We start from the raw sequence: 454,754 nt of genomic DNA, 5'->3' as shown, positions 1-454,754 counted from the left end.
CGGTGGCCAGGGCCAGGACGCCCGCCCCCAGCAGTAGTGAACGACGTCCGAGCTGCGGTGTGAGCATGGCAAACCTCTGGTCCCGAATATAAGTCAACGGTTGAAATAAATCATGGCCAGCATAATGTCGACTCGTGGACCACGCACACACGGGCAGCCCGAAGGCCGCCACCGCTGTCCCGCCGAGCGACTCCGCCGCTGTCCCGCCGAGCGACTCCGCCGCAGTTCGCCGCCGCAATCTGGGGCTGGTGCTGCGGCACATCGCCGCGCACGGTCCCTGCGCGCGCACCGAGGTCGCGACGGCCACCGGACTCGCGCACGGCTCCGTCACGACACTGGTCGGTGATCTGGTGGAGCGCGGCCTGGTGTGTGAGGACAACGCCCTCCGCAGCGGCGGCCGCGGACGCCCCGGACGCCCACTACGGCTCGCGCCCCGGCGCGCGCTGTCGGTGGCGGTGCAGATCAGCTCCGAGCAGCTGCGCGTGGTTGTCGCGGACCTCGCGGGTGCGGTCATCTGGCGTGAGGCTGCGCCGCACAACTGCGCACCGGGCACGCCCGAGGCGATGGCGGACGTGGTGGCTGCGACGGTACGTCGCGTCCAACGCGCGGCGGTCACATCGAATGCCGAAGTGGCAGCTGAGAAGCGCGGAGGGGAGTGCGAGTCCATCGCGTCGGCCGAGGCTGTCCCGGATGCGCCCGGCGTTCCTGACGCTGCGTACGGAACGGCTGACGGGATCGCTGCGGCGGCCGAGTCTGTGCTTGTGCGTGTGGTGATCGCCATGGCGGGTCCGGTGCGGGATGATGCTGCGCAGACCGTGGTCATGGCCCCGGATTTCGGCTGGCTGCAACCGGTTCGGCTGGGCGAGCTGGTGGCCGCGCGGCTGCCGGACTTGGATTGTCCGGTGGATGTGATCAATGACGGCAATGCGGCGGCGTTCGCGGAATATCACGCCCGGCCGCGGCAGCGCGGGCTGGTGCTCATCGAGGCGGGTACGGGGATCGGCGGCGGTGTGGTGCTGGACGGCCGCATTCAGATCGGCAGCCACGGCATCGCCGGCGAACCCGGGCATATGCCGGTCGCGCTGGACGGTCCGCAGTGCGTCTGCGGTGCGCACGGCTGCCTGGTGCTCTATGCCGGGCCGGAGGCGGTCCTCACCGCCGCGGGCCTGGGTGACCTGCTGATTCGTGAGGGCTTGCACGCCACCTCGACTCGATTGGTCGAGGCGCTGGGCGCCGCCGACGCACCGGCCGTAGCGGCCGTCCGCACCGCCGGGCAGGCGCTGGGTGCGGTGATTCTGTCGGTCACCGCCCTGCTCGATGTCGACGAGATCGTGCTGGGCGGCCTGCTCGCACACTGGTTTCCCTGGCTGGCCCCGAGCATCGAGCAGCAGCTCGCCGGTCGCCGCGCCCTCGCTCCCGGGCTGCGTTCGACCATTGCCCCGGCAGTGCTGGGGGAGGATGCCATGCTGCTCGGTGCGATCGAATTCGCCAGGCGCACTGTGCTTTCCGATCCCGCGTCGGTGCCGCTGCTCCCATTGCCCACTCGGGCCTGATGTCCCGCCCGGTAACCCCGAATTTCCGTCGCGGGAAACTCGCCGCAGATTCGCTGAAACGACTGGCCGGGATGGTTTTATAGCGGCATGGACTTGCGCCAGGACCTGCGAAGCACAGTCGGCGACCTGCTGCCCGAGCTGAAGGACCTGCTGAAGCAGCTGGTCGCCATTCCCTCCATCGCCTTCCCGGACTATCCCAAGGAGAACGTGCAGCGGGCGCACGATCTCATTGCCGATGAATTGCGGAAGTCCGGTGTCGGCGATATTCAGGTGCTGAATCTGCCGGATACCTCCCCGGTCATCTACGCCCGCATTCCACCGCCGCCGGGTGCGCCGACCGTCCTGCTCTACGGGCACTACGACGTGCAGCCCTCCGGCGACGAAAGTCTCTGGAACACACCGCCGTTCACTCCGACCGAGCAGGACGGCGCGATCTACGGCCGCGGCGCGGCCGACTGCAAATCCAATGTGGTCGCGCATATCGGCGCACTGCGGGCCTACGGCGGTAAACCGCCGGTCGGCGTCACCCTCGTCATCGAGGGTCAGGAGGAGTTCGGCTCGGGCTTCGACGATTACCCGGCCGAGAAGCCGGAGTTGTTCCAGGCCGATGCCCTGCTCATCTGCGATGCCGGCAATATTCGCGCGGGCGCCCCCACCCTGGTGACCGCACTGCGCGGGGTCGCCGATGTCTTCGTCGAGGTCCGCACCCTGGCGACCCCGGTGCACTCCGGCCAATTCGGCGGTGCCGCACCGGATGCGCTGCTCGCCCTCATGGCCGGATTGGCCACGCTGCACGATGCCGAGGGCAATGTCGCGGTCGAGGGTCTGCGCCGGGACAAGTGGACCGGAGCGAACTACACGGATGAGGAATTCGCCGAAATCACCGGTATGGCACCGGGAATGCCGCTGCTCGGCACCGGGCCGATTGGTGAGCGTATCTGGTACGGGCCCGCCATCACGGTCATCGGGCTCGACGCTCCGCCGGTGAAAACCGCTGCGTCCGCGGTGATTCCGTACGCGAAGGCCTATCTGAATGTGCGCGTGCATCCCGAACAGGATCCGGCCGAGGGGCAGCGCGCCGTCATCGAACATCTGAAGAAGGTCAAGCCCTACGGCATCGAGCTCACGGTCACCGGCGGTGATGTCGGCTCCGGATTCGCCGCGGGCACAACCGGTCCCGCGTATGCCGCCATGCGTGAGGCCATGGGCAAGGCGTGGAATACCGAGGTGGTCGATTCGGCCATGGGCGGCTCCATCCCGCTCACCAATTCGATGGCCACGGCCAATCCGGCCGCCGAGGTGATCATGATCGGCGCCGAGGATTCCAACTGCAATATGCACGGCTTCAATGAGCGCGTACTGCTGAGCGAACTGGCCAATGTGGCGCTCGCGGAGGCGGAATTCTTCCAACTGTTCGCGAACAGGATGCGCAAATGAGCGAAACCACCGCGACCGCCGATCCGGAGTCCGAGCCGAAACCCGCTCAGCACCGCAAGAAGCGGGGCTTCCCCTCCACCTATACGATCCTCGCCGGCGTCACCGTCGCGGTGTGGCTGGCGGCCTTCGTGATCCCGCCCGGTGCGTACCGGGTGGATGACAAGGGGCACACCATTGCCGGGTCGTATCACCGGATCGAGGGCGCGAAGGGTTTCACGGCGCGGCTGCGGGATCTGTTCCTCGCGCCGATCAACGGCCTCTACGGCATTCAGGACCCCAAGACCGGCCAGGTCGCGCCCGATATGTCCGGCTCGCTGTACGGTGCGGCCGCGGTGTTCCTGTTCGTGCTGGCCGTGGGCGCATTCATCACCGTCGCCTTCGCGACCGGCGCGCTGGACAGCGGTATCGGGCGGCTGGCCTACAAGCTGCGCAGCCGGTCCTTCCTGCTCATCGTCGGCATCATGGTGGTCTTCGCCGTCGCGGGCACGGTGGAGGGCTTCGCCGAGGAGACCCTGGGTTTCTACGCGCTGCTGGTGCCGCTGATGCTGGCACTGGGCTACGACCGTATGACCGCGGTCGGCGCCATCATCTGCGGTGCGGGCGTCGGCGTCATGTGCTCGACCGTCAATCCTTTCGCGACCGGCACCGCCTCCTCGGCCGCCGGGGTGCCGATCGGCGACGGCATTGTGCTGCGCCTGGCCATGCTGGTGGTGCTCACCCTCGTCACGGTCGCGTATGTGCTCTGGTACGCGCGCCGGGTGAAGTCGGACCCGGACAAGTCCTGGTCGGGCTGGCTGCCGGGCGACCGCGAGGTGAAAGCCGAAGAGCACGAACCGGATCCGATGACCCGCCGCCAGGTCGCGGTGCTGTGGATGGTCGGCCTCACCTTCGCGTTCATGATCTTCGCCATCATTCCGTGGGCGACCGTGATCAAGGGACCGGACGCGAAATCCTTTCCGTGGGAATTGGATTGGTACTTCCCGGAGCTCACCGCACTGTTCCTGGTCGGTGCGGTGGTGGTGGGCCTGATCGGCGGATTGGGCGAGGGCAGGATGTCCGAGGCGATCGGCAAGGGCTTCGGCGATTTCGTGGGCGCCGGCATCGTGATCGTGCTCGCCCGCGGCGTCACGGTGATCATGAACAACACCCAGATCACCAGCACCGTGCTGCATGCCCTGGAAGGTGTGGTGACCGGTACCTCCTCGGCGGTGTTCGCGGTCGCGGTATTCCTGGTGAACATCCCGCTGGCCTTCCTGATCCCCTCCACCTCCGGCCATGCCACGCTGGCCATGCCGATCATGGCTCCGCTCGCCGATTTCGCGAATGTGCCGCGCTCCCTGGTGGTTACGGCCTGGCAGTCGGCGTCGGGCTGGGCGAATCTGGTCACGCCCACCACGGCCGTGGTCACCGGTGGCATCGCCCTGGCGAAGGTGCGCTACGACCGCTACGTGAAGTTCGTGGTGCCGCTCATGGTCATTCTCTTCGTGCTGACCTGTGCGTTCCTCGCGGTGGCGGCCTGGATCGGCTGAATGTCCGGTCCGGCATCAGGCGCCGATGAGGTTGCGCCACACCAATTCCAGATGGGCGGCCATATCGAGGCTCGGGTCGATCAGCCACCGCGATTGCAATCCGTCGGAGAGGGCGAAGAAGGTGGTGGCGGCGGCATCGGCATCGACGTGTGCGGGCAGCGTGCCGGCCTCCTGCATACTGCGCAGGGCCTGCGAAAACGCCTCGGTGCCTTGGCGATACCGCTCCTTCATATAGGCGTGAGCCGGATGACGCGGATCGGCCGCGGCCGCCTGCATATGGGTGAAGAGTTCGATCAGGCCGGGCACCTGGGCATTTCGTCGAATCACCGCAATGTAGGCCGCCGGATCGGGAGCGCGCAGCGCGACCATATCGGCCTCGTCGCGCTTGCGCAGGACGGCGACGAAGAGCTCTTCCTTCGATCCGAAGTAGTGCAGCAGCCCGCCCTGGCTCAGTCCGACCGCCTCGGCCAGCTCGGCGACGGAGGTGGCCAGGAAACCGCGCTCCGCAATGGTGCGCAGTGCTGCTTCGAGAATCTGCTCCCGTCGTTCGATGCCCTTGCCGTAGGGCCCCCGTTTCGCCACGGATCGAGTCTAGAGCTCACACGCGGCTTCTTGCACCCCAAAACCGAGCGATGTACGGTTTTCAAAGCGGCCCTCGCCGCGAACAGCGAAGGAGAAACCGGTCCCGATGCGATTCCGTCCCCGAGCTCTTGTTCCCACAGCTCTCGTCGCCGCCACCCTGGTCCTGGGCGCCACTCCGGCATATGCCCGCCCCGAGGCGCCCACGCAGGTCGCGCCGCTCGGGCCCGACTTCCTCTGGGGCGTGGCGGCCTCCGGCTTCCAGTCCGAGGGCCACGCGCCCGACAGCAACTGGTCCCGGTACGTGGCGCAGGGCAAGACCGACGACCCGTACAACGACTCGGTGGACTTCTTCGATCGCTACGCCTCTGATATCGATCTGGCTGCCGGTCTCGGCGTGAAGGTGTACCGGATCAGCATCGAGTGGGCGCGCGTGCAGCCGCAGCCCGGTGTGTGGTCGGAGGACGGACTGCGCTTCTACGACAGTGTGATCGGGAAGATCACCGCCGCCGGTATGCGGCCCATGATCACCCTGGACCACTGGGTGTTCCCGGGCTGGGAGGTCGATCGCGGCGGCTGGCACAACCCCGGCATGGTCGATGACTGGCTGGCCAATGCCCGTACCGTCGTGGATCGCTATGCGCACGACAATCCGCTGTGGGTGACCTTCAACGAGCCCACCTTCTACGGGCTCAACGAACTGCGGCACGGCGGGCTTCCGGCCGCCGACGTGCCGGGTATGCAGGACCGAATCGCGCAGGCGCACAATGCCATCTACGACCACATCCACCAGGTGCAGCCCGGCGCCATGGTGACCAGCAATGTCGCCTACATCCCCGGCGGCGAGGATGCGATCAACAAGCCGTTCATCGACAAGATCGCCGCGAAGATCGATTTCGTCGGCATCGACTACTACTACGGCCTCTCGCCGGACACCCTCACCTCATCGGTGCAGAACCTCAGCCAGCTGTGGAACAACCCGCTGCAGCCGGAGGGCATCTACTATGCCCTGCAACACTATTCACGTCAGTTCCCCGGTAAGCCGCTCTATATCGTCGAGAACGGCATGCCCACCGAGAACGGTAAGCCGCGCGCCGACGGCTACAGCCGCGGCGACGACCTGCGCGACACCATCTACTGGATCCAGCGCGCCAAGGCCGACGGCATGAACGTCATGGGCTACAACTACTGGAGCCTCACCGACAATTACGAATGGGGCTCCTACACCCCGCGATTCGGCCTCTACACCGTCGATGTGCTGACCGATCCCACCCTCACCCGGCAGCCCACCGACGCGGTCCCGGCCTACACCGCCATCACCCACAACGGCGGCGTCCCGGCCGACTACCGTCCGACCCACAACCCGCAGTCCTGCTCGCTGGTCGACGCCGTGGCCAGCTGCACCGATCCGGTGACCGTGCCGCGCTGATCTCTGCCGAAAGCATGCCGGGATGACGATGGACCTCCGGGATGACGAGGCGGATGGCCGAGTGATCGCCGTCAGCGCAGGGCGGGGATCACCTCTCGCTCGAACAGTTCGATGCCCGAGGTGTCGTAGGCCAGTTCGGGGAAGTAGTGGATGGCGTAGGAGAGGCCGAGGGCCGTGGTGCGGCTGAGCTTTTCGACGACCTGCTCCGGCGTTCCGACGGCGGGGCTGGTGCGGAAGAGGTTGTCCACGTGGCCCTTTGCCGCCTCGGCGCCGAGGATCGGGGTGAAGCGATCCTCGAGGGCGGCGAGGCGGTCCTGGACCTCGGCCTCGGTGGCGCCGACGATCGTATTGAAGTTCGAGCTGCGGGTGATGGCATCGAAATCGGTGCCGACGGCGGCACAGTGGCCGCGCAGTAGTTCGGACTTGTGCGCGAATTCGGCCGGATCTCCGGAGAAGTTGGTGTACTGCGCGTACTTCGCCGCGATGCGCAGCGTCACCTTCTCGCCGCCGCCGGCGATCCAGATCGGAATACCGCCCTCCTGCAACGGAAGTGGGCGGACGATGGCGCCGTCGACCTGGTAGTGCTTACCGTCGAGCGTCGCGGAACCCTTGGTCCAGGCCTGTTTGAAGATCTGCACCCCCTCGTCCAATCGGCCCAGACGCTCACCGGGGGAAGGGAATCCGTAGCCGTAGGCGCGCCATTCGTGCTCGTACCAGCCGCCGCCGATGCCCATTTCGAGGCGCCCGCCGGAAATCAGATCCACCGTCGCCGCGACCTTCGCCAGATAGGCCGGATTGCGGTAGCTGATCGCGGTGCACATCTGCCCCAGCCGAATTCGCGAGGTGCCGGCGGCGAAGGCCGACATCAGCGTCCACGCCTCGTGGGTGGCCTCCTCGGTGGGCTCGGGCACGGTGTGGAAGTGGTCGTACACCCAGACCGACTCCCAGGCCTCCGTCGCATCGGCACGCTGGGCGAGGTCGCGCATCACACCCCACTGCTGCGCCGGGTCGATGCCGACCAGGTCGAGCCGCCAGCCCTGGGGAATGAAATGGCCGAAGCGCACGAGTGACTCCTCCGTTTGATCTCGGTCTGCGAATACCGCGAACCACTGTTACCGCTCCACGGCGGATGGGCAACCATTCGGCGCTGGGCGCGCCTAATGCTGGTGTTCGAGTCGTCCCGAAACCGGGAGATGTGGTCCGGGGACGAACTAGAATTCTGCGGCAGCGATCATCCCGTGTTCGCACGTCTAGGGGAGGGAGCTCGACGGTGAGCTCAATACAGTTGAACGCGCCGGACGGACCCGTCGAGGCCAACCTGGAGACGCCGGCGGGGGAGGGGCCGTGGCCGGGGGTGGTGGTCCTGCACGACATGGTCGGAGTGCACACGGCGATGCGCGAGACCACCCGGATGCTGGCCGACAACGGCTATCTCGCGCTCGCCCCCAATCTGTTCTCGCGCGGTGCGGTCCGCTGCGTGCCGAGCATGATCCGGGACCTGATGTTCAGCGGTAAGGGCGGTGCGGTTCGCGATATTCTCGCCGCCCGCGACCAGCTTGCCGCGGATCCGAACTGCACGGGCAAGATCGCCGTCGTGGGGTTCTGCCTGGGCGGCGGGTTCGCCCTGCTGGTGGCGCCCGAGGGCTTCGACGCCGCAGCCCCGTTCTACCCGGCGGGTCGCGCCAAGTACGACGAAGTACTGCGCGGCTCGTGCCCGGTCGTCGCCAGTTACGGTTCGCGGGATCCGCAGAATATCGGCAGCGGCGCCAAGCTCGAACGTGCACTCACCGAGCTCGGCATCGATCACGATGTGAAGACCTATCCGGGTGTCGGACACTCCTTCGCCGACCATCATCCGGCCCAGCCCCTGGTCCGCGTACTGGGCCTCGGCTACGACGAGGACGCCACCCGCGACGCCTGGTCGCGCATCTTCGCCTTCTTCGACACCCATCTGTCGCCCGGCGCCCAGCCCGGCGGACCGAACGCATAACCGGCCCAGTCTCGAATCCTCCTGCTGGAGCGCAGGTCTCGCCAGCGTAACCGATCAGCGCGACGAACTTGGCCGCCCCACTGACGAACACCGATACCGCGCCCAACCAGGCTGTTGCGCGCATCGCCCTGCTCGTACCCCGCCCGCTCCTCGCCGTGCGCGCGCAGCGAGATGATCTCGACGACCAGGGCGAGCACGAAGAACGGGATCGCGTACGTCACGGGTTGATTGATCTGGTCCCACAGGTCCACGGCGACCGCTCCAGTCCCGCGCCGATGCCCGCGCACTCACTACATCTGCACCGACTGTAAGGCTCGCGGCGCAATCTCCGGAAGGGGCTCAGCCGCGGCGGCAGCGAGTGATGAGGGTGAGGCAGGCCGCGGCGGCGAGGGTGAGGGCGGTGAACATAGCGGGATAGCTGACGCCGGTGCTGTCGTGCAGCACGGCCATGACCGCCGGGAAACCGAAGCCGAGGTAGCTGACGGCGTAGAAGACGGCGGTCAGTCCGGCGAGGTCGTCGGGGCGGGCCATGCGCTCGATCTCCAGCAGTCCGGCGACCAGGCCGATGCCGAAGCCCAGGCCGAGGACGATCGCGGTGGCGATGGTCAGCCACAGGGTCAGCGCGCCGGAGGCCGGTGCGGCCAGCGCCAATCCGGCGATGATCAGGGTCAGCGCCAGTACCGGCAGCCGGATGGTGCCCGGCCGGTCCAGCTTGCGCGCCACCGATTGGATGCCGAAACCGCAGCCGAGGGTGATCACGGTGATCAGGGCCGAGAACGCGATGGGTGCGCCGTGCACCTTGGGCATCATGAGGGTCGGCATGATGGCGTACGCCGTTGCGGAACAGGCGAACAGCCACACCGCGATCGGCAGCGCGACCAGGCGGAAGCGCCGGTGCGCGCCGACCGGAACCTTCAGATCATCCAGCAGTCGGCCCGTGGTCCGCTGCGGCACAGTCGTTTCCGGCGCGCGAGCCAGCCACACCGCCGCGGCCAGGCAGAGCCCGGCATTGATCAGATAGGGCAGGGTGTCCGGCCGGGGACCCCACTGCGCGAGCACACCGGCCACACCCGCTCCGACGCCGAATCCACCGGTGAGACTCATGGCCGAGCGTCGCGCCCCGGTGCCGGAGGCGGTTTCGGGCGCGAACGGCGGCTGCGACAGCTCCTTGAGCCAGCTGCTGCCGACCGCCATGGCCAGTCCGAGTGCGATACCGCACAGCACGCGACCGGCGGAAAGCATTGGTACGGAAGATGATCCGAATGCCAGTAGCAGCGACCCGGCCGCAGCGATCAGCGGCGCCGGCCGCATGAGCAGCCGCCGCCCATAGCGATCCGACAGCGGCCCGCCGATCAGCAGCGCGGGCACGATGCCCAGCACGTACTCGAACAGCAGCAGGTCAACCGTGGTGACCGGCAACCCGTCCCGCTTGTACATGACCAGCAGCGGCGTGAATTCGTTTCCACCCCAGGCAATCGCGAAGATCGCCCCCGCCACGCTCATCCACGCGCGACTCGACGACTGCGGTCCAGCGCCGAACCGACCGGAAGCAGCGCTGGAAGATGTTGCGCCGGTGTCGGTCAGGCCGCCGGCGGAGGTCGATGTTGTCATCACAGTCCTCTCGACCTCATGCTGTGCGCATCCATCGGGTGGTCGGCATCGGCGGGGGTGAAAGCGGCGCTGGGAGTGGTGGCAGTCGCTCCAGCCGAGAGAGCGGCGGTCGTGCAGTGCGCCGAAGCGGTTGTGGCCGAGGTGGTCAGAGCGCCGGCGGAGGTCGATGTCGGCATCACAGTCCTCTCAGGCGCACGCCGTGCACGGCCATCAGGTGGTCGGCGAGGGCGGTGGCGAATCCGGTGGTGTCGCCGGACTCGATGAGGTCGGCCAGGCCCGCGTGCTGGGCGATGATGCGTGCGGTCTCGATGGGGCCGTGGCGCAGGGCGACGCTGTTCATGCGGCGCTGGCGTTCGCGCAGGGAGTCGTAGAAACCGGCCAGCAGCCGATTGCCCGCGGCCACCACGTATTCGCGATGGAAGTCGGCGTCGATGACCGCGAACCGGTCGAGGTCTCCGGCGGCGGCGAGTTCCCGCTGGTGTTCGAGCGAAGCCCGCAGCTTCGTCATGAGGGCTGCCCGGTCGATTTCGGCCAGTATGCGCACCGCGCCCGTCTCCACGACGTAGCGGGCCTGCGTGACGTCCTCGGCCTCGTGCGAGGGCACGGGCACGATGAGCGCGCCGCGCTTGGGATACAGCTTCATCCAGCCTTCGGTCTCCAGCCGGAGGAAGGCCTCCCGCACCGGCGTCCGCGAGGTGCCGAGCGTGGTCGCGATCTCGCCCTCGCTGATCAACTCGCCCCCGGGGAGTTCCCCGCTCAGGATGCGTTCCTTGACCTCGCGGTAGGCGCGCTCGGCGGATGAATACGTCATAGACACAAGATGCATCCTAGAATTCCGACCGGTCGGATTTTCTGGGATGTGGCCGGACTCACGGTCCCGAACAGGTGGCAGGTGCCCGCAGACTTGCGCGACCTACACCTTTGGAACAATGATCTGGCGTATTGGCATAGCGCCAGTAAGTGAGACAGGGAGGTCCGCATGGCGAACGACGCCACCCCGCCGCTGCATGAAATCGTGAACAGCGCGCTCGAGTTCACGGTTCCGATCGCGCACAAGATGGGTGTCCAGGCGACCGAGGTGCGGCCCGGCTACGCCTCCACCAAGGTTCCGGTCGAGGGCAATGGCAATCACTTCGGCGTCATGTACGCCGGCGTGCTCTTCACCGTCGCCGAGGTGCTCGGCGGGGCGCTCGCGCTCGCCAGCTTCGATACCTCCAAGTACTACCCGCTGGTCAAGGACCTGCATATTTTCTTCCGCAGGCCCGCCGCCACCGATGTGACGGCCGTGGCCACCATGTCGGACGAGGAGATCGCGCGCGTCGCCGAAGAGGCGGACCTCAAGGGCAAGTCCGACTTCAGTCTGAAGGCCGTCGTGACCGACGCCAATGGTGTGGTCGTCGCGGAAACCGAAGGGCTGTACCAGCTCCGCGCGCACAACAAGTAGCGCGCGGGCTTTCGTGGTGCGGGCGGCTCACCCCTGCGTGAGCTGCCCGAACTGCGCCATATCGAAGTAGTCGCGCCAGGCGGCGATCTTGCCGTCGGCGATTTCGAACACGCCCATGACCGGCAGTTCGATCTGCTTGTCGCCGAGGGTGAAACGGTCGGTGCGTTCATTGAGCACCACATTCCCGTGTGCGGACTGGTGGTGAATGCCGAAGTCGATACCGCCGAACGCGCCGATGAAACCGCGCAGGAAATCGAGAATGGCCGCCTTCCCGAGCAGCGGCTGCATGGGGATGTTGTGGTAGACGGCATCCTCGGCGAAATACTCGGCGATGGATTCCGGTGTGCCGCTGAGCCATTCGGCGCAGAAGGCGGTGACCAGGGCTTCGGGGGACGGGGTCGTCATGTGGCGGGAGCCTTTCGATTCAGGAGATGTGCAGGGGAAGGGTCTGGTGCCGGCGCACGAAGATGCTCGGAAACCATTGCGGCGGTGCGTCATCGATGAGGGTGAACCGCGAGCTGCGCTCCAGCAGCGCGGTGAGGGCGGCGGTGGCCTCCAGCTTGGCCAGAGCCGAACCGACGCAGAAGTGCACACCGCGGCCGAAGGCCAGATTGTTCGCACCGCTGCGGCGGTCCAGGTCGAGTGTGTCCGGCTGTTCGAAACGGGCCGGATCGCGATTGGCCGCACCCCACATCAGCAGCAGATGACTGCCCGAGGGGAGATTGACGCCGCCGAGCACGGTGTCCTCGGTGACGTGCCGATGATGGCCGCGGAACGGTGATTCCAGGCGCAGCGCCTCGTCGATGAAGGCCGGGATGAGGGCGGGCTCGCGGCGCAGTTCGTCCTGGAGTTCGGGATCGGTGGCGAGTATGCGCGCCGAATTGGCGACCAGTCCGGCGCTGGACTCGCCTCCCGCGCCGACCAATTGGAGCAGTACCAGGACCGCCACGGCATCGCTCAGTTCGCCTGCCGCACAGGCCCGGGCGAGTATGCCGAGCAGATCGTCGCGCGGATTCGCCTCAGCGGCTTTGAATGTGGTGTACAGATACCCGGTCAGCTCGGCGGCGGCCGTCACCGAATGGCCGAATCGGTCGGCGTCCACCACTCCGCCCAGCATTTCGGTGCTGTCGTATGCCCAGGAAAGCAGTTGCGGCACATCCGATTCCGGGAGGCCGATGATATCGGCGACAAGTGCGAGCGGTAGCTGATCGGCCATGCCGGTGGCCCAGTCGATGCGACCGTTCCGCAGCCCCCGCGACCACAGCTCGTCCACCAGCTCGCGCACCGTCGGGCCCAGACCGCGAATTCGCTTGGCCAGCAGCGGCTGCACCAGTTTGCGGTGCGTGAGATGGGCCGGATCGTCGGCGGTGGCCAGCACGTGCACGGCCTGCCCGCCGCCATCCATATCGAAGGTCACCGGCGGCCCGTCGGGCTGACGCAGCAGCACTCCGGTGAGATTCGAGGAGAACGCCTCGGGCTGATTCACCGCCTCGGCCACCAGATCCCAGCTCGTCACCAGGTGGAAGTCGGTGCCCGGAATGCGGTACACCGGCGCCTGCTCGCGCAGCTGCCGGTAGAGCGGATTCGGATTGTCGAGGTGGACGGGATCGAAGATGTCGATCGCGTCCGGTGCGGTCAGCGTCATTGCCACTCCGAAGTCGGGAACCTGTGCCGAGCACACGGTTTCCCGTGCCGAATCGACTGTCAAGAAGTGTCTCGGTGCGGGAATCGCGCGGAGGTGGATGCTGCGGAAACTTCCACGGCGATCCGGTATATCTGCTGATCAGGCGTATATCAATGGCGAGACAATCAGAAGTGATTGTCTCGCCATGAGATGCGGTGACCCGCGTCGGCGGCAAGTGCTGTCGCGCTCGCGGGCCGCTCCTATTCGCTGTGGGACAGCCGCACCAGCATCTTGCCGGTATTGGCGCCGTTCATCAGCGCGGTGAAGGCCTCGAGGGTCTGATCGATGCCATCCACCACCGTCTCCTCGGTGCGCAGCGAACCGTCGGCCAGCCAGCCGGCCGCCTTGCCGATCCACTCCGGCGCCTGGTGCAGATGATCGGTGACATTCATGCCGAGCAGATTGATCCGCTTGCCGATGGCGAGCACCAGATGGCGCGGTCCGGGCGGCAGCTCGGTGTCGTTGTACACGGAGATGGCCCCGCACAGTGCGATTCGGCCGCGCAGGTTCATGGTGGCCAGGGCGGCGTCGAGGTGATCGCCACCGACATTGTCGAAGTAGACGTCGATGCCCTCGGGCGCGGCGGCCGCCAGCTGCCCGGCGAGATCGCCCTTGCGGTAATCGATGGCGACGTCATAGCCGAATTCCCCGAGGAGCCGGGCGGTCTTCTCCGGCCCACCGGCCGAGCCGATGACCTTGGACGCGCCCAGTCGCTTGGCGATCTGGCCGGCGACGGAACCCACCGCACCCGCCGCGCCCGAAATGAACACGACATCACCCTCGCGCACCGGTGCGACCTCGGTGAGCCCGGCGTACGCCGTCAGGCCGGTGGTGCCGAGAACGCCGAGATATGACTGTGGGGAAGCGATTTCGGTATTCAGCACCTGCGCACCGGAGGCATCCACAAGTGCGTACTCGCGCCAGCCGTAGAAATGGCTGACCACCGTGCCGACCGGGATCGTCTCCGCGGCGGAGGCCACCACGGTGCCGACCGCTCCACCGGTCATGGCTTCACCCAAACCGAAAGGCGGAATATAGGATTCGACATCGTTCATGCGGCCGCGCATATACGGATCCACCGACAGCCAGTCATTGCGGACCAGCACCTGCCCCGGAGCGGGTTCGGGCAGCGTTACGGTGGCGAACTCGAAATCGGCCGGTTTCGGCTCGCCGATCGGACGGGCGATCAAACGCCATTCGCGGCTGGATACGGTCATTGCTGTTCTCCTTCGGAAGTTTTCAGTGGATTCGCGGCGAGGCCGCTCAGAATGGTGTCGGTCGCACCGCGCAGCAGATCCGGCCGGTCGGCCGCGAGCAGGCCGATGGCCGCGGCCAGCACGATATGCGCGGCATCGGCGGGCCGTGCGAGGCCCGCCTCGCTGAGCACGCCGGTGAGCAGTTCGCGCAGATCGTCGGTGAAGCTGCGGCAGATATCGCCGCACAGCCGTGCCTGCTCACCGAGAAGTTCTGCGGCATGCGGAGATTCGGCGAACGCGCCGGAGGCCAGGGTGGCCTTGGCGGTGACAATGCCGAATACCTTGTCCGCGAGTGGAATCGGTGCGGCGGCGGCCGCGTGCGCATCCGTCAGCGCACGCTCGTGCAGTCGCTCGGCCAGCCGCCGCACCGCATCGTCTTTATTGCGCACGTACTGATAGACCGCCGACCGGGAAACGCCTGTCTCCGCGGCGATATCGTCCATGGTCGTGCGCCGCGCCCCGTAGCGCAGCAGGCAGCGCAGGGTGGCGTCGAGTACGTCGGCGGTCCGGTCGGGCACGGTGTCAGAGTGCCTTCAGCAACTCCGCCGCCAGCGGCGCGGACGAAGCGGGGTTCTGGCCGGTGTACAGATTGCGGTCCACCACCACATGCGGGGCCCACGGCTCGCCTTCGCTGTAGTCCACGCCCAGCGCGATGAGCCGGTCCTGCAGCAACCACTTGGCCTTGTCCGCGAGTCCGGCCTGGGTCTCCTCGGCATTGCTGAAGGCCGCCACCCGGTATCCCGCGAACGGGGACTTGCCGTCGGCGTCCACCGTCGCCAGCAGGGCGGCCGGGGCGTGGCAGACCACGCCGAGCGGCTTGCCCGAGGCCAGTGCGGCATTGAGCAGCTGCCCGGAGGTGGTGTTGACGGCCAGATCCTCCATCGGGCCATGGCCGCCCGGGTAGTAGACCGCGTCGTAATCGGCCAGGTCGACCGCGGCGAGATCGATGGGATGCGTCAATTCGGTTGCCTTGCGCAGGGTTTCGGCGATCTTCTCGGCGCCCTCGGGGCCGCCGTTGGCTCCGGGCGCCAGGCTGCCGCCGTCGACGGTCGGCACCACGGCGCCGGGGGTGGCCACCACGATCTCGTGCCCGGCGGCCTTGATGGCCTCGTAGGGTGCGGCGAACTCTTCCGCCCAGTACCCGGTGGGGTGCTTGGTGCCGTCGGCCAGCGTCCAGTAGTCGACGCCGGTCATGACGAACAGGACCTTGGCCATGATGCTCCTCGAGTCTGTGGATGAACTGACACTGTGTATGCAGAATGTCAGGTTGTCGCTGTCCCTACCGTAGGTGCCGAAATATCGGCTGACCAATAGACTCGCCTATATGAGACATAGGCAGGCCGATGGTTCCGTGGACCTGACGCAGCTCCGCACGTTTCTGGCGGTCTACCGGGCCGGATCGATCACCGCGGGCGCCGGTCAGGTCGGCCTGTCCCAGCCCACTGTGACAACGCAACTGCAGGCGCTCGAACGCCGGCTGGGCCGACCGCTGTTCGAACGCCTGCCGCGCGGCGTGACCCCGACCGCCGCCGCCCACGATCTCGCGGCCCGGGTCGCCGGACCCTTCGACGCGCTGGAAATCGTGGTCGGTGATGCCCCGGCCGAGCACACCCAGGAGCCGCCGGTTCTGCTCGGCGGTCCCGCCGAAATGCTGGCGGCGCTGACACTGCCCTCCCTGGCTCCGCTCGTCGCGCAGGGCATCCGATTCACCATCACCACGGGGCTGGCCGATGAGCTGCTGGCGGATCTGCGCCTCGGCAAGCTCGATCTGGTGCTGTCCACCATTCGCCCGCGCGGGCGGACCGTCCTTGCGGAACCGCTCGCCGATGAGGAGTTCGTGCTCGTCGCCGCGCCGCGGGTGGCGGCCGCGGTGGATGTGGCACGACTGCGGGTCAACGACCTCGCCGGGATTCCGCTGATCAGCTATGCGCCGGATCTGCCCATCGTGCGCCGGTATTGGCGACACGTATTCGATACCCGACTGGAAGCCGAAGCCGCCCTTGTTATTCCGGACCTGCGCGCGGTACTCGCCGCGGTTGTCTCGGGAGCCGGGGTGAGTGTGCTCCCGCGCTATCTGTGCGCCCGTGAACTCGAGGCGGGCGGGATCGTCACACTGCTGGATCCCGAAGACTCCCCGATCAATACGGTGTATCTCGCGCGCCGGGTGGGCGGCCAGTCCCGCCCGCACGTCGATCTGGTCCGCACCCGGCTGCTCGAGGCCGCCGAGGTGTGGCGTACGTGTGTGCACTGACCGCCCCCGGGGCTACTTGCCGATCAACCCGAATTCCATGAGCAGTTCACCGATTTCATTGCCCTCCAGGCGCTTCATCAGGCGCTTGCGCAGAATCTGCGGTCCCGGGAGGTCGATGGCCTCGCCGTCGCGTAGTCGGCTGGTGGCCGCCAGCAGCGAACGGACGTCGTAGGTGGAGGCGAAGACCTCCGGCACCCCGCGCTCGATATCGAGCAGCTGATACGCGGCTTCCATGCCCGTGCGCACCGAGTACTCGGTGGTGAAGATGCAGTCGCGGCCGGTCTCGGAGAACTGGCCGATGAAAGCGAAGTTCACCGACCCCTCCGGCACCACCTGCGGGCGGTCACCGGCCTTGCGCGGCATGAAGAACGACGTCACGTACGGCATCATGCAGGGGACGCAGGTGCTGGCATTCGCGGCGAGTTCGGCGATGTCCTCGACCGGAACGCCCATGTGGTACAGCCACTCCTGGGTGATCTCCTCGCCCGTGCACTCCTGCATGGTCTTCTTCACGTAGTCGCCGGGGACGTCCACGAACAGTGAGTAGACCCAGACGACGATCTGATCCTTGGGCTGCTGCTTGAAGTGCGGCTGCCGGTTGACCGTCCAGCTCAGCAGCCAGCTGGAGTCCTTCGCGGTGACGATGCCGCCGGTGACGACCTTGCCGCTGAACGGATCTCGCTTACAGATCTTCTGAATGTATTCGGGGATGCGCTGATCCAGCGTGGTGACGGTGGCCGATTCCCATTTGGTCTTCTCGATATCGCCGGCGAACACCTCCGGATGCCCGAAGGCCGGATCCTTGGCCGCCAGCGTCCGCCACAGATCCCAGGCGGGTGCGGGGCCGGTGTTCAGCTTCGCGGGAGTGTGCTGATCGCCCTCGTCCGAGTTCTCCGTGAGCGAGCCGATGGTCATGAGCAGCAGATCGTTCTCGCCCAGATCCACGCCGCCCTCGACGCCTTCGGACACCCAGTGGATTCGCTTGGCCTGCTTGCGTTTCGCGCTCAGATCGAAGTCGACATCGGTGACCGTGGTATCGAATTTGAAGGTCACGCCCTGCTCGAGCAGCCACTGGTAGAGCGGCAGCACCAGCGATTCGTACTGGTTGAACTTGGTGAACTTCAGCGCCGAGAAGTCCGGCAGACCGCCGATGTGATGAATGAAGCGGTGCAGGTACAGCTTCATCTCCAGGGCGCTGTGCCACTCCTCGAAGGCGAACATGGTGCGCCAGTACATCCAGAAGTTGCTCGCGAAGAAGTCTTCGGAGAAGACCTCGTCGATGCGCTTGTCCTCCATCTCCTCCCGGCTCGCCAGGAAGATTTTGATGATGTCCTTCTGCGCCTTCTCGTTCAGCGTGAAGAGGCCGTCGGTGTGCGCGTCCTGACCGCGATCGACGGTGGCGCGCTGCAGCGAGGAGTTCGGGTCATCCTTGTTGAGCCAATAGAATTCGTCCAGCACGCTGCCGTCCACCTCCATGGAGGGGATGGTCCGATACAGATCCCACAGGCATTCGAAGTGGTTCTCCATTTCGCGGCCGCCGCGAATCACGAAGCCCTTCTTCGGCTTCTTGATGCCGTCGAGGGCGCCGCCGGGCAGTTTCAGCTCCTCCAGAATGGTGATCTTGCTGCCGGGCAGCTGTCCGTCGCGGATGAGGAAGGCCGCTCCGGACAGCGAGGCGAGGCCGGACCCGACGAACCAGGCCGTCTTCTGTTCCACCCCAGCGGGTTTGCGGGGCCGTGCGAAGGCTTCGTAGTTGCCATTGCTGTAGTACATATGACTCCTATTCCTGAAGCGGATTCGAACCGGTTGCCGAGCAGCGGTTTACGCGGAGTACTTGTAAAAACCCTCACCACTGGAGATTCCGAGCTTGCCCTTGTCGATGTAGTTGTCCTTCAACCACTTCGCGAGCTGCGCGGCGCCCGGCTCGGTGCTGTTGGCGAGAATGTTGTACGGCGTGGTCAGCCCGATGACGTCGAGAATCTGGAACGGGCCCAGCGGCGCGCCGGTGGCAATGCGCCAGGTCTTGTCGACGGCCTCCGGTTCGGCGTAACCGCCTGCGCTGAGGGACATTCCGGCATTGAGCAGCGGTACCAGCAGAGAATTGAGAACGTAGCCGGCCTTCTCCTTGTGCAGCTCGATCGGCACCATGCCGATGGCGGAGGCGAAGTCGACCACCGCCTGATACACCTTGGGATCGGTCTCCGGTGTGCCCATGACCTCGGCGGTATTGAACTGCCACACCTGATTCGCGAAGTGCAGCGCCAGGAAGCGATCCGGGCGGCCGGTGAATTCGGCCATATCACTGGGCAGCAGGGTGGAGGAGTTGGTGGCGAAAATGGTTCGCTCCGGGGCGAATTGGCTCAGCTTGGTATAGGTGTCCTGTTTGATGCTGAGCACCTCGGGCACCGCCTCGATCACCAGATCGGCATCCGCCACCGCCTGTTCCAGATCGGACCTGAGGGTTATGCCCGCCGCCGCCTTCTCGGCCTTGCCGTCACCGCCCCCGGCCACCTGGGTCTTGTAGATCTCCGAGAGTTTGACGAACCGTTCGCGGGCGGCGTCGAGGGCCTTGTCATTGATGTCGTAGGCCGTGACTTCGAATCCGCTGAATGCTGTCTGGAAGGCGATCTGCGAACCCAGGACCCCCGTTCCCAGCACCGTCACCTTGCGGATATCGATGGTCAATGTGTTCTCCTCTCCAGGGCGTCGTCGGATGCGGCCGGGAGGGCAGCGAAGAATCCGGCGACTATTTGGCAGATTTGGGCTCGCAGATCCGCGAGCGGGTCGTACTCCGCATGCGCGCCGGTCGCCGGCCGCGCCAGCGCCAGGTGCAGTACGGCGAAGACGCTGCGCCCTGCCAATCGCGAATGTTCTTCCAGCAGTTCGGAATCGAGTCCACGAGCGCGTGCGGCGCCGGTGAGCCGCTCGGCCACCATGGCCTCCAACCGTGCGACCAGGGCCAGGCCCTCGGCCCGGTACTTCTCGGCGGGTGAGCCGAACAGCAGCTCGCGCTGATAGGCGACAGTGTTCTCGGCATTGCGCCCGGCGGCCCGGACGGTCGGGCTGATGATCTCGATGACCGCTTCCGCCGGCTCGGTGTAGTCGCGCAGCCGGCGGTCCGCGAGATCGAGGGCGGCCCGGAAATCGGCGTTGTAGACCATCAGCAGCAGCTCGCCCTTGGAGGAGGCATAGCGGAAGAGTGTCCCGGCGGCGATATCCGCACGGTCGGAGATCTGCTGCGTGGTGACCTGCGCGAACCCGTGTTCGGCAAACAGTGCGGCGGCGGCCTCGAAGATGCGGTCCTGCTTGTCGAGCATGCCCCGGACGCGGCGGCCGACCGGTGTCGCATGCTCTGGCGCAGTCATTCGAGACCTCCGGATTGCCTTCAGTAAATGAGCGAACTCATTTCCGAGCGTACCTCTGGCTATCGAAAGCGCAAGCAGCGATCACCGGTCGTGTGTGAACAGCGGTGTGATCAGTAACGCAGTACCGCGATGGAGGCGGGCGCGACCGAACTCTTGAACAGTCCGGTGAGCTCCTCGGGTTCGAGCATGTAGACCGAACCCTTGTTCTCCAGTGTCTTCACCGTTGCGTACTCGGTCAGGTCGATCACCGATGTGCCAGGCTCCGAATGGGTTTCGACGGCATCGGCCATTTCGTCGAAGCGGCCCCACTCCACCGCACCCGCGGTCAGCAGCAGTGCCTCGACCCGGCCCTGGAAGGCCGCCCGCACCACCTCGCCGATGGTGACAGCCACCTTGGTGGGGCCGTCCGCGAGCAATTGCGCGGCCCGTTCGAGGGCGCCGCGCTGCCCGGCCTCGAAGTGCGGCCGCACCACGTCATAGGTGGTGGCGTGCAGCTTGCCGTTGACGAGGGCCGCCGGATTGGTATCGACCGTGCCGACGAGCAACGGGCCCAAGGTGGTTCGCTTCTTGAACTGCCCGGTGAGCTCCGGATCCGCGACCACCACGAGGGGGATCGCACGATCGGCCAGTCGGCGATCGACCGCGGAGGCCACCTTGCCGACCCATTCGTCGAGGGCGGTTTTGCGCCAGTCGGTCGGGGTTTCGCCATAGACCTGCGTGCTCGTGGTGGCCTTGCCGCCGATGTGCGGGCGGGCGGCGGGGCTGGCCAGCACGCGGTTCTGATTGTCGTCGTCGAGATTGTCGGTCGGCCCGACCGGCAGCAGGGCATCGTGCTCCTGCGTCAATGCGAATTTGGAGCCGCCGTAGAAGGCCGCGCCGTCGGCGGTGATGGTGAGCACCGCGTATTCGCCGTCGGCGGCCAGCAGCGGCAGCAGTGGCTTCACATAGAAACCCGGTTCGATGTGCACCTGTTCGGTGAAGGTCAGCGGCACCGTGAAGTGATACGACGAGCCGTCGGCTCCGAGGAAGAGCGCCAGCCCCTGATCTTGATACCGCCAGAATCGCTCATCCTCGATGAGCGCGTGCCCCGGAGCCAGCAAACTTTCTGCTTCGGATTTACTGACGCCCGCCGCGAGCAACCGGCTGTGCGCCTCGGTGAGCAGATTGCGGAGCCGAATCGGGTCCTGCCGCGTCTCCGGACCGCTGTTGTGCGTGGGCAGATAGATCGAGACACCACGCCCCGGCGCGGCGGAAATGAGCGTCGACAGGTCGGACTGTTTGAACATCGGCCGTCCTTCAATTAGAGGTTGGTTGGTCGATTTTCATGCAGGTCCCGATCAGCCTACGCCCCGTTCTCAGCCCGGGGGCCGGTGCTGGGACCAGGGCGCGACGCGCTCGACGGCCGCCGCCAGGCGCAGAACGGTGGCATCGCCGAGGTGTCTGCCGATGATCTGCAAACCCACCGGCAGACCGTTTTCGGTCCATCCGGCGGGGATGCCGGCGGCGGACTGTCCGGTCAGATCGGCGGGGTAGTTGAAGCCGATCCAGGCGGAGTCGGAGACCGTGCGGCCGTCGATCTCGGTCGGGCCGTGACTGCCGATCGGGAAGGCCGGGACGGCGGAGGTCGGAGTGACCAGCACGTCGATACGGCTCATCGGCCTGGCCATTGCATTAACCAAAGATTTGCGGACGATGTTCGCATCGGTGAAATGCTGTGCGGTCCAGTCTTCGCGCATCCACGCCACCACATGCGGGGACATGTGCTCGCCGTGCTCGTCGATCATGCGCCGCATACCGGTGAGATCGGTTTCGGCGACGATGAGGGCGGAGAAGGCCGCGGCCGGATCCGGCCGGCCCGGGACGACCGTTTCGACGTGGCAGCCGAGTTGTTGCTCGAGCACCTCGTGCGGAACAGATTGTTCTGTCCCGTTGCGCTGTAACCGAATTCAGGGGTATTGGTCTTGCCCACGCAGAGCGCGCCCGCCGCCAGACTGCGCTCGACCACGATATCGTCCTCCTCCGGCACGAAGTCGCGATAGACCCAGGAGCCCGAGGTGGTCCGCACGCCCGCCGTGGACAACAGATCCTTGATGCCCATCGGCACTCCGGCCAGCGGTCCCGGCGCTTCCCCTCGCGCCAGGGCATCGCCCAGCCGAATCGCCTGTGCGCGAGCCAGATCCGGCGTCGGGGTGCAGAAGGCGTGCAGGGTCGGTTCGACCTCCCGCATCCGATCCAGGCCGGCGTCCAGGATTTCTACCGGGGATACCTCGCGTCGGCCGATACGGGCAACGATCTCGGTGGCGGGCGTGTAACAAACCGCCCCCTTCGAGGAAGGGGGCGGTTCGGTGGGCGGTATCGATCAGTCGTTGGCGGGGGAGGGCGCCGCCGGTGCGGCGAGGAAGTCCCGCAGGTGTGCGGTGAAGGCCGCGGGTGTTTCGACATTGGGGCTGTGGCCCGCGGTGTCGATGAGTTCGAAGCGGGCGCCGGCGGCGGTGTAGCGATCGCGGGTGACGGCCCAGTCGTACATGCCGTCGAGGCGGCCGTGAATGACGAGGGTGGGCAGCGCGAGGCGGCGGATCTGGCGGTCCAGGGGATTGGCCGCCAAGTCCTTCCGTCGATCGGTGCTCACCGCGCGATACGCGCGCCAGGACATGGCCTGATGGTCCAGGAACATCTGGTGGACCGGCGGTGTGGCTCGGGTCAGATCGAACTTCGGCGCGAAGCCGGCACGAAGGGCCTGGCGGACAATGGATTCGGGTGCGAAGCGCTGCAGCACGCGGGCGATGGGCCCGAGGGTGAGCAGCGGCGTGGCGGCCGGGACATTCAGATAGCTCAGATCCGGGGCCTGATCGAGTACCACGATCTCGCTGATGCGCGGGGAGCGGGCGGCCACGGCCAGGGCGGCGTCCGCACCCCAGGAGTGGCCGACCACCGCGACATTCGCGACGCCCAGTTCGGTGAGCAGCGCGGCCAGCATGCTGCCCTGTCCCTCCTGGTCGAAGCCGTAATCGCCGCCGGTGCAGCCGAATCCGAGCAGGTCCACGCGAATGACCCGATACGTGTCGGCGAGCAGCGGGGTAACCCCGTCCCACCAGTGCACCGACCCCTCGAAGCCGTGCAGCAGCAGCACGGGTTTGCCGTCGGTGGGTCCGTCCTGACGAACGTGGATGGGACGGCCCTGCACGGTAATGAGTTCACCGATCCGGGCGCGTGACTTCAGTGCAGTTGACGCCATCGTCTTCACCACCGGCTTTCTGTCATACGGTCGAGGGAGATCCTCTCATTTCGGACGGGCTATTCGGTGCCTCCCAGTACGTTTGCCGCCTCCCAGTACGTTTGCCGACCGCCAGTCGAGCGGGTGGCCCCGCTACGTTAAACGGAGTAACAACCTCCGGTTAACGTAGCGCCACCCGCTCGTTATGAGAAGCGGGGATCCGCACCGATCCCCGAGCGGCTACCCGACGGCCGCCGTTTCGGGCAGCTGATCGGCCATGGCGACCGTCTCGGCGAGCAGATCCGCCGTCGAGACCAGTTGCTGCCGCGTGTGTTCCGAGGTCATGAAGAAGCGCAGGCGCTCCTTGCCGACCGGGACCGCCGGGGCCGAAATGGCTCCGGCGTACACCCCGCGCTGCAGCAGTACGCCGGAGACGAACCCGGCGCGAATCTCGCCCGGCACGATCACCGGGAAGATCGGCGTGCCCTGCGACTCGCCCAGGTTGAGACCGCGCTCCCGCAGCAGCGCATCGAAGAGCCGGGTGTTGTCCCACAGCCTGGCGACCCGCTGCGGTTCCGCCTCCAGCACTTCGAGACCCGCGAGCGCCGCGGCGATGGTCGACGGCGCCGGACCGCCGGTGAGCATCGCCACCCCCGGGGCGGCGGCCTTCATAGCCCCGATGAGGTCGGCATCGGCGGCGATGAAGCCACCGCAGCTGCCCAGCGCCTTGGACAGTGTGCCCATCCAGATATCGACATCCGCGCCGGCCATGCCGTAGTGCTCGCGAATCCCGTGGCCACGCTCGCCGAACACACCGAAGGAATGGGCTTCGTCCACCATGATCGCGCAGTCGAATTCCCGTGCCACGGACGCCAATTCGGCGACCCTGCCCACGGTGCCGTCCATGCTGTAGTGGCCCTCGAGCACCACCAGCGCCCGATCGAAGCCGCCGCGCGACATGCGCAGCACCGCGCGCAGTGATTCGGGGTCGTTGTGCCGGAAGTTGATTCGGCGGCAACCGGCCCACTGCGTGCCGGAGACCACGCTGCCGTGAATAAGCGAATCGCAGATGGCCACATCGCCTTCACCGAGCAGGAAGCCGATGACGCCCGCATTGGTGAGGTACCCGCTGGTCGTGACCATGGCATCGCCGACATCGTAGATACCGGCCAGCCGCTGCTCCAGCTCGCCGTAGAGCGGGATCTCCCCGGCCACGATCCGGCTGGCCGAGGCCGAAGCGCCGTACTGGTCCAGGGCATCCTTGGCGGCCTGGATCACCTGCGGATGGTGCGAGAGCCCCAGGTAGTTGTAGGCGCTGAAGTTGACCAGATCGCGGTCATCGGCGTGAATCACCGTGTCGTTCGGCCCGGTTCGGGCCAGGAACAGCGGATTCACCAGCCCCGACTGCGCGCTGATGGCGGTGATGGCCGCCTGTTTGGCCACCGTCGCCGCCACCTCCGGATGGTCGGCGAACTGGCGGCCGGGACCGCGCACCGGACGTGCCGGGGCGCTGGCCGCGGGCCGGGGTGCAGTGGTCTGGATGGTGGCAGTACCGCCACCGGTTCCATTGCCCGCCAACAGCTTCCGTGCCAGATCGCGTGCTGATTCAGTCATACCGTCACCTCCACCGCTGTGGGCGCCGCGTCGCTGGGTGCGCCGATAAGGATTTCGGCAGCCCGAGTTCCCGCTTGCTGGAGCGTGAAGGTACGCCCCAGTTTCAGCGAGATCAGGTCGATGCCGAGGGTCTTGCCCACCAGTGCGCCGAATTCGACCGCCATGAGCGAATCGAGGCCGAGTTCCGGCACCGGCACGGTCAGATCGATGGAGTCCGCGTCGACCCCCATGACCACCGCCAATTGTTCGGCGAGCATGTGCGCCACCACATCTCCGCGCTTCTGCTCATCGAGCGCGCGCAGTGCGGCGACCAATTGTGATGCGGCCGAATCGTCTTCGGCCGCCGCCGCGATCTGTGCTTCCACCCGGCCGGTCATGGCGAAGAACGGCGCGGTGGCCGAGACCTTGCTCCAGTCCACCGGAATCATGGCGACCTGGTGGTGCAGGCCGAGTTCCAGTGCGCGCTCCAGGAATTCGGTGCCCTCGTCCATGTCCACGGAGTCGAATCCGGTATTGCGCAGGTACCGCGCCAGATTCTCCTCGGCCTCGGCCATGCCGCCGCCGGACATATGACCCCAGCCGACGGCCAGCACCTTGCCGCCGCCGCGGGCGACCACATCGGCGACGGACTGCAGCGCGAGATTGGCCGCGGTGTACGAGTACTGGCCGACACCACCGAAAATCGCACTGCCGGAAGAGAACAGCACAAACAGGTCCAGTTCGGCCCCGGCCAGCGCGATACCGTTGCGCAGCGCTCGCGCGCCCTCGATCTTGGGCCGGTACACCGAGGCGAGGCTGTCGCGGTCCATAACGGTAATGCGCTTGTCGTCGACGACACCCGCGGTGTGGAACACGCCCCGCAGCGGATGCTCGGGGGAGTGGGCGCGGCCGATGACCGCGGCCATGGCCTCGGTATCGGTGACGTCCGCGCGCTCGGTGGTCACCTGCACGCCCTGGTGCTCCCACGCCGCGAGCTGATCGCGGCTCGCATCGGTGGTCGCGCCGCTGCGTCCCAGCAGGGTCAGATGCCGTGCACCGAGCCCGACCAGCCAGCGCCCGATCGCCAGCCCGAACGCACCGAAACCACCGGTGATCAGGTACTGCGCCTCGGGATCGACGGTGACCTTCTGGATCTGCGGACGCACCAGCGGCGCTTCGGAATCCAGGCTGACGGCGATCCGCCCGATCTGGGTGGAGCGCGCGACATCCTCGAAGGCCCGGACCACATCATCGGTGTCGTACAGCGTGAACGGCAGTCGCTTGTACTTCCCCGAGGCCAGTGACGCTTCGACCCGCTTCATCCGCTCCACCGACTCGACCCGGCGCAGCGCGAACATGCGGTCCAGATCGAAGGAGTGGTAGGAGATGTTCTTGTCGAAGAAGCGCAGATCCAGCACGCCGCCGCCGTAGATATCGGCCTTGCCGATCTCCACGATGCGCCCGAACTCGGCCACCGCCTGGAAGTTCCGGCGCAGGATCTCGCCGGGCGCGGTGCTGATCACGATATCCGCGCCGGTGCCGTCGGTGAGTGCGAGCACATCCTCGGCGAAATTCAGCGAACGGGAATCGAGTACATGATCGGCGCCCTGTTCGAGGACGTACGCGCGCCGCTCCTCGGTACTGGCCGTGCCGATGACAATCGCATTGTGCAGCTTGGCGATCTGCACCGCCGCCGAGCCGACACCGCCGGCCGCGCCGTGCACCAGCACCACCTCACCGGCTTGCAGATGCGAGAGCCCCAGCAGTGCGTGCTCCGCGGTCGCGAAGGCCGTATCGCTGGTGCAGTATCCGGGCTGATGCTCCTCGGGCACCTGGGTGACGAGGCCGCGATCGGTGGTGTGGAAGCGGCCGAACATGCCCTTGGAGGACATGATGACCTTGTCGCCGACCGCGAGATCGGTGACGTCCGAACCGATTCGGACGATGACGCCGTCACCCTCCATACCGGGAACGAGGCCGAAGGCGGTGCCCGCCAACTCCTCCTCACCGAGTACGCCGAGCACCTTCAGGGGATCCTTGAAGTTGAGGCCGATGGCCCGCAGCCGGACCTCCACCTCGTTCGGTCCCGGCGCCCGCCGGTCGCAGCGTCGCCAGCCGAGGCGGGACAGCACCCGCGACTTCGGCAGCTCCAGGGTGAAATTGGCCTCCGGATCCGTCAGCGGCACCGGCTCGTCCAGGCCGTCGATCCGGCCCTGCAGTGAGGCGTCGACCACGGTGACCCAGCGCAAGCCGTTGCGCAGGAACACCTCATCGGAGTGGTCGTAGGTGAAGGCGCCCGCAATGGTCAGCTCGGCCGCGAGTTCCTTTGTCGTGACCTCGGATTCGATATCGACCAGTCGCCAGCGCAGCCGCGGCTGCTCGTTCAGCAGCACCCGGCGGGCGCCCAGCAGCGCGGCATGCGCCGGATCGGGTCCGGTCTCCTCGTGCGGATGTGCGAAGGCGTGCTCGGTAATGAGGGTGACGTGCATGGAACCGTCGCCCATGATCGGCACCTCCACCCCGCGCTGTGTGACCCAGTCCTCGAAGAATGCCTCGAAGGCGACGGCCACCCGGCGCAGTGTCCACAGATTGTCGAGGTCGTCGTAATCGGTTCCGGCGACCAGCACGACGTGCAGGCGTTCCACGCCCTCGTGCGTGATCGCGGCCTCGAGACGTTCGCGGACAAGGGTTTCCAGATCCTCGCGGCCGGGCTCGCCCAGTACGAGGGTTTCGCCCCGGCCCAGTGCGGCGATCTCCGCGGCACGTGCGCTCGGCTGGGTCCCCAGATCGAACACGACCGTGAACGCCGCCTCGGCGCCGGGCAGCACACTGCGGTCCACCGGCTCGCGCATTTCCCAGCGGTCTTCGTAGAAGAAGTCCGTCATCCGCTGCAGCGCAGCACGACCCGGTGCGATGGAGCCGAAACGCATACCGATGATCTGCAGCACGACCCGCTGCTCGGCATCGAGCAGATCGATATCGGCGACCGGTGCGGCGCTGGTATCGAGCCGCGCCACCACCGTGACCTGATCGGGGATGATCCCGAAGGCCCGGACCTCGTCCACACCGACCGGGACCATGGCCCCGTCCTCCGTGCCGCCGGTCCCGGCGAGCAGGGCGGCCACGCTCTGCAGCGCCGCATCGACCACGGCCGGATGCGCCAGGTGACCGGAATCGGTGGCTATGGTGCCGTCGAGAGTGGCCAGGACCGTTGATCCGGAGACCCGAATCGAGGTGGTGCGCTGGAAGGCCGGGCCGTATTGCAGTCCGCGCGCGGCCAATCCGGCGTAGAACGCGGCCGGGTCGACGTCGTGCATCTCCTCGATATCCGGCAGGGTCACCGTGGGCGGTTCGAAAATGCCCTCGACAAGCCTGCCGGTCGCATTGGTGGTCCACAGCGCATCGGCCTTGGCGCGTGAGCGAATCGTGAAGCGCCGGGTCGTCTCCTCCACATGTAGCTCGAGTGTCGGAGCCGTGCCGTCGTCGATGATCAGCGGCGCCAGGAAGCGCACCTGCTCGACCGCGACCCGGGTGGATTCGGTGCGCAGTGCCGCCGCGCTCAGTGCCGCATCCAAATACGCAGCACCGGGCAGGATTCGGGCTCCGCCGACCACGTGGTCCTCGAGCCAGGGGTAGGCCCCGACGCTGAGCTGAATCCGCCATGAGGTGGTCGTATTGTTCAGGTCCGGATCACCGAGCATCGTGTACACGCCGGGGGTTCCGTGCTGCAGTTGCTGGAAGACCGGCAGTTCATGGCGCAGGTGGGTGCGCTGCCAGGGGTAGCGGGGCAGCTCGATGTGCGGGGTGACGAGGTCCCCGAACAGCGCGCCGATATCCAGTACACCCGCGCTGTAGAGCCCGGCGATGGTCTGCCGGATGCTCTCGGCATCCGCCTGCTTGCGATCCAGGGTGGCGACCGTGGTGCCGGTTTCATCGGCGCCGATGAGGATTTCGCGAATATTGGCGCCCAGCACCGGATGCGGGCCGACCTCCAGGAATACCCGGCTGCCGGTGCCGACGAGCGCGGTGATCGCATCGGCGAAGCGCACGGGCTGCCGCACATTCGAGCACCAGTATTCGGCGTCCCAGTCACCCGCGGTGACTGTCTGCCCGGTGACTGTGGACAGCAGCGGCAGCTTCGGGTCCGACAGCTTCAAATCGACCAGTACGGTGCGCAATTCGTCGAGAATCGGCTCCATGAGGTAGCTGTGGTACGGCACCTCGACATGTAGTCGGCGCGCGAAAATGCCCTGCTCGGTGAGGCTTTCGGCAATCGCGTCGAGGCGCTCCACCGCACCCGCGAGCGTGACGGCGCTCGGGCTGTTGACGGCCGCGATATCGACCAGCGCATCGCCGTCGATCAATTCCTGTGCGGCGGCGCGGGGCAGGCCCACCGCGAGCATGCCGCCGGAGCCCGCTGTGGTGGCCTGCAATCGGGCGCGGTGGTAGCTGACCAGCAGCGCGTCGTGCAGCGAGAGCATGCCGGTGACATAGGCCGCGGACACCTCGCCCACGCTGTGCCCCACCACCGCGGCCGGGCGGATGCCCAGCTCCTCGAGCATTGCGAACAGCGCCACCTGCACCAGGAAGTTGGCGGGCTGGGCGATCGCGGTGGTGGTGACCCGCGATTCCTCCTCGGGCCGCCGCAATTCCTCGATGATGGACCAGCCGGAGATCTCCTGGAACTCCGCGTCGATGCGCACCGCCTCGGCGGCGAAAGTGCCGCCCGCCGCGAGCAATTCGCGCCCCATGCCCCACCACTGCGGGCCCATGCCGGTGAAGACGAAGACCGGTTCGGCGACCTTGCGCGGGATCACCTTGGTCGCGGCGCGGCCGCTGCCATTGGCGAATGCGATGAGTGCGTGCACCAGTTCGGTGTCGTCGGCGAAGGTCAGCCCGGTGCGGAACTGGTGGTGCTGCCGGCGCGTCCACGCCGCTTCGGCCAGCAGGCCCGGGTCCGCGCCGTCGGCGATCAGCTCGGCGAAGCCGCGGGCCAGATCACGCGCGGCCTGATCGGTGCGTGCCGAGAGCGGCAGCACGCCGAAGTGCCTGGGTTGCCGCACCGCCTCGGCGGTGGGCAGGTATTCCTGCAGGATGGCGTGCGCATTGGTGCCGCCGTAGCCGAAACCATTGACCGCGACGGTCATTCGCTGGACCTCGGGGCCGACCGCTTCCGCGTCCAGCTGCAGTTTGATGCCCAGCTCGTCGAACGGAATATCGGGGTTGGGCGTCTCGAGCCAGCCCTGCGGTGCGATGGTGCGCTTGGAAATGGCCAGCGCGGACTTGATGATGCTGGCAATGCCCGAGGCGGCTTCGGTATGGCCGAGCTGCCCCTTCACCGAACCGACGCCGACCGGCTCGGTGCGGCCCTCGACCTGACCGTAAGCCCGTCCGATGGCCCGCAATTCGAGCGGATCGCCGACCGGGGTGCCGGTGCCGTGCGCCTCCACATAGGTGACCTCGTGCGGTGCGATGCCCGCACGCTCGGACACCCTCTTGGCCAGCGCCTCCTGCAGATCGGCATTGGGCACGGTGATCGCGGTGGTACGGCCGTCCTGATTGGATCCGGTCGCCTTGATGACCGCGTACACCCGATCCCCGTCGCGCTCAGCGTCTTCCAGCTTCTTGAGCACGACCATGCCGGAGCCCTCGCCGCGCCCGTAGCCGTCCGCCGCCGCGTCGAAGGGCTTGCTGCGGCCGTCGGTCGCGAGGAAGCCGCCCTTGCACATGGTGACGAAGGCTTCCGGCTGCAGCAGCATGGTGACGCCGCCCGCCATGGCGACCGAACAGTCGCCGTTCTGCAGCGCCTGACAGGCGAGGTGCAGTGCGACCAGCGAGGACGAGCACGCCGTGTCCACCGTCAGCGCGGGGCCGACCAGATTGAGCGCGAACGCGATTCGGTTCGACAGCATGGTGTACGACGCACCCGCCGCGGTGTGCATATCCACGTACGGCAGCGCCTCGGTGGTATTGGAGACCGCGAGCTGATCGAGGGTGAACGCACCGATGTAGACGCCGATCGACGTCCCGGCAATGTGCCCCGCGATGCCCGCATCGTCGAGCGCCTCCCAGGCGACCTCCAGAATGAGCCGCTGCTGCGGGTCCATGGCTGCCGCCTCACGCGGCGAGATCCCGAAGAAGTCGGGATCGAAAGCCCAAGGGTCGCCGGTCATGAAGGCGCCCCGCTTGGTGTACATGCGACCGGGCGTACGCCGGTCCGGGTCGTAGTAGCGGCGGTAGTCCCAGCGCGTGGCCGGAATGTCGACGACGCCGTCGCCCTTGTTGATGATGAAGTCCCAGAAGGATTCCGGTGAATCGATACCACCCGCGTATCGGCACCCGATTCCGACAATGGCAATGTCAGACACTACGACTCCTCGGCAAAAGATTGATGTGGTGATTCCCCCCGAGAAGGGCTTCGCGGGTCCGGCGCGCTCAGGGCGTCGCTGGAACCGGCTGCCGCAGCATGAAATTCATCGCGGGTCCGGTACTCCCGATACGGACCTGGCGATCGACGTTGTAGCCGAATGCGTTGTAGTACGCGATATTGCCGTCCTTGCAAATCCCGCCGACGGTCTCCGACCGCTCATCGGCCAGGGCGTCGAGCCAATTGACCAGCGAGCGGCCCACTCCGGCGCGCTGCAGCGCCGGATCCGCGCCGAGATACACCATGAAGTGGTGCCCCTCGGTGGGTCTGACCTCGGCAATGGCCTCGTCCACGTGCATGCCCCGGGTGGTCCCCGCGCCCATGGCCCACAGCAGCATCGGCCCCGAAATCGCTTCCCGCCAGAGCGATTTCCGATATCCCGCCGGATACCAGAGCAGTGCGCCCACGACCTTGCCGTCGACCGTGGCGACCGCTGCGCCGTCGGCGGGCAGGAAGCGGTACCGGATCATGATGCGCAACATGCGCGGTGACCTGCGGTGCCGATCCGTTTCGTCGGGGAAGACGTACTCCTCGATCGGGTCATCGGTCGCGAACGCCCTGCAGATGATTCGCGCGATGTCGTCGATGTCGTGCTCGGTGGCTCGGCGGATTACCGGTACAACCGACTGATCCAAGACTATCCCTCTACCTTGTGCTACCCGATGCCCGGCCACGCTGACGGTCATTCCTGCATGCCCATACCCAGGGCGGTAGCACTTAGGCTACTGACCAGTAGGTTACATTGGCTAGTCCGAGCTGTGGCTGATACAAGTTGTGGCATAGAACAATTCGGTGAACCATTGCCAATGTGTCGCAGATCGCTTAAGGTGCCGCGCTTAAATCAACTGTCGCACAATGTAATTGACCCAGACAGCTTTCCTGGAATTCTCGTCATCGCAACAGAATGTGCGATCAGAGCAAAGCCTGGGCGGTGGTGTAGGCAAGCAGGGTTGCGCCGAGTCCCGCGATCACGCTGACGCTGACATTCAGTGCGGCATAGAGATACGCCCGCTGTTCGGCCAGCCGGACCGTCTCGTAACTGAAGGTGCTGTAGGTCGTCAGCGCACCGCAGAAGCCGGTGCCGATGAGCGCGAAGACCGGTGATGACACCGCGGCCCCCGTGATTCCGCCGAGCACCAGGCAGCCGATCAGATTGACCGTGAAGGTGCCCCACGGGAAAAGACTGTCGTGCCGAGTCTGGACCGCACGATCGGTGAGATAGCGCAGGGGCGCACCGGCCATCGCGCCGAGTACCACGAGTAGAGCGGTCACCGGGCGACCTCCTGCCCGCGACGGAGTGCGGCCGCGTGCACACCGCGGGTCAGTCGCATGGCAGCCAGCGCTGCCAGTAGCGCACACAACAGTGTGGCCGCCAGGTAGGTGAAGGCGAGCGCGACCGTGCCCGGCTGTATCAGGGCCCGCGTCTCATTGGCATAGGTCGAGAAGGTGGTGAAACCGCCGAGAATGCCCACGCCCAGGAACGGGCGGGTCAGCGGATGGGCCTTGCGAATATCGGTGATCACCACCATGAGCACGCCGATCAGGAAGCAGCCGGCCACATTGGTGACGAAGGTGGCCCACGGAAACCCGCCGGCGTGGGTCGGCCACACCTGCGCCAGCCCGTACCTGGCCAGTGCTCCGAGCGCGCCGCCCGCCGCGATCACGGCCAGCACCAGGCCGTGTGTCGCGGAGAGTTCCTGCCGCTGCCCTGGGGTGTGGAGATCGACATCCGAATCGATTGGTGAGAAAGGAGTCCCATCCTTCTCGTTCCGCTCACTGGTCACGCACATCTCCTACCTCAGCCACCCGCAGGTGTTCCATGGGTAGGGACTGTTGGCGGCCAGTGTGCCGCGGTTGTTCCGAATCGCCGGATCCATTCCGAATCGATCGGAGCGGCGAGCCCCACCGCCGCATCGTTGACCAGGATAGCCAACCGCTGTCCGATCGCGCGGATCGAGGCCCGGGGAGATGCGGGCGACTCGCGTCACAGTCCTTGACTGAAAAATTGGTCAGGATTAAGTTCGGGTGTCGAAGGAGGTGCTGTGATGCGACGACGCCAGTTCGTGCGGACAAGCGTGGTGACCATGGGCGGACTGCTCGCCGCCGCCTGTGACGGGCCGATCTCGTCCTGGTTCGGGGATTCCCCGACCACTGCCGAGGACGGCCGTTCCTGGGTGATGCCCGACGAGGGTGAGCCGCACAATCGCACCTGGATGGCGTTCGGGGCCAGTGAAAGGATCTGGGGCGCAAAGCTTTTGCCGCAGGTGCGGGCGGACCTGGCCACCATTGCGACGACCATTGCTCGCTTCGAGCCGGTGTCGATGCTGGTGCGCCCGGCTGAGCTGGATCTGGCGCGGGGCATGGTCGGCCCGAATGTCGAGCTGATCGCGACCGAGATCGACGATCTGTGGATGCGCGATACCGGTCCGGTGTTCGTCAAGGGCAATGGCACCAGGGCCGGGGTGGACTTCAATTTCAACGGCTGGGGCGGCAAGCAGGAGCATCGGAAGGATGCCAAGGTCGCCGGGTTCCTCGCCGGGCGTGCGGGTGTCGAAACCGTCCACACCGATCTGGTCCTCGAAGGTGGCGGCCTCGAAGTCGACGGACAGGGCACCGCGATCATTACCGAATCGTGCGTGCTCGATAACAACCGCAATCGAGGCTGGAAGAAGTCCGACGTCGAGGCTGAACTCGACCATCTGCTCGGGATCAAGAAGGTGATCTGGCTACCCGGAATCGCCGGGCATGACATCACCGACGGCCATACCGATTTCTATGCCCGGTTCGCCGGGCCGGGCGTGGTTGTCGCGGGCCTGGATACCGACCCGGATTCCTTCGACTACGACGTCACTCGCCGCCATCTCGGCATTCTGCATTCGGCCACCGATGCGGCGGGCCGCTCGCTGCGGGTCGAAACCCTCGAAGCGCCTACGGAACTGCGGGCTCGCGGGGCCGGCGACGACTTCGCGGCGGGGTACATCAATTTCTATGTGTGCAATGGCGCGGTGATCGCCCCCGAATTCGGGGATGCGGACACCGATTCGGCTGCCGAGGCGACGCTGACGAGGTTGTTCCCGGATCGGCAGGTTGTGCAGATCAATATCGATGGCATTGCGGAGGGCGGTGGCGGCATTCACTGCACCACCCAGCAGGAACCTGCCGGCTAGTGGTGCTGGGGCGTCGACTGATGCTCAGGCGTCGCAGATCGCGCGTCGGGTCCGCTACCGAGCAGGAGTGGCGAGCAGGCGGGTGGCGCGCAGGGCCAGATAGAGCTCTGCGGTCTGCTTGGGGTCGGTGTAATCGCGCCCGGTGAGTTCCTGGATGCGGCGCAGCCGGTGGTGAATGGTGTTGCGGTGGTAGTGCAGGCGGGTCGCGACGGCGGTGCTGGAACCATTGCATTCGAACCACATGTCCAGGGTGTCGAGCAGGGTGGCTCGTTCCTGCGGATCGGGCAGATCCAGGATGGGCCCCAGAATGTGCCGGGCCAGTTCCTGTCCGGCATTCGGCGCGTGCGCGATGAACAGCGGAATGGCCGTATCGCCGTAGGTTGTGACCGCGACGGTGCCGGGTTCGGCGCAGTGGCAGGCCAATTCGGCTTCGCGGAGCGCGGCGACGGCCTCGGCGGGCGTCGTGAAAGGACGGCTCAGCCCGATGCGACCGGTGGCGGACGCACGCAGCACGGCGGGCAGCGCTGCGACCGAGCGGGCGGCGGTGAGGCTGAGCAGGCCGATCTGGGAGTCCAGCTCGGTGAGCCAGATGGAATTGATATACCTTGCGGCCAAATGGGTTTCGATGCCCTCGAGAGCGGAGACACCGCGGGTCGCGAGCTCGGCGCTGACCACCACGAAGGTTCCGGACTGCGGAAGTTGCAGGTGGCGCGCGACTTCCCAGAGTGCGTTGCTGTCGATATTGCCGTCCAGCAGTGAGCGCAGCATCAGTCGCCGCTCCTCGCGATCGCGGCGTGCCCGGTCGGCGACATGCCCGCTGTAGGCCTCGGCGGCCGCGCTCGAGTACTCGTCGATGATCTTCCACACCTCGGAGGCCAGGTGCGGCAACGATTCTCGCGATCCTTCGCCCACTTCGCCGAGTAGTCGATCCCAGATGAGCCGCCCGCACAGCCGATAGGCGTGCAGCAGTGCGGCCAGCGGCACGCCCTGTTCGGCCTTGAGCCGTCCGGCCGCCGCGGCGGCGGTCAGCGAGACGTGCCCGGATCCGGCCAGCTGGGTGAGTACGGAGGCGACATTGTCACGCACCGAATTCGTGAGTTGGGCGTCGGTGAGCTGGGTGGCTTCGGCGTAGGCGTGATCCCCGGCGCGAATGTGCACCACCAGATCGGCGGTGAGCTCCTCCAGCCGGGTGAGCAGGCGCTGCGCGAGCACAGTCGAATGGTCCAGTTCAGGGCGAATCGCGACCGGCATGGACTGATTTTAGTTGCCGGGTGGTCGATTCGGGTTGTGCTCGAGCACAGTCGCACACCCGGCTATTGGAAACTCGCGCCCATGGTGGCGGGCGGTCCCGGAGCGGCACCATCGAATTCGGTAGTGACCCAGGCCACAGTGTCGCCGGGGGCATCGGAGCGAGGAAAGAAGTTCGAGCATGTACGACTACGTTGTCGTCGGCGCCGGATCCGCCGGGTCGGTGCTGGCCGCGAGATTGTCCGAGAACCCCGATGTCACCGTGGCGCTGATCGAGGCGGGCGGCGCCGACACCGCCGATGAGATCCATATCCCCGCCGCCTTCGGCTCACTGTTCAAGAGCCGCTGGGACTGGGATCTGGACACCGAGCCGGAGGCGGGACTGCTCGGCCGGCGTGCGTATCTGCCGCGCGGCAAGATGCTCGGCGGCTCCAGCTCGATGAACGCCATGATCTACATTCGCGGCAATCGGGTCGACTACGACGAGTGGGCCGCGGGCGGTGCGCAGGGCTGGGGGTACCATGATGTGCTGCCGTATTTCCAAGTGGCCGAGGACAATGAGCGCGGTAAGGATGCCTATCACGGTGTCGGCGGACCGCTGACGGTGGCGGAGGGGCGCTCACTCAATCCGCTCGGCGACGCCTTCCTGGAGGCCGCCGAGCAGGCGGGGTATCAGCGCAATGACGATTTCAACGGCGCCACCCAGCTGGGTGTCGGGCGCTACCAGGTGACGCAGCGGAACGGCATGCGGTGCAGCGCCGCAGTGGCCTATCTGCATCCCGCCGCCACCCGGCCCAATCTCACGATCATCACGGATGCGCTGGCGCACAAGGTGATTCTCGACGGCGGCCGGGCGGTGGGCGTGCAGATCAGCCGTGGCGCGGAGCTCGAGGAGGTTCGCGCCGAGCGTGAGGTGGTGCTGGCGGCCGGCGCGTACGGCACACCGCAGCTGTTGCTGCTGTCGGGTGTCGGACCCGCGGATCAATTGCTGCCCTTGCAGATCGAAGTGCAGCACGAGCTTCCGGTGGGCGAGGGATTGCAGGACCACCTCATGGTCATGCTGAACTACCTCACCGAGCAGGAATCGCTCATGACCGCGCTGTCGCCGGAGAATCTGGCGCTGCTGCAGGGTGAGGGCCGGGGGCCGCTGACCTCCAATGTCGGTGAGGCGGGCGGATTCTTCGAGACCAGAACCGGTCTCGCGGGCCCGGATGTGCAGTTCCATCAGGCGCCGGTGCTGTTCTACGAGGAGGGTCTCGGCGCGGCGGTCGCGCACGGGTTCGCCATCGGCTCCTGTGTGCTGAAGCCGACCAGTCGCGGCCGGGTGACGCTGCGTTCGGCCGCACCGGATACCGCACCGCGCATTCTGCACAACTACCTCGCCACAGAGGCTGATCGGGCCAGCCTGCTGGCGGGGCTGCGGATCGGTCTCGATATCGCGAGCCAACCGGCGCTGCAGGCCGTGCGCACCGGGGATTTCACTGTGCCGGAAGGTGATTCGGATGCGGAGCTGCTGACCTACGCCCAGCGCACCGCGCAGACGCTCTACCACCCGACCTCCTCGTGTGCCATCGGGTCGGTGGTGGACAGTCGGCTGCGGGTGCTCGGCATCGACGGCCTGCGGATCGCCGACGCCTCGGTCATGCCGAGTGTGACCAGGGGCAATACCAATGCGCCCACCATCATGATCGCGGAGAAGGCCGCCGCGATGATCCTCGAAGACGCCGATTCGACTGTAGGAGTGTAGGAATGAGTGCAACAGCGGACATCATCGAAGCGGCGGTCAAGGCATTGCGCGCGGGTGAGGACGAGTGGGCGCGCACGCCGCTGTCCGGACGGCGCGCGCTGCTCGATCAGATCCACGCGCTGACCGAGGCGAATGCCGAGGAGTGGGTGCGGATCGCGGCGGGCATCAAGGGGCTGCCCGCCGATTCGCCGCTGCTCGGCGAGGAATGGGTGAGCGGGCCGTATCCGCTGCTGACCGCCACCACCGCACTGGCGGGCAGCCTGGCCGCGCTGGAGGCGGGCCGCAGTCCGGTCGACGGGTACACCATCACCAATGCGCCCGAAAACCGTTCGGCGATCAAGGTATTGCCGCACGGCATCTTCGACTGGCTGCTGCTCAACGGCTTTACCGCGGAGGTGTGGACCAAGCCCGGTGTGGATGCTGGTACCGTGCGTGCCAAAGCTGGACTGGCACAGCGCAATCCGCAGCAGACCAACGGAATCGGCGTGGTACTGGGCGCGGGGAACATCTTTTCCATCGCGCCGCTGGATGTGCTGTATCAGCTGTTCGCCTACAACCGGGTGGCGGTGCTGAAGCTGAATCCGGTGACCGATCCGCTGCTGCCGGTCCTCGAGAAGATCTTCGCCCCGGCCATCGAGCGTGGTTTCGTGCGCATTCTGACCGGGGGAGCGGAGGTCGGGAAGGAGCTGGTCGACCATCCCGATATCGCCGCGGTGCACATGACAGGCAGCTCGATCACGCACGACGCCATCGTGTTCGGTGCGGGTGCGGAGGGTGCGCAGCGTAAGGCCGCCGGCACTCCGCTCATCGACAAGCCGATCACCAGTGAACTCGGCGGCATCTCGCCGACCATTGTGGTGCCGGGCAAGTGGTCGAAGGCCGATCTGAAGTTCCAGGCCGAGCATCTGGCCACGCAGCGACTGCATAATAACGGCTACAACTGTGTGGCCTCGCAGGTCGCGGTCATCAGTTCGGACTGGGAACAGAAGGCCGAATTCCTGGCCGCGGTCCGAGAAGCGTTCCAGCGGGCCCCTGTTCGCACCGACTATTACCCGGGCTCGGCAGCCAGGGTGAGCGCGGCGCGCACCGCGTACCCCGATGCGGAGGCCGTCGGCAGTGATGGAGCGCGAACCCTGATCTTCGGCCTGCAAGCCGACGAGGCGGAGGACGCACTGCGCGTCGAGTACTTCGCCCCGGTCTTCGGCGTCATCGAATTGCCCGGCGCCGGAAGCGATTTCCTGCGGCAGGCGGTGCGGGCCGCCAATGAGAAGTTCGAGGGCACGCTCGGCGCGAACATCATCGCCCACCCCGCCACCATCAAGTCGCTGGGCGCGGAATTCGACTCGGCGGTCACCGATCTGCGCTATGGCACCATCGGCATCAATGCCTGGACGGCGGTCGGCTACCTCACCGCGCTGGCCAGCTGGGGCGCCTTCCCGGGGCACACCCTCGACAATGTGCAGAGCGGAATCGGCGTGGTGCACAACGCCTTACTGATCGACGATCCGGAACGCACCGTCGTCCGCGGCCCGTTCCGCCCGTCCCCGCGGTCGCTGGTGAACGGTGAACTGTCGCTGGCTCCGGTGCCGCCGTGGTTCGTCACCAACCGCACGGGGGTCACCACCGGCCGCCGCCTGACGTACTTCGCGGCCAGCCCGAGCTGGGCCAAGATCCCCGGCATCTTCGCCTCGGCGCTGCGCGGCTGAGGCATCCGGTCGCCTCGAGACACGGGTCGATCGGACTGACAGGAGAGGCATGCGGGTCGGTGTCGCCGCCGGCCCGCTCTACTTTGCCCGCAGCCTCCGGCCGAGTTGATCAGCTGTATACGCTCGGAGGGCGAGGCGAAGGAGTGGATCATGTCGAACGACAATGCCGACCTGGTGATTCGTGCGGGAGCCGTGCATACGCTGGTTCCGGGCCAACCCGTGCAGCGGGCGATCGCCGTCATGGGCGACCGGATCGTGGCGGTCTCCCCGGACCCGCACGGACTCGGCGACTGGATCGGCCCCGAGACCGTGGTGATCGACAGGCCCGAGGCGACGGTGCTGCCGACCTTCGACGACACCCACACCCACCTGATCATCGCCGGCAACAGCGCCCACGATGTGCCCGTCCACCTGGCGAACGATATTCCGCAGCTGCTCGACATGATTCGGGAGCGCGCCCAGCAGACCCCGCCCGGCCAGTGGATTCGCACCACCGCCAACTGGCAGGAGATCAATCTGCCGGAGCGGCGCTTCCCCACCGCCGATGAGCTGGACACCGCCACCGATAAGCACCCGGTGTTCCTCATGCGCGGTGGCCACAATGTCGTGGTCAACAATCTCGCGCTGGAGCTGGCCGGAATCACTGCGGAGACCCCCGATCCGGCGGGCGGTCACCTCGGACGCGCCGCCGACGGGCGTCTCACCGGACTGGTGCAGGACAATGCCATTCCACTGGTAGCGCGACTGCTCCCCGCGGCCACCGCCGAACAGCGGGTCGAGGGCTTGCGGGCGGCCAGCCTCGACTACGCCGCCAAAGGCATCGGCCTGGTGCGTGATGCCATGGTTCCGGTAGACGATCTGGCCATCCTGCGCACGGCCATGGAAACGGGCAACCTCAATGTGCGAGTCCGGGCCATGGCCTCGGCCCTGGGCTTTTCGACCGTCGAAAGCGTCGACGAACTCCTGGACCGGCTCGAGCCGTGGCGCGACCGCTCCGACCCGTGGCTGTCGGTATGGGGTGTGAAATTCGGCCTCGACGGCGGTATCGAAGCCGGAGCCACCCGCGAGCCCTACGCCTGCGACCACAGCTTCTTCGGCTACCTGACCTGGAAGCCCGAAGTGCTCATAGCCGCCATGGACCGAGTTCTGTTGCGAGGCTGGAAGATCGGCACACACGCCTACGGCGACCGCGCCGTCGAAACCCTGCTGGATGTGTACACCGAACTGCAGCGCCGCTACCCGGATCTGCCCGCCGGATCACTCGTCATGGAACACGGCGGCCTGGCCGACACCGAACTACGCTCGCGCGCAGTACAAATGGGAATCCCCGTAACCATCCAACAGCCACTTCTGCACGACGTCGCCCGCATCGAAGACACCTACTGGGGCCCAGAACGCGTCAACGCCCTCTTCCCCGCCCGCGGCTGGCTGGACCAGGGAGCCCTGGTCACAGGAGGCTCGGACTACCCCGTAGGCCGCTACGGCGCCATGCGCTCGGTCTGGGGCATGGTCACCCGCCAGACGGTTACCGGAGTACGAGGCCCGGAACACGCCATCACCACCGCCGAAGCAATCGCCCTCCACACCACCAACCCCGTTGCCTTCCTGGCCGATTCAGATTCCCGAGGCTCCTTAACCCCAGGCCGCCTAGCCGACCTGACGATATGGAACCTCGACCCCACCACCGCCACCCCAGAACAATTACAAGACCTGAACCCCACCCACACCATCATCGGCGGCCGCCTGATCCACCAGCCGACCTGACCCCTGCCCGCCCCCATCCCTCTCGATCCACCAAAGACCAACCGAGTCTTCGTCTTTCGTGTCTTGTTCTCGAGAACGCAACCACAGCCGGTCGACCCCGCCGGTATCGCACAGCCCCTCCCAACTCCGGAAGGTCAACCGGGTACCCCTCCTAACGTGCCCAGCACGGCCATCTCGGGCTTTGCCCGCACCCCGATCCGATCAACCCTGCTCGGGAAGCAAGAAGCCCAGGTGCACCGACTGTTTCGGCATAGAGACCGTCTGCTGCCGGGGGGATGGAGGATTCGAGGCCGAGACGGTCGGTGTACCTGGGTTGTTTCCGTCGAGGGGCGGTGTTGGATCCCTGGGCGCGGGCAGGGCCCGAGATGGCCGTGCTGGTGGCGTCGGGTGGGGTACCCGGTTGACCTTCCGCGGTCACGAGGGAAGCTGCGGTGCCAGCCGGAAGACTGGTTGTGGTCCGGTTTCAGAGATAAAACACGAAAAGACAAAACCCGAAAGACCAAGGGCCGCCTGGAGAGAAGGGATCGAAGAGAAAGAGCCTGAAAGACCCGGGCTGGCAACGTTCGTGGTGTTCGTGGTGTTCGTCGGATCGGCGCTGGTGGTGGTGGGGTAGCGCGAGGTTCCGGAGCGGGCGGTGGGCGATGGCACGGGGTGCGCGGTGATTCGGCACGAGTGTCGCATCGGCATGATCAATGTGATGGTGTTTGCGGTGTGAAGCCTGCTGTGTGGGTGGGGGTCCCGGGTGGAGGGTGGACTCACGGGGGCGCGAGCCACGCCTGCTGCTGGTCCATCCGGTGCGGGTTCCGCTGCGCTCGTTCACGGCGGCGGTCGGCGTCTGTGGAAACAGTGGTTGGGCAGTGTCTTTGGCACCGCTGGTGTGCGCTGCTGCGGTCTGCGGTTGTCGAGTCGGTGGGGAGGGTGAGGATCGGCCCGGGCTGCCGCTGTTGTCGCCGTTCCCGGTTCTGGATTATTGGGGTCGGCGGCGATGAAACCCTTGGTGGACAAGGACTTGTCGTAGCACCGTCAGGATCGACTTGACGATGTCTGCGCCGGTGGCCAGGTTTTCAAAGAGCGCTGACAGGGGTTCCGCTATTCGCGGGTGGGATGGGTTGTGGGCATCGCGTCCCCGCCTGCTGTTGGCGCCTGTCGCTCCGCACGGTCCGGGTTCCGCTGTGCTCGTTCGCCTCTCGAGGCCCACTGCCCGTGGAACTTTGGTGGGCAACGGGTTGTGACACCGTCAGGACCAACCTGACGGTGTCAACAAGGGGCGCGGTCCCACTATTCGCGGGTGGGGGTGGTTTTGCGGGCATCGAGCCATGCCCGCCGTCGCTCGCGGTGCGACCGTTCCCGGGCCCGGATTTCGTTGAGGGCACCGGCCATCAGTTCACCGGTGTGGTGCAGGTGATTGACCTGCGGGGTGCCGGTGGGGTCGATGTGGGGTGGGGCGATCCACCCGGTCCGGCCCGGGAACTGGGTATCCTCGCCCATGACAATGGTTTTCCAGCCCCCGGGCCCGTCGTGGATCATCGCGTGGCACCCATCGCAGGCGAGGGTGAGGTTGTCGATGTCGGTGGGGCCGCCTTCTGCCCATCCGGTGACGTGATGGGCCGCCGCCAGGCTCGCGGGCGCACTGCACCCGGGTCGGGTACACCCCTTGTCGGAAGCGATCAACGCCAGTCGTTGTGCGGGCGTGGCCAACCGGTCTCGCCCGCGCCCCAAATACAGGGGCAGTCCGGCCTTGTTCAACACCACCAACAACGGTCGGGTTCCGGCGGCCAGTTCCAGGGCTTGCGGGATGGTCAGGGTGCCCCCGGTCGCGGTGGTCGCGATCCCCGCACCCCGCTCGAGGTCCTCCACACGCATGGTGATGATCGCTTCCACGGGCAAACCCCGGTGGGAGCCGAGCTTGGGGCGGTCGAGCTGAAACCGCAGCACCGCCAACAACGCATCATGGTTGCGTTGCGCGGGCGAGCGGTTATCGCGTTCGGAGGCGGCTTTCAGTTTCTGGCGGTCGAGGGTGCGGTCGGCGACCTTCGGGCTGTGCGGATCGGCGGGGTTGCACATGCCGGGGCGGGCGAATTTGGCCAGCAACGGCTCCAGGATTTCCCGCAACGGCTCGGTGATCTCCCCGATCAGCGGGGACATCCCGTCCGCACGCTTGCGCCCGAGGGTGAGCCCGCGCATGCGTTCGCGGTCTTTGTCCTGGGTGAGGGTGCCGTCGGGGTCGATGTTCGCCAGGATGACCTCCCCCAGATCGAGCAGTTTGTCGGGGCTGCCGGTGCGGGCGTAGGTGGTCAAAACGTCTTGGGCCAGGTCTTTCTGGCCGGGGTCGGCGGCACACGGGATGCGCTTGAGGACCTGCGTGATCCGCCGCACATGATCGACGGAGATGTCTCCGGCGCGTTGGGCTTCGGCGACATACGCCAGTTCCGGTTCCAGGTCCCCGCCGAGCGCCGGTTGCGGGCTCAACTGTTTGGCGGCGTTGACCCGCGAGACCGCATCAGCGTGGCTCAATCGCAGGGTTTGTTCCAAGAATTTGATCGGGGACGCCGATCCGGCACGCGCGGCGAGGGAGCGGGTGCAGGTTTCGGTGACGAACCGGTGTTTGACGGCTTCGAGTTTGCGCATGCTGGTCTCGACTTCACGCATCACTGCGATGAATTCCTCGTCCAGCAAGGGTGTGAGGGAGGCATCGAGGAGGTTTTCCACGGCGGTATCGAGTGCGTGTGCACTCGATACGATGGTGGTTGCTCCCCCCGGATTCATGCCTCTATTCTACCGCCGCAGAAGAACCCCGGAAAGGCGAATCACGTTGTGATATAAGGATATTCAGACTGGCGGACCGACCGGAATCTTTCGCTTCCCTGTTCTATCTCTCCTTCTTGTCCAGGATGCTCCTATAGATGTCAAAGTGGCTTGCGGGAGAGGCGGTTCGGTGCTGTTGGGCGTGGTGAGTGCGTGGAAGATCTCGCGGGTGACGTAGCGTTTGAGGCAGCGGATGATGTCTCTTTTGGAAAGCCCTTGGGTTGTTCGGCGTTCGACGTAGGCGCGGGTGGGTTGGTGGTGACGCATGCGGACGATGACGATGCGGTGCAGGGCGGCATTGGCGTGGCGGTCGCCGCCACGGTTGAGGCGGTGGCGGTCGGTGCGTCCGGAGGAAGCCGGGATCGGGGCGGTGCCGGTGATCCTGGCGAACGCGGCGTCGGAGCGGATGCGTTCGGGGTTGGCTCCGGCGGTGACCAATAGTTGCCCGGCGGTGTCGGGTCCCACGCCGGGAAGTTCGAGCATCTCCGGATTGATCTGTGTAACAAGGGCTTTGATCGGGATGTCCAGTGCGGTGATTTCCTCGGACAACACCAGTGCTCGACCCGCGAGGTGGCGCAGTGCGAGCTTGACGGCCACGGCCGGATCACCCACGCGGGCGATATCCGGGCGAGCGCTCGCGCAGACTTTGAGCAGGGCGGTCGCCGTCAGTGCCCGCAGCCGCGTGCGCACGGGTTCGGGTGCGGTCACGATCAGGTCCTTGATCTGGGTCACGACCTGCGCACGGTGAGCCACTGCGCTCGAGCGCGTGACGCGCAGGTTGCGCAACGCTTCGACCGCGCTGGTGCGGTTTTTCGGGGTCCCGGTACGCCCGGCCAGTGCGGCACGGGCGGCCGGCACGGCGTCGATGGGGTCGGACTTGCCCGCGCCGCGCCGCGAGTTGTGTTGGGGGCGTTGGACTTCGACTACCCTTACATGCTCGGCGGCCAGATGTTGCGTCAGCCCGCTCCCGTAGGAGCCGGTGCCTTCCACCCCGACCAGCACCAGGGTGCCCAGTGACCGTAACCAGGACAGCAATTGTATGAATCCCGCAGTAGTGGCGGGGAATTGGGCCCATCCCAGCTCGCGACCGACCGGGTCGATCGCGGCCGCGGTGTGAGTGTCTTTATGTGTATCGACGCCGGCAATGACTTCAACGACTGGATCGGTCATGATGGAGTTGTCCGTTCTGCACTGTGACCATGGGCAGGGCGGCACCCCGGTACGAGCGCTCGGACAAAGCAGTAATGGGTGTCTGCTGGTACAGGCTCCTATCAAGTCACCAGCGCCACGACCGGGCAGTGCGTGAACCCCGCGACCGGACCGCCCGACAGATCCCGGACATGACACCACGGTCAGCGTCTTTGCGAGTCAGGACGACCGTCGCGGGGTTCACCCATAATCATTACTGCGTCTTTGGTTCTTTGTTCTTTGCTAGCCTTGGTCCCGAACGCTTCAACGGCAACGGGAGGTGCACAACCATGCAGCTATCACAGGAACAACTTGTGGACCTGATCGGTGAAAAGGCATCTGCGGCAGCGGCGTTCGGTGAGCCGGTCACCGCCGACGGCGTCACTGTCATTCCGGTTGCCCGTGCATCCATCGGATTCGGTGGTGCGTCCGGCAGCATCGGCGGGGGCACCGAAGTGCGGCCGCTCGGCTACATCGAAATCCGCAATGGGGTAGTCCGTTACCGGCCGATTCGGGATGCTCGCACGCGTATCGTTTTGCCGCTCATCGCAATTGCTGCCGCATTTGCCGCACCGTGGCTGATCCGCTCCGTAAATATGCTCCGCGGCATCGGGATTCGTCGCCGATCGGGCGTCGAATAGCTACTTGGTGCTTTCGGCCAGGTCGATCAATCGCGCTCGCACGAGTTCCGGCCGTTCGTCGACGATGAAATGCCCGCAGCCGCTGACGCCTTCGAAGGTGTAGTCGTCGGCGCGCGCGGTGGTGGGGTCGGCGAGTGAGAAGTGAACGGCCGCATCGTTGATTCCGAAGAGGGCGCGGATCGGGATCGTTCCGCGCCGGCGCTCGGGGGTGCGTGCGGTGGCGGGGATTTCTTTCAGCCAGAAGGTGCGGTAGGTGTCGGTGGCGGCTCGGGCGCATACCGGATCGCGGAAGCGGTCGGCGAAGATCTGGACTATCTCGGGGCTTACGGCATGGCGGTCGGACATGGCGGAGCGGATCAGCCATGGCAGGAAGCCGGTTCGCTGTTGTACCGGGACACCGGCAATGGCGATCAGGGGCTGATAGGTCAGGAATCGCCACAGCTGTCGCGAGACGACGCGGGTCGGCACCCAGGGGTGCGCCATATTCATCGCGAGGTAGCCGGAGAATCGGTCCGGTTCGCGCAGCACCATGCGGTATCCGATGAAGGCGCCCCAGTCGTGGCCGCCGAGCAGCACCCGCTCCAGACCCAGCTCGTCGAGCAATGCGAACAGGTCCGAGGCCACATCCTCCTTGGCCCAGCGGTGCGGCGCGGGGCCGGACCAGCCGTAGCCGGGCAGGTCGGGTGCGATGATGCGCAGGCCCGCAGGCGGATCCGCCAGCAGATCCCGGTACGCGTAGTGGTGCTGCGGCCATCCGTGCAGCAGCAGGACGGGGCGTCCGCCGGGGTCGCCGCTCTCGGTCACATGGAATCGGACGCCGCGCGCTTCGACGAACGACCTCCGGACTCCGGGTAGGGCAGGCGGCTCGGAAAGGACGACACCGGTGGATTCAGCCATACGGTCACGGTAGCCGGGCGTGTGGTGTGCCGGAATGCGTATATGGCGGCGATCTTGCACGTAACCTTGCAAAGAGAGTCTCCGGTCCGGCAGGCCGCTGATCCGAAAGGCCGTGTGTGGATCGACGACTAGTGCTCGAGTTGATCACCATTCCGCTGTTCACCGGCGTTATCGGGTACATCACCAACTGGACCGGCATTCTGATGTTGTTCGAGCCCATCCGGTTTCACGGTTTCCGGCTGCCGGGGCTGCGATGGGTTTATCCGTATCTGCCGCGCCGGATTCAGGTGCTTCCGCTGCTGTCGCACGACGGGCGGATCGGCTGGCAGGGGATTGTGCCGTCGCGGGCCGAGAAAATGGCCAGTATCGCCGTCGACAAGGGGCTGTCCAAGCTCGGCAATATGTCGGACTTCTATCGGGAGCTGGACCCGGACAGCATTGCCGATCAGCTCGTCCAGCTGACCCGGCCGCAGATTCCGGCCATGGTGGCTCGCGTGATGGAGCGCCGGAATCCGCAATTGTGGTTCAACCTCCCCGAACCCGCGCAGGAGCTGGTGTATCGCCGCGTCGCGGATCAGCTCCCCGAGAGCGCCCAGACCATCACCACGACGATCGGCGAACATATCGAGGAGCTGATCGACCCCAAGTGGATGACGATCCGCCACCTCACCGAACATCCCCGGCTGATCAACCGCATCTTCCGTGAGATCGCGGCCGCCGAACTGCGGTTCATGAAGAATTTCGGCTTCTACTTCGGCTACCCGATGGGCTTCGTCCTCGTCGCGATCCTGCACTACTGGCCGTACTGGTGGATTCTGCCGCTGGGCGGCGTGATCATCGGCTATGTCGTGAACTGGGTCGGCATCACCATGATCTACGAACCGCTGCACCCGAAGTGGTGGGTGCCGTGGCGGCAGGGGCTACTGCTCAAGCGGCGCAACGAGATCGCGGACGGCTACGCCGAAATCATTGCGGGCGAGGTCATGACGCCGCGCAATCTGGCCCGCGAACTGCTCACCGGACCCCGATCGGACCGCACCGCGGCCATGCTCGAATCGGTGCTCGGCGCCTCCATCGACAAGGCGGCGGGGCAGGCCAAGCCGGCGGTTCGCTTCTCGCTGGGCCGCTCCGGCTACGACCAGATCAAATCCGATGCGGCCCCGGAGCTCATGAGCCTGGCCAGGGTGGCCTTCGCCGACCCCAGCTTCCTGTCCACCCAAACCGTCCGCATCCGCGACTTCGTGGCTACGCAGATGCGCACGCTCGACCGCCGCGATTTTGTGGATCTGCTGCGCTCGGCCACCCGCCAGGACGAATGGCTGCTGTTCGTACACGGCGCCGCCCTCGGTGTGGTGGGCGGGCTGATCCACCTGGCGATCTTTCCGGTGTGAACCGTCAGGGCCGCGGGGTGATCAGCTCGCGGGTGAGCGCATCGAGCGTGCGGGCCGCCGTGGGGTCGAACGCCCGTCCGGTCACATTGATTCGCCTGCCCTCGATGACCGCGGTGAGCGGATCGGCGGGCGGACTGTCGACCAGTTCGAAGATGGGCGCGGCGGCAACAGGAATCGGTTTGCCGTAGCGGCGCAGGTTTTCCACCATCAGCTGGGTGGCCCGGTCGTAGTCGCCGGTCTGCGCGGTGGCAGTGACACCGGGATGGACCAGCACATAGCGGGTCTTGCCGGTGGGGTACTGCTGCACGTAGGCGACGCCCAGCAGATCGTTGAGCTTGCCGCCCTGACCGAGCGCACCGCCGCCGGTGTAGTGCTGGGTGAGCTGAATATCGTTCCAGGACACCGCGGAGAGATCGCCGCCCGGCCCCGCCACATTGACGATGACCGGCCGGGCGGCGCGCTCCAGATTCTCGTGGAGTTCATGGCCGAACAGGAAGCGGCTGAGATAGAAATGCGCGAAGGTCGCTTCGATCCCGTCTTCGGTCTCGACGCGGTTCGAGCGAAAGAATCTGGCGCACAACACCAGTGCGTCGATGACGGGATAGCCGGCCCGAAGCTCGTCCAGGACCGCCCGGTTCTGTTCGAGTGAGCCGAGGTCGGCGGGCAGGAACACCCCGTGGCCGCCTGCTCGCTCCAGGAAAGCCTTGCCCTTCTCGGCATTTCGGCCGATCACCACGACCCGGTCACCCCGCTCGGCATACGCCTGAGCGAGGTAGCGGCCGATTCCATCGGTGCCGCCGGTGATCACGATCGTCCTCATCGCCGGCATGCCTCGAGTGTAGTCCTGCGCGCGAGTGCCGACTCCGCTATACGGGCACGATGGTGGCGACGATGGTTTTGATCGAATCGTCCGGAATGACGAAGGTTTCGGTGATGTCCACCGTCGCCAACCGCACCCCGAGGATGCCGGAGTCGAGCAGATAGCGGGTGGTCACCAGATCCCCGTCCTGGGACATCCGAAGATCGTGGATGCCCTGAATCACCGAATACTGCACACCGTGGTTGAGATCCTCCGTCAATTGCGGTCCGGAGTAACCGGTTTGCAGTCCGGCCTCGACGCGCGTGGCATCGGGCGTGAATTTCACGGCGCTGGCATCGTGTGAAACCAGGGCGTCGATATAGGCGCGCGCCATCGCCTCTTTCGGGGTGATCGCGTAATCAGCCTCTGCCGCAGCGATTCCCGACCCGGCGACGAGCGCCGCCGCCACCGTTGTCGACAAAACTGCAACTCGTTTCAGTTCCATCCGCTCATCCTGGCGTAAACACCGCAACCCCGCAGCGGATCCGGCCACGCCACCGCGGCGAAACGGCCGAACAACGTGCGAACAGCGGATAAGCCGCGATTGCCGGGGCGTCGGGATTCATAATCTGAGCTATGCCGAAGCCGTGTCTACTCCTGCAGTTGCGGCCCGAGACGGCGGCTGCGGACGACGAGTACCGGGCCATTCTCCGCATTGCCGGACTGGACGCCGACGAGGTGGTGCGGGTCCAGATGGATCGCGGCTTCCCCGAGATCGCGCTCGATGAATTCGCGGCGGTCATCGTGGGCGGCGGGCCGAGCAATGTCGGCAACCCGGAGGAACGTAAGTACGACTACCAGCGCAGGTTCGAGCCCAAACTCCGCAAGGTGCTCAGCGAGGTGGTCGAGCGGGACTTCCCATATCTGGGCGCCTGCTACGGATTGAGCATTCTGGCGGACGTTCTGGGCGGGCGGGTCAGCGATGAGCGGTACGGGGAGAAGACCGGTGCGCAAACCATCGAATTGACCGATCTGGCGCGTGCGGATCCGCTCGTGCACGATCTCCCGCAGACTTTTCGGGCCTTTGCCGGACACAAGGAAGCCTGCCAGGGCACCCCGCCGGGGGCGGTGCTGCTGGCGCGTTCGGCGAACTGCCCGGTACAGATGATTCGGGTCGGCGAGCACGTGTACGCGACGCAGTTCCATCCCGAGCTGGACGGTGACGGGCTCGCGGTGCGGATCGAAATCTACCGGCACGCAGGCTATTTCGATCCCGAGGAGGCTGATGCCCTCACCGAGCTCGGTCATCGGGAGTCGGTGCCGGTCCCGGGGGAGATCCTGCGCAGATTCACCACCCGCTACCTCCGCTAGCGTTTCACCACCCGGGGCGATCGCCGTGCTTGAGGCGGTAGGTGTTCTCCACGATCGCGCGGGTGAGGGCCCGCTCGGGCGGGGTCTGAGCGCGGCGCGGTGAGTGGATGAGGATGAACTCGATACTGGACGGTCGCGGTTCGGGCAGTCCCGGTACCGGGTACAGATCCGGCGGCAGCAGGCTTTCGCTGTGCACGACGAACCCGAGTCCGGCCAGGACAGCCGCGCGAAGTCCCAACTGGCCCTTGGTGGTACACGTGATCCGGTAGTCCAGGCCCGCGTGTTCCAGCGCCGCGAGCGCGGATTCCCGGGACAGCCCGGGCGGGGGATAGGTGACGATCGGCACCGGCCGGGTGAGATCGGGGACGGCATCGGCCGGACCCGCCCAGACGAAACGGTCCTCGAAGACGAGTTGCCCGTGCCGGGTGCCGGGCCGGCGTTTGACGAAGGCCAGATCGAGGCGGTCGGCGCGCAGTTCGGCGTGCACCTCATCGCTGAGCCCGATATTCAGTTCCAGATCCACCTGCGGATAGGCGCGGCGGAATTCCAGCAGGATGGACGGCAGGGCCTGGGAGACCAGATCTTCCGAGACGCCGAAGCGAATCCGGCCGCTCAATTGCTCACCGTCGAAGAAGCGCACCGCCTCGTCGTGCGCGTCCACAATGGTGCGCGCGAAGCGCACCAGGGCCGCGCCGTCGGTGCTGAGGGTGACCGAATGGGTATCGCGGACGAACAGTTCGCGACCGAGTGCGGATTCGAGCTTCTTCACATGCCCGCTGACCGTCGGCTGGCGCAGGCCCAGCTGGCGGGCCGCCTGGCTGAAGCTGCGGTAGTGCTCGACGGCGAGGAAGCTGCGCAGCAGTACGGGATCGAGCATGACGGGTCCGCCTATCGCGATATGTGATAGCGAATATAGCTCATATCGCGTTCCGCAATGCCCTGTGGATCCGTAGCGTCGCGGTTTGTGAAGGTGCTGAGCAAGTTCCACATCGACGGATTCATTCTCGGTCTGCTGAGCATGGTGGTCCTGGGTGCGGTACTGCCCGCCTCCGGCGCGGCCGCCGACGTCCTGGGCTGGGTCACCAAGGTCGCCATCGCCCTGCTGTTCCTGCTCTACGGCACCCGGCTCTCACCCGCCGAGGCGTGGGCCGGGCTGCGGCACTGGCGACTGCATCTGACGGTGCTCACCGTGACCTTCGTGATCTTCCCGCTGCTCGGCTTCGGACTGTGGCTGCTGGGCCGCGGCTTCCTGCCCTCGGATCTGCGCACCGGCGTGCTGTTCCTGTGCCTGGTGCCGTCCACCGTGCAGAGTTCCATCGCCTTCACCTCCATCGCGCGCGGCAATGTGGCCGCCGCCATGGTCAGTGCCTCGGCCTCGAATGTGCTCGGCGTCGCGCTGACCCCGCTGCTCGTCGTACTGCTCATGACCACCAGCGGTGAGGTGCACATCGGCGCGGGCGCGATCATCGCGATCCTGACCCAGCTGCTGGTGCCGTTCCTGGTGGGGCAATTGCTGCGCCCGCTCGTGGGGCCGTGGCTCGCGCGGCACCAGCCGGTGGTGAAGAACGTCGATCGCGGCTCGGTGCTGCTCGTCGTCTACACCGCCTTCAGTGCCGGAACCGTGGAGGGCATCTGGCAGGCGGTGCCGCCCTGGCGCATTGCCGAGGTCGCGGTGATCTGCGCCGTCCTGCTGGCGGCCGTGCTGACCATTACCGGTGGCCTCGGCAAACTGCTCGGCTTCGCACTGGCGGACCGGATCGTGGTGACCTTCGCCGGTTCGAAGAAGAGCCTCGCCTCCGGGCTCCCGATGGCGGCGGTGCTGTTCGGCGGGCAGTCGACCGCGCTGATCGTGCTGCCGCTCATGATCTTCCACCAGATTCAGCTGATCGTCTGCGCATTCCTCGCGCCACGATTCGCCCGTAAGGCCGAGGTCGACACCGAATTGTCGGACTCTACTGTCGGCCAACCCATTTCGGGCGATACTCGAGAATCTCACCCGGTGGGTGCACCCGCGGCGGGATAGTGGGGGCAGTCGAGTGAGAGTTGGTACGCGCGGTGCTGAAGCGGGTCCCGGCCGGTAGGCGTTGGCGCCTGCTGGCCGTTGTCGCAGTGGTGGTGGTTGTTGTCGGTGGTATCGCCGGTTTCCTGCGCGCGGGGCCCGGGCCCTCGCATGCCGCGGCGCAGCCGCTCGCGCTGGAAGTGACTGCGCCGGAGACGGTGTCGTCTTATCACGCGCCGATCACGCTGCGTGGCAAGGCGACCGGCGCGAAGAGCGTCGCGATCGGGGGACAGTCGATCACGCCGGGGCCCGACGGTTCGTTCGAGGTCACGCTGCCGCAACTGCCGGTCGGTGCCGCGGTGGTCGCGACGGATGCCGACGGTAGGACGACGACCCAGCCCGTCACCACACGCGCAGAGGTGCCCCGGATTCGGGCGGTGCATGTGACCGCGTACGCGTGGGCCTACCAACCCATGCGCGACGATGTGCTGACTATGGCGCGGGAGGGGCGGATCGATACCGTCCAGCTCGATATCAAGGATGAGGACGGCGTGGTCGGCTACGACTCGCAGGTGCCGCTCGCCCGGCAGTCCGGGGCGTCGGCGGGCATCTATGATGCCGGGTCCGCGCTGAAGACCCTGCACGATATGGGTATTCGAGTGGTGGGCCGAATCGTCGCCTTCCGCGATCGCACCATGGCGGAGTGGGCGTGGCACGCCGGGCATCCGGACTGGGTCATCCAGAACCCTTCCGGGCAGCCGTATTCCAGCGGTTACGGGTCCATTGCCTTCACCAATTTCGCCAGCCCCGAAATGCGCCGGTACAACATCGATCTCGCGGCCGAGGGCGCGCGGCTGGGGTTCGACGACATCATGTACGACTACATTCGCCGCCCCGACGGGCCGCTGTCGAATATGGTCTTCCCCGGCCTCACGGTGCCGCCGAGTGTCTCCATCGCCGACTTCCTGCACGAGAGCCGCGATCCGGTCCGGGCCGCGGGCGCCTTCCAGAGCGCGGCGGTCTTCGGCATCGCGGCGACGCGGCCGGACGAGATCGCCCAGGACATTCCGCTCATGGCGCCCAATCTTGATTACGTCGCGCCCATGCTCTACCCCTCGCACTGGAATGCCGGTGAATACGAGGTGGCGAATCCCAATGCGCAGCCGTACGACATCATCTTCCGCTGTCTGCGGGATTTTCAGCGCCAGGTGCAGGGCACCGGAGCGAAGGTGGTGCCGTGGCTGCAGGACTTCAGCCTGGGGGTGACCTACGGCGATGCCCAGGTCCGCGCGCAGATCGCCGCGGCCGCGGCCCAGGGCATCCCGAGCTTCTTCCTGTGGAATGCGGCGGTGAGCTACCACTCCGGCGCGCTGGACCCGGCCTGATCGGCTTTCGGTGGGCTGCGGGGGATAGTAGCGGGTAGATAACCGACCGGTCGGAACTCGTAGGGAGTTATCATGAGCAGCCCTGAAAAGCAGTCGGTCCTCGCCCGCGTCTCGCCCACTCAGTGGGTGGCACTGGCACTGACCGTGCTGGCCGTCATCTTTGTCGCCGAGAACCGCACCAAGGTCTCGATCGAATTCCTGCTGCTCACCATCAGCTCACCGATGTGGCTGGTGCTGTTGGTGCTGTTCGCGGTCGGCTGGATCGCCGGCCTGCTGACCGCCCGCCAGCGCCGCCGGTCTCGCTAGCCGTCCGGGAGACCCTGCGGTTCCCGAGGGTGCTCAGCCGCGGCTCATCAACTCGGTGAGGGTGGCGGTGTCGGTGGTGCGGGAGCCGCCCGCGAAAGCCATTGTGGCGTAGGAGCGTTCGGCTGCCTCGGGGTGGCCGGTGCCGCAGGCGTCGGTGACCAGCATGGGGAGGTAGCCGAGGTCGGTGGCGTGGCGGACGGTGGGTTCAATACCCACCTCCAGGGCAATCCCGGCGATGGCGAAGCTGTCGATTCCCAAGTCGCGCAGGGCGATATCCAGCGGGGTGGCGGTGAACGCCGACATGGTGATCTTGTCGAAGACGATCTCGTTCGGGCCGGGGGTGAGCTCGGGCGCCAGCTGGTACTGCGGTGAGCCCTGCGGGAACGCGGCATGCACCTCGTCGACGCTGTCCACGTGCTGCCACTCCATGGCGGCGCGCAGCTGGGCGACGCCCGCCGCCGCCACCGGGATCGACATGTGCCGGGTGTAGAAGATCCGGAAACCGTTCTCCCGCGCGGTGTCTCGCAGTCTGCGGCAGGACTCGACAATGCGGTCGCCGTCGGGAAGCTGGCGGACGATTCCGACCTGCATGTCATAGATCAGCAGCGCCATGCGCGCCGGATCGCAGGCATCCTCGACGGTCTGCGGAATGGTCAGGCCGTAGGCGTATTGCACGTCGGCCTCACTTGGTCCGGTCGTAGGGCTCGGCCACATCGACGGCCGGATCCATCAGTGCCTCGAGCGGCAGCGGGGCCATGACCGGGACATAGGTCCACTCCAGGAACCCCTTTTTGGTGAGCGGGAAGTCGTCGATATACCGCTTGGCCTCCTCGACGCTGTCCACCTCGAACACGATCACCACACCGGGTTCGTCGGCGCGCGCGTAGTTCTCGCGCACAATGCCGGCCTTCCAGAGCCGCCACACATTGGCGACCTCCTCGGGGAGGAACGGGGTGATGGTCTCGAGGGTGACTCCGGGCTTGAATCGGTCGAAAGTAATGACCTTCATGGGTTGTGAACTCCGTGTCCGCGAATCGTGCTGCGGCCGTGCGCCGCAGTCCAGAGTCCATGGAAGCCCGATGATTACAGTGTTACAAGAACGCACTTTTCGGTAAGTACCGGAGGCCAGACATGCCCGTGAAGCGCTACTACTGCCCGGTCGAGGTGACCGTCGATCTGATCGGCGGCAAATGGAAGCCGGTGATTCTGGCGCACCTCAAAGAAGGGGTGCGGCGCTACGGGGAGTTGCGCCGGCTGATGCCGAGCACCAGCGAGAAGATGTTGATCCAGCAGTTGCGCGAACTGGAGGCGGCCGGGCTGGTGCGCCGCACCGCCTTCGATACCGTCCCGCCTCAGGTCGAGTACGACCTGACCGAGGAGGGCTGGAGTCTGGTGCCGGTGCTGACCGCCCTCTACGAGTGGGGCGAGAAGCGGTGTGAGCGAACCGGCATCACGGTCGAACTGCCACGGTGACGATCTGGCCGTAGCATTCGGACCTGTCGCGCCCTCGCAGGAGAGTCAACGTGGAGTCGAAAATGCCATCCGCACCGTTGTTCACCCGCTTCGTCGCACTGGGGGACAGTCAGACCGAGGGGATCGGCGATCCCGACGGCAATGGCGGGCACCGCGGCTGGGCGGATCGGCTGGCAGGCACCCTCGCCACCGTGAGTCCCGGTCTGCGCTATGCCAATCTGGCCGTGCGCGGCCGCCGGGCCGCGCAGATCCGGGCGGAACAGCTCGGTCCCGCGCTGGCGCTGCGACCGGACCTCGCCGCGGTGGTGGCGGGCATGAACGATGTCATTCGGCCGCGCTTCGATCAGGCCGCGGTGCTCGCCGATATCGAGGCGATGTTCGCCGCCCTCACCGGTGTCGGGGCCCGGGTCATCACCTTCACCTTCCCGGATATCGGCAGTGTCGCTCCGGTGGTGCGGCCGCTCTCGGGCCGGGTGCGGGCCTTGAACGAGCGCCTGCGCGCACTGGCCGCCCGGCACGAGGTGACGCTGATCGATTTCGAGCCGGTTCCGGCCACCGCGCATCGGGATGCGTGGGCGGAGGATCGGCTGCATCTGAGTCCGCTCGGCCATACGCTCGTGGCCCGGGCGGTCGCGGACACCCTCGCGCTGCCCGGATCCGATGCCGAGTGGCGGCAGCCGCTGCCGTCACTCGAACGTAGCCTGCCCGCCGCGCTCACCGATGAACTGCGCTGGGCGTCCCGGCATCTGGTGCCCTGGGTGGGACGCCGACTGCGCGGTGAGTCCTCCGGTGACGGCGTGGTCCCGAAGCGGCCGGAGATGACTCCCGTCTGAGCCCTCGCTCAGCCGCTTCCGCCAAATTTTCATGCGTCATGCGACGGGGTGGACAAGCCCGCGGACCATCTGAAAAGATCTCTTACCAATAAGGGTAGGAGGGCGGAATCATGAACGTGCGCAAAGGTGGGCGCGTCTTGGTCGTGGCTGTCATGGCGATAGCGGGAGCGTGGACCGGTTTCGGTTCGGCGGCGGCGACGCCGGAGGTGCAACCGGCCGATATTCGAATTGAACCGGCGCCCGCGCTCACGCTGCCACCGGAATTGGACGACTTCTATCGACCGGCGGCGGGCGTGGTCGCGGCGGCGCAACCCGGCGAAATTCTGCGGGTGCGGTCGATCAATCCGGCGTTCTTCGGTGTGCTGCAGCTGAATATCGATGCGTGGCAACTGCTCTACCGGACCACCGATAGCCACGGTGAACCCATTTCCACGGTCACCACGATTCTGCGACCACGCGGTGAGGCGCCGGAGGGCGGGCGCAAGCTGCTGTCCTATCAGATCGCCGAGGACAGTGCGGCGCAGTATTGCGCGCCGTCCTATGTGATCCAATCCGGTGCTATTCCAGCCGATTACGTCAATGCCGCCGAAACCCTCATCCCCATTGCCGCGGGTGTCGGCCAGGGCTGGACCGTCGCGCTGCCGGACTACGAGGGGCCGAATTCAGCCTACGGCGCATCCCGGATGAACGCCCAGGCCACCCTCGACGGCATTCGCGCCGCGGAGAATTTCGAACCCGCGCAGCTGAGCGGCCCGGGCACGCCGGCCGCGCTGTGGGGCTACTCGGGCGGGACCATTCCCAGCTCGTTCGTCCCGGAGATCAAGGACAGCTACGCGCCGGAGTTGAATATCGTCGGCGCGGCCTCGGGCGGCGTGGCACCGGCCGACTTCGCGACCGTGGTGCGGCACAACAACAATGGCGTCTACGCGGGCCTCATCTCGGCCGCTTTCGCCGGGATCGCCACCGAATATCCTGATATGCAGCGCGTAATGACCGAACGCGTCGATCTGCTCGGCCAGTTCGTACTGGCGTCGAAGAAGGTGCTGTGCCATCCGGTGGGTGCGTCCCTGTTCCCCGGATTCAACTACCTGGGCACCTTCCAGGGCGCGGATCCGCTGCAGCTGCCCGAGATTCGGCAGGCGATCGCGGACAATACGCTGGGACAGCGCACTCCTACGGTGCCGATCTACTTTTATCACGCCCAGAACGACGAGCTGATTCCCATCGGCGGCACCGATGCGATCATCGGCAAATACTGTGCCGAAGGCGCTCCCAGCGTCACCTACGTGCGTGAATTCGCCGCGGAGCACATCTCCGGCGTGCTCACCCACCTGCCCGGCGCCTTCGATTGGCTGCGCGATCGGCTCAACGGTGTCGCGCCGCCGGCGGGATGTTCGATCTCCAGTCCGACCACCACGGTGACGGATCCGCAGTTCGCGCAGGCGCTCTCGGAGATCCTGCCGCCCATGGCGCAGGCGTTGGCCGGGCAGGCCATCGGGCGCACCGGTTAGGTCGGCTCTCGGGAATCCCCTCGTCATTCCAGCCGAAGCAGGCCGAGATGACGGGGTGGGTGATGTCAATGCCTGGGTAGGATCAGCCAATGGCGCGACAGCGGGACGACGCGGGTACTCGTCGCAGTTATGGTGGCCTGTCCAGCGAGGAGCGGGCGGCGCAGCGGCGGGAACGACTGCTCGAGGCAGCGCTGGAATTATTCGGCACCCAGGGTTATGCGGCGTCCCCGATCGAGCGGCTGTGCACCGAAGGCGGTATTTCCACCCGCAGCTTCTACGAGGAAATGGGAAGTCGCGAAGCACTATTGATCGCGCTGGTCGATCAGATCACTTCGCGAGCGGTCCAGCGGGCATTGGAAGTGCTGGCGAATGTGCGTGATCAACCGCTGACCGTTCAGGTCGCGGAATGCGTTCGCGCCTACCTCGAGGTCACCTGCCACGACCGGCGCTCGGCGAAGGTCTGCTATGTCGAAGTGATCGGAGTCAGCTCCGCGGTGGAGGATTGGCGGCGGGAAAAGCGCCTGCTCATCTCCGGAATGCTGGCGCGGGAGGCCGAGCAGTCGGCCGCGCGCGGTGAGATATCCGCGCGGCGGTTCGACCTGTTCGCGCTGGCCATTATCGGTGCGGTCAATTCACTGGCCCAGGAGCTGGTGCAGACGACCGATCCGGGCACCGAGATCACTCTCGACGAAATCTGTGATGAGATCGCGTATCTCGTGAATTACGGGCTGTCCGCAAGCTGAAAACAGCTGACTGATTTTCGCCGGGCCTACTTCGCGGGAAATCTGAAAAGAAATCTTGCCCAATGTGATCCGATCTCCTACAGTCGTATTCAGTTCATCTCGTTCGGGATGAGTGAATGATTCTCTGGACGGAGTGTTCATGCCCTCCCTCGGTAGCGCGATTCGCGCGGCGGCGGTCAATCTGCATTCGGTAGGCGTGCTCCAGCGCGCGGGAGTGATCGATCTGCTCGCGCCCGCCCGGACCGTGCGCACCGCCCGGGCGGTCCGGGACTACGGCACCCTCGCCGGGCCGGTGCACAGCGCGGCGCAGCGTGAACCGGACCGGGTGGCGGTCATCGACGAGCGCGGCGCACTGACCTATCGGGACCTCGAACTTCGCAGCAATGCGCTCGCCAGGGGACTCGCGGCGCGCGGCGTCGGCCCGGGTAGCACGGTCGCCACCCTGGTCCGGGACAGTCGCGAACTTGTCGACGCCATGCTCGCCGCCGGCAAGGTGGGCGCGCGGCTGGTACTGCTCAATACCGGATTCGCCGCACCGCAGCTGGCCGATGTCGCGGCGCGGGAGGGGGTGAATGTCCTTGTGTACGACCAGGAATTCACTCCACTGCTGCAGGTCTTGCCGCCGGATATCCAACAGGTACTGGCACGGCACGATGGCAGCGGGACACTGACCCTCGATGAGCTGATAGCAGCGAACGACACCGCGGAACTGCCGCCGCCCGCAACGCAGGGCGGATTCGTGCTGCTGACCGGCGGCACCACCGGCACTCCGAAGGGTGTGCCGCGCGAGGTGCGATCGCCGCTGGCGGCCGCGGCCTTCCTGGAGCGAATTCCACTGCGGCGCAATCAAACCCTGGTGCTGGCCGCGCCGCTGTTCCACGGCACCGCGCTGAATCAATTCATCATGTCGCTGGTGCTCGGATCAACGGTGGTGCTGCGCAGGCGATTCGACGCCGAGGCGACCCTGGCGGCGGTGGCCGAGCACCGGGCGAGTGTGCTGGTGCTGGTACCGACCATGCTGCGGCGCATTCTCGACCTCGGCCCGCAGGTCCTGGCGCAGCACGATACCTCCGGTCTGCGGGTAATCTTCAGTGCCGGGTCCGCGCTGCCCGCGGCGCTCGGTGATGCGGCCACCGCCGCCTTCGGCGAGGTGCTCTACAACTTCTACGGCTCCACCGAGGTCGGTGTGGCAACCATTGCTACACCACGGGATTGGCGAGCCGCCGCCGGAACCGTCGGCAAGCCGCCGACCATGTGTACGGTCCGGCTCTATGACGACGAGGGCACTCTCGTCACCGAACCGGGCAGGCGCGGAACCGTATACGTGCACAGCATGCTGTCGTTCCGCGAATACTCCGGTGGCGGCCGCAAGGACAGCATCGGCGGCCTGCTCTCCTCCGGCGATGTCGGGCACTGGGACGCGGGCGGCCGCCTGTTCATCGACGGCCGGGACGACGACATGATCGTTTCCGGCGGTGAGAACGTCTTCCCGGGTGAGGTCGAGGAGCTGCTGTACGCCCACCCGGCGATCGCGGAGGCGGCGATCGTTCCCGTGCCCGATGCCGAATTCGGGCAGCGGCTGGCGGCATTCGTAGTTCTGCATCCGGGTGCGTCGCTGGATGCCGAGGGGGTCCGGACCCATGTGCGGGCCAATCTGGCGCGCTTCAAGGTGCCGCGTGATGTCGAGTTCGTGCGGGAGCTACCCCGCACGGATACCGGCAAGCTGCTGCGCCTTCAGCTCGAAACCCATTGAACAAGAAGAGAACACATCAATGAAGATGCCGGGAAAGTTCTTCGCCGTCACTGTTCTGCTCATCTCTTCCGCCCTGATGCCGCTCGCCGTCGCACCCGCGACCGCCGATCCCGGCCCCGGCGCCACCTTCGCAAAGGCCAACGCCCGCACCGGATTACCCGACGGCTGGAATCCCGCGCCCGAGACCTACGGCGTCGGCGAGACCAAGAATGTCGAAATCCCCATGGCCGACGGCGTGGTCCTGCGGGCCGATGTCCGGTACCCGGCCGATGCGTCCGGCGCGCCTGCCACCGGACCGTTTCCGATCGTCATGACCCAGACCGCCTACGGCAAGGACAGCGCCGGCCTGATGCGGCTGCTCTCTTACGACGGCATCGGCCCGGCGCTGGACAGCGCGCTGCCCAGCGTGGTGGCCGTGGCCCGGCAGATCGCCGATGCCGCCGGATACGGCGACTATTTCGTGAAGCGCGGTTACATCAGCGTTGTCACCGATATTCGGGGCACCGGATCGTCCGGCGGCCAGTGGAGCATTCTGCAGCCCCAGGAGCGCGAGGATTCCAAACGGGTGGTGCGGTGGGCGGCCGGGCTGCCGAACTCCACCGGGCAGATCGGACTGTGGGGCCTGTCGTATCTGGGCATGAGCGAATTGCTCACCGCCGGAGTCATGGAGCCGGGCTCGCCGGTGAAGGCGCTGTTCCCACTCATGGCCGGTAACAACGCATTCCAGGACCTGCTCGAGCACGACGGGTACTACAACATCTCTTTCCTCGCCTCCATGCTGGAGCTGCCGATCACGGCGCTGCCGCAGCTCGATCCGATCCTGGGCCTGTACCGCGAGCCGGACAAGATGATGAGCGTCTTCGTCGATCACCTGCTCTCGCATTTGCGGCCGGACGGGACCTGGCCGTCGGTGCTCAATGCGCTCGTCGACGGGGACAAGGCGTACAACAGCCCGTACTGGGAGTCACGGGCCATCGACAATGTGCTGGATCAGATTGCCGCCAACGATATTCCGACCTACCTGATCGGCGGACAGTACGACCTGCTGCAGGACGGCACCCCGCGCACCTTCGCCGGACTGCAGAACGCCTTCGCCGGGCGACCGCACGCCGGGCCGATGCCGGCCGATGCGAACTCCACCGGCCGCGTTCAAATGCTCACCGGCCCTTGGTTTCACATCCAGCCGGGCGTGCAGCGCAATACCGAGGACATCGATATGCACGCGATCCAGCTGGCCTGGTTCGATCGGTGGCTGAAGAACGACCACAACGGGATCGACGAGACGGAGACACCGCTGCACGCCATCGATCTGAACGGCAATGTCATCGAGAGCGCGACCTATCCGGTACGCGAAGTGCCCACGCAGAACCTGTATCTCGGCGCGGATGGGCAGTTGGTGTCCGACCGGCCGCAGTATGCTGAGGGTTCGGATCGGCTGAACTTCAGCCCCTTCAACACCGGCACGATCTGCAATGCGTCGTTCTCGCGCAACTTCTCCGGTGTGTACCAATTGCTGGCCAGTCTGTTCGGCGCCGACGACCCCTGCGCGAAGTTCGCGCCGCAGGGGAGTCTGCCTCCGGTACTGGTGAATCCGTCCTACACGAGTACGGCGTTCACCGAGCCCACGGTGCTGGCGGGCCCGATCGGCGCGACCCTGTACGCCGTCTCCAACAAGCCCGCCACGGCCTTCGAAGTCACCGTGCAGGACATCGCTCCCGATGGCCGCGCCACCGCGCTGACCGACGGCGAGCTGACCGGAGACTTCCGCGCACTCGACGAGGCGCGGACCTGGCGGGCCCCGGATGGGAGCGTGCAGGGGGCGTTCCATCCTGGCACCCGTGAATCGGTGCTGCCGGTGGTTCCCGGCCAGGTGACCGAATACAACGTCAAGGTGCGCCCCGCTTTTCACGTCTTCGAGCCCGGCCACCGGTTGCGGGTGACACTCGGCACCGGTGACTTCCCCACCCATATCTTCAATCCGAAGCAGTATCCGGATCTGCTGGGCGGTGTGTACGACGTGCAGCGCAACGGCGGAGCGGCATCCTTTCTGACGGTGCCGCTGGCGGGGGTCTCGACGATGAAGGGCTGAGTGCGGGTTCAGCTTGCTGCCGTATTCTCGGCGGAAGCTCGCCACGCCGGGGTTGTCCTGCACCCGGCGTGGCGAATACCCGTGGTCGCCGCAGTCGAAATAGGTGCCTTGTCGAATCGTTGGACGGATCCGGTGCGCACGACCGTTGATGAAGCGCCGGTCGGCGTGCGCGCGCGCATTCAGAAGTACCTGAACTCCGATTACGGTTCCGGTCCGGTGCCGCCCTCGCTCGAGCCGGGCCACGGACTGTGGCGGTCGGTCGCCGACGAGGTGCGGTGGTCGTTCACCGGTTCGCGGCACTGGCTCGAAGGTCTTGCCGCCAATATCGTGCTGTCGCTGCTGTATCTGCTCATTTCGCCGCTGGCGGGCAGCACCACGCACCGGCACGGGATGGTTATCCTGGTCGGCACCTACTTCGCCACCTTCATCCTGGCCGATGTCACCACCACCAATGTGCTCGGCGTCGATGCGCATCGGGTGCAGCGGAGCACCGCGCGGGGGACACCGCTGCGCCGGATTCTGCTGATCAAGAATTTGGCGCTGCTGGTCATCGTGGGCCTGCCGACGCTGGCCCTGACCGCGATCTTCACCATCGCCGACCAGCGGCCGAAATCGCTGGAGTTTACGCTGCCGGAGGTGGCGCTACCGATCCTGGCGTGGCTCGGCATCGGCAATATCGTGTCGGTCCTGCTGGCGGTGCCGCCCCTGACACTGGCCCAGCGCTGGCGGGAACGGTTCTCCTGGCGCACGGCCGGCTGGATTCTGCACCTGGCCCTGCCGTACGGCCTGTACTACCTGGTGGCCCCGATCGACGGGACCCAGCGCGAGGTGCTGTTCCACCTCGGGCATCACGTAAGTCCTTGGCTGCGTGCCGATCTGCACGCACTCGTCGGGCTCGCGGTCTGGGTGCTCGGCACCGTGATCGCGCTGTACATCGTGCGCCGCCGCGGGCTGCGGGTGTACTGAGTTCGATGCCGACGCGACGGGCGGTGTGCCGCCCGCCGCCGCACGAATCAATGAGAGTTAGGTGTTGCGGCCTAGCCGGGCACGGGGGTGGTGGCCGGAGTCGACGGATTGGTGCGCGTGCGCGCCGCGGCGATATGGGTGGCGGTGATGGTGTCGCCGGAGACCTGCCCCTCGATCATGACCTGATCGCCGACCGCGAACTGCTGCTGGGTCTCGGGCTTCATCTTATTGCCGAATACCGTGGTGGGGGTGATGGTGACGGTCTCGGTGCCGCCGTCGCGCTTGGTCACCGTCCAGGTGCTCGCATTCTCGGTGGCGATGGCGCCGGCGATGCCGTCGCCGCGATGCCCGCCCGGCGTCTTGGTCGAGCTGGTGGACGGGGCGGGTGCGGCGCTATTGCTGCCGGACGAGCCGCAGGCGGTCAGGGTCACCGCGCCGATGATCGCCAGGCCGGCGCCGCCGACGATGAGGGTCTTGCGGCGGCTGTTGCGCGGGTGGTTGACCGGTTCGGCGGGGCTCCCCGAGGGGGTCGAGTGTGTCATGAGCGCAACGCTATCCAGCGCCGGTGGGAGGTTGCTGAACGCCGACTGCCAGCTTGCTCCGCACTCACGGTGAGAACCCTGGCAGGGCGGGTCCTACAGCTCGTCCGTACTGATCAGTCCGTCACGAATGGCCCGGGCGACCAGCGCGGCCTTCGTCGGCGCGGACCGACCCACCGCGGCGTACTTGGCACGAATGCGTTCCAGATAGGTGTTGACCGTGCCCGGAGTAATGAAAAGCTGTTGGGCGACAAGAGCTTTGGATTCGGTCTGGAACCAGGCCAGCAGTACTTCGCGTTCCCGCTGTGAGAGCTTGGGCCGGTCGTCGCCGTCGGTGCTCATGGCGCGGGCCATGGTCGGGCTCAGATACGGCCGCACCTCGGCCGCCGCATACAGGGCAGTGATGAGGTGCTCGCGGCCTTCGGTTTTCGACAGATAGGTGACGGCGCCGAGATCGAGGCAGTCCCGGACCAGATGCGGTTCGGTGTGCTGGGAGTAGACCACGACTCGGTGGCCGCGTTCGCAGATCGCCCCCAGCGCACCGAGATCCGGTGCGCGCTGCTCGAATTGGAGATCGAGGACAACGGCGTCCAGCTCGCCGCGATCCGGCCCGGTGGCCGTCAGAAATGCGGCGGGCCGCGGATAATCGTCGGCCACCGCGATCGGCGGCCGCGCAGCGGCGCACCAGCCTCGCACGCCGTCGCAGATCAGCGGATGGTCATCGATGATGGCGATCCGGATCATCGGGCGGCTCCTTCGGTGTCGAAACGGTGATGCATTCGCGCCCAGAGCAATTCACCGGTGGTGACCAGCTGGGTGTCCACCGCGGTCGAGGACATGCCACTGAGGCGGTGGAGTGTTTCCGGCGGGCAGTCGCCGAGCGTGCTGACGGTGCAGCCGACGGCATCGGCGGTCACCACCACACGTGCGCGGGATCGACTGGCATACAACATCATTCGTGTGGCGGCGACCAGATGGCCGCGGACCTCGTCGGGCAGCTCCCGATCCGCCGGTGCGGATTCCACGGTCACCGCCACCCCGCGCCGCTCGGCATCGTCGATACCGGAGCGCAGATCCGCGAGCAGGGGATGACCGACGCCGTCGCCCTGGGTGAACAAGCGGCGCAGCCGGGCGTATTCGGTGCGTGCGGTGGCGCGCACGGCCGGATCGTCCGGCGCCAGCGTGCCGTCCGCGAGGCCGCGCAGGAGCGGCGTGAGCTCGCTCAGCAACTGTTCGTAGCGGCGGCGGCATTCCAGTTCGGTCATGCGCGCGACCGCCTCGACGCTGCGATCGCGCAGGCGCTCCCGGTGCAGTCCGGCCGCCGAGCGCGCCACCCGATTCAGGGTGGCGGCGAACCAGGCGACAAAAATCTGCAGGAAGAAGATGGCCGCGGTGTGATATCCCAGCACGGTGGCGGTGCTCCACCCGGGAAGCCGTGCCAGCACCAGCCCGCACACCAGCACCCACCAGATGCTCAGTGCCGACAGCGAAATCAGCGGCCGCAACCGGAAGCCGAGCGCGACCACCGCCCAGCCGGAGGCGCCGATGGACCAGTTCGCACCGGCCAGCACATCGCCCGCGGGCAGCAGCGCGGTGAGTGCGAGCGATCCCGCGACCGCGGCGGTCATGAGCGCCAAGGTGGTGCGCTCCCGTCGCCGCGGCGCCAGGGCGGCCAGCGCGCACGCGACATTCACGGCGACCAGCAGTGCGTTGATCGCGGTGGGCGGGGTCGGAGCCGCCTCGGTCAACACCGATTGCAGCAGCGTATCGGCGACGGCGATGCCTACGATTCCGTAGCCGAAGCTGCGGCCGAGCCGGTCGACACCCGCCGAGGCGGCCGGCTCGTCGAACGAATCATCCGCGGTGGCAACGGGTTCGGTGGCAGGCCAGCTGAGCCTGATTTCGGTGCCCCGCCCGACGGCACTGGTGACCTCGGCGGCGCCGCCGGTGGCGCGCAGTCGCGCGACGATCGAATTGCGGATGCCGTAGTGCTCGTTCCCGGGCCGATGGTCGAATCCGATGCCGTCGTCGGTGATGACGATGTGGCCCGGTTCGGCCGTGATGACAACGGCTTTCGCCCGGGCGTGCCGGTCGATATTGGTGAGCGCCTCCCGTGCGGCGGCGGTGACGGTCCAGGCCGGCGTGCTCGGAGTGGGCAGCGGGCCGCCGCACCGGAGCGTGACCGGTGTCGCGCATTCGGCGGTCAGCTTGCGCAGCAGTTCGGCGAGATCGACGCTGGAATCATCACCGGGCGTGGGTATTCCGGCCTCCAGGACGGTGAGGTCGCGCGCCGCCTGCCGGGCGATGCGCTCCGGATCGGCGGCCGCGCCCTGGCCGACCATCAGCAGGGTGGCGGCGGCGGTGTCGTGCATGACCGCCCACTGTTCGCGTTCGTAGCGGCGGCGGGCCGCGGCGACATCGCTCGCGATGCGCGAATCGGCTGCGGCCGTGACGGTGTGATCGTGCACGGTGGCGGCATGCAGCATCAGCCGGCGCTGCCCGATCGCGAGCAGCCACTCCACCAGCAGATAGGCGACGGCCAGATCGGTGAGGAAGCCGATCGGCGTCAGACCGGGCGTGAAACGGTTGGCGTGGTAGAGCAGCAACAGGATCAGCGCGGTCACCGCCGCCGATACTCGCACCCGCTCCGCCATGCCGACCGAGATCACCGTTGCCGCCACAACTTTCACGTCGATGAGGTTGTCGGTGGCCACACCGGAAGCCGCGACGCTGACCGTGCCGAGCAAATAGATCGACACCACCGCGACATCGGCCGCGGTCCACCAGGGTCCGATGCGATGGCCCCACAGTCGGGTCGCGGACCACACCGCCAGCAGCACCGTCACCGCGGTACCCGGCTGTGTGCTCGGCGCTCCGCTCGCCAGGTGCACCACCGTGAGAAGCAGACAGCAGACGTGCCGGAAGCGGATGGCGAGCCACATGGCCTCCTGCGCGACGCCTGCGCGGGTCGGATCGGCGTCGCGTAACACCCGGTCAAGGTACCGGACCTGCCGGGAACGAGCATGGCACGGCCGCTCGCCCGCCGCTGTCCGTCGAACGTCCGACAGACTTGCCGCGCCCGATGCGGAATCGTGCATGATGCAGGAGGGCGCCGGTCCGGCCGGCACTCACACCGCAATCGCGGCCGTTGGCGGGCGGGGAGCCAACGGCCGCAGACATCCCCGGGACGTCAACAGCGTAGGTCTACACTCGTCCACGTCGGAGATTCCGATGGGGAACGGAGGACCTTCCGCATGGCTGACCGCGATAGTTCACGATCCGCTCGCGGCGAAAGTCCGATCACTCGGGCCGTGGTGCTGGCCGCCGCACTCGAGATCGTCGATCGCGACGGGGTCGACGGCCTGTCGATGCGCCGGCTGGCCGAGGCGGTGGGCCGCGATCCCATGGTGATCTATCGGCATGTGCCGAACAAGGCCGCGGTGCTGGACGGTGTTGCCGAGATCGTATTCGCACAGCTGACCGTCGATGCCACCGACACCGACTGGGCCGCTCGACTACGCGTGGTGGCCCGCGACTTCCGGCAACTGGCGCTGGCTCATCCGCGGGTGGTTCCGGTGCTGGTGACCCGGCCGCTGGCCACGCCGCTGGGATTGCGGCCCAAGGCCGTGGTGCGTCCGCTCGAAGACATTCTCGACCTGCTCACCAAGGCCGGGTTCTCCGGTGCGGAGGCGCTGCACATCTATCGCGCGCTCTTCGGCTTCCTCTACGGCCATGTGCTCAACGAGCTCCAGGAAGTCGTGGAGCGTCCGGAGGAGACCGACGAGGTATTGCGGCTCGGCCTCTACCGGCTGCCGATCGAGGAGTTCCCGCTGGTGCGGGAACTGGCCCCGGTGCTGGCGGCCTACGACGGTGAGGCCGAGCTCGAGCGCGGTCTGGATATCCTGCTGACCGGACTCAGCGCGACACTGTCCGGTCCACGGCGCTGAGTGTCGGTCCGCAGCGCTGAGTCGTGAGTCCTAAGTGCTGAGCCGCGCGTCCGGAGTGCTGAGCCGTGCGACGGCTCCGCCTTCGGAATCCCAGCGATGCTGTGCCGCAATGGTTTCGGCGTCGAGCGCGGGCCGCAGCGGATGCGCCGGCGCTGCCTGGCGATTCGCTCTGGTGATCGGGTCCTGGGCCATGATCGATGCTCCTTCCTCGGATACTGACATGGTGGTGGTGAGGCCGGCGAGCAGAATGTCGAGCCCGCGTTCGAGTTCGGTCGCGCCGTCGTAGTTCGCCAGGTCCGAGGCGAGGCCGCGCAGCAGCGGGAACTCGCCGATGGGCAGGCGCTGCAGGCCCAATCGCAACAGGTCGGTGGTCTCCTCGGGGCGTTCGACGATTTCCTGGAGTTCGTTGAGGATGTGGCCGTGCAGGAATCCGAACAGGGCGCGGTAGATGTGCAGGGCGTCCGCACTGCTGAAGTCGGCGCCGGTGAGCAGTTCGAGGATGTGTTCCACCGGTCGCAGGGTGCCCAGCGGCCGTAGTGCCAGTGGGGTCGCGAACGGGTGAGTCACCAAGAGCGGCACCGTATTCGGGTGGGCGACGGCGAGTTTGCGGAAGTCGCGCGCGATATTGCGCAATTGGTGACGCCAGTCGGGGTCGGTGACATCGACCGTCAGCTGTTCGAGCACGAGCTCGACAACCCCGTCCAGGAGTGCCGCCTTGTTCGCGGCGTGCCGGTAGAGCACCATTGGATCCCGGTCGAGCGCCTGGCCGAGGCGTCGCATGGACAGGCGGTCGATGCTGTCGCGGTCGATGATCTCGAGCGCGGCCGTCAGCATCGCGGTCCGGGTCAGCGGTGTGATCCCGGCCTTGTCTCGATCGGGACGATCTGCCGCGGGGTCCGGGGGACCGGATGGTCCAGCTCTGATTCGGCTCATCGAGTTGAGCGCCCTCCCGATTGGCGAAAAGCATCTGTCTACGATGTAACTCTACGCTGTAGACAGGAATTGTAGTTGGGGGCTAAGCTGGGGTGACGCTGGCATCGCCGCCGGATTGTCGATCTGTCCGAGGCGAGTTCAGGAATTCGAGGATACGACGAATGGCAATCACGCAGGTCGCTGTTTACGCGCATTTGAGCCCGGAGGACGTCGAGGCGTTCGGGCTGGAGCTCGATGCGATTCGTCGTGATATCGAGGAGCGGCGCGGTACGAAAGACGCCGCCTACATCCGGCGCACGATCGGCTTTCAGCGCATTCTCGATCTGACGGCCCGCCTGGTCATCGCCTGCAGCAGTACCAAGCGCGGCTGGCTGCTGGGGACGGCAGCGCTGGCGACGGCCAAGAGCATCGAGAACATGGAGATCGGGCACAATGTCTGCCACGGCCAATGGGATTGGATGAACGATCCCGAAATCCATTCCAGCACTTGGGAATGGGATATGGCCGGCGTCTCCGCGCAGTGGCGCTATTCGCACAACTATCGCCATCACGTGTTCACGAACGTCATCGGCATCGACGACGATATCGGTTTCGGCGTCATCCGGATCACCCGCGATCAGCAGTGGCATCCGCGGTCGCTGCTGCAGCCGCTGCAAAACCTTTTGCTGGCGGCCACATTCGAGTGGGGCATCGCCCTGCACGGTCTGTACTCCGAACACGAGCGCGCGGCCGACGACGCCGAGAAGTCCGCTCAGACCAAGGCTTTCCTCGGCAAGATCGTGCGGCAGGCCGGTAAGGACTATCTGCTCTTCCCGGTGCTGAGCGGGCGGCGCTGGCGGCGCACCCTCACCGCCGATATCTCCGCCAATGTATTGCGCAACCTGTGGGCCTATGTGGTCATCTTCTGCGGCCATTTCCCCGATGGCGCAGAGAAATTCACGCCCGAGGCGATCGAGGACGAGACCAAGCCGGAGTGGTATCTGCGGCAGATGCTCGGCACCGCGAACTTCGACGCGGGCCCGGTGCTCGGCTTCATGAGCGGACACCTGTCGCATCAGATCGAACACCACCTGTTCCCCGACCTGCCCAGCAATCGCTATGCCGAGATCGCCGTCCGAGTGCGGGCCCTGTGCGACAAATACGACCTGCCCTACACCACCGGCTCACTACCCCGGCAGTACCTGCTGACCCTGCGCACCATCCACAAACTGGCGCTGCCCGACAGCATGCTTCTCGCCACCTCCGACGACGCCCCCGAGACCTCCTCCGAACGCAAGTTCGGCCCGCACCCGGCAACCGCCGTCGATGCGCCCGCGGGCCGTCGCGGCCTGCGCACCGCACTCGCGGAACGGGCCGGGCACCGGCGGATTCGCCGCGCGAAGGCGGTCGAGAGCTAGCCTGTTGCCGCTGAGCTGGGCATTCGGCGGATGTTCAGTGGACGTTGAGTCGTGGCCGGAGGGTTCTCGACATGACCAATGCTCATGAACTGCCGAATGTCCTCCTCGTCCACGGCGCCTGGGCCGATGGCTCCAGCTGGCGCAAGGTGATCGAGATCCTGCAGGCCGACGGATTCGGCAATGTGGTGGCCAGCCAGCTGGCGCTGCGCAGTTTCGCCGACGATGTGGCTACCGTTGTGCGCGATCTCCACCTGCTGGACGGCCCGACGATTCTGGTCGGGCACTCCTACGGCGGTGCGGTGATCAGCCAGGCCGCCTCTGGACAGGCGCAGGCTGCCGGGCTCGTCTATGTTGCCGCCTATGCGCCCGAGGCCGGGCAGTCCGCCTTCCAGATCAATCAGGAGTTCGGAGTCGAACTGCCCAGCGGCGCCGATCTGATCAATATCGGTGCAGCCGAGACCCCCGACTTCCTCGTCGACCGGTCCCGATTCCACCAGGACTTCTGCGCCGATCTCACCGCTGAGGAAGGCGCGGTGCTGGCCGCGGCGCAGAAGCCGACTTCGGTGCTGGCGCTGGCGGGTTCGGGCGATCAGGTGCCGGCGTGGGAACAGTTGCGCGCCAACACCTGGTACCAGGTGTCGAGCAACGATGCGATGATCCACCCCGATCTGGAACGGCAGCTGGCCGGTCGGATCACCGATGACGAGCGGATCATCACGCTGCCGGCCGGGCACGCCTCCATGCTGAGCAAGCCCGGAGAGATCGCCGACCTCATCGAGAAGGCTGCCCGGAACCGCTGATCAGTCCGATCCGCCGCGCCCGGCAGCTACGATGCCGGGCGCCGGGTCGAGGCTGGTCAGGAGATCTTCGATCGAGACGAGATATCCTGCGGCGCCGATGGATTCGGTGCGCATACGAGCCTCCCACAGCAGCTGTCGCGCCCGCTCGGGCGCGCCGCAGGCCTGCGCGAGATCCAGCAGCGCGGGAATCAGTTCGAGGGGGGATTCGGCCGTGCGCAGCAGGTCGACGGCGCGTTCGAGCAGCGGCACGTCCGTACCGCCCGGCGCTGTCAAAGCCAGCGCGCGTATGGATCTTCCGAGCGTGCTCGGGACATTCCAGCGCTGTGCGAGCGCGTATTCGGCGGCGGCCAGTTCCCGGGCGCGGTCGCGGTCGCCGGAGCGCACCAGTTCCAGGGCCGCCGAACTGCGCCAGGAGATATGGGCCGGATTGCTGATTCCTACTGCGGCAGTGCGGCGTCCGCAATCGAGGAAGTGCGCGACCGCCTCTCGCGTGGCTCCGCGTGCGGCGCTCAGCTTCGCCCGGATATGGGTGATCACCGTCCACTCCCAGGTCTCGGGATTGGCGCGGGTGGCGCGGCGGTCGAGCCACTGTGCGGCTTCCTCGACACGGCCCAGACCCAGCAGCGCGTGTGCGTACTGTGCCACCAGTGTTGCCGGGGGAGCGATCAATTCGTCGTCGATGGCACCGATCACGGGGCCGATTTCGCGCAGGACCTGCTGGTACGCACCCGCACGGATCAGGACTTCCGAGCGGACGATGACACGATAGGTGTCGATCGCGCCGAAATGCTGGTCATTGCGCTGCTCGGTGAGGTGCAGGGCGGTCGTGAGGTCGCCGGCCCACATGGTCAGATGGGTGAACAATCCGAGCAGGGGTTTGGGTAGCGTCTCGGCGTCGAGGTCGAGCGGCTCCGGAGACAGCCGGTGCAGCGCCGTGCGCGCATCGATCCGGGTGCTGAAGCAATCGTCCAGGGTGAGTACCGCGGCGGTGATTCGATCGTCGCTGTGCGCGGCGCGCAGATCGGCGATGTAGTCCCGCCAGGTCGCGGGAGTCAATGCGGCAACCATCCACTGGGAGCTGCGAACAGCACTGGCGGCCAAGGGATCACGGGCCTCGGTCGCGGTGATCACCTCCGACATGAGGGCCATTGCCGCCACTGCCTCACGTCGCCCGGCCATGGTCCAGGCCAGCGGGATCAGTGCCGTCGGTGCGGTGCTACGGGTGCGCTGGCCGGCGAGCGCCTCCTCCAGGTGGGCGCGGGCGGCGGCCGGATTGGTCCACAGCTCCAATTGCCCGAGCCGGACCAGTAGATCGTCGCGAGCGTCCGGTGTGCAGATGCGCAGCGCCGCCTCCAGCCAGTGCATTGCCTCGGGAATCATATTGTGGCCCAGGCATTCTTCGGCGGCATCGGTCAGGACGACGGTCCACTGCGCGTACTGGGCGCCGGTCAGCTCCGCGAGATAGGCGGCCACCTGCCGAGCCGGATATCCGGCCACCCGAGCTCGGGCCGCGGCGGCTGTACGGAAGACTGCCGCGTCCTCCGCGGGGCACAGCCACCGAATCGTATTGGCGATCAAGGGATGCCGGAATTCCGGGGGATCCACCACCGCCAGCAGGCCGAGCGCTGCGAGTAATTCGCAGCGGTGCCGCATTGCCGCGGCCGGCTCATCGCAGGAGGCCGCGAGAATCTCGACGGCCGGGTGGAATTCCTGCAGAACCGCGAGAGCACGCAGTGTGCGCACCCCTTCCGCCGAGTACCGGCTCAGTTGGCGCTGAATGGCGCGGGAGTAGCACCCTTCCGGCAGCCGATCGGGGACCCGTGACGTGATGCGGAGCGTGGCCAGATCGGTGATCAATGCGCCGGCCACCAAAGGGATTTCGCCCGAGGCGTGCAAGATGTCCGTGGCGAACTCGGGCGGGCACGGCAGGCCGACCCGGCGCTCGTACAGTCCGGCGATTCCGGAGGCGCTCAGCCCGCCTGGTCGCAGCACCGCCGCCGCGAGCGGCTCCAGCCGGCCGTGCAGGTCCAGAGACTGCTTGTCCCAGGATCTTTCGTCGAGGGTGAGGACGATCAGCACCGCCAGGTCGTGCAGCCGCGGTGCGACCGACACCATGACCCGAGCCGAGCGGTCGTCCATCCGGGTGGCGTCGTCGATCAGTATCAGCAGTGGCCGGGCGGCCGACTTCCGGGCGAGGGCCCGGTACAGCCGATCGGCCGGTGCCTTGTCATCATCGGCCCCGTCGTGGTCATCGAGCCGTTCCAGCAGCCGGCCTGTCAGATCCTCATTGCCCGCCGTCGCGGTGAGACCCATCCGCAGTGCCGAAGGATGCTGTCGCGCAACCTCGTTCAGCAGCTGTGTCTTGCCGTGGCCCGGACGGCCCGTGATCACCACCAGGGCGCCCACCCCGGCTGCGGCGCGGCGCACGCAGGCGGCGATCCGGGCCAGTTCGCGCTCGCGATCGAAGACCAGTGGGAGCGCCGAATCATCCTCCGGCGCTGGTTCTTTCATATCCTTGACGGTCACGGTCACGGTCCGCCGCGGCCGGTCGACGGGCTCGGCTCCGGTCAGGATCTGTTCGTGCAGCCGGCGCAGCTCCGCGCCCGGTTCGACACCGAGCTGATCGACGAGCACCCGCCGGGTGTCGCGGTACACGTCCAGGGCTTCGGATCGACGGCCACGCGCCGACAGCGCCCGCATCAGTACCGCGCGCGGCCGTTCCCGCAGGGGGTGCTGTGCGGTCAGCCCCCGCAGCGAATCGATGGCATCGTCGAATCGGCCGCACAGCACGGCGAGATCGAGACTGTCCTCGAGGACCGCGAGCCGGCGCTCCGACAGCGCTGTGCGCTGCATCTCGGCGAAAGGTCCCGGCACGCCGGCCAGTGGCTCACCCGAATACAACGCCAGGGCCTCGGAGTAAAACCGTTCGGCGCGTTCCCATTCAGCGCTGCGCCGGGCCTGCGCCGCATCGGCGACCAGGCGGTCGAATACTCCGACATCGATCTGCTCGTCGCCGATCCGCAGTTGATAGCCGCCGTGCCCGGACAGCAGCAGGGCCGGCGGTGTCCGCGGCGCACGCTCCGGTTCGAGAACACGGCGCAGTGCGGAGATGTACGTCTGAATCACGCCGATACCACTGGCGGGCGGCGCCTGGTCATAGAGGCTGTCCAGCAACCGCGCCGGCGAGACCCAGTGCCTGCGCTGCAGGGCCAGCGCACACAGCACCGCGCGTCGCTGCGGCGGGCCCAGGGGTAACGACTGCCCGGCCCGACGCACCTCGACGCCGTTCAGCAGCGTCACCTGTATCGCGCCCGCCTGATCCACCCGTTCTCCAGTTCCCGCTAGCCGTTGCCCAGACCAGCGTAAACAGCTGCCCTGCCCAGGAGAATTCGGACATACGCGACGTTCATCGGTGTGTGCCGCTGGTCGGTCGGCTCGACCATTGCTCGCCCATGCTCCCAGCTGGGCCAATGGCAATTTTCGGGCAAACGTGAGGCTGCTCGGTGGGTGATCGAAGTCGCATGGTCACGCCGGCGGACAGCCCGTGGCCTGGGGTCGGCGTTCCGACCGCCTGGTCGACTTCTGTTCCAGCGGTCGGCAGGCTTCGTAACCGAGGTCGGAATCGGTCACTCGGAGCTGGGTCGTTCGGTGAGTCGGTCGGCCAGGCGGGGTTTGAGAGTGGGCCATTCAGTGGCGGTGACGCTGAAGAGCACCGAATCGCGGATCCAGCCGTCGCGCATCACCATGTGGCTGCGCAGGATTCCCTCCTGGGTGGCTCCCAGGCGGGCGATTGCGGCTCGCGAGGTTTCGTTGCGCGCGTCGGTGAGGAATTCGATGCGGTTCAGGGCTTCGACTTCGAAGGCGTGGGTGAGCATCAGGAGTTTGGCTTCGGTATTGACGGGTGTGCGCTGCCAGGACTTGCCGATGAAGGTGGCCCCGATCTCCGCTCGCCGGTGGGGGAGAACGATGTTCATGAAACGGGTGGTTCCGGCGATCTTGCCGGAGGCGAGGTCGATGGTCGCGAATGGCAGTTGGGTTCCGGCTTCCCTTGCGGCCAGGGCATCCTCGATGAATCGGCCGACACCCTCGGGCTCCGGAACCAGTGTCACCGCCAGTTCCCAGAGCCTGCCGTCGCTGAACGCCGCACACAGGCCGTCGTGGTGCTCGGGGCCCAGTGGCTCGAGGCGGACGTGCTTGCCCTCCAGCACTGCTGGGCGCAGCCGGGCTGGGCTGTCGGTGGACGGTTCTCGGGTCGGCTGCTGCGTCGGCATGGTTGTCATCATGCCGAGTCCGGGACCGGGCCACCCAGGGTGGGCGTGGTTCCGGTCGAGACCTGTTGGGCTGCTTGGGAGATGATGGGTGGGTGTTGAGCATCTTCGATGAGGAATTCGCGCGCGAACCCTGGCCGATGCTGCGGTCGCTGCGGGACGGCGGCGGTGTGCATCGAGTGGCGACACCGGACGGGCCGCCCGCATGGCTGGTGACGCGCTATGCGGATGTGCGGGACGGGTTGCTCGACGATCGGCTGTCCACGAATATGCGATACAGCCGGGGCGGCGACTATCGCGGGTTCGCGGTTCCGCCACCGCTGGATGTGTTCCAGCGCAGCGAGCCGGAGGAATGGGGGCGACTGCGCAGCCGGGTCGTCGGTGAGCTGCGGCTGTCCGGGGAGTGGACAGAGCGGGCGGCGCTGCTGGTCGGGAAGACCCTGGCCGAGCTCGACGGTGTACATGAATTCGATTTTGTCGAGCGCGTGGCGCTGCCGCTGCCCGCGGTGATTGTCGCGGAACTGCTGGGGTTGCCCGATGCCGAGCGGGATGCGCTGGCGGCGTGGGCGAATGCCACACTGCGCCCGGATTCCGTGCCACGGGCCCGGGATACGCTGGCGACGATGCAGCAGATCATTACCGCTGTCATCGCGCAGGGCCTGCGGGACGGCGAGGATACGATGCTCGGCCGGCTGGTGCGCGCCGAGATCGGCAGTGGGGGAGCCGATTCCGGGGATCTTGCCGGATTGCTGTTCTATCTGCTGTTCGTCTTCTACGAGGTGCTGATGGATGTGCTCGCCGGGGCGGTGCTCGTCTTCTCCGGCAGGCCCGAGCAGCTCGCGGAGATGATGTCGGCCCCCGAGCGACCCGGTCCGGTCGATGAATTGCTGCGCTTCCTGTCGCCGCAGGTGCTGGCCGGCCCGCGGTTCGCGGTCACCGATCTGGAGATCGGCGGTCAGCTGATCGAGGCGGGGCAGACGGTGCTGCTGTGCCTGGCCTCGGCGAATCACGATCACGAGCGGTTCGCCGACCCGGCGGAACTGGACGTGTGGCGCGGTCCCAATCCGCATGTGGCGCTCGGTCACGGCGCGCACGCGTGTGTCGGCGCCGGATTGCTGCGGCCGGTGCTCGCGTCCGTTCTCACGCAGATCTACACCCGGTGGCCGAAATTGCATGCGACCATTGATGATCGGGATGTGCCCTGGCGATCGGGCTTCCGCCATCGCGGGCCGCTCACCCTGCCGGTGCGAGCGGAGGTGAGCTAGCGGAGGTGAGCTAGCGGAGGTGAGCTAGCGGAGGTGAGCTGTTGAATGGGGCGAGCGGCTTTGGTCGCCCCATCCTGGACTTCGCACCTGAACGCTTTCCGGTACCGCTGCCCTCCCCTTCGGGGACAGCGATATCGGCGATCGATAACGAAGTAGGCACGAGTATATGATCGAGCTCACCTCGACTGTCAACTGCAGGAGACAAGATTAGAATGGTTGCCGCACAAGAGCATCCGTTCACCAGTGCGCTCAACAGTCTGATCGGCGGCATGCATCCGCCCGTGACCAGGGACGGCCGCGAGGTGGAGATCACGCACCGGGCGCTGGCCGAGGACATTCACAGCAGTACGGGCGTAAGCCTTTCGGCGAACTATCTGTGGAAGCTGCGGACCGGGCAGACGGTGAACCCGTCGTTCGAGACGCTGGAGGCGCTGCGCGTGTACTTCGGCCTGGGCAGTCTCGATCCGCTCACCAATCCCGAACTAGCCGTCGCGCGCGGCCGCGAGTTGGCATTGGTCAACGCGCTCAAGGGAAAAGCCGAAGGCGCGGCGCTGGAACTGGTGCTGCGCGACGGACTGGCGCACGGTACGGTGCGGGCCGACACCATCGCGGCCATGCTCGATGTGCTGCGGCGCATCGAGTCGGAGAACTACGGGGAAGACTTGTGAGCCATGCGGATCGCGGTCTGGGAGGGCTCGGAGAATGAGCATCCGATGATGGATCATCGCCGGCTGCGGCGTGAGCTGCGCGGGCTCGGACTGCCCGGCCGATTCACGGTGACCGAATTGGCGGAGACCCTGGCCCGGCGGCGCGGGCGGCCCCTGCGGCTGCGCCCGGAACCGTTCCCGGTGGCCGGACTCTCCGGAGGTCTGCTGGTGACGCGGGATATCGATTTCCTCGCCTACCAGAGCAATACCAGTGAGCTGCACCAGGATCACATCGTCTGCCACGAGTTCGGGCATCTGCTGGCCGGGCACGAGCCGGTCACGGTGACCGGGCAGGACGCGCTGCGGCTGCTCGCCCCGAATATCGATCCCGCTGTGGTGCGCCGCATGCTGGGCCGCACCTGCTCCTCGGAGCGTGAGGAGCAGGAGGCCGAGCGCATCGCTGATCTGCTCATGGCACACCACATCACGCGCTGGACGCCGCGCGCGGAATGGGTGCTGCCCGATAACGCGCCCGCCGATATTCGCAGTCTGCTCGATACCTTCGGCCCCGGAATCGACTGACGGCAGTGCAATTCGGTCTTGTCTACGGAAGTGTCGGTGCGCTGGCCGCCGGGGTGTGCCTGTGGCGGCTGATACTGGCCGCCCGCAATCCGCAAGCCACCGCCCGCTGGGCCGTGGTGGTCGCCATCGCCTGTACTGCAATAGGTTTCGAGGCCGCCGTGCCGCAGACCTACGAGTCGATCGGCCGGATCAGCGGGATACCCAATCTGGCGACGCTGATCGTCTACTCGGCCATCACCACGGCGGTCATGGCCCAGATCGTCTGGACGACGTATCTGATCGTCCCGGAAGCGCCCACCGAAACCAGCCCACATATCAACAGCCGCAACGTGATACTGATGAATCTGGCTGTGGTGGCGACGATGGCGGTGCTGTTCTTCGCGGCGCCGGTCCACGACGAAAGCCACGCGACCGACTTCGACTATCACTACGCGACCACACCGATGGTGGATGCTTTCCTCGCGATCTACCTGTGCGCGTACACACTCGCGCTGCTGCGGATCATCATGCTGTGCCGCAGCTGGCTGCCTCATGCGCGGGAACAGCCGTGGTTGCGCCGTGGCCTGCGCCTGCTGGCCGGGGGCTCCGTCATCGCGGTCGGGTACAGCATCGGCAAGACTCTCGCGCTGGTGGCCGCATGGGCGGGAATTCCGGCCCGCCACTTGAATATCGACATCGCCCCCGCCTTCGCCAGTATCGGCGCGGCCATCATGCTGATCGGCTACCTGTGCCCCTCGCTGCTACCGCAGGCCATGGCCGGCATCCAGCGCACCCGCGCCTATCCCCGGCTGTATCCGCTCTGGTCGGCATTGTGCGCGGCCGCGCCCGAAGTCACCCGCGTGGTGCCCGGTACCCGCGGAATCTCCCGCGATCGGCTGTACCGCCGGGTCATCGAGATCCGTGACGCCCTGCTTCTCCTGCAACCGTATCTGAGCCCCGAAATCACCGCTCGGGCAAAGCAAGTCGCCGACGAGCTCGAAATCCCCGCCGGTGAGCGCGCGGCGGCGATAGAAGCGGCGCGCATCGCGCACGCCCTGCGGGCCTATCTGAGCGAATCAGCTCCGTTAGACGGCGGCGAGACCTTCCGCCGCCCCGACCGCCCCACCTTCATGGGCGAAATCGCCTGGCTGGTAGCAGTTTCCACCGCATACCACCGCTCGCCGATCGTGGTCGCGATCCGGACCAGCGAAACCAGCACCTGACGGAATCGCCCTTTGCCGCTATCCTTTCCGATGCGGGCGTGGTGTTCGATATCCCCTTCATCGAACACCACGCCCGTCCAAAGACTTTGACCCGCTGTGGATTCCACGGAATCAGCGGGCTATCAGAGGTGCAGTGCGGTCTCGCGCAGGGTCCACGAGCCGCCGCGCTGGTGCAGGGTGGTGGCGCTCAGTGGCGGGATGTCGATGCGCCAGAAGGATGTTGCGGGGGCGGACAGGGCGATCAGGATCGTGGCCCGCACAACAGCGGGGTGGGTGATCGCGAGGATGCGCTGTGGGTCCTGCGCAAGGGTGTCCATCCACGCCCGCACGCGCTCGAGCAGGGTAGTGATCGATTCGCCCTCGTGTGAGCGGTGATCCGGATCGGTCAGCCAGCCCATCAGGTGTTCGGGAGCGATATCGCCCATGCCGGAACCGGTCCAGGCGCCGCAATCCAGGTCGCGCAGTGCGGGTTCGGTGCTACCGGTCAAGCCCAGCTGTGCTGCGGTCTGAGCCGTGCGGGCCTCCGGGCCGACCTGGATCAGGTCGGCCCGGAGGGTGCTGTGATCAGCTTTCTGTACGGAGCGCAGGCCCAGCTCGCTGAGTGGTTCGTCAGCGGCGAATCGCGCTGCCGCCATGGCCTCGGTCATGGCGTGCGAGAGCAGTGTGAGCCGGGTGACTGCGCTCATACGGGGGAAGCCGCCGCGACGATCGGTGCGGGGCTGGTCTGCCGGCCGAACAGGCGCGGCGCCAGCGTGGCGAATCCGACCCCGATGACCGTCCACAGAATCAGCTGGGCGGCAAAGGAATAGAACCGGAAGAAGAACAGATCGTCGGCCGGGAATCCGGGGTAGACGATCTTACCGGACGGATCGGTCAGCGGTTGCGGCGTCTCCGTCGCGAAATCGCCGAACTCGGACCTGTTGGCCGAGAGATGACCGAGCGACGGCAGCAGGGCCATCACAATGCCGATCGCGACAGCGAAGGCCACCGCAGCGACGAGCGTCGCGTTCCAATTGCCCAGTCGCGCTTGCAGTCTGCGGCCCAGCCAGATCGCGCCCAGCAGCAGAATGCCGGTGATCACGATCATTGCCACGTACAGAGCGGTGCGCTCCTTGATGGTGTCCGGATGCCCGATCGACGGCGGATTGGCCGGGTACTTCAGGAACGGGACACCGTAGAACACCAGGAACATGCCACCGGCCACCACCAGCGCCAGATTACGCGGAGTGAGCTTGCCGACCCGGCCGACGCAGACGCAGTAGGCGGTCGCGAACAGCGCGCCCATGGCGATGCCGAACAGGATCATGCCGAAGCCGATACCGACAGTGGACTGGATATCGCGACTGAAGATTTCCGTGCCCATATCGGCCATCGGATGGCCGGCGGCCTTGTCCAAGGCCATCTGGGCGTCGTCGCGGCCGCTCTCGTAATCGATGGCCCGATTGATAATGGGTTCGGCCAGGACGCGGGCGAAAAGGAACGCCAGAAGACCTCCGAGCGCCCCTGCGCGCAGGCCCCGGAAGATGATTCGCTTTTCCATTGTGTCGACTCTCTTCCCTGCTCAGTGGCAGGGGAAGCCGAGGAAATGCCGAGCGTCGTGCACGAACTCGTGCACATGCATATCGCTGCCGAAGATCGAGACAGCGCCCTGATCGATGCCGATGAAGTAGTAGGCGAGCAGCGCCAGCAAAGTAGTGCCCGCCAGCCACATGGCCGTCGTGGGGAGCGAAAGTGTTTCCACCCCGGACTGGGGGACGTAAGACGTAGCCATGAGACTCTCCTGAACCTTGCGGGGATGTACGCGTCCCCGGTCGTTGGTATTACACGGCGCTTCGAGTGTCTGACTCGCACCTGCCCGAAGGGGAGTGCTCACAGTGGCGCGACCGTCCTGGGTTTGCACCAGGTTCCTCGAATCATCGCTTCCACAACCATACGAAACCGCTGATGTGCTGGTCAATCGGGCTGCCAGCATATGAGATCCGGTCATCGCAACTCTCGCAGATTGACTGATCCGGCCGCGCAAAAATCGGCAGCTGCGAAGTATTCCCGGGCGTCGGCGCGCTTTGTCCTATCGCGGTTACGCGGTGCAGGATCTGGCCGCCGACCACCGCCGCCGCCACGGCCTGGACCCGATCGCCCCGCATTCCGCACCTCGGGTACGCGGAGAACTTCCTGAATATGTGTTTCGGGAAGATTCCGTCCCCGGAGCTGGTCAAGGCGTTCGAGGTGCCGCCCAACCTGGACTTCCCGACCGGCCCGGCGTAATTCCTGCTCGGCTTCGATATCGAGATGTTCACCCCGATCTTCGTCGTGAGCCGCATTACCGGCTGGACCGCACACATCATCGAACAGGGTGAATCCAACGCGCTGATCCGGCCGCTGAGCGAATACATCGGCGTGCCACAGCGTTCCATCGTCGCCTGACCGCGCCGCATTCCGAACATCCGCGGCTGTTTTTGGACAGGAAATCTGCCCGCCGCACGGACATACTGTGGCGTGGGAATTTTCAAGCCCAGGTGCCCGGTAGGGGAGCTGGAGCGGCTCTGGGTCGAAGAGATGATGAGCTGGTGTGCGGCTCAGTTCGGCCCCAGAACACTGCGAACGCCGGTAATCCTGCCGACGCCCGACTTCTTCCCCGGCGCCTACACCGGGACCGAGCAGGAGATCCGCTCGCTGGTCGGCAATGTGAGCCGATATATGGGCGTCGGCCGCGATCGCATTGTCGTGGAACTGCATTCGGACGCCGATATCCTGCCGGACAACCTCGCGTTTTTGGCGGGATCCACACACGGAGAAGCCGGTCACTACCGTGTGGAACACGGGCGCGCGGTGGTGTCCATCGATATGGCGCATATGCGCTCACCGGTGACACTGGTGGCCACCGTCGCACACGAGCTGGCCCACGAACGCCTACTCGGCGAGCGCCGCATCGACCGCTCCCGCCACGACAACGAGCAGCTCACCGACCTGGCAACGGTCTACCTGGGCCTGGGCGTATTCAATGCCAACGCGGCCTTCCAATTCTCCCAGACCCGCCGCGGCTGGCACTCCCAGCGCCTCGGCTACCTCTCCCAGCCCATGTTCGGTTACGCCCTGGCCTGCTGGACCGTCATGCGTGGCGACCCGAAACCGCACTGGGCCAACCACTTGGACCTGAATCCCCGCGTCTACATGAAACAGAGCCTCAAATACCTGAAGGCGAATCCCGAGGCCCTGCCGGATCGCCCTGTGCCCAGCTCCTGAGCCGCGGCTGCAATCACCCGGAAGACTAGACCGATGACCCGGAGGACGAACTGACGGCGTAGCGAAATCGCTACTCCGTCAGTGATCGGGTGGGGTCAGAGGCTGACGCCGAAATCCGTTGCGATGCCTGCCAGGCCGGAGGCGTAGCCCTGACCGGTGGCGCGGAACTTCCACTCGGCGCCATTGCGATAGAGCTCGCCGAAGACCATGGCGGTTTCGGTGGAGGCGTCCTCGGACAGGTCGTAGCGGGCCAGTTCGGTGCCGTTGGCGCGGTCGACCACGCGGATGTAGGCATTGCGGACCTGGCCGAAACTCTGTGCGCGGGTGTCGGCCTCGTAGATCGAGACCGGGAAGACGATGCTGTCGATGGTCGGCGGGGTGTTGGCGAGATCGACATTGATGACCTCGTCATCGCCTTCGCCCTCACCGGTCTTGTTGTCACCGGTGTGCTCGATGGTGCCCTCCGGCGACTTCAGATTATTGAAGAAGACGAAGTGCCCGTTCGACACGACCTTCTTCTCCGGGTTCAGCGCGATGGCGCTGGCATCCAGATCGAAGTCGGTCCCGGTGGTGGTCCGCAGATCCCAGCCCAGGCCGACGGCCACCGCGGTGAGATTCGGGGCCTGCTTCGTCAGCGATACGTTGCCGCCCTTGGTCAGACTGACACCCATTGTGCTTCTCCCATCGATTATTACGGCGACCTGCCTCCGAGTCGCCATTGCACGGAGTTCGGCTCCGCACCGCGTCCAACGTCGTTGCGCACGGGAAGGTTCCGGCCCGAGATGGGCCGGGCGCGGCTCGCCGGGAACGGGGGTCGTGTTCCAGGTCACTTCGGAATAGCCTGACTATGGTCCAACGTTAGCTTGGTTGCCGCATCAACCAATGGTGCGTGATGGCGTCAGCACTGACACTCGGCCTATTCGAAGGAGTTTCGATGTCCACTGAAATCAAGACCCTGACCCCCGGCACCTGGGTGATCGATCCCGCCCACTCGACCCTGGGCTTTTCGGTACGGCACCTCATGGTCAGCAAGGTCCGCGGCCGTTTCACCGATTTCTCCGGCAAGCTCGTCGTGAACGAGGACGGGACCGCGTCGGCCGAGGTCGAGATTCGGGTCGACTCCGTGACCACCGACAATGACCAGCGGGACGCGCACCTGCGTACCGCGGACTTCTTCCATGCCGAGCAGTTCCCGGTGGCGACCTTCAAGTCCACGGGTTTCCGGGTCGACGGCGACGACTTCGTGGTCGACGGCGATTTCACGATCCGTGGCAATACCAAGCCGGTGTCGCTGAAGGTCGAATTCCTCGGCGTGAACCCGGGTATGGGCCACGGCCCGGTCGCGGGCTTCGAGGCCGAGACCGTCGTGAGCCGCCGCGATTTCGGCATCGATATCGATATGCCGCTGCCCGACGGCGGCGGTGTCGTGGTCGGCGACAAGATCACCCTCAACCTGGAGGTCGAAGTCGGCCTGCAGTCATGAGGTAATGGTGTTACGCGGCGGAAACCGGAGCGCCACAACGGAGCTCGAATATCTTTCGAATGATCGAAAATACTTCCGACGTCACTCCGGTCACCGCTGATCTGGTTCTCATCTGCATCGATGTGCAGCAGGACTTCGCACCGGCTCGGGGCGTTGATGGCGGTGCGGCCCCGCAGATCACCGCCCTCCGAGCGCTGATCGACACCGCCCGCGAGTACCGCGTCCCGGTCGTCTTCATCCGAGAGCTGCACCATCCCACCCACACCGACCTCGGCCGCGAAGTGGACGGGGTGGAAGACCTGCACACCGTCGAGGGCACGCCCGGCGCCGACTACGTCCCCGGATTCGGCCCGCTCCCTACCGAATACGAGGTCCGCAAACGCCGCTATTCGGCATTCTTCGGCACCGACCTCGACATCATCCTGCGCGGATACCAGGCCCGCACCCTCATCCTGACCGGCGGTCTCACCGATGTGTGCGTGCACTACACGGCGGTGGACGCACACCAGCACGACTATCACTTCCGTGTTGTGGAGGACGCCGTCTACGGCTCTTCCGTCCCAGCTCACGCGGCTGCGCTCGAGGCCATGGCCTACCTGCAGCGTGATGGCGTGATCTCTGCCGGCGAGGCGGCGGACCTGCTCATGAAGGGTGAGCTACCCACACGGTAACCGATGTCGCTGGAGGGTTGCCCGAATGTGAAATGCCCTTCGGCGCTACGGGATTCGGCGGGCTCGCGGAGCCTCGATCCGGTTCCGGGGATGTTGTGCGCGAGGGGGGACTTGAACCCCCACGTCCGTGGACACCAGAACCTAAATCTGGCGCGTCTGCCAATTTCGCCACTCGCGCTGATGGTACGACCGTCCAAACTTTACCGGGCGAAACGAGGATCGCGAAGCATCGGGTGGGTGTGGCGTACTGGTCGGTAACCCTACCTGGGATTATAACGATTCGATAAAGGGCAATATGAGGAATCCTCACATTTCCTACACCGATGTAACCACCCTCACCAGCGACTTCAAACATGAGGGAGGGTCATGTTTCTAGTCGTTCTGGTACGTCCGTGCAGAAATACTCGAGGGTAGGTGCTTTGGCGGTAACCAAACATGAGGAGATCCTCATGATTTTGTGGAATCCTCGCCATTTACCAGGGCCAGTTGGCCGGAGGAACACCTGCGCACCGTGAGCGCGGCCCAGTCCTGTGGGGACGGGGACGCCAGGAGAAGGAAGTCGAAGTCTTGACGATCAACGAGAGCACCGGAACCGGGTCGAAGGCCGAGCTGGCGAAGAAGAGCCGGGATAGTGGAGTCAGGTCGTCGCTGCTGGACCGGTTGCTGGGGGGTGCGCCCTATGCGCTGGCGTTCGGCGGACAGGGTGCCCAGTGGCTCACCGAGCTCGAGGAGATCGGCCGGGACAGTGCGCTCGAGCCCGAACTGACCGCGCTGGTCAACGAGGCCGCGGAGCAGCTGGCGCCGGTTGCCGCGCAGCTGCTCGTGGTGCGCCCGGTCGGTTTCGACCCCATCGGCTGGATGCTCGAGGAAGAACTCGCCGACTCGGAAGAGGGGGAGGTGTCGGCGGCGCCCTCCGCGCAGGTGTTGCGTTCCGCCGCGGTCTCCATGCCGGGTGTGTTCCTCACTCAGGTGGCCGCGCTGCGGGCGCTGCGCCTACAGGGCCTGGATATCGTCGAGCACGCTCCGGCCGCCGTCGTCGGACATTCACAGGGGCGCATTGCCGCCACGGCCGCCGAAGCCCACGGGCAGCGCGATGCCGAGTTGCTGGCCATCGCCCAGTTGATCGGCGCCGCAGCCGGACTGGTGGCGCGTCGTCGCGGGCTGATGCCGCTCGGTGAGCGCTCGCCCATGGTCGCGGTCTCGAATGTCGATCCCGAGCAGTTGCAGGCTGTGGTCGACGAGGTCTCGCGCGGCGTGGACGCCGACAAGGCCGCGGTGCTCTCCATTCGCAACGGCCGCCGGCGCGCGGTGCTCAGCGGCCCGGTGGCGCAGCTGGATCGAGTACGGCAGCGCAGCGCGGAGATCCACGAGGAGCAGTCGAAGGAGCGCGACGCCAAGAAGCGTGGCGGCTCGATCTTCGCGCCCGTATTCGAGGACATTCCGGTCGAGGTCGCCTTCCACCACCCGGCGCTCGCCGACACCGTGGAAATGGTGCGCGGCTGGGCCGGGCAGTGTGGACTGGACGCCGAGCTGGCTGCGGCCCTCACGCAAGAAGTACTGGTCGATCCGATCGACTGGGTCGCCATTGTCGACCACACCGTTTCTGTTGGCGCGCAGTGGATTCTGGATCTGGGCCCCGGTGACCTGCTCACCCGCCTCACCTCCGGCTCGCTGAAGGGCACCGGCGTCGGCGTCCTGGCCGCCTCCACCCGTCCGGGCCAGCGCAGCCTGTTCACCCCCGGCGCGGCCCCCGAGGTCGCCCCGGCCTGGGCGGAGTTCGCACCCAAGCCGGTGCGCCTGCCCAACGGCCGCATTGTGGTCGAGACCGCGTTCACCAAGCTCACCGGTCGCTCGCCGATCCTGCTCGCCGGTATGACCCCCACCACCGTCGACGCGAAAATCGTTGCGGCCGCGGCCAATGCGGGCCACTGGGCCGAGCTGGCCGGTGGCGGTCAGGTCACCGAGCAGATCTTCGCCGACCGCGTGCATGAGCTCGAGACGCTGCTGCAGCCGGGGCGCACCGTGCAGTTCAACTCGCTGTTCCTGGATCCGTACCTGTGGAAGCTGCAGCTGGGCGGTAAGCGCCTGGTGCAGAAGGCCCGTACCGCCGGCGCCCCGTTCGACGGCGTCATCGTCACCGCCGGTATTCCGGAGCTGGACGAGGCCGTCGCCCTCATCGAGGAGCTGACCGAGGTCGGCATCACCCATGTCGCCTTCAAGCCCGGCACCGTCGCTCAGATCCGCGCCGTGCTCCGAATCGCGGATGCCGCACCGGATTACGCGGTCATCATGCATATCGAGGGCGGCCGCGCCGGTGGCCACCACTCCTGGGAAGACCTCGACGACCTGCTGCTCGAGACGTACGCGGCGCTGCGCACCCGCGCGAATGTGGTCGTCTGCGTCGGCGGTGGCATCGGCACCCCCGAGCGTGCCACCGAATACCTCACCGGCACTTGGTCGCAGGTCTACGGCTACCCCGTCATGCCGCTGGACGGCGTGCTGGTCGGCACCGCCGCCATGGCGACCCTCGAGGCCACCACCACCCCCGAGGTCAAGCAGCTGCTCGTCGACACCCCCGGCACCCCGGACTGGGTCGCCGCGGGCACCGCCACCGGCGGAATGGCTTCCGGCCGTAGCCAATTGGGCGCGGACATCCACGAGATCGACAATGCGGCCTCGCGTACCGGCCGCCTGCTCGACGAGGTCGCCGGCAATGCCGATGCGGTCGCCGAGCGTCGCGCCGAGATCATCGAGGCCCTCGACGGCACCGCCAAGCCGTACTTCGGCGATATCGCCACCATGACCTACCTGGAGTGGCTGGAGCGCTACGTCGAGCTGGCCGTCGGCCTGGATCGCCGCAAGGATTTCGACTGCGGTGGCGACTTCGCCTCCGCCATTGCCGATGCCACCGCCTCGGTCTGGCTGGACATCACCTGGCGCAGCCGTTTCGCGGAGATGGTGCGCCGCACCGAATCTCGCCTCAATCCGGCCGATCGCGGCGAGATCGAAACCCTCTTCGCCGACGACGCCGACTTCGAGACCCCGGTCAAGGCCATCTGCACGCTGAAGGAGCAGTACCCGGCCGCCGCCGCGACCGTGCTGCACCCGGCCGACGTCCCGTTCTTCATCTCGCTCTGCAAGACCCCCGGCAAGCCGGTCAACTTCGTGCCCGTCGTGGACGGCGATGTGCGCCGGTGGTGGCGCTCGGATTCGCTGTGGCAGGCGCATGATCCGCGCTACACCGCCGATCAGGTCTGTGTCATTCCGGGCACCGTCGCCGTCGCCGGTATCACCCGCGTGGACGAGCCGGTCGGTGAACTGCTCGACCGTTTCGAGCAGGACACCGCGTACTCCCTGGTGCGCGGGGGCGTTGTCCCGGCCGCCGTCGACGGCCGGCGCCGCGCCGATGTCACCGCCGGCGCCATCGACATCGTGCTCGCCGCACCGGATGTGCAGTGGTCCGGCCGCACCACCGTCAACCCGATCCACCGCCTCGGCGATCTGCACGAGTGGGCCGTCGACGAGCAGGGTGCGAGCCATGCGCCGACCGGCGCCACGCTGCGTCCCGCCGACGGACCCGAATCCGACAGCGCCTATGTGGAATTGACGGTTCCGCTGCTCGGCCGCGATGCCGTGCGGATCCGCATTTCCGTTCCGGCCACCGTGTACAACGGTGGCGCACCGGTCATTACCGAGGACGATGCCCAGACCGCCATGTCGGCGCTGCTGGCCGTCGCCGCCGGTCAGGCGCTGCCCGAGGTGAAGACCGTCGACGGCACCAAGGTCGCGCATTTCAATGTGGCATGGAGCCCGGACCTGATCGCCGATCACGCCGGTGTCACCGGCTCCGGTATGCCGGAGAACCTCAGCACCCTCGGCCGCACCGTTCCCGATGTGCTCGTGGGCGCCTGCTGGCCCGCCGTCTTCGCGGTGCTCGGCGCGACCCGCACCGCCGATGACAAGAGCGTCATCGAGGGCATGCTCGATCTCGTCCACCTGGATCACCGGATTCAGCTCAACGGCCAGTTGCCTTCCGCCGCAAGCGTGCTCGCGGTGCGGGCCGAGGCCGGCGAGACCGTCGACACCGATATGGGCCGCGTCGTCGAGGTGCGCGTGCGCATTTCCGGCATGCTCGACAAGCCGGAGACCGGCCTGTCCATGCCGACTGTCGCCACCCTGACCGAGCGTTTCGCCATTCGCGGTCGCATCGGCGGCAACGAACTGACCGATCCGCCGCGCGCCGGCGGCGTGCTGTCCGACCAGGCGAGCGACACCCCGCGTCGCCGTCGTCGCGATGTCACCCTCACCGCACCGCGCGCCATGGCCGCCTTCGCGCAGGTCTCCGGCGATCACAACCCGATCCACACCAGCGAGGCCGCCGCCAAGCTGGCCGGACTCGGCAGTCCGATCGTGCACGGCATGTGGCTCTCGGCCGCTGCGCAGCACGCGGTGTCGGCCATCGACCTCAGCGATAAGGTGCCGCCGCGCACCCTCACCTCCTGGACCACCCGCTTCCTCGGCATGGTGCGCCCCGGCGCCCAGATCGATGTGCGCGTGGAGCGGATCGCCGTGGATCAGGGCAGCGAGATCATCGAGGTCTCCTGCCGCATCGAGGGCGATCTGGTCATGACCGCCACCGGTAAGGTCGCCGCGCCGAAGACCGTGTACGCCTTCCCCGGGCAGGGAATCCAGACCAAGGGCATGGGTCTGGACGCGCGCACTCGCTCCAAGGCCGCCAAGGAGATCTGGGATGCCGCCGACAAGCACACCCGCGAGGCCCTCGGCTTCTCGATTCTCGCTGTGGTGCGCGACAATCCGACCTACCTCAAGGCCCGCGGCGTCGAATACCGGCACCCGCAGGGCGTGCTGCATCTGACCCAGTTCACCCAGGTCGCCATGGCCACCCTCGGCGTCGCGCAGGTCGCGGAGCTGCGCGAGGCGGGCGCCTTCATCGAGGGCGCGATGATGGTCGGGCACTCGGTCGGTGAGTACAACGCGCTCTCGGCCGTCGCCGGAGTGCTGCCGCTGCACGCCGTCCTCGAGGTGGTGTTCCAGCGCGGTTCCGCCATGCACGAGCTGGTCCCGCGTAATGCGCAGGGGCTCAGCGACTATCGCCTGGCCGCCATCCGCCCGTCGCAGATCGGCGTGGCCGATCACGAGGTCGTCGACTTCGTGAACCGCATCGGCGAGGCCTCCGGTGAGTTCCTGGAGGTGGTGAACCTCAACCTGCGCGGTTCGCAGTACGCCATTGCGGGCACCGTCGCCGGACTCGACGCCCTCGAGGTCGAAATCGAGCGGCTGCGTGCGGAAACCGGTGGCAAGCGCGCGTTCGTCGTCATCCCGGGCATCGATGTGCCGTTCCACTCCACCGTGCTGCGCGCCGGTGTGCCGGAGTTCCGGATCAAGCTGGAGGGCCTGCTGCCCGCCGACCTGCACCCGGAACTCCTTGTCGGACGCTACATTCCGAACCTGGTGCCGCGGCCGTTCAACCTGGAGCGCGAATTCATCCAGGAGATCGCCGATTACGTGCCGTCCGAGCCGCTCGCCGAGGTGCTGGCGGACTGGGACGAGTGGGCCGCCAAGCCGGTCGAGCTGTGCCGCGTGGTGCTCGTGGAGCTGCTGGCCTGGCAGTTCGCCAGCCCGGTGCGCTGGATCGAGACCCAGGATCTGCTGTTCACCGATGCCGAGCACGGTGGCCTGGGTGTGGAGCGGTTCGTCGAGGTCGGCCTGGCCGCCACGCCGACCGTCGCCAACCTGGCCTCCAATACGCTGAAGCTGCCGGCCTTCTCGAACGCCACGGTCGAGGTGCTCAATATCGAGCGTGAAGCCGCGATCGTCTACGCCACCGACACCGATCCGGCACATGTGGACGAGCCGGAGGACACTCCGGTCGAAACCGCCGCTGCCGCAAGCGCTCCGGCTGCCGCCGCACCCGCAGCCGCCCCGGTCTCCACGGGTGGCCCGCGCCCCGACGACATCGCGTTCGTCGCCGCCGACGCCACCCGCGTGCTCATCGCGCTGTGGACCAAGCTGCGCCTGGACCAGATCGGCCCGGTGGACACCATCGAGGGCCTGTGCGACGGCGTCTCCTCACGGCGTAATCAGCTGCTCGTCGACCTCGGCGCGGAGCTGTCGCTCGGCGCCATCGACGGTGCGGCCGATGCCGATATGGGCGCACTGGCCAATACCGTCGACCGCCTGGCCCGCACCTACAAGCCGTTCGGCTCGGTGCTGTCCGATGCCATCGGCGATCACCTGCGCAAGGTCTTCGGCCCGTCCGGTAAGCGGCCCGCCGCGATCGCCGAGCGCGTCAAGAAGGTCTGGGAGCTCGGCGACGGGTGGGCCAGCCATGTCACCGCCGAGGTTTCGCTCGGCACCCGCGAAGGCGCCAGCGTGCGCGGCGGGGATATGGGCGGACTCGTCACCGGCGGCCTGAATGACGCTGCCGCCGTGGACAATGCCATCGATACCGCCGTGCAGGCCGTGGCCGCACGCCGTGGCATCGCGGTCTCCATGCCGTCCGCCGGCGGCGGCGGGGGAGCGACCGTCGACGCCGCCGCCCTGGGCGAGTTCACCGAGCAGATCACCGGCCGCGACGGCGTGCTCGCCACCGCCGCCCGCGTGGTGCTCGAACAGCTCGGCCTGGCCGAGCAGCTGTCCGCGCCGGAAGCCTCCGACGACACCCTCGTCGATCTGGTCTCCGCGGAGCTGGGCACGGACTGGCCGCGTCTGGTCGCGCCCGCCTTCGACGCCCGCAAGGCGCTGCTCATCGACGACCGGTGGGCAAGTGCGCGTGAGGATCTGGCCCGGCTGTGGCTGGGCGACGATACGCACGCCGCCGAGCTCGCCGTCACCGGTTTCGCCGGTGCCGGGGAAGCCGTTGCCGTGCAGGCGAATTGGTGGCGCGATCGTGCCAAGAGCGAAGCTCGCTCGGTACTGGCCGGTGTGTACGGCCGCATCGCCGAGGCCGCGCTGACGAGTGAGGACCCGGGCGTCTGGTCCGACGATATCGCCGTGATCACCGGTGCCAGCAAGGGTTCCATCGCGGCGGCCGCCGCCGGACGCCTGCTGGGCGGTGGCGCGACGGTCATCGTCACCACCTCCAAGCTGGACGACAGCCGGATCGGCTTCTACAAGAAGCTCTACCGCGAGAACGCCCGCAACGGCGCCGCCCTGTGGGTGGTCCCGGCGAATATGGCCTCCTACACCGATATCGACGCCCTGATGGACTGGGTCGGCAACGAGCAGGTCGACAATGCCGGTGGCGCGAAGATTCTCCTCAAGGAGGCGATGACTCCGACGCTGCTGCTGCCGTTCGCCGCCCCGCGAGTGGCCGGTGACCTCGCCGATGCCGGCGCCCGCGCCGAAATGGAGATGCGGGTCCTGCTGTGGTCGGTGGAACGCCTCATCGGCGGTCTGTCCCAGCTGGGCGCGGATCACAATGTCGACGCGAAACTGCATGTGGTGCTGCCGGGTTCGCCCAACCGCGGCCTCTTCGGCGGTGACGGCGCGTACGGCGAGTCCAAGGCCGCCCTCGACGCCGTGGTCGCCAAGTGGCGCGCCGAGAAGTCCTGGGCAGACCGGGTCACCCTGGTGCACGCGCTCATCGGCTGGGTGCGCGGCACCGGGCTCATGGGCCATAACGATCCGCTGGTCGCCGCTGTCGAGAAGGCCGGGGTGCACACCTGGTCCACCGAGCAGATGGCCGATGAGCTGCTCAAGTGGTGCACGTCGCGGGCTCGCGTCGTCACCGCCGGCGGCCCGCAGCAGATCGATCTGACCGGTGGCCTGGCGCGCGCCAAGCTGGACCTGTCCGCGCTGGCCAGGGAGAGCATGGAAGCCGCTGCGGCGGAAGAGGATATCGAGGAAGGCCCCGTCACCATCGCGGCGCTTCCGGCCCCGCCGACGCTGAGCTCCAAGCTGCCGATCCCCGAATGGGGTTCGGTGACAGCCGATCTCGACGATATGGTCGTCATCGTCGGCGCCGGTGAGCTCGGACCCTACGGCTCGGCGCGCACCCGCTTCGAGATGGAGGTCTCCGACCAGCTCTCCGCCGCGGGCGTGCTGGAGCTGGCCTGGACCACGGGCCTGGTCACCTGGGAGAACGAGCCCAAGGCCGGCTGGTACGACACTGAATCCGGTGACTACGTCGAGGAATCCGAGCTGGCCGAGCGCTACCACGACACCGTGGTCGAGCGCTGCGGCGTCCGCCGGTACGCCGACGACGGCGCCATGGTCGACAACACCGCACCACTGCTCACCTCGGTCTTCCTGGACAAGGATCTGTCCTTCGTGGTGAACAGTGAGGCCGAGGCCCGCAGTTTCCACGCCGCCAACCCGGAGCAGACCGTCATCACGCCGGTCGAGGGCACCGGCGACTGGCAGGTGACACGCAAGGCGGGCACCGAAATTCGGGTGCCGCGCAAGGCGAAGCTGTCCCGTGTGGTCGGCGGGCAGATCCCCACCGGCTGGGACCCCACCCGGTTCGGCATCTCCGCCGATATGGCCGGTTCGGTCGACCGGGTCGCGCTGTGGAACATCGTCTGCACCGTGGACGCGTTCCTCGGCTCGGGTTTCAGCCCGGCCGAGCTCATGCAGTGGGTGCACCCGTCGCTGGTGGCGAACACCCAGGGCACCGGTATGGGCGGCATGTCGTCCATGCGGTCGCTGTACATCGACAACCTGCTCGGTGAGTCGCGGGCCAACGACATCCTGCAGGAGGCGCTGCCGAACGTCGCTCTGGCGCACGTGGTTCAGAGCTACGTGGGCAGCTACGGCGGCATGATCCACCCGGTCGCCGCCTGCGCCACCGCCGCGGTCTCCGTCGAGGAGGGCGTGGACAAGATCAAGCTCGGCAAGGCCGATCTGGTCGTCGCCGGCGGTTACGACGATCTCGGCATCGAAGGCATTGTCGGCTTCGGTGATATGTCCGCCACCGCCGATTCGGCGGTCATGTCCGCCAAGGGCATCAGCGACCGCTACTTCTCCCGGGCCAACGATCGCCGCCGCGGCGGCTTCGTCGAATCCATGGGCGGCGGAACGGTTCTGCTGGCTCGCGGCAGCGTCGCGCTGGAAATGGGCCTGCCGGTGCTCGGTGTGGTCGCGTACGCCCAGTCCTTCGCGGACGGCGTGCACACCTCCATCCCGGCCCCCGGCCTGGGTGCGCTCGGTGCGGGTCGCGGCGGCGCGGAGTCCAAGCTGGCCAAGGAACTTCGCAAGCTGGGTGTGGCGGCGGACGAGGTCGCGGTGATCTCCAAGCACGACACCTCCACGGCCGCAAACGATCCCAACGAGTCCGAGCTGCACGAGCGGCTGGCGAATGCCATCGGCCGCTCGGAAGGCGCACCGCTGTTCGTGATTTCGCAGAAGACCCTCACCGGTCATGCGAAGGGCGGCGCGGCGGCCTTCCAGATGATCGGCCTGTGCCAGGTGCTCGAGCAGGGCGTCATCCCGCCCAACCGCAGCCTCGACTGCGTGGACGAGAAGATGCAGGCGTACCCGCACCTGGTGTGGGTCCGCGAGGCCATGGATCTGGGCGAGCGCTTCCCGCTCAAGGCCGGTCTGGTCACCTCGCTCGGCTTCGGGCACGTCTCCGGCCTGGTGGCGATCGTGCATCCGCAGGCGTTCATCGCGGCGCTGGATCCGGAGAAGCGCGAGGAGTACCAGCGTCGCGCCGAGGAGCGTCAGCTCAACGGACGTCAGCGCCTGACCGAGGCCATGTGCGGCGGCGCCCCACTGTACGAGCGCCCGGCCGATCGCCGCCTCGGCGGCGACGGCACCCCCGCCAAGAAGTCGCGTCAGCTGGAAGCCGACATGCTGCTCTCGGCCCAGGCCCGCCTGGGCACGGACGCAACGTATGTCGCGGTTCCGCCCGGACCGGCATGCCGGTAACAATCGACAGGTTTGCGCCGCACCACCTGCGGCGCCACTGAACTCATGACCGGTGGAGCCTGTGAATGCGTAGGCTCCACCGCAGTTGATTGGGCGCTCATGACTGTCTCCCATCAATTGATCGTTGTGAGGTCGGGAAGTGCGTTGGAATGGTCCGGACAATTCGGATTGTGTGAAAACCATTGTTTCGGAACGGATTTCGTCTTCCAATCGACAAATTGTAGTGATAATGTTCGAATATGCGTTCGAATGCACAGGCTCGCGCCGCCGTCGTCACCGAACGCGTGGTGGCACGGCAATTCGCGTTCACCACTCGCGCATATATGGCGGTCGATGAGGTGAGTGGGGAATCGGTCGGGCTCGACGAGGTCGACACACGAACCGGTTGGCTGCTGAACCTGATCGCCTGTGCGGGAGCCGAACTGGTGGCCCGGCTGTGGCAGCCGGGGACCTTCGATGTGCTTGCTGCAGGTCGTGACCAGCAAGGCCGCAAGTTGCCTGCGCAAGGGCATGTGGCCGCGGCCCGATTGGGGTGGACGCCCTGTTACCCGGACGGGATATATGTGCCGTCACGGGTGACCCGGGTGGTGACTGCACAGGTCACCAGTACCCTGCGGACCCTCGCCTACCGCGACACTGCGATCGGCGTGCTCTGTTCCCGATTCGACTCGGACACAGGCCGGTTGGCGCCAGCCACCGGCTCCGAGGTCTGTGTGCCGTCGGGCTTCGCGCGAGGAGTGTGCCGTCAACTCGCCGCCCGCTCCCGCCGCGGCGAAGGTACGCAAGCAACGTGGTTGCGGATCACCGACCTGCAGGGTCCACCACAGATCGCTGCATTGGCCCGACTTTCCGCTGCTGATCGGCAGCTCGCTCAGCTCACTGTGGCAGGCGGCGAGTTGGTGTTGACGGTGAAGTTGCCGACCTGCCCAGCCCCGGCCGGGCGCGCGCAGTGGCGGTGGGTGCGGTTGACCGCCGCGATCCCGGAGCACCTGCATGGGCGGCCGGTCACCGATTGGCATCTGCCGAGCCTGGTCTTGGACCGTGGGGGTGTGCTGTGGCGGTGTGCGGGGACCGAAATGGTGCCCGCAGCCGACCCGGTCGCGGGGACTGTCGCGGTAGGAGTCGATTGGTCCCCGTCCACCCTCGGTGCCGCAGCCCTCGTGGCCGAAGGGCCAAACGGGTTGTCCTCGGACTTCCATGGTTGGACATACGATGACCGGGGGCTTGGGGTGAAACTGGCGCGCCTGCAAACCGAAGGCCAAATGCTGCATCGCAAGTCAGCGCGACTGAGGCAGCTCGCCCTCTCGGCTTCGCCCGAGGTCCGTGACAGGCTCGAGTCGAAGATCGCGGTGCTCGAGGCGCACCGCACCGCGGTGGGTGCCAAAAGGCGGAAAATCAACCGGGAGTTGGCGTTCCACTTCGCCTCCCAAGTCACCGCTTATTCCGTCGCGGCGGGCGCGCAACTCATTGCGGTGGAGGACCTCACTACCCTCGAAACCCGTTCACATGGGCGGGTCAACAACAACCGAGCCGCGCAGTCCGCCCGCCGCCAAGCTGTCGTTGCCCTCGCGCACACCGCCGCCGGGGTTGGCATTGCAGTGGTTTCCGTGCCTGCGAGGGGATCGTCCGCGTGGTGTCCGGGCTGCGACGAACCGCTCTCGCGCCCGGGCGGTTACCACAGTGCCTGGTGCGTGCGCTGCGAGGTCGGGGGTAATCGTGATCATATGGCGGGTATCAACTTGGCCAAACGTGTGTTGCTGGGTAAAACCAATGTGACTCGCCGGCGTGGGCAGATGCCGACGGTCCGGGTGACCGAGCACGCACCGGTGCGGCGGTGTCGGGATAAAACAAGCCCGACACCGCGTCAGCCGCGGCACCGCAGGGTGCGCTGTAGTTCACCCGCCATGACCGAACGGGTGGGGGTGAATTCGAATCAGTCTGTTCCTGCATCACAAGCGTCGATGTGGGACACGGTCAAACCTGTAGCGCCGCAAGGCGTTGCCGGTAGCCGTGACACACGTACATCTGTACGGTCTGCGACCGCAGTGGCAGACAGTATGAGATCTACGTAGACGCTCCGCTGGTATGTTGCCCCCAATCGACTGCATCGAGAGAAAGAATCGAGGAGTCTCGAACAGTGACGATCCTTGGTATCGGACTGGACCTGGTATGCATTTCCGAGTTCGCCGAACAGCTGGAACGCCCCGGATCGACCATGATCCGGGAGACCTTCACCGCCGGTGAACGGCGCTATTGCCAAAGCAAAGGCACCGACCCGGCCCGCAGTTACGCCGCCCGGTGGGCCGCGAAGGAGGCCGTCATCAAGGCGTGGGCTTCCTCGCGCTTCGCCCGCAGCCCGCAGATCGGCGACAATCCGTATCCGCTCATCGAGGTCGTCAATGACGCCTGGGGGCGCCCCAGCATCAAATTGCACGGCCTCACAGCGGAATTCCTGCCCCGGGTACGGGTGCACCTGTCGCTGACGCACGACGGCGATACGGCGGCCGCCATGGTGGTGCTGGAAGATCCGGGCGAACTGGCCGACCTCATCCAGGGCTGAACGCTTTCCGAAGCCGAACGGCAGGCTTGTCCGGGGCCGGACGGCGGGGCGGGTCAGAACTTGTCGGGCTCGAGCGGCGGGCGCTGCCCGCCCGTTCGCGATTCCTTCTCGGCGATCAGCAGATACGCGACCATGAGTCGCTTGAGTTCGGCGACCGCGTCCTCGTGGCTGAGGCCGTCCTGCACCGAGAAGTTCAGCATCGAATAGACGACGTGCACCAGCACCTGCGCCATCATCGAACGACGGCCGCGCGGGGTGCGGGGCATGAGCGAGCGCAACATCTGCGCTACCGCCTCGGCGAACTCCTTCTCGTGAATCGCGCCGGTGGCCCGCGTCGAGGGGGTCGACTGCATGGCCAGCCACACCTCGCGCCGGGACGGATCGGTCATCCACAGTTCGGCGAGGTGATCGACCAGCGCGTTCATATGCCGCAGCCAGTCCATGGACGGGATCTCGCCGTGGAAGTCGGCCAGCTCCTGTGAAACCGCAACCAGGTCTTGGCGATTGAGCTCGCAGACGATGACGTACTTGTTGGCGAAGAATTGGTAGAGGGTGCCGATCGGCACTTCCGCGCGGGCCGCGACCTCTTCGCAGGTGAACGATTCGAAGCCGACCTCGACGAGCAGTTCGCGCGAGGACTGCAGCAGCGCGTCGAACTTGCGCTTGCTCCGCTCCTGCGTCGGCCGGCGGCGCGGCATCAGCTCCTGCGGATCGTCCTGCAACTCCAACGCAGGGTCCGGTCGCCGCGTCGACCTGGTTCCCGTGCGTGCTTCCACGTTCAACAGCCTAGAGGTAGCGACACTCCGATGACACGCTGCGGTAGTTCGTGTGTCCCTATGTCGCGGCGGATTTCTACCCATCCGCGCCGGGAATGGTGACGAACCTTCATCGCAGCTGCTTCTCAGCTGCATGTCTCAGGGCTGATTTCACCACCGGGTCGTTTGACCTGTCGGGTTCATTTCACTGAAAGCACGACGACGTTGGAAGGCTGATCTGTGGTTGCTCCTGCTGTTGTTCGTTCCGCGGTGACCATCGGCGTTGCCACCGAGCGCGGCACCGTGCGCGCCGTGGCACTCACCGATGACGGTGACAAGTTGCCAGAACGCGTGGTCATGGAACGCGTCGAGAAGATCACCGGTGAGACGAAGGCCGATCTGGCCGCCGCGGTCGAACTGGTGCTGGAGGAGATCGCGGGCAAGCTCGGCCCGGATCGGGAGATTCTGGGTGCGGCCGTCGCCTACCGCGATGCCGCCGAGCGCCGGGCCATCGTCACCCGCCTGGCCGCGGGGCCGTGGCGGGAGGCGTCGCTGGTCTCCGCGAAGGCCGCGCACCTGTCCGTGGCGCGCGCCATGACATGGGTGGGCGAATTCGACGATCTCGCCATCTGCGAGGTGGTGCCGGGTTCGCAGGCCTTCTCGCTCATCGATTCCGGGCGCAATCGGGTGCTCGCGGCGGTGTCGCTCACCGGCGGCGGTACCACGGAGGAGGCCATGCGGGCCGCCGTGACGGCCGCCTGGGACCAGTTCGACGCGGCCGGGGTGAAGCCGGACGCGGTGGTGCTGATCGGTTCCGCCGCAGGCGAACCCGCGGTCAAGGCGGCGCTGGAGGCCGGTTTCGGCGCACCCGTCATTCCGTGCTCCGTCGCCGCGGCCGCACCGGCCATCGGCGCGGCGCTGTCCGCCATGCCGGAGGCCGAGTACGCGGGCGAGGCCGCCGAGCGCATTCGCCGCGCCCGGGGTACCGCCGCGCTTTTCGCCGCGGCCAGTGTGCTCGCGGGTGGTCTCGTCGCGGGCGGAGTGTATGCGGCCAGCGGTAATTCGAAGTCGGTGCCCGAACCGATGCTGACCGATTCCCGGGTCTCCGCGGACGCGCGCACCAGTGGCAGTGAGCATCCGGTCGCGCAGCCCGGTGTCGAAACCGGATCGGCGGGCAATCCCGCGGACGGTCAGCCGGGTGCTCCGGCCACGCCGTCCGATGTGAGCGCATCGGTCTCGGAGCAGACCGTGCCGGAGACCCCGCCCGCTCCGGATGTGATCACCATCGATCCGGCGGCCATGAACTGGGGTCCGACGAATCCCGATGCGGGACACTGGCGTCCGTCCAAACCGCTGGTGAAGTCACAGCCGGAGCCGGAGACGGGTCTGTATCAGGATTCCATCCTGCCCGCGCCGACACACGCGGCCGCGCTCACCGATACCGGCCTCTTCTCGGGTGAGAACGCACCGCCCGCGCTGGACACGCCGGAGTTCAGCAAGTGGTGGGACAACCACTGGAACATGATGCTGCAGTGGGCAGCAGCGCAGATGCTGCCGCGCGGCGTCTAGAACTGGATCCCCGTCAGGGGAACCGGGTCTCGGCAGTGCGGCTGTGTCGAGGTGGAAGAGTCCCGGCCCGGGTTGGGGGTCGGGACTCTTCCTGTTGTGCGGCTATACCGACAGGTCGCGGCGCAGCTTGGCGACGTGTCCGGTGGCGCGAACGTTGTACTGGGCCACCTCGATCTTGCCGTTCTCGTCCACCAGGAAGGTGGAGCGGATCACTCCGGTGACGGTTTTGCCGTACATGGTCTTCTCACCGAACGCGCCGTACGCGAGCAGTACGGATTTATCCGGATCCGAGAGCAGCGGGAAGGTCAGACCCTCCGCGTCGCGGAACTTGGCCAGTTTGGCGGGCTTGTCGGGGGAGATGCCGAGGACTTCGAGCCCGGCCTCGTTCAATTCGGCCAGGCTGTCGCGGAAGTCGCAGGCCTGTTTGGTACAGCCGGGAGTGCTCGCGGCCGGGTAGAAATACACGATCACCTTGCGGCCGCGGTAGTCGGCGAGCGACACCTCCTTGCCGTCCGCATCGGAGAGGGTGAAGGCGGGCGCGGTATCGCCGGGACTGAGTCGGGGGTTCTCGGTCATGCCGACACCGTAGTAGACCGGTCCGACGCGATGTGAGCGATACACTCCACAGCAGGTCGGCTCGTACCCGGACGCGCTGAGCGATTCCTGACGACCGACGCGCGAGCGACCTCGAGACGACAGTGCCGCTGAGCGCGGCTTGCAGACAGGAGTGTGACGTGGCCAGAGATACCGAGGCGATCGAGCGGGAGATCGAGGCCGCACGGAGCCGGCTCGCCAGCACCCTCGACGAACTGGCGGTGCGGGCCGATCCGCAGCGATTGGCCGACAACACCAAGCATGCGCTGATCGCGAAGGTGAATGAGCCGAAGATCAAGTACAGCCTGATCGGCGCGGGTGCGCTGATCGTGACGCTGGTGCTGGTCAAGATCTTCCGCTGAGCGACGCGAGTAAGCCGAGCGACGCGAGTAATCAGCGCTGAGCTGAGCAGTACGAAGAAACACCCGGTGCCGATGCGGCGCCGGGTGTTTCTTCGTTTTCGATATTCAGCAAGACCGGATCAGACTGTCGGGCAGGCCATTCCGGTGCCGTCGGGATCGAGGTTCGGACCGTAACCGGGCTCACCGCGGAACAGCGGCGCGCGACCGGCTGCCCGGGCTTCGTCGCAGTTGCGGAACTGGCCGCCCGCGGAACCGGTCTGAGCGAGATTGGCCGAACCGGTCGCGCCCGAGCCGGTGTCGATGACCGAGGAACCGGTACCGGACGACCCGGTCGGCACGGGGCCATCGGCGAGGGCGAGGGCGGCGGGGGCTGCAAGAGTCGTCAGTCCCGCGACGCTGGCGGTGACGAGAAGCCGGCGAACGTTCATGTATTCCTCAATGTCGGCGCAATAGGTGTTGGTGGCGGCCCGATTCGGCGCGGATGCCACCCTTGCCGCGGTGGTGCGGCAAGGTGGCCGGTACGGGTCCGGCGTCTACAGTTCCGGCGGAACGTTGCATTGTCAACCGGTATGGCTATTCATCCAGGTAAATAGCCATGCGACGGACCGCCGACGGGATGTGTTCCGCTGGAACATGTCCCATTTGTCCTGCGGCAGTCACTGTATCGTGACGCCGGGCCGTACATCCTGTGAGGACTCGCAGAGTTTCCTGCAGATCCACCGCGATCACACCGGCCGAACTCCTATTCGCCCAAACGCCTGCCGCGAAGATGTTCCGCCGGAACATGTCCCATGCGCCCCGCCTGGAAATCCTCGATGGCGTCGATGATTTCCTGCCGCGTGTTCATGACGACTGGGCCGTGCTGTACGACGAGCTCCCGAATCGGCTGGCCGCCGAGCAGCAGGACCTCCATATCTCCGGTGCGCGTGTCCTGGTGTGCGTCGGCCGCGACCGTGAGGGATTCACCACGGCCGAGCACCACCAGTTGTCCGGCGGTGACGGGGCGGCGCTCCACGCCGACCGTGCCGCTGCCGGAGACCGCGTAGACCATGGCGGTGAACTGTTGCGGCCACACCTCCTAGCTCGGGTGCTGGGTCGCCACAGTGCTCGAAGTGACCAGGCTCGCCTTTGGTGTCCATGTCAACCAAGAGGGGATACTATGTATTCCATGACCCGCTGGCTGAGTGAACAGGAACAGGCGACCTGGCAGTCGTTCATTCGCATGCGGCAGCGGCTGGACGCGGCACTGGCGACCGGTCTCGCACAGGACGGCCTGTCGATGTCGGACTACGAAGTACTGGTGGCGCTTTCGGCCGCCGGCGGGCAATTGCGCGCCAAGGAGCTCGGTGCGGAGATCTGCTGGGACAAGAGCCGGCTCTCGAAGCACCTCTCGCGCATGTCCACCCGCGGACTCATCGACCGCTGCCAGGCGGCCGACGATGCCCGCGGCCGCGAAGTGCGCCTGACCGATGCCGGTCGCCGCGCCCTGGAAACCGCCGCACCCAACCATGTGGAGCTGGTACGGCGGCTCTTCATCGACGAACTGACCGAGACCGAAGCCGAGGCCGTGCGCTCACTGGCCGACAAGGTGGTCGTCGAAGTCGAACGCACCGACGTGCCCGGCATCGGCTGAAAGCGGTACCGGCTGCTCAGCTTTCGGTCGCGGGCTTGTCGAACTGTGCGCGCTTCCAGTCGCCGAAGGGCTCGTCGCGCTCGCGTACGGCGTCGCGGAAACCGGTTGTGGCGGCGCGCAATTGGAAGGCGTAACCCTCGCGAGTGTGGCGGGAGATGCCGTCGAATACGGTGCTGATCATGCCGGAGTTCGCGACGCCCTGGTTGAGCAGTGCGCTGTTGAGCGCCAGTTTCGCCATGATCAGCTGATTGATCGGGACCTGCGAAATGCGTTGCAGCAGATCCTCGGTGCGCTCGTCGAGCTGATCGGCGGGTGCGGACTCGATGGCCAGGCCCCACTCCTGCGCCTGTTTGCCGCTGAGGCTGTCGCCGGTGAACAGCAGTCGTTTGGCGCGTTGATCACCGACCCGGTGCGCCCACATCCCCGCCGCCGGAATGCCCCAGGTGCGGGTGGGCGGGTAGCCGAAGCGGGCGTCGTCGGCGCAGATGATCTGGTCGGCGTACAGCGCGATATCGGTGCCGCCCGCGATGGCGAACCCGTGCACCTTGGCCACCGTCGGCTTATTGGCGTACAGCAGGCTGGCGAAGCCGCGATTGAAGCGTGACATCATGGCGTAGTCGACCATCGGATCCCAAGTGCCCCAGGGATTGTGATTGCGCGCCTGCACCACCGGATCGAGCACGGTGCCCTCGGTGGGTTGAGCGCCCTCTGGGGGCGCGAAACCATTCTCGGCGAAGATAGACAGGTCGTAGCCGCCGCAGAAGCCCTTACCGCGCCCGCTCAGCACGATCACGTGCACTCGGGGATCCAGGTCGGCGCGCTCGACGGCGGCCGCCAGCTCGATCGGGGTGTCCGAGGTGATGGCATTGCCCTGCTTCGGGCGATTGAAGGTGATGCGCGCGATGCGGCCGGTCACCTCGTAAGTCAGTGTGCGGCCGGTGATTTCGCCCTCGGGCTGCGGGCGGCCGGTGAAGAGCGAGTCTTCGCCGCCGATGAGGTCGTCACGCCAGGCGGCGGGGCGGGTCCCGGCGTGCTGCTCGGAGGGTCCGGAGGGGCTGCTGCCGGAGGGTGTGGCGGGGCGTTCGGATTCGGCTGACACCCAAGCAGTGAACCCCCGTTCATTTCTTGCTGTCAAGACCCGGCGGCGTAGTGCGGGGTAGTTCAGCTGCCCCAGGGCCGGATCGGCGGCTTCACCCAGAGGATCTTCTCGTCGGCATGCTCCCGCTGCGCCGCCGGATGCTCCGGATTCCGAGCCGCCCAGCCGTCCTTCTCGACGAGCAGTTCCGCCACCGCCTGCCACGTCTCATCCGTGCTGGGCGGATTGGTATCGGCGGCCCGGGCCAGCTTGCGCCGCTGCGTCGGCGGCAAGGCCAGCAATTCCGGCCCGCTGATGCCGCGAGCCCAGATGAATGCCGCCAATCGTCGAGCCTTGTCCTCGCGGCTACGGCTCGCATGATCGGAGTGCGCGTAGTCGGCCATATCGCATCCCCGCAGGTAGTCCACTATGTCCAGCCGACCCTACCGCAGCGCCGGGCGGCGGCCGGCAGGTAGTTCGCCGGGCTCTCCGGAAGCTTTCCGGCACCGGCGCGGGTCCTCGGCGGTTACCGTTAAACCCATGCCGGATGCCGCCGCCAGCGCCGCCCAGCTCGTTATCGAACGAGCCACTCCGCAGGACTGGACAACCGTCACCGCATGGGCCGCCGCGGAGGGCTGGAACCCCGGACTACGTGATGCCGCGGCCTTTTTCGCACAGGATCCCGGCGGCTTCTTCCTCGGCCGCGTGCGCGGGGAGCCTGCCACCGCAGTCTCGGTGGTCAACTACGGCGATGACTTCGCATTCCTGGGGTTCTACCTGGTGCGACCGGACCTGCGCGGTCGCGGGCTGGGAATTGCCACCTGGAACGCGGGCCTCGCACACGCGGGCGGGCGCACTGTCGGCCTCGACGGTGTCCCGGATCAGCAGGGCAACTACCGCCGCAGTGGATTCGAACTCGCCTACAACACAGCACGTTTCGTCGGCATCCCGGATCTTCCGCCGCCGGACGGAACCGTGCGGGTCATGGGCGCCGCCGATGCCGCCGCCGTGCACGACTACGACTCCGCCTGCCTCCCAGCGGATCGCCCCGAATTCCTGCGCACCTGGCTCGGGAACCCGGGATATCGGACGCTGGTGCGCATTGTAGACGGGAACCTGGCGGGTTTCGGAACAGTCCGTCCCGCAAGGGATTCCCATCGGATCGGACCCCTGTTCGCAGACGACGCCGATACCGCCCGGCAGCTGCTCGCCGCACTGGCCGCGCAGGCCGGCGGAGCCTCCGTGGCCGTAGATGCCCCGCTGCGCAACAGCTCCGCCGTCCGCCTGTGCGAAGAAGCGGGCCTGAAGCCGAGTTTCGAAACAGCGCGCATGTACACCGGTCCCGTCCGATCGCACTGCCGGGACAAGGTTTTCGGCGTCACCACGCTCGAACTCGGCTGAGCTACAGCGGGCGAATGGATTCGGCCAACTGCTCGGCGGCGGCTTTGTCGACCGGCGCCTTGGCATCGCCGATCCAGCTGACCCACCAGCGCCGGTCGCCGGATTGGACTACGGCGGAATAGATCTCGGCCTCGGGGCTGGAAGCGGTGTCGAAGGAGATGCGGTAGAAGCATGACTCGCCAGCGACCTCACGGCCTTCCAGGTCGAGGGTTTCGGTGTCCACCCGCTTGCCGGAGTCCGGGAAGAAGAACTCGCCCATACCGGAGCCGAGTGCGCAGGCGGCCCTGGTGTCATCGGATTCGGCTGCGGCGAAGAGGGATCGGTCGAGCTTGCCGAGCAGGATCATGCCGTCGCCGCCACCGGACCGCTGCAGGGCGACCTGGCCGAAGACCAGGTGCTCGTCGTCGCTCTCCTGTGGCATCAGCTGCCACCCGTCAGGAGTGACGAAGCTCAGGCCCGCCGCACGGCTGACGGTGCGGTTGGCCTCGGCGTGGGAGCGGCGTAATTGCAGGAACGCCGAATAGCCGATGCCTGCCAGCGACGCGACCAGGGCGACGACACAGAGCGCGATGACCCCGCGCGCTATGCGCGGCGATACGGTCGGTTCGGAGATCTCGGAGACGTCGGGTCCGGGTAGCGCGGCGGCGGGTTCCGGAGGCCACACCTGGTTCGGTTCCACTCCGCGACGCTAACAACAGTGCTGGTCAGAGGATTTACAGCGGCCGATGCGGCGCGCCGGACGGGATGATCACGATCGGGCTATCAGCCCGACGGGCGGACCCGGCCTGGCGTGACGACGTGCGCGAGCATATTCCGCAGTTCGACCACCGCGGCCGGTCCCAGCGCCCGCGCCCAGTGCTCGGTGAACTGCGCCGCGGCGGCATCGGCGGCGCGGGTGCACGCCCAGCCCCGCTCGGTGAGCGTGATCAAGCGCGCCCGCGCGTCGTGCGGATGCGGATTGCGGTCGGCATAACCCCTTTTGACGAGCTCATCGACCAACTGGCTGGCCGCCTGCTTGGTCACCGCCAGATGCTCGGCGATCTCACCCACCGTCGCCCCGTCCGGCACCATCCGCACGAAGGCGAAGCCGTGCGTGGGCCGCACATCGGTGAACCCGGCCGCGACCACCCCGCGATCGATGGCATCGGTGACCTCGGCGGCGGCCGCGAGCAGCAGCATCGGCAAATCCTGGGCGGGTGCGGGCATGTGTGCATCTTGGCACTTGACAAGAAAGTCAACAAGCTTGACCATATAGACAAGCAAGTTGACTAAAGGAAGTGTTGAACATGCCGGTAATCCGCACCGCAGACATCGAGTCCCACCAGATGCACGGCTCCACCTTCACCCCGCTGGTCCGCCCGGCCACCGGCAGCGCCGAACTCTGCGTCTGGCGCCTGGAAATCGCGCCCGGCATCCAGGGTGTAGCCCACCGAATCCACCGCGAGGAAGCCTTCGTCCTTCTCGAAGGCTCCCTCACCCTCACCATTCAGGGCGAGTGCACCACGCTCACCCCCGGCGACGCGGCCGTCGCCCCCGCCGGATCCACCATCCGCCTGGACAATCCGGCCGCGGCCCCCGCCGTTGTCATGGTCACCGCGGCCGTCGGCTTCACCGGCGAACTCCCCGACGGCACCATCGTGAACCCGCCCTGGGTCAACTGAGCTCCTACTGGGCGAGCGCGAAGCGAAGTGCGCCAATGGCTTCCAGGAGAACCGGGGCAGAACAGGAGTTGGAAAGCGGGCGGAAGGCCTGCCGCGGTGGCCTGCTGGGACACCACCGCCGCCAGATCGCCACCCGCACTCCAGCCCGCGACGACGATGCGTGTGGGCAGGGGCTTTCGCGGCATCAGGCTGAACAATCCCATGGCCCGCTGCGGGCCGGGATCGAGGGTCTGGCCGTCGATCACCACATCGAAGTTCCGGAAGACCTGTGGCCGCACGGCTTTCAGTAGGCGAGAGGAACCGCGCAGCAGCGCCCTGGCGATCCGATCCACACCCGGCGCCGGGGCGCTGTGCTGTGTGATCACCGGGCCAGGAACCCCTTGTCGACCGGGATCTGGGTGCCGGTGACAACCCGGGACCCGTCGCCCGCGAGCCACACCACCACATCCGAAATCTCTTCCGGCTCGACGAGACCGTCTGCCTCGAGCAGGTTCGGTGTGTAGCTGTAGACGTAGGACGGGTACTGCTCGAACATCTTGTACATCGAGGTGTCATTGCCGAGCGGGGTATTGGTGCCGTAGGGGAGCAGCACATTCACCCGGATGCCGTACTCACCGAGCTCGATCGCGAGCGACTTCGTCAGGCCCACGACGCCGAATTTGCTTGCGGCGTAATGGCCGCAGCCCGGAGGCGCCTTGACACCGGCCGAAGAGCTGATGGTCATGATCGAGCCGCCGTTTCCGGCCTCGATCATGGCGGGCACCGTCGCCTTGATGGTGTTCCAGACGCCCGTCAAATTGATATCGACGGTTTCGGCGAACTGCTCCGCCGAGATCTCCCAGAGCCGTCCCCAGCTGCACACGCCCGCATTGGCCACCACAATGTCGAGTCGTCCGAACTGGGCAATGGCCTCGGCCACCGCGCTTTGCTGACCCTCCAGATCGCGAACATCGACCTGCTTGGTCAGGATATTGCCGCCCTCGGCCTCGACCAGCCGCGCGGTCTCTGCGAGATCGTCCGCCTCGGCCATCGAATACCCGCTGAACTCGGTATTGGTACAGGCGTCGACGGCGACGATATCCGCGCCGGCCCGTGCCAGATTCAGCACGTGCGAACGGCCCTGGCCACGCGCCGCACCGGTCACATAGGCGACCTTTCCGCTCAGCGTCTTCTCTTGCGGCGTAACGCCGGATGCTGCGACGGTCATGCACGTGCCTCGATTTCTTGTCGATCCGATTGATCTTGTGATGCGGGAGCGCCGATTCGGCTCCCGCGGGTGAACTCGTAGTCGCTGAGCGGCGAACGCCTGCTGAACCACCAAGCGCCACTGATGGTTTGGGGGCGGTAGTAGACCGCGTCACCCTGCGAGTTGACGAAGTAGGTTCGGAGTCCCGGATTGCAGTCGACGGTGTAGGTGCGAATCAGCTTCTCATTGCGGCGCATTCGGCCCACCCAGCGCTCGAAGGCCGCGGGCCGCACCTGCGCCACGGTGGCTTTGCGCCGGGTGGCCTCGGAAATGATGCGGACGGCATGCCGTGCGGTCAGGTCGATGAAGGTGTGCCAGGCGACGCCGACATAACCCTGCGGAGCGACCAGGGACCACCGGTTCGGAAAGCCGGAGTGGGCGCTGCCGCCGTAGCTGCGTAATCCATTGCGCCGGTAGTCTTCTGCGAGATCAAGTCCGGACGCGCCTACGATCTTTCCGGTGCGGTACGCCTCCGGATCGGTGAACAATTCGTAGCCGGTGGCCATCACGATCAGGTCGTAGGGCCGCTCGACGCCGTCCGTGGTGCGCATGCCCGCGGTGGTGACACGTTCGATCGGATCGGTGATCAGCGATACCGACGGCAGAGCCAGCGCCGGGAAGAAGGTGCTGCTCAGAATCGGTCGCTTCGCGAGGATTCCGTAGCCGGGGACCAGCGCCGCGCGGTCGACCGGATTCGCGACCTCCCGGCGCAGCAGCAGCCGGTACACCGACCGCCAGATCTTGTCGTACTGCGGCAGGACCGCCGCGAGCAGCGAGCGCGGAAGTTTCGGCAGCACATTGCAAATGAGCTGCAGCGGCAACTCCATCAGTGCCAGCACGACGCCGTTGAGCGCCGCGACAACACCGGGCAGCGCCAGTACCCTCTGCATCCGCGCGGAGATCTCGGAATCCGGCTTGGGCAGAATCCAGGCCGGTGTCCGCTGGTAGACGTCGACCGACTCGGCCTCGCCCGCGATTGCCGAAAGTATCTGCACCGAGCTCGATCCGGTGCCGATCAGCGCCACTCGCTTTCCGGCGCAACTGTATTCGGGATCCCATGCGTTGGGGCGCAGGATGGTGCCGGTGAACTCATCGGTGCCGGGTATCTGATCGCTGGACTTCGGATTGATATACCCGCCCATCGCATTGATGACAAACCGTGCCGTAACCGGTTCCCGCCCTGCGATATCCAGTAGCCAGACCTGGTTCCGGTCATCCCAGACCTCGCGCTCCACCGCCGCACCTCCGCGGAAGTGCGCGTAGAGGCCGAGGCGCTCCGCGACATCCCGGTTGTAGCGCTGGATCTCCGGCCCCTCGGGAAAGAGCCTGGACCAGTCCGGTTTTCGGGCGAACGGGAACTGGTAGAATAGCGTCGGCACATCGACGGCGAGGCCGGGATAGAAATTGTCCCGCCAGCTTCCGCCGAAATCATCAGCGCGTTCCAGTATGACGAAATTGGTGAGGCCTGCGCGTTGCAGATAGTGGGCGGCGGTTATTCCGCCCGGTCCGGCCCCGATGATGGCGACATCGAAATAGTCACTTGCCATCCGTTGTTCATCCTTCCACGTGATCAGCGCGGGGCAAGTCCATTGATCAAGAGATCGCTGGTGTGCCGCGCCATATCGTCCGCACTGTCGAAGCCGAGCACGACAGACGGGAGTATTTCCAAGCTGAGCAATACCCGGACGATCCAATCGCCGGCATGCATGGGATTCATTGCGCTGTCGACCTCGCCGCGTTCCTGTGCGGCTATGACGAGGGGGGCCCAGAATCCGGCCCAGCGGTAGACGAGGTTTTCGCCGTAGTGCTCCAGGAGAATCGCGATGACGCTCTCGGTGCGCAGCGGGGGAGCGAGCACCTGCGGAGTATTCATGTGCTCGTAGATCATGGCGACCGCCGCGCCTACCTGATCACGCAGGGTGACCCTGGGTTCGACAATGGTCGCCAAGCCGTCGATGAATGCATCGCAGATATAGGCCAGGCCCGCATTGAGCGCGGTTTCCTTATCGCCGAAGCAGTTGTACACCGTTCCGCGGGATACCCCGGCGGCCTTGGCGACATCGGTCAGCCGGAATCCGCGGACACCGAATCGCTGAACACACTCCGCAGCGCCGGCAACCAAGTCATTCGGAAAGTCTTCGGTTGCCGTACGCTCCATCGCGTTGTTCATGTTGAACATATTACGTCAAAGTGTTCAAGGCGGTCAATGCCCAATCCTCGAAAGGATTCGTATTCTCGGCTACGCCAACATATTTCGGCCGGCGCCGAGTTCCCGGCCGAATCCGGGTGGAATGACCAGGTCGTCCGGAGTCAGCTCGTGCACGCTGCCGCGGCCCAGACCGCGCAGCGCGGAATCGATGCCGCTGCTGAGAATGTCGAGCACATTCTCGACACCCGGCTGACCCGCGCTGGCCAGACCCCAGAGGTATGCCCGCCCGATCATGACCGCGCGGGCGCCGAGCGCGAGCGCCTTCACCACATCGCTGCCGCGCCGGATACCGCCGTCGAGCACCACTTCGATCTGGTCGCCCACCGCCGCGGCGACCGCGGGTAGCGCTCGAATCGAGGCGGGCGTCGTGTCGAGGTTATTGCCGCCATGATTGGAGACCGAGATCGCCGCCGCGCCCGTATCGACCGCGCGCTGGGCATCGTCGACGCGCATGACCCCCTTGAGAAGTACCGGGCCCGACCACTGTTCGACCAGCCACCGAATATCGTCCCAGGTGGGTGGGGTGGTCTGCATCCATTCCCCGTAGGCCTCGAAGAAGGTCGGCGAGGGTTGGCCGGGGATACCCATATTGGGGACCGTGAGATCGGGGATGCGACCGGATCTGACGAAGGTCGACAGCCAGCGCGGATGGGTGAGCGCCTGCGGACCGTAATGGATGAGAGCCTTGAGGTCGACCCGTTCCGGGATGGCTGGACTTCCCCAATCGCGGCCATGGCTGAACGACCAGTCCAGCGTGACGATCAGGCCGACAACCCCGGCGGCCTTCGCGCGTTCCATGCGCTGCAGCAGCTGATCCTTGTCGCCGGACCAGTAGATCTGCAGCAGGGTGCGGGGATTCGCGGCGGTGACCTCCTCCACGGATTTGCCCGCGAACGAACTCAGCCCCACCAGGGTGCCGCGGGCGGCCGCCGCCCGTGCGACGGCCACCTCGCCATCGGGGTGAATCGCCTGCGCACCGACCGGAGAGATGATGACCGGCAGGGAGATTCGCTGTCCGAGCACGGTGGTGGACAGGTCCCGATGCTCGCTCTGACCGACCAGATGCGGTGCGAAACCGAGCTCGTCGAAGGCTGCGATATTGTCCCGCAGGGTGATTCCGGATTCCGAGCCGGCGATCAGTGCGCCGTACACCGATTTCGGCAGGCGGCGTTCGGCTCGGCGTTGCGCCTCGGCCACTGTCTCGAACCAGAGGTTGGCCATTACTTGGATCCCTTCATTGTCGAATGTGCGGCCGATTGTGCTGTCGCAGCGCCGATTCGGCGGGGCGGTCGAGCGAGGATCGGCCGGATCGGCACGGTGGTGCGGTATCGGAGGCAACCCGCCCAGACGCCCGCGCCGTAGGCGGCGTGGTCGGCGAGCTGCCCGAGTATGAAGCGAATCGGGTCCAGCCTCGGTCGATGCTGGAAATACATGGTCAGTGGGGTACCCAGGAGCAGTGATGTGACGGCCGCACGGCTCAGCCCGCGCTGTGCCGGTCTGCCTGGACCGCGGAGTAGCAGTGCGGCCAGACCGGGTCCGGTGAACTGAATCATGAAGCGCCCCAGTCCGAGCCAGGTCTGTTGTAGCCCGGTTCGGGTGGTCGCGAGCGTGTCCGTGGCCGGCAGCCCGGCCCGGTGCAGTGCGATTCGGGTGGCCCACAGCGATAGTCCGAAAGCTACGGCGGTCGGCGCCGGTCGTCCGGTAAGCGCGGCGAGCACGGTGGCGGTATGCCACGGATGCGCCACCAGTGGAGCCATGGCATGCGGATGTCGTTGCGCCAGTGGCGCTGCCGAGGTTCCGTAGTGGAATCGCCTGGCCAGCAATTCCGGCCAGTGCTGTGGCTCCCGATGATGCACCTGGACGGCCGGTTCGTAGCGGATGCGCAGACCTGCCTCGTGCAGCCGCCAGATCAGATCCACGTCCTCGCCGAAGCGCAGGCGCTCGTCGAATACGCCGATGTCGCACAACGCGTCTCGGCGCACGATGAGCGCGGCGCTGGGGACGTACGAGATTCGGGTACCCGGTAGTACGCGCCCCTCGGCGGCACCCATATCCAAGCTGCCCGCGACCTCGCCGTAGCGTCCGGCCGACGTTGTCGAATCCAGGGTAAGGACGCGCGGAGCGACTGCTGCCACCAGCGGGTCGGCGAAATGCGGGGCGAGTTTCTCGATCCAGCCCGCGGTGGCAATGCAGCCGCTGTCGAGAAACGCGACCAAGTCTGTGCGCACCGAGTCCAGACCGGTATTTCGGGCCGCGGCGGGGCCGCCGCTGCGCGAACGACGCACCACGGTGGCCGAATGAGTGCCGGCGATGTCCGCCAATGTATTTCGATCCAGCGAGCCGTCGTCCACCACCACGGTCGGATACGCCCCGCCGAGCGACACCAGGCATTGCCGCAGCATCACCGCCCGATCCTTGACCGGGATGACGACGGTCACGGAGTAGGCGGTGTCCGGTACCGGAGGTCGTGGATGTGCCAGGCCCACATCGGTGAGTCGGCGTGCCAGGGCTGCTCCCGCAGCGGAACGCACCGGGCCGTCGCACAATTCGGCCCACGCATTGCATCCCCGCGGTGACAGCCGCAGCACTTTCATCGGCGATCCGCCACGCAGGGTATCGGTGTCGACCTGCACGGTGCCGGCATCGATCGCAAGGTGAAAGCCTTGCGGCAGACCGGTATTCACAGCGCCATCCCGCCGTCGACGGGCAGCACCGCGCCGGTGATGCCACTGGCGGCGGGGGAGGCGAGGAAGGCCAGCGCGGCCGCGATCTCCCGAGGATCGAGCAGTCGCCCGATCGGCTGCTGTGCGGCAAAGGCGGTAGGGCCGGACAGGTTGTAGAGCCGTGCGCTCTCGGCCAGAATCGGGGTATCGGTCGACCCCGGACTGACGGCATTGGCGGTGACGCCGGTGCCACCCAGCTCGACGGCCAGCGCCCGAATAAGCCCGGCCACACCCGCTTTGGCGGCACAGTAGGCCGCCAGCATCGGCAGCCCGCTGGTCGCGGCCGCGGAAGCGACGGCCAGAAAACGCCCCGAGCGCGGTTCCGGCTGCCGCAGCAGCGCCGGAATCACCGCCCGCGCAAGAGATATCACCCCACCGAGATTGACATCGAGCACCGCCTGCTCCTGCGCCTCCGGCATCTCCCACAGCGGAACACCACCGGCGATCACACCGGCGCAGGCAACCCCGGCGTCCATCCGCCCCCAACGCCGCTGCGCCTCGTCCACGGCTGCCTGAAGGGCATCACAATCCCGAACATCCGCGCGGTAGCGGTGAATCCGCCCCGAATTCCCGGCGAGCACGCGACCCCGCGCGACCACGTCATCGAGATCGGCCTCCGTAGCCATCGGATACGGCAGCGCCGAATCGTCCGCCACGCAGTCAACCGCCAGCACCGACCACCCAGCCGTGATCAGCGCCATTGTCGTAGCCGCCCCGATACCGCGTGCCGCACCGGTCACCACCGCCACCCGCCCGCTCACGGCCACGCCGATTTACCGGACGCAACAGCCATGCCCGCAACAGCCATGCCCGCGGCAGCCATGCCCGCCGCGGCTCCCCGTCGAGTCATGGCCCCTCTGACTCGAGCGTGGTGGTGTGTCGTCGAGCGCTGCGCCAGAGCGGGCTTCGGAAGGCTCGCAGCGGTCGGGTCGCAGCGTGCACCGGGCTCGGTACGGCTGCTCCCGAGGTAGTCGCCCGTACCACGCGCGCTGGCCGTGGCTGTTCGCGTCATCACGGCATTGCCGGTTCGAGCCAGGCGCTGACGTCGTCGAGCAGTGCGGCGGTGAGGGTTTCGAGCAGTCGGTGGCCGGCCTCGGGTTCGGCGGCGGTCGGGTCGCCGAGGATGCCGGTCTCGGTGACGGCGCGGACTCCTCCGATGCGCAGCAGCGGCATGATCTCGGCGAGCGGGCGGGTATCACCCGCGATCGCGTGATCCATCCGCACCCGCTCCGGTGCCAGTGCCAGCAGCATCGACGTTTCCTGGTGTCCGGCATGGGGATCGCCCTGCCAGCGCGGACAGAACAGGTACACGTCGCGCGATTCGGAGCGCAGCAGGCGGACGGCTCGGTTGATCGGTTCGGTATTGCCGCCGTGCGCGGAGACCAGCAGGACTCGGTCGAACGTGTCGAAGGCCGAGCGGCACAGCTCCACGATGAGCAGTTCCAGGGCGGTCTGCCCGATCGAGAGTGTGCCGGGGAATCCGGCGTGCTCGCCCGAGGAGCCGTAGGGGAGTGCCGGTGCCACCAGGACGTCGTCGCGGGCGCTGCGGAGCCGTTCACACAGGGCCGCGGCGATATCGGTGTCGGTGGACATCGGCAGGTGCGGGCCGTGCTGCTCGGTCGATCCGATCGGAATCGCCAGCACCGAAGTGGTTGCGCGCAAGCTGATTTCGGGTGATGTCAGCTCGGCGAGCCGAGCCATCATCGGCCGATCGGGACGGCGGGGGCGAATCCTGCCAGCGGGTTCTCATCGCAGGCGCGATCGGGGACGATGCGGTCCGGCGGTCCCCAGCCGAGCTGTACCGGAACGCTTTTGCGGGTGCGGTGTGAGTGATCCAGCGACGGCTTCGGCCGATCAGGGATGGTCGGCATTGCCAGCGCCGTGGCGCCGAAACCCTTGACGCACTCGGGATCCGGGCCGTCCAGGGGCAGTCCGGTGAAGAACTTCGCGGCCATGCATCCGCCACGGCACGCATCGAAGGCCGAGCACGAGGTGCAGGCGCCGCCGGTCTGCGGCCCGCGCAGTTCGGTGAACAGATCCGAACTCTGCCAGACCTTTTCGAAGCCCCCGGCGTCGAGGACATTGCCCGCCAGGAAGTTCTCGTGGATGGCGAACGGGCAGGCGTACACATCACCGACCGGATCGATCAGGCAGACGACCCGGCCCGCGCCGCACAGGTTCAGCCCCGGCAGCGCCTCGCCGTACCCGGCCAGATGGAAGAACGAATCGCCGGTCAGCACCTTTTCACCGTGTGCGAGCAGCCAATCGTAGAGTTCGCGCTGCTGTCCGGCGGTCGGATGCAGCTCGTCCCACACATCGGCGCCGCGGCCGGACGGGCGCAGCCTGGTGATGCGCAATTGAGCGTCGAATCGATCGGCGATGGCCTTGAACACATCGAGTTGACCGATGTTCTGCCTGGTCATCACGACCGAGATCTTGAAATCGCGGAATCCGGCACCGGTCAGATTCCGCATGGCGCGCAGTGCGGTGGCATACGAACCCGCGCCGCGCACCGCGTCATTGATCTCGGCGGTCGCACCGTCGAGGGAGATCTGCACATCGACGTAATCACTGCCCGCGAGGCGGCGCGCCACCTCCGGCGTGATCTTGATGCCATTGGTGGAGAACTTGACTCCGACGTGGTGCTGCGTGGCGTAGTCCACCAGTTCCCAGAAGTCGGGCCGCACCGTGGGTTCGCCGCCGCCGATATTGACGTAGAAGACCTGCATGCGTTCCAGCTCGTCGATGACGGCCTTGCACTGTTCGGTGCTCAGCTCGCGTGGATCGCGCCGCCCCGAACTCGACAGGCAGTGCACGCAGGACAGATTGCAGGCGTAGGTCAGTTCCCAGGTCAGGCAGATGGGGGCCGTGAGGCCGAATTGGAATTGATCGACGAGCGATCCGGCGGGGTCCGCGGCCAGGGTCATTGCTGTCGGCCTTTCATCATCGTGGGCAGATCATCGTCGAATCGGCCAGCGTGGCAAGCGCAGTGGCGTACGTGCGCAGCTGTTGCTCCGACACCCCGGCGGCCAGGCAGGCCGCGCGGGCGCTGGGCTCGGTATCGAGGCGGTCGACGACCCGCAGCAGGGTGGGGCTCTTCAGGAACGACAGTCGCCGGGTGCCGAAGTGATAGAGCAGCGCCCCGAATTGCTCCGGCCGGATCGACACCTTCGGGTGCAATCCCCAGGGGGTGTCCAGGTCGAAGCCCCGCGCCTCAGTAGACACCGCACATGCCATCGATCGAAACCGCTTCTACCAGAACCTCTTCGACGATGACATCCGCGGCCGACTGTTCGAGGGAAGTGTGGGTGGATTCGTCGTTCATACGAACTCCTTCGAGCGCGGTGCCAATTTCGGCACTGTGTGACAGATATGGTTTCGGACATTAACGGCACCGTGTGACAGAATCAAGACCCCGGCCGAAAATGAGGACATTGGTGACTCCCGACGAGCAAGACCGCGCACCCGCGCGCCGCGGCCGACCGCTGGGGACGAGTCCGCGCGCGGTGGAGCTGATCGCGATTCGCCTGTTCACCGAACAGGGCTTCGAGGAGACGACGGTCGAGCAGATCGCCGCCGAGGCGGGCATCAGCCGCCGGACGTTCTTCCGCTACTTCGAGTCCAAATCGGCTGTGCTCTGGTACCAGTTCGACGGCGAGGTCGAGCGCTTGCGGCTGGCCTTCAGCCAGGTGCCCGACGAGGTCGAGCTCATGGACGCGATCCGCCGTGTTGTGGTCGCCGCCAATGTGTATCTCGCTCAGGACGCGCCCGAACTGCGCGCCCGCATGAATCTGCTCGGCACCGCGCCCGGGGCTCAGGCCAGCGCTGGACCCCACTATGACGCCTGGGAGCGGGCCGTCAGCGAATTCGCCGGCCGCCGCATGGGTCAGCCCGCGGACGGGCTGTACCCGCTGGCGATCGGGCGGGCCACCCTCGCCGTCTGCCGCGCGGCCTTCGATCGCTGGGTGATCAGTGCGGACAGCGACCTCACCGTGTATCTGGATCTCGCGCTGCGGGCCTTGAGCGCCGGGTTCGCTCCGGCCACCGCCGAGGCCGGGGCGCAGCGGTAATCGCTGGGCGCGCTGACCCCGCGCGCGGCCGGTATCTTCATCCGCAGCGCGGGCACGCCCGTCATTCCGGACGGCGAGCGCACCACGGAGGGGCAGCTGTTCATGAAGTTCGGAAAACTACCTGCTCGGCCCGACGCTGTGCAGCTGAAGCTGTCGACGTATCTCGATTCCATTGTGCTGCCGGATATTCCGGCCGAATTCGGTCATGAGCAGGTTGTCCCCGACTATGGGATGCTCGGCAACGACACCGTCGGCGACTGCGTGCTGGCGGGTGCGGCGCACGAGACCATGGTCTGGGCGGGGGAGGCCGGTCACACCGTCCAATTCGACACCGCCGCAGTGGAATCCGATTACTCGGCAATCACCGGCTACGATCCGAAGCGGCCGGAGACCGATGTCGGTACCGATGTGCAGGCCGCCGCGTCCTACCGCCGCCGGATCGGCGTCGTAGACTCCGCCGGTCAGCGCCATCGCGTGGGCGCGTATGTGGCTCTCACTCCTGGCGACCCCGCCCAACTCGCCGCAGCCGCTTATATTTTCGGCGCTGCCGGGATGGGCTTCCAGTTCCCCGCCTATGCCATGCAGGAATTCAGTAATCGGAAGCCCTGGGATGTACAGCCCGGCACGCCCGAAATTGCCGGCGGACACTATGTCCCGGTCGTGGCCCGGCGCGGCGGCCTCTTCTCCGTCATCACCTGGGGTCGAATTCAGGAAATGACCCCCGAGTTCTACACCCGCTACTGCGACGAAGCCCTCGTCTATCTCTCCACCGAACTCCTCACCGCCGGCCGCAGCCCCGAAGGCTTCGACCTCGCCGCCCTCCAAGCCGATTTGAAGGCTCTCACCAGCTGACGCCCGGACCGCCGCCCCGGCCTCGGCTCGACGCCGACCGGGGCGGCAGCGCACAGAACATGCCTATATGGGCCACCCTCTATGTTGTTGCCGTCATTGGACCGGCACTCATGTCCGGATACCCCTCGATCGTCGCGTTCGGGGTTCTCAACCTGATCGGCCTGGTCGTGGCCGCCGCGCTGTACGTCCAGGCCTTCGCATCACTGTGGTGCGTCTACGCGGCCATAATGTCGGTACTGGTGCTCGTGCACATGGTGCGCCGCCGCCGACTCCCCGATCCGCATCGTTACCACGGTCAGCCGCTGGCTCCCTCGAACCCTTGACGCCGACCTGCGCCCAGGCCGTCGCGCAGTAGATCGAACGCATGGTGGGTTGCTCGGACCGCTTCCGGGTAGCGGTCTGCGGCGGACTCGCCCTCGACGAGGCATCGGTGATTCAGGAAGGCGAGTTCCCGCTGCACCACGATCACCTGGGCGGCGATGAGGCGCGCGGTGAGCGGATCGAAATCCTTCTCGCGCAACGCATCAGCCAACGCATCCACCCCGCGTGAGGTGTAGCGCTACCTATCGAAGCTGCGGACCAGGCGGACGGAGCCGAATCTCGTGCGGCCCGTTCAGGAGATCCGTTGCTGCAGGCACATGCGGCGGGGATCGCCGCTCTCGCGCTGGCGAAGTCGGGGCCAGACTATCGGGCCGACGCGCTAGCGGCATTGGTACGGGCTGACAGCTTCGATGTGACAACCCGGCAGACGCCGGAACAGTCCGTTGCGTACTTCTGCATGCCAGGCCATATTGCCCGTATGCGAGCCAAGGCGCTCCGTCAGCTCGGAGATCTCCCGGCGGCCATTGATGCCGCGACAGAGTCCTTGAAGCTTCAGGCAGTACGTGACCGCGCTGCCTCCCACATCTTGCTCGGCGTCATCTATGTGGATGCCGGAGAGCTCGAGGCGGGGATTGCTTCCATCCTGGCTGGTGCTGATGACGAAGCCGACAACACTTCCGCCCGGTTGTCAGGTCAGCTGTTAGACGCACGCACCTTGGTTCATATCCGCGCCCCCGGCTCAGCCTCCGCCCGCACGCTCGACGCTCGCATGGAACAACTACAGCTCATCTAGCGTGTATCACCAACTGGAAGAGCCCTCCTATTCCGTTGCAGCTGTGAACTTCTCGACCCATTGGGTGTAATGGTCGATTGCCCATTCGACGGGCGAGGCGACAACCTCCGCGCCGCCCGCCCACGGGTGCAACTCGACAATCCGATTGGCGAGTTGGTCTCGGACAGCGGCCGATGTTTTCAGGGTGACTCGCCATTCCTGACCCTCACCGAGCTTGTCGTCATGCCAGAACACCGACATCGCAGGGCCGGTCACCTCAGCGCCGGCGGCGAGCCGTTCGGCCACCACGGTCCGGGCGATCTTCTGCGCATCCTCCTCGGTCGGAGTTGTCGAGGTCACTGACCACACCCTTACCTCTGCCATATTCGCAACCCTATTCGGACATCGGTGTCCATGACGGATGTTCGGTCAGGCGTTCGCGATCGGCCAAGAGCGCACGCCCGCAAGCCTGGATGCTTGTAGCGCCAACGAGAAAAGGCTCTCCCTGGTGGTCTTTTGACTCAGGCCGATGAGGAGGCGGGGCGCAAACCGTGTCCGACAACTTCGGTCAGTGCTTCCTGATGCCCGATCTCACCACCGGTCAGGTCTCCGACGGCTGCCAAAGGGCGCTTACCGGCATCGCTCGCAGCTTCGGCGCGACCGGCAGTGTGTGGCTTTGACGGCACTGGGAAATCGCTCGAATCGGCACTCAGTGGCCGAGTTCGGTACGTCGACAACGCAACTCGCGCTCCATTTTGTGCATGGGCGATCCAGAGAACGGCAGGGTGGCGTAATCGACCGCTGCGGCAGCTCTGAGTGCGACAGTGCGCGCCGAAACCGCGGCTCGCTCGGAGAGTCCGATCTCTGCGGCGAACGCGGACCAGTCGCGGGAGCGTAACTTGCGGGTGCGGCCGGAGATCGGAAGCGCCATCGAGTCATCTCCGTAGACCAGAGTGCACGGGATGTCGAATATCGGTGCGATACCCCATTTTCCAGCGGGTGCCTCGACCACGCCGAGGTTCTTCGCGTGCAGGTCACCGTTTCCGGTGAGCCAGGCAAAGAGGAACTGCAAGTAGAGGTTTCGGCGGGCCACTGCCGGAGCCTCGGCAATCTGCGCGAGTGCGTTGACCACGGTGGCCGCATCGGGCTGATACTTCGACGCCGGAGGTAGGCCCAGCACCTGTGTTCCATCCTCGAACGCCAAGCGTCGCCACGACCGACCCTCGTGCACCCGATCGAACCGCCGCACCAGCAGACCGGTGTCGCCAATGCGGTCGGTCACCAGATTCGCCTCGGCGACAGGGATTTTCATCAACCTCGCCGCTTTCAGATGCACCGCTTCGTTCTTTACCAGATAGGGGTACTCCGGTTGCGATAGTTTGAGAATGAACCGCCCATACCGGGCCGAGAACGGCACACTGATCATCGACGCACTAGCCTTGCGCTGCACTCCGGGCAGCGCATGAGTGTCGATTTCGTCTACGAATCGCGCGAATTCGAGTTCAGCGGGCGAGTCTCCCTCGATCAATGACGGAGTATCGGTGAGCGGCTGATCAGCAGGGATGATCTGTACATCCCCGGGCACATCACTCCCCACCGCCAGCAGGAGGCTCAATTCATCGTTGATGCTGGTTTTGACCGCACGGTGCAACACGGTGAGCCGATGCCCCTCGGGCAGAAGACCTTCGAAGAAGGGTGGTACCGCGCCGGCGATGCTGCGCACCGGATCGGGGCCGAGTGGGAGCGTCGTGGCTACGGGCGTACCGCTGGTGAGATAATCCTTCGTGTAGCGAAATTCGGTCCCGCCCTCTGCTGTCCGCTCCAGAACAGCGGCGTGCCGACCGGCCTTATACACATCCGCTCGGGCAACCCGACGAAGCCCCTCGAGATCCTTCAACCGACGACGCCCAAGGTGAGTCCGACCACGTCGGCCACGGCGGCGACAGTGGCGATACTGGTCGAGCCGCTACCGTGCTCGATCTCCCGGACCGTGCGAGTGGAGGTGCCCGCCAGCTCCGCCAACTGCTCCTGTGTCAGCCGATGTCGGCGGCGGGCCGCGTGAATGGCATCCCCGATGCTCGACGCCACGGTCACCGAATCACCTCCATAAAACGGCAATATTCTGCCGATACTGTGCAGATTCAATCAGATTACATGAAGCGATATAGAAATCAGCAGAATATCGCCGATTTTCCAAATATCACCCACGACAACGGCGTCGTAGAAGCATAATAGGCAGAATACTGCCGGTTTGGTGGGAGTAGCCGACCGAGTGGGACCAGGCGGCAATGAGTTCTCGGGGTACTTGGAATCACCCGGCGGCCGCCAGGAACGAGTACGGCCCCTGGCCAGGATACCTGGTCAAGGGCCGTATTATGGTGCGCCATCAGGGACTTTGACACATATTCTCCACCCACAGACAGGCTGTAGGGGTTCATGCGCTAGAGGTTAGCCCTCGGAGCGAGCCTGGTCAAGGCATCTATCTCGATGGTTTTCGGCCGGTCCCTTGGGAATTCGAGCCGCGTAGGAGGTATTCCTCGGTGGCCGTCCGGACGCTGGAGTCTCGCCCTAGGAGTTCAGGTTACGGAAGGGTTCGCAGGGGAGACCTGGTGCGCCGATCGGGCCGGCACCGTATTGCGCGTCGTAGGCCATCAAGTGCACGGTGTTGCCGCTCTTGTCGAATCCCGCGAGCAAGATCGCTCCGGAAGTGTCCCACTCGGCGCTGGAATCGCTCGATGCCATCTCGGTCCAGAACTGCACGATGGAATCCGCCTGGTTTCCGTTGGGGGTTCCCATCGCGTCCAGGACCGCCGCCTTACCCTGGCCCAAATTCAGGTTGCACCAGGTGGTCAGCGGGCTCGTGTCCGCGTGTGCTGTGACGGCAGATGCCCCGACCACGATCGCCAGCTGGACCGCGCCGACGACTGCCGTGCGGTGCGCAAACTCGAGTAAACGGCGAAATGTCATGTCCCCACCCTTGTTTCAATGCTCGGGAACCTCCGACCCGGGTCTGAGAGCAAACACTGCCACGGGGTACCGACACAATCGGCGCCAGGTCCCGCTCCGCCACTATTCGCCGCACACTCGTTCAACGGGCTGCCCGGATGGCTCGGCGTAGCGAGAATCCGAACACCACGGCCACCAGGATCGGTAGCAGCCACCAGGCGTTCACGCCGACGCGCGCGAGCCCTGCGGTGATCACCAAACCGATGACCACGCCCGCCGCGGCGACCCAGTCGTCACCGACAATGAAGTCGTACCAGAAGGCGAAGAACGCCTTGACCAGGTTCATGGCACCATCTCCTCGTTCGCCCGTGCCCCGTCCTTGATCCGGTGGAGAATTGCGGCGGCGGCGATCGCCGCGACCGCGACCGTCGGCACCAGGACCAGGAGCGCGGCGTCGGCGTGCGGCCATTCCATCCCGGCGCCCTCACCGGACCAGAAGATGCCGAACGATGTGAGCATCACGCCGACAACGAATTTCATGGTGTTCTCCGGAACTCGTGCCAGCGGCGCGCGCACCGCCACACCGACGATCGTGACCAGCACGACCGCGGCTCCCGCACCGAGGGTAGCTACCGGCAGATCGTGCTGGTTGGCGCCGAAGGTCACCACGATGAACACCACCTCGAGGCCCTCCAGTACTACGCCCTTGAAGGACAAGGTGAAGGCATACCAGTCGCCGACTATGCCGCGCCCGCCTGTGGCTGCTTGTTCGGCGACGGCCACCTTCCGCCGGAACGTCGCCGACTCATCGTGCAGCGCTTTGAATCCCGAGGCGCGCAGCACCGCTTTGCGCAGCCATTGCAGTCCGAAGATCAGCAGCAGAGCACCGACTAACAGTCGCAGGGACGTGAGCGGAATGAAACGCACCGCAGGCCCGAAAACCGCGATCACAACCGCCAGTACCGCCAGCGCCGCCGCGACGCCTTGCAGGGTAGATCGCCACTGACGGGTGGTTCCGGCGGCCAGCACGATGGTCAATGCCTCCACCGCTTCCACCGCGCAGGCCAGAAATACTGTGAGCGCCAGCGCGAATCCGCCCCCGCTCATCGGATGCCGGCGGATCGTTCGGGTGTAGGCGTGAGGGTCATGATCGTCCTTGTCCGGCAGGCGATTCGGCCATCTCAGCGGGGGCGACCAGGATGCTCAGCCGGGTGCGGGCGAGCAGCACGAGTACCCGACGCAGCAGCGGGCGCATCAGCAGGAAGCCGACCAGGCTCACTGCCGCCCCCAGCGCCAGCCCGGCAAGCACATCCTGCGGATAGTGGGCGGCGACGTACACGCGGGCAAAGGCCATCACGACGGCCGCGAGCGCGGCGAGGGCGCCCAGACGACGATGCACCAACCACAGTCCGGCGGTGACCGCGCCCGCCATGACGGCGTGGTCGCTGGGAAAAGACGCGTCGCTGGCGCAGTGCAACACGACAATCCCGTGCAGTGCGTTGCAAGGCCGGGTTTCGTTGACCGCCGCCGCGATCGGCTGATTGATTCCGAGGGCGATGAGCATGCCGATCGGCGCCCACACCGCTGCCGCCATCATGGCCGGATCGGCTCGCTCGCGAGCAATCCACCAACCGGCCAGCAGCAGTATCGCGAACAGCACTACGCCGTAGCTCGCATAGCCCGACATGATCGGATGCAGCCACGGCGTATCGCGGGCGAATTCGTTGACATCGAGGAAGATTCGCGTGCCCATGTTTGTCACTCGGCTCCGGGGTCGGTGGTGGTCACATCTGGTGCAGGGCCTGGAAGACCCGCTCGGTGTAGTCGGCCAATCGGTCGGCGCAATGCGCGAGTTGCTGGTCGGCCTCGACTGCGGCCGGAGCGCCGAAAACGTCGCGCGCCTTGATGTCTCGATGCCAGCGGCGTAGTCGTTCCAGGCTTTGTTCTTCCTCTTCGAGTTCGGCGATCGTGAATTTGCCGATGCCGATCTCCTTGTCGATCTCGGCGTCGAATCGGCCGCAGTCGGCGAGGAATTCGGTCCATTCCTCGGCACGGTCGGCGGTGAACATCCCTTCCAAACGTGCCCTGTCGGCTTCTTCCCTGCCGCCGGCGTCGAGGGTCAGCACCTCACCCTCGCCGCGATGTGCCAGTTCGATTACCCGGCTGATTCCGTCTGCGAATACCGGAACATCCGGCACTACCCACACGCCCTGTCCGATTTGCAGCGCCCCGACCCGACGCAGCTCCCGCCACACCGCTACCCGATGCCGGGATGGCTCGGCCGGCACTCGCACCACCAGCACCAGCCATCGCGCCGCGCCGCTTCCATCTGTCACAGGCAGTAATGTAACAGCTGTTACGGACAGTGATGTGCTCGGTTCGAAACAGGCATATCCGAACGACGAGGTCGCCATCGGTCGGCCCATCGCGCCTTTGCCGGGACCGGCCGGCCGTTAGCCTCAGCCGCGCTCGGCCGGGGTGCGGTCCACCGGCAATCCGGCTAGCCGCCATTCGAGCATGCCTTCGTCGAGGCGCTTGACCGCACGGCCGGCGTGATCCGCGATGCGGATCGCCTCGGGCGCCATGACGCAGTAGGCGCCGCGGCAATAGGCGACGATGTCGTGATCGGCGGGAAGCTCGGCGAGGCGGCCTGCCAGTTCGGCCAGCGGGATGTTGATCGCGCCCGGGATGTGCCCGGCCTCGAACTCCTCATGCGGGCGCACGTCGATGAGGGTGATCTCGCCGCTGTCGCGGCGGCGGATGAGTTCCTCGCGGGTGATGGCGTCTTCTGGCGCGCCCAGTACGGCGGCGGCCGCGACGGCGACATCGGCGAGATGTGCTTCCGCGACGGTTTGCACCAGCGCGAACAGTCGGGCGACGTCGTTGCCGGCGAGCCGGTAGTGCTGACGGGTGCCGTCGCGGCGAGCTTCGACCAAGCCGCCGGCCTTGAGTGCTTGCAGGTTCGCCGACGCAGTGGTCAGGTTCATGCCGGTCGCGGTGGCGATCGACTCGACGGTGCGCTCGCCCTGCGCGAGCAGGTCGATGATCTGCAATCGGCGGCCGTTTCCGAGAGCTTTGCCGACTCGGGCGATCTCGTCGTAGAGGGCGGCCTTGCGGTCGGACAACTCACTCACGCTTGCTTCTCCAATACTCTTTGGAATAATATATTCCATAGTTCTTTGGAACAACGTCGAACGCCGCAATTGTATTCGCGGCCGGACTGCTCGCGACACAGCCCCGCCCCTATCTGGGAGAACACATGAACTACCTGTTCGTCCTGCACGATCCGCCCTACGGCACCGAACGGACCTACAACGGAATCCGATGGGCTCGGCAGCTGCTCGACGCCGACCCTGCCAATCAGGTTCGGGTGTTCAACTTCGCCGACGCGGTCGTTTCGGTCACCGCCGGTCAGAAGGTTCCCCACGGGTTCTACAACCTGGCCAAAATGACCACGGCGCTCACCGAGAACGGCGGCGTGATCGGCAATTGCGGCGCGTGCATGGATGCCCGCGGCATGGGTGATGACCAACTGATCGAGGGCGCACATCGCTCCTCGATGGTCGAGCTGGCCGAATGGACGGCCTGGGCCGACCAGGTCATCAACGTCTGACAACGACCACGAAAGCGAAGAACCCATGAGCAAGACAGTCGTCGTCCTCGGCGCCGGAGTCGGCGGGCTCACCGCCGCCGCCGAACTGCGCAAGACCCTTCCATCCTCCGATCGGATCGTGCTGATCGACCGAATGTTCACCGGCAGCCTCGGCTTGTCATCCCTCTGGGTGCTGCGGGGTTGGCGCACTCCAGAGCAGGTGCGGGTGAAACCGACCGCTGCCACACTGCCCGGAGTGTCGATGGTGACCGCCGAGGTCGAACGGGTCGACACCGGTGCTCGGACCGTGCACTGCCGTCTCGCGGGACCGATCGCCTACGACGCGCTCGTCATCGCGCTCGGCGCAGGGCTCGATACCTCTGCGGTTCCCGGCCTGGACGCGGCGTTGAAGTCCGGGGCGGCGGGCCAGTTCTATACCCCGGACGGCGCCGCGGAACTGCACGGCCGCATCGAGTCCATCGAATCCGGGCGGATCATGGTTTTGATCGCGGCGGTACCGTTCAAATGCCCTGCTGCCCCGTTCGAGGCGGCGTTCCTCATTGCCGACCAACTCGGCGAAAAGTTCCGCAGCGGTGCGGTCCGGGTCGATGCGTTCACCCCCGATGCACTGCCGATGCCCGTCGCCGGCCCGGACGTCGGCAAGGCACTGGTCGGCCTGATGGACGCTACCGGCATCGGCTTCCACAGCGGAAAGTCCACCACCCGTATCGATCCCACCGCGCGGGCGGTCGAATTCACCGACGGCACCAGTGCCTCGTACGACCTGCTCGCGGTCGTGCCCCCGCATTCATCGCCCGCAGCGGCGGTGCTCTCGACCGGTATCGGACCGAGCGGCTGGATCCCCGTCGAGCCCTCGACGATGGCAACCGATATGCCAGGGGTGTGGGCGATCGGTGACACCACTATGTTGCTGCTGCCCAACGGCAAACCGTTGCCCAAGGCCGCGATCTTCGCCGAAGCCGAGGCCGGGGTCGCCGCGCACCAGGTGGCTCGCCATCTCGGCTACGCGGCTCCCGACACGCGGCTCACCGGCGAGGGCGCCTGCTATGTGGAGATCGGTAATGGCTTGGCTGCCAAGGGGTCAGGAAACTTCCTCGCCCTGCCCGCCCCGCAGGTCACTCTGTACGAGCCAAGTCACACTTACCACGCTGAGAAAGAGCAACAGGAGCGGGAGTGGCTGGCCCGCTGGAACATTCGCTCCTGACACCGATGTTCATCGGACTTCGCGTCTGCCGTGAGGGCGCCGCGGGCCAGCGGTGCAGACCGTAGGTGCTGACGTCGCAGGTGGCCTGCTCAGTCATGGGCGGGTTCACCTGTGACGGCGTGGTCGGCGTGGTTCATGGCTTCGCGAACCAGTCGGGCGAGGTGCCCGTCACGAATGCGGTAGATGACCCGGCGGCCTTCCCTGCGGGTGTCGACGAGTCCGGTGAAGCGGAGTTTGGCCAGGTGCTGGCTCACGGCGGTGCGTGAGGCGCCACAGGCTTCGGTTAGTGCTCCGACGTCCGCCTCGGTGTCTGCGAGGATCCACAGGATATGCAGCCGGGTGGGGTCGGACAGCATGCGGAAGGTGCTGGTCGCGGCGTCCAGGCGTGGCTGGTCCGGTATCGCGCGGTGGCTCAGGCTCGCCGCAGGAGTTTTCGCGGCGCTCGAGCCCACGTTGTCGCTCACCGTTCGCCTACCGTCCTTCCGTCATCGCCATCTCGATACCTGCCCGGGTGGATGCGGGCCAGACCCTGGAGGCCGCTATTGCTGCGAGTGTAGCGAGCACGGTCAGAACCGCTGCGGCGGTGAACTGACTGGTGGCGGCGCCGACCCAGCCCGCGATCGGATAGGTCAGCAGGAAGCAGGCATGTGAGAGGGAGAACTGCGCGGTGAACAGCGATGCCCGTGTCTGCTCGCTGGATTCGGCGCGCAACAGACGCGCCGAGGGCGTGTTGATCATCGAGGTTCCGGCGCCCAGCACAATCCAGATCATCGCCAGCAGCGCCCAGCCCAGGCCCGGCGGCGGAGCTATCGCGAGCATCGCGGTGGCGGCCGTCAGTCCGATCGGGATGACAAGGCAGCCGGTCAGCATCAGTTGTCGGTCCGGGACGGTGGTGAGCAGTCGTGGCACGAGCAGCGCCACCAGCATCGATCCGCCGCCATAACATCCCAGGGCGAGCGCGACGCCAGTGTTGGAGCCGCTCAACAGGTCTCGCACATAGACAACGGTATTGACCACGACGAGCCCGGTCGCCGCGGCGACCACCAGGTTCATCGCCAGCAAGCCGCGCAACACCGGCCGCGCCAGCATGACTCGCGCGCCGGCGGTGATCCGCTGTAGCAGCGGGACCGTCCGATCCGCCGCCACCAACCTCGGCAACCGGGTTCCGATGACCATCGTGGCCGAGACTACGAATCCGGCGACGGTGCCCAGGAAGAGCAGGTTGTAGCTGATCAACGTCAGCAGCGCTGCCGCGAGGATCGGGCTCAGCAGCGATTCGAGGTCGTAGGCCAGTCGCGATAGCGACAGACCGTGCGTGTAATCGTCCTCGTTCTCCAGTACCGACGGGATCACCGACTGGAAGGCGGGGGTGAATGTGGCGGACGCGGCCTGCAGTACGAAGATCAACACGTAGATCTGCCAGGTCTGGTCGATGAACGGCAAAAGCAATGCGATCACCGCCCGCACTGCGTCTGCGGATACCAGCAGTACTTTGCGCGGCACCCGATCGGTCACCGCCGAAATCACCGGCGCGACTGCAACATACGCGACCATCTTGATCGCCAGCGCTGTTCCCAGCACCGCTCCGGCGTCACGCCCCGCGATGTCGTAGGCCAGCAGGCCCAACGCGACGGTGAGCAGGCCGGTGCCGACCAGGGCGACGACCTGAGCGGTGAACAGCCGACGGAACTGCGTATGACGCAACACGGCCAACAAGGGGGACCTCCGGGATTGCACAGACACTCTTTGACAACTCCACCATATCTCATATGAGTGCGCACCTGCGCACCTATGTGAGATATCGCCGACGCCGATCTGTACGCGGACGGCTTACCGGAACAGGGCTTCGACTCGCGGCACGGCGATTCTTCATCTATCTCAGCGTGTTCTCAGCGGATGACCGGCAAACTTCGGCGGTGCCGCAAACCACCGGATACAAACTCCCCCACATCACGGCGATGTTCTGGGTGCTGAAGATTGCCGCCACCACGCTCGGCGAGACCGGCGGTGATCTGCTCGCACAAACCCTGCACCTCGGCTACGCGACGGCGTCGGTGCTGTTCCTGGTGATCTTCCTGGTCAGCCTGGGCATTCAGTTACGCTCCAGCCGCTTCCGCCCCGCCGTGTACTGGACCGTCATCGCCGCCACCAGCACCGCGGGCACCACCATGTCGGATCTGATCAACCGGGGCCCGGGATCCGGTACAGACACGACCGGCGGGCTCGGTTACGGCGCGGGCGCCGCGCTGTTGGTCAGCGGACTGGCGGTGGTCTTCCTCATCTGGAAGGTGAGCGGCCAAACCTTCGACGTCGGCGATATCACCACTCTTCGTGGGGAGACGCTGTACTGGGCCGCGATCCTGCTGTCCAACACCTTGGGCACCTCACTGGGTGACTACCTGTCCGACAGCTCCGGCCTCGGCTACTGGGGCAGCGCGACGCTCATCGCCGGGATCATGGCCGTCATTCTGGCCGCCCACTACTTCACCGATATCTCCGGCGTCCTGCTGTTCTGGCTGGCGTTCATTCTTACCCGTCCGCTCGGAGCGACCGTCGGTGACTTGTTCTCCAAGTCGCACGACAAAGGCGGCCTGGGCTTCGGCACCTACGGCACCACTGCGGTACTGCTTGCGGTCCTGATCGGCGGAATCGCCTACAGCTACAAGACAATCCGCCCCGGGATCACCCGCCCCCAATCGACAGCGGTCCCGGCAAGGTCTGATTCGGTGATTCGAGCCGGACAGGACGCTGTCTAGAAGTACGGCATGAACCGGAAGCCCTCTGCCGGAGATCAACGCGTTGGCACCGCCCGAAGCGCCTGTGCTTCCACGAATAAGGCGGCCGGTGTGACGACGGATGGCCGAGCGCTACGACGGTCTATGACCGGCGATCCGCTGCTCAGCATCATCGAGACTGTGGGGTCCGGCGGGCTGCGGCGACGGTGGAGTGGTTGCCGTAGCAGAGTATTCGGCCGACCAAGGTCCAGTCACCTCTTGCGGCCGTCCCGGCCGCGCGGAGACCTTGCCTCAGGACAGTTGCGAAAGTTTCACCCGCGCAACACGGTAACCATCGACGGTAGGGCGAATCCGGAAAACCGAGAGTTTACGCGTGGGATGTGCCCGTGCCGTGTGTTCGGTGGCGGCACAGTGTGCCTGGGGCGAATCTATCTGGTGTCCAGGCCGTTGTTGCGTCGTCGTAATACGGTCGCTACCGTCGTTCCGGGCGGGGTTAACTACGATCTCGCATAGTAGGACACCGGGAACTTGCGAATGGACGAACGCAGTATCGAACGCTCCGAGCGTCACTCGGAGCCGACTGGTCGTCACGGCGGCGAGTCGTCCGGCGGCACCGTGTACTTCGACAATTCTTGGTTGCCCGCAGAGCGGCCCGAATCGTATGAGGCCGACCCTTCATACGTGGGCGATGGACGGTACGGCCCAGGTTGGACGCCGTCGAGCGCACCCACAGCGGAGGTCGCGTACAGCTTCCGTACTGCCTCGGGCGAGCGGCTCGACTTCACCAGCGACGGCACGCGCGTCAATGCGACGCGGCGGTCGGGATCGAATGACGTCGAGGCGGGTGGCGATGCACGCCTTCACTCGCCCTCCCGCGCCCGGCGGGGCGGTACTCACCGATTGCCTGCGCCACCCCCTGCGATCAAAGGCCGTGCCGCAGTCGTCGCTGTGGCGGCCGGCGCGGTCGTGGCGGCAGGACAAGCCGGGGTGGTCGAGTCCGCCCCGCATACCCATGCTGCCGATTACGAAGCCGATGGCCAGATTCACACGATCGCCGCTCAGGCTCTTGCTATCCCTGACGCTTCCCTCCCCGGCTCCGGTTCCCCGCAGATGGTTGTGGCGACGTCGCCGACCGATCTCGGTCAGTTCAGCGACATTCTGGAGCGCGGGCAGAAATTCGCGCAGGAACTCGCCGTGTCCGCCACCGAGAATCTGCCTCCGTTGTGGACCAAGTTTGCCGAGGGCACGCTGACTTCTGGTTTCGGGGCGCGCTGGGGCGCGGTGCACACGGGCGTCGACGTTGCCGGAATCTATGGGTCGCCGATCCTTGCTGTCGCGGACGCGACGGTGATCGATGCGGGACCGGCCTCCGGCTTCGGCATGTGGGTGCGGTTGCGTCATGACGACGGGACGATCAGCGTCTACGGCCATATCGACAGTGCCACTGTGCAGGTCGGGCAGCGGGTGACCGCCGGCGATCAGATCGCCAGGATGGGCAACAGCGGCATTTCGACCGGAACGCATGTCCATTTCGAGGTCTGGCGGAACGGTGTCGACAAGATCGACCCGATTCCCTGGCTTGCCTCCCGCGGCATCAGTCTCGGCCCCGAACGAGACTGAGCGCGACGGGCTGCCCATGGCAGCTCGTATCGGTATCGGCAGGGCGACATCCCGGTGCGCGGGGAGGGTTCCCCGGACACTCGATCTACTGAGCGCACCGCGGTTAGCATTGCGGCACATACATTCAGAACCAAGTCGATCCGGGGGCACCGATGACGGACTCGGCATCCATGGCGGTGGTATTCATCGACCTTGCCGGCTTCACCGCGCTTACCGAGGCGCACGGTGACAATGAGGCGGCAGATCTGTCCGAGCGGTTCACTGCGATGACCGCTGCCGAGCTGGACGCGTCGGATCGGCTGGTCAAGACGATCGGTGACGCGGTGCTTCTGGTGTCGGACGACGCAGGTTCGGTGGTCGCGCTGCTACGCCGCGTACTGCCGCGCTACGCCGAGGCGGAGCGGTTCCCGATCGTGCGGGTCGGGGCGAATCTGGGGCCGGTGGTCGTCCGGAATGGTGATGTGTTCGGAGCGACGGTCAATGTCGCCGCCCGGATCGCGGGTCAGGCGGGCGGAGGACAGGTGCTCGTCACGGAACCGATCGCCACTGCTGCCCGGGCCGCGGACGTAGGCGTCCGCGACCCGGGACAGCTGTGGTTGCGCAATGTATCCGAACCGGTCACGGTGTACGACCTGGATTTCGGCATGGAGACTCGAAGCGTCGCCGTGGATCCGGTGTGCCGGATGCGGATAGCCGCGAGCTGTGGTGCCGGGCATCTGCGCTACGCCGAAGTCGACTATCCGTTCTGTTCGCTGGCCTGCGCGGCCGCGTTCGCGGCCGATCCCGCCCGCTTTGTCGTTGTCTGAACAGGTTTAGGTCGCCGCACGGAACCGATCGCGGCGCGCGGGCAGTGCTAGGTCGGTGATTACCAGCTGCCGGTGTGCGGCAACGGAATTGGCGGCCGGTGGCCCGGATTTCCGTTGTTGTTGTGGTGGTTTCCGTTGTTGTGGTGGTTGCTGTGGTGCGGTCCGGAAATCGAAGCTGGCTCGGCGAACGCGGGTGCCGAGGCGAGGGCGACCGCGCCTGCGGCGGCTGCGGCGACGGCGACACGCACTGCGATCCGGCGCGCTGTGCGAGCAGATGTATTTTCCAAGGAATTGACCTATCTGGTGAAAGGGCTTCTGCGTCTTTGGTTTCGGCGGTCCACCGACGGGTCGGTGGTTCCTCTGCGATGGGTTGCCCGGACCTCCTATCTACTATCTACTTTAGTAGATAGTAGATGTGGATTCCGGGGTGTCAACCCTCCGCGTGGTCGGTTTCGGCTAAGCCCAATCGCCAAGAGAGCCAGTCGAGTTCCTGTGCCAGCGCGGCCCGCCACAACCGGTAGTCGTGTCCGCCGGGCAATTCGACGGAGCGAACCGTCATGTCCGCGGCACGCGCGGCCGCCGAGACAGTTCGGGCGGCAGTTTGTGCGGCCGAGTCCCTGGTCCCCGCGACCAGCACCCCGGCCGTGTCCGGGTATTTGCGACGGGCCATCAGATCGACGGGGTTGACGCCTGTGAAAGCGGCAGTGTTTCCGCCGAAGACCTCGGCGACGGTGCGCCGACGATCTCCCAGGGATGGCTCGCTGTCTCCGGAGAAGTCGAGGAACGTCGGATATGTGCCGGGGTAGTAGGTGGCGAGCTGGAGTGCGCAGGTGCCGCCATAGGACAGACCGCCCACCGCCCAAGCCCGGGGATCAGGGTCGATCTGCAAATTGGCTCGCACCCAAGCGGGCACATCCTCGCCCAGATAGGTTGCGGCCCTGCCTCTTTTGGAATCGACGCAGAGTGGATCGGCGAACTCGCCGCCGGTCCCGTCTGCGACCACCACGACCGGTGAGAGGCCCTGGTGGCGTGCGGCATAGTCGTCCATCGTCTGCGCCAGCCGGCCGCCAGTGAACCAATCTTCGGGTGAACCCGGTTGTCCTGGAAGCAGAATCAGTACGGGCAGCAGCGGGCAAGGGTCGCTGAAGTAGGCGGGCGGCAGGTAGACGATCGCGTCCCTTGCCGGGAAGCCCGAGCGGGTCGGCGGTACGCGGGTCGTAGTGATTCGACCCGCGGACGGGGCGGGTGTCGTTGCGCGCCAGGAGCCCAGCAGAGGATCCTGGTGAAGGATGCGGTGCGTGAAGGATCGCGCTGTGTCCCAGCGGATCTCATTGTCACGATGAATGTTCAGTACATCGCGCACGGTGGGGTAGGCGGCGAAGGAGATGTTCACCTGATTCGCAGCGGCCGCAACCACGACCGTGGCCGCGATCGTCGTCGCCAGTACGTGCCGGAGGTGGCGCGGTCCGGACCACAACCGCGCTGTGGCGAGTAGTACCCCCAGCAGGGCGGTGGCGGTCAGCGCGGGCACGGCCAGTCCGAGCGAATCGGGAAACGGCCGCCCAACATTCTGGATGAGATACGTGATCGTTGCGGTCATTCCGGCCGCGGCCGCCGCGGTTGCCGGTACTACAAGGAGCAGATGGCGGCGGTTGCGCCGGAGCACCAGGCACACGCCGCCGACTGCACCGCCGATCAAGAGCGCCACAGGCGTGAAGCCGGTGAGCAGTGACGAGTCGAGGAAAGAGTTCCACGGCGGGCTCACCAAGGACTTCCATCCGTGATCAAGCGCGATAACGCTCATCTCCGTGTTCAAAATTGCCTGCTCGGTCGACCCACATCAGGCACTTTATCTACTATGGTTCCTAGTAGTTAAATGTCGAGGAAGCGGGTGTGGGTTCAGTGACGATCGCTCAGTGGCCGGTGAGACGGTGGTTGATTGCCGCGGCGGCCGGGCTCGCCGCAGCGCTGGTGGTCGGCGTGCCGACGGGGGTGGTGTCGACACCCTTCTACACCCGAATGACGCCGGTGCTGTGGTGGAACTACCCGGTCTGGCTGGCGACGGCGGTACTGAGCGGCCTGATCACCGCGACGTATGTGCGCAGCCTGGTGCCGTCGACGATCAGGTCGGCAGGCATTTGGGCCAATCTCGCCTCGGCGTTCGCCGTGGGCTGCCCGGTATGCAACAAACTGGTGGTGGCGCTGATCGGTGTCAGCGGAGCGCTGACGGTGTGGGCGCCGCTACAGCCGGTTCTCGCTTTCGCTTCCCTGGCTGTCCTGGGATGGGCGCTGTGGCGGCGACTGAGCGGTGAGCGCGCCTGCCCCCGGCCGTTGGCGGCGGGCGCTACCAGTTCGTGAAAGCCCTTGTGCCCTACCGCGCAGGCGTGCTGTCACACAGCCACTCGTCCTGGGCACGCTCCAGCCGCCGTTGCGCCGCGGATGCAGTGGTTCGCTGTCCACCCGCCGGCCCGCAGCGAATTCCACCAGCTGACCTGTGTAACTCAGATGGGGTGGCAGTGGGTCGGATTCGGTCGGCAGGGGACATGATCAAAGGCCGTCAACATCGTGAAACAAGGCCTGGCGCGGTCGATTCGCGACTCGCGGTGTCGCTGGGGCTGCGGATTCCGGTGAAATACGTAGTGCGGCAGTAATGTCGCCAGGGCGTAGAGAGGTGTTCGGCGTTGACGAATCTGCTCGTGCTGCTGGCGGTCGTTGCCGGCTCGGTTGCGGTGGTCCACGGGGCGGCGCGTGCGGTGCGGTCGGGGCCGATAGGCGTGGAGATGCCGTTCCTGTCGGGCGCGGCGGCGGTCGAGCATGCCGTATCGCGGTATCACGTGCGGTGGTACACGATCACGATGATCTTCCTGGCGTTCGACATGGAGATGGCGTTCATGTATCCGTGGGCGATCGTCGTCGCCGAGATCGGCGCCACCGCTGTGGCGGAGATGTTCGGCTTCCTCGCCGTACTCATGGTCGCCGTGCTCTATGCCTGGCGGGAGGGCGCGCTGCGATGGGTCTGAGCCGTTGGCTGCGGGCACGCGCGGCGATCACGCCACTGATAGTGACGGCTCCCGGTGGGACGGCAGCACGATTGGCTGTAGAGCGAATCGTGCGCGAGAACGGTTGGCGGCCAGCGGAAAGTCCGGCCGCCGCCGACCTGTTGGTGGTGGCGGGCATTGTCGATGACACGTTCGACGAGTACGTAGCGCGAGTCCACGGCGCGATGCCCGCACCGCGAATCCGGGTAGACGTCGCCGGTCCTCACCATGCGGCCGAGGTGCTCGCTACAGCCGTGGCGGCGCTGCACGCCGGGTCCGGCGACGACGGACCGAACCCGGTAATGCCGCCCGACGGCCACGAAACTGGCTCCCCTGCAGACAGTTCCGGAGATCACTCACACGACGGAATGGTCGGAGCGTCGGCATCTCCGAAGCAACCGGTCGACGATGGCGAGCGCGACAGCGGTTCGGGACATGGCAACAGACACGCTCAGCACGGCGACCAAGGGCACTTGCCCAGCGATTCCGAGCAATCCGGTCAGGAACTCGAGCACGCTCCCGAACACGACCACAGCGAGCACGAACGCCATCATGGCGGGCACCCGCCCAGGACGGCCGGACCCAGCGAAGTCATGCCCGCAGAACACAGGGAACATGCAATGGGGGAGCACGGCGGGCAGGAACATGGCCGCGCCGGGCACGAACAGAACGCTGCGGGGCCAGGCGCAGCCATGTCCGCGGAGCACGGCGAGCAAGCTGGGCACGGCATGGGGGCGATGGACGGGGAACCGTCCACAGGCGCGGGTCATGAACACGACATGTCCGGTCACGAGCATCACATGAGCGGTTCGCATGGGGGCCACGGCGGGCACGACATGGGGATGATGCTGCCCGGCGGGTTGGCGATGGCGGATCGGGAGCACGATCGCGATGGGCTGCAGCTCGATGTATTGACCGTGCCGCTGGGTCCGGCGACCGCGTGGTGGCCCGCTGGTCTCGTCGTCACGACTCGTTTGCAGGGCGATCTGGTTTCGGCCGCAACGGTTTCGGCGTTGCCGCCGACCGGTGATGGCGATCCGTTCTGGCTACTGCCCTGGTTGCGCGCGGGACGGGGTGAAGCGGTCACCGCGGGCGAGGCCGCGCGGTGGCTGGTGGCGCGGCGACTGGATTCGGCCGCGACCCTGCTCACTGTCGCAGGTTGGGCGGAGCCGTCGATGACGGCGCGGCGCTTGCGTGACGAGCTGCTCGCTGCCGGGCCGCGCGCCGGCCTCCGCTCGCGGCTGGATCGGTGGTCTCGGAAGGTCGGCGGATGCGCGGTGCTGCGGTGGTCGCTGCGGGATGTCGGGCGGGTTCCGTCAGGCTGCGTGGTGCCGCCGGGAGTGGCAGGAGATACCCACGATCGGCTGCTCGCGCTGCTCGCCGACCTGCGCGAGATTGATTTTGATGACGAAACTCCCTTGACCGCAGGCGAGTTCGCCGAGCTGCAGGCGGCGCGCGGGCGCTGGATCATCGATGCGCTGCCCGGTTTGCTGACCGGAACTCTGCTCTCGGAGGCGCGGCTGATCGTGGCCGGTCTCGATCCAGACATGGAATCGGTGTGGTGGGCGACGGCCACGGAGGCAGCGCATGGTTGAGACGGCCCCGTGGTGGTCGGCGGTGGCGCTGCCAGTCGTGGTTCTGGTGTTCGCAGGGGTAGTCGAGGCGGCAGAGGCGATGTTGCGTGCCCGGGTCGCCGGGTCGCCGGTATCGGCGGCGGTGATAATGCCGCTGCGGTCGGTCGCACTGCTGCTCGTCCAGCAGCGTCGCCGAGTGGTCGCCGCCGACGTCCTGTTGTGGCGTTCCGCCGGAATCGCATTGGCGGCGGCCGGTGTATTCGCTGCCGCGCTGGTGCCGGTCGGTGGCCGGGTAGTGCTGGATTCCGATGTCGGCCTGGCTTGGTTCAATGCCTTGGAAGTCATCGCCTGGGCGGCGGTGTGGCTGGCCGGGTGGAGCGCCAACTCGGCGTTCTCCCTGGTCGGTGGCTATCGCTTCGTCGCCCAGGGCTTGGCCTACGAACTGCCGCACATGTTCGCGCTGATCTGCGCGGCAGTGGGCGCGGGATCGCTGCGGATCGCCGATATCGTTGCCGCCCAGCAGGATCGGTGGTTCGTGGTGATCATGCCGGTGGCGTTCGTCGTCTATCTGCTGTCGGTTCCCGCGATGGCGTTCCGGCCACCGTTCGACACGGCGGCCGGAGCGGACATCGCTGGCGGTGTGCTCGCGGAATTGTCCGGTGTGGACCGGCTCGTGCTCGAGGTCGCGCGGCGGGTGCTGTTCGTGGCGGCGGCGGCGATGGCGGTGCCGCTTTTCCTCGGCGGAGGCGCGGGCCCGTGGCTGCCCAGCTGGGCGTGGTCACTGGTCAAGACGCTGGCTGTGCTCGCAGTGCTGGTGTGGGCGGGGCGGCGGTGGCCGTCAATCCGGATGTCGCGCTATATGGAGGTCGCCTGGATGGTGCTGCTGCCGCTGATTCTGCTTCAGGCTCTGGTGGTTTCGATCCTGATGGTGCGTTGAGGAGGCTTCGGGATGTGGTCGCAGGTGTTGTTCTGGATATGCGCGGTGGGCGCGGTCGCCACTGGAATCGCGGTGTTCCGAGTCGATTCGATGGCGCGCGCGACGTTTGCGCTGCTGGTGTCTTTCGTGTTCGCGGCGGGCACCGTGCTGCTGGTGAACCTGGCCTACCTCGGGGCGCTGGTGGTGCTGATGATGATCATGGAGATGGTCGTCATGGTGATCTTCATGATCATGTACATGATGAACCCGGCGGGGTTGATGCCGATGACCATGGTGCACAACCGCAAAGGAGCACTGGCGATCTCGGCCGCCGTGTTCGTCGCTCTGACGAGCATGGCACTGCTGGTGGACTGGCCGCACCGGCAGCAGTCTCGCCCAGCCGATCCGACGCGATTCCTCGGCGAGGCGCTGATGGGTTCGAAGATGCTGGTGATGATCATCGTGGGGCTGGTGCTGTTCGCCACCATTGTCTCCACGGTGGTGCTGGCCACGCACCGTGGTCGCTACGACCGCTACGGCGACCGGCTCGACCGGCGCGTCCCCGACGATCCCGTGGAAGGAGGCGTCGGCCGATGAACCTCCCCGAATTCCTGGTGCTCGCCGCCGCATTGTTCAGCGTCGGACTCTATGGCGTGCTGTCGCAACAGTCGATCGTGATGATCATGATGGGCCTGGAGTTGATGATCAACGCTGTCATCGTCGCAGCGGCCGCGTTCTGGTACTTCGCGTGGCCATCGGCCGATGCGCAGGTGCTGGTGCTCGTCGCGGTCACGGCGATGGCGGTCGAGATGGCGGCCGGTTTCGCGGTGACGACGGCGATCTTCCGTGCGCGAGACGTCGACACGGTTGACGCGGCCGCGGATCTGAAGGGCTGAGCCGGTGCTGCTGTGGGCAATGATCGCGGTGCCCGCCGTCGCCGGTGCGGCACTACTGGTCACGGGCCGCCGCGCCGACCGCCTGGCCCCGGCGGCCGCCATCGCCGTCGCGGTGGCAACCCTCGTGCTCGCCGTGCTGAACGCGGTGGGCCGAACCGTGGTATCGGCTCCGTTCCTGAACGGAGTTCCCGTCGCGCTGCGGGTAGACGGGCTGTCCGCGGTGATGATCGTGACGGTCGCCGGAATCGTTGTCGCAGTACTGGTTTTCGCGGCGGGAGATCTGGGCCCCGGCGAGCCACGGGCGCGCTTCCACGGACTCATGCTGATGTTCGCCGCGGCCATGCTGGTCACCGTCACCGCGCAGACGCTGCTGACCCTGCTCATGGCGTGGGAGTTGATGGGCGCGGCCTCCTACGCGCTGATCGGTTTCCACTGGCGTGACGAATACCGGGCCTCGTCCGGCCTGACAGCCTTCCTGACCACCCGCACCGGCGACCTCGGGATGTATCTGGCCGCAGGGGCGACCCTGGCCGGCGGCGCGGGGACGCTGGCGCTGGCCGACGTGGCGGGACTGGGCGGCGGCTGGCGCGACGCCGCAGCGGCCGGGATAGTGCTTGCGGCGCTGGGCAAGTCGGCGCAGCTGCCATTCAGCTTCTGGTTGTCACGGGCGATGGCGGGCCCGAGTCCGGTCTCCGCGCTCCTGCATTCGGCGACGATGGTGGCGGCCGGTGCGTATCTGCTCTTGCGGCTCGAGCCGCTGTTGGCGGTGACCGGGTGGGCAGGGCCGGTCACCGCGTGGATCGGAGCGGTCACCGCGATCACGCTGGGTGCGGTGGCGGTGTGCCAGAGCGATCTCAAACAGCTGCTGGCCGCCTCCACGTGCGCGCAGGTGGGTCTCATCGTGCTGGCGGCCGGTGCCGGGGGAGTGGCGGCCGGGACCGAGCATCTGGTCGCGCATGCTGTCGCCAAGAGCCTGCTCTTTCTCGGGGCGGGAGCTTGGCTGACGGCTCTGGGCACCAAGGACCTCGCCGGGCTTCGGGGCGCGGCACGCGCGTATCCCGTTGTCGGCGTGACATTTACGATCGGCGCGCTGAGCCTGGCCGGGGTGCCGCCGCTGGCTTTGTGGCCGAGCAAGGACGCGGTGCTCGCCGCCGCCCGGGAATCCTCCACCACCCTCTATCTCGCGGGCTTCGCGGCCGCAGTGCTCAGTGCTGTGTACGCCGGGCGGGCGCTGGTCCTGGTGTGGTCGCCGTCCGTACCTGATACCGAAAGTCATTGGGACACCGAGGGAACCGGCACCCGGCGGGTGAACGGTGCGCAGGTGCTCCCGTTGGCCGTCCTGGCGGTTTGTGCCGTGGCTGCCGGATCGGCGGCGCTGCCAGGCGTCCACGACGGATTCGTAGGGCTCGTCGATGCGGGGCCCGCGACCGCGACCAGTTGGTGGGAACTCGCGCTCGCCGGTGTCGTAGCGATCGTGGCCGTTGCCGTGGTGGCGGTGGTGGTCCGTCGTCGCGGCGACCTGCCCGCGCCCGCCGCGCTGCGGAACTGGCTCGGCCTGGAAGCGGCAGCGCACCGTCTACTGGTCGGACCGACCCTGCGGATCGCCCACGGCCTGGCGGTCTTCGACGATCGTGTGCTCGGCGACGGCGTGCGCGTCGCCGCGACCGCGACGCTGAAGCTGGCGCGTGGCGCGGACCGGTCGGTGGAACGCGCCATCGACGCCACTGTGCACGGAGTCGGCTCCGCCGCACGCGATCTCGGCCGCTGGGCGCGGCGGCCGGAGACCGGCCTGGTACATCAGTATTACGCGCAAGCCGTGGTCGGCATGATCCTGCTGGCGGCTGTGCTGCTGGCGCTGCGATGAATCCGGTTGGTGCGGTGTCGAAACCGCGACGACGAGAGACGAGGTGAACGTGCTCAGCATTCTGGTTTTCCTGCCGCTGGCGGCGGCCGCGGGCCTGCTGGCCGTGCCCCGCGCGAGCGACCGGATGGTCCGGTGGAGCTGGGTGGCGGTGAGCGCCGTCGAGGTCGTACTGGTCGCTGCGGTGTGGCTGCACTTTCGGCGGCACCCGCCCGCGAACGGGGGTTTCGCATTCGAGGTGCGGCGCAGGTGGATTCCGACCCTGGGCTCCGGATATCACATCGGTGTCGATGGATTGAGCCTGCCGTTGGTCGCGCTGACCACCGTGCTGTTCCTGGCGTGTGCGGTGTATTCGCTGCGGCAGACGCGGCGGGTCCGGTTGTTCGCGGCGCTGTTCCTGTTCCTCGAGAGCGTGTGCCTGGGCGTGTTCGTCTCGCTGGATCTGGTGCTGTTCTTCGTGTTCTTCGACCTGTCGATCGTCGGCATGTACTTCGTGATCAACGGGTGGGGGCACGCGCAGGCGCGGCGGGCGGCGCTGCAGTTCTTCCTCTATACGTTCATCGGGTCGCTGGCGTTGCTGGTCGGTTTCATCGTGCTGTATTTGGCCGCGGACCCGCACACCTTCGACATGGTCGAGCTGATTAAGGCGAACCCGCTGGCGGGCAACACCGCTCGCGGAGCGGTCGCGCTCGCCGCCATATTCGCGGGTCTGGCGATCAAGACCCCGACCGTGCCGTTCCACACCTGGCTGCCGCCCGCGCACACCGAAGCTCCCGCTGCGGGGTCGGCGATCCTCGCCGGGGTGCTGCTGAAGCTGGGCACCTACGGTTTCGTGCGGATCGCCATGCCGATGCTGCCGCAGTCGTGGCGGCGCTACGCGGTCGCGATTCTGGTGGTCGGTCTGGTCAGCGTGCTGTACGGCGCGCTGGTGGCGTTGGCGCAGAACAACTTCAAGCGGATGATCGCTTACACCTCGGTCAACCACATGGGCTATATCGTGCTCGCGCTCGGGGCGGCGGGTCTGGTCGCGGACAATTCGGAACAGGCCCGCACCCTGGCGATCACCGGCGCGGTGACGCAGATGGTGAGCCACGGGTTGATCACCGGTGCGCTGTTCCTGCTGGCCGGGGTGCTCTATGAGCGCCGCCATACCTACGACATGGACAGCTTCGGGGGACTGGCCGGTCCCGCGCCTGTGTTCGCCGCCGTCACGGCCGCCGCCATGTTCGCCTCGCTCGGGCTGCCCGGATTCTCCGGCTTCATCGCCGAATTCCAGATCTTCACAGGATCATTAGGACCCGCACCGGTATTCACCGCATTGGCCTTCCCCGGCATCCTGATCACCGCAGCCCTGCTGTTGCGCGCCTATCAACGGATGTTCCTGGGAACGCCACGCGGGGAGGGGTTCGCCGATCTGACCGTCCCCGAGGCAATTTCCACCATCCCGCTGATGGTGGGCGCGCTTGTGATCGGAATCTTTCCGCGCTTCCTGCTTGATGTGATCGAACCGGCGTCACGAGCGCTCGGCGTACTGGTGGAGCGCTGAGATGGGGAAGATGACCGACGAGATGATGGGTCGGGATCTGCTGGCTCTCGCGCCCGAGGCGGCGCTCGTGGTGGCGGCCGTCCTGGGACTGCTACTCGGATCCTTCCTGCCGCGCCGCCGGCAATGGGCGGTACGGCTGCTCGCCGCCGTCGGGGCCGTCACGGTCGTCGCGGCGACGGTTCCGGTCTGGAACCACATGGCGCGTACGCTCTTCGACGGTAGTTATGGAGTCGATGTCGCCACCAACACGGTGCGGATCGTGGTGGCCGGGGCGCTTCTGCTGCTGCTGGCCCTGTCCGTACCCGAAACCCGCAGGGCCGCACGAGAATCCGAATTCATAGTGTTACTGGTGCTGAGCGGGCTGGGGGCGATCCTGCTGGCCGGCGCGAACGATTTACTCGTGCTGATCGCCGCGTACCTGCTGGCCAGCATTCCGCTGTACGCACTCACCGGGTTCGGCAAGGATGCGCTCGGCACCGAAGCGACGCTCAAGTACTACCTGTTCGGCGCGCTGTTCGGCACGATCATGCTGTTCGGTGCAGTGATCGTGCTGGGCGTCGGAGGAGCCACCGCCTACTCGGCGCTGGGGCAGTCGGTCGCCGCCGCACCGCGGGCGGCGCTCGCCTTCGGCGCGATCGCGATTCTGGGTGGTCTGTTGTTCAAGGCCGGCGCGGTGCCGGTGCACTTCTGGGTGCCCGATGTCGCCCAGGGTGCTCGGCCCGTGGTGGCGGCCGTGGTGACCACCGTGCCCAAACTCGGTGCGGTCGTGGCGATCTACCGACTGAGCGCGCTGGTGCTGGAGCCGAGTGGCATGGACTGGCGTGTGCTGATAGCCGTGATCGCCGCTGCCACCATGACTTTGGGAAATTTCGGGGCGTTCTTTCAGCACGACGTGCGTCGACTGCTCGGCTATTCGACGATCAGCCAGGTGGGCTACCTGCTACTGGGCGTCGTTGCCGCGGGGCGCAGTCACCTTGCGCTGCAATCGGTTCTGCTGTATTTGGCGGCCTACGCGATCACCAACCTCGGGGCCTTCGCGGTCGTGTGTGCGCTGCCCCAGCTGCGCAGCGTCACCCACTACGCCGGTCTGCTGCGCCGGCGACCCGGGTTGGCGCTGGCACTGATCGTCTGCCTGTTCGGTCTGATCGGTACCCCGCCGACCGCCATCTTCGTCGGAAAACTGACCCTGTTCACCGCAGCCTTCGACGCGAACTACGGTTGGCTGGCCGTTCTTGCCGCAGTGAACTCGGTGGCCAGCGTCTTCTACTACCTGCGCTGGATCGTTCCGACACTGCGTGGCCGGTCCGAGGACGAGGCCGCAACAAACCCAGTTCTCAAGGTGCCCCGGGCCGCAGCCTATGTGGCGGCGATCGGATCGGTGGTCGTAGGCGTCCTCGCAGGGCCGATCATGAATGCCCTCGACGGTCCGCTCGCGCTGCCCTGACTTCCTGGCCGGCGGAGGCGGGCGATCCGGAGCATCCCGCCATCGGGCATAAAGGCATACTCTGTCGTGCCGCCACTGAGGGGTGCCCAGGACCGTCGTCCCTCGTACGAATCCGCAAGGAGGATAGAACAATACGGTTCGGTGTCAGCCTCCTCGCCTGCTACTTCGGCCTCCGCCGTTCTCGATCTCGATCACGACGCGGTCAACACGCTGATCCAGTCTTCAGCCGGGTCGCCGACCTGAAGGTGCGGTATCTGCCCTACGGCGAACTCCGCTCGAACCGCGAGGCCATCATGAGGTTCGGCACGAGCCTGCGCCCCACCGATCAGTTGGCGCGCGATCTGAGCTGACGCTTGCCGAACGAGTCGGCAACGGCATCACCCTCGGCGTGGGACCGAAAGGGATTTCTGACCGTCGCCAACGCGGGTGCAACCAGCAGCAGCGGCGCTACGGCGTGCGGATTACAGGTAGTGGGTAGTGAAGTCGCGCTGCTGCCGAGAGTGTGGTCGGCGGTGTGCGTAGCGCCGTCAGTCGCGGATCGAATCCGTCACGGACACACCGTGATCGATCAGCCACTGCATCGGATCGACCTTGTAGCCGGAGGTGTCGACGACCTCGAAATGGAGGTGGGGGCCAGTCGAAATTCCACGATTGCCTACCGTGGCGATCTGGTCTCCGGCTCGCACATGCTGACCCACCTGTACCAAGGTTTCGTTGATGTGGCCGTACACGCTCATCGACCCGTCGTCGTGCGCGATACGCACCCACATCCCGAACCCTTGCGCCGGACCGGAATCCACGACTGTGCCGTCTGCAACCGCCCGCACCGGTGTGCCGATCGCGTTCGCGATATCGAGCCCCGTGTGGAACGCACCCCAGCGGACGCCGAAATCGGAGGTAAGGGTTCCGGAGACCGGTGCCACGGTGCGTGGCTGTGCCGGTTGCGGGAGTACGGGCACGTTGAGCGCCCGCGTCGCCGCGTCCAGTGCTGCGGCCTGATTCGTAACGGCGGCGTCGAATGCTGCGCGCGCCTGGGCGATCTCGGGACCGCGTAGTAGCGCGTCCGCGGCAGCTGCCAGATTGGACAACGGATCCGACGGCGAGGCAGGCTGCTCCTCGGGCCCAGCGGCGTTAGAGGCGGGCGCGTTGACCGACAGCATGCCGCCGAACGTCAGCAGCGCACCCGCGACCAGGGCGCCGGCCACCACTTTGCGCTGTGGTTCGGAGGCTGCTGCGGCACGATGACGGCCGCGCGTCCGGTCACCGGCTACCAGTCGCTCGGGGGAGGGCGCGTTCCGAGGAGTTGTGTTCCGTCCCAAAGCGTGTCGTCCCATTGGCGCGTCCTCGATGTCGATCGTCCGGCGGACGGAAGACCGCCGGTCACGGTTAGCTCACCGTGAGGTAACGGAATGGTATCCGAGTTGCGGTGGAATTACTAGGCTGCTTAGTAGTTTATTGCGGGGAACCGGACTGGGCCGATCGACCGCAGCGTCGTGAATTCGGTGGCACCACTTCGTTCCGGATCGTGGCCGGCGTCGGCTGCGGAATTACCTGATCGGGGCGTTTCCTGGAGCGCCCCAACGGTTTCAGTGCACCGCGCTACCCTGCGTCCATTGATCCCACGGCAGGCTCCAGTCGCCGTTCTGCCACACCTCCAGCGGCGCACCGCCGGTGTTGCGCACCTCGACGACGTCTCCGGGCATGGAGAAATTGAAGAACCAGGTGGCGTTCTCGCTACTGAGATTCAGGCAGCCGTGCGAGACATCCTGGCTGCCTTGCGCCCAGACCGTGGAATCCAGTGCGTGCAAATAGATGCCGTCATTGCTGATGCGGGTTGCCCACCCGATGGCTTCCTTGTAGCCCAGCCGCGAATTGATCGGCAGGCCGTAGGTGGAGGAGTCCATGATTACTGGATTCGCCTTGTCCATCACGGTGTAGACACCGCGCTGGGTCCAGAACGTAATCGTCTTTCCCTCAATCGTTTCGCTGCCTCCCATACCCATCGAGGTGGGCATGGTGCGGATCAGTGTGCCGTTCTCGAAGACCTGGACCTGTTTGGTGTTGTCGTCGGCGATCGTGACATGCGAGGGGCCGATGGTGAAGCTGGTCTTGCTGTCGTCCTCGCCGAACAGTCCCGGGCCGAGTGCGGCGCCGTAGATGTTCGCCGCCACGGTCACCTTGGTGCCAGGCTTCCAGTACTCGCGCGGCCGCCAATGTGCGTTTCGGTTGTCGAGCCAGTACCACGCCCCATCAACCGGCGGATCGGCGGTCACGGACAGCCGTTTCTCGGCGGCGGCGCGGTCCGGGATGTCTTCGTCGAAGTGGGCGACTATCACCGTGCCGACCCCATAGGTGCCGCCGTCGCTTAGCGGCTGGCCACCGGTGGTCGTCAGGTACGCCTTGGTTTGATTGCGCGGTATGAGCGTGGAAAACGTCGAGGTGATCGGCCCGGTCGGCCCGGTCACCGCCGTCCCCTCGGCCTTCATTGTGTAAGTGCGCCCGTACCCCAACGGCTCGCTCGGCTTCCAGGAGGTCTTGTCAGGGGTGTAAATGCCGTCGATGACCTTGCCTTGCTCATTCGTCATCGTTACCGACGTGAGAACGCCGGTTTTGGTACTGACCTGCACCGGGGCCGACGGATCGATATTTTTGGCGTCTTGTCCCGGCGTCACTGATATCGCGTCGCCGGGTGTGGAGCCGCCCGAGGGTCCGGCCGGTGTGGGCGCGGACGAGCATGCGGTGATCGCCAGGGCCAAAGCGGCGAGCAAGACCAGCGCGGCGGTGGATCTGCGACGGCGACGAGACATGGGTATTCCCTCCTTGAATGCGCTGTGCGCCGCGCTGCAACACAGCCCTATTACTATCTAGCCTAGTAGTTTACTTCTCGGCGAGAGTGGCTCCGGTGGGCCGAAGCGCAGGTGCGAAGCCTGTGGCACCCACGCCGCCGCGTAGCTCACATCGATGAGTGTCATTCATTCACAGGGTGATCGGAGCAGGTGCTCGGACTACCGGCTCCGGGCGCGAGTGGTGATCAGCAGCATTCCCACGAAGGCGATCGCGAGGGCGGTCGGATAGCCGATGACCAGATCCTGCCGCCCCGGGCTGCTGAGGAGTTGCCAATCGCCGAGATGGGTCAGCACGTGCACGGTCGCCATGGCGACACCGATCGCTACGAGCAGCCATCCAGCGACCCGCCGCCGGCGTTCTCGTAGGTAAGCGCCGGTGTACATCGCCCGTGTCCGGATTCGTTCTGCACGCCATTCGCGAACACCCATCTGCCCTCCTGCGATAGACCACTACTATGCCACCTAGTACTAAGTGGCATAGTATCTCGTGGTCGGAGTGAGTGATCCTGCTCCGATCGCCTATCGAGCCCACACACGACTGATCAGGTATCGCCCATGCCTATTGACCTCACCCTTTCGCATTACAGTGACCTCGCCTTCGGATCGTCCTTTGCGGTGTATCTGATCGCGGCTGTACTGCTGGTCGCCGAATTCGCGAGTTCGCGTGTGCCCGCGAACGCATCGGCGCCCAGAGCGCTTGTGGCCTCGGGCGGCGGCCCTCCTGTCATCCAGGGGCCTGCGAAGGTCATCGTCCAGCCGAGCCGATCACGTGCTGAGCGACTTGGGCGTATGGGGCAGTCGGTGATCGGGGTCGGATTCGGTCTGCATGTGGCCTCGATCGCCTTGCGCGGGTTGGCGACGCATCGTGCCCCGTGGGGCAATATGTACGAATTCGTCTCTCTCGCATGCGCTGCCGGTGTTCTCGCCGGCCTGGTCATCCTGCGTGGCCCGGTGCTCCGTCGGCTGTGGTCGTTCGCGCTGCTCGGGGTCCTGCTCTTGATGTTCGTCGCGGGGGATCTGCTGTACACGACCGCCGCCCCCGTGGTGCCCGCGTTGCAGTCGTACTGGCTGATCATCCACGTGTCGATCGTTTCCACCGGCAGCGGAGTATTCCTCATATCCGGTGTAGCCAGCGCGTTATTCATAGTGCGCCAACGCTATTCGGGCGAAAGTCGGCAGGCGAGCCTGCTCGGGCGATTCGCGCAGCGTCTTCCCGACGCGGCCACGTTGGATCGGGTGGCCTACCGGACCACGATCTTCGCTTTCCCCCTCTTCAGCGCCGGGGTGATCCTCGGCGCGGTCTGGGCCGAAGCGGCCTGGGGACGGTTCTGGGGCTGGGATCCGAAGGAGAGCACCTCCTTCCTGGCCTGGGTGATCTACGCGGCATACCTGCACGCCCGTGCGACCTCGGGGTGGCGGGAAGGCAAGGCCGCTTGGATCAATATCGCCGGTTTTACCGCGATGCTGTTCAACCTGTTCGTCATCAATATCGTCGTATCCGGCCTGCACTCCTACGCGGGACTGAACTGAAAATCGTGAGTACATGGTGAATCTGGCGTATCTGCCCAGCCCCGCTCGCGGCGTGTGGCATCTCGGTCCGTTCCCGCTTCGCGCCTATGCCCTATGCCTCATCGCTGGGATCATTGTCGCGATCTGGGTGACCCGCAGGCGGTGGGCGGCCCGAGGTCACGACCCGGACGAGATCCTCGACATCGCGATGTGGGCGGTGCCGTTCGGGATCGTCGGCGGACGGCTCTATCACGTGATCACCGATCCCGAGCTGTATTTCGGCCGCGGTCGAGATCCCTTGCGGGCGTTCGCCATCTGGGAGGGCGGGCTCGGGATATGGGGCGCGGTCGCGCTGGGGGCGGTGGGCGCCTGGATAGGCTGCCGCCGCCGCAATATCAGGCTGCTCGAACTCGGTGACGCCCTCGCGCCCGGACTAGCTGTGGCCCAGGCGATCGGGCGCTGGGGCAATTACTTCAACCAGGAGCTGTTTGGCGGCCCGACCACGCTACCGTGGGCGCTGAAGATCGATGTCGCGCATCGCCCTGAGGACACCACCGACATCGCTCTCTACCACCCGACCTTCCTTTACGAGAGCCTGTGGGATCTCGGCGTCGCACTGCTGGTGCTGGGAGTCGACCGCTGGTCGCGCAAGCGAGGGCGAACGCTCGGGGTGGGCACGTTGTTCGCGTTGTACGTCGCCGGTTATACCCTGGGGCGCGGCTGGGTCGAGGCACTGCGTGTCGACCACGCCAATCATTTCTTCGGCCTACGGCTCAACGACTGGACGTCGCTGATCGTCTTCGCCGCAGCGGCGGCCTTCCTGTTGTGGCAGCGCGCAGCCGGTCGGGCAGCCGACGACCGGCGGGACAGTGTTGACCGAATGCCCTAGGGGGAACTGATTCCCTTGCCGAAGATCGAAACACCATTGACCGCAAGCAGTTTCATCACCCAGTGGCGGTGGGACATCGCCTCGGTGCTGGTCGGTGGGCTGTTGTTGTTCGGCTACCCATTCGCGTGGCGGGCGGCGCGGTTGATGCGGTGACGCGAATCCTGCTGGTAGCCGTGGGATTTCTGTACTTTTACTCGCGGTTGCAGGTTGATCCGGTGCCGCGGCGCTTCTCGCAGGGCATCTCGCTACTGATCACGATCGTGGAGTCTCCGGCCGACGGATTGCTGGGCATCGTGCTGTGGCTCGGCACGTTGGTCGCCGCCGACTTCTATCGATCCCTCGGGCGTTCCTGGGGCGCGAGCCTGCGCACCGATCAGACCATCGGAGCCGGAATCCTTTGGATGCTGGGCGATTTCCTCGGCGTGGTGTACTCGATGGTGCTGATGCGTGCCTTCGCCGCCGACGAACGCCGCAAAGCCGAAGAGGTGGATGTCGAGCTCGACATCGCGCCCGTGCAGCCACCCTCGGCGTCCTTTTCCGGGGATCGAGTCGCCGACGACTCCGAACCCGTTTCCTCGGCCTGTGGTGGGAGAACGATCCGCAATTGCGCGATCGTTTCCGTCACTGACATTCGAGTCGGTCCAGGCCGCAGCGGGGAATCGGAAGAATCCAGAGGTGCGTCGTCTCGCCAACGAGACCGTTTCTCTGCCCAGTAGGCCCGAGATCGGCAGGGGGAGGGGGATTCTCGGAGAAGTGGCGGCGACACCGTAGTTGTGCAGGCCGAGTTCGATCTGATATTACTATCTACGTACGTAGGTAGTAATACCTTCGGCTCGTGTCGCGTCGACCACCCGCGACACGAGGGTGTCGCCGAATGCGGCGCCCGTGGCAGGTGGGGATGGGCGCTCCCCCTCATGGCGCCCATCCCCACCCGTTGCTTCTTCCTGCACGTGCTTCTTCTTGCGCGCCGCGGTCCGGACCACAGCCGCGCGGCCACTGGCAGAACCGCGAGCAGAGCCCTCGCCGCCGGAACTTGATGCCGCGGTGGTGTTCCCGCCGACGCACCCGGGCAAGACCGCGCTGAACGGTGGGTACGGGCCCTATCCCTTACGTGGCTCGCCCCACCGTTGGTCTCATCGGAGAGTGGCGGGCGGGTCAGTGAACGTAGGACAACACGCTCATCATGCCTGCCTCGCCGTGATATACGTTGTGGCAGTGCAGCATCCACTGCCCCGGGTTGTCTGCCTCGACGTCGACTTCCACCGTCTGCATGGGTAGCACGATCGACGTGTCCTTGCGGGGACCGGTTCCCGCCGTGGTGACCACCTCGAAGGTGTGGCCGTGCAGATGCATTGGGTGGAACATCATCGTCTTGTTGACGAACCGCAGCCGGACCCTCTGTCCCTGAGTGACATCCAGCGGTGTGCGATCCGGGTACGCCTTGCCGTTGATCGTCCAGACGTACTTCTTCATGTCCGAGGCGAGAGTCACGTCGAGCGTCTTGTCCGGGGAGCGCTGCGGCAGTCGCACGGACTCGGCGGCGATGAGCCGGTCCGCGGTGATCGGGGCGACCGACAGCTCGGCCGGGCGCGCATCGGCCGGGGGAGGAGTGCCGCCGCCGGTGCGGATGAGCGCGAACGCCTGGCCCGTCTTGCCTTCGGCGGAGGCGACCAGCGGGAAGACTCCGTCGCCGAGTTCGACGATGGCGTCGTATCGCTCGCCCATGCCGAGGAGAACGCTGGAACCGGAGACCGGTTGCACCGGGTAGCCGTCGCTGTGGGTGACCCGCAGCTGATGGCCGCCGACGGCGACACGGAACGCGGTGTCGGCCGCAGCGTTGATGATGCGCAGCCGCATCCGCTGGCCTGGCTTGGCAGCGAAGGTGACCGGATCGGCGCCGATGCGGCCGTTGACCAGGTAGTACGGATAATCCTTCACATCACCGGCGTCCGTGCCGAGTGGGGCGTTGGGGTCGGTGGGCATGGACATGCCGCCGCCCATGTTCATGCCGCTCGTGCCGCCGCCCATGTTCATGCCGGCCATGCCCTTGTCCTGCAGCTCCCGCAACTCCTTGTCCGGATCGCGGCCGTTGACGCCATCGAGCCAGTCGTCGAGGACGACGACGGCTTCGACGTCGTAGCCCTTTCCGTCGGCGGGGTCTTCGACGATCAGCGGGGCGTACAGGCCGCGGTCCAGTTGGACCCCGACGTGCGGGTGGAAGAAGTAGGTGCCGGCGTCGGGGACCGCGAACTCGTAGCGGAAGGCGTCGTTGGGGGCGATTTCCTTTTGCGTGATGTCGGGTACGCCGTCCATGTCGTTGCGCAGGGCGATGCCGTGCCAGTGGGTCGTCGTGGGTGCGGGCAGCCCATTGGTCAGGTCGGCCTGCAGCACCTCTCCGCGTTTGAGCCGGATCTCCTGTCCGGGCAGCTGGCCGTTGTAGGTCCAGGTCTGCACCTGGACGCCGCCCAGGTCCACGGTGGTGGGCTGGGCACGCAAGGTGACTTGCTGGACGGTGGCACCCGCTGCCCGTCGGCGGGCTTCTGCGGCGCGGACCGCATCGGAGTCGGGCTGGATGAGGGTGGGTGAACTCTGTGAGTTCTTGGAGCACGCGGCGAGCACCGCGGCCGCGGTGCTACCGGCGCCGAGGGCCAGGAATCCGCGCCGGGTGAGGGGTGTCGGGAAGGGACGCTGCCTGGATGCCATGGAGATTCTCCTTGGTGTGTGCGGCCCGGTGCCGGCAAGCGGCTCCGGGCCGGGCGTGTCAGAGATAGCGACTTTCCGGCATGGAGGGTCACTGCCGGGGCCGGAGTAGGCAACGAGGTCGGTCCGATGTGCTTGCGATACATCGTGCCGGACCGATCGCCCGAGTCTGGGGAGGTCCGTATGAGCGCCGTCCCGGTGCGCCTGTCCGGTGCACCGGGACGAACGAGCTCAGCTGCTGCCGAGCAGCGCGCGCATCTGGTCGATCTCGGTCTGCTGCGCGGCGACAATGCCCTTCGCGAATGCGATGGCGTCGGTGTTCGCTCCCGAGGTGAGCTCGGTGTTGGCCATCGTGATCGCACCGGTGTGGTGGTCGATCATCATCTGCAGCCATTTCCGGTCGAAGTCCTTGCCGGACAACCCTTGCAGCGCGGTCATATCCTCTGTGGACATCATGCCGGGCATGCCCGGCATTTGCTGTGCGCCCACGACGGGAGCCGGCTTGCCGAAGCTTTGCAGCAGCTTGCTGATCTGCTGCATTTCAGGAGCCTGGGCATTCATGATGCCGGACGCCAGAGTGCGGACCTGCTCGTTCTGCGACCGTGACGGGACGAAGCGCGCCATGTCGACAGCCTGCGAGTGATGCGGATACATCATGTCCAGAAAGGAGACATCCGCGTTGTTGAAACCGGTTCGAGCCGGTGCGCTGGTTGTCGCGGAAGGTGTGGACTGGCCGCCCATGTCCATCCCGGGCATCGAGTTGCCGCAGCCAGCGACGAGTAGCGCAGCCGCGGCGATTCCGGCGGCGACGATCGATCGGATTCGATTACGTGTACTGAACACGGTTGTCCTCCTGGTGAATTGCGAATGTGCGGTGGTCGGGCAGGTCGGAATGCGCCTCTCGGTGCGTCGGCAACGGAGGCGGCGAGACCTGTCAGATCCGCAGAATCGACAATTCGGCCAGGGACGGCGTGGTCCAGGGTGGCGGTCGTGCACGATGGGCTCGGCACAGACGCGATAGCGGCGTGGGATCGCAGCCGGACGGGGCGCCGGATCGGTAGAGCAGAACAAGGCCGATCGCGAGCGCGATCACCGACAAGACGAACACGCAGGCATGCATGCCACCGTGTCCGCCGGTGTGCCGGTCGGTCATGGCGCCCACTGCGTCCGTGTGCTGACCGGCAGCGGGCATCGCCACTACACCGGAACCGGCAAGCGCGGAATCCTGTGCAGGACACTGGATTGCGTAAACCCCCGCATGCATGGCGACGATGCCGAAGAGCATCACGAACAGCCAGACTGCCCGGGCTGACCCGGAAACTCTGGCTGGCTCGTGTACGTCGACCACGCCGCCATCGTAGTTCGGGTGTCGCGCGATGACATTGCAAACCCCCGTGGGGTATCTCACGAATCCGAGATGGGAGACGACGGGGCGTGTTCGACGTGCCAGGTCTGCGCCGTGATCGCCCACAGATCGTGATCGCGGCGTCGCCCGCCGACGGACTGGTACGCCGCCATCCGTCCCTCGCAGGTCATCCCGATCCGATCGGCCCAGCGTGCCGCGCGGGAGTTCGCGAAATCCGTCGGCGCGGTGACGCGGGCGAGGTCGAGTTCGGCGAAGGCATAGGCGAGCATCAGTCGCCCGGCCGCCGTCGCATAGCCCTGCCCGGACAGGCGTGAATCGATCCAGATGCCGAGCTCGCCGCGGCGATCAAAGGATTCGACCCAAAGTTCGCACTGGCCGGCCAGGTGACCGTCGACCTCGATCACAGTGCGGACGACCCGTCCGGCCTTGGCGTCCGACCGCGGTTGCAGGCACTCCCTGACCCAGGCTCGTTCGGTGTGGCGGGATTCCCAATCCTGGGACACCGTAATCCAGAACGGTTCGATCGCCGGACGGTCACGGAGTCGGATCGCGCGCCAGGTCCGTGCGTCCGCCGGCCGTGGCGGTCGCAGCAGGATGTCTGCACCGCGCGATGTTGTCCCGGACAGGAGGATCGACCGGGGGCGATGGGCCATTCCTGCAAGTGCGCTGCGAATGCGACCTGCGTAGAAGCGGGCCGCGGCGACCGCGGCCGCTTTGCCCGGCCGGTAGCGGCCAGGTGGGAACGTGGATTTGCCGAGATCAGCAGCAGGGCGCAATTCAGGCTCGTTTCGTTGATGGTGTGCTGCCGAAATCGCGCGCTTTTCGAGCATCTCGGCAATTCCTCGACTTCGGTGTGATCGATTGTCATACATTGAATTGCCTTGGAGCGCAGTTAATCTCGGTACGTCTAATGATGATGGCAGCTGTCCGTGGCTGCTGTGCATCTCGCTGAGCTACTAACCGGGATAGTATGTTAACTACTATGAGTGTTAGTAGATTGTGGTCGATCGTGAACGCCGTCGACTCGAGTGGATCGGGTCGCCGTCGTGGCTAAGAACAAGTCCGGTACCCGCAGCCGACAGCAGCAGGGGGCGGCGCGCGCCGATCGCACACGTCGACGCGCAGAACGGACTCGCCGAGCCGAACATGTGTCCCAGCCCGTCGCTACGCAGCTGCCGGCGGTGTTCGGGCCGATTACGCAACTGACGCTCGAGCCCCGACCATCTGTCGCGGAGCCTCGCCACACCGAACGCGTTTCGAACGATCCGATCGTCGCATCGCTGGCTTCCGCCGTGCGTGCGGCCGAGCCGCAGGTTGACACGGTGGCGGCCACCGGATTCCGTGCGGCGCTATATAATTCAGAGCCGCAGGCGGTCGCCGTGACCTTCTGGGACGACACCCCTGCGGACGGCCCGCCGACCGATGTCACGGTCCGGTTCGTCGGCATTCGGCGTGATGTCGATGAGGAGTCGGAGTCGCCGGACACATTCGAACGGTTCGTCACCGTATCGGGAGTGCCCGCCGGCGCCGGGCGTCTCGCAGTGACCGCCAAGGTGTCGGATATCGCACCCGGCCGGTGGGATGTGGCCGCCGCTCGCGCTGAGCCGCCGACCGGCGAGCGCTGGTCGCCGGTGCAGACGGAGCGCCTCGCGACCACCTTCGCGCCCTTCGCCCACGGCCCGGCGGTGCGGTTGTGGAGTTGGCCTGCGCTGGTGGGCGCGGGGGCGCTGCTGGCCTTGCTGCTCCAGTTCGTGCTGTTGACCTTCATCCAGGGTAATCCCGCTGCCGCGCTGGGAATCTCGGCCCTGGCCTGTCTATTGGGGTACGCCGGTGCGAAGGTCTATACGGTCGTCCTCAACCGGGAGAGCTTCGGCCGGATCCTGCAGACAGGCGCGTGCATCCAGGGATTCTTGCTCGTGGCGTTCGCCGTCCTCGCGCTGGGTTCGGCGGTAGCCGGCCTCGGTGTGGGCCCGGTGCTGGACGCGACCACCCCGGGACTGTTTCTCGGGATGGCCGTAGGCCGCCCGGGCTGCTTCCTCTCCGGCTGCTGTGCGGGCCGGGCGACTTCGTCGCGCTGGGGTCTGTGGTCCTCAGATCGCTCGGTCGCGATCAGGCGAGTGCCGGTCCAACTGATGGAAGCAGCGGCCGCGGCAGTTATCGGCGCGGTCACCCTGGGACTGTTTGTCGGTCTCGGCGATATGGGCGGCGGATTGTTCGTCGGAGGGCTCGCCGTGTACGTCCTGGCGAGGCAGGGGCTGTTCGGGCTACGCGCCAACCCGCGCACTGCGCGGGGTCGCGCGCTCACCGTCGGCCTGGGCTTGCTCGTCCTCGCGGCGGATTTCGTTGTCGTCGCCGGAATGTGGTGAACCGGGAGAGGCGGTCACTCGTCAACAGGTCAGGGGGTCTCACGAGCAGGGAGAGCGACATGATCATCTCATCCAACCGGCTCGTCGCGGCGGTATGCCTGTCCGCGGTGACAGTATTCGTCGCAGGCGCGTGTTCGTCGTCGAGCGGCGGCGGTCAGCCATCGACCTCCGCCTCCGGCAGCGGTGGAGCCCCCGACGCAATCACGATCAGCGGCTACAAGTTCCAGGTACCGTCCACCGTGGCTCCGGGTGCGAGGGTCACGGTGCGCAACGACGACGGGGTCGAACACTCGGTCACGTCGAAGACTCAGGGACTCTTCGATATCGACGTCGAGGCGAAATCGGCGGTGACCTTCACCGCGCCCGAGAACCCCGGCTCGTACGCGCTCTACTGCCGCTACCACCCGAGCATGGTCGCCACGCTGACTGTTGGTTGATTTGCGTGGGTGTTCAACCGCCACAGGTACTCAGGGCCACCCCGGCCCCCAACATCACCAGCGGCAGAATCGGCGCGGTGACGGCGGCGGTCCAGATGGCTGCCCGGGTACGGCGGGGGGCGTGCTGAGCTTGGGCGTGATCGTCGGCGAGGCGGGCCAGACGCAGCTCGACGCAGTCCTGCGCAATGGCAAGTGTGGTCGCCGGAGTGGCGTGGCCGCGCAGCTGCGTCAAGGCGCGGTGCACGGGGGCGCTGCCGTGCCGGTGGGCGGCGTGGCTGTCGGCATCGAGTTCGACCAGGGCGCGGACCAATTCGGGAGACCGGCGGGTAAGCGGTAGCCACGGCACCGCGTATGCGGCCGCCTCGGCGAGTTCGACCAGGAAGTGGTGGTGGCGTCGAATGTGCGCGCGTTCGTGTGCCAGAACGGCATTCAGCGCCTCGTCATCCAGTTCGTTCCGCAGCCCATTGCTCGCCACGATCATCGCCGGTCGACCGGCGATGCTGTAGGCGACCGGGGTCGGCAGCGGCAGCCACAGCACCGGTTCGCTGTCGTGGCCGTGAAGTATGCGGAACAGGCTGATGTGCTTGTCGTGCACGGCAATCCGCTGCCGTGCGGTCGCCCGCCAGTGGATCAGAAACCGGACCACCGTGATCGTCGCCATCAGCACCCCGACAATCCCTATTGCCGATTCCAGGCGCGCGGGCATGGTGTCGTGCGGGGCGAGCAGACAGCGATGGGCGAGTTCGGTCAATGCCGCCATACCGCCGTGACCGGGAGCCAAGCTCAACACCAGTGGAGCCAACAGCGCAGTCACTGTTGCGACAACCAGCGTTGCCCAGGTAAGCAGGGTGATATGCGGGTCCGACCGCCGCAGCATCGCGTTCAATGGCCCAGGTGCTATGAGCGCGAGGGTCAGCCCAGCGACGGATATCAGCAGGGCGGCGGTCACGGGCGCCGATTCCGATCACGCAATCCGCGCCGCAGCGTCTTCGACTCGGCCTCGGACGTGCTGCGAACGAACTGCAAGAGCACGCCGATGGGGTCCTCCGCGGCATCGAGCACCGCACGGAGCGCATCAGCGGCGGCTTCCTCACGGCTGCGTCTCGCGCTGTACCAGAACGGACGGCCAATGCGCTCGCGATCGAGCCAGCCCTTCCGGTGCAGGTTGTCCATCACCGTCATCACCGTGGTGTAGGCGGGCCGCCGTGTCTCGGCGAGACCGTCGAGTACCTCGCGAACTCGCACAGGTTCGTCGGTCGCCCAGATCACGTCCATCACCGCTGCTTCGAGTTCGCCGAGCCCCTGCGTCACCTGTCCTCCTGGTTCTCAACCCTAGCCGGTTGATGCCGCTCCCGGCCGCCAGCGCAGCGAGCCTGCGGGTCACTCTGCTTTGCGCTGTGCTGACCACACCGGCGCAACTACGATCCAGGATAGTATTTCCTGGTTCCGGTGTCGTCTGCGGGTCAGGAAGGCGGCGTACCAGGAAGTCCGGTGCAAATTCGGTATGGTCGCGCCGCTGTATGTCTGTTCCTCGGTTGCTTCGGCAGCGGGAGCGCGGCGAGTTAGATTCGGTGCCGTCATGGTCGAAGGTTCGTGCGCATGGCGTGAGCGCGATCCCTTTTCAGGGTCGGCTCGGCCGCTGAATTCGAGTTGCGGTGCATGCCGAACCGGCAGATACTATCTACGTACGTAGCATATACGTACGTAGATGAGCAACTGGATACTTCGTTGTGTGACAGCGGGATCGAGGTGTCATAGGTATCGAGGTCGATTGCCGGATCGACCGGTAACCCATGTGATCCCGCTCGTTCGCCGACGCTTTCGGCTGCTCGAAATGGCACGGTCCCGCATCGCGCTCGCCTACTGTGCGCCTGCGCTGCGGGTGGCGCTATGCGGCGCCGAAGCTCGAGATGAGGAGACGCAATGGGCTCGCGCGGTTTCGGAGACCTGGAGGCAGTCGTCATGGACCGGGTCTGGTCCAAAACGACGCACACGACGGTTCGCGAAGTATTCGACGAGCTCTCGACCGAGCGGGAAATCGCTTACACCACAGTGATGTCGACGATGGACAACCTGTATCGCAAAGAGTGGCTGCAGCGCGAACGTGTCGGGAAGGCCTATCACTATTGGCCGAAGCTGAGCCGCGAGGAGTACGGCGCACGGTTGATGCGTCAGGCTTTGGGCGCCAACGGCAGGTCGGAGTTGGTGCTCGCGCACTTCGTGGAGCAGATGAGCCCGGAAGACTCCGAGAACCTGCGTGCTGTGCTTCGGAGGAAGGCGCGCAAGCGCGACTGACACCGAAGCATCGGTTCTGTAGCACGAAATATTGAACATCCTTCTGGTGGGTGAGTGTATTGGTGGCGGCCCGTGGTGGCGGCCACCGCCACGGTGACTGTTGGTCAACCGGTGACTCGACGGCGTCGTTCACGCTGGGAGTTTGGGGGTCGAGATTCTTTTCGGTCCGACGCGTCTGTCGTCGATCCGTCACCGCGCGAACGCTTTTCCCCACCTGTGGGCAACTATCCGACGCTGCGTCAGTGGGGTGCGGGTGCAGGCAGTGGAGCGTGGCTGTGGCTGCCGGGGTCGTGGGTGCTGCCGCTCGTATTGCCGCTGCCGTGTCCGTTGTATCCGCGTCCGCCGTTGTTGTGATGGTTCCCGCCGCCGTGCCCGCCGTTGTTGTGGCCACCGTTCGCACCGCCGGAGCGATCTGCCATGACGATCGGGCCGTCGGCGGTCGGTGCCGCGGTGGCAGGTGCGGCGAGCAATGTCATTGCGCTCAGAGCGACTGGTGCGAAGGCGAAGAAGAAAACTGATCGTCGGGACGATTGGTGGGTACGGAATTTCACAGTGGGAGGTGTCCTTTCGCGTGATGGTTGCTGTAAGTGAGCCAAATGGTCGTCTGGCGTGCGTGCCAGCGCGGGGTCCAGCGCGCGTCTCGTGAGGACGCCCGCACGAGGCGTTTACGGCGCGCACTCTCCAAAGAGGCGACACGGCCCCGCGCGGCTTGTGTGGATGCGATCACCCGTGGTAACTAACTACGTACGTAGATAGTAGGTTGTTGCAAAGAGATGTCAACCACGTATCTTGAACGAGACGATGCATTCGATTGAAAGTGCTTCGAGTTCAATAAGATTCGACAGTGGGAGTCTGCGCAGGTGGATCTGGGAGGATCGTCGAGGTTTATGCGAGGTGTCGCCCTTTTGCGCGGTATCGGCTCCGCTCGGCGTGTTTGGCACGCCACGCGGGCACTGCGCGACACGCTAGCGATCGGCGGTCAGTTCACTGCGTTCGGCGACGAATCCGTTGCTACAGTGGGCGCACTGTGAGGCTCATCGGTCGGTTGCGGCTCGGTGGCTCTGCGCTTGCACTACTCGCGGTAGTAGTGCTCGTAGCGCCGATGTTCGACTGCGCGTTGACCGGGGAGCTCTTCCACACGCACGCTCGGGTGGTTTCCGGCGAGCAGCTCACCGTTCCCACCCTGGCGGAGTCTTCCCATTCCACAGTCCACCCGCCCGCCTGCGGTTGCCCACCCCATGCCGCGCACTGTCTGCTGACGTCGGTGCCGTTGAGCGGAGTCAGCAAAACTGTAGTGCCGCAATTACTCCTACTGCTCGGGGTGTTGGCGGGCGCGGCTCTGGTTGCCCGGTCCTATCCGGCTGGTCGTGGAGTGCGCGGCCCCCCGGTGTCGGCCGTCCCCGCGCTCAGCGGTCGGATCATTCTCACTCGCTTGTGTATCGCTCGACGCTGATCGGTCAGCGCCAGGTCGACGGTTGTTCGTGCTGTCGGCCGGTGTCCGCTGCCCGTTTACGTCCTCGCCGCCCAGTGGGCGGACCGATGCAAGGAAAGCGACAGCCATGGACAAGATCGTGCTGGAACGGCACGCCGATGTATCGACCGCTCTGGTCACCGCGCCGATGGCGGCGCGGCTTCCCGAGGATCTGGTCGGGAACACCCCGGTATTGTGGATCGGCGCGCCGCTGGCACCCGCCGGCCGCGGATTCTGGGCCAAGCTCGAGGGCTTCAATCCCGGTGGGATGAAGGATCGCCCCGCGCTGCACATGGTGCGGTGCGCCGAGCGGCGTGGTGAGCTCGAACCGGGCGCCCGTATCATCGAATCCAGTAGTGGCACACTTGGTTTGGGATTGGCGCTCGCTGGTCTGGTCTACAAGCATCCGGTCACGGTGGTGACCGATCCCGGCCTGGAGCCGTTCGTCGCGCAGATGCTCGCGGCCCACGGCGCTCGGGTGGATCTGGTGCCCGAGCCGCATCCGGTCGGAGGCTGGCAGCAGGCGCGACGTGACCGTGTCGCCGAACTTCTCGAACGTGAGCCGGGGGCGTGGTGCCCCGATCAGTACAGCAATCCGGACAATATCGACGGCTATGAATCGCTGGCTCTCGAACTGGTGCAGCAGTTGGGCCGGGTGGATGTGCTGGTATGCGCTGTCGGGACCGGCGGGCATTCGGCCGGGGTGGCGCGGGTGTTGCGCCAGTTTAATCCGGATCTGCGGCTGATCGGGGTCGACACGGTGGCGTCGACGATCTTCGGTCAACCGGCCGGCCCGCGCTTGATGCGGGGCTTGGGTTCGAGCATTCACCCCCGCAATGTGGACTACCCGGCCTTCGACGAAATCCATTGGGTGGCACCGTCGGAGGCGGTGTGGGCCTGCCGCACGCTGGCCGCCACGCACCATGCCACCGGCGGGTGGAGCGTCGGCGCAGTGGCGCTGGTGGCGGGGTGGATGGCTCGCACCCACGATGCCGGTACCCGCGTCGCAGCGGTGTTCCCCGACGGACCGCACCGCTACTTCGACACTATCTATAACGACGCCTACTGCGCTGAACACGGCTTGCTCGACGCCGATCCGCCGATCGAACCGGACAGCATTGCGCACCCGGCCGCTCGGGTCGTCAGCTCCTGGACCCGCTGCAGCGCGGTGGTCGACCCGCGCGATCTCGCCCGGGATCAGGAGCATGCCTCGTGACGGTTTTCGCGAAGTTCCGCAGTTTCGACCCGGCCGCCCGGTTGCTGATGGTCAACCAGTTCGGCATCAACCTCGGCTTCTACATGCTGATGCCCTATCTGGCCGGATATCTCTCCGGCCCAATGGGTTTGGCGGCATGGGCGGTCGGACTGGTGCTGGGTGTGCGGAACTTCTCCCAGCAAGGCATGTTCCTTCTGGGGGGCACCCTTGCCGATAGGCTCGGCTACAAGCCGCTGATCGTGGCCGGATGTTTGCTGCGTACCGGCGGTTTCGCATTGCTGGTGTGGGCCCATTCGTTACCCGGTCTGTTGATCGCTTCGGCCGCAACGGGTTTCGCCGGAGCTCTCTTCAACCCCGCCGTGCGGGCCTACCTGGCGGCCGATGCGGGGGAGCGCCGCGTGGAGGCGTTCGCGGTCTTCAACATCTTCTATCAGGCGGGCATACTCGCCGGCCCATTGGTCGGACTCGCGTTGCTGGCGTTGGATTTCCGAGTCACGGCGGGGGCGGCCGCAGTGGTGTTCGCCGCGCTGACGGTGGCGCAGTTGTTCGCGCTGCCGCCGCGCCGCAAGACCGAGCCGACCGAGAAGACCTCGGTTCTCGAGGATTGGCGCACCGTGATCAGCAACCGGCGATTCGTGGCATTCGCGCTGGCGATGATCGGCTCGTATGTGCTGTCGTTCCAGGTCTATCTGGCGCTGCCGTTGCAAGCGCAATACGTTGCGGGCGGGCGGGCGCAGACGGTCACATCCGGCCTGTTCGTGATCTCCGGTGTGGTCGCGGTGGCCGGACAGTTGCGGATCACGGCGTGGTTCCGGGCCCGATGGGGGACAGGTCGCAGCCTGGTGGCCGGGATGTCCCTGCTGGCGGTGTCGTTTCTACCGCTGGCAATCGTTCCGGGCCCACAGCTGTTCGGGTCGGCGGTCGCGGTCGGTGCCCTGTTGCTGGCGACGGCGTTGCTGGCGGTCGGCACGGCCGCAGTATTCCCGTTCGAGATGGATACGGTCGTCTCACTGGCGGGCGGCAAACTGGTGGCCACGCATTACGGTTTCTACAACACCGTGGTCGGCGTGGGGATTCTGGCGGGCAACCTGGCCACCGGCGCGGTGGTCGGCGCCGCCCGTGCCGCGGGAGCGGATTGGGCGGTCTGGGTCGGTCTGATGGTGATCGGCGCCGTTGGCGCGTTCGCACTGCACCGGCTGGACCGGCCACAGCCCGCGCGGCATGCTGTATCCGCCGGGGTGGCAACGCAATCGGTGACGGATACCGGCCGTCATCATCTGCTGCAGGGTGTCGGGCGAGGCAATCGGCAGCCGGTCGCCGATAGTCACCGTGTTCCCGTCGGACTCGAGGCGATTCGGCCGAACGGACCGGTGAGACAGGTCGCCGAACCGACTGGCTGGCACCGGGTTTCGACTCGGGAATCGGACACGGAGCGAACGATGCCGATTCCCCGGGTACAAGAGGCCGCCGTCCGGCACCGTTGGCCGGCAGCGCCGCCGACGCGGCCTCCTCGTCGATAGTTCGCCGCGCCCGGCCGGTCCCTCCCGCCGATGGGCGGCGGCCGGTCGGCGAGCGGTCACCCGGTGACCGACTCTGGTTGCGTCCCAATCGGATCGGGGAGCAGCCCGCGCAGTACCAGGTCCAGGACCGCTGCGCGGGCTGCCTCGGGAGCCCAGCGATGGCCTGCGCGCAGGTGGATATAGCCCCAGCCCACGGTATTGAACAGCACGGTCGCGGTGACCGTCGGTGGTGTCGGGCGCAGGCTGCCGTCGGCCGTGCCGTCGCGCAGCAGACGCTCGAGCGGTTCGGCGAACACATCCACCACCAGGGCGTCCGGACCTGGCCGGTGGAACACCTCACCGTGGGCGAGGTACATCCCGGCCAGCACGGGCAGATGCTTGTCCGCTGTCGCACAGATCGCCTCCAAAGCGGCGCGTAGTCGCTGGGCGGCCGTCCCCGATCCGGTCAAGGCCGGCCAGATCTCGGTCCGGAAGGTGTCAGCGGCCCGCGCGGTGATACCGGCGACCAGATCGTCGCGAGAAACCCCGCGCCGATAGATGGTCGCCCGTGACATCCCTGCCTCGGCCGCGACCCGCTCCAGCGTGGTATCGGCGAGGCCCCACCGGGCGACGGCCGCCTCGGTGGCATCGATGAGCTCGGATTCGATGGCTATCTCTTGACGTTGGGACACTGCCTCATCATAGTTGAGACATGAGCGTCTCATCCATGAACCCCAGCCGTCTCAGTCTGCGTCCCTGGGCAGCCGCCGTCATCGCCCTGTCGGGTTTCGTGTCCTTGGTGGCCACCTACTGGGACGACGCGTGGCACACCGATCTGGGTCGTGACAGCGCGAGGATCCCACCGCACCTGTGGCTGTACGGATCGGTCGCGGTCGCCGGTGCCGCGGTAATCGGATGGGGCGTGCGCTCGTTGCTGGCGACTCGATCTTTGCGCGCGGTGCTGCGGCAGTCGCCGCTGTTGGTGGCGGCGGCCGGGGGTGCCGCCACCCTGGCGGCAGCTCCGCTGGACGCGGTCTGGCATGCCTCGTTCGGCCGCGATGCCGTGCTGTGGAGCCCGCCGCACATGCTGGTCATATTCGCCTCGGCCGCAATGATTCTCGGCGTCATCACCGGGACGGCGCGCAGCCGTAGCGGTGCGGTGGAGGCGTTGCTGGCCGGTCTTCTGCTCGGCACTGCGGCAATGACGGTCATGGAGTACGAGACCGACGTGCCGCAGTTCTCGGAGGCCCTGTATCTCTCGGTGCTGCTCGTGGCGGCGTTGTCGACAGCGGTCGTCGCACGTGCGTACGTGCCGACGCGTGCGCCGGTAACGGCGATGGTGGTGGTCTACATCGCGCTACGGCTGGTCGCCGCGGTGGTGCTCGGATTGCTGGGCCGCACCGCGCCGGAACTGCCGGTGGCGATTCTCGGGCTGGGTGTGCTGGATCTGCCTTGGCGCAACATGATTTTGCGGTACTCCGCTGGAGCGGCGGCGGTTTCGCTGCTCGCGTGGTTGGCGTCGGTCACCGGTTTGGTGAGTCGGTCCGCCTCCGAAGTGGCTGTGGTGGCCGTGCCGGTATTGGTGGTGTTCGCCGTGGTGTTGATCGCGACCGTGCGTCGTGGATGGCCGATCGTCCTCGCGCTGTTCGCGATTGCGGCGAGCGCCGGTCTCATCGGCATTGCACCTCCGGCCTCCGCGCATGACCCGGGCGAGGGCGAGCCCGTGCTCGGTGCCCACGTGACGGGCGGCTCCGACGGTCAGGGAATGTTGTCGCTCACCGTGCGCACCGACAGCCCGTGCACAGGGCTGGTGCCGACCAGGGTGGTGGCCCGCAGGGCCGGACAGACAATCCGCGGTTCCTTACTAGTCCAGGGTGATTGCCAATACAGCGGCTCGGTTCGCGTTCCCGCCGACGGGCGGTGGCTCGTCTATGCCGAGCTGCGCCGAGGCGACGAGAACATCGAAGCATGGCTACCGCTCGACGCTGACCGCGCCACCGCCGTCACCGAATCCCGGGATCTCTACCGCCCCGCGGAGGCCACCGCCTCGACTCGGTGGGTCCAGATTGCGGCAGGGGCGGGCATCTACGCCTTGGCGATCGGACTGGTCGGCGCTGCCGCTGCCGTGGCGCTGCATCGGAGGCGAGAGGTGGCGGCGGCGTGAGCAAGCGGTTCTCGGCGACCGTCGGTGTCGTGAGGAGGCCACTGGCCGAGTCCCGTCTCAACGGTTTTCACAAGGCTATGGGAAGGCAGGCCGCGACACCGATCACCGCCACAGTCGTCGATATCAGCGGTCCGATCAGGATCAGAACTGTCATGGCAACCAACAGGATTCGCGTACGGGTCCGGACCGGTTGCTCGATCGGCCGGGCGAGGCGCTCGACTCGAGTAGCCAGACCATCACCGACCACGGGCAGTGTCGCGGCGGGGCTCTGCGCGTGCTCCGACAGGGCCAGCAGTGCCTCTTGCACAGTCAGGCGCCCGTGGACGCCGCTCGCGTCGTCGTCTGCGCGCATCTCCACCAGCCGGGCCACTTCGATGCCGCCGCCGCTGAACAGCTGTACGCGCGGGAAGGCCGTGGCGAGCCCGCGACTGATCGCCAGCAGGAGATGATGACGCCCGGCCAGGTGCGCCCGCTCGTGGGCCAATACCGCGCCGAGATGTCGATCGTCGAGGGCCTCGAGCACGCCCCGAGTCACGACTACCGTGTTCGGTTTGCCGGCCACACAGTAGGCGGCAGCCTCGGACAGGTCGAGAACCACGGCATCGAGTTCCGGATCATGGCGCCCGGCCAGCCGCGCCATCCTGGCATGTGTATGGGTGGCACGGCGCGCCCGCAGCAGTGACCCGCCGAGCCGGGCGAACGCCACCGCCGCAGCGGCCGCGGTGAACCCCGCCAGTGCGAACAAGCTCACCTGCACGGCGGACCCGTACTGACCGGTTGTTGCGTCATGCAATTGGGTGATACACGAATCGAACATCAGCCGGGTCGGCGCGGTCCAATCACGGAACACGTCGACCACCAGAATCGACGCCGCGATCAACCACGAGAACGCGACCGAGCCGATTGCGCTGAGCCACGCGATCAGACCGAGGCGCGGCGCTGCGCCGGTTCGGGTGAGCCGCACCAAAAGGCGCGGTGCAAGCATGACTGTGGTGAACGAATACATCAGCACGCAGATCGCGATGCTCACCCGACCGCCCAAGCCGCTATCGACACACTGACGGGCGATTTCGATCGATCGCCGCCGCCTGTGTCCCCGCTCGTGCGAGCATTCCCCACTCAGTCCTCCTGTCGGTCGGCATCGAGTCTACGTGCGGGAAATCGTGCGGATTGCTGGGCGGCCAACTTGTATCGGGTCGGAATCCGCAACTGCCAATGGGTCTGCTCCTGACATGAATTCGACTGTGACCGAGGAGGACTGGAGTGGAAGGCTCAGCTGACAGGCGCATCGATATTCGGCACCCTGCGCTTGTGGATACCGGCCCGCTCTGGCGTCATACCCGAGTATTTGCCGTCAGGTCCCGGACGGGAAATCGTAGCGCGCCGGGGGCGCCGTCGCGCTGTCGGGCGGACCGTAGACGATTGCCACTTCGTCGCGGTTGGCGAAGGTGAGGGCCGCTGGATTGCCTTGACGCAGTGTGCCATTGACGAATATGCGCACGTTCTTGCCGTCACCGGCACGGAGTGTGCCGACGTTATCGCCGGCACGGCTCACTCCCCATTCGCTGAACAGCTCGCCGAGGCCGAATTGGCGCTGGGCCGGCGATTCGATGTGAACGACGCCGGAAGCGTCGTGAGTGTGCAGCGGACTCATCGCGCCCTTGATGCGATCCACTCCGAGATTGGCCACCACCGGCACGGCCGAGCCGTCGACCAGGACATCGATATGAACGTGGATGTGTTCGACCGCGCCCTCGCTCGCGAGCATCGGCAGGCCCGCAGCCCGCACGGCTGCGGCCGCATCCGCCGGTGCGGGCCACGGCGGCGCGATGTCGCGACCGATCGCGGTCGTCGCCGGTGGATGATCGAGGCTCACGGCGGCGGTCTGCTCGCGTTTGGCGTGCGCGGCGTGAACGACTGAAATCGTCACCCCGGCCACCAGCGCCACCACGACCAGCGCCGCTCCCGCCCACGTCAGGAGGGTGCCGCGGAAGGGGCGGGACGAGACGAGGGTTGTGGTCGCGGCCCGGCCGGACTTGCCGCGGGAGTTCTTGCTCGATGCCATGGCGGTTTTCCGTTTCGCTCTGCCGCAGACACTCGGCATGTGGGCCGGAGACTGCGTTCTACGTACCGGGACAGTGAGGCGTTTGTGGTTGCCCGCGTGGTCAGATCGGCAGCACGACGTTGCTGACGAACTCCGACCGCAGCCAATCGACGAACAGCGTCCACGCACCGGTCACCAGGGCGACACCGACGGCGATCAGGAGGAGGCCGCCGGTGAGCTGGATCGCCCGAGTATGGCGGCGTATCCAACCGAAGCTGCGCGCGGAGGTGGCCGAACCGAAGGCGAGCGCGACGAACGGCAATCCGAGCCCGAGGCAGTACGCGATAATGAGCATGACGCCGCGCGCGGCGGTAGCGCCCTGGGTGCCGGCCGCCACCGACAGCACGCCCGCGAGGGTCGGTCCCAGGCACGGCGTCCATCCGAAGCCGAACGTGGCGCCGAGCAGTGGCGCGCCGATCAGCCCGGACAGCCGCCTCGGCTGGAATCTGGTGTCGCGCTGCAACATCGGAACCAGTCCCACGAAGGTCAAGCCCATCAGGATCGTGATCACGCCGCCGAGGCGTTGCAACAGTTCGCGGTTCAGTGACAGCGCGCCGATCAGCCCGAACACCGAAGCCGTGCCGAGTACGAACACGACGGTGAACCCCGCAACGAACAGCAGCGCTGCCCCAGTCGTGCGCAGTCGTGCGCCGCGGCGTGCTGCCTCGCCGGACTCGCCCCCGGCGACGCCGGCGAGGTAGGACAGGTATCCCGGAACCAGTGGTACGCAGCACGGTGAGGCGAAGGACACCAGGCCGGCAACCGATGCCGCACCGAGTGCCAGCAGTAGTGGCCCGGTGGCGGCGGCGTTCTGAAACGCGTCGCCGATTCCCTGTCCCGCCATCGTTCTTCTCCTGTGGGGAATCTGTCTACTAATTAACTACGTAGGATAGTAGATCGAGTTCGTTGAAGGGTGATGGGGAGGGGTCGATTCGGCTGGTTGTCGACCACTGGATGCGCACTGCCGCCTGGTATGGGGTCCTTTTGCCGCTGACTACGGCAGCCGCGTCAACTCCTTGCGGTTGATACCCTACGGGGGTATCGTTCGGGTATCGTCGTCTGACGATCTGGAAGGAAAGGGAGCTCGATGAACACCACGACTGTCACCGTCACCGGAATGACCTGCGGCCACTGCGTGTCCTCGGTTCGTGAGGAGGTCGGCAAGATCTCGGGCGTCACCGGTGTGGACGTCGACCTGGCCAGCGGGCGGGTAGATATCGAGGGTGAAGGCCCGATTGGGCGCGACGCCATCGCGGCTGCTGTCGACGAGGCGGGTTATCAGCTCGCGGAGTGATCGCAGGGAAATCGATTTCGCTCGATCACGGCGAACCGCACGAGAGCTTTTGGAGTAGACGATGACAACCGCGAGAACGGAATCCGGGGCCGGGCAGGTCGAATTGGTGATCGGCGGCATGACCTGCGCGTCGTGCGCCACGCGGATCGAGAAGAAGCTGAACAAACTCGAAGGCGTCACTGCGACGGTGAACTATGCGACCGAGAAGGCGCGGGTCGACTTCACCGGCGGCATCAGCGCCGAGGCTCTGATCTCCACGGTCGAGGAAGCCGGGTATACCGCGGCCCTGCCCGCGCCACCGGCTGCAGCCCGTGAGACCGCAGAATCTGCTGCGGTGGAGGAGGACCCGACCGCGGCGCTGCGGCAGAGGCTGCTGATATCACTGGCGCTGACGGTCCCGGTGATCGCGATGGCCATGATCCCCGCCCTGCAGTTCACCAACTGGCAGTGGTTGTCCCTGACGCTGGCCGCGCCGGTGGTGGCCTGGGGTGCGTGGCCGTTCCACCGTGCGGCGTGGACAAACTTGCGTCACGCCACCGCCACCATGGACACACTCATCTCGATCGGCACTCTCGCGGCGTTCGGCTGGTCTCTCTACGCACTGTTCTGGGGCACCGCCGGCATGCCGGGCATGCGGCATCCGTTCGAGCTCACCATCGCCCGCGTGGACGGCACCGGCAATATCTACCTCGAGGCCGCGGCGGGGGTCACCACCTTCATCCTGGCCGGACGCTTCTTCGAGGCGCGGTCCAAGCGGCACGCGGGTGCGGCGTTGCGCGCGTTGCTGGAGCTGGGCGCGAAGGAAGTCTCGGTGCTGCGCAATGGATCCGAGCAGCGCATCCCGATCGAAGACCTTGCCGTAGGCGACCTGTTCGTGGTGCGCCCGGGGGAGAAGATCGCCACCGACGGTGTCGTGGTCGAAGGCTCCTCCGCGGTCGACGCCTCGATGCTGACCGGCGAATCGGTACCGGTCGAGGTCGGCCCCGACGACGTGGTGGTCGGCGCCACGGCGAACGTGGGCGGCCGGATCGTGGTGCGCGCCAGCCGAATCGGCTCGGACACCCAGCTCGCGCAGATGGCGAAACTGGTCGAGGACGCCCAGACCGGCAAGGCGCAGGCGCAGCGGCTGGCAGACCGGATCTCCGGCGTCTTCGTGCCGATCGTGATCGGACTATCGGTGGTGACCCTCGGGTTCTGGCTCGGCACCGGCGGTTCTGTCGCTGCCGCCTTTACCGCGGCGGTCGCGGTGCTGATCATCGCCTGCCCGTGTGCCCTAGGGTTGGCGACCCCGACCGCGTTGATGGTCGGCACCGGTCGCGGTGCGCAGCTGGGCATCTTGATCAAGGGCCCCGAGGTGCTGGAGTCCACCCGCCGTATCGACACCGTCGTGCTGGACAAGACCGGCACCGTCACCACCGGAAAGATGACCCTGTTGGATGTCATCAGCGCCGAGAGTGAGAGCGCGGCCGAGATCCTGGAACTGGCGGGGGCACTGGAGGATTCGTCAGAGCACCCGATTGCGCAGGCTATCGCCAAGGGCGCTCGGGAGAAGATCGGCGCACTGCCCGCAGTCGAGGGATTCGCCAACGTTGAGGGGATCGGCGTCCAAGGCGTCGTCAACGGCCACGCGGTCGTCGTCGGCCGCCGCACGCTGCTGGCGGATTGGTCGCAGCAGCTCGACACCGCGCTGGAGCGGGCCATGTCGGCAGCCGAAGCCGAGGGCAAGACCGCAGTCGCTGTCGGCTGGGACGGCAAGGCACGTGGAGTCCTCGTCGTCGCCGACGCGGTGAAACCGACTTCGGCCGAAGCGATTTCACAGCTGAAGGCACTCGGGTTGACGCCGATCATGTTGACCGGTGACAACGCCGCCGCGGCCCGCGCCGTCGCCGATCAGGTCGGCATCGACGAGGTTATCGCCGAAGTCCTGCCACAGGACAAGGTGGATGTCGTCAAGAAGCTGCAGGGACAGGGCAAGACGGTCGCGATGGTCGGCGACGGCGTCAACGACGCTGCCGCGTTGGCCCAGGCCGACTTGGGCTTGGCAATGGGTACCGGCACCGACGTCGCCATCGAGGCCAGTGACTTGACCTTGGTGCGCGGGGACCTGCGGGCAGCAGCGGACGCGATCCGCTTGTCCCGCAAGACGCTCGGCACCATCAAGGGAAACCTGTTCTGGGCCTTCGCCTACAACGTGGGAGCCATCCCGCTCGCCATGGCCGGCCTGCTGAACCCGATGCTCGCCGGGGGCGCTATGGCGTTCTCCTCAGTATTCGTCGTCAGCAACAGCCTGCGACTGCGCAACTTCCGCTCCATCGCCAACTGATCGGCGACGGTCGGCTCGGAAGTGCCGACGGTACGTGAAAACTGATCACTGCACGGAATCAACTGAAGGACAGACGATGTCGACCCTCACCAATACCGCACGACAGGTGGCTCTGCATCCGGCGACTCGCACAGTGGTCCGGTGCGTCGTCGGGTGCGCTGTTGCTGCGGCACGGGCGGCGTTGGCCCAGGATTCGACTGGGCATCAACGCTGCCCGGCCGGCACCAGGTGAACCCGGATGTAGGGACCGGTCGGTCGCAGGCTGTGGAGGATTACCCCAACGCGGGGGAGGCTGCCTCGGTGAGAACCTGACATCGGAGTGGGTCTACAACTGCTTCCGGTGCGGGATCGCCGTTTCACGGGACGGTGAGTTCGGGCTCGATCAGGTCGAGGAACGCACGGGCTGCGGGACTGACCGGTTCGTTGGCACGGTGCATCAGGAACGCGTAGCCGTGCAGTTCAGGATCGTCGATCTCGATGGTGTGCAACAGAACTGGCGTGGTGTGGACGGCCCAGGCCGGCACGACTGCTACTCCCAGGCCACGAGCCGTCAACTCGATGAGTAGGGGCAAGCTGCTCGCCTGGTAACTGATGCGCGGCCGGAATTCGGCTCGTTCGCAGCCCGTGTCGAGGATTTGGCGCAGTGCCGACCCTCGGGGCAGCGTGATCAGCGGCCGGTCTTCGATGAGTCGTAGCGGACCGCGGTGATGGCCGGCCAGGGGGTCGTCGGTGGATGTGGCGATGACCAGTGGGAGCGTGCCCAGGTGGCGGCCACTGAACTCTGCCGGTGGTGGCTCTGCCAGGCTGGCCAGCCCGATATCGAATTCTCCGGTCCGGATTCCGTCGAGTACCGCAGCGGCGTCGGTTTCGGTGAGCGAGATCTGAATTCCCGGATGGTGCTCCCGAAACTCGGTAAGCATTCGTGGCAGATCGATGACCGGCAGGCTTGCGGTGATGCCGATGCTGACTTCGCCGGAGATCAGCCCGCGCAGTTCGTCCACGGCTTGGCGGCCCGAGGACAGCGCGCCCAGGGCGGCACGGGCGTGGGGGAGAAGTGCCGTACCCGCCGCCGTGAGCCGCACGGTCCGTCCGGTCCGGTCGAGCAGGGATTCGCCGAGCTCGCGCTCGAGACGGCGAATCTGCTGACTGACACTGGGCTGGGCGACGCGCAAACGCGCGGCGGCCCGGGTGAAGTTCTTCTCCTCGACCACCGCCACGAAATACGCCAGCTGATGAACTTCCATAGGACCAGCCTATAGTTGAGATCGGAAGTATGTCTTGGACGTATGGTCAGATGCCGGTGCACCGTAGTGGGACAGCTTGGAACACTGCCCAGAAGGACCGGAGATATGCCCTTTTTTGACAACGAGCGCACGGCATGGCGTGTATTTCACCCGCCGCTCGTGCACCTCCCGATCGGTGCGATCGTCATAGCCACGATCCTCGATACGATCTCGGTCGTCATCGGCGACCGTCAGTCTCTGGCGGGTGAAATGTTTCGTGCGGCCACATTCACCCTCGCCGTGGGTACCGGCGGATTACCGTTCGCCGTCGTCTCCGGCCTGCTGGATCGAGCCCGGCTGACGACGTTGGGTGCGCTGCAATCGCGGGCCGTGAACGCGCACGCGGTCGTGGTCGTGGCGATGGTGCCGGTCAGCATTGCCGCGACGGTGCTGCGTTTCGCCCGCTACCACAATGCGACGCATACCCCCGCCGCGGCCTTCGTCCTGACCCTCGCGATTCTCACGATCGCCTTGGCCGGTGGACGGCTCGGCGGCAGGATTAGGCATGGGCGGCAAGAGTATTCGGCGATGCCGGTCGTGGCGGGAAGGGAGTGACCCGGTGGGTATGGACTCGATGATGGGATGGACAGCGATGTGGCCGTTGGCGGCTTTCCTCGTACTCGGTCTCGCGATCATGATTATCGTGCGGCGGCCGCGAGCCACGCCTCCGACACCGGCGCCTCTCGGTGGGCGTGCGCAGCAGATCGTCGACGAGCGGTACGCCCGCGGTGAAATCGACGAAGAGGAGTACCGCCGCCGCCGGATCGAACTGCTCTGAGGTTCGCTCCGCCCGCTGCGCGCGTTCACTCTTCGGCGGCGATGCGTTCGATAACGGGCTTGATGTCCTCGGCGAGAAGCGCTTTGAGATAGATGGCTGCCACGCGGTGCTTACGGTCGAGGACCATGGTCGTCGGGACGACGCTGCTGGGGTAGTGACCGCCGAGTGCGAGCAGGCTGCGCATGGACGGGTCGAAGATCGACGGGTAGGTGACACCGCGGGCGGTCACGAAATCCTGTGCGGCCTGCTTGCTATCGCGTACGTCGATTCCGAGGAATTGCACCCCGAGGCTTTGGGTCTCGGCGAAAACCTGCTCGAGTTCTGGCGTTTCCATGCGGCACGGCGCGCACCAGGAGCCCCACACATTGATGAGGACGACCTTGCCGGCGTAGTCGGAGATGCGGATCGTGTCGCCGGTCATGAGGGCGGGTCCGGTGAGATCGCCGATGGTGCCGCGGCTGTCCGGCGGGTCGTAGAAGAGCTCGGTTTTACCGCCGGGCGATACGAAGTCGAAGCTGCCACTCTGTGTGACTGCGTCCCGGCCGGAGCCGCATGCGCTCACCCCGAGGACCGCGGTGAGCGCGGCGGCGATGGCTACGGTGTAACGGGACTTGTGCATCGGTCTCCTCTGGCGACCGCCTGCTGACGGCCGGAACTACTATCGTCCTTCGTAGATGGTAGTACGCTGACGCCTGTGCACTTCCAGTCGGGCCGCCGATGTTCGCCACTACATTCCGCCACACGAGATCACGCTGGGAAGTCGATCCTTCGAACCGGTACGTCACGGCTGCGGTCAGGTGGCATCCATCCAAGGGTGTCCGCGGATACGTCTCGAGATCGCGATTTCGGCGAGCGCGGAGTGGAGTTGGTCCGGCCGTTGACCGAGCATTATCCGCACATGCTCGAACGCGCGATCACACACAAGGTCAGGACGGGTGAACTCATATGATGCGCACCGGATTCGGGGAAAAGGACAGCATCGCGTGGCTGACTTGGACTGCGATGACTCTGCTGGTGGCGGCAGCCGCGCTTGCCGTGGTCGGGGTGCCGTCGGTGGATCTGCACGGTCCGCTGCATCGGATGGGCATCATGGACCCGGCATGCGGCGGCACCCGCTCGGTGTATCTCTTCCTGCACGGTGACGTGGCACGGTCGCTGCGCTACAACCCCGTCGGGGCGGTCGTCATTATCGGCGCTGTCGTGCTCGCCCTGCGTGCTGTTGCGGGACGGCTCACCGGCCGTTGGGTTTCGGTGTCCCTGCCACGTCACTCGGCAGTGGCCGTCGCGGCGGTGGCGCTGCTGGTGCTGGAGATCAACCAGCAAGCCCACGCCGACCTGCTCACCAGTCCCTGGACCGGATGAGCCCCTGGCGATGACCGATTGTCGATCCACGCTGCGCAGCCCAACCCCAGACAGCGAGGCTGAAAGTGATCGCTGCCGTGAGCAGGATGTGGACACCTGCCCTGCGGTTGAGAGCGTCATGCGGTCCTTCGTTTTACAAATATCGGAACTCGGCCGGGCGCGGTTTATTTCGCGGGCGCGAGATTGGTTGTATCCAGCGCGGGGCGAAGCGCTTTCGCGAGAGTGACCGCGTCGTTGACAGCGCAGTAGTGCAGGTAGAACAGGTGCGGGTCGTCGGCGAGCATGTGGTTGTGCAATTCGACGACCTCGATGCCGCCGATGCGAAGGGCTTCGATGACCTTGTTGACTTCGGTTGCGGTCAGGGCGAAGTCGCCATTGATGGCGGCTATGCCGTCCTCAGTGGGCTGGAAGTTGATGACGGTGGTGACGCCGAAGGTCGGTGGCAGAACGTGGCCGTTGTCGCTGATGGTTTCGGCGCGGGCAAGGGTGTACTTGAACAGGCCGCCGTCGACGGTTCCCCTGCGGCCCAAGGCCGTATCCACGCCGGCGGTGTCGATCGCCGTGGTTGGTTACCCCCGTACAAGGTCTAGACCAACGGTCCGAAATCCGCTCGATGCCCAGGTACGGGGGCTGAGAGCAACTATTTGTGAATGCTGTTGACTGTCAGCTGCTTTCGGTGGTGGTCATAGTGCCGGCCCGGATACCGGTAGATTTCTGCGAGAGTCATGTAGTCGTGGAAATATGGGTCCCAGCGAGCCGGATAGTGCATGCCGCGTGCGAAGTCGGCATCGGATTCACGGCGGAGCGACCCTTGCAGCGAGCCGATCACCCGATCGAGCTTGGCACCCATCCGGCGACGGTTGTAGACGCGCGCCGCAACCCGTGAGCCGTAGAAATTGATCACGTCGAACGGTGCTGTCATCGCGACGAGGAACCGGGCGTTTCCGCGGCTGGCACCGGCTGGCAACCGACCGAAAACACGCAACAGCAGCAGCAGTTTCTGGACGATCATGTAGCCGAACACCATATGCAACAACAGCTCCTCGTTCGTCCAGCGCGTTCCATTCGTCGGCGCGTTCCACTCATCTTCGCCGGTGACCTCCAGCAGGTGATGGAAATCGGTCCGGGCCCGCTCCAGGTCCGCCGCGAACACCTCGCGATCGACATTCGGCTGTGGCATCGTTCCACCTCGATCCGGGCGCGATACCCGACGACGAACACGCCCCACACGTCGATCATCGCGCGTGGACACCAATAGTCAAGAGGCCAGATCCCGGAGTCGTTTGGGCGTGTGTTCGGTGACTACGCAGGGCAGTGCGTGTACCACGGCTGGCATCCGGAGGTATCGGCCGCTGGGGTGAAAGGCCATCTGCCGCAGACGTGTTTCCTCGGTCACATCGGGCAGGTCAGTAGCCACACCATGATGCCCAGACCGATTGCGGACATGGTCAATTCGGCGGTGGTCGGTCGAATTCCGGGATGCGGGTCGCCGAGGAGTTGGGCGACCCTGGCGCCATCGAAGGCGGCGACAGCGGCATTGAATCCGACTTCTGGAGATGAGGCCGCGCCCATAGCCCGTACCAATGCCGCAGGAGGCAAATGCGATAAGGCAGCTCGTAGCCATCGCGCGACAGAAAGCCGTGCAGGGCATGGGAAACCGCATTGCGCGGAGTTCCTACTAGAACCAGAACTTCACGGCGGACGCGCCCCAGCATGAGCGCGGCATTCAGACCGGCTGGGCCGCCTCCCACAATCACCACATCGAACACGAGCGCTCCAATCAGTAGACCTCGCCAGATAGCTACTACCAGTAGATAGTTGGATCTAGTCGACCTGTTCCGGACGCTCATGTTTCGGTGGATAGCTGTTCGGGCTGTCCTATCGCCGGAAGGTATCTCGGGTTAGGGTATGTCGCCGACGATGGTCGGTCCGACTTGAGTTGTATGGCGGCGTCGCCAATTCCGTGCTGATCGAAATCCCATGATCAGCAGCAATTTTCCGGCCAGCATTGCGGCTACGCCGCCTATGGCTGCAGCCGTCCAACCCCAGTGCGTCACCGCGTATCCGGCGAGACCGAGATGAACGGCGACCATTGCCGTCACGACCACCGCGAGTAGCACTGGTGCGTGACGGCGGCTGCCCGATCGGATGTGTGCCGGGGTCACCGCACGGCCTCTCCTGCGGTCGTGCCGGCGTCGTCGGCTTCGCGCCAGTCCGCGGTGAGTGCGCCTCGGCCGAAGCGATCGAGGTCTCGGGTGATGGTGTCCCGAATCTGTTGCAGGGCTAGGTCATCGGTCGCGGTGATGCGCACGACAAGCAAGTCCTTGTCGGCGCTGATGGTGCAGCTGCCCCACGGGTCGAAGTGGATTGTGGTGCGCGTGTCGGTCGCGTCGACCCGTAGTCGCACTTCGCCTCGGGCGATCGGGTTTGTGCCGTGCATGCGCATCGTGTGGGCGCGTGGTGAGGCCATTGCGGTTGCGTGCTTGCGGAATTGGCGCAGATACCTGTCCGGCTCGGCGGTGGTGATACGGGCTTCGATGATCGGCATGGGTCTCACATCCTGGTAATCGTGGCCAGCCACGCCTGGACGCCGTCCGGGTCGGGGAGGATCTCGAGGACGGCCTCCTCGATCGAGTCGACGCGCCAGCCGTCGGTGAAGGCCGCTTCGATGTCGTTGCGGGCCAGTCGGTGCGGGCCCCACGCGCCGGGCTGGCGATCGCTGAAGCCGAGCATGAAGTAGCGGCCACCGGGGCGCAGCAGCGCGGCCAGCGTCTGGACATAGGCGGCGCGCACCTCGGGAGTGAAGATGTGCAGCAGCCCGCTGTCGAGCACCGTGTCGAAGATTTCGCCGTGTTCGGCCAGCGACAGGGCGTCGTGTCGCAGGAACCGGACGGTGAGCCCGCGGTCGCGGGCCTTGCGTTCGGCGTATTCGATGGCCTGCGCCGATTGATCGACGCCGACCGCTTCGAGTCCGAGTTGCGCGGCGAGCATGGCGTGTTCGCCGGTGCCGCAGCCGATATCGAGTACCCGGCCGCGTATTTCACCGGCTTCGGCCAGGGCCGTGAACGCGGGTTGGGGCCGGTCGATATCCCAGGGCGGCTTGCTGGCGTAGAGGAAGTCGGGGCCGGGCGGGCGCTGGTATTCGGGATGGGGGTCATGAGTGGGAGCGAACATCGCCGTCTCCTGTCGAGTGCGGGCTGATCCCCGAGTGGGGCCTGGCCTCAATTTATCGAGACACTGTGTCTATGGTCAAGAGGTAATGTATTGACCAAGGTCATCACGTATACTCGGCGGGTGCCGAAGCTATGGAATGAAACGATCGAGGCGCACCGCTCCCAGGTACACGACGCGATTCTCGACACCACCGCGGCTCTGGTGTTCGAGCAGGGTTTGCGCGGGGTGACCATGTCGCAGATCGCCGAGCGGACCGGTATCGGGCGCGCGACGCTGTACAAGTACTTCCCCGACGTCGAAGCGATCCTGCGCACCTGGCACGCCCGCCAGATCGCCACGCACATCAGCGAACTCGCGCGAGTGCGTGACGGTGCGGGCAGTCCGGGGGAGCGGCTGGACGCGGTGCTCGCCGCCTACGCCCACATCGCGCACCAAACCGGCAGTCACGACCGGGAATTGGTGAAATTTCTGCATCCCGACGAGCGGATCGTCGATGCGCAGACGCAGCTTCGCGAGATGGTGCGGCAGCTGATCGCGGAAGGCGCCGGCACCGGCGAACTCCGCGGCGACGTCGCCCCGGACGAACTCGCAAACTACTGCTTGCACGCGCTGTCCGCGGCGGCCGAACTCACCACGGACACCGCAATCGCCCGGCTGCTCGCTGTCACTGTCAGCGGCCTGCGCGCGGAGCGGCGGTAAACCCACCGCGCGAGTGCCATGCGGTCGAATCGATCGATCCGACTGTGATGGCCGAATCCTGTTCCTTTCCAGTCTGTTCCGTCGACAGTCGACTGCGGAAGCCCGCTCCTGCGCTGAGCAGGCTGTCGCGCTCCTCGACGGTCAGCGGGCGTTGGAGAGCACGCTCATCACAACCTGGGCTTGGTCATCGGCACCCGCGCCGGGCGCAGCATCGTCTACAGCCTTTACGACAGCCATGTCGCTCAACTCCTCGACGAAGCCGTCTACCACAGCGAACATCTCCGTCTCGGGCTTGCTGACCGACCCGATACCGCTAGCTGACCTACACTGCGGCGTTCGAATCCGTATCGCCCCCCGCGCGGCGGCAACCTGTAATCGGCCGTAGCGGTCGACGAGCCAGCTCGTCGTGTGCGAGGGCAGATGCATCGCACCGACGTGCATGGTCGCTCACTTGCCCAGCGGCGGCGGTGCCGTGACCGTGTCGAGCAGGCCAGGGCCGAAGGCTCTGGGTGGGATATCAGCCGTGCAAGGTGAAGAACGCCGCACTGCCGACGCCCACGACCAGACAGTAAATGGCGAACGGGGTGAGCGTCTTCGTCTCGAAGTATTTGACGAGAAACTTGACCGAGATGTAGGCGAGGATGCCCGCGACGACGCTGCCCGCGAGCGCGGGGCCGAGGATGTCGTGGTTCTCCGGTTTGAACAGTTCCGGGGTTTTCAGCACACCGGCAGCGAGGATGACCGGGGTGGCGAGCAGGAAGGCGAAACGGGCGGAGTCCTCGTGGCGCATGTCCTTGAACAGGCCGGCCACAATGGTGCTTCCGGATCGGCTGATGCCTGGGAAAAGCGCTGCGATCTGAGCGGAACCGATGAGCATCGCGTCCTTGACGGAGAGTTTGGACAGTCTCGCGTCGGAAGCGCGGTCCGTATCGGTGACAGGGAGTACCACGGTGTCCTGCATGGACAGGTTAGTGGTGAGTCCTGTCGGGGTGAGGACCGGTTCGCGTATCTCTTTGCGATTGCGGAGCATTTCGGCCGACAGCAGCACTAAACCGTTGAGTGCCAGGAAGATCGAGGTCGGGATGGGTGTGCCGAGGTAGTTGCGGACCACCTTCTCCAGTGCCAGACCGGCCAACCCGACCGGGATCGTGGCGAGTACCAGTAGCACTCCCAGTCGTGCTTCGGGTGTGTTGATCTGTCGGGTGCGGACCACATTCCAGAGGCCGCCGATGATGCGCACCCAGTCCCGCCGGAAGAAGATCACCAGGGCGAGGGCGGTGGCGACATGCATCGCCACCAGCAGCGCCAGGTACGGGGAACCCTTGGCGGACATGTCCAGATCTCGTGCCCACTGTCCGCCGACCCAAGCGGGCATCAGGATGCTGTGCCCGAGACTGGAGACCGGGAAGAGCTCACTGACTCCCTGCAGCGCGCCTACGACAATCGATTCCAGATAGGTGATGGCCATGCTTCCTTGTCCAGGGTTCGGAGCTTGCTCGATCTTCGGAGGTTTCCGGATCGGATGGGCTGTGAGTGCTCAGGCGTCCAGCTGCGGCACGGGCAAAATCACTGACGAACTGTGCCGTATTCGCCTGGGGAGCAAAGTCATCGAGGAACGCCGGACTCGCAGCGCATCGACCCCGGAATTCCTCATCTCCGTCGCAGGGGGGACCGTACTGACTGGTGCCTGTGACGGCGCTGAGAGACAGTCGGCTGGCGTGCGACCGCATGGGCCGTCGTCTTCTCTCAGCGTGGCCACAGCAGGTGTTCAGTACGGTCGCTCATCATGACCGAGCTGACGAAATCCGAGGTCGGGCGCGCGACACGCCTGCTGAGCAAGGTGCCCGAGGTCACGGCGTGGTTTTGGGTCATCAAGATCCTTTGCACCACAGTGGGCGAAAGCTTCGCGGACTGGATCAACTCCTCGCTGGGTGTCGGCCTGAACATGACGGCGCTGCTGTTCACGGTCGTGCTCGCCGCGGTCCTGGGATGGCAGCTACGCCTGAATCGTTATGTGCCGCTAGCGTACTGGCTGACTGTGGTCGTGATCAGCGTGACCGGCACCCTGTACACCGACATCCTCACCGACAATCTCGGCGTCCCACTGGCGCTGAGCACCGGCGTATTCGCTGCTGTCCTGGCGGTGGTGTTCGGCATCTGGTTCGCCCGCGAACGGACACTGTCGATCCACAGCATCGTCACGCTGCCGCGCGAATTGTTCTACTGGCTCGCAGTTCTGGTCACCTTCGCGCTGGGCACCGCGGCCGGTGACTGGACGCTGCAGGCGACCGGCTGGGGCCCGGGGGTATCGGTTCTGCTGCCGGCGGGACTGATTGTCGCGGTCGTTCTCGGGTGGCGTTTCGGTGCGAACGCGGTGCTGTCGTTCTGGCTCGCCTACATCCTGACCCGGCCGCTGGGGGCGAACCTGGGCGACTGGTTCGCTTCTCCGACCGCCGATCACGGCCTCGGGGTGGGCACCGCGCTGACCAGCGTCATCTTCCTCACCGCCATCCTCGCCACTGTTCTGTATCTCACGCGCACCCGCGCCGACATCATCGACGAGCCGCAACAATCCAGGACCGGGACGAACACGGCCGACCCGGCACGCGAGCGAATCATGCTCGGGTACTTCGCCGTTGTCGCAGTGCTCGCCGGTTCGCTGCTCGTGTGGGCGGCCGCGCAACCGCATGCGGACGTCGCCAGCGAAGAGGACCCCGCACCCGTCACGGCGACACTGACTCCGGGGCAGGCGACCGGGCATTTCCCCGCCACCGAGATCGCGAAGTTCCGCACCATCACTCAGGACGCGCTGACCAAGGTGCAGGCGGGAAACCAGAGCGAGGCGAAGGCTCGGATCAAGGACCTCGAAACCGCCTGGGATCAGGATCAGGACACCCTGCAGCCCCTCGATAAGTCGGCATGGGATGTGCTCGACGGTCAGATCGACGGTGTGCTCAAGGCAATTCGCTCCGGCAAGCCGGACCCGTCGACCGAGACGCAGGCGCTCACCACATTGCTGGCCACACTGGGGTGAACCACCCCGGCCGACTCCCGCACCGATGTGGTGACGCCGGCAGTGTCTACTAGCTAGGGCCGCAAAGGCGAAAACATCACCGGCGCAGATGTATTCACGAATCGGAGCGTAGGCGATAGCCGACGCCACGCACGGTTTCGATCGTGGCCAAAGCGAAGGGCGCGTCGATCTTCTTTCGTAGATACCCGATGTAAACCTCGACGACATTGTCGGCACCCTCGTAGTGGGCGTCCCACACCGAGTGCAGGATTTCGGTCTTGGTCACGACGTCGTCCCTGTGTCGGATCAAGAATTCCAGTAGCCCGAATTCGCGCGGGGTCAGGATGAGTGTCTCGTCGCGGCGCGTCACCCGGCGGCCGGCTGGGTCGAGTGACAAGGTTCCGGCAGTCAGCACCGTGGGGCGTTCAGGCGCGCCGCGACGGAGCAGCGCCCGCAGACGCGCGATGAGAACGATGAATGAGAACGGCTTGGTGAGATAGTCGTCCGCACCGAGGTCGAACGCGTCGGCCAGATCGTATTCGCCGTCTTTTGCCGACAACATCAGTACCGGCGTCCAGATTCGGCGGTTCCGCAATTCTCGGACGATCTGATAGCCGTGCTTGCCGGGCAGCATGATGTCGAGCACGATCACGTCGAATGCACCTGTCGCGGCCATTTCGAAGCCCTTGTGCCCGTCGTGGGCGATCTCGACGACGAACCCCTCGGCGGTCAGAGCACGCCGTATTGTCTCGGCAAGACGTTCCTCGTCGTCGATCACCAGGACCCGCATCAGACGGTGCCTCCTGTCTCGTTTCGCCGACCGTGTACCGCACCACGTGTGGATGATCCGGACGTACCAAATCGATCATGGCGCGGGGGGGCTGTGGAAACGCTGAGTGCCGTCCCGGCGACGGTGGATCACCTGTGCGGGCTCTCAGGCGAGCACAGCGGTTTCACAGCAGGGGCCTGGCAGGGTCGGTCCGACAGCCGAAACGGCTGAACTCGGAAGGACAAACTATGAACAAACTCGTGGCAGTTATCACCGCGATCCTCGCGGCCGGGACGATCGGCGCCGGTGCGGCCGTCGCCGATGCCGCACCCGTCTCGCACCCTCTTGCCGCCACTGATACCGCGGAACCCGGCGATATCCCCGACGCCGTGGACACTCCCGAGCCGGGCGACACCCCGGACTCTCCCGGAGTCGCGGATCATCACCACGGCGGCCGCGACGGCAGGGACTCGCCGGATGCCACCGGGGGCGCGGATCACGACAATGGCCGGCACGGTGATCACAATGGGGCCGAGGGTCCGGGTGAGCACGGGCGGTGAGTTCTCCCATCACGATCGGGTCGGGAACCTATCGATCGTGATTCGTTGATGTCCTTGTGACTGAATCTGATTCGACCGCGGCGAAAGGTATCCATGATGCGGATCGGGTCCATTCCCGCGCCCGGTAAGTGGGGGCTGCGGGTCAGGTCCGCCCTGATCGTCGCGGTCGCGGTCGCGGTCGGGCTGGGAGTCTGCGTGCTTGCGTTGATCGGCTTCCTTTACCGGTCTCTCACGACCGCCGCCGACCATGTCGCGGCCTCGCGCGTCTCGGAGATCACGAGCCAGTTGCGCTTCGATACAGCATCCGGGCTCGACCGCAGCCTGCTGGCGACCGACCGCAGCCTGACTGTCGTACAGGTGATCGGCGAGGGGGATCGCGTTGTCGCGACGTCCACCGACGGCCCCGCTGGGCCTCTCAGTGCGTCACGGCCGCCGCCGGGGCGCATCGTGCACAACGCCGATCCGATCGCAGCGGACACCGGACTCCGATTGACGGTGTCCACCGTAGACGGGGCCGGGGGCCGATACACGGTGGTGGTGGCGATGAATCACGACGCGATCGAGGACACCGTCAAACTCGTTCTCGCACTGGTGGGAATCGGGACGCCGTTCGTCGTGGTGATCGCCGCAGGCACCACCTACGTGCTGGTCGGCAGGTCGCTGGGGTCGGTCGAGACGATCCGGCAGCGGGTGGAGGCCATCAGTAGCGCGGATCTGACCGAACGGGTGCCGGTACCACAGCAACGGGACGAAATCGCGGCGCTCGCCGACACCATGAACGAAATGCTCGCTCGCATCCAGTCCGGTCACGCGGCGCAGATCCGATTCGTCGGCGACGCCTCGCACGAACTACGCAGCCCCCTGGCCTCGATGGCCGCCGCCCTCGAGCTGGGACTCACGCACCCTGAGCTCCTCGACACCGCCCTGGTGAAGTCCACACTGATGCCAGAGGTCGAGCGCATGCGCTTGCTGATCGACGATCTGCTACTGCTGGCCCGCGCAGACGAACGCGGATTGCCGCACCGGACAGTCGATGTCGATCTCGACGACATCGTGGCCGCCGAGATCGCCCGCCAACGGGCGCGATCGAGAACCATTGCGATCAGTGCCGACCTCCAACCCGCACGAATCCAGGGCGATTCCGGTCAATTGGCGCGCGCCATCCGCAATTTGCTCGACAATGCCGTCCGCTATGCCGCCGAGACTGTGACAGTCCGCCTGACCCGGGAGACGGACAACGCCCGCATCGAGATCGCCGACGACGGCCCCGGCATCCCTGTAGCCGATCGTTCGCGCGTCTTCGACCGATTCTTCCGCTTGCAGCAGGATCGTGGGCGCGGCAGCGGCGGATCCGGGCTCGGGTTGGCGATTGTCACGGAAATCATTGCTGCACACCACGGATCGGTGCGGTTCATCGATAGTTCCGCCGGAGGTGCCACCGCTGTCATCACACTGCCGGCCAGCCCGTGAAAGGGGCTGAAACGGCTCACCAAGGGTGACGTAGACGCCTCGTTCTGCAGAGTGCACCATCCTGTTTCGGCGACTGCCCGATCGATGGCCAACCGTCGCCATCGAGATATGGTCCCGGCTTCGCACCATCCGAGCTGCGAGTCGCGGCGCAGCGAATTGCCTTCGCCAGCAATCGCGGTGCGTGATCGTAGCCCGGAAGTGTCCCCGCGATCGGCGCGTTGTGCGCTCTCAGTGTCTTCTCAGCACTGGGGGAGCAGTCTTGGTCGTGAGGGCTCGCGGAGTCGTCCAATCCTGTGTGACCGCAACGACGGTCGCCGGCATCGTGCACGGTCGGTGACCTCGGACGCGGAGAGGCCAGGTCTTTGCTCCTCGCCCCATATGGGGTCGACGGAGGTTCGTGATCCACCCCGATTGTCATTCCACCGACGGGCGTCCGTCTCACCGGCAGACGCGTCCGCAGACACGGAAGGCGGAAGATCATGAGGTACGGCACTGCGTTTCGCGAGGAGATCGCCCGGGAGGGGGTCACCCCGTTGATCGGGATCTTCGACATGTATTCGGCATCGATCGCCGCGCGGCATTATGGGGGAATGTTCGTGTCCGGGTTCGGATTCGCCGCTTCCTACTACGGGCTACCCGATATCGGATTCATCGCTTGGCCCGACATGGTCGGGTTCGTGCAGCGGTTGCGTTTGGCCTTTCCGCACCAGCATCTGCTGGTCGATATCGACGACGGCTACGTCGATGCCGAGGTGGCGTGTCACGTGGTCGAACACCTGGAGGCGATCGGTGCGTCGGGGGTGATTCTGGAGGATCAGCAACGCCCGCGTCGTTGCGGTCATGTGGCGGGCAAGCAGATCCTGCCGCTGGAGCAGTATCTGGAGAAGCTGAACCTGGTGTTGCGAACACGCACCGATCTGGTGGTGGTCGCACGGACCGATGCCACCGATGAGGATGAGATCCTGCGCCGCGCCGAGGCACTCGCCGCGACCGATGCCGATGTGCTGCTGGTCGATGGCGTGCGCAGTGTGGAGTGGATTCGGAAGGTGCGCGGGGTCGTCGGGACGAAACCATTGCTGTTCAACCAGATTGCCGGTGGACTTTCGCCGCGATTGTCGTTGAGCGAGCTCGACGAACTCGGCGTGAATGTGGCGATCTACTCGACGCCGTGCCTGTTCGCCGCGCATACGGCGATGACCGAGACTTTGCAGGCGTTGCGCGCGAACGACGGGCGGTTGGCCGAGGTCGGTGACAGTGATGTCGGGGTCGCCGGGTCGATTGCGCTGCTGGAAGGCAACCTTTCCCGGCATCGGCGCGTGGATGCCATGCCGAGATCGCTGGCAGGCATGCCGCTGTGACGTAACGCCTGTAGGGCCTGACACTCACCAGGGATCGCCGGGACCGTCGTGGCAGGGCTCATGCCCTGCCACGCGGAACAGCTACCGCCGCATGGCGGGGTCCTCATGATGGGACTCCGCGGTCCGGTCGGGCCGTTGGACGTCAGACTTGGTGAGAGCGAGGTAGCAGACCAGGGCGAGGATGAGCACGCCGAGTACCGCCACCACGGGACCGTTTCCAACTCCGAGGCCGCTGACCTGGGTCGGTTTCGCGACCCAGTCTGCGACAGCGGCGCCCAGCGGGCGGGTGATGACGTAGGCGACCCAGAAGCACAGGATCGGGTTCCAGCCCAGCCAGCGGTAGCCGGCGGCGGGTACCAGGATGAGTGCGGCGAAGATTGCTGCCGACGCGGCATACCCCAAATGCAGTGTGTAGGCGGTGAAGTCACCGAGCGCAGTGCCCATCGCGAAAGTCGCCGCGACCGCCGCCCAATAGAACAGTTCGCGCCGGGGTGTATCGACCGTGTGGATCGACAGGGTGTGCTCGGTGCGGTGCCAGAGAGTGAACACCGTAGCCAAGGCGGCGGCGTAGAAGACCGTCGAGAGGGTGTACGGGACGCCGAGCGCGACGTGCATCACATCGGCCGCCATGGTGCCGAACACGCCCACCATAACCACTGTGAGCCAGTAGGTCCGTGCGATATAGCGGCCTGTGCGAATCTGCATCACGAGGGCCGCGAGGAAGCCTAGGAAGCCGAGGGCGACCGCGATCGGCGGATCCATGGCGGTGACAAGAAAGTCGGACCCGGATTCGCCGATGGCCGTGGACAAGCCCTTGACGATCCAGAAGGCGGCGGTGATCTCGGGCACGCGCAGGGCACCGGCACGGGTAAGCAGCGATAACGACGAACGGGAATGGCCGGGCATGGAACTCAATGGACCACCTCTGCGAAATGGGAGGACTGACGCGAGTATCGACACCGTCCCGCTGGGAGGTGGTGTCGATAGACGCAGGTGGACAAGGTGTTTCGCACCCGGTCCGCAGACTGTCCCAGCCTCGGAAGTGGCATGGCCTGCGAGCGGGCGTGAGCGGTCGTTGCCCTCCGGCAGTGTGACCGCCCGGCGCTGAGAGCACGCTGAGAGAAGCGTCGAGGGAACGCGGGAAGCTCGAGCACCGTGGCATTTGGACTGCGCCGAGCGGTCATAGTTCAGTGGTCGCGGGCCGAACCCCGGCGTTCGGGCCGATCAGGCGAAAGCTGCTGCCGCCGTCATCGATTCGGGTTCCATTGTGTTCGGCGGCTGCTCATCGGTGGTGGTATCGGGATCTCGGCGATCGCGTCGATAACCCACTGGAGCAATGACAGGCCCAGTAATCCGGCCAGAGCAGCAGCAATTCCGATCTTCCAGCCCGGCGGCCGCCGCGATACGACAAGGTCGGCATAGTGGGTGCCGGGTGGGATGTCGACCGCCAGGAAAATGTCTGCGACGGTGTGGAATCCGATGTCCTTGCCATCGAGCGTCACCCGGTAGCCGGGCCAGGCCAGCCGGGCGAAGACCATCCGGCCGCCCTCGCCGGAGGTGACCCGCAGACGACTGGTAACGCTGTCGCGGCCGACCTGGGTGTAGGTGACGTCGCGAGTATAGGCGGGGCCGGGGTTGGTGGAGATTTGCCCGCCCTCGCGTTCGAGTACCCAGATGTAGTGCTCGTGGTCGGGATAGTCCACCCATTTCCACCCTGCAGGTGCGGGTTGGTTACGAGCATCGGGGTATTGAGCGCGTTGCAGCACAACGCGATCCACCTTCATCAAGTCGACGAACGTTCGCCCGGTCGAGGGTTCGACGGAGAACGCTGTGCGGTAGGCGGCGGGGCAGGTGCTGCCGTCCCAGCCCATGCACAGGAGTTTGCTGAACTTCCGGTAGCCGATGGGCGTGTAGGCGTTGACATAGTCCAGGTGCAGGTTCTTGGCGTAGTTGCCGAAGGCCAGTGACCCCCACGCCCCGGTGAGGCTCTGGTCGGTCCGCGGAATCAGCGCCCGGTCGGCGAGTTGCAGTGTGACGCCCTCGAAGTGCGGGAACGCGGCCTTGGCCTCGGACCGCTGTTCGGGAAAGTCATACGACATCGGTGTCGGCGACTGCGCACGCACCTGGTCGTAGGCGATCGGGAACATCGCCAGGATCGCCAGCACACACGCCGCAGCGATGCCACGGGTACGAGCGAGCCACACCAGCGCCGCGGTGAGTGCGGCCACGACAGCGACCGCGACCAGATGTCGAATCACCAGATGTGGTGCAGCGCTGAATGATCGGACGAACAGCAGCCCGATGAGCACACCCGCCGCGATACCGCGCCGCCGCCAGTCGGCGAAACTGCCGTGGCGACTGAGCAGTACGCACACCAGCACCAGCAGGGCGACCGCGAGCATGGGCAGGACGCGGGCGGGCCAGCGCAGTGGCCCGATATCGCCGGGTCCGGCGGTCCACATCAGGAAGATCAGCGCGAACAACACGAGTCCGGTCAGCTCACGCGCCGAATGCCGGACCGCAGCCCAATCGATGAAGGCCAGCAAGGGAATCAGAAACCAGGCGATGTAGACCATCGGCAGCGGCTGCACATACCCCCACCAGCCGGTGAACGCCGGCACGGTACTGGGCAGGCTGGCATTGAGCGATTCCGACCACGGGACGTTCAGGAAGTCCTCGTTGAGGATGCGCTCGTTGCCACGCCAGGTCACCGACGAGGACAGCATGCCCGGCAGATAGGTCTCCAACCCGGCCAGGCCCGCACAGCCGGCCACCGCCAGCAATCGCAGCGACGGACGCCACGCGCGCTTGTAGACGACCTCTCCGACCGCGACCGCGACGATCATCAGCGCGGATTCGACTGCGGGAAACACGTATTGGACCGAGATGGCCAGATACAGGAACACGAACACCGGAATCGGGCCCTGGCTCCAGTGCCGATCGTTGCCGTCCGCGCGCACGTAGCGGATGGCCGAAGCCCACGCGTGCAGCATCCACGCGGTGCCGGTGAGCGAGGTCGCCCAGCTGGCCTCGTCGAAGAACAGGAACCACCCCGACAAGGGAAAAGCGACCCCGGCGACCGCCGCCCAGGGTGCGCGAGCACCGTAGGCCAGACACACACGGAATACTCCGAGCGCGGCGATGATCGAGAAGATCATCTTCACGACCGTCACATACAGTGCCAGATTGTCCACCGACGGTGCGATCAGGTCGACGAGCAGTTGCGGCGGGTTGTAGAGCCCGGCTTCCTCCATCGAGTAGTTGCCCGACATCCACTCCCACGGCACCAGCGCCGGAAAACGACCCTCGCGCAGGTGCCGGCCCAGCATTACCCACATCGGTCCGTATTGGGCTTCGGTGTCATCGGTATAGAAATGGCGTGCGTTGGCCAGCAGGACTGACAGGTACCCTACGAACACGCCGACAACGGTGACCATCCCCCACCGGCGCACGTTCATTCGAGACTCGAGCGCAGCATTGACTCCCACGAACCGGAGACCCTACTTCATAGGGTTGCTAAGTAACAGCGTCGAATACCGCAGTGTGGCTTCGTGAATGGATGGCGCGGCGGGAGGGTGTCGGGCTGAGAGTCGAGGACGGGTGCAGACTCTCACCCCTGTATCCGCGAGATGGTGCGACTCCCGAGCTGCGGTACCGGGTCTTCCCCCGGGGAACTGGAGGTGAACGGCAGATGCCGCCCAGCGGCCCGTACATGAATTTCTGTTAGAGAATAATCGAACTGTTCGGCCGGTTTCCGTGGAAACCTCTACCTTGCTGAAAACCAAGGCGTGAGCTGCCATATCGTGGCATGTCTGTGACCTCCGCATGATGATCAGGCCTTCACTTCACCTCAAAGATGTTCTGTCTTAGAATGAACTTGTTCAGCGTTCGTTTGGAGGTTCTAGGTGTTTGTCGAGTCGGCACGGCCACGAACTGTGCGAGAGCACCCGTATGCGGGATGGTTCGCGGTGGGGGCGGTGTGCCTCGGCGCGTTCATGGGCCAGCTCGATGCCAGCATCGTGACGCTGACTTTCCCTGCCGTACAACGGGAATTCGGTGCACCGCTCGCAGAGGTGCAGTGGATTTCGCTGGCGTATCTGCTGACCCTGGTGGGGCTGGTCGTCGCCGCCGGTCGTATCGCCGACTCGATCGGCCGCAAGTTCGTGTACTTGCAGGGCTTCGCGGTGTTCACGATCGCCTCCGCGGCATGCGCACTGGCGCCCGGACTCGGCTGGCTGATCGGTTTCCGGGTGGTGCAGGCGGTCGGCGCGGCCATGCTGCAGGCGAACAGTGTCGCGCTGGTGGTGACGAGCGTGGCGCCGAAGCGTATGCGGACCGCGCTCGGGATCCAAGCCGGAGCCCAAGCTTTGGGCTTGGCGCTCGGACCTGCCCTCGGGGGAGTGCTGGTGTCGGTGGCCGACTGGCGATGGGTGTATGGGGTGAACATCCCGGTCGGATGTCTCGCCCTGGTGGCGGGCCGCTATCTGCTGCCGCGCACGAAGCAGCGTGCGGTGTTGCGCGAATTCGATTGGCGCGGTCTGCTTCTGCTCATCGGCGGAACTACCGGTGGGTTGCTCGTCGTGTCCGCTGTGTCAGGGCTCGAGCTCCCGCAGGGGGCGCCCTTGGCGCTATCGGGACTGACGTTGCTGTGTGTCGCGGGATCGCTGTGGTGGGCGCGCCGCGCCGCCGAACCGCTTGTCGATCCGAGTCTGTTGCGGCCACCGGCGGTGTGGGCCGGCCTGGTCGGAGCCTTCGCCGCGTACCTGGTGCTGTTCGGGCCGTTGGCCTTGTTCCCGCAACTGCACGGCGCGAATGCCACTCGCAGCGGTGTGGTTCTCACCGCGCTTCCCGTCGGTTTCGCCCTGGCGGCGGTCGCGGGGACGCGAATGCTGCCGCAGGGGTGGAACACTCGGCGGCGTGAGCGATTGGGCGCCGCTACCGCTGTTGTCGCCCTCGCCGGACTCGTTATCGCGCCGACGGCGGTCTGGTGGTCTTTCGCGTGTCTGGGTGTGCTTGGCCTCGGTTTGGGAGTGTTCATCCCGAGCAACAACACCGGCATCATGAGCGCTATCCCGCCGGGCCGGGCGGGGACCAGCGGTGGACTGGTGAACATGAGTCGTGGTCTGGGTACCGCGGGCGGCGTCGCTGTCGTCACGCTGGCCTTGCACGTTGGCAGGAATGCCGAAAGTTCCACTGCCGCAGCGAGGATCGCGTTGTCGGGCTTGCTCGCCTTCGCGGTGCTGGCCGCGGCGACTACGGTTGTGCACAGCAGGAGAGGATCCGATGGATCGTCCGACATCGAGGAGCCGTCGATGACCGTATCCGCAGCCGAACCCGTGTCCGCGTGGGCCGCTCGGCCCGACGAGAGCGCCCTGGCCGAAGTCATCGCATGCCTGCGCCGCGCCATGCGCCGCGCGGCGCGTGCGGCTGATCCGTCGAACACCTTGTCGGTCGCCCAGCTGGAGTTGCTCTCCTGTGTGTCCGAACATCCCGGGATCCGTCCCGGGCAGCTGGCCCGGTTGCTGCGCATCGCTCCGAATTCCGTGACCACCCTGGTCAACGGATTGCACGGGCAAGGCATGATCACCCGCGCACCGGGAGAGGATCGGCGGGCGGTGACCCTGACCCTGACCGGCGGCGGGCAGGACGCGGTGCGCTCCTGGCAGGCCACCAACACCGACATTCTGTGCATCGCATTGGCCGAACTCCACCCGGGCTGGCAGCACCTGCTCAGCGCGGCCATGCCGGCGCTCGATGAGCTCACCCGCGCTATCGACACCCTGGCCGATCCTCCCCTGCAGCCGAGTAACGAGCGGTAAGATTTCTGCGGATGGCTTCGCATCAGTGCTACGGAGGTCATCGCTGATCGGGTTCGTTGAGTGCCGGGTTCGTCGATGATTCCGGAGGTTCCGTGCTCGGTGTGCTGCTGGCGTCGACTATGTGGGGTTTGTCCTCGGTTCTGATGAAGATGGTGCTACCGGGTGTGCCGCCCTTCGGTATCGCTTTCATTCGCGTAGTGCTTTCCGGTGCAGTGCTGACACCGATTGCCTTCGTGAGATCGAAGGCGCGGGCCGGACGGGATGTTCCCGTATCCGGGAGCCGGGACCTGCTGCATCTGGCTGTACTCGCGGTCACCACTGTCGCGGTGCCGTTCTGTCTGACCGCCTGGGCGCAGCAGCAGGTCGACGCGTCCCTGTCGGCGGTGCTCCATGCGACTGTCCCTTTGTGGACAACAGGTTTCGCGATCATATTGCTGGGCTATCGCCCCGGTCGCCGACAGATAGGCGCTGCCGGAGCGGGGCTTTTGGGAGTCGCCGTGCTCGCCGGATTGGGCACGGGAGGCATGACCGGCTCGTCCTGGCGCGGTTGTCTGGCCGTGCTGGCGGCATCGGGATGCTACGGATTCGGCTGGACGTATCTGCGCCGCAACCTCTCCCACCGCACACCGCTCTACATCGCGGCTGTCATCCAGGCCGGAGCAGTTCTGGTGCTGCTGCCCATCGCGGCCGTCACCACCGACACTGCACGCCTGGAGCTGACGCCGGTCCGAATCGGTTGCCTGCTCGCGCTGGGCGTAATCAGCACTGCCGGAGCCGAATTGATGAACTATCGCAATATCGCCCGCTTCGGTCCCACGACGGCGGCACTGACCGCGTACCTGGTCCCGGTAGTCGGCGTCGTCGCCGGTATCGCGGTGCTCGGGGAGCACCTGAGTGCGCGTTTGCTGATCGGCGCGGCGATCGTGCTCGGTTCGGTCGGTCTCGCCGTTCAGCGCGGTGGCAGAAGTTCGCCGACATCCGCGCAATCGCAACCGGCGGCACCGACGAGAGCCGTCGCGTGGACTGCGGAACGGTGACGCGGTAATCGCGGGAGGCCCGCCAAGTACTCCGAATTACGTTGGCAGCAGTCTTGATTCGCATTCGAGGGGCATGAATAAGGGGTAGGTCACAACGTGACCGTGGCGCCCGGCCAATCGTACCGCCGTCACGCGGCGGACTGGAAACGTTGGAGTTGGAACCGGATCCGTTGGGGCATAATCGGTTTCCCTGATTCCGGCTAGGAAAGTCCCCGTCCGGCATGGGCCGGACGGGGACTATGTCCCGTGCGAGGTTGGCGGAGGCCGGAAGGCTATTTCTTCGGGGCGATCGACGGCTGGTTGATGGTGGTGAAGTACTGAGCGGCAGCGAGGATCGCGACCGGAGCGGTCACGAACAGCTGTCCTGCCAGGGTGCCGAGGAATCCGACCGTGGCCATGCCCGCGATGCAGCCGACAATGCCGGCTGGGAGTGCGCCGAACATCGCGGTCAGGGCACCGGTGACGGTCGCGCTGACGGCGCCGCCGACAACGCAGCCGAGTGCCGCGCCGCCGATGCCACCGACCAGAGTGCCGATCGTGGCCCCGGTGGAGATGGTGCTGGTCATGCGGTTCCAGGCAGCTTGCTCCCGGTCGTAATCGCTCTTGAACGGGGCCTGGTCCTCGTAGGGGAGTGCGACCGGCTGGTAGACGGCGTGGGCCTGGTCGAATTGCGGCGTCAGTGTCGCCGTGCGGTCCTTGATCTCCGCGGCGATCGGGAAGACGAAGTCGTCTACACGGAAAGTGAGCGGAGTGCCGGCCACGACCGCACCATTGGCGGCTTTGATTTTGAACGCACCGTCCTCGACCGCAAGCGAACCGGCATCGGTGTTGATAACCACGTTCTGCTCGGTGTTGGTGAAGGTGTAGTCGATGGCATTCGCGCTGGTGACCTCGGGCGCGGCATCAGCGTTGCCCGCGGCGCCCGCAGTGATTCCGATGGCGGCGATAAGCATTGCTGCGGTCGCGTTGAATTTCTTCGTCTGCATTTGGTTCGGTGTCCTCATCAGGTATATCCGCAGGGGGAACGGGTAGATCGAAACCGACCCCCGAGAACGCAGAGTTACCCACGGACCTTCCATCGGATGAACGACCGACAATGCGCGGCAGTCGAGTTCATTGCAGCACTATGGAGTTTATTGAGATCGCGTTAAGGGCCGAGGGCGCCGAGTCCGATCACGCCTGGCAACGTGGTCGCGCTACCGGGTGTCCGGCGACTACTGGGATCGCGGATAGCCGTACCGCAGTGACATTGATGAGCTGCGGGGTGAATACTGTTCCGGCCTAAGCGAATTTGTGACCGTGCCGCACCGAGTCTCTCGTTTGAAAGGCCGGAACCCGGTGAGGCGTTGTCCCGAGCGCACTGTGAGGAAAGGCATGAGGGCGGTGCTTTTGCGCGCGCAGACCATATCCTTCTGGTCTGTACCGGTCCGTGGAGGTTGGCCGTGGTGCCGTGATGAACGCATCCGAGTAGATGAAGGTTTGGGTATGGGCGCGAGTCTGATGATCGTCGAGGACGACGACCGGGTCCGTGGTGTGTTGCGGCTTGCGATGGAGGGGGAGGGATACGAAGTCGCCGAGGCCAGCCAGGCGGAACATGCCCTCGAGCACCTCCGCAGCCATGGTGCGCCCGATGTGATGATCGTCGACTTGATGCTCGGCGGCATGGACGGATTCACCTGTATCCGCGAGGTTCGCCGCGATTACGACGTGCCGATCATTGTGGTGAGCGCACGCGACAACACACACGATGTGGTGGCGGCGCTCGAGGTCGGGGCTGACGACTATGTGACGAAACCGTTCGAGATCAAGGAGATCACCGCCCGTATGCGGGCACTTCGTCGTCGCGCGGGATTGGCCGCGGTACGTGACGACGCGAGTCCGGAGGAAGCTCCCGTCACAGCGGACGAGGTGCTGTTGGACGCCGATCCGCGCGCGCCGTTGGTTCTGTCGCCGCGGGCCGGCACAGTGCGGCGCGGCAGCGAACGATTGCATCTCACGATCACCGAGTTCCGTCTGCTGTGTGAACTGGCTGCGGACCCGGGGCACGTCCTGAGTCGCGGGACCCTCCTCGAACGTGTCTGGGACCGAGGCTATTTCGGCGACGAACGCATCGTCGACGTCCATGTGCGCCGCCTGCGCACCAAGATCGAGCGGGATCCGTCGAATCCTCGCATCGTCGTGACGGTGCGCAGTCTCGGATATCGGATCGATGCACAGCGCTGAGATACGCGCCGCTGTTCTGCGCCGATTGCCGCGAAGTCTGCGGGCACGTGTGATTATCGCGTTCGCGCTGAGTTCGGGCTTGGTCGCGCTGCTGCTGGCGGTCTCGGTCTACTCCATCGGCCACCGCTATATGGAAAACCAGCGCATGCGCTCGGCGGACCGCGTGGCGCGGGCCTACAGCGACATGCTGCGACCGCTGGCGACCCGACCCGACCCCGCGGCCGCACTGGCGACGATGGAACCGCCGGATGGCACGATCCTGCTGGTCCGACGCGGAACCGATTGGTACGGTACCGATCCGGCGCTGGGCGCCGATCGTCTGCTGCCTGCGCCACTTATCGGCGATCCGATGCCCGGGATACAACGAGTGTCCGTCGCCGGGCAACCCTACTTTCGAGTCGGTCTGCGCTTGAGTCAGGGCAACGACATGATGTACGAGTTCAGCCCCATCGTGGAACTCGATTCGAGACTGCGGATGTTGCGGAATCTCCTGATAGTCAGCGCGCTGGCCGCAACGATGGTGGGCGCCGGATTGGGCGTGTGGGCCAGCCGCCGGGTGCTCAGCCCACTGCACCACGTCTCCGGGGCAGCGGCCCGAATCGCCTCGGGGGACCTCGAACTGCGACTCACGCGAACTCACGATCCCGACCTCGACACCACCGTCGATGCCTTCAATACCATGGTCGCCTCACTGCAGACGCGCATCGAGCGCGAGCGGCGTTTCGTCGGCGATATCAGCCACGAGCTGCGGACACCGCTGACCACGTTGATGACCAGCGTCGGAGTGATGAATCAGCACCTGGAGGAGCTGTCGCCGAGACCACGCCGCGCGCTCGGCTATCTCAGCGCCGAACTCGAGCACCTGCGCCGGCTCCTCGATGACATGCTGGAATTGGCGCGGGTGGAAGCCGGTGTGCACCGCGGAGACACCGAACCGCTGGCGGTCGGCGAACTCGTGACGCACACGCTCGCCGGGCGCCAGTACGCACCGGAGTTGCTGACGGTGGCGGTCGATGCGGTCATTCGCGGACGCAAGCTCGAGCTGGAACGGGCGATCGGCAATCTGCTCGACAACGCGGACCGGCACGGCGGAGGTGTGATCGGTGTTCGGGTCGCTCGTGCCGAATCGGAAGTGGTGATCACTGTCGACGACTCTGGGCCGGGCGTGCCGGCCGCGGAACGGGACCGCATATTCGAACGGTTCGCGACGGCACCGACAGTTCGCGGTTCCGATGCCGGCAGTGGCATCGGGCTGGCGCTGGTCGCGGAAACGGTTGCCGCGCATGATGGGCGAGTCGAATGCGAAGGACGACGGGGCGGGGGAGCGCGCTTCACGATTCGCTTGCCACGCATCGCACCGCCCGTCAATTGACACCGGGCTGCCGATCACTCGTATCCGATTATCACTTCGGTGTGTCCGGGCGGCGCGTACTCCGCCCGAACGATTCGTCACACAATTGCAGTTATCGTCATAATTGTAATATTTCCGCCCATGGTGCGTGGCGGGATATTGTTCACCTTCGTGTCATTCTATCGAGTGTCTACGGCAACCGGGTTGCTCTAATTTCGCTGAGGCGAAACAATTCCTGGAGGAATCGATGAATTTCAAGCGCAGCAGCATGGTGCTCGGTGCCGTTGTTACCGCGAGCGTGCTGACCTTGACCGCGTGTGGCAGTGACAACAACGCCACCACCACCGCCGGTGGCAGTGGTGTGAAAGCGGATGTGGGCTGTGGCGGGCAGAAGGCGTTGAAGGCCAGTGGTTCCTCGGCGCAGAAGAACGCGATGGATCGCTTTATCGCCGCCTATGAGCAGAACTGCGACGGGTACAGCCTCGACTACACCTCGAGCGGATCCGGTGCCGGTGTGAACGAATTCATCGGCGGCCAAACCAATTTCGGCGGCTCGGACTCTCCGCTGGACGCGAAGAAGGGCGAGCCCGACAAGGCGGCCGCGCACTGCGGTGCGCCGGCGTGGGATCTGCCGACCGTATTCGGCCCGATCGCGATCACCTTCAACCTCGGTGACGTCAAGGACCTGGTGCTCGACGGCCCGACTGCGGCCAAGATCTTCAACGGTGGCATCAAGACGTGGGATGACCCGGCGATCAAGGCGCTCAACCCGGGTGTCAACCTGCCGTCGGACGCCGTCACGGTGATCTACCGCAGCGACGAGTCGGGCACCTCCGACAACTTCCAGCTCTACCTCGACGCTGCCTCCAACGGTGCGTGGGGCAAGGGCGCCGGCAAGTCGTTCGTCGGCGGGGTCGGCGAGGGCGCCAAGGGCAACGAAGGCACCTCCGCCGCGATCAACAAGACCAAGGGCGCGATCACCTACAACGAGTGGTCCTTCGCTAAGGCACAGAACCTGAATATGGCCAAGATCGTCACCTCGGCCGGCCCGACTCCGGTTGCGCTGACCGTGGATTCGGCGCAAAAGGCCGTCGCGGGCGTGCAGGTCAAGGGCCAGGGCAACGACCTGGTGCTGGACACCAGCTCGTTCTACAAGCCCACCGCCCAGGGTGCGTACCCGATCATGTTGGCCACCTACGAGCTGGTCTGCTCGAAGTACAGCGACCCCGGCACCGCCACGGCCGTCAAGGCGTTCATGACCTCCGCGATCACCAACGGTCAGAGCGGTCTCGACCAGACCGGCTACATCCCGATTCCGGATGCGTTCAAGACCAAGCTGACCACGGCGATCAACGCCATCTCGTGACCTGCTCACGCTGATCGACCAAGCCCGAAGACCACCGTGACCCGGCGAATTACGCGGGCCACGGTGGTGCTTTTTCGCGACGGTCGATGTGACAAATCTGGTCATGGGCGACCTGCCGACGTCGCAGTAGGGTGGGCGTGTGCTGCCGGGCCAGGTCACGGCGTCGGTTCGAGTGATCGAGAGGAACAATCTGGTGGTTCTGGCATATCTTCCGAGTCCGTCCCAAGGTGTGTGGTGGCTCGGCCCGTTTCCGGTGCGCGCCTATGCGCTATGCATTCTGGCCGGAATCATGGCGGCGATCTGGCTGACCCGCCGCCGCTGGGCCGCGCGCGGGGGCGACCCGGAGGACATCCTCGACATCGCGCTGTGGGCGGTGCCGTTCGGTGTTGCGGGCGGCCGGATTTATCACGTAATCACCGATCCTGAACTGTATTTCGGACCGGGCCGCGATCCGATCCACGCCCTCTACATCTGGGACGGCGGACTGGGCATCTGGGGTGCGGTCGTGCTTGGCGGGGTCGGCGCGTGGATCGGCTGCCGGCGGCGCGGTATCAATGTCTGGGATCTGGGCGATGCCGTCGCTCCCGGCCTCGCGCTCGCGCAAGGGATCGGCCGCTGGGGCAACTATTTCAACCAGGAGCTGTTCGGAGACCCCAGCGGGCTGCCGTGGGCGCTACACATCGACGAGGCTCATCGCCCCGCCGACACCACTTCGATCGCGTTGTATCACCCCACGTTTTTGTACGAGTCGCTCTGGGACATCGGCGTCGCCTTGCTGTTGCTCTGGATCGACAAGCACCGCAAGCTTTCTCGTGGTCGGCTGTGCGCGATATACGTCGCCGCCTACACCCTCGGCCGTGCGGGTGTGGAGGCATTGCGCGTCGACCACGCCAACCATCTGTTCGGACTGCGGCTCAACGACTGGACATCGCTCATCGTGTTCATCGCCGCGCTCGTGGTCCTGTTGCGCCCCTCCTCATCTCGCAGAGGCCAGGACGCCTCACCGACTCTCGAAACAGTGCCAGCGGAGATTCTCGGCGAGGCGAACGGCGACCGGTGAGCTCTGTGCGATCTCGAACAGCCGCCGCTCTGGGGAGAGCGCCTAGCTGTGCCTGCTCATGACCGCTGATATCGCTGATCGCACGGGTCGCCACAGATAGGGAACGCTTGAGGTTGCGGACACGCTGGGGCGCAAGCGGTTCCTTACGATTTGGGAGTTGCTGACGATCAACAACCTGCAGGGTTCGGATTGCGCTCCGTAGGAGCCTGGTTCGGCAGGTGAATGTAGAAGCTGTCCGGATATCTAGAGCGTCGCGAGTTGGAGCGCCAGTTTGCGCACTGGCGCCGCGGGGGATGCTTCCGTGGGCTCGAGTTGATCGCCGAGCAGGTCCGTGACGTCGAGGCGTTAATAGCCATTGCCGAGCTCGTCCGCCGTCACAGCACTGCCCCGCGCCGGGCGGGCGATCTGGAAAGGTTCCTCGAGCACGACCTTGCGACCCTGAATCGGGTGTTCGAGCAGGTGAAAGGCGACGGGATCGTCAGTTGAGCGGCGGGATCGTAGCGGTGACCTTGCGTGCCACATGTACCGATATGTCGTGCCGATCAAATGCCGAGAACGCCAGTCACGCCCGCGCTGATCGTTGGACCCCTGTGCGGCCCGGCCCAGCGAAAACCGTTGCGTATCATCGTTTCCGCGCCGCCACACCACGCTAGAGGCGGGCGACCGACTTCTCACGCAACAGGGTGTTTGACGGCGGGAGTCCACGTCGTTGGGGGCGTCCGGCTGGCGTGTGCGGTGGGCGTGCCGCCCACGCACTTCGGGAGACAAGGTCCAGGCAGACTTCAGCGTTACCTGCCGCGTCGAGCGACGATCCGTGCTGACAAGAAGGGATCGGCCATGATCGACTTGCTGCGGATTGTGCCCACGACCGAGGGCTCTGGGCCAGGATTGGTTCTATGACCGAACCGTGCACCGGACAGATGAACGTATTTCTTCCGAAGGCGATGACACCAGCCGGACTCGATGCCGCGATCCGTCTCAACGTCGAGGCTGCCCTGGCCCGTACCTGGCAGCAGCTGGTCATCATCGAACGTGGCCTCGCTCAGGAGAGTTCACCCGGGGTCCTGCGCTGGCCGGTGACTTATACCGTGGAGGGAACTCGTCGACCGGCCTGACTTCGCCAGGCTTCTCGGCTGGGAGTTCTGTTGTCGGTCAGGCTCTTCCGGACTATCAGGCAGGAAGGAACCGCTGAGCGAATGTGGTTGCGAGCCAAGGTTTGCGGCCCCATGTCAGCACCTGGCCGGCGAGTGTGTGGGCTTTCATTGCCCGATGCGGCCGTAGTTCAGCAGCAGTGCGGTGACCGGGTCGGTGCTGATATGGACGTCGACCCGGTTCACGGTTGTCGAGCGGGAGTCGTGCGTTGAGCGCCCGGGCACCGTCCTTGGTGAGCGGGCCGGAGACCGTCGCATGGACCTCGTCACCGCGATCGGTGACGGTGGACGCGGAATCGATCGTGTAGGTCGCGCAGTGGCGCTCCCGCCGACCGCCCGTCGAGTCACGCGTGAGGGCCCCGCCGGAGGAGACCCGGCGGGCCGCGCCGAGTTCACGGCGCGCTGCCACGGCGAGTTGAGCCGACCAGCTCGATTCGGAGATCGGCGGGATCATCGATCGAACGAGACAGAAGGGAATTCACCAAATCATCCAGTTGGGCGCGAGATTCCGCTTTGCCGGATGGGTGGTGGGTGAGGTGTGGTGATCGGTTGGCGGGGGCCACGACGACATGCCCACGCCAGCCGACGACTGGGCGCCCACCGCCCACCGCTACGACGCGAACTCGGCACGCAGACAACCGATTACGCTAGTCCGGCACGCGCCGGTCGATCACCGCGCTCGAGCGGTCACAGAGGACGGCGTGAGCGCAACGGGTGCTCCGGATCGCCGTCCGTACCCGATCCCGAGCCTCACGCGTAATCCCGGTTGTAGCCGGTTCCAGCGCGGTGTCGAGCGGGGCGCTCACCGGCAGCAACATCCCGAAATCGTTACGGCCAGGCAGATCGACCACACCCGCACCGGTTAAGCGCCGTACGCCATGGTGGTCACGGAGACCCTCGCTGTGGTTATCGAATGGAATTGCTTCTGATGCAACAGCTGTGAGCGATTCGACCATGCCGGAGACTGCCTGACCAAACTAGCGTTTCGTAGCCCGCTGCAGCTTGCCGACGCATCGCTCAATTTGCTTGGCCTGCCTCCGGGCACCACCGTGCGGTGGGTTCGCATCGCCAAACGCGACTGGCATACCTACCTCGCCGAACGTCGCACTGCCTGAAATCAGTGGCCACTGCGCAATTCGTTCAGTGGCCGGTCGGGTGACCGCCAGAGCCCGCAGGCATGACGGGACGTCTGAGGTTTGACTCCGATGTCACTGTTCATCAATTTCTGAATACAGATTCTGATGTATTGTCATAGTCGTGGACACCCTCCTGCATCGCGGCGCGCTGGCTCGCTTCGGGCATGCGTTGTCGGATCCGACCCGCACCCAGATCCTGCTGAGCTTGCGTCAGGCACCGAGCTATCCCTCCGATCTGGCCGGGCAGATCGGAGTCTCCCGTCAGATCTTGTCCAATCATCTTGCGTGCCTGCGCGGTTGCGGCCTGGTGGTGGCCGTTCCCGAGGGACGCCGGTCACGCTATGAGCTGGCCGACGCGCGGATCGGGCGGGCATTGGAAGATCTGACCGGGCTGGTGCTGGCTGTCGATCCGGCGTGCTGCTCCGACTCCGATACCGAGGGGTGCTGCTGATGTCGCAATCTCTGGGGATGCCGCCGCTGTCGTCGGCGGTGACACTGCAGAGTCCGTCGCGTCAACGGCGAGCGCTGTTGGCGCGCCGGATTCGCTGGCTGGTCGCGGCGACGATCTCCTACAACGTGATCGAAGCGATCATCGCATTGAGCGAGGGCGCGCGCGTGTCCTCGACCGCCCTGATCGGTTTCGGCTTGGATTCGGTCATCGAGGTGTCGTCTGCGGCAGCGGTCGCCTGGCAGTTCGCCGCCCGGGACCCGGAAAAGCGGGAGAAGGTCGCGCTGCGGATCATCGCGTTCTCGTTCTTCGCGCTGGCCGCCTACGTCAGTATCGACGCGATCCGCGGGCTACTGGGTGTCGGTGAGGCCAAGCACTCCACAATCGGTATCACATTGGCGGCAGTGAGCTTGGCAGTCATGCCGGTGCTGTCGTGGGCACAACGCCGGGCAGGGCGCGAACTCGGATCAGCTTCTGCGGTAGCCGATTCCAAACAAACCTTGCTGTGCACCTACCTGTCGGCGGTGCTACTGGTCGGGTTGCTGCTCAACACTCTGTTCGGCTGGTCGTGGGCAGACTCGATCGCCGCCCTGATCATCGCGATCATCGCGGTCAGGGAAGGTGTCAACGCCTGGCACGGCGACACCTGCTGCCCACCTCCAGCTGCTCGTAGCGCCGGTAAGCAAGCCGCTGATCACGACTGCGAATGCTGCGACTGAACAACCGATCATCGGTGCGGGCTTCCCGGCTGCACCGACCGTACCTTCGGTGCGAAGTGGTGAATCCGGTGTTGCAGTCGGTACCCAGGTACAGGTTTACCGTTGGTCTATGACGATCAATCTTGCCTCCGGTGATTGGGTGCCGGACTCGTGCACGCTGCCCACCGCGCAGCAGCCGATCCGGGTGGCGGAGTTCGATCAATTCCTCGCCAGCGCGGTACAGCGGATCGAACGCCCCACCCCCACGCGGCTGGATCTGAAGCTGGAACCGGGCTCGGAAACCATCGGCCGAGGTCTGGCGGCAAGGGAAACGCAGTGCTGCTCGTTCTTCACGTTCACCTTCGAACCCGTCACCGGCGGCTCGCTCATGCACATCGACGTCCCGCTCGCCCACGTGGAAGTTCTCGACGCCCTGCAAAACCAGGCTGGCACCGCCGCCGGACACAGCTCATGAGTCCGGGTCTGCGCACCGGCGCGGTTGCCGCCGCGGCGGGGGTGAACATCCAGACCTTGCGCTACTACGAGCGCCGGGGCCTGCTGGCCGAACCGAACCGGTCCTTGGGCGGACACCGGCTCTATCCTGCGCACACCGTTACCGTGTTGCGCGTCATCAAGGCCGCGCAACGTCTCGGGTTCACCCTCGAAGAAGTCGCGGACCTGCTCGAGGTCACCCGAAGCCGCCGACGCCGCCCGGCCGCCGGCCTGCGCGAGCGGGCCACCACCAAGCTCGCCGAAGTCGATGCCAGACTCGCCGAGCTCACCACCGTGCGCGATACCCTGCGCGCCGCGCTGGCCGCCGGATGTGAGGATCTGCTCATATGCAGCGAACAGTCCTGCTGCCCTATACCTTTCGACGGCGACATCGGGGCCGCTTCGGTACCAGGCGACGCCTGTGGCTGCTGAGCAGATCACACGTCGTCGCACCTCGACCGCGGTTTCGTAGGGTCGTCCACTATGACTGTGCTGCGCTCGATCATGTTGTTCGCGCTCGCCGCTGTCGCCGAAATCGGCGGGGCCTGGCTGGTATGGCAAGGGGTGCGTGAACATCGCGGCTGGGCCTGGATCGGTGCAGGCATCATCGCTTTGGGCCTGTACGGGTTCGTCGCCACCCTGCAACCCAACGCAGATTTCGGGCGCATCCTCGCCGCCTACGGCGGCGTGTTCGTCGCCGGTTCGCTGATCTGGGGCATGGTCTTCGATGGCTTCCGACCCGACCGCTGGGACCTCACCGGCGCGCTCGTCTGCCTGGCCGGCGTAGCGATCATCATGTACGCACCGCACAGCTCATAAATGTGGCACACGAGCGCCGGAGCGCGGTGTCGAAACCACATGCTCGACCATCGGCAACAGCGGATGGTTGGCGGAGCCTAGCTACCTGCCGGGTAGCAGTTCGGTGATGAGTTCTTCGACGCGCTTGCGGATTTCGTCGCGGATAGGGCGGACGGCGTCGAGACCCTGGCCGGCGGGGTCGTCGAGCTTCCAGTCGCGGTAGTCGACGCCCGGAAAGTAGGGGCAGGCATCGCCGCAGCCCATGGTGATGACGACTGTGGAGGTTTGCACCGTGTCGGGTGTCAGGATCTTGGGTTGCTGGTTGGTGATGTCGATGCCGAGTTCGGCCATCGCCAGCACGGCGGCGGGGTTGATGGTGTCGGCGGGTGCGGTTCCGGCGGAGCGTACTTCGATGGCGTCACCGGCGAGTTGAGTCAGGAAGCCTTGGGCCATTTGGGAGCGTCCTGCGTTGTGGACGCAGACGAACAGCACAGACGGTGTCGTATTCATTGTCCCAGCACTTCTTTCGCGGTGGCAGCTGTGGGGGCGGGCGTTGTTGTGCGGAATCGCGGGCGCAGGGTCAGCGATACGTAGACCAGGCCGACGAGGACCGGGACTTCGATGAGTGGTCCGACGACGCCGGCGAGTGCTTGTCCGGAGGTGGCGCCGTAGGTGGCGATCGCGACAGCGATGGCGAGTTCGAAGTTGTTTCCCGCCGCGGTGAACGCCAGTGTGGTGGTGCGCTCGTACCCGAGACCCATCACCGCGCCCAGCAGGTACCCGCCGCCCCACATGATCGCGAAGTAGGCCAGCAGTGGGAGCGCGATCCGCACCACGTCCACGGGGTGGGAGGTGATCTGTTTGCCTTGCAGGGCAAACAGAATGACGATTGTGAACAGCAAGCCGTAGAGCGCCCACGGTCCGATACGGGGCAGGAAGGTGCCCTCGTACCAGTCGCGGCCCTTCGCTCGTTCGCCGAGGCGGCGGGTCAGAAACCCTGCCAGCAAAGGGATTCCGAGGAAGATCAGCACCGATTTCGCGATCTGCCACGGCGAGGTGCTGATGGTGGTTTGTGCCAGCCCGAGCCAGCCAGGCAGGACCGAGAGGTAGAACCAGCCCAGCACCGCGAACATGATGACCTGGAACACCGAGTTCAGGGCGACCAGCACGGCGGCGGCTTCGCGGTCCCCGCAGGCGAGGTCGTTCCAGATGATGACCATTGCGATGCAGCGTGCCAGGCCGACGATGATCAGTCCGGTCCGGTACTCGGGCAGATCCGCCAGGAAGATCCACGCCAGCGCGAACATCAGCGCCGGGCCCAGGACCCAGTTCAGCAGCAGCGACCCCAGCAGCAGCCGCCGGTCGCCGGTGACGGTGTCGAGGCGGTCGTAGCGCACCTTCGCCAGCACCGGGTACATCATGATCAGCAACCCGATCGCGATGGGCAGGGAGATTCCGTCGATCTGCACCGCGCTCAACGCATCCCCGAGCCCGGGGATCAACCGGTCCAGCAGCAGTCCGGCGAGCATCGCGACGCCGATCCAGACCGGCAGGAACCGATCCAGGGTCGAGAGCTTGCCGACCACACCGGGCTGCTGGCTGCTCGTGGTCACGCGTGCACCTCCGCGGTGTCGCTGTGCATCAGCAGCACCTGCGAAAGGTGTTGCAGCGCTTGCGGAACGACCTTGTAGTACACCCAGGAGGCGCGGCGTTCACTGGTGAGCAGCCCGGCTTCGCGCAGCACCTTGAGGTGGTGGGAGATGGTGGGCTGGCCGACGTCGAAACCCTCGGACAGGTCGCACACGCAGGCTTCGCCGCCGCTGCGGCTGGCCACCACCGACAACAGCCGCAACCGCACCGGGTCGGACAGGGCTTTGAACGCTGCCGCCAGATCCCCGGCTGCTACCGGGGTCAAGGGGCGGCGCACGACGGAGGTGACCTCACACGCTGGTGAGGTCACCTCCGTGAGCGGCAATTCTCGATTCGACACCCGTCGATATTGATGGATATCGAACCCGAAGGCAAACGAACACCCGGTGAACGAACTCACCCGGCCGAGCCCCGGCCTGATTATCGCGGCTTGGTGGCCTTGACGATCGCCGAGTGCATGCCCGGGGCCACCTTGTGCGTTGCGGTGATCTCGATACCGGTGAAACCGGCCGCGGACAGGCCCGCCTCGTATTCGGTGAAGGTCAGCGCCCCGGCGATACAGCCGACATGGTTCCCGCGTTCGAGGCGATCCTGCGGTGTGAGGTGATCGTCGGCGACGACGTCGGTGACGCCGAACCGGCCGCCGGGCCGCAGGACCCGGAAGGCTTGCGCGAACACCGCCGGTTTGTCGACCGACAGATTGATCACGCAGTTGGAGATCACCACATCCACCGACCCCGCAGGCAAAGGGATGGCTTCGATGGTGCCTCGGAGGAACTCGACATTGGTGGCACCCGCCTCACGCCGATTGCCTTCGGCGAGCGCGAGCATCTCCTCGGTCATATCGAGCCCGTAAGCCTTGCCGGTCGAGCCGACCCGGCGTGCGGACAGCAGCACGTCCAGGCCCGCACCCGATCCCAGATCCAGGACCACATCCCCGATCGACAGGTCCGCCACCGCCAGGGGGTTGCCGCACCCGAGGCTCGCGGCGACGGCGTCGGCGGGAATGGTTTCCTGCTCGGTCGCCGAGTACTGGCGGGCGCCGAAACCGGCGTCGTCGAAACGCACCTCACCGGTGCCGCAGCTTGCCGGTGCGCAACCGCCGTCGTCGGAGATCTGCGCGGTGTCGGCGAATTGTGTTGCCGCTGAGGCATACCGCGCGCGTACTGCCTCGAGCATCTGTTCCGGGTCGGAATCCATGGCTATCTCCTGCGTTCGGGGCTGCGGGGGGTCAGCCGCAGCAGTTGGCGCCGGAGGTCAGGGCGTCGGCCTTGGCGTCGCTGCCGCAGCAGGCGCCTTCGGCGGCGGCTTGCTGGGCGGTGCCGCAGCACGGTGCCTGATCATCCTTGTGTGCCGCGTCGGCGAGTGCGATTTCCGGTGTCACACCGAAGGTTTCGCTGTCCGCGAGGACGGTGTAGACCTCCCAGCGCTCGGCATCGGGGGCGGTGACCCACACCTTGTCCTGGGTGGCGAAGCAACACGTGGTCGCGATCTGCTCCTCGGTGAACAGGCCCGCTTCCGAAAGCCGGGCGATCTCGGCGTGCACCTGGTCGGAGGCATCGACCTCGACACCGAGGTGATTGATGCTGCCACCCTGGCCCGGGTTCTCCAGAAGCACCAGCTTGAGCGGCGGCTCGGCGATCGCGAAGTTGGCGTATCCGGGCTTGCGCTTGGTCGGCGCGGTGTTGAGCAGGGTCGAGTAGAACGCCACCGCCTGATCGAGGTCGTCGACATTGAGGGCGAGCTGGATACGAGACATGAGAACCTCCGCTTGTGAGACATATGTCGAAGTACTTGCAGGACCAGTCTCGGTCACAACTTCGACATATGTCAAGAAGGTGTCTAGGATTGGTTTCATGCCCAAGACGTTGCCCGTGATCGACATGTCCGCCCCGGTCTGCTGCTCACCCGTGGCGGCCGGGCCGATCGACGACGACGCCGCACTGGAAGTCGCGTTGCGGCTCAAAGCGCTCGCCGACCCGGTGCGGGTCAAGCTGATGTCGCTGCTGCTCACCAACCCGCTCGGCGAGGAGAACACCGGCACGTTGGCCGCGACGGTCGGGCTGGCCGAGTCGACACTGAGCCACCATCTCGGGCAGTTGAAGAAGGCCGGCCTGATCGAGTCCGAACGCCGCGGCATGAACATGTACCACCGCGCGAGGCGAGATGCTCTGTCGGCGCTGTGCCTGGTCCTGGACCCCAACTGCTGCACCTGAATCGCACTACGGCTGGCGAGTTCCGTTGATCGTCAACTGGTTTCGGTGGTGGTCGTAATGCTGCCCCGGATACCGGTAGATGTCGGTGAGGGTCATGTACTCGTGAAAGTACGGGTCCCAGCGATTCGGGTAATGCATCCCGCGGGCGAAGTCCGCATCGGTTTGCTGCCGCAAGGATCTCTGCATCGAACCGATCACCCGATCGAGCTTGGCCCCCATCCGGCGCCGGTTGTAGACCTTCGCGGCAACCCGCGAGCCGTAGAAATTGATGACGTCGAACGGTCGTGTCGTCGCATTCAGCAGTCCGGCGTACGCCCGACTCGGTCCGGCGGGTAATCGCCCGAACAGGCGCATGAGAACGAGCAGTTTCTGGGCGATCATGTACCCGAAAACCATGTGGAACAAAAGTTCCTCGTTCGTCCACCGCGTGCCGTTCGATCGCGTCGCCCACTCCTCGTCGCCCGTGGCGGCCAGAAGTCGGTGAAAGTCGTGCCGTACTCGTTCCAGGTCCGCGCTCAACGCTTCCCGGTCGATCTGTGGCTGTGACATCGACGCACCTCTATTCGGCATGCCGGAATCTGGACCCGCACAGATCGATCATCGCGCGGTTACGCCGATAGTCAAGAGATCCTCGGTCCGAACGTGTACTCCACACGCGGTCACGGTAGCGATACACCGCTTGGCAAGAGGCAGTGGCCGGGCCCCGCGGGCTCACGATGGGTTCGTGGGCGCAGCCTCCTCCATATACCCTCGCCGAGCTCGGCAGCCGGCAGAATCGTTGCAGCGCCATTCAATTCGGTGGTGCGGACTGGATCGGGCGGTCGGGTAGCATCCAGGCGCGGAGCGCGTAGGTCGAATCGGCTCGCGCGGGTGAGCGGATGCTGCTTGCCGCCGTTCAGGAGCCGTTCGCCGATGCGGTGGAGCTGGACTGGTCGTGCCACACGGCTTTCGCGCCACTGTCACCGATCCGGTAGACCGCGACCACCGAGCCGGCCGATACCGCGAGCGCCACGACCGCCACCGCAATGACGATGGCCTTGTTCGCGCCGGCCGTCTTCGCCTGTGCGGCCGGCCATCTCAGCCGGGTGCGGAGCCGCTCGTCGTGGATGGCCCACCACGCGGCGGAGAGCAGAACCACCCCTGCCGACCAGAACAGCATCTGATCACCGAGATGCGCATGGGCTCGCACCAGCGGGTTGCGCGCTGAATTGTGTTCGAGCCACTCACCAGCGTGTGAGGTCAGTGGGACCGAGACGAGCGTGGCGAACGCCGCTATGGGAGTGAGGATTCCGAGGCGCCGCCGGGCGGCCGGCCATAGGACCGAGAGCGTCAGCAGCAGTGCGGTCAGTGGCACCATCACCACGACGATGTGAACGAACAGGACGTGGGCGGGCAGCCCGTTGATCGTGGTGGGTCCCAAATCGGCACGGCTCCTTGGTCGCGATGTGTGGCAGTCGGTCGAGCGCAGCGTAGTGGCCGGTTCTTCGAAGATTCTGGGAGCCGGGACGACCCGGCGGTCACCGGCTTGCGGCGACAGGCAGGTGCATCGTGAAGGTCGCGCCCAGGCCTGGCGCACCGCCGACGGTGATGTACCCGTCGTGAGCTTCGACCACCTCGCGGACCAGCGCGAGGCCGATCCCATGTCCTCTGACACCCGCACTGTGCCCGTCACCGTGCGCGAACCGGCGGAACAGCTGTTCGGCATTGCGAGGTTCGAGTCCGGGCCCGGTGTCGGCGACGGTCACCCGCGCCTCGCCGCCTGCCCGGGTAACACTCAAAGTGATGGTGCCCCCAGGCTTTTCGTGGTTGAGCGCATTGTCGACGAGCGCGAAGACCGCTCGTCGCAGGGCGGGGCGGACGCCGCTGATACTGACGTTCTCGGAAGCTGGGTCGATGATGACATCGACGGCGACACCACGAGAATCCGATTCTGCGGCAACACTTTCGGCGACTTCGCGGCACAGGTGGACCAGTTCGACGCGCTCGTTGCGGCCGGGTTCGTGCCGCGCGGTCGCGGCCAGCAGCAGGTCGTCGACGACGTCGGCGAGCGCACGGGTGTCCGCGACAAGCCCGTGCAGTTGGGCGCTCAACGCGTCGTCGAGATCGTTTCGGCGAGCCAGCAACTGGGTCCGGGTGTGCAGCACGGTCAGCGGGGCGCGCAGTTCGTGCGAGGCGTCGGCGACGAAGCGTCGCTGCAGATCCAGTGCCGCGGCCAACGGCTGGATCGCGCGGCGCGAAAGCGCTACGGCAACACCGGCGGCGGCGGCCAAGCCGGCCAGTTCGGCGGCCAGCAGGGCAAGCAGCAATCGCTGCAGCCCTCGCTGCCAGGGTGTCAGGTCCAGCAGCACCGCGATCTTCCTACCGGATTGGTCGACCACCAGAGCTCGGTAGTCCACGTCGCCGGCTCGCATATTTCGGTAGCCCACCGGTTCGGTGACCGCGTTGGCGGTCGGCGCGGGTGCGTTCGGGCTGACGGAGGTGCGGCCGCTGGGCTCGCTGATGGCGATCGCCATTCCGGGCGGCGGGTCGCCGACATCGTCGACGCTCGTGGCGACCTGGGAGAGTTGCTCGTCGATCTGGCTGTTCTGGATGTGTGCATCGGCGATGTAGAGCGCGACTCCGACCATTACCAGCACCGCGGCGAGCGCGAGCGCGGACTGCACCGCCGCAGCACGTGCGGTGCGCCGCAGCACGATCCGTTCGGTCGGTATCGCGGCCGGTCTGTCGCGGCGGCGCGGTTTCACCGGCGGCCGAGCTGATAGCCCAGCCCGTGCACGGTGTCGATGACCTCGCGCCCGAGTTTGCGGCGCAGATAGTGCACGTAGGTATCGACGGTGCCGATGGCGTCGGCTCGATCGAAGACCAGATCGAGCAGTTGCGGCCGGGTGAACACTTGCCTGGGCGCCCGGGCCAGGGTCGCGAGCAGTCCGCACTCGCGCTCGGACAAGATCACCTCGTTGTGGGCGCCGTCCGGGTCGATGACTGTACGGTTCGATAGCACCAGCATCCGTGCGCCGACCGGAAGTGACACGGCGGTAACAAGGTGCCGACGGTGCAGGGCTCTAATCCGCGCGAGAAATTCCGGGATCTCGAACGGTTTGACGAGGTAGTCCTCAGCGCCGGCGTCGAGACCTTCCACCCGGTCCGCCAGCGCTCCGCGGGCGGTGAGGACCAGTGCGGGGGTAATGACCGCTCGCTCACGTAGTGCGCGCAGCAGATCCAATCCGTCCAGCACCGGCAGTCCGCGGTCGATGATCATCACCTCGAACTCTTCGGTCAACCCCTGGTGCAGCCCGCTCTGCCCGTCCCCGGCCGCTTCGACCCGGTAACCCTCGTCGACCAGCAGTCTCGTCACCATCTCGGCGAGCTGGCGGTCGTCTTCGATCAGTAACACCCGGGGGCCGTCGGTGTCGGTAGCGAGCATGCTGCCAGCGTGCCATCGAATTGCTCCGGAACGCTGCTCCCGGAGCATACGCAGGGCGGATTCCCAGAACGTTCCAAGAGTAGATGCGCAGGATGGTGTTCGACGCTGTCGACGAGGAAGAGGTGAGCCATGGCGTTTTCGCAACCCAGTCGCCACGCCGGGCGCACCGCGATCGGGGCACTGCTGGCTCTCGGTGTGGCGGGCACCGTCGGTGCCTCGGTGACCGCGTATTCCGACACCAGCGCTGCCCCGGTATCGACACCTGGCAATGGCACTGCTTCGACTGCAGGACAATCGAATTCACCCGGAACAGATAACGGAGTCGGCAGCGGTGCGGTGCCGCAGATTCGGCCGGGGACAGGCTCGTCGCACGCGCGCTCGAGCGGATCGTGATGTCCCCTCGCCTGTCGGTGCGCACCGACCCGAACCGGCCCGTAGCTGCTGAATGGGCGCTGTGGAGCACGACGGCCCGGCTCGTTGTCACCGATCCAGCCAGGCTGGCGTCGGCCAGCAACCTGGTCCGTGCGCACCTGGACGCGGTTGATCGGGCGTGCAGCCGGTTTCGCAGCGACTCGGAGCTCGTTCGGCTGGGTGCCCACGGTGGCCGGTCCGTCCAGGTCAGTGCACTTTTCGCCGACTATTTGCGTGCCGCGCTCGAGGTCGCGAAGACCACCCATGGCGACGTCGATCCCACTGTGGGGGCTGTGCTGGTCGATCTGGGTTACGACCGCGACTATGCGTTGATCGCCGACGCCGATGTCATGGAAAAGGCTGCGCCCGTGCGGGTTACGGTCACCCGGCGTGCTGATTGGTCGACGATCACCCTCGTGGATCACGCCGTGACGGTGCCCGAGGGTGTCCTGCTCGATCTCGGGGCGACGGCCAAGGCTGTCGCCGCGGACCGATGTGCAGACCTGGTGGCGCGCGAACTCGATTGCGGAGTGCTGGTCGGTCTCGGTGGCGATATCGCCACCGCCGGGCCCGCACCGGCGAACGGATGGCAGATCGAGGTGCGCGACGGGCCTGCCGAACCGGGTTGCCAGATTCGGCTGCCGGGCGGGGCGGCGGTGGCGACCTCCAGCACCCTGCGCCGACGGTGGTTCCACGGCGGCCGGCTCGTGCACCACATCGTCGATCCGCGGACCGGGGTAGCGGCAGACCCGGTGTGGCGCACCGTCTCCGTCGCGGCCGGCTCGTGCCTGGCGGCGAATGCGGCAAGCACCGCGAGCATCGTCCGTGGCAGGACGGCTTTCGGCGAGCTTCGCCGATCCGGGTTGCCGGCCCGGCTGGTCGATCGCGACGGCCGGATCAGCACCCTGGGCAACTGGCCCGCCGAGAGCGACGAGGCGTAGGCGATGCAGACCAATGTGGACCAGGCCCTCTGGGCGTTCGGCCGGGGGAGCGGAATCATCGCCCTCGTCATGCTGACCGTGTCGGTGGTCACCGGCATCGGTGCCCGCTCCGGGCGCACGCTGGTGTTACCCCGCTTCGGCCTTGCCGAATTACACCGCGGCGCCGCGCTGATCGCGACCACCCTGGTCGCCGTCCACGTGCTCAGCCTGCTGGCAGATCCGTATTCCCAGTTGCGATTGGTCGACGTCCTGGTGCCCTTCGCGGGACACTACCGTCCGCTGTGGTTGGGACTGGGAACAGTCGCCGTCGATCTGCTCGTCGCGATCGTGGTTTCCGCACTGTTGCGCCGTCGTCTCGGCCCCGGAGTGTTTCGTGTGATCCATTGGGCCACTTATGCCTTCTGGCCGGTCGCGCTGATCCACGCACTCGGTGCCGGAACAGACGCGGGGCGGCCATGGATGCTCGCGATCGCAGCGGCGTGCACGCTCACCGTGGCGGCGGTGCTGGCTTGGCGAATCAGCCGCGACTTCGCCGAATTCGGGCAAGCGCGCGAGGGGAGTATCCGATGAAGAATCACCGCGCACCAATTGTCGCCGTGCACAACGATATCCGGTCTGTTCCTCCCTCGGGTGCGCGTCGCCTGTTGGCCGCTGCCGGGCCGGAACTGGACGCGCACATCGCATGTCATGGTCCGCTCGCGGCGGCGGCGAATGCGCAGATGCTCATCGACATGGTCGCCGCTGCCGGGTTGCGCGGTCGTGGCGGCGCCGGATTCCCCACCGCACGCAAAATGGCGGCGGTCGGTGCGGGCCGCAGGCCGATTGTCATCGCCAACGGCGCCGAGGGAGAACCCGAAAGCAGTAAGGATGCTGTTCTGCTTGCCCGCGCTCCGCACCTGGTGCTGGACGGGCTGACCGTCGTCGCTGATGCCTTGGGTGCGCAGCAGTGCCACCTGTATGCGACGGAGCCAGCGCTCGATCCGGTACGTCAGGCGCTGTCCGAACGACACGCCGCCGGATACCGCGGACCCCGCATCGAGCTCACCGCCGCACCGGCGACTTTTCTGGCGGGCGAGAAGTCTGCCGTCGTCAACCGCATCGCCGGGCGGCGTGCGCTGCCCAGCGATCAGCGAGTGAGCTTGTCGGAAGCGGGATTACGTGGCCGACCGACACTGGTGCACAATGTCGAGACCCTCGCGCAGGTAGCCTTGATCGCCCGCTACGGGCTGCGCTGGTTTCGCGCTCTCGGCACCACCGACGAGCCCGGCACCATGCTTGTCACCTTGTCCCGGACGGCGGTGACAGGTGTCGTCGAAGTGCCCATCGGCACTTCCTTGCTCGACGTGATCGCCCGCACCGGACACACCGATCCCGGCACGGTGCGGGCCGTGCTGATCGGCGGATACCACGGCACCTGGGTCCCCCGCGCGGCGCTGCAGCGAGCCGCACTGTCGGCAACCGCGCTGCGCCCACTACGCGCCACACTCGGCGCGGGACTGCTCCGGGTGCTCCCAACCACCGACTGTGGTCTGCGTGCGAGCGCCGACATCACCACCTACCTTGCCGAACAGAGCGCAGGGCAGTGCGGGCCGTGCCGCAACGGGCTCCCGCAACTCGCCGCCGCCTTCACTGAACTGGCCTACGGGCACCGTGGTGATCCCGCCGAGGTCATGCGATTGGCGCACCTCGTGGACGGCCGCGGATCCTGCCACCACCCCGACGGCACTGCCCGCATCGTGCGATCCGCCCTGACCGTTTTCGCCGATGATGTTCAGCTGCATGCGCGCGGCACCTGTCAGGCAGCCTTCGCCGCAACCGGAATCAGGAGCCCGCGATGACCCACACCGTCCCCGGAGACGACACCTGGCGGCTGCACATCGACTGGACCCGATGTGATGGGCGGGGACTGTGCATCGAATTGCTCCCCGAAATCCTCGACCGCGACGACTGGGGTTATCCCGTTTCTCTTACTACGCCGGTAATCAGTCCCCGATATGGCGTCGCAGCTCGCGACGCGGTCGCGCTCTGCCCGCGCCTGGCTCTGACCTTGATTCCGCTCCGCGACAGCTGATCCGACGATCGATCGGGACGAGGGCCGCCGCCGAGTACGTCGAAGCGTTCGGCGAGTTCGATTGCGGGTATCGCGTCGAACAGATTCGATAGACGAGGAGTGAACCGCGTGAGAGATCAGGTCAGGACAAACTGCGTCGAACATCGCTGTCGGTCCGATCGCCTGGGCGAGGCCGACCGGCGATACCGCCGGGCGTTGTCTCGCTTCGCCGATCGTCTCGTCGGAGATTCGAATCGCGCCGACGACATAGCGCAGGAGGCGATCGTCAGGCTGTGGCAGCACCCGAATTTGCTCAGCCAGTCGCCGGGGACACTGCGCTCGTGGCTGTTCACGGTGACGCGGAACCTGGCTTATGACGAGCTTCGGTGCGGTCGGCGGCGGCACGAATTCGTCGCCGGCGCGGACGGGCTGCCCGAGCCCGGCATCGCTGATCCGTGCGCGGGCGTTGCCGTTACCGTGGTGGTCCGGCGTGCTCTGGCAACGCTGAGTCACGATCATCGAGTCGTCATCTTGTATGCGTACTACGCAGGCGCGAGTACACAATTGATCGCCGACGAACTCGATGTCCCACGCGGCACGGTCAAGTCACGTCTGCACTACGCGATGCGCGCACTCCGGGCCGAATGCTCTGCACAAGGTGTGACGGTCGACGCCTGAATCTGTTCGGGGGCACACGTCCCGTGCTCATCCACCCGTTGCGGCGATCATGACGGCCGCCTCCCGTGCTGCGCGGCACCAGCGGTCAAAGCCCGCAGAGTCCGAGCGATCAGGGCGTTGTCCGTAGTGGCGCAGGCACTTGCTATCGGGATTCTGCCAGTTCGGCCGTGCCGGCGCTCGAAATATGTTGGAGCGCTTCGGGCGGGGAGGGAAGGGAACCCTCTCGGGGAAGGATGACGGTGAAGATCGCCCCGTGACCGAGTTCGCTCTGCACACTGGCGCGCCCGCCGTGCGCGGAGACGATCGCCTGAACGATCGACAGGCCGAGTCCGGATCCGCCGCTGGCTCGGGTACGAGAGCTGTCGGTGCGGTAGAACCGTTCGAACACTCGTGTCGCGGCCTCGGGCGACAGGCCCGGCCCGGAGTCGATCACGTCGATGCGTACCTCGTCGACGGACGGTGTGAGACGCACGGTGATCGGTGTGCCGGCAGGTGTGTGGTTCAGCGCATTGCCGAGCAAGTTGGTCAGCACCTGACGCAGCCGCGTCTCATCGCCGACTACCTCCATCGTGCCCTCACCCGGTTCGACATCCAATCCGATGCGCGGTTGCGGGCCGGCTGGATCCTTGCGCTGCCGGGCGACCGCAGCTTGTGCCGTGTGAATCGAATCGCCCGTCAGACCGAGTAGATCCACCGGCTTGCGGTCGAACGGGCGCTTGGCGTCGACGCGCGCCAGCATCAGCAGGTCCTCGACCAGCAAACCCATGCGCCCGGCTTCAGTTTCGATGCGGGCCAGTACCGTGTCGGGATCGGTGCTGGCACCCTGCCTGTACAGTTCCGCGAAGCCGCGGATCGTGGTCAGGGGAGTGCGCAACTCATGGCTGGCGTCGGCAATGAACTGCCGCATCCGTGCCTCCGAGCGGCGGGCGTCCTCCTCGGACGCCTCGGTCGCCGCGACACCCTGCTGGATCCGGGTGAGCATGACGTTCAACGATTGCGCCAGCCGATCGACCTCGGTATTGACCCCTCGCACCGGTACCCGCCGATGCAGATCACCGTCCGCGATCGCCGCCGCGGTCTCTTCGACTTTGCGCAACGGCCGCAGGCTTCGTCGCACGACGAGATAACCGCCGCTGGCGAGCACCAGCAATGCGCATGCGGCGGTGACGATTTCGAAGTAGATCAACCGTGACACGATGTGTTCGTTGTCGCTCAGCGGCAGCCCGATCGTAGTCGAGCCGAATTCGTTGGTGGTGGTGAGCACTCGCCAGTGCACGCCGGCGCGATTGGTGGAATCGACGGTTTTCGGACGGTCAGTACTCTGTGTGCTGAGATCCGGTGTGCCCGAAGAATTGTCGCCGCCGTTGAGTTCGAGGTAGGGCGCTCCATCGGGACCCTTGCGTTGCTCGAAGAACTTTCGGGGCTGCTCTCGCGATGGATTGGGCTGGGTGGGCGGAGCGGTCATATTGGCCGGGATCCATTGTGTGCTGCCGTCATTGGCGGTCACTTGTTTCATCGCCCGCGGCTGTGCCCAGGTACGCGCCGCGTCATAGAGTTGCTCGTCTGTCCGCTGTGCCAGGGAACGGCCGAGCACCGAGGTTACTGCGACGCCGCAGGCCAGCAGGACCAGCCCGGATAACGCCACCAGCGCGACTACCAGCCCGACGCGCAGCGGCACGGCCGATGCCCGCAGCGAAAGTGTCTTGCGCACACTCACCACTGGCTCGCCTGCGGTCCGCATGGCGTACTGACGACCTTCGACTCGTCATGGATGGCGGACAGTCGCGCTCCGGGAGCTCGGTTGGACATCGGTCTAGGTTGCCCCGGGCGCGCATACGCAACCTCTGAACGCGCTGGGTATTTCCTGTGAGTGCTATTTCCTGCTGTTACTGCTCCGGATCGACCGGACTGCAGCCCAGCAATCAGGCGTCGCGCGTCGTGCACATCGTCAGGCTCGCGGTTCTCCTGCGCCCCTGAATATCTCGGAAGAACACAAGGACCGGGCCTGGTCATCGCCGCGCAGGTGTTTGTCGGCACAGCATGTGACAAGGAGGGAGGAGTTGGCGTGACTCTCAGTGAATACCCTTTGGTCCGTTTTCAATTCGAATTGATCGCTGTGAGTTTCCTGCGAATCCGGTTGCGCATCGGCCGTTGTGCCTACTGGGTTATGTGACTTCGCTATCATATTGAATGCAACATCCTGTTTTCGCAAGGCGCATACGTCCTCTGGTTTCGCTGTTCGTTCAATCACGACAGCCGGCACAGTTCGTGCGCGGCTGCGCGTCATCTTCGGAATGACCGACAGGAGTGGTGGAAATGCAGAACTTCGCGACCGGTTTCGGAACGATCGGGTACGACGTGCTGTCGATCGGACAGGGGGTGGTGTCGCTGCTCGGCGACGTCATCGGAATGGGCGGCACCGGCGCCGGCCAGTACCCATTGAATTGATACGCCGCCGATGTCGGTTTGCGCACGGTTGCTGACTCACCCGGGTGCGAATATCCCTCACTTGTAGCGTATTTCGATCGTTCCGGCGCATGTCGCAGTCATCGGGATGCGCCGGTTCACGACCGGTCGGGTGGTGGATTCGTCCTAGCCCGGCGTCACGGTGATTAACCGTCGAAATCTGGTGCGGCCGAGCAGTTTCAGTGACCAGCACAACGGTCGCCGGGTGAGGTCGAATCCGATCAGGCAGATCGCTGCACCTACCACGAAGCCTGCCAGTTCGTCTTGAGGGTAGTGGGCGGCGGTATACACGTCCGCGAAACCGACTGTCAGAGCGGCGATCACGGCGGTCACCGCGAGGTAGCGATGGACCAGAAGCATGCCGGCCGCGATCGCGCCTATTTCCACCGCGCGATGACTCGGGAACGAGGGACCGGCCCGACTGGTGAGAGCCAGAACGCCCGAATGCGCAACATACGGCCGCACCTTGCCGACAGCCGCTGCCAACGGTTGGTTCAGCCGAGCCGCGATGACGGTGGCGACGGGTGCCCAGAGCGCGGCTGCCATGGCGGTCGCGCTCATGCGCCGCCGAGCAACGAACAGTCCAGTCAGCGCGAGTCCCACGAACAGCAGTGCCGCCGTGCCGAGGTACGCCGAGACGATCGGATGCAGCCACGGCGTAGCGCGGGCAAAGGCATTGATATGAAGGAAGATTTGCGTATCAAGCGTCGGATGCCCCGGTACGCCGGTGCCGGGTCTCATTGCGGCGGAAGCGGCGAGCGTTTCGACGACTCTGTTGGGCATAGCGGACAGAATGGCACAGACGCCTCGCCTCGGTACGGATCGTCTGCGGGGTGCATTCATGAGGCAGCTCTAGGTCGCGTCGTGACTTCGACTTTCCGGCTGTGCAGAGGCAATTCGGCTGTCGTTCGGGTCCGCTGGCTCGGTCCCGACCATCGACGAAGTGGTGCGGCCCTTGGTCGGCTGCTCGCACTACATCGATGAGCATCCTCAGGTGTTCAACGTGCTGCATGGCATAGATGCGGGCCGGCGGCACGCCGGAGCGAACGCGATGCGCAGCAACAACACATCGGCCGCAGACCCGCGGCGTACGGTTGTGGGTCAGTGCATCGCCATATCGACCCGCAAACCCTGAGCTGCGTTCTTCGCCTCCGATCTGTAGTCTGATGCGGCTAGACCGGTGCGATCGGGCAGTAATTTAGGCCTCACCGTGCTGAGAGGATTGGTGATGTTTTCGCTCGGCCGCTCGATAAGGCTCGGCAGTACAGTGACCGCCCTGTTACTGGTTACTGCGTGCTCGGCCGGCAATCGTTCAGCGGAGACCCTCGCGGCCCCCGTGCATCTGGCGGCGGTTCCTGCGGCGGAATACGCTTTCCCTTCCGCGTGGGCCGGTGACTACACATTCCAGTGGAGCGCCGCCGACGGCATCGACCTGACGGGACCGGAATCGACGGTCGTGCGAGCGTTGGCCGAAAGCAAGCGCCTGTCGCTGTCGGTCGGGGATCGGCTTGCCTACCCTGGATACTCCCAGGCGGTGTCGCAGGTGGGCTGGCTACATATTCCTGACGGTGGTTCATATCCCGCCGGTGCACGCGAGGGCGATTGGCAGTTGCGCTGGGCCGGAACGTTTCTCGCCCGGATCCTGCAGGTCGATCCGAACGATCACGGCTTCACCGCCGCGTACTGCCTCGACTTCGGCAATGTCGCCGAATCCGACGACGGTGGCAAGTCCTATCACTGGCGGCCCACCCGTGAAGACGGTGAAACAGCGCGTGGTTGGGTCAGATGGCTGAATGTCACAGCACCCCATGGCGAATCGCAAGCAACGTCGATGCCGACCGACACAGGCGGACCGGTGCATCGCGCGCCCCGCTTCAATGTGTTCGACGGCTGGACTGTGACCGACGCTTGGGGTCCGTCGCCGCAGCGCGAGGCCGATACTGCCGAAGCCGACGGCTGTACGCAATGGACGCAATCGAATCCGCATGCGGAACCGCCGATCGTTACCAGCGCTGAAGGGCGCGAACCGGTTACGCCACCGGTAGCGCAACCCCCGGCTCCGGGGTGGCCGGTGACATGACGGTCATCAGCTTCCGCGCGCCACATGTGTGCCGGGTACGGAAGCTGTCGCTACACTGGCCGAAAATTTGACGGCCACTTCGGCTCCGAAGAAGCAGTGTGGCGCCGTGGACGCTACGCCATGGCGGCCTGGTGTGTTGAGTTGGCAAGCGAACCAGGCGCTTCCGATGACGGTGCGAATTGACATCCGTCCCCGCCTGAGAATTCAGGCGGCGCAAAGGCAATCGGCACAGAAGCGCTCGTATGCCGTTTCTTGTATTGCCCGAACCTCTCCATCCTCCGACGATGCCGCCGCTTCTCATCCGGCAGGCGGCAGGCAGAGGCAGAATGGGTGACCGGCTGGGTCGAAGAGAACTCGGCACTTGGTGGGCGCTGCTTGATGGCTGGCGAGTCGCGCTCCGAGTCGCACGGCCGCTTCCTGCGCCGAGTCGAGATCTGTCACCGCCAGATCTAAATGGACCTGTTTCGGCGTGCCTTCATCCGGCCAGCTCGGTGGATGGTAGTTCGGCACGCGGATGGCTGTGAGGATCATGTGGGGAAGCTTCACGCTGACGAACCTCTCAGTGCTCGTTGCGATCACACCACCCAGCATTTCAGCCCAGAAAGTTGCAAGGACGATCGGATCGTCGCAGTCGATGGTGATGGATCCCAGGTGCGCTACAGCCACAGCTCGATACTAGAACTTGTTGCAGGAGTGTTGAAGCTGCAGAGCCACCTTCGATGCTGACCCACTGCTGCCGTCCCTGGTCCAACATTTGTCGGACGTGCACGGTCCGGTGTCCCGCAGGAACGAGACACCGGACAGGGTGTGGGCCGAGCATCAGAGGTGGGCCAGAGCGTCCTGTCCGACGCACATGGCCAGGCTGACCAGGATCGTGACGTTGGTCAGCGACACCAGGCACATCGGCAGCGAGGGTGGTTGCGGGGTGTGGTCGTCGCCCAGTAGTTGTGCCACTCGCGCTGCGCCGGCGCCCTCGAAACCGGCCGCGCCCGCCAGGTGTGCCGGAGTGTCCAATGCGAGCAGGGCGGCGGCGACGGGCCGGGCTCCGACTGCGGCGACTGCGGCCCGGTCGGCGCGTAGTTCGGACTGCTCCTGTTCGTGCGCGGCCCACCAGGCCAGCAGTGGAAACAGGAAGCCGGCGTCGGCGAGTGAGCGGAAAACTAGTCGGCGCAAGGGATCTCGGCGGCGCGCGTGTTCGGCTTCATGCAGCAGCACCGCGTCGAGTTCGGTGGGCGAGAGGCGCTCGACCAGGCCGGTGGTCACCCGTATACGGGGTCGTAGGAAGCCGCTGCAAAAGGCTGTCGCTGTGGTATCGGCCAGACATAGCGTCGAGATCGTGCCCGTGCGGTCGATGGCCCCGCGCAGTGCGGGCGGGATCGGAGTAAGGGAGAGTGCGCGCACGGCATTACGACTGCGCCTGGCCAGCCAGAGCCCGCGGGCGGTGGTCAGCGTCAGCCCCGCGATCACCACAATGGCGCTGGCCAGACCGAGGCATTCGGGCAGTGTCATCCCCATGCACACCGACATGGGCATCTGCCACGAGAACCGGATTCCGCCCAGGATCGCCAGGATCGCGAGGTGGACCGGCCAATCGTAACGCGGGGAGGTCATGAGCCCAGCTCGCGCAATCGGCGCCGCTGCTCATCGGTCAGTTCACCGAGCCGAGCCGCGAAGGCCGCCAGCGCGGCATCGCCGTAGCGTGCCACCACCTCGCCGGCTTCGCGCCGGCTGGCGGCCGCCAAGTAGTCGGCGGGTGTGCCTGCGGCGCGGTAGGTGTGCGCCCGGTGGCCCACCCGCGCCTCGGCGTGCAGCAGGCCCTTGTCGGCGAGCCGGCGCAGCGTGGTCATCACTGTTGTGTAGGCCAGTTCGGGCACCAGGTCTCCGATGTCGCGGACCACGAATTCGGTTGCGACGGCGCTGGTCCAGACCAGCCGCATGATGCGGCCCTCCAATCGGCCCAGCGCCGCGACCGCGCGGTCGAGTGTGTCGGTCATCCCACCCCATTCCAATTACTACTCATCGATAGTAGAGCGTGGCGGACCACGGGTGTTGGAATCGGGCGGGCTGGTTATCGGGGCTACTCGGTCTCGCCGCGGCGGGCGGTCACCAGCCAGGTCGCCGTGCCCAGCCGTAGGCCGTCGTCGGTTTGCTTGGGTGCCAACGCCGTGCGCAGCGCCAGTTCGAGTTCGCGGTCGGCCTCGGCGTCGAGTGTGGCCAGCAGGGACCGTGTCAGTGGTATAGCGCGCAGGTAGGTCAGGGCGTCGTCGATATCGCGCGCGATCCACGGGCGTTCCTGCACGGGGGTGATATCAATGTGGTCGAATCCTGCACTGGTCAATAGGTTTCGAATGCGGTCGGGATCGGCGAGGGAGAATCCGCCGGGTTCGTCGGGGTCGCGCTTCGGCATCGGAATCCGGGCGGCAAGCACGCTCAGTGGCAGCGTGAAGTACTCGTTGCGGTCGGGGGACTGCCAGGTGCTGAACACCAGTCGGCCGCCGGGCCGCAGTGCCGCAGCGATATTCGCGAACGCGGCAGACGGATCGGTGAAGAACAGTAGCCCGAAACGGCTGATCGCCACGTCGAAAGCGCCGGGCGTGAACGCGTGCGTCTGCGGATCGGCTCGGAGGAAGGTCACCTGGGCTGCCTCGTGGGGCGTGCGCCGCCGCTCCGCCTCTGCCAGCATCGGCGCGGACACATCGATGCCGAGCACCCGTGTGGCTCCGGCTGCTGCAGCGGTGTAGGTCGTATCCCCGGTGCCGCAGCCGATATCGAGCACCGCCGCTCCCGGCTCGACCGCCGCAGCTTCGATGATGCGGTCGGTGATTCCCTGGTGCATGCGGGTGTAGCGCTCGCGCTGATCAACCCAGTGCAGCCCTTCCTCGCCGGACCAGCCTTCGGCTGAAAACCTGTCGGCCGTGCTCGTCGTGACTGCGGTGGATGTCGAATTCGCTTCCATACCTCTGCCTTTCACTATCTACTATCGGTTAGTAGTAGTTACTATATTGCGATAGTAGAGATCCGTGATTCGATCGGCAAGGGCGGATCTGCCCGGATCGTCAGCACTGTCGAACAGTGCGTCGGTGCGCGAACTCGCATCCTGACGGCCTCTGGCCGAAGCGGCCCATCTGGCAAGTGAGGACGTTGGGCACGGCGGTGATGTCCTCGGACTCTGCTGGTGCTGGGGCCTGCGGTGGGATCGTCGATATCGACACAGTCAGGTGACTTTCCACCGACGTGGGATTGAGGAGTTGAGATCGATGGACATGAACAATATGGACATGCAATCGCCCGTGATGCAGGTCGTGCACACGATCATGATGTGGCTGCACCAGCAGGGCATCCTGCCCCCGATGACGATGTGATTGCCTGCGGCAGCAGCTGCGCCAGCTCGACGAGACTTGAGCTTGAGCGGCTTCCGGGCCATCGTCGCGCAGCCCCGGCTTGATTCCTTAGTCGGCGGCACCCAGTGTCCGGTCGGCAATCCGCTCGACGAACAGTGGGACGAAACTTCGGACCGGTCGACCGATGGCCCGCGATGGGATGCGGCGACACCTGCCCCTACTTCTCCGGAATCATCTACCGGGACTGGAAACTCGACGACCCTGCCGGGCAAGACCTCAATGCCGTGCGACCCATCCGCAACCATGTCGAACGCCACATCCGAGTGCATGACCTCCAACTGTGTTGGTTGGAGGACCTCCGTGCCGTCGTGAAGAATGATGGCGTCGTTCATCAGCCTGCAAGCGGATGGGGTTCGCCGGTCATGGCCGCGAGGGCGTCGGCAACTTCCTGGAGACTTGCCCGGATGTAGGTGACGGTCTGGCCGGTACGCCCATCAGGGTCCGTATGTCCGGCATACGCGCGGGCGACTGCATATCCAAAGTTTCGTTCGACCCAGGTCAGGGTGGTGTGACGGAGCCAGTGAGTAGTGATCTGTTGGCGCGCAACCCATTCCAGTTGCCGACCGATACGGTTCCACAGCGAGTCGTATCGACGACGGGTGATAGGTGTGCCGTTTCGGCGGCGAAACAGTGGGGAGGTCTTGATAGTGGTGTCCCCGTGTCGTTCGGCGACATGGCTGAGCATGGCCTGCATCAGCGTTGGGGATACCGGTTGCCAGCGAACGGTTTCGCCCTTCTCGCGAAGGAAGACGAGACATTGCTCAGGATCGAGGTCCATCGGCCGCAAGGCCAGGGCACCGCATCGACGACAGGCGGTCTCGATGTGCAGACGCAGAAGCAGGGCATCCAGATCGGGATCGTTCCCTGTCGTTGCGGCGACTCGAATGATCTCGGAGAGTTGAGCGTCTGAGATTGCTCGTCTTGTGCTGGCAAGCCGTCGTGGCTTTGCGACTCGGCGTGCTGGATTGTTGTCGGGTCGGATGTACCCGTCCTCTTCGGCGTGGCGGTACACACAACGGGCTGCGGCGATAAGGTTTTCGGCGGCGCTACGTCCGCCTCGCGAGTTCCGCCGGACGATGGCATTGTGCCTGACCTTCTCGGCGAGCTGCCTCAGCTCTGAGGGGGTCGGTTCGGTGAGCACACGCGTGCACCACTCCTCGGCGATGCGCTGCAAGTAGGTGCCATATACGCGAAGTGTGCTGGGGGCCAACGACTTACTTATTGTCGCAATGTATTCACCGAAGGTTGGGACCGCGACCGGTGATGCGGCTGCGAGGAGCTGTTCGGGGGTCAGTCCCAGGCGTGCGAGCAGTAGCCAAGCGGCTTCGATCTCGGGTGTCGTCATCGGCTGAAGCTGCGTACTTCGTTGTGAAGGGCCGCAAGCGCGAGATTGATGACAGCGAATGTATAGACAAGCGCGACCTGGTGATTCGGAGATGTGGCAACGAGGAGTCGGTCGCCGGGTTCGATTCCGCATTGATGACGAACGGCGGCTGAGAGTCGCAAATGGCCCTTGAGGCCAATTTGGGCACTCCCGCCTGGATCACACACTGCGACAACGGTTCGCGCATTGACTGTGAGCGAGATTCGCTGGCCGGGTATCCAGCCAAGCGATTTGATCGGGGCGCGATCGGTGAGTCGGCCGTGGCAGCAGATCGTTGAGACGCTGTAGTGGAACCGCTCGTTCTCGGCGGCCGCATCGATTCTCAATCCCGGAACGGGAAGACGATTGATGCGCAGTGTTTTGGGCAGCGAAGAGAGTTGACCGGGCCATGAGATCGGGAAAGGAGAGCTGACGGCGGGGCCTCGAGCCTCAGTTGGGAGACCGCGAGACGCGGCTGCTGTGTAGTCGAATTCGACCTTCTGCTGCTGATGTGCAACAACTTTCGGTCGTCGGGCTGGGATTGGCGGTTGCATCATGTACCTCCCGATTCACTGAAATCAGTCGGCAAGAACGACGCTACCGTGCGAGGTCGGAGACAATGCGACGGCAGGATATTCGGTCTGCTCAAACAAATCTTCATCCGGCTCCGCTGCGCAGTTACCGGGTATCCCCATGATGTGGGATGTAGTACGAAGGTAGTTGAATCGGGCATTCGATCGCAACTGATAAGCGATATATTCGGGCACATCGCATAGGGCACAGGAAGATCCCATAATGGTCAGCGGCTCGCTTGTTCTAAATTGCGCATAGTCTGGTGGACTATGTCGCGGATTTTTGACCGGCTTCGCGAGACACGTGCACGGGAAGTGCTTCCAACCGTCGGAAGAAGATGCTCCGGCGCCAGCGCAGCGATTCGGTTGGTACGGCGAGGCTGATGGTGGGGTACTGCTCGAGCAGGCATGTGACCGCGGCTACTGCTTCAGCGCGGGCGAGCCGGGCGCCGAGGCAGTGGTGAATTCCGGTTCCGAACGAGATGTGTCGAACGTGGCGATCAGCATCGAATGTGTCTGCGTGGGTCATTGATTCGGGATCGTGATTGGCTGCGAGGAGCGACACCATCAGTAGCTCGCCGCGGTTGATGCGTTGGCCGGCGAGGTCGAGGTTTGCATGAGCTTGACGCAGCGTCGCTACGGGGAGTGGCGGGTCGGTGCGCAACGTCTCGTCGAGGATGGCATTGACCCTGGTGGGGTCTGAGCGGACGCGTTGCAGCTCGTCCGGGTTGCGCAGCAGGGAGAGCATGGTGCCGAGGATGAGGTTGGACGTGGTTTCGTGTCCGGCGATCAGCAGCAATGAGACCGTCGACAGCGCTTCTTTGAGATCTATCGTTCCGGCTGACATCTGGTGTGTCAGCGAGGTGATCAGATCGTCGCGAGGACGGAGTCGGCGGGCGGCGAAGGTCGGCAGGATCAGTCGAGCGAAATCGATACTGGCAGTGCGTAATTGACGTCCGTCAGCCACGGTGACATCCGAAAGTATTGCGGAGGACCGCTCGATGCGTTGCTGGTGGCGGCGGGAGATGCCTGTGACCTCGCAGATTACCGAGACCGGTAGCGGACAGCCCAGGGCGGACACCAGATCGACCGGTGCAGTGGAATCCATAGACTCGACGAATTCATTTGCCAGCGTGTGGATTCGGGGCTCTAACGTCGAGACAGCGCTAGGGGTGAAGTAGTCGGCGACTGACTTGCGCAACCGTGTGTGCTCGGGTGGGTCGGAGCCGAGCATATGGGTGACTACCCACTCAGTGCCATAGCGCAGGAGGCGCTGTCGAAGTCCGATGCTGGCGCCATCGTCGGCGGATACGCCGAGCATGGTGTCGCGGCCCTTGCCGATCCGAGGATCTGTGAGCACGATGCGGGCAAGGCGGTCACTGGTGACGAGCCAGCCGTGGACCCCGGATGGGGTGGTGAACCGGTGGATCGGCCCACGCTGTTGAACCTGCCGATAGAACTGGTGCGGATCCCGAAAATACGAGTCATCGAAGGCAACTGCACTGGTCAGCATAGTTCTCCGTTTTTCGCGAACTTCGGACACGAAAGGCGCACTATTGCGTTATGGCCGATAAAATCGTACGTCAGGAGGAACACGCGCGGTCGCCACAGTGGCTGCTCATCGAGACATTCGGTGAACTGGACGGTAACTACACAATCGTTGATTGGGGCGGACATCCGAAGGAGTTTCTGTCTCTCGACAAGTCGGTAAAGGGCGCTGCTGCGAAGATTCGGCAGGCCGTCACTGTCGTCGCACGGACGCGCGAGCCGCTGACCGCGGTCGGAGCCGGCCGGCATGTGGAAGTGTATCCACACTTCGTTGGGGACAGATTGCACGGGGTGCAGGTGTGGTCGGGAACAGAGGACCAGGTTGCGCCGCCGCGTCCGCGGGCAGGGGCCTGGGACATCAACCTCACTACTCTGACAGCTCTGGGTAGCGCCGAGTGGGCAGATCTTGCCGACATCCCCGAGGAGCATCGTGGGATGGAGCGCTCCCTGGCGAACATGTTCGCACAGGTGCAGACCGACGAGCGTGAATTGATCGCGATGAAGCGCATCATCGCTGCCGTGCCTGGAACCACCCACCAAGGTGTTTGGACGGTCTACCGGCGCGATGGCGCCAGCTTTCGATCGCACTTCTCCTGCCGAATCTACGAGTCGCTCATCGACCAGCTACAGCATCGGGTTGCACGGGGGATAAGCCAGGAGATCTCGGTCGGCGCGACTGGAGAGCCTCAGCCGTTGGTCCTGCTGGAGCATCGCTTGCTGGAGGCTGACACACCGGTGGGGGAGTACCGGGCGTTGATCAACCTTCGGAATCTGCGTCTGATCCGCTGGGTGCATGGCTCGCCGATCCCCGAAGAGATCGCGTGGCGCGGTATCGAGGGCGAGCCTGCTCCTGCAGTTCATCCCGATGATCGACCCGTCATGGTCGAGATGGCACGTGGGTTGGCTAAGTCTTCTACGACGGGGAAGATGCGTGTACGCGGGGTCGATGGCAGCTGGATAACTATCAGCGCTCGTGCCAGCCTGGTCGCGATCGACCAGGAGACGACAGCGGCGCTGCTCAAATTCACCATGGATTGCTAGTGGTTTGCGAGATACAATCCAGAGTTACGCTCCCGTTCAGAATCGGGAATCCGGCGGTGGTCGGTTTCATGTGGTCCACGCCAGGCAGCGTGCACCGGGGGTAACCCCGGAGCAGAAGATTTGCGCTGTCTGGAAGGGGTTGTACTCATGGCCGATCCATTTGATAACACTTCGCCTACCCCGGCGAGAATGCCCAAGAAACTAGCCGGGTGCCTGCATCCGCGCGGAACGCATGCGCCGAAGCATTGGGTAGTTGCGGAGACTCTCTTCGAGGGCCGCGAGCCGACCGTGATCGTCGATGGTGCGTATCCGAGGCGGTTCGCCAACCTCAGCCGCGTGACGATCGCACCTAACGCGACGATCGCTCGTCAGCTCGGACCCCTCATCAAGCACTGCGTCACTAGTCGGCGGTTCACGACCGACCAGGCCAAACTTGCTTGCGGTACGTCGATGAATGTTGTTGCCACTCCGATTGCCGGCCCATTCGGACACGTTCGGGCAGTTGCCATTTGGGCCGGCGCTGTTGGGGAGGAGTTGCCCCCGCCTCCTCGCGTCGGTGTCGTGGAGTGGGATGCCGCAGTGGTGGTCTGTGCGTCGGCGGAGGCGCGGTCATTGCTGATGGACGGCAAACCCGTTGAGCAGACCATGCTTCCGGAGATGCTTGCGTGCTTCGATCGGTTCGACGATCGGTCCGAATTCCTGTCCCTGCTCAGGTTTTCCGATCCAGTCGACCAGTGGATCGGAGGCGCAACAAGGACTTTCATCGACGGCACCATGCACCGGCTTCACTTGGCCGCTCGCGCGTCTGGAACGGGCGTTGGCCGCAGGGGCCGTGTTGTCGTGTGTGACATCACCGACGTCGAACCGCCGAAAACTCCGGATCTGTATTCCCGGGCACTGCGCCGCGCGCCGATACCGCCGGGACATGCCTTGGCTCTTGTCGATCTCAGCGGTTTTGTCATTCACGATTGGGTTGCCAATGACGATGACCCGATCGGGATGTGGGCTCATCACCTGCCCCTGCTGCACCCCGATGACCGGCAACAGATCCGCGCAACCGGTTTCGAAATGGTTGTGGGAACCCGTACGACCGCCAGCGTCCGAGTCCGTATCCGATTCGACGCAGGTGACGAGTGGATTCAGTTGGAATCGCATTGGACGCGGATCGTTACCGGTGACCAGCCGCAGGTACTTGCGGACATTGCGATCGTCGGAGCCATGCCGCCGTCCGTCATCGATGCATGTCCCCGATGTCGACCGCTGTCCGAGGGGGCCGCTTAACGTAGGCGGTTGCTGAAACTCCAGTCACGCGCAGGAGGAGTGCGGTGCAAATCTGCAGTGCCAAAACAGATTTGAGCAGCCCAACTGACCGACCGCTACCAGTCCTGGCTCTACTGCTAGGTGGGGCGGAACAATGTCGAATCCTCCAGTGCTGCAGCCGCTGAAGCGAGCAGTGGCACGGACTCAGAGCTGGCCGAGCAGTGGCACGGCCCGAATTATCGCCGCCGACATCGACATCCACAGTGCCCGAGTGGCAGCGGCCGAGCATCGCGAATCTCGCTGCAGACTACGTCGAGATAGCCTTTAGCTCGACAGGGACCCATGCCGATGAGCCCGATCGTGCTCTGTTCCCTGTGGCGCTCTGTCGACTTGTGCATCGTTAAATGAGTTGTGCCATTAGCTGCCCGTAAACGACATATCACATGTCTTCTGATATCCAAACGCAACCCAAGTCGGCACTAAAGATATTGTCAACTATGTCCACGTAGGTTAGATTGATCACCTGCCTCTTTTGTGAGGCACCTCCCGGCACCCGCTGTGCGGAACCGGATGACAGCCGGATATTCCATTTGCCCCACCGATTTCGGTGACTGGCGCAAGAAATTTTATGGAAGAGTCTGGCTAAGCCCTGCGAATCCGATGGTCCTGAACGCGCCCTTGATGCGTATCAGTGACGCAATCGGATGAAGGGAGTGAGTGAGATGAAGATCCTTGAACACGGTTGCCGACGTTCTCGCCGATCGGGTGATGGTCGGCCGATCCTCGTGTGGGACAAGGCGCTCAGCGAGAGTTTTGAGCGACTCTACGACGAGATGATCGACAGCGAGCTGCGATCGAGGCGGAGGGTACGGCATCGCTGGACGTCGGACGAGGACTAGCGATCGCTGCAGCTAGTCGCTATGGTTCGCGCTTTCTAATCGCGCCAGCTCATTAATTGTCCTGCCAGCCGTTCTCGGTTGCAGATTGTTATCCCATATCGCCGAGTTGATTCGTCGTTATTCTCGTCGATCCTCGGTGTGGAACTTCTTTATGCCATCAGCGGAGCGTGGCTGCCGGATTTATATAAACGATCCGCCAGCCTGTGAGGCTCTGCTGTTCGGCAGCCTTGGAATAGGAGGTGCACAGTGGCAGAAAAGCCGTGTGAGAATTGTGGTCGGGTGTGCCGTGATCGAGTGCTCAATATTCGTCAGATAGGTGAGCGGACAGGGCATTCACCGGACCGGATCCGGCACCTCCGGATCCAGGGTCATCCGCTGTATTCACGGGCGTGGAAAAGCAGCGATGCGATGAATTCTCCGTTGCTCCTGGAGGCGTCGGTGGTCGATGAGTGGGTTCGATCCCGCAAGCAGTTCCCGGGGAAACAGCTATGAGCGGCAGCACAAAGAGACTCGGCTATACGCGCAGTGCCGCCACCTCGCGTTCTTGCGCCGGCCTGGGGCTGTTGGTCGCTGGGGCACTGACATTGGCCGCGACGGCGGTACCCGGCACGGCGATGGCCGATTCGTCCGCGCCGAATCAGGGCGCCTCGGGTTGTCCGTCGGTGGCGGGCGTGTTTCTGCCGGGTACCTGGGAGACGCACACCGGTGCTGACGAGACGCAAGCCGTGGGTCTGTTCGCCCCGGTGGCAACAGCTTTGGCGCAGCAGCTCGGCGCTCAGTTCGAGTACCGGTTCCCCGCCTATGCGGCCGAGGCGTTCGACGGGATGGCCTACAGCGACAGCAAGGCCACCGGTGTCGCGGCGGTGCGGCGGGTGGTCGGCGATATCGCAGGGGCCTGTCCTGCAACGAAATTCGTGCTCGCCGGCTACAGCCAGGGCGCCGACGCGATGGGCGATGTTGCCGCCTCGATCGGATGCAACGCAGATCCCCTTGCCGCGGATCGGGTACTCGGAGTGGGACTGGTGGCCGATCCGAAACAGGGCACCGCCGGCGGCAAACTGATAGGCCCGACGGTAGATGGCCAGGGCATCGCCGGAACGCGGGCGAGTGGGTTCTGCGGGTTGTCGGCGGTGACCGCGGAAATCTGTGCCCCCAAAGACAAGTACTGCGCCACGAACTCCAGTGAAGATCCGATTACCGCCGGTATCGGGCGTGCGCTGACCCAGTCCGGCGACTCGACCGGCACCGGCAGCGCCGGTACAAGCCAGCAAGATGATCTGGGACAGGCGCTTTCGACCGATCTGTCGGCTGACAAGATCGCGGATCTGCCCGCGACTATCACCCGTCTGGGTACCCAAGCCGCCACCGGTGCGGACTCGACCACACTGTCCGCAACGGCCTCCGATGTGGCGAAAACCCTTCAGCCCCTCTCTGATCTGAGCACCTGGGTCTCCAATACCCCTGACGCGCAGAAGAAGTTGTCCGACGCCTCGGACGGGTCTGCGGACAAGCTCGCCGGGTCCGTCCTGGACGGGGTGCGACGCTCCGATGTCAGCAAGGCGATGGACGCACTGTCTGATCTCGGCACACAGAGCGACAAGGCCGATAGTGGGACCGCACGTGCGCAGGACGTGCAGACCGCCGCGAATGCGGTAGCGCCACTGACTGATTCACTTTCCTCATCCACCTCCGCTACGGCTTCGCAGGCCGCGCAGGTGCTGGCGGTACTCAAGCCCTCGGTGGTGGTCAACCAGCTGGTGAACGTCGTGAGCAACGGAATATCGTTCGCGCAGAACGTCCCCACTGTGGCCGACACGCTGGGGCGGATGATCGGGCTGCTCGCGGATCCGGGCATCGATACCGCCGGCAAGGTCAACGGTCTGCACGACATGTTCGGGCAGCTCAACAACCTGTTCGAGCCGTTGGTGAAGATGGCCGCCGGGGTCGATCTGCACACTGCGTCACGGTTGATCGCGATGATCCCGGATACGACCGGCACCGCCCAAATCGTCTCGGTGATCGTGGGTGTGCTGGCCAATCTCGACGTGGCGGCGCTCGCGCAACAGGTCGGCCAGCTACAAGACAAGGTCTGGGCGCTGGCCCAAACCATCAGCAGCGGAGGCGATCTGCTCGCCGTCGGCGCTCGCCTACTCGACTTCGTTCCCACCGCACTCGGATTCGCCACCCTCGCGCTCAACACCCTCACCGGGCAGACCACATCGTCGCAAGGATCGCAGAGCACCACCGATCTGAGCGGGTTAGCGAAGTCGCTCACCACCAAGACCGACGCGAACGGCACCAAGACCGACGCGAACGGCAACGACGGCATCGATGCGATCTCGAAGCTGTTGTCCGAGGGCAGCGACGCGATGTCGTTCCTGCTTTCGGGTGTGCACGAGAGCTATGACCACTACGTCGTGGATTCCGATGGCCGTACCGCGGTGCAGTGGTTGACCGACTGGTTCAGCAACCGCATCCGCCATGTCGTCGGAGCGGTGTGATGGGCGCGTTGGCCGTGGTGCTCGTTCCGGTCGTGGCGCTCGCGATCGCCGGCGGGGCGTTGCTACTGGGGTCGGGGGACCGCACGCCGGTCCAGCAGGGCTGCCTGCCCGATGTGCCACGCACACAACCACATACGGGCGCGCAGGTGGTCATCCCGCTGCCGGCGGGAACCTACACGGTGTCCTCGCCGTTCGGGCCCCGCGATGGTGGGGTACATCTGGGCGTGGATCTGGCCGCCGCGGCGGGCACGGCGATCCTGGCGGCCACCGACGGCACGGTCGCCGCGGCCGGCCCGGCATCGGGATTCGGGAACTGGATCATCATCGACACCCAGATCGGCGGAAGCCTGCTCTCGACGGTGTACGGGCACATGTTCGACAACGGCGTGAACGTGACTGTCGGACAACAGGTCCAAACGGGCCAGCGGATCGGTGCGGTCGGCAGCAACGGGGAAGCCACGGGGCCGCACCTGCACTTCGAAGTGGTCCCGGGCGGACGGCAACAGGGCGGCCAACAGATCGACCCCGTGCCATGGCTGGCGCAACACGGCGCCCCAGTTGACGGCTCCGATGCTGCGGCGACGCCGGCCGCGAGTACGACAACCGTCGCGGCGCCGGGCGACCCGAAGAGTTCGCGAGCGAAATACGGTATCGCGCAAGCTGCTGGATTCGCTGCGGGCTGCATGCCGGTCGCGGTGGACGGGGGCGGGAGTGCCCCGGATCTGCGGCCCGGATCTGTTCCCCCGGCATTCGAGCCCTGGATTCTTCGGGCGGCCAAGACCTGCGCGGAGGTCACTGGTCCGCTGTTGGCCGGTCAGTTGGAGCAGGAATCAGGGTTCAACCCCGACGCGGGATCGCCGAAGGGCGCGCAGGGAGCGGCGCAGTTCCTGCTCGGGACATGGGCGGCGTACGGCGTTGATGCCGAGGGCAAGGGCTATGCCGATATCCACTCGATTCCGGATGCGGTGATGACGCAAGCACGCTACGACTGCGACCAGGTACAGAGCGCGAAAAACGGTCTGGCACAAGGCACTTTGCATGGTGACCTGACCGAGTTGTGGCTGAGCATGTACAACTGCGGACCCGGCGGCACCTTCGAGAGCGGGGGAGTGTGTCAGAACGCCGAAACCTTGAACTACGTGAAAAACATCCCCGCGCTAGCGACGAAGTACGCCGCCACGATGGGTGGCGCGTGATGAGCGCCGACCCGCGAGCCGCGGCCCGCGATACCCGCTCGGCCGCTCTGCCACCGCCAACGGCCTGCGAGCGCTTCGTCCACAAACTGCTGCGAGAACTGGCCGCCGATGCCGAAACCGACACGCCAGCACAGGAACTGGGAAAGGAGGGTCGTGATGGACAACGATCTCGAGACGGGCACTGACGCCGTCGAACGTGACGACTACACCGCAGAACAACCGGTGGACCTGCGCCAGCAACGGCTACGCGCCGCCAGCACCCCCGCACACAGCGACGAAACCCAGAGGGGTTCGCAGCACAGTGACGACAATTCCGACGTGCCGGCGCGCGAGGAGCACGACCCCTATGGCGTCGGGGAAGAGAATCTGGCCGGACCGGGCGAGCCGTCCTCGGACGAGGTCGCAGCAGTCCGGGAGGCACGGCTGGCGATGCTGCTCAAACCCGCCGCAGGAGTACACACCGACCCAGCCCGCTGGGGATGGCGCGGACGAGTCAACGCCTTCGGATGTCGGGTGCGCCCCCACCGACGCGGGGACGAAGTGGCGTATCGGCAGGCGGTAGAACGCATCCGTCAGCCGCTGCCCGGCACCCCGGTAGTGCTGATCGCCAATCCGAAGGGCGGCAGCGGCAAGACCCCAGCAGCGGTGTTGCTCTCAGCGCTGTTCGGCCGCCATCGCGGAGGCCGTGTAGTGGCCTGGGACGCCCACGAAGCGTGCGGGAGCCTCGCGGCGCGCGCGGCCTGTTGTCCCAGTGAGCACACCGTGTGGGACGTGCTCGCTCACGCCCGCGAGCTGTGCACGGCTAACGCCGACGCGTCCGGTCTGGCACGGTTCCTGCAACGCCAGCCCACCCTCGATGAAATCCTCGCCTCGGACCAGAGTCCCGGCGGCAGTGTGTGTATCGGGCGTGAGGAGTGCGCGGCGATCCTCGCGGTCTTGCGCCGCCACCGCGAAATGGTGGTCATCGATACCGGCAATAACGACCGGGCACAGGGATTCCGGTGGGCGGTAGCCAACGCCACACAGTTGGTGGTACCGATCATCGGGCGCCGGGATGTGATCGTCTCAGCGCTGCGACTCCTGGATGGCATCGCCGAAGACGGTCACGAGGACCTGGCCGCACGGGCGGTAATCGTCCTGTGCGGCGCAGGCCCTGCGCAGGACAAAATCGTCGGCACCTTGGCCTCGGCCGGGATTACTCGCGTGGTGCCGGTCCCGTTCGACCCGGTCTTGGCCGGCGGCGAACGCATCGTAGTGACCCGGATGGGCCGGGGATCGGTGCGTGCCTGGACCGAAGTCGCCGCCACGGTCGCCGACAACGTCGCGGAAACCCTTGCTACACGGCACCTTCCGATGGAAACCCGGTTCGTCCCCGAGACCCGATGGGCAGCGGGCACCGACGAGGCGACTCATCAACGGCTCCTGGCGTACGCGCTGCGCGAAGGGCAGCTCGCACGTAGTCGAACAATCCGCACTCCCGCAGCCCCCACCCCGGTCGACGAGTTCGACCCGGGCTGGTGAGAACCGATCCGAACACAAATGAGGTGAACGGCTATGGATATGAAACACATGCTCCCGCTGGTAATTCGGGCATGCCGTGGCGTGGGCGCGACCATCGCGGGCGCGGTAGCGGTCGCCTGCGCCGCCCCTTCGGCGTCCGCGCAGATCACCAACCCGCTGGGGGGGATCAAACCGGACTTCGGGCTCTTCGACGGTGCACTGGATTCCTCGTGGAAACGAATCGTGGCGTTCCTGTGGGCGATGGTCGTGATCGGCGCGTCGGTGCGGGTGATCATCGGGGCATTCAAGGTCAAACGCGCCAAGTCCCGCGGCTACGCCAACGATCTCGCCGAAGGCAGCGAAGAACTGCAAGACGCGCTGGTCTCCCTCGGCCTGGTCGGGCTCGCATCCCCGCTCGTGGCCACTGTCCTATTCGTCGTCGGCGGATGAACCGCCCCGCGGTGAGGAGGTCGCTGTGAAACACACCCATGGCAAAGGATTCGCTGAGCTCTCGCCCGAATCCGAAGCGAGCACCCCGGTCACTCCCGGCGCGTCGGCCACGGCCCCGCAACGGCCTCGGATGTCGTTGCGCCGGTGGTTGATCGCGGCCCTGGTGGTGGCATCAGCCGCTGTTGCAGGGCTTTTCGCCCTCGATTCCTGTGGGTCGAGCTCTCCGGGCGGCCACGATTCGATGACTACGGTGCGGGTCGCGCACGGGCCGACAGCGACCGCGGGTGGTGTTCCGGTCGGGTACGCACACGATCGGGCTGGCGCGGAAACCGCCGCGGTGAACACCGTGCAGGCACTGACCCAAGCCGGCCAAGGACGGATCCCGATGTCCACGGTCGAGCACGTTCTCATCGCCCGCGACCCGGGCCCCGGATTGCGGCGTTCGCTGGAGATCGGCGCGAACCGTGCTCCCGGAACTGACGTGGTCAACCTGGTCCCGGCGGCAGTCTCGATGGTGGAATTTTCCTCCTCGGCCGCGCGGGTGAGCGTGTGGACGGTCGCGGTATCGCGGTCATCGATCAGCGACGGCGACCCGGCGTCGGTGATCACGGCGTGGGCGACCCATTCGGTGTCGCTGGTGTGGGAGGGCGGGGACTGGAAGGTGAAGGAACTCAACTCTCAGACCGGACCCACACCCGAGCAGAGCGTGGCTCCCGGCGCGCAGTCGCCGCTGAGCGGGGCGCTCGAGTCGGGCTATTACAGCTTCTACGTCAACTGAGGGGGTGCACCTCATGCGCCTACGAGCAGTCGCCACCGTAATCTTCACCGCGACAGCGATATTCACCGCATGCGTCCATTCGGTGGGGATCGCCGCTGCTGACCCGGGCCCCACCATGCCGGTCTCGGCGGGATCGCTGCCGGACGGGTTTCCCACGGATCTGCGCCAATTCATCGCCAACACCGACGAATTCAAGACGGCATGGTTTTCGGGCACCTGCGCCAGCCGCGGCGGCGACGTCGGCGCGTACGTGAACGCGGTCATGCCTGTGGAGGACAGGCTGATGTATTGGACCTCCGACGACACACAGAAAGCACAGTTACTCGGCGCGGACTCGACTGTCCCCGGCAGGGGGAGCGAGGTACAAACCCTCATCAGTCAGCACGACGAACCTCCGAAAGACATGCTGCCGAAGGTATTTCCGGCCGGAGACCCCAACTATCGGATGCCCGCACCGGCCTGCGCGGACGATCTCAAGCGCTGGTCCGGTCGCACGGCATCGAATGCGTGGGGCTTCGACTGGGCCACCCACCCCGACGACCAATCGATGAGCGCCATCCGCACACAGCTCGGTGATCAGAAAGTCCCCGACCAAGTGTGGACCGATCCGTGCCACGTCGGGTTCGCCTATTGCGCGCACGCCTATTTCCTCGACTGCACCCACTCCGATCCCGCCACCGGCGATCAAACCCAATGCCTGGTATGGAACCGCGCGGTGGGCAAGCTCTTCGGCGGCACCGCCAACTGGCTCGACAAGAACACCAGCCTGTCCGACCGGATCCAGAATGGCGTGGACTCGGTGATCGGACAGCAATACGCAGGCGGCGCCGCGATCGTGTCGGCCTTCGGGTGGCTGTGGCACGCAGGTGCGGCAACATGGCGGTTCATCGACAACCCGCAAAGCGTGATCGACGACTGGGCCAACTCGTCCAAAGACAGTGCTGTGCAACTCAGTTCGCGGGTCCTAGACGGGCTCTCCAGCGTCGGCAAGTTCGATCCGAACGCCGACTGGTTCCTGCACTGGTACGCGATGAGTACCGGTATCGGGGTGATCGTCATGGGCGCGATGACCTTGTTCGCGCTGTGGCGGGCCGCCGCGAAAGGCGAAACCATCAAGACCATCAGCGCCGACCTGTTCGGCTACATGCCGGCCGGGGTCCTGCTGATGCTGTTCGCCCCGATGTTCGCGACCCTGCTGGTCAGTGTGGCCAATGATGGCTCCGACGCGATCACTCATGCGTCGGGCCCGGATATGGGGCAGATGATCACCAACCTGCAGCTGTTCACCGGCAAACTCACCGCGAGCAATTTGGCCGGCGGGGTGATCGTCGGGCTGATCCTGTTCCTGCTCTTGATCGCCGGGGCGTTGGCGGTGTACTTCGGGCTGCTCATGCACCAGGTCGCTCTGCCGATGCTGGCAGTGGCCTCGGGAATCGGGTTCGGCATGTGGGTGCACCCGCAGTGGCGCAAGAAGGCATTGCGCCCGGTGCTGCTGTTCATCGCCATCGTGTTCTCCAAACCCCTCCTATTTCTGCTGCTGGCCACCATGACCGGACTGCTGAACACTGCGCTGACCGGTAGCGGCGGGGACCAGCAGCAACTGGGCAGCCTCGGGCAGCTGTGCTTGGTCGTGGTCGCCTTCCTCGTTGTCGGCCTGGCGCCGTGGACATTGCTGCGGTACGCACCGCTGCTGCCCTCACGTTCGGACGCCGCCGGATTCGGGCAGTCGGGGTCGCTCATGGCCGGGGCGGTCGGCGGCGCCGGCACCGCGATGTGGTGGACAGGCCGCCGCAACCCGGGACGCGGCGCAGCCGGTGGACAACAGACAAGCGGCGGGGGTGCGGGCGGCAGCGGAGGTGGCCGGTCACCGGACAGTAGTGGAGGTAGTTCAGGCGGGGAGAGCTCAACCGGGCCGCGTACCGGTGGTGGGTCGAGCTCGTCCGGAGCGTCCACCGCTGCACGGTTTTCCGGGACCTTGAGCGCGAACGCCGGGTCGAAGCCCAGTCGTGGCAGGTCGGCAGCACGCAAATCGGCGGGCGCGGTGGGATCGGTCGCCAAGGGACTGGGCAAGACGGCGATGGTCGCGACACCGATTGCGGCGCAAGCGGCGTCGGGTGCGCTGAACAAAGCGCGCAGCACCGCCGAAGCCGCACCCGGTGAAGCCGAGTCCGGGAGTAGCGAATGAGCACCGCGATGCGCACCAGCATTCTCGGCGGGGAAATCGCCCGCCGCAGCTGGCTGGGCCTCTCGCGACCGGTGGTGACCGCGTGGGCGCTCAGTATCGTTGCCTCGCTGGCGATCTACATCCTCGGCGGCGGACAGGCATGGGCGATCATGACCGCCCTCGGATGGCTGATCGCCGTGTTCGCGGCCACCATGGAATGGCGCGACAAACCCTCCTGGGCGTCCCGTCGCGCCCACGACCTGCGCACCTTCAGTCGCCGCCGCCGCGGCGAGCACATCTACCGCAATCCGGGCGACCCCGCCCACGGGGATCCGGCGTTGGATCCGGGCTGGCAATTCCCACCGCCGCTGGGCAACACCGCACCGTTGCCGGTGGCCGGCACCGGCCTGGACGACATGTTCATCCTCCGGACCGCCAATCCTGGTGAGCGCCCGTACTATTCGGTCGTCATCGCCGTGGACGGCATCGCCGGCGGGTTACGCGGCGACGCTGCGTACGCGTCGATGTCGAGCGCGTTCGGGATGTTCCTGGCGCAGATGGCCCGCACCAGCTCCCACGTACGAGGCCTGCAACTGCTGCACCGCAGCGTCCCGCACGATATGACCCGACACACCCGCTGGGCGCACACCCGCGTGGCCCGCCTTCGTGACGAGCGGCTGCTGCCGGCAGTCGAGTCTTACGGCACTCTCATCGACACCCTCACCCCCCTCGCAGAAGAGCACCGGTCCCTGCTGGTGTTGCGGTTCCCGCAGACCGAAGCATTCATGGCCGAGACCGCCCGGCTCGCACGCAACAAGAACGCCCCGATCGGCGGCGGCATCGCACAAGTAGTGCGCGATGAAACCGAACGCGCCACACGACTATTGGCGATGGCAGGCATGGGCCGGGTCGATGTACTCGGCGAACGGCGCGTGTGTGCTGTCATCCGGGCACTGCTCGATCCCAGCTACAAGATCGACCGGCACCGCGACGCCAGCTGGGGGAGTTGCTGGCCCAGCTATGTCGGCGGTAGCGACTGCGTCGCGATCGGCCCGCACGGGCAATGGCGCACCCGGGTCGGACACATCCGCCCACGCGCGATCGAACCGGTCGCATTGGGACCGTTATGGCTGGCACCGCTACTGACCGGTGTCGAGGCCGATCCTGGCGATGAGGACATCGCCCCGATGCCCACCATCCGAACCCTCAGTGTGCGACTGGATTTCGTGCCCGCGCACCGTGCCCGCGCTGCTGCCAAGGGCGACGTCACCGCCGATCAGGCCCGCAAAGCCAAAGAGCAGGAGAAAGGCAAGCTCGACGACGGGTCCACCGAAGTCCTCGCCGACGCCTCCGAACGCCGACGCCAAGACCTCATGCCCGGTACCGGACACCACGGCGTCATCTACACCGCCAGCATCGCAGTCACCGGCCGCGACACCGATGACCTCGACCGAGCATGCTTGCGCGTCACCGAAGCCGCAGGCGAATCGGCGATCACCGAAATCAATTGGTGCGTAGGCGATCACGACGTCGCTGTCTTCACCACCTTGCCCTTGGCCCGGGGACTCGCGGCCACCCCGCACACCCGGTAAGTAGGAGGTGCCCCATGCCGCGACACCCTCGAGTCACCGCCCGCACGCCATCCACACAGGACGGCCCCACCACGGTGCACAGACTCACCGAGAACACGCAGCAGCCACCGCCGATGGAACGACGGCGAGAGCCGCGCCGCACGCGCTGGCTGGACCGGTACGGCTGGTACGAGCCACACAGCGAGGGCGCGTGGACCACCACCCGCCAAGCCGAGGCATGGAATCTGGCCACCAGCCGCCGTCGTGTGCGCCAAGACGGGGTGCTGGCCGGACTCAACACCATCTCCCAGGAATTGGAGATCGTCGATGCGTTCGCCGCGTACGGTGACGAGACCTCCGGCATCAATGTGTGCGTCATCGGCGATATCGGGCGCGGCAAATCCTCGTGGATCAAAACTGTGTGCGTGCTGCGGCAACTCGTTGCCGGCCGCCAGGTCGTGGTCCTGGACAAGAAACCCCAAGCCGGGCGCGGGGAATACACCCCCTTGACCGAAGCCCTTGGCGCAGAAAGCATCCGATTCAAAGTCGGCGGCGCCGGCGCCCGCCTGAATCTGCTCGACCCGGCCATCAGCGCAGGCGGGGAACACCACGGCGGCCTCGACGGTGTCGTACCCGCCGGACAAGAAGCACTGGTATTGGCCGTGCTCACCGACGCCATGGGCCGCCCACTCGACGAGAAGGAGAAGGCCGCCGTCGGTGCCGGACTCAGTCTGGTCAATGCCGACGCCCGCGCCCAAGGACGCGATCCGATCATCCGGGAACTGGCGATGCGGCTCCTGGATCCGCGCCCCGACGACGGACGCGAATTGGGTGGCCGTTGGAGCGAACGCGCTCTGGAATGGGGCCTGGAACCCGGACTGGCCCTGCTACGCCTGGCTGACCGGGACCTGCGCGGTTTGGTCGACGCACCTACCAGCCCTGCGGTGCGTGATGCCCTGGAGACGCATCCGCTGGTCCATATGGACCTGTCCGCGTTGCCAACCGAAGGCCCCGCACTGCGGGTGGTGATGACCACCGCGAACACCTGGCTGGCCAACAAGCTCGCCGCCCGCTCAGCAGCGCACGAGCAAACCATCCTCGTGGTCGAGGAAGGCTGGCACGTCGCGGTCGGCTCTACCGGCGAAGTCTTCCGATCGAACCTGAAACTCTCACGGGGACTGGCATTGTCGACCGTGTCGGCGTTCCATCACCCCGCCGATACACCTGCCGATTCTCCGGCGCGGTCGTTGATGGCCGAAGCTTCGATCGTCGTGTTGTTCGGCCAGGCCCGCGCCGACGATGCCGCCGAAACCGCACGCCTGTACCGGCTGCCACCGGGAACCGAGGAAACATTGATGCGGCTCGGACGCGGGCAAGCGCTGGTGAAAATCGGCTCACGGGATCCGATCCTGGTCACCCACACCCGATCTCCGTTCGAGGCGGCGCTCACTGATACCGATGCCGCGATCACCGGACAGTCTCCGACACCCTGTCGCTGCGCGACCTTGCCCGCACGAACGTCAAAGACGATGAGCCGGAAGGCGAACCGTCGTGAACGGGGGACGGATCCCGCACCCGATGCGGCGCGAACCGATCCTGCCGGCAGGGCTGACACTGACAGGGTACGTCCTCGCCATCGCCATGGTGGGGGTATTCGGTGGTGGCGCTCTATCCGGCGCGATAGCGGGTCATGGATTCGGAATCGTTGTGCCAGAACAGATGTCGGCGACCTTGGTCCGACTGGTGACGCGACCTGCCGATCCTGCCACCGCGTGGCCCAGTGACCCGCGCCCGGGTCCGGCCTGGCTGACCTGGCTGTGCATCGGTCTCGTCGCCGGACTGTGGTGTACGGCGATTGCCATGGCGGGCAGTGAAATCGACGCGCGCCTGCGCCGTCGCCATCGCGACGGGCTCGCCGGCTCGGCCGACCTGAACCACCTCGGACTCGACGAGCACTCCGCCGCCGATAAGGCCGCCTACGAATATCCCCGGTTGGCAGGGCAGAGGCCGCCCCATCGGAGGATCCACCTTCCCCGGCGGCGACGATGAAAAGCCTGGTATGGCAGGGGAAAACGGATCCGTCACCGCTGGCGGTGGATGTCGGTGCTCTGATCGAGCAGCCGCGCCGGCATGTGTGGTTGCAGCACCGCGACGGCGTGATCGTGCACGGCCCTACCGGCGCGGGAAAGACCTGGCGGGTGGCCTGGCAACGCGTCATCGACGCACCCGGCTTCGTCCTGGCCACGACCACCAAAGCCGACCTGGTTGCCGCCACACTCCTGAACCGAGCCGCGCGCGGACGGGTAGCGGTATTCGACCCCGAACACCTGACCGGCTGGCCCGACAGCATCGCCTGGTCCATCCTGACCGGCTGCACCGACCCCGATACCGCGATCCGCCGGGCCGACGCACTCGCACGCGCCATGCCCTTGGAAGGCACCCGCAATGGTGCCTACTTCGAGCAGAAGGCCGCCACCATGCTGCGCTGCTGCCTGCACGCCGCCGCGCTGCGCGGGCTCTCGATTCGCGAAGTCCGCGTGTGGGTTTCGGCACGCACCAACCACACCCCCGTCGACATCCTCGCCGACACCCTGCCCGATTGGGCCAGCGAACTCGACCAAATCCTGTCCTCGGCCAGCGAATCGAGCGACGATGTCCTCGCTGCCGCGTCCCGGCTGCTCGAGCCCTTGGCGTCCCCGACGCTCCTCGCTGCGGTCGATGTGCCGGCCGAGCAGTCCTTCGACGTCGGCGAATTCGTGCTTTCGGGAGCGAACACGCTGTACCTCGTCTCCCGCGGCACTACGCGATCGATGGCACCGTTCGTCGCGGCACTCGCCGCGGAAGTGCACTACGTCGCGGACCGGGCCTCTCAGCTGTTGCCCGGCAAGCGACTAGACCCGCCCGTGCGGCTGGTGCTGGATGAAATGAACAACGTCGCACCGATTCCCGACCTGCCACAGATCATGACCGACTCCGGTGGCAAAGGCATCACGGTATGGGCCTTCGCCCACAACCAGGACCAAAACGAACTGCGTTGGGGAGCCGAAGGCGGCAGAGTCCTCGCCCAATCCGCGCCCGCCATGCTGATCCTGCCCGGCCTGCGCGGCGTGGAAGAGCTCTCCGCGCTCTCGCGGCTGATCGGGGAACGCCGCCGCTGGGAAGCGAGCCTGCACGAAGGATCACGCAGCTACGCCCTGCACGACGACACCGTGCTGCGCACCGACGAAATCCGCGAACTGGGCACCGACCACGGCCTGCTGATCTACCGCAACGCCCCCGCCATGCTGCTCCGCCTACCCAGCGTCTGGGAACACCGCAGGTGGCGCGAGACCGTGACCGCCTCCACCCGCGCCTTCGACGACATCGTCGCCGGGCGCCGCCCACCCCCAGAGGCTCACCAAATCAGCCCACCGCGCGAGAAGGAAGGAGGGGACTGTGATGAATAGTCCACTGACACAACCAGGCCCGCAGCCAAGCAATCCGGCACCATCGACGCTGCAGCCGTGTCGCTATTGCTGGCGTGAGATCGATCAGCGCGATGCCGCCCGGCTGTGGGCCGAACTTCTGGACTGGGTGGACTGGTTGCGCCACCGCTACCAACTCGGGTCCCGCGTACCGGCCTGCTGGTACCGCCACGAGGTCGTCGTCGAAGAACTCACCGCCCTGATGGCGGCTCACACTGCCGCATACTGGTGTGGCCCCGACAGCATCGAGTTGGCGCGCGAGGACATGACCGCCTGGCACACCCAGTGGCTGTGGCCGGCGATCGAACGCCTCACACGTATCAGCGACTTCTCCGCCTGCCGCCCCCACCACTGCCGCTACCAGAATCATCCACAGCCTCTACACGCGGGAGTCGAGGAGTACCTCGCCGCCGAAATCGACACCCACGCACCGCCACTGAGCATGGTTCCGGGTACGGAGGGGTAGGCGATGTACGCGATCGACGATCAGATCATCGACCGGGCCCGCGTCGGCGAGGACTACTTGCAGCCCTTGCTGGCGGCGGTGCACTGCAGCCCCCATCACCGTCCCCGATGTTTGTGCAGCGCAAGCGAAACCGGTGGGGTCGATATGTACGTCGCCCGCATCAGTGGCCGATACGTGCTCAAACGCATGCCTGGCACCGGACCCCATCATGCCTCCGCATGCGCGTCCTACACCCCGCCGGTGGAATTGACCGGCTTAGCGCCTCTGCTCGGCACCGCGATTCGTGAACAACCCAGCACTGGACTCACACGCCTTGCGCTCGGATTCCCTATGGCCCGCAGCACAGGCCGCGCCACGGCCCAGGCCGACACCGGCGATATCGAGGCGCCGGACGAGGTGGACGTATCCAAGCTGTCGTTGCGCGGCTTGCTTCACTTTCTCTGGGACGAAGCCGAATTCGTTCGATGGGTGCCGGCGATGTCGGGCAGGCGGAGCTGGCCTGCGATCCGCCGATACGTACTCATGGCAGCGGAAACGAAAACGACCAAGACCCGGGATCTATCCGAACTGCTCTGGCTACCAGAACCGTTCACCGTCGCCGAGAAGGCCGACATCGCTGCCCGCCGCACCGCGGCGTTCGCCCCGCTGCTCGGCCCCGGCAAGAATCGCAGACTGATGCTCGCTCTCGGCGAGGTCAAGGACATCGCTCCGGCTCGTTTCGGGCGTCACAAACTGCTCATCAAGCACGCCCCCGACTGCCCGTTCATCGTCGAGCCCGAAACCCTCACCCACGTCCGCCACGCCTTCGGCACCGAATTCGCGCTGCGCCAGGCCCTTCCGGGATCGAAGTTGATCGTCCTGCTCACCTTCGGCGTCACAGCGGCCGGCGTGGCGGTCGCGGACCGTATCGCCCTGATGAGCGTGAGCGCTGACTGGATCCCGTTCGAATCGGTCTTCGAACACACCCTGATCAGCGGGCTGATCGGCCACGGCCGCCGATTCACCAAGTCCCTGCGCTACAACCAGCCCACCACCAGCCCACTGGCCTCGCTGGTGTTAACCGACACCGACCCACCCACTGCCTGCTACCTCACCACCGCGGCGACGGCAGGCCCGCCGCCGCCCCCTGATCCGAATCTGCCTCTGAGGCAGTGGATCTGGAATACCGCCGTCAACGCTATGCCCGGCATTCCACCGACGACGCGACACATCAGCAGAACTGGCCCCGACCGGGGCCTGAGCCCACGCCACAACGCCGAGGAGGCACCCCACTCCACACCCACCAAGGAGGCACCGACATGGCCGACACACCGCACACACCCGACCGGCGATTCGACGAAGAACAGCTGCGCAACGACTTCCGCTTCTACCACTACATGATCGGGTCGCTGAACTGGGCGATTGTCTCCGAACCCGAACATCAGCAGATCACCGAGCAGATCGACGCCCTCACCGACCGCTGGCATGCCGCCCCCGCCCCCTGGAAAAACCACTGGGACCACCTAGCCACCGCAGCGCGGCGCTGGGAGCAGAACCCAGAAAGCATGCAACAGATGCTCGACCAGATCGCCGGGGACTACGCACGCACCGGCACCACCGATCTGGCCAATCCGATCCAAGTCCGAAACTTGCTGATGGCAGGCGAACTGGCCGAAGCGCGACGCACCGACATGGGCATCGGCAGCGCCCCGGGCTCCCCAGACCATATCGACTTCGTCTACGGATACCTGAGCAGCTACCGCGCCGCCGGTCACACCACCTGGGCGTCGCTGCCGAGCTGGTCGACTGCGCGCCGATGGCTTATCGACCGGGCAGCAGCAACAGCCCCCGAGACCCGGGTAGATATCACCATCACCGGACCTGACCCGCACAGTGGTGCCGCAGCACGACCCCTCATGACCGGGACCGACCTGACGGCAGGGGAGCTCGGCGACCAGCTGCGCCATCTCGACCAATTGCTCGGTACCGCAGCGATTCCCCTCGACCCGTCGACGCAGTCCTGGCTCGACGACGTGCGCTACGACGTGCTGTGCGATGCCTACCGAAACACCCTGATCGACCATGCCAACCCGTGGGCGGTAGGCCGCCGATTCGAGCATCACCTCCGCGCGGATGACCTCTACACCGACATTGTCGACTTCACCGATCGAGCCGGGCTCTCTCGGACCGACCGTGGACCCGGCATCGATGCGGAGCAGCCCGACACCGTCGGATCACGCCTGGACGAGATCCGGCAAGGCGTTCGAGGCAGCGACATCGATTGGATGACCCCGCCACGAACCAGCACCTGGCTCGACGAAGCCGCCGACCGAGCCCAACAGCGCGTGGACCAGTTCACCCGAGGGGCCGGCAGATACCGGTACGGCAACCTCACACGGGCCGGCCACCTCATCGAGATCGGATTCGACGAGCACCAGTGGTACGCCCAGCACATCCACACCGGCGAGGACGGCCGAACCTCCGTCTACGACACCCCACCGTCCCGCTATCGCTCCTGCGACGAATTAGTCGCCGCGGCAGCCACATTCGAGGCCACACCAGGCCAACAACCAGCGCCATATGTCTCACTGCCGGACACTGTGGTCCGGGAGATGCGGGCCTTCGAGCGCGACCTGAGCTCACTCGAACACGACGTCGCCACCGTGCGAGAGCTCCGTGATGCCCTGCGCACCGGCAGACCCCACACCCTGCACCGCAACCAGCCACCCACCGCACCTACACCGCGACAAGCCGGCAGCGCGATCAGTCGCGACGCCAACCGGATCACCCTGACCCCGACCCCCGGCAGCGAACGGCCCACGCCACCAGCACAACCGGCGAAACAACCTCCGGCTAAACGCAGACAGCCTCCGAAATCAGGCGGGCGACCACACCGACGACGGCTGTGACTACGGGAGCGCCGCCATGAGCACCCCCACCCCGCCGCTGGGCAACCCCGCCGAAGCCGATGCCATCCGCACGATCCGCACCCTGGTCGAAGCCCAAGACCTTCGTGCCGCGAAAGCGCAACTGCGCCAACTACAAGCCGGCACCGACGACGCGACGTGGGCGATGATCGTCGAGATCGCCAACACTCTGCGATTCAAAACCCCCACCGTCGCGGTCACGAAACTACGCAACCTCTGGCGCCACAACGAACAATTCCGGCCTCTCATCGAAGCGTGCGTGCCGAAATCCGGTGAACGCCAATACATTCCCGAACCACCGCCCGTCCGGGCCGAGACCGGACCGATCGTTCCGCGAGCGAGCAAGGTTAGCCGGGATATCGACCCGGACAAACGCGTCGCACCGGAGAACAGGAGGCGGAGTCCCAGGACAAAGATCATCGAGGACTATGAAGATTCCCTGGACAAGAACGAACGCGACGATCCAGGGGTGCCTCGTGAGGCGCCGATTATCGGCCGCCGCGACTACGACGTCGAGGCCCTGACCCATGTCCCGACCACACTGTGTGTGTCCTGCCGCCTGGAACGCGCTGCCATCGACCGGCACACCGAACGCGCCCAGGCCGGACGGGGCGATGACGGCCTGTGCGGCGAATGCCGCAGCCTCGGCCGCTCCGGGCTACCCGAACTTGAACCAGGACATACCCTCACCGATCAGTTGCAGGTGCGCCTGGAATACCTGGCCGAACACTTCCCCACGGACGGGCGCGGCATCTTCCGGCAAGAGTGGCGCTACGCCGACCGACATGCACAGCCCATCATCAGCGCCTGGGTACAAACCCACACCAACCCCGACCCACCGCGAACACCAACACCCGCCCCGGCAGTTTCCGGCAGCTTCAACGACTGGTGCGAGCGCTGCGGCGAATACCGCTACATGGCCGACCGCTACAACAAACTGTGTATCGACTGCGACCCGCGCAACAAGCAGCCAGCCTTCCAAGCCGGGGGCATCGAAGCACAGCACCGCCGCTACGCGCAGGAGATCAGCGGCGCAAGGCAAGAGTCCGGAGCGCGACCCTCCTCGGACACCGCGCAGACTAAGCCCACCGCCGAAGAATCCCGCACCCGAGCACGAGCATCATCGCCGGCCGAATCCAACGACGTAGCAGCAAAGCCCGATGCCAGCGTTCCGTCGCCCGATCGCCGGAGAAAGCTGATCGAGAGCGCCCGCGAAAAGGCCAGAGCCACAGCGCAAGAGCGGCGACGTGCGATATCTCGTCAGCCAAAGACAGCTGCGCGGACACGCCTTCAGCACTGACAGCCCGTCGCGCGAGTCAAGGCCGCGACGTGACGAGGGCGCGTAGTCCGAGCGTCTGATCCGGGGCGCAGCGGGCTTGCTTCGGGGAGTGCATACCGTCTGCCCGCGGGGAACGTGCCGCACGGGAACGTGATGGGGTCTTGGCGTAGTTGGATGACGAGCGCTGAGCAACAACACTCGGGTCAATACACCTGAACAGCAAGCGCTCCTGCGTATTACAGATGGGTAGATCACGAATAATGGAATAGAGCCAGCATTCGCCGACAGCGCCTGGTGATTTTGCGCGCCTCGGCGCTATCAGATGTGCGCGGGCACTACCGTCCGTGCATATCCGGCGGTTCAGACTGAACCTGCCGACCTTGCTTGGTGGACTCGAGGGTCGAGTGTGGTCACCTTGTCGGCGTCACCGTACGGCGACTACCCGAATGCGGCGATCTCCACTGACCACCACGTGCTGGCCCGCCGGTAGGTGCTTGCTGTTCGGCACGACGATCACATCGACGTCGGGCCTGCCCGCTGCGCGAATTAGCGCGGCCACGGTCTGCTCGTCGTCGGAAGAAGCCAAATATGTTCCACCCCAACGGTATCCTTGCCTATCGGCCCAGGCGCGAATCGGTAGAGCATGGACCTCTGGCGATACTTCGGTAGGGAGCCGGAGGCGGTTGATGTATCCCAAAGCCGTCCGAGGTTGCGGATCGAGGGGTTTGCGTCGCGGGTGCATAGCGAGCGTCCTTCTGGCAGCGAGTCGAATTCGATTGAGAGTCAGGGCATTTGCTGATCAGCGGTTGCCAGGATCAGGCAATCAGCGGAGTGGCCGGCGTGCAGGTCGTGCAGCTGCTGCGCGCGTTGTGCGGTCATACCCAGGGGCTCGGCATGGCACAGGTACTCGGCTAGTTCACCGTCGGCGTGAACGAACATTCCCGGACGTGGCTGTTGTGGGTCGCGGTAGGCGGGATCGGGCATTGCAAGCTCCTGTAACAATCAGGAATCGAAGCGGTGGGCCGCGGTTTGGAGCGCAGCCACGACAATGGTGATCGGCGACCGCGCTGGGCTGCGCGGGCCATACAGCCAGCTGCGCAATGCCGAACCGAGGGTCGGCAGTGCCACAGGTGTAGGCGCGAGAATCGGCACGATCGGATACCGGAACGCCGTGATTAGCATTTGCTGAACGGTCTGCGCATCGGGCACGCCGTCGGTGAGAAACATCCACCGGTTGCCGCTGACCGAGAACGCTGGAACCGACCCCGAATCCCGTAGCGGGAAAGCCGCCGCCGCGAGCGATCGCGGCGCGAGTACACCCGCAGTGTGCCGATCGGTAGCCGCGAGAATGTGGCCGCTGCTGGGATCGTGGTACGCAGCTAGCCCGAAGCGGCGCTCATAGATGGCGCACCGCTGCTCGATCATTAGATCGATTCCGGAACGCTCACACTCTGTTTCGAACATCGTGGACACCAGGCACCGCCTCAGCTGACCGAAGCCATGATCTGCAGGCCCGGGACCGATCGGACGCCGCCGGTCCCGGCGGCCGTACGAGCCTGGCGGTTCTCGGCTTCCACCCGCGCCACGATGCTCATTGCCGACCAGTCGGGGCCATTATGACCACCGTCTACACGAACAGCGTCAGTCGTGGTGTAGCGCAAAGCGAACCAGACCAGCACGCCACCCGCGGCCACACCTATCAGGAATAACGTGAAAGCGAACATCGGAAGACCTCCTCATCGGTAGTTACTGACGATCGGGCAAACTAAGCAACTTCGGCGCGTCACTTGCTCACGGCCGAGCCTTCGACACTTCTGTTTCGTGAGGTCGAACATTGTTGCGGCACAACCCAAACGGGCAGGACCCGCAGCGGGATTTGCGGGGGCCACGTCTTGCTGCGAACTGGGTCCTTGTCCGGCCGTGTTCACAACCATCGGTAGAGTCCTTCGCAAATCATTCGTTTGAAATCGACGCAGTCGTCGGTCACGATGCGGACGACAAGGTCTGGGCTGTGGTGTCGGGCCCAGTCGTCGAGGAAGTTCTTTGCCGCCGCGCGGTTCACGCGGTAGTCCGCGATTACCTTGGGTCGGGCCGCGTCGCGGATATCGGTGAACCGAACGTGGACATCCGGTTCTTCCGGCGCCGGTGACGATGAGTCTGGAGGTTGCATGGGAGATCACCCGGAGAGTCCTGATACGAGGACTTCGGGGATTCCTTCTGCGACGCGGAGGCGGCAAGAGTCGGACCAAGAGCGCTCGACCCGATCGGATTTCGGATCCGGTTGGCAGAATCTTTCGGCACCGAGGCTGGCGAGCCTGGCAGTGTTCCGCCGCTTTAGGGCGTGGACCGGGCGAGTCGACCAGACGCAACCGCGCGGGGGTTTGCTGTCACTCTCCGCCTGATGCCGGGTCTGTTGGCTGGCGATTAAAGGCATATCAGTTAGCTGCACGGACATGGCCAAGCTCCCGCTCTGACTTACGCACGTACTGAACTTGTCATCGATTGTGACGTTCAACACCTCTGACACTAGACTTGTCAACTTGACAACGCAACAGGCAGACCACAGATTCTGGGGGACGGTAGGATTGCCCCACGGACGGAAGGAGCTGTCGTGCCGATGTCGCCCACGGTTGCGAGAATGGAGCTGTTGCTCCGCCTGAACCAGTGGAGAACCGACCTGAATATCGACCCCGCGACGGCGGCCAGCGCCCTGAGAATCACCACCAACTACTGGCATCAGCTGATGTCGGATCGGCGAGCGCTTACCGACGACCACTTCAAAGCCATGCTGAATCTGTTCAGCGTCGACGCTCAGGAGCGCCAGGCACTAGAAGTGCTGCGTACCGAAGCGCGTGAACGTGGCTGGTGGATGGGTTATCAGGGACTGTTCGATGACGAAACACGTCGGCTTTTCGGCCTGGAGCACGGGGCGGCCTCGATCGCGACCTACGAAGCGCTGGTCATACCCGGTCTGTTGCAAACCGAGGACTACGCGCGGGCGATCATGGCGTCCGACGTCGCCCGCATCCGCCCGTTGGATACAGACCTCTACATCGAGGTGCGAATGCGCCGCCAGCAGCGCCTGATCGGTGATGATCCGTTGAGTCTGACAGCGTTGATCCACCAAGCTGCCCTGGAACAGCTGACCGGCGACCAGGCGGTAATGCGCGGTCAGCTTCGGCATCTTTCGGAGATGATGAGGAACCACGAGAAGACGATCGATATCCGGATCGTTCCGTTCACAGCGCCTGTCAGGCCGATCCTGTCTGGATCGCCGTTTCACATCGTCTACTTCTCGAGCCCCATGCTCAGTCCTGTTGCGTGGCATGAGTCGGTCGTGACACGCGGCATTATCGACGATCCGGGCAGGGTGCGTGAACTACGCATCCTCTTCGAGCGGCAGGCCGATTTGGCGCTGAGCCGTGAAGACTCATTGACCCTGATAGACCGAACGGCAGATAGGATAGCTTGAGAATTATGAGCGTAGTCAAGCCCGTGAACTGGACAAAAGGTGGCTTCCGAAAGCCGCTCCGCTCCAATGACGGCCCTTCGTGTGTCGAGTGGAAATTTGATGGCGAGCGGGTGCTCATCCAGGACAGCAAGTACGCGGGCGACGTGGACAGACAACCAATCATCGCGTGTCCACGCGGTGATTGGCCGCGCCTACTTGAACTGACTCTCAGCGCCAATTCCGGCACGACGGGCAACATCGAGGTCGCCCTCCACTCCAACGGGGCTGCCACGCTCAAAGGTGCGGACGCGAAAGGCGAAGCGGTCAGGCTGGATTACACGCCGAAGGAGTGGGACGCCTGGGCGAAGGGTGTCGCAGATGGTGAAGCTGACCACGCCTAACTTCACACAGGCGCACCGCGTTTAGGGTCATGCCAAATCCATCGGTGCGAACCTGTCCGAGGCAGTGAATTCGCTACAGTGAATTTGACGCAGCCCTTCGTGCGCATGGCACCGTAGACACACCCGGCAGCCGCCTCGACAATCGCCCATGACACGAATGCCGTGCTAGATGAACTGTCGAAGCGGACAGGTGACGAACGTGTCGGACCGCTTCGGTAAGGTTCGCCGCTATGCGGCCTGCCACTGCGGTCGTCGCGGACCTCATTACGGGCATCTCGCCCTACGATGATCTCGAACGACGCCACATCGCAAGAACTTTGGATTGGCTCGGTTCGACCGACGACATCTTCCGGCGGGCAAAGCCAGACATCCCGTCACCACACCTCGCCGTCTATATGGTCATGGTCGACCCCGAGGCGCGAGGTGTGTATCTCGGCCAGCATCGCCTGGCCGGACTACATCTGCCGATGGGCGGACATGTGGAGCCTGGCGAACATCCGTTAGCAGCGGCCCGCCGGGAAGCTGGCGAAGAACTCGGTATCGAGGCCGAATTCGATGTGGTGGGCCAGCAACCAGTGCTGCTCACCAACGGCACCGTCGGCAGCACGCCGGTTCATACCGACATTTCGTTGTGGTACGTGATCCGCGGCGTTCGCGCTCGCCGGTACACACTCGACCCCAGTGAGTTCGACGGTGGACGATGGTGGGATCTGGACCCGCATGGCCTGCCGGCCACTGATCCACACCTGCCCCGATTCCTCCGCAAGCTCGACAGCATCCTGTTGCCCGACATACGCCGGTGAGCAAACTGGTCGTGACTGCAGGACTCCGTCTCCAGCATCTTTGCTCAGCAGTTGGGCAATCACAGCAAAGGTTTTGTGGCGCTGTCGGTCTGAAGCGATCACCGAGCCAATCGGTTGTACGTTGATGCTGCATCAACATCAGGACGACCGACGCCAGCGGGCAGAAAATCGTTGTTAGCTGCGAGGTGTCCCGAGCTATCGTCGACGGATGAATCATGACTTGTCTTGGTTGCCAGCGGAGTTGGACCCCGTTGTACTTCGGTTGGTGCGAGCAGACCAACTCGCGGCCGAACTTGGCGAGGTCGCTGGAGAGTGGTCGAAGGTGGCTCTGGATCTACGTCAGGTAGAGCGAGACGATGGTGGTCACGACCTGGTAGTTAAGGGCATCCGAGAGATCCCCCCGTTGGCGACGATGCTGTTCAGCGAAGCCGTGCACCATATGCGCGCAGCCATCGACAATGTGCTGTACCAGCTCGTCGAACTGGGGAGGGCCGCACCCCTTTCCGCCGCAGAGGCCAAGACGGTCGATTTCCCGATCCGCGTCGAAAAGACCTTCAAGGAGTGGCGGAAAAGCGTAGTTCGTAAGGGTCTCGTGGAACTCGACGAGGGCGCGAAGCTCGGTGATCGCGTTGCGTGCCTTCAACCTTACATCGACACGATGTCACAGGTTCCGTCCATCAGTGCATTGCTCTCGATCATGACGGGTATGCCGGTCGTTAACGAACACCCGCTTCTGCTCCTTCAGGAATACTCCAACGTTGACAAGCATCGGATGATCCGACTCGCCCTTCCGCGTTCAGCGTTCCAGGACGAGGACGAACCGTTCTGGACCAGTGTTCACAGCATGCGTGCGGTGGCAGTCGGCGACATCCTCAAATCGGCTGCTCCCGGTGAGGTCGCGGTCGTGACAGCCCAAACGGCGGTGCATGTCCTGAGACCTGACGGAATCACTTGGGTCGCGCCTGTGCCCGAGCTGTGCCACATCGGTAGTTACATCGCTGATGTGCTCATACCCACCTTGGTCAGGGGGATGGTTCTGCCTGACAGTTTGCCGCGGTTCGCCGAGTTGGGTGACAACGGGGTAACTGCGCGGCAACGCCTGGAGGCAGGTCATTCCGACAATGCCCACGCACGGTTTAAGAAGGCTGTCGATGCTCTGTACGACAACAGTTACGAACCGGAATTGAAGGTGGCGCAGCGGGACTAACCTGGGTCATCCATTCTCGGTTGGTCACTGGCGCATCGCAGGTCCGCTCGGCCAGCCGGCAGCGCCAGCTTGACTCGGTCACGAGAATGGCGCATGCCCGACGGCTTATAAGGCTCCTACCTTCGCCTCGCGCCAACCAAATCCGTGGCGGGTGCTGAACGTCATCATCGTGTGCACATGCATCCGGCGCGAGTTCCTTGAGTCTGAGCCATTCGGGGCCTTCATCTCTGCATACTGAATTCGTGCTCACCTCTTTGCGCGATCTGGCGGCGAAAGTCACCGAAGCCGGGTCGACCGGCGCTACGCTGCGCGATCCGATGCTGCGGTACCGGAGCATGAACACCCTCGACACACCGGCGTGCCTGGACTGGCAAGCCCAACTGCTCATGTCTGCGGCTGAGGTCGACGACATACAGGTGTGCGTCGGCGTCTGTGAGTTCCTGACGGTGCAAGTCGGCGAGGACTCGTTCTCCGGCGCCATCCTGGACGACTACTCGACCGAAGCAGGAGTCTTTAGCCCGATCTTCGACGGAGCTTGGACCGCCGACCATGTCCAAGACCAGTTCGACGGCGTGCCGTTCAATAACGCGCTGTTGGTGCTCTCGGCGATCCTGATCGAGCCGGTGCAACGCGGGCACAACCTCGGTGCCTGGATGGTGTCGCGAGTCACCCACCGGATGCTGCCTGGCAACGACGGTCTCGTGCTGATGTATCCCTCACCGCTATTCAAATCGGCCGAGCCGATTCAGCAGCTTGAGGCTGTCGAAAGTCTGACCCGGCACTGGAAGCGCACAGTCGCGGTCGTGCCGATCGACCAGCATCCAGGCATCCTTGGACAGAGCACGGCCCACATCCATCTGGACGAGGCCCGCCGCGCCCTGCGCGTGCCTGCAGAGATCACCGTCCTCGCCTCGGCGCTCAAATGCTCCCCGGAAATCGTGCTGACCGATTAGGCATCGAGATGCTCGGTGTGGTGGCGACTGAGCTGGAAACTCTCGCTCCCATTTTCGCCCGATTTTCGGCGGAGGAACACTACGGCGGCCCTGAACTCCGGACCCTCTCACACAGCGCCTCGATGCGATCCCCGTGTTCCCTGAACACACCTATACCCGCAATTGCGTAGGCGCAGCGCGGGCGGAGCTTTCTGTGAAGAACAGGGCGAACGTTCGAGGCATGGCGATCAGTGCGTGCCCTTTCCAGTCCGTGTGCGATGGTGTCGAAGCCTAGTCGCAGCACGATCGTGGGAGGGCCTAAATCCGTTGTGGCGGAATGGATTCGTACTTTGCGCGCAGGGTGTGGATCAGTGCGTGCTCGGTGGGAAATGCGGTGTCGTCGACCCGGGATACCGCCCGCACACCGACCGCGGCGTTGGTGGCGACAATCGCGGCGAACTTCGGCAGATCGGCCAGGGTGACTTTCTCGGTGAGGACGTCTTCGTCGCGGGCCTGGTTGATCAGCCGCATGGTGGTGCCCACCAGGACCTCGGCGTCTGGCCAGATCAACTGGCCGTCGTCGTTAATGAATGCGATGTTGCTGGTGGCGATTTCGGACACGGTGCCCTCGGGGCTGGTCAGCAACACGTCGTCGAACCCGGCGCGCTGAGCGCCTGCGCGCAGGTACTGCGTGGCGAACAGGCCGAGGTGCTTGATCCGCGCCATCTGGCGGTGACCGACCGCGGCCTGCAGAGTGAGCGGGGTTTGCGGGACCACCAGTGCTGGGCGGGCGCTGACGAGGATATGTGGCTGCGCGGGGGCCCCGGGGTGTGCGAGCTGGAGGGCGGGGTCGTAGACGGTGATGCGCACAACCAGCGAATCGTCGCTGGCGGGCAGTGCGTGGCGTACGAGATCGCGTACGCGGTTGGTGTCGAGTTCGGTGGCGAAGACGTCGCGGCAGTCGCGGCGGAGCCGATCCAGGTGCAACGTCAGGCCTTTGACTGCGCCGGCCGTGATCCGCATCGAGGTGAAGTGCCCGAATCCGACGAATCCCAATGGCGCGAGTTGGGCAGCTGTGACTGGCACGCCGTTGAGTTCCATGCGTTTAAGTTTCGCATTGCGACGCAGCGCGAGCGGGGTCGACGGGGGAGGAAGGGCGTTGAAATTCGGTGAAAGGCTGTTTCTCAGCGGCCGATTTCACGTCAATGTTGAACGGTGTGAGCTGCTCGAACAGCGGCCCCGTCCTACGCGCGGTCGACAGAGCCTGGGAAAAGGGGAGCCGACGCTGATGACGGCGCAACCGGAATCTTCCACCGGTCCAGCCCGTCACGGGCTGGACCGGCCGTGTTTCGGGGCACGCTTTCCTCAAGACCGCACAACCTGCCGAATTTTCTGGTCAGCTCCGTCGAAGCGCTGGCCACCCTCACCCTTTGTGTGAGTGCGGGTTTTTGGTGGTCGCGGCTCACGTTTTTGTTTCCGGAAACCCGTTGGGGCGCCGATTACGGCCGTGATGCGTAGTTAGGGGCGTCGGTGGTGATGGCGACGTCGTGCGGGTGGCTCTCGCGCATGCCCGCTGCTGTGATTCGCATCAGCTGTGCCTGTTGCAGTTCGGGGATCGTGCGGGTGCCGGCGAAGCCCATACCAGCGCGCAGGCCGCCCACGAGCTGATGCAAGACATCCGGCAGAGGTCCTCGGAATGGTGTGCGCCCCTCGATGCCCTGGGGGACAAGCTGTTTCTCAGCGAGGACGTCGTCCTGGAAATAGCGATCCTTCGAATAGGACTTGCCCCCATCGCGGCCGCGCATGGCCGCCAGCGAGCCCATTCCCCGGTATACCTTGAACTGCTTGCTGCCCACCAGCATAACGTCACCGGTCGATTCGGTAGTGCCGGCGAGCAGACTGCCCAGCATGACCGTACTGGCCCCTGCCGCAATCGCTTTGGTGATGTCGCCCGAGTACTGGACGCCGCCGTCGGCGATGACGGGGACCCCGGCGGGGCCGCAGGCGGCGTAAGCCTCTGCGATGGCGGTGATCTGGGGAACACCGACACCGGCCACGACCCGGGTGGTGCAGATCGAGCCGGGTCCGACACCTACCTTGACGCCATCGGCGCCGACGTCGACGAGCGCCTGCGCTCCCGCACGGGTAGCGATGTTGCCACCGACGATGTCGACCTTGTCGCCGAGGTCCTTCTTGAGCCGGGCGACCATATCCAAGACGTCACGGTGGTGGCCGTGTGCGGTGTCGACCATGATCACGTCGATGTCCGCCTCGGCCAGTGCCATGGCACGGGTGTAGCCGTCCTCACCGACACCGATGGCGGCGCCGACCAGCAGCCTGCCCTGGCTGTCACGCGCCGCCAGAGGGTAGTGCTCGGACTTCACGTAGTCCTTGACCGTGCGCAGTCCCGCCAGCTTTCCGGCCGCGTCGACGATCGGCAGTTTCTCGACCTTGTGGGCGCGCAAAATGTCCAGCGCGTCGTCGGCTGTGACTCCTACCGGGGCGGTGATCAGCCGCTCGGTGGTCATGACTTCACGCACGGGTCGTGACATGTCGCGTTCGAATCGCATGTCGCGGTTGGTGATGATTCCGACGAGCAACCCGTTGTCGTCGACTACCGGTACGCCCGAGATCCGGAATTTGGCGCACAGGTCGTCGACGTGCTGCAGGGTCGCGTCCGGTGTACAGGTGACGGGGTCGAAGACCATTCCCGCTTCGGAACGCTTGACGATTTCGACCTGTCCCGCCTGCGCGTCCACGGGCAGATTGCGGTGCAGGACACCGAGACCCCCGTGGCGGGCCATGGCGATAGCCATCCGGGCTTCGGTGACGGTGTCCATCGCCGCCGAGACGACCGGCACGTTCAGTGTGACGTTGCGGGAGACCCTGGTCGTGGTGTCGACCCCGCTCGGAATCACGTCCGAATCGGCTGGTACCAGCAGCACATCATCGAATGTCAGCCCTACCGGCAGGTCGGACAGTGCTACCTCAACGCGGGAATTCATGGGGGTGACCAGCTCCTCAGCAGGGGATGTGAGCGGAACGGTGGTGGGAGTGTAGCAATCGCGCCGATCGCGGCGACCGCGGGTGAATCCGAAAGTCCCATAAGGGATAAAACCCCAAGTAGGTGAAAGAGCCACGGCCAGAACAATATTCATCTCACCTGGACTTGTCGGTTTGTGGGGGAATTGAGTCGGTTGTGCCACCGCCACATCGCCAAGACGAGCCACAGCTGGTCTATCGACCACGTCGAGAGGTCGCTTTCGCGTGGCATCGCGAAAAGTGCACCCACGAGCGGGTCGGCGCGAATGGATCGCTCGTGACGGCGCGCCAGACTTACCAAACTGCCGTGCAATGCGCCCTTTTCAGGGTAGGGAAAGACCGCCTTCGGCCTCGACACCACAGTGCCGGGAATGCTCGGCTGCATGCACGCGCGCAGTAGCACCTTGCCGTGCCGGGTACGTGGGTGGATGTGGCGTTCGAAGGGCGCCGCGAAGCACCATTCGACGAACGGGTGATCGAGGAAAGGGAACCGCGCCTCGACCGACATGCGCATCGCGAGGAAGTCCTCGAACTGCACAATCCGGGGGATTTGGGTGCGTACCAGGAGCCGATGCGCACGCTCGAGGGCCGTTCCAGGCTGGTCGTGCATGATCTCCAGCACCGCTGTGCGTGCGGCGCGACGGTTACGCAGGACATCTGCGGAGAGCCCTGGTGCCTGGCGTGAGGCGGGCAGGCGGTAGACCAGGTCCTTGCCCGGATCGCCGATATCGAGGATGTTGGCGAGGAAATTCGATTGGCCGATATAGCCGCCCATGATCTCGTCCGCACCCTGACCGTTGAGCACGACGCGCAGGCCCAGATCACGCACGACACGGTAGTTGGCCAGGATGCTGACCAACCGGACATCGTCATTGACCGCTGCCAGGTCACAGACAGAGTCGATGTCGTCGAGGGTGATCGTGTTGGGCCGCACATGGATTCGGTGGTCGACCTCAGTGTGAAGGGACTCGACCAGCAGACGGCTGAACCGCATGTCGTCGTTGAAAGTCGATGCCGCGCGGTCTGCGAGTTCGTGCGCGTTGTAGGCGATGGTGACCGCCGTGAGCGGGCCGTGACGTGCTGCGAGTGCGGTGATCGCGGAGGAATCGAGGCCACCGCTGAGAAAGGCGCACACCGGAACGTCGGCCGCCTGCATCCTCTGCACGCTGTCGGTCAGCAGCTCTTCCAGTTCGGCGGCTGATCCTTGTGCGTGCGTGTCGGTTTCAGGTAATGACCAGTAGGTGGTGGCATAGGTGGTGCCCTCGGCGGTGACGACCAGGTAGGTCGCAGGCGGGACCGCGCGGACTTCGGCGAGGGCGGTGCGCCAGGGATCGACCTCGAGGGTCGACGAGCACAACAGCTGGTGCCCGATGGTGTCGAGGTCCGGGCGATGGGGAACACCTGAGCACTGCAGTAGTGCTTGCGCTTCGGAGGCGAACGCGAACGCGGCGGGGCCGGAGTGAAAGTACAGGGGTTTGATGCCGAGCCGGTCGCGCACCAGCGTCAGGTGCCGGGCCCGCTGGTCCCAAATAGCGAAGGCGAACATGCCACGGAACCGCTGCAGGACCGCCGGTCCCCATTTCTGCCAGGCCCGCAGCACCACCTCCGTGTCGGTCCCGGACTCGAACACGAACTCCGCGGCGAGTTCCTTCCGCAGTTCTCGGAAGTTGTAGAGCTCGCCGTTGTAGGTGATGGTCAGATGCGCTCGTGTCATCGGCTGAGCGCCAGCCACTCCCAGGCCGACGATGCTCAGGCGTCGGTGCCCGAATATGACAGTGTCGATGGCCCAGATCCCTTCGGCGTCAGGACCACGGTGGGTGAGCGCGGCGGTCATCGCTTCCACATCGAAGCGCCCAGGTACCGGGCCTCCGGCGCGGTGATGGACCAGCGTTCCCGCGATGCCGCATCCGCTGTACATGCTCATTCGCTGCGACCTTCGAGGACATCGCGCAGCGCAGTCAGTCCCTCGCCGGACAGCATCGAGAAGTGATCGCCCGCAACGACTTCCACACGCACCAGCGTGCGGCTGTGCGGTCGCCACGCCCCGATATCCACCAGCCCGGCGACGCTCGTGTCCTGGGAGACGACGACGGTGAGAGCCTCGACCTGGCCGACCGGATGCCAGGCCGCCAACGCCCGCCGGTTGGCGAGCAAGACACCGACCTGCTGGTGGAGCAGCGACCGTTCCTCAGTGCCGAAGTCCGCGTCCAACAACTGCTGTATCAGGCCCCGAATCCGTTCAGGCTCCGGAAGATTCACGGCGGCGACGACACCCGATGCGACCGCGGACCTCGGGATCCAGGGCACGAGCCGATGCAGTTGGTCGGTGAGGGACGCCTTGTCGTCGGCGCGTTCTCTCGCCGAGGTCGGCGGGTCGATCAGTGTCACGGCGGCCACCTGGTCGCCGCCGCCCTCGAGCTCTCGGGCCACCTCGTACGCGACTGCGGCGCCGAAGGACCACCCGGTGATCGTGTACGGGCCGTGTGGCTGGATGCGGCGGATCCGTGCGCAGTACTCTGCCGCGAGCCCGGCGACGCTGGTATCTGGACTCGGTTCAGATTGGGGAAGTCCGATCCACCGCCACGGGGTGCCCGGCCGCGATGCCAGCGGTTGCGCCCAGGTGATGGTGCCGTCGACGGGGTGTACCAGGAAGTGGGGTGGCGAGCCCGCGCTGCCACCGAGAGGCACTGCGGCCGCAGTCTCCTCGATTGCGTCGACCATTACTTTCAGCACGGCGTCGGCGGCGCTGGGGTCGATTCGGGCCGGATCGACAGCGCATCGCACGACCATCGTGTGCTCGGTGTCGGCCACGATGATATCCAGCGGTGTCGGCAGGACGTTGGCCGGGCCGATCCCGAATCCGGTTGGGACCGGCAGCGGGGTGAGGATGTCGGTGGGCAGTGGCGCGCTGCGCTGGCCGAGAAAGTTGAACGTGATCTCGGGTTCGGTGATCTGGGCGGTGAGGGTGCCGAGCGGCGTGGCCGGCTTGAGGTAGCGGGCGACGCCGTAGTGCGCGCCGTCGGCGGGAACCTCGCCCAGGCGGTGTTCGACATCCTCGGCGGCGGCGAGCAATTCAGTCTGCTCACCGACCGGCAGAGATACCGGATACAGTGCGGTCAGCCAGCCGACGATCTCCTCCGCGCCCGGCAGATGGTCGCGGCCGTGGCCTTCCAACAGGACGTAAAGGTGTCGCCCGAGCGTGCGGGTGACCCCGCGGGCCAGCGCAGCCAGCAGCACTGCTCGTGCGCTGGGTCCTTGCAGCAGCGGCAGTTCACGCACCAGCAGTCGCCGCGCCAGCGGCGACAAGCTGTGCTCGGTGCGGTACAGGGCGCCGAACGGGGTCCGCTCTGCTGCTGCGCCAGTGATGCTCGGTTGCGGTGTGTCCGCCAGGGTCTGCCAATGGTTGACTTCGGAGTCGTTGGATTGCAGCGGAATTCGCTCCGGCATGCCCGCGGCAACACGATTTTCGACTGCAGCATCCCCGACGGAGCGCCGGTGGATGCCTGTTTCGATATCGCGGACAAGGACGTCCCACGAGACGGCATCGACGATGAGGTGATGCAATGCCAGGCACAGCCACCGCCGTCCTGAGTCGGATTTGGTGCACAGGTCGATGCGCCACAACCGGGCCGCGCTGATCGACAGGGTCTGGGTCATTGTGGCCAGGTGCCGGTGCAGTGCTGAATCATCGTGCACCGCAGAGAAAGTCACGTGGTTGACGGACGGGCCGGTCGCGGCGTCGAGTAGCCGGGCATGCCACTGATCACCGACCTGCTCGAACGCGGTGCGGAAGGCGTCGTGGCGGACCACCGTCGATTCGATCGCGGCGACCAGATCGCGGGCTTGCGTGCGGGGGTCGATCTGGAATGCGCGGACCCCCTGAAAGCGGTCCGGGTCGGTGAATTGCTGTGCGAAGAACCATCCTTGGATCCCCGAGAGCGCGAGCATTGTCCCGCCGGGTCGCCGCCGATCCACCGTTGTTGGGCTGGTGGGCAGAGTTTCGGTGATTGTTCGGATGGTGCGTGCGCGGATGACGGCAGGGACCGACAGAGCCAGTCCGTGTGAGCGGGCCAGGGTCACCGCCCGGATCGCGAGCAGCGAATCACCGCCGAGGGTGAAGAAGTCGTCGTCGACGGTGATGTCCTGGCGGCCCAACAGAGTGCGCCACAACTGCAGCAGCAGCCCCTGTACCGAATCACCTTGGGGTTCGGGGTTTTCGGTCGCAACGTGCGGGCCGGTCGGAGTCGGCATCCGGGTGCGGTCGATCTTTCCGATACGGGTGCGTGGCAGCTCGCCGACGATCGCGTACAGCGACGGCACCATGTAGGCAGGCAGCCGTTCGCTGAGCCAGCGGCACAACTCGGTGGCCAGGGTGTGGTCGTGGCCCGGGGCGGCCACGAACGCCGCTAACTGCGGGGTGCCTGCTACCTCGTCGATCGCGACGAATGCCGCTTTCACCGCCGGATGTTCTGTCAGACAGGCGGTCACCTCGCCTGCCTCAATCCGGAACCCGCGAATCTTGATCTGGTCGTCGAGGCGGCCGAGGATCTCGAATTCCCCGTCGGGCAGCAGGCGGGCGGCGTCACCGGTGCGATATACGCGTTCGGTGGCTCGGGGTCCGATCGCCAGTGGCCCGAAGTGGCGGCAGGTCAGGTCCGGTCGTCCGAGGTAGCCCGCCGATACGCCCGCCCCTGCGATGGCCAGCTCACCCCGTGCGCCGATAGGCGAGAAGTGCCCGCGCGGATCCAGCACGAACAGTGCGCCGTTCGCGATCGGTCGTCCGATCGCGACCCGGTGCGTGCTGGTGCGCCGGGCCGGTGGATGCACCCGTGCCACTGAGCTCCATACGGTCGCTTCGGTCGGCCCGTACTCGTTGTACAGCGCCACCTCAGGCAACACCTCGGCGTGGCGGTGCACCAGGTCGCGTGTGCACGGCTCACCTCCGACCGCGACTACCTGAAGCGAACTCGCCCAATGGTTTTCGATGCCGTCGAGGAAGACCGTGTAGAAGGAGGATACGAAGTTCAGGTGCGTGACCTCGTGTGCGTCGATCAGCGAGCGCAACGTATCGGGATCCTGGCCGGCTTCGTCGGTGTCGGGGAAGAGGACGGTGCCCCCGAGCCACAGCGTCCACATCACCATCGACGCGGCGACGTCGAAGACCACCGGCAGCGTCACCAACGTGCGCGGCGGAGTCGAGCCGAATTCGACGGTCCGCGCATGGATCGCGGCCACCGCGTTCGCGTGCGTGGCCACAACTGCCTTCGGCGCTCCCGTCGAACCGGAGGTGTAGGTCAGATACGCCGGGGCGCCGGGTTCAATCACCGCCAGCGGCGGCGGTATCAGTGCGGCGGCGGCCTTCTCGGGGCAGATCACCGGCACTGCGGAGCCTCGAAATGCGGCGACAGTCTCGGAGGCGCACAGCACTGCCGCCGAGGAACTGTTGTGTACCAGCGTCAGCAGCCGCATCCGTGGTTGCGTGGAATCGAGGGTGACGTAGGTTCCGCCGCGGCGCAGTACCGCCAGCCATGCCGCGACCAGTTCCACCGACCTGGGGTAGGCGATCGCGATGGTCATGCTCGCGCCTAGCCCGACCTGGTCGAGCACGCTCTCGTAGTGTGCTACGAGTTCATCGAGTTCACGGTAGGTGACCTGGAGGGATCGGTGAATCAGCGCGATCGCGTCCGGGGCGCAGGTCATGGCGTGCTCGACGCCCTCGGTGATCGTGGTGAACGTCGGTGCCGAGTCCGGCCCGATACCGGCGGACAGGATGCGGCGAGTCATCACCGGCCCCAGCAGATCCTGGCGCTCGATCGGGGTATCCCAGAAGTCGGTGATCGAAGCGACGATGTGGGCGAATTGGGCGGCGTGCTCCTGCACCGTCGCCGGATCGAACAGGGCGCTGTTGTACTCCCACAGAACATCGATTCCGATGCGGCGTGAACCGTCCTGCGTCGCAACCATTTCCGGTACACACACGACGTTGACATCGTTCTTCGCCGACCCGTTGTGGTCGATCCGCAGCTCACCACGCAAGCCATCGAGTTCGAACTGCGGGCGTGGACTGTCGTGGAAGGCGAACATCAACCCGAACAGCGCATTTCGCGCGGGATCGCGCGGCAGGTCCAGGGACTCGACCAAATCGACCAGCGGGAATTCCTGATGGTCCTGCGCGCCGAGTAGCACCTGCATGACGTCCTGGACGACTTCGCCAGCGGTGGCGGAGTCCTCGAGGCGCAGCCGCAACGGCAGTGCGTTGACGAACATGCCGAGCAGATTCGCGGTCTCGGCCTGGCGGCGGTTGGACAGCGCGGACCCGATCACCATGTCTGGCTCGTGTGTATGCCGCCACACCAGCAAAGCGAACGCGGACAAGAACATCGCGAACCGCGTCACTCCCTGGCGGGCACACGTGGCATCGATGGCGGCCACGACCTCCGGGGTGATACTCAGCCGGAGACACCCTCCATCGAAACTCTGCGTAGGCGGCCTCGGGTGGTCCGGTTCGAAGGTGATACCGACGGGAGAGCAGCCCTGCAATGTGCTCAGCCAGTACTGCTGCTGGCGGCGATAGTGCTCGCTGCCACGCCACGCGTGGTACCAGTGGGCGTAGTCGCGGTACTGAACCTGCAGGGCCGGGCGCGGGTAGGGACGGGAATGGTGGGCCGCGTGGTAGGCGTCGCGGATCTCGCCCAGCAGTAGCGTCGCGGACCACCCATCGTGGACGAAGTGGTGTTCGACTTGGAACAACTGCCACCGCACCGGTGAGAGCCGGTACAGATACCAGCGCACCAACGGCAGTGCCGCGATATCAAACCCGCAGCGCATCGCCGCGTTCTTGTGCTCGTCCAGGGTGTGGCGCTGATCATCCTCGCCGAGCGGGGACAGATCCACCTGTTCGACGCGGACCGGCCAAGGGGCGTGGACGCGTTGGACCGGGCCGTGCGGGCTGTCGTGGAAGGTGGTGCGCAGGATCTCGTGACCGGCGACGATGCCGGTCAGAGCCTCCTCGAGCGCGACCGGCTCCAGTTCTCCGGTCAGGTCGAGGGTGCACTGGGTGGTGTAGGCCAGCGCCGACGGCGCCAGGTGATGCAGGATCCAGATCTGACGCTGCTGGGCGCTGAGCGGGGCGGTATCGGTCTCGCGGCCGGTCACCACCAGCGCCGGCCTGCCGGTTCGGTCCGCGCCCCGCACGTGTTCGGCGAGCTCACGCGCGTCGGACACGGCGAACAGCACGGCCATCGGGATCTCGACCCCGAAGCGGCTGCTGATCGCCGCCGCGCACCGCACATGTGACAACGAGGCGAGCCCGAGCCCGCGCAGATCCGTATCGACCGCGATCTGCTCGATCCCGGTTATCTCGACCAGCATCTCGACCAGGACCGCCTCGACCTCATCAGCTGCGGCTGCGCCGGACCGAACGGGTGCCGCAGGGCAAGGAAGGAGACGTCCGTCGATCTTGCCGTTCGCGGTGTGCGGCAATGACTTCAGGCTCACCCAGGCGGTGGGAATCATGTACCGAGGCAGCCTGGACACCAAGTGCGCCCGTGCCTGAGCTGCGGTGACGACCACATCGCCACTGGTGACCAGGTAACCCACCAGTGTGGCCTCCGCGCCCAGATCCGCGCGCACGCTCACATACGCTTGCTCCACGCCGGGGTGGGACATCAGTGCGGTTTCGACGTGGCCCGGCTCGACCCGGTTGCCGTGAATCTTGAGTTGGCGATCAGCTCGACCGAGGAACCGGAACTGGCCATCGGGGCCGACTTCGACCAAATCGCCTGTCCGATAGGCCGATTCGCCGCCGGGCAACGCGATGAACCGGTCGGCGGTGAGTTCGGGTTGGGCGAGGTAGCCGAGTGCCACCTGCGGGCCGGTGATACCGAGCTCTCCGGTCGCGCCCTTTACGGTCTCGATCACGGTGCCGGTCTCATCGAGCAGGGTGTAGCCAGTGTTGAGCAGCGGTGTGCCGATAGTCAACGCGAATTGCTGCCCGGACGTGCCGCAATACACCAGTGCGTAGCTGGAGAATACGCAGGCTTCGGTGGGCCCGTACTCGTTGTACAGCGAAGTATGTGGCAGCAGTTGGGCGTGCCGGTCGATGAGCATCTCGCTCCACCGTTCGCTGCCGATCATGACCGTCGTCAACGAAGGCGGCGGGTCGGCCGAAATCCGCTCCAGGAAAGGCGGATACAGCCCCGCCGCATATACCAGGTGTGTGATCTGCTCCCGGCGGACCAGCTCCACTGTGCTTGCCACATCAGTCAACGGCATCGTGTTGACGATCAGCGTGCCGCCGCCCAGCAACGCATAGAACACCACCCCGGACGCGACATCGAACGCCGGCGAATGCAGTAACGCAATACGCTCCGGCCTGCCATACGCCAGGATCCGTGCCTGCGTGGAATTGAGCATCGAACGGTGCGCGAGCACAACACCTTTGGGCCTACCGGTCGATCCCGACGTGAAGATGACATAGGCCGGATCCTCACGGCGCGGCGCGGGCAATTGCGTCTGCGCGCTCGCGGCGGCGGTGAGCTGGGCGACCGTCACCCACCGCGCCGATCCCGCAGGAGCCTGCGGGATTCGATCCTCGCTGGTGACGACGATCGCCGGTCGCGCTTGTTCGAGCAGCCCGGCGATGTACTCCTGCGGTGCGGACGGGTCGATCGGCAGGTAGGTCAGCCCTGCGCTCACTGTGCCGATCAGTGCGGCGACGAACTCCACCGACCGGTCCAGCAGCACCACAACCACTCCCGCCTCACGGTCCGGACCGGCCAGCGTGGTCAAGCCCCGTGCCACCGCGCCGGTCAGCTCCGCGAGTTCACGGTAGGTCCACACCTCGTAGCCGGACCGGACCGCGATCCGGTCGCTGTTGCGTGCCACCGCAGCGGTGAAGGCGTCTCCCAGATTCGACTCTGTGCTGAGCGAGATATCCATGTCAGTGCCCCATCGCTGCGAGAGTCCGCTGGACTCGGTCGACAACGGCCGCGGGGGCGCGGCCGCCGACATGCTTGAGGTAGTAGCCCAGCAGTTCCTCGCGCTGCTTGCCGGGCCGATCCAGAAACAAGAGATCGTGGACGGTCAGTGCGCGGACCGCGAACATCGGCACCGGCGACCGCATCACCGGAAACGCCGGATTATGCACGCTGCCAACGGAACTGGCCTGATGGAACTCGCCGAGCATCAATCCGCGCCGCACGAAATCTAGCCGAAGCAGCGCATGACCGCCGTCGATGAATTCCGAGGCGCCGGCGGGGTCGATATCCGGGAACACCGCCAGCAGCGCTCCACGCCGAAACGATTCGGCCTCATCGAACACTTCGGAGTACAGGTCGGCCAGTGCGGGGACGGTCTCGCTCGCCTCGTGCACCGTTGCCCGGTTTGTATGAGCCGCGATCAGCCGCACCATGTCCTGATCAATCGCCACACTCAGGCGTGGGCACACCGGCCCGGGCCGGTGCAGCCGTGAATCCGGTGCCAGGACGAAGTCCCCGATCCACCCGAGTACGGACCGATATTGGGGGAATCGCTCAAACAGTGTGTACGCGTTCGTGATATCGGTGAGCGAGCCCGTCACGAACGGAGCGTTGTCGGCGAGGCTCACCGGTCTGCGCTCCCGAACGGCCGACCGGTCACCGCATAGGAGGAGAACCCATCGGGGCCAGCGGGGATATCGCCGACGAGAGTGACGCGATGCAGAATGCGTGAGCCGTCGGAGGCGTTGACGTCGGCGGCGGCGATATGCGCGGTCGCCCGGTTGTCCCAGAACGCGACCGAACCCGGCGCCCACCGGAACCGCACGGTGTATTCAGGCCGGGTGATCTGCTCGTACAGCAGATCCAGCAGGCGGCGGCTCTCCACCCGGCTCATCCCGAGGATGTGGCTGGTACGCGATGGGTTGACGAACAATGCCTTCTCGTCGGTCTCGGGGTGCAGGCGAACAACCGGATGAACCGAGACCATCGCTCGCGCGTTCACCATCTCCATGATCGAGCTGTCGACCTCGTCGTACTCCGACATCTGGTAGCCCGCCCAGAACGTGTGCTCGGCCCGCAGATCATCGACCAGCCGCCGCAGCGGACCCGACAACCCGTCGTACGCCGCAACAAGATTCGTCCACTGCGTGTCACCGCCGAACGCCGGTGCGGTCTCCGAACGCAGGATCGATGCCATCGGAGGATTGACCGCATGGGTCATATCGGTGTGCCACCCGCCGCTCGCCGAGGTCCATCGGCTCCGGTAGTGCGCCTCGATATCGCGGCCGTACCGCTGAAGATCGACAGTCGGGGAAATGGTGCAGATCTCCGGGAACTCATCGAGCTCGCCCCCGCTCTGTGGGCGCGGGCGAAGTGTCAATTCGCCGAAACTCCGCCCGAACGCGACGTGTTCGGCGTGGCCGATCTTCTGATCGTGGAAGAACACCACCTTGTGCGCCAGGAGTGCTTCGCGGATCTCGGCGACGGTTTCGGGATCGAGGGGAACCGACAGATCAACTCCGTCGATATCCGCACCGATATGACCGGCTACCTGGGTCACGCTGATTCGCTGGTTTGCCTTCTGGCTCATGGGGAATCCTCCGTTCTCGGTTGGCGCGATCCGCGCCATGCGCTGCTATTTCCAAGCAGTTCGAGAACACCGCGAATGCGCCCGCAGCGGAACTGGTGCCCTTGGTGCCTTTGGAGCATTTGGAGCCCAACGCTCAGGTTTCGGCGCTAGAGTCACCCGCATCACACCGCCGAAAAGCTGCTGATCAGGAGGCGAGGCGAGGTGAACAATCCTCAACTGGCGGCATCACTGAGAGAGCTCGGATGGAGCCCGGAAACCCTGGCCCGCAGGCTTATTGACCACGCCGCCCTGAACGGACACTGTGAACTCCGCGTTCACGAGAAGACGCCGTACAAATGGATTCGGGGAAAGCGTCCCCGCGCGCCGTGGCCGGAGCTGATCGCCACCCTGCTGGCTGCGGAGTTGGACCGACCTCTCAGCCCAGAAACTCTGGGCTGGCCCGCTGCCCGCGGAGATGATCAGCCGCCGTTGTTGCCCGCCGACAGTGGACTGCAACTACCGTGGACAGCCGAAGGGGCCGCGCGCGCAATGCGGGCAGTTACGGAGGCTGATCCCATGGACCGGAGATCATTTCTCACCGTGATGGGGGCCGCGATGAGTGCCCCCGCTCACCAGTGGCTGCTGGCCGAGCCCGTCCCGTACCTCACTCGTTCGGGCAAGTCTCGGCGAGTCACTCTCAACGCCGTCGACGAACTCGACCTCATGAACGCCAGCCTGCGGCGACTCGACGACGGTGGAGGCGGTGACAGGCTCCTGCTGATGGTCCGCGCGCATGTGCGCCAGGTCGTACAACTGATCGACCACAGCAGCTACACCGATACCGTGGGACGACGGCTGCACAGCAACGCTGGTGAACTGTTGCGCTTGGCCGGCTGGCTGGCATTCGACGGTGGGCAGCACGCCGGCGCCCAGCGCTACTGGATGGCCGCACTGCGTGCTGCACACACCGCAGGCGATCGCGCATTGGCGGCCAACACCCTCGGCTTTATGAGTTGCCAGGCAAAAGACATCAAACAGCCGCTCGAAGCGGTCACTCTCGCCGAATCCGCCAGGGCCGGGTACCGCGGTGCCAGCCCACGTGTCTCGGCCATCCTGGCGCTGCGCGCGGCGGAAGCATATGCCACCAGCGGATCAGCAGACCGAACTCGCCGCGCCATCGATGACGCTTTCAGTAGCCTTGACTCACCGACGACGACGGCGCCGGACTGGAGCTACTGGCTCAATCCCGGACACGCACATGGCCAAGCCGGATTCTGCTACCTCAAACTCGGCGACTATTCCGCAGCGCGCAGGCACTTCCGTCAAGCATTGCGTCTGCAAGATCCAAACGCCGCCCGCGAAGGGGCCCTGCGCTACACCTTGCTCGCCACCACCTATGTGCGCCAAGCCGATCCCGACCTCGACCAGGCGTTTTCTCTCGCCGATCAGGCCGTCGCGATCCTCACCGACGACGTCAGCTCGAACCGCTGTGTCGGGCACCTGAACACTCTTCTTCGCGATCTGAACCCCCATAACCGCAGGCCCGCCGTCCGACGGCTCGCTGAGCAAGTCGAATCGCTTCGATCGGCGACGCTCGGCCGCAACTGACACCTCACGAGTGTCAGCCGATGAACCGCGGAGCGCCCAGAACTCGACGGAACCGTGTGACGGACTGGGCGCCATGCGAATTCGTGAAGTGAAAGCCACCTTGATGGCCGGATTTGCGAGGATGCCGTCCCCGCCGATGGGCCTGATCTGCATCATGGTGCTCTCAATTCGATGCGTGTCTTTATGTCCAGCCTGGCATTATCGACGCCACTGCACCTGCACGGTGAGCGGGAGCCGGATCTGGTGGCGGCCTGGCCGTCCTCGCCCCTCCGCCGGAGGCCGTGCCTCATCCGCCAATGAGCGCTGTGGGGTGCGCGGGGGCGGCCTTGCCTGGGAGGAGCGAGGAAAGCGAGACGCCCCGCTACGACCAGGCCGTGAGGCTGGGAGCGGGGCGTCCGCGAGGGCACGCGGCAGGAATAGCCGGGTTACTGCCCTCGGATCTATCGGGCGTTTACGTGGGAAGGAATGCACGCGACGCCGACGGCTCGACCTTATCGGCGACGATGCGACACTGCGGATTTGGAGTCAGAACGTGCGGTCATCCCTCAACGTGTAGAGCAATTGCTAGAGGCTCCTGCTCGCCGACGCTGAGGGTAAACGCGTACCGACCTTCGCTACCAAATCTGGCTAGGAACGGGCCGGAAATGTAGTTGTTCTCCCTGTTCGGCAGAGACATCGGCTGAACAGAAAAGTCGAACTCGGACACCTCCTCTTTTCCGTAGAGGACCGCCGTTGGTTCGCCACTTGGGCCGGTCACTGCTACATGAATGAGGGTGGGGCTGCCGAGATCGTCAGGCCCCCGCTGTAGCAAGACGACGAGGTGTACGACCGGAACAGGGCTGTGAAGCTCCACGGTATCGAGGACGCCGCCCCACACATCGAGCTTGCCTTCTGCCGTTCGGACGGACTCCGCAAAGAATGCTCCAACAATTCTCATGGCTGGCTCCTTGTCGTGTACGCGGGATATCGGAACGGGGTTTGCTTCTGGTACAGAGTGAGCGCGCTCTGGCAGGGCGGATAAACCGGCCAAGCAGCGATAGGACTCCTATTCTGCCCCTATGGCGGATGACGAGATTGAACGCCTTCGGGCCGAGATCGAAGCGGCCAAGTTGAGGGGCTTGCAGGACGATCGCGCCGAGATCCTGGAAGACCTCGATACCGCCGAGGGCGATGAGGTCACCTTCCTAGAAATCCAGCTGGCAGGTGTGGAGGAGCAGATCGCGGCCCTGCTCGACCGGCGGGGCCTGGTGATCCAGGAGGACATGAGGAAGCGGCCTCGTCCGGAGCCACCCGCATCGTCCGGTCAACTGTTCTGATCGTGAAACGGAAGGTCCCCGGCCGTGGCCGGGGACCTTCGAGTGTCAGGATGCGGGCGCAGCGGCCGCAGGCGGTGGGTCGTCGTTCCACGGGATCTTCAGGTCCGGGTCCGAGAGCCGCAGGCCGATGTACGCCATGGCATCGACAAGCGCTCGTTCATGGCTGGTGGAGGTCAGGGTGTCGTGCCCGATGCCGAGCCTGTTCATCACGCCTTCGATCCGCTGATCTGCCAGCGCACGGAATTTCAGATCGGTGTCACGAGGCTTGGTGTCCCCCAACGGCACTTCGGGGTCCAGCACTGTGCGCAGCACGAAGTCGTAGTGTCGGCTGTGACCGACGACCATGTCTTCCAGATGCTTGATGTGCTGGGGGTCGGGCACGCGATTGCGGTATTCCAGCGCGGCTTCGTAGTAGCCGAGGGCGTCGGGTACTCCTCGGTCGATCAGGACGACGTCGGCGTGAAGCCACGCCTCGAGCTCATTGCTGATCCCCCGCGTGATGATCCACGTAGTGGACGCCCAGGTGTGCCGGTCAAGTATCGGCAGGCCCGCTTTAAGCGCGTCGTATCCAAGGTCGGCGACGGTGGTGACCTCGATTCTGTTGCGCCGCAACCGCTCTTCCAGCCGCCGTAGGAACGTCGTCTTGCCGGTGGAATGGGTTCCCATCACCGCGACCGTCACCGGGCGAGTGACCTCGTTCGATTCGTTCACCACAGACCACCTTCGGGGTCGGGCGGTGAGACGAATTCCGGCAGGCCGCCGGCCTGTACAACTGCGTCCCAATCCATATCGGTGCCATGGACCAGACGGCAAAGCAGCTGCCACGCTGCCCAGGCGTCATACGCGGCGCGATGGTGCCCCTGTTCGGCCAACGCGCCGGTATCCAGCTGTGCGTGCTCTATGAGCTTGTCGAGTGCGTAGCTTTTCAGGCCGGGCCACAGCGACTTTGCCAGGCGCAGCGTGTCGAGCACCATCAGCGGCTTCCAGTCAGGCAGGTGCGTGGAAAGCACCCTCTGTTCGACGTTCGCGTTGTGCGCCACCAGAGTTCGGCCGAACATGACGCGTCCGATCGCCGGGGATACGTCCTCCCATTCCGGGCAATCGGCGACGTCCTTGTTGCTGATGCCGTGCACCTTGCGCGTGACGATCGGCGTGATCGGATTCTTCGGACGGATGAGCCAGGATCGGATCTCGTCAGGGCTGACCGCCGTCCCGGCTACCGGAATGATGGCGATCTCGATGATCTCGGGCGGGTTCTGACCGTTGCCCTCCACATCCACAACAGCGATGTCGTGGCCGCGCAAGGCGGCGGGGATCTCCGTATACGCGGCGGTCACAGCGTCTCCTTGGTCGCGGGCCAGCCGATGTCGGCGCGGCCGTGCTGATGAAGGTGGTGCGGCTTCTCGACGTCGTGCACCTGGTAACCCAGGTTGTGTTGCATGAGGTAGCGCGGCTGCTCGAACAGGCCGGCGACCACGATGGAGCGTTCGTTGATCTCGATGAGCTTGCCACCGAGCTGCCGGGCGAATTCGTCGACCTCCGCCTCGTTCGGTCGCTGCCAGGCCCCGGCGCAGCGTTGGAGCTGTGCGACCGGGCAGATGTCGCATAATTCGCGGATGCCGTAGTGGCCGTTGTAGTCAGCAACTCCGTGAGCGTAGGTCACCGCGCAGGACGTCTTTCGAAATAGCGGGGATCCGGTTTCGAATGTCTGTGCCGCCGTGAGTATCCGCTGCTCCAGGGTTTCCGGCATGATCTTGCGGCGCGGTCCCTCGTCGTACGGTGTGGGTAGGCCATGGTCTTCGAAGTACTGCTTGATCTGGTCCTTGTAGAACAGCCCAGTAAAGACGGTGGCGTGCGCGAAGTGGCTCAGTTCCAACCCACGCCGAAGATGCGCTTCGCTGTCGTTGAGCCCTGGCACAATCGGCCGCCAGTACAAGACGACCCGATAGTTCCGTGCGTGCTCGTAAGCGGTGCGGAGCGAGTCGGCGGCAATGGCCGAATCGAACGGCTCGATCTGGGCATGCTGGATACCTGAGTGGGTGACCAAGATCGTGAGCCGAATGTGCTTGAAGCTGTTGAGGATTACGCAGTCCTCCGGGGCGATCCGCCACCGCGTGATGACTAGGACGTGGTTGGTGAGTCCTTCCTCATCGAGTAGTCGCAGCATCTCGAATACATGCGGCTTCACCCGAGGGAGCATCGGGTCTGTGGCCCGATTCAGAAGTTGAATCGGGGTGATATGCGGCCGAAAGTACTTGTGCGCCAGGAGTCGTGCGGCGGCGGCTTCCTCGTCGATCAGGCGCCTCGGCACCTTCATTTCGAAGTTGCCGAACAGGTGACGCACGCAGTATCCGCAGTCGAGTGGGCAGCCGACGATCCAGTTCACGCTCAGGCCGGACTTGCGGTACTCGATGACGTCGGTCAGTTCGGGCTTGAGTTCGGCTTGCTGGCGGTAGGTGAGGATTGGAAGCGGTCGACCAATCACTACGCCTTCGATCGGGCTGGTCATTTGTTCGCCCCGTTCAGTTCGGGTAGCTCGCCGGTCGCTCTGCGCGCGTAGGTGGATTGCGGCTCGACGGTGATGACGTCGGCGATCTGCACGATCTGCGCCGGGATCTGCCGCGTCTCGAAGTGCTGTGGACCCGGCACGATGACCGCGTCGACCTTGAGATTCGCTACGACGTTCGCGAGCCGGTCCACGGGGTGGTCGGTGCGCGCACTGAACGCCACGGTCTTGAGCAGCGTGTAGCCCAATCGTGCTGCGAGATGGCGCATTCGCGTCTCGTCCCACTGCTGTTGAGGTCCGCTGATGTCGGTTCGGAGATATCCGATCGCAATCGGTTGAATTTTCATCACACGGCCTTCGGCAGCTGGTAGTCCCGATATTTTGGTGAACTGATGGAGAGTTGCCCGCGTGAGGTGATCCGCCACCGAACAGGACTCGATCCGGCCTGTTGTACGAGTCCAGCGTTCGAAAGATTTCTCAGCGCACGCCGCAGGGTCGCACCAGAGCGTTCGTTGCCAGTTGCGTTCAGCAGCTGCCGAAGAGTCTGGGCCGCTGCCGGTTTCGACACCCCCAGCATCCCGAGCACCGTTGCTTCCAATACCGTCAGAGCCATAGCTGCTGCCCTCCAGTCGCCTGTTCCGACTCCTTGCATTTCGTAATTCAGACAACCACCGCGCTATGCACCGGATCTATGAGTTGACGTCCACACCGTGTCCACAAACGGCTACATTCGACTCGATGGACAGTCACGACGCGATCGTCGGTGCACAACTCCGAGCGGCCCGGGATGCCGCCGGAGTACCGCTGTCCGAAGTGGCCGCTCAGCTTCTCCGAGGCAAGTCCTCGATCGCCTACTACGAGACCGGACGGAGTCCGGCGCCTGCCGATGTCATAGCGTGGTACCAACAGCGTTTTGGTGATATCCAAGACCCTGTAGCTACCTTGCTGAACCTCGGAAAGGCAGACGTGGAGAGACGCACCTTCCTGCATGTCGGATACTCCACAGCACTTAGCGCATCCGCGTTGCTCCCAGGGTGGCTCCGCAAATCAGCGCCCTCGACCGCAATCAAAATGGCCAGCATTCAGCGTGTGGGCGAAGACGACGTGGCTGCCGCACGGGATGTGATGTCCGTGTTTTCACGGCTGGATCAGAAGCTCGGCGGCGGGCATGGCCGGCGAGCAGTAGCGCAATACCTGACCGATGAAATCGCTGGCTATCTGAACGCGACCTTCACGAACGACACTGTGAAGCGTGACATGTTCTCGGCGGCTGGGGAACTGGCCTACCTCGCCGGATGGATGGCATTCGACAACGACGAACACGCAGTCGCACAACACTATTTCCTCGCATCCACCCAACTCAGCACTGAAGCAGCCGACGACTCGCTGACCGGTCACATACTGCGAGCGATGGCACACCAAGCGGTCGATCTCGGACACCTCGACCAAGGGTTGCAACTGGCGGAAGCATCAGTCAGCGGCAACCGGTACCAAGCCGCCTGCCCACGCGAGCGTGCACTGCTGAAGGTGGTGCACGCCAAGGCATTGAGCGCAGCCGGCCAACCTCGCGAGTCTGCGAAGGCACTGATCGAAGCCGAAAACAACCTGTCTGCCGCGTCAGCTACGGATGATGAGCCTAGCCGGGTATTCTTCTTCTCCGAGGCGAGCCTTGCTCACGAAACTGCTTGTGCACTACGTGATTCGGGCAACTTGACCGGCGCCGCTGACCAATTCAAGCTCAGCGTCGAAAAGCGCAAGGCAGCGTCGTTCAAACGCACTCATGCGGTCACGTTGGGCTATCTCGGTACCGTACAAGCGTGCCGTGGGGAGCTGGAGCAAGCCTGCGCCACATGGAAATCCGCGTTGGGCGAGATGAACACGGTTCGGTCTGGGCGGACCCGCAAGGTCGCCCGCGATATCCGATCAACGGTCGCACCGTACCTTCGCCAAGGAGTCGAAGGTATAGCCGAGATTGACCGATGGGCCGAGAACTACCTAGCCGCAAACAAGACATAGGGCAGAGGACTGATGGCAGACGAAACCTTTGACGTAGCACCGATCGCGCATGTCGTTGGTGGCCGTATCGAACCCACCGATGATCACTGGGGCGGAACCGAAGCCATCATCCGCATCGATGACAGCCGGTTCACTGAGGAATCCGTTCAGGGGTTGGAAGCGTTCAGCCACCTCGAGGTCGTGTTCCGGTTCCACCTGACCGATCAGTCCGATCTGCACTTCGGTGCACGCAGCGCACGGGACAACCCCGAATGGCCGAAGGTCGGGATTTTCGGGCATCGAAACATGCGGCGCGTCAACTGGCTTGGGGTATCGCGCACCAGGTTGTTGAGGGTAGATGGTTTGGATCTGCATGTAGCTGAGCTCGATGCCGTCGACGGCACCCCCGTGCTCGACATCAAGCCCTGGTTCGTTGAGTTCGGACCGCGTGGCGAAATCCGCCAAGCACCATGGTCGACTGAGATGCTGAAGGGCTACTTCTAGCAGATGTCATGAGCAATGTGGAACCCCCGCTGTACGAACGCGATCCCGCCGAATACCGCCGGCACCTCGCAGAGGGAAACCGGACTCAGCCGCGTAAACGGGTCGGCGCCGACGCGTTGGTGTTCGACCAGGCGGGGCGGATCCTGCTCGTCGATCCCTCCTATAAACCGCAGTGGGACATCCCCGGCGGAATGGCCGAAGCCAACGAACCGCCTGTCGATGCTGTCTGTCGTGAGCTGAGGGAGGAACTCGGTCTCGATCTGACCGGCCGTGCGCTTCCCCTGTTGTGCCTGGATTGGGTGGCCCCGCACGGGGTTTGGGACGACTCGCTGATGGTCATCTTCGACGGCGGCGAGCTCACCACCGAACAGATCTCAAGCCTCCACATCACTGACGAGGAGCTGGTCGCCTTCGAATTTTGTACCCTGGACCAGGCGCAGCAGCGCTTACGTCCCTACTGGGATCGTGTTGATGCGGCCCTACGTGCCCACGAGAACGGGCGGACCGCGTACCTCCACGACGGGCGCGCCCGCCAATAGAACGGTCTGCGCGGGGTTGCACGCGGATCCGAGATGACTTGGCGGACTTGTGGAACCGTCTCGTATGTGGGCCACGCTCTCTCAGAGGGTGCTCTAGGACTGCGGAGAATGGTGGGAAGTCTGTGCAGCTCAGCAAGTTGCGCGGTGACCGTTGACAAATAGGTCGTAACGCCGACCAGCAATTTCTATCAACCACTCCCGGTTAACGACCGGGCCAGGGGAACATCGCAGGGGGTCGGCGCGCGGCCGGGCCAGCAAGGCGGGACAAAGGGTCCTTGAAAGGTGGATGGCGAGTTTGAACGCGGTCGGCAAGTCTACCGGAGTTCGTGCCAGGCACCCGAGCCTGAGGGAGGTTTGTGGTGACCAATTCCGTGAAGAAGATTGTGAAGCACCCCAGGGTGGTTCGAGACAGAGTGCTCGTCTACATCGTGCGTGAGGGTGCGCTCCTCGTCTTCCGTCATGTGGAATATGCGTGGGAGCAAGTGGGGATCCAAGTGCCCGCAGGAAGCATCCGGTCCGGCGAAGCCCCCGAAGACGCCGCACTACGCGAGGCACGCGAGGAAACTGGCCTGACCGAGTTCACGATCGTACGCAGGCTCGGCGAGACCGAATACGACATCAGCCCATACCGATTCGAGATCCAACGCCGTCACTTCTTCGAGCTCGCACTGCACGGCGAAGTGCCTGATCGCTGGTTCAGCCAGGAAGACCACGACGGCCAGGGTGAACCAACCCGGTTCGAGTGCTTCTGGATTCCGTTGGAAGCCGCGCATGTCCTGCAGTCCGGGCAGGGTGCGCTACTCGGTCGGCTCTATGACTGAGTGCGGCCTGGCTAGTGCGGCAGCGATCAGCCGTCGACGTGCGCTCAAGAACGGATTGCTCCAATTCCATGGATCTCATTCGCTGTCTGATTCATGGTTCGCGAGGCCCAGGCCCCGGAGGTGATCGCAGATGGTCAGCAAGTGCTCGCGGACGGTTCCGTACGAGATGGCGTAGGCGGGGAAGGCTCCGGGGATGAAGGCATCGTCGAGCAGTTCGCGGACCTTGCCGGTGCGGGTGTCGATTCCGTAGACGCGCCCGTCGTACACAGAGAACGGGACGATAGGTAGCTCGAGTATGCGTTCGAGGACAAGAGGTTTCGGAGGTGGGGGTCGTTCCCCTTCGCGGGCCGCTTCCTCTGCGAGGTCACCGAAGTAGTCGTTTTCGATGGTTTGGGCGCGGGTGAGGGCGTTGTGCCAGTGGGTGCCTTCGCGGATGTCATCGACGGACAGGACGTGGCCGAGCATCGGTTCCGGGGTGCAGAGTCCGTCGGTGATCGACAGTAGTTCTCGATGTTCGGGATGCAAGGCGCCAGCGAGGTCGGCATCGAGTTCGTCGAGGGAGGCGCGGGCCGCGCCGGGGTTGGGCCGCACGGGTTGGCTGGGGTACGCGGCGTCGCTCAGGTCGATGATCCTGTTGATGATGTCAGTGAATCTGGGCGGATCGATGCGGATGTCGCGTCCCCAAGTCTCCGAATGGGGCCCGAGCACCGCCTGATCGGTGAAATAGACGATCTGGCGTAGCTCTGCCAGCAGATAGGAGTACAGGTCTGGCCAGATGCCGCCCCAGTCGACGTAAAGGGAGAAAATGGATCCGGCCGGCCCTTGGGCGGTGTCACGCAGGAGCATGCACAGGCGGTCGGCGATAGGCAGGTAGCTGCTGGCGTAGTCGTCGGGTATCGCGAGATTTCGTGCGGTTTCGGGTCCGATGTCATCGACGAACCAGTGCAGCGATTCGACCGCTTCGTCCCATCGTGGCCCGATGCCCAGATCACCGGTTCCAAGAAGGTCACTGAAGAAGTCGTATCGGTCCCAGCCGTTGGCGATCGACAGGAATTCGCGATACTGCGGGTCCAATCGGAAACCGAGCCGGTTCTCGGCGTCGCGAAGCTGTTGCTCGGTGGCTCCGGCTGCCGGTTGTATCAGCGGATGCCGCTCCGGATCAGCGGCGGCGCGGCGGCGGTGTTGCTCGAGCAGGTCATCGAGTATTTGGCGCCAGACCTCATCCCCAGCGGGTTCACCCATGGTGCCTCCTCGCTCGCACGAACCTCACCTCAATCCCATTGTGGCAATTTCTCTGCAAACTTCAATGGGATCGGTGACATCACATGCCGCGGCGATGTGGTCGCCGGGGTCTACCGGGTGAGGCGGGTTTGATGCGACGGCGCGCGGCTGCGGCGGTCTTTCGGGGGGCCGGTGAACGTGGTGCGGGGGCGGCCGGGGGTGTGGTCGGGGCTGGGGGTGTGGTCGCGGATGCTGTGGCTGGGGTGTGGTGAGGCGATTGTGCGTTGTCGATTCGTGTGCGGAGTTCGCTGGCGAAGTCGGCGAGTTGTTCGTCGCGGCCGGGGTAGTCGGGGATCGGCCTGAACTGGCCGGGGTAGGGGCTGTCGGTGAGGGCACGGAATACGGCTGTGTGGGTGGGTTCGGAGTGGGGTAGATGGTGGTGGATCCATAGGTCGGCGCGGTCGCGTAGCTCGCGTGCGGGGTCGCCGGCGAGGAGCAGGGAAGCGCCCAGGTCGTTGTAGTTGTCGGTGGTGATGGCTGCGATCAATGTGGTGGTATCGAGCTGGTGGGCGTCGGCGAGGGCGATGGTGTCCAGCAAGGCATTCCAGTGTCGGGAGTTGACCGCTAGCCGGTACAGCACCGCAGGCATCGCGCGATAGAGAGTCCGATCGGTGTGGGCGTCGGCGAGTTCTTTCACATAGTCGTGGTAGTCCGAATGCATGCGCGCCAGTCGTTCCGCGCTGACTGAGGGAGGCCAGCGATCGGCACTGGCTTCCGGTAGGGGCCCGGGTTCGGTGGTGAGGGTTTCAACGGCATTGAGCCGTGCGATGAACGCAAGTGGGTCATAACTAGTTGTTGCAGTGAGAGTTTCGGCATGCCAGACAACGCTACTGGGAAGATCCGGGCGCTGGATTTCATCAGCGTTCGGGAGATTGTCGGGCGAGGCAGGCGGCACATTCTGACGATTTTCGGTGTCGGGGAGGGCGGTGTCGGCGTTCGGGCCGAGGAGCCTTCGCCGAAGTTCGTGTGCGTAATTGAGCAGTGCGGCGTCCATGCCGCGCCACGGTGTGGGCACCGGCAGGAAAGAGCTTGGGTAGGGGGCATCGCGCAAGGCGCGGAAGCGTTTTGCTGCAGGCGTGGTCAGGATCGGCAAAGTGTTGAGTTGTGCGATGAGGTTCGTGATAGCGGAAAAGTCTGTCGTGGTGAGGGTTTCGACAGGGGTAATGGTGATCGGGTTGGGGATGGGGGAGAGTCGTTGTTGGATCCAGCGGTCGGCGCGGGAGCGTAGTACGGCGGCGGTGTCGCGGGCGGTGACCAGTGATTCGCCGAGGTCTTCGAGGTTGTTGGTAGCGATGGCGGTGACGAGTGCGCCGGTGTCGAGGTGGTGGGCGTCGGCGAGTGCGATGGTGTCGAGCAGATCCTGGTAGTTCGGCGAGTTTTTGGCCTCGTGGAGGAAGAGTGCGGGGAGTGCTCGGCCCAGTAGATGCTCGGCGCGGGCATCGGCCAGGAGTTGGTAGGCGTGCTGGTAGTTGACGCGAATGCGGTGGTCGGCGGCGGTTTGTTCTTGGCGCATGATGTCGGTCGCGGAGCGGTTGTCGTCCTCGCGTGCCAGGACACGAGCGAAGCAGCGGAAGGGTTCCCCCGGGTCGTCTGGTTGTTGGTCGCCGGAGAGGTCGATGAGGGCGTCGGTGGCGAGGAAGACCTGATTGAGGTCGGTGCCGCGGGTGAGTCCGACGTAGGCGAGGGCGCGGCCGAGGGTGTCGTTGAGCAGGGTGTATGCGTGGCGGACGGTGATGCCTTGGGAGCGGTGGATGGTCGAGGCGTAACCGAGTTCGACCTGTTGGGTCACATAGTCCGGTGGCAGGGTGACATGCCCGCGGTGGTCGATTCCGGTGAGGGTGATCGACCCGTCGGTGTGGATGGCATGGATATACCAGAGGTCGCCGTTATCGACCTGGGTGTTATGGCGACGCCCACCGAGAACTTTCAGGAACGGGTTGTTGAGGCGGGTGACGACGGTGTCACCGAGGTACCCGGTGTGCCGGTCCGACAACAGGATTGCTCCGCTGTCGGCGCGGACGCGACCGGCGGCGAGGTGGCTTGTTTGGGCGGCGGCATTGAGTGCTGCGACGTCGAGAAGGGTCGCGGCGATCATGACCGAGGAGATCCCGGCGTCGGCATCGGCGAGGTGCCGCGACAGGATCTCTGCGCGAAGTTGGTCGCTGAGGCCGTGGGTGACGCGGCCGTGACCGTCGTAGAACTCCCACGCCTTTTTTGCGTTTCCTGCCCGCACGGCCAGGGTTGCTTCGGCCTCTTCCGGGTCGGTAAAGCGCACCAGTTCCGAGAGTGCGGGTGAATGGTTGTCACGGGCGATCGTGCGAATGATGCCGCCGGATTCGACGGCGGAGAGTTGTTCGGGATCGCCGATGCCCCGGATGATGGCGCCGTGGGTATCGGCGAGGGCGAGCAGGGCATCGAGGTCGAAGGTGGCGGCCATGGCGGCCTCGTCGACGAGCAGCATCGCCCCGGGCGTGATCCCGGTCGGGACACCGTGGTCGGCTTGGGCGAAGAGTTTATGGATGGTCCGTGCCGGCACACCGAGACTGGCCGAGAGCTGACGGGCTGCCGACGCCGAGGGTGCCAGGGCGATGACATCCCTCCCGCTCTCGCGCCAGGTGGCGGCGACGGCCGCCATGGCCGTGGTTTTGCCACTGCCGGCGGGTCCGATCGCGACCGCGAATTTCGTTGCGGCCGTGCACAGATACTGCGCGATGGCACGCTGCCCGGGATTGAGAAGACGTCCACCACCGCGTTGGATTCGCGTGATGGCCGCGTCGACTTTTCGGGCGGAAACGGTGACGGCGCTCGGGGTGCGGGCGGCATCCAGGAGTCGGGTTTCCGCATCCAGGACAGCACGGCTGGTCCAGCGGGCAGTGCCGGTGGCGGTGAAGATGCTTTCCCCCGAAGCGCGGGCCATGACGGCGGGAACCGGATCCGGGTCGATGCTCAGGAGAATCGAATGGTGATCCCGCACAGCGACGGTGATCGCTTCCACGGCCGCGCGGTGCGCGGCGTCGCTGACGAAATCACACAGCCCGACACGGTCTTCGACGGCGGAACGGATATTGGCTTCGGTCCAGGTGGCGCGGCGCCGTCCCACCGTGTCCGTGACCTCCACCGCGATCCCCGCCGGGTCGTAAATTGTGCGGCGCCGTGCGAGACATATGGCGTCGATGCGGTCGAGCAGCGACTCCTCCGGGTCGGATGCAAACCGCACCGACAATGTTCGGGCGGCGCCTGCGGTGGCCTGGGGTGTGCTGAATTGGAATCGGCCGAGTTGGTTAGTGATTGCTTGCTGCAGCTGTAGTGGTGTGGCAGTGAGCAGTTCGGCGACACCACCGAGCCCGACACCGATCTCGACAATGGCGTCGTCGGGATCGAACGGTCGGGGTGCGTCGGGATGGTTGTGAGCCCACAACAGGTCATCGACGAACTGCTGCCCACCGCGCCCGCGGCCGAACGCACAGCGGAACCGGGCATCCCATTCGCCGATCATCTGCCGCAACGCCTTCGGTAATGGTTTGCCCGCACGGGTTTGCAGAGTGGCCTGCTGAGCGAGCTTGTACTGGGTGACCTTGCTCGGGGTGCGCCCGTGGCTGGCGCGGTAGTCGGCGACGAGGTCCTCGAAGCGCACGAGAATGTCCTCACGGCGGGAGAATTCGGCGACCATCTCCTCGCCGACACCGACCACTTCCAGGACAGGTTGCTTGCCTCGGCTGCGGGTGCGTTCCTCGAACCGTAACCCCATGCGCCGCTTCAATTTTCCCACGATGGTCGCGTTGTAGCGGCACGAGAGCGACACCGCCGCCGCGTACAACGCGCGCGCATCCAGCGCCGACCACTTGCCGTCGGAGCCGAGAACCTTTCCTGAAATCACTGCGTGGGTGTGGGGATTCATGTCCCCGGCGCGGTTGTCGTAGTGGGTGAATGCGGCGATGATCAGCCCTGTCGCATCGATCTGTCTGACCCCGTTCGTGCCGCGGCGGGTCACCGCGTACCGGGATTCGGCGAATTCCAGGACCTCCCGCACGGCCTCGAGGTGGCATTGCCAGATCTCGCGGCGCACCGCATCCGAGCCCAGGCCCCACAGGATGCTGATGGACTTCTGCGGGGTGAACACACAATCGAACCCGGCCACCGCCTTGCGGGTTTCGGCTTTCTCGGCGGCGAGTGCCTGGTCGATCTCGGCGCGCCGGGGGGCGCGGCCGAGCACGCTGGTGAGGTGTTCTCGGGCGGCATCGGTGCGCAGGATCGTGCGCTCGTCCCAGTCCGGGCGCCGCCGCCATGCGAAAGTGAACTCGGCCAATTTGCGGTCGAGAATGTCGCGAATCGGTGAGGGTTCAGTGGAGAATTCGTAGAACATTCGCCCGATCTGCGCGGCCTCGACAGCCTGCTTCACGGTCTTTCCGTCTGCTATTGCAGCGGCGATGATGGTATCGGCGTCCGGATTCAAACCCTCACCGAATAACGCCTTCATCTGCGCCTCGGTCACCATTCCCGACAGGCCGAGTTCGGTCGCGCCCCGGCCCATCCATATTCCGGGCGGAGTGCCGTGCTCGGTGTAATAGTCGGTGAGGTCACGGGTGCGGTCGCGCAGACGGTCACCGCTGGCCACTTGGCTGGTCAGGTACTCGTATCCGTCTCCGGCGTGTAAGCGGTGAAGGGTCATCACCTCTTCGAAAGTAGCGCGAAAAACCTCACTGCATTAGACATTACCCGTGAGTAGCATTGGAAATGCAAGAGGTGTGACGGAAGAAGGAAGAGAACCCATATGGGATCTGCTGGAAAGGAAATTGGAGGGTTGCTGGAAATGGGGTGAGAATGGAATTCTGGAAGTGGAAATGGAGAGTGATGGAGGAAAGTTGAATGCGAGAAGCGGCAGGGTCCGGACCGCCGGACGGCCGGGGCAGGAAGGGAGGCACCTGATGGCAGAGAAGCCGAATGCGCGCAAGTGGGCGCGGGAGGTGACAGCGCGGCTGATGGCCGAGCAGGCGTGCGCGCTGCGGGAGAACGAAACCGATCTGACGGAATTCCGCAAGCAGCACAGCCGATGGGAACGAGCGAGGCAACGGCGGGACGCGGCGATCGCCGCAGTGGATGCGCGCTACCGCCAGAGCGAGGCCGATGCCGAAGCGGGCGCGGCCGCCGCGGTGCGGCGGCTGCACGGGCACGGAATGGCGGAGTCGCAGTTGTGTGAGATCACCGGGTTGAGCCTGGCGCGAGTCCCAGATCCCGTGCTTGAACGCCCACGCCCAATGCCCGACAAGCCAGATGAGGACACCGAGCGCGAGCCAGGGCAGTCGGGCGGGGATCGCCCGAGCAGGGGTCAGGACGATCGCGAGCAGTGAGTCGAAAATGATGAAGAATCCGACCAGGCGGGCGAGGAATGGAAAGACCCACCACAACAACATTGTCTGAACTTGGTTGCGAGCGTTCAGCTGCTGGGCGGTGGGTGATTGTCGGGGTCGATGGAGTTGGTGGCGGCGACGTGAAAGCTGGGCATGCCGAGTTCGGTTCGGCGGCGGGTGGCTTGGTGGAGTTGGGCGATCTTGTTGTTGGCGGCACTGAGGCTGACTTTGAGGCCGTCGATCTCGCCGCGCCAGCCCTGTTGTTGGGCTTCGGTGATGCGGTCGAGCAGGTTGTCGCGGATCTCGGTGAGTCGCGGTAGTTGTGCGGGGTCGGGGCGCAGCAGTGGGCAGCGGATGCAGGTGTGTTCGTGGATGCAGTCGGTGCCGTAGGCGCGGCCGCAAGTGCCGAGGGAAAGTTTGCGTTGTTGGAAGTGGCCGAGGAACTCGTCCCACTCGTCATCGGTCGGGGCACGGTATTCGGTGGAGGGGCGCTGCTCGCGGCGACGAGCGAGGAATGCGTGGTGACCGTTGATGGCTTCGTCGGGGTAAACGGCCTTGTAGCCCATCGTGGTGTTGATGCTCGTGTGGCCCATGAGCAGTTGGCAGATGTGGGGTGGCATTCCGTTGCGGATCGCTTCGGTCGCGAAGATGCGCCGGAAGTCGTGAGGCTGGAAGTGGAGCGGGTTGCCGGAGGCGTCGCGCAGGCCGATGTCGTTGAGCGCAGCGGTGATCCAGAGCCGCAGCGTCGCCGCGGCGATGGGCCGGGTGTCGGCGCAGACCCGGTGTTGGAACAGCAGCGGCGTGGAGGCGGTGAAGGTGCGTTCGTGGATGTCGTAGCCGACGACCATCGGGACGGCACCGGTGTGGTCACGGATTCGGTGGATGATCGTAGCGAGGACGTCGGCCAGTTCGGGTGAAATGACCAGCAGCCGTTCGGTGTCGGTTTTGGACGGCATGATGTGCAGCAGCGGGATGAGCTCGTCGGTGGAGGGCAGCCGGTATTGGACCAGGCTGTGATGCGACAGTTCGGTGAGTTCCTCGATGCGGATGCCAGTGGTGCGCAGGACTTCGACCGCGGCCCAGGTCCAGAACGCGATGTCGTCCTCGCGGGTGAGGTCGCGGCGCGCACCGGTGTCGGGGTCCTCGACCCAGATCCGGGTTGTCTTGGTGCGCATGACGGTTCGGCGCAGCGTGATCTCGCTGCAGGTGAAAACCTGGCCGGGGGTGGTGTTTCGGGCGGTTTCCAGAAGTGCCACGGCCCGGGCGCGGGCATCGGCGAGGTGGCGCAGGAACACCGGCAGCACGGGGATGCGTTCGCGGGTGCGCTGATCCATGCGGGACTTGCGGTTCTCGCGTGCGCGGGTGATGTTCGGGCGGATGGAGGCGCGGCTGATCGGGCACGGTACTGACCAGGCGGCCCAGCGTTCGGGTTCCTCACTGGCCCAGTGAGCGATATCGAGATAGAAGCCGCGCACGGTGGACAGGCAGATGGCGGTGTCCATGCGTGGTTCGACGGTCGCGATCAACTGCCCGTCCGCGGCGCGGCGGGTGAGGGTCTTGGTGGCGAGACGTGATTTCCAGGCGGCAGCGATAGCGGGCGGCAGCCGCAGCGAATCGATGCCGGGATGGTGGATCTCGAGGTCTTTCCAGAAGAGCTTGACCAGCAGGTAGGCGAGTTGATTCACGCTGGCGTAGTCCAGGTGCGGGCGGCGTTCGGCCAGATACGCGACCAGCAGGTCACGCACGGGTCGGCAGTCGAGCTGGTATTGATCGACCAGTTCGGTGTCGGTGAGCTGTTCGCGGTAGCGGCGCTCGAGCATCCGCAGCGTCGAGGGGGCATCGGGTGGAAAGTGGCCGAGCTCGTGTAACAGCTGATAGAAGCCCAGACCTTTGTTGCCGAAGCCGCGACGGTCACGCAACTCCATCAGCTCCAGGCAGTCCCCGACGGTGATGTCGGCGATGGCACCGCCCTTGGCGGCCAGCAGGATCGAGATCTCCTCGACCGCGCGGCGGCGCTGCTCGAAATCGACCCCTTTCGCGGTCGCTCGGGCGGTCAGCGCGGCGAATCCCTGCGGGTCCCGAACGCGAGGCAACACCGCACCGAGCGGGAACCGGTGTGGGCTGCCCACGATCCAGGCCAGGTCCGGGCGCAGGACATCGGCATAGATCAGCTGGGCGAGCCCGGAAGTGATGCTCTCGGTCAACGACCGGTCGGCCGTGGTCTCGCCGCGTCGGCGCAGCCACGCCACCACCGGGGGACGCCAGTCGGTGGCCGGGTCCTCGGCAATGCCGGTGGCCAACCATCGCTGCTGCCAGGTGCGGCCATCGTGTTGCTCGAGCCAGTCCAGGAACCGGGTCAAGGCCAGGCGGCGGCGTCGCTGATTGGACACGATGCCGTTGGCGAACGGCGGGGAGGTCAGCCGAGCCACCACCATGGCGCGGCTCCACCGCGTCGCGGTCCATTGCGCGGGAACGATTCTGGGTGGGAACCGCTCACGCCAATCCTGTCCCGCCCGGTTGCGCAGGCGGGGAGGCAGATCGACCTCGGATGTGTGTCCGGACGCGAGGAAGCCGGTCACGATCGGTCCTGACCGAACAGGGTGGCCATGGTCTCGGGCCGGTAACCCAACGCGGGTGCCGGGGCGATGGTGGCATCGCGCTGGGTGAGGCGTTGGTGATGGGCGAGCACGGACGCGATGACGTCTTCGGGCACAGGGTTCAGATAGAGCTGGGTAGTGGTCAGATGTGCGTGGCCGAGCACCCACTGCACGTCGGTCAGCGGCATCGCGGGGTCACGTGCCATCCGGTAGGCGGCGGTATGACGCAGGTCGTGCAGGCTCCAGTTCGCGCCGATCAGCGAGTTGACCCGCGCGAACATCCGATACGCCGCCGGATACGACAACGGCCGCATCGGCCGCCGCATTGTCCACCACAACGGAGCATCAGGTTCAGTCGCGACCTCCGCTTCGATCTGGAGCTGGTAGAGCCGTAACCACACGAACGCATCTGGGGATGCCGGTAACGGCTGGATGGCGCGACTTCCCTTGCGCACCACCGTGATCAGTTGCCGTCCGGGATCGACATCGCAGCCGTGAGCTCCGAGCAATTCCGCCGCCCGCGCTCCGGTGGAGACCCAGAACGCCACCAACGCCCGATCCCGATGCGAGGGCAACCGGGCGAACAGCTCATCGAAGCGGTCATCGGGAATCCGCCGCGGCGCCTGCGTTACGAGCCGTGGCCGATACCGGCCGCTGGGCTGGGACCGTACCGGGTCCGCCGAACCTCGCTGGGAGCCTGGACGTTCCCCGTCTCGCCGGCGCACCAGAGGAAAGGGATTGACGATCGGACCCGATCCCACTTCCAGATGAAAGTCGTAGAAGCTTCGCAGCACCGTCTCGCAATGCGCCCGAGTGCGTGGCGCATATCGGGGTCCCTGGCTCGGTTTGCCGGTGACCGGGTTCACCGATGCCACCGGGTGCACTGTGGCAGTGGGCTTTTCGTGATCGTCGCCGATGTGTCGCCAATGTCGCCGAACCGGTTTGTCCGCGACCTGCAACCAGCGGCAGAAATCCCGAGCCTCCACCCGGGTGACCTGATTCCACGCCATGTCGATGGACCACACGAACCGGAACCACCGCAGCAACGCCAGCCCATACGAGCGCTGTGTCGTCGCTGGCCGTCCCATCGCCTGCAACTCTCGAAGGTATTCCGCCACCGGCGGCACGACCTCCCCGGCTGCGTCCAGCAAGCGATACGGCTGCCATGGATCACCCGTCGCAGGCAGCGAACCCACCAGCGGCACAACCAACCCCGCCAGATCCCTGCCGTTCTGCCTTGGATCACTCACGCGCCGGGACGGTAGCCCTGTCCCTGTGCCCGCACCTCTCGAACAGCGAAAACCGATGCGGTAGTTCAGTCAACAGTTATGGCCGCCAAGATGGCAATGGCGGCAAGCCAGATCAGGCCCATGAGAACACTCCTTTGCGACAGTGCGGCAGGTACGGAGCGAGCTGTCTTCATTGCACGTCGATACCTGCCGGTAGATAACGGGATTGGGAGAATTGGAGTCGATCACCAGCGGGTGGCACGCGGAGATCGGTCGTAGAAGCGGGCCCGCCCGATCAGTCGCTCCTCGTGCGCGCACAGGGCGTGGATATCGGCGGCATCGAGAAGGTCATCAAGGACCTGCGTCAGCTCGTGCACGCGCTGTGCCAGTGCGCGGGTTTCGAGGTCGACCGCCCGCAGGCGAGTGGAAAGGGCAACGATCAGCACAGGCCACGCAGCGAGATCGCGGGCAGCAGCGTTCTGGGAACAGTGCGGGGTGTCGTGGGCGGGCATCGAAGCCACCTCCGAACGGATTCGAGACGAAACCGAGTCCGCCCCAACGGCATACGGCGGGGCGGACTCGGTGCTGAACGGCGGCGGTGCGCCCTGCATGGCAGGGTTCACCGCCGCTGATGAACGATCAGAAGTCGGGCTGGTCCCCGGCTCCGGCGGGCACGAGGGTGCGCTTGCCGCGGCGAGCGGGTTGCGCCTCTGGCTGCTCGACCTCCTCAGCGGTCTGGACTTCGACCGTGGTGAAACGCACCGAGGCTGCGATGTCGTCGACCATGACCTCCGTCATCCACTGGGTGACCCCGTTGCGGTCCTCGTAGCTGCGCTGACGCAGCCGCCCGGTGACGATCACGCGCGTGCCCTTGGACAGGCTCGCCGCGACGTGGTCGGCCATCTCGTTCCACACGACGCAGCGCATGAATGCCGCTGCGCCATCACGCCATTCATTGGACGCGCGATCGTAAACGCGCGAATTCTGGGCGACGGTCAGGTTCGCGACGACCTGACCGCTCTGCAACGTGCGGTGCTCGGGATCTGCGGTGAGGTTGCCGACCACGGTGACGATGATTTCTCCAGCCATGACAATGCACTCCTGTATGCGAAGGGATGAATAAAGCCAGACCGCCGCGCCCTCCGAAACTGCGATACGGATAAATCCGTGATCGGGTGGTGCCCCGGAGGCCGGGCGATCTGCGGCTTCGCCATCAGGGGTGGGCCGGGCCGGCGGGGGTTCTGCGGCGCGGGATGGGGATCGCCGCGCTCTTTGCGGCGACCGGAGCGTCAGCGGAGGCTCGTCCCCATCCCGTGACGCAGGTTCATCGGCGGTTGCCCGGCTCGCCCCTGATCCCCTTGGGGCAGATCGCCGGGACTCCGGGAGACACCCGACTAACTCACTTGCTTGCCCTTTTCCTGCTGCTTCGGGGGAGACGGCACGAATAGGGAGTTGTTCTGGGCAGTGGGCTTGCGGGGTGGCTGGTACTGGATCTAGGTGATGGGCCTGACTCGGCGCGGGTGCTCGCCGTCGTGGAGCTCCCAGTCGCCGTGGCTGTCGCAATAGGCGGTAGAGAGCCAGCGCCGGATTCCCCAGCGCTCCATATCTATCCAGCGGGTCGCCGGATCAGTGCATCCCAGGTGGTAGCAACCGAGGGTGCCGTCCGGCAATCGGTCGAAATGTTGCACGGTGCTCTTGCTGGTGCCCTTTCCCATGAGGTTCCTAACGGCTGTTGGTCGCGGTCGGCAAGTGCCGGGGTCGGCGCGCGCCGATGGTGAGACCGCTGGTGATGGTTCGCTCGAGCTCGCGGGCGGTGAACTGGTAGTGGCCGATGTGTACTGCTGCGGCCGCGGCGAGACCGTCATGAACGAGGCGCTGGTCGAGCTCTCCGCCACCGACAAGACGGCCGAGCCTGAACGCCGCCCAGAACAAGGCTGTATTGCGGGTGCCGTGCACGGCGGCAGTGACCTTGCGGGTCTCGGCATCGACGATGGCGCGCAAATAGGCGCCTGGATGGGATAACGGCGCACCGGGGTTCGCCGCCGGGGCGTGCGATTGTGGCGGTGTGAGCAACCGCAGGAGCCACGGGGGCAGCTCGCTGGGCGGCCGTGGGGTGAGGACTCGGTAATTACCGTCGCCGGTCTGCGAGCCGGCGGCGAGGACGTATCCGCCATGGCCGCGCGAATCGATCCCTGGTGCGATGAGGCCAGCAGTATTGGGCAGGTGCAGCCCGTCGGGAACCTGGTAGTAGAGATGGCGGCCGTTGTTCGGGGTGGCGACGGAGTAGGTGAGCAGCGTTGCTCGTGCACCGGTCTGGGTGGCGAGCCGATAGAGGGCAGCGGGGCCGTCGAGTCCGTGGTGGGTGTCGAGATCGATGACGTGCAGGCCGCTGGGGCCGGTAGCGATTCCGACGTTCTTCCGCGATTTCGGAGGCCAGAACTCTTTGATACGTGTCTCGTCGGTAGTTGCTTCTTGGGGCCAGTTTTTGATCGCGGGGATTTTCGAGTGGGGTTGCAGGGGAAAGACAGACCAGCCTCGCGCTGCCGCGGCCAGGGCGGCGCCGAGGAATCGATTGGAAGACAACGGAACTCCTTCGCGAATAGCAGGGGCAGGCAGGCTTCGGGTACGACCGGGGCCTGCCCGCCTGTGTGGGGTCAGTGGTTCAGGAGTCGATGTCGATGGTGCCGGGATCGATATCGCCGGCGGCGGCCTGCTCGACCGGGGCCAGGTGGTGGCCGTTGTCGGCGAGGAAGTGCAGGTATCGGCGCACCCCGCGGTCGGTGTAGCGCCAGGCGTCCTTGCCGGTGCGCTTCTCGTACGCGCCGAGCACCAGACCCAGCGTGATCACCTGGCAGCGTGCGGGTTTCGCGGTGCTGATCGCGGTGAGCAGTTCGCGGCGCCCCCCGGTGATACCGAGCAACTCGTGCGCGGTGCGGTCGGCGTTGTACTCGCTGAGCAGACCCGGTTCGTCGGCCAGAGACTCCGCGATGAACATCGCCGCGAGCGGCGGCGGGGTCTTGCGGGCGAGGTAGCCGGTGACGTACTCACGCCGGGCCTCGAGCGCGGCCTGGCCCTGTTTGTTGAGCTCCCGCACCCGCCGAGCGGCCTCGCGTTCCTGCTCACGACGTTCGGTCGCGGCACGTTCGGCGGCAATACGTTCGGCCGCTACCCGTTCGGCCGTGACGCGCGCGGCTTCGGCTCGTTGCTCGGCGGCTCGCGCGGCTTCCTCACGTCGTTGAATGTCCTGTGCGGTTTCGACCTCCGCAGGCACGTCCTCGGGGACACCGGTGCCATCGGTTTCCTCGTAGTGGGAGGCAACGTCATCGACCTCTATCGCGCCGGAGACGTCGTTGTCGGAGACTTCGATGTCATGGTCGAAGTCGGTCGCGAGCGCGAACCCCGATTCGTTCAACCGGTCGGCACGCAGATAACAGGTCGGTTCCCACACCGGCTGGCGGTGCACGCTGTCGGCGTGACGCTTTCCTTCGGCGGGTACGGCGTCGGGAAGGCCCCGGGTTTGCCAGTCAACGGTGTCGGGGTCCACGCTGCTGCCGGAATCGGCATCGACCAGGGCTTCCTGATCGGTGGGAAACAGGTACACCACCCAGTCCGCGGCGGTGGCATCCAGATCGTCGGCGGTGATGTCGCGGTCGTCGGTGGTGCGCAGCAGTTCGTAGTTGATGAACCGGTCGTTGTCGGCGGCGGGTTCGCGGGTGAGCACCCCGAAGCCGTGCGCGGCATAGGACAGCGATTCGAGGAACCGTTGCCGCGCTTCGGCACGCTCACCAGCGATCAGCTTGGCCTCGTAGGCGAACATGGACTGTGAGGTGGCCAGTAGACGCGCGACTGCGTCGGTGTCACCGACCTTTTCGTACTCAGCGAGGATCACGGCCTGCTCGAAGTCGAGTTGCCCGGAATCGACTGCGCGGCACGCGGTATCGCTCGCACCGACGGTCACCGCGAGCTTGACTTGATCGCGTTTGCGGCCGATCTCCTGACTGATACGCGTGAGCGACGCGCCGAATTCGAACATCTGCGTCATCCCGGCCGCACGGTCACCGTCGGTCAACGGGATGCGGCAGTCGTTGGCATTGATCTGCTCGGCGATGCGGTTGATCGCACGCTCGGCCGGGGACACCGCCGGGGCCGGGGTGACCCACACCGGGACCTCCGGCAGCTTGAAGGCCAGCGCGGTGAGAACCCGGACCTGCCCTTCGAAAACAGTGATCGTGCCATCGAGTTCCCGGTGTGCCTTGACCGGTGTCTCGACACCACGGTGGCGGATCGAATCGGTGACATCGGGGTGATCGCCGAGGTCGAAAGACTTTCGGACATTGTCATCGATGACCAGTTCGCCGGGCGGCAACATCAACGCCTCCGGCGCGGGCGCGGGCCGTTCGGCAGGGGTTTGCGCGGTCGCGGCCGGTTCGACCACGACGGGTGCCTCCGCGGCGGCGTCGTCGAGGTCGGGGAGGGGATCGGAGGTGAGCGCAGTGTCGATCGCAGTAGACATGAACCTGGACCTTTCGAAAGAGGAAGGGCGGGCACCGAAATCACGAAGATTCCGATACCCGCCCGTGGGATGAGCAGAGTGAACTACTTGCCAATGGCGTTGTGTGCGGGCTGGATTCGGCCCGTCGGAGGTACTGGTTCAAGTGCGTTTGCGGTTGCTGACGTTGAGCGGGTGCAAGACCCAGATTCCGTCGTCGGCGGGTGAGAACAGCCAGTGCTTGCCCGACCACCCCTCGGCATCGCGCCGCCAGGTGGTGACCACCTGTTCCTCCAGACACGATGCGGGGCCGGCGGTCCCGAAATGTGCCGCCTGCTGATACTCCTCACGGGACATGGTGTCGATCATGGAAACGAACCTCCTAGGGAGACAGAAACGGGTGAGGCACCGAACGCTTGCCGGTGTCTCACCCGAAGGAAACTGGTTGAACTGGAATGAATTACAGCAACTACTGAACGAAACATTATTTGTGGCAGGGTGATTGGAGTCAGACCAGACTCATCGCGTGCAGGGCCAGATCGTCCAGGGCGCCTGCGCGGTCGGCGTCGGGGATGGTCTGGGAGTAGCTGGTGACCGCGTTGGCGATCCCGGCGGCCGTGAGCTGACCACCGGCGATGAAATGCGACAAGATCCCGGTCCGCTCGGCTTCGCTGAAACCCAGTCGCTTGGACAGGGTTTCGAGAGTCTTGTCCGGTTGGGTGACCGGAGCACCGGCAGCGTGTTCGAGTTCCTCGACCCGGGCGGCGAAGAACTCCGGCGACAACCACTGCGTCACATGGTCACGAGTTTCCGCGGTGATGACCGCGAGCTTCTTGCGCAACGTGTCCTGCGACCAGGACACCGCCCCGGCATCCAGGCGTTCACCGAGATGACGTTGGGTGTGGGCGAACATCGGGATGGTCAGCCCGTTACCGCAAACCTGCACCACCAGCTCCGGGGTCAACCGGACCGCGTGGTGGCCGGTTTCATCGTTGCTGAACCGGAACCCGGCGAACACCACCGGCTCACTGCCGAGTTCGTAGCCTTGGCCCTCGCGTGCGGCGAGTGGCCGCCAACGGTCGAGATCGCCTGCGACACGGCGACGTTCGGCCTCCAACTCCGGGTTGGCGAACGCGCTGCGGTAGTTGGCCAAAAATCGTGGTGCCAGCGCCGACATCTGCGGGGAGTACACCTTGCAGTGCATCGTGGAATCGGTCAGATCGCAGGCCCGGATCTGCGTCTCGGCCCCGGCATCACGGATACCTTCGAGCACGGCGGTGAGCACGTCGAGGTTGTCGATGATCCCGTACCGATCCGACACCATGGCGCGCAGCACACCCGGTTGATTCGGGCCGGCAGCGGTGAACAACCGCAACAGAAACGACCGGTCATCGGGTTCGGGCAGGTCGGTCCCGGTGGGGCCGTGCAGCCAGCCGTTGACGTTGCCGTCATACAGGTCCAAGCGACCCCGCTCCCGTAACTGGCGCAGGTAGCGCACCGGGATACCGAGCTTGTCCGCGATCTGCCCGTCGGCCGCGCCGGTCGGGTTGTACAGGCCATCGACGCAGGCGACCCCACGATCATCGACGACCGGACCGACCCCGAACAACTCGATCATCCCGCCGGTGGCGCGAATCGAGGACGCGGAGGCGACGACATCGACCTTGGCTGCCTGCTGCTGCTCGAGCAACGGCACCAGATCCTGCAACGACAAATGGCGAGCGTAACTGTCTAATGTCATGAGAAGTGTTTCCTTTCACAGGGATTGGATTCATTGGGGTGATGCGGAGGGTTGCCGAGGTCGTGAATTGGACTGCGACCCTTCACAAGTCGCTCTTGGTGCGCACGGCGGCCAGCAGCGCGTCTGCTGCGTCGGCCGCACTGCGCGCTTGGCGGTAGCGCAGACGGGCGATGTCTTTACGCATTTCGGCCAATTCCTGTGCGCGCGAAGCACGGTCGCATCGCTGCGCAGCATCGGTCTGCCGATACTGCGCGACCCGCAGATCGGTGAGGAACCGGCGCGACAACGCCACCAGCACGGTGCGTACCGCCTGCTCGATATGGGCGGGCTGATCGGTGAGTAACCGCCCCACCTCGACGACCAGGTGACCGGGTTCGCCCAGACAGAGCACCGGCATTCCGGGCTCGTGAGCGCTCCAGTTCGGATGGAACGCCGCGGTACTGACCGGCGCCCCCAGCCAGCGGCCGTGCACCGACAACCCGAAAAACCGGAACACGATCTTCGGGCGGCGCCCGTACCCGCTCTCGCCCGGCACGGCGTGCTCGGCCATATCGGCGAACACGCGCCCGCCGACGGGGACCTCGTCGGTGGGTTCGATGGTGTAGCAGGTGCCATGCTCGCAGGAGTTCTCGTAGGCATCCTCATGGAAGGAAGGAATGGACATAGCGATTCGGAATCCTTTCTGGTGGAGTGAGTTTCACTTGACGTAGCTACTGGCCGGATGTGGCCGGCTCGGGCGTCCAGGACGCGAGGGTGTCGCCGGAGGCCAGATCGGTGATCTCGATCGAATCGACCGTCTCGCCCTGGGCGCGGTTGTGCGCGAGGATCTGCTCCGGGGTCGGAGTATGCGCACTGCACGCATGTGCAACCGTGAGAAAAGGGGCCATCGATCCTCGGACAGTCGTGCGGGTGGCGGCGAGGATGCCCTGGCCGAAATGTTCGGCCAGCTCGCAGCGCGGCGGCAGTGCCACAACGACTTTCACGCCGACAGCGAGCTTGTGCAGCATGCTGTCGCCGCGGGCAATCCACCACGCATCTGCGTGGCGACGCACCACGAAGTCGAGCGGAAGCCGTGCGGTGAGCGCGCGGGCACCGTCATCGGTAAGCGGGCCGGACACCACCACGTGGACCTCGTCACCGCGATCGGTGACGGTGAACGCCGAATCGATCATGTAGGTCGCGCAGCGACGCTCCCTCCGACCGCCCGTGGCGTCGCTCGTGAGAGCCCCACCGGACGAGACCCGGCGAGCCTGACCGCCGAGTTCACGGCGCGCTGCCGCAGCGAGTTGAGCTGACCAGCTCGATTCGGAGATCGGCGGATCATCGAACGAACGAGACAGCGTGACATGCAGCAACGGACCTTCCCGTTGCACGATCACGGTGCTGCCCTGTGGATTTCGGTATCCCGACATCGGGAAATCTCCTTAGATGAGATGGACAGGAAACAGGTGTGAAGTCAGCGGGCTTGCTGTCCGAACGGGCGAAGGGCGCGGGTCGGGCGCAGCACGGTGGGCGCGGTGAAATCGGCGAGGACAAGTTCGGTCTGCGGTGGCGGGTGTCTCCAGTCATTGCGGTAGTGCGCGGTATCGACACCGCACGTGGGCCGCAAGGTGATACCGGTGGACGCGGAGAATCGGGTGTATTCGGCATCGTCTGTGCCCCAGCGCATCTCGGATCGGCCACTGTAGGCGAAAGGGGCTGACTGCTGCGGGATCAGGAACACCCCGTGTCGGGCGAGCTGGGCGGCTACCGCGATCGTGTGGTATTCGAGCCGAGGACCGCGATAGGAAGGTGCGTCCGTGCACCGTGGCACCGGACCGTAGGGCGGGTTGGCGACCGCAGTATCGAAGGGCTGCAACCGCATTCGTGGCAACCGCAGGAGGTCTTCGCATATCCAGACCGCCTCGGGCAGCACCTTCATCCCGACCCGCACATACTCGGGATTGGACTCCACACACACGATGTCGGGAAGCGGTAGCCCTTCGAACCGGTGCGCGAACATCAACGCCCGATGGCAGGCGAACGCCAACGCGCCGATTCCGGCACCCAAATCCAGGACACGCGAACCGATTACGTGCAACGTGAACTCCGACGCCAGCCCGGTGGGGGTGAAGAACGCCCCATCCCGGCATTGACTGGTCCGCTGCGCGGATTCCTGCCAATGATCGAGAACGAATTCCTTCTCCTCCTCGGACAAATCCCGCCGCTGATCGACCAGGCAGCACCCTCGCCGATGATCGACCTCAGCCTGTTTGGTGAGCTTGGACATTCGATTGAAACTCCTTGAAAGTGAGGGGAATTCACCAACTACTCCGCACGGGCGCGAGGCTCGCCGTACTGGATGGGTGGTGAGGTTGCGGATGGTGATCGGCTGGCGTGGGCCACGACGACATGCCCACGCCAGCCGACGGCAAGGCGCCCGGGACCAGCCACACCCGCAACGACCTGGTGGCGGTCGCGCCGTGCGGGTGTGGTCGGTGGGGCGCTTTACGCGGACACCGGCGGCGAGAGTGGGCGGTCAAGCCGTCGCACTGCCAATCGGTGCCACTCCTGTGACAGTTGATGCCCGCCGTGCGTGGCTCGGCGCGGCTTGACCGCCCGCGCCGCCGGTGTAGCGTGCGCGCCGCCCCACCGACCACCCGCAGGACACAAAACCGGTACACACAACCGATCACGCCAATCGGTCACACACGGCCGATTACTGTTGCCGCGCAGTCACAGAGGGCGGCGTAAGCGCAGCGCGCGCTCCAGATCATCGACAGTGGGTGCGACTGCTTCGCGCAGGTCGCACAACGTCCATGCCACAGCCAGTACCGCCCCGGCCTGCGGCGCGGTAAGCGCCCCGGTTCCGGTGAGCCGGTCCAGTTCTCGTACCAGCGGCGATCGCACGCCGAGAACGCCGCGCAGCGCATCGACGGGAACCCGTGCGTTGGTCAGCACCCCGAGCCGCGACCACCGGTGCGCGGCAATCCGGCGCGCGGTGTGCACGCGCTCTCGGCCGGAAAGATTTGCGCGGGAACCTGTTTCGACTGCGCCAGGCTGGACACGAACCCGCACATCAATGCACCCGTCGAGGTCATCACGCGGCCACCGGCAACACACATGCGCTGGCGGTGGTGGGCGATGACCGGTGTTCTTGCAGACACAGTCATGGCCGGTCATCGCCAGCTGGAAATGGGCAGGGTGGACGTTGAATTGCTCAGCGCCGCTGAACCTGACGGTCCCGTCTCGGGTCAGCGTTGCCAGCGCGCAGCGAAGCCTGGAATCGAGGTGCGGGGACTCCGCGCAGGCCAGCACGCCCTGATGCGCTCGTGCCGCCGCACCGGCAGCCTCGGCGGTGCCGAACACGGTGCGCCAGGACGCGGAATGGTGCAGCTCTCGCAGGGGTGGTGTCAGCGGCAGCGGTGACACACATGTCACCTCCGTCCGGGCACGTAGTCTCGCCGCGTCGAGAGCATGGCGACGGGACAACGGGGGAAGCAGCGCATGCAGATAGTGCACTGGCACCAGGGTCGGTGCGCCTGCTGCGCCGGTGACAGCGAGGTGATGTCCACCGGCGGCACACACCTGCACCGCCTCCCGCACTCCCGCATCGGCAGGCACACCGAGGCGGTCACGCGGTTGCGGCACCCGCGTGTGCGGGTGCCGGCGGGGATCGCAGACCCAGGCCAGCACCGCCGAGAGCGTCGGCGCAGTGAACACCTCGACTCCCGCGGTCCGTGAGAGCCGGCCCGCGTGCTCACTGGGAACGACGACCCGGCCGAGACCGGCCTGCCGCACCATGCGCACCACCTGCGCCAACCCGACGGGCGCGCTTACCCGGCCGTCGAGCCCGAGTTGCCCGATGAACACAGTGTCGGCCAGTGCGCGTGCTGGAATCGACCCGTGGGTGGACGCGATCGCGACCGCGACCGCCAGATCGGCTAGGTCGGCGCGGCACTGCGCGGGTACCGGAGCCGAGACGACCAGCCGCCCGCTCGGGAACTGGTGCCCGCCATTGCAGATCGCCGCCCGCACCCGATCCCGCGCCTCACGCGTGATCCCGGTCGTGGACGGTTCCAGGGAGGTGTCGAGCTGGGCGCTCACCGGCAATAACGCGCCGGAGTTGGTGCCGCCCAGACAGATCGACCACACCCGCACCGGATCAGCGCCGTGCGCAACGGTCGTCATCGAATCCCTCCCTGCGATGCGGGCGGCGTATTCACCGGCGTTGCTGCCATGCCGAGCGGCGGTCGTTCGAGCAGCGCCTGACGGATGTCCTCGGCACAGGTCACCAACTGCGCACCACCCTCGGCAATGAATCGGTGACAACCCGCCGACGCCGCCGAGGTCACCGGCCCCGGCACCGCGAACACCGACCGCCCGAAACGCCCCGCCCACCGCAACGTGGACGCCGTTCCCGAACGCCTGCCGGCCTCGACCGCCACTGTCGCCTGCGACAATGCCGCGACCAGACGATTGCGGTCGAGGAAGCTCTCCCGACGAACGGTCGCACCAGGCGGGTACTCGGTGAGGACGAGCCCGTTGTCGGCGATCGAATCCAGCAGCCGGCCGTGCGCGGTCGGATACGGGCGGTCGAGCCCGCACGGCATCACCGCCACAGTCACCCCACCTACAGCCATCGCCGCCCGATGCGCGGCGGCGTCGATACCGAACGCCGCACCGGCCACCACTGTCCAGCCCGAACCGGCGAGATCACCGGCGATCTGTGCGGCGACATGATTGCCGTACTCGGTGCTCGCTCGTGCTCCGATCACCGCGATCGCACGGTCGGTGATCTCCCGCAATGAACGATTCCCGCGGACCCACAACGCCACCGGAGGTACATCACCGGCGTTGTCCGAACACGAGGGCAGACACCCCAGCAAAGGTGGCCACTCCTCATCCTCGGGAGTCACCAATCGACCACCGACACGCTCCATCATGTCCAGATCCCGTGCCGCCACGTGCAGACCGCCAGCACCGCGATCGAGGATCTGCTGATCCACCGCCAGACCACCGGACTGCAGCATCAGCACTGCCCGGCTGGGACCGACCTGATCGATCAGCGACACCAACGGGCCACACGGACCCGATGCCGCGCGAGCCAGCAACGCCCACGCCAGACGATCCACGCTCATCGCAGGACCTCCATACCGGAATCGGTGGCGGCGATACCGATATCGATGCGCAGCTCAGCGGCGGCTTCGATACCAGCGCGCACGAGCTTGTCCAACCGGGCCGGCGGCATCGCCGTCTGCAACCCAATATCGAGCAGGACAGCCATGCGATGCTCAGGATCCGAAGCCAGCGCCTGCTCCAAGGCGATCCCGGCCAGCACACCATCGCCACGCAGATACGCGCTGAACCCCAGCAACATGGCCGATTCGGCCCGATCCGGATCCGGCAGGGCACGCGTCAGAACACCCCACAGATCCTCCGCCGCCCGCGCGTGCGTACCACCCCCGACACCGAACATGACGTCGCGAACAGCGGGATCACGCAGTGCGACAGCGACTTCGGCGATCGTACGCGGCGAGATCTCGACCAGATCGCGGGCCTGGGTGATGACCGACATCACCTGCCACAACGCCATCCTGCTGTAGGCATCGGGATTGTTGATCTCGATCGCACGAACAAACCGGCGATGCGCCTCGGCGACCGCAATCGGCAGAGCGGCGGACACCTGTTCTCGAATCGCCTCGTCGACAGCGATCGAATCAGCCAACTCCTCCCGCGAGGATCGCAGAGCCAGACCATCGAAAACGCGGGTCGCCGCGACCTGCGACGCCGACGGATCCGGCACAAGACCATGGCACTGCGGTAATTCGATGTTCCACCACTCGGCGGTATCACCAATCCGCGACACCCCCCATGCACCAGCGAGAACGACATCGCAACCGGCCAGGCGATCCTGTAAAGCATCGACCAGCGGGCGGTGATCGGCAGCACCGCCGTCACGACCCTCGCCGGGTCGCGAGGTGCGGTCATCGACGATCACCGCCAGCGCGGCGACGACACCGGACCTACCGCACACGTCCGCAATGCGGTGCGGGAGTTGCGCATAGTCATCACCGGCGGTCGGCAGATCGAGACGAGCGACGAGTTGGACTTCGTGCGTGCGGTCAGGTGCCTGTCGCAGCAGAGCAACCACCAACGACCGCTCCGGGACGAAGCCCAGCATCGCGGGTACAGCGGCAATGAAGTGACCGGGTTCCTTGAGCACAATTTCGGACGACGACATAATCGGACTCCTCAATAGGACAAGCCCGACAAGCGCAGTGCGACAACCCAAATAATGATGTTCGCGCCGCGCCTTCGGGGCGGTGGGCGCAACGCGTAGACACCGGCGGCGTCAGTGGGCGGTCAAGCCGAGAAACCCACGACCGGGTCCGCTGTCGATCTGTTGGCACGCACGATGTCCGGCACACGCGGCTTGACCGCCCACGCCGCCGGTGTAGCGTGCGCCCGCCCACCGCCCCGAAGGTGCTGGCGCACTGATAAACCTGTCTTCTCCTCGATACCTGCAGTGTGTCGACCTGGCCGCGTATCCTGATTGTTCGTGGCAGTGAGATTTCCACTCGCGTAAGGAGATTCGCGTTGCCCCCGCGCAGACCCGACTCGCACGTCAATGCGGAAATCGCAATTGTGAAGCTCCGCAGCGCCTTCCTCACGGTGGGATGGACAGTGGAGGAACTGACCACCAGCGACTACGGAGAGGACTTGCAGGTCCGAATCTTCGATGACGGCGTCGCGACGCCATACCTGTTCTTCGTGCAAGCCAAGCATGTCAAGCGCGGCTCGAAGTTTCGGAGCAAGGATGGTCGCTATATCTCGCATAGAAAATTCGAGCGACATCACTTGGAAAGCTGGGAGAACTTCTCGCAACCGGTGGTGCTGACGCTGTGGGATGCCGAACGGGACGAGACCTATTGGGACATCGCCCAGTCCCTCGACTGGCCACCGACGAGCAGGAAGACTAAGAAGAGCACTGTCCGGTTCCCGACTGACAACCTGCTGGATGCGAACGGGCTGGCTCGGATTCGGGCCCGAACGATCGCCCGGTCGCAGCGGCACGAAAGAGAACTCAGCGGAGTCCAGGTGCTGATCGGTCGCGTGCGTGAGCTGTTCGACGCGGAGATCGACTACGACCCGCGTGCGGAGCGGATCCTGATCACACTCCCGAACGGCGACGGTGATCTCACCTTCTACGGTGAGATGGCAAAAACTCTCGACGAAGTGACCAAGCGGACGGGCTTGGACGCGGCGACTGTCTACTTACTGATGATGGATATGACCTCGGCACTCATCGACTGTGCGGAGAAGTATCCCTTCCCGTTCATCCGTAACGGTTCCGTGAAGCTCGCAACAGGGGCGAAGGACGTATTCAGAGAGGCGATTCGCGACCAGGAGATCAGACCCGGTAGGTCGGTAGGGGAGGGGCTCGCCCGGTTCATCGATACCCACCCCGACCTGGTAGGCCCACGCGCCGACCAACTGGACGATTCGGACCGCGAATAACTCGACCGCACATTTAGCTTCGAACGCCCGTCCAAGCGCAGACTATGCATGGAACTCGCCTTTGGGCAGCCGCGGCCGGGCGGTCGAGGGCCAACCTGGACTCAATTTCAAACTCCAACCGGGCGGCGGGGTGGTGAAGTCCATCCACCGATCGTCGCCGAGCCACAGTGACCACAGCTCTTCTTCCGGGAAGTTGCCCATCCGTACGTGCAGTGTCTGTGTCGGGGTGTGGCCGATCATCCAGCTGTCGTCGTCGGGGTCCTTGGTGAAGGTGACGGTGGCGGCGAGTGCCTCTTCGAGATCGGCGACCCGGTCCGAGCGTGTGACCATTGAACTCCCGGCCTTTCAATCCTCGAAGACAGTGTTGTAGACGATCGTGTCGAGCAGAGTACCGAAGCGTGCACGGTCTTCGGTCGTCCCTGTCGCTTGCAGCAGGTAGGCGACATTGCCGCGTTGATAAACCGCATATCTGGTCATCGTGTACAACGTGAGGTCGCCGGCGGCGAACGTGCCGGACTGGAACGACCATCCGCTGTGGCGGTAGGCAGGCGGCCGGATGACGGCTTGGTCCTCGGTCCATCCCGGCAACTGCCGCGCCTCGGCGAAAGCACTATCGAAGACGGTGAAGAGATCGACACTGGTATCGACGATCGCGCGAGTGAGCACCACCAGGATATTGGTGCGAACCTGTTGGGGCAGTTCATCTTCAACCGCAGCCAAGATCAGGTATCCGGCCTCTGCGCCATCGATCTCGATCCAGGTGGATGGGTCGAGATCGATGCGTATATGGCCTGGAATCGTCCGAGGATCGGCCACCCGGTGGGTGCTGATCGCGATCGCGTCCAGAGCCGCATAGATCGATGCCGGTGTATCGCTCACGAGAACCACCCACCGATCGTCTTACCGAACTGGCCTCCGCCAAGGCCGCCGATGACCCCACCGAGAACTGCGCCCGCTGCGGCACCGACCGGGCCACCGAAAGCTCCTGCGGCCGCACCGATTTCGGCGCCTGCCCACATGCCACCAACCGCGCCCGCGCCCGAGCCGACGGCTTCCGGGATCGATTCGGTACCCGCCTTCACTTGGGTGTATCCGTCCCACGCCTCGTACGCGGCGGCGAGCGGCAGTGCCGCTTTCCCCGCGACACGCAGTGCTCGTGAGCCCGCACCGAGCTCCACCCCCGGTGGGTCGACTCCGGGTGATGCTCCTACTCTGGCTCGAACTTCCTGGGGGTCAGGCAGTTTCGGATTATCCGGATCGACGCCCAGTGCCTGGTTCACCGAACCTCGGCTCTCACTGGAGGATTTGATGATGTCTTCGAGCGCGCCTTCGCGGGTGAGGCCCTTGCGTTCCATCTTTCGGTCGATGAGCTGCTCGAGCGTCGAGTTCGGTTCCTTCTCGGCGAGGTAGGCGGCGGCGTCTCTGTCGGCCATCAGATCTCGGGCCTTGGTGCGTAGCTCGTTACGCAGTTCTAGCGCGATCTTGGTTCGTTCCTCCAGCGACAGGTCGGAGTTCGCCAACTGCTCGTTGATCGCCTTCAATCGCTGCTCACCCGCCGCGTAGTAATTGCGAGTCTCCTCGGATGTCAGTGAGCCATCAGGATATTCGGGCAAGCCGAGGGATCCGAGGCCGAACACGGCATCGAGGACCGGCGGGTGATTGTGTTTGGCGACCTCGGATTCGTTCATCTGCCCATCGGCGCCGTTGATGGCTGCGGCCAGATCGTCGTCCACCATCTGCGCGTTGATCAGCAACTGATTGAGCTCGAGCTGCAGCGCGGCCCGGTTCGCGTCCAGCTTCGCCTTCGCCTCCTTGGTGTACGGGCCATATACGGCGATCGCAACCGTGCCGTTGTCCCCGATGCGCAGCCCCTGTTGCTGTGCGGTCGTTCGCAGTTCGGTGAGTTTCTTCTTGACCGAGGCCACTTCGCTCGAGGCGGTTTTGGCGGCGTCGGCGATAGTGGCGACGTGTGTGCCATGGGCATCGAAGTCGACGCGGGTTTTGCCGACCGACACCTTGGCGGCGTCCGCAGCTCCACCACCCCAGGTTTGGAAGGTCTGCAGACTGCTGAGATCGTCATTTCGCTCGGTGCAATGATCTGCCTGCGCAGAGCAGACTGCGAATACGCGATCGATATCGGCGACGTTCCAGCGATCGATATCGGCGATGGTGATCATAAGTCGAGCGAGCTGGGCCCCAGCGCTTCGCTGTAGCGGCTCAGCTGGTTCCGGCGCTCGGCGTCGGTCAGGTGGAGCTCGTTCGCCACGGTATGGATATGTGCCGAGTGATTGTCGAGGTTGCCGGTCAATGCGTTGGCGGACGTTCGCAGCCGCTCGACCGCAGCGCTCAGCGCGGCCGCTGAGCCGCCGACCCATCCCGCACCGGCGTCGTCCATCTCCGTATGTCCCTGACCGAACAGGCCGGCGCTCTCATTGGCCCAAGTAGTCAACTGGTTCGCCGAACTGCGCAGATCAGATAGTTTGGCGTGCACCTCGTCGGCCATCGGCTACCCCCTGACTTCCCTTTGCTGAGCCGCAACGACGTGACGCGCTGATTCGAGAGCGCGCCCGTTGATCCAGTCCGTCACGCTACAGGCTAATTCTCGGTGACGAGGATCATCCTATGGACTTGATTTCGGCTAGGTGGTCTGCCTGAAGGAATCCGTTACCGGCCCGTCTTGAAGACGCGCCGATTCGGATGCTGTCAGCGAAATGGAAACGATCAGCAACTATGTAGCAGTCCTTTCCGCTGTCAGAGGTAGCGAAGCGTGGTCTGATGGGATGTGTTTGCGGGCCTGAGTCAGGATTCGGCTGACGCTCGAGCGGCTTCGGTTCAGTTCGTGTGCGATCTGTGATGGGTTCCGGCCGTCGTTGTGGTGAGCGGCGAGGATGCGGGCAACTAGAACAGGATCGCGTCGGTGTGCCGGATCGTTGGCGCAGACCTTCGCGGCCACCCGTGTCCACGGGTCGGTCCCAGTGATATCCGGCTCATCGGGTGTGCGCACATCGGATGGCGCAGAGGCTGCAGTCTCTGACGACAGGTGATCACACGCATCGGATTTCACCGAGTCTCCGTGCGCGCTGTGCGGAGAATGAACAGCGTGCGCACGCGACGCAGGGGTGTGTGCGAGGGCCAGCAGTGCGAGGGTCGCCTGCGTCATTGATCCCTCGATGATCATCGGCCAAATCCAGGCTTCCGGTTCTGGGATCCCGGCGACGATGGCGAGGTCGCGCAGCGCGGTGAACGACAGACTGAACGCGCCGGCGGCGATAAGCGCCGTCATGAGAGTGGCGAGCAGATGTATGGCCCGGGAGCGGGCGTGCGCACGCAGCAGGACAGTGACACCGTGCACCGCTGCCAGCAGCGCGAAAGGCGGCACAATGGCCACCGCCGCCGCCACGACCGGCAGGGATTGAGCGTGCAGGACAGCGTGCGCAGCGTTACCGCCGATACTGACCGCGGCCGAGACAGTGAGCACGCACCAGAAGAATCGAACCGCGGTGACCGTCCCGGGCTCGGATCGTAAGGGGGTGGGCGAGTGCGCCGAGTGGACAGTCGTGCGCACGGAATCCCCGTTGGTAGTCATAGCAAATGCTCCAGGTGGATTAGTGGGTCCCGGCCATGTCCGGAGTTGCCGGAGTGGGGTGAAGGGACGACGCGGCCAGGACCCGTTCCGGATGATCAGGCGGTGACTGCGAGGGGATGCGGCTCGCCGGTGAGAGCCGCCAGTGCGAGCGCGACTTCTTCGATCTGAGCCCGCACATAGGTGGCGGTGGAACCGTCAGATTTGCCTTCGGCGTGGCCGGCGTAGGCGCGGGCGATGGCGTATCCGAAGGTGCGCTCGACCCAGGTCAGTGTCGTATGCCGAAGCCAGTGGGTACTGATCTGCTGTTTCTCCACCCACGGCAGTTCGAGGCCGATCCTGGTCCACAGGCCGTCGTAGCGGCGCCGGGTGATCGGTTTGCCGCTGCGATAACGCAGTAGCTGTTCCCCGAGATACGCTCCGCGAGTTTCCCCGTGGTGCACCAGGTTTGCCATGAGCGTTGGTGAAACCGGCTGCCAGCGTGAGGTCTTGCCCTTCTCCTGCAGAAAGATCAGGCACTGGTGGGGGTCGAGATCGTCCGGGCGCAGGGCCAGTGCGCCGCCGCGGCGGCACGCGGTTTCCGAATGCAGCCGCAACAGCAGAGTGTCGAGATCGGGATCATTGCCAGTGGTCGCCGCGATGTGGGCGATTTCGGCGATCTGGGTCAAGGGCAGCCCGCGCCTGGTTGAGGGGACCCGGCGCGGCTTGGGCACCCGGCGCGCCGGGTTATCGCCGGGCCTGATCAATCCGTCGTTCTCCGCGAGCCGATACAGGAATCGCAACGCTCCGATCATGGCTTCGGCGGCTCCGCGGCCGTCGCGGGCATTGCGATCCTGTTTTGCGTTGCGCCGTGCGGCGTCTCGCATATCAGTGATCTGACCATCGGTCGGCTCGTCGATGCGGCGATCGCCCCACAGGTTTTCGAGGGTCTTCCAATGGGTGTTGTAGGTCTTGAGGGTGCCCGGCGCGACGACTCTGGCTCTGACCAGAGGGATGTATTCGGCGAACGTCGGTGCCGCTGGACGGATATCGAGAAGGTCAGCGGGGGTGATGCCCATCCGGGCCAACAGCGTGCGGGCGGCATCGAGTTCGGCCGCGCTGACCTGTTCGGCGGCGGTCATCGCTGATCACCCCCATCGATCCGAGTGCGGATGTCTGCGATGAGGATGTCGAATGCGTTCTGGCAGACGATGATCAGCCGATGCTGATCCGGGTGAGCGGCCAGCAGCACCCGGTGGCCGATACGCAGTCGTGCCGCGCGCCTGATCGGAGCGGGGATCGGCAACTGGCCGTTGCGGGCGATGGCGTACGCGCTATCGGGAGATGAGGTGACCAGGAGGACATCGGGCAGCGCAGGTTCGATGTCGATCGGCGTCCCGGCCTCCCACCCCAGTGCCGACAGCACCGATCGTTCCGCGATCCGGCCGGCATAGTTGACCAATACCGACCCGAAAATCACCGGAACCCGGTTGTAGGACGTGGTTGGCATCGCTTCGAGTCGTCCACGCGAACGTGGGACCACCATCGAATTAGGCAGGGAGAGAGGAACGACCGGCGGCACAGTGCCGACCTGGTGCTTTGAAAGGAAACCGCTGGTAGAAGGACTACCCGGACCGTGTTCCAGTGCACTAGAGCACGGAACACGGTCATTCTTTTCGTGAGCAGAAAATGGGTGCGCCATCAGGGACTTGAACCCCGAACCCGCTGATTAAGAGTCAGCTGCTCTGCCAATTGAGCTAATGGCGCATGCTTGTGCATTGGGGTCTCTGCCTTGCGGCTTCGGCCTCTCTGCGGTGCGGAAGAAACATTAACAGGCTCTGCGTGGAAAAGTGAAATCGTATCCCTGAGCTGCGGTTTTTGTGGGGGTGAAGATCTCGGGGGAGTGTTAACGAATCGGGGGGCGGTGGGGATGAAACGGTCGAGCCCTGCGGGGGCGGGGCGGCGCTGGTGCGGTGTCGCTTCCTGGCAGGGCATGGAGGTCGAGCAGACGTGGTCGGGGCCGAATGCGCTCGGAGACGGCTACGTACCGAGACGTGAAGTGGGGTTGTCATGAGAGTTGGGCAGGGCCGGAACCGCTCCGGGCAGTGGCGGGGATCGGCCGCACTCTTGTCGGTGCTCGCGCTTGCGCTGGTGGCGTGCACTTCCGGGAACTCGTCGAAGGATTCGGGGTCGGTCACCATCGATTCGAATCCGGTCAGTGAGCTGGTGAAGCCGAAGCTGATATCGCCGGTGCGGGATGGCGACCGCGGGGTTTCGCCGGGTGATCCGCTGGTGCTGCAGGTCCAGGACGGCAGGCTCACGAATGTGGCGCTGACCAATCCGGACGGTAAGACGGTCGCGGGGGAGTTGGCCCCGGATGGGCTGAGCTGGAAGTCGACCGAGCAGTTGGGCTTTGCGCGCACCTATAGGCTCGCGGTGGAAGCCATCGGCCTCGGCGGTGCGACCACCTCGACTATGAGTTTCAGCACGATTTCGCCGAACAATCGCACGCACCCGTACCTGCTGCCCGCCGAGAACGAGGTGGTGGGCATCGGCCAGCCGGTGGCCGTGCAGTTCGACGAGAACATTCCGGACCGCCGGGCCGCGCAGAACGCGATCAAAATCACCACCACGCCCGCGGTGGAGGGCGCCTTCTACTGGGTGAACAATCGCGAAGTGCGTTGGCGGCCGGAGCATTTCTGGGCTCCGGGCACTCGGGTCGATATCAATGTGCACGTGTACGGCAAGGATCTGGGCAACGGTCTGGTCGGCGATTCCGATATCACCTCGAATTTCACCGTCGGCGATGCGACGGTCTTCACCGCGGACGACAACACCAAGATGGTGACGGTGGAGATGAACGGCGAGGTGGTCAAGACCATGCCGACTTCCATGGGTAAGAACAGCGCACCCACCGACAACGGCATCTATATCGTCGGCGACAAGTTCGACAAGATCATCATGGATTCCTCCACCTACGGCGTCCCGGTGAGCTCACCCAACGGCTACAAGACGCCGGTCGACTGGGCGACCCGAATCTCCTACTCCGGCATCTTCTTCCATTCGGCGCCCTGGTCGGTCGGGCAGCAGGGCTACAGCAATACCAGCCACGGCTGCCTGAACCTGAGCCCGGAGAACGCGCACTGGGTGTACAACAATGCCAAGCGCGGCGACATCACCATCGTCAAGAACACCGTCGGCGGCACCCTGTCCGGCGTGGACGGACTGGGCGACTGGAATGTGCCGTGGCCGCAGTGGAAGACCGGCAACGCCGACGACAATCGCTGAGGCAGACGAAAAAGTAGGGGCGCCGGCAAAAGCCGGCGCCCCTACTTCGTGCTCGATGATGCTCTGCGAACCGCAGTACTACAGGCTGGGCAATCCCAGATTGCCGCCACCGGTCAGGCTGCCGCAGCCGAGGCCGGCGGTGCCGACAATGGTGGACGCGCTACCGGTGACCGCGCACAGCGTCTTGAAATTGCCGAGCAGCAGCTTGTCGAGATTGGGGATTCCGAACGATCCGGTGCCGGTCGACCCCGTGGTCGCCAGCCCTCCCGCGCTGCCGGTGTTGGCGGACCCGGACGCCGAACCGGTGACCGAAGCCTCCAGCGGATCGCCCGACGTCGTGGTGGTGGATGCGTCCGTGAGGGTGATTTCCGCGGAGGCGACAGCAGGAGCTGCGGTCATGATGGCTGCAGTGGCTAGCAGAGTCGTTACGGCCGAACGCTTCACGTGAGGGTCTTCCTTGATCGAGCGCGGGTCGGGGGCCCCGACTCCCCCTTTGTTGCCATGCAGTCTACGAAGATCACGTGGCCTGCGCCACAGTATCCAATACAGAGCTGTACAGGTCACAAGTGGATACGCACCGGCGGTCACCCGACGCGAGCGATGGCTCGCACGGGCGCTCCGTCGGCGCCGGGCAGATTGAGGGGGAACAGGGATACTTCTATGCCGAGGCCCTGCTGCTGTGCGTGGAGCACCTCGGCCAGGCCGGTGAGATTTTCGGCGATCACGGCATGAGCGCCGCACAGTATTCTATGCGACGGAATGTCCTGTGCCGGAGTGGGATCCACGCTCAGCGCATCGATCCCCACGGTTCGTATCCCGGACTCGACCAGATAGCTCGCCGCCTCGGGCGTCAGATACGGATGTGCCAGGTAGGTGGGTGTTCCCCAATGCTCCGACCACCCGGTGGCGATCAGCACGATCTGCCCGGCGGCGATTTTGCCCTCGAAGAACTCGCGCCCGATCGCAGTGCGCTCCGCCGACCCCCGGGCGTCCACGACCACGGCCGGCCCGATGAACCGTTCCAGCGGCAGCGCGTCCAAGGTCGGCAGCGAGTCGTCTATATGGGCCGGCGCGTCCACATGCGTCCCGCTCTGCGATCCCATCCCCAGATGCAGCACATTCACTCCATCCAGCGGCACCGTGAGGGCAGGACGGATCCGCACCTCGGGATCGCCCGGATATACGGGCATCCCGCTCCGCAACGGAACCGACAGATCGATGATGCGCATGGTCAGCCTCCGGGCGTTCGGTCGTGACTCGTAGGTAACTACGAAATTTCCGGTTCCGGAAGGGGTGAACATGGTTTGCGAAAACCATGTCGGCCAAGACTGGAATGAGTCATACTTCGGAACGTGTCCACCGCAGCCGAATTCGGGCGTATGTTGCGCGGGGTCGACCTGCGTGTCACCGCGCCGCGGGTAGCGGTGCTGAGTGCGGTTCATGCCCATCCGCACTCCGACACGGACTCCATTCTGCGACGTGTCCGCGAAGCGCTCGGCACCGTCTCCCACCAGGCTGTTTATGACGTACTGCGGGCATTGACCGAGGCCGGTCTAATGCGGCGGATTCAGCCCATGGGTTCGGTGGCGCGTTATGAGACGCGGGTCGGGGACAACCACCATCATGTCGTGTGCCGGTCGTGCGGCGCTATCGCCGATGTCGACTGTGCGGTCGGCGAGGCGCCCTGTCTGACCGCTTCCGACGACAACGGCTTCGTCCTGGACGAGGCCGAGGTCATCTACTGGGGCGTGTGCCCCGACTGCTCGACACTCCACTCCCGAAAGGAAATGCCCCGTGACCGTTGAACATCCGCCCATCGGTGAGGCCCAAACCGAACCCGCCCAGGGCGGTTGCCCTGTCGCGCACGGTCGTCTCAAGCCTCCGGTCGAAGGCGGCAGCAACCGTGACTGGTGGCCGAACCAGATCAATCTGAAGATCCTGCAGAAGAATCCGGACGTGCTGAACCCCTTCGGCGCGGACTTCGACTACGCCGCCGAGTTCAAGACGCTCGATCTGGCCGCGGTGAAGCAGGACATCGTCGAGGTCATGACGACCTCGCAGGAGTGGTGGCCCGCCGACTTCGGCCACTACGGCCCGTTCTTCATCCGGATGGCCTGGCACGCCGCGGGCACCTACCGCATCAATGACGGCCGCGGAGGAGCGGGCGCGGGCATGCAGCGGTTCGCGCCGCTCAACAGCTGGCCCGACAATGCCAGCCTGGACAAGGCCCGCCGCCTGCTCTGGCCGGTCAAGCAGAAGTACGGCCGCAAGCTGTCCTGGGCCGACCTCATCGTCTACGCCGGCAATGTCGCGCTGGAGGACATGGGCTTCGAGACCTTCGGTTTCGGTGGCGGCCGCGTCGACCAGTGGGAGCCGGAGGAGGACGTCTACTGGGGTCCCGAGCAGGTCTGGCTCGGCGGCGACGAGCGCTACACCGGTAAGCGCGACCTCGAAAACCCGCTCGCCGCAGTACAAATGGGCCTTATCTACGTGAATCCGGAAGGCCCCAACGGCAATCCGGATCCGCTGGCGGCGGCGACCGATATTCGTGAGACGTTCCTGCGCATGGCCATGAACGATGTCGAGACGGCCGCGCTCATCGTCGGTGGTCACACCTTCGGCAAGACGCACGGCGCGGGCCCGGCCGATCACGTCGGCCCGGAGCCGGAGGCCGCTCCGCTGCAGGAGCAGGGCCTGGGCTGGAAGAGCTCGTTCGGCACCGGCGCCGGCAAGGACGCCATCACCAGTGGCCTCGAGGTCACCTGGACGCCGACTCCGACCAAGTGGGACAACACCTTCCTCGAGACCCTGTACGGCTACGAGTGGGAGCTGACCTCCTCGCCCGCCGGCGCCAACCAGTGGGTCGCCAAGGACGCGGAAGCGATCATTCCCAATGCGTTCGACTCGTCGAAGCAGCTGCCGACCATGCTGACCACCGACCTGTCGATGCGCATCGATCCGGTCTACGAGCAGATCACCCGGCGCTGGCTGGCCAACCCGCAGGAGCTGGCGGACGAGTTCGCCAAGGCCTGGTACAAGCTGACCCACCGCGATATGGGCCCGATCGTGCGCTACCTCGGCCCGCTGGTGCCGTCGGAGCCGCTGCTGTGGCAGGACCCGATCCCCGCGGTGACCGGTGAGGTCATCGGCGCGGCCGATATCGCCTCGCTCAAGAGCACCCTCCTGGGCTCGGGTCTGACTGTCTCGCAGCTTGTTTCGACCGCGTGGGCGGCGGCCTCGTCGTTCCGCGGCAGTGACAAGCGCGGTGGCGCCAATGGCGGACGTGTCCGTCTCGCGCCGCAGAGTGGTTGGGAGGCAAACAATCCCGACGAGCTCGCCCAGGTGATCCGCGCGCTGGAGGGCATCCAGGAGTCCTTCAACGCCGCCGGCGGCGCGCAGGTTTCCTTCGCCGATCTCGTTGTGCTCGGTGGTGTCGCGGCGGTCGAAAAGGCTGCCAAGGACGCGGGATTCGACATCACGGTGCCGTTCACCCCGGGTCGCACCGATGCCACCCAGGAGCAGACCGATGTGGAGTCCTTCTCCGCGCTCGAGCCCGCTGCCGACGGTTTCCGGAACTTCCTGGCGAAGGGCAACCGGCTTCCGGCCGAATACCTGCTCATCGACAAGGCGAACCTGCTGACCCTGAGCGCTCCGGAGCTGACGGTGCTCATCGGCGGCCTGCGGGTGCTGGGTGCGAACTACAACCAGTCGCCGCTGGGCGTGTTCACCTCGACCCCGGGTGCGCTGACGAACGACTTCTTCGTGAACCTGCTCGATATGGCCACCACGTGGGAGCCGACCTCGTCCGATGAGGAGACCTTCGAGGGCAAGGATCGCGCCACCGGCCAGGTGCGCTGGACCGGCAGCCGTGTCGATCTGCTCTTCGGATCGAACTCGCAGCTGCGTGCGCTCGCGGAGGTCTACGCGACCGACGACGCCAAGCAGAAGTTCGCCGAGGACTTCGTCGCCGCATGGGACAAGGTCATGAACCTCGACCGGTTCGATCTGGCCTGATCGACTCCCGATAGGGTTCTGAATACGGCAGCAGCCCCGGTCCGCAAGGGCCGGGGCTGCTGTCTGCCGCGAGACCGCCCACCGACTGCACAGGAAGTGTCCAGCTGGTCGCCAGGGTCGCTGTTTACCCTGATTACGCGAGCTATTCGTGTCCGACGAGCCGAACGGAGCCACACAATGGCAGTCAGTAGGCGGCCGGTGATGCGGGCGGGGGATTTGCTGTGGGGGCGAGTGCACCGCGTAGGTGAAGCCCGTATGCCGCAGTTCGAGCCGGCGCGGTCGCCGGGCGGTGAGCCCGTGGTGCTGCTGCACGGCCAGCCCGGTGATCGATCCGACTGGGACGCGGTCATCGCCTGTCTGCCCGGTTCGATCGACGCCATGGCGCTGGACCGTCCGGGATACGGCGAGAACCCTTGTCCGGCAACAACTGTCGAGGACAATGCGCGCTGGCTGGGGGAGCGCCTGGAGCGCGAGCAGATCACCGATGCGGTCCTGGTCGGCCATTCCTACGGTGGCGGGGTCGCGCTCGCGGCCGCGGCCATGGCGCCGGAGCGGGTGCGCGGCCTGGTGCTGCTCGCCAGTGTCGGGCCGGGCTGTCTGACGCCCTGGGACACCATGCTGGCCGCACCCGTCGCCGGTCCGATGATCTCGGTGACCGCATGGTCGCTGCTGCCCTGGCTGGCGCGCCGGTATCCGGATCACACCGCGAATCCCTCATGGCAGGCGCTGGCCGAGATCCATCACGCGCACGGTGCGGTCTGGCGCAGCTTCCTGTTCGAGCAGCGTGAACTCCGGCACGGTTTCGAGCGCTGGATCGCCGCGCTGCAGCAGGCCTCGGTACCGACCCTGGTGGTCGCCGATTCGACCGACAAGGTGGTTCCCGTCGCCACCGCCCGGGCCCTGCACGAGCAGCTCCCGTGCTCGCGCCTGGAGCTGGTGCGCGGCGGCGGTCACCAGCTGCCGCGCCGAATTCCGCAGGTCATCGCGGCGGCGATTACCGACTTCGTCGAGTCGCTGGACTGAAACGCTCGCAGCAACCTCACGGGTTGCTCCCAGGGCTCTCGCCGCTGGGGTTGCGTAAATAGTGAGGTGACTACGACACTCGACGCGGCGCCCGGGGCGAACCCGGAGTCCTCCGCGGCACCGCGCCGGCGGATCTCTTGGGATCGCACGGTCTGGGAACGAATCGCACTAGGGGGCCTGCTCATAGGGACGGCGGTGATGTATCTCTGGAACATCACCATCAACGGAATGGGCAATCAGTTCTATGCCGGTGCCGCACAGGCCGGTTCGAAGAACTGGGAGGCCCTGCTGTTCGGCTCGCTGGACACCGGGAACTTCATCACGGTCGACAAGCCGCCGGTCTCGCAGTGGGTGATGGGGCTGTCCGGGCAGATCTTCGGATTCAGCAGCGCCAGCATGCTCATCCCGCAGGCGCTGATGGCGGTCGCCGCGGTCGCCCTGCTCTACGGGGCGGTGACCAGGATCAGCGGTCGCACGGCAGGTCTGGTCGCGGGTGCGGTACTCGCCCTGACACCGGTCGCGGCCCTGATGTTCCGCTTCAACAACCCCGATGCCGTCATGGTGCTGCTGATGATGGCGGGCGCCTACTGCACGGTGCGCGCCCTGCAGCGCGGCTCCACCCTGTGGATCATGCTGGCCGGTGTGGCGCTCGGCTTCGCCTTCCTGGCGAAGATGCTCGAGGGTTTGATGGTGCTTCCGGCGCTCGGGCTCGCGTATTTGATCGCGGCGCCGAACCCGCTGCGTACCCGCCTGCTGCAATTGTTCGGCGCGACGGTCGCGCTGCTCGCCTCCTCCGGCTGGTATGTCTTCGTGACGCTGCTCTGGCCAGCTTCTTCGCGGCCGTACATCGCGGGTTCGACCGATAACAACTTCATGAATCTGGTGTTGGGCTACAACGGATTTGCGCGAGTACTCGGCCGTAATCACGGTGGCGGCGGGCGCGGCGGTCAGGGACCGACTACGCCGGCGGTGCCCCCGGCCGGTCAGAACCTGCCGGGTCAGACTCCCGGCGTCCCCGGTGCGGCGCACGGCGCGGCGCAGGGCGCGGATGCCGCGGCGCAGCGCGGTGGCGGTGGTTTCGGTGGTTTCGGCGGCCAGAGCCACGGCTTGAGCAGGCTGTTCGGCGGCGAGTTCGGCTTCGAGATCGCCTGGTTGCTGCCCGCGGCACTGCTGGCCTTCGTCCTGGTCCTGATTTCCCGGGGCCGCGCACCCCGTACCGATATGGTGCGTGCCGGTGCGATCGTTTTCGGTGGCTGGATGGTCATCGACGGTCTGGTGCTGAGCTACATGCAGGGCATCATCCACCCGTACTACAGCCTCTCGATCGCCCCCGCGATCGGAGGCATGTTCGCCATCGGCGTCTTCGAGATGTGGCGGGCGCGCGAAAGCTGGTTCGGCCGTGCAGGTTTGGCGGCTCTCATCGCCACGAGCGGTATCTGGAGCTATATCCTGCTCGACCGCAACTCCTCCTGGATGCCCGCGCTGCGCATCGCGATTCTGGTGGTCACCCTGCTGGCGACGGTGGCCCTGGTGATTCCGTGGAACGGACAGGTCCGCAAGCGGGTGGCGGTAGTCGCTCTGATCGCCGGATTGATCGGCGCGATGGGCGGATCGGCGGCCTATGCGGTCACCACGATCGGTGTGGCGCATCAGGGTGGCGGTCCGACGGTGGGCCCGGTGATGTCCGGTGCGGGCGGAAACCGCGGCGGCATGGGCGGTTTCGGCGGCGGCGGGCAGAGCAATCCGCAATTGGACGGGCTGCTCGAGAACACCACGACCAAGTGGTCGGCAGCGACGAACGGTTCGTCCACGGCCGCCGGACTCGAATTGTCCAGCAGTACCGCGGTCATGGCGATCGGCGGCTTCAGCGGCAGTGATCCCACGCCGACGCTGAGCCAGTTCATCGACTACGTCAAGAACCACCAGGTCACCTACTACCTGGTGCAGCAGGGCGGACGTGGCGGTGGCGGCGGTACTCCGGCCGATACGGCGCCCGGAAACATCGGCGGCGCTCGCGATACCGCGGGCGGTACCCGTGACACCACCGGCGGTACTCGTGACAATGGCGGCCCCGGACGGCCCGCCGGTACGGCACCCGGCGATCCTGCTGCCGGAAATGCCGGTGGCGGTGGCGGTTTCGGTCGCAATGGCCACACCGACATCACCAACTGGGTGGCAGCCAATTTCAAGCCGGTGACCGTCGGGTCGACCACCGTGTACGACCTGTCGGGTTACACGGGCTGATCTGCGGTACCGCGGCGAACCCGTCCACAATGCTGTGGGCGGGTTCGTTGTCGTCCGGGGCGGGTTTACGGCACCGGTGCGACGGCGTGGTCCGCGACCGGCGGCTGTTGCCGTTGTAGCGCCGAATGCCTTCGGCCGTAGGCGAAATAGACGACCATGCCCAGTGCCATCCAGAGGACGAAGCGCAGCCAGGTCTCGATGGAGAGATTGACCATGAGCCACAGACATGACAGCGCGGCCAGGATCGGGACCAGCGGCACCCAGGGGACGCGGAAGCCGCGGGGCAGGTCCGGGCGAGTGCGGCGCAGGATCGGGACGCCGATCGACACCAGTGCGAAGGCCACCAGCGTGCCGATATTGACCATCTCCTCGAGCGTGCCGAAGTCGACGAATCCGGCCAGCAGCGCACAGACGATGCCCACCATGACGGTCAGCCGCACGGGGGTGCCGTGCGGACCGGTGCGGGCCAAGCTCCGGGGCAGCAGGCCGTCGCGGGCCATGGCGAACAGCACCCGGGTCTGACCCAGGAACATGACCATGACGACGGTCGAGAGCCCGGCGAGCGCGCCGATGGAGATGATGTTCTTCACCCAGGTCGCGCCGTTCAAGGCGAAAGCCGTTGCCAGCGTGGCATTTCCGTCTGCGAGCGCGGTATAGGGCACCATGCCGGTGAGGATCAGCGATACCGCGACGTAGAGCACGGTGACAATGGCCAGTGAGGCGAAGATGCCGCGCGGGACACTGCGCTGCGGATCGCGGGTCTCCTCGGCGGTGGTGGCGACCACGTCGAATCCGATGAAGGCGAAGAACACCAGGCTGGCCGCGGCCAGCAGTCCGTACCAGCCGAAGCTGGTGCCCCCGGAGCCGGTGAGGTAGCCGAACAGCGACTGCCGCAACCCTTCCGCCTTCGCCGACGGCTGGGACGGCGGAATGTAGGGCGTCAGATTCGAGGCCTTGAAGTAGGTGGCACCGACCACCAGCACCAGGGCGACCACCGCGAGTTTGATGGCCACCGCGATGGCCGACACCCGGGAGGACAGTTTGGTGCCGGTGGCCAGCAGGATGCCGACCACGGCGATGATGAGTACTGCGCCCCAGTCGAAATGGATCGAGCCCAGGGTGATGATCGGTGCGTGGGAACCGAGCACCTCGCCCAGGTATTGCGACCAGCCCTTGGCCACCACGGAGACCGCGAGGGCGAATTCCAGGATCAGATCCCAGCCGATGATCCACGCGATGATCTCGCCGAAGGTGGCGTACGCGAAGGTGTACGCGCTGCCCGCCACCGGCACGGTCGAGGCGAATTCGGCGTAGCAGAGCGCCGTCAGCCCGCACGCGATCGCCGCGAAGACGAAGGCGAGCGATACCGACGGCCCCGCGACCGTGCCCGCGGTGCGGGCGGTGAGGGTGAAGATGCCCGCGCCGATGACGACCGCGACACCGAAGACGGTGAGATCCTTCGCCGTCAGCTCCTTGCGCAATGTGGAATCCGGGTCATCGGTGTCCTGGATCGACTGTTCGACTGATTTGGTGCGGAACAAACCGCTTCTTATCGCCACTCTGGGGTCTCCTCTTTGAAACTGGGGCGTCGCTGTCAGATCGACCGCGGGATGGCATCGAGGCGACGCTCGGCGAACCGGTTTGCCGCAGCGCCGGTTCCGATGCCCTCGGCCTCGGCGACTGTGATGATGTCGCGGCAGCGGTCGAAGATGCGGGTCACATCCGATTCGATCTCGGCCGGATCGGCGGCGCGCAGCTCTCCGGCAACCTGCATGAGCCCGCCCGCATTGGCGACGAAGTCGGGCACCCAGGTGATGCCGCGCTCGCTGAGCGCATGCTCCACTTCCGGTTGTGCCAGTTGGTTATTGGCCGCGCCGCACACGAGTTTGGCCTCGATGACCTCGGCGCCGGCCGCGGTGAGGGTGCCGCCGAGGGCGCAGGGTGCGTAGACGTCCACGGGCGCGGTGGCGACCGCGCTCAGCAGTCGCACGCCGGGATGCTGCTGCGAAATCCTGTGCAGTGCCGCATCGTTCACATCGGTGACGCAGACCTCCGCGCCGTCGGCGAGCAGCAGGCTTATGAGTTCGCGGCCGACCTTGCCGGCACCCTCGACGCCCACCGTGCGGTTGGCCAGCGATGCTGTGCCCCAGACGGATTCGGCACCGGCGCGCATGGAGTGGAAGACGCCGAGCGCGGTCAGCCGGGCACTGTCGCCGGACCCGCCCGCCGCCGTGCTGCGACCGGTGACATAGCGGGTGTGCTTGCCGATCACATCGAGGTCATCGGTATCGGTGCCGACATCGCCGGCGGTGATGTACCGCCCCCCGAGGGTTTCGACGAAGCGTGCGTAGGCGGCGAGCAGCGCCTCGGTCTTGGCGACGGCCGGATCGCCGATGATGACGGCCTTGCCGCCACCCAGATCGACGCCGGAAGCCGCTGCCTTGTAGGTCATTCCCCAGGAAAGCCGCAGGACGTCTTCCAACGCCGCGGACTCGTTCGCGTACGGATAGAAACGGGTGCCGCCGAGGGCAGGGCCGAGCGTGGTCGAATGGATCGCGATAATGGCCTTCAGCCCGGTCCTGTCGTCCTCGCAGAACACGACCTGCTCGTGGCGTCGCGCGCTCAAGTCGTGCGAGCGTCCGAAAACGCCTGCCTCGGTGTGTATTACGGGCATGGATGATCCTTTCCGATGCCATCGCCACGGCGGCCTGGTGAGCCTTCGCGCTGTCATGGCTGATGGGTGCCGCTGTTGCGGCTGGGTGGGGCTGTGCTGGATGCGGCAAGGTCTTCCGGCCGCCCCTCATTCGCGGCCGGATGATTCCTTGCTCGGGGAGTTGCGCGAGCGCTGGATCAGTGCTCGATGCCGAGCTCGCGCAGTCCTGATCGGTACAGCTCGACATTGGCGAGCTTGATGTCCTCGTAGCCGCGGACAAGGTCGGGGAGTGCGGCGGCCTTTGTTGCCGTGTCGTAGTTTTCGGTGCTCAGTGTGGCGGCGAGTCGTCGCATCAGATCGGTGTAGTGGGCGAGCAACTCGCGCTCCACCTTTCGGACGCGGGCGTAGCCGAAGGGGTCCAGCCGGGTGCCGCGCAGGGCCTTGCCCTTTGCTAGAACCTTCAGCGCCACATGTGATTTCGGAGCAAGGCCGATCTTCTTCTTGCGTCCCATGGTGCGGAGCATCGGCGGGTGCAATTTGTAGGTGAGTCGTTCGCCGCCGGGCACCTGCGACTGCACCTCGGCGAGGAAGGCCGGATCGACCAGCAGGCGGGCGACTTCGTATTCGTCCTTGTAGGCGGTGAACTTGTGCAGTCCGCGCGCGACGGCCTCGCTGAAATCGGTGCGGGAGGTGACCGTTCGCTCCGCTGACCACACGGCCTGGACGGTGTCGAGGTATCGGCGGGCGACCTTGGCGTTCTGGTATTCGATCAGTTCAGCGGCGCGCAGTTCCACCAATCGCCGGACTTCGCCGTCGAAAGTGGTGCCTGCCAGCAGATCTGCAGGAACAGCGCGGATATGCTGCGGCGGCACCGCTGCGGTGGCCGCGGCGAAGGCGGCGGCATCGGCGATGGCTACGCGACCCCAGCGGAACGCCGCGATATTGGCCGCGACCGCGACACCGTTGATGCCGATGGCCTCTTCGATGGCTGCGGCGGGCAGGCGTAGTCCACCGGTTTGGAAGGCCGCGCCGACCATCAGGAAATTCGCCGCGGCGGTAGTGCCGAACAACTTCTCCGCCGCTGCCAGCGCATCGAAGTGGCTCAGCGAATCCGATACCGACGCAAGGCGATCCAGCAGTGACTCGGTCTCCGGGTACGGGACCGACTTGTCGTACACCATGTCTCCGGTCGGCGTCCGGCTGGTCGAGGCGATTGCCACGGTCCCGGCGGGGTTGCCGTACTGGAGGTTCTTGGCATCGGTCGCGGTGAGGAGATCGATCGCGATGACGCAGTCCGCGCTGCCCGGGGTGAGCCGGTTGGACGGCTCCAATTCGGTTGCCGAGAAACGCAGATGGGAGATGACGGGTCCGGCCTTCTGGCTCAGCCCGATCTGATCCAGGCTCTCCACGTCGTATCCGGCGCGCAGGGCGGCGGTGGCCAGCACCTGATTGACCGTCACGATGCCGGTGCCGCCGATCCCGGCGAGCAACACGTTCTGCGTGCCCTCCGGTGCGCCGAGGCCCGGATCGGCCACCACGGGCGGCTCGACGGTCTTCCGAGTCTTCTTGCGGCCCTTTCCATCCGGTGTGAGTTCCACCGTCACGAATGATGGGCAGTCACCGTCCAGGCAGCTGTAGTCGGTATTGCACGAGGTCTGATCGATCCGGGTCTTGCGCCCGAATTCGGTCTCGACCGGTTGTACGGACAGGCAATTGGATTTCGCGCCGCAGTCGCCGCAGCCCTCGCATACGGCTTCATTGATCACGACCCGGGTGTTGCGGACGGGCAGGGTGCCGCGCTTGCGCTGCCGGCGCGCATCGGCCGCACAGTGCTGGTCGTAGATCAGGACGGTGACGCCCTTGATCTCCCGCAATGTCTGCTGCGCTTCGTCGAGCCGGTCGCGATGCCACAGCGCCGTGCCCTTGGCCAGTGCCCGCTTATCGTGCCGCTTCGGTTCGTCGGCGCAGATGATGATCTGCCGCACGCCCTCGACGGTGAGCTTGTGCGTCAGCTGCGCGACGGTGAGCCCGCCCTCCACATCCTGCGCGCCGGTCATGGCGACCACTTCGTTCCAGAGCAGCTTGTAGGTGATGTTCACCCCGGCGGCGACGCAGGCCTGCACGGCGAGCTGTCCGGAGTGGAAGAAGGTCCCGTCGCCGATGTTCTGAAACAGGTGCGGCACATCGGTGAACGGCGCCTGGCCGATCCACTGACTGCCCTCACCGCCCATCTGGGTCAGTCCGGTGACCGCGCTGTCGCTGCGACCGGACATGGTCACCAGGGTGTGGCAGCCGATACCGCCGCCGCCGATCGACCCCTCGGGCAGTGCGGTGGAGCGATTGTGCGGGCATCCGCTGCAGAAGTACGGTGTGCGCTTGGCGGACAGTACTTCCAGTGAAAGTGATGGCGGCGCAGCTTTTTTCAATTCAACGTGATCGCGCAGCACTCGTCGCAGCGGTCCGAGCAGCCGGCCGGGGGTCAGCTCGCCGTCGGCCGGCATGAGCAGCGCTCCGCGTCCGTCCTGCTTGCCCAGGATCCGGGGTGCGTCGACCGCGCCGTAGAGGATTTCGCGGATCTGGGTTTCGAGGAAGGCGGTCTTGTCCTCCACCACGATGATCTGCTCGAGGCCCCGGGCGAATTCGGTGACCTGCTGCGCCCCAACGGGATACGGCATTGCGATGCGCAGCAGGCGAATACCGGCGCGGTGCATGACCGCCTCGTCGACACCGAGGTCGAGCAGGGTCTGGCGGACCGCGTCGAAAGTCGTTCCGGTGGCCGCGATACCGATCTTCGCCTCGGCCGGGTTCACCTCGATGACGTCGAGATCGTTTGCGGCGCCGAAGGTGCGGACCATCGCCCAGCGCGGACCGTACAGATCGGCCTCGGCGAGCACTGCGTCGGTCGGGGCCGCCATGGGCCGCTGCCGGTAGGCGAAAGGCTTTCCCTCCCAGTGCACCTCGGGTACCACGAGCGGGAGATCGGCCACCGAGGCATCGACCGTCCAGGCTCCGTCCGCGACATCGGCGACGATCTTCATGGCGACCACGCAGCCCGACGCGCGGGAGAGTGCGATCCCGGCCATGCCCAGGGTGATGATCTCCTCGGCATTGCGCGGGAACAGCACCGGTACACCCATGGCGGCCAGCGAGCGCTCACTCACGGCGGGGACCGTCGACGACTTCGATGCCGGATCGTCTCCGACCAGCAGCAATACCCCGCCGCGCGCATTGACCCCGTACATGTTGGCGTGCCGAATGGCATCGGTCGCCCGATCGACGCCGGGCCCCTTGCCGTACCAGACGCCGACCACCCCGTCGTGGGTCGGCCGCCCGGCGGGCAGATCGGCCTGGCTGCCCCAGACCGAGGTGGCGGCGAGCTCCTCATTGACCCCGGGCACGAAGGTGATGTCATGTTCGGCAAGCACATTCGGCATGCCGAGCAGCATCTTGTCGACTCCGCCGAGCGGGCTGCCCTGATAGCCGGAGACGAAGGTGGCGACCCGCCGTCCGGCCCGCATATCGCGGACGTGCTGCTCGACCAGCAGCCGGGCAATCGCCTGAACGCCGGTGAGCAGGACCGGGCCCGCCCCGGAGCGATAGCGGTCGGCGAGGTCGTACGGGGCGGCCGGCTCGGCCTGCTGGGCTGATGGGCAGGCAACGCTGGTCATGAACAGTCACCACACTTTCCACAACTCAGATCGTGAGCTGCAAACGAAAGGAATAGCTATCGGTGCTGCGCAATTTGCCGTGAATGTGTGATCTGTGTCAACAGACGGCCGAAATATTGATCAGACTGCTCAAAAGTGACCTGGGACACTCAAGCGAGCGCATCAGTCTGCTCGAGCTCCGCCGGATCCGGAGTCATCTCATGGTGTGTCCGGGTTGTCCGTCAGATGTTCGACAAGCGGGAGCGATCGGTACTGGATCGGAGTGGCCAGTGCCAGCATGGTTTCCGTGTGCTTCACGCCGCGGATGGCGTGCACCCGCTGAATGATTCCGAGCAGATCCTGCTGCGATTGCGCCGCGATCCGCACGAGCAGATCCGCCCGCCCCGTCGTCGCATGCACCTCGAGCACATTCGGGAACTCCCGCAGCGCCTCGACAATGCTGTCCATCTTGTTCTGATCGAGCTCGATGCCCAGAAACGCGTGCACCGCGAACCCGATCGCCTGCAGATCCACATCCGGCGGATACCCGCGCACCGCCCCGGACGCTTCGAGCCGCTTCATCCTGGCCTGCACCGTATTGCGCGCAATCCGCAACCGCGCCGCCAGCTCCAGAATCGGCGCTCGCGGGTCGGACGCCAGTTCCGCCAGCAGCGCGGCATCGAGTGCGTCGATCTTGATGCTCATGCCGCATTGTATTCGCCGGGATCGCCGGGGCATGGATACGGCCTTCGTGTCCACCACCGGTACGCTCAGCCCGAAATCGTTGTGCCTTGTGTGGGGGAGTGACTGCTCGGATGTGTTCGCCTCGGATTGTTCGGGTTGCTCATGAGGCTGCTGCGGAGGGAGTGAGTCGGCGGGCGTGGTTGGGAGCGGCCGGGCTGGGGGCGCTGGCTGCGATCGCGGGACCCGCTGTGGCGAGTGCGGTTCCGGATTCGGGTGGGGCGGTGGTGGATCTGACGCATACATTGAGTGCGGATTTGCCGGTGTGGCCGGGGAATCTGCCGTTTGCCTCGGTGCCGGTGGCCTGGCATGAGAACGGTGGGTTCGAGCAGCATGCGCTGGCGTTCTGGGAGCATACGGGGACGCATATCGATGCGCCGCTGCATCGGGTGGCGGGGGGTGCGTCCGTTGATCGGATCGCCGCGGAGGATTTGGTGGCGCCGCTGGTGGTCATCGATATTTCGGCTCGCGCTGCTGCCGATGCTGATGCGGCGGTGACTGTTTCGGATATCGAGCAGTGGGAGGCGGCGCACGGGCGGATTCCGGATCGGGCGTTTGTCGCCATGTATTCGGGGTGGGAGGGGCGGCTGGCGAATGCGGGGGCGTTTCTCAATCTGGACGGTGAGGGGCGGCCGCACGCACCGGGGTTCGGGGCGGCTGCCGCGCAATTCCTGGTGTCGCAGCGCAGCATTGTCGGCGCGGGGGTCGATACGCTGAGTTTGGACCTGGCCGCGGGTAAGGACTACGGCGCGCACACCGCGTTTCTCGGCGCGGGGCGGTACGGGGTGGAGATGCTCGCGAATTTGGCGCAGGTGCCGCCGACGGGTGTGCGGCTGGTGGTGGGCGCACCCAAACACGCGGGCGGCACCGGCGGTCCGTGCCGGGTGCTCGCGCTGACCTGACGAGGATTCACCAGTCCGGACGATCCAGCGAAAGGCTGTGCTGGAAAAGGGTATTGGGGTCCCACTGCGCCTTGGCCGCAAGCAGTCGTGCGTGATTGGCGCCGTAGTAGAAGGTGTGCCACGGTACGCCCGACGTATTCCATTGCGCGTCGGCCAGATCCGGATCCGGGTAGTTGATGTAACTGCCGCCGTTGGACTCGTCCGGCACCGGCGTTCCGCCGGTTTCGGCGTAGACGTCGCGGTACATTTCGCGCGCCCAGGCGACGTACCGTTCGTCGTCCCAGGGCAGCCGCCAGGCGGCGTGGATGAGCATCTTCATGAACGAGTCACGCGCCGGTACGGCGGTGGCGTCCGCGGCCACGGCATTGGTCGCGCCGCCGAAAGGCAGGAATTCCACCTGTGATTCGCCCACGAAGCGGATATCGGTGAGGTAGCGGTACAGGACTCGCAGCTGATCGGTCGAATACGCCTTGCGCAGATAGGCGGATTTGACCTTGACCCGGAACCCGGGCATCCCCTTCGCGTAGTAGACGCGGGCCACGGTGTCGGCATAGGAGGCCTGTTCGAGCGGTAGCTGAATCGGTCCGGGCGTCACGCCCTCCCAGACGGCGGCGACAAATTCGTCGAACATCGATCGGGCATCGGGGACATCCGCATTCAGCAGCACCTGTATCTCGGATCCGGTGATGCCCGGCCGCAGCAGCAGCGGTGCGTACAGTGCGTTGAACGGATCGCCTGGCGCGCTGTGCTTTTCGAAGAAGCCGATGAAGTTGCCGGCGAGCCGCAGGAACGATGTCTCGTCCGCGAACGGCAGTACCAATCGGGTATTGAACATGCTGCCCGGCGCCTTCGGCAGCGCCCGCGCCGGATCGGATCCGTCGGAATCCTTGGAGCGCAGCAGAAATCGCGTCACCACACCGAAGTTACCGCCCCCGCCGCCGGTATGCGCCCAGAACAGATCGGCGTTCGGGCTGTCCGCGGTCGCCAGCACGGTGGTTGCCGCACCGCTCTGGTCGACGGTGACAACCTCCACGCCGTGCAGATGGTCGGCCACCAGTCCGAGCTGTCGCGACAGCGGCCCGTATCCACCCCCAGTGGCATGGCCACCGATGCCGACGCCCTTGCAGATGCCCGCCGGAATCGTCACACCCCAGGCGAGCAGTCGTTCGTACACGGTGCCCAGATCGGTTCCGGCATCGATCGAGAACGCCCGCTGGGTGTCATCCCATCCCACTGTGCCCAGCCGGCCGATATCGATAATCGACTGCGTCCGTTCATTATCGACAAAATTGTCGAACCCGTGCCCGCCCGCCCGCACCGCGATCCGCAATCCGTCACTCACCGATCGCTCGACCGCCGTACGCACTTCTTCGGCATCGCCGGGCAGATAGATCCGCTGCGGCCGCGCGGTGAATCGGCGGTTGTAGCCCCGCTGGGTGAGCGTGTCGTATTGCGGATCGCCGATGCCGATCACCGCCGGTTCGGCGGCGCCGGCCATCGGCAGTCGCAGGGTTGTCGCCGCCGCACCCACGGTGGACGCGGCAAGAAATCGGCGACGAGACAGCAGCATGGAACTTCCCCCGGTAGAGCACCGCCGGTTCCGGCTTTCCCGGTGGCGTAGTGATCGATTATGGGGGATGCGCGCGATTGGCACTGCGCGGGGATCAATTCCTTCAAGGCTCGGGGGAGCGGAACGAGGAGAGGCCCCGATCCAATGGACCGGGGCCTCTTCTTCGGGGTGACCGACGGGACTCGAACCCGCGACATCCAGGATCACAACCTGGTGCTCTACCAACTGAACTACGGTCACCATTGCCGGTGTGTTTCCGGCGCGGTAGATCGTATCGCGATCCTCCCCGGAGTACCTAATCGGCTGGTTACGCGGTATTTCCGGTCGGTTTCGGGGTGCTGAGCTCGGCGGCCACCGCCGCGATTTCCGCCGTTGACGGGCCGGGTGCGGGCACGAAGGCGGTGCGGCGGTAGTACTGCAGTTCGCGGATGGACTCCTTGATGTCCGCGAGGGCGCGGTGCGACAGACCCTTCTCCGGCTGGCCGAAGTAGATGCGCGGGTACCAGCGGCGGGCCAGTTCCTTGATGGAGCTCACATCGATCATGCGGTAGTGCAGGTGGGCGTCGAGGGCGGGCATATCGCGGGCGAGGAAACCGCGATCGGTCGCGATCGAATTGCCGGCCAGCGGTGCGGTGCGCGGGGCCGGGACGTACTTCTTGATGTATTCGAGGACCTGCTGCTCGGCCTCGGCCATGGTGACGGTCGAGGCGCGAACCTCTTCGGTGAGCCCGGAGCGGGCGTGCATCTCGGTGACCACCGGCGGCATGGCCGCGAGGGCGGCGTCATCGGCGTGGATCACGATGTCCACGCCCTCGCCGAGGATATTGAGCTCACTGTCGGTCACGAGCACGGCCACCTCGATCAGCTTGTCGCTGTCCAGGCGTAGGCCGGTCATCTCGCAATCCATCCACACCATGTACTTATCGGTCACCGGAGACACGTTAGTCGTTCGACCTTGTCCGGCCGGTGCGCCCGGCCACGTGTATCGCAAGCGCCAAATTTGACACCACGTATTTGTCTGACACTCGGCAAAGGTTGGTCGTTTCGCTGTCGCCGACCCCCGCACCCGGCCGCGTCGGGCAGCCGTAGCGATCCGACCGGGCAGTATCGTTCTCTGCAGATCCGTGCTCCATGCGGTCGGCGTTGTTGGCAGGGCAGTTCTCGAGAGCAGTCGTAGTTGGCAGAGCAGACGGAGGAATCGCGATGACCACCCCGCAGGACAAAGTAGCGGCGGCCCGTAAGGCGGCGGAGGACGCGGCGCGGATCGCGGCGGAAGCGGCTGCCGCGGTCGAGGCCGCGGAAAAGGAAGCGGCCGAGCAGGAGGCCGCGGAGCAGGCTGCCGATACGAAGGCCGGCACGTCGGCGAGCGCGAAACCCGCTGCGGCGAAAAAAGACTCGACCTCCGATGCCGTGGCTCCACCGGACGAGACGGCCGCGCGTGAGATCGCCGCCGGGTACGCGTTCGAGGGGCTGGCGCTGGAGCTCGGCACCGTGATCGTGGACGGCAAGGTGCATCCCGATGCGCGCGTGCGGATTCCGATGAAGACGATGAACCGGCACGGCCTGGTGGCGGGCGCGACCGGTACGGGTAAGACCAAAACGGTGCAGGGCATTGCCGAGCAGTTGTCGGCGGCCGGGGTGCCGGTGGTGGTCGCCGATATCAAGGGTGACCTCTCGGGGCTGCTGCGGCCGGGTGAGTCGAACGACAAGCTGATCGCGCGGGCCCAGGAGACCGGTGCGGTGGATTGGAAGCCCTCCGGCTTCCCGTGCGAGTTCGTCTCACTGGGCACCGAGGGGATCGGGGTGCCGATTCGCGCCACCATCACCGCATTCGGCCCGATCCTGCTCTCGAAGGTGCTGGGACTCAACGAGACTCAGGAGTCCACGCTCGGGCTCATCTTCCACTGGGCGGACAAGAACGGGCTGGCGCTACTGGATCTGAAGGATCTGCGCTCGGTGATCCAGTTCCTCACCAGCCCGGAGGGCAAGGAGGATCTGAAGGGCATCGGCGGCGTCTCCGCGACCACCGCCGGTGTGATCCTGCGGGCCCTGGTCAATCTGGAGGCCGATGGCGGCGACACCTTCTTCGGTGAGCCGGAGATGGATCCGGCCGACCTCATGCGCACCGCCGGCGGGCAGGGTGTGATCACCCTGTTCGAGCTGGGTGCGCAGGCCTCGCGGCCGCAGATGTTCTCCACGTTCCTGATGTGGGTGCTGGCCGACCTGTTCCAGACGCTGCCGGAGATCGGCGATATGGACAAGCCGAAGCTGGTCTTCATCTTCGACGAGGCGCATCTGCTCTTCAGCGGGGCGTCGAAGGCGTTCCTGCAGCAGGTGGAGCAGACGGTGAAGCTCATCCGCTCCAAGGGCGTCGGCGTATTCTTCTGCACCCAGCTGCCCACGGATATCCCGAATTCCGTGCTCTCCCAACTGGGTGCGCGTATTCAGCACGCGCTGCGCGCTTTCACGCCGGAGGATCAGGCGGCGCTGTCGAAGACGGTGCGCACCTACCCCAAGACCGCCACCTACGACCTCGAAAAGGCGCTGACCTCACTGGGTATCGGTGAGGCTGTGGTGACGGTGCTGTCGGAGAAGGGCGCTCCCACCCCGGTGGCCTGGGCGCGCATGCAGCCCCCGCGCTCGCTCATGGACACCATCGGCGACGACGGAATCCGTGCCAGCGCAAAACAATCCACGCTGTACAGCAAATACGGCCAGACCATCGACCGGGAATCGGCCTACGAGATCCTGACGGCGAAGGTCGCCGCCTCGGCGGACGAGGCCGCCGCCCAGGCCCCGGCGAAGTCCGGACGTGCGCCGAAGCCTGCCCCGGAGGACGAGTCGATGGCGGAGAAGGTCGTCAACAACCCCGCTTTCAAAAACTTCCTCCGCTCAGCAGCCACCGTCGCCGGCCGCGAAATCAGCCGCAGCATCTTCGGCACCCGCAAGCGCTGATCCCAACCGCACAGCACGTGCTGGTATCGCGCAACTCGGGTCAGGGCTGTGCGATACCGGTACGTGCTGAGCCATGCGGTCAGTGGCCGATGTCGCGGCGCATGAGGTCCTCGATGGTTTCGCGGCGGACCAGTTCGCGGCTGCTGCCGTCGCGGACGGCGATGATCGGTGGGCGGCCGACGCCGTTGTAGGAGGAGGCCAGGCTGTGGTGGTAGGCGCCGGTGCAGGGCATGGCGAGGACTTCGCCGGGGCGAAGGTCGGCGGGGAGGCGGACGTCTGTGGCGAGGATGTCACCGGCTTCGCAGTAGCGGCCGGCGATGCTGGCCGTCATATGCGGGCCGGTGGGATGGCGGTTGGCGACGACGGCCTCGTAGTGCGCGCCGTACAGGGCCACGCGCGGATTGTCGCTCATACCGCCGTCCACGGTGACGAAGGTGCGCCCGCCCTCGACGTGTTTGATGGACAGCACCCGGTAGAGGGTCACGCCGGCGCGCGCGACAATGGCGCGGCCGGGCTCGAGCGCGATGCGGGGGCGCGGGAAGCCGTAGCGCGCGCAGGCCGCGTCCAGTGAGTCCTCGATGATGTCGGCGAGCTCGGCCAGATTCATCTCGGCATCACCGGGGCGGTAGGCCACGGCGTGCCCGCCACCGAGATCGAGATCAGTGAGGGTGACCCCGTAATCGTCGCGAACGCGCGCCATCTCGGAGATCATCCGCCGCACGGCCTCACCGTAGGGGAAGGTGTCGTAGATCTGTGAGCCGATATGGCAGTGCAGCCCGGCGAACTCCAGATTCGGTTGCCGCACAATCCGTTCCACGGCCTCGGACAGGGCCTGGCTGCCGAGGGCGAAGCCGAATTTCTGATCGGTGACACCGGTGCGCACCGCGGGATGGCCGTGCACGTCGATATCGGGGCAGATGCGCAGCAGCACCCGCTGCGGCTTGGTGGCCAGCGCGGACAGCAGTGTGATCTCGGTGAGCGAATCGATGACGACCCGGCCGATACCGCAATTGATGGCGGTCTCCAGTTCGGCGAACGGTTTACCGTTGCCGTGCAGCACGATTCGGCTGGGATCGGTCCAGGAGGATAGTGCCACAGCCAGTTCTCCGGCCGAGCACACATCGATGGAGAGTCCCTCGTCGGTGACCCATTCCGCGACCGCCCGGGTCAGCAGCGCCTTGCCGGCGTAGATGATCTCGGCTTCCGGAAAGCGCCGCCGGTAGGCCTGGCAGCGGTCGCGCACTTCGCCCTCGTCGAGGACATAGGTAGGAGTGCCGTATTGATCCGCGATATCGGCCAGCGCCACGCCGCCGACGGTAATGCGCCCGTCATTGTCGTAGTGGGTCTCACGCGGCCAGACCGCCGGATCGAGGCGGGGGAGCATGCCTCCCGACCGCAGCGACGGGAAGATCTCGAGCAGCGTCACGGTGTCTCCTGTGTGCGTCCCCGCTATTCCGTATGCGGGGCCGATTTCAGGACTACGCCGATTCGGGTAGCCGGAGACTTCCGGCTACACGGCCTTTACAGCCAGGCGGCTGATCTTGACGGGATTCGGTCAGTTACCCATCTTCTTGTACGCCGCTCCGACGACCACCGAGGTGAGCGAGCGCGGCCCGAACTGCCCGGCCAGGCTCATACCCTTGCTGATCAGGCCCGGAACCACGCGCATCTTATTGCGGGCGAGGGCGTCGATGGTGATCTTGGCGGTGTGCGGGGCGGTGACCCAGATGAACTCCGGAATCTTGGTGCCGACCTCTTCCTGATCCGGATTGTCGGTGCGCACCGGGCCGGGGGCCAGCAGCGTGACGTGCACGCCGTACTCCTTGAGCTCACCGCGCAGCGATTCGGAGAAGCTGTTGGTGAAGGCCTTGCTGGCCGCGTAGGTGGCATTGTTCGGGATCGGCATATTGCCGGCCGCCGAACCGGTGATGAGAATGCCGCCTGCGCGGCGCTCGATCATGCCCGGCATGACGGCCAGCGAAAGGTCGTGCACCGCGACGGCATTGAGTTCCATGATGTCGCGCTCGAATGCCAGGTCCAGCTTCGCCAGCGGTCCGAAGGTGGCGACACCGGCGTTATTGCACAGGATCGCGATATTCCGCGACGCCAGTTCCTGTGCCAGCGGCGCCCGTTGCTCCCGATTGGACAGGTCCACCGCGCGCACCTCGGCGGTGATGCCGTAGCGCTCGGTCAGCCGCTGTCCGAGCTCGGCCAGCAGATCACCGCGGCGGGCGATGAGAATCAGCGAATAGCCGCGCGAGGCGAGCTCCTCAGCCAGGGCGGTTCCGATCCCCGAGGAAGCTCCGGTCACGACGGCACGATTATCAGCGGTAGGCGCAGGCAAGCTCACGACTAGGCAGCCTACCCATGAATCCCGGCGCCGAGCCGGGCACGGCTCAGTTGCGCGACTTGGGCTCCATGAAGGCGATGCCCCAGTTGACGTGCCCGCGCCAGACACTGGCGATGCGACCGCCCTGCACCGCCGGTTTGGGGTCGCCGATGGGTCCGCCCGCCGCGCGGATGGCGGCAACGGCGGCGTCCAGATCGGGAGTCAGGAAGGCGACGCCGAGCAGTGCGGGCGGCCCGCCGTAGCTCACCGCCTCGATGAAGGGTTCGCCGACACGATAGAAGGCCATCTCGGGTCCGTCCGGGCCGCGCGGGAAGAAGCGGCGGCGCGGCGGAATGCCCAGTACGGCAGTGAGGTCGGTGGCGGCCCGGTCCAGGTCCGGCACCCAGTACACAACATGGTCGACGATCGTGACCCCATTGGCGTGCGGGCTCGGCTGTTCGGCCCGGGTCGCTGCCCGATTATTGCCCGCGGCGTGCATACCGCCGGGGTTGCCCGGCGCGCGCCCGGTATCGGACGCCAGATACGGCACGCCGAGTTGTGCTGGGTCGGAATGGGTTTCGTCGAAACCCCAGCCGGGCTCACCCAGGGTGCAGGTGACGTGGCCGATCCGGATCTCACCGTGGGTGCCGGTGAAACCCAGAGCCGCCCAAGCCTGCTCGTTTCCGGGCAGGCCCAGGCGGGTGAGGGTGGGCATCAGAGTGCTGCCGCCAGCCGGGTGCCCTGGTTGATGGCGCGCTTGGCATCGAGCTCGGAGGCGAAGTCGGCGCCGCCGATCAGGTGGGTCGTGACGCCCGCGGCCTGCAGCGGCGCTTCCAGATCCCGGACGGATTCCTGTCCGGCGCAGAGGATTACGTTGTCGCACTCGATGACGGTGGGGCGCTGCCGCTTCTCGCCGAAGCTGATGTGCAGGCCGCGGTCGTCGATGCGCTCGTAGTTCACGCCGCCGATCTGTTCGACGCCCTTGGCCTTGACGGCGGCACGGTGCACCCAGCCGCTGGTCTTGCCGAGGTCCTTGCCGAAGGAAGAAGCCTTGCGCTGCAGCAGGACTACTTCGCGGGCGGCGGGGGAGGGCTTGGGGGTGGTGAGGAAGCCGCGCATGTTCGGGTCGTCCGACACGCCCCACTCCTCTTCCCACTCGTCGAGCTTGAGGCTGGGATGGCCTTCGACAGTGAGGAACTCGCTGACATCGAAGCCGATGCCGCCGGCACCGATGACCGCGACCTTCTTGCCGACGGGCTTGCCCTCACGCACCAGTTCAGCGTAGGTGAGTACCTTCGGGTGGTCTACGCCGGGGATGTTCGGGATGCGCGGCTTCACGCCGGTGGCCAGGATGATTTCGTCGTAGCCGCCGTCGATGAGCTGCTGCGCGGTGGCCTTGGTGTTCAGATGCACTCGCACGCCGGTGATTTCGATCTGGCGCGTGTAGTAGCGGAGGGTTTCGCTGAACTCCTCCTTGCCGGGGATGCGGCGGGCGATATCGAACTGGCCGCCGATCTTGTCATCGGCCTCGAACAGATCCACGACGTGCCCGCGCTGCGCCAGGCTCACCGCTGCCGACAGCCCGGCCGGGCCGGCGCCGACAACGGCGAATTTCCGGGTGCGCCGGGTCGGCAGCAGCTGCAGTTCGGTCTCGTGGCCGGCGCGCGGATTCAGCAGGCAGGACACGGTTTTCATCTGGAAGGCGTGGTCCAGGCAGGCCTGGTTACAGGCGATGCAGGTATTGATCTCGTCATCGCGTTCCTCCTGGGCCTTGCGCGCCCAGTCCGGATCGGCGAGCAGGGGGCGGGCCAGCGACACCAGATGCGAATCGCCGCGGGTGAGGATCTCCTCCGCGGTCTCCGGCATATTGATGCGGTTGGAGGCGCACACCGGAATGCTCACCTCGTCCTTGACCTTCGCGGTCCACTTGACGAACGCGCCGCGCGGCACCGAGGTGACGATGGTGGGCACCCGCGCCTCGTGCCAGCCGATATCGGTATTGATGATGGTGGCTCCAGCGGCCTCCACATCCTTTGCGACAGCGGCGATCTCGTCCCAGGTCTGCCCGTTCTCCACGAAATCGGCCATGGACAGGCGGAAGACGATGATGAAGTCCGGGCCGACGGCCTTGCGCACCCGGCGCACGATCTCACTGGCGATGCGGCGGCGGTTCTCCGGCGAGCCGCCCCACTTGTCCTTGCGCTTATTGGTGCGCGGCGCCAGGAACTGGTTGATGAAATACCCTTCACCGCCCATGATTTCGACACCGTCGTAGCCGGCGAACTTGGCCAGCGAGGCGCAGCGCGCGTAATCGTCGATGGTCTGCTCGACGCCCTTGGCCGAGAGTGCGCGCGGGCGCAGCGGATTGATCGGCGCCTTGATAGAGGAGGCCGAAACACTGCCTGGCATATAGGAATAGCGGCCCGCGTGCAGAATCTGCAGCGCGATCTTGCCGCCCTCGGCGTGCACCGCCTTGGTGATGACGCGGTGGCGGTACGCCTCGGTCTTATTGGTCATCTTCGCGCCGAACGGCATCAGCCAGCCGGTGCGGTTGGGCGCGTAACCACCGGTGATGATGAGACCGACTCCGCCACGGGCGCGTTCGGCGAAATAGGCCGCCAGCCGGTTGGTGTGCCAGGCCCTGTCTTCGAGGCCGGTGTGCATGGAACCCATGACCACGCGATTGCGCAGTGTGGTGAATCCCAGGTCCAGGGGTTCGAACAGATGCGGGTAAGCGCTCATCGCGCAGTGCCTTTCGGGTCGGACGCCTGCGACCGGGCTGGGTCGCGGAGGCCATCGGGATTGTCTTTGCGCAAGCCGGCAAGTACTTCGTCGCACCAGTCGACAAAACCCTCTTCGACGCGGATGCCGCCGCGCAGTACGAGGTACTGGTGCAGGGTGCGGCCGGAGAGCTGATCCGGCGCGGGGTAGTCCTTCTTCTCGAAGTTCCGGTAGAGATCGAGGCGGTGGGCGTGTTCGTCGCGGTGCCGCTGGAATTCGGCGGCCAGCGCGGGGACGTCGCCGAGCGAGGCGGCGCGCAGTTTCACACCGAGTTCATTGCGCATGGGCCCGGCATCGCTGGGTTCGGCGATCCAGCGGGTGAGTTCACCGCGGCCCGCGTCGCTGACGGTGTAGACCCGCTTGTCCGGGCGGCCCTCCTGCGCCACGGCTTCGGCGGTTACCCAGCTCTGCTCTTCCATGCGCTTGAGCACGCGATAGATCTGCTGGTGGGTGGCGTTCCAGAAGAAGCCGATGGATTTGTCGAACCGGCGGGCCAGGTCGTAGCCCGAGCTCGCGCGTTCGGTCAGCGATACCAATAGCGCGTGTTCGAGGGCCATGCGGCCAGGGTAACTGAGACTCGACGTACTATGCAATTCAGTGCATAGGGAAAGTCGGAAAAAGGGGCGCCCCGGCGGGGGCGCCCCTCAGACTTCCAGAGTCCTGCTGCTCTCCGCGGTCAGGTCACCGTGCCGCACGAGCGGCGAAACCGGCTGCGATCAGCACGGTAATGCCTTCGGCAATGGCGGTGACGCCGACCGCGTGCGAGGCCGACAGCGTGGTCGACCCGGCCAGGCTCAGGAATACCGAGCCGAAGCTCGCAATGCCGATCACCACGCCCAGCTGCACATTGGTGACCAGGATGCCGCTGGCGTCGGCGGCCAGCGCGACCGGAATCTTGGCGGTGGTGCGGCTCATGAGCGGACTGAACGAGAGCCCGAATCCGACGCCCATGAATCCGAAGACGGTCAGCTCCAGCGGGCCCAGATCCCGGCCGTCCCGCAGCAGCAGACCCATGGTGACCATGGTGATCGCGGCCAGCACCAGGCCGGCCGGGATCATGATCGCGTGATAGCGCGCCGGAATGCGCTGCCAGTACATGCTGGCGATCGCGAAGGCCACGCCCATGGGAATGAACAGCAGGCCCGCGTGCAGCGCGCTGTATCCGAGGGTGCTCTGCAGATGGATGGCCATGACGAACAGCCAGCCGCCGAAGGTGCACATGACCAGCAGCAGGGTGATCGCGGTGAGTACCAGCCCCGGCGCCCGCAGCACCCGATCGGCGAAGAGCGGTTCCCCGCCGCGCCGGTGCACCCAGCGCTCGACCACTGCGAATCCCGCGAATCCCGCTGCGGCACACATCAATGCGATCCAGCTCCACACCGGCCAGTGCTGTTCGTGCCCGAGGACCAGAGGTAGTACGAGCAGCAGCACGGCCGTGGTCAGCACCGCCAGTCCGGGCAGGTCGAGTTTGCGGTTCACCCGCGTGGTGATGGCGGGCAGAATCCGCGGTGCGATGGCCAGCAGTGCCAGTCCGATCGGCACATTCACCAGAAACACACCGCGCCAACTGGTTCCGGCCAGATCCGAGCTGACGATGAGGCCGCCGACAATCTGCCCGACAACCATGCCGCCGGAAATGACGGCCGCATAGGCCGAAAGCGCCCGGGCGCGTGTGGTTCCGGTGAAAACCCGCTGAATGAGTGTCATAACCTGCGGCACCATGGCCGCCGAACCGACGCCCTGCAGGAATCGGAAGACGATGAGCGCCTCGGTATTCCACGCCAGCCCGCAGATCAGCGACGCGACGGTGAAGATGCCGAGTCCGGCGAGGAACATATTCCGCTGCCCGAACCGGTCACCCAGCCGGGCGCCGGTCACCAGCAGTACGGCGTAGGCGATCACATAGCCGGAGACGATGAGCTGCAGTGCGGAACCCGAAGCGTGCAAAGAGGTTCGAATCGCGGGAATCGCGACATTGACGATGGAGGCGTCCAGCACCGCCATGAACTGCCCGAGCAGGATCACGGCCAGTACGGCGAGAGGTCGACGAGTAGCGGAAGCGGATGCCGGAGCCGCCACCGCCGGTGGAGATTGGGTCAGGCTCTGTGTCATACGAACGAGCCTGCGCCGCACCCGAGCCCGCAAACAGGAGCCTGCTTATGCTGGTACCCACACCACCTGGATACCGGTGCCGGATGCGCCCACTATGGATATGTGAACTCACCAGCCACCAATGGAGCGCCCCCGGCTGGAGAAAGTATTCCCACATCCGGGCCGGATTTCGCGAGCGTCCCGCAGCATCGCGCCACGCGGATGAGCGCCGCGCAGCCGAGTGCCCGGGAGACGAATGCTCAGACTGTTGCGGGGTGGCGATACGGAACTGAACAAGACCAACAACCACATCGAGTGTCGATCGAGGGTACTTATTTCTATTGCCCGGTGTCGAGAATCATTGTCACTCCGTCGCGCCTTGGCATAATTCCCCGAGCAAAGGCAAGTTATGACAAGAACGCCGTGCAGGAGGTAATTGTCGGACCAGGTGCGTTCGCTGAATTGCGCAAGGCATCCCCTTGAGCGCTATTTTGCGGATAGAAAAGATGACTTTGGCGATATCACTGTCACCTCATCGGAAATCCCATATCGAGAAGTCTGAGTCGTTGACGTCGGTCACCGTCGACTCTTCCCGCTCCCAATGCAGTATAGGCTCGGACACCCCAGCGCCGGAAACTGTTGTGGTGGACGGACGCAGACGGAGTGACCCCGGACCGGTTCTTCAAGGGCAAGCTGCGCTGGGCACTCCGTGTTGGGTTCAAGGCCGACCCGCGGAATCTGCACTACTACGGTATTGCGGGGCTCAGAGCGCTTGCCAGGACCAGGGTTTCGGTACCAGTCCGCGGAGACATGCGATGCGATGTGCGGCTTCGGTCGCGGCTAGTTGCCTCGTATCTGAACGGCTGAGCGCGAAACCAACCCAACGGAGTTCTTGGATGTCAGCGAGTACGCGGTAACCCGGCTACAGGGTTACGTCGTAGCCGCCGTACGCGTCGACAAAGCTCTGATATTGGCCGTCGGTGATCCGTCGGAAGTCGGTGAAATCGACGGCCAGTTGAACGAGATCCCATTCGCGCCAACCTGCGGATACTTGGTCGAGGTCGAGCACGGTGGGCTCACCGGAGGTAGGTACCACGAGATTTCCTTGCCAGGCGTCGCCGTGTATGACGCAAGGCGGTGAGGGATCATCGAGTTCGTCGTACTGTCGGCGCAGCCGTGCGTACTGCTCCAGGAGCCACGAGTGGTCGTCGTTCTTGAGCATGGTTGCGGAGTCGAGACGTTCTCGCAGCCCATCGAATGGTGCGTAGTTCGGCAGCGGGAAGTCGGCCGGCGGTGTCAGCGCGTGTAACTGGCGGAGCATCCTGCCCAGCTCTTCGGGTGTGGACGGCCGGTGATCTGGGATCAGAGTCCACCAGGTGACGGGTCGTTCGTCCACCACTGTCGGTTGTGGAATGGAGTTCGCCGCTTGCACGGTCCTGATGCCATTCTGGTTGAGCCACTGTGAGATCCGCAGTTCGCGCTGCGCTGTTCGGTAGCTGTGCGGTTTGCCGATCCGGGCCACGATTCCGTTTGGGCAACTCAAAGATCGCGTGGGAGCCATCTCGGACCGAAACCGCGCCGTGGGCGTCGACGTTGCTGAGTTTCGCTGCCCGGGAAAGCACCTCGGCGGCGGTGATCTGCGGCTCGGACTGGTTCACGAGGAAGCCCCGAACGCCTCGCGGTCGTCGGTCAGAACGCTGTACAGCTCATTCACCTCGGGGATACCAAGATGTTTGATTGACGCACGAGTCAGCACTTGCAGTTCATCGCGAATGCGTTGGGAGTGAAGTTCTTTCGCTTGGCGCGCTGCTTGCAAACCGAGTGAGGCTGCTTCCTGGGGGTCGCCCATGCGCATAGTCAGCGTGGCCAGTCGTGTCAGTGAAAAAGCTCGCGATCGGGGGTAGTTCTGGCCTTGTCGTCGGATGGCTTGGCGGATCCGTGGCGCGGCCAGTTCCATCTGGGTTCGCGCCAATGCGACCGGGATGAGGGCCTTGCCCGTGCTGCCTAAGTGCTCGGCCTCGTCGTAGTAGCACATCCAGGGCGCATCCTCGCCGGGCGCGCTATCGGCGAAGTGTTCATCTGAGCGGGCGACTTCGTTCAATGTCTCGTCAGTGCGACCGAGCGCGGCGAGGAACTGGGCGCGTAGCGCGCTGAGCATCGCGCGGGTGGTGGCGGAAAGTCGGTCGGATCGTCGGTGCCGCTGGTGTAGGCCGTCATTCGGGCCATATCGGCGAGCGTGCTCGCACGTAGTTCCCACGATCCGGCGGAATCTGCACACCAGAGAGCGAATCGGGAGTGTTGCTCGGCCGTGGTGAAGTCTGCTACGTCGAAGGAGGCGAACGCTGCGACGCCGCTCAGGTTTCCGACAGCTTCGAATAGTGCCCGGCGCGTCTCGGGTGCGGTCTTTCCCGTACGAGCGGTGCGAACGAGTAAAGCTGTTGGCTGGCAATGGTATTGGTCGATCCTCCGCCGTGAAGATTTTCCGTGGTCGCGGCGAGCCGGGTGACTTCTTTGACCTGCTCCACATCAGACCAAGCGACGCTTTCGGCATGCCGCTGTTCGGGTACGTAGCTGGAAGGCACGGACTCGAGGTCGAAGGGGCTGAACACGTTGGCGGTGAGCGACTTGCAGGGTTCATCCGTAGTGGCGAGCGAGGTCACGCTCGTGCGCCGTCTCGCCTGCCGATCGTCGTTCGCGTGGGCACGCAGAGCGAGAAGCGCTCCGTTTGCGTCGAGGGCGTTGTCGATTGCGGCGACAACTTCGAGTGAGGGGAGATTGGAATCCTCCCACTCGGTCAGGGTTACGTACTGGCGCGAGTAGCCGATCATGGACGCCAGTACGCGCTGAGATATGCCCGCCGCTTTTCGGAGGCGCTTGATTTCGCGCGCCAGTTCGCCGGCAATCATTGACGGTCGCCGATCGAGGTTGAGCGTCGGGTCATCCTCGCCCCTGGTCATGGGTTCATTCTCGCCTACCGCACGGGTATGGCAAGTCCGCTTTCGTAGCGACTTGCCATCTTTCTCGCCTGGCCGATGCCGCGGTTTGCTCGTTGTGAATGACACCGCGAATCGCGCGGCTCGCACCCAAACGATGAGGGAGCACTGATGTATCGGAGTAGCGGGCTCTTCAGGTTCCCAGGTGGAGTGTTGGAGCTTCAGGCCAGCGGGGACGAGTCGGAGGATTATTCGGGGTTCTACCTGGAGTTTCTCAAGTCCGACGAAGACGGCGGGGAGCGTGAGTTGCTGCAGGAGAGGTCGGATACGCGTTATAAGCCAACGTGTTTTGGCTACCTTCGGACCGATGTGTCCGGTGTCGCCCAGCTCTGGGATCAGAGCCAAATCCGAAAGCTCGCAACACGTTTAGGCTATGACTTCGCCGACATGGTGATCTATGACCCCCGATTTGGACATCCGCCGTTGGCTCGTCTGAAGGCGCAGGCGACCCGCTTGGACGCGGAGGCGGTCATAGTGCCCAGCTCCGAGCATTTCGAGGGTGCGGAGATCCCTTTGACGCTTGTTCAGCAACTCGACGTGATCACCGTGACTCCGGAAGTGACCTACGCCCGGCGAACGGTGCTGCCCGGTTCGTCCTCAGCTTCACACTCACCTAACTCGTCGCCGAACTCCGGTGATACCTGCGCAGCGACATCTGAAGCCATTCCCATGCTCGGGACCTCGAAAGAGGGTGGTCGATCGAAGCAAGAATTCAGAGAGACCCGATGGCGTTGTTCTCCAACGTATTTCGCGATGAGCCCTCGACCAACCGCAACCGTGCCGGGGGCTTCCGCGTCCAACGGGGTGGTCCCAGTCCGGTGGAGATCGGGTCGGGCTCTGCATCATGTGAATGTGCCTGCGCCGCCACACATCGCACTAACAGGAGCCTACTTATCCTGGTACTCACACCACCTGGATACCGGTGCCAGGTGCGCCCACTATGGATAGGTGAACCGAGTCAGTGCAGCGTCCGCCGCCGGAGAGAGTATTCCCATCGACCGAGCGGAATTGGCGCACGCCCTGAAGCGCCCTGCCGGGCAGGAGGATCGGGCGCGCTCGGATGCGCGGTCGGTGCGGAAGACGCGGCGGGAGGAGTTGGCGGCGTTTTTGAAGTCGCGGCGGGCGCGGATCGGGCCGGAGGAGGTGGGGTTGCCGGTGGGGACGCGGCGGCGGACGCCTGGGTTGCGGCGGGAGGAGGTGGCGCAGCTCGCGGGGGTGGGGGTTACCTGGTATACGTGGCTGGAGCAGGGGCGCGATATCAACGCGAGTGTGCAGGTGCTGGATGCCATTTCGCGGACGCTGTGTTTGGACGGGGCGGAACGGGCGCATCTGTATCGGCTGGCGGATGTGCAGACCATTCCGTCGCCGCATGCGGATGGACCGGTGCCGGATGAGTTGCAGGTGATTCTGGACCATGTGGATCCGCTGCCGGCCGTACTGCTGTCCGCGCGCTATGACGTGATCGCCCACAATGCGGCGTACGCGGCGCTGTGCCCGCTCTTCACTACGAACAGCAAGAACGTCGTTCGGATGGTTTTCCTCGCGCCGGAGTGCTGCAATCCCTACCCCGGCGATATGGAGCACAAGGCGCGCATGGTGGGTTTCCTGCGCGGCGCCTATGCCAAGAATCTGCAGGATCCCCTGTGGACGGAGTTCATCGACGAATTGGCCGCTGCCAGTCCACTGTTCGCGGAGATGTGGGCGCGCAATGACGTGGCGGTACCGCGCGGCCGCAGCAAGGTGATCCGCAATATCATCACCGGCGATGTGGACATGGTGGTGACGAGTCTGTCACTGCCTACCATCGCGGGCGCATGGCTGCAGATCCTGACTCCTTCGGACGAGGCCGGCTGGACGCAGCTGCGCACATTGGTGGCCATGACTCCAGAGGAGCGGCGGCAACCCTGGCTGGCGCATTTCGCGCAAGCCCATCCGGGCGTTTCGATTTCGTAGATCGTGTTCGGCCCGCTGACCGCGGACGGGTCGCCTAGGCTGCGCTGATGGCTGAGGTTTCCGGGCGGGAGACGATCGGATCGGCGGCCGCCCGCGGGCCGGTGGTGGCCTGGGGGCTGTGGGATTGGGCCGGGTCCGCCTTCAATGCGGTGATCCTCACCTTCGTCTTCTCGGTGTATCTCACCGACAAGGTGGGAAAGGATCTGCCGGGCGGTATTTCGTCGAGCGCGTGGCTGGGCTGGGCCCTCGGTATCGCCGGTTTGGTGGTGGCCGTGACCGCCCCGGTGAGCGGCCAGTGGTTCGATGCGACCGCGAAACGCAAACTGTCCCTGGGTGTGTTGACCGCCGTCACTGTGGTGCTCATGGCCGCCATGTTCTTCGTGCACGAGAACTACCACTACCTGTGGCTCGGCCTGCTGCTGCTGGGTATCGGATCGGCGACCTTCGAACTGGCGCATGTGCCGTACAACTCCATGCTGCGGCAGGTGTCCACCCCCGCGAATGTCGGCCGCATCTCCGGATTCGGCTGGGCCATGGGTTATTTCGGCGGCATTGTGCTGTTGCTGATCGTCTACTTCGGCTTCATTTCCGGTAAGGGCGACTATCGCGGACTACTCGGCGTCCCCATCGACGACGGCCTGAACATCCGCCTGGTGGCGCTGGTGGCCGTAGTCTGGTTCGCGGCGTTCGCCATTCCGCTATTCCTCTTCGTGCCCGAATTGCCGCGCACCACAGCCGATCCCGGCGCGGCGACACACAAGATCACAGATGCCTACCGGGTGCTGTGGCGCGATGTGCGCGAGCTCTGGCATGTCGACCGCCGCGCCGTGGGATTCCTGTTCGCCAGCGCCATTTTCCGCGACGGCCTGGCAGGCGTGTTCACCTTCGGTGCGGTACTGGCGGTCCGGGTGTACGGCATCGCCGACTCGGATGTGCTGCTGTTCGGCGTCGCCGCGAATGTTGTTGCGGCCCTTGGTGCTATCACCGCAGGCCGCTTCGATGACCGCATCGGCCCGAAATCGGTGATCGTACTGTCGCTGGCCGCCATGATCGTCTGCGGCCTGATCCTGCTGGTCGTGTCCGGACCGATCATGTTCTGGATCTTCGGCCTGCTGCTCACCGTCTTCGTCGGCCCGGCGCAGTCCTCCGCCCGCACCTTTCTGGTCCGGCTCGCGCCGCCCGGACGCGAGGGCCAGATGTTCGGCCTCTACGCCACCACGGGCCGCGCCGTATCTTTCCTGGCGCCGATACTTTTCGGGTTCTTCGTCTGGTCGTTCGATTCCGAGCGCGCGGGCATCATCGGCATCGTGCTGGTGCTGGCGCTCGGACTCGCAGCCCTGGTCCCGGTGCGCGCGGACGATCTGGGCGGCCGCTGATCCTCAGCGCTCGTGCACCACGGTATCGGGATCCCAGGCGCCCATACCGAGCGAGATGAGCCGCACGTGCAGAACCACGCGATCGACAATGCGCGGGCGATCGCGAGGTTCCGCCACGACGAAGTCCGCGATGCGATCGGCGACCGTGGCCACGATGAGGTCGGCGGCGAACTCGAGATCGTCGGGCGACCAGTGGTCGAGGGTGCGGATCCGAGACAGATCCACGACCAGTTCCCGGACGATGAGTTGCATTTCCACGGCAATCGCGCCACGAAGCGCTGCGGAACCACCGTGCCGTTCCCGAATGAGGAAGCCCCACAGATCGCGTTTGCCGTCGACCTGTTCGAAAACGAAGCGGACGCTGTCGGCCAGGCGGGCGTTCGGGGTCCGGCGCACTTCGCGCAGGGCCAGCCGTAATTGCCGCACGCCCTCCTCGACCAGTGAGGTGCCGAGTTCGTCGAGGGAGGTGAAGTGCCGGTAGAAGGCGGTCGGCACAATGCCGGCCGAGCGTGCGATCTCGCGCAGGCTCAGGGCGGCGAAGCCGCGGTCGGCGGCCAGGGCGAGGGTGCCGTCCAGTAGTGCCGCGCGGGTGCGTTCCTTGCGTTCACCCCTGGTTGCTGCCTGCTCGCTCACGTCGATGAGCATACATTCGTTCACATTCGTTCCATTCGCGAGATGTCGTGTGGGTCACACGAACTGCCGGTTGAACTGGATGGCCTCTACCCGGCACACTAGTTGAGTGTACAGATGTGCACCGAAATTAGTGCCCATCGGAGAGCACGGTGCTCATCGCAAGCGACAGTCGCCCACAGCCCCGGGCGACGTAACAGGAGGCCCGCATGGTTGGACTCATCGACCTCGTGGAAAGGCTGACCACCCCGCACCCGCTGGACCGCTACCTGGAACTGGTCCGGCCCACGCTCACCCTGCGCCAGATGCGCGCCGAGATCACCCACGTGCGACGCAGCGCGGTCGGTTCGGTGACGCTGACGCTGCGGCCGACCCGGCAGTGGTCCGGACATCTGGCCGGGCAGTACGTGCAGATCGGCGTCGTCATCGACGGTGTGCGCCATACCCGCTGCTATTCGCCGGTGAATACGCAGACCCGCCGCGATCGGCATATCGAACTCACCATCAAGGCGCACCCGCACGGCCTGGTGTCGAACTACCTGCACGAGAACGCGATTCCCGGCATGGTGGTGGACCTGGCGCCGGCCGCCGGCGTCTTTCACCTGCCAGAGCAGCGACCCGACCGGATCGTGCTGATCACCGGTGGCAGCGGCATCACCCCGGCGCTGTCCATGCTGCGCACCCTCGCCACCGAGGGGTACCAGGGCAAGGTGCTCTTCCTGCACTACAACCGTTCACCGGAATGGGTGCCGCATCGCACCGAGCTGCAGGCGCTGGCGCTGCAGCACACCAACTTCCGCGTGGAAATGCTCTACCCGGAGCTGGGACAGGATCCGAACTTCAGCTACGACGAGCTGGAGCGGCTCGCACCGTGGTTCGCCGCGGCGCAGACCTACCTGTGCGGCCCGCCCGGACTCATGAAGGCGGTACGCACCGTCTACGAGGCCGAGCAGCTCAGCGACCGGCTGCACCTGGAGGAGTTCGTCCTCACCGTCGCACCGGCCGATCCGGCCACGGCGGAAGGCTCGGTGACCTTCTCCGGCAGTGACATCACCACCGAGAACACCGGCGCCAGCCTGCTCGAGCAGGCCGAATCCGCTGGTCTCACACCGGAATACGGCTGCCGGATGGGAATCTGCTTCACCTGCACCGCGGTCAAGCGCAGCGGCTGCACCCGCAATCTGCGCACCGGAGAGGTCGACGCCGACCCCGATCAGCCCATTCAACTCTGCATCAACGCCCCCGTCGGGGACGTCGACATCGCTATCTGAAGGAGGGATCGTCATGGCGATTCTCACCGAAACACCCGCGGGCCCCGTGGTTCTCAGTGCCGAGCAGGTCGAGGAGATCGGCCGCGAGCTCGACGCACTGCGTGCCCGCGTCGTCGAAGATCTGGGCGAGCGCGACCGCGAATACATCTACTCGATCATCAAGGCGCAGCGTGGTTTCGAGGTCGCGGGCCGCGGCCTGATGTACCTCGGATTCCTGCCGCCGTTCTGGCTGGCGGGCGTGGCCTCGCTGACCGTGTCGAAGATTCTCGACAATATGGAGATCGGCCACAATGTCATGCACGGCCAGTACGACTGGATGCGTGAGCCCGGCCTGAACTCCCGCGAGTTCGAGTGGGACACGGTGTGCCCGGCCGATCAGTGGCGGCACTCGCACAACTACATGCATCACACCTTCACCAATATTCATGGCAAAGACCGGGATATCGGCTACGGCATCCTGCGCGTGGACGAGGCCCAGGCCTGGAATCCACTGCGGCTGGGCAATCCGCTGTACGCGTTCTTCCTGATGGTGGCCTTCGAGTGGGGCGTGATGGGCCACGACCTCGAGGTGGAGAACATCGTCCGCGGCAAGCGCTCGTGGTCGGATATCAAGTCGCTGGTCAAGGGGCAGGTCCGTAAGGCCGGCAAGCAGGTGCTCAAGGACTACGTGATCTTCCCCGCGCTGACCGGTCCGCTGTTCCTGTCCACACTGGCGGGGAACTTCACCGCCAATATCGCGCGCAATCTCTGGACCTTCTCCATCATCTTCTGCGGTCACTTCCCCTCGGGCGTACAGACGTTCACCGAGGAGGAGACGGCGGAGGAGACCCAGGGCGAGTGGTACGTGCGTCAGATGCTGGGCTCGGCCAATATCGAGGGCGGCCGGACCTTCCACATCATGTCGGGCAATCTCTCGCATCAGATCGAGCATCACCTGTTCCCGGATCTGCCGGCCAACCGGTATCCGGAGATCGCCCCCGAGGTGAAGGCGCTGGCCGAGAAGCACGGCCTGCCGTACAACACGGGCAGCTTCAGCCAGCAGATCGGTTCGGTCTGGGCGAAGCTGTTCAAGCTGGCACTGCCTCCGGCGCTCGTGAAATCGCAGCCGACCGGTGTTATTGTGATGCGCCGGGGGACGGCTAGCGAAGTGGGCGTGTGAATGATCGGGAAATTCGAAAGCAATAAGGATCTGATCCAGGAATTGACGGCGACCGGGGCACGGCACGTCGGCAATATCGCAACGATCATCACCGGAACCGTCGCGGAAGTGACCCGGGAGATCGGCGAATGGGTCACCGACGCCATCGAGATGCGGGAAGCCGCGGTCGCCGCCCAGCGTGATGCCGCCGCCCAGCGCGCCGCTGCCGCCGATTCCGGCTACGACCCGGATTTCGACGACGAAGACCTCGAACCCGTTGTCGCACACGATGATTCCTTGAAGCCGACGGTCACCACCGCCGAGCCCGAGTTCATCGATGCCGAGGTCGTAGACCCCCGCTGATCAACACTCGGGGCTGTTCAGCCCCCGGGCCGTCGGGGGTTCGGGGGCCGAAGCCCCTGAGAGCTCCGAGAGTTGGTCTCTACCAGACGGGTAACCGTCTGCGGTGCTGGGCCACGTCCGTGATCAGATCCTTGTAGCCGTCGGCGAGTTCGGCGAGGCGATACCACTGCAGGTGCGCCTCGCTGTCCGCGCGTCGCGGCGTCTCTCGTGGTCCACTGCGCCGTCGTCGTCCGTCGGCGCTTTTGGCGCGCGGCGCCTCCGGTGCCGGCGTTCCCAATGCCTGTTGTGCCGCAACCCATTTCGCGGCCATGCGGTCGATCACCGCGCCGAGTGTCTCGGTGTGCAGCGAGGCCCCGGCCCGATGCGGAATATTGATCGCCACCCAGTCGTCGATGCGCGCTACCAGTTCTGTTCGTCGTTCGTCGATGTCCTCCACCGATCGGCTGCACTCGGCCACCCGTCGTGGGGTGGCTTCGGCGGCGTGCGCCTCCGCATGCGCGTGGTGCCGTCGCTCATGGCATTGCACCAGGTCGTGGGCCGCTTCGAGGATCTCGCGGTCACGGCGGAGGGGATCGGCGGGGTCGGTGAGCAGATCGGTGACGGGTTCCCGGAAGGCGCGCAGCAGCAGTGTTGGCGATGGTAGCTCGGCTCCGAATCCCGTTCCGGTGTAATCGGTTGCCATGTTTCCGCCCTTAGCCATTGCAGTTCTGGATGCGCCAGGGCCGAGGGGGTTTCGGGGGAGGGGCTCCCCTCGGCTCCGGCGCAGACCCACACTCCTGGACGCACAGCCCACCACGAACGGCACGGTGAAGAAACCGGGAAATTCGCGACGATGCGATGGGGAGACTGTCCGCACAATGTGGGACATATTCAGGAAAGCGCGATAGTCGAAGGGGCGCAACCATTCGGCGCGTTCTCGGGGAAGCTGCCGGAGAATCGTTATACAGCATTACGGCACGGTTACACGGGTGCTGCGTTTGGTGGCAGATCGACACCTGCGAGCGGGCTCGCGGGGGACAGGCTGGTCGGTCGCTTCCAGGCCCCCGCCGGGTGGCGGCTTTCCGAGCCCCTTGCTGAGGCTTATGAATGGCTATCGGCGCGGCGCGCCGGGGGCCCTGCGCGTCGCGGTCGATTAGCCTGGGTATTTGTGCCCGCCTACGCATCCTCTCCCGAGCTGCGCTTCGGTTTCATGTTCGCGCTGGAAGACCCGGAGCGAATCGCCGAAGTCGTGCGGACCCTCATTGTTCGCCGGCGGGTGTCGGTGTTCCGGCTGGCGCACCTTTCCGGCGATGACGGTCCCCCGCAGCGCTATGTCGTCAACTGGGCTGCGGTACCGCAGGTTTCGGTCACGACCGCCGCTCCGACCCCGGAAGAGCTTCGTTCCAGTGGAACGATGCTGGTCAACGCGTTCCTGGCGGAAGACGGTGAAGTGAGCCTGTATGCTGCGGACGGCCATGAGCCACTTTAGTGTGGCGGTGGTTACACACTAATTTAGCAACCTCTCAGCTATCGACCAGGGCGCTGTAAGGCTGGCCCTGCACTGTAGGTCACGTCGCCGACCGGAAATCCCGATCGACGACGTACCTACAGAGAGGTTGAAAAATGATCCCGGTCATCATCGATACTGGTAGTGCGGCTCTCAACGGTCTGTTCAGCACCGGCAGCGCAGCGCTCGGCGGTATTCTCAACACCCTCTTCACCGGCTCCTTCGGCCGCTAAATCTCATCGCGCGAAAGGATTTCGCGTGAGAAGACCCCGGGTGCTTCGGCACCCGGGGTTGCTTGTGTGTCAGCGGCTCAGAGCGGGTGCGCGCCGGGCCCGCAGGATCTGTTCCAGCAGGGCTACCAGTAGATTCTTGACCGAGTCCCGGTCGCGCGCATCACAATCGAGCATTATGACGGCCGGATCGATATCCAGGGCTTCGCGCACCTCTTCGAGGTCGAAGTTGGGCGCGGCGTCGAAACGGTTCACCCCCACCACGAACGGGGTGCGGCGCTGTTCGAAGTACTCGAGCACGGGGTAGCAGTCCTCGACCCGATCGGTGTCGACCAGGATGATGCCGCCCAGTGCGCCGTCCAGCAGGTCGTCCCAGAGGAATTCGAAGCGCTCTTGGCCGGGTGTGCCGAACAGATAGAGCACCAGGTTCGCGTCCAGGGTGATGCGGCCGAAGTCCAGCGCCACCGTGGTGGTGGTCTTACCGGTATTGCGCCCCGGGGTGTCCACACCCCGGGAGACCTCGGTCATGGCCGCTTCGGTTGCCAGCGGCTCGATTTCGGAGATGGCGCCGATGAGGGTGGTCTTGCCGACGCCGAAACCGCCGCTGATCACGATCTTCACCGAGGACGCGAGCGGCGCGGCCGGAACTTCAGAGTGCCCGAACAAGGTCCCGGATCCTTTCGATCGCGGAGATGGACAATTCATCGGACTGGTTCACCGCGACATGGCCGGCGGCGATCAGATCGCTGACCAGTACCCGGGCGACGCCGATCGGAATGCGCAGGGCCGCACCGATTTCGGCAATGGAGTGCGGGCGCTGACACAGCCGCACCACCCGCTCCAGTTCGAAGTGCAGTGGTGCGGACAGCGCGGCGGGGGAGGCGCGGACGAGGGTCTCGATCCGGAGTCCGTCGACCAGTGGAGTGGTGCGCCCGGCAGTCATCATGAAGGGGCGCACCACCTGTGAGTCGGCTTCGTCCTCGGCCGTGACCGTCGTGTGGGGCATGGCTCCGGACCAGCCCTCCGGCTGGTTGACGGCGATCATTCGCGGATCCGGTAGCCGGTGCGAATCATTCATCGGCCCAACGATTCCCGCAGTTCGGTGATGAGCGCGGGGGTGAGCAGCGCGCCGGCGCGCTCGGCCAGCACGGCCATCTGATAGCCGACCAGGCCCACATCGGCATTGTTATCGGCGATCACGCCGACGCAGCTGCCATTGGTCATGGCCGAGACGAGCAGGAAGCCGCGCCCCATCTCGATCATGATGAGCCGAAGTCCGTCGAAAGCATAACTGCGGGAGGCGCTTCGGCCGAGACTGGTCAGCCCGGACACGATCGCCGCGAGCCGGTCGCCGCCGGCCCGGTCCAGCCCCGCGGACATGGCCATCAGCAACCCGTCGGAGGAGACCGCGACGGCATCGCGCACGCCGTCGGTGGTGCGCACGAAATCGGCGAGCAGCCAATTGAACGCGTGCGGATCGGTGTCGGTGTAGTGAGTCGTCACCTGTGGTTCTCCTAGGGATTAGAGCCGGGCTGGGGTGGGGCGCCGAGTTCACCACGCTGGTGCCCGGCCCGGAAGCCTGACAGTATGCTGCGCACCTGTTCCGGTGAGCGGTCGGCGTGCGGAGCGGTCACCGGGGCGGTCGGGGCGGGCTGGGCGCCACCCGGCGTGGCGCCCGAATTCTCGCGAGTCTTCCTGCTGCGCTTGACGAGACCGTTTCGTGTGCGTTGCACCTCTGGGACGGTTCCCGCAATTTCCGGCTCCGGTTCCGGTGCGGTGGGCGCCACCGGCTCTTGCCGCCCCGCGGAATCCGCGGACTCGCGCAGCGGTATGAGCCGGACGGTATCGCTTTCCACGGGAGCTCCGTTGGGGTATCCCCGTCCCGGACCACCGGCCGAGAGCGCGATGTGCGAGGCGATCCCCGAATCGGTTGCCGGTCCGAATTCCCCTGTGCCGAAAGCGAGTTCATGATCGGGCGCCGGGTTCTGCGGCACTGCGGGGAGTGGCCGATGGCGGCCTGTCGAATATCCGGCCATCCCGCCGGACACCGGAAGCTCCACTGTCGCGGCGTGTTTGGGCTCCGCGGCGGGGAGTTCCGGGAGCACCGGCTGCGGCTGGTCGCCGAGCAGCGCTTCGGGCAGGAACAGCCGGGCCACCACGCCGCTGACCGGGGAGACGGTGAGTTCCACCTCGATGCCCAGCCGCTGCGCGAGCCGGCCCACCACGAAGTGCCCGAGGAACCGGGTGGGTGCGACCAGGAAGTCGGCCTCACCGCGCAGGCGGGCATTGGCGATCGCCAATTGGTCCGGCGGCATGCCGACGCCGTGGTCGACAATGGCGATGAGATAGCGCGGTCCGAGGCGGCGGCCGTAGATCTCGATCTCGAGATCCGGTGGGGAGAAGGCCAATCCGTTCTCGATGAGTTCGGCGAGCATATGCGCGAGCTCGCTCACCGCGGCACCCGCGATGGCGGCATCGTCGACCCGGCGCAGTACCACCCGCCGGTAGTCGTCCACCTCGGACAGGCCGGCGCGGATCACATCGCTGAGCGGAATGGACTGCGCCCACCGCCGCGGGCTCGACTCGCCGACCAGCACCAGCAGGCTTTCGGCATTGCGTCGCATACGGGTGGCCAGGTGATCGAGCTCGAAGAGATTGGACAGCGCGTTGGGGTCCAGCTCTTCCCGCTCGAACTCGCTGATCAGCCCGAGCTGACGCCGCACCAGGTTCTGATTGCGGCGGGCCAGGTTGGCCAGCGATTCGGTGGTGTTGCGCCGCAATCGTGCCTGGGCCGAGGCGAGTTCGAAGGCGGTGGCCTGCACTCGATCCAGTGCCGTTGCCACCGAGGCGATTTCGGTGCCCGCGCGCTCGTCGGCGCGCACCGGCTCCGGCGGGTCCGGGTCGGTGGTCGAACTGTCGCTCCAGGCGGCGATGAGCTGCGGCAGGCGCTGCGTGGCGACCGCATCGGCCTCCTCGGCCAGCTGCGTGAGCGGTCGCACAATGGCGCGCACGGTGGCCACCACCAGCGAGACCATCGCGGCGGTCGCCAGCAGGGCGGCCAGCGCGTAGGCGCCGAGGACCAGCGTCGCCTCGCGCCGCAGTTCCGCTGCGCGAGCATGGATATCGCTGCCGACGGAGCGCTGCACCACGCGCTGGGCATCGATGACGGAGGTCATCTGCCGCCACCAGTCCGATGCGCTGATCGGTTCCTGCAGCAGCCCGCGCTCGGAGCCGATTGCCACCGATTCGGCCCCGGCGGCCTGCACCGCATCATCGGAACGCATGACGGCGTCCAGCTGTGCCTGCTGTCCCGAGGTGGCATCGCGCTGGAAAGCCGATATGGCGGCAAGCTTTCCGGCGCGAATATTCAGGAACTGAACGTACTCACCGGCCCCGAACTCACCTGCGGTGAAGACGCCATTGAGGAATCCGCGCTCCTGAGCGGTGAACTCCTTGACATCACCGAGTGCGTACAGTGTCTGCAGGCCGCGCCACAGGGCGGAGTCCTGTGCGTTGGCGAGTCCGGGGCGCGCCTGGTTCAGTGCGAGAATCGCATTGGTATAGAAGTTGAACGAGGTCGGCCGGTCGATATGCCGGGCATCCACACCGGCCCGATTGGCGCTCACGCCCGAGAATTGCGCGAGGGCGGAATGCACCTGATCGGAGCCGGGTGCGCCCTTGTCCAGCACATTATTCAGTGCCTGGAGTGCCGCGTCCACGGCGGTGCGCTCTGCATTGACCGCATTGCGGGCCGATCCGTCGCCGCCGAGCAGACCATTGGTGAGGCCGCGTTCGCGCTGCACCTCGTGCACCAGATCCTGCACTCCCAGTGCGAGATCCACGGCATTGGTGGTGGCGCCGGTATCGCGGTAGCGCCCGATCTCACCGGCGATGATCACGGTGAGGAGCGCCAGCACCAGTGCCACCGATACGATCAGGATCCGGCGCAGTCGCGCTCGAATCGTGCGCGGCCGGGCGAATTCGAGTGCCGGCGTGAGCCATACGCTACCGCGCGACAGCAGACGTGCGGGACGCAAATTCACACTCACTCCTGAGATTCGGCCACCGTGCCGACCCATACTGAGCACACGGACAATAAAGAGCAACGTGGCACAGACCGGCAGTCGCCGCAATTCGAAACCGAGGTGATGTGGTGCGTGGAACTCCACCAGGTTTGCGCTATTGCAAATGTCCTCACAATCGGTGAGAGGCAGATGTGATCTTGACGTCCAGCGGACGACAATGGGATGAACAACGGTGGTGCATAACGATTATGAGAACGGATGCGCCGCGGCTTCGTAGATGCGGCGGACGACATCCTCGATATCGGGTTCTTCGATGGAGAGGTCGCGGACCTCGGAGCGCGCCGATACCGCTGCCAGTAACTGGGCCGCGGTGGTGAGTTCGGTATCGAAGGCCAGGCGCTGGCGGACGCCGCCGCCTTCGCTGTCCAGGAGTTTCGCGCCCGGCAGATCGGTGAGGTCCGGTGCGGGCTCGGCCAGATCGACGGTCAGCACCCGGTGTGCGCCGACGGTGGCGGCCAGTCCGGTCAAGGATCCGTCGTACACCAGCTTGCCGGTGTCGACCACCAGGACGCGTTCGCAGAGGCGCTCGATATCGCCCATATCGTGGGTGGTGAGCAGCAGGGTGGTGCCGCGGGTGGTGCGCTCCAGTCGCAGGAATTCGCGTAATCGCTGCTTGGACAACACATCCAGGCCGATGGTGGGCTCGTCCAGGATTACCAGCTCGGGCGAGTGCAGCAGTGCCGCGGCAACTTCCGCGCGCATGCGCTGACCCAGCGACAGCTGTCGCACGGGGGTGTCGAGGGTGCTGTCCATCTCCAATTGCTCGACCAGTTCCCGGGTGCGCCTGCGTGCTGCCGCCGGCTCCAGGCGATGGATGGCGGCCAGGATCGAAAACGATTCGCGCAGTGGCAGATCCCACCACAGCTGCGACCGCTGCCCGAAGACCACTCCGATGCGCCCGGCCAGTTCGCGGCGCTGCCGCACCGGATCGAGTCCGCAGGTGCGCAGGCGCCCGGCGGTCGGCACCAGGATGCCGGTGATCATTTTGATGGTGGTGGATTTACCGGCACCGTTCGCGCCGATGTATCCGACCGCCGTACCGGGTTCGATCCGGAAACTCATATCGTCCACGGCGGTCACCACCTCGCGCCGCCGGCGCCAGCGCCCTTCCTTGCGGCGCAGCACGAAAGTGCGTGTCAGCCCGGCGATATCGATGATCGGATCGCTCACCCGCCGCCTCCTTGATAGTGTCTGGTGCCCAGTCGCCACGAATACAGCGCCGCCAGCCACACCCACAGCGCCGCCAGCGGTGATGCCCACGCCAGCCAGGCGGGCAGCAGTGCGGGGCCTCGCAGTCCCAGCAGAGCGATGGCGGGCAGATACGAGGTGAAGGTGACCGGAACGATAAATCCGAAGATCAGCTTCATCGGTGTCGGGAACACCGAGGCGGGCTGCATGGAGGCGTAGGAGCCGCCGTAGGTGAAGGCATTGGTGAGCTCCGATCCGTCGATGAGGAAGAACTGCACCCCGGCCGCCGCGACGAAGAGTCCGGCGAAAATGGCGATGCCCGAGGTCAGCGTGAGTGCGAAGAGCGCCAGATGGGTTGCGGTCCAATCGATGTCATTGCGGGCCAGGCCGAACCCGAGCACGGTGGCGGCCACGCCGATGCGCGCCACCCGGCGCAGTGCGATATCGCTCGTCATGAGTTGCAGGAGCAGCGGTTGCGGCCGCAGATAGAACGCGTCCAGCTTGCCCATCCGGATATACGTGGGCAGCGTATCGGCGTGCCCGACCAGCATGTCGGCAATACTGAAGGAGGTATTGCTCATTCCGAACACCAGCAGCATGGCGTTCAGATTCAGCCCGCCCAGCTGCGGCACATTGCGGAAGATCACCCACATTTCGGCGAACTCCACCAGCCCGATGAGGAAGGCGCTGAACACATCGGTGGCGAAGGAAAGCGGATACGCCCGCTGCGCGCGTAATCGGGACGCCAGTACCGCGCGATAGGGCGCCATGCGGGAGGGCCGGGTCTCAGCCACCCTGCACCTCCAGCTTGCGGCGTCCCGCCCGCAGCAGCAGCCGGCCCAGCGCTGTCAGGACGGCCAGCCAGAAACATTGCACCGCCACCAGTCCCGCCGCCGCAAGCCCGGCGGTACGCCCGGAGATCACATCGACCGGCCACTGCAGCATGGCCGGAAACGGGGTGGCGTACGCGATGGTCTGCAGCCAGCCCGGGAACAGGTGCACCGGTGCGAACAGGCCGGCCAGGAAGGTGCCGCAGATCATGTGCAGCGCCCGCAATCCGCGCGTCTCCACCAGCCAGAATCCGGACAGGCACACCGCGAACATGGACAGGAACGAGAGCGCGATGGCCAGGGCCAGACTGATCACCCCCAGCACATACGGTCCCGCTGAATTCGGCAGCGCCAGGCCGAAGGTGAGCGCGCCGATCGCCACGCTGGGCACACTGCGCGGCAGCAGGGTGCAGGTCGCCCGGCCGAGATATTCGGCGAGATGGGCGAATTGGACATCGATGGGCCGCAGGAAGTCGATGGCCACGTCGCCGGTGCGAATGCGCTCGACGATATCGGGCAGGGTCCAGAAGGCGATGGCGCCCAGCAGCCCCTGCGACAGCCAGGTGTACGCGCCGATGGTCCCGCGGTCGTATCCGCCGAATCCGCTGTTGGCGTGCACGGCGGCCATCAGCACCGAGGAGCGCACGAACCCGAAAACGACATTGGTGATCAGGCCCGCGACCATGGCGAGCCGATAATGTGACTGTCTGCGAAATCCGGCTCTGACAAGCTGCCAGTAGATCCCCGCGTCGGCACGCACAAGAGATTGACCCTACGTGCGAACGGGTGTGCGCGGCAAGGAAATTGCTTCACAGCGGTTTCTCAGCGGCTGATTGGCACAGTGCGCTTGTGACAAAGCCTGCGACAGCAGCGGTTTCGCGCCCGCGCCCGCTCCTTGCCAAAGTCCCCGAGATCACCGCCCTGTTCTGGGTGGTCAAAGTCCTTTCCACCGGCATGGGGGAGACCTTCTCCGATTTCCTGGTGGGCGGTTCGCAGCCCGAGATCGCCGTGCTCGGCGCGGGTGTGCTGCTTGTTGTGAGTCTGATCGTGCAGTTCCGGAGTCCGCGGTACGTGGCGTGGATCTACTGGTTCGCGGTGGTGATGGTGAGCATCTTCGGCACCATGGTCGCGGATATCGTCGATTTCGTCATCGGGATTCCGCTGGCGGTGTCGACGGCCGGATTCGCCGCGGCGCTCGCCGGGGTGTTCGCGCTCTGGTATCGCACCGAGGGGACGCTGTCGGTGCACAGCATCACCACGCGCCGGCGGGAAGCGTTCTACTGGGCGACGGTCATGGTGACGTTCGCGCTGGGGACCGTGGCCGGCGATCTGACCGCCACCACACTGCATCTCGGGTATCTCCCGTCGATTCTGTTATTTTCGATTGCTATTGCCGTGCCCGCCGTGGCGTATCGGTGGGCGGGGCTGAGTGCGATCGCCGCGTTCTGGGCGTCGTATGTCGTCACCCGTCCGCTGGGCGCCTCCGCTACCGACTGGCTGGCCTCGCATCGGGCCGATGGTCTGGGGCTGGGCACCGGCTGGGTGAGCCTGGCGGTGACGATTCCGATGGTCGCGGGCATCACGGTGCTGGCGCGGCGGAGGGAAAAGGTTGCTGCCTGAAGGGTGTGGTCCGGTCGGTTCGCTTCGGGTTATGCTTCCGGCGTTCCGGCCGAGATGCGCATCACGTCGTCTCACCTGACGGGAGTCTTTCGCCAGTTTCGCCGAAAACGTTCCGCTACCGCATCGGTCAATGGTAGAAACATCTTCGTTTCACTTTGCTCCGACGCTAGGACCCACCGATGACCATGGCCGAGACGACCGTTTTCGAGGCGCTCGAATCCAATGTGCGCGGTTACTGTCGGTCCTGGCCGACGGTGTTCGACACCGCGCGCGGCGCCTGGCTCACCGATGAGAACGGTAAGGACTACCTCGATTTCTTCGCCGGTGCGGGCTCGCTGAACTACGGGCACAACAATCCCGTTCTCAAGCAGGCCCTGATCGACTACCTGGTGGGCGACGGCATCACGCACGGGCTGGATATGTCCACCGTCGCCAAACGCCGTCTGCTGGAGACCATTCGCGATGTGCTGCTGATCCCGCGCGGGCTGGACTACAAGGTGCAGTTCCCCGGGCCCACCGGAGCGAACGCCGTCGAGGCCGCACTCAAGCTGGCGCGCAAGGTGACCGGCCGCACCACCATCCTGAACTTCACCAATGCCTTCCACGGTATGACGCTGGGCGCGCTGTCGGTCACCGGCAATGCGGCCAAGCGGGCCGGTGCGGGTGTGCCGCTGGTGCATGCGACTCCGATGCCGTACGACGGTTATCTCGAAGGCATGGACGAGCTTTCGTGGATGCGCCGGGTGCTGGACGACAGCTCCTCGGGCGTGGACAAGCCCGCCGCGGTGATCGTCGAAACGGTGCAGGGTGAGGGCGGTGTGAACGTGGCGCGCGCGGAATGGCTGCGCGCGCTCGCCGAAATGTGCTCCGCGCGTGGCATTCTGCTCATTGTCGACGATGTGCAGATGGGCTGCGGCCGCACCGGCCCGTTCTTCTCCTTCGAGACCGCCGGCATCACCCCCGATATCGTGACACTGTCGAAATCCATTGGCGGCTACGGTCTTCCCATGGCTCTGGTGCTCATGAAGCCGGACCTGGACCAATGGTCTCCGGGCGAGCACAACGGCACCTTCCGCGGCAACAACGCCGCCTTCATCACCGCCGAACTCGCCCTGCGGCACTACTGGTCCGACGACCGCATGGAACTTGCCACCCTGGCCAAGGGTGAGCGCATCCGCCGGCACCTGACCCTGCTCACCGAGGACTTCCACGGCCTGACGACCCGCGGCCGCGGCCTCGTACAGGGCCTCGTCTTCGACGACGCCTCCCAGGCCGCCAAGGTCTGCCGCACCGCCTTCGAACTGGGCCTGCTCGTCGAAACCTCCGGCTCCACAGACGAAGTCGTGAAACTTCTGCCTCCACTGACCGTCACCGATGCCGAAATCTCGCACGGGCTGAGCATTCTCACCCGGTCTGTCGAGATCGTCCGCGGCGGTCACTGACCCCCAGATCTGTGCTCCTTCGGAGCACCCAAGCTGTCGTCACCGCCCACACCGGTGCCGACACAGTGCCGGGCTCCCAGCTGCGGAGGGAGCCCGGCACAACCTATTCCGCGTTCGGATCCGGAAGTTGCTCCCTGACCGAGTCCACCAAGTCCGGGCCAGCTCATCGCAGCAGAATCATGCATCCAACTCGGCAGCACCGGATGCTCTGCGCCACATCGAATCTCGGCCGCCGACTTTCATCTGTAGCGGCGGGCGCGGTGTGTACTTCGCCAATGGTGGGCGTGTGGTGGCGATCTTGGTGACGGGGATGTCCGGTACGGGTAAGTCCACCGTGTTGAATCTGCTGGCAGAAACGGGATTCCGAGTGGTCGACACCGATGTCGGCGGTTGGATCGAAGAAGCACCGGCACCCTATGGCGATGGGGTTGAACGGCAGTGGCGGGAGAACCGCATCGATGCCCTCCTCGCCGAACACGAGCGTTCGGGCGAGGCGCTGTTCATCGGTGGAACAGTATGGACCAGTGCAAGTTCTATCCGCGGTTCGACCACGTTGTATTGCTCAGTGCACCCATCGAGGTGATACTCGAGCGCATTGCCACACGCGACACCGACCTCCTCGGCAAGTCTGCCGAGGAGCGCGAGTTCGGATTGCACTGGAAGACTGGAACATTGGCCGAGTGAGCTGCGGGGCGGCCGTTTATCTGGATCGATGACGAGATCAGTGGTCGGGACCGGGAATGGGTGGCGGCCAACCATGGGAGCCGAGCTCTGCTGTATCGCGTTGAGTCCTGGGAAGGGCTGCAGCACAGTGGCTTCGCCACGCTCATCGAGTGGTTGAAAACTACTGGCCTGAGGGTCGGGTAGGCGTCTCATTCGGCCTGAGCGGTCAAAAACCTAGCTGGCACAGCAAAAATTACCGTTCAGGCGCGATCTTTGACCGGTCAGGCCGGTTGTTTGCGCGCCGGTGGGGCCATGTGCGGATAACTGATTCAGGCGCCATAGAGGCCGACCTCAACGCCCCGAATCGGGTGCGGGGCAACGAGATAACCTGAACCCGTTGATCTTCGAGCGTGCTGCACGGCCGTTTCAGACAGCGCGCTACGCGGCATTTTCGAGTCTGAAGTTATCGCTCACTCCTCCACGTTGCGGTCAGCACGTATGACGGCGAGGTTCTCCTGTGTTGCACGGGTGATCGGATGGTCCGGACCCAGGATCCGCTCGCAATCGCTGTGGGTGGCTTCGAAGAGGGTGATGGCTTCGTCGAGGCGGCCTGCGGATTCGTAGGCGTAGGCGTAGGCGTAGGCCAGGTTGTTGGCTGAGCTGACTGTCGCCGTCGACCAGGCGCATATCGATATAGAGGTGGCCGTCGATCTCGCCGTAATCGTGAATCGGAATGACATGCGCCTCGCGCGACCGGGCCGCCGCATGCGATTCCCGCTGAAAACGCTGCCGGTACACCGGATCCTGGGCCAGGCGTTCGGGAAGCACCTTGATGGCAACAGTCCGGTCCTTGACAGTGTCGTAGGCCTGGTAGACCTCGCCCATCCCGCCGCGCCCGATCAACCTATCCAGCCGATACGGCCCGAACCGGGACCCGACGCCGATCGGGTGATGCGGACTGCTCATAGCGCCGCCGGCTGTTTCATCGCGGCCGCCGGCTGTTTCATGGCGCTCCCTGGCCGTTTCATGGCGGCCCATGGCGGCTGTTCGTCGCGGCTCCATTGTGGCAGTCGCGGCTTGGAGTAGATCAAGAATCACACGGATTTCAAGGGGTGACGACCGGTGCACATCCCGGCAGGCTCGAACGAGGCGGTCGAGGGCTCGGCCGCCGTCGGTCCCCGTCCCCAACGCCCGAGGTGTTTGCCGTGTCTTCAGTTGCCGTGCAGGCCAGGCCTATCCCGGCCCGCCTGCGCTTCGCACGCTTACCGAGTGTGCCCATAGCCTGGGCGCGGCTCATCAGTCCACTGGTGTTGATCGCGCTCTGGCAGCTCGCCAGTGCCACCGGCGTGCTGTCCGAACGCAAGCTGGCCTCTCCGATGACGGTGGTCCATACGACCCGTGATCTCATTTCCGACGGCACGCTGACCACCGCGCTCACGGTGTCGCTGCAGCGGGCGGCGATCGGCTTCGTCATCGGCGCCGTCATCGGCCTGGCGCTGGCGCTGGTCGCCGGGTTGAGCCGAGTGGGCGAGTACCTGGTGGATCCGCTCATGCAGATGCTGCGGACGCTGCCGTTCTACGGTCTGATCCCGCTGTTCATCCTCTGGTTCGGCATCGGGGAGCTGCCGAAGATCGTGCTGGTCGCCTTCGGCGTGGCGATTCCGCTGTACCTCAATACCTTTGCCGGCATCCAGAGCGTCGACGGCAAGCTCGCCGAGCTGGCACAGGTCCAGCAGCTCGGCCGCTTCGGCCTGGTCCGGCACATCGTGCTGCCGGGTGCGCTGCCACAGGCGCTGGTCGGATTGCGCCAGTCCCTGGGTATCGCGTGGCTGGCGCTGATCGTCGCCGAACAGGTGAATGCCGATGCGGGACTGGGCTTCATGATCAACAATGCCCGCGAATTCCTGCGCACCGATGTGATCGTGGTCGGCCTGCTGGTCTACAGCCTGCTGGGCCTGGTCACCGATTCGGCGGTCCGGTTGATCGAGCGGAGGGCACTGTCATGGCGACGCAGCTTCCTGGGAACGTAGTCAGTGCGGCCCGAGTTCGCGGGCTGGTCAAGGAGTTCGGCGATCGCCGGGTGCTGCACGGTCTCGATCTCGATATCCAGCGCGGCGAATTCGTGGCGCTGCTCGGGCGCAGCGGATCCGGAAAGTCCACGCTGCTACGGGCATTGGCGGGTCTGGACCGGGAAACCGAGGGTGATCTGTCGGTGCCCGGTGAAGTGGCCGTCGCCTTCCAGGAGCCGCGCCTGGTGCCCTGGAAACGGGTGGCCGCCAATATCACTCTCGGTCTGCGACACCAGGATCCGAAGGCCGCCGGAAAGGCCGCGCTCGCCGAGGTCGGTCTCACCGGCCGCGCCGACGCCTGGCCGCTGACCCTCTCCGGCGGTGAGGCACAGCGGGCTTCGCTGGCCCGCGCCCTGGTGCGCGACCCGGATCTGCTGCTGCTGGACGAACCCTTCAGTGCACTGGATGCCCTGACCCGCATCACTATTCACAATCTCGTGCTGGAGCTGTGGGCTCGGCATCGGCCGGGCGTCCTGCTGGTCACCCACGATGTCGACGAGGCGCTGCTGCTCGCGGACCGGGCCCTGGTGCTGGCCGACGGGCGTATCGCCCGCGAACTGCGCATCGATCTGCCGCGCCCGCGCCGCCGCGACCACCCCGACTTCCTCGCACTGCGCACAAGCTTGCTCGCCGAACTCGGCGTGACTCCGGAAGGAACTGATCACTGACATGAACACCGTCACCAGACGCCTGTTCGCCGCCGTCGCGGTCGCCGCCGCCCTCGTCACCGCGGCGTGCGGGTCGAGCGACAGCAACAACAAGGGTGTGAATGCGGACGGCTCGGTTGATCTGTCACAGGTCACGCTGCGTGTCGCCGATCAGAAGGGCATCGGCCTGCAGGCCCTGCTCGAGGTCTCGGGCCAGACGAAGGACCTGCCGTACAAGCTCAACTGGTCCACCTTCAGCGCCGGGCCGCCGATTCTGGAGGCCATCAATGCCGGGTCCGTGGATATCGGCGGCGTCGGCAATGCCCCGCCGGTGTTCGCGGCGGCCGCGAAATCGCAGATCGAGATCGTCGCCTCGTACTCGTCCGGAGTGAAGGGGCAGGCCATCCTGGTGCCCAAGGACTCCACGCTGAAGGATCCGAAAGATCTGCGCGGCAAGAAGATCGCGGTCACCCAGGGCAGTTCGGCGCACTACCAGCTGCTCTCGGTGCTCTCCAAGAACGGTCTGAGCTTCTCCGATATCCAGCCGCAGTATCTGCAGCCCGCCGATGCGCTGGCCGCGCTGTCCACCGGTGCGGTGGATGCCTGGGCGGTCTGGGATCCGTATGTGGCTCAGGCACAGGCCGCCGGCAGTCGGGTGCTGGTGGACGGTGAAGGCTACGTGCGCGGCGACAGCTTCTTCGTCGCCGGAACCAAGGCGCTGGACAACAAGGCCAGTTCGGCGGCGCTGCGGGATCTGCTGGTGCGCATCCAGAAGGCGCACGCGTGGATCAAGGCCAATCCCGAGCAGTGGGCCGAGCAGTCCTCCACCCTCACCGGCCTCACCTACGACGTCAGTCTGGTGGCAGTGCAGCGCGGGGTCTACGAGCACCATCCGCTCGACGCCCCGACGATTGCCGAGGAGCAGTCCGTGGCCGATGCCTTCAGCGCCGCGAAACTCATTCCGGGCAAGGTGAATATCAACGACTACGTGGACACCCGCTTCAACGACCGCTTCAACTCGTGAGGATTCTTCGATGAGCCTGACCTTCCACTGGTTCCTGCCCACCTCCGGTGACTCTCGCGGCCTGGTGGTCGGCGGGCACGGAACGCCCATGTCGGGTGATCGCCCGGCCTCGCTGCACTACCTCAATCAGGTTGCGGCAGCGGCTGAGACGAACGGTTTCGAGGGTGTGCTCACCCCGACCGGCTCGTGGTGCGAGGACGCCTGGCTGACCACCGCCATGCTGGCCGGCACCACCGATAGGCTGAAGTTCCTGGTCGCCCTGCGCCCGGGGCTCATGAGCCCCACCCTCGCGGCGCAGATGGCGGGCACCTTCCAGCGGCATTCGGACGGCCGGCTGCTCATCAATGTGGTGACCGGTGGTGAACCGGCCGATCAGCGGGCCTACGGCGATTTCGCCGACAAGCAGACGCGCTACGCCCGCACCGGGGAGTTCCTGCACGTGGTCAAATCGCTGTGGGAATCGCAGGAGCCGTTCTCGTTCACGGGCGAGCACTATCGGGTCGAGAACGCACTGCTGAGCAATCGGCCGAATCCGGTGCCGCCGGTGTTCTTCGGCGGCTCCTCCGCCCCCGCCGGTCCGGTCGCGGCCCGCTATGCCGACACCTACCTCACCTGGGGTGAGCCGGTGCTCGCCGCGAGCCGGAAGCTGGAGTGGATTCGCGGACTGGCGGTGGATCACGGCCGAAAGCTGGACTACGGCCTGCGGATTCACGTGATCTCCCGCGACACCTCCGAGGAAGCCTGGGGCGTCGCCGACAAGCTCCTGGCCGGCATCGATCCCGCCGATATCGCACGGGTGCAGGCCAGCCTCGCGAGCAGCGAATCCGAGGGTCAGCGCCGCATGGTGGAGCTGCACGGCGGCAGCCTGGATCGGCTGGAGATCGCGCCGAATCTGTGGGCGGGCGTCGGCCTGGTCCGCGGCGGCGCGGGCACCGCGCTGGTCGGCTCGCACGAAGAGGTCGCCGAGCGGCTGGTGGAGTACTCGAAGGTCGGCATCAACCACTTCGTGCTCTCCGGCTATCCGCATCTGGAGGAGGCGTACTGGTTCGGCGAGGGCGTGCTGCCGATCCTGGAGCGAAAGGGTCTGTGGCAGCACCCGAATCGCCGCCCGTACATCCCCGCCGTCACCCCGTTCGCCGGAGCTTCCAGCAGCTAGCGTCGCGCACCGGCCGCCGGCCCGCGCCGCAATTGCTTGCGCGGCGCGTCCGCGGGGTGCTGAGGAATTCACCGGGTCGTCGCGCGGAAGCCAACAGGGTCTGTCAGAGTCGAGCTCCATGAGCGGTCGACGGATCCTGGGGATGTGCGCGGCACTGCTGAGCGTGGCGCTGGTGGCCGGCTGCGGCTCCGGCGACAATGCCGTGCCGGGCGGTAAGCCCGGTGCGGTACCGCTGATTTCGACGAATGACCTGCCCACGGCCCAGCCGGGTGAGGTGCATCTGTTCGCCATCAACGATCTGCACGGGAATCTGCAGCCGCCGAGCGGAAGCAATGGCACGATCGGCGATTACCAGGCCGGCGGCGCCGCGTATCTCGCGGCGCACCTGGCCAAGCTGAAGGCCGCGTATCCGGCCGACGCGATTCTGTCGGCCGGTGACAACGTCGGCGCCAGTCCGCTCATCTCGGCGCTGTTCCACGATGAGCCGACCATCGACTTCATGAACACCGTCGGCGTGGCCGCCTCGTCGGTGGGCAATCACGAATTCGACCACGGCGTACAGGAATTGCGGCGGTTGCAGCAGGGCGGGTGCGCGGCCGACGGCTGCTCGCCGGGAGATCCGTTCTCCGGAGCCAAGTTTCCGTATCTGGCCGCCAATGTCACCGACGGCAACGGTCAGCTGCCGCCGGGGCTGAAGGCGTGGACCATGCTCGATATCGGCGGGCACAGGATCGGTGTAGTGGGTACGGTCACGCCCGATACCGCGCATATCGTGATGCCCGAGGGGATTCGGGGCTACACCTTCGGTGACGAGCCCGATGCCATCAACAGGTACGTGCCGGAAATCAAGGCCGCAGGTGCGGAGACCGTGATCGCGCTGCTGCACGACGGCGGCGCACAGCACAGCGAGGACGGTACGCAGATCGACTACAACGGTTGCGCCGGAATCGATCCCGGTGTCACGGATCTGGCGAAGCGCACCGATGGGGCGGTCAAGGTCATGCTCACCGCGCACAGTCATCAGGCCTACAACTGCACCATCAACGGCAAGGTGGTCACCCAGGCCGCGTCCTTCGGCCGCCTCATCACCGATGTCACGCTGCGCTTCCATGACGGGACGGTCGATGCGAAAGCGGTGAACCGGGTTGTCACCCGCGATATCGCACCCGATCCGGCAACCACCAAGCTGGTCGATTTCTTTGCCGCACAGGTGAAATCGCGTGCCGATCGAGTCATCGGCAGTGCCACCGCACCGCTGCCGAGCGCCCCGGACCCGGCCGGGGATTCCCCGCTCGGTGATGTCATCGCCGACTCCATGCTGGCGGCGATGGCGCCGCAGCAGGTGGTGGCCGCCTTCATGAATCCCGGTGGGGTGCGGGCGGGTTTGACCGGCGGCGCCATCACCTACGCGCAGGCGTACACCGTGCAGCCGTTCGGGAATCAGGTCGTCGCCGTCGCGCTCACCGGCCAGCAGATCCTGAGTCTGCTGGAACAGCAGTGGGACAATGTCAGCAAGCCCGGCGTGCTGTCGGTGGCGGGCATTACCTACGCCTACTCCGATACCGCGCCCAAGGGGCGCAAGGTGATCGCCGACAGCGTCCATATCGGCGGCCAGCCGCTGAATCCTGTTGCCCTGTACCGAGTATCGACCAATAACTTCCTCGCCTCCGGCGGCGACGGCTTCTCGGTCTTCACCCAGAGCCGCGATACCCAGGTCGGCCCCATCGATCTGGACGCGATGGAGTCGTATCTGAAGAGCCGGGGCACCGTCGAACCGCCACCGGCGCGCATCGAGAAGCGCTGATCCGCGCTAGCGGCGGAACTCCTCCACCGGTGTGAATTCGGCATCCCGGTCACCGACTTCATTGCGATACAACTGTTCTCGGCGGTGGTGCCGCACCCAGCGCCAGGCCCGGCACCACACTGCCGCCCATGAGGGTGAGCGTCGCATCGCCGATGCTGATCGGCACACCGCGCCAGGCGCGGCGGGCCCGCTGTATCCGCGGATCGCCGCGCCGCTCCCGGGATCGGAATTCGGTCGGAATCGTGTCTGCCACAGCGACTTCCATGATCGCCGGAACCTTAGCGCTGGTCATCTCCGAAGGGTAGGGTGAGTAGATGCTCACTTCCTGCTCGCTTTTTCGGCGGCGGGCTGCTCATGGCTGAAACACCCGCTGTCCGGCGCAAGAAGCCGAGCCAGGAGCGCGCACGGGAGACCCGGGAGCGGATTCTCGATTGGTGCGCGCGCTCGCCGCCGAGGCCACCGTCGCGGGCATCGGCTTCGGCGGACTGGAGCGCCGTCTACTGTTCCTCACCCGTGCCTACCTGCTGCAGCAACTCGGTCCGCGCCCCGACGACGAACTCGATACCCGCGCCTTCGTCATGGTGAACGTGGGCCTGGCCGCGAGCCTGCGCATCGCCCTGCAACCACCGCAGGGCCTCGACCCCGACCGTCTCATCGACGAAACCGCGAATATGTTCGCCGACTGGCTCAGCGCGGAAGCCTGAGCGGGCCGTCCGCAAGAATGACGGGCGCACCGCACGAATCGGGTCGAAAGTGGGCCGCAGATGGCCTGACCCGCGGCTGTCATGCGCTGTTCACGATCGTCCCCGACAGTGGATCGGGTGACGACTATGACGACCGTCGAGGACCTCATGACCCTGCTGGCCGACTGCGAGGACGTCTGGGACATGCCCGACCGCAGCGGCGACCCGGTCGATATTCTCGACCACGACCGCCAATGCGCCGAACTGCTGCGTCAGCAGTTTCCGGACGATGAGGAACTCCAGGTCGCCGGGCTGGTCCACGATATCGGCCATGTGCTGTTCCCCGGTGACGATGCCGGGCACGGCCGCCACGGCGCCGACGCGGTGCGCGGCCTCCTCGGCTCCCGGGTTGCCCGACTCGTCGAACTGCACGTCACCGCCAAGCGCTATCTGGCGGCCACCGATGCGGTGCACACCGCCACCCTGTCGGAATCGAGTCAGCGCACCCTCATCGCGCAGGGCGGCCCGATGACCCCCGAGGAGATCGCCGCCTTCGAATCCGACCCCGACTTCACCGCCGCCCTGGTCCTGCGCCGCGCCGACGATGCAGGCAAAGTCATCGGCCTGACGGTGCACTCGCTCGATTCGTGGCAGCCGGTAATCGCCCGGGTCGCAGGAAGGGTGGGATAGCTCCCGATCCCTGGGCTATCCCCGCTGGGATCGATCTTCCCTGCTGCATTGTGGGCGTGGAACCCGGGCAGATGTTTTCATGATTGCGGGGCGACACCCTGCTTGACGGTGTGAATCGACAACACTTCCTGCTGCACTGTGGGCGGCGAACTCGGGCGGAGCATGCGTGATGCGGATGCGCCACCGTTCGACGGGTGCGGCCCGGACGTGTCGCTCGTGGCGTGGCGGTGGGCGGTCGTGGTGCCGGCACATAGAGTTGATCTATGTCGCTATCACCCCGGGTGCCTGATCTTGCCGCGCTGGATCTGCTGCTCTCGGTGATCGAGCTGGGGAGTTTGGGGCGGGCGGCGAAGGCGCACGGGATCAGTCAGCCGTCGGCGAGTTCGCGGATCAGGTATCTGGAGCAATTGGTGGGTATGCCGGTGCTGGAGCGGACCACGCTGGGGTCGCGGCCGACGGCGGCGGGGGCGCTCATCGCGGAGTGGGCGCGGGATGTGGTCGATGCGGCCGCCCGGTTGGATGCGGGCATCGATACCCTGCGGACGCAACGGGATTCGCGGCTGCGTGTGGCGGCCAGTCAGACCATTGCCGAATACCTGTTCCCGAAATGGCTGATGGCCCTGCGCACTCGAATGCCGGACACCTCCATTGCCCTGGAATCCGGGAATTCGGCAGAGGTGGCGCGGGCGGTGCTGGACGGTCGCGCCGGAATCGGCTTTGTGGAGAGCCCGCAGGTGCCTGCTGAGCTGGAGAGTCATCTGGTGGCGCGCGATCGCCTGGTGGTCGTGGTGGCCGCCGGACATCGCTGGGCGCGCGGCGGTGCGGTCACCGCGGAGGAGCTGGCGGGTACGGCGCTCATCTACCGTGAACCCGGATCCGGCACCCGAATCTCGTTCGAGCGAGCCATGACTCGCGTTATTCCGGGGTGGGAACCCGCCGTGGCACTGGAGCTGTCCTCCACCCAGGCCATCAAGACCGCTGTCGCCGAGGGTATGGCCCCGGCGGTGCTCAGCTCGCTGGCGGTGGCGCGGGAACTGGCCGAGGGCGTGCTGGTGTCGCCCGAAGTGACCGGTTTGGACCTGCATCGGGACCTGCGCGCGGTGTGGCCCAGGGGGCAGCGCCCCACCGGTCCCGCCCGTGATCTCTACGCGATCGCGAGCCGTACGGTCTGACTTCTTTTACCTCCGCTCCAGAGCTTGCGCACAGCGAAGGCTCAAGTGCGCCAACGGCTCCCGCCCGGGTCACGGAGGGGTTATGGTCACGATATGGTGCGAACAGCCGTCGCCGCCGCCGACCCGGACGAGCCCGACTCTCCGATGTCGGCTCAGCGTCCTCATTTGGAGGTTGTTCCGGGGGAGGCCGAGGCAGAGCCGCCGGAACCACTGCCGCTCGGTGCGAATCCGCTGGCGGCGGTGGACCTCGAGCGGCTGTCCGCGGCGGCCCGGCATCGAATCGCGGCTTTCATCCATCTCCAGATCGCCGCCCTGGAGGAAATGTCCGACCCACTGCCGGGCGGCGACGTCAATCCCTAACCGCCCCAGCGTGGTTGCGATTCAGGCGCAGAAGTAGCAGGTGCCCCCCACGGGTAGCTGAATGAAGCACTGCGAGCAGACCGGCGCGCGCACCGGCTCCGGCGGGGCTTCGGGGGCCACCGTGGTCATGGTCATGCGGCGCTTGGCGGCAACCTTCGGCGTGAGCGGCGGCACACCACCGTCGGCCGGAATCGCGGCGCCGTAGAACTGGTAGCACTGCCAACGGGCATAGGCAGCATGCAGTTCGAGATCCGCCGGAATCGGCAGCCCGGCCAGCTCGAGGACGTACTTGTAGGCGTCCCCGACGGTGTGGTTCTGCCGTACGCACAGCGACGGCAGCGGCGGCTCGCCCGCACGGTGGCAGCGCCGGGCCACCTTGCGCAGGATGGCATCCATCCAGGTGCGGGTGGGCGCCTCGGTGTGTACGCCGGACACCTCCTGCACGCGCTCGGCCAACTCGTTCACAGTGACGAAATGTCCATACCCGGTTGCGGTTTCGGCCAGTTCGGTATGCGCGGCCAAAGCCCATGCCACCGTCGCCTCACGGAACGGCACCGCGGTCCCGTCACCTGCGCGCCATGCTCCAACCGTCACAGCTACGGAATCGTTCATCACCTGTCCAAGTTATCGCGTTGCGTGCCGCACAAGCCAATAGCCTCCCTCGACGACCGGACGGGGTGCGGCGGTGACCCGAGCGGACCCGAGTGGGGAAGCCGAAACCGCATACCGACCGGTGTGTGGTGAGTTTAACTGTGCGACAACGAGTTTTACATCGGTGTTCAGACTACAGCGATAGAATAAACGAGGTTCGGCCTCGTACCTACTCGCAATTATTCAACGATCCGGGTGGGCTGAATTACTTCCGCTCCAGACCCCGGCGGTTCGATCGTCACTCGAACCTGCGCAAGGGGGCGTGATGTACAGCACCGAAAACGGCGGTGTCCCTACGAGATCGGGCGAGTATACGACCAGAGTGCTGGCGTGCGACCCGTCACAGCCGCCTGTGGCGAGCGGTCTCACCGTAGGCGCCATGCGCGCTGATCAGGCCGATGATGATGCCATGGGCGGTGATGCCTTCCGGCAATGGACGGTGGTGGCCGTGGTCGTCGATGCCGACCGCGTCGGTCTGCTGCCCATCGGGATGGTGATGGCCGCCGATCTCGAATTGGCCGCGGACCAGGTCTGTGAACGGCTGCCCGCCCCGGACGGGGGCGCCGGCGCGCGCTATCTGGTCGCGTCCCCGTGCACGCTCGAGGTGGATCTGCGCATGTGCCGGGTTGTCACCGTGCCGCAATTGACCTGGGTCAATCGCATGCACTGGTGCGACGACGCCTGGGCGTTGGACGAATGGGTGCCCGCCGAGGGTGGCCTGCGCATGCTGGACCCACAGCGCTGGCGCGCCTCGCAGCGCCGTAGCGCGGAATCGTGACCCGCTATCGCATCCTCCGCGGCAGTGCCCGGACAAGGCCGGCGGCGTGAGGATCGCGCATACCGCGGTCGCCCAATTCCTGTCCACGCTGCGGGAGCTCGACGCCGGCCCCGATGCCGCGCTGATGCACGGTGATCGTTTGAGCGCGGCCTGTGTACGCATCCTTCCGGTGGATGAGGCGACGCTGGCCCTGTCCATGCCGGGAAACCGCTGGGAGGTGCTCGGCGCGGCAGGCGATACGGCCGCGCGATTGGCCGACGCGGAGGCCGCGACCGGTGAGGGACCCGGCCCCGACGCGCACACCGGCGGTGCTCCGGTCCGCGTGCCGGACTTCGGGAGTGCCGTGGCGGCGGGTCGCTGGCCGCTGCTGGCGCACTGGGATCGACTGCCGGAGTCCATCGGTTCGATCTGTTCGATTCCGCTCCGCCTCGGTGCAATTCGCGTCGGATTCCTCGACCTGGTCGGCGCAGGCAGGGTGATTCGCGAAGTCGAGGCGTATACCGATGCCCTCCAGGTCGCCGACATGATCGCCACTCTGCTACTGGCGGCCGTCACGCCGCCGGTCAATAGCGGCTGGGACAGCACCGGGACCGCATTGGGCGCCTGGTGGGAACAGCCGATCTCGGCGCGGGAGATCCATCAGGCCACCGGAATGGTTGCTGTACAACTGGATTCGACGCTCGCCGTGGCGTACGCGCGCTTGGTCGGACATGCTTTCGCCACCGGCCGAACGCTGAGTGAAACCGCCGGTGCGGTAGTCGCCCGCCGGCTTCGTATCCCGGCCGATTACGACTCGGGTTCCGGGGCAACCGAGCATTGAGGCGCGCAGGTAGCGCGTTGGGGAGTGCGACGAGAGAAGAGGTGAGTGGGCAGATGACAGGCCGAGACGGTGCGTTGACCGCTGCCATGATCCGCATGGTCGACACTCTGGTGGTCGACTACGACCCGGTAGAGCTGACCCAGGAGCTCGTCGACACCAGTGTCGAACTGCTCCCGATCGATGCGGCCGGGCTGTTGCTCGCCGACAGAAACGGCGAGCTACAGGTATTCGCCTCCACCTCGGAGGAGACCCGGCTGCTGGAGCTGCTGCAGGTCGAATCCGCGGCCGGGCCCTGCCTGCAGGCCTATCGGACCGGAGAGCAGGTCCTCATCGGGGATCTCGGCGAGGGGATGCAGCGCTGGCCGGCTTTTGCCGAACGTGCGGGCCTGGAGGGCTTTCGCGGCGTCTGCGCGCTGCCTCTGCGATTGCGCGACGACCGGCTCGGCGCGCTGAATCTGTTCACCACCCGCGTCGGGGTGCTCGGGCAGGATGATGTGCGGATCGGGCAGACCCTTGCGGATTTCGCCACCATCGGCATACTGCATGCCCGCATACTCGCCGATTCGATGGTGGTGAACGATCAACTCGGCATCGCCCTGAACACCCGGGTGGTCATCGAACAGGCGAAGGGCATGCTCGCCGAACGCGCGCACCTCGATATGGATTCGTCGTTTCAGCTGCTGCGCAAGTACGCCCGCGACACCAATCAGCGGATGGCCGATGTCTCGCGCGGACTGGTGGAGCGCTCGGACCAACTCGAAGTCATTCTCAATCACCGGCTCCGGAAATGATTTTCGGCCACGACCGAGGGCTCGCTGAGAATGCCTCGGATCGGGATCGGCGCGCGTAGAGTCGTCAGGGCGCGTCCAGCTGCTCCGGACCTCGGTGGTTGACCTGCGTATGGCATGGCTATCAATTGGCACCAGCCGACGCGAAATGGAGTACCACAATGAATGTCCGGCCGCTCGAACCGATTCCCGCCCGCAGAGAACTCCTGTCCCGCCACACCGCGTGAACCGGGTGCGATCGTGACCATCTCTCGGACATCGTATTTCGATGCTGTGGACGTTGCCGGGCTCTCCGGCAGCGCCGAACTCGCCGATGCCGGTGACCGCCTGGTGCGGCATCTCTTCGACGTCGGATTGCAATTACACGCTCTCCGTGTGGTTTTCGAGCAGTGCGGCAACAGTGACCTGGACCGGCGGGCCGCCCGGGATGCCGTCACCGGCATGCTGGACGATCTGGATCTGCTGATTCGCGACAGCAATCTGGCGATGCGCGCCGCCGACGGCGGCGCGGAGCGCGAATGATGCGGGGGTATCGCGAATAATGTTTCAGTGCCGGTGTTTACGCAGCACCGGACCGCGTATCTGCAGTTCGGTCATGACGAAGCGATCGCGGGCAAGTGCCAGCATCGCCCGGCTGCTGTCGTGGATGAGCTGGTCGAGATCCTCGATCACATCCGAGACCGCGACGCTGGCGGCGAGCACCTGTGCCTCGGTGGAGTCTCGGCGGTCGAAAATATCGCGTAGCTCATGTAATTCGATGCCGACGTCGAACAGCTGGCGCACCAATCGTTCACTGGATCTGGCGAACATTGCTGTCGCCAAAGAGGATTCCGCCGCCGGTGGGTTGCCGGTGGGTTGCGACGACACCGGCGCTTCCGGGAATGACGCTCCAAGGTCGGACATTTCGACCTCCTGGGTCGATTTCGCGAGATTCCGAGCGACGCTGCGGAACTCGGCGCGAAAGCACCTTCACTGTACGCCTGTCCGTGGTCAGGGTACCGGCCTAGTGCAGCGTTCCACTATCTCGGTACGGCTCCGGACCCTTCCCTCTGTAAACGTAGAGTCGGTGACATAGTGGACGTCTGTTGGGTAGCAGTACGTATGGGAGGCGCAGTGGCTCGCAATGCCGACGGCAGATCCACCTCGACCGGTGAGCTTTCGGCCCGGCGCGAGGCCATCTGCGCCGCCGCGCTGGATCTCGCCGCCGCGGGCGGCAATCGCGCGGTCACCCATCACGCCGTCGACGACCGCCTCGGCATCGCCCGCGGCTCGACCTCCTACTACTACCGCACAAGGCAGGAGCTGTTGCGGGCGGCGGTGATTCACCTCGCCGCCACCTCCCGGCGGGAATTCCAGGCGGCGCAGCAGGCTGTCGAACGGCAGCCGGTATCGATCGACCGCGCCGCGGATCTCATTGCCGGACAACTCGATCTGCTGCTCGGCGTGCGCCGGCGCGATGCGCTCGCACGCTATGCCCTGGCCGCCGATGCCGCGGAGGACGAGGATCTGCGCGATGTCCTCGCGCGCTGCCTGTTCTCGGTGCCCGCGGCCACCGCGCTCATGGCGACGTCGGGCGTACCGGATCCGGAGCAGGCCGCGCACGATCTGATCAGCCTGCTCGAGGGGCTGCTGTTCGACCGGTTGTACGGCAGTCGCTCCCGGCTCGGTATCGCGGCCGGCACGCCCGCCGGTGTGGCGGATCTGCGTGCTCCGGTCCGGCGCTGGCTCGGCGTTCTGCGGGGATAGCGCCGCTATCGAGCCTGCAGGTGGTGGCGCAGCAGCACCGCGAGCTGGTTGCGGGCGTCGTCGAAGGGGTGGCTGGATTTGAGGGCGCGGCTCTGCACGATCGCGCCCTCGATGACCGACAGCAGCAGTCCGGACAGTGAGCAGGCGACGCCGCGTTCGATACCGGCCGCTACGAGCCCGTCGGCCAGGCGGGCGGTCCATTCGGCGAAGGCCTGGCCGGCGGCCGATTGCAGGGACGGATCCAATTCGTCCAGGGCGGCGGCCATCATGAAGGATCCGGCACGGTAGTCGCTGGATTCGAGTTCGGTGCGCCAGAAGGCGAGCAGTTCGTCCAGCCAGCGTTCGGGGGAGGGTGCGGCGGGCAGGGCGTCGGCCATGCGGCTGACATGCGAATACACCACCCGCGACACGATGCGCGCCGCCGCCTCCATCAATTCGCCCTTGCCGGAGGGGAAGTGCTGATAAAGCGAATTGCGCGAGGCATTGCTGCGTTTGAGCAGCTCACTCAACCCGGCGGCGTGCACGCCGTGCTCCTGCACCGTGGCGATGGTGCTCGCGATCAATCGAGCACGCGGTCCCGCCGTCATGGAAGTTCCTCCAACCCTTGCTGCTCTCACTCTTGCTGCTCTCACTCTTGCGTGTACCGATCGGTTCATGTTAGACCTATGCTTGTGAACCGATCGGTTCATATCGAGAGGATGTCATGCCCGCCCAAATCACCACCGCCGCTCCGGTCGCCCACGCCGCGCTTCTCGGTCTCGGTGTGTACCGGCCGCGCCGGGTTGTCCCCAATGCCGAAATCGTCGATCGCATCGACTCCTCCGACGAATGGATCAGAACCCGCTCCGGCATTGCCGCGCGCGGGTGGGCCGACTCCGACGAAACCATCGTCGCCATGAGCACCGCCGCCGCGCGGGACGCGCTCGCCGCCGCCGGGATACCCGCCGAGCAGGTCGACGCCGTCATTCTGGCCACGTCCTCGCAGATGGTGCTGGGCCCCTCGGCCGGCGCCGTGGTGGCCACCGAACTCGGCATGCAGGACACCGCCGCCTTCGACGTCTCGGCCGGCTGTGCGGGCTTCTGCTACGCCCTGGCCAATGCCGCCAATCTGGTGCGCGCGGGCCAGGCCCGGAATGTGCTGGTGATCGGCGTCGAACGGCTGTCGGATCTGCTCGACCCCACCGACCGGACCTGCGCCTTCATCTTCGCCGACGGTGCCGGCGCGGCCGTGGTGGGACCGTCCGAGGTCGAGGGCATCGGCCCGGTGGCCTGGGGCTCCGACGGCAGCCAGACCTCGGCTATCAAGCAGGACAAGGACTTCGCGCAGTACTTCGCCGAGGTCGCGGCGGCCGAGGCCAGCGGCGGCACCACCGAGCGTCCGTACATCCGCATGAACGGCACCGCGGTATTCCGCTGGGCCGTCACGTTTTTGGAGAAGGCATGCCGTGATGCGCTGGACCGCGCGGGCGTCGGTGTCGAAGATCTCGACGCCTTCGTACCGCATCAGGCCAACAGTCGCATCACCGATGCGCTGACCCGCGCGCTGGGAATGCCCGACACGGTGGCGGTGGCCCGGGACATTATCGAGACCGGAAATACCAGTGCCGCTTCGATTCCCATGGCGATGGAGCAGTTGCTGCGCTCCGGGGAGGCGAAGGCCGGCGATACCGCGCTGCTGCTCGGCTTCGGCGCCGGACTGGCCTACGCGGGGCAGGTCGTGCGATTGCCCGCCATCGGCTGAGCCGGTTGACTCCTGCTCGCCCGGGTGGATGCCCGGCGAGCAGGAGCGGGTGCGTTTACTGCTCGTCCTGTGACAGCCGGCCCTGCACGGCGTCGTAGCTGACCGGTGCGGGCGGAGCCGTCGGGCCGTAGACCAGGTGCAGGACGCCCGTCTCGAACGCCTGTGAGGAGATCAGGCGCAGCGGGATGGACTCGCCCTCGTCGAACAGTCGCACACCACTGCGCAGCACGACGGGGTGCACCAGCAGATGCAGTTCGTCGATCAGTCCGGCGGCCAGCAGCTGTACGACGATGGACGGCGACCCGCTCATGGCGATGTCCGTCGTACCCGGCTGCTGCTTCAGCTCGGTGACGGCCTCGACCAGTTCGCCCTTCAACTGCTGGGAATTGCGCCAGGTCAATTCCAGATCCTGATGTGAGACAACGATTTTGCGCGCATCGCCCAGCGCCGCCGCCATGCCCGCATCCTCGCCGCCCGCGGCTTCCCGCTCCGGCCAGGCGTCCGCGAAGCCTTCATAGGTATTGCGGCCCAGCAGCAGGGTGTCCGCGCCGATCAGTTGCGCGCCGACCGCGGCGCCCATCTCGTCGTTGAAGTACGGGAAGTGCCAGTCCTGGGGCTCGCCGATGACACCGTCGAGCGAAATGAACAGTCCAGCCGTGATCTTGCGCATGGAATTTCTCCTGGTTCGTACCGTTTGTACCGTCACACTTAGGACGGCGGCCGACCCGCAAACTCATCGCGTTCGAACAGGCCCGATCCGATGCTCTCGGTGAGGAAGGCTTCCAGGGTGCGTGGCGGGCGGTCGAGCAGATGGGCGACGGTGCCGGTGGGGCGCTCTGGGCGGGTGCGGGCCAGCTGCTGGATTTCCATCACGTGCGTGGCCAGCCAGAGCGGCATAGGGGCCTGGTCGAGGAGAGTCTGCCGGAAGTCGGTCGGCGGTAGGTCCACGTAGTGGATGGGCCGGTCCAGGAGGCGGCTGAGCAGTTCGGCCAGCTTCGGATAGCTGAATGTCTCGGCTCCCGTGAGTGTGTATGTGCCCCCAGCGATCTCGGGACGCGCCAGCACCGCTGCCGCGACCTCGCCGATATCGCGGCAGTCGATGTAATTGCATGCCGCATCTCGCATGGCGCCGACGATGATGCCCTGCTGGATGGTCGGCGCGAGGGTGAGCAGTTTCTGCATGAAGGCGTAGGGGCGCAGGATCGTGTGATCGATGCCGGACCTGAGCAGGTGCTGTTCGATGGCGTAGTGCCAGCGCGAGACCACGACCGGGGAGTCGGGTTCGGCGGCCGGTGCGGAGATCTTCACAATGTGCTCGATGCCGCAGTGTGCCGCGAGATCGATGACGCGGCTTTCGAATTCGACCTGCCGGGGGCTGTTGGTCATGGTGAGGAAGAGCTGCCGGGCACCGGTGAAGGCGCTGCGCAGGGAAGCCGGATCGGCGGCTTCCGCCCACCGGATATCCACCGAGATTCCCGGCGGCAGTTCCGCACGCATTCGTTCCGGGTCGCGGGTCAGCGCGCGGCAGGGCACCCCGAGGTCGGTCAAGCGCCGCAGCAGCGCTCCGCCGGTGGTGCCGGATGCTCCTAGGATCGCGATCATGACAGGTCCTCTCGGGCATTCCTCTTCCGTTGTGCCGGAGTCAGTTTCGGTGCCTGTGCGGCCCGCCAGCGCCATGTTGTGATGATGGCCGCGAGTGCTGCGGCGATGGGAAAGTCGATTCGGATGCGGTCTGGCAGCAGCGGCCACGACTGCGTCGCTGACCAGGCGATCGATTCCGCGAGTAATACTGCGGCGGCCGTCAGCCCAGCGACCAGGCCGATGCGCGGGACTCGCAGCAGCCAACGCCGCCGAGATCCGTTGCGCTGCAGCCAGGCTCCCGTCAGTGCGGCGACGAGTGCCGAGGTTCCAGCGATCGAAGTGAGTGCCGCGACGACGAGATCCTTTTGCCCGGTGGCGATTCCGCCAATGCCCGCGCACAGGGCCGGGGCCACGTAGGCGAAGAGGGCTTCCCGCCGCAGCCGGAAGCGCGGTGGTGCCATAGCCTCGGTCATCTAATTAGTGTCCTAACTATATGGTTATGAAGCGGGCAGGGCACTTCCACGTGGTGTGTCAGCGGGGGAGTGCGGTCAGGTCAGGGTGCGGTCAGTGCGCCGATGCCCTCGGTGACACGGCCGAGCAGTTCCAGGAAGGTGGTGCGCTCCTGGGGGTTGAGCCCGCTCACCATGGCTTGCAGGCGGCCGAAATGGTCAGGCGCTATATCGCGCATCTTCTGTGCGCCCCGGGCGGTGAGTACCACCACCACGGCGCGGCCGTCCTCGGCGGAGGGGCGCCTGCATACGAGGCCCTCCTGTTCCAGGCTGTCTATCAGCCCGGATACCGTCGCGCGGGTCACCCCGAGGCTCGCCGCCAACTGCGACGGCGACTTCTCGCCGGCGCTGTCCTCGAGGTCGGCGAGCATCCGATAGCGTCCGGTGGAGAGACCGAAGCGCGCGAAATGCGCCTCGGTGGCCTGCCCGAGCCGCGCACCGGCGGCCAGCAGTCGCACCGCGACGAGCACCGCGCGCGGGTCGGCCTCGGACTCCAGCCCGTAGCGCCGCAGCTGCTGCCGAGCCTGGTCCAGAGTGGGTGTGTCGATACCCGCCGCTTCGATCGCCATGAATCTAATATGGAGCCTAACTATAAAGCCGTCAAGCTTCGGCCCGGCCTTCGTGGTGCGGCTCATAGTCGCCTCGGAGTCGTCCCGGCCATTCCGGTTCACGGCCGTCGCCCATCATCGGCCGGACCGGCAGTCGCGGAGTGTTCATGCCGGGCGGGGGAGCGACTCGCTGCGCCGGATTGCGCGGCGGGGGGTTTCGCGGTGCGGGAGGGACGCGCGGCGGCGGAGGGGTGCGCGGCGCGCTCGGCGTCAACGCCGGGGACGGGGCCGGGAAACCGAGATCGTAGGCGGATTCGGCATGCTCGGCCTCGTCGACACCGCTCGCCTCGGCTTCGTGATCCACGCGGAAACCTATGAGCTTGTTGATGATCCAGCCCAGAATGTACGTGGCGACGAACGAATACCCCAGCACTGCGAAGGCGGCGACCGCCTGCCGCTGTAACTGGGTCCAGCCGCCGCCGAACAGCAGGCCGTTGCCGCCCCCCGAATTCACCGAGGCATCGGCGAAGAATCCGATGAGCAGCGTGCCCACCAGTCCGCCGACCAGATGAACGCCGACGACGTCGAGCGAATCGTCATAGCCGAAGACGAATTTCAGCCCCACCGCCAGCGCGCAGCACACACCGGCGGCGATCCCGATCGCCAGTGCGCCGATGCTGCCGACGAATCCGCACGCGGGCGTGACCGCGACCAGTCCGGCCACCGCACCGGACGCGGCGCCGAGGGTGGTCGGCCGGCCATCACGCAACTGCTCGACAATGATCCAGGCCAGCGATGCCACTCCGGTGGCAATTGTGGTGTTCGTAAAGGCGGTTGCGGCGAGATCGCCTGCGGCCAAGGCCGATCCGGCATTGAATCCGTACCAGCCGAACCACAGCAGCGAGGCGCCGAGCAGGGTGAAGGGCACATTGTGCGGCCGGGGAATGCTCCGCGGCCAACCGTGCCGGTTGCCGATCACCAGCACCATGGCCAAGGCCGCCGCACCGGCATTGATGTGCACCGCGGTACCGCCCGCGAAGTCGAATGCCTTCAGCCGGTTGTCGATCCACCCGCCCACATCCGAGGAGTTTCCGGCGCTGTCGGAGTTCGTGAACCCGCTCGCACTGAAAACCCAGTGCGCCACCGGGAAATACACCACGGTGCTCCAGGCCACGATGAACACCATCCACGCCCAGAACTTCGCCCGTCCCGCGATCGCGCCCGAAATCAGGGCGGTCGTGATGACGGCGAACATCAACTGGAACATGACGAACGCCATGGTCGGAATCTGATGCCCGGCGGGACCCGACAGCGTGCCCTGCGTATTTCGCAGGAACGCATGCGACATCTGCCCCACCAGGCCCTGATACGCATCATTTCCGAACGACTCGCTGTAGCCGTACAACAGCCACAGCGTCGTCACCGCGCCCAAACAGATGAAGTTCATCATCAGCATGTTCAGGACGCTCTTGCCGCCGACCATGCCGCCGTAGAAGAAAGCCAGCCCCGGCGTCATCAGCATCACGAGTGCCGCACTTGCCAGCACCCACGCCGTATCTCCCGAATTCACACTCGTACCTCATTACTCAACGGGATTCGCGTGAAGCATCGAGAGTGTCTGTTTCGCGCAGGCGGCCGATCGTGTTTCGGCTCAGTGAATTCCCGCCGCGTCCGCATTTTCGCCGATCGGCACCACCTCGACCGGAGCCTGGGGCCGGGCGCCCAGCAGACACGAGACGATTCCGATCACCAGGATCGCCGAGGGCAGCACCATCGACTGCGCCAGAGCCGTCGGATTACGGACTCGGCTGTGGCACATTCACGTGGCAGTCGCCGATCTTGGGATTCATGCCGAGGTAATTGAGCGGTCCGGCGAGGATGGTCACCGCGATGGTGCCTGTGCTCGCGCAATTGGTGGGCGCGCTGTCGTAGTAATGGCGCTGGCCGCCGGCGATGGCGCCGACGATGAGCCAGGCCAGGACCAGCACCATGAAGATGCTGCTCACTCCCGATCGACTGGCTCCACGCGCGCGCCAGCCATCGTTTGCGTATTCTCTCATTTTCCCAACTCCGGGTAATCGAATGTTGTACCGCGAGTGCCGATTTCGAAGATCGAAATCGGCACTCGGCGCATACTCCGGACCCTGTGATCCCGATATGAGCGGGGGCGGATCTGCTACCTCCCAAGTAGACGCCCCCGGGGACGCGGTGTCAACGGTGTAGGTCTACATCTGGAAGTATTGCTTCAACGATGTAGGTCTACGGTGTTGACGTACCGTTGTCAGGGGCGTCTACTGAAAGGTGCCACCGATCCGAGCGAAGGATTCGTGGACCGCGATGTTCATCACCGTTGATGTTCGGGTACTGGGCCGCCGCCGATTTCCTCTGGATCGAGGCACCACCAATGACCTCTCAGTCGACACTCGCCTCCCCGTCGCGGGCGCCCCGCACCCGCCGCGGCACCGACAGCTACGACAATCTCGAACCGCTGTTCGCTCGACTCGCGCAGCTGAGCGATGGCGACCCCCGCCGAAAACCCTTGCGGGACGACCTGATCGAGCGCTGCCTGCCCCTGGCGGAGAACATCGCCCGCAAGTACGCCGGCCGCGGCGAGAACTACGAGGATCTGCTGCAGACCGCCCGTGTGGGCATGGTGGTGGCGATCAACCGATTCGACCCCGACTTCGGCGCATCGTTCCTGTCCTTCGCAATACCCACGATCATGGGCGAGGTGCGCCGCCACTTCCGCGACTACACCTGGGCGGTCCGGGTACCGCGGCGGCTGAAAGAGCTGCAGCTCACCATCGGCCTCGCGATCGACCGGCTGTTCCAGCGGCTCGGCCACGTTCCGACCGCCGCGGAAATCGCCGAGGAACTCGGCGCCGACCCGGCCGAGGTCATGCAGGCGCTGATCGCGCGCAACGGCTACCGCAGCTCCTCGATCGACGCCTGCCTCGACAATGACAACGACTACACGCCGATATCGCTACTGGACGCCCTCGGCTCCGAACAAACGGACTTCCGTATGGTGGAGGACCTCATGGCGGTGAAGCCGCTGATCGAGGCGCTGCCCGAACGCGATCGCCAGGTGCTGATCATGCGATTCTTCGATACCCAGCCCCAAATCCGGATCGCCGAGACCCTCGGCGTCTCGCAGATGCAGATCTCACGCATCTTGTCCCGAGTTCTGAACTCGTTGCAAGAGCAGGCATTACGCGACTGATTGCCTTGATTGCCCTGCAGTGCAACGTCGATGGAACCGACGGCATAGTGTCCCTGGCCTCTCGGCCGCTCCGGCACACCCTCGCCGCCATCGCGTGGACGCTGACCTTCGCGTACATGGCGGCCGAGCTCACCACCGCCATCGCCTGGAAGACGGGCTACAGCTTTCGCTACGACACCATCAGCGATCTCGGTGTCACCGCCTGCACGCCGAGCATGTGCTCACCGCTGCATCTGCTCATGAACGCGACCTTCGTGGCGCTCGGATTGCTGACCATCCTGGGCGCCATCGGATTTCGCGACTACATCCCGCCCGGCCGGCGTCAGATATGGATCGTCGCGCTCGCGGTCGTCATCGGACTCAGTACCGCCGCGACCGGAGTATTTCCCTCCAACGACGGCATAGTCATTCACGGCCTGGCGGTGCTGCCCGCACTCGTCTCCCGGCATATCGTGCTGATCCTGCTGTCGATCTGGCTGTGGAAACAACGTCCCCTCGTCGCGGTCTGGTCGGCGGTCTGCGCCTCGGCGGGAATCACCGGCACGGTCCTGCTCATGATCGGTCTGCAAGTCGGCATTTCCGAACGACTCGTCTTCTACCCGCTGCCGGCCTGGATGGCCGTCACAGGCGCTGCCGTGGGGTTGCACGCAATCCGGAGAGCAATCTCACCGCTGTGGAACCCGGCGGAGCGCGCTCCCGTGTACGGGTAGGCTCAATAGGTGAAGCAACTAACCATCGGTGTAGTTGCGACCTCTCGCAAAGAGGACGAGCACCGACTGGCGATCCATCCCGCACACTTCGACCGGATCGACCCAACGCTTCGCAACCGTGTCTTCCTCGAGCACGGTTACGGTGACCGATTCGGCTACACCGACGAGCATCTGGCGCCGCTGGTAGGCGGCCATCGCACCCGCGAAGAACTGTTCGCCGAGTGCGACGTCCTGCTGCTGCCCAAGCCTTTGGCGGCGGACCTCGGGAATCTCCGCGCCGGACAGGTCGTCTGGGGGTGGCCGCACTGCGTTCAGGATGAGCAGATGACCCAGCTCGCCATCGACCGCGGGCTGACGCTGATCGCCTGGGAGGCGATGAATCACTGGACCAAGGAAGGCAACTTCAACGTCCACGTCTTCCACAAGAACAATGAGCTGGCCGGCTATTGCTCTGTCCTGCACGCACTGCAATTGCGCGGATCCAGCGGGGACTACGGCCGGCGGATGCGGGCGGCCGTGATCAGCTTCGGCGCCACCGCCCGTGGCGCGGTGCGCGCACTCTCGGCGCTCGGAATCAGCGATGTCACGGTGCTGACGCAGCGCAGCGTGTCCGCGGTCGCCTCACCTTTCGCGTCCGTGCGCATGCAGCACTTCGCGCGTGATCCCTCGAATCCCAGCCGCACGCTCGCCCTGAAGGCGCCGGAACCCGGACCGCTCGCGGAAATGCTGGCCCAGTACGACATTGTCGTCAACTGCATCCTCCAGGACACCGAGGAGCCGCTGATGTTCGTCATGAACGAGGATCTGCCGCTGTTCGCGCGCGGGACACTGTTCGTCGACGTCTCCTGTGACGAGGGGATGGGATTCGAATGGGCGCGGCCGACTTCGTTCACGGATCCGATGTTCACCGTCGGCGACGATCTGCACTACTACGGGGTGGACCACAGCCCGTCCTACCTCTGGAACTCCGCCACGTGGGAGAACTCCGAAGCGCTGCTGGAGTACCTGCCGATTGTGATGTCCGGTCCCGATGCCTGGGACGGCAACGAAACCGTCCGGCGCGCAATCGAAATCCGTGAGGGCCGGGTGCAGAATCTTCGGATTCTGTCCTTCCAGCGGCGTGCCGCGGCGTACCCCTACGCGGTCGCCTGACGGTCAGTTGTCGTCCGGAGTCGTTGCGGCGCAAAGCAATCGCTCCGCCAGCTCGCGGCAGCGAATCCGGAGTTCCGGCGGATCGAGTATTTCGAAATCGTGGCCGAGCAGGATCATGTGCATGAGCACTGAGTCGAGGTTCTCGGCGCCGCTGATCACTTCGCAGTGTTCGGTTCCCTGTGGCCGGACGACGGCCGCGGACGCTGGAATCTGCTCGCGCACAATATCGTTCGGGGCATGCACCAGGAAGTGCGCCTGGTGCGGGTACACCCGGCTGGCCACGCCCTCCTGTACGTAGGGTGCGGCGTCGGGTGCCGCGCGCGGGTGGAAATGCCAAGTGCGGGAGGAGACTTCGGTCATCCTGTCGACTCGGAAGTTGCGCCAGTCGTCGCGATCGAGGTCGTAGGCGAGCAGATACCAGCGCCGGTCGGAGGCGACCAGGCGGTAGGGCTCGACCCGCCGCCGGGCGTGGCTGCCGGAGGGATAGTCGAAGCCGGTCTCGACCCGATCGCGGCAGGCCCGGGCCAGCGTCATGAGCGCCTCGGGGTCGACCAATGCGCGGCCGCCGCCGAAGGACTCCACCGAGCCGGACAGCGCACGCACCTCGTGCCGCAACCTAATCGGCAATACCTGGTCGAGCTTCGTCAGCGCCCGCAGTGCGGCATCACCCGCCCCCGCGACCGCACCACCCGCACCGGCCAGCAAGGAGACCGCGGTGGCAATCGCCTCCTCGTCATCGAGCAGCAGCGGTGGCAACTCCTGCCCCCGGCCGAGTTGATATCCGCCGCCGACACCCTGACTGGCATGCACCGGATAACCGAGCGCCCGCAGCCGCTCGACATCCCGCCGCACTGTGCGGGGCGTGATGTCCAGCCGCGCGGCGAGCTCCGGGCCGGTCCAGACCTGACGCTGCTGCAGCAGCCCGAGCAGCGTGAGCACCCGCTCCGTCGTCCCGTGCCCGCCTCCCATATCGCCCACATTGCCAGAAATAGCGGACCGATGCAGTCCGCATTCGGTGTGAGGGTTGCTGCATGGACATCGACGAACTCGACTGGAACCGGACACTGCGCGAGCAGTTCGAGTTCCACTGGAACCACCAGCTCCGGGCCCGCCTCGACGGCCTCACCGACGACGAATACTTCTGGTCACCCGTGCCCGACGGCTGGAGCGTGCGCCCGCGCGGCACCTCGACTGCACCCATGCAGGCCGGCGCCGGCGACTTCACCGTGGATTTCGGCTACCCCCAGCCCATTCCCGCCCCCTTCACCACCATCGCCTGGCGCCTCGGCCACGTCATAGTCGGCGTACTCGCCACCCGCAACGCTTCACATTTCGGCGGGCTGGAGGTCTCGTACGAAACCTGGAAGTACGCCGGTTCGGCATCCACCGCCCTCGACCAGCTCGAGGAACAACTCGACCTCTGGCTGACCGGAGTCCGCAGCCTCGGCGAGTCCGGTCTCCAAATCCCGGTCGGCCCGAAAGAACCCTTCCCGGAACTGCGCATGTCCGACCTGGTCCTGCACATCCACCGCGAACTGATCCACCACCTGTCCGAGGTCTGCCTCCTGCGCGACCTGTACCTGCACACCGACCCCAGCGCCCGTGGAGAAAACCGATGATTGAGAAACCGATCCACCTGGACCCCGCAGACCTCCACTACAACCCCGCCTTCACCCAGGGCGTCATAGCCCCCGCCGTCCGCACCCTCTACGTCGGCGGCCAACTCGGCACCGACAGCACCGGCGCCGTGCTCGAAGGCATTGCCGCTCAAACCGTTCAAGCCATGAAGAACGTCCTGACCGTTCTCGCCGCCGCCGGTACCGGACCCGAAAACGTCGTCAAACTCAACATCTACCTCGTCGCCGGCGTCGACGTACAAGCGGGATTCGCTGCCTCCCAATCAGTCTGGGGCAACCACCGCACCGCCATCACAGTCATCTCCACCGCAACCCACGCCCGCCCCGGCGTACTGGTAGAGATCGACGCCATAGCGACCATCCCCGAATAGGACAAACCCAACAGGCCCCACGATCTGCACGGTGATTCCGAACCTCGGGCAGGTAACCCCCCGAGGTTGTACCTACAACAATCCCGAGCAGTTTGGCTCCGTCGTGGCGTGGGTACCACTGAACCTGGCGACTGCGTCGCAGGTCAGGGTGGAGAGGCGCCCCCGGAGGGGCACGATACACATGGGAACAGGACCGGCCAGCATCTTCTTTCTGGCCGACTGGTCATCGAAGCCGATTTCGCCCTGAGCAGCGGCAAGCGCTAGGAGGTCATCAACGGGAGACTTCCTAGTCGCGGTGGGCCGTTGCCGAGGCTCGGGGTCGGCTATTTCTGTCGCGACACCTGCCATCTGGTGATCTCCCACAACGCCTCGGCGTGACGGCGCGCGAGCATTTCACCGTGGTGTCCCTCGGCGATCACGATCTCGAACTCCGCATCCAACGGCTCACTGCGGCGGTCACCGCGAACCCGCGGCGACGAGCCTTGGGGTACATCGTTGTCGGCCCCGCGGTAGGAATGCCCACCGATCACTGGTGGTAGCCATCCGATTCCGGTTAGTGGGCCGGTTCGATCGGTCACCGCTCGATGGCCCTCATCCTGGCTCTACTGGACTCGAGTGCGCGCTATTGCCGAATTGAGGTCATGCACCCAGCCCTGTGAGCACCGGCAAATCGATTGATTCCCGACCTAATAGTGGGTATCGGTGAACTAGGCACTGATCCGGTCGGCGAGCAGATCGGTGACGGTGTGTGGTTCGCGGCCCAGGAGCTCGCCCAGTAGGGGGTCGGTATCGGCGAAGTCGCCGTTGCGTGCGGCGTGGAACATGGCTAGCAGCATGTGGGCCATGTGCTCGGGTGTGCCGGTAGCGATACGGTCGGCGAGCCACTGCTCGTCGTCGACGACGACTCGGGTGATATCGCTGCCGGTGAGTTCGGTTGCGGCCGTGGCGATGTCGTCGAAGGTGACGGCATCACGCGTGGTGAGTGTGACGGGGCCGTCGAAGGCGCGCTCGCCGGTCAGGATGATCGCGGCGGCCTCGGCCACGTCGGCGCGGTCGGTCCAGGACACGGGCCCGTCGGCCGGTGCCGCGATGACGCCGGTCTGTTGCCAGGGGCCGAGTAGCCAGTCGAGGCTGTGGGCGTAGAACCCGTTGCGCAGTGAGGTCCAGGCGATTCCCGATTTCGCGAGCAGCGCTTCGGTCTCGGCGTGCTCGTGTGCCGGGGCGAACGGGCTCTCCCCGCGTGCGTTCTGGTGACTGGTGTAGAGAATGCGCTGTGCGCCTGCAGCGGTCGCCGCGTCGATCACGTTGCGGTGCAGTCTGATTCCATCGCTGTCGGGGTTGTTCTGGGACACCAGCAACACCTGGTCGGCGCCCTCGAATGAATCACGGAGTGCGGCCGGGTCGTCGTAGGAGCCGTACCGCACGCGCACACCACGGTCGGCGAAGTGCTGTGCCTTGGCGACGTTTCGGACGCTGACGCCGATCCGGTCTGCGGGGATTCGCTCGAGCAGGTGTTCGACGGTGGCACCGCCCAAGGCGCCGGTGGCGCCGGTGATGACGATCATGAATGTTGACTCCGTTGTGTCGGGGAGCGGTATCGAAACATCCACTCCGAGATCTGGATTGGGTCGAGCGTCGAGTCGGGGATGCTTCACCGCCGAATCAGCGGGAGCAGAATGTCGTCGACGATGTGCTCGACGAAGCTGTGATCGGCGGGCTCCCCTGCGACCACGAGCCGGTGCACGATGAGCGCTGGGACGATCTCGGCGAAGAGTTCGGCCGCTCCGGGGGTGAGGTGTTCGTTCGGCGCGTCGCCGAAGGGCTGTTCGGTCATGACGGCTTCGTCGCGTCGCAGGATCCGCCGCATTTCCGTTGCCAGGTCCGGATCGCTTCGCATTCCGGTGAACAGGGCACCGAGCAGTCCTATCTCCTGCTCGGCGATCTGCTGGGCCAGCCATCCTGCGGTCTGGAGCAGGGCGTGCCGGAGATCGCTGTTGCTGGTCGCGGGCGGAACACTCGCGGCGCGGCGGTCGACCGCCGCGGCCACCAGCGCGGCCTTGCCGGGGTAGCGCCGGTAGATAGTGGGTTTGCCGACACCGGCTTCGGTCGCGACCGACTCGATGGACAGCTGGTCGTATCCGACCTCGACCAGCAGTTTCAATGTCGCGTCGAGGATGGCAAGATCTCGGGCCGCGTCGCGCGGTCTGCCTCGGGCGGGCCCTGGGTCCGGACTGCCGGTCACATTCACCTCCATTAACAAAACGGAACGGGAACGTAATTTAATATAGCCTCGATGCGCCGAAGATCAACCTCGATTCAGTCACACCGGACAGAGATGCCCTATGACAGGTGGACGTATGTAGAGCACGAGTGAGGACCGCCGGAACAGCGGGGGTGCGCATCGACCACGCTGCCGGGCGAGCCGCCGGCGTGGTTTGCCTACTTTGATCAGTCGTACTTGTCGGCGAAACCGCGCATTGCTTCCGCGAGCTCGGCTCTGGTGCCTACCGACCCTCGTGAGGCCGTTCGGATCGGGCGTGGCGCCCTGGACATCACAGCCGATCTCGCCTCACGCCGGAGCCTGTCGTTCCTGCGCGATCTGCGTTACCCATTGCATGGCACGCATCAGCGGGGGCACTCGGCGTTTTCGGTGGGATCAGCCCAGCGCCTCCGCGATCAGCCGGGCAAAGTTGACCTCGCCGAGCCGTGTTGGATGCAGGGGAACCACGCCGGAACCGGCCGGGACGATGGCCACGGTCCAGTTGCTGGGCGGATTGCAGCCGTCGTGGCCGGCGCCGGGACCGATGAAATCAACGTAGTCCGCCCCGCTTTCGGAGGCGATGGTGGCGGTCATCGCGCCGAGATGGTCCATCAGGCCCTGAAGGTAGTCGGCATCCTCGGGCCAGTAGGGCGCGATCGGATAGCAGCCACCGGGCTGAATGTAGTTGCCGTAGCTGGTGAGCACGATGCGCGCATGCGGTGCGCGGTCGTGCACGGCCGCGATGACTGCGGCAATTTTGGGTCCGACTGCATCGATGGCAGCAGTGCCCGAATCGGTGCCACTCGCGGAATTGCGTGCCTTGCAGGAGGTTCCACTCGGCGCGGGCAGCGGATTCAGGCAGCCGATGGCGACGCTGGTCAGTTTGGCGTCGTTCGCGCCGATGGTGATCGTTACCAGGCCGGTGTCCGCGGTGACCGCGTCGATCTGGATCGGCACCCCGTTCTGCGGTGTGCTCAAAATGTTGTCGGTAGTCGCGCTGCTACAGGTGACATCGCGGAAGGTGCTCGCGTTCAGGGTTTTCGCGAGCAGGTGCGGGTAGTTCTGATCGGACCGGAAGCATGGATACAGCGCCTCCTGATCCGGAATCAGCGGACCCGCAGCCAGTGAATCACCCAGCGCCACATAGTTGATCGGGTCTTGCGCGCCGGCTGAGCCGGCCGTGTTCAACGCACCGGCGAATCCGGCCACCAGTGCGACCGGCAAAACCGCCCGTGCCAGACGAGGCCGTCGACGATTCGGCACAAGTCTCGTGTCGCTACATTTTGACGATTGCATGTATCTCCTCGTTTGCCTTAGCCATCGGGCACCCACACGGTGGCGGTGCTACACGCCAGAAATCGCACGCTGTTGCCGAGCTCTGGACATGCGAAGCCGCAACGCTCGGTTCAACCTGCCGGTTGTCCGGTCGATGACGGGGTCGTCGCCTTCACCGCCGCGACGATGATGTCGGCGATCGCTTCCATGCCGGACAGCGTGGGATGGAAGGGCACCAGGGTATCGCCGGGGATGGCTGGTTCGATCCAGCGTTGATCGCCGGCGCAGGAGTCGTGACCGATACCCGGGGTGCGGGTGTCGATATAGGTCGCACCGGCGCGCTCCGCCTCGCGGCGTACGACATCGTTGAGCAGGTCGTAGCGTTGCTGGATATTCGTCGCACCGGCCGGCGTCAGGAGGGCAGCCGCGCAGCCGGTGTCACGTACATAGGTGGTCCAGCCGTCGACGTAGATGCGGGCTTGCGGTGCGCGACTGTGGATTTCCGATAGTGCGGCACCGAACTCGGGGCCGATCGCCTCGGTGCGAGCCTGCCAATTGTCTAGTTCCGCAGCACAGGTGCCGTTCGACCCTGGTGCGATCATGCATGCGAGATGGCTTTTCCACGTGGCGGCGTCATTCGCGCCGATATGCACGGTCACGAGTCGCGTATCGGGGCCGAGTGCGTCGAATTGCGGTGGTATGAAGCCGAATTGGCGTCCAGTCAGATCGCCGATCTCCGCTGAGCTGCAGGTGCGGTCATCCAGGCGTAGACCAAGTTTCCGGGCGACGAGCTTGGGGGTGTTGCGAGTGGACTGGGCGCACGCCAACGGAGCATCGGGATCGAAGAACTGCACACCAGTGGTGGCCGCGCCGGAATCTCCGAGGGCGACGTATTCCTGTCCACCGAGCGCGGTTTCGTGCCCGAACGGCTGCGCGGACGCGGTTCCGGTTGCGCCCGCCGTGACGAAGACGCCGAGGGCCAGGACGGTGGCCGTCCGGCGATACCGCGTTCTCCGTACTGCGATCCGATGATTCGATCGTGTCACGGTAGTGCCCTCACCTGCTCGGCGGCGCGGCACCGAGTCCGCGCCGACTCCATGTTGAGACAATACTGTCTCAACAATGTGCGAGACCAATTTTGACTCAATGTGGTGTGAGTCACAATATCGTCACGCGGAGTGTGGTTCGCCGGGGTCCAATCCCGCTGTCATCGCAACCAGGACGTCGACCAGTGTGTTCACTGAAGGGCGCGGGTCGGGCTGTGCGATCCATTCGTGCACCAATCCGTTTACCGCGCCGATATGCGCCGCTATGGCCAGGGGGTAGCCCCCAATGGGCTCGCGCCCGGCGCCTATCAGGGCACGCAGCATCGTTTCCACAACTGCGGCCCAACGGTGCCGAGTCGCACGGCGATGGTCCTCGACCCGCCTACTCACCCCGACGATCTCCACGAACGCCAACTGCGCACGCCTCCGATCCGCACCCATATATCCCAGATGCGCGGCCAGTACGGCCGCGACGGCTTCGCGCGGCTCGACCGCTGTCAGCTTGTCGGTCGCCGCCAACACTGTGTCGTGTGCCTGGTCGTGGATCCGGTCGTACACCGCGATCAGGAGTTCTTCCCGATCCTGGAACTCCTCGTAGAACTGCCGCCGCGAAAACCCCGCCACCCGCAGCACATCGGCTACCGAACTGTTCGCGTACCCCTGATCGGCGAAAACCTGCAACGCGGCATCGAGAAAACGTGCACGGCGCTCGGCCTCGCGCTCCGCTGTAGATTTTCCGAGATACGTACGAGAACCGCGTGTCGTCACCTCGCCGAGCCTAGTGACGCCCTCTTCGCCTGCTTCACCCGAAACCAAGCAATCCTCCGAATATCCGCTGATGTCTCCGGGCTCGAGTGTGGTTCATGGTCGGCATAGGAGCCGTGCCCCGCGCACACACCGCGGTCGCGAAACGCTCTGCCTTGGCGGTGTTTCGGACGCTGAATCCAATTCGGTCTGCGGGAATCCGCTCGAGCAGCATTGACAGGGATAGCGCTCGATCTGAAAGTGATCGATCACGTCCGCGATGGCGCCAACACGCGCAGTGCTGCCATCCCGCAATGACTTGGATACCGTCTCGACCGAGTTCAGCCCCGCGAAAAGCGCACCCCTGCCGAATCGGGCCACCAGATGTGCTGGACCAAGCATCGGCTGCCATCTACAGCTACTAACGCTGATCCCGCAACGCACTGAACTGCCGCACGGTGCGCGCAAGGGCCTGTTTGCCGGACGGATTGCCGGTCAGTCGGCGTTCGATGTCTATGAGCTGGCTACAGTTCTGATCTGCGCAGCGAGGTCGGCGAGATCGACCGCGCGTGTGGTGTCGACGACGACAGTCGGCGCCAACCCGAGCGGTGTGGCGTGCGTTGCCCAGTCGTCCCAATGTTGGGCCAGGCGTTGCTCATCCCGGTAGAAGGCCGGCCGATGACGGGACGCGTAGCGTGCTCGCGCGATCTCGGCGGGGACCTCACACCAGATCTCGACGACCCGGCGAGTCCCGACCTGCTCGATTCCCGCTTGCGCGAAGGCAAGATCACGTGGCTTGAACCACCAGGAATCTATAACCACATCGACCGGTGATATCTGAGCCAGCTTCCACGTCGTGTCCATCGCGATCCCACCGAGTTCCTGTGCCCCGGCTGCATCTTCGAGGCACCCGACCAACGCCTCTTTGACGGTGTCCTTGGATAGGAACCAGGCGTCCACGGTTCGGGCCACTGCGCTACCCAGGGTTGTCTTGCCCGAGCCAGGTAGGCCGTTCACGAGTACGAGGAGTCGGTCCATCGAACGATCATGACCGACGCCGAACGCGGACGGGCCGAACGCACTATCTTGCCGATTACACGACGTCTCGAACCTGCCTCGCTGGCATGGGATCTCACCGGCGAGGCAGGGCGGATTCGGGGTATCGAAGCTGCTCTGCAAAGAGTCGCGTCCGATGAACCGTCGGGGCCGCCTTGTGTTCTTGCCCCGGATAGCGGGCTGCTTCGAGGAGTCGTCAGGGCGGGATCGCCGCAGTTCGCCGCCGATGCTGCCCCGGATAATCGGTCATTATCCGGGGCAACCGGTGTGGCTCAGTCGACCTGTGTGTTCGCCCGCTTGGGCAGGAAGAACAGCAGGGTCCACATCAGGGCGAGCAGGCCCACGACCCACCACAGCACGGTGATGAATCCGTCGCGGTTGAGTCCGGCCTCGGGTGAGCCGCCGGTGAGGGCGAAGAACACCAGTGCGGTCAGCGCGGTACCCAGGGCGATGCCCAGGTGCATGGCGGTGTTGAACAGGCCCGAGGCGGACCCGGCGTCGGCGTGTGGGACCTTGGCCAGGGTCATGTCGGCGAGTGGGCCGCTGACCATGCCGAGGCCGAAGCCGATCAGGACCACCGGAGCGGTCATCGCCACGAGGGTCAGTCCGCCCGCAGCTGTGTGGGCTTGGAGTGCGTAGCCGGCCATCGCGGCGAGGGTGATCAGGACCCCGGTCTGGGGCAACCGGCGGGCGAAGCGGCCGCCGCTCTTCGCCGCGATCGTCGCCCCGGCCAGCTCTCCCAGCGACAGCAGCACGAAGGCCAGGGCCGCGTGGAAGGGGCTCATGCCCAGACCGCGCTGCAGGTAGAGGGTCCAGGTCATGAAGAACAGCCCGCACAGCAGGCCGTGAATCAGTTGCGCGGCAGTGCCGCCGCGGAACTGCGGGGCCTGGAACACAGACAGGGCCACGAGCGGGGAGTTGCCCTGCTTGCGGCGCTGCTGGTGCAGGAAGACGCCGAGCGTGACCACGCCGGTGGCGAGCATGGCGAAGCACCACAGCGGCCAGTGGTGGGTGTGTCCCTCGGTGAGCGGGAACAGGATCGACACGATCGCCAGCGCGGACAGCAGCATGCCGGTCAGGTCGAGCCGGTCGGCCTTGCGGACGCTCGACTCGGGAATGAACTTGCGCCCCAGCAGGAATACCGCCAGCCCGACGGGCACGTTGACCAGGAAGATCGGCCGCCACGACAGCCTGAACAGGTCGGCCTCGGTGAGCAGGCCACCCATCACCGGACCCAGCACGTTGGCGATCGACAGGACAGCCCCGTAGAGACCGAACGCTTTACTGCGGTTCTCCCCGTCGAAGGTGACATGGAGGCTGGCCAGGACCTGCGGGATCATCAAGGCCACCGCCACGCCCTGCAGGATGCGGGCGCCGATCAGCATGCCCGGACCGCCAGCCAGGCCGCACAGTAGCGAGGCCGTGGTGAACGCGACGGTGCCGATGAGCAGGATCCTGCGGCGACCGTAGATGTCACCCAGACGCCCGCCGGTGATCAGCCCGATGGCGATGGGCAGGGAATAGCCGGTGGTCAGCCACTGCACTGCGGCCGGACCAGCACCGGTCGACTCCTGTATCGCGGGCAGGGCGGTCAGCACGACCGACTGGTCGAGGATGTCCATGAGTTCGGCGGCCAGGAGCACCACCAGGGCGATCCGGGCAGCCAAAGCCATCTTGGGTGGACGACCCGATGGGGGGTGAGCTGAAAGCTCGGTGGTGTCCTGCGGCTGCTTGCCGAGCGCGGAGGAAGACACGAGAGGAACTCCTGTTCCAAAGGAAACGGGGAGCCTGACCGTCAGCCGTGCCGGGGCCGGAAAACAGAGAACCCGGGGCAGACGGCAGAGCTGCACCCGGGAAGACGGAAACTGCGGGAGGGCGACGCAACTCAAGCCAGCACGACGTCCGTCCCCTGGACACGTTCGAACTACACAGAACGTGGGGAACACGGACGACTACAGGGCCTGGGCGATCGCGCACCACCTCGCATCCACAACAGTAGGAACCAGAAAGTCTCAACAAGCCGCCGAAGGAGACCTCCGGACAAGCACTCGGCCAAGATACGGCATTCGGTGCGCCCCGCGCACACCGGAAATGCTGTCCCGTCCGCATCCATCCGCCCATGAGCAGGCTGTCTTATGTCTGACGAGTGACCGAAATCGCCGCCGGAGTCCGCTGCGGGGCAGATCACCAATACTGGGCACACGCCATCAACCGTTGGGCGTTGCTCACGGTAGCGGTGGTATGCGAACCGACTACGCCGCGACCTACTCACCATTCTGCCAAGTAGCCGCTTACGGCGTTGATCGAAGCGGCCACGCGGCACGCCCAAAGATCAACAGGTGGAGGCCATCTCGGTCATCGGCAACGCACTGTCATGCCGTTGCGACACGAGGTCGCACGATGCGAGTGAACTCGAAGATAGGAGGGCCGAATTCGGTTTCGGCTGTGTGAGTTTCGGGCTCGTGCTCGATGCCCGGCCCCAAGCCGACGCGATGGATCGTGCGCCGCTACTTCGGTGAGTTCAATAAGTCCCGGCGAGACCGGTGGGTATTCGGTGACCGTGACAGCGGTGCCTACCTGCTGAAATTCGCTTGGACCAGGATAGTTCGGCACCAGATGGTCACGGGCACAGCATCGTCCGATGATCCCGCCCTCACCGACTACTGGAACACCCGGCGGCGCAAAGGAATACCGCTGCCTATCGACAGCGCCCGGCCTACCAGGCATGGCCGCGAACGCGGTTCGTGCTCGTCCGGAGTTGCGGCGTCGTATCCGTGTGCGGAGGCGAGCTAGTGAATCCCCCCGCGACATACCGAGATTCGCATGTTTCTAGGTCAATTGACCGACGTGCTGGCTGATATCTGCGGACAATGGTCGGGCGAGTAGGGCTCGATGTCGCCCTTTGGTTCACACACTGACGATCCAGTTTCCTTGTCTCTCAGACGAATAGGTGATCACCATGACTACTTTGGGCTATGCGCACGGTGATGAGGACGGCCCGATCACCTACTCTGTCTATGCAGTGCCGGAGGGCACAAGCTACAGCGACGCCGTCGCGGAGGCTCAGCGGACAGGTGCAAGGCTTGTTGCCTGCGACAGTATCCTGAAGCGCCCGGGGTCGGATAACAGCGGATCTGTACTCTCCGGGATGGCTCCCGTCAACCTGCAGGGTCTGAGCGAGAATCTTGGTCTCTCCTGCCGACCCGCCCAAGAGTTCGACTTCCCGGCCTGACGGTATCTGCGGTGCCCGGTCCCGCGAGCGCTGGCATGAAGCGCTCGCAGGGTCTGCGCCCGCTTCCAGGGATGCACGCCCCGCCGCCCTGTAAAGCCGCGTGCCGCGCAGACCGAACCGGCCAGCGCGGTGCAGCGGAAGATCAACTGGCAGTGCTCATCCGAGGCCGGCGGAACGCGCCATGTTGCCGAGTCCCGGTCATTTGCCGGTAGGGCTGTTTGTGCGGCGTCGCCGGTAATGCGCGGATGCGGCGACGCGGTCGTTGCAGCCGTCACAGCAATATTTGCGGGTGCCCGGGCGGGTGCGATCGACGAAAACGCAGTCGCACGGGGTCGCCGCGCAGACACCCAACCGCAGGATTCCGTGCAGGACAAGGTGCGCAGCTACTGCGGCAACGATCCGCGCGGCGAGCGCGTCGAACCCGCGAGAGCACCCGTCGGGGTGGACTCGGATCGACCCGTCACCATCTTGTGACAGCCGGGGGACCGCCGCGTACCGGGTCAGCAGTGCATTGGCCAGAGCGGTTGCCCGGGCCTGGTCCTCGCATTCGAAGAGGGGGCGTAGCTGCTCGCGCAGAGTGCGCAGCCGATCGAGATCGGTATCGGCGAGTTCGGCCGCCAACCGGCTTTCACCGCCGTGCCTCAAGACGGTTCGAAAATGCTCGGTGTTCGTCAGCCTGTCGGGCGGATCGGCCAGCAGATAGACGGTGTTGATCAGCTCGACACCGAGGTCCAGGTCGTTCACGCAATCATCTTCTCCTTGACCGTCACCTAGCACACACTCTACCATTCTCAGTAGTTAAACGTCTTTAACTACTGAGAAGGATTTGATGTGAGCACTCCCCTCGTCGCGCTCCCCGCGGCCCTGCACGCCGACGGACCGGATCCCGCATATGCCGACCAACTAGCGCTGTTCGGCCAGTTCATCGGATCCTGGCGGATAGACAATCGTCTCCGAGATCGAGACGGTGAATGGTCGACCTACCCCGGACGCTGGGATTTCGGCTGGACACTCGGCGGCCTGGCCATCCAGGACGTCCTCGACTGCCCGACCGCTCCGAATCGCTACCCGGGCACCACGATCCGCTGCTACAACCCCACCGCGAACGCCTGGCACGCCGTCTGGCTCGACCCCCACTCGGGCCTGTACGTGACGCTGAAGGCCAGCACCGACGGCGCGGAGATCGCCCTCGATGGCACCACCAACAAGGGGAGCGAGGTGCATTGGAAGTTCTTCGACATCGCCGATACGAGCTTCCGCTGGCAGGGCTATCTCGCCAACGAGGGTGGCTCCTTCGAGCTCGCGCAGGAAATGACAGCGCATCGAATCTGATTCGGCCCCTGCCTCGTTCGGGTATCAGCGCGGGCCGTGCACCCCTGAACCGAGGGCACGCAATCCGATCAAGGCACCCTTGGCGAACATAAACAGAAGGGATGACCCGCCGGGTCGAGCAGGACCCGGCACTTGTCGGGCGCCGGCTGATGGTCGCAACGCCTGCCCCCCAGTCGCACCGCTTCGGCCTGCGCGGCATCGAGATCGGAGACCGAGAGATCGAGATGAATCTGCTTCGGTGTGCTTTCATCCGGCCAGGACGGCGGCTGGTAGTTCGGTATCCGAATGGCCGTGATGGTCAGATGCGGAAGCCTGACGCTCACGAACTTCTCGGTGCTGACAGCAATCACGCCGCCGAGCAACTCGGCCCAAAAGGTCGCGAGGACGGCCGGATCGTCACAGTCGATGGTGATGGATCCCAAGTGCGCTACAGCCACCGCGCAATACTAGAACGCGTTTCATATCTGTCGAAGCGGCACCGCACGCTCATGCCGCGTTGAGCGCTGTTCGAACCGGCGAGCGCAGGTCGGCGGAAGGTCAACTGCCCGTGTTCATTCGAGGCCGGCCGGACGCACCATCATGCCGAATGCCGTGTAGCGAGAAGGTCAGGAATCATCCACGCCCGGTGGATGATTCGATCGCGATACCTGGCGGTCAGTCGCTGTCGTGACTGCTTTTGAGGGTTTGTTGTAGTTCGCTGTTGATGCGTTGGGCTTCGGTGAGTTGGTCTTCGAGGATCGCGATCCGGTAGGCGGCTTCGAGTCAAAGCTGATCTCCGAGTCGTGCTTTCCGATGCGCATCGCCGGCTCGTGTTTCTACGGTCGCGCGGGCATACCGACCGATCATTTGGCGAGCCAGTTGTGGGCGAAGAAGTGGCAGTGCTGGCGAGTGCAGCCTGGCAGGCGGTGTCGTTCAGTGTGAGTCGAAGCGGAGTCGCTCAACAGGCTGGCCGGTTACCTCTGCGATGAGCTCGAAGTCTTTGTCGGCGTGTAGGACTACGAGTTTTGCTTGTTCTGCGGTCGCGGCGATCAGTAGGTCGGGGATTGACGGGGCGCGGTGTTGTCCGTGGTCTGCGAGTCTCCGAAGTACCTCTACCGCACGGTTTTCCGCTGCCGGTGTCATGTACTCGATCGGCATCTGTGCGAGTGGGGGGAGGTCGAGGAGTTCTGTGAGGTCGGAGGCGGACCTTGCTGAGTAGCCGGTTTCGAGCAAGGTGACGGTCGAGATCCGGATCAGACCTCGTTCGATTCGCTTCGCCCATTCGCTGGCGTCGGGGGACTGGCCGAGACGTACCAGGGCAGACTTGTCGATCAACCAGGGGCGGCCGCTCACGACCATGCTTGGCCCATTACTTCGGGATCGTTGAGGTCCTGGGCGAGCTCGCCCAGGCGGCTGAGGTCCCCTGTTGTGACGGGGGTGGTAGGCCGGAAGTCTCTGCTGAGCCATCGCCGAAGGAACTCGGTGCGGGAGACGCCCATCTCTCGGGCGCGTCGATCGATCTCCTCGATCGCAGGCTCGGGTACGTCGCGAATCAGGATATCTGTCATGGCACCCACCTCCTGATATCAATGATATCAGCGAAGCTTCTGGCCATCGTTGGAATCTGATGGCCTGAGGATCTCCGGCGAGGGGCCGACTCGGGTCCTCGCCGACAACAAATCCCTAGCTGTTTCGTCGCCGCGTGGTGTGGGTACCACTGAACCTGGCGACTACGTCGCAGGTCAGGGTGGAGAGGCGCCCCCGGCAGGAATCGAACCTGCGACCTAGGGATTAGAAGGCCCTTGCTCTATCCAACTGAGCTACGGAGGCAGTGCGGGGCATCGTGGGCGATGCGGCCACCAAACACCTTGACCCATATTGATCGTGGTGTCCAGCGCGATAAGTATAGCGAGCGTCCAGATCGTGATTGCTCGGTTGCCTAGCAACCGTTCGGCGCGTCGGGCGGGTAGTGCAGACCAGAAGACCGTAAACCCCCGGGGAGTCCGGACGCTTACTCCGAACTACCCTGGGCGTATGTCGTCACCGCAGGACCCGCCCGCAGCCACTGACGCCTCAGCGAATCGGACGAGTTCTGGGGTGACATTCACGGCGATCGCCGCCATGGGTGGCGCGATCACCGCGGTGGTGGCGGCGATGGTGGTCGGGCTTTCGGCGTCGCAGGCGCTGAGTTTGCTGGGCATTCCGGATCCGGGGCCGCTGACCACCTACGGACTGCCTGCCGTGCGGGCCGTTGCTGATCTTGCTGCGGCAGTGACCGTCGGGTCGCTGCTGTTCGCGGCGTTCTTCGTACCGCCGCAGCCGAACGGGCTGCTCGATGTCGGCGGGTATCGCGCGTTGCGACGGGCGGGGAACGCGGCGCTGGTGTGGGCGGCTGCCGCGGCATTGCTGGTACCGCTGACACTGTCGGACACCACCGGGCAACCATTCCAGAACTCGCTGCGCCCGGAAGCGGTGTGGCGCGCCGCCGATCAGGTCGATGTGGCCGGGTCTTGGCGATTCACAGTGTTTTTCGTGGTGGCGCTCGCGGTCGGCTGCCGGGTGGCACTGCGCTGGGGCTGGACGCCGCCGCTACTGCTGCTCTCGGTGGTGTCGCTGCTGCCGGTTGCGCTCACCGGTCACTCGTCGGCAGGTGGTGCGCACGATATCGCCACCAATAGTTTGATCCTGCACCTGCTTTCGACCTGCTTCTGGGTGGGCGGATTGTTCGCGGTGCTGGCCTACGCGCTGCGCGAGGGCAAATACACCGCGCTGGCCGCCCGCCGATTCTCGAAGGTCGCCACTGTTTCCTATGTGATGATCGCCATCAGCGGTGTGATCAATGCCTGGATCCGGGTGCCGTGGGCGGATCTGTTCAGTACTACCTATGGCCGGCTCGTCGTCGCCAAGGCGACCGCGTTGATCGTGCTCGGCATCATCGGTTTCCTGCAGCGGCAGCGTGCGCTGCCCGCACTCGACAAGGATCCGAACGATCGCGGCGCGCTCATCCGATTCGCGGGTGTGGAAGTGCTGATCTTCGCGGCCACCATCGGACTCGCTGTCGGCCTGGGCCGCACGCCGCCGCCGGATCTGCGCAAGATTCCGACGCCCGCCGAGGTGGAGATCGGCTACAACCTGGCCGGACCGCCCAGCGTCATGCGTCTCGCGTTCGACTGGCGCTTCGATCTGATGTTCGGGACGCTCGCGATCGTGCTGGCTGTCCTCTATCTCTTGGGTGTGCGGCGGCTGCGCCTGCGCGGTGACGCGTGGCCGGTGGGCCGGACCATCTCCTGGATTTCCGCGTGTGCGGTGCTGTTGATCGCGACGAGTTCCGGCATCGGCCGGTACGCGCCGGCCATGTTCAGCGTGCATATGGGTCAGCACATGATGCTGTCCATGCTCGCCCCGATCCTGTTCGCGCTGGGCGGTCCGGTGCTGCTGGCCCTGCGCGCGCTGACGCCGGCCGGTCGTGATGCGCCTCCGGGACCGCGCGAGTGGATTCTGGCGGCCGTGCACAACCCGGTGTCGCGCTTCATGACTCAGCCGGTGGTGGCCGCGGTCTTCTTCGTTTCCGGTTTCTATGTGCTGTATCTGGGCGGCGTCTTCGATCAGTTCGTCGGCTCGCACGGCGCGCACATTCTGATGAATGTGCACTTCCTGCTCAGTGGCTACCTCTTCTACTGGGTGGTCATCGGCATCGATCCCAAGCCGCGGCAGGTGGAACCGCTCACCCGGCTGGGCATGGTGTTCGGATCGCTGCCGTTCCATGCTTTCTTCGGTATCGCGCTGATGAGTATGGAAACCGTGCTGGGCGGCTGGTTCTATCGGGCGCTCGGCCTGGGCTGGAACAACAACCTGCTCGAGGATCAGCACACCGGCGGTAGCCTCGCCTGGGCCAGCGGTGAAATCCCTTTGGTGGTGGTGATGCTGGCACTGCTCATCCAGTGGTCACGCAGCGATAAGAAGCTGGCCACGAGGATCGACCGTGCCGCCGACCGCGACGACGATGCGGAACTCAATTCGTACAACGCCATGTACGCCGAGCTCGCCAGGCGTGATCGAGAGGTACGCAAGTGAGTGACGTCGCCCAGGCGACCGGGAGTATCAAGCGGCTCTATCGATCCGATGTGCGGCGGGCGCGCCGCCTGCTCTACGGGCAGATCCGCAAGACGCCCGTGTTCCATACCGAGATCCTGGGCCCGCGCGGCCCGGTCCCGGTCACCTTGAAGCTCGAATATCTGCAGCACGGTGGCACCTTCAAGGTGCGCGGCTGCCTCAATGCGCTGCTGCAGGCCCGGGCCGGCGGCGGCAGCGTGGTGATCGCCTCCGGCGGCAATGCGGGTATTGCTGCGGCACTGGCCAGTTCGCTGCGCGGACTGTCGTGCACCGTGGTGGTACCGGAGTCGGCGCCGCATACGAAGGTCGCGGCCATGTGGTCGCACGGCGCCGAAGTGCTGTGGCACGGAACGACTTACGCCGAAGCGCATCGCTATGCCAGCCAGTTGGCCAAGGAGCGCGGGGCCATGCAGCTGCACGCCTACGATCTGCCGGAGATCGTGGCGGGTGCGGGCGTGGTCGGGCTGGAGATCGAGGAGCAGGTGCGGGGCCGGCCGCCGGTGCTGGTCGCGGTCGGCGGCGGGGGACTGGTTGCCGGGATCGCGGTGGCATTGGGCCTGCGAGGCCGGGTGATCGGGGTGGAACCGCAGGGTGCGCCGACCCTGCACGCCGCGCTGGCGGCGGGGCGCCCGGTGGACGTCGATGTGTCGAGTGTGGCCTCGGATGCGCTGGGCGCCAGCCGGATCGGCGATATCGCCATGGAGGTGGCGCAGCGATACGCGGTGCGATCGGTGCTGGTCAGCGATGATGCGATCGTGATGGCGCGCGAGTATCTGTGGCGGGAATTCCGGATCGTCGTGGAGGCGGCCGGGGCTACGGCGCTGGCCGCCATTCAGAGCGGCGCGTACGTACCCGCACCGGGGGAGCGGCCGGTGGTCGTGCTCTGTGGTGCGAACACCGATCTCACGACGCTCTGATTCTCCGCCTGTTCACATCGCCCCAAGTTATCCACAATCGTGGAAATGCGCTGGTGCGCAGATCGTGCGCACGTCACGCTTGAAGAGGAAGAGGGGACCGCGAAAGAGCAAGGGGGATGGCGATGTACGAGGCGAACACCGCGGTGATCGGTCGGGTGGTCACCCATCCGACACGACGCGAACTGGCGAACGGCGAGCAGGTGCTCAGTTTCCGGCTGGCGAGCACCAGTCGCCGATTCGATCAGGCCAGCGGCGATTGGGTCGATGGCGGGACGCTGTATCTGACCGTCAGCTGCTGGCGCAAACTGGTGGAGGGTGTCGAGGCCTCGCTGCAACGCGGCGATCCGATCATCGCCTACGGTCAACTCCGCTCGAACGAGTACACCACCAGGGACGGTGCGGAGCGCAGTGATCTCGAGATGCGCGCCCTCGCCCTCGGCCCCGACCTGGGCCGTTGCAGCGCCCCGGTGCTGCGCAAACACTTCGGCCGCAGCGACCGCCCCGAGGCGCCGCCGCAGCCTGCCACCGATGCCGACCGCGCCGGAGATCCGGCAACCCAACACAGTTAGGCTTGCCCATATGGCTGAGTTCATTTACCAGATGATTAAGGTTCGAAAGGCGCATGGCGACAAGGTCGTGCTCGACAATGTGACCTTGAACTTCCTTCCGGGCGCGAAGATCGGTGTCGTCGGCCCGAACGGTGCCGGTAAGTCGAGCGTCCTGAAGATCATGGCGGGACTGGACCAGCCGAATAATGGTGAAGCCTGGCTGGCGCCCGGTGCGACCGTCGGCATCCTCATGCAGGAGCCGGAACTCAATGAAGAGAAGACCGTTCGCGGCAATGTCGAGGAGGGCCTCGGCGAGATCAAGGTGAAGCTGGATCGCTTCAACGAGATCGCCGAGCTCATGGCGACCGATTACTCCGATGAGCTCATGGAAGAGATGGGCAAGCTGCAGGAGGATCTCGATCACGCCGATGCGTGGGATATCGACTCCCAGCTGGAACAGGCCATGGACGCGCTGCGCTGCCCGCCGCCGGACGAGCCGGTCACCAACCTCTCCGGTGGTGAGCGTCGCCGCGTCGCGCTGTGCAAGCTGCTGCTGAGCCAGCCCGATCTGCTGCTGCTCGATGAGCCCACCAACCACCTCGACGCCGAATCCGTGCTCTGGCTGGAGCAGTTCCTGGCCAAGTACCCGGGCGCCGTGCTGGCCGTCACTCACGACCGGTACTTCCTCGACAATGTCGCGGAGTGGATCCTCGAGCTCGACCGTGGCCGCACCTTCCCGTACGAGGGCAACTACTCCACCTACCTGGAGAAGAAGGCCGAGCGCCTCGAAGTGCAGGGCAAGAAGGACCAGAAGCTGCAGAAGCGCCTCAAGGAGGAGCTGGCGTGGGTCCGGTCCAGTGCCAAGGCACGTCAGGCCAAGAGCAAGGCGCGTCTGACCCGCTACGACGAGATGGCCGCCGAGGCCGACAAGATGCGCAAGTTGGACTTCGAGGAGATCCAGATTCCGGCCGGCCCGCGTCTGGGCAATGTGGTGGTCGAGGTCGAGCACCTCGACAAGGGCTTCGGCGATCGCCAGCTCATCAAGGATCTGTCGTTCACCTTGCCGCGCAACGGCATTGTCGGCGTCATCGGGCCCAACGGTGTGGGTAAGTCGACGCTGTTCAAGACCATTGTCGGCCTCGAGCAGGCGGACAGCGGCGTTGTGCGTGTCGGCGAGACAGTCAAGCTGAGCTACGTCGACCAGAACCGCTCCGGCATCGACCCGCAGAAGAATGTGTGGGAGGTGGTTTCCGAGGGGCTGGACTTCATTCAGGTCGGCAATCAGGAAATGCCTTCCCGCGCTTATGTTTCCGCCTTCGGCTTCAAGGGCCCGGATCAGCAGAAGAAGGCCGGTGTGCTCTCCGGTGGTGAGCGCAACCGCCTGAACCTGGCGCTGACCCTCAAGCAGGGCGGCAATCTGATCCTGCTCGATGAGCCCACCAACGACCTCGACGTCGAGACCCTCGGCTCACTGGAGAACGCGCTGGAGAACTTCGCCGGCTGTTCGGTGGTCATCTCCCACGATCGCTGGTTCCTGGACCGCACCTGCACGCACATTCTGGCGTGGGAGGGCAATGACGACAACGACGCCGCGTGGTTCTGGTTCGAGGGCAACTTCGAGGCCTACGAGGCGAACAAGATCGAGCGGATGGGCCAGGAGGCGGCGCGCCCGCACCGCGTCACCCACCGCAAGCTCACTCGCGGCTAGGTTCTACCGCAGCTGTCCTGCGGGTGTACGTTGCCGCAGGACAGCTTTCGGACCGCCCGCTTCGAGTTGTTAGCTGACGGCTCGCTGTTCATCCGGATGAGCACCTGCGCACTCCCGGATGAACGGCAATCGAATAGCGAATTCAGCAGTTTCGCGAATGCATAAATGCGTGAAAACTGTTTTGGTGCAAGGTTTGTCGTACGTCACCTGGTGATTCCGGTCAGTTCTTGCCTACGCCGTACCGTCCGGTTTGCCCGAACCGTGCGACGCGGCGTGGTATTGAGGGGAATTCAGCCCGGCGCAACCAGCGTCCAGCTACTCTCGGACCGGCGTCGCTTGGGTACGGAACCTAATCCGAGGAGTTGGCGAAATGACGGTGTCGTCCGAATTGTCTAGCGCGGCTTGGGCTGCGAGTTTGCCCGCGTCGCTGCGAGGCGATCTGGTATCGCTCGAGGAGGCGTATTTCCGCCACGTCGATGCCGGTGATGCGGACTGCGCGGTACCCGCGACTTCGACCCAGATCTTCCGCTGCCATGTGGATCTCGCGATCAAGCGCACACCCGGTACCGCCAATGTGCGGGTCTACCACCACGATGACGACACCGATCTCGGTGCCGCGGTGCAGATGGTCACCGACGATATGCCGCTGCTGGTGGAATCGGTCACCTCATCGCTGACCCGCATGGGCATCAGCGTCAGTGAGGTGGTGCACCCGGTTTTCGAGGTCACGCGCAATGCGGACGGCCTGCTCGAAGCCGCAGTCCCGCACGAGGTCGACGGCAATGGCGGCACCGGCCTGCGTGAATCCTGGATGCATCTGCAGCTGCACCCCTCGACCAGTCGCGAGCTGCTCGAGAAGATCGAGACCGCGCTCCCCGACGTGCTCACCGATGTGCGCCAGGTCATTTCGGACACCGAGGCCATGCGCGCGGCGCAGCAGCGGGTGGCCGATGAGCTCGACGTGGCGGTCAAGGGCGAGAAATCCCCTTTCGCCGCAGCTGATCTCACCGATTGCGCGAATCTGCTGCGCTGGCTGGCCGACGGCCACTTCACCGTGCTCGGTTACGCGCGCTACGAGCGCACCACCGTGGACGGGCAGACCAAGTCGACCATCATGCCCGGCACCAGCCTGGGTGTGCTGCGGCCCAATGTCGGCACCGATTTCCGGGTGCCCGACAACAGCGGTGACCAGCCGCTGCTGATGCTCACCCAGGGTCTGGTGCCGGCCACCGTGCACCGCGCGGTCTACCCGTACTTCGTCGGCGTCGCCGAAATCGACGAAGGCGGAACGGTTCTCGGTGAACACCTGTTCATCGGTGTCTTCACCGTCACCGCACTGCACGAGAATGTGCTCGATATCCCGATGATCGAACGCCGGGTGCGGTCGGTCATCGAGGCCAGCGGCTTCGATCTGGAATCCTTCTCCGGACAGGAGATGCTCGAGGTCATCCAGTCCTTCCCGCGCACCGAACTGTTCTCCTCCGACAGCGCCACACTGCGCCGCACCGCAGGTGCGGTGCTGAATGTCGCTATGCGCCGCCAGGTTCGGCTCTTCATGCGCATGGACGGCTACGGCCGCTTCGTCTCCTGCATGGTCTATCTGCCCCGCGATCGCTACACCACCCGGGTGCGGCTGGAGATGCAGGACATTCTGGTCCGCGAACTGGGCGGCGTTTCCATCGACTATTCGGCGCGGGTCTCCGAGAGTGATCTCGCCAGTGTGTATTTCACCGTCCGCCTGCCCGATGAGGGCGGTGCGGCCGATTCGTCCGAGTCTAACCGGCTGCGTCTGCAGAACCTGCTCGCCGAGGCCAGCCGCACCTGGGAAGACCATCTGCGCGATGAGGTCGCCACCTCCACCGTGCTGGATCCGGCTGTGGTGCAGCGCTATACCGATGCGCTGCCCGAAAGCTACAAGGAAGACTTCGAATCCGGGCGCGCGCTGGCCGATATCGTCCGGCTGCAGCAGTTGCAACCGGGCACCATCGACCAATACCTGTACCGCCATGCCGATTCCACGCCCGGCTCCTGGCGGTTCACCCTCTATGTCGGCGGCAGTGGTATTTCGCTGAGCCAGGTGCTGCCGGTGCTGCAGAGCCTCGGTGTCGAGGTGATCGATGAGCGGCCGCATCAGCTCGACTTCGATCACGGCCCCGAACAGTGGATCTACGACTTCGGCCTGCTGGCGCGGCCGGAGCTGATGCGCAGTGCGCTGGACCGGAATATGGACGCCGAGCTGGTGGAGTCCTCCGCTCGTCTGGACGCGCTCGACGATCAGGTGCGCGGTCTGCGCGAGCGGTTCACCGCAGCGTTCGAGGCGCTCTGGTACGGCCGCGCCGAGGCGGACAGCCTCAATGAGCTGGTGCTGCGGGCCGAATTGAACTGGCGCACCGTATCGATTCTGCGCGCCTACGCGAAATACCTGCAGCAGGCCGGTTTCCCGTACAGCCAGGCCAATATCACCCGCGTGCTGCTCGCCTATCCGGACGCGGCACGCATGTTCGTCGATCTGTTCGCCGCACTGTTCGACCCCGATTCCGCCGATGACGAGCACGCCCGCGATCTGGAAGGTGCGGTGCGCCACCGCATCGACGAGGTGGTGAGCCTGGACGCCGACCGCATCCTGCGTGCCATTCTCGGGCTCATCAAGGCCACCCTGCGCACCAACTACTTCGTCACCGATGCCGAGGGGCAGCCGCGGGAGTACCTGTCGTTCAAGGTGGAACCGCGGGAGATCGTCGAATTGCCCAAGCCGCGGCCGCAATTCGAGATCTTCGTCTACTCACCCCGGGTCGAGGGTGTGCACCTGCGCTTCGGTCCGGTCGCGCGCGGTGGGCTGCGCTGGTCGGATCGCCTGGAAGACTTCCGCACCGAGATCCTGGGCCTGGTGAAGGCCCAGGCGGTGAAGAACGCCGTGATCGTCCCCGTCGGCGCCAAGGGCGGTTTCGTGGTGAAGCAGGCGCCGGCCGCCACCACCGATCCGGTCTCGGATCGGCAGTCGCTGCAGGCCGAGGGCATTGCCTGCTATCGCACCTTCATTTCCGGCCTGCTCGATGTGACCGACAATGTGGACCGCGCCACCGGCCGGGTGGTCCCGCCCGCGCGGGTGCGCCGCCGCGACGGTGACGACACCTACCTGGTGGTCGCCGCCGACAAGGGCACGGCGACCTTCTCCGATATCGCCAATGATGTTGCGCAGCAGTACGGCTTCTGGCTCGGCGACGCGTTCGCCTCGGGCGGTTCGGTGGGGTACGACCACAAGGCCATGGGTATTACCGCTCGCGGCGCGTGGGAGAGCGTGAAACGGCACTTCGCCGAAATGGATATCGATACCCAGACCCAGGACTTCACCGTTGTCGGCGTCGGCGATATGAGCGGTGACGTCTTCGGCAACGGCATGCTGCTGTCGCGGCACATCCGCCTGGTCGCCGCGTTCGACCATCGCAATATCTTCCTGGATCCGAATCCGGATCCGGAGGTCTCGTTCGTCGAGCGCGAGCGCATGTTCGCGCTGCCGCGTTCCTCGTGGGCGGATTATGATCGCTCGGTCATCAGTACGGGCGGCGGTGTCTACGACCGGACCGTGAAATCGATTCCGGTCAGCGAGCAGGTCCGCGAGGTGCTCGGGCTGGCAGCCGACGTGACGGCGCTGTCCCCGCCGGAGTTGATGCGCGCCATTCTGAAGGCTCCGGTGCAGCTGCTCTGGAACGGCGGCATCGGTACCTACATCAAGGCCGCGAGCGAGACCAATGCCGATGTCGGCGACAAGTCCAATGACGCGATCCGCGTGAGCGGAAACGAATTGCGCGTCAAGGTGATCGGCGAGGGCGGCAATCTCGGCGCGACCGCGCTGGGCCGCATCGAGTTCTGCCGCAATGGCGGCAAGATGAATACCGACGCCCTCGACAATTCGGCCGGTGTGGACTGCTCCGACCACGAGGTCAATATCAAGGTCCTGCTCGACGGTGTGGTCTCCAGCGGCGAACTGCCCGAGGCCGAGCGCAATCCGCTGCTCGCGTCCATGACCGATGAGGTCGCCGCACTGGTACTGCAGGACAACGTCTCCCAGAACTACCTCATGGGCATGTCGCGGGCCGAGGCGCCGCGCATGCTGAATGTGCACAAGCGCGTCATCGAGGAGCTCGAGGTGCGCCGGGGCCTGGATCGCGAGCTCGAGGCGCTGCCGAGTGAGATCGAGATCAAGCATCGGGTGGAGCAGGGCGCCGGTCTGACCTCCCCGGAGCTGTCGAACCTGATGGCGCACGTGAAGCTTTCGCTCAAGACGGATCTGCTGGCCGGCGATCTGCCCGACAGCCCCTACTTCTCCTCGCGGCTGACGCACTACTTCCCGACACCGCTGCGCGACCGCTTCGGCGCCGCCATCAAGAAGCACCGCCTGCGCCGTGAGATCACCACCACCATGCTGGTGAACGAGGTGGTCGATCTGGGCGGCATCACCTACGCGCATCGGCTCAGTGAGGAGATCGGGGCCACCGCGTCGGATTCGGTGCGCGCCTTCACCGCCGCCACCCAGATCTTCGATCTGCATTCCATCTGGGAGCGTATTCGCGCCGCCGAGGTGTCCACCGGTATGAAGGACACCCTCGAACTGGAGACCAAGCGCACGCTGGACCGTGCCTCGCGCTGGCTGCTCAACAACCGCCCCCAGCCCATCGCGGTCGGCGCCGAGATCCACCGCTACGCCCAGGAGGTGCGCGGGCTCGCGCCCAAGGTGCCGGGCTGGCTGCGCGGGCACCACATCGACACGCTCAATGAGCAGTCGCAGGCGCTCATCGGCCAGGGCGCGCCGTCGGAGTTGGCGACCGAGGTGTTCGGGCTGCTGAATCTCTTCCCGCTGCTCGATGTGATCGATATCGCCGATATCACCGATCGCGAGGGTGACGAGGTGGGTGCGCTGTACTACGCGCTCAACGATCACCTGAAGATCGATTGGCTGTTGCAAGCGGTCAGCCACCTGGAACGGGGTGACCGCTGGCATGCGCTGGCTCGCCTCGCGCTGCGCGACGATATGTACGGCTCACTGCGCTCGCTGACCCTCGATGTGCTCTCCGCCGGTGACCCGGAGGAGACGGCCGAGGAAAAAATTGCATACTGGGAGTCGAAAAACCAGTCCCGTCTGGGTCGTGCTCGCGCGGCCCTGTCGGAACTGTTCGAATCCGGAACCCACGACCTGGCCACGCTGTCGGTTGCGGCGCGGCAGGTGCGCAGCATGGTGAGCGGGGTGGGCGCCCAATCGGAGGTACCGCGTTGACGAGTGTCGGTTCGCTGAACGGCCATGGAAAGGCGCCCGCGCTCAGCGCGGGGGACGACCCTGCTCTGCCCGGCTCGAAGCGCTTCCACACCAAGGTCGAGGTGCGCTGGTCGGATATGGATGCCTTCCAGCACATCAACCATGCCCGCATGGTGACCCTGCTGGAGGAAGCCCGTATTCCGTGGCTGTTCACCGATGACCGGCCCACCGTGCGGTTGCGTTCCGGCTGCGTGCTCGCCGATCTGCGGGTGCAGTACAAAGGCCAGCTGCGGCACGAGGATTCACCGCTGGATGTCTCCATGTGGATCGAGCGGCTGCGTGCGGTGGACTTCACCGTCGGTTACGAGGTGCGCGCCGGCGGCGCCGATCCCGACTCCCCGGCGGCGGTGGTCGCCTCCACCCAGCTCGCCGCCTTCGATATCGATACGCAGCGACTACGCCGCCTCGACCCGGCCGAGCGAGACTATTTATCGCTGTGGCTGGCTGACTGATCCGAGTTCGACGACAGTGACGTCTGGAGAACTCACCCTGCACATTCCGGATCCGGCGGAACGGGAGAACCTCGCCACCTTCCTCTCCCATACGATCCGCCTGGATCCGGCCGCGGTCGTCCGCCTGCGCCGGCGCGGGGACCGTTATGTATCCGCGTGGGCCGGAACCGGTTTCGAAGCCCTGGCGGTGCGCACCGTGGTGGCCGATCTCGGCATGGACGATATGACGGTGGCCGCCGATGCGGTGCTGTCCGGCCTGCACGGGCCGGGCGCGGGTGACCCGTTCACCCCGGGCTACGCCATGGATTCGGCCTGGCGCTCCGCGCTGCCACCGGAGTCCGGCTTTGTCCACGTGGACGATGTCCCCGCCCGCATGCTCGTCGAATTGGCCGAGCGCGGCGCGCAATTGGCGCAGGACCACGGCAGCAGCCACGGTCCGCCCGCCGCCCTGCTGGAGCAGACGGTGCTGACCGTCTCCGGCGCCGGCGAAACCGTCGAGGTGCCCATGCGGGTCGTCTTCGCGCTCGCCGCAATGGATTTCATTCCGCACGGCGGTGACAAGACCGAATCCCGTCGCATCTCCGCCGACGAGATCGTCCGTGTCCGCACTGCCCGCACCTGGCTGCGCCTCGATGCCCGCTACGGTTCGGTTGCCCGCCGCCGCGGGCCGGCCCTGCCGCTGCTAGCGCGCTGAAGAACACCTGGAAAGTAGCCGATGCCGGATCACCGTCGACACGCTCGCAAACCCGCGCCGCGCCGTCAACCCACCCGATCTCGCCGTACGAGCGCGCCCCGCAGTACCTCCGAGCGCCGGCTTCGATTGGCAGGCCGCGTGTTTGTGGCACTGCTGGCACTGGTCGTGGTGATCGGAACCGGAGCGGCGTGGCGCGGGTACCACGATGTCGTCGCGGGCGTGACCACCTCGGGCGCCCTGGGTGACGCGCCGAAGTCGGACGGCAAGGATCAGAACATCCTCATCATGGGGCTGGACAGTCGCCTCGACGAGCAGGGAAAGCCACTGCCGCAGGACATGTACGACGCGCTGCACGCCGGCGATGACAGCGTCGGCGGCTACAACTCGAATGTGCTGATCCTGATCCACATTCCGGGTGACGGCTCGAAGGCGACCGGCATCTCCATTCCCCGCGACGACTATGTGCAGCTGGCGACCGCCGCATGCGCCCAGGCGCCGTGCAAGGGCAAGATCAAGCAGGCGTACGGCCTGGCCTACGACCTGGCCAAGACCAAGCTGGAGGCCGCCGGCGTCAAAGACCTGGACCTCGAGCAGCAGGCTCGCGAGGTGGGCCGCAAGGCCGAGATCGATACCGTGCGAGCCTTTCTCGGCGGTGTGACGGTCGACCATTTCGTCGAGGTGACGCTGGTGGCGTTCTTCCAGCTCGCGCAGGTGGTGCAGCCGATCACGGTCTGCCTGAACGAGAACACCTCCGATAGTTTCTCCGGCGCCGACTTCAAAAAGGGCAAGCAGGATATCGACGCCTCGCAGGCCATGGCCTTCGTGCGGCAGCGCCGTGATCCGGACCCGGATCTCAATTTCACCGATCTCGATCGCACCCGGCGGCAGCAGGCGTTCATCGTGTCGCTCATGCACAGCCTGCAGAGCTCCGGGGCCATGTCGAATCCGAGCCGACTACGCGATCTGCTGAATGTGGCCAAGCAGAACATCGCGATCGACGACAAGCTGGATCTGGCGTCGTTCGCTCAGCACGCGTCCGCGCTGACCTCGGGCGGAATATCGCTGTTCACGCTGCCGGTCAAGGACTTCGGTACCGACGACGCGGGTGAGGACATCAATATCGTCGATGTCAGCGAGATTCGGGCCATCGCGCACAATCTGCTCAGCGGATCCGGTTCGGGCACAACCACGAGCACGACGACAACATCGGCCACGCCCACCAATATCGCCGCGGCCGCCGGGGTCACGCTGAACGTGGTGAACAGCACCGGCACCACAGGCCTGGCCGCTCGCGTCGCGGATTCCTTCACCGCCTTGGGATTCACCCGCGGCACGGTGGAGACCGGCGCGAATCTCAGCAACAGCACCATCACCTACGGTCGTGGCGCCGATGCCGCGGCGTCGGGACTCGCCGACAAGCTCGGCATCACCGCGACCAAGTCGACCTCGGTGGACTCGGGGACGGTGCAGCTGACCATCGGAACCGATCTGACCAGCTCGGGGCCGATCGCCGATCTGGCCAAGTCGACCGATGACAGCACGACCGCCACCACGACCACCGCACCGCCGCCGCCTCCGGTGTCGGCCACCGCGACCGGCAGCAAGGCGCCCGCTCCCACCGATCTGTCCAATATGGATGCGGACGGCATTCCCTGCGTCAAGTAGCGCCCATTTTCGCGGAGCTGTTGCGGGACCGAGCACTTCGCTCAGTGCACGCCGAGCATTCGCAATCCGGCGGTGACCACGGCGGCGGCGAGAATTACCAGCAATAGTGGCGCGCGCCGCCAGGCCAGCACCGCGGCGACGAGAACCCCTGCGGGGAGCGCGAATCCGATCTTGCCGCTGCCGGAGGGCATGAGCGTGGTGACGGCCAGTGCGGTCAGCAGCACAATGGAGGCGATCTCCAGCAGCTTGATCGTCCGCGGCGAAATCTGCACGCGTTTGCGCAGTGCGGGTCCCGCGAATCGGAATGCGAAGGTGCCCACGGCAAGTGCGCAGACACCGGCGAGGAGTGTGCTCGTCATCTACGCGGCCTCTACGGCATTCGCGGGGACGCTTTCGGCGGCACCGGCGCGCCGGACGACCAGCAGCACCGCGGTCAGCGCCAGCAGTACCGGCAGCCCGGCTCCGAGGAACGGCGTTGTCACCGCCGCGACGGCAGCACCGGCGAGAGCGGCTGTGCGGGTGAGGGGTTCGCGCAGGGCCGGGAGCACAAGCGTGACCAGCACCGCGGGGAAGACCGCATCCAGCCCGAAGGCGCTGGGATTCGGCACGACCGAGCCGAGCGCCGCACCCACCGCCGCTCCCACCGGCCACGCCGTCAGTACGGCGAGGCCGCACAGCCAATAGGCGGCCCGGCGGCGCGGACGGTCGGGCTGGGCCAGCGCCATGGCAACGGATTCATCGTTCATGACATGCGTGCCGAGCAGCCGCCGCCACCCGGTGCCGACCACATCGGGTACGGAGAGCCCGTAGGGGAGGTGCCGCGCATTGACCAGCAGCCCGGCCAGCACCGCGGCGACCAGACTGCCGCCCGCGGTCAGAATGCCGATGAAGACGAACTCCGAGCCGCCCGCGACCACGGCCACACTGAGCAGAATGGGTAGCCAGGTCGGAAATCCGGAGGTGACGGTGGTGGCGCCGTAGGAGACGCCGATCATGGCGACTGCCAGGCAGATCGCCGCAATACCGGTGAGAGCACCCCGATCCAGTGTTCGCCATATCGAACGCATGTTGTCTATATTGAACGCATGTCGCCCGGTTAGTCAAAGGGGTGGCGGTCCCGCCGGGTACTGTGTGAATCCGATATGACCGTGTCCGACAGCTCCTCGTCCGCATCCCCGCAGGAGGCGATAGCCGCCGCCCTGCGCCGTGAACGCGCCCGCTCCGGGCTCTCGCTCACCGAGGTCGCGCGCCGCGCCGGGATCGCGAAATCCACACTGTCGCAACTAGAGTCGGGCGCGGGCAATCCGAGCATCGAAACCCTGTGGGCGCTGTGCACCGCGCTCGACATTCCGTTCTCGCGACTGCTCGATCCGCCGCGCCCGGCGGTGCAGGTGATCCGGGCGGGTGAAGGCGCGCAGCTCGCCTCCTCGCAATCGGAGTACCGGACCACGCTGCTGGCTGCATCCCCGCCCACGGCTCGGCGGGATATCTACCGCATTACCGCCGAACCCGGCCATCCGCGCGACTCCGATCCGCACAGTCGCGGCGTGGTCGAGCACATTGTGCTGGGCGCCGGCCTCGCCAAGGCCGGTCCCGCCGATGCTCCCGTGGAATTGCAGCCCGGCGACTACATCTGCTACCCCGGTGATATGCCCCACGTTTTCGAGGCGCTGGTTCCCGGCACGTGGGCGCTGCTCGTCAGTGAGTACAGCTGACCCTGGCGCTCGAATCCTCTTGATTCCCAGCCGCTTTCACTGACCCGCTACCCACCAGGCGGAGTAGAGGTGCACGGCGGCGAGGACGGCGCAGGTGGCCGCCATCGGCCAGTTCCGGCGGCTCGCCCCGATGGCTCCGTCGCCGATCTGGGCCAGCCCCGCCACCGCCAGGATCGGGGCCAGTTCACTGCGCGTGCCCATGGCCAGCAGTGCCAGCGTGATCAGGCTCAAGGGCACCGCGCGAGCGCCGTACGCATATGCGAAGAACATCGTGCCGGGTGTTGCCGGCCCGCCGCCCGGTACGGCGAGTGTTGGTCGGAGCATGCCCACCACGCTGGACACTCCCGAAATCAGGGCGACGGCGGCATTGGCGAGGGCGATGGCGACGTAGGCGTCCATTTAATTCTCTCTCTAAATCGTTCACGGTCTGAATTATTTTGAGGCAAGTATCATCGGACCCGTGAACGATGTCAAGAAGTCGAGCGGGCTCCCCGGAACGGTCGCATTTCGACTCGGCACGCTCGGCTCGGCGGTCACCGACCGGTTCGCCGCGCGGATCGAGTCCTACGACCTCAAGCCCAAACACGCCGGGGTGCTGACCGCGCTCAGCATCGGACAGGCCGCGTCACAGCAGGAATTGGCGGCCCTGCTCGGCGTCGCGCCCAGCCTGGTGGTGGCCTTGGCCGATCATCTGGAGCGGCTCGGAGCCATCGAGCGGGTGCGTGATCCCGCGGACCGGCGCAGGCAGGTGCTCACCCTGACCGATCACGGCCGGGAGTTGCTGCGCAAATGTGAAAGGGCCGCACGGGATCTCGACGGGGAGCTCACCGCGGGGCTGACGGCAGCCGAACGCGCCGCATTCCAGCGTGCGCTCGGGGTGCTTGCCGCCGAGGCCGGTCTGCCGAACGGAGAATGACGCGAGGGGCGCCGGGCGGGGCTAGGCCGCACCCTCGCCGAGGTACTGCAGCCAGGTGGGATCCAATTCCGAACTGGCAGTGAGCAATCGCCAGTGCGGGCCCTTGGGCGATACCAGCTGATGGTGCAGGGTCCAGCCCAGCTCGCTGAGCATCTTGTCTGCCTTGCGGTGATTGCACGGCGCACAGGAGGCGACGCAATTTTCCCAGGTGTGCGGGCCACCACGACTGCGCGGAATCACATGGTCGATGGTTTCGGCCTTGCCGCCGCAGTAGGCGCAGCGATATCGATCGCGATGCATGAGCGCGGCGCGGGTCATGGGCACGCGGGCGCGATAGGGGACGTGCACGTAATTACGTAGTCGAATCACCGAGGGGAGTGCGACCGAGGTGCCGGCGGAGTGCACAACCGGGCCTTCGGGATTGTCGTGCACGGTCTGGGCTTTGTCACAGATCAGGAGCACGACCGCGCGGCGCGCGGAGAGCGCGGTGAGGGGTTCGTAAGTGGCGTTCAGTAGCAGAACGCGGCTCTTCGACCAGCTCATGCCGGGCGGGGCTTCGGGCGGCTGATGCGTGTGGTCAGCATGGGCGCCCGAGTGGTAGTCGGACAAGATGTGCAGCGGAGTAGCCCCCGACCCACGATTGTGGACGTCGGCGGGCTGGAGTTGTCGATGAGTGCGCGCCTCGTGCCGGGCGCTGTGCCGCTGCTTCATGGGCCTACCCCGCGTTCATGTTCGTCCGATGGTGTGGTATCTCGGCAGACTGCCACCCAGTTGACCATGGAATCGCGCACATTGCACGGTGATTTCGCACATTGTCGGGCACAAACGGATGAACGATGCGTGACGGTATGAAACGCCCACCGGAACGACCCTCGAGCACCGCACGCCAGGGGTTCGCGGCCGTCTCGGTCTGGACTGACGGAGTGGGGGAGCGAAGCGGAGGAACGGAGGAGGGAAGACCGAGACTTCGGGGCCGCGAACCAGCCGGAGCGAAGCGGAGGCAAGATAGACACCGTGACTTCGGGCGAGCAAACGACAACATCTTTTTACGACGCCGTGGGCGGGGCCGAGACCTTCCAGCGGCTGGTTGCTGCGTTTTATCGCGAGGTGGCGGCGGACGAGGTGCTGCGCCCGCTCTACCCCGAAGCGGACCTGGGTCCGGCCGAGCGGCGGCTGCGTATGTTCCTCGAGCAGTACTGGGGCGGCCCGCGCACCTACGGCGAGGAGCGCGGCCATCCGCGGCTGCGCATGCGGCACCATCCGTTCACCATCGGCCCGATCGAGCGGGACGCCTGGCTGCGCGCCATGCACATCGCGGTGGCCGAAATCGAGCCCGCCGTCCTCGATGACCAGCACCGCAGGCAGCTGCTCGACTATCTGGAGATGGCCGCCAATTCGCTCATGAACTCGCCCATCTGAATTCGTTTCGCAGAAGCTGTAGGCCCCCAGAGCCTTTCCGGTCCGACCAATCGCCCGCTGATCATTTGCTGAATCTGGACAAGTGTCGCCGTCGGGCATACCGACAGCGTCATGCTTTGGCACCATTACGGCTGTGACCGACAACTCCGCCGCCCTGCCCGGCGCTGTGCAACCTGCCGTGCCAGGCCCCGCGCCCCTCCCGGCGCCGTGGTGGCGATCCGCTGTGTTCTATCAGGTCTACCCCCGATCCTTCGCGGACTCCGACGGCGACGGCATCGGTGACCTGCCCGGATTGCGGGAAAAGCTCGGATATCTGGAATTGCTGGGGGTGGATGCGCTGTGGATTTGCCCGGTCATGCGCTCGCCCATGGCGGACGGCGGCTACGACGTGGCCGACCCGCGCGATATCGATCCGCTCTTCGGCGGCCTGCGGACCATGGACGAGCTGATCGACGAGGCGCACCACCGGCATATACGGGTCACGATGGATTTGGTGCCCAATCACACCAGCGATCAGCATGCGTGGTTCGTGGCCGCGCTGGCCGCCGGGCCGGGCAGTCCGGAGCGCGACCGGTATTACTTCCGCGACGGCCGGGGCGCGGATGGCAGTGCGCCGCCGAACAATTGGCCCAGTATCTTCGGCGGCCCGGCCTGGACCCGCATCACCGAGGCCGACGGCAGACCCGGGCAGTGGTATCTGCATATTTTCGCCCCGGAACAGCCGGATTTGAACTGGGAGAACCCGGATGTGCCCGCCGATTTCGAGCAGACCATGCGTTTCTGGCTGCGCCGCGGTATCGACGGATTCCGTATCGATGTCGCGCACGGTATGGCCAAACCCGCTGGTCTACCGGATATGGAAGTACCGCAGCGCCCTGTCGACGATACCCATCTGGTGGTGCACGACGACAATGATCCGCGCTTCAACAACCCGGCCGTGCACGAAATCCACAGGCGCCTGCGCACTGTCATGGACGAGTTTCCGATCGCGGTATCCATCGGCGAGGTGTGGGTCGACGACAACACCAGATTCGGCGACTATGTCCGCCCCGACGAGCTACATCTGGCGTTCAATTTCCGATTGGCCGAGACGCCTTTCCATCCCGGCAGAATCCGTGACGCCGTGGATAATTCGCTGCGCGCGGTCGCGGCGGTCGGCGCCAGTCCGACCTGGACACTGTCCAATCACGATATCGAGCGCGAGGTCACCCGCTACGGGGGCGGCGATATCGGGCAGGCGCGGGCGCGGGCCATGATCATGCTGGAGTTGGCGCTGCCGGGCGCCGTATTCATCTACAACGGCGCGGAATTGGGGCTGCCGAATATCGACGATCTGCCCGAGGCGGCGCTGCAGGATCCGACCTGGGAGCGTTCCGGGCATACCGAGCGGGGCCGGGACGGCTGCCGGGTGCCGCTGCCGTGGGAGGGCGAGCAGCCACCGTTCGGCTTCACCACGGGGCGTCCGTGGTTGCCCATGCCGGCGTGGTGGGCGACGGCGACGGTGGAGAAACAGCTGGAGAGATTGGACTCCATGCTTTCGCTGTATCGGATGGCTATCGAATTGCGGTCGGTGCGGCCGGAATTCGGCGGACCAGGGCTGGAGTGGTACGGAAGTCCGCCCGGCTGCCTGGCTTTCCGGCGGGACGGCGGGTTGTTGTGCGTGCTCAACGCGACCGATGCGCCGATAACTCTGCCCGCGGGTGAGGTGCTGCTGACGAGCACTCCGATTACCGCTGGAAAACTTCCGGCGAACTCCGCGGCATGGCTGATTCAGTAAGGATTCCGACGACACGTGCGCGCGCACGGTTACCAGTCGGCATGGACGATCCGGGCATCCATTAACGTTGAGCCGTGAGCATTCTCCAGACAGTGCTGATCTATGTCGGCATCCCGGTGGCGATCTATCTGGTGATCGCCGGATTGTCGTTCCTCGGCAGCCCGCTGCCCGGCAAGAAGCCGGACCACTACGAACTCGGTGCGAAGTGGACCCAGCCTCCGGTGCTGTGGAGCGCTACCGACGAGGTGACCGGTGCCAGGCACCACGATGCTGAGTCGGCGCATGGCAATCATGCTGCTATCGAATCCGCCGCGGCGGACCTGATCGGAGGCCGGGCAAGTGGCAAGTTCTAATTGGCCTGCGGTGAACGAGGCCGACCTACCCCACGGTTATGCCGTCACCACCAGCGGTCGCGTCTCCGGTGTGCACGAGGCCGGCGATGTGTTCAGCGAGGTGCCGTTCAGCGACCATGAGCGGCTGCTCATGGACAATGCGCTGACCGACGCCACCCGTGCCACCAAGGTGCGGTTCAACATCTACATCGGCGATCTGGGCGCGGATTCCGGCGCGGGAGCGGACGCCGTCTTCCCGGCGACGCCCGAGTCCACCCGTTCGGTGCTCATCGCCGTCGATCCGAACGCCAAGGCCATCGAGGTGCGTTCCGGCGCCGACGTTGCCGAGCGTGCGAACGATCGGGTCTGCCAGCTCGGTGCGACCGCCGCGCTGAGCTCCTTCCGCCAGGGCGAGCTCATCGACGGACTGGTGTCCGCGGTGCGCGTCATGGCCGCCGCCATCGGCCGCGTCTAAACACCCCACAGGCGCCGCGACGGTGCGCCGTTTTCCGCTCTGAGCAGAACGGTGCGCCGCGCGCGGGCCTGCCGCCTTACGCTCGGACCATGTCCGAGCAGCCGCGCCTTCATTCGATTCCCGGTGGACGTGCCGATCGCACCGATGCGCCACGGCCGCACCCGGTTCGCGAGCCGCTGGCCCGTCCCGGCTCCCGCACCGCGCCCTCGGCCGCTCGTGAGCCGCTGTGGCGCGAGGCGCTCGGCGCGCGATTGCGCACCCTGCGGCAGGACCAGGGCGAGAAGCTCACCGAAACCGCTGCCCGCGCGGGCATCTCACCCCAGTACCTCTCCGAGGTCGAGCGCGGCCGCAAGGAACCCTCCAGCGAGATGATCGCCGCCCTGGCCGGCGCTCTCGGCACCACCCTCGCCGACCTCACCGCCCAGGTGGCCGCGGCCCTGCACCGGCAGAGCCTCGCCCTCACCAGCTCGTCTCCCCGGCGCATGGCGGTCCCGGCCCCCCAGCGCATCACGGGCCCGGTCATGCTGGCCGCCTGACCTTTCCGTCAGTCCCCGGTTGCCGCGCACCCCGATGTCGGTGCCGGCCGCCCCTGCCATCCCGGCGCGCTTTGGCCAGGATCCATCGCGGTGGCGTAGATCCCGGCCGAAAACATGCCGGGATGACGAGAAGAACCTTGCCGGGACGAGATCGTCTGCCGTCTGGCTCTCCGGTAAATGGTGTGCGTCCGGCTCTGACTGGACAGCGTGTGCCGGGCGAACGACTGCTCAGCGATGAATCAGTCTCGGGGGTCGAGGATTCGGTCGATGAGGCCGTAGGCGAGGGCGGCCTGGGCGGTGAGGACGCGGTCGCGGTCGGTGTCGCGGCGGAGGTCCTCGAGGGGTTTGCCGGTGTGGTTGGAGAGGATTGCTTCGACTTCGGCGCGGAGGCGGACCACCTCGTCGGCCTGGAGAATCAGGTCGGGGATGGTGCCGCGGCCGCTGATCGCGGGCTGGTGCAGAACGACGCGGGCGTGCGGGAGCATGGTGCGGCGGCCTTTCGCGCCACCTGCCAGCAACACCGCGCCGACGGCGATCGCCTGGCCTACGCAGGTCGTCGCGACCGGGGACGAGATGTGCTGGATGGTGTCGTAGACCGCGAGCATGGAGGTGAGTTCGCCGCCCTCGCAATTGATGTAGAGGTTGATCTCCTGGCCCGGGCTGTCGGCGTCCAGATGCAGCAGCTGCGCGATGAGGGCATTGGCCACCCCGGAATCGATCGGGGTGCCGAGGTACACGATGCGCTCGGCCAGCAGATGCGAGTAGACGTCCATGATGCGTTCGCCGCGCGGATGCTGAGCGATGACATTCGGAATCGTGTAGCTGGTCATTGCGAGATCCCCACCCTGTGCCGTTGCGGAACGATCTGCCAGAAGGATTCGACGATCCCGTCGATGAACCCGTACTCCTGCGCCTGCGCTGCGGTGAACCACCTGTCGTGCAGCGAATCCTCGTAGACCTGGTCGAAGGGCTGTCCCGTGTCCTCGGCGATCAGCCCGAGCACGGTCTGCACGGTGTAGCGCAGATCATCGGCCTGCACCTCCACCTCGACCGCACTGCCGCCGATGCCCGCCGACCCCTGATGCATGAGAATCCGGGCGTGCGGCAGCGCGAACCGCCGCCCCGCGGTCCCGGACGAGAGCAGGAATTGCCCTGCGCTGCAAGCTAATCCGAGCGCCAGCGTCGACACCTCACAGGGCACCAGCCGCATCACATCGCGGATGGCCAGCATGGCGGGCACCGATCCGCCCGGTGAGTGAATCCACAGCGAGATCCCCGCCTCGGAATCCTCCGCCGCCAATTGCAGCATCTGCGTCATGAGCAGTGCCCCATTGTCATCATCGAGTGGCCCGTCCAGCACCAGAATCCGCCGGCTGAACAGCTGTTCCCTAGTGCGCCAGTTGAACATCGGCGCCTTGTCGTCTTGTGCCATGCCCCCACGGTGCCGCACTCCCATCCCAGTTTCCCCCGGCGCTGCCCACAGCGGATCTGCCCACAGCAGCGCGCCCCCGCACAGCCCATGTCCGTGCCGCACAACGCCTCTCAACGCTGTGCCGATATGACACGCGCTGTGCCGTCGGCGCGAATGCTGCGTCCGGCCCCTCGGCGCGCTGCGTCCGCGTGCAGGGGGTCGGCCGGAATGCAACAGCCCGTGTCCTGTCCGCGCAACCCCTGTGAGGGCTGTTCGGATGGGACACGGGCTTGTTCTGTTCGACCGAAGGCCGCAGCCCTGCCGTGACGGGTGGAGGGGCTGCGGGTGGGTTACTGCTTGTCGAAGGCGCGGGCGCGGAGGGAGCGTTCGATGCCGGCCTTGCCTTCGACCACGAGGCGGCGCAGGGCCGGCGGGTGGTCGTCGGCGAGGAACTTGTCGGCTACGGCTACTGCCTCTTCGGTGATGGACCAGTGCGGGTACAGGCCGACGACTACGGTCTGTGCGACCTCACTGGAGCGCCGCTCCCAGACCGAGGCGATTTCGGCGAAGTAGCGTTCGACGTACGGCGTGAGCAGGTGGGATTGGCCCACCGGCGCGAAGCCGGCGACGATGGCGCGGGCGGTGATATTGGGGACGGAGTCGTCTTCCATGACCGTTGCCCAGGCCTTGGCCTTGACCGGGATCTGCGGGCGCGCGGTGGCGGCGGCAGCGGCCTGGCGGCGGCCGGCGGCGGTCGGGTCGCGCTCCAATTCGGCGTCGATGACCGGGGTTTCGATGCCATCGGCATCGATATCGCCATTCGCGGCGAGGGACTGGATGAGCCGCCAGCGCAGGTCGGTGTCGACCTCCAGGCCGGGGAGCCCGGCGGCATCGGCATCACCGTCGAGGACCTGGCGCAGCGCCTCGATGTGGCGGACCGACAGGTGCGCGCCGGTGAGCGCGTTGGCGAATGCCAGCTGCTCATCGGAGCCGGGTGCGGCGGCCCGGGCCAGCTGCAGCAGGCGGTCGGCGAATTCGGGCCAGCCGGTGTCGGTGGCCCAGTTCGGGTCGGCGTAGGAGGACAGTGCGGTGTGCGCCTGCATGAGAAGGCGCTGCACCACACCGATTTCGGTCTCCGCGCCGACGCCGCGCTGCACCAGCGCCACGAAATCGCGGGCCCGCATCTCGGCCTGCCGGGTCATTTCCCATGCGGCCGACCAGGCCAGGGTGCGGGGGAGCGGTTCGGCGATATCGGCGATGCGGTCGAGCACGGTATCGAGGGATCCGGCATCCAGGCGCACCGAGCAGTAGGTGAGGTCGTCATCGTTGACCAGCACCAGTTTGCCCTGTGCGACGCCGACCAGCCCGGGCACCTCGGTGCGCTCGGTCGGGTTCACATCCAGCTCGATGCGCTTGGTGCGCACCAGCTTTCCGTCCTGATCGTCGTAGACGCCGATGGCCAGGCGATGCGTCCGACGCTCACCCGCGCCCGGCGCCGCGCCGTCCTGAATGACGGTGAAGGAGCTGTACTTGCCCTCGGCATCCACCTCGAACTCCGGGCGCAGGATGTTCAGGCCGGTGGTCTTGAGCCACTGCGCACCCCAGTCGGACAGATCGCGACCGGATGCCTTCTCCAGCGCGCCGACCAGATCGTCGAAAGTGGCGTTGCCGTAGGCGTGCTGGGTGAAGTAGTCGCGCAGACCCGCCAGGAACGGCTCCTGGCCGACATAGGCGACCAGCTGCTTGAGCACCGAAGCGCCCTTGGCATAGGTGATTCCGTCGAAGTTCACCTCGACCGCGTGCAGGTCCGGGATGTCGGCGGCGATCGGGTGGGTGGAGGGCAGCTGATCCTGCCGGTACGCCCAGGACTTCTCCACATTGGCGAAAGTGGTCCAGGCATTGGTGTATTCGGTCGCGCCGACCTGGCAGAGCACCGAGGCGAAGGTGGCGAACGATTCGTTCAACCACAGGTCGTCCCACCACTTCATGGTGACCAGGTCACCGAACCACATGTGCGCCATTTCGTGCAGCACCGTCTCGCAGCGGCGCTCGTACGAGGCGCGAGTCACCTTGGAGCGGAAGACATAATCCTCGAGGAAGGTGACTGCGCCCGCGTTTTCCATTGCGCCCGCATTGAATTCGGGGACGAACAGCTGGTCGTACTTGCCGAAGGCGTACGGCACACCGAAATTGGTGTGATAGAAGCCGAAACCCTGCTTGGTCTCGGTGAAAAGCCGTTCGTGGTCCATGTATTCGGCCAGCGACGCGCGGCAGTACAGCCCCAGCGGGATCTCGCCGTGCTCGTCGCTGAAGCTGTCGGTCCATTTGGCGTACGGCCCGGCGATGAGCGCCACCAGATAGGTGCTCATACGCGGCGTGGTGGCGAAGGTGTGCTCGACCACGGCGCCGACGGTGCGGGTCGCGATGCCCGCGCCATTGGAGATGACCTCCCAGTCCGACGGCGCGCTGACGATCATGTCGAAGGTCGCCTTGAGGTCCGGCTGGTCGAAGCAGGCGAACATGCGCTTGGCATCGGCGGTTTCGAACTGTGAGTACAGGTACACCTTGTTGTCGGTGGGATCGACGAACCGGTGCAGGCCCTCGCCGGTGTGCGAGTACTCGGCGTCGGCCTCGATGACCAGCTCATTGCGCGCGGCCAGGCCGGTGAGCGTCAGGCCCTTCGACTCGTCGTACGCGCTGACGTCGACGGGGGCGCCGTTCAGGACGGCAGAGCGGAGGCCCGCGCCCACGAAGTCGATGAAGGTCTGTCCGCCCGGTGTCGCCGTGAACGTCACCGTGGAACGTGAGAAGAAGCGATCACTCGTCGCGGCCTCGGCGCTGGTGGGTTGTCCGGTCAAATCCAATTCGACGCGGTAGTTCTCCACCTGGACCGTTGCTGCGCGTTCGATCGCCTGCTCGCGGGTGAGATTCGGTGCGGACAAGGGGGCTCCTTCGCTCTGAAGAGAACTGTGCGTTGCGGCGAACCGCGGTGCCGCGGGCCACGCTGCCCGCTGCCGTGCGCCCGTACCGGCGGGTCGAGCGGACCGACCAATTCTCCGCTCACCGCCGGGCTCGGGGCGCGACCTTGCCCAGAATGCCACGCCGGGCGATCGGATGGCGGCCACACCGGGCAGGGGTCTGCCAGGGTGCGAGGCGGCGAACCCCCGTCGGTAGGCTGTGCGGCGGCAGCAATCCCAGTATGAGGAGGACAGTTGAAGCACATCCACGCCGGTAAGGTGCGCGACCTGTACGAGGACGGCGATTCGCTGATCCTGGTCGCCTCGGACCGGGTGTCGGTCTTCGACGTGGTGCTGCCCACTCCGATTCCGGAAAAGGGGGCGATGCTCACCCAGCTGTCGAACTGGTGGTTCGACTTCTTCGGTGATGTCCCCAATCACATTCTCTCCACCACCGATGTGCCCGCCGAGTTCGCGGGTCGCGGGGTGCGCGTGAAGCCGCTGAAGATGCTGAAGGTCGAGTGCATCGCCCGCGGTTATCTGACCGGCGGTGGCCTGGCCGAGTACAAGCGCAGCGGCACGGTGTCCGGTATCGCGCTGCCGCCCGGCCTGCGGGACGGCGACAAGCTGCCCGAACCGCTCTTCACCCCCACCACCAAGGCCGATGAGGGCCACGACGAGCCGATCTCCTTCGCCGATGTGGTGAGCCAGGAGGGCCGCGAGGTCGCCGAGCAGCTGCGCGATCTGACCCTCGCGGTGTACTCCCGAGGCGCCGAGCACGCCGCCGGGCGCGGTGTCATCATTGCCGACACCAAGGTCGAATTCGGCTGGGACGGTGACGTTCTCACGCTCGGCGATGAGGTCCTCACCTCCGATTCCTCGCGCTTCTGGCCTGCCGACGACTACGAGCCCGGCCGTCCCCAGGCCTCCTTCGATAAGCAGTACGTCCGCGATTGGTCGGTCTCCACCGGCTGGAACAAGGAATATCCCGGCCCCGATGTCCCCGCCGACATCATCGACGTCACCCGCCAGAAGTACATGCAGGCTTACGAACTCATCACCGGCAACCCCTGGACCGGCATCTCCCTGTAGTCACACGCACCCCCGCGCACGGCATAGCAGCCGATTTCGTCGTGCGAGCGATGAACAAGTCGTGGCATCAGGCGGGGACGCGGGCAAGCGCATGCTGAGGATCGGTCTGGTCGGCGCCGAAGACCATGAGCCCCAATGCCTTTCGCACCTCGACCGTGGCGCCGGCCCCGCGTCTCATGCCGTCGCGGGCGGGCGGCTGACAGCCAGTTCCGGGACTTCGCCGCGATGGGCCTGGATCTCGACGAGAGTCAGCTGCCCGGTGCAACCCTGGCTCAAGGTCGACGAAGGGCGGTCCGCCGTCAGCACATTCGGATTGCCGTGGCGGCAGAAACTCGCATCGTCCGGGTCCGGGTCGTACCACGCGCCGGTGGACAACTGGGCCACACCCGGTCGTACCGCATCGTCGAGGATCAGACCGGCCAGACAGGAACCGCGATCATTGACGATCCGCACAATGTCACCAGCGCGCAGCCCGCGCGCGGCCGCGTCCTGCGGATGTAGCCGGACCGGTTCGCGCCCAGCGATTTTCGTGGACTGACTGTGTGCGCCGACATCGAGCTGGCTGTGCAGTTTCGAGCGCGGCTGGTTGGCGATCAATTGCAGCGGGAATCTTTGCGACGCAGGACCGCCCAGCCACTCCGCAGGTTCCAGCCAGACCGGATGGCCAGGACAGTCGGAATAGCCGAAACTGTCGATGGTTTCGGAGAAGATCTCTATGCGACCGGTCGGGGTGGTGAGCGGATGCTGTTCGGGATCGGCGCGGAAGTCGGCGAACAGCACCTGCTCGGCCGCCACCGGAAGTTCGATTCCCTCGCCCGCCCAGAAGGTGTCGAAGTCCGGCAGCCCCTCGGGTCGCCACTCGTCGTAGAGGTGGCGCAGCCACTCCTGGGCGGTGCGTCCCTCGGTGAATTCCTTTGCGAAACCCAGCTTTTCGGAGAGTTCGGCGAAGATCGCGTAATCGTCGCGGGCCTGGCCGTGCGGACGGGTCAGGGCGGGCATCGGCACGAACAGCGGATCGTTCTCGCCCGCGCCGAAATCGTCGCGTTCGATCGTCATGGTCGCCGGGAGCACGATATCGGCATGGCGGGTGGTGGCCGTCCAGAACGCGTCGTGCACGACAATCGTGTCGGGCCGGGCGAAGGCGGTGCGCAGCCGGGCCAGATCCTGGTGGTGATGGAACGGATTGCCGCCCGCCCAATACACCAGGCGGATATCGGGATACCGCAGGTGCAGGCCGTTGTATTCGTACGGCGTACCGGGTTCCAGCAGCATATCGGCGATGCGTGCGACTGGGATGAACGTCTCGATGCGATTGTGGCCCTGTGGAAAACGGGGAATCGACAACCCGCGGGCCGGCTCACCCACCATGCCCGCCGAGCCGTACCCGTGACCGAAACCGCCACCGGGTAGGCCGATCTGGCCGAGCATGGCTGCCAGCGCCAGGCCTGCCCATACCGGCTGTTCGCCGTGGTGTGCCCGCTGTAGCGACCAGCTCACGGTGACCAGGGTGCGTGCGCCTGCCATCTCGTGTGCGAGCGCGCGGATGCGCTCGGCCGGTATGCCGGTGATCTGTTCGGCCCACTGCGCATTCTTGACCACACCGTCGGTCCGGCCCCGCAGGTATTCCGCGAAGCGTTCGAATCCCACCGTGTACTTGTCCAGAAAGGGCTTGTCCGCCAACTCTTCCGCGTCGAGAATCTGAGCCAGCGCCAGCATCAGCGCCGCATCGGTGCCGGGCCGCGGCGCCAGCCATTCCGCATCCGCCTCGGCGGTGATGTCATCGCGCAGGGGTCCGACCGAGATGAAGCGGCACCCGCGGGCGTGAGCCGCCGAGACCCATCCGCGGCTGTGATGCCGCGATACTCCACCGGGTGTCACGGCGCTGTTCTTCGGGGACAGCCCGCCGAAGGCCACCACCAGTTCGGTGTGCTCGGCGATCACTGTCTTGGTGGTGGAATGACCGATCATCCAGTGCAATTCGCCGAGGATATGCGGCATCAGCACGTTCGAGGTGCCCATGCTGTAGCTGTTGACATGCCGGACGTAACCGCCCAGGCAATTGAGAAACCGGTGCACCTGACTCTGCGCATGATGGAACCGGCCGGCACTGGCCCAGCCGTACGAGCCGCCGTACACCGCCTCCGCGCCGTGCTCGTCATACACTCGCCGCAGCTCACCCGACAGCAACTCGAGCGCCGTCTCCCACGACACCGGCACAAACGGGTCGTCACCGCGCCCCGGCGCACCTGGACCATGGTCCAGCCAGCCCTTACGTACATGCGGTTGCGCGATCCGGGTCCGATGATGCTGCGCCGAAGCGACATTCTCGATCAGCGGCATCGGCTCCGGATCGCCACGCCACGGCCGCACCGCCGTGAGTCTCTCTCCGTCACTGACGGATTCGAATGTTCCCCAGTGCGTCAGATGCGTCGCCACACTTCCACCGTACCGAGCGCGCCTGCCGCCCGCCCCTGGTCAACTTGGGGCCGCCCGCCTGTCGGCGTCCCGCAGACGCGCCCGCGTCCTGCGAACCCGTCGGCGTGCCTGCCAGGCTTTTGGCCGGGATTCACACGGTCAGCAAGGGCTGAGGCTGGGCAGCCGAACAGATCAGGGCTTGCGGAGGCGAGCCGCGCGCAGTGTCAGGTACTCGCGTTCGGGGAGGCTGGTGGTGCGGCGCGCGGCGGCGGTATAGGCGGCGATGGCGGCGGGCCGGTCGCCTGCCATTTCGTGGAGGTGGCCGCGGACGGCTTCGAGGCGGTGCGAGCCCTTCAGGGTGTCGTCCAGAGTATCGGCGAGATCGAGGCCGGCCTGCGGACCGTGGACCATGGCGAGGGCGACGGCGCGGTTGAGGGTGACCATGGGATTGGGCGTGAGGCGTTCGAGTCGGCTGTACAGCAGGAGGATTCGATCCCACTCGGTGTCCTCGGCATGCCGGGCCTGGGCGTGCAGCGCCGCGATGGCCGCCTGGATCTGGTAGGGCCCGGTGAGTCCGGCGGGGAGCGTGGTGGTCACCAGCCGGATGCCCTCTAACATGGTGGCGCGCTGCCAGCGGCCGCGCTCCTGCTCGGCGAGCGGGATGAGTTCACCGCGCGGCCCGGACCGAGCCGCACGCCGCCCATCGGTGAGCAGTAGCAGCGCCAGCAGGCCGGTGACCTCGGAGTTCTCCGGCAGCAGTCGGTGCAGCGCGCGGGCCAGCCGGATCGCTTCCGCGGAAAGATCATTGCGGCGCAGCGCGGAGCCGGTGGTGCTGTGCCCCTCGGTGAAGATCAGGTACAGCACGTGCAGAACCGCCCCGACCCGATCCCGCCATTCCTCCGGATACCCGGATTCGTCCAGGGCCGCAGGGCTTTCGGCGCCGGGCAGGGTGAAGGGGCGATCCACGGCTGCCAGCCGCTTCTTGGCGCGCGAGATGCGTTGCGCCATAGTCGCTTCCGGCAGCAGGAAGGCGCGGGCGATCTCATCGGTGGTGAGCCCGCCGACCGCCCGCAGCGTCAGCGCGATCGCACTCGCGGGGGAGAGCACCGGATGGCAGCACAGGAAGAACAGTGTGAGCGTGTCGTCTCGATCCTCCAGTCCGTCGGACAGATCGACCGGCGTCGCGACTTCCCGCAGCGCGGTGGCGGTTTCGCGATTGCGCCGCGCCACCTCGGCCCGCACGGTGTCGACCAGTCGCCGCTGCGCCACCTGGATCAGCCAGCCGCGCGGATTCTCCGGCCGCCCCGCGACGGGCCACTGGGTCGCGGCCGCCAGCATGGCCTCCTGCAGCGCGTCCTCGGCGGTGTCGAAATCGCCGTAGCGCCGAGTCAGCACGCCGAGCACCTGCGGCGCGAGTTCGCGCAGCAGGTCCTCGATCTCGTACCGAGGTAGGTCGGTCATATGCGTCTCAGGTTCGTCGCCACGCGGCCCTATACGTCGCTGGCGGGTGCGGACATCACCGCGCGAACCTCGATGAATTCACCGATCGGCTTACCGCCGGGCCCGGGCGCGGCCGAGGCCTGCGCGGCGATCTCCAGCGCCCGCTCGGGGCTTTCGACATCGACGATCCAGTATCCGGCGAGGAATTCCTTGGTCTCCGGGAACGGCCCGTCGGTCACCACCGCGGCGCTCCTGCCGTCCGAGCTGACCAGCCGCGCCTCGTCCGGCCCGGCCAGTCCCTGGGCATCCACCAGCTCACCGGATGTGGCCAGCTCAGCGCCGAGTGCGCGCTGAAAGTCGATGTGCGCCTCGATCTCCTCGGGAGTCCACTCATTGATCGGGGTATCGCAGTAGGCGGCGGGGCTGTAGGTCTTCAGCAGCATGTACTTCATGGTCGGCTCCTCGATATCCGGTGCGCCGCGGTGGCGCGCTCGCGGATAGGTCGGAGCCTGACCCGCGATTTCGACACACTTCGGGATCTCAGGACGTGAGGGTCGTCACAGGGGTGTGCCGGTATCGGCCAGGCGGTCCGGATCGACGGCTTCCCCGCTCAGGATCAGCTCCTTGATCCGATCGGTCACATCCCACACATTCACATTCATTCCGGCGACCACCCGGTTTCCGGAGTCCAGCCAGAACGCCACGAACTCACGCTTGCCGAGGTCGCCGCGCACGACCACGCGGGCGTCCTGGTTCGCGCCGACGTATCCGGTGTACTCCATGCCGAGGTCGTACTGATCGGTGAAGAAGTACGGCAGCCGGTCGTATACGGCGGGCTTGTCGAGCATGGTCGCGGCCGCGACGGCCGGCTGATTGAGCGCATTCGCCCAGTGCTCCACGCGAATTCGCCGTCCGAGCAGCGGATGCTGCTGATCGGCGATATCGCCGACGGCGACAATATCCGGATCGCTGGTGGCCAGACTCTCGTCCACCAGTACGCCCTCGTCGGTGGCCAGACCGGCGTCGACGGCCAGGTCGATATTGGGTCGCGCGCCGACCGCGACCAGCACCGCATCGGCCTCGATGACGGTGTCATCGGCCAATCGCACGCCGGTCGCCCGCCCGTCCGCGGTGGTGATCTCGGCCACCTTGGTCTCGAGGCGCAGGTCGACGCCGTGTTCCCGGTGCAGGTCGGCGAAGACCGCACCGATCTGCGGGCCGAGCGCGGTCTGCAGCGGCACGGCCAGCGTCTCCAGGACGGTGACCTCCAGCCCGGCCGCGCGTGCCGCGGCGGTGACCTCCAGGCCGATCCATCCGGCTCCGATCACCACCAATCGCCGTGCGGTGCCGAACATTTCGAGCAGTGCCAGGGAATCCTCGGCGGTGCGCAGGGTGTAGACCCCTGCGGCATCGGCGCCCGGAATCGGCAGGCGGCGGGGCCGAGATCCGGTGGCCAGCGCCAATTTGTCATAGGGCAGCGTTGTACCGTCCGGCAGCGCAATGGTTTTGGTGGTGCGGTCCAGCGCGGTCACCGTGGTGCCGAGCAGCACCTCGATATGGTGGTCGCGGTACCACTGTGCGGGATCGACAGTGCAGTCTTCCGGCGTCTTCTTGCCCAGCAGACACTCTTTCGACAGGGGTGGCCGCTCGTACGGCAGCCGCTCCTCCGCGCTCACGAGGGTGACAGTTCCCTCGAAATCATTGGCGCGCAGCGCTTCCGCGAGCTTGGCGGCTGCCAGCCCACCACCTGCGATGACGAACCTGGAACCCGTGGTCATAACCATGACCTCCCTGCGCCGCACATCCGCGGCTGCCGACGACGAGGCTGATAACCGACCCTAACGCGCGGCCGGGCGCCTAGGCGGAAATAACGGCAACAAGGTGCATTGTTGCCCAGGGGAGGGCCGCTTCCGGCCGACGATTGCGAAAGGGACTACCCGTGAGTGACACCAAGAAGGACCGGGTCGACTTCTGGTTCGATCCGCTGTGCCCGTGGTGCTGGATCACCTCCCGCTGGATCCTCGAGGTCGAGCAGGTCCGCGATATCGAGGTGAACTTCCATGTCATGAGCCTGGCCGTGCTCAATGAGGGCCGCGAAGGCCTGCCCGAGCGGTACGTGGAGATGATGAAGACCGCCTGGGGTCCGGTGCGCGTGGCCATTGCCGCCGCGCAGGCCAATGGCGACAAGGTGCTGTCCCCGCTGTACACCGCGCTGGGCACCCGCATCCACAATCGCCGCGCCGAGTACGAGGACCAGCCCGACTTCCTGAATGTGATCGTCGCCGAATCGCTGGCGGAGGTCGGCCTGCCCGCCGATCTCGCCGCGGCCGGCACCAGCGGTGACTACGACGAGGCGCTGCGCCTCTCGCATCACGCGGGCATGGACAAGGTCGGCCCGGATGTCGGCACCCCGACCATCCATATCAATGGCGTCGCCTTCTTCGGCCCGGTGCTCTCGCGCATTCCGCGCGGCGAGGTCGCCGGCAAGGTGTGGGACGGTGCGGTCGCGCTGGCTTCCTACCCGCACTTCTTCGAGATCAAGCGCACCCGCGACGAGGACCCGGTCTTCGACTGAGTGGTCGCGCGACTGCCCTGAGCAATGCGAACGGGCCTGCCTGCGGGCAGGCCCGTTCGTGGCTGGCCGCGATGGCTCAGCGCGGTCCGAACTGTGTTGTCGGATCCCCGTATCCGCCCTGATAGGGCTGCGGCGGATAGCCGCCCTGCGGTGGGTAACCGCCCTGGGTCGGGTAGCCGCCGTAGGGCTGGAAATTCGCCGGGGGCTGCATGGCCGTCGGGGCGGAGGGCCGCAGGAAGAGCTTGCCGTGCCGGCTACGGTCCCGTAGCGCCCACATGCGCCAGGTCAGCACCGGATGGCTGGACATCGCATTGACGATCCAGACGAAGAAGCCCTTCTCCTGCGGAGCCCGGTCCGCCATCTCGTCGAAGCCGACGAGCGAATTCAGATACTTGCCGCCCGCGAGGGTCTGCATGGCGGTCGGCGCGCCCGCATGCCGATTGCAGAAGCCGTGATTGTCGGCCGTGTACTCCTGCGCGCGAATGAGCGAGTTGCCGAGCAGCGGCAGGAACGGGCCGAGGAACATGCCGAGCTGCCGCCAATAGGAGACGTGCCCGGCGGCGATATGCCCGACCTCGTGACCGATGATGAAGGCCAGCGCGTCGGGTTGCCTTGCGGCGCCGCCGATTTCGAACAGATCGGCGTAGACGACCACGAACCGCCGGAAGCCGTGACCGGAGGCGAAGGCATTGATCTGACCATTGCCGAGCACCACATACGCATCCGGCACCTTGGCCATGCCGAAGCGACCGGCCGCCTCCTGGACCATGCGGTAGCCCTCGGGGAACTGGGTGGGCGACATCTTCACGCCATTGACCCGCTGGGTCGAGAAGGTCATACCGCGCTGGGCCCACAGCAGCAGCGGCGCGAACGCCAGCAGCAGCACATACTGGTTGACACTGCCGGTCACCAGCAGCAGCAATGCCAGCAGATACGCCAGCGCCGTCGCGACGACCACGACGACCAGCAGCGGGATCTCCCAGCTGTGCCGGGCGGGCATACCGAACGGGGACAGGCCGCGGGTCTGGTCGTGCGGCGGAATCTGCGGCGGCGAATACGGTTGCTGCTGCGCCCATCCGGGCGGGCCGGTCTGCGGATTCCATCCGGCCATACCTGTGACCGGATTCCATTCCGGATAGTTTCCGGACGGTGTTCCCCCCATATGGGCGTTCGGCGGTGGTGACTGATCGTCGGACGTCATGCTCAGAACTCTAGGTGCCGGACGGGGTCATCCCCAGGTGAGCCGGTCGGCGGCGGCCTGACAGAATCGCAGCCATGCGCGTATACCTGGGTGCCGACCATGCCGGCTTCGAACTGAAGAACACTGTCAAGGCCCACCTCGAGGGCCAGGGCCACGATGTCGTCGATGTCGGCGCGCTGGAATACGACGCCCTCGACGACTACCCGGCCTTCTGCATCGAGGCCGCGCGCCGCACCGTCGCCGATCCGGGCAGCCTGGGCTTCGTCTTCGGCGGTTCCGGCAATGGCGAGCAGATCGCCGCCAACAAGGTGGCCGGCGCCCGCTGCGCACTCACCTGGAGCGTGGAGACCGCGCAGCTCGCGCGCCAGCACAACAATGCCCAGCTGGCCGGCATCGGCGGCCGCATGCACACGGCCGAGGAAGCCCTCGCCATCGTCGACGCGTTCGTCAGCACCCAGTGGTCCGAGGAGCCGCGCCACCAGCGCCGCATCGACATCCTCGCCGAGTACGAGAAGACCGGTATCGCTCCGGCTCTGCCGAACTGACCTGTGCCCGAAGGACATACGCTGCACCGCCTGGCGAAGCTGCACCACAAACGCTTCGCCGGCGGTGAAGTCCGGGTATCGAGCCCCCAGGGCCGCTTCGCCGACGGCGCCGCCCGCCTCGACGGCCAGGTGCTGACCCGCGCCGAAGCCTGGGGCAAACACCTACTGCACCACTACGATTCGGGCCTCATCGTCCACATCCACCTGGGCCTGTACGGAAAATTCACCGAATCCGCCTTCCCCCTGGGCGAACCGGTAGGCCAGGTCCGCATGCGCCTGATCGGCGCCGGCCGCACCGGCGACGTCTTCGGCACCGACCTGCGCGGCCCCACCGCCTGCGAAATCCTGCTCCCTCCCGAGGTCACCGCCCTCACCGACCGCCTCGGCCCCGACCCACTCCGCAAAGACGCCGACCCGGACCGCGCCTGGCACCGCATCAGCCGCTCCCAGCGCCCGATCGGCGCACTGCTGATGGATCAAAAGGTTCTCGCCGGAGTCGGCAATGTATATCGCGCGGAAGTGCTTTTCCGGCATGGTATTTCGCCCCAACGTCCCGGTGTCGAGCTCACTCATGAAGAGTGGCAAGCCATCTGGTCCGACCTTGTAGACCTAATGAAGGTCGGCGTCCGCCGCGGTGTAATGGTCGTGGTTCGCCCTGAACACGACCACGGCGCACCCTCCTACACGGCCGACCGCCCCCGCACCTACGTCTACCGCCGCGCCGGCGACCCATGCCGCCTCTGTGGGACCACCGTCCTGCATTCGGTCCTCGAGGGCCGAAACCTGTTCTGGTGCCCCACCTGCCAGCCCCGCTGAACAGTGATCGAACTCCGGTGACCGCTCCGATTGGCGTCGGGGCACCGGGTGATCCAGCCAGGTTCCAAAAGTCAGGGCGCGAGATGTCGCCCCGGCCGATCCGTGGCCAGAGCCCAGCGTTCGCGATTCGATGGCGGCGGCACATGGTCATCGTGTCTGCCGCCTTAACCGTCGGTTCCGGCCAGCGCCATTCCTGCGGGGGCGGCCCGGCACCGGCAAAGACGGTCGGTGTCCATGTCTGGATCATCGGCAGTGCCCCGCCCGGCCAATAGCCGATCATGACTATCGACGGCGGCACCCAGTACGGGCCGCTCTTGGAGGCACGATTTTGCGGCGATGTCCCACAGTCGTAGGGAGTTGTCACCGGAGCCACTCGCCACCAGTCGGCCGTCGGTCGAGACTGCGACGTGCCACACGAAGCCGAGGTGGCCGACGAGCGAGTCACATACTCCGGTCGCGATGCGCCAGATGCGTCTTCTCCGCCGGTGACGACGAACTGTCTGTCTGGCGAGAGAGCGACCGAGTTGACTTCGCCGGCATGTCCATCGAACGTGTGGCGCGGCGCTCACCAGATCCCAGACGATGGCCGTGCCATCTGCGGAAACGGTGACAACTTCGTCGTTTCTGTTGGTAGCGAGAACCTTCAGAATCGCCCGATAATGGGGCCTGTGCTGCGTCGACATGTGCCAACAACCGTTCGCTCCGTCGATCTAGACGGTCAAGCGACAGCTGCTGCTGCTCACTACGATCCGGTCGTCAGAACGGCGGCTAATCTGCTCGTGCTGCTTCCCCGTTCGCCGTCGAACTCCCGAGATTATGATGGCCAATATGACCGATGATCCGCCGTCCAGGTTAAATCCCGATGCGCCTCGAAGATTTGCGATGTCGGGTAGGGAGGTGGATTATTTTATTGATATCTATTGCTCCGATAAAGGGCAGCATAAGCCTATGGTTCTAACCACGGCTCGCCGAGAAATGGATGGCTCTCACGGAATGAATCACGCTTTGCGATGGTTTGCTCCGCCAAGTACGGCAAGGGAAAATGAGGAACTGGATGCAAATTTTAGCTACCGTTCCTATGTGTTTCGCTGCCCACTGTGCCGTCGCAATCCGAAGATAAGCGGTGATCAGTGGTGGGAGATTGTCGACCGGATGGCAATCGAGGGATTCAGCGCCTTAGATCTGTCTATGCTAGAGTTCTAGCGTCGCCGTAATGCGACCTCTGGGCCTGGGCGGAGATACTTCCCAGCCGGACTGTTTCCAGTCTGGGGTGTTTACAACCCACTCAATTGGTGGGGCGCTGAAGTGCGCCACCTGGAGGGTTGTATGTCTGGTAATTCTTCTCGTCGAGTAGGGGTCGGAGAACGTCGCGCCAGTTCAGGCCATATGGGAGGCTTGGATCTGACTGCTGCACAAGCTGGTTGGGCTGTCACAATTCGGTTTGGTTTGTTGCTGACATTGCGACGTACGGCTCAGGTGGGGGCGCTCGTGCTTGTTGAGCGGTTTGCAGCCTCGCGAGGATGGCTGTGATGGCTAGCTGACGGGGCAGGGTGGTGGCCGGTCAAGCGGATAGGCCACCACCTTCAGTCCTCGGCATAGGGGCGCTGAGCTTCTGCAGGTCAGTGGGCTAACTAATTCAATAGTAACCGGAGTTGGCAACGTGTTATCGCGCGGAAATTCTTTCCCCCCACGGTATTTCACCCCAACATCTCGGCACTGATCTCACTCATGAAGAGTGGCAAGCCATTTGGTACGACCTTGTCGACCTGATCAAGGTAGGCGTCCGTCGCGGCGTGATGGTCGTGGTCCGCCCCGAACGCGACCACGGCGCGTCGTCCTCCTGGGTCGCGGGCCGCCCCGCACCACGATTACTGCCGCGTCTGCGAACCCTGTCTCCGGTGTCGAACCGCCGTCTTGTGTTCGGTGTTGGAAGGCCGAAACCTAATTTGGCACCCGACCTGTCAGCTCCGTTGGCCCGGCGACGTATTCGACATGCCCGGGCTGCCGGCTGCGGAGTCTTGTAAATACCCGCCGAACTGCAGGACTACTGCGAGTATGGCGGTATACTAGCAGTATGTCTGATATGACCACTATCAAGGTACCCAAAGCGGTCCGAGATCGCCTGCTCGAGGTCGCGACATCTAACGGGCTAACCCTGGGGCAGGCGCTCGATCATCTGCTCGGCAAGGTCGGTGCGCGGCCGAAGCCTACTGTGGGGGGCTATCGTAGTCGGCGTCCACTTTCGGCCGAGGAGATCGACCGAGAGCTCGGCCAGGGCTTCGGGGCCTAGATGACGATAATTGTCGACACGAGTGCAATCCTCGCCTTGTTCGATGAGGCGTACGCGGAGCACCAGCAACTGGCACGAATCATCGCTAAAGCCGATGAGCGACTTGTGGTTTCACCGATGGTTGTTGCCGAGGCGGATTACATGCTCTACACCCGGCTCGGGTCCCGCGCGGCGCACGACTTCGCCTCCGACGTGGCCGGGGGTGCATATGACCTGGCGGCGTGGACATCCAACCATCACGCTGCGGCTCTGGCCATCCTCGACCGATACAGCCAGGACTATGTCGGCATCACAGATGCCTCGAATGTGGTTATCGCTGATCGGGAACGTACCAACCGAATCATGACGCTCGACCAGCGCCATTTTCGGACGCTAAGTCCGTTGTGGGGTTTCGATAGCTTCGTTCTCTTGCCATATGATTCCTAGCCGACCAATGTCGGCAAGGGTGAACTAATTCGATAGTGACCGGGGTAGGGAACGTCTACCGCGCGGAAATCCTCTTCCGCCACGGCATTTCCCCCGACCGCCCCGGCGCCCAGCTCACTTACGAAGAGTGGCAAGCCATCTGGTCCGACCTGGTCGACCTGATGAAGGTAGGCGTCCGCCGCGGCGTCATGGTCGTAGTCCGCCCGGAACACGACCACGGCGCCCCCTCCTACGCCACCGACCGCCCCCGCACCTACGTCTACCGCCGCGCGGGCGACCCCTGCCGCCTCTGCGGCACCACAGTCCTGCACTCGGTCCTCGAAGGCCGAAACCTGTTCTGGTGCCCCACCTGCCAGCCATCCTGACCGAGACTAGCAGTGCAGACTTTTACCTCGGGTTCGTGCAGCTTTTGCATGCGTGGGGCCGCGTAGGTCAGTGCCGTACAGGTCGCTGGACCGACCTGCGCTGACAATGCGCAGCTGGTCTCGAGTCAGGGCAATGGGGCGCTTGCGCCGATCATGTTGCAGTTCAATCGGTTCCGTGCGGGGTTGGCTGACGTCGGGGGAGTCGATTCGCGGTTTCGGTAGGGATTTAGTCTGCGGGGTTTTATCGATAGACGGTGGGATGGCTGTCTACCTAAGTTGGTCACACGCCTAGGTGATCTCTGGTGGCTCGAGTTCCCGCTGGTGCGAGAGGTGTTGCGGTGCCGGTCGAAGTGCCTACGTGCACGACGATGCGGGGGCGGCTCGTGGGGGATCGCCGGGGTCGAATATCCCCACACGAGAGCAGCTACTCCATGCGAAACACCATTCTGATCACCGGTTTCATCAGCATCGCGCTTGCCGTCGGCATTGGATCCGCTGCGGCTGAGCCGCTTTCGGTCGACGATGCGAGCACGACTCCGGCTGAGACCACCACTGTCGCGGCCCTGCCGCCGGGCGCGGCCTGTGCGCAGAGTTTCCTCAGCGGGTGGGCCAGATCGGCGGCCACCGGTTCGGCGACGGGTTCGGCGACCGGCTACCTCGCCGGATCTGCCGCCGGGCCCCAGAGTGGTTCCGCCAGTGGACTGGCCGCCGGGATTTTCGCCGCGCTGGCCAGCGGGTCCGGAGGTGGGCTCGCGAGCTGCGCCCTCGGCGAGCTGGGCAACGATCTGCCCGGCACCGCCACCGGCTCGACCAGCGGACCGGGGCGCGGATACCTGACCGGTTCCGCCGCCGGCTTCGCGGCTGGCTCTAGCGATGGCTTGCCGAGCGGGCTGGGGCGCAGTGTCCTGGGCGGGCTGTTCGGTGCGGCGACCAGCGGTTCGAGTCAATAGTTCGCACTGCCCCCGGGGAGATTGGGCGGTGACCACGGCGTGCGTGAGCACATGCCGGGGTCACCGCGTACCCGAAAGCCTTGTGGCGCTGCTAAGTAGCGGCGCTCGGGTCAGAGGCTCGTTGAGGCTGTTGCGAATTCACCGGCGCTCGCCAAGGCGCTGTCCTCCTCGATCTCCTGCTGGGTCAGGCGGCGGCCGGTGTGGCCGAGGCCGAATCCGGCCAGTAGTGCGGCCAGTGCGAAGAAGACCGCGCCGGTGAGGAAGGCGATGCGGTAGGCGCCTTCGGCGGGCAGGGCCACGACCGCGCCGTTGGCGAGGGTGTGGCGCAGGGTGTCGCTGGTGAGGATGGTGACGACCAGGGCGCTGCCGATGGCGCCGCCAACCGTGCGCATGATCGAGTTGATCGAGTTCGCGATTCCGGTCTCGTGCGGTGCCACATTGGCGACGAGCAGTGCGGGCATGGCGGAGTAGGCGATGGCGATCGCGGAGTTCGCGATGACCAGTGCGACAATAACTTCCACGCTCGTGGTGTGGAGCACCGCCAGGGCGGTCAGGGCGCACAGGCCGAGGACGCTGGCCAGCAGCAGCACAAAGCGGGGGCCGATGCGCCCGACCAGGCGTCCGGCGATCGGGCCCATCAGCACCGAGGCGACGGCGCCGGGCAGCATGAAGGCCACACTGGTTCGCAGCACCGAGGCGTCGAATCCGAACCCGGTCAGTGCGCGTGGCGTCGCCACGAAGTAGGTCGCCCCCAGGAACACGCTGAACATCGCGAAACCGACGCAGAAGCTGGCCAGGTTGGTCACCGCGACCGGGCGATGTGCCAGCAGCGATGTCGCCACCAGGGGCTCGCGCAGCTTGGACTGCAGCAGCAGGAATCCGATCAGTACGACAATCGAGGCTACGAACAACCCGATGACCTTCGCACTGCCCCAACCCCATTCGTGGCCCTGGGAGATCGGCAGCAGCAGGCAGACGAGGCCGAGGCCCAGTACCGCGGCACCCACGTAATCGACTCGGCCGCCCTGTCCCGCGCGGCGCGGCAGGGTGATGAACGCCAGCACCAGCACGACCGCTGTGAGTACAACGCAAAGCCAGAAGATGCGACGGTAATCCGCGCCGCCCTGCGTCAGCAGACCCGTCGCCACCAGGGCGACGCCGCTGCCCACACCCAGGGTCGAGGCGGTGACGGCCAATGCCCCGGTCAGGCGCTCGGCCGGAAGTTCATGCCGCAGCACGCTGATCGCGAGCGGGAACAGGCCGAAACTAGCGCCCTGCAACGCCCTTCCGGCGATGAGCAGATCGATGCTGTGTGCCGACGCGGCCAGCAGGCTGCCGGCCAGTGTCACCACCAGTGTCGCCAGCACGACCGGCTTGTGGCCGTAGACATCGCCGAGGCGTCCGAGCAGCGGCGTGAACGCCGAGGCGGCCAGCATCGTGGCGGTTGTCACCCATCCGACGGTGGTGGCCGAAACGCCCAGTTGCAGGCCGATCTGCGGCAGTGCGGGGACGGGCAGTGTCTGGACCAGGGCAAGCAGAAATACGGTGCTGGCCATGGTCAGCACGATCGCGGTCGGCGAACAGGTGCGCCGAAGCTCGAGCGGGGAGGTCATTCGAGGGACCCTACGCCGGAATCGACACAGTGTCGATTATGATGGACGCCACGTCCACTACTGAAATGGATATCGCTCTATGGTGTGGTCATGGCGCAGCAGGGCGGACCCAAGGTGAACCAGACCCGAGGCGTGACCGAGGGAATCCGGCGTCGCGGCACCATGTCCAAAGGCGATCAGCGCGAAGCCCAGATCCTGGACGCGACCCGCCGCCTGCTGACCGAAAAGCCGATGGCCAAGCTGACCGTGGACGACATCACCACTGCCACCGACATCTCGCGCACCAGCTTCTACTTCTACTTCCCGTCCAAGCAGGCAGTGCTCGCGCGCCTAATGGAAGACGTGAGCGACAGCTTCGTTCAAACCCACGTTTGGCTGCCCTCCACGGGCCCACAGCGGGACCTGCTGCACACCCAGCTCACCGGGGCAGCCGAGATCTGGCACGACAACAGCACGATCCTGGTCTGCTCGCTGGAGGGTTACGACAGCACCTATCCGCCGCTGACGGAATTCATCGATGCCATCCAGACCCGATTCACCAGCGCCCTGGCCGCCAAGATCGACCGCGACCGCGCCGCCGGACTCGCCCCCGGGGGAATCGACTCGGCAACCCTCGCGACTCTCGTCGCACTGATGCGCGACGGCCGGCTCTCGCAGTTGTCCGCGGCGCCCCGGGGCGAAGTGGCCCGGGGGATCGACGACCTCGCCGAGGCAATCCTGCGCCTGATCTACGGCCGACTGGATTGACGGATCGCCGAAGAATCCGGCCTGTGCGGTCAAAGATCGCACCAGGGCGGCAATTTTTGACGCAACAACGGTGTTTGTGACCGCTCAGGCCGAGCGCTCCCGTTTGTACAGCTGCCGCGAATACGAGCTACGCCCTACGCGCGATGTCTTCCGTGGAGGCGATGAAGATTGCGCACGGGGACGCGATGAAAACGCCGCCCGGCCGCGATGAGCAACGGCTTTTCCGGGGTGGACTGTTGCCGATCGTGGGAGATCGCCCACAGGGCGGTTCCCAGGATACTGATCCAAGACAGCGCAATTACGGCGAACTGACTGAGTGCGGGCATGAAAACCTCCTCAGGACAAGGGCTTTGGGGATCGAGTGGACGGCTGCCGTGGGTCAACGGCGGTATGGCATGGTGGCGACTTCGCCGAGCCCCCTGAACCGAGGATGATCGAGCGGTAACACGGCATCCCAGTACTGGGCGCGGACCGCGTCCCACAGCGCAGCGTGTTTCGGGAGCCAATCACGCACTTGAACAAGGTCGGGGCGCTCGTCGTCGCGGCCGAAATACACTGTCCCCGGGGCACCTTCGGGAGCGTCGGCGATGGATCCGTCGGCGTGCACCCGGCAGGCGGGCCGATGGGCCGACGCGAGATCGGTCAGCGTCTCCATCGCTATCCGGTTCCCGGCGAGCCGCCAGGAGACCGTCGCATCTCTGATCACAGTGGTATGCAACATTTTTCGTCCATTTATCGGTAGTACCGTCCACGTGTCGACAGCGTGCGCCGGCCACGGTCGGTGATCTGCCACTCGGCATGCCCGGCGCGCCGCCGTCCCGTGATCAGTCCGCGCGAAGACAGCTTCGATACCGCATTGCGGGTGCGCCACATGGTCAGTGCCGCCGATTTCGCGAGACTCTCCACGGAGAGAATCCCGCCGGGGCCAAGTGATTCCAGCACCGCGACCTGCGCTTGATCGAGTCGGCTAGTGAAGGTCATGCACCGAGGGTGCGCCCGTGGCGTTGCCGGAGTGGCGCAGACGCGATGGCCTGCAAAAGATGCGAGAAACGCCAGTTCGCGTTGCGCAACAGGACTTATCATCGATGCATTCCGCAACAAAGCTCGGCCGCAGAATGCAACAGGAGGCGAGTGGCGTGACCGATGATGCTGAACCGGCGGAAACGGGTAGCACCCTGCCACGCAGGCAACTCGGCCGGTTTCTTCGAGAAGCCCGCGAAGAGGCGGGGTTTACCGTGGAGCAGGCTGCCGTACTCATGGAGTGGAACAAATCCACCCTCAGTCGATTGGAACGCGGACTGACGGAAAAGGTCAGGGTCCGTGACGTTCTAGGTCTGTGCGAGGTCTTCGGGCTCGGTGAGGTGAAGACCGCCGCCGCGAAGTCGCTCGCTGAGCAGACGCCGGCTAAGTCTTGGTGGCACGCGTACGCCGATCTGATTCCGGCGAACGTCAACCTCTTCGTCGGATTAGAGGCTGGCGCAACGGTTCTGACGCTCTTTCAGCCACTGATTGTCCCGGGCCTGTTGCAGACCGCCGACTACGCCCGCGCACTGGACCGAACCTACTTTCCGGACGATACGGACGCCGAACTCGATCGTCGCGTGGAGTTGCGCACGCGGCGCCAAAACGTAATCCTGCGCCAGCGTCACCCCGCCCAGGCGGTAGTGGTCCTGCACGAGTCGGTACTGCGAACGGTCGTGGGCAGTCGGCATGTGGTGGCGGCCCAATTGCGTCACATTGCGAACCTCGGTACCCGAGAGAACATCGAGGTGCGGGTTCTCCCTTTTCGCGCGGGATTTCCGCTGGGCATGCCGCTGACGCCGTTCACCATCTTTCAGTTCGGCAGGGACGCCAGAGGGAAGCTGTCGGAACCCACTGTTGTGTTTGCTGAAAGCTTCGCTGGGGCAATGTACTTTGAGCGGCAGACGGAGGTCCGGCTGTACCGCGAAGCCCTCGATACGGTTCAGCGCGCGACGCTGGATATCCGCCCGAGCCGAGACCTCATTCGAGAAGTAGCAAGGGAGCACGATAGTGACTGTTGACCTGAACCGAGCCGAGTGGTTCAAGTCCAGCTACAGCTCGGGAGGACAGGATTGCGTAGAGATCGCCTTCCTCGAGGGCGGAAGCGTGGGCGTGCGCGACTCGAAGAATCCCGCCGGTCCAGCGCTGGTCTTCGCGCCGGGCGAGTGGGACGCGTTCACCGCTGGTGTCAATCGTGGTGAATTCAACCGTCTTTGAGTGTGAACGGACAGTCAGCCCAGCGGAATCGGTCGAAGAGGATCGCGGCCAGGTCGCCGGAGGTGGCGACGGACATGATGGTGAAGCTGGCGGGGCTATTTCGTTGTGCAGCGCGGCGAGGTCTTCGCCGGTGACGCGCTTGGCCACGTGGCCTACACCGGCGCGATGGCGGCGCTGGCGGCTGGAATCAACCCGCGCGCAGGGCTTTTCGTAGCGCCGGTGGCGGTCGGCCTGGCACTCGGTGTCGGCGGCGTGTGCGGCGGCACCGACGAGGTCGCGATCGGCTCGTTCTTCTCCTGGGTGCTGGGGCCCGGCGTGCTGTTCCCGGCGTACCAGCTGGTTCACGCCGCTGGTGCGCCCTATGGGCTTGACCCCGCGACTGAGTGCCGAACAGATGGCGAACTGCAATATCGAACTCGGCTGGATCTCCCGTGCGGATGCGCTGGGACCGGTGATGGACGATATCGCCGTCCCGGCGCGGTACGTGCTCGCGTCGGGATGGTCCTTCGGCAGCAAAGGTGACGAGCAGGAACGCATCCGCGCCGGCGTCGAAGCGGTGACCGCTCGTAACCGAAGATCGAAGTCAGCGCGAAGGTCGCCGGTAACCACGGCGCGATCCTGAAAAAGGGCTTCCACGCTGTAGGGAACGCCGTCCGCGAGGTCGTCGCCGCGTCCGTGGCCGCTTGATGGGGACCGGGTGGGCAACTCGACGGGGACGGTCGCCAGGAATGGCGACAGTCCCCGCCGGGTTCCACCTGATTACCGGTTGAGCCACCACGAGCAGGAGTAAGCCATGACGGCACGCGAACCCAGAATCCCCGGACCCGACCACCCGATCACCGTCGAGAAGACGGGTCAGCGCGTGATCGCGCGAGTCGGCGGACACGTGATCGCCGATTCCAGTAGGGCTTTGACATTGCGGGAGGCGAATTACCCACCGGTCCAATACATCCCGATCGAGGATGTCGACCGGACGCTACTCGCGGCCAGCACCGCGCAGACGTACTGCCCGTACAAGGGCGACGCGTCCTACTACAGCATCACCCTCGCCGACGGAGACCTGGCCGATGTGGTGTGGTCCTACCGCGAGCCGTACGACTCCGTCGCGGCCATCGCCGACCACGTCGCCTTCTACACCGACCGAGTGGACGTCGCAGTCGGAGACTGACTCTCGCGGAAGCGCAGTGTGAACAATTGCCACAGGCCCACCGCGAGCAGGGCGACGGTGGCGATGATGTAGGCATCGCCTGGAAGATGTTGCCACCAGGACCAATTGAGCTCGCGGTGTTTGCCGTTGGGTACGAGTCCCGGGCCGATCATGAACAGGGTGGCGAACCCGGCGATGGCGGCGTACGGCGCGAAGCGCGGGTTGGTGGTTGTCCATGCTGCCGCCGTGACCAGGGCGGGCGCGACCCACACCCAGTGATGGGTCCAGGACACCGGTGAGATCATCAGCAGCACTGCGGCATTCACCAGCAGGGCGGTGACCGACAGCACGGTGATGGGTGTGGTGGGTTCGGCGGCCGCCTTCTCGGCGGTGAAGAGGTGCCGCATCAGCACCACGCCCGCGCAGACGGCAGCCAGGCCGAGGCCGAGCCATACCGCGGTCGCGGCCGAATGTGTCAGTCCCATACGGAAAACCGTGCCCTTGATGGACTGATTGCCCACGTAGTCGGGCGAGCCGATACGGTTGGTATCGCTGACGGCGTGGAACCAGTACTGCCGCGATTCCTTGGGGAACAACAGGAATCCGGCTCCGACCACCGTCGCCGCGGTGGCCGCCGCCGTGCCCGCGGCCTTCCAATCCTTGCGAATCAGGAAGTACAGGATGAAGGCCGCCGGGGTCAGTTTTGTCACCGCCGCGATGCCGATGAGCACGCCGCGTGGCCAGCGTGGCTTCACGGTCAAGCAGTCGAGGGCGACCGCCGCCATGAGAACAAGGTTGATCTGCCCGAACCACATGGTGGTCCGGACGGGTTCGATCGCGAGCATGAGGGCGACCGCGGTCCCCGTCAGCATGACTTTGCCGCGCAGTTCCAGATCCGGCCGAACCCGCGACAGCACCAGCCACAGCGTGACCGCGAGACAGGCCAGCGAACTTGCCGTTACCAGCAGCTCGGCCAGCCAGAGCGGCACCACCGCCAGCGGAACCATCAAGAGCGCCGCGGACGGGGGATAGGTGAACGGCAGATCGGTGTGGCCGCGCACCGGCAGCGTCGGGCCGTACAGTCCGCCGTGATGCAGCCAGCCCAGTGTGCCGACCCGATAGACCTGTAGGTCCAGAAAGCCGTGCAGCGCCGTGAACAGAAGTGTCAGCGCCACCGATAGCAGAACTCCGACCACGATCGGAACAACGGGAAAGTACCTTCGGCCGTCGGACTTAGGTTGACGCAGCAAGCTTCGCTGCCCCGTCCGCATCGTGATCATCAGGCAGACACTAACCTTTCGGCTTTCGCGCGAGTTGTCCGGATTGCACTGTGGGAGTGGCCAGTAGATGGCTGGAGTCTGTCGTACTCCGGCCGCCCCAGTGCCCCGAACGGCTCTCTGCCGAGGCGAACCAGGTCGCATAGAAGACGAGCGAAACGGTAGCTGACGCGCCCAGCACCGCAACCCCGGCGAGCACCGGATACTCGGCCATGGTCACGGCCAGGAATCTGTAGGACAGCAGCAGCCCGGCGAGCGTCGTGACACCGAGCGAGACGATGCGCACACGGTAGCGGTGCCAGCCGCTGTCCGGATCGCGCAGTATCGACTCCACCGTCAGGCACAGGACCACACCGGCCACCAGATCACTGCCGTAGTGGTAGCCGAAGCCCAGCGTCGCGAGCAGCGTGCACACCAGCCACAGCGCACCGGCCCAGCGCAACCACCGCGGTGCGTGGCGGGAGTGGATGAACAGCGCTGTCGCCCAGGCGGTATGCATCGACGGCATGCAATTGCGGGCGGTGACCGTGTCGAACAGCATCGGTTTCGGCGCGGATGTCAAGGCGGGCAGTGCATCTGGCCAGTTACCGAGTTGCAGGCCGTGACCCAGCGGTCCGTAGGCGAAAACCGGTCCGACCACGGGGAACAGCACGTACCCGATCGGGCCGATCACACCCAGCGCCAGGAAGGTGCGCAGCAGGCTGTGCTGCGGCCAGGGACTCGTCGTCACATTGCGCAGCTGCCACACCGCGACCACCATCGCCGCCACCGGCAGCTGGATGTACACCACGTGCAGCACATGCGACGGTATGGGGCCGAGGGCTTCGAGCGCGCGGCCGACCAGCCAGGCCGGCTCTCCCAGCGCCCGATCGGCGAGCTGAACGTATTGGTCGAGCACCTGCGGACCGGCGATGATGCTGACCATCAGCCAGGTGTCCGCGACCTTCGAGGCCATGATCAGCAGGACGCCGAATGCGATGGCGTGCAATGCCGTACGCCGCTGTCTGCCCTGCCACCGGAACGCAGTCACCGTCAATGCGGTCAGGGCCAGCGTCGGGCCGGTGCCGATCGACACATGCCAGCCGCACAGCACCTGCAACCCCAGTGTCATCAGATCCGAGATCGCCGCCGCGGTCAGCGTGACAACCCTCGCGCGCGCGGGCACGCCGACACAGGCCAGCCCCAGCCCCGCCCAGGACACGGCCGCCGACTGCGGATTGCCCAGGTAGTCGTCGACCAGGCTGCGTAGCGGACCCATCACCTCGTGCGTCGAGGCCCACACCTGAACGACCACCAGCAGCACCGCCGCCGTGATCACTCCGGCAGCGGGTATGACCCGAGAACCGACCCCGTCGCCGGACAGCGACGAGCCGGAAACCTTCGCCTCATGGTCGACCAGCACTGTAAATCGATAACACAGGTTAAACGGAGGCACAACTTCCGGTTACCGAAAGCTGTCCAGTATCCATCCAGCAAATGTCATCGGCAACCCCATCGGGCATGCCCCGGCAGCCCGCCCTGGAGCGCCTAGCGCCCGCTGTCGGACGGCGATTGCTGCGCAGTTGCTATGCATTAGCCGGTAGGACTGCCCTCACCCGGCGACGGCGGCGAATCGTGGACCCGGGGCGTCTGAATCGACCTCCTCGGGGTCGAGCTCGGAGACGGCGAACTGTCGCTTGCCCGCCGTCTTCGCCGAGTACATGGCGCGGTCGGCGCTGCGCAGCAGATTCGGGAAGTCGCAATCGCGCCCGGGCGGGCAGAAGGCGGTGCCGACACTCGCGGACGCCGGGACCGGCCCGGCCGCCGTGTAGACAGGTTCGCACAGCGCCGCCAGCACGCGCATGGCCAGCTCACCCAGCGCATTGCGGCGTGCGGGCAGCGCGACCACGAATTCGTCGCCGCCGTAGCGGGAGATCACCGTTTCCGGCGGGCAGGTGGCGCGCAGCCGCTGTGCGATGGTGACCAGCACCTCGTCACCGACCGAGTGCCCGTAGCCGTCATTGATCTGCTTGAAGTCGTCCAGATCGATGAGCAGCAGCCCCACCCCGCGCACCGGATCGGTGGCCATCAGCCGCACCCGCTCCTTGAGCAGTGAGCGATTGGCCAGATCGGTCAGCGCATCGTGCGTGGCCTCGTGCCGCAGCCTGGTCTGCAGTGCCGCGATTTCCTGCACCCGCACCGAGACCGCCTCCGAGAGACTGCGTTCCTGCTGCGCGAGCGCCCGCTGCTGCAGGGCTTCGGCATAGCTGTCGATGGCCTGACTGGCGATGAACGGCCAGCGGGTGGCGATCAGTGATCCCGGTTCGCCTGGTGCGAGACCCAGCAGGGCCCGGCTGGCCGGTGCGAGCATGCGCGTGCGGTCGAACGGTGATTCCGCGAGCCGGCGGCCGATGGCGCGGGCAGCGGGTACCGGGAACGGTTCGGATCCGGCCAGTTCCAGCAGTTCACCGATGATGCGGGTGAAAATGCGTTCCACTTCCGCCGGGCCGAGCGCCGGCACGGTGGTGCCGCTCGGGTGCACTGCTCGTGCCCACTCCCGGATGGTGGCTCTGACGATGGTGCTGGTTCGGCTGTCGAGTCGGATGGGCATGCGCGCTCACCCGGCGAACGTGATGTCTGTGCCAGCGGCGAGGCCGATGACGCGGGCGCTGCCTGCGCCCGTGGTGCCCTTCGAATCGAACTCACTAACTCGCGGTCGGCATGTGTGGTGCACGCTCACCGCCCCCTTTCCAGATACCCCCGTCCGGACAAAAAGGATCCTAGCAAGCCACCCGGCATCGAAAGACCCTGTTTCCGAACGGGTTCCCGGTGCCTCGCGAATGGCGATCGATGTCTGATCGCTTTCGCACACTAGGCGTTACACCCAATTTCCGCGAGTCTCCGCGACGCGCCGGAACGTTCGGTTCTACCGGCGATAACGTGGGCGAATGCGGCCCGATTGGCATTGGCGGAGCGAGGTTCGGTAGAGTGCTCAACGCATGCCGCACCGGGCTTCCGGTGCGCGGTACGCGGGTGTAGTTCAATGGTAGAACTTCAGCCTTCCAAGCTGATAGCGCGGGTTCGATTCCCGTCACCCGCTCTTCTCCCTGCTGGGAGCCTCGGCCACGGCCGAACAGGTCACGGGGTGTAGCGCAGCTTGGTAGCGCATCCGCTTTGGGAGCGGAGGGTCGCAGGTTCAAATCCTGTCACCCCGACCATCTTTCGATTCCTTTTCACCCGATTCGGGTCGTATAGCCCGCTGGCACAACGGGACTGACCGGTTCGCTGTGGCCCTCCGAATGTGACGGACGAGTCAAAATCACCGAGCCGGGTCCGGCGTGTCCGCGGTGACGATGTGGGCTGTGGCAGACCCATGGCGGACATCGAGTTCGGCAAGCCCCTGTGCAATCGCGCCGGCGGGGCGAAAATCTAAGGCGTGACGGATCTTTCGCTGAGCGCTGCGCGCCGGGAGCAACTGGCCGCACTACTGGGGGATGAGCAGCGGCTGCGGGAGGAGTATCCCAAGGTCGCGGATTATCTGGATACTGCGCCGTTGCTGGCGGGAAGCGGGGATGCCCGGGCCGATGCGGCCTTCGATCTGCGGTTCGTGCACTTCATGATCGGCGGCGACGGGGTCGGCGGGAATCCGTACTGGGACATCGTGGGGGATTCGGTGTCCGAGCAGGAGGGGCGGCGAGTGGTGAACGGCGGGCGGGCGCGAGGCAGTGCGAGGCTCGGGTACGCACAGACGATTCTGCAGGCGGTGTACGCCTATGCGATTCCCGCGCCGGAGACGCTCGCCTGGGCGGCCGCGTTCTGCGCGGGCGGCCCGGTGGTGGAACTCGGTGCGGGGCGCGGGTATTGGGCGGCGCAGCTGGCGGGTGCGGGGCTCACGGTGGCGGCCTACGATTCGGAGCCGCCGGATCGCCTCGAGAATGTGTCGTTCCCGGGAGCGGCCGGGCAGCGGGATCTCTGGTATCCCGTCGGTGATCTCGCCGCATGCACGGCCCAGGATCGCGCGGGGCAGGTGCTGCTGCTGTGCTGGCCGCCGGGCTGGGGTAGCGCCATGGCCTCGCAGGCGCTCGCGGACTTCGCGCGGGCCGGGGGCGAGCGATTGATCTTCATCGGTGAGCCGAAGGGCGGCAAGACCGGTGACGACGCCTTCTTCGACGCGCTGGCCGCGGGCTGGGAACTGGAATCGGAAGATGCGCGGTACGTCTCGTGGTGGAATCTGGCCGATGTGGCCCAGGGCTGGGTGCGCCGCTAACCGGTACGGGCGACCTGTGGATCGAGGGTCATGCGGAAGACGAAGGCGCCGTACCGATCTCGCGGATAGGAGACGTCGCAGACCATCATGACGCGCTCGTCGGGTGCGAGAAAGCGCTGGTGCACGGTCTTCACCAGATCACCGGCGGGGGTATTGAGCCAGCTCGCGTGCGTCGAGCTCGGAAGTCGGTCGGCGACGGTCTCTTCGAGGAAGGCGGCGCCCTCCGTGCCATCGGTGCCGACCGGCTGGTACGAGTCCGAGATGGAGATCGGCCGCCCGGCTTCGCTCGCGCGGGTGATCACATGGGTGATCTCGGCGCCCGGATCGAGTCCGAGGATCTCGGCGAGAATATCGGGGGCGGACATGCGCTTACTGTTGCGCTCGACGCGCACCTCGTGCTCGGATTCCTGGCCGAAACTGGTTTCCGGGCTCTCCAATTGGCGTTCGGGCGCCACTCGCACCAGGTCGAGATGATCGGTGACGAAGGTGCCGCGCCGCTCGACGGTGCGCACCAGGCCCTGACTGAGCAGCAGTTTGACGGCATGCCGAATGACGATCTGCGAGACCCCGTTCCGCTCGGCGATCTCGGCGAAACTCGGTAGCTGCGTGCCGGGTGGGAGCGCCCCGGTGCGGATCTGTCTCGCATACTTCCCGGCGATGGCGACGTAGGCCGGTTCTGCCATGGGTTCGCTCCCTTCGAATCATGTTGTCCCCGTACAGGCCATCGTATTCCGTATACGCAGTTGTGGATGTGCACTCCATGCATATACTCAGATGCGTATACGCTACATAGTCTTAGCGATCAGGGGTGGTCATGAGGTTTCGCCCGACGGCGGTCGGATATTTGCGGAGCGATGTCAGCGGCATTCGCCAAGCGTGGGACGAGGAACAGATCCGTAGCCGGGCTCGGCGGCTGGGCTACGACTTCGCCAAACTGGTAGTGGCCGACGGCCGCTCGGGCCGGCATCTGACGGCCGCGCTCAAATCCGCCATCACGCGCTTGGACGCGGAGGCGGTCATCGTGCCCGATGCCACGCATTTCGAAGGACATGTCATTCCCGACGATCTGGTGAAAGCCGCCGATGTGATCACCGTCGATCCGGACGAAACCTATGCGCGCTGGGGCATTCCGCCCATTCCTGACAATCCAGCCTGACGGATTGTTCCGCTCAATTGTCACCGTTCGCAGCGCGGCCGCTCTCCGAGGCGGCGGCCTGCGTACGGTGCGGTCGGTGGCGGCGCGGGGATCGATGAGGGATGCCCCGCCGCCTTCCGGCGTTCGATGCCGTTGCCGCGAACGAACTACGAGTGTGCATCCGGGGTGATTCCCGGATGCACACTCGTAGTGCCGGACATGGTCGCGAATGATGTTGCCGCGAACCGGGTTACGCTATTTGGGCTGGTCGGCCGACTGCGCCGGGTCCGGCTGCGCAGCGGGCTGAGCGGCGGGTGCGGGCGGGGCGGCCGGGGTTGTCGTCTTGGGGTCGGCCCACTTGGTGGTGCCGTCGGCGGCCTGCATGGTGGTCAGCAGGTCGACGCCATTGGCGATGAGGGCCGGGCCACCGACGGTGATGCTGCCGATGATGCCGCCCACAGCGGCACCGGTGGTGAGGCCGGGAATGCAGCCCGCGACCAGGGTGACCACGCAGCCGACGACCGCGCCGATCGCCGTGCCCACGAAGGTGCCGATGGTGGTGGCCAGGCCGAACTGCGAGCTGAAATCGCTGAGTGCGCGCGAGTTCTCGGTCGCCGAGGCAATGGGCTTCGCCGCGAGCGGCTGGCTGATATTCAGGGCGGCCGGTTTGTCCGGGGTCAGCGCGAGGACGGTGCCGTCCTTCTGGACCTCCGGTTTGACGGGGAGGCTGATATCGCCGACGTGGAAATCGAGCGGCAGGGTGAGCAGTACACCGCCCTGACCGTCCTTCACGTCGACCACATTCACCACGGTGGCCGGGTCGACGGGCTTGCCGTCACGATCGATGGCGACACCGTCCTTCACGGCCAGTCGATCATTGCCGCCGGCCGCCAGTTCGGTGCCGAGGGCTTTGGAGAGCTCGAAGGTGCCGCCCCGGAGCGTAGTGATGACCGTTTTGTCCACCATTTTCGCCGAATAGGCGATATGCGGGGGAGCGGCGGCCGGATCGGCATGTGCCGAGCCGGTAGCCACGGTCAGTGCACCGATCAGGAGGGAGGCTGCCGCGGTGGCGCTGCGGAACTCCATGCGGAATCCAATCCATCATCAGGGGTGGTCATGTCCAACCAGCGAAGCTTAGTGGAAGTCACAGGGGCCGATCACTTTTGGGCCTAGGGGAGACACAGCGGAAATTATCCGGAAGTGATCGAAAAATTATCGGCTACCCGGTCTGCTGAAGCGTCGCCCACTGTAGCGCCCCGAATGCGCGCATGTGTAGCGAACGAGGCAGACTGCGCACATGACGCTCAGGTACAGCGCGGGAGTCCTGCTCTTCCGCCGCACCCCGGCCCTCGAGGTACTGATCGGACATATGGGCGGACCGCTGTGGGCGCACAAGGACGCCTCCGCCTGGTCCATCCCCAAGGGGGAATTCGATCCCGCGCAGGAGCAGCCGCAGGACGCGGCCCGCCGCGAATTCACCGAGGAGCTGGGGCTCCCGGTCCCGGACGGCGAGTGGCTCCCGATCGGCGAGGTCGAATACGGCAGCGGTCGCAGCCGTAAACAGGTCACCGTGTGGGCGGTCGAGGGCGACCTCGATCCGGCACTGGTGGTGCCCGGAAACTTCGAGATGGAATGGCCGCCGCGCTCGGGCCGCATCCAGGAGTTTCCGGAGATCGACCGGGCCGCCTGGTTCCCGCTCGATATCGCGCAGGAGAAGCTCGGCAAGGGCCAGCGCCCGTTCCTCGATCGCCTCGGCGAACTCGCAGCTCGGTCTTGAACCGCGGTTCGAGTGCCGGCTTCCCGGTGCGGAACCCCGCTCACAGCTATCTCCCAGTGCAATCGCAGCGCCGAGTGTGGTGCCGTCTTGGAGGTTGGCCTGCATGATCGATACAGCGATGACGTCGCCGGATGCGCGACCCGGCGATCCACGGCCGATCGCGGGGCGGGCGACCCGCGGTGAGTACGCGGGGCTCGCGGTGCTGCTGGTCGGCACCGCCGCCGCGTACCTGTGGAGGCTGACCGCCAGCGGCTGGGCCAATTCGTTCTACGCCGCCGCCGTGCAGTCCGGGACCAGATCGTGGAAGGCGTTCTTCTTCGGCTCCTCGGACTGGGCCAATGCCATCACCGTCGACAAGACGCCCGCATCCTTCTGGCCGATGGAGCTCTCGGCCCGCCTGCTGGGTTTCAGCAGCTTCAGCATGCTGCTGCCGCAGGTCCTGCTCGGCGTGGCCTCGGTGGGGCTGCTGTGGGTGATCGTGCGGCGGTACTTCGGTGCGCCGGCGGGACTGCTGGCCGGACTGGTGCTGGCGCTGACTCCCGTTGCGGCACTGATGTTCCGGTACAACAATCCGGACGCTTTCCTGGTCTTCCTGATGATCGCGGCGGTGTGGGCCATGCTGCGCGCGGTCGAGGACGGCCGCTGGCGCTGGCTGCTGCTGTGCGGGCTGCTGGTCGGATTCGGTTTCCTGGCAAAGCAATTGCAGGTGATGCTGGTGCTGCCCGCGCTCGCGGCGACCTATCTGTTCGCCGGGCCGCCGAAGCTGGGCACGCGCATCGTGCAGCTGCTGGCGGCCGGTGCGGCCATGGTCGCCGGAGCCGGCTGGTGGGTGCTGGTCGCTCAGCTCTGGCCCGCCGATGATCGGCCGTATTTCGGTGGTTCCCAGCACAATTCGATTATCGAGCTGACCCTCGGATACAACGGCCTGGACCGGCTCAGCGCCGATCGGGGTTCGGGGGGTTTCGGCGGGGATATGCCGGACCGGCCGCACGGCAATTTCAACCCGTTCGGCGGTCAGGCCGGTCTGCAGCGACTGTTCAACGAGACGGTGGGCGGTCAGATCGCGTGGCTCATCCCGGCCGTACTGGTGCTGCTGGTCGCGTCGATCGTACTGTGCGGCAAGGCTCCTCGAACCGATCGGCAGCGGGCCGCGCTGCTCTTGTTCGGTGGCTGGGGGCTGGTGACAGGGCTGGTCTTCAGCCTCATGAGCGGAATCTTCCACGAGTACTACACGGTGGCATTGGCTCCGGCGCTCGCCGGTGTGGTTGGCATCGGGGGCGTGCTGCTGTGGCAGGAACGGCGCCGGGGCTGGGTGCGCGGCGCACTGGCGGTGAGCATGGCGCTCACCGCGCTGACGGCCTGGGTATTGCTTTCGCGCACCACGGATTTCGTGCCCCGGCTGCGCTGGGTGATCGTCGGTGTCGCAGTGGTGGCCGTGCTCGGACTGCTCGTCCGGACCGGCCGCACGCTGACGATCGTGACCCTGTCGGCCGCACTGTTCGCCGGACTGGCGGCCCCGGCCGCGTATGCGGTGGAAACCCTGCGCCTGCCGCACACCGGCGGGATCGTGCGGGGCGGTCCGCATCCCGATCCGGTCTTCCCGAACTTCGGGAATATGGGTGGCGGCGCCGAACCGGATGCGGATGCGGCGGCGGACAAGGAGCCTGCCAGGGGGTTCCCGTTCACCACTGCACCCACCGATAAGGTGCTGGCGCTGCTGGAGAGCAATGGCAACGCCTACACCTGGGTCGCCGCCACCATCGGCTCCAGCGATGCGGCCACCTATCAACTGGCCGCGGACTTCCCGGTCATGGCGGTGGGCGGATTCAGCGGTGGCGATCCCGCGCCGACGCTGGAGAAATTCCAGCAGGACGTCGCCGAGAGCCGGATCCACTACTACATCGCGACGGAGGAGCGGCACGGTCCGCCGCAGCGGCAGGTCTCGGAGGGTTCGAAGATCACCGGCTGGGTAAAGGATCACTACACGGCCACCACTGTGGACGGGGTCATCCTGTACGACCTGACCGTTCCGCGCGTGGCCGGGTAGTGAGGGGCGGTGCGGGCCGGAGCCGGATGTTCCGGCCCGCACCGACGCTTTCGGCGTTGCGGCCGTGGAGCTTTACAGCCGTGGGTCGATCGGCTCGGTCTCCAGGGCCAGCACCGCGAACACCGCCTCGTGCACGCGCCACAGCGGTTCCCCGGCCGCGAGACGATCCAGCGACTCCAGGCCCAGCGCGTATTCTCGCAGTGCCAGTGAGCGTTTCCCGCTCAGCCCGCGCTGCCGCAGGCGGCGCAGGTTCTCCGGGCGCAGATACTCCGGTCCATAGATGATCCGGAGGTATTCCGGACCACGGCATTTCACGCCCGGCTGCACCGGACGGCCACTGCGGGTGCCGGTTCCGGTGACCAGTGAGCCGACCGGCTTGACCACCATGCCCTCGCCGCCCGCCGCGGTGAGCTCGCTCCACCACGTTGTCGCCGCGGCTTCACCCTGGGCGTCGGTGAGTTCGACGAACATCCGCCGGGTCGGCGTGAACAGGCCGGGATCGGCGGCGACCAGCCGGTCGAGGCGCTCCAGGTGCCAGTTGTGTTCGCGCACCGCATAGTTCGCGCCCTGACCGGCGAGGATCTGGAACGGCGCCAGGCGGACGCCGGCCAGTCCGTCGACCGGCCAGCAGTAGCGGCCGTACGCGGTGGTGAACGCCTCCGCGTCCGCCTCGCGCGCCAGGGTGCGCTCGGCCAGATCGGCTACGTCCAAACCTCTTTCCCGCACGGCCGCCAGTATCTGTGCGGCCGTGCCCAGGGAAGCGCGCGCTGCCGCCCCGACCGCCGCGTACTGATTGCGCAGCAGGCCCAGTGCCTTGGCCGACCACGGCAGCAATTCGGTATCGAGCGCCAGCCACTCGGTATCGAGTTCCTCGAACAGCCCGGTCTTTTCGGCCGCGATGCGCACGCCCTCGAGCAGCGCTTCGGTCTGAGCGGTGTCGTCGAAGAACGGACGGCCGGTACGGGTGTACACCGCTCCGGTACTGCCGTCGTCCACGCCGAAGCGAGCGCGTGCGGCGTCCGCCGAGCGCGCCACCACCACAACGGCGCGTGACCCCATGTGCTTCTCCTCGCACACCACGGTCTCGACGCCTTCGGAGCGGTAGTACTCGAAGGCCTGTGCGGGGTGCTCCAGCAGCCCCTCCACAGTCGAAGTGGCACAGGGCGACATGGTGGGCGGCAGATAGACCAGCCAGCGCGGGTCGACGGCAAAGCGGCTCATCACCTCCAGCGCGGCGGCGGCCGCGTCCTCCTGCACGCCGACCCGGCCGAGGTGACGGGTCTCCACCACGCGGCGGCCGATCACATCGTCCAGGTCCAGCACGCCCGGATCGCGGTGCACCACACCGGTGCCGGGCACCAGGGTGGCGGGCTGCAGCGGGCGGGTCGGTTCGTACCAGACCTGTTCCGCCGCAACGGCGACCGGCTCGCGCTCCGGATAGCGCAGCGCGGTGAGCTGCCCGCCGAAGACCACACCGGTATCCAGGCAGAGGGTGTTGTTCACCCACACCAGATTGGACATGGGCGTGTGCCCGTACAGGACCAGCGCCTGACCGCGGTAGTCATTGGCCCACGGGTAGCGCACCGGCAGACCGTATTCGTCTGTCTCCCCGGTGGATTCGCCGTACATGGCGAACTCGCGCACCCGGCCGGAACTACGGCCGTGATACTCCTGCTTCAGACCGGCGTGCGCGACGACCAGTCTGCCGCCGTCCAGCACATAGTGGCTGACGAGTCCGCGCATGAACTCCTGTGCGGTCTTGCGAAACTCCTCGCTCTCGGCCTCCAGCTGCGCCAGCGATTCGGCGAGGCCGTGCGCGACCTTCACCTTGCGGCCGTCGAGTGCGCGCACCAGCTTGAACTCGTGGTTTCCGGTGACGCACAGGGCATTTCCGGAGCCGACCATGCCCATGACGAGGCGCAGCACACCCGGTGTGTCCGGGCCGCGATCGACCAGGTCGCCGACGAATACGGCGGTTCGCCCCGCCGGGTGGCTCGCACCGGCGGCCCGGCCGGCGGCGTCGCGGCTCAGGACGTAGCCGAGTTCGCCCAGCAGCGTCTCCAATTCGCTCCGGCAGCCATGCACATCGCCGATCACATCGAACGGGCCGGTGAGCTCGCGCTTGTCGTTCCACAGTCGCTCATCGGCGACGGTGGCCGCCTCGATTTCGGCGACCCCGCGCAGCACGTGCACCTTCCGGAAGCCTTCGCGCTCCAGGAATTTCAGGCTGCGCCGCAGGTCCCGGCTGTGCCGGGCCGCCACGTGCGGACCAAGATCCGCCCGATCCGGCCGCCCCGCATTGCGTTCCACGCAGATCTGGTCCGGCACATCCAGCACGATGGCCACCGGCAGCACATCGTGCGCCCGCGCCAATTCGATCAGCTGCTGCCGTGCTTTCGGCTGCACATTGGTGGCGTCGACCACCGTGCGCAGCCCACGCCGCAGCCGCACTCCCACCACATGGTGCAGCAGTGCGAAGGCATCGGCCGTGGCCGACTGATCGGACTCGTCATCGCTGACAATGCCGCGATAGGCATCCGAGGACAGGACTGCCGTCGGCGGAAAGTGCTTGTGCGCGAACGTCGATTTCCCGGAACCGGTGCTGCCGATCAAGACGACCAGCGACAGCGCCGGGACAGCCAGCTCCGCCATTACGCGGCCCCCATTTCCTCGGTCGTCCTGGTGAATACGGCCAGCTGAGTGGAGGCGCCCAATTCCGAATCCTCGGGACCGACCGGCTCGAATCGCACACCGTAGCCGTACGTTTCGCAGACCCGTCCGGCCCACTGCGCGAATTCCGCACGGCTCCATTCGAATCGGTGATCCGAATGCCGGAACGTGCCGGCTGTCAAGGTTTCGTACAGCGCGTTGTACTCACTGTTCGGCGTGGTCACGATCACCGCCCGCGGCGCCGCCACCCCGAACACCGTGTGCTCCAGCGCCCCCAGCCGAGGCGGATCCACATGCTCGATCACCTCCATGAGCACCGCGGCGTCATACCCCCGCAGCGACGCATCCGCATACGTCAGCGCCCCCTGCCGCAAACTCACCCGCTGCGCCTGCCGCTCCGGCATCCGCCGCATCCGCCGCTGCGCAATCCGTAGTGCCCGAATCGACACATCCACCCCCACGATCTCACCGAAACTGCTGTCCGCCAACAACTCCCGCAACAATGCCCCCTCCCCGCACCCGAGATCCAGCACCCGGCTCGCCCCGGCCGCACGCAGCGCCCCGATCACCGCGGCCCGCCGCAGCACCGCCAGTGACGGCACCCGATCGTCTGCAGGTTCCCGACTGACATCACTCACGCCTGCCACGGACCCGACCACATCGCCCGCCATCCCGGCGCGCTTGCGGCCGGGATCGACACGAGCAGTGCCCCCGCCGATTACGGTGAATTCCTGACGAGAGTCCGCCGAGATGACGGGGCCAGCAGCTCCGGCCTCTCCCTCGCTCGCATCGGGCGAAGGATCACCGAGTGCGAATCCCGCAGTGGCCGAGGCCAGCTCGGCGGCGAGGTCATCGCTGTTCTCCTCGACCGCGCCGAGCTCCTCCGGCTCGCGGTCGTCGAGTTCGGCGAGGCGGGCGAGTGCGGCGTGTACGAGGGAATGCCGCCGGGCCAGGTATCGCCGGGTGATCCAGGTGCGCTCGGGATGCGCTGCCAGCCAGCCCGCGCCGAAGCGCAGCAGTTTGTCGATCTCGGCGGTATCGAGGAAATAGTGCTTGCTGCCGTCGAGAACCGGGAGCAGCACATAGAGGTGGGCCAGCGCGTCGGCCAGCCGCTGCGTGCCGCTGAGTTCGAGCCGCAGATAGTGCGAGTCGCCCCATTCCGGGAACGCCGGATCCAACGGCAGGGGAGTGGCATTCACCGTCCAGCCCAGCGGTGCGAACACGCGCTCGGCCTCCGCCGCGCCACCCCGGCACGGCACCGCGGGCAACTCGATCCGCAGTGGCAGCGCGGTCTCGGCCAGCTCCGGCCGTTGCGCGCACCGCCCGTGCAGGGCCGAACCGAAAACGGTCGAGATGGCCACCGATACCAGCGAGGACGCCGCATAGGGCCGATCGTTCACATACTGCGCGAGACTGAATTCCGGTGCGCCCTTGGACTTTCCCCGCACCAGCCGCACCGGATCGATCTCCAGCAGCAGCGCCGCCGTGCACCGCTCCTCGGCAGCCTCCGGGTACAGCACATGCGCGACACCGTACGACTGCTCGAAAGTCTGTATGCGCGAGGGATTCTTGTGCAGCAGAAAGCCCAGATCGGAGGCCGGCCACGCGGCGCCCTCGGGTCGCGTACAAGAAATCGTCAACAGCATCTTCGGATGCTCCCGCATGCTCACCACCCCGGCAAACCAATTAGCGTCTCGTTCGCACGGCTTCAGCGTCGTGCTCGCACTGTTCCGACCGGCGGCACGATCACCGGCCGGTCCGTGCCCTCGACGCGGTGAAACAGTACCGACCGTGTAGTTTCGGCCCGGTGCCGCAAGTCTTTGCGGCCGTCCGAGACTCGGTGAGGAGCGGGAATGCGGTTGTTGGGCAAGGTCGGATCGATCGGCGCGGTTGCGGCGGCGGTGCTGTTGATGGCGGGCTGCGGAAGCAGTAGCGACACCAAGGCGGATTCGACGACCACCGCCGCGAGTTCCGCCGCGCAGGCCACGACCGCGGCGCTGAGCACCGGTCGCGAGTGCACCGCCGACGACGTCAAGGTCGACGGTGGGTTCGGCACCGCACCCAAGATCACCATTCCGACCGACTGCGATCCGCCCAAGACGCTGATCGTCAAGGATCTGGTCGCGGGCAGCGGTCCGGGCGCGCAGGCCGGGCAGCAGCTGACCATGAACTACACCCTGATCACCTGGTCGGACAAGAAGAAGCTGGACAGCTCCTTCGATCGCGGTGAGACCTTCCCGCTCAACCTGGGCGCCGGCGAGGTCATCAAGGGCTGGGATCAGGGCCTGATCGGCGTCCAGCAGGGCGCCCGCCGACTGCTCATCGTGCCGCCGAACCTCGGCTACGGCGCGGGCGGCCACGGCATCAAGCCGAACGAGACGCTGGTGTTCGTCACCGATGCGGTCAAGGTCGGTTAGCTAGGGCGCGAGCGCTGTACCAGGGCGACTGGGCTTCGGACCAGTCGCCGGGCGGCGTCTGCCCTGACCGGTTACCCGCCTTCGGCACCGGTCAACTAACCTGGTCGGGATGCGATCGGGGGGACCGAACATCAGACCACTAATACGAATGCAAGGAGCATGTCCGTGAAGAGCACCGTCGAGCAGCTGAGCCCGACCCGGGTCCGGATCAACGTCGAGGTGCCCTTCGAGGAGCTGAAGCCGGACTTCGACAAGGCATACAAGGCGCTCGCAGGGCAGATCAAGATCCCCGGCTTCCGTCCGGGTAAGGCCCCTGCCAAGCTCATCGAAGCGCGCGTCGGCCGTGGCGCGGTCCTGGAGCAGGTCGTCAACGACGTGCTCCCCAAGCGCTACAGCGATGCGGTGATCGCCACCGAGGTCAAGGTCATCGGCCAGCCCGAGATCGAGATCACCAAGATCGAAGACGGCGACGAGCTCACCTTCACCGCCGAGGTGGATGTCCGCCCGGAGATCACCCTCCCCGATTTCTCGACCATCGCCGTCACCGTCGATCCGATCGAGATCAAGGACGAGGACATCGAGGAGCAGCTCAGCTCGCTGCGCCAGCGCTTCGGCACCCTCAATGCCGTCGAGCGCGAGATCCAGGACGGCGACTTCGTCTCCATCGACCTGTCGGCCACCGTCGACGGCGTCGAGGTCGAAGAGGCCTCCACCACCGGTCTGTCGCACGAGGTCGGTTCCGGCCAGCTCATCGAGGGCCTCGACGAGACCCTGATCGGCCTCAAGGCCACCGAGGCGAAGGACTTCACCTCGAAGCTCGTCGCCGGTGAGCACGCGGGCCAGGATGCGGTCATCACCGTCACTGTGCAGTCGGTCAAGGAGCGCGAGCTGCCCGAGGCCGACGACGAGTTCGCCCAGCTGGCAAGCGAATTCGACACCATCGACGAGCTGAAGGCCGATCTGAAGACCCGCGTCGAGCGCGTCAAGAAGGTCGAGCAGGCCGGCGCCATCCGCGACAAGGTCCTCGAGACACTGCTGGAGACCGTCGAGATCCCGCTGCCGGAGAAGGTCGTCCAGGCCGAGATCGACGCCGTGGTCCACGACGCCGTGCACGGTTTCGACCACGACGAGGCCAAGCTGGCCGAGGCGCTCGAGGCCGAGGGCTCCTCCCGCGAGGAGTTCGACAAGGACACCAAGGAGTCGGCCGAGAAGTCGGTCAAGACCCAGCTGCTCCTGGATGCCGTCGCCGACGCGGAGAACACCCAGGTCGGCCAGGACGAGCTGTACGAGCGGATCATCTTCCAGGCGCAGCGCTACGGCATGTCGCCCGATCAGTTCATCCAGCAGATCCAGCAGGCCGGTCAGCTGGGCGCCGTGTTCGCCGATGTGCGCCGCGGTAAGGCCCTCGCCGGTGTGGTCGTCGCCGCGACCGTCACCGACACCGACGGCAATGCCGTGGACACCGCGGAAATGTTCGGCAACCCTGCCGAAGAGGCCGAGGAAGTTTCCGCCGAGGAGCTGGCCGAGGTCGCCGACGCGACCGAAGCCGTCGAGGCCGAGGCCAAGTAATTCGATCGAAAGGCCCGCGCTAGCTGGGAATTCGAGGGTGTGAACCCCGAGAGTCCCCCCGAGGGGCGGGCCGCGTCAGCGCCCACGTAAGTTTTGCGCTGTGAGCGAAGCAGGGCGGTACCGGGAGTTCGGTACCGCCCTGCTTCGTTAGGGTTTGTGTCGGCGCTGCAACTTGAGTGCTGGACCTTCTAAGTGATCAGTAGGGCTTGGTGGGACCGAGCCGGTGAGAGAGGGCAGGTATCCGTGACAAATAATCAGGCAGGGGTGCAGATGACATCCGCGACTGC

At 65.7% G+C, this 454,754-nt stretch carries 435 protein-coding genes, 6 tRNA genes, 9 pseudogenes and 1 riboswitch (2 of these 451 running past the window's edge); of the genes and pseudogenes, 210 read left to right on the top strand and 240 right to left on the bottom strand.

Going from position 1 to position 454,754, the window contains the following annotated elements; genetic code table 11:
* Positions 1–67: the start of a carboxylesterase/lipase family protein gene (locus OG716_RS24935; protein WP_405133170.1), read on the bottom strand. The gene continues 1,478 nt to the left of window position 1, outside the view; only the first 67 of its 1,545 coding nucleotides appear in the window; the start codon lies at positions 65–67; its stop codon lies off the left edge, out of view.
* Between the two features lie 67 nt (positions 68–134).
* Between OG716_RS24935 and OG716_RS24930 the strand changes: the two genes are divergently transcribed.
* The 3 genes from OG716_RS24930 (at position 135) to OG716_RS24920 (ending at position 4,519) form a co-directional block, all read left to right on the top strand.
* Positions 135–1,553, top strand: coding sequence for an ROK family protein (locus OG716_RS24930; protein ID WP_405133169.1), 1,419 nt, complete (start codon positions 135–137; stop codon positions 1,551–1,553).
* An 87-nt stretch (positions 1,554–1,640) separates the two neighbouring features.
* On the top strand, positions 1,641–2,990 hold the full coding sequence (locus OG716_RS24925; protein ID WP_405133168.1) for a M20/M25/M40 family metallo-hydrolase: 1,350 nt from the start codon (positions 1,641–1,643) through the stop codon (positions 2,988–2,990).
* The gene (locus tag OG716_RS24920) at positions 2,987–4,519 is read left to right on the top strand and encodes a YfcC family protein (RefSeq protein ID WP_355122789.1); all 1,533 of its coding nucleotides are present in this window, start codon (positions 2,987–2,989) and stop codon (positions 4,517–4,519) included. The genes OG716_RS24925 and OG716_RS24920 overlap by 4 nt, the downstream gene beginning before the upstream one ends.
* A 15-nt stretch (positions 4,520–4,534) precedes the next feature.
* Here OG716_RS24920 and OG716_RS24915 read toward each other — a convergent pair whose 3' ends face one another.
* A complete protein-coding gene (locus tag OG716_RS24915; protein WP_405133167.1) occupies positions 4,535–5,101 on the bottom strand; it encodes a TetR/AcrR family transcriptional regulator in 567 nt (188 codons plus the stop codon).
* Between the two features lie 106 nt (positions 5,102–5,207).
* On the opposite strand from OG716_RS24915, the gene OG716_RS24910 reads away from it, so the two are divergent.
* Positions 5,208–6,527 (top strand): family 1 glycosylhydrolase, encoded by a 1,320-nt coding sequence (locus OG716_RS24910; RefSeq protein WP_405133166.1) that lies wholly within the window; start codon positions 5,208–5,210, stop codon positions 6,525–6,527.
* 71 nt (positions 6,528–6,598) lie between these two features.
* Here OG716_RS24910 and OG716_RS24905 read toward each other — a convergent pair whose 3' ends face one another.
* The gene (locus tag OG716_RS24905; RefSeq protein ID WP_405133165.1) at positions 6,599–7,591 is read right to left on the bottom strand and encodes an LLM class F420-dependent oxidoreductase; all 993 of its coding nucleotides are present in this window, start codon (positions 7,589–7,591) and stop codon (positions 6,599–6,601) included.
* 206 nt (positions 7,592–7,797) lie between these two features.
* On the opposite strand from OG716_RS24905, the gene OG716_RS24900 reads away from it, so the two are divergent.
* Both OG716_RS24900 and OG716_RS24895 read left to right on the top strand, forming a co-directional pair.
* Entirely contained in the window at positions 7,798–8,517 is a 720-nt protein-coding gene (locus tag OG716_RS24900) for a dienelactone hydrolase family protein (RefSeq protein ID WP_405133164.1), read from the top strand.
* A gap of 68 nt (positions 8,518–8,585) precedes the next feature.
* Complete coding sequence (locus tag OG716_RS24895; protein WP_405133163.1) at positions 8,586–8,828, top strand: hypothetical protein; 243 nt, start codon at positions 8,586–8,588, stop codon at positions 8,826–8,828.
* A 28-nt stretch (positions 8,829–8,856) separates the two neighbouring features.
* Here OG716_RS24895 and OG716_RS24890 read toward each other — a convergent pair whose 3' ends face one another.
* Both OG716_RS24890 and OG716_RS24885 read right to left on the bottom strand, forming a co-directional pair.
* A complete protein-coding gene (locus OG716_RS24890) occupies positions 8,857–10,128 on the bottom strand; it encodes an MFS transporter (RefSeq protein ID WP_405133162.1) in 1,272 nt (423 codons plus the stop codon).
* A gap of 175 nt (positions 10,129–10,303) precedes the next feature.
* A complete protein-coding gene (locus OG716_RS24885) occupies positions 10,304–10,939 on the bottom strand; it encodes a GntR family transcriptional regulator (RefSeq protein WP_405133161.1) in 636 nt (211 codons plus the stop codon).
* Positions 10,940–11,107: 168 nt separating this feature from the next.
* Here OG716_RS24885 and OG716_RS24880 point away from each other — a divergent pair, with 168 nt between their 5' ends.
* On the top strand, positions 11,108–11,572 hold the full coding sequence (locus tag OG716_RS24880) for a PaaI family thioesterase (protein WP_297620727.1): 465 nt from the start codon (positions 11,108–11,110) through the stop codon (positions 11,570–11,572).
* Between the two features lie 27 nt (positions 11,573–11,599).
* On the opposite strand, the gene OG716_RS24875 is transcribed toward OG716_RS24880, so the two are convergent.
* From OG716_RS24875 to OG716_RS24855, 5 genes are all read right to left on the bottom strand, one after another.
* Positions 11,600–11,977, bottom strand: a complete 378-nt coding sequence (locus OG716_RS24875) for a limonene-1,2-epoxide hydrolase family protein (protein ID WP_355122811.1) — start codon at positions 11,975–11,977, stop codon at positions 11,600–11,602.
* 19 nt (positions 11,978–11,996) lie between these two features.
* Positions 11,997–13,217 carry a cytochrome P450 gene (locus OG716_RS24870; RefSeq protein ID WP_405133160.1) on the bottom strand — a complete coding sequence of 407 codons (1,221 nt, stop codon included), beginning with the start codon at positions 13,215–13,217 and terminating at the stop codon, positions 11,997–11,999.
* 239 nt (positions 13,218–13,456) lie between these two features.
* A complete protein-coding gene (locus tag OG716_RS24865; RefSeq protein WP_405133159.1) occupies positions 13,457–14,473 on the bottom strand; it encodes an NADP-dependent oxidoreductase in 1,017 nt (338 codons plus the stop codon).
* Complete coding sequence (locus OG716_RS24860; RefSeq protein ID WP_405133158.1) at positions 14,470–15,030, bottom strand: TetR/AcrR family transcriptional regulator; 561 nt, start codon at positions 15,028–15,030, stop codon at positions 14,470–14,472. Before OG716_RS24860 ends, OG716_RS24865 begins: the two co-directional genes overlap by 4 nt.
* A 4-nt stretch (positions 15,031–15,034) precedes the next feature.
* Positions 15,035–15,727, bottom strand: coding sequence for a type 1 glutamine amidotransferase domain-containing protein (locus OG716_RS24855; RefSeq protein ID WP_405133157.1), 693 nt, complete (start codon positions 15,725–15,727; stop codon positions 15,035–15,037).
* 109 nt (positions 15,728–15,836) lie between these two features.
* Between OG716_RS24855 and OG716_RS24850 the strand changes: the two genes are divergently transcribed.
* Positions 15,837–16,763 carry a LysR family transcriptional regulator gene (locus OG716_RS24850; RefSeq protein WP_405133156.1) on the top strand — a complete coding sequence of 309 codons (927 nt, stop codon included), beginning with the start codon at positions 15,837–15,839 and terminating at the stop codon, positions 16,761–16,763.
* Positions 16,764–16,775: 12 nt separating this feature from the next.
* On the opposite strand, the gene OG716_RS24845 is transcribed toward OG716_RS24850, so the two are convergent.
* From OG716_RS24845 to OG716_RS24790, 12 genes are all read right to left on the bottom strand, one after another.
* Positions 16,776–18,536, bottom strand: a complete 1,761-nt coding sequence (locus OG716_RS24845; protein WP_405133155.1) for an oleate hydratase — start codon at positions 18,534–18,536, stop codon at positions 16,776–16,778.
* A 48-nt stretch (positions 18,537–18,584) separates the two neighbouring features.
* Positions 18,585–19,448: a 3-hydroxyacyl-CoA dehydrogenase gene (locus OG716_RS24840; protein ID WP_405133154.1), complete on the bottom strand. Its 864-nt coding sequence runs from the start codon at positions 19,446–19,448 to the stop codon at positions 18,585–18,587.
* Positions 19,445–20,128 carry a TetR/AcrR family transcriptional regulator gene (locus OG716_RS24835; RefSeq protein ID WP_405133153.1) on the bottom strand — a complete coding sequence of 228 codons (684 nt, stop codon included), beginning with the start codon at positions 20,126–20,128 and terminating at the stop codon, positions 19,445–19,447. Before OG716_RS24835 ends, OG716_RS24840 begins: the two co-directional genes overlap by 4 nt.
* A gap of 110 nt (positions 20,129–20,238) precedes the next feature.
* Positions 20,239–21,414 (bottom strand): hypothetical protein, encoded by a 1,176-nt coding sequence (locus OG716_RS24830; protein WP_405133152.1) that lies wholly within the window; start codon positions 21,412–21,414, stop codon positions 20,239–20,241.
* Between the two features lie 69 nt (positions 21,415–21,483).
* A complete protein-coding gene (locus tag OG716_RS24825; RefSeq protein ID WP_405139885.1) occupies positions 21,484–21,864 on the bottom strand; it encodes an amidase family protein in 381 nt (126 codons plus the stop codon).
* Positions 21,865–21,908: 44 nt separating this feature from the next.
* Positions 21,909–22,355, bottom strand: coding sequence for an amidase family protein (locus OG716_RS24820; RefSeq protein WP_405133151.1), 447 nt, complete (start codon positions 22,353–22,355; stop codon positions 21,909–21,911).
* A gap of 132 nt (positions 22,356–22,487) precedes the next feature.
* Positions 22,488–23,363 (bottom strand): alpha/beta fold hydrolase, encoded by an 876-nt coding sequence (locus OG716_RS24815; RefSeq protein WP_405133150.1) that lies wholly within the window; start codon positions 23,361–23,363, stop codon positions 22,488–22,490.
* Positions 23,364–23,582: 219 nt separating this feature from the next.
* Complete coding sequence (locus OG716_RS24810; RefSeq protein ID WP_405133149.1) at positions 23,583–24,956, bottom strand: aminotransferase class I/II-fold pyridoxal phosphate-dependent enzyme; 1,374 nt, start codon at positions 24,954–24,956, stop codon at positions 23,583–23,585.
* Positions 24,953–31,303, bottom strand: a complete 6,351-nt coding sequence (locus tag OG716_RS24805) for an SDR family NAD(P)-dependent oxidoreductase (RefSeq protein ID WP_405133148.1) — start codon at positions 31,301–31,303, stop codon at positions 24,953–24,955. The genes OG716_RS24810 and OG716_RS24805 overlap by 4 nt, the downstream gene beginning before the upstream one ends.
* 67 nt (positions 31,304–31,370) lie before the next feature.
* Positions 31,371–31,997, bottom strand: coding sequence for a GNAT family N-acetyltransferase (locus OG716_RS24800; protein WP_355122842.1), 627 nt, complete (start codon positions 31,995–31,997; stop codon positions 31,371–31,373).
* A 277-nt stretch (positions 31,998–32,274) separates the two neighbouring features.
* Positions 32,275–32,634 carry a fluoride efflux transporter CrcB gene (crcB, locus tag OG716_RS24795; protein ID WP_405133147.1) on the bottom strand — a complete coding sequence of 120 codons (360 nt, stop codon included), beginning with the start codon at positions 32,632–32,634 and terminating at the stop codon, positions 32,275–32,277.
* Positions 32,631–33,146, bottom strand: coding sequence for a fluoride efflux transporter FluC (locus OG716_RS24790; protein WP_405133146.1), 516 nt, complete (start codon positions 33,144–33,146; stop codon positions 32,631–32,633). Before OG716_RS24790 ends, crcB begins: the two co-directional genes overlap by 4 nt.
* 261 nt (positions 33,147–33,407) lie before the next feature.
* Between OG716_RS24790 and OG716_RS24785 the strand changes: the two genes are divergently transcribed.
* Positions 33,408–34,529, top strand: a complete 1,122-nt coding sequence (locus tag OG716_RS24785; protein WP_405133145.1) for an agmatine/peptidylarginine deiminase — start codon at positions 33,408–33,410, stop codon at positions 34,527–34,529.
* 54 nt (positions 34,530–34,583) lie between these two features.
* On the opposite strand, the gene OG716_RS24780 is transcribed toward OG716_RS24785, so the two are convergent.
* Positions 34,584–35,780: a PucR family transcriptional regulator gene (locus OG716_RS24780; RefSeq protein ID WP_405133144.1), complete on the bottom strand. Its 1,197-nt coding sequence runs from the start codon at positions 35,778–35,780 to the stop codon at positions 34,584–34,586.
* A 178-nt stretch (positions 35,781–35,958) separates the two neighbouring features.
* Here OG716_RS24780 and OG716_RS24775 point away from each other — a divergent pair, with 178 nt between their 5' ends.
* The 3 genes from OG716_RS24775 (at position 35,959) to OG716_RS24765 (ending at position 40,994) form a co-directional block, all read left to right on the top strand.
* Positions 35,959–37,524, top strand: a complete 1,566-nt coding sequence (locus OG716_RS24775) for a GMC family oxidoreductase (RefSeq protein ID WP_405133143.1) — start codon at positions 35,959–35,961, stop codon at positions 37,522–37,524.
* Positions 37,525–37,526: 2 nt separating this feature from the next.
* Complete coding sequence (locus OG716_RS24770) at positions 37,527–39,230, top strand: aldehyde dehydrogenase family protein (RefSeq protein WP_405133142.1); 1,704 nt, start codon at positions 37,527–37,529, stop codon at positions 39,228–39,230.
* Positions 39,231–39,380: 150 nt separating this feature from the next.
* Entirely contained in the window at positions 39,381–40,994 is a 1,614-nt protein-coding gene (locus tag OG716_RS24765; protein WP_405133141.1) for an amidohydrolase, read from the top strand.
* Positions 40,995–42,272: 1,278 nt separating this feature from the next.
* On the opposite strand, the gene OG716_RS24760 is transcribed toward OG716_RS24765, so the two are convergent.
* The gene (locus OG716_RS24760; protein WP_405133140.1) at positions 42,273–43,760 is read right to left on the bottom strand and encodes a DUF222 domain-containing protein; all 1,488 of its coding nucleotides are present in this window, start codon (positions 43,758–43,760) and stop codon (positions 42,273–42,275) included.
* A gap of 63 nt (positions 43,761–43,823) precedes the next feature.
* Positions 43,824–44,969, bottom strand: a complete 1,146-nt coding sequence (locus OG716_RS24755) for an IS110 family transposase (RefSeq protein WP_405133139.1) — start codon at positions 44,967–44,969, stop codon at positions 43,824–43,826.
* Between the two features lie 308 nt (positions 44,970–45,277).
* Between OG716_RS24755 and OG716_RS24750 the strand changes: the two genes are divergently transcribed.
* Positions 45,278–45,628, top strand: coding sequence for a hypothetical protein (locus OG716_RS24750; RefSeq protein ID WP_405133138.1), 351 nt, complete (start codon positions 45,278–45,280; stop codon positions 45,626–45,628).
* Here the strand turns inward: OG716_RS24750 and OG716_RS24745 are convergent, their stop codons facing one another.
* Entirely contained in the window at positions 45,629–46,525 is an 897-nt protein-coding gene (locus OG716_RS24745; RefSeq protein ID WP_405133137.1) for an alpha/beta fold hydrolase, read from the bottom strand. It lies immediately after the preceding gene.
* Positions 46,526–46,641: 116 nt separating this feature from the next.
* Between OG716_RS24745 and OG716_RS24740 the strand changes: the two genes are divergently transcribed.
* Positions 46,642–47,916: a hypothetical protein gene (locus OG716_RS24740; RefSeq protein WP_405133136.1), complete on the top strand. Its 1,275-nt coding sequence runs from the start codon at positions 46,642–46,644 to the stop codon at positions 47,914–47,916.
* 4 nt (positions 47,917–47,920) lie between these two features.
* Here OG716_RS24740 and OG716_RS24735 read toward each other — a convergent pair whose 3' ends face one another.
* Both OG716_RS24735 and OG716_RS24730 read right to left on the bottom strand, forming a co-directional pair.
* Positions 47,921–48,745, bottom strand: a complete 825-nt coding sequence (locus tag OG716_RS24735; RefSeq protein ID WP_405133135.1) for an SDR family NAD(P)-dependent oxidoreductase — start codon at positions 48,743–48,745, stop codon at positions 47,921–47,923.
* A gap of 37 nt (positions 48,746–48,782) precedes the next feature.
* Positions 48,783–49,220: a hypothetical protein gene (locus OG716_RS24730; RefSeq protein WP_405133134.1), complete on the bottom strand. Its 438-nt coding sequence runs from the start codon at positions 49,218–49,220 to the stop codon at positions 48,783–48,785.
* 131 nt (positions 49,221–49,351) lie between these two features.
* Here OG716_RS24730 and OG716_RS24725 point away from each other — a divergent pair, with 131 nt between their 5' ends.
* Positions 49,352–50,086 (top strand): glutamine amidotransferase, encoded by a 735-nt coding sequence (locus OG716_RS24725; RefSeq protein ID WP_405133133.1) that lies wholly within the window; start codon positions 49,352–49,354, stop codon positions 50,084–50,086.
* Positions 50,087–50,090: 4 nt separating this feature from the next.
* On the opposite strand, the gene OG716_RS24720 is transcribed toward OG716_RS24725, so the two are convergent.
* The gene (locus OG716_RS24720; RefSeq protein WP_405133132.1) at positions 50,091–50,963 is read right to left on the bottom strand and encodes a LysR family transcriptional regulator; all 873 of its coding nucleotides are present in this window, start codon (positions 50,961–50,963) and stop codon (positions 50,091–50,093) included.
* A gap of 87 nt (positions 50,964–51,050) precedes the next feature.
* Between OG716_RS24720 and OG716_RS24715 the strand changes: the two genes are divergently transcribed.
* From OG716_RS24715 to OG716_RS24705, 3 genes are all read left to right on the top strand, one after another.
* On the top strand, positions 51,051–52,109 hold the full coding sequence (locus OG716_RS24715; protein ID WP_405133131.1) for a bile acid:sodium symporter family protein: 1,059 nt from the start codon (positions 51,051–51,053) through the stop codon (positions 52,107–52,109).
* Between the two features lie 32 nt (positions 52,110–52,141).
* Positions 52,142–53,470, top strand: a complete 1,329-nt coding sequence (locus OG716_RS24710) for a putative glycoside hydrolase (protein ID WP_405133130.1) — start codon at positions 52,142–52,144, stop codon at positions 53,468–53,470.
* Positions 53,471–53,542: 72 nt separating this feature from the next.
* Positions 53,543–53,776 (top strand): hypothetical protein, encoded by a 234-nt coding sequence (locus tag OG716_RS24705; protein WP_405133129.1) that lies wholly within the window; start codon positions 53,543–53,545, stop codon positions 53,774–53,776.
* Positions 53,777–53,809: 33 nt separating this feature from the next.
* On the opposite strand, the gene OG716_RS24700 is transcribed toward OG716_RS24705, so the two are convergent.
* Both OG716_RS24700 and OG716_RS24695 read right to left on the bottom strand, forming a co-directional pair.
* Positions 53,810–54,451 carry a cysteine hydrolase family protein gene (locus OG716_RS24700; protein ID WP_405133128.1) on the bottom strand — a complete coding sequence of 214 codons (642 nt, stop codon included), beginning with the start codon at positions 54,449–54,451 and terminating at the stop codon, positions 53,810–53,812.
* 7 nt (positions 54,452–54,458) lie between these two features.
* Positions 54,459–54,785 carry a hypothetical protein gene (locus tag OG716_RS24695; RefSeq protein ID WP_405133127.1) on the bottom strand — a complete coding sequence of 109 codons (327 nt, stop codon included), beginning with the start codon at positions 54,783–54,785 and terminating at the stop codon, positions 54,459–54,461.
* 122 nt (positions 54,786–54,907) lie between these two features.
* On the opposite strand from OG716_RS24695, the gene OG716_RS24690 reads away from it, so the two are divergent.
* The 7 genes from OG716_RS24690 (at position 54,908) to OG716_RS24660 (ending at position 63,144) form a co-directional block, all read left to right on the top strand.
* Positions 54,908–55,249, top strand: coding sequence for a winged helix-turn-helix transcriptional regulator (locus tag OG716_RS24690; protein WP_405133126.1), 342 nt, complete (start codon positions 54,908–54,910; stop codon positions 55,247–55,249).
* A 62-nt stretch (positions 55,250–55,311) separates the two neighbouring features.
* Entirely contained in the window at positions 55,312–56,082 is a 771-nt protein-coding gene (locus OG716_RS24685; RefSeq protein WP_405133125.1) for an SGNH/GDSL hydrolase family protein, read from the top strand.
* Between the two features lie 110 nt (positions 56,083–56,192).
* Positions 56,193–57,593, top strand: a complete 1,401-nt coding sequence (locus OG716_RS24680) for a lipase family protein (protein ID WP_405133124.1) — start codon at positions 56,193–56,195, stop codon at positions 57,591–57,593.
* Between the two features lie 89 nt (positions 57,594–57,682).
* A complete protein-coding gene (locus OG716_RS24675; RefSeq protein WP_405133123.1) occupies positions 57,683–58,336 on the top strand; it encodes a TetR/AcrR family transcriptional regulator in 654 nt (217 codons plus the stop codon).
* 139 nt (positions 58,337–58,475) lie between these two features.
* Positions 58,476–60,089, top strand: a complete 1,614-nt coding sequence (locus OG716_RS24670; RefSeq protein WP_405133122.1) for an AMP-binding protein — start codon at positions 58,476–58,478, stop codon at positions 60,087–60,089.
* Positions 60,090–60,108: 19 nt separating this feature from the next.
* On the top strand, positions 60,109–62,178 hold the full coding sequence (locus OG716_RS24665; RefSeq protein ID WP_405133121.1) for a CocE/NonD family hydrolase: 2,070 nt from the start codon (positions 60,109–60,111) through the stop codon (positions 62,176–62,178).
* Positions 62,179–62,310: 132 nt separating this feature from the next.
* The gene (locus OG716_RS24660; protein WP_405133120.1) at positions 62,311–63,144 is read left to right on the top strand and encodes a hypothetical protein; all 834 of its coding nucleotides are present in this window, start codon (positions 62,311–62,313) and stop codon (positions 63,142–63,144) included.
* A 71-nt stretch (positions 63,145–63,215) separates the two neighbouring features.
* Here OG716_RS24660 and OG716_RS24655 read toward each other — a convergent pair whose 3' ends face one another.
* The 3 genes from OG716_RS24655 to OG716_RS24645 form a co-directional block, all read right to left on the bottom strand.
* Positions 63,216–63,686, bottom strand: a complete 471-nt coding sequence (locus OG716_RS24655) for a DUF5666 domain-containing protein (protein WP_405133119.1) — start codon at positions 63,684–63,686, stop codon at positions 63,216–63,218.
* A 93-nt stretch (positions 63,687–63,779) separates the two neighbouring features.
* Positions 63,780–64,427, bottom strand: coding sequence for a LuxR C-terminal-related transcriptional regulator (locus OG716_RS24650; RefSeq protein ID WP_405133118.1), 648 nt, complete (start codon positions 64,425–64,427; stop codon positions 63,780–63,782).
* Positions 64,424–66,673 (bottom strand): sensor histidine kinase, encoded by a 2,250-nt coding sequence (locus tag OG716_RS24645; RefSeq protein WP_405133117.1) that lies wholly within the window; start codon positions 66,671–66,673, stop codon positions 64,424–64,426. Before OG716_RS24645 ends, OG716_RS24650 begins: the two co-directional genes overlap by 4 nt.
* A 264-nt stretch (positions 66,674–66,937) precedes the next feature.
* Here OG716_RS24645 and OG716_RS24640 point away from each other — a divergent pair, with 264 nt between their 5' ends.
* Positions 66,938–67,630: a TetR/AcrR family transcriptional regulator C-terminal domain-containing protein gene (locus tag OG716_RS24640; protein ID WP_405133116.1), complete on the top strand. Its 693-nt coding sequence runs from the start codon at positions 66,938–66,940 to the stop codon at positions 67,628–67,630.
* Positions 67,631–67,843: 213 nt separating this feature from the next.
* Here OG716_RS24640 and OG716_RS24635 read toward each other — a convergent pair.
* A pseudogene (locus OG716_RS24635) lies at positions 67,844–68,563 on the bottom strand (TetR/AcrR family transcriptional regulator C-terminal domain-containing protein); the annotation flags it as partial.
* A gap of 161 nt (positions 68,564–68,724) precedes the next feature.
* Between OG716_RS24635 and OG716_RS24630 the strand changes: the two are divergent.
* On the top strand, positions 68,725–69,960 hold the full coding sequence (locus OG716_RS24630; protein WP_405133115.1) for a fatty acid desaturase family protein: 1,236 nt from the start codon (positions 68,725–68,727) through the stop codon (positions 69,958–69,960).
* A 71-nt stretch (positions 69,961–70,031) separates the two neighbouring features.
* On the top strand, positions 70,032–70,760 hold the full coding sequence (locus tag OG716_RS24625; RefSeq protein WP_405133114.1) for an alpha/beta fold hydrolase: 729 nt from the start codon (positions 70,032–70,034) through the stop codon (positions 70,758–70,760).
* Here the strand turns inward: OG716_RS24625 and OG716_RS24620 are convergent, their stop codons facing one another.
* Entirely contained in the window at positions 70,761–74,084 is a 3,324-nt protein-coding gene (locus tag OG716_RS24620; RefSeq protein ID WP_405133113.1) for a BTAD domain-containing putative transcriptional regulator, read from the bottom strand.
* Positions 74,085–74,386: 302 nt separating this feature from the next.
* Positions 74,387–75,031 (bottom strand): GNAT family N-acetyltransferase, encoded by a 645-nt coding sequence (locus tag OG716_RS24615; protein WP_405133112.1) that lies wholly within the window; start codon positions 75,029–75,031, stop codon positions 74,387–74,389.
* Positions 75,032–75,123: 92 nt separating this feature from the next.
* Here OG716_RS24615 and OG716_RS24610 point away from each other — a divergent pair, with 92 nt between their 5' ends.
* The 4 genes from OG716_RS24610 to OG716_RS24595 all read left to right on the top strand — a co-directional run bounded on the left by OG716_RS24610 (position 75,124) and on the right by OG716_RS24595 (position 78,724).
* Positions 75,124–76,293, top strand: coding sequence for a cytochrome P450 (locus tag OG716_RS24610; RefSeq protein ID WP_405133111.1), 1,170 nt, complete (start codon positions 75,124–75,126; stop codon positions 76,291–76,293).
* Between the two features lie 212 nt (positions 76,294–76,505).
* The gene (locus OG716_RS24605; protein WP_355122913.1) at positions 76,506–76,961 is read left to right on the top strand and encodes a hypothetical protein; all 456 of its coding nucleotides are present in this window, start codon (positions 76,506–76,508) and stop codon (positions 76,959–76,961) included.
* Between the two features lie 3 nt (positions 76,962–76,964).
* Positions 76,965–77,522: a hypothetical protein gene (locus OG716_RS24600; RefSeq protein ID WP_327144206.1), complete on the top strand. Its 558-nt coding sequence runs from the start codon at positions 76,965–76,967 to the stop codon at positions 77,520–77,522.
* A 5-nt stretch (positions 77,523–77,527) separates the two neighbouring features.
* Positions 77,528–78,724 carry an MAB_1171c family putative transporter gene (locus tag OG716_RS24595; protein WP_405133110.1) on the top strand — a complete coding sequence of 399 codons (1,197 nt, stop codon included), beginning with the start codon at positions 77,528–77,530 and terminating at the stop codon, positions 78,722–78,724.
* 122 nt (positions 78,725–78,846) lie between these two features.
* Here the strand turns inward: OG716_RS24595 and OG716_RS24590 are convergent, their stop codons facing one another.
* Genes OG716_RS24590 through OG716_RS24580 form a run of 3 tightly spaced genes read right to left on the bottom strand, consistent with a single transcriptional unit; the run spans position 78,847 to position 80,495 of the window.
* On the bottom strand, positions 78,847–79,410 hold the full coding sequence (locus OG716_RS24590) for a histidine phosphatase family protein (protein WP_405133109.1): 564 nt from the start codon (positions 79,408–79,410) through the stop codon (positions 78,847–78,849).
* A complete protein-coding gene (locus tag OG716_RS24585) occupies positions 79,407–80,264 on the bottom strand; it encodes a CbtA family protein (protein ID WP_405133108.1) in 858 nt (285 codons plus the stop codon). Before OG716_RS24585 ends, OG716_RS24590 begins: the two co-directional genes overlap by 4 nt.
* Positions 80,265–80,285: 21 nt before the next feature.
* Positions 80,286–80,495, bottom strand: coding sequence for a CbtB-domain containing protein (locus OG716_RS24580; protein ID WP_327144210.1), 210 nt, complete (start codon positions 80,493–80,495; stop codon positions 80,286–80,288).
* Between the two features lie 37 nt (positions 80,496–80,532).
* Positions 80,533–80,682: riboswitch (cobalamin riboswitch) on the bottom strand.
* A gap of 135 nt (positions 80,683–80,817) precedes the next feature.
* Here OG716_RS24580 and OG716_RS24575 point away from each other — a divergent pair.
* Together OG716_RS24575 and OG716_RS24570 are read left to right on the top strand one after the other, a co-directional pair.
* Positions 80,818–81,148, top strand: a pseudogene (locus tag OG716_RS24575) (citrate/2-methylcitrate synthase); the annotation flags it as partial.
* Positions 81,149–81,220: 72 nt separating this feature from the next.
* Positions 81,221–81,967: a hypothetical protein gene (locus OG716_RS24570; protein ID WP_405133107.1), complete on the top strand. Its 747-nt coding sequence runs from the start codon at positions 81,221–81,223 to the stop codon at positions 81,965–81,967.
* A gap of 95 nt (positions 81,968–82,062) precedes the next feature.
* Here OG716_RS24570 and OG716_RS24565 read toward each other — a convergent pair whose 3' ends face one another.
* Complete coding sequence (locus tag OG716_RS24565) at positions 82,063–82,638, bottom strand: TerD family protein (protein ID WP_327144217.1); 576 nt, start codon at positions 82,636–82,638, stop codon at positions 82,063–82,065.
* A 263-nt stretch (positions 82,639–82,901) separates the two neighbouring features.
* Here OG716_RS24565 and OG716_RS24560 point away from each other — a divergent pair, with 263 nt between their 5' ends.
* Entirely contained in the window at positions 82,902–83,450 is a 549-nt protein-coding gene (locus OG716_RS24560) for a YceI family protein (protein ID WP_355122931.1), read from the top strand.
* Positions 83,451–83,509: 59 nt separating this feature from the next.
* Positions 83,510–84,121: a cysteine hydrolase family protein gene (locus tag OG716_RS24555; protein ID WP_405133106.1), complete on the top strand. Its 612-nt coding sequence runs from the start codon at positions 83,510–83,512 to the stop codon at positions 84,119–84,121.
* Between the two features lie 96 nt (positions 84,122–84,217).
* On the opposite strand, the gene OG716_RS24550 is transcribed toward OG716_RS24555, so the two are convergent.
* Positions 84,218–84,299, bottom strand: a tRNA-Leu gene (locus OG716_RS24550).
* A gap of 389 nt (positions 84,300–84,688) precedes the next feature.
* On the opposite strand from OG716_RS24550, the gene OG716_RS24545 reads away from it, so the two are divergent.
* The 3 genes from OG716_RS24545 (at position 84,689) to OG716_RS24535 (ending at position 96,572) form a co-directional block, all read left to right on the top strand.
* Positions 84,689–94,012 (top strand): fatty acid synthase subunit beta domain-containing protein, encoded by a 9,324-nt coding sequence (locus tag OG716_RS24545; protein WP_405133105.1) that lies wholly within the window; start codon positions 84,689–84,691, stop codon positions 94,010–94,012.
* A 323-nt stretch (positions 94,013–94,335) separates the two neighbouring features.
* Positions 94,336–96,084: a zinc ribbon domain-containing protein gene (locus tag OG716_RS24540; protein WP_405133104.1), complete on the top strand. Its 1,749-nt coding sequence runs from the start codon at positions 94,336–94,338 to the stop codon at positions 96,082–96,084.
* A 65-nt stretch (positions 96,085–96,149) separates the two neighbouring features.
* On the top strand, positions 96,150–96,572 hold the full coding sequence (locus OG716_RS24535; protein ID WP_327144226.1) for a holo-ACP synthase: 423 nt from the start codon (positions 96,150–96,152) through the stop codon (positions 96,570–96,572).
* 53 nt (positions 96,573–96,625) lie between these two features.
* On the opposite strand, the gene OG716_RS24530 is transcribed toward OG716_RS24535, so the two are convergent.
* Positions 96,626–97,270, bottom strand: a complete 645-nt coding sequence (locus tag OG716_RS24530; protein ID WP_405139883.1) for a TetR family transcriptional regulator — start codon at positions 97,268–97,270, stop codon at positions 96,626–96,628.
* A gap of 327 nt (positions 97,271–97,597) precedes the next feature.
* Between OG716_RS24530 and OG716_RS24525 the strand changes: the two genes are divergently transcribed.
* Positions 97,598–98,896 carry a hypothetical protein gene (locus OG716_RS24525; RefSeq protein ID WP_405133103.1) on the top strand — a complete coding sequence of 433 codons (1,299 nt, stop codon included), beginning with the start codon at positions 97,598–97,600 and terminating at the stop codon, positions 98,894–98,896.
* A gap of 102 nt (positions 98,897–98,998) precedes the next feature.
* On the opposite strand, the gene bcp is transcribed toward OG716_RS24525, so the two are convergent.
* Positions 98,999–99,472: a thioredoxin-dependent thiol peroxidase gene (bcp, locus tag OG716_RS24520; RefSeq protein WP_355122939.1), complete on the bottom strand. Its 474-nt coding sequence runs from the start codon at positions 99,470–99,472 to the stop codon at positions 98,999–99,001.
* A gap of 158 nt (positions 99,473–99,630) precedes the next feature.
* Between bcp and OG716_RS24515 the strand changes: the two genes are divergently transcribed.
* A complete protein-coding gene (locus tag OG716_RS24515) occupies positions 99,631–99,852 on the top strand; it encodes a DUF3618 domain-containing protein (RefSeq protein ID WP_297611557.1) in 222 nt (73 codons plus the stop codon).
* Positions 99,853–99,971: 119 nt separating this feature from the next.
* Here the strand turns inward: OG716_RS24515 and OG716_RS24510 are convergent, their stop codons facing one another.
* Together OG716_RS24510 and OG716_RS24505 are read right to left on the bottom strand one after the other, a co-directional pair.
* A complete protein-coding gene (locus tag OG716_RS24510; RefSeq protein WP_327144229.1) occupies positions 99,972–100,280 on the bottom strand; it encodes an excalibur calcium-binding domain-containing protein in 309 nt (102 codons plus the stop codon).
* 314 nt (positions 100,281–100,594) lie between these two features.
* Positions 100,595–100,927, bottom strand: a complete 333-nt coding sequence (locus OG716_RS24505; protein ID WP_405133102.1) for a pirin-like C-terminal cupin domain-containing protein — start codon at positions 100,925–100,927, stop codon at positions 100,595–100,597.
* Between the two features lie 93 nt (positions 100,928–101,020).
* Here OG716_RS24505 and OG716_RS24500 point away from each other — a divergent pair, with 93 nt between their 5' ends.
* Positions 101,021–101,485 carry a MarR family winged helix-turn-helix transcriptional regulator gene (locus tag OG716_RS24500; RefSeq protein ID WP_405133101.1) on the top strand — a complete coding sequence of 155 codons (465 nt, stop codon included), beginning with the start codon at positions 101,021–101,023 and terminating at the stop codon, positions 101,483–101,485.
* A gap of 16 nt (positions 101,486–101,501) precedes the next feature.
* On the opposite strand, the gene OG716_RS24495 is transcribed toward OG716_RS24500, so the two are convergent.
* Together OG716_RS24495 and OG716_RS24490 are read right to left on the bottom strand one after the other, a co-directional pair.
* Entirely contained in the window at positions 101,502–102,479 is a 978-nt protein-coding gene (locus OG716_RS24495) for a crotonase/enoyl-CoA hydratase family protein (protein WP_405139881.1), read from the bottom strand.
* A gap of 167 nt (positions 102,480–102,646) precedes the next feature.
* Positions 102,647–102,964 carry a hypothetical protein gene (locus OG716_RS24490; protein WP_405133100.1) on the bottom strand — a complete coding sequence of 106 codons (318 nt, stop codon included), beginning with the start codon at positions 102,962–102,964 and terminating at the stop codon, positions 102,647–102,649.
* A 136-nt stretch (positions 102,965–103,100) separates the two neighbouring features.
* Between OG716_RS24490 and OG716_RS24485 the strand changes: the two genes are divergently transcribed.
* Positions 103,101–103,961, top strand: a complete 861-nt coding sequence (locus OG716_RS24485) for a GNAT family N-acetyltransferase (protein ID WP_405133099.1) — start codon at positions 103,101–103,103, stop codon at positions 103,959–103,961.
* A gap of 1 nt (position 103,962) precedes the next feature.
* Here the strand turns inward: OG716_RS24485 and OG716_RS24480 are convergent, their stop codons facing one another.
* Both OG716_RS24480 and OG716_RS24475 read right to left on the bottom strand, forming a co-directional pair.
* Entirely contained in the window at positions 103,963–104,640 is a 678-nt protein-coding gene (locus OG716_RS24480) for an APA family fibronectin-binding glycoprotein (protein WP_405133098.1), read from the bottom strand.
* An 83-nt stretch (positions 104,641–104,723) separates the two neighbouring features.
* On the bottom strand, positions 104,724–105,167 hold the full coding sequence (locus OG716_RS24475; protein ID WP_405133097.1) for a MarR family winged helix-turn-helix transcriptional regulator: 444 nt from the start codon (positions 105,165–105,167) through the stop codon (positions 104,724–104,726).
* Positions 105,168–105,247: 80 nt separating this feature from the next.
* On the opposite strand from OG716_RS24475, the gene OG716_RS24470 reads away from it, so the two are divergent.
* Entirely contained in the window at positions 105,248–105,622 is a 375-nt protein-coding gene (locus OG716_RS24470; RefSeq protein ID WP_405133096.1) for a cupin domain-containing protein, read from the top strand.
* A 104-nt stretch (positions 105,623–105,726) separates the two neighbouring features.
* On the opposite strand, the pseudogene OG716_RS24465 reads toward OG716_RS24470, so the two are convergent.
* From OG716_RS24465 to mftA, 11 genes and pseudogenes are all read right to left on the bottom strand, one after another.
* A pseudogene (locus OG716_RS24465) lies at positions 105,727–105,807 on the bottom strand (hypothetical protein); the annotation flags it as partial.
* 176 nt (positions 105,808–105,983) lie between these two features.
* Positions 105,984–106,829 carry a mycofactocin-coupled SDR family oxidoreductase gene (locus OG716_RS24460; protein ID WP_405133095.1) on the bottom strand — a complete coding sequence of 282 codons (846 nt, stop codon included), beginning with the start codon at positions 106,827–106,829 and terminating at the stop codon, positions 105,984–105,986.
* Entirely contained in the window at positions 106,826–108,415 is a 1,590-nt protein-coding gene (locus OG716_RS24455) for a flavin-containing monooxygenase (RefSeq protein WP_405133094.1), read from the bottom strand. Before OG716_RS24455 ends, OG716_RS24460 begins: the two co-directional genes overlap by 4 nt.
* A 23-nt stretch (positions 108,416–108,438) precedes the next feature.
* A complete protein-coding gene (locus OG716_RS24450; protein WP_355122959.1) occupies positions 108,439–109,038 on the bottom strand; it encodes a TetR/AcrR family transcriptional regulator in 600 nt (199 codons plus the stop codon).
* 69 nt (positions 109,039–109,107) lie between these two features.
* A complete protein-coding gene (gene mftD / locus OG716_RS24445) occupies positions 109,108–110,298 on the bottom strand; it encodes a pre-mycofactocin synthase MftD (protein WP_405133093.1) in 1,191 nt (396 codons plus the stop codon).
* Positions 110,298–111,761: a mycofactocin biosynthesis glycosyltransferase MftF gene (mftF, locus tag OG716_RS24440; RefSeq protein WP_405133092.1), complete on the bottom strand. Its 1,464-nt coding sequence runs from the start codon at positions 111,759–111,761 to the stop codon at positions 110,298–110,300. Before mftF ends, mftD begins: the two co-directional genes overlap by 1 nt.
* Positions 111,758–112,561 carry a mycofactocin-coupled SDR family oxidoreductase gene (locus tag OG716_RS24435; protein WP_405133091.1) on the bottom strand — a complete coding sequence of 268 codons (804 nt, stop codon included), beginning with the start codon at positions 112,559–112,561 and terminating at the stop codon, positions 111,758–111,760. Before OG716_RS24435 ends, mftF begins: the two co-directional genes overlap by 4 nt.
* 250 nt (positions 112,562–112,811) lie before the next feature.
* Complete coding sequence (mftE, locus tag OG716_RS24430; RefSeq protein ID WP_405133090.1) at positions 112,812–113,504, bottom strand: mycofactocin biosynthesis peptidyl-dipeptidase MftE; 693 nt, start codon at positions 113,502–113,504, stop codon at positions 112,812–112,814.
* A complete protein-coding gene (gene mftC / locus OG716_RS24425) occupies positions 113,501–114,727 on the bottom strand; it encodes a mycofactocin radical SAM maturase (RefSeq protein ID WP_405133089.1) in 1,227 nt (408 codons plus the stop codon). The genes mftE and mftC overlap by 4 nt, the downstream gene beginning before the upstream one ends.
* A gap of 16 nt (positions 114,728–114,743) precedes the next feature.
* Positions 114,744–115,037, bottom strand: coding sequence for a mycofactocin biosynthesis chaperone MftB (gene mftB, locus OG716_RS24420; RefSeq protein ID WP_405133088.1), 294 nt, complete (start codon positions 115,035–115,037; stop codon positions 114,744–114,746).
* A complete protein-coding gene (gene mftA, locus OG716_RS24415; protein WP_405133087.1) occupies positions 115,015–115,125 on the bottom strand; it encodes a mycofactocin precursor MftA in 111 nt (36 codons plus the stop codon). Before mftA ends, mftB begins: the two co-directional genes overlap by 23 nt.
* A gap of 112 nt (positions 115,126–115,237) precedes the next feature.
* On the opposite strand from mftA, the gene mftR reads away from it, so the two are divergent.
* The 3 genes from mftR (at position 115,238) to OG716_RS24400 (ending at position 117,045) form a co-directional block, all read left to right on the top strand.
* Complete coding sequence (gene mftR / locus OG716_RS24410) at positions 115,238–115,870, top strand: mycofactocin system transcriptional regulator (protein ID WP_405133086.1); 633 nt, start codon at positions 115,238–115,240, stop codon at positions 115,868–115,870.
* A gap of 102 nt (positions 115,871–115,972) precedes the next feature.
* Positions 115,973–116,722: a hypothetical protein gene (locus OG716_RS24405; RefSeq protein ID WP_405133085.1), complete on the top strand. Its 750-nt coding sequence runs from the start codon at positions 115,973–115,975 to the stop codon at positions 116,720–116,722.
* Between the two features lie 59 nt (positions 116,723–116,781).
* Positions 116,782–117,045 carry a DUF6629 family protein gene (locus OG716_RS24400; RefSeq protein ID WP_405133084.1) on the top strand — a complete coding sequence of 88 codons (264 nt, stop codon included), beginning with the start codon at positions 116,782–116,784 and terminating at the stop codon, positions 117,043–117,045.
* Here the strand turns inward: OG716_RS24400 and OG716_RS24395 are convergent.
* On the bottom strand, positions 117,018–117,254 hold the full coding sequence (locus OG716_RS24395) for a hypothetical protein (RefSeq protein ID WP_405133083.1): 237 nt from the start codon (positions 117,252–117,254) through the stop codon (positions 117,018–117,020). The genes OG716_RS24400 and OG716_RS24395 overlap by 28 nt on opposite strands.
* A 93-nt stretch (positions 117,255–117,347) precedes the next feature.
* Here OG716_RS24395 and OG716_RS24390 point away from each other — a divergent pair, with 93 nt between their 5' ends.
* A complete protein-coding gene (locus OG716_RS24390; protein ID WP_405133082.1) occupies positions 117,348–117,836 on the top strand; it encodes a hypothetical protein in 489 nt (162 codons plus the stop codon).
* Positions 117,837–117,863: 27 nt separating this feature from the next.
* On the opposite strand, the gene cutA is transcribed toward OG716_RS24390, so the two are convergent.
* Positions 117,864–118,175 (bottom strand): divalent-cation tolerance protein CutA, encoded by a 312-nt coding sequence (cutA, locus tag OG716_RS24385; RefSeq protein ID WP_405133081.1) that lies wholly within the window; start codon positions 118,173–118,175, stop codon positions 117,864–117,866.
* Positions 118,176–118,366: 191 nt separating this feature from the next.
* On the opposite strand from cutA, the gene OG716_RS24380 reads away from it, so the two are divergent.
* On the top strand, positions 118,367–118,495 hold the full coding sequence (locus OG716_RS24380; protein WP_405133080.1) for a hypothetical protein: 129 nt from the start codon (positions 118,367–118,369) through the stop codon (positions 118,493–118,495).
* 29 nt (positions 118,496–118,524) lie between these two features.
* Here OG716_RS24380 and OG716_RS24375 read toward each other — a convergent pair whose 3' ends face one another.
* The 8 genes from OG716_RS24375 to OG716_RS24340 all read right to left on the bottom strand — a co-directional run bounded on the left by OG716_RS24375 (position 118,525) and on the right by OG716_RS24340 (position 123,895).
* On the bottom strand, positions 118,525–119,670 hold the full coding sequence (locus OG716_RS24375; RefSeq protein ID WP_405133079.1) for a type II toxin-antitoxin system HipA family toxin: 1,146 nt from the start codon (positions 119,668–119,670) through the stop codon (positions 118,525–118,527).
* Between the two features lie 38 nt (positions 119,671–119,708).
* On the bottom strand, positions 119,709–119,909 hold the full coding sequence (locus tag OG716_RS24370; protein ID WP_355122992.1) for a helix-turn-helix domain-containing protein: 201 nt from the start codon (positions 119,907–119,909) through the stop codon (positions 119,709–119,711).
* Between the two features lie 474 nt (positions 119,910–120,383).
* A complete protein-coding gene (locus OG716_RS24365; protein ID WP_405133078.1) occupies positions 120,384–120,782 on the bottom strand; it encodes a hypothetical protein in 399 nt (132 codons plus the stop codon).
* A 121-nt stretch (positions 120,783–120,903) separates the two neighbouring features.
* Positions 120,904–121,107 (bottom strand): hypothetical protein, encoded by a 204-nt coding sequence (locus OG716_RS24360; RefSeq protein ID WP_405133077.1) that lies wholly within the window; start codon positions 121,105–121,107, stop codon positions 120,904–120,906.
* On the bottom strand, positions 121,104–121,868 hold the full coding sequence (locus tag OG716_RS24355) for a COG4280 domain-containing protein (RefSeq protein ID WP_405133076.1): 765 nt from the start codon (positions 121,866–121,868) through the stop codon (positions 121,104–121,106). The genes OG716_RS24360 and OG716_RS24355 overlap by 4 nt, the downstream gene beginning before the upstream one ends.
* A gap of 37 nt (positions 121,869–121,905) precedes the next feature.
* Positions 121,906–122,514 carry a phosphatase PAP2 family protein gene (locus OG716_RS24350; protein ID WP_405133075.1) on the bottom strand — a complete coding sequence of 203 codons (609 nt, stop codon included), beginning with the start codon at positions 122,512–122,514 and terminating at the stop codon, positions 121,906–121,908.
* Between the two features lie 31 nt (positions 122,515–122,545).
* Positions 122,546–123,097, bottom strand: a complete 552-nt coding sequence (locus OG716_RS24345; protein ID WP_405133074.1) for a Chromate resistance protein ChrB — start codon at positions 123,095–123,097, stop codon at positions 122,546–122,548.
* A 123-nt stretch (positions 123,098–123,220) separates the two neighbouring features.
* Positions 123,221–123,895: an ArsR/SmtB family transcription factor gene (locus OG716_RS24340; protein ID WP_405133073.1), complete on the bottom strand. Its 675-nt coding sequence runs from the start codon at positions 123,893–123,895 to the stop codon at positions 123,221–123,223.
* A 125-nt stretch (positions 123,896–124,020) separates the two neighbouring features.
* Here OG716_RS24340 and OG716_RS24335 point away from each other — a divergent pair, with 125 nt between their 5' ends.
* Positions 124,021–124,374 carry a DsrE/DsrF/TusD sulfur relay family protein gene (locus OG716_RS24335; protein ID WP_405133072.1) on the top strand — a complete coding sequence of 118 codons (354 nt, stop codon included), beginning with the start codon at positions 124,021–124,023 and terminating at the stop codon, positions 124,372–124,374.
* 25 nt (positions 124,375–124,399) lie between these two features.
* A complete protein-coding gene (locus tag OG716_RS24330; RefSeq protein WP_405133071.1) occupies positions 124,400–125,578 on the top strand; it encodes an NAD(P)/FAD-dependent oxidoreductase in 1,179 nt (392 codons plus the stop codon).
* 89 nt (positions 125,579–125,667) lie between these two features.
* Here the strand turns inward: OG716_RS24330 and OG716_RS24325 are convergent, their stop codons facing one another.
* Both OG716_RS24325 and OG716_RS24320 read right to left on the bottom strand, forming a co-directional pair.
* Positions 125,668–126,042 carry an ArsR/SmtB family transcription factor gene (locus OG716_RS24325; protein WP_405133070.1) on the bottom strand — a complete coding sequence of 125 codons (375 nt, stop codon included), beginning with the start codon at positions 126,040–126,042 and terminating at the stop codon, positions 125,668–125,670.
* Positions 126,043–126,049: 7 nt separating this feature from the next.
* Positions 126,050–127,294 carry an MFS transporter gene (locus OG716_RS24320; protein ID WP_405133069.1) on the bottom strand — a complete coding sequence of 415 codons (1,245 nt, stop codon included), beginning with the start codon at positions 127,292–127,294 and terminating at the stop codon, positions 126,050–126,052.
* Between the two features lie 242 nt (positions 127,295–127,536).
* Here OG716_RS24320 and OG716_RS24315 point away from each other — a divergent pair, with 242 nt between their 5' ends.
* The 3 genes from OG716_RS24315 to OG716_RS24305 all read left to right on the top strand — a co-directional run bounded on the left by OG716_RS24315 (position 127,537) and on the right by OG716_RS24305 (position 130,739).
* A complete protein-coding gene (locus tag OG716_RS24315) occupies positions 127,537–128,334 on the top strand; it encodes a hypothetical protein (RefSeq protein WP_405139879.1) in 798 nt (265 codons plus the stop codon).
* Between the two features lie 513 nt (positions 128,335–128,847).
* A complete protein-coding gene (locus tag OG716_RS24310) occupies positions 128,848–129,933 on the top strand; it encodes a M23 family metallopeptidase (protein WP_405133068.1) in 1,086 nt (361 codons plus the stop codon).
* A gap of 152 nt (positions 129,934–130,085) precedes the next feature.
* Complete coding sequence (locus OG716_RS24305) at positions 130,086–130,739, top strand: adenylate/guanylate cyclase domain-containing protein (protein ID WP_405133067.1); 654 nt, start codon at positions 130,086–130,088, stop codon at positions 130,737–130,739.
* A 430-nt stretch (positions 130,740–131,169) separates the two neighbouring features.
* On the opposite strand, the gene OG716_RS24300 is transcribed toward OG716_RS24305, so the two are convergent.
* On the bottom strand, positions 131,170–132,504 hold the full coding sequence (locus tag OG716_RS24300) for an alpha/beta hydrolase (protein ID WP_405133066.1): 1,335 nt from the start codon (positions 132,502–132,504) through the stop codon (positions 131,170–131,172).
* Positions 132,505–132,632: 128 nt separating this feature from the next.
* Here OG716_RS24300 and OG716_RS24295 point away from each other — a divergent pair, with 128 nt between their 5' ends.
* Both OG716_RS24295 and OG716_RS24290 read left to right on the top strand, forming a co-directional pair.
* On the top strand, positions 132,633–133,097 hold the full coding sequence (locus tag OG716_RS24295; protein WP_405133065.1) for a hypothetical protein: 465 nt from the start codon (positions 132,633–132,635) through the stop codon (positions 133,095–133,097).
* Between the two features lie 323 nt (positions 133,098–133,420).
* Positions 133,421–133,759: an NADH-quinone oxidoreductase subunit A gene (locus OG716_RS24290; RefSeq protein WP_405133064.1), complete on the top strand. Its 339-nt coding sequence runs from the start codon at positions 133,421–133,423 to the stop codon at positions 133,757–133,759.
* A gap of 374 nt (positions 133,760–134,133) precedes the next feature.
* Here OG716_RS24290 and OG716_RS24285 read toward each other — a convergent pair whose 3' ends face one another.
* A complete protein-coding gene (locus OG716_RS24285; RefSeq protein ID WP_405133063.1) occupies positions 134,134–134,568 on the bottom strand; it encodes a hypothetical protein in 435 nt (144 codons plus the stop codon).
* Positions 134,569–134,577: 9 nt separating this feature from the next.
* Here OG716_RS24285 and OG716_RS24280 point away from each other — a divergent pair, with 9 nt between their 5' ends.
* The 7 genes from OG716_RS24280 to OG716_RS24250 are packed head-to-tail and all read left to right on the top strand — an operon-like array spanning position 134,578 to position 142,014.
* The gene (locus tag OG716_RS24280) at positions 134,578–135,372 is read left to right on the top strand and encodes a hypothetical protein (protein ID WP_405133062.1); all 795 of its coding nucleotides are present in this window, start codon (positions 134,578–134,580) and stop codon (positions 135,370–135,372) included.
* Positions 135,365–136,288 (top strand): complex I subunit 1 family protein, encoded by a 924-nt coding sequence (locus OG716_RS24275; RefSeq protein ID WP_405133061.1) that lies wholly within the window; start codon positions 135,365–135,367, stop codon positions 136,286–136,288. The genes OG716_RS24280 and OG716_RS24275 overlap by 8 nt, the downstream gene beginning before the upstream one ends.
* 12 nt (positions 136,289–136,300) lie before the next feature.
* Positions 136,301–136,864, top strand: coding sequence for an NADH-quinone oxidoreductase subunit J (locus OG716_RS24270; protein WP_405133060.1), 564 nt, complete (start codon positions 136,301–136,303; stop codon positions 136,862–136,864).
* Positions 136,861–137,163: an NADH-quinone oxidoreductase subunit NuoK gene (gene nuoK / locus OG716_RS24265; RefSeq protein ID WP_405133059.1), complete on the top strand. Its 303-nt coding sequence runs from the start codon at positions 136,861–136,863 to the stop codon at positions 137,161–137,163. The genes OG716_RS24270 and nuoK overlap by 4 nt, the downstream gene beginning before the upstream one ends.
* 4 nt (positions 137,164–137,167) lie before the next feature.
* On the top strand, positions 137,168–139,027 hold the full coding sequence (locus tag OG716_RS24260) for an NADH-quinone oxidoreductase subunit L (protein WP_405133058.1): 1,860 nt from the start codon (positions 137,168–137,170) through the stop codon (positions 139,025–139,027).
* Between the two features lie 49 nt (positions 139,028–139,076).
* Positions 139,077–140,570: a NuoM family protein gene (locus OG716_RS24255; RefSeq protein ID WP_405139877.1), complete on the top strand. Its 1,494-nt coding sequence runs from the start codon at positions 139,077–139,079 to the stop codon at positions 140,568–140,570.
* Position 140,571: 1 nt separating this feature from the next.
* Entirely contained in the window at positions 140,572–142,014 is a 1,443-nt protein-coding gene (locus tag OG716_RS24250) for an NADH-quinone oxidoreductase subunit N (RefSeq protein ID WP_405133057.1), read from the top strand.
* Between the two features lie 527 nt (positions 142,015–142,541).
* On the opposite strand, the gene OG716_RS24245 is transcribed toward OG716_RS24250, so the two are convergent.
* The 3 genes from OG716_RS24245 to OG716_RS24235 all read right to left on the bottom strand — a co-directional run bounded on the left by OG716_RS24245 (position 142,542) and on the right by OG716_RS24235 (position 145,289).
* A complete protein-coding gene (locus OG716_RS24245) occupies positions 142,542–143,348 on the bottom strand; it encodes a M23 family metallopeptidase (RefSeq protein WP_405133056.1) in 807 nt (268 codons plus the stop codon).
* Between the two features lie 252 nt (positions 143,349–143,600).
* Positions 143,601–144,821: an Ig-like domain-containing protein gene (locus OG716_RS24240; protein ID WP_405133055.1), complete on the bottom strand. Its 1,221-nt coding sequence runs from the start codon at positions 144,819–144,821 to the stop codon at positions 143,601–143,603.
* Between the two features lie 198 nt (positions 144,822–145,019).
* A complete protein-coding gene (locus tag OG716_RS24235; RefSeq protein ID WP_405133054.1) occupies positions 145,020–145,289 on the bottom strand; it encodes a hypothetical protein in 270 nt (89 codons plus the stop codon).
* A gap of 126 nt (positions 145,290–145,415) precedes the next feature.
* Between OG716_RS24235 and ccsB the strand changes: the two genes are divergently transcribed.
* The 3 genes from ccsB (at position 145,416) to OG716_RS24220 (ending at position 147,974) form a co-directional block, all read left to right on the top strand.
* Positions 145,416–146,390, top strand: coding sequence for a c-type cytochrome biogenesis protein CcsB (gene ccsB / locus OG716_RS24230; RefSeq protein WP_405133053.1), 975 nt, complete (start codon positions 145,416–145,418; stop codon positions 146,388–146,390).
* 13 nt (positions 146,391–146,403) lie between these two features.
* Positions 146,404–147,258, top strand: coding sequence for a prolipoprotein diacylglyceryl transferase (lgt, locus tag OG716_RS24225; protein ID WP_405133052.1), 855 nt, complete (start codon positions 146,404–146,406; stop codon positions 147,256–147,258).
* Positions 147,259–147,407: 149 nt separating this feature from the next.
* The gene (locus OG716_RS24220) at positions 147,408–147,974 is read left to right on the top strand and encodes a cytochrome c oxidase assembly protein (RefSeq protein WP_405133051.1); all 567 of its coding nucleotides are present in this window, start codon (positions 147,408–147,410) and stop codon (positions 147,972–147,974) included.
* Between the two features lie 439 nt (positions 147,975–148,413).
* Here the strand turns inward: OG716_RS24220 and OG716_RS24215 are convergent, their stop codons facing one another.
* From OG716_RS24215 to OG716_RS24200, 4 genes are all read right to left on the bottom strand, one after another.
* Complete coding sequence (locus OG716_RS24215; protein WP_405133050.1) at positions 148,414–149,961, bottom strand: multicopper oxidase family protein; 1,548 nt, start codon at positions 149,959–149,961, stop codon at positions 148,414–148,416.
* Positions 149,962–150,189: 228 nt separating this feature from the next.
* Positions 150,190–150,705 (bottom strand): DUF305 domain-containing protein, encoded by a 516-nt coding sequence (locus OG716_RS24210; RefSeq protein WP_405133049.1) that lies wholly within the window; start codon positions 150,703–150,705, stop codon positions 150,190–150,192.
* A gap of 187 nt (positions 150,706–150,892) precedes the next feature.
* A complete protein-coding gene (locus OG716_RS24205) occupies positions 150,893–151,306 on the bottom strand; it encodes a DUF6153 family protein (RefSeq protein ID WP_405133048.1) in 414 nt (137 codons plus the stop codon).
* Between the two features lie 56 nt (positions 151,307–151,362).
* Positions 151,363–152,268, bottom strand: a complete 906-nt coding sequence (locus tag OG716_RS24200) for a GNAT family N-acetyltransferase (protein WP_405133047.1) — start codon at positions 152,266–152,268, stop codon at positions 151,363–151,365.
* 435 nt (positions 152,269–152,703) lie between these two features.
* Here OG716_RS24200 and OG716_RS24195 point away from each other — a divergent pair, with 435 nt between their 5' ends.
* Both OG716_RS24195 and OG716_RS24190 read left to right on the top strand, forming a co-directional pair.
* Positions 152,704–153,690, top strand: a complete 987-nt coding sequence (locus OG716_RS24195; RefSeq protein WP_405133046.1) for a prolipoprotein diacylglyceryl transferase family protein — start codon at positions 152,704–152,706, stop codon at positions 153,688–153,690.
* 59 nt (positions 153,691–153,749) lie between these two features.
* Positions 153,750–154,127 (top strand): plastocyanin, encoded by a 378-nt coding sequence (locus OG716_RS24190; protein WP_405133045.1) that lies wholly within the window; start codon positions 153,750–153,752, stop codon positions 154,125–154,127.
* A 13-nt stretch (positions 154,128–154,140) separates the two neighbouring features.
* Here the strand turns inward: OG716_RS24190 and OG716_RS24185 are convergent, their stop codons facing one another.
* Positions 154,141–155,076, bottom strand: a complete 936-nt coding sequence (locus OG716_RS24185) for a M56 family metallopeptidase (RefSeq protein WP_405133044.1) — start codon at positions 155,074–155,076, stop codon at positions 154,141–154,143.
* Entirely contained in the window at positions 155,073–155,438 is a 366-nt protein-coding gene (locus OG716_RS24180) for a BlaI/MecI/CopY family transcriptional regulator (protein WP_405133043.1), read from the bottom strand. Before OG716_RS24180 ends, OG716_RS24185 begins: the two co-directional genes overlap by 4 nt.
* Before the next feature lie 612 nt (positions 155,439–156,050).
* On the opposite strand from OG716_RS24180, the gene OG716_RS24175 reads away from it, so the two are divergent.
* Complete coding sequence (locus OG716_RS24175) at positions 156,051–156,422, top strand: BlaI/MecI/CopY family transcriptional regulator (protein WP_405133042.1); 372 nt, start codon at positions 156,051–156,053, stop codon at positions 156,420–156,422.
* A gap of 239 nt (positions 156,423–156,661) precedes the next feature.
* On the opposite strand, the gene OG716_RS24170 is transcribed toward OG716_RS24175, so the two are convergent.
* A complete protein-coding gene (locus OG716_RS24170; RefSeq protein ID WP_405133041.1) occupies positions 156,662–156,898 on the bottom strand; it encodes a hypothetical protein in 237 nt (78 codons plus the stop codon).
* 596 nt (positions 156,899–157,494) lie between these two features.
* Complete coding sequence (locus OG716_RS24165) at positions 157,495–157,623, bottom strand: hypothetical protein (RefSeq protein ID WP_405133040.1); 129 nt, start codon at positions 157,621–157,623, stop codon at positions 157,495–157,497.
* A 358-nt stretch (positions 157,624–157,981) separates the two neighbouring features.
* Between OG716_RS24165 and OG716_RS24160 the strand changes: the two genes are divergently transcribed.
* Positions 157,982–159,109 (top strand): PLP-dependent cysteine synthase family protein, encoded by a 1,128-nt coding sequence (locus OG716_RS24160; protein WP_405133039.1) that lies wholly within the window; start codon positions 157,982–157,984, stop codon positions 159,107–159,109.
* Complete coding sequence (locus tag OG716_RS24155; protein ID WP_405133038.1) at positions 159,106–160,629, top strand: MDR family MFS transporter; 1,524 nt, start codon at positions 159,106–159,108, stop codon at positions 160,627–160,629. The genes OG716_RS24160 and OG716_RS24155 overlap by 4 nt, the downstream gene beginning before the upstream one ends.
* Before the next feature lie 56 nt (positions 160,630–160,685).
* On the opposite strand, the gene OG716_RS24150 is transcribed toward OG716_RS24155, so the two are convergent.
* A complete protein-coding gene (locus tag OG716_RS24150) occupies positions 160,686–161,300 on the bottom strand; it encodes a TetR/AcrR family transcriptional regulator (RefSeq protein ID WP_405133037.1) in 615 nt (204 codons plus the stop codon).
* 20 nt (positions 161,301–161,320) lie between these two features.
* Here OG716_RS24150 and OG716_RS24145 point away from each other — a divergent pair, with 20 nt between their 5' ends.
* Positions 161,321–162,772 (top strand): hypothetical protein, encoded by a 1,452-nt coding sequence (locus tag OG716_RS24145; RefSeq protein ID WP_405133036.1) that lies wholly within the window; start codon positions 161,321–161,323, stop codon positions 162,770–162,772.
* A 67-nt stretch (positions 162,773–162,839) separates the two neighbouring features.
* Here the strand turns inward: OG716_RS24145 and OG716_RS24140 are convergent, their stop codons facing one another.
* From OG716_RS24140 to OG716_RS24130, 3 genes are all read right to left on the bottom strand, one after another.
* On the bottom strand, positions 162,840–163,802 hold the full coding sequence (locus OG716_RS24140) for a M56 family metallopeptidase (protein ID WP_405133035.1): 963 nt from the start codon (positions 163,800–163,802) through the stop codon (positions 162,840–162,842).
* Between the two features lie 324 nt (positions 163,803–164,126).
* Complete coding sequence (locus tag OG716_RS24135) at positions 164,127–164,837, bottom strand: hypothetical protein (RefSeq protein ID WP_405133034.1); 711 nt, start codon at positions 164,835–164,837, stop codon at positions 164,127–164,129.
* A gap of 100 nt (positions 164,838–164,937) precedes the next feature.
* Complete coding sequence (locus tag OG716_RS24130) at positions 164,938–165,720, bottom strand: cytochrome c biogenesis CcdA family protein (protein WP_405133033.1); 783 nt, start codon at positions 165,718–165,720, stop codon at positions 164,938–164,940.
* 243 nt (positions 165,721–165,963) lie between these two features.
* Between OG716_RS24130 and OG716_RS24125 the strand changes: the two genes are divergently transcribed.
* Together OG716_RS24125 and OG716_RS24120 are read left to right on the top strand one after the other, a co-directional pair.
* Positions 165,964–166,170, top strand: a complete 207-nt coding sequence (locus OG716_RS24125; protein WP_405133032.1) for a heavy-metal-associated domain-containing protein — start codon at positions 165,964–165,966, stop codon at positions 166,168–166,170.
* Between the two features lie 61 nt (positions 166,171–166,231).
* Positions 166,232–168,493, top strand: coding sequence for a heavy metal translocating P-type ATPase (locus OG716_RS24120; protein ID WP_405133031.1), 2,262 nt, complete (start codon positions 166,232–166,234; stop codon positions 168,491–168,493).
* A 356-nt stretch (positions 168,494–168,849) separates the two neighbouring features.
* Here OG716_RS24120 and OG716_RS24115 read toward each other — a convergent pair whose 3' ends face one another.
* The gene (locus tag OG716_RS24115) at positions 168,850–169,737 is read right to left on the bottom strand and encodes a LysR family transcriptional regulator (RefSeq protein WP_405133030.1); all 888 of its coding nucleotides are present in this window, start codon (positions 169,735–169,737) and stop codon (positions 168,850–168,852) included.
* Positions 169,738–169,842: 105 nt separating this feature from the next.
* Between OG716_RS24115 and OG716_RS24110 the strand changes: the two genes are divergently transcribed.
* The gene (locus OG716_RS24110) at positions 169,843–170,331 is read left to right on the top strand and encodes a DUF2231 domain-containing protein (protein WP_405133029.1); all 489 of its coding nucleotides are present in this window, start codon (positions 169,843–169,845) and stop codon (positions 170,329–170,331) included.
* A 22-nt stretch (positions 170,332–170,353) separates the two neighbouring features.
* Complete coding sequence (locus OG716_RS24105; RefSeq protein ID WP_405133028.1) at positions 170,354–170,554, top strand: SHOCT domain-containing protein; 201 nt, start codon at positions 170,354–170,356, stop codon at positions 170,552–170,554.
* 25 nt (positions 170,555–170,579) lie between these two features.
* On the opposite strand, the gene OG716_RS24100 is transcribed toward OG716_RS24105, so the two are convergent.
* Entirely contained in the window at positions 170,580–171,173 is a 594-nt protein-coding gene (locus OG716_RS24100; RefSeq protein WP_405133027.1) for a TlpA family protein disulfide reductase, read from the bottom strand.
* 326 nt (positions 171,174–171,499) lie between these two features.
* Here OG716_RS24100 and OG716_RS24095 point away from each other — a divergent pair, with 326 nt between their 5' ends.
* On the top strand, positions 171,500–171,916 hold the full coding sequence (locus OG716_RS24095; RefSeq protein ID WP_405133026.1) for a DUF2752 domain-containing protein: 417 nt from the start codon (positions 171,500–171,502) through the stop codon (positions 171,914–171,916).
* Between the two features lie 164 nt (positions 171,917–172,080).
* Here OG716_RS24095 and OG716_RS24090 read toward each other — a convergent pair whose 3' ends face one another.
* The 6 genes and pseudogenes from OG716_RS24090 to OG716_RS24065 form a co-directional block, all read right to left on the bottom strand.
* Positions 172,081–172,458 (bottom strand): DUF1259 domain-containing protein, encoded by a 378-nt coding sequence (locus OG716_RS24090; protein WP_405133025.1) that lies wholly within the window; start codon positions 172,456–172,458, stop codon positions 172,081–172,083.
* 98 nt (positions 172,459–172,556) lie between these two features.
* The gene (locus OG716_RS24085; protein ID WP_405139875.1) at positions 172,557–173,096 is read right to left on the bottom strand and encodes a DinB family protein; all 540 of its coding nucleotides are present in this window, start codon (positions 173,094–173,096) and stop codon (positions 172,557–172,559) included.
* 212 nt (positions 173,097–173,308) lie between these two features.
* Positions 173,309–173,488, bottom strand: coding sequence for a hypothetical protein (locus OG716_RS24080; protein ID WP_405140290.1), 180 nt, complete (start codon positions 173,486–173,488; stop codon positions 173,309–173,311).
* Positions 173,489–173,535: 47 nt separating this feature from the next.
* Positions 173,536–173,715: pseudogene (locus OG716_RS24075) on the bottom strand (FAD-binding protein); the annotation flags it as partial.
* A 362-nt stretch (positions 173,716–174,077) separates the two neighbouring features.
* The gene (locus tag OG716_RS24070) at positions 174,078–174,464 is read right to left on the bottom strand and encodes a DUF2218 domain-containing protein (RefSeq protein ID WP_405133024.1); all 387 of its coding nucleotides are present in this window, start codon (positions 174,462–174,464) and stop codon (positions 174,078–174,080) included.
* Positions 174,465–174,469: 5 nt separating this feature from the next.
* On the bottom strand, positions 174,470–175,090 hold the full coding sequence (locus tag OG716_RS24065) for a class I SAM-dependent methyltransferase (RefSeq protein ID WP_405133023.1): 621 nt from the start codon (positions 175,088–175,090) through the stop codon (positions 174,470–174,472).
* A gap of 120 nt (positions 175,091–175,210) precedes the next feature.
* On the opposite strand from OG716_RS24065, the gene OG716_RS24060 reads away from it, so the two are divergent.
* Positions 175,211–175,789: a TetR/AcrR family transcriptional regulator gene (locus OG716_RS24060; protein ID WP_405133022.1), complete on the top strand. Its 579-nt coding sequence runs from the start codon at positions 175,211–175,213 to the stop codon at positions 175,787–175,789.
* Positions 175,790–175,960: 171 nt separating this feature from the next.
* Positions 175,961–176,110, top strand: a pseudogene (locus OG716_RS24055) (transcriptional regulator); the annotation flags it as partial.
* A 196-nt stretch (positions 176,111–176,306) separates the two neighbouring features.
* On the opposite strand, the gene OG716_RS24050 reads toward OG716_RS24055, so the two are convergent.
* The gene (locus OG716_RS24050) at positions 176,307–177,257 is read right to left on the bottom strand and encodes an undecaprenyl-diphosphate phosphatase (protein ID WP_405133021.1); all 951 of its coding nucleotides are present in this window, start codon (positions 177,255–177,257) and stop codon (positions 176,307–176,309) included.
* A gap of 318 nt (positions 177,258–177,575) precedes the next feature.
* Between OG716_RS24050 and OG716_RS24045 the strand changes: the two genes are divergently transcribed.
* The gene (locus OG716_RS24045) at positions 177,576–178,823 is read left to right on the top strand and encodes a hypothetical protein (RefSeq protein ID WP_405133020.1); all 1,248 of its coding nucleotides are present in this window, start codon (positions 177,576–177,578) and stop codon (positions 178,821–178,823) included.
* A 94-nt stretch (positions 178,824–178,917) separates the two neighbouring features.
* On the opposite strand, the gene OG716_RS24040 is transcribed toward OG716_RS24045, so the two are convergent.
* Positions 178,918–179,592: a response regulator transcription factor gene (locus tag OG716_RS24040; RefSeq protein ID WP_405133019.1), complete on the bottom strand. Its 675-nt coding sequence runs from the start codon at positions 179,590–179,592 to the stop codon at positions 178,918–178,920.
* Positions 179,593–179,819: 227 nt separating this feature from the next.
* Here OG716_RS24040 and OG716_RS24035 point away from each other — a divergent pair, with 227 nt between their 5' ends.
* The 3 genes from OG716_RS24035 to OG716_RS24025 all read left to right on the top strand — a co-directional run bounded on the left by OG716_RS24035 (position 179,820) and on the right by OG716_RS24025 (position 182,959).
* Positions 179,820–180,131 carry a hypothetical protein gene (locus tag OG716_RS24035; protein WP_405133018.1) on the top strand — a complete coding sequence of 104 codons (312 nt, stop codon included), beginning with the start codon at positions 179,820–179,822 and terminating at the stop codon, positions 180,129–180,131.
* A 96-nt stretch (positions 180,132–180,227) separates the two neighbouring features.
* The gene (locus tag OG716_RS24030) at positions 180,228–181,601 is read left to right on the top strand and encodes an ATP-binding protein (protein WP_405133017.1); all 1,374 of its coding nucleotides are present in this window, start codon (positions 180,228–180,230) and stop codon (positions 181,599–181,601) included.
* Between the two features lie 479 nt (positions 181,602–182,080).
* Complete coding sequence (locus tag OG716_RS24025) at positions 182,081–182,959, top strand: oxaloacetate decarboxylase (protein ID WP_405133016.1); 879 nt, start codon at positions 182,081–182,083, stop codon at positions 182,957–182,959.
* Positions 182,960–183,040: 81 nt separating this feature from the next.
* Here OG716_RS24025 and OG716_RS24020 read toward each other — a convergent pair whose 3' ends face one another.
* Together OG716_RS24020 and OG716_RS24015 are read right to left on the bottom strand one after the other, a co-directional pair.
* Positions 183,041–183,865, bottom strand: a complete 825-nt coding sequence (locus OG716_RS24020) for a hypothetical protein (RefSeq protein WP_405139873.1) — start codon at positions 183,863–183,865, stop codon at positions 183,041–183,043.
* A gap of 341 nt (positions 183,866–184,206) precedes the next feature.
* The gene (locus tag OG716_RS24015; protein ID WP_405133015.1) at positions 184,207–186,378 is read right to left on the bottom strand and encodes a hypothetical protein; all 2,172 of its coding nucleotides are present in this window, start codon (positions 186,376–186,378) and stop codon (positions 184,207–184,209) included.
* A gap of 516 nt (positions 186,379–186,894) precedes the next feature.
* Between OG716_RS24015 and OG716_RS24010 the strand changes: the two genes are divergently transcribed.
* Positions 186,895–188,778 (top strand): MFS transporter, encoded by a 1,884-nt coding sequence (locus tag OG716_RS24010; RefSeq protein ID WP_405133014.1) that lies wholly within the window; start codon positions 186,895–186,897, stop codon positions 188,776–188,778.
* Positions 188,779–188,870: 92 nt separating this feature from the next.
* On the top strand, positions 188,871–189,815 hold the full coding sequence (locus tag OG716_RS24005; RefSeq protein WP_405133013.1) for a DMT family transporter: 945 nt from the start codon (positions 188,871–188,873) through the stop codon (positions 189,813–189,815).
* Between the two features lie 272 nt (positions 189,816–190,087).
* Here OG716_RS24005 and OG716_RS24000 read toward each other — a convergent pair whose 3' ends face one another.
* On the bottom strand, positions 190,088–190,801 hold the full coding sequence (locus OG716_RS24000) for a hypothetical protein (protein ID WP_405133012.1): 714 nt from the start codon (positions 190,799–190,801) through the stop codon (positions 190,088–190,090).
* A gap of 499 nt (positions 190,802–191,300) precedes the next feature.
* Between OG716_RS24000 and OG716_RS23995 the strand changes: the two genes are divergently transcribed.
* From OG716_RS23995 to OG716_RS23970, 6 genes are all read left to right on the top strand, one after another.
* Positions 191,301–192,038, top strand: a complete 738-nt coding sequence (locus OG716_RS23995; protein WP_405139871.1) for a response regulator — start codon at positions 191,301–191,303, stop codon at positions 192,036–192,038.
* 49 nt (positions 192,039–192,087) lie between these two features.
* Positions 192,088–193,410 (top strand): sensor histidine kinase, encoded by a 1,323-nt coding sequence (locus OG716_RS23990; RefSeq protein WP_405133011.1) that lies wholly within the window; start codon positions 192,088–192,090, stop codon positions 193,408–193,410.
* A 226-nt stretch (positions 193,411–193,636) separates the two neighbouring features.
* Entirely contained in the window at positions 193,637–194,755 is a 1,119-nt protein-coding gene (gene pstS, locus OG716_RS23985; RefSeq protein WP_405133010.1) for a phosphate ABC transporter substrate-binding protein PstS, read from the top strand.
* A 193-nt stretch (positions 194,756–194,948) separates the two neighbouring features.
* Positions 194,949–195,815, top strand: coding sequence for a prolipoprotein diacylglyceryl transferase (lgt, locus tag OG716_RS23980; RefSeq protein WP_405133009.1), 867 nt, complete (start codon positions 194,949–194,951; stop codon positions 195,813–195,815).
* 258 nt (positions 195,816–196,073) lie between these two features.
* Positions 196,074–196,301 (top strand): hypothetical protein, encoded by a 228-nt coding sequence (locus OG716_RS23975; RefSeq protein ID WP_405133008.1) that lies wholly within the window; start codon positions 196,074–196,076, stop codon positions 196,299–196,301.
* A gap of 410 nt (positions 196,302–196,711) precedes the next feature.
* Positions 196,712–196,930 (top strand): hypothetical protein, encoded by a 219-nt coding sequence (locus tag OG716_RS23970; RefSeq protein ID WP_405133007.1) that lies wholly within the window; start codon positions 196,712–196,714, stop codon positions 196,928–196,930.
* Between the two features lie 55 nt (positions 196,931–196,985).
* Here OG716_RS23970 and OG716_RS23965 read toward each other — a convergent pair whose 3' ends face one another.
* Positions 196,986–197,420 carry a hypothetical protein gene (locus OG716_RS23965; protein WP_405133006.1) on the bottom strand — a complete coding sequence of 145 codons (435 nt, stop codon included), beginning with the start codon at positions 197,418–197,420 and terminating at the stop codon, positions 196,986–196,988.
* 803 nt (positions 197,421–198,223) lie between these two features.
* Here OG716_RS23965 and OG716_RS23960 point away from each other — a divergent pair.
* From OG716_RS23960 to OG716_RS23940, 5 genes are all read left to right on the top strand, one after another.
* Positions 198,224–198,553: an ArsR/SmtB family transcription factor gene (locus OG716_RS23960; RefSeq protein ID WP_405133005.1), complete on the top strand. Its 330-nt coding sequence runs from the start codon at positions 198,224–198,226 to the stop codon at positions 198,551–198,553.
* Positions 198,553–199,269 (top strand): cation transporter, encoded by a 717-nt coding sequence (locus OG716_RS23955; protein WP_405133004.1) that lies wholly within the window; start codon positions 198,553–198,555, stop codon positions 199,267–199,269. The genes OG716_RS23960 and OG716_RS23955 overlap by 1 nt, the downstream gene beginning before the upstream one ends.
* 109 nt (positions 199,270–199,378) lie before the next feature.
* Complete coding sequence (locus tag OG716_RS23950; RefSeq protein WP_405133003.1) at positions 199,379–199,723, top strand: hypothetical protein; 345 nt, start codon at positions 199,379–199,381, stop codon at positions 199,721–199,723.
* Positions 199,720–200,172, top strand: a complete 453-nt coding sequence (locus OG716_RS23945; protein WP_405133002.1) for a MerR family transcriptional regulator — start codon at positions 199,720–199,722, stop codon at positions 200,170–200,172. Before OG716_RS23950 ends, OG716_RS23945 begins: the two co-directional genes overlap by 4 nt.
* 51 nt (positions 200,173–200,223) lie before the next feature.
* Positions 200,224–200,559, top strand: a complete 336-nt coding sequence (locus OG716_RS23940; RefSeq protein ID WP_405133001.1) for a YnfA family protein — start codon at positions 200,224–200,226, stop codon at positions 200,557–200,559.
* An 81-nt stretch (positions 200,560–200,640) separates the two neighbouring features.
* Here the strand turns inward: OG716_RS23940 and OG716_RS23935 are convergent, their stop codons facing one another.
* The 5 genes from OG716_RS23935 to OG716_RS23915 all read right to left on the bottom strand — a co-directional run bounded on the left by OG716_RS23935 (position 200,641) and on the right by OG716_RS23915 (position 203,947).
* Positions 200,641–201,048 carry an arsenate reductase ArsC gene (locus OG716_RS23935; RefSeq protein WP_405133000.1) on the bottom strand — a complete coding sequence of 136 codons (408 nt, stop codon included), beginning with the start codon at positions 201,046–201,048 and terminating at the stop codon, positions 200,641–200,643.
* On the bottom strand, positions 201,045–202,151 hold the full coding sequence (arsB, locus tag OG716_RS23930; RefSeq protein ID WP_405132999.1) for an ACR3 family arsenite efflux transporter: 1,107 nt from the start codon (positions 202,149–202,151) through the stop codon (positions 201,045–201,047). Before arsB ends, OG716_RS23935 begins: the two co-directional genes overlap by 4 nt.
* Complete coding sequence (locus tag OG716_RS23925) at positions 202,148–202,528, bottom strand: ArsR/SmtB family transcription factor (protein WP_405132998.1); 381 nt, start codon at positions 202,526–202,528, stop codon at positions 202,148–202,150. Before OG716_RS23925 ends, arsB begins: the two co-directional genes overlap by 4 nt.
* Before the next feature lie 80 nt (positions 202,529–202,608).
* Positions 202,609–203,388 carry an arsenite methyltransferase gene (gene arsM / locus OG716_RS23920; protein ID WP_405132997.1) on the bottom strand — a complete coding sequence of 260 codons (780 nt, stop codon included), beginning with the start codon at positions 203,386–203,388 and terminating at the stop codon, positions 202,609–202,611.
* 31 nt (positions 203,389–203,419) lie between these two features.
* Entirely contained in the window at positions 203,420–203,947 is a 528-nt protein-coding gene (locus OG716_RS23915; protein ID WP_405132996.1) for an ArsI/CadI family heavy metal resistance metalloenzyme, read from the bottom strand.
* Between the two features lie 97 nt (positions 203,948–204,044).
* Between OG716_RS23915 and OG716_RS23910 the strand changes: the two genes are divergently transcribed.
* Positions 204,045–204,404, top strand: a complete 360-nt coding sequence (locus OG716_RS23910) for an Rv2640c family ArsR-like transcriptional regulator (RefSeq protein ID WP_405132995.1) — start codon at positions 204,045–204,047, stop codon at positions 204,402–204,404.
* Positions 204,405–204,410: 6 nt separating this feature from the next.
* On the opposite strand, the gene OG716_RS23905 is transcribed toward OG716_RS23910, so the two are convergent.
* The 4 genes from OG716_RS23905 to OG716_RS23890 form a co-directional block, all read right to left on the bottom strand.
* On the bottom strand, positions 204,411–204,953 hold the full coding sequence (locus OG716_RS23905; RefSeq protein ID WP_405132994.1) for a DinB family protein: 543 nt from the start codon (positions 204,951–204,953) through the stop codon (positions 204,411–204,413).
* A 346-nt stretch (positions 204,954–205,299) separates the two neighbouring features.
* The gene (locus OG716_RS23900; RefSeq protein WP_405132993.1) at positions 205,300–205,824 is read right to left on the bottom strand and encodes a DUF2231 domain-containing protein; all 525 of its coding nucleotides are present in this window, start codon (positions 205,822–205,824) and stop codon (positions 205,300–205,302) included.
* Between the two features lie 97 nt (positions 205,825–205,921).
* Positions 205,922–207,097 (bottom strand): sensor histidine kinase, encoded by a 1,176-nt coding sequence (locus OG716_RS23895; protein ID WP_405132992.1) that lies wholly within the window; start codon positions 207,095–207,097, stop codon positions 205,922–205,924.
* 47 nt (positions 207,098–207,144) lie between these two features.
* A complete protein-coding gene (locus tag OG716_RS23890) occupies positions 207,145–207,828 on the bottom strand; it encodes a response regulator transcription factor (protein ID WP_405132991.1) in 684 nt (227 codons plus the stop codon).
* 392 nt (positions 207,829–208,220) lie between these two features.
* Between OG716_RS23890 and OG716_RS23885 the strand changes: the two genes are divergently transcribed.
* The 5 genes from OG716_RS23885 to OG716_RS23865 all read left to right on the top strand — a co-directional run bounded on the left by OG716_RS23885 (position 208,221) and on the right by OG716_RS23865 (position 211,908).
* The gene (locus tag OG716_RS23885) at positions 208,221–209,180 is read left to right on the top strand and encodes an FAD:protein FMN transferase (protein WP_405132990.1); all 960 of its coding nucleotides are present in this window, start codon (positions 208,221–208,223) and stop codon (positions 209,178–209,180) included.
* Positions 209,181–209,183: 3 nt separating this feature from the next.
* A complete protein-coding gene (locus OG716_RS23880; protein WP_405132989.1) occupies positions 209,184–209,750 on the top strand; it encodes a ferric reductase-like transmembrane domain-containing protein in 567 nt (188 codons plus the stop codon).
* Positions 209,747–211,018, top strand: a complete 1,272-nt coding sequence (locus OG716_RS23875; protein WP_405132988.1) for an NADH-ubiquinone oxidoreductase-F iron-sulfur binding region domain-containing protein — start codon at positions 209,747–209,749, stop codon at positions 211,016–211,018. Before OG716_RS23880 ends, OG716_RS23875 begins: the two co-directional genes overlap by 4 nt.
* The gene (locus tag OG716_RS23870) at positions 211,015–211,251 is read left to right on the top strand and encodes a ferredoxin (protein WP_405132987.1); all 237 of its coding nucleotides are present in this window, start codon (positions 211,015–211,017) and stop codon (positions 211,249–211,251) included. The genes OG716_RS23875 and OG716_RS23870 overlap by 4 nt, the downstream gene beginning before the upstream one ends.
* Before the next feature lie 99 nt (positions 211,252–211,350).
* A complete protein-coding gene (locus OG716_RS23865; protein WP_405132986.1) occupies positions 211,351–211,908 on the top strand; it encodes a sigma factor in 558 nt (185 codons plus the stop codon).
* 142 nt (positions 211,909–212,050) lie between these two features.
* Here the strand turns inward: OG716_RS23865 and OG716_RS23860 are convergent, their stop codons facing one another.
* Complete coding sequence (locus OG716_RS23860; protein ID WP_405132985.1) at positions 212,051–213,649, bottom strand: sensor histidine kinase; 1,599 nt, start codon at positions 213,647–213,649, stop codon at positions 212,051–212,053.
* 575 nt (positions 213,650–214,224) lie between these two features.
* Between OG716_RS23860 and OG716_RS23855 the strand changes: the two genes are divergently transcribed.
* A complete protein-coding gene (locus OG716_RS23855) occupies positions 214,225–214,356 on the top strand; it encodes a hypothetical protein (protein WP_405132984.1) in 132 nt (43 codons plus the stop codon).
* Between the two features lie 144 nt (positions 214,357–214,500).
* Here OG716_RS23855 and OG716_RS23850 read toward each other — a convergent pair whose 3' ends face one another.
* Positions 214,501–215,157, bottom strand: a complete 657-nt coding sequence (locus OG716_RS23850; RefSeq protein WP_405132983.1) for a phosphatase PAP2 family protein — start codon at positions 215,155–215,157, stop codon at positions 214,501–214,503.
* Between the two features lie 445 nt (positions 215,158–215,602).
* Between OG716_RS23850 and OG716_RS23845 the strand changes: the two genes are divergently transcribed.
* On the top strand, positions 215,603–216,454 hold the full coding sequence (locus tag OG716_RS23845) for a hypothetical protein (RefSeq protein ID WP_405132982.1): 852 nt from the start codon (positions 215,603–215,605) through the stop codon (positions 216,452–216,454).
* A gap of 297 nt (positions 216,455–216,751) precedes the next feature.
* On the opposite strand, the gene OG716_RS23840 is transcribed toward OG716_RS23845, so the two are convergent.
* The 5 genes from OG716_RS23840 to OG716_RS23820 form a co-directional block, all read right to left on the bottom strand.
* Positions 216,752–217,120, bottom strand: coding sequence for a VOC family protein (locus tag OG716_RS23840; RefSeq protein WP_405132981.1), 369 nt, complete (start codon positions 217,118–217,120; stop codon positions 216,752–216,754).
* Positions 217,121–217,273: 153 nt separating this feature from the next.
* Entirely contained in the window at positions 217,274–218,065 is a 792-nt protein-coding gene (locus OG716_RS23835; protein ID WP_405132980.1) for a M56 family metallopeptidase, read from the bottom strand.
* The gene (locus OG716_RS23830) at positions 218,062–218,448 is read right to left on the bottom strand and encodes a BlaI/MecI/CopY family transcriptional regulator (protein ID WP_405132979.1); all 387 of its coding nucleotides are present in this window, start codon (positions 218,446–218,448) and stop codon (positions 218,062–218,064) included. The genes OG716_RS23835 and OG716_RS23830 overlap by 4 nt, the downstream gene beginning before the upstream one ends.
* Before the next feature lie 83 nt (positions 218,449–218,531).
* Complete coding sequence (locus OG716_RS23825) at positions 218,532–219,410, bottom strand: class I SAM-dependent methyltransferase (protein ID WP_405132978.1); 879 nt, start codon at positions 219,408–219,410, stop codon at positions 218,532–218,534.
* A gap of 493 nt (positions 219,411–219,903) precedes the next feature.
* Positions 219,904–219,981, bottom strand: coding sequence for a three-helix bundle dimerization domain-containing protein (locus tag OG716_RS23820; RefSeq protein ID WP_405139869.1), 78 nt, complete (start codon positions 219,979–219,981; stop codon positions 219,904–219,906).
* Between the two features lie 8 nt (positions 219,982–219,989).
* Between OG716_RS23820 and OG716_RS23815 the strand changes: the two are divergent.
* A pseudogene (locus OG716_RS23815) lies at positions 219,990–220,118 on the top strand (heat-shock protein HtpX); the annotation flags it as partial.
* Between the two features lie 68 nt (positions 220,119–220,186).
* Here OG716_RS23815 and xerC read toward each other — a convergent pair.
* The gene (gene xerC, locus OG716_RS23810; RefSeq protein ID WP_405132977.1) at positions 220,187–221,200 is read right to left on the bottom strand and encodes a tyrosine recombinase XerC; all 1,014 of its coding nucleotides are present in this window, start codon (positions 221,198–221,200) and stop codon (positions 220,187–220,189) included.
* A gap of 858 nt (positions 221,201–222,058) precedes the next feature.
* Positions 222,059–223,303: a cytochrome P450 gene (locus tag OG716_RS23805; protein WP_405132976.1), complete on the bottom strand. Its 1,245-nt coding sequence runs from the start codon at positions 223,301–223,303 to the stop codon at positions 222,059–222,061.
* A gap of 50 nt (positions 223,304–223,353) precedes the next feature.
* On the opposite strand from OG716_RS23805, the gene OG716_RS23800 reads away from it, so the two are divergent.
* The 15 genes from OG716_RS23800 to OG716_RS23730 all read left to right on the top strand — a co-directional run bounded on the left by OG716_RS23800 (position 223,354) and on the right by OG716_RS23730 (position 244,834).
* Entirely contained in the window at positions 223,354–224,379 is a 1,026-nt protein-coding gene (locus OG716_RS23800; protein WP_405132975.1) for a GAF domain-containing protein, read from the top strand.
* Between the two features lie 189 nt (positions 224,380–224,568).
* Positions 224,569–225,660, top strand: a complete 1,092-nt coding sequence (locus OG716_RS23795) for a GAF domain-containing protein (protein ID WP_405132974.1) — start codon at positions 224,569–224,571, stop codon at positions 225,658–225,660.
* Positions 225,661–227,026: 1,366 nt separating this feature from the next.
* The gene (locus tag OG716_RS23790; RefSeq protein WP_405132973.1) at positions 227,027–229,039 is read left to right on the top strand and encodes a cutinase family protein; all 2,013 of its coding nucleotides are present in this window, start codon (positions 227,027–227,029) and stop codon (positions 229,037–229,039) included.
* Between the two features lie 224 nt (positions 229,040–229,263).
* Positions 229,264–230,235: a peptidoglycan DD-metalloendopeptidase family protein gene (locus OG716_RS23785; RefSeq protein ID WP_405132972.1), complete on the top strand. Its 972-nt coding sequence runs from the start codon at positions 229,264–229,266 to the stop codon at positions 230,233–230,235.
* 156 nt (positions 230,236–230,391) lie between these two features.
* Positions 230,392–231,756, top strand: coding sequence for a MinD/ParA family protein (locus tag OG716_RS23780; RefSeq protein WP_405132971.1), 1,365 nt, complete (start codon positions 230,392–230,394; stop codon positions 231,754–231,756).
* A gap of 33 nt (positions 231,757–231,789) precedes the next feature.
* The gene (locus OG716_RS23775; RefSeq protein ID WP_405132970.1) at positions 231,790–232,185 is read left to right on the top strand and encodes a hypothetical protein; all 396 of its coding nucleotides are present in this window, start codon (positions 231,790–231,792) and stop codon (positions 232,183–232,185) included.
* Positions 232,186–232,210: 25 nt separating this feature from the next.
* On the top strand, positions 232,211–232,963 hold the full coding sequence (locus tag OG716_RS23770) for a hypothetical protein (RefSeq protein WP_405132969.1): 753 nt from the start codon (positions 232,211–232,213) through the stop codon (positions 232,961–232,963).
* Positions 232,964–232,976: 13 nt separating this feature from the next.
* Positions 232,977–235,148 carry a hypothetical protein gene (locus tag OG716_RS23765; RefSeq protein ID WP_405132968.1) on the top strand — a complete coding sequence of 724 codons (2,172 nt, stop codon included), beginning with the start codon at positions 232,977–232,979 and terminating at the stop codon, positions 235,146–235,148.
* Positions 235,145–236,719 (top strand): hypothetical protein, encoded by a 1,575-nt coding sequence (locus OG716_RS23760; RefSeq protein ID WP_405132967.1) that lies wholly within the window; start codon positions 235,145–235,147, stop codon positions 236,717–236,719. Before OG716_RS23765 ends, OG716_RS23760 begins: the two co-directional genes overlap by 4 nt.
* 14 nt (positions 236,720–236,733) lie before the next feature.
* The gene (locus tag OG716_RS23755) at positions 236,734–238,482 is read left to right on the top strand and encodes an ATP/GTP-binding protein (protein ID WP_405132966.1); all 1,749 of its coding nucleotides are present in this window, start codon (positions 236,734–236,736) and stop codon (positions 238,480–238,482) included.
* Between the two features lie 261 nt (positions 238,483–238,743).
* Positions 238,744–240,144 (top strand): type IV secretory system conjugative DNA transfer family protein, encoded by a 1,401-nt coding sequence (locus tag OG716_RS23750; protein WP_405132965.1) that lies wholly within the window; start codon positions 238,744–238,746, stop codon positions 240,142–240,144.
* Positions 240,137–240,628: a hypothetical protein gene (locus tag OG716_RS23745; RefSeq protein WP_405132964.1), complete on the top strand. Its 492-nt coding sequence runs from the start codon at positions 240,137–240,139 to the stop codon at positions 240,626–240,628. The genes OG716_RS23750 and OG716_RS23745 overlap by 8 nt, the downstream gene beginning before the upstream one ends.
* Before the next feature lie 3 nt (positions 240,629–240,631).
* On the top strand, positions 240,632–242,008 hold the full coding sequence (locus OG716_RS23740) for a DUF1173 family protein (protein WP_405132963.1): 1,377 nt from the start codon (positions 240,632–240,634) through the stop codon (positions 242,006–242,008).
* Positions 241,927–243,516, top strand: a complete 1,590-nt coding sequence (locus OG716_RS23735) for a hypothetical protein (RefSeq protein ID WP_405132962.1) — start codon at positions 241,927–241,929, stop codon at positions 243,514–243,516. The genes OG716_RS23740 and OG716_RS23735 overlap by 82 nt, the downstream gene beginning before the upstream one ends.
* A 16-nt stretch (positions 243,517–243,532) precedes the next feature.
* The gene (locus OG716_RS23730) at positions 243,533–244,834 is read left to right on the top strand and encodes a hypothetical protein (RefSeq protein ID WP_405132961.1); all 1,302 of its coding nucleotides are present in this window, start codon (positions 243,533–243,535) and stop codon (positions 244,832–244,834) included.
* Positions 244,835–245,237: 403 nt separating this feature from the next.
* On the opposite strand, the gene OG716_RS23725 is transcribed toward OG716_RS23730, so the two are convergent.
* From OG716_RS23725 to OG716_RS23705, 5 genes are all read right to left on the bottom strand, one after another.
* Positions 245,238–245,399: a hypothetical protein gene (locus OG716_RS23725; protein WP_405132960.1), complete on the bottom strand. Its 162-nt coding sequence runs from the start codon at positions 245,397–245,399 to the stop codon at positions 245,238–245,240.
* A 197-nt stretch (positions 245,400–245,596) separates the two neighbouring features.
* On the bottom strand, positions 245,597–245,797 hold the full coding sequence (locus tag OG716_RS23720) for a hypothetical protein (protein WP_405132959.1): 201 nt from the start codon (positions 245,795–245,797) through the stop codon (positions 245,597–245,599).
* An 18-nt stretch (positions 245,798–245,815) separates the two neighbouring features.
* A complete protein-coding gene (locus OG716_RS23715) occupies positions 245,816–246,238 on the bottom strand; it encodes a hypothetical protein (protein WP_405132958.1) in 423 nt (140 codons plus the stop codon).
* A gap of 59 nt (positions 246,239–246,297) precedes the next feature.
* Entirely contained in the window at positions 246,298–246,537 is a 240-nt protein-coding gene (locus tag OG716_RS23710; protein WP_405132957.1) for a hypothetical protein, read from the bottom strand.
* Positions 246,538–246,737: 200 nt separating this feature from the next.
* The gene (locus tag OG716_RS23705; RefSeq protein WP_405132956.1) at positions 246,738–246,983 is read right to left on the bottom strand and encodes a hypothetical protein; all 246 of its coding nucleotides are present in this window, start codon (positions 246,981–246,983) and stop codon (positions 246,738–246,740) included.
* A gap of 468 nt (positions 246,984–247,451) precedes the next feature.
* Between OG716_RS23705 and OG716_RS23700 the strand changes: the two genes are divergently transcribed.
* From OG716_RS23700 to OG716_RS23680, 5 genes are all read left to right on the top strand, one after another.
* A complete protein-coding gene (locus OG716_RS23700) occupies positions 247,452–248,285 on the top strand; it encodes a DUF5753 domain-containing protein (protein WP_405132955.1) in 834 nt (277 codons plus the stop codon).
* Between the two features lie 5 nt (positions 248,286–248,290).
* Entirely contained in the window at positions 248,291–248,665 is a 375-nt protein-coding gene (locus tag OG716_RS23695) for a hypothetical protein (RefSeq protein WP_405132954.1), read from the top strand.
* A gap of 317 nt (positions 248,666–248,982) precedes the next feature.
* Positions 248,983–249,468, top strand: a complete 486-nt coding sequence (locus tag OG716_RS23690) for an NUDIX domain-containing protein (RefSeq protein WP_405132953.1) — start codon at positions 248,983–248,985, stop codon at positions 249,466–249,468.
* Between the two features lie 208 nt (positions 249,469–249,676).
* Complete coding sequence (locus OG716_RS23685; protein ID WP_405132952.1) at positions 249,677–250,675, top strand: hypothetical protein; 999 nt, start codon at positions 249,677–249,679, stop codon at positions 250,673–250,675.
* Positions 250,676–250,917: 242 nt separating this feature from the next.
* Positions 250,918–251,628: a hypothetical protein gene (locus OG716_RS23680; protein ID WP_405132951.1), complete on the top strand. Its 711-nt coding sequence runs from the start codon at positions 250,918–250,920 to the stop codon at positions 251,626–251,628.
* A 297-nt stretch (positions 251,629–251,925) separates the two neighbouring features.
* On the opposite strand, the gene OG716_RS23675 is transcribed toward OG716_RS23680, so the two are convergent.
* The 6 genes from OG716_RS23675 to OG716_RS23650 all read right to left on the bottom strand — a co-directional run bounded on the left by OG716_RS23675 (position 251,926) and on the right by OG716_RS23650 (position 265,218).
* Positions 251,926–252,735 (bottom strand): aminotransferase class IV family protein, encoded by an 810-nt coding sequence (locus tag OG716_RS23675; protein ID WP_405139867.1) that lies wholly within the window; start codon positions 252,733–252,735, stop codon positions 251,926–251,928.
* Positions 252,736–253,106: 371 nt separating this feature from the next.
* Positions 253,107–254,612, bottom strand: a complete 1,506-nt coding sequence (gene guaB, locus OG716_RS23670; RefSeq protein ID WP_405132950.1) for an IMP dehydrogenase — start codon at positions 254,610–254,612, stop codon at positions 253,107–253,109.
* A gap of 149 nt (positions 254,613–254,761) precedes the next feature.
* Positions 254,762–256,573, bottom strand: coding sequence for an asparagine synthase (glutamine-hydrolyzing) (gene asnB, locus OG716_RS23665; RefSeq protein ID WP_405132949.1), 1,812 nt, complete (start codon positions 256,571–256,573; stop codon positions 254,762–254,764).
* Positions 256,570–263,589 carry an amino acid adenylation domain-containing protein gene (locus OG716_RS23660; protein WP_405132948.1) on the bottom strand — a complete coding sequence of 2,340 codons (7,020 nt, stop codon included), beginning with the start codon at positions 263,587–263,589 and terminating at the stop codon, positions 256,570–256,572. The genes asnB and OG716_RS23660 overlap by 4 nt, the downstream gene beginning before the upstream one ends.
* Position 263,590: 1 nt before the next feature.
* On the bottom strand, positions 263,591–264,229 hold the full coding sequence (locus tag OG716_RS23655; protein WP_405139865.1) for a DUF6875 domain-containing protein: 639 nt from the start codon (positions 264,227–264,229) through the stop codon (positions 263,591–263,593).
* A gap of 23 nt (positions 264,230–264,252) precedes the next feature.
* Positions 264,253–265,218, bottom strand: a complete 966-nt coding sequence (locus tag OG716_RS23650) for a TauD/TfdA dioxygenase family protein (protein WP_405132947.1) — start codon at positions 265,216–265,218, stop codon at positions 264,253–264,255.
* Between the two features lie 201 nt (positions 265,219–265,419).
* Between OG716_RS23650 and OG716_RS23645 the strand changes: the two genes are divergently transcribed.
* Complete coding sequence (locus tag OG716_RS23645; protein WP_405132946.1) at positions 265,420–266,805, top strand: tetratricopeptide repeat protein; 1,386 nt, start codon at positions 265,420–265,422, stop codon at positions 266,803–266,805.
* 538 nt (positions 266,806–267,343) lie between these two features.
* Here the strand turns inward: OG716_RS23645 and OG716_RS23640 are convergent.
* Positions 267,344–267,742, bottom strand: coding sequence for a DUF6941 family protein (locus tag OG716_RS23640; protein ID WP_405132945.1), 399 nt, complete (start codon positions 267,740–267,742; stop codon positions 267,344–267,346).
* A 121-nt stretch (positions 267,743–267,863) separates the two neighbouring features.
* On the opposite strand from OG716_RS23640, the gene OG716_RS23635 reads away from it, so the two are divergent.
* The gene (locus tag OG716_RS23635) at positions 267,864–268,121 is read left to right on the top strand and encodes a hypothetical protein (protein WP_405132944.1); all 258 of its coding nucleotides are present in this window, start codon (positions 267,864–267,866) and stop codon (positions 268,119–268,121) included.
* A 45-nt stretch (positions 268,122–268,166) separates the two neighbouring features.
* Here the strand turns inward: OG716_RS23635 and OG716_RS23630 are convergent, their stop codons facing one another.
* From OG716_RS23630 to OG716_RS23615, 4 genes are read right to left on the bottom strand one after another with little or no spacing between them, the layout of a single operon-like run.
* Positions 268,167–268,832 (bottom strand): AAA family ATPase, encoded by a 666-nt coding sequence (locus OG716_RS23630; protein ID WP_405132943.1) that lies wholly within the window; start codon positions 268,830–268,832, stop codon positions 268,167–268,169.
* Positions 268,829–269,458: an exonuclease domain-containing protein gene (locus tag OG716_RS23625; protein WP_405132942.1), complete on the bottom strand. Its 630-nt coding sequence runs from the start codon at positions 269,456–269,458 to the stop codon at positions 268,829–268,831. The genes OG716_RS23630 and OG716_RS23625 overlap by 4 nt, the downstream gene beginning before the upstream one ends.
* Positions 269,455–270,630 (bottom strand): radical SAM protein, encoded by a 1,176-nt coding sequence (locus OG716_RS23620; protein WP_405132941.1) that lies wholly within the window; start codon positions 270,628–270,630, stop codon positions 269,455–269,457. Before OG716_RS23620 ends, OG716_RS23625 begins: the two co-directional genes overlap by 4 nt.
* Positions 270,627–270,974, bottom strand: a complete 348-nt coding sequence (locus OG716_RS23615) for a hypothetical protein (protein ID WP_405132940.1) — start codon at positions 270,972–270,974, stop codon at positions 270,627–270,629. Before OG716_RS23615 ends, OG716_RS23620 begins: the two co-directional genes overlap by 4 nt.
* A 391-nt stretch (positions 270,975–271,365) precedes the next feature.
* Between OG716_RS23615 and OG716_RS23610 the strand changes: the two genes are divergently transcribed.
* The 4 genes from OG716_RS23610 (at position 271,366) to OG716_RS23595 (ending at position 274,486) form a co-directional block, all read left to right on the top strand.
* Positions 271,366–272,643, top strand: a complete 1,278-nt coding sequence (locus OG716_RS23610) for a helix-turn-helix domain-containing protein (protein WP_405132939.1) — start codon at positions 271,366–271,368, stop codon at positions 272,641–272,643.
* A gap of 12 nt (positions 272,644–272,655) precedes the next feature.
* A complete protein-coding gene (locus tag OG716_RS23605) occupies positions 272,656–273,126 on the top strand; it encodes an SAM-dependent methyltransferase (protein ID WP_405132938.1) in 471 nt (156 codons plus the stop codon).
* A gap of 8 nt (positions 273,127–273,134) precedes the next feature.
* Entirely contained in the window at positions 273,135–273,665 is a 531-nt protein-coding gene (locus tag OG716_RS23600; RefSeq protein ID WP_405132937.1) for an NUDIX domain-containing protein, read from the top strand.
* A gap of 359 nt (positions 273,666–274,024) precedes the next feature.
* On the top strand, positions 274,025–274,486 hold the full coding sequence (locus OG716_RS23595; RefSeq protein ID WP_405132936.1) for an NUDIX domain-containing protein: 462 nt from the start codon (positions 274,025–274,027) through the stop codon (positions 274,484–274,486).
* Between the two features lie 75 nt (positions 274,487–274,561).
* Here OG716_RS23595 and OG716_RS23590 read toward each other — a convergent pair whose 3' ends face one another.
* The gene (locus OG716_RS23590; RefSeq protein WP_405132935.1) at positions 274,562–275,728 is read right to left on the bottom strand and encodes an SMI1/KNR4 family protein; all 1,167 of its coding nucleotides are present in this window, start codon (positions 275,726–275,728) and stop codon (positions 274,562–274,564) included.
* 79 nt (positions 275,729–275,807) lie between these two features.
* Positions 275,808–280,436: a MobF family relaxase gene (gene mobF, locus OG716_RS23585; protein WP_405132934.1), complete on the bottom strand. Its 4,629-nt coding sequence runs from the start codon at positions 280,434–280,436 to the stop codon at positions 275,808–275,810.
* Positions 280,437–280,692: 256 nt separating this feature from the next.
* Between mobF and OG716_RS23580 the strand changes: the two genes are divergently transcribed.
* Complete coding sequence (locus tag OG716_RS23580) at positions 280,693–281,115, top strand: hypothetical protein (protein WP_405132933.1); 423 nt, start codon at positions 280,693–280,695, stop codon at positions 281,113–281,115.
* Between the two features lie 86 nt (positions 281,116–281,201).
* Here OG716_RS23580 and OG716_RS23575 read toward each other — a convergent pair whose 3' ends face one another.
* The 15 genes from OG716_RS23575 to OG716_RS23505 all read right to left on the bottom strand — a co-directional run bounded on the left by OG716_RS23575 (position 281,202) and on the right by OG716_RS23505 (position 297,394).
* Positions 281,202–283,694 carry a tyrosine-type recombinase/integrase gene (locus OG716_RS23575; protein WP_405132932.1) on the bottom strand — a complete coding sequence of 831 codons (2,493 nt, stop codon included), beginning with the start codon at positions 283,692–283,694 and terminating at the stop codon, positions 281,202–281,204.
* Complete coding sequence (locus OG716_RS23570; protein ID WP_405132931.1) at positions 283,691–284,962, bottom strand: tyrosine-type recombinase/integrase; 1,272 nt, start codon at positions 284,960–284,962, stop codon at positions 283,691–283,693. Before OG716_RS23570 ends, OG716_RS23575 begins: the two co-directional genes overlap by 4 nt.
* 224 nt (positions 284,963–285,186) lie before the next feature.
* A complete protein-coding gene (locus OG716_RS23565) occupies positions 285,187–285,453 on the bottom strand; it encodes a hypothetical protein (RefSeq protein WP_405132930.1) in 267 nt (88 codons plus the stop codon).
* A gap of 127 nt (positions 285,454–285,580) precedes the next feature.
* Positions 285,581–286,030 (bottom strand): single-stranded DNA-binding protein, encoded by a 450-nt coding sequence (ssb, locus tag OG716_RS23560; protein ID WP_405132929.1) that lies wholly within the window; start codon positions 286,028–286,030, stop codon positions 285,581–285,583.
* A 404-nt stretch (positions 286,031–286,434) separates the two neighbouring features.
* Positions 286,435–286,656 carry a hypothetical protein gene (locus OG716_RS23555; RefSeq protein ID WP_405132928.1) on the bottom strand — a complete coding sequence of 74 codons (222 nt, stop codon included), beginning with the start codon at positions 286,654–286,656 and terminating at the stop codon, positions 286,435–286,437.
* Between the two features lie 7 nt (positions 286,657–286,663).
* Positions 286,664–287,524 carry a bifunctional DNA primase/polymerase gene (locus OG716_RS23550; protein WP_405132927.1) on the bottom strand — a complete coding sequence of 287 codons (861 nt, stop codon included), beginning with the start codon at positions 287,522–287,524 and terminating at the stop codon, positions 286,664–286,666.
* Positions 287,525–287,603: 79 nt separating this feature from the next.
* Positions 287,604–289,454, bottom strand: a complete 1,851-nt coding sequence (locus OG716_RS23545) for a ParB/RepB/Spo0J family partition protein (protein ID WP_405132926.1) — start codon at positions 289,452–289,454, stop codon at positions 287,604–287,606.
* 138 nt (positions 289,455–289,592) lie between these two features.
* Entirely contained in the window at positions 289,593–289,799 is a 207-nt protein-coding gene (locus OG716_RS23540) for a hypothetical protein (RefSeq protein ID WP_405132925.1), read from the bottom strand.
* Between the two features lie 139 nt (positions 289,800–289,938).
* Positions 289,939–291,171, bottom strand: a complete 1,233-nt coding sequence (locus OG716_RS23535) for a hypothetical protein (RefSeq protein ID WP_405132924.1) — start codon at positions 291,169–291,171, stop codon at positions 289,939–289,941.
* A gap of 82 nt (positions 291,172–291,253) precedes the next feature.
* Entirely contained in the window at positions 291,254–291,835 is a 582-nt protein-coding gene (locus OG716_RS23530) for a hypothetical protein (protein WP_405132923.1), read from the bottom strand.
* 46 nt (positions 291,836–291,881) lie between these two features.
* Entirely contained in the window at positions 291,882–292,583 is a 702-nt protein-coding gene (locus OG716_RS23525; RefSeq protein WP_405132922.1) for a hypothetical protein, read from the bottom strand.
* Positions 292,584–292,627: 44 nt separating this feature from the next.
* On the bottom strand, positions 292,628–293,440 hold the full coding sequence (locus OG716_RS23520; RefSeq protein WP_405132921.1) for a methyltransferase: 813 nt from the start codon (positions 293,438–293,440) through the stop codon (positions 292,628–292,630).
* Positions 293,441–293,886: 446 nt separating this feature from the next.
* Entirely contained in the window at positions 293,887–295,341 is a 1,455-nt protein-coding gene (locus OG716_RS23515) for an ATP-binding protein (protein ID WP_405132920.1), read from the bottom strand.
* The gene (gene dprA, locus OG716_RS23510; protein ID WP_405132919.1) at positions 295,338–296,291 is read right to left on the bottom strand and encodes a DNA-processing protein DprA; all 954 of its coding nucleotides are present in this window, start codon (positions 296,289–296,291) and stop codon (positions 295,338–295,340) included. The genes OG716_RS23515 and dprA overlap by 4 nt, the downstream gene beginning before the upstream one ends.
* Complete coding sequence (locus tag OG716_RS23505; protein ID WP_405132918.1) at positions 296,288–297,394, bottom strand: DUF4192 domain-containing protein; 1,107 nt, start codon at positions 297,392–297,394, stop codon at positions 296,288–296,290. Before OG716_RS23505 ends, dprA begins: the two co-directional genes overlap by 4 nt.
* Positions 297,395–297,837: 443 nt before the next feature.
* Between OG716_RS23505 and OG716_RS23500 the strand changes: the two genes are divergently transcribed.
* Positions 297,838–298,671 carry a DUF4365 domain-containing protein gene (locus OG716_RS23500; protein ID WP_405132917.1) on the top strand — a complete coding sequence of 278 codons (834 nt, stop codon included), beginning with the start codon at positions 297,838–297,840 and terminating at the stop codon, positions 298,669–298,671.
* A 42-nt stretch (positions 298,672–298,713) separates the two neighbouring features.
* Here the strand turns inward: OG716_RS23500 and OG716_RS23495 are convergent, their stop codons facing one another.
* The 8 genes from OG716_RS23495 to OG716_RS23460 form a co-directional block, all read right to left on the bottom strand.
* On the bottom strand, positions 298,714–299,001 hold the full coding sequence (locus tag OG716_RS23495) for a hypothetical protein (protein ID WP_405132916.1): 288 nt from the start codon (positions 298,999–299,001) through the stop codon (positions 298,714–298,716).
* 15 nt (positions 299,002–299,016) lie between these two features.
* Positions 299,017–299,550 carry a hypothetical protein gene (locus tag OG716_RS23490; protein WP_405132915.1) on the bottom strand — a complete coding sequence of 178 codons (534 nt, stop codon included), beginning with the start codon at positions 299,548–299,550 and terminating at the stop codon, positions 299,017–299,019.
* A complete protein-coding gene (locus OG716_RS23485) occupies positions 299,547–300,848 on the bottom strand; it encodes a phage head morphogenesis protein (RefSeq protein WP_405132914.1) in 1,302 nt (433 codons plus the stop codon). Before OG716_RS23485 ends, OG716_RS23490 begins: the two co-directional genes overlap by 4 nt.
* Positions 300,845–301,174 carry a WXG100 family type VII secretion target gene (locus OG716_RS23480; RefSeq protein WP_405132913.1) on the bottom strand — a complete coding sequence of 110 codons (330 nt, stop codon included), beginning with the start codon at positions 301,172–301,174 and terminating at the stop codon, positions 300,845–300,847. The genes OG716_RS23485 and OG716_RS23480 overlap by 4 nt, the downstream gene beginning before the upstream one ends.
* Before the next feature lie 225 nt (positions 301,175–301,399).
* Positions 301,400–302,149 (bottom strand): DUF2637 domain-containing protein, encoded by a 750-nt coding sequence (locus OG716_RS23475; RefSeq protein WP_405132912.1) that lies wholly within the window; start codon positions 302,147–302,149, stop codon positions 301,400–301,402.
* A 203-nt stretch (positions 302,150–302,352) separates the two neighbouring features.
* Complete coding sequence (locus OG716_RS23470; RefSeq protein ID WP_405132911.1) at positions 302,353–303,375, bottom strand: tyrosine-type recombinase/integrase; 1,023 nt, start codon at positions 303,373–303,375, stop codon at positions 302,353–302,355.
* Positions 303,372–303,743 (bottom strand): hypothetical protein, encoded by a 372-nt coding sequence (locus OG716_RS23465; protein ID WP_405132910.1) that lies wholly within the window; start codon positions 303,741–303,743, stop codon positions 303,372–303,374. The genes OG716_RS23470 and OG716_RS23465 overlap by 4 nt, the downstream gene beginning before the upstream one ends.
* Before the next feature lie 184 nt (positions 303,744–303,927).
* Positions 303,928–304,000 (bottom strand) — tRNA-Lys (locus tag OG716_RS23460).
* Positions 304,001–304,303: 303 nt separating this feature from the next.
* Here OG716_RS23460 and OG716_RS23455 point away from each other — a divergent pair.
* Positions 304,304–305,521, top strand: coding sequence for an Ig-like domain-containing protein (locus OG716_RS23455; RefSeq protein WP_405132909.1), 1,218 nt, complete (start codon positions 304,304–304,306; stop codon positions 305,519–305,521).
* Positions 305,522–305,599: 78 nt separating this feature from the next.
* On the opposite strand, the gene OG716_RS23450 is transcribed toward OG716_RS23455, so the two are convergent.
* Together OG716_RS23450 and OG716_RS23445 are read right to left on the bottom strand one after the other, a co-directional pair.
* The gene (locus OG716_RS23450) at positions 305,600–305,920 is read right to left on the bottom strand and encodes a hypothetical protein (protein ID WP_405132908.1); all 321 of its coding nucleotides are present in this window, start codon (positions 305,918–305,920) and stop codon (positions 305,600–305,602) included.
* Between the two features lie 185 nt (positions 305,921–306,105).
* Positions 306,106–306,750, bottom strand: a complete 645-nt coding sequence (locus tag OG716_RS23445) for a cyclase family protein (protein ID WP_405132907.1) — start codon at positions 306,748–306,750, stop codon at positions 306,106–306,108.
* A gap of 150 nt (positions 306,751–306,900) precedes the next feature.
* On the opposite strand from OG716_RS23445, the gene OG716_RS23440 reads away from it, so the two are divergent.
* From OG716_RS23440 to OG716_RS23425, 4 genes are all read left to right on the top strand, one after another.
* Complete coding sequence (locus tag OG716_RS23440; RefSeq protein ID WP_405139863.1) at positions 306,901–307,326, top strand: Fur family transcriptional regulator; 426 nt, start codon at positions 306,901–306,903, stop codon at positions 307,324–307,326.
* Positions 307,316–309,535, top strand: a complete 2,220-nt coding sequence (gene katG / locus OG716_RS23435; protein WP_405132906.1) for a catalase/peroxidase HPI — start codon at positions 307,316–307,318, stop codon at positions 309,533–309,535. Before OG716_RS23440 ends, katG begins: the two co-directional genes overlap by 11 nt.
* A 255-nt stretch (positions 309,536–309,790) precedes the next feature.
* Positions 309,791–310,558 (top strand): alpha/beta fold hydrolase, encoded by a 768-nt coding sequence (locus OG716_RS23430; protein WP_405132905.1) that lies wholly within the window; start codon positions 309,791–309,793, stop codon positions 310,556–310,558.
* 66 nt (positions 310,559–310,624) lie between these two features.
* On the top strand, positions 310,625–312,802 hold the full coding sequence (locus OG716_RS23425; RefSeq protein ID WP_405132904.1) for an ArnT family glycosyltransferase: 2,178 nt from the start codon (positions 310,625–310,627) through the stop codon (positions 312,800–312,802).
* A gap of 65 nt (positions 312,803–312,867) precedes the next feature.
* Here OG716_RS23425 and OG716_RS23420 read toward each other — a convergent pair whose 3' ends face one another.
* From OG716_RS23420 to OG716_RS23405, 4 genes are all read right to left on the bottom strand, one after another.
* On the bottom strand, positions 312,868–314,361 hold the full coding sequence (locus OG716_RS23420) for an amino acid permease (RefSeq protein WP_405132903.1): 1,494 nt from the start codon (positions 314,359–314,361) through the stop codon (positions 312,868–312,870).
* Between the two features lie 35 nt (positions 314,362–314,396).
* The gene (locus tag OG716_RS23415) at positions 314,397–315,476 is read right to left on the bottom strand and encodes a Glu/Leu/Phe/Val dehydrogenase (RefSeq protein ID WP_405132902.1); all 1,080 of its coding nucleotides are present in this window, start codon (positions 315,474–315,476) and stop codon (positions 314,397–314,399) included.
* 176 nt (positions 315,477–315,652) lie between these two features.
* Positions 315,653–319,123, bottom strand: coding sequence for an indolepyruvate ferredoxin oxidoreductase family protein (locus OG716_RS23410; RefSeq protein ID WP_405132901.1), 3,471 nt, complete (start codon positions 319,121–319,123; stop codon positions 315,653–315,655).
* A 198-nt stretch (positions 319,124–319,321) separates the two neighbouring features.
* A complete protein-coding gene (locus tag OG716_RS23405) occupies positions 319,322–319,807 on the bottom strand; it encodes an Lrp/AsnC family transcriptional regulator (protein ID WP_405132900.1) in 486 nt (161 codons plus the stop codon).
* A gap of 110 nt (positions 319,808–319,917) precedes the next feature.
* Between OG716_RS23405 and OG716_RS23400 the strand changes: the two genes are divergently transcribed.
* The gene (locus OG716_RS23400; protein ID WP_405132899.1) at positions 319,918–320,745 is read left to right on the top strand and encodes a cyclase family protein; all 828 of its coding nucleotides are present in this window, start codon (positions 319,918–319,920) and stop codon (positions 320,743–320,745) included.
* A 7-nt stretch (positions 320,746–320,752) separates the two neighbouring features.
* On the opposite strand, the gene OG716_RS23395 is transcribed toward OG716_RS23400, so the two are convergent.
* The 3 genes from OG716_RS23395 to orn form a co-directional block, all read right to left on the bottom strand.
* Positions 320,753–322,315, bottom strand: a complete 1,563-nt coding sequence (locus tag OG716_RS23395; RefSeq protein WP_405132898.1) for an FAD-binding oxidoreductase — start codon at positions 322,313–322,315, stop codon at positions 320,753–320,755.
* Between the two features lie 167 nt (positions 322,316–322,482).
* Positions 322,483–322,555, bottom strand: a tRNA-His gene (locus tag OG716_RS23390).
* A 67-nt stretch (positions 322,556–322,622) separates the two neighbouring features.
* Positions 322,623–323,231: an oligoribonuclease gene (gene orn, locus OG716_RS23385; RefSeq protein ID WP_405139861.1), complete on the bottom strand. Its 609-nt coding sequence runs from the start codon at positions 323,229–323,231 to the stop codon at positions 322,623–322,625.
* 287 nt (positions 323,232–323,518) lie between these two features.
* Between orn and OG716_RS23380 the strand changes: the two genes are divergently transcribed.
* Positions 323,519–325,270, top strand: coding sequence for a helicase HerA-like domain-containing protein (locus tag OG716_RS23380; RefSeq protein WP_405132897.1), 1,752 nt, complete (start codon positions 323,519–323,521; stop codon positions 325,268–325,270).
* A 79-nt stretch (positions 325,271–325,349) separates the two neighbouring features.
* Here OG716_RS23380 and lysA read toward each other — a convergent pair whose 3' ends face one another.
* The 9 genes from lysA to OG716_RS23335 all read right to left on the bottom strand — a co-directional run bounded on the left by lysA (position 325,350) and on the right by OG716_RS23335 (position 335,428).
* Positions 325,350–326,696 (bottom strand): diaminopimelate decarboxylase, encoded by a 1,347-nt coding sequence (gene lysA, locus OG716_RS23375; RefSeq protein ID WP_405132896.1) that lies wholly within the window; start codon positions 326,694–326,696, stop codon positions 325,350–325,352.
* A 129-nt stretch (positions 326,697–326,825) separates the two neighbouring features.
* Positions 326,826–327,620, bottom strand: a complete 795-nt coding sequence (gene cmrA / locus OG716_RS23370; RefSeq protein WP_405132895.1) for a mycolate reductase — start codon at positions 327,618–327,620, stop codon at positions 326,826–326,828.
* A 46-nt stretch (positions 327,621–327,666) separates the two neighbouring features.
* Positions 327,667–328,314, bottom strand: coding sequence for a VOC family protein (locus OG716_RS23365; protein ID WP_405132894.1), 648 nt, complete (start codon positions 328,312–328,314; stop codon positions 327,667–327,669).
* Positions 328,314–330,341 (bottom strand): FAD-dependent oxidoreductase, encoded by a 2,028-nt coding sequence (locus OG716_RS23360; RefSeq protein ID WP_405132893.1) that lies wholly within the window; start codon positions 330,339–330,341, stop codon positions 328,314–328,316. Before OG716_RS23360 ends, OG716_RS23365 begins: the two co-directional genes overlap by 1 nt.
* A complete protein-coding gene (locus OG716_RS23355) occupies positions 330,338–330,937 on the bottom strand; it encodes a PadR family transcriptional regulator (RefSeq protein WP_405132892.1) in 600 nt (199 codons plus the stop codon). Before OG716_RS23355 ends, OG716_RS23360 begins: the two co-directional genes overlap by 4 nt.
* Before the next feature lie 124 nt (positions 330,938–331,061).
* Positions 331,062–332,492, bottom strand: coding sequence for an MFS transporter (locus OG716_RS23350; RefSeq protein ID WP_405132891.1), 1,431 nt, complete (start codon positions 332,490–332,492; stop codon positions 331,062–331,064).
* 901 nt (positions 332,493–333,393) lie between these two features.
* Positions 333,394–333,993, bottom strand: a complete 600-nt coding sequence (locus tag OG716_RS23345; RefSeq protein WP_405132890.1) for a phosphotransferase enzyme family protein — start codon at positions 333,991–333,993, stop codon at positions 333,394–333,396.
* A 132-nt stretch (positions 333,994–334,125) separates the two neighbouring features.
* On the bottom strand, positions 334,126–334,629 hold the full coding sequence (locus OG716_RS23340; protein ID WP_405132889.1) for a hypothetical protein: 504 nt from the start codon (positions 334,627–334,629) through the stop codon (positions 334,126–334,128).
* Between the two features lie 196 nt (positions 334,630–334,825).
* A complete protein-coding gene (locus tag OG716_RS23335; RefSeq protein WP_405132888.1) occupies positions 334,826–335,428 on the bottom strand; it encodes a helix-turn-helix domain-containing protein in 603 nt (200 codons plus the stop codon).
* A gap of 984 nt (positions 335,429–336,412) precedes the next feature.
* Here OG716_RS23335 and OG716_RS23330 point away from each other — a divergent pair.
* Both OG716_RS23330 and OG716_RS23325 read left to right on the top strand, forming a co-directional pair.
* Positions 336,413–337,417: a helix-turn-helix transcriptional regulator gene (locus OG716_RS23330; RefSeq protein WP_405132887.1), complete on the top strand. Its 1,005-nt coding sequence runs from the start codon at positions 336,413–336,415 to the stop codon at positions 337,415–337,417.
* Positions 337,418–337,464: 47 nt separating this feature from the next.
* Positions 337,465–338,793 (top strand): MFS transporter, encoded by a 1,329-nt coding sequence (locus tag OG716_RS23325; RefSeq protein WP_405132886.1) that lies wholly within the window; start codon positions 337,465–337,467, stop codon positions 338,791–338,793.
* Between the two features lie 3 nt (positions 338,794–338,796).
* Here OG716_RS23325 and OG716_RS23320 read toward each other — a convergent pair whose 3' ends face one another.
* Positions 338,797–339,438 (bottom strand): TetR family transcriptional regulator, encoded by a 642-nt coding sequence (locus tag OG716_RS23320; RefSeq protein ID WP_405139859.1) that lies wholly within the window; start codon positions 339,436–339,438, stop codon positions 338,797–338,799.
* A 194-nt stretch (positions 339,439–339,632) separates the two neighbouring features.
* Between OG716_RS23320 and OG716_RS23315 the strand changes: the two genes are divergently transcribed.
* The 3 genes from OG716_RS23315 to OG716_RS23305 are packed head-to-tail and all read left to right on the top strand — an operon-like array spanning position 339,633 to position 342,195.
* A complete protein-coding gene (locus tag OG716_RS23315; protein WP_405132885.1) occupies positions 339,633–340,694 on the top strand; it encodes a ferredoxin reductase in 1,062 nt (353 codons plus the stop codon).
* A gap of 13 nt (positions 340,695–340,707) precedes the next feature.
* Positions 340,708–341,853 carry an acyl-CoA desaturase gene (locus OG716_RS23310; RefSeq protein ID WP_327144317.1) on the top strand — a complete coding sequence of 382 codons (1,146 nt, stop codon included), beginning with the start codon at positions 340,708–340,710 and terminating at the stop codon, positions 341,851–341,853.
* Positions 341,854–342,195 (top strand): hypothetical protein, encoded by a 342-nt coding sequence (locus tag OG716_RS23305; protein ID WP_405132884.1) that lies wholly within the window; start codon positions 341,854–341,856, stop codon positions 342,193–342,195. It abuts the gene before it with no gap.
* 79 nt (positions 342,196–342,274) lie between these two features.
* Here OG716_RS23305 and OG716_RS23300 read toward each other — a convergent pair whose 3' ends face one another.
* Positions 342,275–342,877 carry a DUF4254 domain-containing protein gene (locus OG716_RS23300; RefSeq protein WP_405132883.1) on the bottom strand — a complete coding sequence of 201 codons (603 nt, stop codon included), beginning with the start codon at positions 342,875–342,877 and terminating at the stop codon, positions 342,275–342,277.
* A gap of 465 nt (positions 342,878–343,342) precedes the next feature.
* Between OG716_RS23300 and OG716_RS23295 the strand changes: the two genes are divergently transcribed.
* A complete protein-coding gene (locus tag OG716_RS23295; RefSeq protein WP_355123076.1) occupies positions 343,343–343,663 on the top strand; it encodes a hypothetical protein in 321 nt (106 codons plus the stop codon).
* 320 nt (positions 343,664–343,983) lie between these two features.
* On the opposite strand, the gene OG716_RS23290 is transcribed toward OG716_RS23295, so the two are convergent.
* The 7 genes from OG716_RS23290 to OG716_RS23260 form a co-directional block, all read right to left on the bottom strand.
* On the bottom strand, positions 343,984–344,577 hold the full coding sequence (locus OG716_RS23290; RefSeq protein WP_405132882.1) for a GTP-binding protein: 594 nt from the start codon (positions 344,575–344,577) through the stop codon (positions 343,984–343,986).
* Positions 344,561–344,989, bottom strand: coding sequence for a DUF742 domain-containing protein (locus tag OG716_RS23285; protein WP_405132881.1), 429 nt, complete (start codon positions 344,987–344,989; stop codon positions 344,561–344,563). Before OG716_RS23285 ends, OG716_RS23290 begins: the two co-directional genes overlap by 17 nt.
* On the bottom strand, positions 344,986–345,414 hold the full coding sequence (locus OG716_RS23280) for a roadblock/LC7 domain-containing protein (protein WP_405132880.1): 429 nt from the start codon (positions 345,412–345,414) through the stop codon (positions 344,986–344,988). The genes OG716_RS23285 and OG716_RS23280 overlap by 4 nt, the downstream gene beginning before the upstream one ends.
* 11 nt (positions 345,415–345,425) lie before the next feature.
* Positions 345,426–347,954 (bottom strand): nitrate- and nitrite sensing domain-containing protein, encoded by a 2,529-nt coding sequence (locus OG716_RS23275; RefSeq protein ID WP_405132879.1) that lies wholly within the window; start codon positions 347,952–347,954, stop codon positions 345,426–345,428.
* 228 nt (positions 347,955–348,182) lie between these two features.
* Complete coding sequence (locus OG716_RS23270; protein WP_405132878.1) at positions 348,183–349,166, bottom strand: ATP-binding cassette domain-containing protein; 984 nt, start codon at positions 349,164–349,166, stop codon at positions 348,183–348,185.
* Positions 349,163–349,978: an ABC transporter permease gene (locus tag OG716_RS23265; protein WP_405132876.1), complete on the bottom strand. Its 816-nt coding sequence runs from the start codon at positions 349,976–349,978 to the stop codon at positions 349,163–349,165. Before OG716_RS23265 ends, OG716_RS23270 begins: the two co-directional genes overlap by 4 nt.
* The gene (locus tag OG716_RS23260; protein ID WP_405132875.1) at positions 349,971–350,699 is read right to left on the bottom strand and encodes an ABC transporter permease; all 729 of its coding nucleotides are present in this window, start codon (positions 350,697–350,699) and stop codon (positions 349,971–349,973) included. Before OG716_RS23260 ends, OG716_RS23265 begins: the two co-directional genes overlap by 8 nt.
* Positions 350,700–350,863: 164 nt before the next feature.
* Here OG716_RS23260 and OG716_RS23255 point away from each other — a divergent pair, with 164 nt between their 5' ends.
* The 3 genes from OG716_RS23255 to OG716_RS23245 all read left to right on the top strand — a co-directional run bounded on the left by OG716_RS23255 (position 350,864) and on the right by OG716_RS23245 (position 353,659).
* Positions 350,864–351,634, top strand: coding sequence for a hypothetical protein (locus OG716_RS23255; protein ID WP_405132874.1), 771 nt, complete (start codon positions 350,864–350,866; stop codon positions 351,632–351,634).
* A gap of 179 nt (positions 351,635–351,813) precedes the next feature.
* Positions 351,814–353,076 (top strand): diaminobutyrate--2-oxoglutarate transaminase, encoded by a 1,263-nt coding sequence (ectB, locus tag OG716_RS23250; protein ID WP_405132873.1) that lies wholly within the window; start codon positions 351,814–351,816, stop codon positions 353,074–353,076.
* A gap of 289 nt (positions 353,077–353,365) precedes the next feature.
* Positions 353,366–353,659, top strand: a complete 294-nt coding sequence (locus OG716_RS23245; RefSeq protein WP_405132872.1) for a hypothetical protein — start codon at positions 353,366–353,368, stop codon at positions 353,657–353,659.
* Between the two features lie 550 nt (positions 353,660–354,209).
* Here OG716_RS23245 and OG716_RS23240 read toward each other — a convergent pair.
* Both OG716_RS23240 and OG716_RS23235 read right to left on the bottom strand, forming a co-directional pair.
* Positions 354,210–354,386, bottom strand: coding sequence for a tetratricopeptide repeat protein (locus tag OG716_RS23240; protein ID WP_405139857.1), 177 nt, complete (start codon positions 354,384–354,386; stop codon positions 354,210–354,212).
* Positions 354,334–354,705: pseudogene (locus tag OG716_RS23235) on the bottom strand (protein kinase domain-containing protein); the annotation flags it as partial. The gene OG716_RS23240 and the pseudogene OG716_RS23235, both read right to left, overlap by 53 nt.
* Positions 354,706–354,944: 239 nt before the next feature.
* Between OG716_RS23235 and OG716_RS23230 the strand changes: the two are divergent.
* The 5 genes from OG716_RS23230 to OG716_RS23210 all read left to right on the top strand — a co-directional run bounded on the left by OG716_RS23230 (position 354,945) and on the right by OG716_RS23210 (position 360,439).
* A complete protein-coding gene (locus OG716_RS23230; RefSeq protein WP_405132871.1) occupies positions 354,945–355,769 on the top strand; it encodes an ABC transporter permease in 825 nt (274 codons plus the stop codon).
* Complete coding sequence (locus OG716_RS23225) at positions 355,742–356,476, top strand: ABC transporter ATP-binding protein (protein ID WP_405132870.1); 735 nt, start codon at positions 355,742–355,744, stop codon at positions 356,474–356,476. Before OG716_RS23230 ends, OG716_RS23225 begins: the two co-directional genes overlap by 28 nt.
* A gap of 1 nt (position 356,477) precedes the next feature.
* Complete coding sequence (locus OG716_RS23220; RefSeq protein WP_405132869.1) at positions 356,478–357,479, top strand: ABC transporter substrate-binding protein; 1,002 nt, start codon at positions 356,478–356,480, stop codon at positions 357,477–357,479.
* Positions 357,480–357,489: 10 nt separating this feature from the next.
* Complete coding sequence (locus tag OG716_RS23215) at positions 357,490–358,635, top strand: LLM class flavin-dependent oxidoreductase (protein WP_405132868.1); 1,146 nt, start codon at positions 357,490–357,492, stop codon at positions 358,633–358,635.
* 118 nt (positions 358,636–358,753) lie between these two features.
* Complete coding sequence (locus OG716_RS23210) at positions 358,754–360,439, top strand: bifunctional metallophosphatase/5'-nucleotidase (RefSeq protein ID WP_405132867.1); 1,686 nt, start codon at positions 358,754–358,756, stop codon at positions 360,437–360,439.
* 58 nt (positions 360,440–360,497) lie between these two features.
* On the opposite strand, the gene OG716_RS23205 is transcribed toward OG716_RS23210, so the two are convergent.
* On the bottom strand, positions 360,498–360,731 hold the full coding sequence (locus OG716_RS23205) for a hypothetical protein (protein WP_405132866.1): 234 nt from the start codon (positions 360,729–360,731) through the stop codon (positions 360,498–360,500).
* Between the two features lie 142 nt (positions 360,732–360,873).
* On the opposite strand from OG716_RS23205, the gene OG716_RS23200 reads away from it, so the two are divergent.
* From OG716_RS23200 to OG716_RS23185, 4 genes are all read left to right on the top strand, one after another.
* A complete protein-coding gene (locus tag OG716_RS23200) occupies positions 360,874–361,143 on the top strand; it encodes a hypothetical protein (RefSeq protein WP_405132865.1) in 270 nt (89 codons plus the stop codon).
* A 126-nt stretch (positions 361,144–361,269) separates the two neighbouring features.
* Positions 361,270–361,812 (top strand): HD domain-containing protein, encoded by a 543-nt coding sequence (locus OG716_RS23195; protein ID WP_405139855.1) that lies wholly within the window; start codon positions 361,270–361,272, stop codon positions 361,810–361,812.
* A gap of 263 nt (positions 361,813–362,075) precedes the next feature.
* A complete protein-coding gene (locus OG716_RS23190; protein WP_405132864.1) occupies positions 362,076–362,984 on the top strand; it encodes a LysR family transcriptional regulator in 909 nt (302 codons plus the stop codon).
* Between the two features lie 93 nt (positions 362,985–363,077).
* Positions 363,078–363,344, top strand: coding sequence for a hypothetical protein (locus tag OG716_RS23185; protein WP_405132863.1), 267 nt, complete (start codon positions 363,078–363,080; stop codon positions 363,342–363,344).
* Positions 363,345–363,365: 21 nt separating this feature from the next.
* Here the strand turns inward: OG716_RS23185 and OG716_RS23180 are convergent, their stop codons facing one another.
* Entirely contained in the window at positions 363,366–363,956 is a 591-nt protein-coding gene (locus OG716_RS23180; protein WP_405132862.1) for a hypothetical protein, read from the bottom strand.
* Between the two features lie 418 nt (positions 363,957–364,374).
* Between OG716_RS23180 and OG716_RS23175 the strand changes: the two genes are divergently transcribed.
* The 4 genes from OG716_RS23175 (at position 364,375) to OG716_RS23160 (ending at position 366,903) form a co-directional block, all read left to right on the top strand.
* Complete coding sequence (locus tag OG716_RS23175) at positions 364,375–364,773, top strand: hypothetical protein (RefSeq protein WP_405132861.1); 399 nt, start codon at positions 364,375–364,377, stop codon at positions 364,771–364,773.
* A 46-nt stretch (positions 364,774–364,819) separates the two neighbouring features.
* Positions 364,820–365,593, top strand: coding sequence for an ANTAR domain-containing protein (locus OG716_RS23170; protein ID WP_405132860.1), 774 nt, complete (start codon positions 364,820–364,822; stop codon positions 365,591–365,593).
* Positions 365,594–365,646: 53 nt separating this feature from the next.
* A complete protein-coding gene (locus OG716_RS23165) occupies positions 365,647–366,384 on the top strand; it encodes a GAF and ANTAR domain-containing protein (protein ID WP_405132859.1) in 738 nt (245 codons plus the stop codon).
* A 237-nt stretch (positions 366,385–366,621) separates the two neighbouring features.
* Entirely contained in the window at positions 366,622–366,903 is a 282-nt protein-coding gene (locus OG716_RS23160) for a hypothetical protein (RefSeq protein WP_405132858.1), read from the top strand.
* Between the two features lie 24 nt (positions 366,904–366,927).
* Here the strand turns inward: OG716_RS23160 and OG716_RS23155 are convergent, their stop codons facing one another.
* Entirely contained in the window at positions 366,928–367,284 is a 357-nt protein-coding gene (locus OG716_RS23155) for a hypothetical protein (RefSeq protein ID WP_405132857.1), read from the bottom strand.
* Between the two features lie 210 nt (positions 367,285–367,494).
* Between OG716_RS23155 and OG716_RS23150 the strand changes: the two genes are divergently transcribed.
* The gene (locus tag OG716_RS23150; RefSeq protein WP_405132856.1) at positions 367,495–368,127 is read left to right on the top strand and encodes a TetR/AcrR family transcriptional regulator; all 633 of its coding nucleotides are present in this window, start codon (positions 367,495–367,497) and stop codon (positions 368,125–368,127) included.
* Between the two features lie 5 nt (positions 368,128–368,132).
* Here the strand turns inward: OG716_RS23150 and OG716_RS23145 are convergent, their stop codons facing one another.
* Complete coding sequence (locus OG716_RS23145) at positions 368,133–368,714, bottom strand: TetR/AcrR family transcriptional regulator (RefSeq protein ID WP_355123135.1); 582 nt, start codon at positions 368,712–368,714, stop codon at positions 368,133–368,135.
* Positions 368,715–368,830: 116 nt separating this feature from the next.
* Between OG716_RS23145 and OG716_RS23140 the strand changes: the two genes are divergently transcribed.
* Positions 368,831–369,868 (top strand): beta-ketoacyl-ACP synthase III, encoded by a 1,038-nt coding sequence (locus OG716_RS23140; RefSeq protein ID WP_405132855.1) that lies wholly within the window; start codon positions 368,831–368,833, stop codon positions 369,866–369,868.
* Between the two features lie 55 nt (positions 369,869–369,923).
* Here OG716_RS23140 and OG716_RS23135 read toward each other — a convergent pair whose 3' ends face one another.
* The 7 genes from OG716_RS23135 to OG716_RS23105 form a co-directional block, all read right to left on the bottom strand.
* Positions 369,924–370,538 carry a dihydrofolate reductase family protein gene (locus OG716_RS23135; RefSeq protein ID WP_405132854.1) on the bottom strand — a complete coding sequence of 205 codons (615 nt, stop codon included), beginning with the start codon at positions 370,536–370,538 and terminating at the stop codon, positions 369,924–369,926.
* A 38-nt stretch (positions 370,539–370,576) separates the two neighbouring features.
* Entirely contained in the window at positions 370,577–371,470 is an 894-nt protein-coding gene (locus tag OG716_RS23130) for an NmrA family NAD(P)-binding protein (RefSeq protein ID WP_405132853.1), read from the bottom strand.
* Positions 371,467–371,922 carry a hypothetical protein gene (locus OG716_RS23125; protein ID WP_405132852.1) on the bottom strand — a complete coding sequence of 152 codons (456 nt, stop codon included), beginning with the start codon at positions 371,920–371,922 and terminating at the stop codon, positions 371,467–371,469. Before OG716_RS23125 ends, OG716_RS23130 begins: the two co-directional genes overlap by 4 nt.
* An 80-nt stretch (positions 371,923–372,002) precedes the next feature.
* Entirely contained in the window at positions 372,003–372,527 is a 525-nt protein-coding gene (locus OG716_RS23120; RefSeq protein ID WP_405132851.1) for a MarR family winged helix-turn-helix transcriptional regulator, read from the bottom strand.
* A 31-nt stretch (positions 372,528–372,558) separates the two neighbouring features.
* Entirely contained in the window at positions 372,559–374,076 is a 1,518-nt protein-coding gene (locus OG716_RS23115; protein ID WP_405132850.1) for an ammonium transporter, read from the bottom strand.
* A gap of 81 nt (positions 374,077–374,157) precedes the next feature.
* Complete coding sequence (locus OG716_RS23110) at positions 374,158–374,280, bottom strand: hypothetical protein (RefSeq protein WP_405132849.1); 123 nt, start codon at positions 374,278–374,280, stop codon at positions 374,158–374,160.
* A 22-nt stretch (positions 374,281–374,302) separates the two neighbouring features.
* Entirely contained in the window at positions 374,303–374,497 is a 195-nt protein-coding gene (locus tag OG716_RS23105; protein ID WP_355123815.1) for a hypothetical protein, read from the bottom strand.
* A gap of 413 nt (positions 374,498–374,910) precedes the next feature.
* On the opposite strand from OG716_RS23105, the gene OG716_RS23100 reads away from it, so the two are divergent.
* Genes OG716_RS23100 through OG716_RS23090 form a run of 3 tightly spaced genes read left to right on the top strand, consistent with a single transcriptional unit; the run spans position 374,911 to position 377,591 of the window.
* Positions 374,911–375,729 (top strand): SigB/SigF/SigG family RNA polymerase sigma factor, encoded by an 819-nt coding sequence (locus tag OG716_RS23100; protein ID WP_405132848.1) that lies wholly within the window; start codon positions 374,911–374,913, stop codon positions 375,727–375,729.
* 47 nt (positions 375,730–375,776) lie between these two features.
* Positions 375,777–376,439, top strand: a complete 663-nt coding sequence (locus tag OG716_RS23095; RefSeq protein ID WP_405132847.1) for a DUF998 domain-containing protein — start codon at positions 375,777–375,779, stop codon at positions 376,437–376,439.
* Between the two features lie 9 nt (positions 376,440–376,448).
* On the top strand, positions 376,449–377,591 hold the full coding sequence (locus tag OG716_RS23090; protein WP_405132846.1) for a N(5)-(carboxyethyl)ornithine synthase: 1,143 nt from the start codon (positions 376,449–376,451) through the stop codon (positions 377,589–377,591).
* 3 nt (positions 377,592–377,594) lie between these two features.
* On the opposite strand, the gene OG716_RS23085 is transcribed toward OG716_RS23090, so the two are convergent.
* Positions 377,595–378,560, bottom strand: coding sequence for a helix-turn-helix transcriptional regulator (locus OG716_RS23085; protein ID WP_405139853.1), 966 nt, complete (start codon positions 378,558–378,560; stop codon positions 377,595–377,597).
* A gap of 62 nt (positions 378,561–378,622) precedes the next feature.
* Here OG716_RS23085 and OG716_RS23080 point away from each other — a divergent pair, with 62 nt between their 5' ends.
* The 3 genes from OG716_RS23080 (at position 378,623) to OG716_RS23070 (ending at position 380,138) form a co-directional block, all read left to right on the top strand.
* On the top strand, positions 378,623–379,210 hold the full coding sequence (locus OG716_RS23080; RefSeq protein ID WP_405132845.1) for a DinB family protein: 588 nt from the start codon (positions 378,623–378,625) through the stop codon (positions 379,208–379,210).
* Positions 379,207–379,599 (top strand): RidA family protein, encoded by a 393-nt coding sequence (locus OG716_RS23075; RefSeq protein WP_405132844.1) that lies wholly within the window; start codon positions 379,207–379,209, stop codon positions 379,597–379,599. The genes OG716_RS23080 and OG716_RS23075 overlap by 4 nt, the downstream gene beginning before the upstream one ends.
* A 374-nt stretch (positions 379,600–379,973) precedes the next feature.
* On the top strand, positions 379,974–380,138 hold the full coding sequence (locus tag OG716_RS23070; protein ID WP_405132843.1) for a hypothetical protein: 165 nt from the start codon (positions 379,974–379,976) through the stop codon (positions 380,136–380,138).
* A gap of 168 nt (positions 380,139–380,306) precedes the next feature.
* Here OG716_RS23070 and OG716_RS23065 read toward each other — a convergent pair whose 3' ends face one another.
* The 7 genes from OG716_RS23065 to OG716_RS23035 all read right to left on the bottom strand — a co-directional run bounded on the left by OG716_RS23065 (position 380,307) and on the right by OG716_RS23035 (position 387,734).
* On the bottom strand, positions 380,307–381,164 hold the full coding sequence (locus OG716_RS23065) for an SDR family oxidoreductase (RefSeq protein WP_405132842.1): 858 nt from the start codon (positions 381,162–381,164) through the stop codon (positions 380,307–380,309).
* Positions 381,165–381,250: 86 nt separating this feature from the next.
* Positions 381,251–381,841 carry a TetR/AcrR family transcriptional regulator gene (locus OG716_RS23060; RefSeq protein ID WP_405132841.1) on the bottom strand — a complete coding sequence of 197 codons (591 nt, stop codon included), beginning with the start codon at positions 381,839–381,841 and terminating at the stop codon, positions 381,251–381,253.
* A 414-nt stretch (positions 381,842–382,255) separates the two neighbouring features.
* Positions 382,256–383,083: an SGNH/GDSL hydrolase family protein gene (locus tag OG716_RS23055; RefSeq protein WP_405132840.1), complete on the bottom strand. Its 828-nt coding sequence runs from the start codon at positions 383,081–383,083 to the stop codon at positions 382,256–382,258.
* A 182-nt stretch (positions 383,084–383,265) separates the two neighbouring features.
* Positions 383,266–384,180 carry an SGNH/GDSL hydrolase family protein gene (locus tag OG716_RS23050; RefSeq protein WP_405132839.1) on the bottom strand — a complete coding sequence of 305 codons (915 nt, stop codon included), beginning with the start codon at positions 384,178–384,180 and terminating at the stop codon, positions 383,266–383,268.
* 123 nt (positions 384,181–384,303) lie between these two features.
* Complete coding sequence (locus OG716_RS23045; protein WP_405132838.1) at positions 384,304–384,948, bottom strand: TetR/AcrR family transcriptional regulator; 645 nt, start codon at positions 384,946–384,948, stop codon at positions 384,304–384,306.
* 489 nt (positions 384,949–385,437) lie between these two features.
* The gene (locus OG716_RS23040; protein ID WP_405132837.1) at positions 385,438–385,962 is read right to left on the bottom strand and encodes an AAA family ATPase; all 525 of its coding nucleotides are present in this window, start codon (positions 385,960–385,962) and stop codon (positions 385,438–385,440) included.
* A gap of 290 nt (positions 385,963–386,252) precedes the next feature.
* Positions 386,253–387,734: an MFS transporter gene (locus OG716_RS23035; RefSeq protein ID WP_405132836.1), complete on the bottom strand. Its 1,482-nt coding sequence runs from the start codon at positions 387,732–387,734 to the stop codon at positions 386,253–386,255.
* A gap of 1,205 nt (positions 387,735–388,939) precedes the next feature.
* On the opposite strand from OG716_RS23035, the gene OG716_RS23030 reads away from it, so the two are divergent.
* Positions 388,940–389,212, top strand: a complete 273-nt coding sequence (locus OG716_RS23030; protein WP_405132835.1) for a hypothetical protein — start codon at positions 388,940–388,942, stop codon at positions 389,210–389,212.
* Positions 389,213–389,410: 198 nt separating this feature from the next.
* Here OG716_RS23030 and OG716_RS23025 read toward each other — a convergent pair whose 3' ends face one another.
* The gene (locus OG716_RS23025) at positions 389,411–389,956 is read right to left on the bottom strand and encodes a CGNR zinc finger domain-containing protein (protein WP_405132834.1); all 546 of its coding nucleotides are present in this window, start codon (positions 389,954–389,956) and stop codon (positions 389,411–389,413) included.
* An 87-nt stretch (positions 389,957–390,043) separates the two neighbouring features.
* Here OG716_RS23025 and OG716_RS23020 point away from each other — a divergent pair, with 87 nt between their 5' ends.
* Positions 390,044–390,544, top strand: a complete 501-nt coding sequence (locus OG716_RS23020) for a hypothetical protein (protein ID WP_405132833.1) — start codon at positions 390,044–390,046, stop codon at positions 390,542–390,544.
* Positions 390,545–390,612: 68 nt separating this feature from the next.
* On the opposite strand, the gene OG716_RS23015 is transcribed toward OG716_RS23020, so the two are convergent.
* From OG716_RS23015 to OG716_RS23000, 4 genes are all read right to left on the bottom strand, one after another.
* Entirely contained in the window at positions 390,613–390,981 is a 369-nt protein-coding gene (locus tag OG716_RS23015; protein WP_405132832.1) for a VOC family protein, read from the bottom strand.
* A 475-nt stretch (positions 390,982–391,456) separates the two neighbouring features.
* On the bottom strand, positions 391,457–391,882 hold the full coding sequence (locus OG716_RS23010) for a PIN domain nuclease (protein ID WP_405132830.1): 426 nt from the start codon (positions 391,880–391,882) through the stop codon (positions 391,457–391,459).
* Entirely contained in the window at positions 391,873–392,091 is a 219-nt protein-coding gene (locus OG716_RS23005) for a ribbon-helix-helix protein, CopG family (RefSeq protein ID WP_405132829.1), read from the bottom strand. Before OG716_RS23005 ends, OG716_RS23010 begins: the two co-directional genes overlap by 10 nt.
* A 188-nt stretch (positions 392,092–392,279) precedes the next feature.
* Positions 392,280–392,353: transfer RNA gene (locus tag OG716_RS23000), tRNA-Arg, on the bottom strand.
* Between the two features lie 204 nt (positions 392,354–392,557).
* Between OG716_RS23000 and OG716_RS22995 the strand changes: the two genes are divergently transcribed.
* The 8 genes from OG716_RS22995 to OG716_RS22960 all read left to right on the top strand — a co-directional run bounded on the left by OG716_RS22995 (position 392,558) and on the right by OG716_RS22960 (position 405,931).
* Positions 392,558–394,597 carry a cytochrome c oxidase assembly protein gene (locus OG716_RS22995; RefSeq protein WP_405132828.1) on the top strand — a complete coding sequence of 680 codons (2,040 nt, stop codon included), beginning with the start codon at positions 392,558–392,560 and terminating at the stop codon, positions 394,595–394,597.
* A complete protein-coding gene (locus OG716_RS22990; protein WP_355123163.1) occupies positions 394,594–395,553 on the top strand; it encodes a threonine/serine dehydratase in 960 nt (319 codons plus the stop codon). The genes OG716_RS22995 and OG716_RS22990 overlap by 4 nt, the downstream gene beginning before the upstream one ends.
* 122 nt (positions 395,554–395,675) lie before the next feature.
* Positions 395,676–396,122, top strand: coding sequence for a single-stranded DNA-binding protein (locus tag OG716_RS22985; RefSeq protein WP_405132827.1), 447 nt, complete (start codon positions 395,676–395,678; stop codon positions 396,120–396,122).
* 10 nt (positions 396,123–396,132) lie between these two features.
* Positions 396,133–397,809, top strand: a complete 1,677-nt coding sequence (ettA, locus tag OG716_RS22980; RefSeq protein ID WP_355123165.1) for an energy-dependent translational throttle protein EttA — start codon at positions 396,133–396,135, stop codon at positions 397,807–397,809.
* Positions 397,810–398,179: 370 nt separating this feature from the next.
* Positions 398,180–403,081 carry an NAD-glutamate dehydrogenase gene (locus tag OG716_RS22975; protein ID WP_405132826.1) on the top strand — a complete coding sequence of 1,634 codons (4,902 nt, stop codon included), beginning with the start codon at positions 398,180–398,182 and terminating at the stop codon, positions 403,079–403,081.
* A 65-nt stretch (positions 403,082–403,146) separates the two neighbouring features.
* Complete coding sequence (locus OG716_RS22970) at positions 403,147–403,572, top strand: acyl-CoA thioesterase (RefSeq protein ID WP_405139851.1); 426 nt, start codon at positions 403,147–403,149, stop codon at positions 403,570–403,572.
* 16 nt (positions 403,573–403,588) lie between these two features.
* Positions 403,589–404,266 carry a hypothetical protein gene (locus OG716_RS22965; RefSeq protein WP_405132825.1) on the top strand — a complete coding sequence of 226 codons (678 nt, stop codon included), beginning with the start codon at positions 403,589–403,591 and terminating at the stop codon, positions 404,264–404,266.
* A gap of 144 nt (positions 404,267–404,410) precedes the next feature.
* Positions 404,411–405,931, top strand: coding sequence for an LCP family protein (locus OG716_RS22960; RefSeq protein WP_405132824.1), 1,521 nt, complete (start codon positions 404,411–404,413; stop codon positions 405,929–405,931).
* 41 nt (positions 405,932–405,972) lie between these two features.
* Here OG716_RS22960 and OG716_RS22955 read toward each other — a convergent pair whose 3' ends face one another.
* Positions 405,973–406,290 carry an AzlD domain-containing protein gene (locus tag OG716_RS22955; protein ID WP_327144394.1) on the bottom strand — a complete coding sequence of 106 codons (318 nt, stop codon included), beginning with the start codon at positions 406,288–406,290 and terminating at the stop codon, positions 405,973–405,975.
* Positions 406,291–406,998 carry an AzlC family ABC transporter permease gene (locus OG716_RS22950; RefSeq protein WP_355123175.1) on the bottom strand — a complete coding sequence of 236 codons (708 nt, stop codon included), beginning with the start codon at positions 406,996–406,998 and terminating at the stop codon, positions 406,291–406,293.
* A 75-nt stretch (positions 406,999–407,073) separates the two neighbouring features.
* Between OG716_RS22950 and OG716_RS22945 the strand changes: the two genes are divergently transcribed.
* Positions 407,074–407,646 (top strand): XRE family transcriptional regulator, encoded by a 573-nt coding sequence (locus OG716_RS22945; protein ID WP_327144396.1) that lies wholly within the window; start codon positions 407,074–407,076, stop codon positions 407,644–407,646.
* Positions 407,647–407,682: 36 nt separating this feature from the next.
* On the opposite strand, the gene OG716_RS22940 is transcribed toward OG716_RS22945, so the two are convergent.
* Positions 407,683–408,045: a hypothetical protein gene (locus OG716_RS22940; protein WP_405132823.1), complete on the bottom strand. Its 363-nt coding sequence runs from the start codon at positions 408,043–408,045 to the stop codon at positions 407,683–407,685.
* 61 nt (positions 408,046–408,106) lie between these two features.
* Between OG716_RS22940 and OG716_RS22935 the strand changes: the two genes are divergently transcribed.
* Positions 408,107–408,562: a MarR family winged helix-turn-helix transcriptional regulator gene (locus OG716_RS22935; RefSeq protein WP_405132822.1), complete on the top strand. Its 456-nt coding sequence runs from the start codon at positions 408,107–408,109 to the stop codon at positions 408,560–408,562.
* Between the two features lie 21 nt (positions 408,563–408,583).
* On the opposite strand, the gene OG716_RS22930 is transcribed toward OG716_RS22935, so the two are convergent.
* Positions 408,584–409,273 (bottom strand): HNH endonuclease, encoded by a 690-nt coding sequence (locus OG716_RS22930; RefSeq protein WP_405132821.1) that lies wholly within the window; start codon positions 409,271–409,273, stop codon positions 408,584–408,586.
* Positions 409,274–409,576: 303 nt separating this feature from the next.
* On the opposite strand from OG716_RS22930, the gene OG716_RS22925 reads away from it, so the two are divergent.
* From OG716_RS22925 to OG716_RS22905, 5 genes are all read left to right on the top strand, one after another.
* Complete coding sequence (locus OG716_RS22925; protein WP_405132820.1) at positions 409,577–409,981, top strand: globin; 405 nt, start codon at positions 409,577–409,579, stop codon at positions 409,979–409,981.
* A 166-nt stretch (positions 409,982–410,147) separates the two neighbouring features.
* On the top strand, positions 410,148–411,758 hold the full coding sequence (locus tag OG716_RS22920) for a glycoside hydrolase family 13 protein (RefSeq protein ID WP_405139849.1): 1,611 nt from the start codon (positions 410,148–410,150) through the stop codon (positions 411,756–411,758).
* Between the two features lie 74 nt (positions 411,759–411,832).
* Positions 411,833–412,111, top strand: a complete 279-nt coding sequence (locus OG716_RS22915) for a hypothetical protein (RefSeq protein ID WP_405132819.1) — start codon at positions 411,833–411,835, stop codon at positions 412,109–412,111.
* Positions 412,098–412,565: a DUF5130 domain-containing protein gene (locus OG716_RS22910; RefSeq protein ID WP_355123180.1), complete on the top strand. Its 468-nt coding sequence runs from the start codon at positions 412,098–412,100 to the stop codon at positions 412,563–412,565. The genes OG716_RS22915 and OG716_RS22910 overlap by 14 nt, the downstream gene beginning before the upstream one ends.
* A gap of 89 nt (positions 412,566–412,654) precedes the next feature.
* Entirely contained in the window at positions 412,655–413,101 is a 447-nt protein-coding gene (locus OG716_RS22905; protein ID WP_405132818.1) for a helix-turn-helix domain-containing protein, read from the top strand.
* Positions 413,102–413,340: 239 nt separating this feature from the next.
* Here OG716_RS22905 and OG716_RS22900 read toward each other — a convergent pair whose 3' ends face one another.
* From OG716_RS22900 to pepN, 3 genes are all read right to left on the bottom strand, one after another.
* Positions 413,341–413,931: a ClpP family protease gene (locus tag OG716_RS22900; protein ID WP_405132817.1), complete on the bottom strand. Its 591-nt coding sequence runs from the start codon at positions 413,929–413,931 to the stop codon at positions 413,341–413,343.
* Positions 413,928–414,533 carry an ATP-dependent Clp protease proteolytic subunit gene (locus OG716_RS22895; RefSeq protein ID WP_327144403.1) on the bottom strand — a complete coding sequence of 202 codons (606 nt, stop codon included), beginning with the start codon at positions 414,531–414,533 and terminating at the stop codon, positions 413,928–413,930. Before OG716_RS22895 ends, OG716_RS22900 begins: the two co-directional genes overlap by 4 nt.
* A 329-nt stretch (positions 414,534–414,862) precedes the next feature.
* Positions 414,863–417,454, bottom strand: coding sequence for an aminopeptidase N (gene pepN / locus OG716_RS22890; RefSeq protein WP_405132816.1), 2,592 nt, complete (start codon positions 417,452–417,454; stop codon positions 414,863–414,865).
* Between the two features lie 270 nt (positions 417,455–417,724).
* On the opposite strand from pepN, the gene OG716_RS22885 reads away from it, so the two are divergent.
* Positions 417,725–418,561: a phosphoribosylaminoimidazolesuccinocarboxamide synthase gene (locus OG716_RS22885; RefSeq protein WP_405132815.1), complete on the top strand. Its 837-nt coding sequence runs from the start codon at positions 417,725–417,727 to the stop codon at positions 418,559–418,561.
* Positions 418,562–418,735: 174 nt separating this feature from the next.
* Here the strand turns inward: OG716_RS22885 and OG716_RS22880 are convergent, their stop codons facing one another.
* From OG716_RS22880 to OG716_RS22865, 4 genes are all read right to left on the bottom strand, one after another.
* Positions 418,736–420,997, bottom strand: a complete 2,262-nt coding sequence (locus tag OG716_RS22880) for a molybdopterin-dependent oxidoreductase (protein ID WP_405132814.1) — start codon at positions 420,995–420,997, stop codon at positions 418,736–418,738.
* A gap of 171 nt (positions 420,998–421,168) precedes the next feature.
* The gene (locus OG716_RS22875; protein ID WP_405132813.1) at positions 421,169–422,437 is read right to left on the bottom strand and encodes an RNA polymerase sigma factor; all 1,269 of its coding nucleotides are present in this window, start codon (positions 422,435–422,437) and stop codon (positions 421,169–421,171) included.
* Between the two features lie 29 nt (positions 422,438–422,466).
* Positions 422,467–422,868, bottom strand: a complete 402-nt coding sequence (locus OG716_RS22870) for a YciI family protein (RefSeq protein WP_405132812.1) — start codon at positions 422,866–422,868, stop codon at positions 422,467–422,469.
* A gap of 105 nt (positions 422,869–422,973) precedes the next feature.
* Complete coding sequence (locus OG716_RS22865) at positions 422,974–424,194, bottom strand: NAD(P)/FAD-dependent oxidoreductase (RefSeq protein ID WP_405132811.1); 1,221 nt, start codon at positions 424,192–424,194, stop codon at positions 422,974–422,976.
* Between the two features lie 161 nt (positions 424,195–424,355).
* Here OG716_RS22865 and OG716_RS22860 point away from each other — a divergent pair, with 161 nt between their 5' ends.
* The gene (locus OG716_RS22860; protein ID WP_405132810.1) at positions 424,356–424,991 is read left to right on the top strand and encodes a DsbA family protein; all 636 of its coding nucleotides are present in this window, start codon (positions 424,356–424,358) and stop codon (positions 424,989–424,991) included.
* 76 nt (positions 424,992–425,067) lie between these two features.
* Here OG716_RS22860 and OG716_RS22855 read toward each other — a convergent pair whose 3' ends face one another.
* Positions 425,068–426,102, bottom strand: a complete 1,035-nt coding sequence (locus OG716_RS22855; RefSeq protein ID WP_405139847.1) for a M48 family metallopeptidase — start codon at positions 426,100–426,102, stop codon at positions 425,068–425,070.
* A gap of 164 nt (positions 426,103–426,266) precedes the next feature.
* Here OG716_RS22855 and OG716_RS22850 point away from each other — a divergent pair, with 164 nt between their 5' ends.
* Both OG716_RS22850 and OG716_RS22845 read left to right on the top strand, forming a co-directional pair.
* Positions 426,267–426,737, top strand: coding sequence for a ribose-5-phosphate isomerase (locus OG716_RS22850; RefSeq protein WP_355123206.1), 471 nt, complete (start codon positions 426,267–426,269; stop codon positions 426,735–426,737).
* Between the two features lie 3 nt (positions 426,738–426,740).
* The gene (locus OG716_RS22845; RefSeq protein WP_405132809.1) at positions 426,741–427,553 is read left to right on the top strand and encodes an Fpg/Nei family DNA glycosylase; all 813 of its coding nucleotides are present in this window, start codon (positions 426,741–426,743) and stop codon (positions 427,551–427,553) included.
* Positions 427,554–427,717: 164 nt separating this feature from the next.
* Here OG716_RS22845 and OG716_RS22840 read toward each other — a convergent pair whose 3' ends face one another.
* Both OG716_RS22840 and OG716_RS22835 read right to left on the bottom strand, forming a co-directional pair.
* The gene (locus tag OG716_RS22840; RefSeq protein WP_405139845.1) at positions 427,718–428,014 is read right to left on the bottom strand and encodes a hypothetical protein; all 297 of its coding nucleotides are present in this window, start codon (positions 428,012–428,014) and stop codon (positions 427,718–427,720) included.
* Between the two features lie 20 nt (positions 428,015–428,034).
* Positions 428,035–428,103: pseudogene (locus OG716_RS22835) on the bottom strand (WD40 repeat domain-containing protein); the annotation flags it as partial.
* A 278-nt stretch (positions 428,104–428,381) separates the two neighbouring features.
* Between OG716_RS22835 and OG716_RS22830 the strand changes: the two are divergent.
* The 5 genes and pseudogenes from OG716_RS22830 to OG716_RS22810 all read left to right on the top strand — a co-directional run bounded on the left by OG716_RS22830 (position 428,382) and on the right by OG716_RS22810 (position 431,584).
* Entirely contained in the window at positions 428,382–428,756 is a 375-nt protein-coding gene (locus tag OG716_RS22830) for a hypothetical protein (protein WP_405132808.1), read from the top strand.
* An 880-nt stretch (positions 428,757–429,636) separates the two neighbouring features.
* Positions 429,637–429,843, top strand: a complete 207-nt coding sequence (locus OG716_RS22825; RefSeq protein WP_405132807.1) for a hypothetical protein — start codon at positions 429,637–429,639, stop codon at positions 429,841–429,843.
* Positions 429,844–430,269 carry a PIN domain-containing protein gene (locus OG716_RS22820; protein WP_405132806.1) on the top strand — a complete coding sequence of 142 codons (426 nt, stop codon included), beginning with the start codon at positions 429,844–429,846 and terminating at the stop codon, positions 430,267–430,269.
* A gap of 32 nt (positions 430,270–430,301) precedes the next feature.
* Positions 430,302–430,634, top strand: a pseudogene (locus tag OG716_RS22815) (zinc finger domain-containing protein); the annotation flags it as partial.
* Positions 430,635–431,065: 431 nt separating this feature from the next.
* Positions 431,066–431,584, top strand: a complete 519-nt coding sequence (locus tag OG716_RS22810) for a hypothetical protein (protein ID WP_405132805.1) — start codon at positions 431,066–431,068, stop codon at positions 431,582–431,584.
* Between the two features lie 110 nt (positions 431,585–431,694).
* Here OG716_RS22810 and OG716_RS22805 read toward each other — a convergent pair whose 3' ends face one another.
* Positions 431,695–433,197 (bottom strand): MFS transporter, encoded by a 1,503-nt coding sequence (locus OG716_RS22805; RefSeq protein ID WP_405132804.1) that lies wholly within the window; start codon positions 433,195–433,197, stop codon positions 431,695–431,697.
* Between the two features lie 90 nt (positions 433,198–433,287).
* On the opposite strand from OG716_RS22805, the gene OG716_RS22800 reads away from it, so the two are divergent.
* Positions 433,288–433,944 carry a TetR/AcrR family transcriptional regulator gene (locus OG716_RS22800; RefSeq protein ID WP_405132803.1) on the top strand — a complete coding sequence of 219 codons (657 nt, stop codon included), beginning with the start codon at positions 433,288–433,290 and terminating at the stop codon, positions 433,942–433,944.
* A gap of 379 nt (positions 433,945–434,323) precedes the next feature.
* Here OG716_RS22800 and OG716_RS22795 read toward each other — a convergent pair whose 3' ends face one another.
* Positions 434,324–434,665, bottom strand: a complete 342-nt coding sequence (locus OG716_RS22795; protein ID WP_405132802.1) for a hypothetical protein — start codon at positions 434,663–434,665, stop codon at positions 434,324–434,326.
* Positions 434,666–434,676: 11 nt separating this feature from the next.
* Entirely contained in the window at positions 434,677–434,925 is a 249-nt protein-coding gene (locus OG716_RS22790; RefSeq protein ID WP_405132801.1) for a hypothetical protein, read from the bottom strand.
* Positions 434,926–435,080: 155 nt separating this feature from the next.
* Here OG716_RS22790 and OG716_RS22785 point away from each other — a divergent pair, with 155 nt between their 5' ends.
* The 4 genes from OG716_RS22785 (at position 435,081) to OG716_RS22770 (ending at position 437,350) form a co-directional block, all read left to right on the top strand.
* Positions 435,081–435,986 (top strand): helix-turn-helix domain-containing protein, encoded by a 906-nt coding sequence (locus OG716_RS22785; RefSeq protein ID WP_405132800.1) that lies wholly within the window; start codon positions 435,081–435,083, stop codon positions 435,984–435,986.
* Positions 435,976–436,182, top strand: coding sequence for a DUF397 domain-containing protein (locus tag OG716_RS22780; RefSeq protein ID WP_405132799.1), 207 nt, complete (start codon positions 435,976–435,978; stop codon positions 436,180–436,182). The genes OG716_RS22785 and OG716_RS22780 overlap by 11 nt, the downstream gene beginning before the upstream one ends.
* Positions 436,183–436,287: 105 nt before the next feature.
* Entirely contained in the window at positions 436,288–436,704 is a 417-nt protein-coding gene (locus tag OG716_RS22775; protein WP_405132798.1) for a hypothetical protein, read from the top strand.
* Positions 436,705–436,975: 271 nt separating this feature from the next.
* Complete coding sequence (locus tag OG716_RS22770) at positions 436,976–437,350, top strand: DUF427 domain-containing protein (protein ID WP_405132797.1); 375 nt, start codon at positions 436,976–436,978, stop codon at positions 437,348–437,350.
* On the opposite strand, the gene OG716_RS22765 is transcribed toward OG716_RS22770, so the two are convergent.
* From OG716_RS22765 to OG716_RS22755, 3 genes are all read right to left on the bottom strand, one after another.
* Positions 437,314–438,504, bottom strand: a complete 1,191-nt coding sequence (locus tag OG716_RS22765) for a glycosyltransferase 87 family protein (RefSeq protein WP_405132796.1) — start codon at positions 438,502–438,504, stop codon at positions 437,314–437,316. The two genes, OG716_RS22770 and OG716_RS22765, sit on opposite strands and share 37 nt — an antisense overlap.
* A 115-nt stretch (positions 438,505–438,619) precedes the next feature.
* A complete protein-coding gene (locus OG716_RS22760; RefSeq protein ID WP_405139843.1) occupies positions 438,620–439,969 on the bottom strand; it encodes a phosphatase PAP2 family protein in 1,350 nt (449 codons plus the stop codon).
* Between the two features lie 228 nt (positions 439,970–440,197).
* On the bottom strand, positions 440,198–441,196 hold the full coding sequence (locus OG716_RS22755) for a GGDEF domain-containing protein (RefSeq protein ID WP_355123238.1): 999 nt from the start codon (positions 441,194–441,196) through the stop codon (positions 440,198–440,200).
* Positions 441,197–441,614: 418 nt separating this feature from the next.
* Here OG716_RS22755 and OG716_RS22750 point away from each other — a divergent pair.
* The 3 genes from OG716_RS22750 to OG716_RS22740 all read left to right on the top strand — a co-directional run bounded on the left by OG716_RS22750 (position 441,615) and on the right by OG716_RS22740 (position 442,852).
* Positions 441,615–441,685, top strand: a tRNA-Gly gene (locus OG716_RS22750).
* 41 nt (positions 441,686–441,726) lie between these two features.
* A tRNA-Pro gene (locus OG716_RS22745) sits at positions 441,727–441,803 on the top strand.
* A 218-nt stretch (positions 441,804–442,021) separates the two neighbouring features.
* A complete protein-coding gene (locus OG716_RS22740; protein WP_405132795.1) occupies positions 442,022–442,852 on the top strand; it encodes a hypothetical protein in 831 nt (276 codons plus the stop codon).
* Here OG716_RS22740 and OG716_RS22735 read toward each other — a convergent pair.
* The gene (locus tag OG716_RS22735; RefSeq protein ID WP_405132794.1) at positions 442,849–443,535 is read right to left on the bottom strand and encodes a GntR family transcriptional regulator; all 687 of its coding nucleotides are present in this window, start codon (positions 443,533–443,535) and stop codon (positions 442,849–442,851) included. The two genes, OG716_RS22740 and OG716_RS22735, sit on opposite strands and share 4 nt — an antisense overlap.
* A gap of 131 nt (positions 443,536–443,666) precedes the next feature.
* Between OG716_RS22735 and OG716_RS22730 the strand changes: the two genes are divergently transcribed.
* A complete protein-coding gene (locus OG716_RS22730; protein ID WP_355123244.1) occupies positions 443,667–444,008 on the top strand; it encodes a hypothetical protein in 342 nt (113 codons plus the stop codon).
* 234 nt (positions 444,009–444,242) lie between these two features.
* Here OG716_RS22730 and OG716_RS22725 read toward each other — a convergent pair whose 3' ends face one another.
* Positions 444,243–445,073 (bottom strand): hypothetical protein, encoded by an 831-nt coding sequence (locus OG716_RS22725; protein ID WP_405132793.1) that lies wholly within the window; start codon positions 445,071–445,073, stop codon positions 444,243–444,245.
* Positions 445,074–445,284: 211 nt separating this feature from the next.
* Here OG716_RS22725 and OG716_RS22720 point away from each other — a divergent pair, with 211 nt between their 5' ends.
* Positions 445,285–445,764 carry an NUDIX domain-containing protein gene (locus OG716_RS22720; RefSeq protein WP_405132792.1) on the top strand — a complete coding sequence of 160 codons (480 nt, stop codon included), beginning with the start codon at positions 445,285–445,287 and terminating at the stop codon, positions 445,762–445,764.
* A gap of 103 nt (positions 445,765–445,867) precedes the next feature.
* Positions 445,868–447,811: a glycosyltransferase family 39 protein gene (locus tag OG716_RS22715; protein WP_405132791.1), complete on the top strand. Its 1,944-nt coding sequence runs from the start codon at positions 445,868–445,870 to the stop codon at positions 447,809–447,811.
* A gap of 72 nt (positions 447,812–447,883) precedes the next feature.
* Here the strand turns inward: OG716_RS22715 and OG716_RS22710 are convergent, their stop codons facing one another.
* A complete protein-coding gene (locus tag OG716_RS22710; protein ID WP_405132790.1) occupies positions 447,884–450,463 on the bottom strand; it encodes a polynucleotide kinase-phosphatase in 2,580 nt (859 codons plus the stop codon).
* Positions 450,463–452,127, bottom strand: a complete 1,665-nt coding sequence (locus OG716_RS22705) for a 3' terminal RNA ribose 2'-O-methyltransferase Hen1 (RefSeq protein ID WP_405132789.1) — start codon at positions 452,125–452,127, stop codon at positions 450,463–450,465. Before OG716_RS22705 ends, OG716_RS22710 begins: the two co-directional genes overlap by 1 nt.
* A 207-nt stretch (positions 452,128–452,334) precedes the next feature.
* Here OG716_RS22705 and OG716_RS22700 point away from each other — a divergent pair, with 207 nt between their 5' ends.
* The 3 genes from OG716_RS22700 to OG716_RS22690 all read left to right on the top strand — a co-directional run.
* A complete protein-coding gene (locus OG716_RS22700) occupies positions 452,335–452,898 on the top strand; it encodes an FKBP-type peptidyl-prolyl cis-trans isomerase (protein ID WP_405132788.1) in 564 nt (187 codons plus the stop codon).
* A 165-nt stretch (positions 452,899–453,063) separates the two neighbouring features.
* Positions 453,064–454,467, top strand: coding sequence for a trigger factor (tig, locus tag OG716_RS22695; protein WP_405132787.1), 1,404 nt, complete (start codon positions 453,064–453,066; stop codon positions 454,465–454,467).
* 270 nt (positions 454,468–454,737) lie between these two features.
* Positions 454,738–454,754, top strand: the start of a protein-coding gene (locus tag OG716_RS22690; RefSeq protein ID WP_297617686.1) for an ATP-dependent Clp protease proteolytic subunit. Its footprint extends 568 nt past the window's final position; the window shows 17 of its 585 coding nt (coding positions 1–17); it begins with the start codon at positions 454,738–454,740; its stop codon lies beyond the right edge, outside the window.

Source organism: Nocardia sp. NBC_01388 (genome assembly GCF_045040085.1).
GTDB lineage: Bacteria > Actinomycetota > Actinomycetes > Mycobacteriales > Mycobacteriaceae > Nocardia.
The sequence above is the reverse complement of the archived record's forward strand: the minus strand, read 5'-3'. Positions and strand labels throughout refer to the sequence as shown.

What these genes read in the sequence shown, in the direction of transcription:
- OG716_RS24925 (WP_405133168.1), top strand. Translation starts at nt 1,641, where the DNA reads ATGGACTTGCGCCAGGACCTGCGAAGCACAGTCGGCGACCTGCTGCCC.
- OG716_RS24920 (WP_355122789.1), top strand. Translation starts at nt 2,987, where the DNA reads ATGAGCGAAACCACCGCGACCGCCGATCCGGAGTCCGAGCCGAAACCC.
- OG716_RS24910 (WP_405133166.1), top strand. Translation starts at nt 5,208, where the DNA reads ATGCGATTCCGTCCCCGAGCTCTTGTTCCCACAGCTCTCGTCGCCGCC.
- OG716_RS24890 (WP_405133162.1), bottom strand. Translation starts at nt 10,128, where the DNA reads ATGACAACATCGACCTCCGCCGGCGGCCTGACCGACACCGGCGCAACA.
- OG716_RS24885 (WP_405133161.1), bottom strand. Translation starts at nt 10,939, where the DNA reads ATGACGTATTCATCCGCCGAGCGCGCCTACCGCGAGGTCAAGGAACGC.
- OG716_RS24880 (WP_297620727.1), top strand. Translation starts at nt 11,108, where the DNA reads ATGGCGAACGACGCCACCCCGCCGCTGCATGAAATCGTGAACAGCGCG.
- OG716_RS24875 (WP_355122811.1), bottom strand. Translation starts at nt 11,977, where the DNA reads ATGACGACCCCGTCCCCCGAAGCCCTGGTCACCGCCTTCTGCGCCGAA.
- OG716_RS24870 (WP_405133160.1), bottom strand. Translation starts at nt 13,217, where the DNA reads ATGACGCTGACCGCACCGGACGCGATCGACATCTTCGATCCCGTCCAC.
- OG716_RS24865 (WP_405133159.1), bottom strand. Translation starts at nt 14,473, where the DNA reads ATGACCGTATCCAGCCGCGAATGGCGTTTGATCGCCCGTCCGATCGGC.
- OG716_RS24855 (WP_405133157.1), bottom strand. Translation starts at nt 15,727, where the DNA reads ATGGCCAAGGTCCTGTTCGTCATGACCGGCGTCGACTACTGGACGCTG.
- OG716_RS24850 (WP_405133156.1), top strand. Translation starts at nt 15,837, where the DNA reads ATGAGACATAGGCAGGCCGATGGTTCCGTGGACCTGACGCAGCTCCGC.
- OG716_RS24845 (WP_405133155.1), bottom strand. Translation starts at nt 18,536, where the DNA reads ATGTACTACAGCAATGGCAACTACGAAGCCTTCGCACGGCCCCGCAAA.
- OG716_RS24835 (WP_405133153.1), bottom strand. Translation starts at nt 20,128, where the DNA reads ATGACTGCGCCAGAGCATGCGACACCGGTCGGCCGCCGCGTCCGGGGC.
- OG716_RS24830 (WP_405133152.1), bottom strand. Translation starts at nt 21,414, where the DNA reads ATGTTCAAACAGTCCGACCTGTCGACGCTCATTTCCGCCGCGCCGGGG.
- OG716_RS24825 (WP_405139885.1), bottom strand. Translation starts at nt 21,864, where the DNA reads ATGCGCGAAGACTGGACCGCACAGCATTTCACCGATGCGAACATCGTC.
- OG716_RS24820 (WP_405133151.1), bottom strand. Translation starts at nt 22,355, where the DNA reads ATGCGGGAGGTCGAACCGACCCTGCACGCCTTCTGCACCCCGACGCCG.
- OG716_RS24815 (WP_405133150.1), bottom strand. Translation starts at nt 23,363, where the DNA reads ATGGCGTCAACTGCACTGAAGTCACGCGCCCGGATCGGTGAACTCATT.
- OG716_RS24810 (WP_405133149.1), bottom strand. Translation starts at nt 24,956, where the DNA reads ATGACTGAATCAGCACGCGATCTGGCACGGAAGCTGTTGGCGGGCAAT.
- OG716_RS24785 (WP_405133145.1), top strand. Translation starts at nt 33,408, where the DNA reads ATGCGACGACGCCAGTTCGTGCGGACAAGCGTGGTGACCATGGGCGGA.
- OG716_RS24780 (WP_405133144.1), bottom strand. Translation starts at nt 35,780, where the DNA reads ATGCCGGTCGCGATTCGCCCTGAACTGGACCATTCGACTGTGCTCGCG.
- OG716_RS24775 (WP_405133143.1), top strand. Translation starts at nt 35,959, where the DNA reads ATGTACGACTACGTTGTCGTCGGCGCCGGATCCGCCGGGTCGGTGCTG.
- OG716_RS24770 (WP_405133142.1), top strand. Translation starts at nt 37,527, where the DNA reads ATGAGTGCAACAGCGGACATCATCGAAGCGGCGGTCAAGGCATTGCGC.
- OG716_RS24765 (WP_405133141.1), top strand. Translation starts at nt 39,381, where the DNA reads ATGTCGAACGACAATGCCGACCTGGTGATTCGTGCGGGAGCCGTGCAT.
- OG716_RS24760 (WP_405133140.1), bottom strand. Translation starts at nt 43,760, where the DNA reads ATGAATCCGGGGGGAGCAACCACCATCGTATCGAGTGCACACGCACTC.
- OG716_RS24755 (WP_405133139.1), bottom strand. Translation starts at nt 44,969, where the DNA reads ATGACCGATCCAGTCGTTGAAGTCATTGCCGGCGTCGATACACATAAA.
- OG716_RS24750 (WP_405133138.1), top strand. Translation starts at nt 45,278, where the DNA reads ATGCAGCTATCACAGGAACAACTTGTGGACCTGATCGGTGAAAAGGCA.
- OG716_RS24745 (WP_405133137.1), bottom strand. Translation starts at nt 46,525, where the DNA reads ATGGCTGAATCCACCGGTGTCGTCCTTTCCGAGCCGCCTGCCCTACCC.
- OG716_RS24735 (WP_405133135.1), bottom strand. Translation starts at nt 48,745, where the DNA reads ATGCCGGCGATGAGGACGATCGTGATCACCGGCGGCACCGATGGAATC.
- OG716_RS24730 (WP_405133134.1), bottom strand. Translation starts at nt 49,220, where the DNA reads ATGGAACTGAAACGAGTTGCAGTTTTGTCGACAACGGTGGCGGCGGCG.
- OG716_RS24725 (WP_405133133.1), top strand. Translation starts at nt 49,352, where the DNA reads ATGCCGAAGCCGTGTCTACTCCTGCAGTTGCGGCCCGAGACGGCGGCT.
- OG716_RS24720 (WP_405133132.1), bottom strand. Translation starts at nt 50,963, where the DNA reads ATGCTCGATCCCGTACTGCTGCGCAGCTTCCTCGCCGTCGAGCACTAC.
- OG716_RS24705 (WP_405133129.1), top strand. Translation starts at nt 53,543, where the DNA reads ATGAGCAGCCCTGAAAAGCAGTCGGTCCTCGCCCGCGTCTCGCCCACT.
- OG716_RS24695 (WP_405133127.1), bottom strand. Translation starts at nt 54,785, where the DNA reads ATGAAGGTCATTACTTTCGACCGATTCAAGCCCGGAGTCACCCTCGAG.
- OG716_RS24690 (WP_405133126.1), top strand. Translation starts at nt 54,908, where the DNA reads ATGCCCGTGAAGCGCTACTACTGCCCGGTCGAGGTGACCGTCGATCTG.
- OG716_RS24685 (WP_405133125.1), top strand. Translation starts at nt 55,312, where the DNA reads ATGCCATCCGCACCGTTGTTCACCCGCTTCGTCGCACTGGGGGACAGT.
- OG716_RS24680 (WP_405133124.1), top strand. Translation starts at nt 56,193, where the DNA reads ATGAACGTGCGCAAAGGTGGGCGCGTCTTGGTCGTGGCTGTCATGGCG.
- OG716_RS24675 (WP_405133123.1), top strand. Translation starts at nt 57,683, where the DNA reads ATGGCGCGACAGCGGGACGACGCGGGTACTCGTCGCAGTTATGGTGGC.
- OG716_RS24670 (WP_405133122.1), top strand. Translation starts at nt 58,476, where the DNA reads ATGCCCTCCCTCGGTAGCGCGATTCGCGCGGCGGCGGTCAATCTGCAT.
- OG716_RS24665 (WP_405133121.1), top strand. Translation starts at nt 60,109, where the DNA reads ATGAAGATGCCGGGAAAGTTCTTCGCCGTCACTGTTCTGCTCATCTCT.
- OG716_RS24655 (WP_405133119.1), bottom strand. Translation starts at nt 63,686, where the DNA reads ATGACACACTCGACCCCCTCGGGGAGCCCCGCCGAACCGGTCAACCAC.
- OG716_RS24650 (WP_405133118.1), bottom strand. Translation starts at nt 64,427, where the DNA reads ATGATCCGGATCGCCATCATCGATGACCATCCGCTGATCTGCGACGGC.
- OG716_RS24640 (WP_405133116.1), top strand. Translation starts at nt 66,938, where the DNA reads ATGGCTGACCGCGATAGTTCACGATCCGCTCGCGGCGAAAGTCCGATC.
- OG716_RS24630 (WP_405133115.1), top strand. Translation starts at nt 68,725, where the DNA reads ATGGCAATCACGCAGGTCGCTGTTTACGCGCATTTGAGCCCGGAGGAC.
- OG716_RS24625 (WP_405133114.1), top strand. Translation starts at nt 70,032, where the DNA reads ATGACCAATGCTCATGAACTGCCGAATGTCCTCCTCGTCCACGGCGCC.
- OG716_RS24615 (WP_405133112.1), bottom strand. Translation starts at nt 75,031, where the DNA reads ATGCCGACGCAGCAGCCGACCCGAGAACCGTCCACCGACAGCCCAGCC.
- OG716_RS24605 (WP_355122913.1), top strand. Translation starts at nt 76,506, where the DNA reads ATGGTTGCCGCACAAGAGCATCCGTTCACCAGTGCGCTCAACAGTCTG.
- OG716_RS24600 (WP_327144206.1), top strand. Translation starts at nt 76,965, where the DNA reads ATGCGGATCGCGGTCTGGGAGGGCTCGGAGAATGAGCATCCGATGATG.
- OG716_RS24590 (WP_405133109.1), bottom strand. Translation starts at nt 79,410, where the DNA reads ATGAGCGCAGTCACCCGGCTCACACTGCTCTCGCACGCCATGACCGAG.
- OG716_RS24585 (WP_405133108.1), bottom strand. Translation starts at nt 80,264, where the DNA reads ATGGAAAAGCGAATCATCTTCCGGGGCCTGCGCGCAGGGGCGCTCGGA.
- OG716_RS24580 (WP_327144210.1), bottom strand. Translation starts at nt 80,495, where the DNA reads ATGGCTACGTCTTACGTCCCCCAGTCCGGGGTGGAAACACTTTCGCTC.
- OG716_RS24565 (WP_327144217.1), bottom strand. Translation starts at nt 82,638, where the DNA reads ATGGGTGTCAGTCTGACCAAGGGCGGCAACGTATCGCTGACGAAGCAG.
- OG716_RS24560 (WP_355122931.1), top strand. Translation starts at nt 82,902, where the DNA reads ATGTCCACTGAAATCAAGACCCTGACCCCCGGCACCTGGGTGATCGAT.
- OG716_RS24555 (WP_405133106.1), top strand. Translation starts at nt 83,510, where the DNA reads ATGATCGAAAATACTTCCGACGTCACTCCGGTCACCGCTGATCTGGTT.
- OG716_RS24540 (WP_405133104.1), top strand. Translation starts at nt 94,336, where the DNA reads ATGGCGGTCGATGAGGTGAGTGGGGAATCGGTCGGGCTCGACGAGGTC.
- OG716_RS24530 (WP_405139883.1), bottom strand. Translation starts at nt 97,270, where the DNA reads ATGCCGCGCCGCCGGCCGACGCAGGAGCGGAGCAAGCGCAAGTTCGAC.
- bcp (WP_355122939.1), bottom strand. Translation starts at nt 99,472, where the DNA reads ATGACCGAGAACCCCCGACTCAGTCCCGGCGATACCGCGCCCGCCTTC.
- OG716_RS24510 (WP_327144229.1), bottom strand. Translation starts at nt 100,280, where the DNA reads ATGAACGTTCGCCGGCTTCTCGTCACCGCCAGCGTCGCGGGACTGACG.
- OG716_RS24500 (WP_405133101.1), top strand. Translation starts at nt 101,021, where the DNA reads ATGACCCGCTGGCTGAGTGAACAGGAACAGGCGACCTGGCAGTCGTTC.
- OG716_RS24490 (WP_405133100.1), bottom strand. Translation starts at nt 102,964, where the DNA reads ATGGCCGACTACGCGCACTCCGATCATGCGAGCCGTAGCCGCGAGGAC.
- OG716_RS24485 (WP_405133099.1), top strand. Translation starts at nt 103,101, where the DNA reads ATGCCGGATGCCGCCGCCAGCGCCGCCCAGCTCGTTATCGAACGAGCC.
- OG716_RS24475 (WP_405133097.1), bottom strand. Translation starts at nt 105,167, where the DNA reads ATGCCCGCACCCGCCCAGGATTTGCCGATGCTGCTGCTCGCGGCCGCC.
- OG716_RS24470 (WP_405133096.1), top strand. Translation starts at nt 105,248, where the DNA reads ATGCCGGTAATCCGCACCGCAGACATCGAGTCCCACCAGATGCACGGC.
- OG716_RS24460 (WP_405133095.1), bottom strand. Translation starts at nt 106,829, where the DNA reads ATGACCGTCGCAGCATCCGGCGTTACGCCGCAAGAGAAGACGCTGAGC.
- OG716_RS24455 (WP_405133094.1), bottom strand. Translation starts at nt 108,415, where the DNA reads ATGGCAAGTGACTATTTCGATGTCGCCATCATCGGGGCCGGACCGGGC.
- OG716_RS24450 (WP_355122959.1), bottom strand. Translation starts at nt 109,038, where the DNA reads ATGAACAACGCGATGGAGCGTACGGCAACCGAAGACTTTCCGAATGAC.
- mftD (WP_405133093.1), bottom strand. Translation starts at nt 110,298, where the DNA reads ATGGCCAACCTCTGGTTCGAGACAGTGGCCGAGGCGCAACGCCGAGCC.
- mftE (WP_405133090.1), bottom strand. Translation starts at nt 113,504, where the DNA reads ATGATGGCTCGGCTCGCCGAGCTGACATCACCCGAAATCAGCTTGCGC.
- mftC (WP_405133089.1), bottom strand. Translation starts at nt 114,727, where the DNA reads ATGACCCTGGCCGCGGACCCCGCCGGATCGCTCGTCGATCAATTCCAA.
- mftB (WP_405133088.1), bottom strand. Translation starts at nt 115,037, where the DNA reads ATGGCATGTGCGGTGTCTACTGAGGCGCGGGGCTTCGACCTGGACACC.
- mftA (WP_405133087.1), bottom strand. Translation starts at nt 115,125, where the DNA reads ATGAACGACGAATCCACCCACACTTCCCTCGAACAGTCGGCCGCGGAT.
- OG716_RS24405 (WP_405133085.1), top strand. Translation starts at nt 115,973, where the DNA reads ATGAAGTTCGGAAAACTACCTGCTCGGCCCGACGCTGTGCAGCTGAAG.
- OG716_RS24400 (WP_405133084.1), top strand. Translation starts at nt 116,782, where the DNA reads ATGCCTATATGGGCCACCCTCTATGTTGTTGCCGTCATTGGACCGGCA.
- OG716_RS24365 (WP_405133078.1), bottom strand. Translation starts at nt 120,782, where the DNA reads ATGACATTTCGCCGTTTACTCGAGTTTGCGCACCGCACGGCAGTCGTC.
- OG716_RS24360 (WP_405133077.1), bottom strand. Translation starts at nt 121,107, where the DNA reads ATGAACCTGGTCAAGGCGTTCTTCGCCTTCTGGTACGACTTCATTGTC.
- OG716_RS24355 (WP_405133076.1), bottom strand. Translation starts at nt 121,868, where the DNA reads ATGAGCGGGGGCGGATTCGCGCTGGCGCTCACAGTATTTCTGGCCTGC.
- OG716_RS24350 (WP_405133075.1), bottom strand. Translation starts at nt 122,514, where the DNA reads ATGGGCACGCGAATCTTCCTCGATGTCAACGAATTCGCCCGCGATACG.
- OG716_RS24335 (WP_405133072.1), top strand. Translation starts at nt 124,021, where the DNA reads ATGAACTACCTGTTCGTCCTGCACGATCCGCCCTACGGCACCGAACGG.
- OG716_RS24330 (WP_405133071.1), top strand. Translation starts at nt 124,400, where the DNA reads ATGAGCAAGACAGTCGTCGTCCTCGGCGCCGGAGTCGGCGGGCTCACC.
- OG716_RS24315 (WP_405139879.1), top strand. Translation starts at nt 127,537, where the DNA reads ATGTTCTGGGTGCTGAAGATTGCCGCCACCACGCTCGGCGAGACCGGC.
- OG716_RS24310 (WP_405133068.1), top strand. Translation starts at nt 128,848, where the DNA reads ATGGACGAACGCAGTATCGAACGCTCCGAGCGTCACTCGGAGCCGACT.
- OG716_RS24305 (WP_405133067.1), top strand. Translation starts at nt 130,086, where the DNA reads ATGACGGACTCGGCATCCATGGCGGTGGTATTCATCGACCTTGCCGGC.
- OG716_RS24280 (WP_405133062.1), top strand. Translation starts at nt 134,578, where the DNA reads ATGAGCGGTTCGCATGGGGGCCACGGCGGGCACGACATGGGGATGATG.
- OG716_RS24275 (WP_405133061.1), top strand. Translation starts at nt 135,365, where the DNA reads ATGGTTGAGACGGCCCCGTGGTGGTCGGCGGTGGCGCTGCCAGTCGTG.
- OG716_RS24270 (WP_405133060.1), top strand. Translation starts at nt 136,301, where the DNA reads ATGTGGTCGCAGGTGTTGTTCTGGATATGCGCGGTGGGCGCGGTCGCC.
- nuoK (WP_405133059.1), top strand. Translation starts at nt 136,861, where the DNA reads ATGAACCTCCCCGAATTCCTGGTGCTCGCCGCCGCATTGTTCAGCGTC.
- OG716_RS24250 (WP_405133057.1), top strand. Translation starts at nt 140,572, where the DNA reads ATGGGGAAGATGACCGACGAGATGATGGGTCGGGATCTGCTGGCTCTC.
- OG716_RS24245 (WP_405133056.1), bottom strand. Translation starts at nt 143,348, where the DNA reads ATGGGACGACACGCTTTGGGACGGAACACAACTCCTCGGAACGCGCCC.
- OG716_RS24240 (WP_405133055.1), bottom strand. Translation starts at nt 144,821, where the DNA reads ATGTCTCGTCGCCGTCGCAGATCCACCGCCGCGCTGGTCTTGCTCGCC.
- OG716_RS24235 (WP_405133054.1), bottom strand. Translation starts at nt 145,289, where the DNA reads ATGGGTGTTCGCGAATGGCGTGCAGAACGAATCCGGACACGGGCGATG.
- ccsB (WP_405133053.1), top strand. Translation starts at nt 145,416, where the DNA reads ATGCCTATTGACCTCACCCTTTCGCATTACAGTGACCTCGCCTTCGGA.
- lgt (WP_405133052.1), top strand. Translation starts at nt 146,404, where the DNA reads ATGGTGAATCTGGCGTATCTGCCCAGCCCCGCTCGCGGCGTGTGGCAT.
- OG716_RS24215 (WP_405133050.1), bottom strand. Translation starts at nt 149,961, where the DNA reads ATGGCATCCAGGCAGCGTCCCTTCCCGACACCCCTCACCCGGCGCGGA.
- OG716_RS24210 (WP_405133049.1), bottom strand. Translation starts at nt 150,705, where the DNA reads ATGGACATGGGCGGCCAGTCCACACCTTCCGCGACAACCAGCGCACCG.
- OG716_RS24200 (WP_405133047.1), bottom strand. Translation starts at nt 152,268, where the DNA reads ATGCACAGCAGCCACGGACAGCTGCCATCATCATTAGACGTACCGAGA.
- OG716_RS24190 (WP_405133045.1), top strand. Translation starts at nt 153,750, where the DNA reads ATGATCATCTCATCCAACCGGCTCGTCGCGGCGGTATGCCTGTCCGCG.
- OG716_RS24175 (WP_405133042.1), top strand. Translation starts at nt 156,051, where the DNA reads ATGGGCTCGCGCGGTTTCGGAGACCTGGAGGCAGTCGTCATGGACCGG.
- OG716_RS24170 (WP_405133041.1), bottom strand. Translation starts at nt 156,898, where the DNA reads ATGACATTGCTCGCCGCACCTGCCACCGCGGCACCGACCGCCGACGGC.
- OG716_RS24165 (WP_405133040.1), bottom strand. Translation starts at nt 157,623, where the DNA reads ATGGGAAGACTCCGCCAGGGTGGGAACGGTGAGCTGCTCGCCGGAAAC.
- OG716_RS24160 (WP_405133039.1), top strand. Translation starts at nt 157,982, where the DNA reads ATGGACAAGATCGTGCTGGAACGGCACGCCGATGTATCGACCGCTCTG.
- OG716_RS24145 (WP_405133036.1), top strand. Translation starts at nt 161,321, where the DNA reads ATGAGCGTCTCATCCATGAACCCCAGCCGTCTCAGTCTGCGTCCCTGG.
- OG716_RS24135 (WP_405133034.1), bottom strand. Translation starts at nt 164,837, where the DNA reads ATGGCATCGAGCAAGAACTCCCGCGGCAAGTCCGGCCGGGCCGCGACC.
- OG716_RS24130 (WP_405133033.1), bottom strand. Translation starts at nt 165,720, where the DNA reads ATGGCGGGACAGGGAATCGGCGACGCGTTTCAGAACGCCGCCGCCACC.
- OG716_RS24125 (WP_405133032.1), top strand. Translation starts at nt 165,964, where the DNA reads ATGAACACCACGACTGTCACCGTCACCGGAATGACCTGCGGCCACTGC.
- OG716_RS24120 (WP_405133031.1), top strand. Translation starts at nt 166,232, where the DNA reads ATGACAACCGCGAGAACGGAATCCGGGGCCGGGCAGGTCGAATTGGTG.
- OG716_RS24115 (WP_405133030.1), bottom strand. Translation starts at nt 169,737, where the DNA reads ATGGAAGTTCATCAGCTGGCGTATTTCGTGGCGGTGGTCGAGGAGAAG.
- OG716_RS24110 (WP_405133029.1), top strand. Translation starts at nt 169,843, where the DNA reads ATGCCCTTTTTTGACAACGAGCGCACGGCATGGCGTGTATTTCACCCG.
- OG716_RS24105 (WP_405133028.1), top strand. Translation starts at nt 170,354, where the DNA reads ATGGGATGGACAGCGATGTGGCCGTTGGCGGCTTTCCTCGTACTCGGT.
- OG716_RS24100 (WP_405133027.1), bottom strand. Translation starts at nt 171,173, where the DNA reads ATGCACAAGTCCCGTTACACCGTAGCCATCGCCGCCGCGCTCACCGCG.
- OG716_RS24095 (WP_405133026.1), top strand. Translation starts at nt 171,500, where the DNA reads ATGATGCGCACCGGATTCGGGGAAAAGGACAGCATCGCGTGGCTGACT.
- OG716_RS24085 (WP_405139875.1), bottom strand. Translation starts at nt 173,096, where the DNA reads ATGCCACAGCCGAATGTCGATCGCGAGGTGTTCGCGGCGGACCTGGAG.
- OG716_RS24080 (WP_405140290.1), bottom strand. Translation starts at nt 173,488, where the DNA reads ATGGGCGCGGCCTCATCTCCAGAAGTCGGATTCAATGCCGCTGTCGCC.
- OG716_RS24070 (WP_405133024.1), bottom strand. Translation starts at nt 174,464, where the DNA reads ATGCCGATCATCGAAGCCCGTATCACCACCGCCGAGCCGGACAGGTAT.
- OG716_RS24065 (WP_405133023.1), bottom strand. Translation starts at nt 175,090, where the DNA reads ATGTTCGCTCCCACTCATGACCCCCATCCCGAATACCAGCGCCCGCCC.
- OG716_RS24050 (WP_405133021.1), bottom strand. Translation starts at nt 177,257, where the DNA reads ATGGCCATCACCTATCTGGAATCGATTGTCGTAGGCGCGCTGCAGGGA.
- OG716_RS24045 (WP_405133020.1), top strand. Translation starts at nt 177,576, where the DNA reads ATGACCGAGCTGACGAAATCCGAGGTCGGGCGCGCGACACGCCTGCTG.
- OG716_RS24040 (WP_405133019.1), bottom strand. Translation starts at nt 179,592, where the DNA reads ATGCGGGTCCTGGTGATCGACGACGAGGAACGTCTTGCCGAGACAATA.
- OG716_RS24035 (WP_405133018.1), top strand. Translation starts at nt 179,820, where the DNA reads ATGAACAAACTCGTGGCAGTTATCACCGCGATCCTCGCGGCCGGGACG.
- OG716_RS24030 (WP_405133017.1), top strand. Translation starts at nt 180,228, where the DNA reads ATGCGGATCGGGTCCATTCCCGCGCCCGGTAAGTGGGGGCTGCGGGTC.
- OG716_RS24025 (WP_405133016.1), top strand. Translation starts at nt 182,081, where the DNA reads ATGAGGTACGGCACTGCGTTTCGCGAGGAGATCGCCCGGGAGGGGGTC.
- OG716_RS24020 (WP_405139873.1), bottom strand. Translation starts at nt 183,865, where the DNA reads ATGCCCGGCCATTCCCGTTCGTCGTTATCGCTGCTTACCCGTGCCGGT.
- OG716_RS24000 (WP_405133012.1), bottom strand. Translation starts at nt 190,801, where the DNA reads ATGCAGACGAAGAAATTCAACGCGACCGCAGCAATGCTTATCGCCGCC.
- OG716_RS23995 (WP_405139871.1), top strand. Translation starts at nt 191,301, where the DNA reads ATGGGCGCGAGTCTGATGATCGTCGAGGACGACGACCGGGTCCGTGGT.
- pstS (WP_405133010.1), top strand. Translation starts at nt 193,637, where the DNA reads ATGAATTTCAAGCGCAGCAGCATGGTGCTCGGTGCCGTTGTTACCGCG.
- OG716_RS23970 (WP_405133007.1), top strand. Translation starts at nt 196,712, where the DNA reads ATGACCGAACCGTGCACCGGACAGATGAACGTATTTCTTCCGAAGGCG.
- OG716_RS23965 (WP_405133006.1), bottom strand. Translation starts at nt 197,420, where the DNA reads ATGATCCCGCCGATCTCCGAATCGAGCTGGTCGGCTCAACTCGCCGTG.
- OG716_RS23955 (WP_405133004.1), top strand. Translation starts at nt 198,553, where the DNA reads ATGTCGCAATCTCTGGGGATGCCGCCGCTGTCGTCGGCGGTGACACTG.
- OG716_RS23950 (WP_405133003.1), top strand. Translation starts at nt 199,379, where the DNA reads ATGACGATCAATCTTGCCTCCGGTGATTGGGTGCCGGACTCGTGCACG.
- OG716_RS23945 (WP_405133002.1), top strand. Translation starts at nt 199,720, where the DNA reads ATGAGTCCGGGTCTGCGCACCGGCGCGGTTGCCGCCGCGGCGGGGGTG.
- OG716_RS23940 (WP_405133001.1), top strand. Translation starts at nt 200,224, where the DNA reads ATGACTGTGCTGCGCTCGATCATGTTGTTCGCGCTCGCCGCTGTCGCC.
- OG716_RS23935 (WP_405133000.1), bottom strand. Translation starts at nt 201,048, where the DNA reads ATGAATACGACACCGTCTGTGCTGTTCGTCTGCGTCCACAACGCAGGA.
- arsM (WP_405132997.1), bottom strand. Translation starts at nt 203,388, where the DNA reads ATGGATTCCGACCCGGAACAGATGCTCGAGGCAGTACGCGCGCGGTAT.
- OG716_RS23915 (WP_405132996.1), bottom strand. Translation starts at nt 203,947, where the DNA reads ATGTCTCGTATCCAGCTCGCCCTCAATGTCGACGACCTCGATCAGGCG.
- OG716_RS23910 (WP_405132995.1), top strand. Translation starts at nt 204,045, where the DNA reads ATGCCCAAGACGTTGCCCGTGATCGACATGTCCGCCCCGGTCTGCTGC.
- OG716_RS23905 (WP_405132994.1), bottom strand. Translation starts at nt 204,953, where the DNA reads ATGTCACAGCCACAGATCGACCGGGAAGCGTTGAGCGCGGACCTGGAA.
- OG716_RS23890 (WP_405132991.1), bottom strand. Translation starts at nt 207,828, where the DNA reads ATGCTCGCTACCGACACCGACGGCCCCCGGGTGTTACTGATCGAAGAC.
- OG716_RS23885 (WP_405132990.1), top strand. Translation starts at nt 208,221, where the DNA reads ATGTCCCCTCGCCTGTCGGTGCGCACCGACCCGAACCGGCCCGTAGCT.
- OG716_RS23880 (WP_405132989.1), top strand. Translation starts at nt 209,184, where the DNA reads ATGCAGACCAATGTGGACCAGGCCCTCTGGGCGTTCGGCCGGGGGAGC.
- OG716_RS23875 (WP_405132988.1), top strand. Translation starts at nt 209,747, where the DNA reads ATGAAGAATCACCGCGCACCAATTGTCGCCGTGCACAACGATATCCGG.
- OG716_RS23870 (WP_405132987.1), top strand. Translation starts at nt 211,015, where the DNA reads ATGACCCACACCGTCCCCGGAGACGACACCTGGCGGCTGCACATCGAC.
- OG716_RS23860 (WP_405132985.1), bottom strand. Translation starts at nt 213,649, where the DNA reads ATGCGGACCGCAGGCGAGCCAGTGGTGAGTGTGCGCAAGACACTTTCG.
- OG716_RS23855 (WP_405132984.1), top strand. Translation starts at nt 214,225, where the DNA reads ATGCAGAACTTCGCGACCGGTTTCGGAACGATCGGGTACGACGTGCTG.
- OG716_RS23850 (WP_405132983.1), bottom strand. Translation starts at nt 215,157, where the DNA reads ATGCCCAACAGAGTCGTCGAAACGCTCGCCGCTTCCGCCGCAATGAGA.
- OG716_RS23845 (WP_405132982.1), top strand. Translation starts at nt 215,603, where the DNA reads ATGTTTTCGCTCGGCCGCTCGATAAGGCTCGGCAGTACAGTGACCGCC.
- OG716_RS23835 (WP_405132980.1), bottom strand. Translation starts at nt 218,065, where the DNA reads ATGACCTCCCCGCGTTACGATTGGCCGGTCCACCTCGCGATCCTGGCG.
- OG716_RS23830 (WP_405132979.1), bottom strand. Translation starts at nt 218,448, where the DNA reads ATGACCGACACACTCGACCGCGCGGTCGCGGCGCTGGGCCGATTGGAG.
- OG716_RS23825 (WP_405132978.1), bottom strand. Translation starts at nt 219,410, where the DNA reads ATGGAAGCGAATTCGACATCCACCGCAGTCACGACGAGCACGGCCGAC.
- xerC (WP_405132977.1), bottom strand. Translation starts at nt 221,200, where the DNA reads ATGACGACACCCGAGATCGAAGCCGCTTGGCTACTGCTCGCACGCCTG.
- OG716_RS23805 (WP_405132976.1), bottom strand. Translation starts at nt 223,303, where the DNA reads ATGCTGACCAGTGCAGTTGCCTTCGATGACTCGTATTTTCGGGATCCG.
- OG716_RS23800 (WP_405132975.1), top strand. Translation starts at nt 223,354, where the DNA reads ATGGCCGATAAAATCGTACGTCAGGAGGAACACGCGCGGTCGCCACAG.
- OG716_RS23795 (WP_405132974.1), top strand. Translation starts at nt 224,569, where the DNA reads ATGCCCAAGAAACTAGCCGGGTGCCTGCATCCGCGCGGAACGCATGCG.
- OG716_RS23790 (WP_405132973.1), top strand. Translation starts at nt 227,027, where the DNA reads ATGAGCGGCAGCACAAAGAGACTCGGCTATACGCGCAGTGCCGCCACC.
- OG716_RS23780 (WP_405132971.1), top strand. Translation starts at nt 230,392, where the DNA reads ATGGACAACGATCTCGAGACGGGCACTGACGCCGTCGAACGTGACGAC.
- OG716_RS23775 (WP_405132970.1), top strand. Translation starts at nt 231,790, where the DNA reads ATGGATATGAAACACATGCTCCCGCTGGTAATTCGGGCATGCCGTGGC.
- OG716_RS23765 (WP_405132968.1), top strand. Translation starts at nt 232,977, where the DNA reads ATGCGCCTACGAGCAGTCGCCACCGTAATCTTCACCGCGACAGCGATA.
- OG716_RS23760 (WP_405132967.1), top strand. Translation starts at nt 235,145, where the DNA reads ATGAGCACCGCGATGCGCACCAGCATTCTCGGCGGGGAAATCGCCCGC.
- OG716_RS23755 (WP_405132966.1), top strand. Translation starts at nt 236,734, where the DNA reads ATGCCGCGACACCCTCGAGTCACCGCCCGCACGCCATCCACACAGGAC.
- OG716_RS23750 (WP_405132965.1), top strand. Translation starts at nt 238,744, where the DNA reads ATGAAAAGCCTGGTATGGCAGGGGAAAACGGATCCGTCACCGCTGGCG.
- OG716_RS23745 (WP_405132964.1), top strand. Translation starts at nt 240,137, where the DNA reads ATGAATAGTCCACTGACACAACCAGGCCCGCAGCCAAGCAATCCGGCA.
- OG716_RS23740 (WP_405132963.1), top strand. Translation starts at nt 240,632, where the DNA reads ATGTACGCGATCGACGATCAGATCATCGACCGGGCCCGCGTCGGCGAG.
- OG716_RS23735 (WP_405132962.1), top strand. Translation starts at nt 241,927, where the DNA reads ATGGCCGACACACCGCACACACCCGACCGGCGATTCGACGAAGAACAG.
- OG716_RS23730 (WP_405132961.1), top strand. Translation starts at nt 243,533, where the DNA reads ATGAGCACCCCCACCCCGCCGCTGGGCAACCCCGCCGAAGCCGATGCC.
- OG716_RS23720 (WP_405132959.1), bottom strand. Translation starts at nt 245,797, where the DNA reads ATGCCCGATCCCGCCTACCGCGACCCACAACAGCCACGTCCGGGAATG.
- OG716_RS23715 (WP_405132958.1), bottom strand. Translation starts at nt 246,238, where the DNA reads ATGATCGAGCAGCGGTGCGCCATCTATGAGCGCCGCTTCGGGCTAGCT.
- OG716_RS23710 (WP_405132957.1), bottom strand. Translation starts at nt 246,537, where the DNA reads ATGTTCGCTTTCACGTTATTCCTGATAGGTGTGGCCGCGGGTGGCGTG.
- OG716_RS23705 (WP_405132956.1), bottom strand. Translation starts at nt 246,983, where the DNA reads ATGCAACCTCCAGACTCATCGTCACCGGCGCCGGAAGAACCGGATGTC.
- OG716_RS23700 (WP_405132955.1), top strand. Translation starts at nt 247,452, where the DNA reads ATGGAGCTGTTGCTCCGCCTGAACCAGTGGAGAACCGACCTGAATATC.
- OG716_RS23695 (WP_405132954.1), top strand. Translation starts at nt 248,291, where the DNA reads ATGAGCGTAGTCAAGCCCGTGAACTGGACAAAAGGTGGCTTCCGAAAG.
- OG716_RS23685 (WP_405132952.1), top strand. Translation starts at nt 249,677, where the DNA reads ATGAATCATGACTTGTCTTGGTTGCCAGCGGAGTTGGACCCCGTTGTA.
- guaB (WP_405132950.1), bottom strand. Translation starts at nt 254,612, where the DNA reads ATGAATTCCCGCGTTGAGGTAGCACTGTCCGACCTGCCGGTAGGGCTG.
- asnB (WP_405132949.1), bottom strand. Translation starts at nt 256,573, where the DNA reads ATGAGCATGTACAGCGGATGCGGCATCGCGGGAACGCTGGTCCATCAC.
- OG716_RS23660 (WP_405132948.1), bottom strand. Translation starts at nt 263,589, where the DNA reads ATGGATATCTCGCTCAGCACAGAGTCGAATCTGGGAGACGCCTTCACC.
- OG716_RS23650 (WP_405132947.1), bottom strand. Translation starts at nt 265,218, where the DNA reads ATGAGCCAGAAGGCAAACCAGCGAATCAGCGTGACCCAGGTAGCCGGT.
- OG716_RS23640 (WP_405132945.1), bottom strand. Translation starts at nt 267,742, where the DNA reads ATGAGAATTGTTGGAGCATTCTTTGCGGAGTCCGTCCGAACGGCAGAA.
- OG716_RS23635 (WP_405132944.1), top strand. Translation starts at nt 267,864, where the DNA reads ATGGCGGATGACGAGATTGAACGCCTTCGGGCCGAGATCGAAGCGGCC.
- OG716_RS23620 (WP_405132941.1), bottom strand. Translation starts at nt 270,630, where the DNA reads ATGACCAGCCCGATCGAAGGCGTAGTGATTGGTCGACCGCTTCCAATC.
- OG716_RS23615 (WP_405132940.1), bottom strand. Translation starts at nt 270,974, where the DNA reads ATGAAAATTCAACCGATTGCGATCGGATATCTCCGAACCGACATCAGC.
- OG716_RS23610 (WP_405132939.1), top strand. Translation starts at nt 271,366, where the DNA reads ATGGACAGTCACGACGCGATCGTCGGTGCACAACTCCGAGCGGCCCGG.
- OG716_RS23605 (WP_405132938.1), top strand. Translation starts at nt 272,656, where the DNA reads ATGGCAGACGAAACCTTTGACGTAGCACCGATCGCGCATGTCGTTGGT.
- OG716_RS23600 (WP_405132937.1), top strand. Translation starts at nt 273,135, where the DNA reads ATGAGCAATGTGGAACCCCCGCTGTACGAACGCGATCCCGCCGAATAC.
- OG716_RS23590 (WP_405132935.1), bottom strand. Translation starts at nt 275,728, where the DNA reads ATGGGTGAACCCGCTGGGGATGAGGTCTGGCGCCAAATACTCGATGAC.
- mobF (WP_405132934.1), bottom strand. Translation starts at nt 280,436, where the DNA reads ATGACCCTTCACCGCTTACACGCCGGAGACGGATACGAGTACCTGACC.
- OG716_RS23580 (WP_405132933.1), top strand. Translation starts at nt 280,693, where the DNA reads ATGGCAGAGAAGCCGAATGCGCGCAAGTGGGCGCGGGAGGTGACAGCG.
- OG716_RS23565 (WP_405132930.1), bottom strand. Translation starts at nt 285,453, where the DNA reads ATGCCCGCCCACGACACCCCGCACTGTTCCCAGAACGCTGCTGCCCGC.
- ssb (WP_405132929.1), bottom strand. Translation starts at nt 286,030, where the DNA reads ATGGCTGGAGAAATCATCGTCACCGTGGTCGGCAACCTCACCGCAGAT.
- OG716_RS23555 (WP_405132928.1), bottom strand. Translation starts at nt 286,656, where the DNA reads ATGGGAAAGGGCACCAGCAAGAGCACCGTGCAACATTTCGACCGATTG.
- OG716_RS23545 (WP_405132926.1), bottom strand. Translation starts at nt 289,454, where the DNA reads ATGTCTACTGCGATCGACACTGCGCTCACCTCCGATCCCCTCCCCGAC.
- OG716_RS23540 (WP_405132925.1), bottom strand. Translation starts at nt 289,799, where the DNA reads ATGATCGACACCATGTCCCGTGAGGAGTATCAGCAGGCGGCACATTTC.
- OG716_RS23535 (WP_405132924.1), bottom strand. Translation starts at nt 291,171, where the DNA reads ATGACATTAGACAGTTACGCTCGCCATTTGTCGTTGCAGGATCTGGTG.
- OG716_RS23530 (WP_405132923.1), bottom strand. Translation starts at nt 291,835, where the DNA reads ATGTCCATTCCTTCCTTCCATGAGGATGCCTACGAGAACTCCTGCGAG.
- OG716_RS23525 (WP_405132922.1), bottom strand. Translation starts at nt 292,583, where the DNA reads ATGTCGGGATACCGAAATCCACAGGGCAGCACCGTGATCGTGCAACGG.
- OG716_RS23520 (WP_405132921.1), bottom strand. Translation starts at nt 293,440, where the DNA reads ATGTCCAAGCTCACCAAACAGGCTGAGGTCGATCATCGGCGAGGGTGC.
- OG716_RS23515 (WP_405132920.1), bottom strand. Translation starts at nt 295,341, where the DNA reads ATGACGACCGTTGCGCACGGCGCTGATCCGGTGCGGGTGTGGTCGATC.
- dprA (WP_405132919.1), bottom strand. Translation starts at nt 296,291, where the DNA reads ATGAGCGTGGATCGTCTGGCGTGGGCGTTGCTGGCTCGCGCGGCATCG.
- OG716_RS23505 (WP_405132918.1), bottom strand. Translation starts at nt 297,394, where the DNA reads ATGTCGTCGTCCGAAATTGTGCTCAAGGAACCCGGTCACTTCATTGCC.
- OG716_RS23495 (WP_405132916.1), bottom strand. Translation starts at nt 299,001, where the DNA reads ATGGTCACACGCTCGGACCGGGTCGCCGATCTCGAAGAGGCACTCGCC.
- OG716_RS23485 (WP_405132914.1), bottom strand. Translation starts at nt 300,848, where the DNA reads ATGATCACCATCGCCGATATCGATCGCTGGAACGTCGCCGATATCGAT.
- OG716_RS23480 (WP_405132913.1), bottom strand. Translation starts at nt 301,174, where the DNA reads ATGGCCGACGAGGTGCACGCCAAACTATCTGATCTGCGCAGTTCGGCG.
- OG716_RS23470 (WP_405132911.1), bottom strand. Translation starts at nt 303,375, where the DNA reads ATGACCGCCGCCGAACAGGTCAGCGCGGCCGAACTCGATGCCGCCCGC.
- OG716_RS23465 (WP_405132910.1), bottom strand. Translation starts at nt 303,743, where the DNA reads ATGCCAACCACGTCCTACAACCGGGTTCCGGTGATTTTCGGGTCGGTA.
- OG716_RS23455 (WP_405132909.1), top strand. Translation starts at nt 304,304, where the DNA reads ATGAGAGTTGGGCAGGGCCGGAACCGCTCCGGGCAGTGGCGGGGATCG.
- OG716_RS23450 (WP_405132908.1), bottom strand. Translation starts at nt 305,920, where the DNA reads ATGACCGCAGCTCCTGCTGTCGCCTCCGCGGAAATCACCCTCACGGAC.
- OG716_RS23445 (WP_405132907.1), bottom strand. Translation starts at nt 306,750, where the DNA reads ATGCGCATCATCGATCTGTCGGTTCCGTTGCGGAGCGGGATGCCCGTA.
- OG716_RS23440 (WP_405139863.1), top strand. Translation starts at nt 306,901, where the DNA reads ATGTTGCGCGGGGTCGACCTGCGTGTCACCGCGCCGCGGGTAGCGGTG.
- OG716_RS23430 (WP_405132905.1), top strand. Translation starts at nt 309,791, where the DNA reads ATGCCGCAGTTCGAGCCGGCGCGGTCGCCGGGCGGTGAGCCCGTGGTG.
- OG716_RS23415 (WP_405132902.1), bottom strand. Translation starts at nt 315,476, where the DNA reads ATGCCCGTAATACACACCGAGGCAGGCGTTTTCGGACGCTCGCACGAC.
- OG716_RS23410 (WP_405132901.1), bottom strand. Translation starts at nt 319,123, where the DNA reads ATGACCAGCGTTGCCTGCCCATCAGCCCAGCAGGCCGAGCCGGCCGCC.
- OG716_RS23405 (WP_405132900.1), bottom strand. Translation starts at nt 319,807, where the DNA reads ATGAGCATCAAGATCGACGCACTCGATGCCGCGCTGCTGGCGGAACTG.
- OG716_RS23400 (WP_405132899.1), top strand. Translation starts at nt 319,918, where the DNA reads ATGTGTTCGCCTCGGATTGTTCGGGTTGCTCATGAGGCTGCTGCGGAG.
- OG716_RS23395 (WP_405132898.1), bottom strand. Translation starts at nt 322,315, where the DNA reads ATGCTGCTGTCTCGTCGCCGATTTCTTGCCGCGTCCACCGTGGGTGCG.
- orn (WP_405139861.1), bottom strand. Translation starts at nt 323,231, where the DNA reads ATGGTGTGGATGGATTGCGAGATGACCGGCCTACGCCTGGACAGCGAC.
- OG716_RS23380 (WP_405132897.1), top strand. Translation starts at nt 323,519, where the DNA reads ATGACCACCCCGCAGGACAAAGTAGCGGCGGCCCGTAAGGCGGCGGAG.
- OG716_RS23365 (WP_405132894.1), bottom strand. Translation starts at nt 328,314, where the DNA reads ATGCCCACCCTCACCCGCCTGGGCCTGCCCGGAAACGAGCAGGCTTGG.
- OG716_RS23360 (WP_405132893.1), bottom strand. Translation starts at nt 330,341, where the DNA reads ATGAGCGCTTACCCGCATCTGTTCGAACCCCTGGACCTGGGATTCACC.
- OG716_RS23355 (WP_405132892.1), bottom strand. Translation starts at nt 330,937, where the DNA reads ATGGCCCTCGAACACGCGCTATTGGTATCGCTGACCGAACGCGCGAGC.
- OG716_RS23350 (WP_405132891.1), bottom strand. Translation starts at nt 332,492, where the DNA reads ATGACACAGAGCCTGACCCAATCTCCACCGGCGGTGGCGGCTCCGGCA.
- OG716_RS23340 (WP_405132889.1), bottom strand. Translation starts at nt 334,629, where the DNA reads ATGCTCAGCGCGCTACGCGCCCAGTTCCTCGCCGCGCTCGGTCGCACT.
- OG716_RS23335 (WP_405132888.1), bottom strand. Translation starts at nt 335,428, where the DNA reads ATGACCAGGGGCGAGGATGACCCGACGCTCAACCTCGATCGGCGACCG.
- OG716_RS23325 (WP_405132886.1), top strand. Translation starts at nt 337,465, where the DNA reads ATGGCTGAGGTTTCCGGGCGGGAGACGATCGGATCGGCGGCCGCCCGC.
- OG716_RS23320 (WP_405139859.1), bottom strand. Translation starts at nt 339,438, where the DNA reads ATGCTCATCGACGTGAGCGAGCAGGCAGCAACCAGGGGTGAACGCAAG.
- OG716_RS23315 (WP_405132885.1), top strand. Translation starts at nt 339,633, where the DNA reads ATGGTTGGACTCATCGACCTCGTGGAAAGGCTGACCACCCCGCACCCG.
- OG716_RS23310 (WP_327144317.1), top strand. Translation starts at nt 340,708, where the DNA reads ATGGCGATTCTCACCGAAACACCCGCGGGCCCCGTGGTTCTCAGTGCC.
- OG716_RS23305 (WP_405132884.1), top strand. Translation starts at nt 341,854, where the DNA reads ATGATCGGGAAATTCGAAAGCAATAAGGATCTGATCCAGGAATTGACG.
- OG716_RS23300 (WP_405132883.1), bottom strand. Translation starts at nt 342,877, where the DNA reads ATGGCAACCGATTACACCGGAACGGGATTCGGAGCCGAGCTACCATCG.
- OG716_RS23285 (WP_405132881.1), bottom strand. Translation starts at nt 344,989, where the DNA reads ATGAATGATTCGCACCGGCTACCGGATCCGCGAATGATCGCCGTCAAC.
- OG716_RS23260 (WP_405132875.1), bottom strand. Translation starts at nt 350,699, where the DNA reads ATGGTCGCGGGCCTGATCACCAATGTCGTTTTCGGGTTCGTGCGCTCC.
- ectB (WP_405132873.1), top strand. Translation starts at nt 351,814, where the DNA reads ATGACCATGGCCGAGACGACCGTTTTCGAGGCGCTCGAATCCAATGTG.
- OG716_RS23225 (WP_405132870.1), top strand. Translation starts at nt 355,742, where the DNA reads ATGGCGACGCAGCTTCCTGGGAACGTAGTCAGTGCGGCCCGAGTTCGC.
- OG716_RS23220 (WP_405132869.1), top strand. Translation starts at nt 356,478, where the DNA reads ATGAACACCGTCACCAGACGCCTGTTCGCCGCCGTCGCGGTCGCCGCC.
- OG716_RS23215 (WP_405132868.1), top strand. Translation starts at nt 357,490, where the DNA reads ATGAGCCTGACCTTCCACTGGTTCCTGCCCACCTCCGGTGACTCTCGC.
- OG716_RS23210 (WP_405132867.1), top strand. Translation starts at nt 358,754, where the DNA reads ATGAGCGGTCGACGGATCCTGGGGATGTGCGCGGCACTGCTGAGCGTG.
- OG716_RS23205 (WP_405132866.1), bottom strand. Translation starts at nt 360,731, where the DNA reads ATGACCAGCGCTAAGGTTCCGGCGATCATGGAAGTCGCTGTGGCAGAC.
- OG716_RS23195 (WP_405139855.1), top strand. Translation starts at nt 361,270, where the DNA reads ATGACGACCGTCGAGGACCTCATGACCCTGCTGGCCGACTGCGAGGAC.
- OG716_RS23190 (WP_405132864.1), top strand. Translation starts at nt 362,076, where the DNA reads ATGTCGCTATCACCCCGGGTGCCTGATCTTGCCGCGCTGGATCTGCTG.
- OG716_RS23185 (WP_405132863.1), top strand. Translation starts at nt 363,078, where the DNA reads ATGGTGCGAACAGCCGTCGCCGCCGCCGACCCGGACGAGCCCGACTCT.
- OG716_RS23180 (WP_405132862.1), bottom strand. Translation starts at nt 363,956, where the DNA reads ATGAACGATTCCGTAGCTGTGACGGTTGGAGCATGGCGCGCAGGTGAC.
- OG716_RS23175 (WP_405132861.1), top strand. Translation starts at nt 364,375, where the DNA reads ATGCGCGCTGATCAGGCCGATGATGATGCCATGGGCGGTGATGCCTTC.
- OG716_RS23165 (WP_405132859.1), top strand. Translation starts at nt 365,647, where the DNA reads ATGACAGGCCGAGACGGTGCGTTGACCGCTGCCATGATCCGCATGGTC.
- OG716_RS23155 (WP_405132857.1), bottom strand. Translation starts at nt 367,284, where the DNA reads ATGTCCGACCTTGGAGCGTCATTCCCGGAAGCGCCGGTGTCGTCGCAA.
- OG716_RS23145 (WP_355123135.1), bottom strand. Translation starts at nt 368,714, where the DNA reads ATGACGGCGGGACCGCGTGCTCGATTGATCGCGAGCACCATCGCCACG.
- OG716_RS23140 (WP_405132855.1), top strand. Translation starts at nt 368,831, where the DNA reads ATGCCCGCCCAAATCACCACCGCCGCTCCGGTCGCCCACGCCGCGCTT.
- OG716_RS23135 (WP_405132854.1), bottom strand. Translation starts at nt 370,538, where the DNA reads ATGCGCAAGATCACGGCTGGACTGTTCATTTCGCTCGACGGTGTCATC.
- OG716_RS23130 (WP_405132853.1), bottom strand. Translation starts at nt 371,470, where the DNA reads ATGATCGCGATCCTAGGAGCATCCGGCACCACCGGCGGAGCGCTGCTG.
- OG716_RS23125 (WP_405132852.1), bottom strand. Translation starts at nt 371,922, where the DNA reads ATGACCGAGGCTATGGCACCACCGCGCTTCCGGCTGCGGCGGGAAGCC.
- OG716_RS23120 (WP_405132851.1), bottom strand. Translation starts at nt 372,527, where the DNA reads ATGGCGATCGAAGCGGCGGGTATCGACACACCCACTCTGGACCAGGCT.
- OG716_RS23110 (WP_405132849.1), bottom strand. Translation starts at nt 374,280, where the DNA reads ATGGTGCTGCCCTCGGCGATCCTGGTGATCGGAATCGTCTCGTGTCTG.
- OG716_RS23105 (WP_355123815.1), bottom strand. Translation starts at nt 374,497, where the DNA reads ATGGTGCTGGTCCTGGCCTGGCTCATCGTCGGCGCCATCGCCGGCGGC.
- OG716_RS23100 (WP_405132848.1), top strand. Translation starts at nt 374,911, where the DNA reads ATGACCTCTCAGTCGACACTCGCCTCCCCGTCGCGGGCGCCCCGCACC.
- OG716_RS23085 (WP_405139853.1), bottom strand. Translation starts at nt 378,560, where the DNA reads ATGGGAGGCGGGCACGGGACGACGGAGCGGGTGCTCACGCTGCTCGGG.
- OG716_RS23080 (WP_405132845.1), top strand. Translation starts at nt 378,623, where the DNA reads ATGGACATCGACGAACTCGACTGGAACCGGACACTGCGCGAGCAGTTC.
- OG716_RS23075 (WP_405132844.1), top strand. Translation starts at nt 379,207, where the DNA reads ATGATTGAGAAACCGATCCACCTGGACCCCGCAGACCTCCACTACAAC.
- OG716_RS23065 (WP_405132842.1), bottom strand. Translation starts at nt 381,164, where the DNA reads ATGATCGTCATCACCGGCGCCACCGGCGCCTTGGGCGGTGCCACCGTC.
- OG716_RS23040 (WP_405132837.1), bottom strand. Translation starts at nt 385,962, where the DNA reads ATGGACCGACTCCTCGTACTCGTGAACGGCCTACCTGGCTCGGGCAAG.
- OG716_RS23030 (WP_405132835.1), top strand. Translation starts at nt 388,940, where the DNA reads ATGACTACTTTGGGCTATGCGCACGGTGATGAGGACGGCCCGATCACC.
- OG716_RS23010 (WP_405132830.1), bottom strand. Translation starts at nt 391,882, where the DNA reads ATGGTCGTGAGCGGCCGCCCCTGGTTGATCGACAAGTCTGCCCTGGTA.
- OG716_RS23005 (WP_405132829.1), bottom strand. Translation starts at nt 392,091, where the DNA reads ATGACAGATATCCTGATTCGCGACGTACCCGAGCCTGCGATCGAGGAG.
- OG716_RS22995 (WP_405132828.1), top strand. Translation starts at nt 392,558, where the DNA reads ATGTCGTCACCGCAGGACCCGCCCGCAGCCACTGACGCCTCAGCGAAT.
- OG716_RS22985 (WP_405132827.1), top strand. Translation starts at nt 395,676, where the DNA reads ATGTACGAGGCGAACACCGCGGTGATCGGTCGGGTGGTCACCCATCCG.
- ettA (WP_355123165.1), top strand. Translation starts at nt 396,133, where the DNA reads ATGGCTGAGTTCATTTACCAGATGATTAAGGTTCGAAAGGCGCATGGC.
- OG716_RS22975 (WP_405132826.1), top strand. Translation starts at nt 398,180, where the DNA reads ATGACGGTGTCGTCCGAATTGTCTAGCGCGGCTTGGGCTGCGAGTTTG.
- OG716_RS22955 (WP_327144394.1), bottom strand. Translation starts at nt 406,290, where the DNA reads ATGACGAGCACACTCCTCGCCGGTGTCTGCGCACTTGCCGTGGGCACC.
- OG716_RS22950 (WP_355123175.1), bottom strand. Translation starts at nt 406,998, where the DNA reads ATGCGTTCGATATGGCGAACACTGGATCGGGGTGCTCTCACCGGTATT.
- OG716_RS22945 (WP_327144396.1), top strand. Translation starts at nt 407,074, where the DNA reads ATGACCGTGTCCGACAGCTCCTCGTCCGCATCCCCGCAGGAGGCGATA.
- OG716_RS22940 (WP_405132823.1), bottom strand. Translation starts at nt 408,045, where the DNA reads ATGGACGCCTACGTCGCCATCGCCCTCGCCAATGCCGCCGTCGCCCTG.
- OG716_RS22930 (WP_405132821.1), bottom strand. Translation starts at nt 409,273, where the DNA reads ATGAAGCAGCGGCACAGCGCCCGGCACGAGGCGCGCACTCATCGACAA.
- OG716_RS22905 (WP_405132818.1), top strand. Translation starts at nt 412,655, where the DNA reads ATGTCCGAGCAGCCGCGCCTTCATTCGATTCCCGGTGGACGTGCCGAT.
- OG716_RS22900 (WP_405132817.1), bottom strand. Translation starts at nt 413,931, where the DNA reads ATGACCAGCTACACGATTCCGAATGTCATCGCTCAGCATCCGCGCGGC.
- OG716_RS22895 (WP_327144403.1), bottom strand. Translation starts at nt 414,533, where the DNA reads ATGGCACAAGACGACAAGGCGCCGATGTTCAACTGGCGCACTAGGGAA.
- OG716_RS22875 (WP_405132813.1), bottom strand. Translation starts at nt 422,437, where the DNA reads ATGACCGACCTACCTCGGTACGAGATCGAGGACCTGCTGCGCGAACTC.
- OG716_RS22870 (WP_405132812.1), bottom strand. Translation starts at nt 422,868, where the DNA reads ATGAAGTACATGCTGCTGAAGACCTACAGCCCCGCCGCCTACTGCGAT.
- OG716_RS22865 (WP_405132811.1), bottom strand. Translation starts at nt 424,194, where the DNA reads ATGACCACGGGTTCCAGGTTCGTCATCGCAGGTGGTGGGCTGGCAGCC.
- OG716_RS22855 (WP_405139847.1), bottom strand. Translation starts at nt 426,102, where the DNA reads ATGGCCGGATGGAATCCGCAGACCGGCCCGCCCGGATGGGCGCAGCAG.
- OG716_RS22850 (WP_355123206.1), top strand. Translation starts at nt 426,267, where the DNA reads ATGCGCGTATACCTGGGTGCCGACCATGCCGGCTTCGAACTGAAGAAC.
- OG716_RS22830 (WP_405132808.1), top strand. Translation starts at nt 428,382, where the DNA reads ATGACCGATGATCCGCCGTCCAGGTTAAATCCCGATGCGCCTCGAAGA.
- OG716_RS22825 (WP_405132807.1), top strand. Translation starts at nt 429,637, where the DNA reads ATGACCACTATCAAGGTACCCAAAGCGGTCCGAGATCGCCTGCTCGAG.
- OG716_RS22820 (WP_405132806.1), top strand. Translation starts at nt 429,844, where the DNA reads ATGACGATAATTGTCGACACGAGTGCAATCCTCGCCTTGTTCGATGAG.
- OG716_RS22810 (WP_405132805.1), top strand. Translation starts at nt 431,066, where the DNA reads ATGCGAAACACCATTCTGATCACCGGTTTCATCAGCATCGCGCTTGCC.
- OG716_RS22805 (WP_405132804.1), bottom strand. Translation starts at nt 433,197, where the DNA reads ATGACCTCCCCGCTCGAGCTTCGGCGCACCTGTTCGCCGACCGCGATC.
- OG716_RS22800 (WP_405132803.1), top strand. Translation starts at nt 433,288, where the DNA reads ATGGCGCAGCAGGGCGGACCCAAGGTGAACCAGACCCGAGGCGTGACC.
- OG716_RS22795 (WP_405132802.1), bottom strand. Translation starts at nt 434,665, where the DNA reads ATGTTGCATACCACTGTGATCAGAGATGCGACGGTCTCCTGGCGGCTC.
- OG716_RS22790 (WP_405132801.1), bottom strand. Translation starts at nt 434,925, where the DNA reads ATGACCTTCACTAGCCGACTCGATCAAGCGCAGGTCGCGGTGCTGGAA.
- OG716_RS22770 (WP_405132797.1), top strand. Translation starts at nt 436,976, where the DNA reads ATGACGGCACGCGAACCCAGAATCCCCGGACCCGACCACCCGATCACC.
- OG716_RS22755 (WP_355123238.1), bottom strand. Translation starts at nt 441,196, where the DNA reads ATGCCCATCCGACTCGACAGCCGAACCAGCACCATCGTCAGAGCCACC.
- OG716_RS22735 (WP_405132794.1), bottom strand. Translation starts at nt 443,535, where the DNA reads ATGGCAGAACCGGCCTACGTCGCCATCGCCGGGAAGTATGCGAGACAG.
- OG716_RS22730 (WP_355123244.1), top strand. Translation starts at nt 443,667, where the DNA reads ATGAGGTTTCGCCCGACGGCGGTCGGATATTTGCGGAGCGATGTCAGC.
- OG716_RS22725 (WP_405132793.1), bottom strand. Translation starts at nt 445,073, where the DNA reads ATGGAGTTCCGCAGCGCCACCGCGGCAGCCTCCCTCCTGATCGGTGCA.
- OG716_RS22720 (WP_405132792.1), top strand. Translation starts at nt 445,285, where the DNA reads ATGACGCTCAGGTACAGCGCGGGAGTCCTGCTCTTCCGCCGCACCCCG.
- OG716_RS22715 (WP_405132791.1), top strand. Translation starts at nt 445,868, where the DNA reads ATGATCGATACAGCGATGACGTCGCCGGATGCGCGACCCGGCGATCCA.
- OG716_RS22710 (WP_405132790.1), bottom strand. Translation starts at nt 450,463, where the DNA reads ATGGCGGAGCTGGCTGTCCCGGCGCTGTCGCTGGTCGTCTTGATCGGC.
- OG716_RS22705 (WP_405132789.1), bottom strand. Translation starts at nt 452,127, where the DNA reads ATGCTGTTGACGATTTCTTGTACGCGACCCGAGGGCGCCGCGTGGCCG.
- OG716_RS22700 (WP_405132788.1), top strand. Translation starts at nt 452,335, where the DNA reads ATGCGGTTGTTGGGCAAGGTCGGATCGATCGGCGCGGTTGCGGCGGCG.